Here is a 453,348-nt window from a genome sequence, read left to right as displayed (position 1 = left end):
TCGTCGTGGTCACGCTGCTGACCGGCGTGATCACCCGCATACTCGGGCGGGCCGTCTTCGGCGGCAACCTCACGGCGGGCGAGGCGTGGCACCTGGTCAAGGGCCGGGTGCCGGCGCTGTTCGGCGTCGTGGGCCTGATGGTGGTCATCATGGCGGTGCCGCTGATCGCCTTCGTGGTGATCGGCGTCGCGCTGGTGGCCAACGGCACCGGCGCCGGAGGGCTCCTCGGGCTGATGGTGGTGTTCTTCATCCTCTACATCGCCTACTACCTGTTCTTCCGCACCCGCTTCGCGTTCGCCTCGCCGGCGGTGGTGCTGGAGAGCCGGGGGCCGATCGACGCCATGCGCCGCTCCTGGCAGCTGGTCACCGGCGACTTCTGGCGGGTGCTCGGCATCCTGCTGCTCACGTCGCTGCTGGTCGGCCTGGTGGCGGGCGTCCTGTCCATCCCGTTCACGATCGCGGGCACGCTGTTCGGCATGCTCGGGGCGGGCTCGATGGTCAACGCCGTCGTGTCGGCCGTGCTGATCGCGATCGGCGGCACGCTCGGCGCGATGTTCACCTACCCCTTCGAGGCGGGCGTCGCCGGTCTCCTGTACGCCGACCGGCGCATGCGCAGCGAGGCGTTCGACCTCGTGCTGCAGACGGCGGCCATCGAACAGCAACGCCAGGGCTGGGTGCACGGCTCGGCCGACGAGCTCTGGCACCCGTCCAACTCCGCCGGGTCGTGAGCCCCATCGGCAGGGAGGAGGCCGCGCGGCGGGCCGCGGAGGAGCTCCTCAAGGCCCCGTACGAGCGCGAGTCCCTGCCCGACATGCTCCTGCGGCGCTTCAACCAGTTCCTCGGCGACCTGGCCGACGCCGCCTTCGGCAACGGCCCGGTGGGCGGGATCATCGCGAGCGTCGTCATCCTGGCGCTCGTCGTCGCCGTGACCGTGCTGGTGTCGTGGCAGCTCCGCCGCATGTCCAGGCGGCGCCGCCTGGTCACCGGCGGCCTGTACGGCGAGCGCGCCCGCACCGCCGACGAGCACCGCCGGGCCGCCGAGCGGCTGGCCGGCGAGGGCCGCTGGAGCGAGGCGATCCAGGAGCGGCTCCGCGCCATCGCCCGCGACCTGGAGGAACGCGCGCTGGTCGACGGCATGCCCGGCCGCACCGCCGACGAGCTGGCCGCCGAGGCCGCGGCGGCGCTGCCCGACCTCGCCGGCGAGCTGGCGGCGGCGGCCCGCTCCTTCGACGAGGTGACCTACGGCGGCGTGCCGGGCACCCCCGACGCCTACGCCACCATGACCGGCCTCGACGAACGCCTCCGCCAGTCCCGCCCTGCCCCACTGACGTTGGCCGGGGAGGCGTCGTGAGCGCGCCGGCGGAGGAGTCGCTCGCTCCCGGCGGAGCGGCGCTCGGCGAGCCGGTCGTCACCGACGACGGGGTCGTGCCCGGCGACCCGCCGGGCGGCTCCGCCCCCACCTCGCCGACCCTCCGCTCCACCTGGCGGGCGGGCCGCCTGATCGTGCTCCTGGGCGCCCTCGTCGTGCTGATCGCGGTGCTCGGCGTGCTGCTCGGCCCGCAACGCGGGCCCTCGCGCCCGCTCGACCCGGCCGACACCTCGCTCGCCGGGTCCAGGGCGCTGGCCGAGCTGCTGCGGGCGCGCGGCGTCCAGGTCGACCGGGTCGACTCCGCCGAGGCGGCCGCCCGGCTCGCCGCCACGGGCGGCCCGCGGCTGCTGCTGATCACCGACACCGTCTACGCCGACGAGCACGCCCTGGCCAGGATCCCGGGCGACCGGCTGATCGTCGGCGCCGTGCCCGGCCTGACGGCGCTGGCCCCCGAGGTGCGCCCCGACCCGGCCCCGGCCCGCACCCGCTCGCGCGAGCCGGAGTGCGCGCTGCCCGCGGCGCGGGCGGCGGGGAGCGCGTACATGGGCGGCGCGGCCTTCCACGGCCCTCCCGGCGCTGCCCTCTGCTACCCGTCCACCACCGAGGGCTACACGCTGGTGTCCTACTCCCGCGAGGGCGGCACGACGACGGTCGTCGGCGACGGCTCTTTCATGACGAACCTCCGCCTCGCCGAGGACGGCAACGCCGCGCTCGCGCTCAACCTCATCGGCACAGGCAGGCCGGTGACCTGGCTGGTCCGCCCGGACAACCCGCCGGTCGCCGAGCTGCCCGGCGAACGCGGCCAGTCGCTGACCGACCTCATGCCGGACAACGTGCGCTGGAGCGTCTACATGGCGATCATCGCGGTGGCGGTCACGGCGATCTGGCGCGGCCGGCGGCTCGGGCCCGTGGTGACCGAGCGCCTGCCCGTCGTCGTACGCGCGGCCGAGACCGTCGAGGGCCGTGGCCGCCTCTACCGCGCCAGGCGGGCCAGGCAGCGGGCCGCCGAGGCGCTGCGCGCGGGCGCGATCGACCGGCTGACCCCCCGGCTCGGCCTGGCCACCGGGGCCGGCGGCCGGGAGGTGGTGGCCGCCCTCGCCGCCCGCACCGGCCAGGACGCGCACCGGGTCGGCGCGGCCCTGTACGGCCCGCCGCCCGCCGACGACGCGGCCCTCGTCGCCCTCGCCGCATACTTGGACCACATGGAAAGGCAGGTCAGTGAACTCTGAGCAGAGTTACCACCCGACGACGTCCGCCGACGCGGCCAGGGACGCGCTCGCCGCGCTCCGCGCCGAGGTGGCCAAGGCCGTCGTGGGCCAGGACGCGGTGGTGACGGGGCTGGTCATCGCGCTGCTGTGCAGGGGGCACGTGCTGCTGGAGGGCGTGCCCGGTGTGGCGAAGACGCTGATGGTGCGCACGCTGAGCGCCGCGCTGTCCCTGGACTTCAAGCGGGTGCAGTTCACGCCCGACCTGATGCCCGGCGACGTGACCGGCTCGCTGATCTACGACGCGAAGACCGCGGAGTTCGAGTTCCGCGAGGGCCCTGTCTTCACGAACCTGCTGCTCGCCGATGAGATCAACCGCACCCCGCCGAAGACGCAGGCCGCGCTGCTGGAGGCGATGGAGGAGCGGCAGGTCAGCGTGGAGGGGTCGGCCCGGCCGCTGCCCGACCCGTTCGTGGTCTGCGCGACCCAGAACCCGGTCGAGTACGAGGGCACCTACCAGCTCCCCGAGGCGCAGCTCGACCGGTTCCTGCTGAAGCTGACCGTGCCGCTGCCGCCGCGCGAGCAGGAGATCGCGGTGCTGGAGCGGCACGCCCGCGGCTTCGACCCGCGCGACCTGTCGGAGGTCAAGCCGGTCGCGTCCGCCGCGGACCTCGCCGCAGGGCGGGAGGCCGCGTCCCAGGTGCACGTGGCGCCCGAGGTGCTCGGCTACATCGTGGACGTGGCCCGCGCGACCAGGAGCTCCCCGTCGTTGCAGCTCGGCGTCTCGCCGCGAGGGGCGACGGCGCTGCTCGCGGCCTCCCGCGCGTGGGCGTGGCTGTCCGGGCGGCACTACGTGACCCCCGACGACGTCAAGGCGCTGGCCAGGCCCGCGCTGCGGCACCGCGTGGGCCTGCGGCCCGAGGCGGAGCTGGAGGGCGCGACCGCCGACGGCCTGCTCGACGGCATCCTGGCCTCGGTCCCGGTCCCGCGCTGATGGCGCTGACGGGGCGGGCCGGGCTGGTCGCCGCGCTCGGGATCGTGCTGGTGATGCTCGCGCCGCGGCCCGGGGCGGCGCTCGCCGGGGTGTGCCTGCTGCTGGCGGCGGCGATCGTGATCGACCTGACGTTCGCGGGGGCGGTGCGGCCGCTGCGCCTGCACCGGTCCGGCGACACCCTCGTCCGGCTGGGGCAGCGGGCCACGGTCGAGCTCGTCGTGGAGAACCCCGGGTCCAGGCGGGTGCGGGGCGTGCTGCGCGACGCCTGGCCGCCGTCGGCCGGGGCGACGCCGCGGGTCGCGCGGATCGACGTGCCAAAGGGCGAGCGGCGCAGGATCGTCGTCACGCTCGACCCGACCCGGCGGGGCGACCGCTCGTCGGTGGCGGTCACGGTGCGCTCGCTCGGGCCGCTCGGGCTGGCCGCCCGGCAGGGCGGGCACCGCGCGCCGTGGACGGTGCGGGTGCTGCCGCCGTTCCTGTCGCGCAAGCACCTGCCCTCGCGGCTGGCCCGGCTGCGCGAGCTCGACGGGCAGCATCCCGCGCTCGTACGCGGCCAGGGCACCGAGTTCGACTCCCTGCGCGAGTACGTCGTCGGCGACGACGTGCGCTCCATCGACTGGCGGGCCACGGCGCGCCGGCACGACGTGGTGGTGCGCACCTGGCGGCCGGAACGCGACCGGCGGGTGCTGATCGTGCTCGACACCGGGCGCACGTCGGCGGGCCGGGTGGGCGACGCGCCGATCCCCATGGCGGGCGCGACGCCGGGCGGCGGGCTGCTGGTCAGGCCCGATCCCCGGCCGGTGCCCGGCTGGCCGCGGCTCGACTGGTCGATGGACGCGGCGCTGCTGCTGGCCGCGCTCGCCGCGCGGGCCGGCGACCAGGTCGACTTCCTCGCCTACGACCGGGCCGTACGCGCCTGGGTGGGCGGCGCCTCCCGCACCGAGCTGCTGTCGTCGCTGGTCAACGTCATGGCGCCGATCGAGGCAGAGCTGGTCGAGGCCGACGCGCAGGGCATGGTGGCGGCGGTGCTGTCGCGGGCCAGACGGCGCTGCCTGGTGGTGCTGCTCACCGACCTCAACGGGGCGGCCATGGACGAGGGGCTCATGCCGGTGCTGCCGCAGCTCGCCTCGCGGCACCTGCTGCTGGTGGCCGGGGTGTCCGATCCGCGGGTGGCCGCGATGGCGGCGCGGCGGGGCTCGGCGGAGGAGGTCTACGACGCGGCGGCGGCCGAGCACGCCCAGCTCGAACGGCGGCGCATCACCGCCCGGCTGCGGCGCGCCGGGGTCGAGGTCGTGGACGCCCCGCCGGAGGACATCGCGCCCGCGCTGGCGGACGCCTACCTGGCCCTGAAGGCGGCAGGCCGGCTGTAGGCGGCGGGGCGGGTGTAGGCGGCGGGGCGGGTCAGGCGGCTGGGGCGACGTCGGGGGCGCGTTCTAGGTCGCCGGTCTCGGCGGCCCGCGCGGCCCGGCGGCCGAAGCCGATGACGTACGCGAGGAACGCCGCCTCGGCGAGCACCCCGATGCCCACGCGGGCCCAGGTCGGCAGCGGCGACGGGGTGACGAACGCCTCGATCAGCCCCGACAGGAACAGCACCACGACCAGCCCCAGCGCCACGCTCATCACGGCCCGCCCCTGCTCGGCCAGCACCTCGGTGCGCCGGCGCGGCCCCGGGTCGATGACCGTCCAGCCGAGCCGCATGCCGACGGCCGCCGCCAGGAAGACGGCGGTCAGCTCCAGCAGCCCGTGCGGCGTGATCAGCCCGAAGAAGATGTCCAGCTTGTCGCGGGAGGCCATGAGCCCGCCGGACACGCCGACGTTCGCCGCGTTCTGGAACAGCACGTACGGAATGGGCAGCCCCAGCAGCACCGAGTAGATGATCACCTGGGCCGACACCCAGGCGTTGTTGATCCACACCCGGCCGGCGAACGACGCGGCCGGGTTCTCCGAGTAGTAGTCGGCGAAGTCGTGCTCGACGAGCTGGGTGATCTCGTCGGGCGTGCCGATCACGGCCTGCACGTCGGGGTTGGCCGCCACCCACGCGCCGAACACCCACGCCACCGCCGTGGTCGCCAGCGCCGTGGCCAGCCACCACCACCGCGCCCGGTAGGCGACCACGGGGAACGACACCGTGAAGAAGCGGACGAACTCCCGCCAGGCGGGCGTGTGCGCCCCCGTCACCGCCGACCTGGCCCGCGCCACCAGCGCCGACAGCCGGCCGGTGAGCATCGGGTCGTGCGCCGAGGAGCGGACGATCGACAGGTGCGTCGCCACCCGCTGGTAGAGGTCGACCAGTTCGTCCACCTCGGCGCCGGTCAGCGACGAGCGGTGCTTCACCAGGTGGTCGAGCCGGTCCCATGCGGGGCGGTGTGCGGCGATGAACGCGTCGATGTCCACCCGAACATTCTGGCCGCTCGTTCACCTGCGCAGAGCCGTTAGGCTCCAGATATGTCGGAGGTTGTGACAGGTGATGCCGTCGTCGTCGAGGTACGCGTGGCGCAGATGCCCTCGCGCGCCCTGGCGATCGTCATCGACCTGGCCGTGCAGGTGACCGTGCTGGTGGGGGCCTACGTCCTGCTGGGGGCGTTCGCCACGGTGTCGGACCCGGCGGCGTTCGCGGCTGTCATGATCACGCTGATGGTCCTGGTGATCGTCGGCTACCCGGTGATCTTCGAGTCGGTGAGCAGGGGGCGCAGTCTCGGCAAGCTGGCGCTCGGGCTGCGGGTGGTGAGCGACGACGGCAGCCCCGAGCGGTTCAGGCAGGCGCTGTTCCGCGGGCTCGCGGGCCTGGTGGAGCTCTGGATGCTCTCCGGGGCGCCCGCGCTGATCGCCTCGCTGGTCTCGCAGCGGGGCAAGCGGCTGGGCGACGTCTTCGCCGGCACGATCGTCATCTCCGACCGGGCGCCGCGGCAGAGCGGGCAGGCCGTCCAGATGCCGCCGCCGCTCGCCGCCTGGGCGTCCACGCTGGAGCTGTCGCGGCTGCCGGACGAGGTGGCGCAGGCGGCCCGGCAATACCTGCTGCGCTGGCACGACCTTTCGCCGCAGGCCCGGCACGAGATGGGGGTGCGGATCGCGGCCCAGACGGCGGCGTTCGTCTCGCCCGCCGCGCCGGCCGGGGTGCCGCCGTACGCGTATCTGAGCGCCGTGCTGGCCGAGCGTCGCCGCCGCGAGGAGGCCCGGCTGGCGCTGCGCGCGGGCGTCGCGGCCGGCCCTCCGCCGCCGCGCCCCCAGTACACGCCACCGCCACCCCAGCCCCCGTACGCGCCACCACCCCCGCAGCCCCAGTACGCGCCGCCGCCCCCGCCCGCGAACCCCTACGCTCCCCCGCCGGCTCCGCCGTCTCCGGCCGGTCCTGGGGCGGGCACCACGCCGGGCGGGTTCGCGCCCCCGCAATGACGAACGGCGGCCGCCCCCATCAGGGGACGGCCGCCGCCGCTCAGCGGGTCAGTGGCCCCGGTCGGGCCGGTACGACTCCTGGGTCTGCACGTTCAGCCGATCCGTCCGGACGTGCCGGGCGCTGTCGGTCAGCCGATCGTCGATCTTGACGACGTCCAGGCCGGCGTGGAAGTCGGCCCCGTAGATGTAGCCGTTGTAGTAGTAGGCGGACCAGATGCCGCCGCCGCTGCCGTCCGCGCGGGGACCGCGTTCGAAGTAGCCGATCTCCCTCGGGTTGGCGGCGTCGGTGAAGTCCCAGACGGACAGGCCGCCCATGTACCACGCCTGCACCATGATGTCGCGGCCCTTGACCGGGATCAGGGAGCCGTTGTGCGCGACACAGTTCTCGCTGTCGGCCTGGTACCGCGGGATCTTGAAGTAGCTCTTGAAGACGAGCTGCCCGTGGACGATCTCGTAGATGGCGTTCGCGCCCCGGTTCGGGCCGGTGGCCTCGTTGCAGGTGGCCAGGCCACCGCCGCCGAGCTCGTCGGTGAAGACGACCTTCCTGGCGTCGTTGCTGAACGTGGCCGAGTGCCAGAACGCGAAGTTCGGGTCGGTGGTGCGGGCGGTCACCCGCGGGTTGAGCCGGTCGCGGATGTCGAACAGCACGCCGTCGCCCATGCAGGCGCCGGCCGCGATGTCCTTCTCCGGGTAGACGGTGATGTCGTGGCAGCCGCTCGTCGGCAGCAGCAGGCCGGGCTGGGTCTCGTTGCCGCCGTCGGGGAAGACGACCGGGGTGGCCGCGACGGCCGCCTCGGCGGGGTTCCTCAGCGGCACCTTGATGATCGAGATCTTGTCGTGCGGCGGCTGGCAGTCCGGGAACGTGCTGCTCGGGTTGTACGACGAGACGTAGACGTAGACGTTCTTGTTCTGGTCGCGGCCCTTGCCCGGCACCAGGGTCAGCGTGTGGGAGCCGCAGTTCGTCTCGACCGACTTGACGTAGCGCGGATTGGCCTTGTCGGAGATGTCGAAGATGCGGACGCCCTCCCACGCCTCCTTGCGGTCGGCGCTCAGGGCCGTGCTGTTGCAGGAGTCGTCGCTACGGGAGGAGTCGACGGCGCTGAACAGCAGGTTGCCGTACACGCTGACGTCCATCTGCGACCCCGGGCAGACGACGGAGCTGACCGGTCTGGCCCGCTTCGGGTCGCGGATGTCGTAGATGGAGAAGCCGCCGTAGTTGCCGACGTAGGCGTAACCGTCCTGGAAGGCGAGGTCGGTGTTGATGGTGCCGGCGAGCGGGGCGGGTTTGGGGATGTTGAGCACGTGGGTGACGTTGCCGCTGGTGACGACGGTGTCGGCCGGCGGGATGTCGGCGGTGGTCGCGGTGGTGGACGCGGTCGTGGACGCGGTGGCGGTCGCGGGGGTCGCGGTCAGCGACAGGGCGAAGGCCGCCGCGACCGCCGCGAGGGAGCGGCGCGGGATGGACACTCGGGAGCCTCCTTGACGTCAGTGACCGTGGCCGTGGTCCGGGTAGCCGGCCTGCGTCTGCGCGTTGAGCGAGCGCATCTTGACGCTGTTCGCCTGGTTCGTCCGCGGGTCGTTGATCTTCAGCACGTCCAGGCCGAGGTTGAAGTCGGAGCCGTAGATGTAGCCGTTGTAGTAGTACGCCGACCAGAAGCCGCCGCTCAGCGCCGGGGCGGTGTTGTCCGGGCCGCGCTCGAAGAAGGCGATCTCCTGGGGGTTGGCCGAGTCGGTGAAGTCGACCACGGAGATGCCGCCCTGGTACCACGCCTGCACCATGATGTCGCGGCCCTTGACCGGGATGAGCGAGCCGTTGTGCGCGACGCAGTTCTCGGTGTCGGCCTGGTGGCGGGCGATCTTGAAGTAGCCCTTGAAGACGAGTTGCCCGCCCACGATGTCGTAGTAGGCGTTGGCGCCCCGGTTCGGGCCGATGGCCTCGTTGCAGGTGGCCCTGGTGCCGCCGCCGAGCTCGTCGGTGAAGATCACCTTGGTGCCGGTGTTGTTGAACGTGGCCGAGTGCCAGAAGGCGAAGTTCGTCTCGTCACGCACCTGGGCGGTGACCCTGGGCTGCTCGGGGTCGCGGATGTCGAGCAGGATGCCGTCACCCATGCAGGCGCCGGCGGCGATGCCCTTCTCCGGGTAGGCCGTGATGTCGTGGCAGCCGGTCGTGGCCGACTTGCCGTTGGGGTAGCTGCCCGGCACGCCGCCGAAACCGCCGTCGGCGAACAGGTTGGGCGTGGCGATCACGGACGCGGCCGTCGGGTTCCCCAGCGGGACCTTGATGATCGAGATCAGGTCGTGCGGCGGCTGGCAGTCGGGGAACGCCGCGTTCGGGCTGTAGGAGGAGACGTAGACGTAGACGTTGTCGCCCTTGCGGTCGGGCACCAGCGTGTGGGTGTGGGAACCGCAGTTGGTCTCGACGGACTTGATGTAGCGCGGGTTGGCCTTGTCGGAGATGTCGAAGATGCGCATCCCCTCCCACGACTCCTTGACGGTGGCGGGCTGCGAGGTGCTGCCGCACGAGTCGTCGTTGCGTGAGGAGTCGACGGAGCCGAACAACAGGTTGCCGTAGACCGACACGTCCATCTGGCCGCCGGGGCAGACCACCGAGCTGACCAGCCGCGTCTTCTTCGGGTTCTTGATGTCGTAGATGGAGAACCCGTAGTAGTTGCCCACGTAGGCGTAGTCGCCCTGGAAGGCCATGTCGGTGTGGATGTCGGCGAGGGCCTCGGGCTTCGGCACGTTGGTGACGTGCGTGATGTTGGGGCTCATGACGATCTCGCCGGGCGCCGGGATGTCCGCGGCCTGGGCGGGCAGGGTGGTGCCCGCCAGTGCCGTGACCGCAGCGAACAGGATCAGGGCCCTGCGGGGGCTTAACACCGGTGAATCCTCCTATAAAGGGAGCATAAATCTAGGCCATCTTGTCTCTCCGAAGCTCCGCTAGCCAGCGTCCAAGCTGTCAAATTTTGTTCCGATTCGACCTCTTTTAATCCATCCGTCCATGGCTTAGAGTGCGCATGCTCGACACCGTCAGTCAGGGAGGCTGGGTGCGCTCCGCGCTCAAGGTCATCGCAGGCACGCTCGTCACCCTCACCGCCATCGCCGGCTGCTCCTCCGGCCCGCCCCCCGCACCCCGGGCGGACGCGACCGCGCCCGTGATCGCTCCCGGGCGTCCCGGCGAGCAGGCGAGGACGCTCGGCCCCGAGCAGGCCGCCACCGCCGTGCCCTCGCCGACCGCGAACGCCGCCGACGTCATCTACGTCCAGGACATGATCGTCCATCACCGCCAGGCGCTCGACATGGCGCTGCTGGCGCCGAGCCGGGCCCAGTCGGCCAAGGTGAAGGGCATGGCCGACCGGATCAAGGCCGCCCAGGGCCCCGAGATCCAGTACATGACGGGCTGGCTGCGCGAGCAGGGCCAGAAGGAGCCCGACCACCACGCCGCGCACGACGGCATGCCGGGCATGGCCACGCCCGGGCAGCTCGACGCGCTGAAGGCGGCCAAGGGCACGGCCTTCGACCGGATGTTCCTGCAGCTCATGATCAACCACCACCTGGGCGCGATCACGATGTGCGAGCAGGTGCTGAGCAGCGGCTCGCACATGCGCATCGAGGAGCTGGCGAGCGAGGTCAGCGTCGAGCAGACCGCCGAGATCCGCCGCATGCAGCAGATCGAGCGCGAGCTCCCGCCCGGCTGACCGGCTCCTTAAGAGGTCAGGAGCCGACGCGCCAGGAGTGCAGGTAGTCCTCCTGCTCGCCGGTCAGCCGGTCGATGGCGATGCCGGCCGCGGCCAGCTTGAGCCTGGCCACCTCGTGGTCGATCTCCTCCGGGACGTCGTACACGCCGGGCGCGAGGCCCGCGCGCTCGGCGGCCAGCCACTCCACGGCGAGGGCCTGCGCGGAGAACGACATGTCCATCACGGCCGCCGGATGCCCCTCGGCCGCCGTGAGGTTGACCAGCCGGCCCTCGGCCAGCAGCAGCAGGCGGCGGCCGTCGGGCATCACGTACTGGTCGGTGTTGGGGCGCACGCCGCGCTGCACCTCGCCGGCCAGCTCGTCCAGCGCGCGCACGTCGATCTCCACGTCGAAGTGCCCCGCGTTGGCCAGGATCGCCCCGTCCTTCATGACCGACAGGTGCTCGGCCCTGATCACGTCGCGGTTGCCGGTCACGGTGACGAACAGGTCGCCGAGCGCCGCGGCCTGCGCCATCGGCCGCACCTCGTAGCCCTGGAGGGTCGCGTCGAGCGCCTTGACCGCGTCGATCTCGGTCACGATCACCCGCGCCCCGAACCCCTTGGCCCGCTCGGCCACGCCCCGCCCGCAGTAGCCGAAGCCGGCCACGACCACCGTACGGCCGGCGAGCAGCGTGTTCGTGGCCCGCATGATGCCGTCCAGGGTGGACTGGCCGGTGCCGTACCGGTTGTCGAACATGCGCTTGGTCCGGGTGTCGTTGACGGCCACGACGGGGAAGCGCAGCGCCCCCTCCGCCGCCATCTGGCGCAGCCGGATGATGCCGGTCGTGGTCTCCTCGCAGCCGCCGCTCACCCGCTCCAGCAGGTTGGTGCGCTCGGTGTGCAGGATGTTGACCAGGTCGCAGCCGTCGTCGAGCACGAGATCGGGCCCCAGGTCGAGCGCCTGGTGGATGTGCCGGTAGTAGGCGCTCCGGTCGACGCCCGCGCGGGCGTGCACCCTGACCCCGTAGTCACGCAGCGCCTCGGCCACGTCGTCCTGCGTGGACAGCGGGTTGGAGGCGGCCAGGGCGATCTCCGCCCCGCCCGCCTGCAGCGCCCCCATCAGCACGGCCGTCTCGGCCGTGACGTGCAGGCAGGCCGCGATCTTCAGCCCGGCGAGCGGCCGTTCGAGCGCGAACCGCTCGCCGACGGCCGTCAGCACCGGCATCGAGCGGGCGGCCCACGAGATCTGCCGCTCGCCGCTTTCCCTCAGGTCCATGGCCTGCCGCGGCGGATCAGTAGCGGTAGTGGTCGGACTTGTACGGACCCTCGACGTGCACGCCGATGTAGGCGGCCTGCTCCTTCGTCAGCTCGGTGAGCTTGACGCCGAGCGCGTCGAGGTGCAGCCTGGCCACCTTCTCGTCGAGGTGCTTGGGCAGCGTGTAGACCCCGATCGGGTATTCGGCGGTCTTGGTGAACAGCTCGATCTGCGCGATCACCTGGTTGGTGAACGAGTTGGACATGACGAAGCTGGGGTGGCCGGTGGCGCAGCCCAGGTTCATCAGCCGGCCCTCGGCGAGCACGAGGATCGAGTGGCCGTCGGCGAAGACCCACTCGTCCACCTGCGGCTTGATGGTGTTCCGCACGATGCCGGGCTGCTTGGCGAGGCCGGCCATGTCGATCTCGTTGTCGAAGTGGCCGATGTTGGAGACGATCGCCTGGTGCTTCATCCTCGCCATGTGGTCGGCGGTGATGATGTTGAAGTTGCCGGTGGCGGTCACGAAGATGTCGGCGATGCCGACGACCTCGTCCAGGGTGGTGACCTGGAAGCCGTCCATGGCGGCCTGGAGGGCGCAGATCGGGTCGATCTCGGTGACGATGACGCGGGCGCCCTGGCCGCGCAGCGCGTCGGCGCAGCCCTTGCCGACGTCGCCGTAGCCGCAGACGACCGCGACCTTGCCGCCGATGAGCACGTCGGTGGCGCGGTTGAGGCCGTCGATGACGGAGTGGCGGCAGCCGTACTTGTTGTCGAACTTCGACTTGGTGACCGAGTCGTTGACGTTGATGGCCGGGAAGAGGAGCTGGCCGTTCTTGTGCATCTCGTAGAGGCGGTGCACGCCGGTGGTGGTCTCCTCCGTCACGCCCCTGATGCTCTCGGCGATGCGCGTCCACCTCTTGTCGGCGCCGACCGTGCGGGTGAGCAGGTCGACGATGACGTGCCACTCCTCCGGGTCGTCGGCCGTGGCGGGCGGGACGGCGCCGGCCTTCTCGTACTCGGCGCCCTTGTGCACGAGGAGCGTGGCGTCGCCGCCGTCGTCGAGGATCATGTTGGGGGCGTCACCGCCGGGCCAGGTGAGCGCCTGCTCGGTGCACCACCAGTATTCCTCCAGCGTCTCGCCCTTCCAGGCGAACACCGGGACGCCCTTCGGGTCCTCGGGGGTGCCGTCGGGGCCGACGACCACCGCGGCGGCGGCGTGGTCCTGGGTGGAGAAGATGTTGCAGCTCACCCAGCGGACCTCGGCGCCGAGGGCGACCAGCGTCTCGATGAGGACGGCGGTCTGGATCGTCATGTGCAGGGAGCCCATGATCTTCGCGCCGCGAAGGGGCTGGGAGGCCGCGTATTCCTTGCGGATCGCCATCAGGCCGGGCATCTCGTGCTCGGCGAGCCGGATCTCCTTGCGGCCGAAGTCGGCAAGTGAAAGGTCTGCGACCTTGAAGTCCATGGGTTTCCCCTCGCGCTGACGGATGATTGTCGCGAGAAGTCTAGGCGGCACCGGACGGCGGTCGCATCCGCAGGACGTCGAAACTGACGTAAGAATGTAAGAATGCGCATCACGGAAGCGGCCAGACGGCTCGGCATGTCCCCTCGAATGCTCCGGTACCGGGAGGCGCTCGGGCTGCTGCCGCCGGTGCGGGAGCAGGGCGCGCACCGCCGCTTCGGGCCCGAGGAGCTGGCCGCGGTCGCGCAGGGGGTGGAGCTGGAGAAGCGGTTCGACGTCTCGCCGGCCGAGCTGGCGTTCGCGCTGCGGGTGCTGAGCGAGCCCCCGGTGGCGGCCGCCGTACGCGACCTCGGGGTGCGGATCGGGCGCATCCAGGTGCCGCGCAGGGCCCTCGACTTCGAGAAGGAGAAGGCCCTGCGCCTGCTGCGCTCCGGCGGCCGCCCGTCAGGCGGGTGAGCGGCTCAGCTCGACGCCGGCGTGCGCAGGCGGTCGAGGTCGGGCTCCAGGTAGATGACCCGGGCGATCGGCACCGCGTCGCGGATGCGCCGCTCGGCCTCGTCGATGCCGCGCGCCACCTCGGCCGCCGTGTCGTTGTGCTCGACCGCGATCTTCGCCGCCACCAGCAGCTCCTCGGGGCCGAGGTGCAGCGTGCGCATGTGGATGATCCGCGACACCTCCGGCGCGCTCTCCAGCGCGGTGCGGATCTGGCCCTCCACCTCCGGCGAGGCGCCCTCGCCGACCAGCAGCGACTTCGTCTCCATGGCCAGCACCACCGCGATGATCGCCAGCAGCACGCCGATCATCATGGTGCCGATGCCGTCCCAGGTGCCGTCGCCCGTGATGACCGCCATCGTCACGCCGAACAGCGCGAAGATGAGGCCGAGCAGCGCGCCGAGGTCCTCCAGCAGGATGACGGGCAGCTCCGGCGACTTCGACCGGCGCACGAACGCCACCCACGACTGCTTGCCGCGCACCGCGTTGGATTCCTTGATCGCGGTCCGGAACGAGAACGCCTCCGCGATGATCGCGAAGATGAGCACGCCGAAGGCCCAGATGGGCGCCGAGACCTCCTCAGGGTGGGAGATCTTGTGGAAGCCCTCGTAGAGGGAGAACGCCGCGCCGATGGTGAACAGCACCACCGCGACCACGAAGGCGTAGAAGTAGCGCTCGCGCCCGTAGCCGAAGGGGTGCTCCTTCGTGCTGGCCCGCGCCGCCCGCTTGCCGCCGATCAGCAGCAGCACCTGGTTGCCCGAGTCGGCGACGGAGTGGATGCCCTCCGCCAGCATCGACGACGATCCGGTGAACGCCGCCGCCACGAACTTCGCCACCGCGATGGCCAGGTTGGCGGACAGGGCCGCAATGATCGCTTTTGTTCCGCCGCTCGCGCTCACCGGTCTTCTCCACTCATAGGCTTAACCCTTGGAGGGATCCTATTGGGAGATTCTTGCCTTGAGTTCCGTGATCGCGGACACAGAGGTCGGATCGATGCCGTAGCCGAGCGCGAGATAGGCGCTCGCGTAGTCGCCGAGCCCGATCAGCGAAGCCATCCGCTCCAGCGGATGCGCGCCCTCGGCGGCCAGCTCGGTCACCGGCACGTCGCGGTCGCGGGCCAGCCGCAGCGCCGCCTCGCGCTGCCGCGTCACCTGCGGATGCTCCTCGACGTCCCGCAGGAGCACCAGCCGCAGGGTGCGGCCGGAGGTGTCGGCGAAGATGTCGCGCTCGGCCATCGGACCGTCGAACACGGCCACCTGGTTGTGGCCCGCCTCGGGCAGCTCGCCGCAGATCGCCGGATATTTGGCGTTGGCGTTGAGCTGGCCGGTCAGCCGGGCCGCCGCCACCCGCGTGACGGCCGACGTGCCCCAGATCATCGGCACGCTCTCGGCGAGGTCCATCGCGAGGGACTTGCCGGGGTTGATGAAGGTGTCGCTGGACGGCCGGCACCGGTTCGCCATGTCCTCCAGCGCACTCGCCACCCGCTCGAACAGGCCGGGCTCGACGCTCACCAGCCGCAGCGCGGCGGCGGCCACGACGGCCGGGATCGCCAGCAGCCACAGGTTGGCCCGTGACGGCCCGGTGACCGGCACCGCCACGTAGCTCGCCGACGCCTGGACGGCGATCGCCTCCAGCGCGGAGCCCGCGGGCCCCACGCCGAGCAGCGTGCAGCCGCGCCGGACGGCCTGCGTGGCCACCGACACGGTCTCCTCGGTGTCGCCCGAGCCGGACACGGCGATGACGAGATCGGTCGCGCCCACCCAGCCGGGAAGCTGGTAGGAGCGCAGGGTCACGATCGGCAGCGGCACACCCGAGCCGGCCACGGCGGCGAGCATGTCGCCCGCGACGCCCGAGCCGCCCATGCCCGCCACCACGACCGCCCTCGGGCGCCCGTGGGCGAGCAGCCGGTCGAGGTGGGCCTCGGCGGCCACGCGGGCGCCGGTGCGGACCTGCGCCGCGGACGCGGCGACCGCGGGCAGCATGCCGGAGGGGTCGGCCTCGCTCAGATGAGCCTGGTCGTCGAGCCGGTCCGGCTCCCAGGTCACGGCTTCCTGGCCTCGTCGACGAGCAGAACGGGGATGTCATCCCGGACGGGGTAGACCAGGCCGCAGCCCGTGCAGGCCAGCTCCTCGGACTCGGACTCGGCGCGCAGGGGCGCCTTGCACGCCGGACAGGCCAGGATCTCCAGCAGCCAGTCGTCGATCTTCACACGCTCACCTATCTCGCTTTCCGTCACCAGCTTGACCGTAACATCACGCCGCGACCGCTCAGGCGGGCTGAGCCTGATGTATGACGGCCTGGATGTGTTGGAACACCGCCTGGCTCGCACCGCAGTGCGTGAAGTTGCGAGTGGCCTGATGCACGGGACTGGAATAGTCGATCAGCGATCCATCGAAGGCGGTCCAACGTCCACCCGCCTCCTCCACGACGATATGCGGCGCCACATTGTCCCAGATCTTGGAGGTTCGGTTCAAGAAAGCTCCGTAGCGGCCGCTCGCCACCATGACGACGTCGAAGGCGGAGTTACTGCTCCGGAGCTTGTACGGCCCCGCCAGCAGGAGCTCGGCCAGCAGCTCGCATTCGGCTCGCGCGACCTCCGGACGGTCCGGATCGGCGTCGATGCCGTAGCAGAGCATGCGGCCACCCAGCTCGCCCCCCGCCGCCACCCGGACGGGCACTCCATTGCAGGTGGTGCCTTCGCCCTTCTCCGCGCTGTAAATCTCCCGGAAGGCCGGCAGGGCGATGCCCCCGGCGATCGGAGTGGCGTCCTCCAGGAGACCGATCATGATCCCGTACTGCGGAAGCCCGGCCGCGAAGTTGCTCGTGCCGTCTATGGGGTCGATGACCCAGGTGTAGCGGGAGTTGTTGTCGAGAACACCGGCCTCCTCGTCGATGAGGCTGTGCCGGGGAAACTCCTCCCGGACCAGGCCGAGCAACAGTTTCCCGATCGCGGAGTCCGCCTCGGTGAGCACCTGGTGCGGGTCGCCCTCCTTGACCCGGCCGCTCACGTGGCCGAATTTGTCCAGAGCCACCTCGGACGCCAAGCCGAGCGCGTGCTCGACAAACTCTCTGTACATCTGCACACACCCTAACGGACGGTCACCGATTTAGCGAGATTCCGTGGTTTGTCGATCTCTCGACCCAGATGAAGGGCGCTGGAGTAAGCGAACAACTCACCGACCACCAACTGCAGCACCAGATCGGAGATGACTTCGTCATGGTAGGGCAAGGGCTGATAATCCACGAACCTCAGGAGGTCGGCGTCGCCGAGGTCTGCGGGGCCAAAAGCCACTATGCGCCCACCGCGGGCGGAAACTTCGCTGATATTCGCCAGGGTCGCAGCAAAGAGGGTGCGATCGGCGCGTGGCGGGGGAATGAGAGCCACGGTGAGGAAACCGGGCGCGATCAATGAAATTGTCCCGTGCTTGAAAAATCCGGCACTCATTCCCTCCGCATGACGGTAGGTGGCCTCCTTATACTTGAGCGCGGATTCCAGCGCTACCGGATAAAGCGCTCCTCTGCCGACGAAGCCTCCCAAGGATGACCGCCTGGCTGACGACGGACTTGGTCGACAGCACACTGAGTCGTTCTCAGTAACCGAAGATCGCGTTGTGTGATGCCGATATGGTCCAATCGTGCTCGCGGTGCAGTAGCACGAGTGCGGCTCGGACGATCTGCCCGATGCGCCAGGGGTCGAGGCTGACTCGGCGCAGAGCCTTGAAGGTGACGGTGAGCAGGGCGTTCGCGCGTTCGCCGACGCCGCGCAGGCCCCGCAGCAGCTTGTTGTAGGTGTGCTGGTCGTCGCTGAGTATGGCCTGGCCGCGCTTCTTCTTCACCGGCACCCGGATGACGTCGGCGGCGCCTTCATATCCCAGGTCGGCCAGGGCCGGCACCGTGTCCCGCGCGGTGGCCAGGGTGGCGATGATGCCGTGGGTGCGGGCGCAGGTCATGTCATGTTCGCGGCCGGGGCGTACGTCGGAGACCCACAACGGCCAGCCGTCCGGGGCGGAGATCACCTGGATGTTGCCGCCGTGGTGCTTGTGTTTGCCCGACCACCACAGGTCGGCGCCGTTCGGGCCGGGCGTGGCGACGCGGTCGGTGGCGATGACGATGCCGTCGAGGTTGACGTGAGTCAGGCCCGTGTCGGCTGCGCTGTCGAGCACCTGCCGCAGGCCGGGGGCGTGGGCTGCCAGGACGTCGATGCCTTCGTGCAGGTAGCGGTAGGCGGTCTTGCGGCTGATGTGGTGGTCGGTGGCCAGTTGCTTGATCCGGGTGTTGTCGAGGAACCAGCGAAGGATCAAGACTGCCTGGGCGAAGCAGCCCAGCGCCCGGCGTCCTTTGCGGGTGCCGCGACGGCGGCGTTCAGTGTGCAGCAGGGCGGCCAGGAACAGCACAGTCTCGCGACGTACGTCGAGGGTCGCGGTGTATGTGACACTAGTGGGCACGTGAAGCCTCTGGTTCTGAAGTTGATCTCTAGTCAAGACCACTTCTACCAGGGGCTTTACGCTTGCTGATCACTAGGTTGGCTTGCCGGGTCCAAGGAGATCACGCACAGCAACTGTTCGTTACCGACAACGGCTCACTGATCTCCGGGCCGCACTCCTGGCGCAGTCTGTGGACCGCCATCCGCTCCTGGCTGGAGTTCGGCACGTTACTGATCGAGGTGAGCGCGGCGCCGCACCGCTGGGCGACTCGGCACATCTCCAGCGTGTCGAAGGTTTCACCTGACTGCGATATTGCGACCGCGCTGTCACCAGGACCGAGACGCGTGAAGTGCTCCGCCTCGCCCGAGAAGAGCGCGTTGGCCGCGACCTCGGCGAGATTGGCCAACAGGAACTGCCCGATCTGAGCCAGGTAGAACCCGCTGCCGGCGCCGAACAAGGTGACCCGGCGATCAGGTGGAGCGATCCCCTCGAAGCGAGGCGCGGGAATCCGCAAAGCGGACCGCACCGCTTGTGGGGGGGCAGACCAAGTAAGCCGGAAAGGGCTAATAGGGCTGGTCAGGGCCTCTGATGGCCACCGACGTGTGACCGTCTGCGTTGGCTGGTTGCGGTTTGGTGAAGGCTGGGGTGCATTTTGATCATCTGCCGCTATGGTGTGCGGGTTCTGGAGGTGATCGGTTAGAGAGGGCTCGCCGGTGACATCGATCGAGCGGACCGCCTACCCGCAGTTCAAGCGCCTGACCTCGGCGCGGGTGTTGCACGTGTTCTTCACCCCGACGGCTGATGAGATCGACTGGGCTCAAGAGCTCGCCAGGGGTTCACAGACGCTGTTCGCGCTGATTCTGGCGCTGAAGTGCTTCCAGAAGATGGCCCGTTTTCCCGCCCGTGAGGAGATCCCCGAGGTCGTTGTCGATCACGTGCGGCGCTGCCTGGGTCTGGCCGGCGATGTCGAGCCCGACCACGGGGCAGCGAGCACGGCCAAGTGGCACCGAAAGCAGATTCGGGCACGCCAGGGTGTGATCTACGACAAAGAGCAGGCCCGGGCCATAGCCGCCGAGGCCATCACGGAGGCGGCGCAGGCCAAGAACAACCCGCCGGATCTGATCAACGTGGCGCTGGAACGCCTGATCGAGGCCTCGCTGGAGTTGCCAGGGTTTACCACGCTGGATGAGATGGCCGCTACGATCCGGGCTCGGGTCAACGCTGAGATCTTCACCCGCGTCGTGGATCGGATGGGGGTGGACGGGCAGGAGCGCATGGGTGCGCTGCTGACGACGGTGGGAACGGACGGTAGGTCACTGTTCAACCGGCTGAAGAAGCCGGCACAGCGGCCCACCTGGGCGAAGTTCGATGCCCACGTGAAATACCTGGACGAGATCGACGCCCTTGGCGACACCTGGGAGTGGCTGGAGGGGATCGCCCTCACCAAGATCACCGATTTCGCTGGGGAAGCAGCGGCCCAGGACGCCGACACCCTGTCCCGCTACAACCCGGTCAAGAGGCTGGCGTTGCTGGCCTGTCTGCTGCACATGGCGCGGATGAGGGCTCGGGATGATCTGGCCGAGATGCTGTGCAAGCGGGTGGCAGCCAACCTGAAGAAGGCCCGGACCGCGCTGGAGGGCATCCGCGAGCGGCAGCGCGCAGTCAGCGAGCGGTTGATCGGCACCTACCGCACCGTGCTGGAGCACCTGGACCCCGAGGGCCCGGAGGCCGACCGGGGGGCCGAGCGCGCGGTGGCCGCGGTGAACAATGCTGGCGGGTTCGACGCCCAGCTGGCCGACATCGAGGAGGTCTCGGCCTTCCACGGAGACAACTACGAGGTGCTGGCCTACCGGTTCTTCAAGCGGGACCGGGCGGTGATGTTCGACCTGGTCGCCAAGCTGGAGCTGAAGGCCACCTCCCGCGATGAGTCGGTGCTGACGTCCCTGGAGCACGCACGCGCCCACGCGGGGCTGAGGCGGGACTTCATCCCGATGCCGCCACCGGTCGACGGCTCCGGCGGCCCGGGCTCCGGGATCATGTTCGCCTCGGGCAACTGGCGGCGCGCCGTCACCGACCGAGGCCGTCCCGGGATGGTGGCGCGGCGGCACTTCGAGGCGATGGTCTTCACCTACCTGGCCGAGGAACTGCGTACCGGCGATATCGCGGTGGTCGGATCGAACGAGTACGCCGATTGGAGCGCCAACCTGCTGCCGTGGGCCGAATGTGAGCCGCTGCTGGAAGGGTTCTGCGAGCAGGTCGGCGTGCCCAGCACGGCGGCCGGCTTCGTCGCGCACCTGCGTAGTAATCACCTGGCGGCCGCCGCGGAGTTGGACGCCGGGTATGAGGACAACGCTGACCTGGTGATCAGTGACGATGGGGCGCCCACGGTCAAGCGGCGCCGCGGACAGCAGACGTTGAAGGCCGCTGAGAAGCTGGCCGCGGCGATCGAGCGGCGCATGCCCGAGCGGTCGCTGTTGTCGATCGTGGCGCGCACCGCGCACTGGCTGGGCTGGCACCACCACTTCGGGCCGGCCTCCGGCTCGGATCCGAAGATCTCCGACCCGTTGTTCCGGTACTCGCTGACGGTGTTCACCGGCGGGATCAACCTGGGGCCGTACGAGGCGGCCAAACACCTGACCGGCGTCTCGGCCCGGGAGCTGTCGATGATCCGCAACCGGCACATCGACATCCGCAAGCTCAACGCGGCGATCGGATGCGTCGTCAATGCCTTCGCCGAGTTGGACGTGGTCAAGGCGTGGGGAGACGGGACCACGGTCGCCGCCGACGGCACTCATGTTGAGACCTACGTCGACAATCTGCTGGCCGAGACCTCGATCCGGTATGGAGGCGTGGGTGGCATCGCCTATCACTACGTCTCCGACACCTACGTGGCGCTCTTCTCCAGATTCATACCCTGCGGGGTATGGGAGGCGGTCTATCTGATCGAGGGTCTGCTGGCCAACGACTCCGACATCCAGCCGACCACCGTGCATGCCGACACGCAAGGCCAGTCGTTCCCGGTCTTCGCGCTGGCCACGCTCTTCGGGTTCGACCTGATGCCCCGCATCCGCAACTTCAAGGACCTGATCTTCTTCCGAGCCGACCCCCACCTGGTGTACCCGCACATCGACGCGCTGTTCGGCGACCGAGGCCGCAACGTGATCGACTGGGAGCTGATCGAGCGGCACTGGTGCGACCTGATGCAGGTGGCCATCTCCATCAGCGAGGGCCGGCTGAGCTCGGCCACCCTGATGCGGCGCCTGCGCTCGAACTCCCGCAAGAACCGCATCTACAAGGTCTTTCGCGAGGTCGGACGCAGCGTGCGCACGGTGGCGCTGCTGCGCTATCTGGCGGACCCGGCGCTGCGTGCCCGGGTCACCGCGGCGACCAACAAGGTGGAGACTTACAACGGGTTCTCCCAGTGGCTGGGGTTCGGCAACAACGGCGTGATCGCCGACAACGACCCCGAAGAGCAGGAGAAGTTGATCAAGCTTAATACCCTGCTGGCCAACCTCGTGATCTTCCACAACGCCCTGGACCTCATGGACGTGGTGCGCACCCTGGTGGCCGAGGGGTGGACCATCACCGCGGACGAGCTCGGAGCGCTGTCGCCCTACTTGCGCGCCCACATCCGCCGCTTCGGGGCCTACGCCACCGACGAGATCGGCGATGAGCCGGCGGCGTTCAATCCTGAACTCAAGGAGATTGACTTCACCGCCGTTGACCTGGCCGCCTGACGGTGTCGATGCGGCTGGTGGAGCCAATGGCTGGCCTGGCCTGGCTTCGTCCGTACACCCCTTACCCAGGCGTACGGTGAGCGTGGTGTCAGGTGGTGCGGCGTGCTAGGGGGTCGCGGGAGGCGACGTGGCTGGCGACGGCGTCGACGCTGGGCCGGGCGTAGCGTTCGAGGGAGCGGACCGAGGCGTGCCGGGAGCGGGCCAGCAGGGTGGGGGTGTTGGTCCCGTCTTCGGCCTCGTGGGTCAGCGCGGAGTGGCGTAGCTGGTGCAGCGTCCAGCCACCCCGCAGCTCGAGTTCGGCGGTGTCGGTGATGCCAGGGTGGGCCAGCGGCCGGGTGAGGGTCTCGAACAGTTCCGCGGCACGACGGTAGGACAGACGCGCTCGGCCGGTGACCGGGCAGACGTCGAGGGCGGGGGTGTGAGCGAGTGCCCGCCGGTCGGTGAGGAAGACCGGGCCGCGAGTGCGGCCCTTGAGCAGCCGCGGCAGCAGCTGGGCTGTGCCGGACTGCCAATGCACCCAGTCCGTGGCACCGCCCTTGGAGACGATACGGGCACGCTTGTCGGCCAGCAGGAGATCGTCGATGTCGAGGCTGAGGATCTCCTCGGCGCGGGCGCACGTGTCATACAGCATCCGCCACAGCGTCTTCTCCCGCAGGGGCGCTTTCAGCTCCAACAGCGCGGTGATCTGGGCGCGTGACAGCGCCCGGGTTCGGTCCGGCGGCGCGGGCCGGCGTTCGATTCCGACGATCGGGTTGGTGGCGAGCCACCCGCGCGCCCGCCACCAGCCGATGGCGGTCTTCAGCACGGACAGCTCCCGGTTGACGGTGTCGGCGTCGGCCAGCCGGGCTCGCGTCGCGAAGGCGTCGGCGAGCACGCCGGCGGTGGCCGGCTCGTCCAAGGTGGCGAAGGGGACGGCGGGTGGGGTGGCGCCGCGGCGGGCCCTGCCCAGGGGTGGCTGCTCGTCGCGGGCGAGCCAGGCCCAGGTGGTCAGCGAGATCCGGTAGATCCGCTGGGACGAGGCGGCGACCCCGGCGGAACGCAGATAGACCTCGACCGCGTCGGCGTACGTGCCGGGCCGATCATGTCCGAGCGGGAGCACGTCGGCGGCGATCAGGCTCACACGTACACCCCTCTCTCTGTCGCAGTAAATGCGTACACCTCAATCATGATCACCAGTGTGGGGGATCCAGCTCAGGATGGCATGGCGAGGGCCGCTGCCGCAGTAAATCCGGTATTTACTGCGGCAGCTCGCTCGCGTCCATTCGAGGGATTTTCGCAACGGAGCCGGTCTTGATCAAGCAGTCGATCTCGATATACGCTCTCTCCGTTTTGCCTGTGTATTTCCTGATAATCACCTGAAAGCGAGGTATGGGTGAGTTTATCTTCACCCCCCGTAGTGCGTCCGTCCGCGCCGATGCGCAGGCGCCGGTCCTGGACGCGCTTCATGGTCACCACCGTGGTGACCGTCCTGACGCTGACCGCGTCCTTAGCAGCCGAGAACGCCTCGGCCGTAGCTCAGACCTCCCTCACACCGACCGGTGCCACGACGCCCGCCGTGCAGCCGGTATCGGAGCGGCCTGACCGCGTCTCCGCCGCGTTATCGGCCCGGCTGCAGGGCAGCCGGGTTCTCGTGTCGGGGGAGACGACGGAGACGACGCTCACCTACGCCAACCCCGACGGCACCACCACCCTGGAAGCCTCCAGCGGCCCCGTCAGAGTCAAGCAGGGTGAGAGCTGGGCCCCGATCGACACCTCGCTCGTGGCCGCCGACGGGGTGCTGAAGCCGAAGGCGACGCTGGCCAACGTGACCTTCTCCGCGGGCGGCGGCGGCAAGCCACTGGCTGTGCTGGAGCGTTCCGACACGCAGTCCTACGTGCTTACCTGGCCCACTCCTCTCCCTGCGCCGAAGGTCGAGGGCAACAAGGCCATCTACAGCGACGCCGCAGGCCCCGGGGCGGACCTGGTTGTGACCGCCCTGCCCACGGGATTCAGCCATGATGTCGTACTGCGTGAGCGCCCAAGCGCACCAGTCGAGTACAAGATCCCGATCCAGACAAAGGGGCTCACCCTCGCCAAGACCAAACAGGGCGGGCTCGAACTCACCGACGCCAAGGGCACGACAGTGGCCGCGGCGCCGGAGCCGGTCATGTACGAGACCTCAACCGCTCCGACAACGGAGCAGCCTGCCCCTCCCGCACCGTCGCGGGGCGAGATTGACGCCCAGGTCGTGACCGATGGCGACCAGCAGCTGCTGGTCCTCAGGCCCGATGCGGAGTTCCTCGCCGACCCGGCTACCAACTATCCGGTGACCGTCGACCCTACAACCACGTTGTCCGTGCTGAGCGACACCACACTCACCTCCCCCACCGCAGGCTCGGTCGGAGACTCGGGGTACGGCAATCCGGGCGGTGAGGAACTGGTCATTGGCCAGGGCGACAGTGCCAGCGGGAGCACCACCAAACGGCACTTCGACAGGTCATTGTTGCGTTTCAACACCTCCTCCTTGGCGGGTAAAGCGATCACCGACGCCAAGCTAGAACTGCACACGGGGGACTACAACTGGGGGTGCGAGTCTGGGTTGAGCATCAAGGCCCAGCGCATCACCAGTTCATGGACGGCTAGCAGTACTGTCTGGTCCAACCAGCCGACGACGACCACCAGCGGCGAGCAGCGCGCCCAGGAACCAGGCCCCTGCACCGATGATTTCGACATCCCCGCGGGAACCTGGACCTGGCAGATCACCGACATCGCCAAGGCCTGGGCACAAGGCTCTCCCGGCTATGGCGTGATGCTGCGTCTCACCGAGGAATGGCCGACCGAGTTCGAGCGCCAGTACACGCGGTCCTTCCACTCCTCGGAAAAGACCGGCGCGGGGGCACAGCCGCCGAAACTGGTCGTCACCTACGGATCGGCACCGTCCCTGGACCAGTTGCGTGCGACGCCCATCGCCTCGGAGGGGGGTGTCATCTACGCATCAACTACCACTCCGGCTCTGCATGCATTTGTCAAGGATCCGGACGGAGGCGTGCTACGCGCCGAATTCGAAGTCGGGCACGACCCTGCCACCACGGGACAAGGCAGTGGCCTGATCTGGTCCGGCGCCGTGGACGGCGTACAAGCCGGAACTTCCGCGAAGATCACAGTCCCATCGGGCAAACTCACCGACGGGTGGAAAGTGCGCTGGCGCGCTCGCGCCTTTGACGGCGCCGAACACTCGGCCTGGTCGGCGTGGCAACTCCTGGCCATCGACGCTAGCCCACCACAGCAGCCGGCCATCCAGTGCCCGGTCCCGGCGAACGGCTGGGTCTCCTACATAAATCCGGACGAGCCTTACACCTGCATCGCTGGCTCCTCATCGGGCGACGTGTCCGGCTACTGGTGGGGACTGGACGATCCGACCACCCCCCACCTGAACACGGGACAGGCCGGGCAGCCGCTGGGACACATCATGATGAACCGTCCGGTCGGCTGGCACACCCTGTATGTAAAGACCCGGGACAAGGCCCACAACACCTCCCAGGCCGCCGCCTACAGCTTCGGCATCGGAGCGGGCGGCTTCCTCAGCCCCAAGGAGGACAGCCGTACCCAGCAGTCGGTGACGCTGGCCACCACCGCACCGCCTGGCCGGACAAGCGTCCGCTACGAGTGGTACGACGTCTGGTGGTATCCGATCCCAGCCAGTGACGTGACCCCGCCCGGCTCCAGCACCCCCATCTCCGGCTGGCCGCAGAGCCGTACCGACACGTCGAAGAACTTCGCCGACCTCATCTGGAACGTGGCCAAGACGGTCCAGGACCAACGAGGTCAGGTCAAAGTCCGGGCCTGCTTCAGCGGAGGCACGGTAGCCGAGGATTGCACAGAACCCATCACGTTCACCCTCGACACCTCCGCCTTCGGCGGCTCCTACGCCACCGCCGACATCGGCCCTGGTACCGTCGCCCTGCAATCCGGCGACTTCTCCCTCACCAGCACGGACGCGAGTCTGTTCGGCATCTCGGTCAACCGCACTCTCACCACCCTCCGACCCACCTCACAATACGAAGCCGGAGTCTTCGGCCCCGGCTGGAAGGACTCCTTCCCCGCCACACCCTCGTGGGTATCCGAATACACCCCCTCCGGCGACGGCGCCTCCGATTCCCTCCAGCTCATCGGCCCCAACGGTGCGTCCTTGACCTACGTCAAGAACGGCAGCAGTTTCGGCGGCGTCGGCGATGCCGCCGACGGCACACGCATCAGTACCAGCGGCGAACAACTCATCGTCACCGACAGCAGCGGGAGCAAGACCACCTACACCAAGGTCCACGATTCCTGGTTGATAGCCCGCACCGAAACCACGGCCGCCGAATCGGCCGTCAACTACTACCGAGACATCAATGGGCGGGTGACCCGTATCCTCGCCCCTGTCCCCACCGGCGTCACTTGCGGGACGACCTTGGTGGCCGGCTGTCGAGCGCTTGAAATCTCCTACGCCACCGCCACCACCGCCACAGGGGTCGCCTCCGGCTGGGGCGATTTCAAGGAGCAGGTCAAGACCGTGTCGTTCACCGCGTTCGACCCTGAATCGAACGCCATGAAGACGACGCCGCTGGCGACTTACCTGTATGATTCGACCGGACACTTGCGCCAGGTCACCGACCCGCGTACCAATCTTGCCACGGTCTATTACTACACCGGCGAGGGCCGGGTCTCCCAGATCACCCCGCCTGGGCTCGCGCCGTGGCGGATGGAGTACGACAGCCGCGGCCGTCTCGCGCACGTGCAGCGCGAAGGAGGCGACGTCGACCCGACGTGGTCGGTCGCCTACGATGTGCCGATCGGCGGTACCGGAGTGCCGGTCGACTTGACCGCGGCGCAAACCAACAGATGGGGTCAGTCGACGGATCTACCGGTGATAGGTGCGGCCATGTTCCCGGCCTCGCATGTGCCGCCACGCGGCAGCGATGGCGCCTACATGCCGCTCGCCGCGGACTGGGAGTACGGAAGCCTGGTTTACACCGACGTCAACGGGCGGCCAGTCAATAGTGCTCAGTTTGGTGCCGGAGCCTGGCAGATTTCCGCTACCCGATATGACAAGAACGGCCGCGCGATCTGGGAGCTGACTGCTGGGAATCGCGCGCAGGCGCTCACCCCAACTCCCGACACCGATCCCTACGTTGCCGGAGCCTCGACTCGGCAGAGCGAGCGAATCTGCTTACTCGGATCAGAACATATGGCAATAACGAGGAACTGATCGAAGGTCTGGACCCGGCACGGCCGGTGCTCCTAGCGTCTGGGGCGCTCGTGTCCAGCCGGCAACGCACGCTGATCACTTATGACGAGGGCAAACCGGTCAGCAGCACGATCTACCGGCTGCCAACCACGACGAAAATTGAGCCGATCATTCTTGATGGTTCGGCTACCCCCGGCCCCAACGATGTTCGAACCACCAAAATGGGCTACGACCCCATTGCCTCTGGCGATGTGAGCGGCTGGGAATTGCGACGCCCAACCAGCGAAACAACAGTCCTCGATGGCCAAGCTGATATCGTCCGGAAACTTCGCTTCGATGCTGCAGGCCGGGAAATAGAACGTCGCATGCCCGCCTCGAACGGCACGGACGCCGGCACCACAGCGCTCAGCTACTACACCGTAGGCGCACACCCCTCTGTCACGGAATGCGGAAACAAACCTCAGTGGGCCGGACTGGCCTGCCGTACAGCGCCGGTGACGCAACCAGCACAGAACCCGCTCCCCATCACCGTGACGACCTACGGATATCTCGGCGATACGGCAACGGTACGTGAAACTGTGGGGTCCACCACCCGGATCACTACTACCCGCCGCGATGCCGCAGGCCGAGTGGAGAAGTCAAAGGTAGATGTTCTGCCGGAAGCAGAGGGCGGCAGCGCTTTGCCCGAGATCAGCTATACCTACCATCCCGCCACCGGCATGAAGACCCAGGCAGGAGCGGGCGACGCCGTCGTCAGCACGAGCTATGACAGTTTCGGCCGGGAGATCTCCAACACCGATGCCGACGGCAACACCTCGATCACCACCTATACCGTGGACGACCAAGTAGCCACCGTCAACGACGGCAAGGGCATCACCACCTACACCTACGACGGCACCAGCGCGGACGGCAAGACGGAGCGCCGAGGCTACCCCGTCAAGATCGAAGCGTCTGGCGCAGGTTCTTTCACCGCCGCCTATGACGCTGACGGTCAGTTGGCTCAGCAAGCCTATCCGAACGGGTTGACAGCCACCTATCGCTATGACAACCGCGGCAAGAGGATCGGCCAGACGTATTCCAAGAGCGGAACCCGTTGGATGGAGTTTACCCAGACTCCTGATTTCCTGGGTCGAGTCTCCGCGAGCAGCAGCTCCGCCAGTAGCCAGCGATACACCTACGACACCGCTGGTCGCCTCACACAGGTCGCCGACAGCTACAAGGGCCAATGCACCACACGCGTCTACGGCTTTGACGTCAACTCCAATCGCACCAGTCTCACTACCTACGGTGCCGATGCAGCTGGCGCATGCTCCACCTCCACCTCCGCCGCAACCCGCACATCGAGCTTCGACAATGCCGATCGGATCACTGACAGCGGCTATTCCTACGACGCCTTCGGCCGCACTACCCAGGTACCTAGTCACCACGTCGAAGGCGGGACCAACCTGCAGGTCGGCTATCACGTCAATGACATGGTCGCTTCTCTCACCCAGAACGGTCAGCACAAGACCTTCACCCTGGACCCGCTGTGGCGTATTCGTTCGATGATCAGCACCGGTGGGCCCCGCCCCGGCACAGTCGTCAATCACTACTCCGGATCGGGGGATAGCCCGGCCTGGATAGCCGAAGCGGATGGCACGTGGACCCGTAACATCGTCGGGTTTATTGGACTGGCAGCAACCCAGTCCAGCACCGGCTCCAGCACCATCCAACTCATCAACCTTCACGGGGATGTCGTCGCCACCTGCGACAACACCACGGCAGCCGTCGGCATCACAGCCTACTTCGAGCAGACTGAGTACGGCATTTCCCGGACCGAGAACACCACCAACCCCATCCGATATGGGTGGCTCGGCGGAGAGCAACGGTCCATCGACAGCCTCGCCGGCCTGGTCCTCATGGGGGTGAGGCTTTACAACCCGGAGACTGGACGCTTCCTCCAAGTCGACCCTGTTTTCGGAGGCAGCGCCAATGCCTATGACTACTGCTCTGCCGACCCCATCAACTGCTTCGATCTCGACGGCAAACGCGAATGCCAATTCTTCTCCGTCTGTGGCGTAATATTCTGGGCCATCGAAGAAGCGCTTGGCGTCGTCTGCCGCGGAACCGGATTCGGCTACCTCGCCTGCAAAGGACTTGTCGGCGGCCTCGTCGCACTGATAAAACACGCCTACGAAAAGAGCGACGACCCCAAAGGTCTAGGTACTGCCGAACAGGTCATGGGCGTATTCTGGAAAGGCTTCTGGGAAGCAGTAGGCACAGAAATCGCACTTGGCGGAATTCTCCCAGCGATCCTAATCAAAGCTGCCGGATTCATGGACAATAAACATGTAAGGAAGCTACTCGGGCCGCTGGCAGGGACACTCAAGGATATGCTAGAAAAGGCAGCGGACAAGCTACAGGGCCAGCTCAACCCCGTCAAAAAAGAGAAAAAGAAAAAGAAATAATATCAGCTTCAGATCGCAATTGACCAAGTAGTTGGCCCGTTACCCTAGTCTTGCGGTCAGGCACGGCCTCGCCGCAAGACTAGGGTATGATGTATCCGCCCCACAGAGGGCCCTCAAGTGCGGAAGGTGTCATGCTAGCGCCAAAGAAGATCGCGCAGCTCTTCGCATCCTTTATCGTTATCCTGACAATCGTCGCGATATGCGCCACAGTCGTCGGCCTCTGCACGACGATCATGGGCATTGGCTTCGAGAGAGGCTTTCTTTTTGGGACAAGTGGCACAGCTGTTGGTCTAATCGGCGCTTGGCTTGCAATTAGGCGCGAGAGAAAAAGTAAACAGCGGGACTGATGCCCGACCTCGACAACCCGCATAGCTACGGCCAGCGGAAATCAGATCAATGGCTTGGCACTCAGCTTCCGGGCGGCGAGCTGAACCGCTGCCGCCACGTTACGATGACGACATGAGCCAGGCGCGACGGAGTGACACCTTCCGTCAATAGACAAGCGCCTGCAGCTTTGGCGCCCGCCCGTCACGAAGATCGCCACTGGCTTTGTCGTCGTACTATTGCACCGAGGCGGGACTGCTCCGAGCGAGGCGCGGCGGTCATGACGCTCGCAGCGGTGCCGCAGCGAGGGCGGAGGAGACATCACCGCACAACTCACGACGAGCCCTGAACACGCGAGATATCGCTGACCAGCCCTATTAGCCTTTTCCGGCTTACTTGGTCTGCCCCCCTTGTGGAGTCTCATGGATCTCCTTGAGCATGAAGTGCCGATGCCCGCTCTTGCTCACTGTGAAGCCGACGTCCGAGCAGGGAAGGTGAGCACGCGCAACCGGCAGCGGCACGCCGCCTCCGCCGGCTGTGAAGACCTCGATGGAGTTCGCTCGGAGTCGCACCAGGTCGCCGTCCTCCAGGAACACGGCCCGCCCTCGCGCGATCCCAGAAAGCGCGCTCTGGTCAGAGGCAATCGCGGCACGTCCGCCGTCCTCGCACAATACGAGGGGACTCTTCTGCCGCACGCCGTACAGGGCAGACGGATCAGCCGTGGAAATGATGCCCAGCGCGAATTCGCCTTCGAGGAGACCGGCCGTCAGGCAGATTGCCGTGAGCAGAGGCACGCCAGCAGCCAGGTAGGTGGCGATGATGTGCGCGACGACCTCGCTGTCCGTTTCACTGGTGAACCGGACGACGTCCGACTCGAACTTCCGCCGGAGACCGGCATGGTTCTCGATGACGCCGTTGTGCGCCACCGCGACTGCGCCGTCGAAGGACAGATGAGGATGAGCGTTGCTCACGGTCACACGGCCGTGTGTGGCCCATCTCGTGTGAGCCAGTGCGCAGGTGCTGCCCTGGAGGCGGGAGAGGCGCCGCTCATGCAGCGCCTGGGAGACGGAGCCGACAGCCTTCGACATCCCGATTGCTCCGTTCGCCAGGAAGGCGAGTCCGAACGAGTCGTAGCCGCGATATTCCACTGAAGCCAAACGCGCCAGCACTTCAGGGACCACATCGTCGCGCTCCGCGGTCATTCCGACGAGACCGCACATCAGGGACTCCTTCCACAGCGCGTGAATCACCGGATGGCGCCGTCCGCCCTGAACGCGAGGACCGCGTCATCGCTGTCGAAAAGGTCGGGACTGACCCGCAGTCTGGGTTGGTCCGGGAAACCGATCTGCAGCGGATAACGCTTCTTGTGCGCTCGCCGTTTCCAGGTTCGCACGAGGTCGCCGGCCAGGAGGCGCAAGGGCAACAGGAATTGTTTTCCCCTGAGGGCGAGCTGATGATTGCAGTAGGGAGCTATCTGGTAAATGGTCCGCAGCGTCACGTCCCCGTACAGGTTCAGGAACGCCACCTTACTGATCTGGCGTGACTGGATCAGGACGGAGACGATGTCGAGGTGCGCGCACCAGGCATTGACGCTGGCTACCTCCTCCTCGTTCCAGGTCGAGAAGGCGTTACGGTCCAGTCGGTAAATAATGCTTTTGTACTTCCGGAACGCGGCGCTCTCGAACACCTCTGCGATCCTCAGCAGCGCGTCGGCAGACGACCAGCGCCGCTGCAGGCGGATCATGAACGCAGCAGCAAGAGCGGAGCCCATGCCCGCCAACGCCGAGGCCAGCGCCGCGAGGAGATTGAGCTGAGCGGGATCGCGCATGAATCGTCGACCTCGAATCGCACATGGGCGCCGCCCCTCGATAGCCCTGCGGGCTACGGTCGATTCAATTTAACCGACGGACACCGCGCCATCGAGCCCTTCTCTCGCGAGGAAGTTCGCCACGAAATCCGCGGTCTGCTCCCAGCCTTCGACGGCCACGCACTCCACGCCCATCAGCTTGACGGGGTAGTCGTTGCCGCCCTCGTCGAGGCGGTCGCCGACGAACAGCACGTCGTCGATCGTCAGGTCGAGGGCTTCGAGCAGGCGGCCGATGCCGTACGCCTTGTCGACGCCCTGGCGGGTGATGTCGACCGACGTCGAGCCGCCGCCGCGCACCTCAAGGCCGGGCAGTTGCTCGGAGACCCGCGCGCACAGCAGGCGGCGCTTGGCGCCGTCGGGGTCCCAGGCGTATTTCGCGTCCGGCGGCGCCTGCTGCCCGAGCGCCGAGAAGGTGATCTGGCTGCCGCGGTCCTCGATGATGTCGCCCCAGGTGCCGTCGCTCCAGAGGCCGAGCTCCTTCGCGGACCTGGTGAGCACCTCGATGATCTCCGCCTTCTCGGACTCGGCGAAGTCCTCGGCGTAGACGAGGGACCAGTCGCCGTCCTTCCAGCGGTAGTAGCGGGTGCCGCAGGTCGGCATGAGGTGCAGCCGGGCGCGCAGGCGGTCGTCGATCGGCAGGTGCCGCAGCACCTGGGTCTGGAACTGGGCGAACTGCCCGCCGGAGATGACGCAGACCTCGACGGCGTCGAGCAGCCGGGCCAGGAGCGCGGCCATCCGCTCGTCGATCTGGGACTTGGACACCGCGAGCGTGTCGTCCAGATCGAAGGCGACCAGGGAGAACGTGCGATTAATCGGAACTCCTACGAATCGACCGCGGACACGTCCTTCGACTTTACCGGCCGATGGGGAAGGCCGGGCGTCACCTCTCGCGGTTGGGCTGAGCCGAGCGGAGGATGCGCAGGTGGCCCCGCCTGCCGACCTCGACGCCGTCGCCGACGGGCTCGCCACTGCCAGGACGGGCCGGGCGGGCGGCCTCCCTGACGGCGTTGGCCAGGGCTTCGAGGTCGTCGGAGCTGGGTGAGGCGCCGTCCGTGGGCAGCCGCACGACCTCCCAGCCGCGGGGAGCGGTCAGCCGTTCGGCGTGTTCGGCGCACAGGTCGTAGCAGTGTGGCTCCGCGTACGTCGCCAGGGGGCCGAGAACAGCGGTCGAGTCGGCGTATACGTACGTGAGCGTGAAGACGGCAGGCTGGCTGCAGGCGGTGCGGGAACAGCGGCGGACGGGGCTCACGGAGGGACCGTATCTGGTAAGAGTGCGAGGCGCCACTATCTGAGCGCTCTTAACGAGCGTGTCGCCACAATTCGGACACCTGTCTCAGCCTTTCCACCCACATGCCCCGATGACGCACCCGGGACCACCTGCCGGGATCGGGGGACGGCCGCCCGTGGGGGCGTACGAAAGGATCACCACCAGGCTACCCACCGGCCCCGTCACACCGTGATCGGGTGGATCGTCCCCGTACACTTGCCGTGTGACACCACGGCGCGGTCCCAGACGGCGCGATCGCCACGGTCGCGGGCTTCGCGGCCCGCTCGCCCCCTCTCATGTCCCCCTGGCCAAGTCGCGCAGCGAGCGCTTCGACGACCTCGTGCTCGACGCCGTCGACCGGCTGCGTCCGCGCTGGGAGCGGCAGCTCTCCGCCGTGGAGTTCGCGGTGGAGGAGGTGCCGCCGCTCAGCGAACTGGACGACGGGCCGCGCCTGACCTCCGACCCGATCCCCCTCGGCCGCGCCGACGCCGCCAGCGGCCAGAACCCGGCGGCGGTGGTCGTCTACCGCCGCCCGCTGGAGGCGAGGGCGCGCGACCGCGACACCCTCGGCGCGATGGTCCACGACACCGTGGTGGAGCAGGTCGCCACGCTGCTCGGCCTCTCCCCCGAGACCGTCGACCCGGGCTACGACGACCGTCGCTGACCCCCCTGACCTCAGGGCGCGACCACCCGCGGGGTGTCCGTGAGCGGGGGCAGCAGGGTCCACACCCGCGCGGGGGCCAAGGGCTGGACGGTGAGCATGAGACCGTCCTTGAGGCGTTCCTCCAGCACCCGGCCGCCGTAGACCTCCCCGGACACCGGGGTCACCACGATCGCGAAGTCGCCGCGCGCCTTGAGCCGGACGCTCCGGGTGCGGCCGGCGGGCACGTCCACGTCGAACGGCGGCTCGGCCGCGCCCTTGCCCGGCACCACCTGGACCCGCACCCTGCCCGCCGCCGCCCCGACCGCCGTCAGCACCAGGCGGGAGCCGGCGCCGTTGCGGGCCACCGCGCTGCCCAGCTCCAGTGACGGCGTGCCGGCGGTGAAGGCGACGTCCTGGCGCTGACCGGTGCCGGTCATGACCGCGCCGGCCACGATCGGCACGTTCGAGGTGAGGACGAGGGCCGCGGAGGACGCGCCGAGCCCGGTGGTGACATCCGCCGAGACGACGCCGCCGGCCGGCACGTCGAGCGTCTCGCGCCCGCGCATCGCGTACTCGGCGTCCTCGCCGACGGCGCGCACCCGTACGACCGCGTCCGTCTCGCCGGGGGTGGCGACGAGGAGCTGCCGGCCTCCGCCGCCGCCCGGGATGCCCGGCACGACCACGCGGGTGGCGGGCGGGGCGGCGGCGGGCAGCCAGTCGACGCCGCCGGTCTCCAGGACGGCGCGGGCCGAGACGGCGACCCTGCCGAGGATCGTGGTGACGCTGACGGCCGCGATCTCGGCCGACGGCGCGAGCGTACGCAGGTCGATCACGCGCTGCCGGCCGGGCGCGACCTCCAGCCCGACGCCCTTGTCGCCGGAGACCGGGCCCTCTGGAGCGTGCACCTGCACGTCCACCAGGGCGGGGGCCTTGTCGGCGTTGGCGAGGCGGAGGACCACGGCCGCGTCGGCCGGCCCGGGGCCGAGGAGCCAGGTGACCGGGGCGGGCTCGGTGCAGCGCACACCGGCCAGGCCGCGGTCCGCGCCCCCGGCGACGCGGACGGTGTAGCCGGCCTCCAGCGCGCCGGGCCCGTCGGTCACGTACGGGGCGCCGCTCTTCATGGTCTCGTACGCCAGCGAGCCGGGCAGGTAGACGCCGACCTTCTCCCCTTTCGTCCCGGGGCAGACGGCGGTGACCGACTCGACCGGCACCTTGCGCGGGGCGGAGGCGGCCGGGGCCGCCGGGGCGGGGCGGGTGATCCACGCGACCCCGTACAGGACGGCGAGCACGACGGTCACCACCGCGAGGAGGCCGAACCTGTTCTCGACGAAGGTCCTCATGACGCCCTCGCCGCCAGGAGGGGCGCGACGGGGACGGGCTCGGCGGGCGTCTCCTGCGGGCTCTCGCGCCGCCCCGGCGCCGCGAGGACCACCATGACCAGCACCATCACGCCCTGCGCCCACAGCCACGGCCGGTACAGGACGCTCTCCGGCCTGACCGGCACCCGGGTGACGGGCTCGGCCAGCCGCCACAGGCCGCCGGCCTCCGACAGGCTCAGGCGTTCGAGCGAAGGCTGCGAGTCGAGCGTCCTCGCGAGCCCCTGCGGCACGGGCGGGGCCACCGCGACCATGGCGATGCCCTGCTGGGCCAGGGTGGCCGCGTCGCCGCCGCGCCCGCCGATCAGCCCTTGCGCGGCGGTGGCCACGCGGGCGGCGGCCTCGGCGGGGACGGGCAGCTCGGCCTCGCCGAGCAGCGGCGTACGGCCGTGCAGGACGGTGAACGCGGAGCCCTTGACCACGAGGGTGCGCTCGCCGTGCTGGCTGCGGGCGGCGGCGAGGGCGGGCAGCACGTCGGGGGCGTCGCCGGTGAGCGGGCCGCGTACGCCGGTGGCCACCCACCAGCCGGCGGCCAGCAGCGGCGTGCTGAAGGCCACCGCCACGACCGCCGTCGCGCCGAGCCGCCGCAGCCCGCCGCCGGCGCGCAGCTCGGTCAGGCGGTGCGCGGTCAGGGCGACGAGCACCACGAGCCCGGTGCCGGCGAACGCGAGCGGCACGCCCGGCCAGGCCCGCGCCCCTTCGATCTCGATGCGGCTGACCAGGATCGCGACCAGCGTCCCGTACAGGGCGACGCCCCAGCCGATGGCGACGATCGTCCGCTGGCGGCGCATGAGCAGCGCGGCCAGCGCCGTCACCAGCAGGCCCGCGGTCACCCAGAACGGCGGCAGTCCCGGCCCACCGGGGGAGAGCGCGAGCAGCGACTCGGGCCCGAGCGCGGCGTCGACCAGGGCGGGGTCGTGCAGCCCGGCCTCGCGCAGGATCCGGCCCGGCTCCGTCACGAGCCCGGCCAGCCAGGGGAGCAGCAGCGCCACCGGCACGAGCAGCGCGACGGCGACGGACGTCACCGCGCCCCGAGGCCGCCGCACCGCGAGCGCGGCAACGCCGAGCACCGCGACCATCGGGTACGTGAGCGGCACGAACGCCGTGCCGACCGCCAGCAGCAGCCCGAGCGCCCAGGCGGCGCGGCGGGCGCGGCGCGGCTCGGCGGACAGGACGGTCGTGCCGAGGGAGGCGTAGACCGGCACCAGCACGAACACCACGGCCGTGCCCAGCCGCCCGGCCGCAACCGCGCCGGTCGCGACGGGCAGCAGCGCGTACGTGCCGGCCGCCCACGCCCGCGCCGGCACCGCCGGGACGACGTGCCGGGTGGCGAGGTACGCGGTGGCCCCGGCCAGCGGCACCGAGCCGAGCAGCAGCACCGACACGGCGAGCCAGGTCTTGCCGAGCGCCAGCGTGGACAGGGCCGCGACGACGGCCACGTAGGGCGGGGCCCAGGCGTCCGAGCCGAGCCCGACGCCGTCGTGGAAGCCCTCGGTGTAGAACGCCCACAGATCGCCCGCGCCACCGGTGACCGGCACCAGCGCGCCCCCGCCGAGCCGGTCGCCGAGCAGCAGGGAGCGTTCGGCGACCAGCGAGACGGCGGCCAGCGCGAGCATGAGGACGACGCCGGGGCGGGACAGGAAGCGTTTGACCGCGCCGCTGTCGGCCGGCACGAGCGCCTGTTCCTCGTCCTCCCCGGAGGGGGCGGCGGCGTGGTGGTGGCGGCCGGCGGCGTCCACGGGGGCGCCGCCGGCGAGGAAGCTCTGCACCATGTCGACCAGCCGGCGGTAGGCCGCACCCGGCGGGGTCATCAGCCGCTTTACGCGGATATATCCCTTCTTGCGGCCGTAGCGGCGGGCGCGGCGCGCCCGGACCAGCCGGAACGGATGCACCAGCACCGACCCCATCGCCACCAGCTCGTCCAGCGCGTTCGCCGGCTGCTTGCCCACGATGAACATCAGCGTGCGGAAGGCCGAGCCGAGCACGTTCCGCAGCAGCGCCCACAGCATCGCGCGGAACGGCAGGTTCGCCATGACCACGAAGATCGCGTTTCGCCGGTCGAGCCGGCGCGGATGGTCGCCGCTCACCGTGATGCGCCGCCGCCGGCGGGCCGCCGCCTCCGCGTGCCAGGCCACGGCCGAGGTCGTGACCAGCACCTTGTGCCCGGCGTTGCGGATCCGCCAGCACAGGTCGAGGTCGTCGCGGAACAGCGGCAGGAACGGGTCGAGCCCGCCCACCGTCTCCCACACGTCGCGGCGGACCAGCATCCCGGCCGTGGAGACCGACATGACCTCGCGCACGCCGTCGTGCTGGCCCTGGTCGAACTCGTGCGGCTCCAGCCCGGTGTCCCTGCGTCCGGTACGGCCGACCGTCACGCCCACCTCCAGCAGGCGGCGGCGGTCCAGCCAGTCACGCAGCTTGGGGCCGACCACGGCGGCCTTCGGCTCCTGCCCGGCCACGGCGAGCAGCGCCTCCAGCGCCCACCGGTCGGGGGCGCAGTCGTCGTGGAGCAGCCAGATCCACTCGTCGGGCCCGGCGGAAGGGAGGCGGCCGAGCGCCTCGGCGACCGACTCGGCGAAGGCGGCGGAACGGGGCAGGGAGATCACGTTGCCACGGCCGAGCGCCTGGACCAGCAGGTCGGCCGAGCCGTCCCTGCTGCCGTTGTCGACGCCGATCACGCGGTCGGGTCTGCGGCTCTGGCTCACCAGCGCCCGCAGCGTCTCCCCCAGCCAGCGTCCGCCGTCGTGCGCGACGACGACCACGGTGACGTAGGGACGGGACATGTGCAGGTGGCTCCTGGGGGGTTGATCAGGCGCGCCCACCTTACATGCCGAAGCGGTCAGAAAATGCGAAAAAGGGTCACGTGAGGGACCCACGTGACCCTTTCGCCGCTATGTCAAACGGCCTGGCGCTTGATCCGTCTGCGCTCCCGTTCGGACAGTCCACCCCAGATGCCGAACCGCTCATCGTGCTCGAGTGCGTACTCCAGGCACTCGGCACGGACCTCGCACGATCGGCAGACCTTCTTGGCCTCTCGGGTGGAGCCGCCCTTCTCAGGGAAGAACGCCTCCGGATCGGTCTGCGCGCACAACGCGCGCTCCTGCCAGCCAAGTTCTTCAGCGTCAAGCTGATCCTGTGCGATGACCGGATCGGTCACTGCACACCTCCCTGCCGCCCGCCCGCAATGGAGCCCCCCATGAACGCCTTCCTTATTACCCACCCACGGGAAGGCATAACAACATGGCTGTAATTACACGCGCGTGCGCTGGCTGGCGTCAAGCGGCATGCAGGTATCCGGGGAAAGACCAGATCTCGCCCCGGTGTGCTTGGCATGTGATGTTCTCGCCCGGACGAACCCACCTGAATCATGGGCTCATCCTGGGGTCGTTCAACCTGTCAGCGGTCCGAACCGTACCAGGGCGGTATAGACGCCCGCCCGTGGCCCACCTTCTCTCTAGCCGTCCATTGCCGGTTCGTTACCTGCGTGGCTCGTTGGGGGTGTATATGGCAGTCGGGTTGATCGGGTCGTCGCCCGGACGTTCCTGGTCGCCGAGCGCGTCGCCGCCGCGCAGCGCCGACGGGTCGAGCCGCATCGTCGACTCGCCGCTCTGGCCCTCGTTCCACGCGGGGGCCGCGGGCGCGGCCGGGGCCTGGTGGGCCGGCTGGTACGGGCGCGGCTCGTAGCCGCCCGGCTGCTGGTGCTGCGGGTGGCCGAACGGGTCGTCGTACGTGCGCGACTGGTACGTCTCCGCCTGCTGGTAGGCGTCGAGGAGCTGCTGGGAGCGCGGGTCCACGGGCAGGTCGGGCTCCTGGTACGCCGGGGTGCCGGCGGCTCCGGCGGCTCCGGCGGCCCCAGGGGCGGCGAACTCGGCGCCCGAGTAGCCGGTGAAGGGGCTGCCGCCCTGCTGCGGCTGGTCGAACGCGCTCTGCCCGTAGTACGACTGCTGCTGCGGCTGCTGGGACTGCGGCTGCGGCGGGAACGGGACGTTCGGGGCGGTCTCACCCGTCGGGTAGGACTGGTCGGCCGGGGTGGAGAAGGAGTCCGGGGGCGCGTACGGGTTGGGGCTCTGGTGGCCGTACAGGCTGGGCTGGCTGTCCGCCGGGACGTACGGCGCGGGCTGGTACTCGACCGGCGGCGGGGTGTTGTAGTCCGGGAGGGCGGGGGCGGCCGGGCGGTCGACGGTGGGAGCCGTGTCGGCGGGCGCGTAGGAGTGCTGCCCGAACGACTGCTGCTCCTGCCCGAAGGGCTGCTGGTCCTGGCCGAACTGGGGCTGGTCCTGCCCGAACGGAGGCTGGTCCTGGCCGAACGAGGGCTGCTGGGCCTGGGCGAACGGCTGGTCCTGGGCGAACTGCGGCTGGTTCTGCGGGAACGGCTGCGGGTCCTGGCCGAAGCCGGGGTTGGTGCCGTATCCGCTGCCGTCCTGGGCGCCGAGACCCTGCGGGGCCGCGTAGGGCGAGTCCGTCTGACCGGCCGGAGCGGCCGGGAGAGCCCCGCGCACCTGGGGGTACGCCTGGTCGGCGGCCTGCTGCGGCTGAGGGGCGTAGGCGGGCTGCTGGGGGTCGGCGGTGGGGGCGTACTGGCCGGGCGCCGAGTACTGACCGGACAACGGCTGAACCTGCCCCGGCACCAGGTGCTGCCCGGACGGCGGCTGCTGGCTGTAGCCGAGCAGGTGCTCGGGCTGGCCGGGCACCTGCTGCCCGGGAAGCGGCTGCTGGCCGGGAAGCGGCTGCTGACCGGGAAGCGGCTGCTGACCGGAGAGCGGCTGCTGCCCGTAGGCGGGCAGAGGCTCCGGCAGCCCCGGCACGGGCTGACCAGGGATCGGCTGCTGGCCGGAGGGGAACTGCGGGCCGGGGACGGGCTGCTGACCTGTCGGAGGCTGCTGCCCATAACCGGCGGCAGGCTGCTCGTGCTGCGCCGCGACGGGCTGCTGCCCGGTCCCGGGCTGCTGACCGTAGCCGGCGGGCGCCTGCTGCTCCTGGTGCTGCCCGTAACCGGGAAGGCCGGGCTGCTCCTGAAGACCGTAGCCGGGGGCGGGCTGGTCCTGAGGGCCGTAACCGGGAGCGGGCTGCTCCTGGGCGCCATAGCCCGGAGCGGGCTGGTCCTGCTGAGGACTGTAGCCGAGGGCGGGCTGGTCCTGGGGGGCGGGTGAGGGCTGCTGGGCCGGGGGCTGCTGGCCGTAGCCGGCCTGCTGGGGCTGGCCGAACGCCTGGTCCTGGCCGAACGGCTGCTCCTGCTGGCCGAACGGCTGCTCCTGCTGGCCGAACGGCTGCTCCTGCTGGCCGAACGCCTGGTCCTGGCGGCCGAAGGGCTGCTCCTGATGGCCGAAGGCCGCGTCCTGGCGGGCGCCGAAGCCCGGCTGGGGCTGGCCGAAGTGGCCCTGGTAGACCTGGGCGACCGGCCGCGCGGGCAGCGCCTGCGGGATGAGGTACACGAGCGCCACCACCGTCAACGCCAGCCGGGGCACCCCGAGGAGCACGAACTCGACCGTGGGCCGGGCGCCGTCCCCGGCGAACAGCCCGAGCAGCAGCGCCAGCATCCCGAACAGGGAGGCGAGCAGCAGCCCGACGGCCGCCCCGTACGTGATCGGCCTGGCCTTGTCCGACGGCGCGCCGATCTTGGTGACCAGCAGCACCGCCCCGAGCAGCAGGGCGGTCACGACCGGGTCGGTGAGTCCGAAGAAGTTCGAGGCCGCGCGACCGGTGAAGGACGAGCTGGACGACGAGCCGATCAGGAGGTGCCCGATCGCCAGCAGCACGCTCGTCAGTCCGGCGACGAGCATGATCCAGGCGGCCGGCTCCCGCAGCCGTGCGACGTCAATTTTGCTCACAAGTTACCCCCAACGGACCCTTTGGCCCGAAGGGAGTTTGCCACATTGCCACGTCAGGCGTCGGGCGTCCCAGCAACCCCTTACATCTCAATTCGGCCTATACCTGCAAGTACACGGTTGCAGGCGGTGAAATCCGTGCCCCTGGCCCGGGCCTGTCGGCGACCGGTGAAGGCCCGGTCAAAGGCCAGTGGAAGACTGAGGCACATGCACATCGTGTCACTCGCCGGCGGCATCGGCGGCGCCCGTTTCCTGCGCGGCCTGCGCGCGACCGAGCCGGACGCCACGATCACCGTGATCGGCAACACCGGTGACGACATCACCCTGTTCGGGCTGCGGGTCTGCCCTGACCTCGACACCGTGATGTACACCCTGGGCGGCGGCATCGACGAGGAGCAGGGCTGGGGCCGGGCCAAGGAGTCCCACGTCGTCAAGGAGGAGCTGGCCGCGTACGGCGTGGAGCCGCAGTGGTTCGGCCTCGGCGACCGCGACTTCGCCACCCACATCGTCCGCTCGCAGATGCTGGAGGCCGGCTATCCGCTCTCGCAGATCACCGAGGCGCTGTGCGCGCGCTGGCAACCGGGCGTGCGCCTGCTGCCGATGACCGACGACCGCTGCGAGACCCACGTCGTGATCGAGGACGAGCACGGCAGGCGGGCCGTGCACTTCCAGGAGTGGTGGGTACGGCTGCGCGCCTCGGTGCCCGCGCAGTCGTTCGCGCTGGTGGGGGTCGACCGGGCCAAGCCGGCGCCGGGCGTGCTCGACGCGATCCGGCAGGCGGACGTGGTGATCCTGCCGCCGTCCAACCCGGTCGTCAGCATCGGCACCATCCTCCAGGTCCCGGGGATCCGCGAGGCGCTGCTGCCCAAGACCGTCGTCGGGGTGTCGCCGATCATCGGCGGGGCGCCGGTGCGCGGCATGGCCGACGCCTGCCTGACCGCCATCGGCGTGGAGACGACGGCCCAGGCCGTGCTGGAGCTGTACGGCTCCGACCTCATCGACGGCTGGCTCGTGGCCGAGGAGGACGCCGGGGTGGCGCTCGACGGCGTCCGGGTCGTGGCCCGCCCCATCCTCATGCACGATGCCGAGGCCGCGGCCGGCATCGCCCGCACCGCCCTCGACCTGGCACTGGAGCTGTCCCGATGACCACGATCCCCCCGCAGCCCCCCAAGCCCCCCACCGTCGAGGTGATCGCCGTCCAGGGCATCGGCGAGGTGCGCGAGGGCGACGACCTCGCGCACCTGCTCTCCGGCGCCCCCCTGTACGCAGGCGACATCGTCGTGGTCACCTCCAAGATCGTGAGCAAGGCCGAGGGCCGGGTCCGCCACGCTCCCGACCGGGCGCAGGCCATCGCCGACGAGACCGAGCGCGTGGTGGCCAGGCGCGGCGACACCGTGATCTCCCAGACCAGGCACGGCTTCGTGATGGCCGCCGCCGGGGTCGACGCCTCCAACACCGAGCCGGGCACTGTCCTGCTCCTGCCCGAGGACCCGGACGCCTCGGCCCGGCGGATCCGGGCGGGCCTCGCGGAGCGGACGGGGGTGCGGGCGGGGGTGATCGTCTCCGACACGTTCGGCCGGCCGTGGCGCAACGGGCTGACCGACGTGGCGATCGGCGCGGCGGGCGTGCGTCCGCTCGACGACTTCCGGGGCCGTTCCGACGCGTACGGCAACGAGCTGAGCGCCACCGTGACGGCGCTGGCCGACGAGATCGCCGGCGCGGCCGAGCTGGTCAAGGGCAAGCTCGACGGGGTGCCGGTGGCGATCGTACGCGGCCTCGCCCACCTGGTGACCGACGACGACGGCCCCGGGGTCGCGCCGCTGGTGCGCCCGGCCGACGAGGACCTGTTCCGCTACGGCTCGCGGGACGTCGTCTTCGCCCGCCGTACGATCAGGGAGTTCTCCGGCGAGCCCGTCGATCCGCAGGCCGTGCGCCGGGCGGTCGCGGCGGGCATCGCCGCGCCCGCGCCGCACCACACCACGCCGTGGCGGTTCGTGCTGGTGGAGTCCGCCGAGACGCGGACGAAGCTGCTCGACGCGATGCGCGAGGCGTGGATCGCCGACCTCCGGGGCGACAGGTTCGGCGAGGAGTCGATCGCCAAGCGGGTGCGCAGGGGCGACGTGCTGCGCAACGCGCCCTACCTGGTGGTGCCGTGCCTGGTGATGGAGGGCTCGCACACCTATCGCGACGAGCGGCGCAACGCCGCCGAGCGGGAGATGTTCGTGGTGGCGACCGGCGCCGGGGTGGAGAACTTCCTCGTCCAGCTCGCCGTCGAGGGGCTGGGCTCGGCGTGGGTGTCGTCCACGATGTTCTGCCGGCCCGTGGTGCGCGAGGTGCTCGACCTGCCGGCCGCGTGGGACCCGATGGGCTGCGTGGCCGTGGGGCACGCCGCCGCGCCGCCGCGCGACCGGGCGCCGCGCGATCCGGCCGACTTCATCGTGACGCGCTGACGGCACTGACCGGGAGCTTCGACGCCCGGTCAGCAGAACCATTTACCGTTAGGAAACTTTCCTTTACATTCGGAGCATCCCCCCATGTAAAGGAGCCGCTTTCATGCGAAGGATGCTCACGTTTGTCGCCGTGGCGGCGGTCGCCGTCGCCGCCACGCTCTTCAACACCGGGCCCGCCCTGGCCCACGGGTACGTCAACTCGCCCCCCAGCCGGCAGGCGAACTGCGCCGCCGGCAAGGTCCCCGACTGCGGCAACATCGTCTACGAGCCGCAGAGCGTCGAGGGGCCGAAGGGCCTGCGCACCTGCAACGCCGGCCTGGCACAGTTCGCCCAGCTCAACGACGACAGCAAGCCCTGGCCGGTGGCGTCGGTCGGCACCACGGTGACCTTCACGTGGACGTTCACCGCCCGGCACGCGACCGCGAACTACCAGTACTACATCGGCAGCACCAAGGTCGCCGAGTTCAGCGGCGGCAACCAGCAGCCGCCCGCGACGGTCTCGCACACCGTGAACCTGTCCGGCTTCACCGGCCGCCAGAAGGTCCTCGCGATCTGGAACATCTCCGACACCGCCAACGCCTTCTACTCCTGCATCGACCTCCAGGTCGGCGGGGGCGGCGGCACCCCGACCCCCACCCCGACCGTGACCGCGACGCCCACCCCGACGCCGACGCCGACGCCGACCACCACCGCCCCCTCGGGCACGTGGCGCGCGGGCGTCGCGTACGCGGTCGGCAGCACGGTGACCTACAACGGCCTCACCTACCGGTGCGTCCAGGCCCACACCTCGCTCGCCGGCTGGGAGCCGCCGAACGTCCCGGCGCTCTGGCAGCGCGTGTGACCCGCTGATCCGGGAAGGGGACGCTCCATGAGGGGCGTCCCCTTCCTCATGCGGGGGGCTTGCAGGTGGGGTGGCACAGGCGGCGGGCCAGCGCCGCGAGGAAGACGTCGATGATCTCGTCCGGCCGCTGCGCCTCGTGCAGGGAGCCGTTCGTGGCGGCGGTGATCTCGCCGAGCGCCGCACGGTCCACACCGGAGCCGAAGGCGATGACGATGATCTGCACCGGCCGGTCCGGCCGCCACTCGCGGCGCAGCGTGTCCACGAGCCGTTCGCGGCTGATGCCCTTGCCGTCGTCCTTGCCAGACGTGATCACCAGCAGCGTGTTGTTCATCTCCTCGCGGTACTCGCCGCTCACCCGGCGGAAACCGCTGAGCACGGCGTCGTAGAGCGAGCTGGCCCGTCCGGGATGGGCGGTGACGGTGGCGGTGGCCTCCTCCAGGCGGCTGCGCCTGACGACCTGCCCGCTCTCCGGCTCGTTGATCGGCCCGAGCCCGACCAGCTCCCGGTAGCCCCTGACCTGACCCAGCCCGCCGGCGAACTCCCACAGCCCCATGTGCGTGGAGACCGGGAAGAGCTGGAGCCCGATCCTGGCGGCCTCCAGCGCCACCTGCACGCGGGTGCTGCCCTTCAGCGGCTCGGCCATGTGCTTGCTGGTGTCGGCCAGCACCAGGATGTTGGTGGGCGGGGCGAGCCTGCTCCAGGCGCGCAGCGCCTCGTCGATGTCCTGCGGCGTGACCGACGTACGCACCTTGGGGGCGGCGGTGGGGAGCAGCGGCCCCGGCGAGAGCGGCCCCTCCTCGCCGTCGCCCGACCGGAACCCGGCCCGCCGCACGATCTGCTGCGCCTCCGGCCCCGTCAGCCAGTCGGCGAACGCCGTGGAAGCCTCGGCCACGACCGGGTCGGTGGCGGTGACGACGTAGGGGTAGTCGAGGTCGATGGTCCCCTCGCGCGGATGCAGCGCCACGACGGGGTCGGCGGAGGGCCGCTGGTTGTGGTTCCACACGGACTGCTCCGGCACGATGACCACCGGCCGCTGCCAGAACGTACGGTCGTCGACCGCCGCCAGCATGCTGCGGTAGTCGGGCGCCGACCCCGCCTGCGCCCAGCGCACGAACGCGGTCAGCGCCTTGTCGGCCTCCGGCCCGGTGCCGACCACGTCACGGGCGGCGGCCACGGTCGCGATGCCCGCCCCGGCCAGCGAGGGATCGGGCACGCGTACGACGTCGGGCTCGCCGTCCGTGGGCGTCAGCCGCCCGCGCGCGGTGGACGGGAAGACCATCCGCCAGTTCATCTCGGTGTTGCCCACGGAGAAGCGCCGCGCCAGCGACTGCCGCGTGGCGAACACCAGCGGCGAGGTCGCGACGACGCTCTCCCCGGCCGGCAGCGAGCTGGCCCCCCGCTGGCGGGCCAGCCGGATCCAGGCCGAGGAGTCGGCGATCCACCCGTCTGGCCGCTCGCGCAGCACGCCCGCGCGGTCGCCGATGAGGGTGCGCAGGACGGTGGCCGGCGGCTGCTCGGTCACCTGGATGAGCACGCACCGGCCGCCCACGGACGCCTTGGTGTCGTTGAACCGCCCGGCCGCCTCCATGACGGCGGGCGCCACGTCCACCGCCGCCGCGACGCTCACCAGAACGGGCTCCCGCGTCGAGCAGAGCGCGCCGGCGCCGCCGAGCACCACGGTCAGCGAGGCGGCGACGATGGCCACGGCCGCGAGCCCGGCCAGCACACCACGCCGTAACGCCTTCTTGCGCCGCTGCTCGGTGGAGAGCGCGGCGCGATGCCGACCCAACCGCACGTGCCGATTCTGTCAGGGTCCCGCAGTCAGGGCGCAACCCGTTGTTAGAACAAGTTACAACTAAGCGAGCGGCAACACCCGCCGTACGCTCTGGCAGACGCCGTCGCTCGCCGCCGAGGCGGCCAGCCGCTCCGCCGACGGGACGCCGTACTCGGTGGTGCGCTGGCGCACCGGCCGCCCGGTGACCTCGACCATGGCCCGCAGCTCGCTGATCGTCTTGTACGAGCCGTTCTCCGAGCCCGCCATGCGGCTGATGGTCTCCTCCATGAGCGTGCCGCCGAGGTCGTTCACGCCGCCCTGGAGCACCTGACGGCACAGGTCGTCCTGGAGCTTGACCCACGAGCACTGGATGTTGCCGATCGCGCCGTGCAGCAGGATCCTGGCCAGGGCGTGCACGGCCCGGTTCTCGCGCGCCGTGGGGCCGGGGCGGGCGATGCCGGCCAGATAGATCGGCGCGCTCGTGTGCACGAACGGCAGCAGCACGAACTCCGAGAACCCGCCGGTCTCCTCCTGCAGCCGCCTGATCAGCTTGATGTGCCTGACCCAGTGCAGGTGGTTGTCCACGTGGCCGTACATCATCGTGGACGTGGTCGGGATGCCCACCTTGTGGGCCGTGGTGATGACGTCGATCCACTCCTTCGCCGGCAGCTTGCCCTTGGTGAGCACCCAGCGCACGTCGTCGTCCAGGATCTCGGCCGCCGTGCCCGGCAGCGAGTCCACGCCGGCTTCCTTGGCGGCCTCCAGCCACTCCCGTACGGACAGGTTCGTCCTGGACGCGCCGTTGATGACCTCCATCGGCGAGAAGGCGTGCACGTGCATGTCCGGCGTACGGGCCTTCACCGCCCTCGCGATGTCGAAGTAGGCGGCCCCCGGCAGGTCGGGATGGATGCCGCCCTGCATGCACACCTCGGTCGCGCCGGCCTCCCACGCCTCCTGCGCCCGGTCGGCCACCTGGTCCAGGCTCAGCGTGTAGGCGTCGGCGTCCGTGCGCCGCTGCGCGAACGCGCAGAACCGGCAGCCGGTGTAGCAGACGTTGGTGAAGTTGATGTTCCTGTTGACGACGTAGGTGACGTCGTCGCCGGCCGCCTGCCGCCGCAGGTCGTCGGCGATGGCGGCCAGCTCCTCCAGCGCCTCGCCGTCCGCGCCGAGCAGGGCCACGGCCTCGTCGTCGGTGAGCCCGGCCGGGTCGGCCGCCGCCCTGCGCAGCGCCTGCCGCACGTCGCCGGGCGTCGTGGGCGTCGCCGTGCCGAGGCGGTCCTTCAGCGCCTCCCAGTCGCCGTAGACGTGGTCGAAGTCGGCGCGCCGGTCGTGGGTGCGCCCGTCGGTGTCCACCTCGACGTGCAGGTCCACCCGCCCGGCCGGGACGAAGCCGCCGTCCGGCTCCTGCCACGGGCGGCCCTGGAGCACGGCGTCCTCGCGGGCCAGGCCGGTCTCCGGGTCGGCGAGCGCGGCCACGTGCGCGGACAGGCGCGGGTCCAGCCAGGGCTCGCCGGCCAGCACGTACTCGGGGTAGATGGTCAGGCGCTCGCGCAGCGCGAACCCGGCCGCGGCGGTGCGGGCGGCCAGCTCCTCGATCTGCGGCCAGGGCCGCTCGGGGTTGACGTGGTCGGGGGTGAGCGGGGAGACGCCGCCCCAGTCGTCGATGCCGGCGCGGAGCATGAGCGCGTACTCGGCGTCCACCAGGTTCGGCGGGGCCTGGACGCGGGCCTTCGGGCCGAGCACCAGGCGCGTGACGGCGATGGTGGCGGCCAGCTCCTGGAGGTCGGCGTCGGGCATGCCGCGCATCGCGGTGTCCGGCTTGGCGCGGAAGTTCTGGACGATGACCTCCTGGACGCCGCCGTACTCGCGGGCCACCCGCCGGATCGCGAAGATCGACTCGGCCCGGTCCTGGATGGTCTCCCCGATGCCGATGAGGATGCCGGTGGTGAACGGCACGTTGCTGCGTCCGGCGTCCTCCAGCACCCGCAGCCGCACCGCCGGGTCCTTGTCCGGCGAGCCGTGGTGCGGCTGCCCCTTCTCCTCGAACAGCCGCCGCGACGTCGTCTCCAGCATCATCCCCATGGACGGCGCGACGGGCTTGAGCCGCTGCAGGTCCCGCCAGCTCATCACCCCGGGGTTGAGGTGCGGCAGCAGGCCGGTCTCCTCCAGGACCCTGATCGCCATGGCCCGCACGTACGACAGCGTGTCGTCGTAGCCGTGCGCGTCCAGCCACTCGCGGGCCTGGCGCCAGCGGTCCTCCGGCCGGTCCCCCAGCGTGAACAGCGCCTCCTTGCATCCCATCGCCGCGCCCTGCCTGGCGATCTCCAGGACCTCGTCCGGGCTCAGGAAGGGCGACTCAAGCTTGTGCGGCGCGGTGGCGAACGTGCAGTAGCCGCACCGGTCCCTGCACAACCTGGTCAGCGGGATGAACACCTTCCTGCTGTAGGTGACGACCCCTGGCCGGCCGGCGGACTCAAGGCCGGCGTCGCGGACGCGGGAGGCGTGCTCCAGGAGGGCGTCGAGGTGCTCGTCCCGCGCGTGCAGCAGCACTGTGGCCTCGGTGACGTCGAGGGTCTTGCCGTCGCGGGCGCGGGCGAGAGCGCGGCGGAGCGCGGAATCGTTGACGAGGTCCATACAGGCACAGTACGGGGCGCTGAGTTCCCCACATGCACCCAGGGCGGGTCAAAAAGCCCGATAATCGCGCGCCGGCATCCGCGGCCCCCGAGCCGGCGGCCGCCGCCCCGACAGCCACACCAGCACCGTCGCCCGGTGCCGGTGCCCCTCATAGGGCTCCAGCAGCCGCAACATGCCGGGATCGTCGGTCTTCTCCCCTGTCAGCGCGTAGCCGACCAGCTTGGCCAGGTGGAAATCGCCCACGCTCACCGCGTCGGGATCGCCGAACGCGCGCTGGCGCACCTCGGCCGACGTCCACACCCCGACGCCGGGCAGCGCGCGCAGCAGCCGGTCGAGCTCCTGCGTGGTGCGGGCCGCCTCCAGCTTGTCGGCGTGCCAGGCGGCGGTGGCGATCGTACGGGCCCGCACCGCCTCCGCGCCCACCCGGTGCCAGTGCCAGGAGGGGATCTGCCGCCACACCGCCGGCTCGGGGATCACCCGCATGCCCTCCGGGGCCGGGCCGGGGGCGGGCTCGCCGTAACGGTGGAGCAGGCCGCGCCAGGCCCGCCACGCCTCCTGGCCCACCACCTTCTGCTCCAGCACGGCCGGCACCAGGGCCTCCATGACGCGGCCGGTACGGCCGATGCGCAGGCCGGGGTGGCGGCGTACGACGTCGGCCAGCACCTCGTGCCGCACCCTGAACCCGGACGGGTCGTCCTCGGCCCCGAGCAGCGCCGGCAGGGTCTCCAGCGCCCAGTCCGCGCCGGGGCCCCACGCCTGCCCCAGCACCTCGCCGCCCGCTACGCTCACCCGGAGCGTGCAGGGGCCCGCGGGCGTCCTGGAGGTGCGCCACACGGCCCCGTCGGCGGTGCGCCGCCAGGCGGGATCGCCGCCGCCGCGCCGGTGCGGCTGCAGCGCCAGCCCGACGTCGAGCGGCCCATCCGGCGCCCACCTGCGCTCCCTCACCCGTCCAGTCTGCCGCCCCCGGCAGGGTGGAACGGACGTCGGACGCCGTTGACGTAGCGGGGCGGAGCGCGCGTCAGACGTCGCTGGAGTAACGCACCGCCCGCTCGGGCAGCTCGACGCCGGGCCAGACGCGCACGCCGTCCTGGAGCTCGTTGCCAGGACCGACCACGGCGCCGTCGCCGATCACCGCGCCGCGCACCACCGTGCCCGCGCACACCCGCACGCCCTTGCCCAGCACCGAGTCGATGACCTGCGCGCCCGCCTCGATCACGCAGTCGTCGCCCAGCACCGAGCCGACCACGACGGCACCGGCCTCGACGACCGCCCGCGCGCCGACCGTGGTGCCGCCCTCGACCTTGGCCGTCGGCGCGACGTCGGCGCCGGGCAGCGCCAGGAACTCGCCCGCGGGCCCCGGCAGCGCCGGGGACTCCAGCCGGCCCAGCACCAGGTCGCGCGAGCCCTGCACGAACGCGGCCGGCGTGCCGACGTCGAGCCAGTAGGTGCGGGTGGCGTAGCCGAGCACCAGCTCGCCCGCCTCGATCAGCCCGGGGAACGTCTGCCGCTCCACCGACACCACCTCGTCCTTGGGGATGGTGTCGATGACCGAGCGGGTGAAGACGTAACAGCCGGCGTTGATGCGGTTGGTGACCGGCTCGGGGGTCTTCTCCAGGAAGGCCGTGACCCGCCCGCTGTCGTCCGTCGGGACGCAGCCGAAGCGGGAGGGGTCGTCGACCTCCGTCAAATGGAGCGTTACAGCGGCCTGCCGCGTGCGGTGCAGGCGGACCTGCTCGCCGATGTCGTGCCCGGAGAGGATGTCGCCGTTGAGCACGAGCACCGGGTCGGACGGCCCCGCGGTGAGCGCCTCGGCCGCGTTGCGGATGGCTCCGCCGGTGCCGAGGGGCGTCTCCTCCGTCATGTAGCTGAGGGAGAGCCCGAACGCCGCGCCGTCGCCGAAGACCGGCTCGAACATCGACGCCTTGTAGGAGGTCGCGAACACGATCCGGCGCACGCCGAACGATCGCGCACGGGCCAGCTGGTGGGCCAGGAACGGCACCCCGGCAGTCGGCAGCAGCGGCTTGGGCGTGCCCAGTGTCAGCGGACGCAGGCGCGTGCCCTGCCCCCCGACCAGGAGGATCGCCTCGAGGCCTGGCAAAGAGCTCTCCATCATTCCGTGAGGTTACCGAACTATTCCATGGCGCGTTGATACGAGCTGAGATGCGCCTCGGCCGAGGCGTCCCAGGTGAACTCGCGGGCGCGGGCGAGGCCGGCCTCCTGGAGCTGCCGCCTCCGCTCGGCGGAGGCGAGCAGCTGGCCGAGCGCCCCCGCGATGCTGTCGGCGTCGGGCTCGGTGTAGGCGACCGCGTCGCCGCCCACCTCCGGCAGCGAGGTGCGGTGCGTGGTGAGCACGGGCGCGCCGCACGCCATGGCTTCCAGCACCGGCAGCCCGAACCCCTCGCCGCGCGAGGGGAAGGCGACCACGAGCGCGCCGCCGAGGAAGCCGGGCAGGTCGGGGCCGTGCAGGTAGCCGGGCCTGATGACGCGGACGGTGGCCTCGACCTCCCGGCAGGCGGCGTCCACGTCGTTCTCGTGCACGCCGCCGCCGATCACCAGCGCGGGCGGCTTGTCCAGCGTCTTGACCGCCGAGGCGAACCCGCGGATGAGGTTGGGCACGTTCTTGCGCGGGTCGAGGTTGCCGAGGAAGGCGACGTAGGGCTGCCCGTGCAGGCCGAGGCGCAGCGCGGCCCGGCGGATCTCGTCCTCGCTCGGCGGGTGGAACAGCGCCAGGTCGACGCCGTGGTAGGCGACGTCGATGCTGGTGGGGTCGGCGGACAGCACACGGACGAGCTCGTCCCTGGTGGCCTTGGACGGCACGATCACCCGCTTGGCCCGCCGCACGGCGGTGCGGGTGGCCGAGCGGAAGAACGACGCCCGCGGGCCGTGCTGGTCGGCCTCGGCGAACCAGGTCGCGTCGTGCACCGTCACGACGGTCGGGACGCCGGAGCCGAGCGGGATGGAGTAGTAGGGGGCGTGGATCACGTCCGCGCCGGCCTGGCGGGCGAGCAGCGGCAGGCTGCTCTGCTCCCAGGCGAGCCTGGCCGCCCTGTTGGTGATCGAGACGGGTCCTGGGATGACGGTCGCGCTGGGCGCCAGGCGCCGGTAACGCTCGGCGTCGGCACGCTGGCAGGCGACGGCTATGTCGGCGCCGACCCGGTGCAGAGCCGCGACCAGCCCGTCCACGTAGCGGGTCAGGGCGCCGCGGTCCGCGGGGACGGCCGCCGCATCGACGAGCACACGAGGCAACGTAGATCTTCTCCCCTCAAGATCAACGTGGGACCGGACGTCCCCCTCTGGAGTTCACCTTATGACCAACGTCCCCTTAATCGTGGTGCAAATCACACCCGGGAGCGTCTCGCCGCGATTCCGGCCAGGCCGGCGCAGGTCAGATCACCCAGAATGATGACGATGCGGGACGAAAGGGCCACCGCGATGGCCGCGCCGTCGGTCACGTGCGGCGCCAGCACGGCCACCATGGCGACCTCCCGCACCCCCGCGCCCGCCGGCACGACGAAGGTCAGGATGCCGAGGCACCACGACAGCGCGAACGCCCCCACCGCGAACACCAGCCCGGCCTGCGGCACGATGAAGTAGAGGTGCACGCCGTAGGCGATCCACCCGGCCAGCGCCCAGCCGAGCGCGGCGAGCATGCCCCGCCGGGTGAGCGGCCGCTCCAGGGGCTCCCGCTTCAGCTTCCGCAGCCCGAACGCGATCACCGCGTTGATGACCTTGGGCTCCAGCAGCACCAGCAGCGCCGGCAGGGCCAGCAGCAGCCAGCCGTAGCGGTCCCAGCCCAGCGTGCCGAGCGTCACCAGCAGGCCCGTGGCGAGCTGGATCGGCATCATCAGGAAGAACGCCGCCGCGCTGCGCGCCCTGGGCACGCCGAGGTCGCGGCCCATCTCCATCTGCGCCAGCACCGGCCAGAGCGCGCCCGGGATGTACTTGCCGAGCTGCCCCACGAAGAACACCTTGGCGGCGGGCCTGAGCGGCAGTGGCGAGCCCAGGTCGGCCAGCAGCGTGCGCCAGGTGAGCATGGCCCCGAGCAGCGCGGCCACCACGGCGACCAGCGACCCGGCCAGCGCGGGCGCGGACAGCCGGGCGAACCCCGCCACCACGCCGTCCCACTCCCGCGCCACGGCCCAACCGCCGAACCCGAGCGCGACCAGCAGGAACGCGACCCGGACCAGCCCCCGCACCCCTCGCGGCCGGCGCCTCTGCAGCACTCCGCCGGTGGCCGTCGCCGGGCTCTCCTCGGCTCTCACAGCGGCCGGACCCGCTCGGGCGGTTGCGGCAGCGCCGCGCCCACCGGCCGCGCCGGCCGCTTGGTCGCCACCCACAGGTACGTCGGCACCACCGGCAGCAGCAGCCGCAGCACCGCCCGCGGCGTCCTGGCGAGCACCGCCCGCACGACCTTGCCGAGCACGCCGGGGAACAGCTCTCCCCCGGCGAACCTCGTGGGCGTGGCCAGCACCGGGAAGGTGTAGTCCCAGACGTGGAAGGCCCGCAGCATCCTGCGCAGCCCGCGCCGGGTGCGGAACCGCTCGTAGTAGTGGTCGGCCCGCCCGGAGGCGCGCACGTAGCGGTCGGCGAGCGCGGGCGGCAGGTAGGACAGGAACGGCAGCTTGTAGTGCGGCTCCATGACCCCGAGCCGGTTGCCCAGCCCCAGGTAGAGCACCCCGTCGTCGGACAGCACCCGGTGCATCTCGGCCACCACCGCGTCGGGGTCGACCACGTGCTCGTAGATGTGGTTGAACACCAGCACGTCCACCGAGCCGTCGGGGAACGGCAGCGCGGTGCCGTCACCGCACACGAACGCCACCCGCCCGCCGAACCGGTCGGCGGCCCTGCGCAGCCCCGGCACGTCGATGTCGACGCCCATCGTGTGCTTGGCCCCGGCCTCGGCCAGCTCGTCGGCGATGAACCCGGCCGAGCAGCCGATGTCGGCCACGGTCAGCCCGCCGAGCGGCCCCCGGAAGTGCTCCAGCACGGCGATGATCTTCGCCGCCTTCCGCCGCCGCTTGCCCTCGTCGAGCATGGCGGACTGGAACTCCGAGTATGCGAGCTGCGCGACGCGTTGCTTCCCCACGGGGCCCCACAGTACCCACCTTCGGAGGGCCTTGACGTCCGACGCGGGTCTCTGGCCTTCACGGGAGTGACGCGCGTAGCCTGAGCGAATGCTCCGCCGCCTGCTGCGCATCGTCCTCGCCCTGGTCGCCGTCGGTTTTCTCGGCTACGGCCTGGCCCGGAACTGGCACGAGACCACCACGGCCCTGGCCGCGCTGTCGCCGTGGGCGGTGCTCGGGTCGTTCCTCGCGGTGATGCTCGGCCAGTTCCTCATGCTGGTGGCCTGGCGGGAGATCATGGCGGGACTCGGCACGCGGGTGCCGCTGCGGATCGCCGGGCGGATCATGTTCGTGGGCCAGCTCGGCAAGTACATCCCGGGGGCGGTGTGGGCGTACGCGGCGATGATGGACCTCGGCCGCGACCACGGCAGCCCGCCGCGGCGCACGTTCGCCACCATCTCGCTCGGGCTGGTGATCAACATCGGCGTGGCGATCTCGGTCGCCGCGGCCACGCTGGGGTCGCTGGAGGCGGTGCGCGAGGCGTGGTACCTCGTGCTGCTGGTCCCCGTGATCATCGTGTGCCTGCATCCGAAGGTGCTGAGCTGGGGGCTCAACCTGGCGCTGCGCCTGGCGCGGCGCGAGCCGCTGGAGAGCGTGCTGCCCGGCCGCACCGTGGTCGTCGCGGTGGCCTGGACGGTGCTCGGCTGGTTCGTCTACGGCGTGCACATCTGGCTGCTCACCGGCCGGACCGACCTCTACCTCGTGGACGCCGGGGCCTACGCCTTCGCCTGGGCGACCGGCATCCTCACCGTCGTGGTGCCGGCCGGCGTGGGCATCAGGGAGGGCGCGCTGGTGCTGGTGCTCGGCCCGGTCATCGGCACCGCGCCGGCGCTGGCGGTGGCCATCGTGTCGCGGCTCGCGTTCACGCTGGCCGACGCCGCGCTCGCGGGCCTGTCGTTCCTGCTGGGCCGTCAGGCCCGGCCGGTCGAGGCGCCGAGCAGCGCCGCCGTGTACGCCGACCAGAACGGCTCGGGATCGACCGCCTTGACCCCCGACCGCAACCTCTCCGGCTCGCCGGAGACGTAGAAGCGCTCGATGGCCGCGCGCAGCGCGCCGGCGTCGCCCGGCTCGACGAGCAGCCCGTCCACGCCGTCGGTGACGTGGTCGGCGAGCGCGCCCACCCGTGTCGCGATCACCGGGACGCCGTGCTCGTGCGCCAGCCACACGTTCTGGCTGGCGGTGGCGCTGCGGTAGGGCAGCACGAGCGCGTCGGCGGCGGCGAACAGCTTCGGCACGTCGTCCGCGGGCACATAGCCGGGCCGCAGCTCCACCCGGTCGCCGAGGCCGAGCTCGCGGATCAGCGCCTCGGTCTCGTCCAGCCCGCCCCAGAACTCCCCGGCGACGGTCAGCGAGACGTCGTCGGGCAGCGCCCGCAGCAGCAGGTCCAGCCCCTTGTACGGGCGCACCATGCCGAAGAACAGCAGCCGCCCGCGCACCTCGGCGTCCCCCGCCGCCCCGGCCGAGGGCAGATGCGGCGGCAGCCCGGCCACCCGGACCGGCGTGGGAGCCAGCGCGCGGGCCAGCCCGGCCTGCTCCTCGGAGTGGGCGAGCACCGCGTCCACCCGCTTGAGCAGGGCCTTCATGAGCGGCCTGTCGTAGGGCTTGCGCTCGTGCGGCAGCACGTTGTGGCAGAGGGCGAGCGCGGGGGTCCGGCGGCCGAGGCCGGCGAGGATGCCCAGGTAGGCCGGGACCTGCACCGGGCTCAGCACGGCCAGCACCACGAGGTCGGCCGCGCGCATCCGCCGCCCGGCGGCGAACCAGCCGTCGGGGCGGCGCCAGTCGAGCCGGCGCGCGGTCGCGGGATAGGGGGTGCCCTCGGGCGCGGAGATCGTCTGCTGCCCCGGGTAGAGGAACGACGGATACTGGGCCCGCCAGGACTCGATCACCACGTCGTGCCCGAGCGCGGCCAGCCGGTGCGCCAGCTCGGTGGTGTGCTGCGCGCCGCCCCCTTTGTACGGGTAGGTCGGCCCGACGATCGCGATCCGCACGCGCCTATTCCCCCCGCGAGCGCACGATCAGGTCGGCCAGCAGCGCCACGGACCCGATGAGCAACCCGGACAGGAAGATCATGACGGTGTTGGCGGGGAAGTAGAAGGGGTGCTCGAACATGTCCCAGACGCCCTTGACGAACCCGATGCCCACCAGCCAGAGCGCGGGCGGCATGAGCACCTTGAGCGGGTTGAAGTACATGATCATCCGCAGCACCTGGAGGATGTAGCGGTAGGCGTCGGAGACGAAGCTGAACTTCGACGTGCCGGCCCGCTTGGCGTACTCGATGGGCAGGTAGTGGATGTCGTGCTGGTTGGACAGGAACGACAGCGTGATCGTCGTGACGCAGGAGAACCCGGGAGGCAGCAGCCGCAGGTAGGGCTTGGCCACCGACTTGCGGAAGGCGCGCAGCCCCGAGTTGAGGTCGGGGATCTTCTGCCCGGCCAGCATCTCGGCGACCTTGCGGATCACGAACTTGGCCGGCACCCGCAGCAGCTTGTGCGAGCCCTCCTCGCTGGTGCGCGCGCCGACCACCTGGTCGATCGTGGGGTCCTTGTCGAGGATCTGCACCAGCTCGGGGATGCGCTCGTTGGGGTAGGTCATGTCGGCGTCGGTCCAGACGACGATCTCGCCCCTGGCCTCCTGGCTGCCGATGCGGCGCACGGTGCCGGAGCCGCCGTTGCGGTGGAAGGCGCGCACCCGCAGGTGGGGGTAGGCGGGCGCGGCCTCGTGCAGGCGGGCCAGCGTGGCGTCGGTGGAGCAGTCGTCGATGGCGACCAGCTCGTAGGTGTAGCCGCTGGAGTCCATGGCCCTGGTGATGCGCTCGACCTCGTCGATGACGTGGTCCTGCTCGTTGTAGCAGGGCAGGACGATGGTGACGTAAGGCGCTTCTTCCACGGCAGGTCCACTCTTGGGGGTCTCTAGCGTGCTCACAGGGATCGAGGTTACTGTGCCCTGCCAGGAGAAGAGTGCACATCGGCTCCCTCCATGACCGCCATCCACACGTTCATCCGCAGCGACCACGTGCCGTCCGGAGGGGTCAGGAGCGAGCGTTCGTCCTGGCGGGCGGCGAGGGCGAAGACGTGCACGGGGGCGCCGTACCTCGCGACCTGGTCGGCCTCGGCGGCCAGCACGACCGGCACCCGGCCGGCCGCCCGCACCCGCTCCGCGAGCCGCCGCGTCTCGTCGTCGCGTGCCACGTCCATGCCGGCGGGCCGCGCCACCCGCGCCGTCGGCAGGCCGCACATCCCCCGGACGACCTGGGTGAACCGCTCGCCGGTGACCCGTTCGACGATCAGCACCGACGCCCGCTCGGGCAGCCGCGCGCACATGGCCGCCACCGCCGCCGCCTCCCCCCGCTCGATCGGCGTGAACGCGGTGCCGATCGAGGTCACGGCGGGCGGCGCCAGCACGGCCGCGACCGCGAGCGCGCTCACCCAGCGCCGGCCGCCGCTCCACGCGCGCACCCGGTCCAGCCCGTACGCGGCCAGCACCACCAGCCCCGGGATCACGACCGGGACCAGGCGGCGGGCCGCCCAGGGATGGTCGGGCGTGATCTCGGGCCGGACCAGCGTGGTGACCGTCGTCCACCCGATCACCGCGAGCGGCAGCAGCCAGGCGAACGGCGTGCCGTCGCGCAGCAGCCGCCGGGTGAGCAGCGCCGCCGCGAGCGTGGCCAGCACGAGCGCGGGGAGGCCGACGTACCAGGCGACCCAGTGCAGGGACTGCTCGAAGTAGAGGCGGCGGCCGTCGGCCGGCAGGCCGTTGGCCCGCTGGATGACCTCGATCATCTCGAACGTGCGCCGGTCGTCGCCGGTCACCGGGTCGCGGGTGACGGTCTGGAACCACGGGCGGGCGTACAGGGCGGCCATGAGCAGCACGACGAGCCCCGCCCCGGCCGCCGGCGCCCAGCGCGGCGGCCTGAGGCGGGCCAGCAGGGGCGCGGCGGCCGTGCCCGCCGCGGTGAGCGCGAGCACGGCGGCGCAGACGAGCAGCAGCGGCCGTACCGAACCCGACAGGTAGTCCAGGTAGGACCGCGACAGCAGGTACGCCGCCAGCATCCCGAGCCCCGCCCCCGCCGCCAGCCCGGCCAGCAGCGGCGGCCCGAGCGCCCCCCGTGGCCGGCCGGCCCGCCGCATCGCGACCAGCAGCCCGGAGAAGGCCAGCACCGGCAGCACGTCCCGCAGCCCGTCGATCCGCACCAGCACGGCCAGCCCGAAGACGAGCCCCGCGAGCGCGCCCCGCCACCATCCCGCCCGCCCGTCGGGCCGCTCCAGCGCGTCGTACGTGAGCGCCAGCCCGCCGAACAGCAGGATCAGCGACGGGATCTCGCTGAACGTGGTCCGCGAGGTGTAGAGGACCGGCAGGCTGACCGCGAACGCCGCCGCCGCGACGGCCGCCCACCGCGCCCCCGCCAGCCGGGCGGTCACCCCGGCCACGGTGAGCACGGCGAGCGCCCCCAGCACGGCGGGCATCACGAAAGGCGCGCCCAGCCAGTCGCCGAGCGCGAACAGCATCGGCGCCCCCGGCATGAACTGCGGCTCCACGCCACCGTCCACCCGGTAGAGCCCGGCGCTCTCGAAGACCAGGGCGGGATCGGCCCCGCCGAACGCCTCTGGGCGCACGTCGATCGGCAGCGCGCCGTGGCGGGCGATCCAGGCGGTGTACTGGGCGTAGGTCGCCGGGTCGCGCCGGACGGCCAGTTGCTCGCTGTGCAGGACGGCGTTGAACACGCCCGACGCCACGGCGATCGCCGTCACCGCCGCGACCTGCCACCAGGCGGTCTCCCCCACGCCTTCCCCGGCGCGCGCCCGTGTTCCCGCCCAGGTCAGGAAGGCGGCGGCGGGCAGGCCGAGCAGCAGCGCGGGCAGCGGCGCGAACCGGCCGAGCAGCAGCAGCGGCAGCCCGGCCAGCAGCCAGCCCGCCACGGCCAGAGCGGGCGCGACGGACAGCGCGGCGAGCGCCCGGCCGGGGAGGAGACGACGTTCCATCGAGCAGCGAGCGTATCCGGTCACGGGGCGTGGAACCGGTACCGTACGCACGTGCCGGGATCAGAGCGGGAGGACGTGCGCGTGACGGAGGAGGCTCACGCGGGCGGCCCCGCGGTGCGGGGGCGAGGACGGCGGCGGATGCCGCGCGACCTGGGGTCCCTGGCCCGGCGGCACCGCTGGTTCCTGGTGGTGCTCGCGCTCGGCACGCTGCTGCGCGCCCTCGCCATGCTGGGCTACCGCCCGGCCCTGTGGTTCCCCGACACCTACACCTACGTCGTCACCGTCTTCCGCCCGCGTCCCGACCTGGTCCGCCCCGCCGGTTACTCGATCTTCCTCAAGCTGCTGGAGCCGCTGCACTCCTTCGCCGCCGTGGCGGCGGTCCAGCACCTGATGGGCCTGGCGGCCGGCGTGCTCGTCTACCGGGTGGCCAGGCGCGCGCCGCGCTGGGCGGCGACGCTCGCCACGGTGCCGGTGCTGCTCGACGCCTACCAGGTCGAGCTGGAGCACCTGCTGGTGTCGGACACGTTGTTCATGTTCCTGGTGGTGTCCGCCGTGGCGCTGTGCTCCACCCGCCGTACGGGCACGGCGGCCGCCATCGGCCTGCTGCTCGCCGCCGCCACCCTGACGAGGACCGTCGGGCAGCCGCTCATCGTGGTGCTCGCGGCCTGGTTCCTGCTGCGGCGGCGGTTCCGGCCCGCCGGGGCGCTGCTGGCGGCGGCCCTGGTGCCGGTGATCGCGTACGGGGCCTGGTTCTACGCCACGTACCAGCGGGTCGGCCTGGTCGGCGCGAACGGCGTCTTCCTGTACGCCCGGACGATGTCGTTCGCCGACTGCGCCAGGATGGACCCGCCCGCCGACCTCAAGGTCCTGTGCGATCCGCGCCCGCCGGAGCGGCGGCCCCCGTCGCAGGAGTACATCTGGGCCAAGGACGCCCCCATCGTGCGGCTGCCCGGCATCACCTTCACCCAGGAGACCGACGACCTCGCCGCCCGCTTCGCGGCGCGGGCCATCCTCACCCAGCCGCTCGACTACGCGGGCTCGGTCCTGACCGAGCTGGCCCGTACGTTCCGCTGGGACCGGCCGGTCTATCCCGACCAGGAGATCTACGGCTACTACGAGTTCCCGGTCACGCCCCCGGGGCCGCCCGGCCGCTATCCGGCGCAGGTCGGCGCGGAGTTCGCCAAGCGCTACGAGCGGGGCGCGATCGGCACGGAGATCGTCGAGCCCTACGCGGGGTGGCTGCGGGCCTACCAGAGCATGGCGCGGCTGCCCGGCCCGGTGCTCCTGGCGGCCCTCCTGGTGCCCCCGGTCGCGGCGCTCGGGCGCAGGCGGGCGGGGAGGCGGCTCCCTGGCGGCGCGTACTGGGCGGTGCCCTGGTCGGCGGCGGTCGTGCTGCTGGTCACCCCGGCCGCGGCGGCGGAGTTCGACTACCGGTACGTGCTGCCCGCCGTCCCCCTGGCCTGCCTGGCCGCGGCCCTCAGCATCCGCCCTGACCTGCGGCCGAACGCGGAGAGCGGGAAAGAGTTGGGCCATAATATTCCCCCTTATGTCCGGTCCTGAGTATGCTTTCCGCGGAAACATCACGCCCGGGTCACGGTCGTTTCCGGCGGTCGTCGCACCGGACACGCGGAACGTCACCTAGTCTCATGGCGCGGCAGGACCAAGCCGGCGCACGGGCGCGAGAAACGAGGCCAGGGGGCGTATGAGTGACTACAGGATCGCGCCGGTAGTCGACACCGCACAGCAGGGCTACCGTTCGGCGCCCACCCAGCCCGGCAGCAGGATGGCGCGCAGGGCCGCCGCCGCCGGCGGCGCGAGCCCCACGCCACCGCCGCCTCCCCCTCCGCCCGGCGACGGACCGCCGCGCGGCCACCGCGCCGGCGGCGGCGGGAGCGGGGGCGGCGGCAACAAGATGCGGGTGCTGGCCTGGGTCAGCATCGGCGTCACCGCGGTCATGGTGGCGGGCTCGCTGACCGCCTACGCGATGGTCCGCGACGCCTTCGGCAACATCACCCAGAAGAGCGTCAAGGACGACATCATCAACCCCCGGCCCCCGGACACCGGCGCGCTCAACGTGCTGCTCGTCGGCTCCGACACGCGGGCGGGCGCGGGCAACGCGAGATACGGCCAGAAGACCGCCCGGCTGGCCGACGCGGGCGGCAAGCGCACCGACACGATCATCCTCATGCACATCTCGCCCAACCGCGACCGGGCCCGGCTGATCAGCTTCCCGCGCGACTCCATGGTGCAGATCCCCAAGTGCAAGAACGAGACCACCAAGCAGGAGATGCCGCCGCGCCGCGACATGATCAACTCGGCGTACAACTCGGGCGGCGTCGCCTGCACCATCTCCACCATCGAGACCCTCACCGGCATCCGCGTCAACCACTTCGTCGAGGTCGACTTCAGCGGCTTCAAGAACATCGTGGACGCCCTCGGCGGCATCGAGATCTGCCTCAAGACCGCCGTCAACGACAAGGCCAGCAAACTCGCCCTGCCCGCCGGCAAGAGCCTGCTCGACGGCGAGAAGGCGCTCGGCTACGTACGTCTGCGCAAGTACGGCGACGGCAGCGACATCCAGCGCATCCGCCGCCAGCAGATCTTCCTCAGCAAGGTCGTCGCCAAGGCCACCAGCAGCGAGCTGCTCACCGACCCCGGCAAGCTCACGGACTTCATCGGCGCGGCCGCCGGCTCGGTCACCATGGACCCCGAGCTCGCCAACGACCCCCAGCAGCTCATCCAGATCGCGATGAGCGCCAAGCAGCTCACGGCGGGCGGCGTGCAGTTCACCACCATCCCGTGGATGCCCGACCCGCAGGACGAGAACCGCGTGGTGTGGAAGGAACCCGACGCCACCAAGCTGTTCACCTCGATCAAGACCGACACCGAGGTCGCCACCCCGTCGCCCTCCTCCAGCGCGGGCACCGGCAGGCCGAAGGTGTCGGTCAAGCCCGAGCAGGTCAAGGTGCAGGTCCTCAACGGCACCAAGACCGTCGGCAAGGCCCGCGAGGTCGCCGACCAGCTCGCCGAGCAGGGCTTCACCGTCGTCGGCCTCGGCAACTACGAGGCGCCGGGCGGCATCGGCCTGGCCAAGTCCGAGGTCCATTACGCCAAGACGTCGGAGACGGCCCCCGACTACGCCGCCACGCTGGCGGGCGCGGTCCTGCCCAAGCCGACGGCGGCGGCCGGGCGGGTCAAGGCGACCAACCCGTCGGCGTACACGGCCGCGACCGCCGCCGTCGGCACCGCCGCCGGCAGCGCGCCGAAGAGCGTGCCGGTCATCCAGCTCGTGGTGGGTGAGGACTTCGACTCGGTCAAGGTCACCAAGCTGCCGGACAGTGTGAAGAACAGCACCATCACCGCCGCCGACCAGAAGAACGTCTGCACCTGAGGCTCCAAATTCCCTGTGTAACCGGGCGTTCTGGACGGCTGTCGGAGACAGGAACCGTACGGGCGGGATAATGTGTTGCGGGTCGGCGACGCAGCGCGACACCGGATCGTAACCGGATCATCACGTCTCGTTGGCGCCGTGCTCCCCGGCCCCTAGCGAAGCTGAGCGACCTCCCCCGTGTCTGACACCAGATTCTCCCCACCGGTCCCGCCTACCGGGAGCCAGCCGGCTCCGGGCGGGGAAGGCGGTCCCGCCCAGACTGGCGCGCGGTGGCCCCTGCCGGAGGAGGCGTTCTGGAGCGACCGCACCGACCCCCAGGGCCCCGGCTCCGCTTTCCAACGTCCCACCACCGCCCCTGCGGAATACGAGGGTGGGCCGGCCGGCCCTACAGGGCCTGGAGCCAGACCCGCCGCCCCTTCCGGATACGGAGAGGCGCCCGGCGCCCCCGCCCGCCCATCGGGGGGGTACGGGGATGCGGCCGGGTATGCGGGGGCGCCTGCGCCTGGTGTTCCTGCCTTTCCCGTCGGGCGGCCGGGAGTGCCGGGGTCCGAGGCCGGCGGTCCGGACGCGACCGCGACGGCCGGAGCCGGGACCGCGGCCGGGGCCCGAGCCGGAGCCGCGGTCGGCGTGGGCGAGGGGGCCGAGCCGGAGGGCCGGCCGCGGGCCGAGGCGGAGCCGCCGCGCCGCCGCCGCGACCCGTTCCTCGACAACGTCAAGTTCGTCCTGATCGCGCTCGTCGTCGTGGGCCACTCCCTGGTGCCCACGCTCGCCGCCGACAGCTCACGGGCGCTCTACATCTTCATCTACACCTTCCACATGCCGCTGTTCGTGCTGATCAGCGGCTACCTGTCCAGGAACTTCTGGAACTCCAACGCCAAGACCAACAAGCTGGTCGACACGTTCCTGGTCCCGTACGTCATCGTCGAGGTCGGCTACGCCGCGCTCCGCACCGCGCTGGGCAGCAAGTGGAGCCTGACCATCATCGACCCGGCCTGGCTCAACTGGTATCTGCTGGCCCTGCTGTTCTGGCGGCTGTCCACGCCGGTGTGGAAGCGCATGAAGTACCCGGTGCCGGTGGCGATCGCCATCTACCTGTTCGCCGGGTTCTCCCAGATCTCCGGCGACTTCAGCATGGACCGCTTCTTCGGCCTGATGCCGTTCTTCGTGATCGGCCTGGTGATGCAGCCCGAGCACTTCGAGATGCTCAACCGGCGCTGGATCAAGATCGTGTCGGTGTTCACGATCCTCGGCGCGGCCGCCGTGGCGATCCTCGTGGCCCCGCACGCCAAGCTCGGCCCGTTCTACTACAAGAACAGCTACGCCGACCTCAACCTGTCCTGGTACATGGGTCTCGGCCTGCGCACGGCGCTGCTGATCTGCGCCCTCGCGATGTGCCTCGCCGTGCTGGCGCTGGTCCCGAGGGGCGAGACGTGGTTCTCCGACCTCGGCACCCGCACGCTCTACTGCTACCTGCTGCACGGCATCCCGGTGCTGATCGCCAAGGAGATGGGCTGGCTGGAGTTCCCGTGGCTGTTCGGGCCGCTGGGCGTGCTGGCCATCGCGTGCAGCTGCTTCGCGCTGGCGATCATCCTGTGCCTGCCGGAGACCAGGACGCTCTTCAAGTGGGTGCTTGAGCCGCGCCTGACCTGGCTCTACCGGCGGCCCTCGACGAAGCTGAGCGCCGGAAGTTAGGCGAGCGTTCCACCCGCGTTCACGCCCGTGACCGGGTGGGCGCGCAGCATCGACACATGCGCGCATGTGTCGCCACCACCGTCCACCATCCCGAGGACGCCCGGATCATGCACCGGCAGATCCGGGCGCTGCTCGACGCGGGCCACGAGGTGACCTACGTCGCGCCGTTCACCTACCACAACGTGACCCCGGCGGCGGGGCTCACGCCGGTGGACGTGCCGCGCCACGCCTCGCTCCGGCGGGCCCACGCCGCTCTCAGGCGCGGCCTCAGGGACGCGGACCTGCTCGTCGTCCACGAGCACCGGCTGCTGCGGGCGCTGCCGCACCGGCGTCCACCGGTCGCCTGGGACGTACGCGAGCGGGTCACGCCCCGCCGCCTCGCCCGTGCGGGCCGGCGCCACCGGATCGTCACCGCGGCGGACGTGCCGGAGGCCACGTTCGTCGCCGCCGAGCCGCCCCCGCCCGGGGACACCCGGGTCGTGCACCTCGGCCGCCTGGCCCCCGACCGCGGCGTGGCGGAGCTGATCGCCCTGGCCGGGCGCCTGGCCCCGTACGGCGTCAGGCTCGACCTCATCGGACCGGCCGCGCCCGGCGTGCGCCCGCTGCTGCGCGACGCCCAGCGGGCCGGCCTGCTCGACTGGTACGGCTACGTGCCGCTCCGCCACGCCCTGCGCATGGCCGAGGGCGCCACCACTGGCCCGACCACGCGGCGGCCTTCGTGCGCCGCGCCGAGTCGTGGGCGGGCCTCGACGCCGCCCGCGTTCTCGCGCCGGAGGTAGGCATCAGGGGCGCGGCGGGAATGGCGGCCCGGCACGGGGGTTGATGTACTGGAGCCATGGCATCGCAACTGATCCAGGGCCGGACGGTGGAGTTCCCCGTCCGGGTGCGGGACGCGCAGGTGTGCAGTGCCGTCTACCCGGTTCGTGCCGACGCCGCGCGGGCGGTGATCGCCTACTCCGGCCTCGACGTGGCCGAGGCGCTGCCCGGCAAGGCCGTCTGCGTGCTGATGTTCGTCGACTACCGTGACGGCGACCTCGACGCCTACCACGAGTTCGGCATGGCGTTCCTGGTCCGGCCGCCGGGCGTGGCGGGCTCGGCGGGGCCCGCCGAGCTGCGGCGGGCGGGGGTGTTCGTGCACTGGCTGCCGGTGGACCAGGGGTTCACGCTGGAGGCGGGGCGCACGCTGTGGGGGTTCCCGAAGGAGCTGGCGGACATCGAGCTGCGGCTCCGGTCGCCGTACAAGCGGTGTGTGCTGCGCAAGGACGGCCGGCTCGTGCTCGACCTGCTGATCAAGCCCGGCGTTCCGGTGCCGGGGGCGACGGCGATGGCGCCGATGGACGCCTACACGCACCGCGACGGCGTCACCCGGCGGGTGCCCTGGTCCGTACGGGCGCGCGGCGCGCGGGTGCGGCCGGGCGGGGCGCTGATCCGCCTGGGCAACCATCCGATCGCCAAGGAGCTGAGCGAGCTGGGGCTGCCCAAGCGGGCGTTGTTCAGCACGACGGTCGCGCGGGCGGAGATGACCTTCCGCGAGGCGTCGCGCGCCTGAGACCGGTGAACCGCGGCCGGGCCGGGGACGGGCTCAGACGATCGGCGGGCGGCCGAGCTTGACCATGCGCCACGCCGTGCGCCAGGCCATCGGCCGGCGCTCGCCGGCGGGCGTGCGCAGCCCTTCGGCGAAGCCGCGGAACCACGCCTTGATGGCGGCCGGCGAGCGGCGTTCGCGGATGAGCGTGAGCACGATCCAGTTGGTGAGGTAGAGCACCGCCAGCGGCCAGGGCAGGTTGCGCCGGGCCAGCCAGACCCGGTTGCGGGCGTTGAGGCGGTAGAACTCGGTGTGCCGGGTGGGCGGCACCTGGGGGTGGTACATCACCGTCTCGGCGTCGTACTCGATGCGGTAGCCCTCGCCGAGCAGCCGCCAGGCCAGGTCGGTCTCCTCGTGGGCGTAGAAGAACCGCTCCGGCAGGCCGCCCACCTGGAGGAACGCCGAGCGCCTGATGGCCGACGCGCCGCCGAGGAACGTGGTGACGGGCGAGGAGCGCTGCGGATCGCCGGCCCGCAGCCTGGGGACGTGCCGCCGCTGGCCGATGCCGCCGTCGGGGTCCATCACCCGGAAGGAGATCACCGCGAGGTCGGGCTCGGTGGCGAAGCGGTCGCGGACGTGGGCGACGAGCTTCTGGTCGGCGTACCAGCCGTCGTCGTCGAGGAACAGCACGACGTCTCCGGAGCACTCCTCCACGCCGCGGTTGCGGCCGGCGGGGATGCCGGTGTTGCGGTCGAGCCGGATCGATTTGACGACCGCGGACGACCCCTCGGGTGGCGTCGCCGACACCTCGGGCACGTCGGCGCCATTGCCCACGATCACCACTTCGACGTCGCCGTCGATCTGGTTGAGCGCGGACTCGACCGCCCGGTTCAGCTCCGCGACCCGGTTGCCCATGGTGAGGATGACGCACGAGATCTTCAACGAATCACTGTCCTGACGCGTTGAGAACACGGGCGGAGCATTCTTTCATGATCACCGAGTCTGGTCGCATTGTCCTGAATCTAGGGTGAGCTAAGCGTATCGGAACCGGGGGTGAACCCCCACCGAACCGACGACGTCCGATCAATACGACGGACGAGGGGCCGCTCCGGTTCCGACATCGGATCACGCCAGCCGCCGCGACGCCAGGATGCTGACCAAATGCAGGACGACTTGTAGGCAAGCCGCGACGAAGCAGGCCACGAGCAGCACCCGGGTCGCCGCGAGGTCGCCGCGCACCGCGTCGATCACGGCGGTCGCGAGGGCCAGCAGCGACAGCTCGATCGGCTGCACGATGCGGTGGAACTTGGTGGCGGACAGGATCCGCCGCCCCAGCCCGAGCAGCCCGGAGCGGAACTGCACCGCGCCCGACTCCCCCGCCGCCGGCAGCCCGCCCTTGGCCCGCGCCACCTCGACCAGGTCGGTCTCGGCCTTGATGAGGATGGCGCCGAGCGCGGCGGCCACCCCCAGCACGGTGTACCAGTCGGGCAGCACGGCCGAGGCCCGCCAGCCCAGCCCCGCCAGCACCGCCGCCTCGGCGAAGTACGCGCCCACCCGGTCGAGGTAGACGCCGATCAGCGAGGTGCGGCCGGTCCAGCGGGCCAGCTCGCCGTCGGAGCAGTCGAGCAGCAGGTAGACCTGGATGAGCAGGGCGGCCGCCACGGCCGCCCAGAGCCCGGGGAGGGCGAGCACGAACCCGGCCAGCACCCCGGCCACCGTCATCACCCAGGTGAGCTGGTTGGGGGTGACCCGGGTCCGCGCCATGAGCCAGGTGACGTAGATGGACAGGCGGCGCATGTAGAGCACGCCGGCCCAGTGCTCGCCGTTCCTGCGCTCGAGATGGCCGGCGGGCTGGGCCACCCGCCGCAGGTCAGCTACCGAAGGTCCGGACATAGTCCGCCACCCGCTCACGGATCTCGTTGTCCTGCATGCGGAGGTGCTCCAGGATCGTGTAGCGGCCGGGACGGGTGGACGGAGCCAGCGCCACGGCCTCGGCGAACTGCTCGGTGCTCAGCCCGATGTCGCCCGGCACCACCGGCAGCTCGTGCCGGCGCAGGCAGTCGACGACCTGCCTCGCCCGCGCCTCGTCCTCTCGGAGGAAGAAGCAGAAGGCGGAGCCGATGCCGGCGAGCTCGCCGTGGTTGGAGGTGCCGGGGAAGAGCTGATCCACGGCATGCAGGATCTCATGGTCGCCGCCGCTCGCGGGCCGGGACGACCCAGCGATCACCATCGACATGCCCGACAGGATCAGCGACTCGGCCAGCACGGTCAGGAAGGCGTCGGACTCGATGCCGTCCTGGCGCCCGATGAGCGCCTCGGCCGCGGTGCGCGCCATCGAGCAGGCCAGGCCGTCGATGGGCTCGCCGCGCTCGACGTTGCCGAGCTGCCAGTCCTCGATCGCCGACAGGTTGCTCACCACGTCGCCCACGCCGGCCCGGACCAGCGTCGGGGGCGCGGCGTGCACGAAGTCGAGGTCGACCAGGATGGCGAGCGGCATCGGCACGCCGAACGAGCCCTTGCCGCCCTCGTAGACGAGGGAGGCGGTGGGCGAGCAGATGCCGTCGTGGGAGAGGTTGGTGGCCACGGCGACCATCGGGATGCCGGCCAGCGAGGCGGCGTACTTGGTGGCGTCGATGGTCTTGCCGCCGCCCACGCCGACCACGACCTCGAACGCGCTCTTGCGCAGGGAGGCCCCGAGCGAGACGGCCGCGTCGACCGTCCCGTCGGACACCCGGAACACCTCGGCCTCGTCGAGCTGCGGGGAGATCAGGCTCTCGATGTGGTCGCCCTGCCCCGGGCCGACGGCGACGGCGACCCGGCCGGAGGTCGCCACCCTGCTGTCGGCCAGCAGAGCGCCGAGCTCCGCCACGGCGCCCCGCCTGACCTGCATGGTCAGCGGCGCCGGCAACATCCTCGCCAGAAGCGGCATGCCCGCCCTCTCAGTAGCGAACGGCTATGGTGCGGGCCTTGGCCAGGTCGTCGTGGTTGTCCACCTCGACCCAGTCGACCTCCCCGATGGGCGCGGCGTGGATGGTCTCGCCGCGCTCGACCATCTCCTGGTAGCCGTCCTCGTAGTAGAGCTGCGGGTCGCGCTCGAAGGTGGCCTTGAGCGCGTCGGCCAGCCGCTCGGCGGCGGCGGGGCGGATCAGGGTGGCGCCGATGTACTCGCCGTACGCCTCGGCCGGGTCCATCAGCTTGGTGATGCGCCGCAGCGAGCCGCCCTCGTCGAGGGTGACCTTCATCTCCTCGTCGGCGAGCTTCTTGACGTTGTCGACGGCGAGCAGGATGTCGCTGGTCTCGGGGGCGGCCAGGAGCGTCTTCTCGACCGAGACCGGGTGCACGGTGTCGCCGTTGACCAGCAGCGCGCCCTGCGCGAAGTGGTCGCGGGCGCACCACAGGGAGTAGGCGTTGTTCCACTCCTCGGCCTTGTCGTTGTGCACCAGGGTGAGCTTGACGCCGTACTTCTCCTCGAAGCCGGCCTTGCGTTCGTGCACGGCCTGCGCCGCGTAACCGACGACGATCACGATGTCCCGCAGGCCCACCTCGGCCAGGTTGCGCAGCGAGATGTCCATGATCGTGGTCTCACCGTCGACCGGCACGAGCGCCTTGGGCAGCGTGTCGGTGTAAGGCCGCAGGCGTCGTCCGGCCCCAGCGGCCAGCACCATTCCCAGCAACGTGCACTCCTCAGTCGAGCATGACTACGTGTGGGCCAAAGGTTAGTTGCCTTTTGGCCCTCCGCGGGTAATCCGCGGTCAGTCTCGCGTTCCCGCATCGGCCGTCTCCAGCCGGACGGGGGGCGGGGCGAGCCAGCGGGTGAGGCTCTCCCAGCCGAACAGCCCCCACAGGTAGAGCGCCAGCAGCGCGTAGCCGGCGGTCAGCGGCCCCATGAGCGCGACCAGGGAGACGACCATCATCCGGCCGTCCCAGCCGAGCCCGAGCGTGGCCAGCCACGAGGGCGCGTGGACCCGCTGCCGCAGGCGGTAGACCAGATCGTAATGATGGAAGGCGAGCGCGCCGAGCAGCACCATGATCAGCAGCGGGTGCAGCCCGTGGGCGAACCCGACGGCGGCCACGAAGGTGTACTCGATCAGCCGCAGGATCGGCGGCACCAGCCAGTCGAAGCGGCCGTCGTGCGGGTGCGTGCTGCCGGGCCCGGCCAGCAGCAGCGTGACGGCCGGCGCGAAGACCGCCAGCCCGTCGGTGCCGGCCACCCCGAGCAGCAGCAGCACGCCGGTGACGAACGTGCCGGCCAGCACCGGCGGCAGCGGCGGGAGCTGCCCGGCCACGAGCAGGCCCATCGCGCGCGAGAGCGGCCCGTCGTCGCGCTGGGCGACGACGGCGCTCCTCGGCACCGGGGCCATGTGCACGGGCCTGCTCCCCGGGCGCCCCCTCGGGTTCCTCATCGCGCCGACCTCGCCATCCGTCCGAGCAACTGGTACGTCATCGCCACCCCGCCCCAGGCCAGCAGCGTCACGAACGTCGTCCGCGCCCCCCATCCCGCGGCGGTGACGCAGATGAGCGCGGTCCGCTCGCCGATCGGCAGCACGATCATCCGCTTGAGCCAGCGCACGACCGGCATCCGCTCGACCCGCCGGGCGAGCGCGAGCAGGCCCCTGGGCGAGGCGGCGTCGGCCGACTCGCGCAGGGAGCGCGCCGGCCGGGCCCAGGACGCGCCGGCCCCGGCGGCGCCCGCCGCCGCGCCGGCGAAGGAGTGGTCCATGGCGTGCCGGACGACCTGGAGGATCATCGCGGCCACGGCCAGCCGCCAGATGCCGGGGCCGGGGACACCGAGGGCCAGGCCGGCGTAGACGACGTATTCCTTCAGCCGGTCGGCCATGCCGTCCACCCACGCGCCGAGCGGCGAGAACGTACGGGTGTAGCGGGCGAGCTGGCCGTCGAGGCAGTCGAGCGCGAACGACAGGTAGAACAGCACCGCCCCCGCCAGGAGCGCGCCCTGCGTGCCGGCCGAGAACCACACCGCCGCGAGCGCCGCCAGCCCGACCGAGATGCCGGTCACCGTGTTGGGGGTGAGCTTGAGCCGGGCGGCCGGCCTGATCAGGTGGCGGGTCCAGGTGGAGACGAGGAAGGTGGCGAAGAAGCCGTCGTCGTCCTTGACCGAGGTGTCCAGCCTGACGCGGTTCTCGTCCACGTCGGCCAGCCGCTCGACGGCCACGTCGGCGGCGTGCTGGCCGGCGACCCGGTCGGCGTGCAGCGGCCCGAGCGGGGCGGCGCGGACCTTCACGCCGCTGCGGACCAGCCCGACCAGCAGCAGGTCCACGGCCTCGACCGGGGTGACCGGGCCGAGCTTGCCGGTGTCGGCCAGCTCGGCCAGCTCCTCGGCGACCTCGGCGAGCGTGCCGAGGTCGGGCGTGGCGGCCTGGAGCAGGCCGCGGAAGGTGGCGTTGGCCTCGGGCACGGTGTGGAACGAGCTGCCGGCGGCCACGACCGCGCCGCCCTCGACCCGGACGGGCGGCCGGAGCGGGCCCGCGGCCGGGTCCAGCGCGACCAGCGCGCCGGTGTCGTGGGCCGGGTGGTCCAGCAGCAGCGCCAGGGCCTCGGTGTGGGCCACGAGGTCGGCGGGCACCAGGGCGACGGCGCTCACGGCCGTCCTGGCGATCTTCGCGACGCCCCGGAGGTCGGCCGCGAGGCCGCCGCCCGGCGTCAGCACCTGCACGTCGCGGACGGGCAGGAGGTCGAGCTGCGTGCCGAGGCGGTCGAGCAGCGTGCCGTCTGAGCAGGAGAGCCTGCTCGCCGGCGTGGTGGCCAGGACGACGGCCGCCGTCGCCGGGTCGACGTGCGTCGGGTTGTCGTGCGCGGTCATCGAGTCGGGCAAAGCGCAGGTCTCCTACCGGTCGGGCGGAGGTGCGTGGACTTGAGGGGGTGCGTAGCCTCAGCGTAGCGACCGGTCAACGCGATATCACGGAACAGCACCGTTACCGGCACGTCCCGGTTCCCGCCGGACCTGCCTTACGCTCGCGGTATGAATGCGCGGTCGGTCGGCGTGCTCCTGGCGGGCGGGGTGGGGCAGCGGGTGGGCCTCGCCCTGCCCAAGCAGCTCGTCGAGGTGGCGGGGAGGACGATTCTCGAGCACTCGCTGGCGGTCTTCGAGGGCGCGCCGGAGATCGACGAGATCGTGGTGCTGATGACGCCCGGCTACACCGACCGGGTGGAGCGGATCGTGGAGCGGGGCGGCTACCGCAAGGTCACCAAGATCGTGGAGGGCGGCGCGAGCCGCACGGAGAGCACGTGGCGGGCGTTGCGGGCGCTCGGCACCGAGGAGTGTGACGTGCTGTTGCACGACGCCGTGAGGCCGCTCCTGGAGCCCCGGATCATCTCCGAGTGCGTCCGGGCCCTGCGCACCCACAAGGCCGTCAACGTGGCGATCCCGAGCTCCGACACGGTCTTCGTGGCCGCGCCCGCGGGGGACGGCGAGGTCGTCGGCGAGGTGCTGGACCGCGCGCGGCTGCGGCGCAGCCAGACGCCGCAGTGCTTCAAGCTGTCGGTGATCAGGGAGGCGTACGAGCGGGCGCTCGCCGACCCCGGGTTCGCCGGCCGCCCGGCGACCGACGACTGCGGCGTCGTGCTGCGCTACCTGCCGGAGGTGCCGATCCACCTGGTGGCGGGCAGCGAGCGCAACATCAAGGTCACCCATCCGGCCGACCTGCGGATCGCCGAGCTGCTGTTCAAACTGGCCGCAGAGGCGTAGCAGCGGCATAAGGGCCTAATCCGCCGCTATCAGGGCACACGACAGACGGGTACGTGGACGGCACTTGACCCTGAGCTTGTTACCGTGCGATCACTTGGCATCCTTCCCCTCGTGAACGAGGGGATTTCGACCGTCGCCGGTCGGTCTTCCTGCTTCGCCGCCGGTCGCCCGCCCGAGAGGGGGACTCCCGCTTGAGGTCTTACACCAGCTCCACAGGCGTTTCAGCTCTCCGCCAGCCCGGCGGCGAGCAGCATGTTCCGGGCCGCGTTCACCTCCCGGTCATGCACCGCGCCACACGCACAAGTCCACTCGCGGACGCTCAACGGCATCTCTTCCCGCAGCACCCCGCAGACCGAGCACAACTTGGAAGAGGGAAAGAAACGGTCCACGACCGCCAGCGTGCGGCCGTACCAGGCCGTCTTGTACTCCAGCATGCGGCGCAGTTCCCGCCAGCCGGCATCGGAGATGGCACGGGCCAGCGCGTGGTTCTTGAGCAGGTTGCGGACGGCCAGGTCCTCCACGGCGATCACTTGATTCTCGATAACCAGCCGTGTGGTGGCCTTGTGCAGGTAGTCCCGGCGCCGGTCGGCGATCCGGGCGTGCACCCGTGCCACCTTCAGCCGGGCCTTGGCCCGGTTCTTCGACCCCTTCTGCTTGCGGGCCAGCGCCCGCTGCGCCTTGGCCAGCCTGCGCCGCTCACGACGCTCGTGACGCGGGTTGGCGATCTGCTCGCCGCACGACAGCGTCGCCAGGGCGGTGAGGCCGGCGTCCAGGCCCGTCGACTGCTCGACCGGCGGCAAGGGCGCGATCTTCTCCTCGACCAGGAGGGACACGAACCAGCGCCCGGCCGGGTCCCGGCTCACGGTGACCGTGGACGGCTCGGCCCCTTCGGGGAGTGGGCGCGACCACACGATGTCCAGCGGCGCGCCCATCTTGGCCAGGGTGAGCCTGCCGTCGCGCCAGCGGAACCCAGAGCGGGTGTATTCGGCCGACGCTCGCGACCTCTTACGGGACTTGAAGGTGGGGTATTTGGCCCGTTTGGCGAAGAAGTTCGCGAACGCCGCCTGCAGATGCCGCAGCGTCTGCTGCAATGGCACCGACGACACCTCGCGCAGAAACGCCAGCTCGGGCGTCTGCTTCCACGCGGTCAACGTCGCGGACGACTCCGTGTAGGAGACCCCACGGCCTTCCTCCGTGTAGGCGCGGGTCCGCTCCTCCAGGGCCTTGTTGTAGACCAGGCGCACGCAGCCGAACGTCCGGACAAGCTCTTCGGCCTGCTCGGGGGTCGGGTAGAAGCGGTACTTGTAGGCCCGCTTCACAAGCTGCGCCACCTTTCGATTCTATGTACGAGATCACTCGCGCACCGGCCGAATCCAAAAGACTGCGGTCTGCCCGGCGGCGTAACGCCTGCTCCTGCCCTGCTCCGCAAGAGTCCGATCCTTTCCCTGCCTGAGGGCGGGGGTTTCCTCGGAGGTATCTGATGAGGAGACTCATCGTGATCGCGGCGCTGCTGGCCTCCTATCCCGCGCTGCTGGCGGCGGCGCTCTGGCCGGCCCCGCTGGTGTTCGGGGCGGCGGCGCTGGTGTCCTACGCCGCCGAGTACGCCGCGCCGCGCCTGGCCCGCCGCCCGCTGGAGCTGCTCGGCCAGGTGCACCTGGGCGTCACGGTGCGCTTCGCGGCCCGCGAGACGGCGGCGCTGCTGCTCGTGGCGCGGGCGGCCGGGCCGGACTCGGTGTGGTTCCTGGCGCTGGCGGTCGCGATGTTCGGCATCCACGGGATGCGGGCCCTGCACACGGGGCTCGCGTTGCTGCTCAGGCAGACGCTCAGCCGGATGCCGGTCACGACCCGCAACCTCGACGTGTCGGCGCTGCGCATCCCCAAGCTGCCGCCGCACTGGCTGGGCGACCCGCGCGGCACGCGCTTCCTCTACCTGGACGCGCTGCCGGTGCTCGGGGCCGTGTGGGGCGCGGTCGCGGCCTGCTGCGGGGCGGCCCTGGCGCTCGCCCTGGGCGCGGCCGGCGCGCTGGCGCTCCTCCCGTACGTGCGCCGCACCCGCCCGCTCACCGACCGGGTCCGCGTGCTGGAGGTCGTCGGGGCGCAGGTGGCCGCCTACCGCCCGGAGGTCATCCTGTACTTCTCGGGCGCGACGGCCGCCGCCTACCAGGCCCGCATGTGGCTGCCCGTGCTGGAGCGCATCGACCGGCGGGCCATCGTGGTGCTGCGCGAGCGCGGCATGGCCCGGCACCTGGAGCCGTCGTCGCTGCCGATGGTGTGCATCCCGTCGTCGGCCGACCTGATGAGCTTCCGCGCCCTGTCCAGCGCCAAGCTCTGCCTGTACGTCGCGAACGTCGGCCGCAACGTCCACATGCTGCGCATCCCGACGCTCCGCAGCGCCTTCCTCAACCACGGCGACAGCGACAAGGAAGCCTCGTTCAACCCGTTCTCGCGGGTGTACGACGAGGTGTGGGTGGCCGGTCCGGCCGGCCGCGACCGCTACAGGAAGGCCAAGGTCGGCGTGCGGGACGAGTGCGTCCACGAGGTCGGCCGGCCCCAGTTGCAGGGCATCTCGACGCGGGGGCCGGGGCTGCCGTACCGGACCGTTCTCTACGCGCCCACCTGGGAGGGCTGGAACGACGACCTGTTCCACACCTCGCTGATGACGTTCGGCCCGCGTATCGTGCGGGCGCTGCTGGAGCACGATCCGCCGCTGCGGGTCATCTACAAGCCGCACCCGCTGACCGGGCACCGCGACAAGGCGGCCCTGCGGGCGCACCGGCGGATCGTCGCCATGATCGAGAAGGCCGAGCTGGCCAAGTCGAAGGCCCGGCACCCGTCGCGGGCCGAGGGGCCGGCCACGCACGTCAGGCACCTGGTCGTCACCGGCCCTGAGCCGCACCTGTACGACTGCTTCAACCAGTGCGACCTGCTGATCAGCGACATCTCCAGCGTGGTCGCCGACTTCCTGGCCAGCGAGAAGCCGTACGCGGTGACGAACGTCGCGGGGCTGCCCGAGCACGCCTTCCACGAGCGCTATCCGAGCACGGAGGCGGGCGTGCTGCTGGGCGAGGACCTGGCCGGCCTCGCGGAGTTCCTGGACGGGGAGGACACCCTGGCCCGGGCGCGGGTGAAGCTCAGGAGCTATCTGCTCGGGCCGGAGTATCCGGACGCGCTGACCCGCTTCAACGCGGCGGTGGAGCGGGTCCTCACGGGGTCATGACGATCGGGGCGGGCGGGCCAGCCTGCGCGGGCTGGTGAGGAAGCCCCAGCCCCACGAGCAGTGCATGGCGGCGTACACCAGCGGGAGCCGCAGCCGGGCGGCCATCGGCAGGTGGCTGCCGGTCACGGCCGACCCGGCGACGATCGCGAGGGCGTAGCCTCCGGGGACGACGAGGCCGAGCGGGAAGAACGGCGACACGACCAGCCCGAGGATCATCGCCAGCACCGCGGCGGGCGGGGCGAGGTAACGCAGGTTGATCGTGCCCTCGTGGGTGCGCGCGACCACCCGCCGCCAGCGGCCGTAGTGGAAGTACTGCTTGGCGAGGGCCTTGACGTTGGGCCGCGGCCGGTAGGAGACCCGCATGCGCGGCTGGAACCACACCAAGCCGCCGCTCTGGCGGATGCGGTGGTTCATCTCCCAGTCCTGGGCGCGCTGGAAGTGCTCGTCGTAGCCGCCCACCCGGTCGAGCGCCGAGCGGCGGAAGACGCCGAGGTAGACGGTGTCGGCGGGGCCCGCCGTGCCTCCCACGTGGAAGGCGGCGGCGCCCACCCCGATCTTGGAGGTCATCGCGCAGGCCACGGCCTGCTCGAACGGGCTGATCCCCTCCGCGGCCATGACGCCGCCGACGTTGTCGGCGCCTGTCTCGGCCAGGGTCTCGACCGCGATGCGCAGGTAGTCGGAGGGCAGCATGGCGTGCCCGTCGACTCGTGCGACGATGCCGTTGCGGGAGGCGGCGATCGCGGCGTTGAGCGCGTTGGGGGTGCGGCCGGTCGGGTTGGGCACCACGGTGACCCGGCGGTCGGACGCGGCGATGGCGTCGGCGACCTCCTGGGTGCGGTCCTGGGACGGGCCCACCGCGAGCACGACCTCGATCTCACCGGGGTAGTGCTGCGCGAGGACCATGTCGACGGCCTCACGAAGGTGCCGCTCCTCGTTGAGGACCGGCATGATGACGGAGATGGGGGGCCAGGCGCGCGTCTCCGCGGGCGCGTGCGGCGAGTCGGGGAACTGCTTCATGGCGGGGCTCACGCTACTGTACCGGCGAGGGAGTCGGGCAATCGAAAGCCCGATACCGGGGGTGACGAGGGGGACGGCATGCACGACCCGGGCGAGGAGGAGGACGCCGGAGTGCTCGTGGGCGGGGACGCCTACGGGGGCGTCAGGCTCACGCCCGACCGCGCGCGCAGGCCGGTCAGGCGCAGCGCGAAGGCGCGGCGGCGCAACGTGCTGGTCGCCGGGTTCCTGTCCACCTGCGTGCTGGTCACCACCGGCGTCGTGTGGGCGACGCCGCGGCAGATCGGCACCGTGGACGCCGGCGTCGGCGAGTCGGCGGCGCGCGGCGGCGCCGAGAACATCCTGCTCGTCGGCGTGGACAAGCGTGACGACCTCAGCCGGCAGCAGCAAAACCGGCTCAAGCTGGGCCGCGAGGTGGGCCAGCGCACCGACACGATGATGGTGATCCATCTGTCGGAGGACCACCGCCGGGTCACGGTGGTGAGCCTGCCGCGCGACACCTGGACGACGATCCCCGGCCAGGGCGACCACAAGATCAACTCGGCTTACCAGTTCGGCGGGCCCAAGCTGGCCAAGCAGGCCGTCGAGGCGGCCACCGGCCTGCGGATCAACCGCTACATCGAGGTCAACATCCTCGGCTTCATCGACGTGGTCGACTCGCTCGGCGGCGTCACCGTCTGCACGCCCGTGGCGATCAACGACCAGAAGATCGCGCTCAACCTGGCCGCGGGCACCCACCAGCTCGACGGCGTGCAGGCCCTCCTCTACGCCCGCACCCGCGCCACGGCCCGCTCCGACCTCGACCGCATCGACCGCCAGCAGCAGGTCATCTCGGCCCTGCTCAACCGGGCGCTGAGCGCCGAGACGCTGAGCAACCCGGCCAAGCTGGCCTCGTTCGTCAACTCCACGCTGGGCACGGTCAAGGTGGACCCGGACGACGGCCTGGTCGACCTGGCCACCCAGCTGCGCGACGTCTCGCTGCAGAACGTGCGCTTCGTGGACGTGCCGCTGGCGGACGTGAACTACCGCGCCCCCACGGGCGAGTCGGCGGTGCTGTGGGACAAGCAGGCCGCCAAGGACCTGTTCACCAGGATCGACAACGACCAGGACGTCACCAAGCCCACGCCCACGGCCGCCGCCACACCCTCGGCCAAGCCCTCCGCGGTCGCGCCCGGCAGCGTGACGCTCAAGGTCAAGAACGGCACGCTCATCACCGGGCTCGGGGCGCGGACGAAGGCGGGGCTGGTCGCGTACGGGTTCAAGGTCCCCGACGAGCCCGGCAACACCGACAAGAAGGATTACAAGCGGACCCTGATCCGCTATCCGGAGGGCCAGGAGGCCGCCGCCCGCGTGGTCGCCGCCGCCGTTCCCGGCGCGGAGCTGAAGAAGGCGGATGTGAAGGGCATCGAGGTGATCGTCGGCAGCGACCAGCCGAAAATCGTCAAGCAGAAGACCTCGGCCGACCCGGCGCCGAAACCCGCCGTTACACCAACCACGAAAACGGCTATGCAGAACATATGTAAGCAATAGGCATATCTTTTCGGACGTCGGGCAGGAAACGGCCATGGTGGTCAAACATTGGCGGGAGGACCCCTGCACCGTTCTGCACATCGTCGGCGATCTCGACGTGGCGGCCGCTCCCCGGGTCCGGGCCGAGCTGGAGCAGGCCATCGCCGAGGCCGACCCTCCTAATCTCGTCCTCGATCTCACCGAGGTGCCGTTCTGCGACTCGGTCGGGCTGGGCGTCCTGGTCTCCACGCTCAACCGGATCCAGCAGGTGCGCGGGCGACTCATCCTGGTGCTGGCCCCTGGCATGATCAAGCACCTGCTGACGATCACCAACCTCGACCGGCACTTCGAGACCACGGACTCCATGAACGCGGCCCGTACGGCCCTCGGGACGGCGGCCTGAGCCACCTTCCTCCCGTGCTGGATACTCGGTTGTCGGCCGGGTGTTCCGCTACTGCTGGAGGAAGCCGTGAGACTGGGCGTGATGTTCGACCGGGGCCTGCCGCCCGAGCGGCTCGTGCCGTTCGCCAGGGAGCTGGACGACAGCTCCGCCGACGACCTGTGGGTGGTCGAGGACCTCGGCTGGGCCGGCGGGCTCACCTCGGCCGCCACCGCCCTCGCCGTCACCTCCCGCCTGCGCGTCGGCATCGGCATCACCCCCGCTCCCCTGCGCAACCCGATGCTGCTGGCCATGGAGCTGGGCAACCTGGCCCGCCTGCACCCGGGGCGGCTCGCCGCCGGGATCGGGCACGGCGTACGCGAATGGATGCGACAGGTGGGAGCGGCCCCCGCGTCGCCGCTGTCGCTGCTGGAGGAGACGATCACGTCCGTACGGGCGCTGCTGCGGGGCGAGACGGTGACGCTGGAGGGCCGGGAGGTCCGGCTCGACGGGGTCTCGCTCGTGCACCCGCCCGCCACCGTCCCGCCGGTGCTGGCCGGGGTGAAGGGGCCGAGGTCGCTGGCGCTGTCCGGGCGGGTGGCGGAGGGCACGATCCTGCCGGAAGGGGTCGGGCCCGCGCAGCTCACCGCCCTGCGGGAGACCATCGGGGCCGGTGACGGGCACGAGGTGGTGATGTTCACCTTCCTCGGCGTCGGCGACGGCCACACCGTCGACCGCGGGCTGGTCGAGGGGCAGGCCGCCTTCCTGGGGGTGGCGCCCGAGGACGTGATGATGGCGACCGGGACGGCCGAGGAGGCCGCCGGCCGCGTCAAGGCGCTGGCGGCGGCCGGCGCGGACACCGTCGTGGTGCGTCCGCTGGACCTCACCGACCCCTTGCGGCACGTCCGGGCGCTCCTGGCGGCCCTCTAGCTCCTTTGGGGTCATCTGGCCGATGGCGGTCGGTCAGATGGCCGATGAGGCGGCGGGCGCCCGCCGCGAGGATCGGTCCCATGACGCGACTCGCTGCGCTCGCAGCCTCCACCGCCCTCGCAGCCCTGACGGCCCTCGCCACGGCCGGCTGCGGCGGCCTCGACCTGGACGCCGAGGAGGTCCGCTCCAGCCGCGCCTTCCCCGTCACGGGGACCACACTGAAGATCGTCTCCTCGCTGGGCGGCGTCCGCGTCCTGCCCGGCTCCGCCGGCTCGGTGCGGGTGGACCGCTGGGTCCGCGGCAAGGCGGCCGGCGAGGGCAACGCCACCTGGTCCCTCCGCGACGGCGTCCTGCGGCTCGGCGCGGACTGCAGCATGATCGTCGGCGACTGCGGCGCCCGCTATCACGTCGAGGTGCCGCCCGCCGTCCACGTCACGGTCGAGGCCCCCGACGGCGTGACGCTCAAGAACCTCGGGCAGGACGTGGACGCGGTCTCACGCGAGCACATCCAGGTCGACGGCGCCTCGGGCCGCCTGCGCCTGCGCAGCGACGGCCCGATCACCGGCACCGCCCTGACCTCGGCGGCCGTACGCGCCCGCACCGTGGACGGCGCGATCGACGTCACCTTCGTCACCGCCCCCGCCGACCTGGACCTGGAGTCCGCCGACGGCCGGGTGACGGCGACGGTGCCGAAGGGCTCGTACGCGGTGACCGCCCGCAGCAGGGACGGCTCCGTCACCTCCGACCTCAGGAGCGACCCGAAGGCGTCCGCCGTCATCGTCGCCCGCAGCGGCACCGGGAACGTCCGCGTCCGCGTCCCGTGAGCCTCACTCCCAGACGGCGGTGTACTTGCCGCCCTCGGCGTTCACCTGGACGGGGTACAGCCCTTTGCCCTTGAGCTGGTCGAACCGGGCCTGGTAGCCCGACGCGCTCATATCGACGAAGTGCGCCCAGGACTTGAGCCCGTCCTTGCGCCACACCGCCGTGTACGTCCCGTCGGGCGCGACGGCGACCTTGACCGGCCGGAAGCCCTTGTCCTTCCTGGCGTGGAACTCGGCCTCGTGCTGGGAGCGGCTCTTGCCGTAGGTGTAGTACCAGGCGCCGCCCGGGTTCGGGGCCCATACCGCCACGTAACGGACGTCGTCCGGCGTGCCGTAGGCGTCCACGGAGGTCAGGGCGAGCCCCTGGCCGACGGCGTGCTTGTTGGCCGCGGCGAACTCGCTCCCCGTCAGGTTATGGCGGGACTGGAAGGTGCCGCCCTTCTTGTCGAAGACCGCCGTGAACACCGCCGAGCCGGCCGGGCCCGTGGCGGACACCGACACCGGCTGGACGCCCTCCTTCACGCCGGCGTCCACACGCCGCTGGTAGCCGGAGGCCGACATGCCCTGCCAGATGCCCCAGTCCGGCGAGCCGCCCTTGACCCAGACGGCGGCGTACCGCTCCCCGTCGGAAACGTTTACGGTAAGGGGGCGATAGCCCTGTTCCTTGAGGCGGCGTACCTGCTTGACGCTCTCGGCGGCACCCACGTTGTGGTAGGCCACAAAAGCGGGCGCCGCTGCCGCGCTCGCCGCCACCGGAGCCGCGCCCGAGGCGACGAGCACCGAAGTGACGATGGCGATCTTGCTCGTGGTCCGCATGACCCCTCCCAATCCTGACTGAAGGCTCAACTTGATCATGAGTTTGGACATGACCATAACAGGGGAAGAGGACAGCCGGTCCGCCGCCGGACGGACCGGCCCCGGCTAGATCTCCACCGTCTGGAAGTCGTCCGGCACCAGGCAGCGTTCGATGTGCCCGGCCTCCACCCCCGCCCCCAGGTGCGTCAGCACGAACGGCACATCGGGAAACCGCCGGCGCAACGCCTCCACGTGCCCGACCTCCATGTGCCCGGCGGCGGGATGGTGCGGGCCGTTGCACTCCAGGATGAGCGCGTCGCTGGCCGCCGCGAGCGCGTCGAGGCCGGCGCCCGGCCGCGTGTCCCCGGAGTACCCGACCGTCGCGCCGGCGCGCTCGAAGACGTACCCGTAGCAGTCGAGATGCGCCACGTGGTCCACCTCCACGGCCCGGAACCTGAGCGGGCCCGCCACCTGCCACGAGCAGTCCACCTCGACGTAGCGGATGTCGAGCTTCTCGTGCGCCTCCTCGTGGATGCCGGGCACGCCGGCGACGTCCATCATCGTCCGGAGGAACTGCTCGACCCGGGGCGGCCCCACCACGTGGAGCGGCGTGGCGGCGTGCCGGTGCAGCAGTTCGAGCAGCAGGAAGGGCCAGCCGAAGGTGTGGTCGGCGTGGAAGTGCGAGATGGCCACGACGTCGAGCCCGGCCACGTCGATCCCGCACCGGCGCAGGTGCGGCAGCGCGGTGGGCGACGGCTCGACCAGAATATGATCGTCCAGGACGAATCCATTCCAATAGCGCTCGGCGGCCTGGAAATTGCCGGTCCCCAGAAATGTGACCCTGCTCAATACGGCTCTCGGAAGTTAAGCGGGAATGGCGCGGTTTCGACTCTCTCGTGTGGTTGCGCAGCGTGACCGGAGGCGTTGGTTGGCCGGGTTGCGGAAGCCGTATGCGCAGCGGGCTTCGAGCTTGATGACTCGGTTGGTGCCCTCGCTCTTGGCGTTGGTGATCCCGGTGAGCAGGAACGCCTCGATCTCCTTCCACCAGGAGGCGACGGTCTCGGCGAGGGTGACGAGTTCGGGCAGGTAGGGATGGTCGGCGCACCAGATGTAGAAGGCGTGCAGGCGGTGGGCGATCGTCGAGCGGGCAGGGTTGGTGCGGGCCAGTGCGAGCAGGTATCGCAGTTTCTCCTTGGCGTGCCAGCCGGCCAGGATGTGTCGGCCGTAGGTTCCGATCCTGGTCAGGTCGCGTTCCAGGATGGCGATCTGCTCGTCGGTGAGGTCTTCGCGGTTGGAGCGCAGCAGCCGCCGGTGGTCGTATTCGGGATCTCCCGTTCGGCCGCGACGGTCACGCATCTTCCAGGTCAGGCGGCGGCGCAGGTCGGCGAGCTTGCCGTTGGCCAGTTGCACGAGGTGGAAGTGGTCGACCACGATGATCGCGTGGGGCAGGGCGGCGCGGACCGCGCAGCGGAAGGTCTGGCACATGTCGATCGCCACGTGGGTGAGCGCCGTTCGCCATGCCTTTGGGCGGGCGTTCAACCAGGCCGCCACTGATGTGGAGAGGCGGCCTTCGACCTGGCCGAGCAGTCCCTGGCCGGTGGCCAGGTCGGTGAAGCCGACGTGCCAGCGGTCTGCGATCAGCCGGTATTTCCCGGTGTCGGGGTCTTGCTCCCAGCGGGGGCGGCCTCGGCGGATCTCGTCGATGCCGATCACGGGGGTGGGTTCGGGCTGGTCGGGCAGTACCTCGGTGGCGTAGGCGCGTAGTTCGCGCATCGCGATGGGCCAGGAGAGACGGTGGTCGCGGGCGGCTTGGGTGACGGTGCGGCCGCCGTCGGCGATCGCGCGTCCGCAGGCGCGGCGTAGCCGGGCGGTCGTCCGCATTCCGGCGCTGACCTGCGGGATCTGCTCGGTGAACGAGCCTCGAGGGCACAGCGGCTCGCGACAGCTCCACCGGAGTTTGTGCCACAGCAGGGTGTACGGGGAGTCGCCCGCGCGCAGGTCCCGTGGCCGGGTGGCCACCCGTTCCTTGACGGTGACGGAGAAGACGCCGCAGGCCGGGCAGGCACGGGCGGATTCGTCGGCGGTGACGACGTGGACGATCCGATGGCCGTCGTGGTCGCGCTCGACCTTGACCACGTGCAGGCCCTCCAGATCAAGCAGCAGTGTCGCCTCGGTGGAGGTCTCGATAGGATTGTGCACGCCCGTGGTTCCTTGGGGGTTGACTGCGTAGAGAACAGTCATGATCCACAAGAGCCACGGGTTTCGCATGTCCGGGTCCGACGCCCCCATCAACCGTCACGTACGGTGACCTTCGAGCGCGAGTCGGCCGGCCATTTCCCGATCAAGATCGGAGACCCCTCAATACGCCCCCCGTGGTTTCCGTTCGGAAGAATCTCACACCGGATATACGGGAGACAGGCCCAGTTCAGCCTTTTCCGTACGCGACCCGTCCGGCCTCGTCCGCCAGGCGGCCTTATCATCCTCAGATGATCAACCGATCAGCCGGGGCCTGTCTGGTGGCTCTCGCCGCCCTCGCTCCCGCCTGCGGCCTGACCCCGGAGAGCCGGTCCCCCGGCGTGGTCCCGCCGGAGACGAGCGTCCAGGGGCGCTGGTGGACGTGGGCGTACTCCGCGGACGACGACGCCAGTCCCGTACAGGACACCACCGGCGAGTTCTGCGACCACGCCCAGCCGGACGACCTCTGGTTCCTGGCCGGCACCTACGGCGGCACCGTGCGGCGGAGCTGCCGGATCCCGGCGGGCCGGCCGCTCGCGTTCCCGCTGGTGAACCTGCTCGGCGACGCCGCTGACTGCGCCACGTTCATGGCCACGGCCAAAGGGAAGGCCGTCCTCGACGGCAAGCCGGTCGAGCCGGAGCGCCTGGACGAGGCCGGCGTCACCGTGACCGACTCGGCGGGCACGGGGACCACCCACGCCTGCGGCCTCTGGGTACGCCTCGCGCCGCTGCCCACCGGACCCCACACGCTGACCATCCGCGGCTCGTCGGGAACCTTCCGTACGGGCGTCGACTACCGGCTCGTCGTCGAACCCGCCCCGCAGGCCTGACCCCCGTCGCCCCGGGTCAGTCGACGCCGTTGGGGCAGAGGAACGACGTGATGCGGGCCGGCGCGGCCGTCACCAGCTTCGAGCCGTAGTCGCGCGAGCAGAGGTTGCTGCCGATGTCGCCGTCCAGGAAGCGGGTGGCGTCGCGGGTGGCGATCAGGTCGATGCCGCCGACGCTCGGGGAGGCGATCCTGGCCGCCACCCAGTTCCCCACGCACAGCCGGGACTCGACGGCGGCGTCCGAGGGCAGGCTGCCGCCGTTCAGCGCGGCGGCCTGCCGGAGGATCGAGCCCTCGGACGCGCACGGGACGGAGGCGGTCGAGCGCCGCGCGCCCGCGGTGGGCTGTCGGCGCGGGGCGGGCGTCTTCTCCGGGGCCGCCGTCTCGTCCTCGGCGTCGTCCGTGGGCTCGTCCGTGGGGTCGTCGCTCGGCTCGTCCGTGGGGTCGTCCGTGGTGGTGGCGGCGGTCGTGGTCTCGTCGCTCGTGTCCGGCTCCGGGCTCTCCTCGTACGTCGTCGCGGCCGGGCCGCCGCCCGGGCCCAGCAGCGCCGTCAGCAGCCCTCCTCCGGAGCTCGCCGCCAGCACCGCTCCCCCGGCCACGACCGCCACGACGGCGGCGGCGACCACCCCGGCCGCCCATCCCGGCACCGTCACCCGCTGGGCGGGCACCGCCGGAGGCGGCATGACCTTCGTGCGCGTCACCGGCAGGGTGACCGGCGTCGGGCCCGTGCCCGACCGGATCGCGGCGATCCGGGCGAGCACCTCCTCGGCGGGCGGCCGTGCCGTACGGTCCTTGGCGAGCGCGCTCCGTACGAGCTCGCGGACCTCCTCCGGCACCCCGGACAGGTCGGGATCGACGCCCATGACCCGGTAGGCGAGGACGTCGGGAGCCCCGGTGCCGAAGGGCGGGCGCCCCGTGGCCGCGTACGTCATCAGCGCGCCCCACGCGAACACGTCGGCGGCGGCGTCCGCCTGGTCGCCCCGGTACTGCTCGGGGCTGATCCAGCCGGGCGTGCCGATCAGCGCGCCGGTGCCCGTGAGCCCGCTCTCGTCGAGGGCCCGCGCGATGCCGAAGTCGAGGACCTTCGCGCCGGAGCCGGCGAGGATGACGTTCCCGGGTTTGAGGTCGCGGTGCACGATGCCGGCCCGGTGGATCTCGGTGAGCGCCTCGGCGATGTCCACGCCGAACGAGAGCAGCGGGCCGGGCGGCAGCGGCGCGTTCTGCTGGACGTACGTGCTGAGCGTCGGCCCAGGGACGAACTCCGTGGCCAGCCAGGGCGGCATCGCAGTGGTGTCGGCGTCCAGCACCGAGACGACGCAGCGCCCCCGCACCCGCGACAGCAGCTCCACCTCCCGGACGAACCGGGCCAGGAACTGCGGATCGGCCGCCAGCCCCGGATGGATGACCTTGACCGCCACCCGGGCGCCGTCGGCCGCGACCCCCGCGTAGACGACCCCCATGCCGCCCGCGCCCATCCGGCCCACGATCCGGTAGGGGCCGATCGGGTCGCGTTCGTCCATCGTCAGGGGGCCGAAACCGCCGGGGTCGCTCATCGAGGGCTCCCGTCGCCGTCGCCATCGCCGTCACACCGCAGCAGCAGTGATCTTATTGACCGGCGCCGCCCGCCGTGTCCGAACGCGAACCAGGAGGTCCGGCGGGATCGGTTCGGTGTTCGAAGTACCGGGTGGGGCATGAGCGAGGAAGAACTCGGTTCGGGGGAGCCGGCACAACTGTTCATCGGGGGATAACAGTGAACGTTGCGATGAGCGTCGTCTTCCGCGCCATCCCGCTGGTGATGGGTGTCATCTGCGGCGCCTTCGGGTGGTATGTGCTGGCGGGCGCCCCGGACGCCGACCATTTCGTGGCCGGGCATGTGACCATCGCCCTGGCCGCCATCTGCTACGCGCTCTTCACCACCGCGGCCACGATCATCCGCCAGCTGATCTCCCGCTACAGCCGGGCCTGGCAGGTCATCCTGCCCCTGACCGGCTACCTCTCCGCTCTCATCGCCGTCGTCTACGGGGTCGTCATCCTCACGCGGGGCGACGAACCCCCATACGTGGTGGCCGGCCACGTGATCGTCGGCATCGGCCTGATCAGCGCCTGCGTCAGCACCGTGGCGACCTCCTCGACCCGCTTCACCCTCATCCCGGTCAACGCCGCCCGTACCGCGGAGGACGAGCCTCCGGAGGAGGCGTACTCGCCGGTGGTGGGCAAGGTCCTCATCGCGGTCCCGGCCCTCTGCGCCCTCGCCGGCTTCGTGTACGCCTTCGTCCTCATGGCCAAGGGCGGCGGCACGACCCCGGAGGGCGGCGCCTACTACACCGCCGGTCACGTCCTCTTCGGCCTGTCCGCGATCTGCGCCAGCCTGATCGCCCTGGTCGCCAGCATCGTCCGCCAGGTGCGCAACAGCTTCGGTGAGCCCGAGCGCTACCGCTGGGGCTGGCTCGTCATCGTGATGGGCACCATCGACATCCTCCTCGGCGTCTACGTCCTGGCGAGCTCCGATCACCCCTACCGCATCGCGCCCGGCTGCATCCTCATCGGCCTGGGGCTGGTCTGCTACAGCATCCTGTCCAAGGCCCTGCTCCTGGCCCTGGTCTGGCGGCGGACCTTCCCCCTGGCCAACCGCATCCCGATGATCCCCGTGGTCACGGCGCTGACCTGCCTGTTCTTCGGGGCCTTCCTCTTCGAGGCCGCGGTCACGGACCCGTCCTTCTTCATCCCCGCGCGGGTCCTGGTCGGCCTCGGCGCGGTCTGCTTCACCCTCTTCTCCATCGTCTCCATCCTTGAGGAGGGGACGTCGGGCTGAGCCTCGTCACGAGAGCGCGGGAGCGGGAGCCCGGCCGTACGACGCCGCGGACCGCAGGAGGACGATCGAGTACAGCAGCCCCGCCACCACCGACGCCACGGCCGCGGCCAGCACCGGGACGCGCACGATGCCGTCGTGGCTGAGGGCGACGAAGGTCGGCCCGGACAGCGTGGCCACGCCGCACCCGGTCCAGGTCAACACGACCGCCCAGCCCGGGTGGCGGCCCACGAAGCCGCGCGCCCGCGGCGTGACGTACCCGACCGCGACGAGCAGGCCCGTGACGGCCAGCACCGTCCGCTGCGCCGGGCTCTCGAACCCGGCCGGCCCGCCGGCCCCGGGACCCGCGACCGCCCAGACGACCAGGGCCAGGGCGTAGCCGAGCAGGGGAACCCCGCAGATCGCCGCGATCGTCCGGTTCGTCGGCGACGGACCGGTGGCGAAGGTCCGGGGCCAGCGTTCCATGGCGTGCAGCAGGACGAGGACGGCGAGGCAACAGCCCAGCACCCCGAAACCTCCGTAGATGATGACGAACACCCACCCGGCGAGTCCGTCGCCGCTGCCGGCGGGCACCGCCGTACCGGTGACCCCCTGGACCAGCAGCCCGGCCGGGAGGCCGAGCACGATCGGCGCCAGCAGCCCGGTGGCGCCCCAGGCGGGCACCAGCAGCAGCCAGGCCGGCAGGCGATGGCCGATCGGCCGTCCCAGCACCACCGCGAGGGCGATGGCGGCCAGGTCCATGGCGACGGTGACGTAGTTGCCGGCCACGTGCCGCGGATCGTTCATCAGCGCCTGGCCTCCGGCGTCGGTGATCCCGACCGTGGACCCGGCCAGCCAGGCCACCTTGAAGATCAGGTACGGCAGGCAGGACACCACCGCGACGACGAGCACGACGGCCCTCAAGGCGCTTCTGTTCATGATCCATCCCCCAATTAGAGAACGTTCTCTAGAACAACCGTAACGGATAAACTCACGGCGATGGCCAGGAGTCCTTCGTTCACCCACGAGCAGATCCTCGACGCGGCGCGGGACGCGGCGTACGAGCACTGGCGCTCGGCCACCGTCGGCCACGTCACCGCCCTGCTCGGCGCCCCCTCGGGCTCGATCTACCACCGCTTCCCGTCGAGGGACGTCCTCTTCGGGACGGCCTGGATCCGCGCCGTCAAGGCGTTCCAGGCCGGGCTCACCACGGCCGCCGACACCGGCGAACCCATCGAGGCCATCGTGCGCACCGCGCTGTGGATCCCGGCCTTCTGCCGCCGCCACCCGCGCGACGCCCGCATGATGACCGTCTTCCGCCACGCCGACCTGGTCGCCACCGGCCCGCCCCAGCTCCAGGACGAGCTCCGCCACCTCAACGACCCCGTCGTCGCACACCTGCGACGCCTGACCGAACGCCGCTACGGCCGGATCACCCCGCACGGGATGGAGGTGATCGCCATGGCCTGCCGCGACTCCCCCTATGGCCTCGTCCGGCCGATCATCGGCGAACCCGTCCCGGCCTGGATCGACGACGCCGTACGCGTCACCAGCACCGCCCTGGCCCACCTGAACGACTGAGCCAACTACGCTCGCGCCATGCGAAAAGTGAGCGTGGCACTGACAGCGCTGCTGGTCCTGACCGGATGCGGGCAGAACGCCGGCGAAGACGGCCTGATGGACGCGATGGCCGCCGTTTCCGCCGAGGGACCCGCCGCCGCGTACTTCGAGTACGGCGAACCGGCCTGGTGGCGTGACCTGGGCGTCAAGGCGGGTGACGACAAGACTCGCCGCTGGTTACCCGCGGCCGTCTCCGGCCTGGGCGGCCTCGCCACAGCCGCGGCGGCCCTGCCGGAGGCCACGGGCATGACCCCCAGCGCCGGTACGCGGGCGATCTCGATCGGCGCACCTCCCCGGACGGCGTTCCGGTTCGACGGCGACGTCGACGCGGACGCCGTACGCGAGAAGCTGACCGCCCTCGGCGCCAAGCCTCGTGAGATGAGCGGCCACGAAGGGCTCTCGTTCTCCCCCGGCGACGAGATCGACCTGTCCCGCACGATCGTTCCCGGCGTGACCAACCAGCTCAACCAGGTCGTGGTCACCGACTCGCTGGTGGCCGCGGCCTCGACCCCCGACCTGCTCACGACCGCCCTCGGCGGGGACGCCTCGCTGGCCGACAAGCCGGCGCACGCGGCCATGGCCTCCTGCCTCGGCGACGTCGCCGCGGCCACGATCATGACCCCGTCCCCGCCCAGCGGGACCGTCACACTGTACGGCGTGGGCCTGCGTCGTCCGGCCGACCTGAAGGACCGGCCCGTCAACGTCATCTGCGTGCTGCCGGCGGCATCCGCCGCCGCCGGCGTCGAACGCGCCCTGACGACCCGCCTCGTCCCGACGGGGAGCATGGGCACCGGCGGGACGTACGGAAAGCACGCCCCGGAGATCGCCCACGACCGGGTCAGCTCGGACGACCACACCGTGCTGCGGGCCGTCCTGACGCTTAACGACACCACGAACGCGATGTTCGCCAACCAGCTGCTGATCCGGGGCGACCTCCAGACCCTGACCACCCCATGAGGCATGCCTGGATGACCGCCGGGTGGAGCACGACAGCTCATTGGATCGAGCAGATCACTTCTTGCTCGTCGGCTGCTTCATGGCGCTCAGCTTCGCAGAGGCTTTGACGCACAGGTACGCACTCCACCGCCCCTCTCCGCGCTTCAGGAGGCGGCAGGGGCCGTGAGCATCCCGGCCGCCGTGACGCGCAGCGACGCGGCGAGCCGCGACACCTCTCCGCGTTCCAGAAGCCGCAGGACCGGTTCGCTCTGAAGGCTGCCCAGCAGGATGTGCGCCAGGAGTTCTCCGTCCAGGTCGGGGCGCCCCGCGTTGTTGATCAGCAGGTCGATGCGCGGGTGGGCGGCGCGCAGCTCGGCCGCCGCGGACCGGACCGAGCCCAGGGAGGCCAGGTCGTCGGACTTGTCGCCGGCATCCTGATCACGGCGTTCGAGGACATGATCGCGTTGCTCAGGCCAGCCGGACAGCCGCGCGGCGGTGCCCGGTGCCGCGGTCCGGCCGGATCGGGACGGACTCACGTGACCCTCCTTGCGCGGATATGCCTGTACTATCCTGGCCGCTCCGAAAAGGATCAACGTTGAGGATGTCGCCATGCCAGTCGTGTGGGCCGCATTAGCGATTGTCTGTGCCATCTCCCTTCTCAATCTCGTGCTCACCGTCGCAGTGATCCGGCGCCTTCGGGAGCACACCGAGCTGATCAACCAAGGACGTGCGCAGTCCCCCGCCCAGGGAGAGGTCACCCTGCCCGCCGGGACTCGGGTCGGCGAATTCCGCGCAGTGACGGGCGACGACCGGACGGTGACCCGTGATGATCTCCGGCAGGGGATGGTCGTGGCCTTCTTCTCGCCGCGCTGCCCGACCTGTGTGGAGCAGAAGCCCGCCTTCATCCGGTACGCGTCCGGCCTGTCGGGCGGGCGCGACGATGTCATCGCGGTGCTGCTGGGCTCGCCCGAGGAACTCGAGGGCCTGCGTGAGGAGCTGAGCGGGGTCGCGCAGATCGTCATCGAGGCGGATGTCGACGGTGAGATGTCAACGGCGTTCGGCCTCCGCGGATACCCGGCCTTCTGCCTCATGGGCGAGAAGGGCGTCCTCTCGGTCACCGGCTTCCAGGTAGACGTCCTTCCTGAGTCCGCGGTCCTGTGACGCCCGGAATCCGGGTGGCCGTCGCCGCCTGGCGGCTGGCCTGGCGGGTCTCGGCGCGTACGACCGTCGCTCAGCTCGTGCTGACGGTGCTCGGAGCGGGCGCGCCCGTCGCCGTGGCGTGGCTGACGAAGGTCGTCTTCGATCAGCTGAGCGCGCCCGGCGGACCCGCGGACCTGACGTGGCCGATCATCGGACTGGTCATCGCGGGCGTCATCACGGCGCTGCTGGTGCAGGTGCTGCGCTACCTGCGGGCCGAGCAGGGACGGACCATCGCGCTCGCCGCCCTCGACCAGCTCTACGCCGCGGTCAACAGGTTGATCGGCCTGGGGCGGTTCGAGGACCCGCAGTTCGCGGATCGGTTGCGCTTCGCCCGTCACGCCGGCGGGTCCGGACCCGCCGAGATCATGGCCGTGAGCCTGAACCTGCTCCAGCAGGTCCTGCTGAGCGTGGGGTTCGTCGTCTCACTGGTCACCATCAGCCCTGCTCTGGCGATCGTCGTCCTGGTCGGCGCGCTCCCCGCCGTCGGCGCCGAGTTCGCTCTCGCGCGCCGGCGGGCCGAGGCGATGAACACCGTGGGACCGCTCGAGCGGCGCGAGTTGTTCTACGGCCAGCTGCTCTCCGATGTCGAGGCGGCGACCGAGGTCAGGCTGTTCGGCGTCGGTTCCTTTCTCAGGGGACGGATGCTCCGCGAACGCCGTGCCGCGAATGGGGTGCAGCGGGCGATGGACCGGCGGGCTCTGCGCACGGAGGCGCTGCTCACCATGCTCTCGACCGCGACGGCGGGCGGCTGCCTGGTCTGGGTGATCAACGCCGCGGCCAACGGAAGGGTGTCCGTCGGCGACGTGTCCATGTTGGTCGCCGCGGTCGCCGCGGTGCAGGCGGCTCTGCTCGGCATGGTGCGCGATCTGGCCGGAGCGCACACACAGTTGCTGATGTTCGGTCACTACCTCGCCGTCGTGGAAGCGGAGCCGGATCTGCCGGTGCCGGCCCGGCCCCGTCCGGTGGCGCCGCTGCGGCACGGCATCGAGCTGCGTGACGTCTGGTTCCGGTACCGGGAGGATCTCCCCTGGGTGCTGCGCGGTGTCACCGTGACGATCCCGAAGGGTCAGGCGGTCGCCCTTGTCGGCTTCAACGGAGCCGGCAAGAGCACGATCATCAAGCTCTTGTGCCGCTACTACGACCCCGACCGTGGCGCGATCCTCTGGGACGGCGTCGACCTGCGGGATCTCGACCCGGTACAGCTGCGCGCCCGGATCGCGGGGGTCTTCCAGGACTTCGTCTCCTACGAGTTGTCGGCCGCGGAGAACATCGGCATCGGTGACGTCGAGGCCCTGACGGACTCGTCACGCATCGAGACCGCTGCGAAGGACGCGGGTGTGCACGACATCCTGCACAGGCTCCCCCACGGGTACGACACGCTGCTCAGCCGCACCTACTTCGCCGGCGACGAACTGAACGGAACCACACCCGGCACCATGCTCTCCGGCGGGCAGTGGCAACGTGTCGCCATCGCGCGCAGCTTCCTGCGCGGCGGTCGTGACCTGCTCATCCTCGATGAGCCGAGCGCGCGCCTCGACCCCGAGGCCGAACACGAGATCCACCAGGGCTTCCAGCGGCTCCGCGACGGTGGCACCAGCCTGCTGGTGTCGCACCGGCTCGGCACGATCCGGGACGCGGACCTGATCCTGGTCCTGGACGCCGGCGCCGTGGTGCAGGCCGGCCGGCACGACGAGCTGGTCAAGGCGCCAGGGCCCTACGCCGAGCTGTTCTCCCTCCAGGCCGCAGGCTACCGCGATTGACCAGAGCCCGAATTGATCTCTACTGTAGATCAAAACGGGTCAAGATCAGACGATGCCTACCGGCACGTCGAAGAGCGGCCCGACTCTTCACGAGGGAGTAGAGCATGCTGCGACTCTTCCAAACGTTCGGCGACCGGATGTTGTCCGCCTTCGTCCCGAAAATCACAGCTCAGGCCGCGTGCACGACCTGGAAGGAATTCTGCTACTGCAGCGGCAACAGAACTGTCTCCCGGTGGTGTGACCGCGGCTGCGACAGCAACCAGACGACCTGCGGGCCCTGCAACGTGTACGGAGCCCAGTACAGCTGCTAGCTGACACGTAGGCGGAGCGGCCGCCGGCCGGGCCGGTGGCTGCTTTCGTGCGGTCTCATGCTGATGCTCCGAATACCCGCTGGTGCAACTCGCCGATCAGTGAGGCGCTTTCCGTGCAGGCCGTGATTGCAGCAGTCCTGATAAGTGCCGGCGTGGCGGCCTTCGTCATGCTGCTGCGGCGCAGGTTCGTCCTGGCCACGGTCTCGGGCTTCAGCATGGCGCCCACCTTGCTTCCTGGCGATCGTCTGCTGGTGCGCCGGGCATCCCTGTCCCGCCTGAGAGTGGGCGACATCGTTGTGGTCACGCCGGACACGCGAATGGCGGGCCCGCGACCGCGCAGCGGCTACGTCATCAAGCGATTGGCCGCGGTGCCGGGGGATCGCGTACCGGAACACGTACCGTCGCCGTCGAACGCACAGGTTCCTCCAGGCTGGATGGCGCTCCTGGGAGACAACCCCGACGCCAGCCGCGACTCGCGGGACTACGGCCTGGTCACCCAGCAGCGGCTCGTCGGCGTCGTCGTGCGCGCCCTCGGCACCTGAGCCGGCCACCCCTCGTGAAACCAAGCGCCCTGAGCGACATTCCAGCAGTTCCGTTTGTTACCCCCATGCGCCGTGCCAAGAAGCATTGATCAAGGCCAGAAGCTACTGAGGTGCCCGGCAGTTTCCGGACAGTCGGCTACATAAGCTGACAGAAGTCTGGAAGAGGTAGGTACGTGACGAGGCGTCGCAGGCAGTTCTCCCCGAAGTTCAAGGAAGAAGCCGTCCGCATGGTGCTGGAGGGCGATCGGACGGTCGCGTCGGTGGCGCGGGAGTTCGACATCAACGCCAGCACCCTGGGCAGCTGGGTGAACCGACACCGGTTCGCGAGCGCACAGCAGGAGGAGCGGCCGCCGGTCGCAGGGCCGGACCGGGCCAGGATTCGGGAGCTGGAACGGGAGAACGCGGAGCTGCGCGAAAAGTTGATCTTCCTGAAAAATGCAGCCGCCTTCTTCGCGTCCGAGACTCGATGACGCTCGCCAAGTAGCACACCCACGCCCACCAGGCAGGCAGGCATAACACTACAGATTCACCCGCCACACTGCGGCATCACGGGCATGAACTCACGAACCTCCTTCTGGGAGTGCATTCCGTGAGCCGATGCCCCCTTGTGTCGTTGGAGTGGGGACAGATCGGCCGGTCGGAGGCTCGCCGTTCGGGCTATGGGCGACGCCGGATGGACAATCCCGGCTCGGTCCCAACGGGGATGCCGCGCCCGGCCAGGCGGTTGAGCTTGGCGCGGACGTCCCGGGCATGGGCTCGCGAACCGCGCTCCGGGGCGCTGATCCGCCCGACCCAGGCAACAGGAGTTCCTGACCTGCAGCTTAGTGGTCCAGTTCGTAAGTCATTCGAGGGTTCACACGGCCGTTGGTAGTGCGACAGGCTGGTGACCGCAGCCAGCGGGCTGTTGGAAGTGGTGCTCTTTCTGTTCGTGTCGCTCGATCCGGGCCAGCAGGTCTTCGAGGTCGGCCGGGGTGAACTTCCATCTGAAGGGCCGGGCGGTCTCGTTGTAACGGCGCTCGAAGGCGATTAACCGGTCTTCGACCTGGTCAAGGCCGGTGAAGTCGTTGGGTGTGACGACCTTGCGCTGCACGACGGAAAAAAGAAGATCTCGATCTGGTTGAGCCAGGACGCGTGTACGGGGGTGTGGACCATCACCGCGTTGGGGAACCGGGCGGTGAGCCGGTCGCCGGCTGCCTTGCCGCGGTGGGAGGAGCCGTTGTCGACCACCCAGAACACCCGCTTGGCGGAGGCGTAAGGTTCGGTGGTCATCACCTTCTCCACGAGGGTCATGAACGGGACGATGCCGGTCGTGGCCGCGCAATGACCGATCACGCGCGCATGGTGGACGTCGTAAGCGGCCAGGTAGGCCAGCGATCCGCCCCGGTCGTATTCGTGGTTGATCCGCATCGTGCGGGCACTGCCGGGTGGCAGAGTGGGGTGGCAGCGGCAGCGGGCCTGGATCGAGGTCTTCTCGTCGGAGGAGATCACGTACTCGTTGCCGGTGAGGGGCTGGCCGTCCCAGATGCGCTGGTAGAGGTCGAGCACACGGGCGGCCTTGGCGGCGAAGTCGGGATCGCGGATGAACACCCAGGAGGCGTGCTGCCAGGGTTTGAGCACGTCAGCGGCCAGAATCCGGCGGACGGTCGAGGCGGAGATCGTGTCGGTGATGCTCCGGCCGACCGCTTCGGCCGCCAGGTCGGTGCTGCTCCAGCGAGACAGCGGCACTCCGGTCTCGGCCGGCAACTGGCAGGCCAGTGCCGTGACCTCGGCTCGCTGGACGGGGGTGAAGCGGGGCGGCCGGCCGCTGCGGGGCCGGTCCTTGAGCCCGTCGAGGCCCTGGTCGGCGTAGCGGTCACGCCACCGGCGGACGGTATCGAGGTGGACGTGCTGCCGCAGAGCGATACGGGCGTTGGAATAGCCGTGCGCGGCGTCCAGCACGATCCGGACACGGATGACCTGCTGGTGGGGGGCGGTGTGCGAGTGAGCCAGCTTCTTGAGCCGTCGCCGTTCGGCGGCGGTCACGATGATCTGGCGGGCGCGGAGGACGGGCACGCGGAACGCTTTCGGTGATCTTTTCAGGGGGGCACCAGTGTGGTCCTGTGCGCCTTCCGGGGTGGGATCGACACGCCGGACGGCAAGATAGGGTTCATGCCCGCCATTCCGGAGTCGACCAAGACCTCCCTGGCCCAGCGACTACGCCAGCACGCCCGCGACCGCTGGCCCCAGCTGGCAGACGTGCATGTCCGCTACCACGGCCAGTTCGCCTACGTCGAAGGTGAACTGGCCGACGGAGACCGGCTGTCCCTCATCCGGCTCCGTTACGGCGGATCGGCGTCCATCTGGGGCTTCGGGCTCTACCTTGCCAGCAGTGGCAGGTACGAGAATCAGATCCTGCCATCCGGCATGTCGGCGGGTACGCCCCAAGACGCCCTGGATTGCGCCTGCGATCTCTACCTCAGCCACTGACCCCGCAGGACTTACGGGTAGGACCACTTAGGGAGCGGCTATACCAACCGGCACGAAACCGGTACATCCAGATGCGGGAGGAAATCCTGGGGAGCATCGACGGGGTGACGCTGGAGGCGGATATCAAACGGGTGCAGGATTGGCGAGCCTTCCGGGGCGACAGTCGGCGCAACAACCAAGCTGGCCGCCGACAGGCGTCACCACTGACCCCGCGCCGTCCGGCACGGATCTCGTGTCTGAGGAGTCTCGCGCCATTAGCGGTATCTCTGCAGGTCAGGGGGGACATAAGCCAATTGTCTTGCAAGAAGCGATTGAAGAATGTAGCCATCATCCACGAAATCATCTACCATCCCGATAACCGGGAGGCTTCGCGTGCAGTTCTGGTTGCCGACTCAGCATAAATCTACAGGGCATATGTGGCGGCACGGCAAGACGTCACTCAAGAAACGTGGACGATTTGATGATGGCCAATCGATTACGCAAACGACGTAACGCGTCCAAGGCGGCTACGGGAGCAAGGTCCGCTCAAGGCTCAGCCGAAGAGGCGACGTCCTCCCGCGCTAAGGGATTTATGGCGACCGTGTGCGGACTGGCGGTGGCGGCAGCGGGAAGCGCCATAACGATCGCCCTGACAGATTCAGCTCCTGTCATCAAGAATGCATTTTCGGATGAGCTCAAGATACACGCCTCGGTCACAGGTCTGGATGATTGGTGGGCCGGGGCAACGGAGAAAAAAGTAGATCCGACCGTCGGGATTCACCTGAAGGACGAAATTTATCATAATGGGCCTAATGCTACACTTGCCGGGCGGCAGGTTGTCAAAGTCGTCATTGAGAGCGGCTTGACGAGTTCGGTCACCGTGGTCGGCATGCAGGCAAAAATCTTAAGAAGAAGCCCGGTACTGTCCGGATCCCTTTTTGAAGTGCCTGGTCAAGGTACTGCCGAAAATGTTCAGGTCGGCATCAGGCTCGACTCTCCACTGCCGATCGCAAGAAGGCTGAAGGAGGGGAACACGCTGCAGGATCTGACGTCGTCGTACTTTGAAGAGATGTCGGAGCCTCTCAAGAAGGGGGCGCCGACGGTGTTCACGATCATTGCCTTCCCGGGCAGGTTCACCTATGAGTGGGAGCTGGAGGTGGAGGTTGTCTCCAGCGGAGTGAGCCACATTCATCGAATTCGCGAGTCCGACGCTGGAAAGCCCTTCAAGGTTACCGGTTTCGCCCCAAAGTACTCATCGACATTCACCTGGAATCACGGTCGTACCGATGAGGATCCGTGGTGGATCCACTCAGGCACCAAAGGGCGGAAAAGTCCTGCTTGAACGCACGTTATTGAACTATCCGCATGCGCTTCATGGTGACGATCGCGGGTAATATTCTGGTCCTGGATCGAGAGTCCGAGTTGCAGATCGGTCCGACGTCCTGGCATCCGCTGGAATCGCCAATGCGTTTCCATGTCGGCGAGCCTTTGAGAGTGCGGTACGCGAGTCTATGCCCGGGACGTCCGCGCCAAGCTCAAACGCCTGGCCGACCGCGGCATCCTCGTCGGGACCGAGTCGGGATTGACCCCCCGGCCTCGCCCATAGCCCGAACGGCGAACCTCCGACCGGCGGCCGACCTACCCCCACCCCAACGACAAAAGGGGGCATCACCTCACGAAATGCACTCTCATGACCGCGCCCGCGGAGCGTTCTTCCGCCCGCATCCGCCCGCCACACCGGTGTAGAGCGACCCGTCACCAATCCCGGAAGTGGGCTGTCCGCGGGAGCCTGCGAGCCAATTCCCGTTCATCGTCGAAGTCCCACTGCTCTCCGTGGGGAACGCTGCCCAGCACCGGGATCAGGGGAAAATCGCCTGAGACGCCCCGAGCAGCCACGGCTTCGCCGAGGGCGGCCGAGTCCTTCCCGGTCACCCGTTCATAAGCCTCGTACGTCACGTAGGCCAACGACTCGAACTCGGGATGCTCCTCCCACGTCTCCTCCGGATACCGCGGCCCACGCTTGATGAAGTTGACGTACAAAGCCACCGGGTCCAGCAGGCGAAGCACCTGAGGCTGCTCGATCAGCCGATCTGGGCACTCGGCGACGGCCTCGAACGTCTCGCGCCCCAGACTGATGAGCCAGCTCACGAAGTACTCGAAGCCATCCAATGAGCCCGAACCGAACACGCACCAGTACGCCGCGTAGAGATCGATGGTGCAGCCGCGGTTGGCAGTCGTCGTCCACCAGACGTCATAGTCGATGATCTCTTCGGCCGGTCGGCGAGAAAGCTCGTCCACCAACCACGCGACACGCGTTCTCCTCGTGTCGGTCTCGCGTCCGGAACGCTCGATCAGGTCCCAGAACTCATCGACATCCATGCCGCGTGATGCTCGCACCCTTGAGCCGCCGCGTAAAGATCACGGAACAGGCCGCGATCGATGATCGGCCGGCGCTTCGGCGAACCCGGCCCACCCCATGGGGAGCGCCGGGTTTCCGCACGTCAACGTCTACTTGAGGAGCTGGCGGGCCATGACCATGCGCTGGATCTGGTTGGTGCCCTCGTAGATCTGGGTGATCTTGGCGTCGCGCATCATGCGCTCCACCGGGAAGTCCTTCGTGTACCCGTACCCGCCCAGCAGCTGCACCGCGTCCGTCGTGATCTCCATGGCCGCGTCCGAGGCCGCGCACTTGGCGGCGCTGGACAGGAACGTGAGGTCCTTCTGGGGCTCGCCGTTCATGGCGCGCTCGGACTTGGCCGCCGCGTGGTACGTGAGCTGCCGCGCCGCCTCCAGCTTCATCGCCATGTCGGCGAGCATGAATTGCACGCCCTGGAAGTCGGCGACCGGCCGGCCGAACTGCTTGCGCTCCTTGACGTACCCGATCGCGTAGTCGAGGGCCCCCTGGGCGATGCCGAGGGCCTGGGCGGCGATGGTGATGCGGGTGTGGTCCAGGGTGGCGAGGGCGGTCTTGAAGCCGGTGCCGGGCGCGCCGATCATGCGGTCGGCCGGGATGCGGACGTTGTCCATGATGACCTGGCGGGTCGGCGAGCCCTTGATGCCGAGCTTGCGCTCCTTCGGGCCGAAGGAGACGCCTTCGTCAGACTTTTCCACGACGAAGGCGGAGATGCCGCGCGCGCCGGCGGAGGGGTCGGTCACGGCCATGACCGTGTAGTACTCGGAGACGCCCGCGTTGGTGATCCACATCTTGGTGCCGTTGAGCACGTAGGAGTCGCCGTCCGCGACCGCCCGCGTCCTCATGGACGCCGCGTCCGAGCCGGCCTCGGGCTCCGACAGCGCGTACGAGAACATCGCCTCCCCCCGCGCCATCGGCTTCAGGTAGCGCATCTTGAGCTCCTCCGACGCCGACAGCAGCAGCGGCACGGTGCCGAGCTTGTTGACCGCCGGGATCAGCGAGGTCGAGGCGCAGGCGCGCGCCACCTCCTCGATGACGATCACGGTGGCCAGCGCGTCGGCCCCCGCGCCCCCGTACTGCTCGGGCACGTGGACGGCATGCAGGTCGGCCGCGACGAGCGCCTTGTAGACGTCCCAGGAGAACTCCTCGTTCTCGTCGGCCGCAGCGGCGTGCGGGGCGATCTTCTCGTCGGCCAGGGCTCGGACCGTCTCGCGGAGCATGTCGTGCTCTTCGGCCGGCGCGTACAGAGGGAAGCTCATGCTCAAATACTAGGACGTCCGAGCTTCTTGTTACCAACCGGTACGGTTTGCGGCCAGACACAGGTGGCACGTACGGAGCAGCGGGGGGGCCGATAGCATGCGTGCGCGATCGAAAGGAGCACCCTCGTGCCATATCGCCTCACGGTGATCGGGACCGGATACCTGGGGATCACGCATGCGGCCTGCATGGCGGACCTCGGCTGCGAGGTCCTCGGCCTCGACATCGACGCCGACAAGGTCCTGCGGCTCAACAGCGGCGAGCTCCCCATCCACGAGCCGGGCCTCGAACCCGTGCTCCGCCGCGGCCTCGACTCCGGGCGCCTGCGCTTCACCACCTCCTACGAGGACATCGCCGCCTTCGGCGACGTGCACTTCATCTGCGTCGGCACCCCCCAGAAGCGCGGCGAGTACGCCGCCGACGTCTCCTTCATGGACGCCGCCGTCGAGTCCCTCGCCCCGCTTCTCGATCGCGAGTGCCTGGTCGTCGGCAAGTCCACCGTCCCCGTCGGCACCGCCGAGCGCCTGGCCGACAAGCTCGCCCGGCTCGCCCCGGCCGGGGTCCTGGCCGAGCTGGCGTGGAACCCCGAGTTCCTGCGCGAGGGCCACGCCGTCCAGGACACCCTGCGCCCCGACCGGCTCGTGTTCGGCGTGCGCAGCGAGCGGGCCGAGAAGGTGCTGCGCGAGGTCTACGAGCCGCTGGGCGACGTCCCGATCGTGGTGTCCGACTTCGCCACCGCCGAGCTGGTCAAGACCGCCGCGAACGCGTTCCTGGCCACGAAGATCTCCTTCATCAACGCCATGGCCGAGGTCTGCGAGGCGGCCCACGCCGACGTGCAGAAGCTGTCGGAGGCGCTGTCGTACGACGACCGCATCGGCGGGCGCTACCTCAACGCCGGGCTCGGCTTCGGCGGCGGCTGCCTGCCCAAGGACATCCGGGCGTTCATGGCCCGCGCCGGGGAGCTGGGGGCCGACCAGGCGCTGACGTTCCTGCGCGAGGTGGACGCCATCAACATGCGCCGCCGCGCCCGGATGGTCGACCTGGCCAGGGAGCTGGCGGGCGGATCCTTCCACGGGTGCGTGGTGGGGGTGCTGGGGGCGGCGTTCAAACCGGACTCCGACGACATCCGCGACTCTCCGGCGCTGGACGTCGCCGTGACGATCGGCCGCCAGGGCGGCCGGGTCACCGTCTACGACCCGATCGCGCTCGACAACGCCCGCAAGGCGCATCCCGAGCTCAGCTACGGCGAGTCGGTCGTCGAGGCGGTGCGCGGCGCGCACGTGGTGCTGCTGCTCACCGAGTGGCAGGAGTTCGTGGAGCTCGACCCCGAGCAGCTCGGCGGGGTCGTCGCGGCCCGCCGCATCGTGGACGGGCGCAACGCGCTGGACGCCGAGACGTGGCGTTCGGCGGGGTGGCACTACCGGGCGCTCGGCCGCCCCTGACGCCGGGGCGCAGGGCCGGGCCGCCGTCACACCCCCAGGTGGCGTACCCACTGGGTGTAGAGCGGGCGGTAGCCGCGGCGCGACCAGAACGGGGTCGAGAGCGGGTTCGGCAGGGCGTGGTGGAGCAGCATGGTCCGCACGCCCTGCGCCGTCGGTCCCCTCGGCCAGCCAGCACCACTCCGTCGGCATGACCTCCGAGGCCAGGAACGCCCTGATCCGCGAGGCGGTCGAGGCGCGCACCGCCACCCAGCCGAAGTGGGCGTCGTAGGCCACCAGGCGCTCGTACAGGCGGGCCAGGGTCTCCAGGTCGTCGGGCGTGACCCGGCGGACGCCCGCGCCCTGCGCCGTTCCCGCGATCCCGGCGCGCACCGCCTGGGCCACGACGGGGGCGAAGTTGCGGGCGGCGAGCGCGCGCACCGGCGCGACGTCGCGGCTGGGCCAGGTCACGGTGAGCGACTGCCCCTGCTCGTCGAGCCGGATCCCGGCCAGCCAGGCGTCCAGCAGCCCGCCGAGCGCCGCCTCGGGGGACGGCCCCGCGACGCGCGCCTGGAGGCGGTGCACCACCGAGGGCGACCAGGAGGCGCGTATGCTGCCGGGCTCGATGTGCTCGACACTGATCCGCCCGACGGCGTCACGTGCCTCGATGTGGCCTTTGCCCCGTAACTCGTCCTGGCCCGCGACCAGCGGATCCGCGGCCCGGACGCGGGCGGCGTGCGCCCGGATCACGGCGTCCATCCCGGCACGATAACCGCTGGCGGCCACTCCGGCTACAGCTCGTCGCCCGCTCCGGCCACAGCCCGGCGCACGCCCCGGCTACAGCCCGGCGGACGTCCCGGCTACAGCTCCTTGGCCTCGGCGCGCAGGCGCTCGCCCTTCGCGTACGCCTGCTCCTTCAGCCGCTGCTGGAACTCCTCCATCCGCGCGCGCAGGGCGGGGTCGGCGGCGGCGAGGATGCGGATGGCGAGCAGCCCGGCGTTGCGCGCGCCGCCCACCGCGACCGTCGCCACCGGCACCCCGGCCGGCATCTGGACGATCGACAGCAGGGAGTCCATGCCGTCGAGGTGTTTCAGCGGCACCGGCACCCCGATGACCGGCAGCGGCGTGACGGAGGCCAGCATGCCGGGCAGGTGCGCGGCCCCGCCGGCGCCGGCGATGATCACCTGGAGCCCCCGGGAGGCGGCCTGCCGGCCGTAGTCGATCATCTCGGTGGGCATGCGGTGCGCGGAGACGACGTCGGCCTCGAACGGCACCCCGAACTCGGCGACCGCCTCGGCCGCCGCCTTCATCACCGGCCAGTCGGAATCCGACCCCATGACGATCCCGATCGTCACGCTGCCTCCTTCGTCGGCAACGTGACGATCACGATGCTGTGTCTGATGGTTCGTTCGCTGCGCTCACTCACGTGTACTCCCCTGTCATGAGGTGGACGGCGGCGTGGCGGGCGCGGGCGCGGACCTCGTCGAGGTTGGAGCCGAGCGCGGTGACGTGGCCGATCTTGCGGCCCGGCCGCACCTGCTTGCCGTAGAAGTGCAGCTTGATGCCGGGGTCGTGGGCGAGCACGTGCTCGTAGCGCTTGAACAGGTCGGGGTCGTCGCCGCCGAGCAGGTTGGCCATGACGACGACCTGCGAGGTCATCGTGGGAGAGCCGAGCGGCAGGTCGAGCACGGCCCGCAGGTGCTGCTCGAACTGCGAGGTGCGGGCGCCCTCGATCGTCCAGTGGCCGCTGTTGTGCGGGCGCATGGCCAGCTCGTTGACCACGAGCCCGGAGGAGGTCTGGAACAGCTCGACCGCCAGCAGCCCGGTGACGCCCAGCTCGTGGGCGATGGTGAGCCCGATGCGCTGGGCCTGCGCGGCCTGCTCGGGGTCGAGGTCGGGCGCGGGGGCGAGCACCTCGACGCAGATGCCGTCCTGCTGGACGGTCTCGACGACCGGGTAGCTGACGCCCTGGCCGTGCGGCGAGCGGGCCACCACGACGGCCAGCTCCCGTTCGAACGGCACGAACGCCTCGGCCATGAGCGGCACGCCCGTCGCGATGGCCTCCTCGGCCTCGGCCTCGTCACGGCACACCCACACGCCGCGGCCGTCGTAGCCGCCGCGCACCGCCTTGAGCACGACCGGCCAGCCGTTCCGCTCGGCGAAGGCCGTCACGTCGGCCGCGGACGACACCCGCGCCCAGGCCGGGCAGGGCACGCCGATGGCGCTGAGCCGCTCGCGCATGACCGCCTTGTCCTGGGCGTGGACGAGCGCCGCCGCGCCGGGGTGCACGGGGTGGCCGTCGGCGATGAGCGCCTCGATGTGCTCGGTGGGGACGTGCTCGTGGTCGAACGTGATCACGTCGCAGCCCTGCGCGAACTCACGCAGCACGTCGAGGTCGCGGTAGTCGCCGATGCGCGTGTCGACGATGACGCGGGCGGCGCTCTCGTCGGGGGCATTGGCCAGCACCCGCAGCTCGACGCCGAGCGCGATGGCGGGCGGCTGGGACATCCTGGCCAGCTGACCTGCGCCGACGATGCCGACGACCGGACCGATGGGGCGGTAAGCACTCACGCCAGGTGAGCTTACCGGCACGTCCGGACCAGCGGTCTGCGGGCCCACGCCGCAGAGGGGGCGCTGGGCGGCCGTTCCGGGTGCCCTCGCGGGCGCGGCCGCCCAGCGGCCCGCCTCGCAGGGTAGTCCTCAGGTCATGAATACGCCCAACATCGCTGGATATTTCATGAATACGCCGTCACCGGGTAAGTTCATCCGTCTGACACCGGCCCTACGACCCGGCCGGTACGCTGGACAGATCGAGCCCGGCTGACGAGCAGCGAAAAGCCAGGCCGCGAAGAGCCCGGCAGCGAGAAGGGATCGAAACAGACCCGTGGAAGTCGTCAAGCGCCTCTACGAGCGGTTCTCGTCCCTGGTCCACGAGCTGGCCAAGTTCGGCAGCATCGGCGCGGTGGCCTTCGTCATCGACACCGGCCTGCTCAACTTCTGCCACATCGTGATCGGCCTGGGCCCGCTGACCTCCAAGCTCGTGGCGACGGTCGTGTCCACCACGTTCGCCTATCTCGGCAACCGCTACTGGACCTTCCGCCACCGCGAGCAGACCGGGCTCGGGCGCGAATACTTCCTGTTCTTCCTGCTCAACGGCATCGCCCTGCTCCTGGGCATCCTGACCATCGGCTTCACCACCTACACGCTCGGCCTCAACGACACGCTGTCGGTCAACATCGCCAACATCGTCGGCGTGGGGCTCGGCACCCTCTTCCGCTACTGGTCCTACAAGAAGTGGGTGTTCCTGGAGGCCACCGAGCCCATTCCGGTCGAGCTGCCCGAGCAGGGCGTCACGCAGGACCGCTGACCACCCGGTTGCCGCGGCCGTCGTCCTCGGCCGGCCGCAGGAAGACGGCGAACGTCGCCGGCCGCCGCCGCACCAGCTCCAGCCGCCCGCCGTCCGCGGCGGCCAGCGCCCGCGCCAGGGTGAGGCCGAGGCCGGTGCCCCCGCCGCCGCTGACGTTCCGCTCGAAGATCTTGGGGGCGATCTCGTCGGCGATGCCTGGACCCTCGTCCGCCACCTCGACGACCACGTAGTTGTCGCCGCTGGTGCTGGTGACGGTGACCCTGCCGCCGCCGTGCCGCAGCGAGTTCTCCAGCAGCGAGGCCACCACCTGTCCGAACCCGCCGGTGGTGGCGAGGGCCTTCAGCCCGCGCGTCCCCTCCAGCCGCAGCTCGCGGTGGGCGTCCTTGAACACCGGCTCCCACTCCCTCACCTGCTGGATCAGCACCTCGTCGATGGCGACCGGCTCGGCCTGGGCGTGCCGCTGGCGGCGGGCCGCGGCCAGCAGCTCGTCGATGACCGCGGTCAGCCGTTCGGCCTGGACGATCGCCGCCTCGCCCTCCTCGCGGACGACCTCCGGCTCGTCGGCCGCGGCCACGATCTCCTCCAGGCGCATGGTGAGGCCGGTGAGCGGCGTGCGGAGCTGGTGGGAGGCGTCGGTGGCGAACTCGCGTTCCCGTGTCAGCAGGTCGGAGATGCGGGCCGCGCTGCGGTCGAGCACCTGGGCCACGCGGTCCAGCTCGGGGATGCCGTAGCGGTGCCTGCTCGGCCGCGCGTCGCCCGATCCGAGCCGCTCGGCGATCTTCGCGAGGTCCCGCAGGGGCAGCGTCAGACGGCGGGACTGCACGACGGCCAGGCTCACGGCCACCGCCAGGGCGGCGACGGCGAGGGCGACGATGAGCAGCAGGCGGGCCCGTACGTCCCGCTCGACCTGGTCGCGGTCGCGGCTGATGCGTACGTAGACGCCGGTGTTGGTCTGGGCGTCCTCCGTCATGAGGTGACCGGACGCCGGTGCGGTGCCGACGACGGTCACCCGGAGGGGGGTTCCGCGTTCCCAGATCTGGATGTATCTGCCCGGGTATTTCTGTTCCAGTTGCTGAGGGTCGAGCGGCGTCTCCTGGACGCGGGCGTACTCGACCTCTCCCACGAGACGTTTGGCTTCCGCCCCGAGCTCCTGAGCCGCCTCGTCGACGATCAGGCGGCTCACCACGACGCCCAGGGGGACCCCCAGCAACAGGACCGCGATGACCGCGACGACCAGGGTGGAGGTGAGCAGTCGACGGCGCATCCGCCTACTCGCGTTCGAACCGGAAGCCGACTCCCCGGACGGTCGTGATGTAGCGCGGTTTCGCGGCGTCGTCGCCGAGCTTGCGCCGCAGCCAGGAGATGTGCATGTCGAGGGTCTTGGTGGAGCCCCACCAGTTGGTGTCCCACACCTCGCGCATGATCTGCTCGCGGGTGACCACCTTGCCCGCGTCGCGGACCAGCACCCTCAGCAGGTCGAACTCCTTGGTCGTGAGGTGCAGCTCCTTGTCGCCCATCCAGGCGCGGCGGGAGTCGGCGTCGATGCGCACCCCCTGCACGACCGGGGTCTCGGAGGTGCCGCGCCGCAGCAGGGCGCGTACCCGGGCCAGCAGCTCGGCCAGCCGGAACGGCTTGGTCACGTAGTCGTCGGCCCCGGCGTCGAGGCCGACGACGGTGTCCACCTCGTCGACGCGCGCCGTGAGGATCAGGACCGGGGTCCCGTGGCCCTCGGCGCGGATGCGGCGGGCCACCTCCAGGCCGTCCATCTCCGGCAGCCCAAGGTCCAGAACTATGAGATCGATGCCGCCCGACAGGGCCCGCTCCAGGGCTTGCGGGCCATCGGGACTCACCTCGACCTGATAGCCCTCGCGACGCAGGGCGCGCGCGAGCGGCTCGGAGATCGAGGTGTCATCCTCGGCGAGAAGTACGCAGGTCATAAAGCGATCGTAGGACCTTAAGCGATCGTTTCCCGGCTCCAGCGCGCGGTTTGACTCGTCGTTGACCTATCCATTGACCTGGGCAAACACGACTAAAAGGCGGCTGGTCGTGATTAAACTACCGCGCTTTCCGGCGAAAGTGGATCGACTCATCATGCCCGCCGCCGGAATGCCCAACCCTGCTGTCCGAGAATCGCCGAGAATAGCCGGTGTCCGGAATATCGCGATCCCCGGCGAGGGCCGCGAATCCCTCCCGCCACGACGGGTACGCGGGCGTCCAGCCGAGGTCGCCGCGCGCGTGCCCGTTGTCCGCGCCCCGCGCGGCCGGGTTCGCCGGCGTGCCGGACACCGGCGGCGCCGGCGCGCCGACCGCCCGGCAGAAGGCGGGCGCCCAGTCGAGCCCGGCGGCGGGCTCGTCGTCACAGACGTTGACGGGGCCCGGCGGCCAGCCCAGGGCCGCCAGCGCGGCGGCCGCGGCGTCGTCCACGTGCACGAAGCTGGTCACGTCGGCGCTCGCCACCAGCTTCCCCTCCCGCGCCTCGGCGGCGCGCGCGCCGCCGGGCTCGAACCAGGTGCCCGGCCCGTACAGCAGGCCGTAACGCAGCACCACCCATTCGGGCAGTTCGGCCACCGCCGACTCCAGCGCGGCCACGCCCGCGACGGTGGTCCGGCGCGGCTCGGGCGCGCCGAGGTCCAAGGGCTCGCCCTCGCGGGCGGGGCCCGCACCCGGCACGTACGTCCAGCAGATGCTCTGCGCCACGATCCGCCGCACCCCGGCCGCGAGAGCGGCGTCGACCAGGTTGCGGGTGCCGTCGCGGCGCAGCGCGGCGTTGCCGGCCAGGTCTCCGTGGGCGAGGTCGGTGAGCTGGTGCATGACCACGTCCGCCCCCGAGTCGCGGACCGCCGCGGCCAGGGCCGGGGCGTCGAGGACGTCCCACGCGCGCGGGCGTGGCGCCGAGGTCGCGCAGCAGGCCCGTACGCGCCTCGTGCCGGGTGGTGGCGACCACGGTGTGTCCCGCCGCGACCAGCAGCGGGATGACGCGCCGGCCGAGCACCCCCGCGCCGCCGGCCAGGAAGATCCGCAGGCCGGAAACGTTCTTGCTCGTCATGCCGACCACCCTAGGAGCTGGACGATCCCCCGGAGCGGGCCACTTCGCGGAGATTCGGGCGAACCACTCGGCGGGCTAGAATTCCTTGTCCTTGGGCTCCGTCTTGGCGTAACGGGCCAGGTAGAGCTGGATGCCGAGGCTGTTGATCAGGCCGAGCTCGGTCTCCAGGTAGTCGATGTGCTCCTCCTCGTCGCGGAGGATGTCCTCGAAGATGTTGGCCGAGGTGATGTCGCCCTTCTCGCGCATGAGCGCGATCGCCGGGCGCAGGCGCTCGACGACCCCCAGCTCGACCTCCAGGTCGGCGTGCAGCTGCTCCTCGACGGTCTGCCCGATGTGCAGGGTGCCGAGCCGCTGGTAGTTGGGCAGCCCCTCCAGGAAGAGGATGCGGTCGGTCAGCCGCTCGGCGTGCCGCATCTCCTCGAAGGACTCGTCGCGGGTGTGGTCGGCCAGCTTCGTGTATCCCCAGTTCTCCTGCATCTTGGAGTGCAGGAAATACTGGTTGATGGCGGTGAGCTCGGCGGTCAGCTGCTCGTTGAGCAGTTCGATGATCTGCTTGTCGCCCTGCATGACGGGGCCCCCTGCTATCCGGCTATGCGGTCGTCAATTCCTCAGACCGCTTCAGGATGGCACAGATCTTCCGCACACAACGGGCACAGTCACCACCCGCACCAGTGGTGTCGCGAACCTGCTTCGCGTTCTTCGCCCCGGCGGCGATGCAGTCGTGCACCTCATTTTCTGTCACAGCACGACAAACACACACATACATGTCCGGGGATGGCCTCTCAACGGGAACGGGCGCCTTAGGTTAGGCACGCCTAAGAGTAGCCCACCGAGGTTAGGCTTGCCTATGTAACCTCCGCCACAGTGAGCTACCTCCCGGTGATCGTCAGTGGCCGCGCGCGATCCACTCCTCCAGATGCGGGGCCTCGGCGCCGATCGAGGTCGAGTCGCCGTGGCCGGTGTGCACCACCGTCTCCGGCGGCAGCGTCAGCAGCCGCTTCCTGATCGAGTCGATGATCGTCTCGAACGACGAGTAGGACCGCCCGGTCGCCCCCGGCCCGCCCTTGAACAGCGTGTCGCCGCTGAACACCACGCCCAGCTCGGGCCCGTGGACGCACACCGCGCCCGGCGAGTGCCCGGGGGTGTGCAGGATCTCCAGGGCGCAGCCGCCCACCTCGACGCGCTCGCCGTCGGCCAGCGGCTCGTAGCCGAGCTTGTCGCCGTACTCCTGCTCCCACAGCACCTGGTCGGCCGGGTGCAGCCGGATCGGGGCGCCGGTGCGCTCGGCCAGCTCACGGACCGCGTTGATGTGGTCGTTGTGCGCGTGGGTGCACACGATCGCCCTGACCTCGCGCCCCCCGACCCGCGCCGCGATCGCCTCGGCGTCGTGGGCGGCGTCGATGACGACGACCTCGCGGTGGTTGCCCACCAGCCAGACGTTGTTGTCGACCTCCCAGGTGCCGCCGTCCAGCGAGAACGTCCCGGAGGTGATGACCCGGTCGATCACTGGAACGTCACCACCGAACGCAGCACCTCGCCGCGGTGCATCTTGGCGAACGCCTCCTCCACCTGGTCGAGCGCGATGGTCTCGGAGACGAACTTGTCCAGCGGCAGCCGGTTCTGCAGAAACAGGTCGATGAGCATCGGGAAGTCGCGGCTCGGCAGGCAGTCGCCGTACCAGGAGGACTTCAGCGCGCCGCCGCGGCCGAACACGTCCAGCAGCGGCAGGTCGATGCGCATCTCCGGAGTCGGCACGCCGACCAGGACCACGGTCCCGGCCAGGTCACGGGCGTAGAACGCCTGCTCGTAGGTCTCCGGCCGGCCGACCGCCTCGATGACGACGTCCGCGCCGAACCCGCCGGTCAGCTCGCGGATCGCCTCGACCGGGTCGTTCTCCCGCGAGTTGACCGTGTCCGTGGCGCCGAAGCCGCGCGCCCACTCCAGCTTGCGCTCGTCCACGTCCACCGCGATGATCTTGGACGCACCAGCCAGCGAGGCGCCGAGCACGGCCGCGTCGCCGACGCCGCCGCAGCCGATCACCGCCACGCTGTCGCCGCGGGTGACGCCGCCGGTGTTGATCGCCGCGCCGAGCCCCGCCATGACACCGCAGCCGAGCAGGCCCGCGACCTGCGCGGGAGCCTCGGCCGAGACCTTCGTGCACTGGCCCGCGGCCACCAGCGTCTTCTCCAGGAACGCGCCGATGCCGAGCGCCGGCGACAGCTCGGTGCCGTCCTTGAGCGTCATCCTCTGCCGGGCGTTGTGGGTGTTGAAGCAGTACCAGGGACGCCCGCGCAGGCAGGCCCGGCACTGGCCGCACACCGCCCGCCAGTTGAGGATCACGAAGTCGCCGGGCGCGACCTCGGTCACGCCCTCGCCGACCGCCTCGACGACCCCCGCCGCCTCATGACCGAGCAGGAACGGGTAGTCGTCGCTGATCCCGCCCTCCCGGTAGTGCAGGTCGGTGTGACAGACCCCGCAGGCCTGCACGTCGACGACGGCCTCGCCCGGTCCGGGGTCGGGGACGACGACGGTTTCGAGTGAGACTTCCTGGCCCTTGCCCCGGGCGACGACGCCCTGCACTTCGTACGGCATGCCAGCCATCTTGTGTCAGGAGGATGATCTCCGCAAGACATAGGGCTGCACCACGCCGAGGCCCCTGGCCGGGCGTTTCCTGATCCGGTGCAGGGCGAGGCCGCGCGGCCGGTCGCCCAGCTCGGCGGCGAGCGCGGCGTCCACGAGCACGGCGCCGGGGTGGGCGATCGCCGTGAGCCGGGCGGCCAGGTTGACCGTGGTGCCGAACACGTCGCCCATCATCGGCACGACCGGCCCGTACGCCAGCCCGATCCGCAGCTCGTCGGCCTCCACGAGGTCGAGCGCGATGGCGGCGGCCTGGGCCGCGCCCGGCGCGGTGAACAGCACCTCGTCGCCCAGCGTCTTGACCAGCCGCGCGCCGTGCGAGGCCACCACGTCGGAGGCCCGCGACTCGAACCCCTCCACCAGCGCGGCCAGCTCCCGCTCGTCCAGCTCGCGGGAGCGGCTGGTGAAGGAGACGAGGTCGGCGAAGCCCACGGCCATCGGCACCCGCGTGAGCAGCGGCTCGTCGCTGAGGTCGGCGAGGGCCAGCAGCCGGGTGCCGGCCGCGGCGAGCTGGGCCCGCCAGACGTGGACGAGCACCCGCTCGAAGTCGGGCAGCAGGCCGCGCGTGGCGTCGAGCATCCTGGCGAGGTCGTCGTCGGCGGGCTCCGGCGGCAGCATCGCGCTCGTCATGATCTCGGCCTGCCACTGCGCGAGGCGGGCCGTGGTCTGGCCGAGCGCGCGGGCCATGCGCACGACCGTCTCCTCGTCCAGCAGGCCGGTGTCGAGCAGGTGGCGGACCCGGCGCAGCGCCTCGACGTCGGCGTCGGTGAACGCGACGGCGTCGTCGGCGCGCTGGGCGAAGCCGAGCGCCCGCCAGATGCGGGCGGCGAGCTCCTGCGGCACGCCGCTCAGCTCCGCGACCCCGGCCCGCGTGTGGCGCGGCGGCAGGCCGAGGAGCAGGCGCTCGACCTCCTCGGCCGTCGGCCGCCCCTGGCTGCTCAACGGCCGTCGATCTCGCCGTCCGAGGCGTCCTCGACGAGCCGGAACAGGTCATGGCGGACGTCCTGGATGTGGGGGATGTCGCGCAGCACGATCTCGCCCCGGTCGCTCGCGGACTCGACGGTCAGGGTGCCGCAGCCGAGCATGCGCTCCACCAGGGTCTGGTCGGAGCTGACCGTGTTGACCTTGGCGATCGGGATCTCGTCGGTGGACTTGTTGAGCACGCCACGGCTGATCGTGAAGCGGTGGGTGGTGAGCACGTACGCGGTGTTCTTCCAGCGCAGATAGGGCGTGAACGACCAGATCGTCAGCAGGATCAGCGCGATGACGGCGACGGCGGCCCTGGCGTAGAGAGCGAACTCCCAGTCCGGGGGGATGAACCACAGCGCCGCGCCGGAGGCGGCGGCGATGAGCACGAGCGCGACGGCCGGTCCGATGAGCCGCTTCCAGTGGGGGTGGAAGGACCGGATCCGCCGCTCACCCTGCGTCAGATGGTGGTCGGGAAGGGTCATGGCCCAAATCGTGCCACCAACGCCGCCCGGGAGCCACGCCGACGCCTCATTCCGCGGGGCGCACGTGCACGACGTCGCCGGCGCTCAGCGTGTGGAGCCGGTCCGGCCCCTCGACCTGGAGGCAGCCGGAGTGGTCGACGCCGCTCGCCCGGCCGGTCAGCGCCGACCCGCCGGGCAGCTCAACCCTGACCTGACGGCCGACGGTGGCGCTGGCGGCGAGGTAGGCGGAGCGCAGCCCGCACGCCTCGGCGTCGCCGCCCGCCGCCGTCCACTCGCGATAGTGGGCCTCGACCTCGCGCAGGACGGCCCGCAGCAGCGGATCGCGGTCGAGGCACGCCGCCTCCTCGACGGCGAGCGACGTGGCGGTGGCGACCGGCAGCTCGGCGGGGCGCAGCGACACGTTGAGCCCCATGCCGACGACCACGCCGCCGCCGGCCCGCTCGGCCAGCACGCCGGCCAGCTTGCGCTCGCCGACGAGCAGGTCGTTGGGCCACTTCAGGCGGACGTCCACCTCGGCCAGGCGGCGTACGGCGGAGGCGGCGGCCACGCCGTACAGCAGCGGCAGCCAGCCCTGCGCCGCCACCGGCACCTCGGGCCTGAGCAGGACCGAGAAGGTCAGCCCCGAGCGCGGCGGAGCGTTCCACACCCGGCCGAGCCGGCCGCGGCCGGCCTCCTGCGCCTCGGCCACCAGCACCGCGCCCTCCTCCGCGCCCTCCTGGGCGGCCACGGCGAGGTCGGCGTTCGTGGAGCCGGTGCTCTCCACGACGGTGACGCCCGTCCACAGGCCGCCCGGCCGGACGAGCGCCCGGTTGAGCGCCGCCTCCGAGAGCGGCGGACGGTCGAGGTCGGAGTAACGCGATCCGGACATGCACCCTATCTTTGCAGGAAGAGAGGATGGCGATTTGACATCCTCCCCCTCGTGCACGAGGGGGATTCCGGCCGTCACCGGCCGGTCTTCCTGCTTCACCGCCGATCGCCCGCCCGGGAGGAGGACTCCCGCTTGAGGTCTTACACCAGCTCCACAGGCGTTTCAGCTCTCCGCCAGCCCGGCGGCGAGCAGCATGTTCTGGGCCGCGTTCACTTCGCGGTCATGGACCGCGCCACAGGCACAGACCCACTCACGGACGCTCAACGGCATCTCCTCCTGCAGGGCCCCGCAGACCGAGCACAACTTGGAGGAGGGAAAGAAACGGTCTACGACCACCAGCGTGCGGCCGTACCAGGCCGTCTTGTACTCCAGCATGCGCCGCAGCTCCCGCCAGCCGGCATCGGAGATGGCACGGGCCAGCGCCCGCTGTGCCTTGGTCAGGCTACGCCGCTCGCGACGCTCGTGACGCGGGTTGGCGATCTGCTCGCCGCACGACAGCGTGAGCAGGGCAGTGAGACCGGCGTCCAGGCCCGTCGACTGCTCGACCGGCGGCAACGGCGCGATCTTCTCCTCGACCAGGAGGACCACGAACCACCGCCCGGCCGCATCCCTGGACACCGTGACCGTGGACGGCTCAGCGCCTCCGGGCAGCGGACGCGACCACACGATGTCCAATGGTGTATCCATCTTCGCCAGGGTGAGCCGGCCATCCCGCCAGCGGAACCCAGAGCGGGTGTACTCAGCCGACGCCCGCGACCTCTTACGGGACTTGAACGTGGGGTACCCGGCCCGTTTGGCGAAGAAGTTCGCGAACGCTGCTTGCAGGTGCCGCAGCGTCTGCTGGAGCGGTACCGACGACACTTCACACAGAAACGCCAGCTCCGGCGTCTTCTTCCACCCGGTCAGCGCGGCCGACGACTCGGTGTAGGAGACGCCGCGGCCTTCCAGCGTGTAGGCGCGGGTCCGCTCCTCCAGAGCCTTGTTGTAGACCAGGCGTACGCAGCCGAACGTCCGGACAAGCTGTTCGGCCTGTTCGGGGGTCGGATGGAAGCGGTACTTGTAGGCCCGCTTCACCAGCTGCGCCACCCCTCGATCCTAGGTGCGAGATCACTCGCGCACCGGCCGATTAAGAAAGATGACGGCGGTCCGCCTGACGGCGTATCGCCTGCTCCTGCCCTGCTCCGCAGGAGTCCGATTCCTCCCCCGCCTGAAGGCGGGGGTCTCCTCGGAGGTATCTGATGAGCAAGCGTCTGGACCCGCGCAACTGGGCCTCGTGGCGGCCGTTCGGCCTGGGGTTGCGCAAGCCGAACAATTACCTGGAACTGTGGAAGGCGTTCAAGTCGGTCAAGGGGAACAGACGCTACGCGTTGCGCATCCTCAACCAGGGCACCTGCGACGGGTGCGCCCTGGGCACGCAGGGCATGCGCGACTGGACCATGAACGAGATCCACCTGTGCAACATCCGGCTGCGGCTGCTGCCGCTCAACACCATGCCCGCCCTGGACGTCTCGCTGCTGGGCGACGTCTCCGCGCTCGCCGGGCGGCGCAGCGCCGAGCTGCGGGAGCTGGGGCGGCTGCCCTACCCGATGCTGCGGCGGGCCGGCGAGCCCGGGTTCACCCGCGTGTCCTGGGACGAGGCGCTGCGCGTGGCGGCGGACGGGCTGCGCGGCAAGCGGTCCGGCACCTACCTGACCAGCCGCGGCGTGCCCAACGAGAACTACTACGCGGCCCAGAAGGCGGTGCGCGCGCTCGGCAGCAACAACGTCGACAACGCCGCCCGCATCTGCCACTCGCCCTCGACGGTCGCGCTCAAGGAGACCATCGGCGCGGCGGCCACGACCTGCTCCTACACCGACTGGATCGGCTCGGACCTCATCGTCTTCGTGGGCTCCAACCCGTCGAACAACCAGCCGGTCGCGATGAAGTACCTCTACCACGCCAAGAAGGCCGGCACCCGGATCGCCATGGTCAACACCTACCGCGAGCCGGGAATGGAACGTTACTGGGTGCCGTCCAACGCCGAGTCCGCGGTCTTCGGCACGAAGATCACCGACGAGTTCTTCGGCGTGAACGTCGGCGGCGACATCGGCTTCCTCAACGGCGTGCTCAAGCACCTGGTCGAGAACGGCTGGGTGGACAAGGAGTTCGTCGAGGAGCGGACGACCGGCTTCGAGGACGCCTGCCGGGCCGTCGCCGAGCAGTCGTGGGAGGAGCTGGAGGCGCTGTCCGGGGCCTCCAGGGACGACATGCTCCGCCTGGCGCGGCTGCTCGGCGAGGCCCGCTCGGCCGTGCTCGTGTGGTCGATGGGCATCACCCAGCACGCCTACGGCGAGGACAACGTCCGCGCGATCGTCAACCTGGCTCTCGCCCGCGGCTTCCTCGGGCGTGACCACTGCGGACTGATGCCCATCCGCGGGCACAGCGGGGTGCAGGGCGGGGCCGAGATGGGCGCGTACGCGACCGGCCTGCCCGGCGGCCTGCCCGTCACCCCGGAGAACGCGGCCCGGTTCACCGAGCTGTGGGGCTTCGAGGTGCCCGGCTCCCCCGGCCTGACCGCCACCGACATGATCGACGCCGCCCACCGGGGCGAGCTGGACGCGCTGATCTCCTCCGGCGGCAACTTCCTGGAGGTGCTGCCGGACCCGGCCTACTGCCGGGAGGCGCTGGAACGGCTGCCGCTCCGCGTCCACGTGGACATCGTGCTGTCGTCGCAGATGCTGGTGCCGGGGGCGGGCGACGTGCTGCTGCTGCCCGCCCAGACGCGCTACGAGATGGTCGGCGGCGTGACCGAGACCTCCACCGAGCGGCGGATCATCTTCTCCCCCGAGGTGGAGGGGCCGCGCGTCGGCGAGGCGTGGCCGGAGTGGAAGATCTTCACGGAGCTGGCCTCCCGGGTGCGGCCCGAGGTCGCGGACCGGGTCAGGTTCACCGGGACGCCGCAGATCCGGGCCGAGATCGAGCGGGCGGTGCCGTTCTACGCGGGCATCGCGGGCCTCTCCCGCTTCGGCGACAACGTGCAGTACGGCGGGCGGCACCTGTTCGCCGACGGCAGCTTCCAGACGCCCGACGGGCGCGGCCGGTTCTCCGCCGTCACGCTGCCCGCGCTGGAGCGGCCCGACGGGACGTTCATGGTGGCGACGCGGCGCGGCAAGCAGTTCAACAGCATGGTCCACGAGCGGCGCGACGGCTTCAACGGGGCGACGCGCGAGGCGGTGCTGATGAGCGCGTACGACGCCGACCGCCTCGGCCTGGCCGACGGCGCGCGGGTCGAGCTGCGCTCGGGCGAGCGGACGTACGAGGGGAGGGTGCTGCGGGCCCCGCTGCAGCCGGGCAACCTCCAGGTCCACTGGCCGGAGGGCAACGTGCTGCTGGACGAGAGCCGCCGCTCGCCCGAGGCGCGCATCCCCGACTACAACGCCCTCGTCACCGTGCGGGCGTTGTGAAGACCCGGCCCGGCCCGACGACGCGCGCCCGGATCCGCGAGCTCAACGGCTCGGCGGTCCGGGAGCGCCGCGACGATCTGGCCACCGAGGAGCCGCTGGAGATCCGGGTCACCGGGGCCGGCGGCGAGCAGCGGACCGTCGCGATCACCATGCGCACGCCCGGCCACGACTTCGAGCTGGCCGCGGGTTTCCTGCACGGTGAGGGGCTGGCCGGGCCGGGGGACATCGCGTCGATCGCGTACTGCACGGACGAGGACCTGCCGCCGGAGGCCCGCTACAACACCGTCACCGTGCGGCTGCGCGGCGCCGTTCCCGACCTGCCCGCGCTGGAGCGGCACTTCGTCACCTCCAGCGCGTGCGGCGTGTGCGGCTCGGCCGGCCTCGACGCCCTGCACGACCGCTGCCGGCCGCTGCCCGGGGACGAGCTGCGGCTCACCCCCGGCGTCCTGTACGCCCTGCCCGACGCGCTGCGGCGCGGGCAGGGCGTGTTCGGCAAGACCGGCGGGCTGCACGCGGCCGGCCTGTTCACGGCGGCGGGCGAGCCGGTGGCGGTCCGCGAGGACGTGGGCCGCCACAACGCCGTGGACAAGCTGACCGGCTGGGCCGCGCTGGGCGGCCGGCTGCCGCTGGCCGGGCACGTGCTGGTGGTGAGCGGCCGGGCCAGCTACGAGATCATGCAGAAGGCGCTGGCGGCGGGCGTGCCGGTGGTGTGCGCGGTCTCGGCGCCGTCGTCGCTGGCGGTGGATGTGGCCAGGGAGTTCGGGATCACGCTGGTCGGGTTCCTGCGCGGGGAGCGGTGCAACGTGTACGCGGGCGGGGAGCGCATCTTGGTGGAATGAAGCGTTCCGTTCTGGTACTATTGGAACAGAACGAACCGTTCCGAGAGGATCCCGTCATGACGACCATCACCCCCTTCCGCGTCGCCGTCCCGCAGGCCGACCTCGACGACCTCCAGGCCCGCCTCGCCCTCACCCGCTTCACCGACGAGATCCCCGGCGCCGACCAGGGCGTGACCGTCGAGCGGGTGGGCGCCTGGTCACCCGCTGGCGCGACGGGTTCGACTGGCGCGCGCTGGAGGACCGGCTGAACGCCCACCCCCAGTTCACGACCGAGATCGACGGCCAGAACATCCACTTCCTGCACGTCCGCGCGGCCGACCCCGACGCCCTGCCGCTCCTGCTCACCCACGGCTGGCCCGGCTCGATCGTCGAGTACCTCGACGCGATCGAGCCCCTGTCGCGCCACTTCCACCTGGTCATCCCCTCCCTGCCCGGCTACGGCTTCTCCGGCCCGACCCAGGAACTCGGCTGGGACAACCAGCGCATCGCCCGCGCCTGGACCGAGCTGATGTCCCGGCTCGGCTACGACCGCTTCGGCGCGGTCGGCAACGACGCCGGCTCCATGATCTCCCCCGAGGTCGGCAGGCTCGCCCCCGAGCGCGTGGTGGGCGTGCACGTGACGCAGGTCTACTCCTTCCCCTCCGGCGACCCGGCCGAGTTCGCCGGGCTGAGCGAGGAGGAGCAGGCGGGGCTCGCCGTGCTCGACTGGTTCTGGAAGGAGAAGGGCGCCTTCAACGTCCTGCAGTCCCAGCAGCCGCAGACCCTCGCCCACGCCCTCGCCGACTCCCCCGCCGGGCTCGTCGGCTGGCTGACCCAGCTCTTCGACGAGGACCTGGACGACGACTTCGTGCTCGCCAACGCCGCCGTCCACTGGCTCACCGGCACCGCCGGCTCCGCCCTGCGGCTGTACTGGGAGAACGCCCGCATGGAGCAGCCGAAGGAGCCGACGACGGTGCCGCTCGCGCTGGCCATGGCCGAGGGCGACTTCAAGTCGATCCGCCGCTTCGCCGACCGCGACCACAGCCGCATCGTCTCCTGGCGTACGCTCCCCGCCCCGGCCCGCGGCCACTACACCGCCCACACCGCCACCGAGCCGCTCACCTCGGACATCGTCGCGTTCTTCACCGGCATGGCCGGCTGAGTAACCGGACAGTCACCGAGAGGGCACCACAGGCTCCCTCCCCGCCCGGCCACGCAGCCCTATCGTCGCCCCCACGGGAGGGGAACCCATGGCGTTCAGCCGGTGTTCTGGAGGCCGGCGGCGACGCCGTTGACCGACAGGAGCAGGAGGGTGGACAGCCGCTCGCGTTCGCGCTCCGAGGGGTTCTCGGTGCGGAGCGCGCGCAGGGCGCGCAGCTGCAGGTGGGACAGCGCGTCCACGTACGGGTCGCGCAGCTGCACGGCACGCGAGAGCACCTTGCGGTTCTCCAGCAGCCGGGCGTGGCCGGTCACGCTGAGCACCAGGTCGCGGGTGCGGTCGTACTCCTCCAGGACCTGCCGGGCGAAGTCCTCGCGGCCGCCGAGCGCCAGATAGCGCTTGGCGATCGAGCGGTCGGTCTTGGCCAGCGACATCTCGGCGTTGTCCAGCAGCGCGTTGAACAGCGGCCACTCCGCGTACGCCGCCCGCAGCTCGTCGAGCGAGCCGACGGCGGCCAGGCCGGAGCCGAGACCGTACCATCCGGGCAGGTTGACCCGGGTCTGCGCCCAGGCGAACACCCACGGGATGGCCCGCAGGTCGTCGAGGGAGCGCGGCGCGCCGAGGCCGCGGCGGGCCGGGCGGGAGCCGAGCCGCAGCGTGCCGATCTCCTCCAGCGGGCTCACCAGGCCGAACCACTCGGGGAAGCCGGGAGCCTCGGTCAACGCCCGGTACGCCTGCTCCGAGGCCACCGCCACCTGCTCGGCCAGCCCGCGGAAGCGTTCGGCGGCGGCCTCCGTCCTGGCGCTCACCGTGGGCGAGGAGGCCAGCAGGACCGCGTTGGTGACCTGCTCCAGGTGACGGCGGGCGATCGCGATGTGGCCGTAGCGGGCGAAGATGACCTCGCCCTGCTCGGTGACCTTGAACCGGCCCGCGACCGAGCCGGGCGCCTGCGCCAGCACCGCCCGGTTCGCCGGGCCGCCGCCGCGGCCGAGCGCGCCGCCCCTGCCGTGGAACATCCGCAGGTTGACGTCGTGCTCGGCGGCCCAGGCGGTCAGCGCCTCCTGGGCCTCGTACAGGCGCAGGGTGGCCGCGGCCGGGCCGAGCTCCTTCGCCGAGTCGGAGTAGCCGAGCATGATCTCCATGCGCCGGCCGTTGTCGTCCAGCCGGCGCCGCATCTCGGGGATCTCCAGCATGCCGCTGAGCACGCCGGGCGAGTTGGCGAGGTCCTCGCCGGACTCGAACAGCGGCACCACGTCGAGCACCGGCGCGCCGTCGCCGAGCGCGTGCCTGGCCAGCTCGTAGACGGCGGCGATGTCCTCGGCGGAGCGGGTGAAGGACACGACGTAGCGGGAGCAGGCCGTGACGCCGAACCGCTCCTGGATCCAGGAGATCACCCGGATGGTCGCCAGGACCTCCTCGGTGCGCTCGGACAGCTCGCCGCCGGCCCGCAGTTCCTCCAGCGCGCTCGCGTGCACCTGCGAGTGCTGGCGCACCTCCAGCTCGGCCAGGTGGAAGCCGAACGTCTCCACCTGCCAGACGAGGTGCTGCAGCTCGCCGTACGCCTGCCGCGGCGCGGAGGCGGCCAGCGACTCCTGCGCCAGCCGCAGATCGGCGAGCAGCTCGGCGGGCGAGCGGTAGGCCAGGTCGAGGTGGCGGCGCTGGGTGGCGGCGATGCGCGCGGCCACGAACAGCAGCCACTGCCGGTGCGGCTCGCGCGGCGAGCGGGTGGCCAGCTCGGAGACGACCTCCGGGTGCGCGGCCACGGCCGCCGCCAGCGCCCGCTTCAGCTCCGGCGAGCACGGCGCGAACTGGGCGGAGGCGGTCAGCGTGCGGCCGATGCGGGTGCAGGCGGCCTCCAGCGCGGCCAGCACGTGGTCGGACTGGATCTGGATGGTGTCGCGGGTGACCTTGGCCGTCACGTACGGGTTGCCGTCGCGGTCGCCGCCGATCCAGCTCCCGTACCGGATGAAGGGCCTGGCCTGCGGCGGGCGGGTGCCGGTCGCCGGGTCGAGCGCGGCGTCGAGCGCCCGGTAGACCTGGGGCACCATGCGGAAGAGGGTCTCGTCGAAGGCGGCCATGGCGGTGCGCACCTCGTCGAGCGGGTCGAGCTTGGTGGAGCGGAGCTGGGCGGTGCGCCACAGCAGGTCGATCTCCTCCAGCAGGCGGCGCCGGCTCTCGGCGCGCTCGGTGGCCCCGCGGCCCGGCGTGTTGTGCTCGGTGAGCTGGTGGCTGACGCGCTGGATGGCGGTGACGACGGCCCGCCTGCGCGCCTCGGTCGGGTGCGCGGTGAGCACCGGGTGCAGCTCCAGACCGTCCAGCAGCTCGGTCACCCGCTCGTGACCCAGTTCGTGGACGGCCTGCGCCAGCGACTCGCGCTGGAGCCTGCCCTCGGCGTCCCGCTCGCGCAGCGTGCGGATCCTGTAGTGCTCCTCGGCCAGGTTGGCCAGGTGGAAGTAGCAGGTGAAGGCGCGGGCGACCTCGACCGCCCGCTCGATCTCCCAGCCGGCGACCATGTCGGTGATCGCGTCGGCCGAGACCTCGCCCCTGCGCGCCGCGATGACGGCCTTGCGCAACCGTTCGACGTCGGCCAGCAGGTCCTCGCCGCCCTGTTCGGCGAGGACCTGGCCGAGCAGTTTGCCGAGCAGCCGCACATCGTGGCGCAGCTCGTCCGGCATCTCCGTCACGGCCGCGCTGCGACGTTCGAACCCCTGGTCAATCATGCTTCGAAGGGTAGCGAGTCGGTTTTCCCGGCCGTAGACCGGTCTCACTTATTGGACTAGACCACTGGTCAGGACGCCTTCGCGACGGCCGCCATCAGCTCCGGCAGGCGGGCGAAGCCGATCCGCGCCGCGAGGCGGCGGCCGAGGACCTCGACGAGGAGCCCGTAGAAGGGGGCCGCCACGCTCACCCACAGCAGCCCGAACGCCAGCGGCACCAGGAACGGCAGCGACAGCAGCGCGATGCCGGCCATCGCCCCCATCGACGACGCGAACGCCTGCCCGCCCTGGCCGGGGGCGGCGCTGCTGAAGGCGTTCATCCGCTCGGGCACCCCGTACGGCAGCACCACGCTGGTCACCGACCCGACGCCGAGCCCGATGCCGAGCGCGCCCCACCCGGCCAGCATCGCGGGCAGGATCGAGCCGGGATGCCCGGTGAACAGCCCGGTGGCGGCCGCGATCACGGCCAGCAGCGGCGTCGCGATGAGCGCGTTGGCGAGGTGGCGGCCGGCGAGGTCGGTGCCGAGCCCGCGTTCGGAGCCGAACGTCACGGCGTTCATCCAGAGCGAGCGGCCGTCGAAGCCGAACGTGTTGCCCGACTGGAGAGCGATCATCAGCGCGCCGAAGGCGGTGATGACGATCGGCAGCGCCGGGCCCGGCCCGCCCTCACCGGCGGTGCGGCCCAGCGAGAACGACAGCACGAGCGTGACGACGACCGCGCTGAACCAGCCCACGCGGAACCGCGGCTCACGCCTGATGTACTTCAGCTCCTTGCCCACGACGGCGGCGAGCGGCCCGTCGGGCAGCACCCGGTCGATCCAGCCGCTGTCCTTGCGCACCGACGCCGCCTGCGTGGAGACGTCCGGCGTCACCAGCGCCCGGCTCAGCGCCTTGATCCACAGCCAGCCGATCGCCGCCGTGAGCAGCGCCAGGAACGCCAGCTCGGCCAGGCCGGCCAGGCCGCCGTCGGCGATCGCGTGCGCCGCCATGCCGGGCGGGGTCCAGCGGAGCACGCCGGCCAGCCCGTGCAGCAGCGCCGCCGGGTCGCCGAACCCCCGGTTGATCAGCAGGTTGGGGAGCTGCGCGAGCAGCACGACGAAGAGGGCGGCCACGGCCAGCACGTCCCGGCCGCGCCGGGTGCGGAGCCCGCTGGACAGCGCCGTCGTGATCAGGCGCGAGGTCACCACGCAGAGCGCGAACTGCAGCAGCACGGCGGGCACGCCGAGCAGCACGCCGCCGATCCCGGCCGGCAGCGCGATGAGCGCGCCGGCGGTGACGGCGAGCATCGCGAGCGGCCACACGCCGGTCACGGACGCGGTGAACATGCCGACCGCGAGGCGGCGCGCGGGCAGCGGGAACAGCGCGAGCTTGGCCGGGTCGAGCGTGTCGTCCAGGCCGAAGGCCAGCAGCGGCACGATCATCCAGGCGAGCAGGAACAGCGCGAAGGCGACGATCACCAGCTCGACGGCGAGGTCGCGGGGCGCGAGCCGCAGCAGGCTCATCAGGAGGAAGCCGAGCACGGCCGTGCCGAGCGCGACCACGGTGGTGAGCAGGAAGCCGAGCTTGCGCTGGAGGTCGCCGCGCAGGTTGCCGGCGAGCAGGCGCAGCTTCAGCCGCGCGAAGAGCGCCACCGTGCTCACGGCGCGTCCTTCCCGGACTCGCGGACGGGAGCGGGCTCAGGGACGGGAGCGGGCTCAGGCGCGGGGGCGGGGGCCGGTTCCGGGGGGCGGGCCTTGGCGCCGAGCCAGGTCAGGGCGCCGCCGTGGGCGTGCCCGGTGCCGCCGACCAGCTCCAGGAACGCCTCGTTGAGCCGCCGCCCGTCGCGGACCCGCTCCAGCGGCCCCTGCGCCACGATGTGCCCCTGGTTCATCACCGACACCCAGTCGCACAGCCGCTCGACGAGGTCCATCACGTGGCTGGAGAAGATGACGGTGGAGCCGGAGGCCGTGAAGCCGCGCAGCACCTCGGTGAGCGTGTTGGCGCTGACCGGGTCGACGCCCTCGAACGGCTCGTCCAGGAACAGCACCGACGGGTTGTGCAGCAGCGCCGAGGCCAGCCCGATCTTCTTGCGCATGCCGGTGGAGTAGTCGACGACGAGCTTGTCCGCGGCCCCGGTGAGGTCCATCACGTCGAGCAGTTCCTCGGCCCGGCGCTCGACCTCGGCCTTGGGGAGGCCGCGCAGCCGCCCGGAGTAGATCAGCAGCTCGCGCCCGGACAGCCGCTCGAACAGCCGCAGCCCCTCGGGCAGCACCCCGATGCGGGCCTTGACCTCGACGGGGTCGCGCCAGACGTGGAAGCCGTCGATCTCGGCCGTGCCGCCGTCGGGGCGGAGCAGCCCGGTGATCATGCTGAGGGTGGTGGTCTTGCCCGCGCCGTTGGGTCCGACCAGGCCCGCGAAACTGCCGGCCGGGACGACGAGGTCGACCCCCGCCACCGCGATCTGCTGCCCGTACCTCTTGAACAGGCCGTGAGTGCGTACGGCATCCGTCATGGATCCACTCTAGGAGGAGGTACTAGCCTTGCGCGCATGAGCGCAGCCGCCGAGTCACCACGGGAGCAGCCGGACAAGCCGGATATCCATACGACCGCCGGGAAGATCGCCGACCTGGAGCGCCGGCTGGACGAGGCGGTGCACGCCGGGTCGGCAGCCGCCGTCGACAAGCAGCACGCCAAGGGCAAGATGACCGCCAGGGAGCGGGTGCTGGCGCTGCTGGACGAGGGCTCGTTCGTGGAGTTCGACGCCTTCGCCCGGCACCGCTCGACGATGTTCGGCCTGGACCAGCGGCGGCCGTACGGGGACGGCGTGATCACCGGGCACGGCACGGTCGACGGCCGGCAGGTCTGCGTGTTCTCCCAGGATGTGACGGTCTTCGGCGGCTCGCTCGGCGAGGTCTACGGCGAGAAGATCGTCAAGGTTCTCGACCTGGCGCTCAAGACGGGCTGCCCGATCATCGGCATCAACGAGGGCGGCGGCGCGCGGATCCAGGAGGGCGTGGTCGCGCTCGGCCTGTACGCCGAGATCTTCAAGCGCAACGTGCACGCCTCGGGCGTGATCCCGCAGATCTCGCTCATCATGGGCGCGGCGGCCGGCGGGCACGTCTACTCCCCCGCGCTGACCGACTTCGTGGTGATGGTGGACCAGACGTCGCACATGTTCATCACGGGGCCCGACGTGATCAAGACGGTGACGGGCGAGGAGGTGACGTTCGAGGAGCTCGGCGGGGCGCACGCGCACAACACGCGGTCGGGCGTGGCCCACTACCAGGCGGCCGACGAGGACGACGCGCTCGACTACGTGCGGGCGCTGCTGTCGTACCTGCCGTCGAACAACCTGGACGAGCCCCCGGCCCAGCCGGCCGCCGCGGACCTCGATCCCGATCCCGAGCTGGACGAGCTGATCCCCGACGCGCCCAACCAGCCGTACGACATGCACCGGGTGATCGAGCGGGTGCTGGACGACGGGGAGTTCCTGGAGGTTCACGGGCGGTTCGCGCCGAACATCGTGGTCGGCTACGGCCGGGTGGACGGCCGGCCGGTGGGTGTGGTGGCCAACCAGCCCATGCATTTCGCGGGGTGTCTGGATATCAACGCATCCGAGAAGGCAGCCCGCTTTATTCGAACATGTGATGCGTTTAATATTCCTATCCTGACTTTTGTCGATGTCCCGGGTTTCCTGCCCGGCACCGATCAGGAATGGAACGGAATCATCCGGCGCGGCGCCAAGCTGCTCTACGCGTACGCCGAGGCCACCGTCCCGCTGGTCACGGTGATCACCCGGAAGGCGTACGGCGGCGCGTACGACGTCATGGGCTCCAAACACCTCGGCGCGGACGTCAACCTCGCCTGGCCCACCGCGCAGATCGCGGTCATGGGCGCGCAGGGCGCGGTCAACATCCTCTACCGGCGCGAGCTCGCCGCCGCCGAGGACCCCGACGCCCAGCGCGCCAGGCTCGTCACCGAGTACGAGGACACGCTGGCCAATCCGTACATCGCCGCCGAACGCGGCTACGTGGACGCGGTGATCCGGCCGTCCGAAACCCGCCCGCAGGTCGTCCGGGCGTTGCGCGCCCTCCACAACAAGCGCGCCACGCTCCCGCCCAAGAAGCACGGGAACATCCCGCTGTGACCCCGCGACCGGCACCCGCGCTGCGCGTCGTCCGCGGCGACGCCACGCCCGAGGAGCTCGCCGCCCTGGTGGTCGCGCTGGCCACCCGGCAGGCCCCACCGGAGCCCGCTTCCCAGCCCCCGCCCCAAACATGGCGAAACCCAGCTAGAGGGATGCGTAAGCCTGTCGTCCCAGGGAAGTCGGCATGGCGGATGAGCGCCCTGCCCTAGATAGATCCTGGGAATCGGGTGTCAAGTTCCCCGGGAGTTGGGACTATCTAGAGAAAGTAGGCGTATATAGTCAGCCGATCAACTAACACCGCGGCCTGGAGGACGACATGGCCATCCCAGACCTCATGCCGCATCCTGTGGCAGCCAAGTACGCAGTCCTGGTGGATGTCGGTTATCTCTACGCGGCGGCCGGTGAAGTGCTGCTGGGCGCGAAGGAACGCAAGGAATATCGGGTGGCCGCAGATGAGCTCATCCAGAGTCTGCAGAAACATGCAGAGGAACGTATTTCTGGCGAACTCTTGCGGATCTATTGGTATGACGCCGCCCGCGACCGGGTGCCCACCGTCGATCAGCGGGTCATCGCCCAGCTCCCCTGGGTGAAGGTACGGCTTGGCAACCTCAACGCCCGTGGCCAGCAGAAAGGCGTGGACGCCCAGATCAGGAGCGATCTGGAGGCGCTGGCCAGGCACCACGCGGTCACCGACACCATCCTGCTGGCCGGCGACGAGGACATGGTCCCGGCGGTGGAGGCGGCGCAGGCGTACGGCGTCCGCATCCACCTGTGGGGGGTCGAGCCCCCATACGGCACCAACCAGGCCGAACGCCTGGTGTGGGAGTCCGACACCGTCGAAGTGATCTCCGCTGATTTCCTGAGGCCCTTTTTCAGCCGTGCTCCGCAGCCCGTGGCGGTCGCCCCGCCGGTCACGCCGTCGCCCGCCCAGGTCTTCGCCGGCCGCGCGCCGGTCAAACCGCACGCCAAGCCCGGACAGGTCGCCAAGCTCGGCCCGAGCCGCCCGCGCGTCGAGGACGTCGGCGAGCACGTCGCCCAGAAGTGGATCCTCACCCGCGGCCGGGACAACATCCGCGACCTGCTGCCGGGGCCGATCCTGCCGACCGTCATCGACACCGAGCTGCTGATCGAGGCCGAGAAGGAGCTCGGGCACTCGCTGCGGCCCTTCCCCGAGGCGCGGGTGTGGCTGCGCGACGGGTTCTGGGCGCGCGTCTACCGGGAGTTCGACCTGGGGGTCGGCGTCTCCTCCAAGTAGCTCCACGTCGCGGACGATCAGGTCCGAAAACCGCCGGTCGCCGCCTCCTGGCAGCGCGTACCGTCGAAGTATGTCTCCACTGGAGCTGGACTTCGACTCCTGTTACCGGGCCGTCTCCGCCAGGGACGCCCGGTTCGACGGGCGCTTCTACACGGCGGTGACGACGACGCGCATCTACTGCCGGCCGATCTGCCCGGCGCGTACGCCCGCGTCCAGGAACGTACGTTTCTACCGGCACGCGGCCTCGGCCGAGGCGGCCGGGTTCCGGCCGTGCAAGCGCTGCCGTCCTGAGCTGTCGCCCGGCGATCCCGGCTGGGACCTGCGGGGCGACCTCGTGGGCCGGGCGCTGCGGCTCATCGACGACGGCGCGGCCGACGAGCAGGGCGTCGCCGGGCTGGCCAGGCGGCTGCACATCACCGAGCGGCACCTGCACCGGCTGTTCGTGGCCGAGCTGGGGGCGGGACCGCTGGCGGTGGCGCGGACGAAGCGGCTGCTGCTGGCCAAGCAGCTGCTGACGGAGACCGCGCTGCCGATCACGGACGTGGCGTTCGCGGCCGGGTTCGGCAGCGTGCGGCAGTTCAACGCGACGATGCGGGAGACGTACGGGTTCACGCCCAGCGAGCTGCGCGCCACGGCCGGAGGCCGGCCGGCCGCCGTGCCGGACGCCGCCGGGGCCGCCGCGCCGCTGCGGCTGCGGCTGCACCGGCGGGAGCCGTACGACGTGGACGCGGTCCTCGCGTTCCTCGCCGCCCGGGCGATCCCGGGGCTGGAGAGCGCGGACCGGACCTCGTACGCGCGGGCCGTCCCCGGCGGGACGATCACGCTCACGCCCAGGCCCGGCCACGTCGCGCTCGATGTGGCGGTGGCCGACACGCGGCAGCTCGCCCGCGTCGTGGCCCGCTGCCGCCGGCTGCTCGACCTCGACGCCGACCCCGAGGCGATCTCCGAGGCGCTCGGCCGGACCTCGCTCGGGCCGCTGGTCGCGGCCCGGCCGGGGCTGCGGGTGCCGGGGACGTTCGACGGGTTCGAGCTGGCCGTGCGGGCGGTCGTGGGGCAGCAGGTCTCCGTGGCCGGGGCCCGTACGCTGCTCGGCCGCATCGTCGCCCGCGCCGCCGCGCCCGGCGGCCTCTTCCCCACCCCGGAGCACCTGCTGGAGACCGACCTCACCGGGCTGGGCCTCACCGGCCGCCGCATCACCACACTCAAGGAGCTGGCCGCCCGGATCACCGAGGGCCACCTCGACCTCGACGGCGGCCAGGACCCCGCCGAGGCCGTGGCGGCGCTGCTGGACGTGCCCGGCATCGGCCCGTGGACCGCCGGCTACGTCGCGCTGCGGGCGCTGCGCGACCCCGACGCCTGGCCCTCGGGCGACCTGGTGCTCAGGAAGCGGATGGCCGCCCTGGGCATCGCCGACGACGAAACCGAGCGGTGGCGGCCCTGGCGGGCCTACGCCGCGCTGCACCTCTGGAGCTCATCATGATCGCTGCACAGCTCGTCCCGACCCCGATCGGCCCGCTCGCGCTGCTGGCCCGCGACAAGGTGCTGGTGGCGGCCGGCTTCACGGCCGACCCCGAGCAGATGTTCGCCCGGCTCGCTCCCGAGCTGCGCGCGGAGGGGCTGGAGGTGGTGGACGACCTCGGGCCGGCCGTGGACGCGGTGCGCGCGTACCTGGCGGGCGACCTCGGCGCCCTGGACGACGTACCGGTCGAGCAGCCCGGCTCCCCCACCCGCAGGCGCCTGCACGCCGCGCTCCGCGAGGTCCCGGCCGGCACCACCGTCTCCTACGCCGAGCTGGCCGAACGCGCCGGCCTCCCCCGTACGGCGGCCCGCGCGGCCGGCTCCGCCTGCGCCCAGAACCTCATCGCCCCGTTCGTGCCCTGCCACCGGGTCCTGCCGAGCACGGGCGGCTACGGCGGCTACTACTACGGCGTCCCGGTCAAGGAATGGCTGCTCGCCCACGAATCAGGACGAAAGGATAACTTCATGTAATGGATCAATCACATTAGGTAATGTGTTCGGCATGTCCCCCACCCAGGAACATGAGTTCCTGCTCGAACTAGTACGGAACCGCCCATCGCTGGTGGCCACGCTGCTCACCGAGATGGGCGTGTCGGTGCCCGCCTTCGACGAGGCCCGGCTCGAAAGCCCCGACTTCACCGACTGCGTTCCGACGGAATACCGCGCGGACTCGGTCGTGGTCCTGGCCGGCGGCAAGCCGCTGTCCGGCATCGTGCTGGAAGTCCAGCGCGCCTACCGCGAAGAGAAGACCTGGTCCTGGCCCGTCTACCTGGCCACGCTACGGGCTCGGCTCAAATGTCCGTGCACCTTGCTCGTCTTCTGCCCGGACACGCGGGTGGCGGTCAGGTGCGGCCGGCCCATCGACATGGGTCACCCGGGATGGTCCCTCCGGCCGATCGTCATCGGCCCTGAACAGGTTCCGATGATCACCGACCTCGAAAGGGCCATCGCCGAGCCGGAGCTCACCGCTCTCTCCGCCATCGTGCACGGCCCGACCGAGGAGGGTTTCAAGGTCCTGCAGACATTCCACGATGCGCATGAGCACCTGCCCGAGGAGCTCAAAAGTTATTCTGACCTCGTGCTCTCGGTGCTGCCGGAGTTCGTCGTCGCCAAGTTCAAGGAGATCTCGATGACCATGGGCACCTACTACGAGCCTCGAAGCAAGCTGGTCCGCGAGTGGGTCGACCACGGCATCGCGCAGGGGATCGCACAGGGGGAGGCCAAGGCCGTTCTGCGCATCCTCGAAGGGCGGGGGCTCACCGTGCCCGAGGAGGCGCGGGAACGCATCCACACCTGCGAGGACCCGGAGCTCCTGCTCGCCTGGGTCGACAAGGCGCTCACCGTCGCGAGCGTGGACGAGCTCTTCGAGGAGGAGGCCGGTTCCGGTCACTGAGGCCGGACGTTGCTCTGGATCTCGCCGACCGGCACGTCGCGGGTCGTGCCCACCTCCACGGGGGCGAACTGCGCCGCCACGTCCCCCTGGACGGTGACGGGCCACACGGTGGTGACGGTCAGGGTGTACTTCTCCTGCGGCTGGTCCACGGACGAGCGCAGATAGCGCACGCCGCAGGAGAACGTGCCGCCCTTCACGTACGGCTTGCCCTGGGCGCCGCAGCCGCTCACGGTGACCTCGGCCCGGTCGCCGCCGGTGCCCGGGTCGATCTTGATCTCCTGGAGGGTGGCGACCACGGTCGCGCTCATCACGCCGGGGATCGTCGCCGTCACCGACCTGGTCGGCGCGCCGATGCCCTCCAGCCACACCCAGGTCGGGAGGTTGACGTAGCTCTTGGCGTCGGGGCTCAGCCGGACCGTCGGCTCGGGCACGGTCAACGCGGCCCGCGCGATCTCGGCCAGCTCCTGGACGGTGATCCCGGACGGCGGCGTGGTGCCCGGCGGCACGAAGACGAACGGGTCGAGCGCGCCGAAGCACGCCTCGCCCTTGGGGTCGGCCGCGTTGTACGCCGGCCCCCACCAGCGGCCCTGCTGCCCGATCCGTTCCCTGAACTGCTCCAGGAACTTCTCGAACTTCTCCGCGGTCGCGTCCTTGCTGAACCTGAAGAAGTACGCGCGCAGATCCTCCTGCGTCTTCAGCATCTCCTGCGCGTCCAGGCCCGGCTCGTACCAGCAGGGCCGTTTGAGCACGTAGCCGTCGGACTTCCCGCCGCGCGCGCCGTCGCCCGAGATGACGATCTTGGAGTGGGAGAGCACGACGCCTTTCGTGCGCCCCTGGTCGATCGTGTCACCCGTCGGGGGCGCCGCCGTCGTGCCGGCGAGCATCAGCAGGCCCGCGACGGCCACGGGAAGGAGGGGGTTCATGCCGGGCACCCTTTCAAGTCGTAGCGGATGCCTCTGATCCGCCACACGCCGTCGTCGCCCCGGTGCGCGATCAGGGCCTGGAGGTAGGGGGCGCGGACCCATGAGGGGCGGGGCGAGACGGCCTTCCCGGTACGTGACGAGACGACCCGCGCGCCCGTCTCGTCCACGCACACGTTGACCTGAGCGCCTTTGCCCATCTTCGCGGCGACGCGCAGGTCGTAGAGCCGGGTGACGCCTCGCACCGTCTGCTCCCTGTCGGTGTGGTACTTCAACCAGTCGTACGCGGCCGGGGCGGCGGAGAGTTCGAACTCCACGTCCCGCAGGTATCGTTCGTCGCCGGCGACGAGCGCCTTCCGCATGGCCACCATGTAGCCGGCCATCAGCTTCACCAGGGGATCCCGTTCGGCGGGCCAGTCGATCTCGACCCGGAACCTGCCGCCGCCCATGGTGACGGTCTGCTTGCCGTCCTCGGCCGCGGCGGTCTCGTCAGGGGTCGTCTCGTCGGGGGTCGTCTCGGGCGCCGCCGCCCGCGCGGTGCCGCCGCCGCCCGCCGAGGGCTCGCCCCCCGGCGAGTACGGCCGTTCCTGCTGGCCGCAGCCCGCCAGGACCAGCAGGACCAGCAGGACCAGCGCCATCGCTGCTCGTCTCATGCGGATGACTCCCTCACGACGTGGATGCGCCACGTGGGCAGCAGTTCTTCGATCAGCGCCTCGGTCTCCGGGGCGAGCGCGCCGCCGTACGGGTGCGAGGCGGCCCGCCGGGTCAGCGCCTCGACGACGGCCCGCAGCCCGACGCCGTCCTGGGTGGCGTGCGTGGCCCGCAGCAGGTCGCGCCAGAGCCCTTCGTCGTCGGCGGCGAGCAGCAGCGCCTGGCGGACCGCGGCGACCGCGGCGTCCGGCCGGTCCTGGGCGAGCCGGAGCTCGCAGAGCTGGTGGGCGGCGTCGGCCACGCCGGCGGCCACGTCGTACTCCAGGGCCTCGGCGGCCAGCCAGGCGTACCTGCCGGGCGGCCTGCCGGCCAGCAGCGGGCCCCTGACCAGGCCGAGCGCCTTCTCCAGGAGGACGGGCCGGGCCATCGCGTCGTCGCGGGCGCGGCGGACGAGCTCGCGGAACAACATCCAGTCCGTACGCACCTCGGGCCCCAGCCGCAGCCGCCCGGCCTCGTCCGTGAGCAGGTGGCCGGGCCCCAGCCACTCCGCGACCCGGGCGATCGTGGCGTCCCTGACCAGGTCCTGCACGCCGCGCGGCCACAGCACGCCGCCGAGCACGACGGGGTGTACGCCGCCCGGATGTGTGGCCAGGTAGACGAGCATCTCGGCGGCCAGCGCCAGCCGGCCCTCCTCCAGCGGGCGCAGGCCCCGCACCTCGACCGGGCCGAGCAGGCGGATCTCGACGGCCGGCGGGTGCAGCCCCACCAGCGGCTCCGGCTCGGGGATCGGCTCGCCCTCCATGCGGCCCGCGGTGCGGAAGAGGTCGACCAGCGCCCGGTAGTGGCGGCGGGGCAGGAGCTGGGCCTCGACCTCGAAGCCGAGTTCGGCGATGCGGGCCTTGCCGTCGTCGGTGATCTCCAGGGTCCAGGTGGCGTGGGGGATGTCGCCGGCCACCACGTACCCGGCGGTGTCCCTGCGGGCCAGCAGCGCCAGCCGGCGGGCCTCCTCGTGCGTGGGCGCGACCGCCGACAGCAGGTAGTGGGCCTCGCGCGGGCTGCCGGTGACCCGGCCGGTCAGCACCTGCTCGCGGGGCGCGGCGGCGGCTTCCAGCTCGGGCAGCACCTCGGCCAGGCCGCCGACGGCCCTGATCCGGTCGGGCGCGATGGCGGTCAGCTCCTCGCCGAACCCGACGAGCGTCACCCGCATGCGGTCGGACCAGCGGTTCGTGGCCAGCTCGACGGCGATCGCGGCCAGCGCGGCCGTGGTCTGCGGGCCGCGTACGTTGATCAGGCCCTGCGCCGCCTCCAGGTCCACGAGCACCCGGCCGCCCGCGTTGACGCCGATGGACACGAGCCCCGGGTACGGCGCGCCGCCCGGCTGGTCCTCCAGCAGCCGGCCCTCGTGGGCGGGCAGCCGCCACACCTGGCCGCCGTCCTGGGCGACCCAGGGCGCGGGCGGGTCGGGGTCGGGCGGGTGCACCCACAGGTCGAGCGTGCGCGCGGACAGGTGGGCGGCGTACACCGTGGGCGGGGTCCGGTGCCGGGCGGCCAGCTCGGCGCCGAGCAGCCGCAGGCCGATGTCGAGGATGCGGGCCCCCGGCGCGTCGCCGCCCAGCCGGAGCGCGACCTCGGCCTCGGCGGCGTCGCCCTGCGGGCGGGCGATGCGGCGGCCGGGCAGCCGGTTCCACAGCTGCTCGCGGCGGCGGCGGGAGAGCACGAACAGCAGCCCGGCGGCGGCCAGCGAGGCCGGGGCGAGATAGTCCATGAGCGTGCCGGACTGCGCCTCGCGCGCCACCGGCTGCTCCCGCCGCCGTTCCTGCTCGGGCAGCCGGCGTTCCTGCTCGGGCAGGCGGTGCTTGGCGCCGCCCCTGTTCTCGGTGCGGCGCTCGACGTCCTTCTTCTGTTCGGCCTGCCGCTCGGCCCGGTCGGCGCGCTGCTCCACCGAGCGGGGGACCTCGGCGCGGCCCGGATGGTCGCGTAATGTCTGCTCGCGCGGCTGGCCGGCGGGGACGGTGTGCGTGTGGCGGGCGTCGTCCGGCATGTCGAGCACCCAGCCGGGCCTGATCAGGTCGGCCATCCGCAGGCGGGAGCCGTCCGGCTGCTCCTTGGCCTGGTTGAGCCGGTAGATCTCGTGGTAGCGGCGGCCGTCGCCGAGGCACTTCTCGGCGATCTCCCACAGGCTCTCGTGGTGGCGCCCGTGGGGCGGCTGCACCACGTACACCTTCTTGGTCTGCTGGGTGTCGAGCGTCGCCTTCTCGACGATCGGCGCCGAGTACGCCACCGCGGTCATCGGCGGCGGGGCGGGCGCCGGCGCGAGCTTCGCGATCGGCGCGACCATGGCCCCGGTGGTGAACAGCAGCAGCACGGCCCCGACGAGCTTGTTGGCGAGCGCCTGGGTGCCTCCGGACATCGGCACGCGGGCGGGCATGCCGATCCTGCGGACGCCGGCGTACACCTCGACGAGCACGCACACGAAGAGCTGGAACCAGGCGAGCCACACGAGCAGGACCAGCACCGCCGTGATCGTGCTCGGCCCGGCCTGGCTGAGCAGCGTCCGCACGTCGAACTGGGCGGGGTCGATCGGCGGCCCGACGAACCTGAGCAGCGCGTACGGCACCCCGCCCACGAGCGCGACCAGCAGGACCAGCGCGCCGAGCCCGGCGAGCACGTCGCCGGGGCCGCGCCTGGCCGGGATGCGCGCGGGGCTGTGCCGCCCGTGGGCACGCCCCGCGGGACGCCCGTGGGGACGCGCTGGCTCTCGCGTCGGCATCGCCTCTCCTTTCGCCCGCCCAGCGTCGTGCCTCGCGCGTTCCGCGTGCCACTGAGTGGAGCCTTTCGGTCTATCTCGCTTGGGGCGCGGCGGTGGCCTCGCCGGTCATCTCCGATCCGGGGAACCCGATCGCGCCGAGGAAGAACGCCTCCCAGCGCACCGACACACTGACCGTCACCTGCTCCTGCTCCACCGAGCAGCGGCCGGCGCGCACGTCGCCGCCCTGGGAGGCGACGATCTCGCCGGCGCGGGCGCACACGCGGTCCTCGCCGAGCAGCCGGGTCTCGCCGCTGGTGCGCAGCAGGTCCTCGTCGATCTGGTCGGCGCCGGCCCGCGCGGCCTGCTCGGCCACGTCGGCGGCCCGCAGCCGGGCGTTGATCGCCCCGCCGCCGTCCACCAGCAGCCCCGCCAGGAGGAACGCGACCACCGAGAACAGCACGGTGAACACCGACATGGACCCCCGCTCGCTCACTCGACCCTCCTGAACCGCTCCAGCGGCACGACGGCGGTGCCGGTGAGCCGCTTGGCGCCGAACCCGAGGAAGTCGAGGTCCAGCTCGCAGGTGACGACGGCCTCGACCTGCCCGCCCTGCTCCCACGCGGAGCCGCCCAGGGACACGGCCGGCGACCCGCAGGGGCCGGTGAGCGTGGCCTCGGCGATGGCGTCGGCGGCCCCCTGGGCGTCGTCGAACGTCCGCTGCACGGAGGCGGCGCGGGCGGCGTCCCTGGCCGCGCCGTTGACCCGGCCCTGCGACTCCACCAGCACCCCGGCCCCGGCCAGGAACATGAGGAACAGCAGGAACACCGGGGCCAGCATGACGGTCTCCACGGCCATGGACCCGCGCTCGCGATCGGCTCTCACTGGCAGTCCTCGCCCCCGTTGTCGGGCCGGAAGCACTCGACGGGCCCGCCCGCCGTCGCGCTGATCGTGAACGTCAGCGACGGCAGCAGCGGGATGACCTGCACGGCGCTGCCCGTCACGGTGACGAACCGCTCGTCGGGCTCCCTCTCGGACGTCGTGGCGGTCGCGCCGCCGAGCAGCCGCGGCCCGACCGCGCGGACGATCTCGGTCGCCTTGGCCGTGGCGGCGCCCTCCCAGGCGGCCGAGTCGATCGGCGACGCCCTGGCCACGCGCGCCCCCTCCTGGGCGGCCGCCTCGGCGACCTGACGCGCGTGGAACCAGAGCGCCACCTGCACGATGAGCAGGGCCACCGCGAGGATGACCGGCATGAGCAGCGCCAGCTCGACCGCGCTGGCGCCACGCTCCCGGGCCGGGCGGCGGCGGCGCGGGCTACTCGTCGCCGCCACCGCCGCCACCGCCGCCGAAGCTCTGCTCGATCTGGCCCTGCTGCTGCTCCACCAGCGTTCTGATCAACGTGGCCAGCCCGAGCGCGACGCCCGCGATGATGGCGGTGATGATCACCCACTCGACGGCGGAGGCGCCCCGGGTGGGCGCGGTCCTGGCCCGGTGGACGCGTACGGCGAGGCACGCACGGAGATAGACGATCCAGGGATGGTTCATGAGACCCCCAACATCTTCATCGCGGCGGGATAACTGAGAAAGATCACGAAACCGGCGCAGAGCAGGAGCTGGGCGACGAGCATCGACTGCGAGCGTTCGCCCGCGCGTCCCTCGATCTCGGCCAGCTCCCGGCGGCGCAGGGTGGCGGCCCTGGCCGTGAGCGACGAGCGCACCTTGGCGCCGTCGTCGGCCACCAGGCCGAGCGCCGCCGACAGGTCGCGCAGCTCGTCGACGTTGATCTCCTCCCCGAGCTGGCCGAGCGCCTGCCAGGGGGTGATGCCGACGATCCGCGCGCCGCTCAGCGCGTCGCGGATGCGGCCCATCGCCCAGTTGGGCTGCTCGCCGCTGATCGTGACGGCCATCATCAGCGCCTCGGGGACGCCGCGGCCGCCGGCCAGGTTCATGGAGACGAGGTCGAGGAACGCGCCGACCACGTGGCGGAAGTCGCGCCTGCGGGCCGCGGCCTCCTTGCGGATCTGCAGGTCGGGCAGGAAGAAGAAGACGACCGCGGCCAGCACCGCCACCCAGAACGGGATGGCCGGCGAGCTGCCCCAGCCCATGAGCACCAGCCAGCCGAGCAGCAGCGGGAACGCCAGCAGGCCGGCGGCGCCGAGGAGCGCCTTGGTCGCGAGGAACGCCTCGAAGGAGCGGCCGAGCAGCGCCAGGTCCGATCGCACGGACCTGACCTCCCAGCCGCGCGCGGCGTAGAGCGCGGCCAGCCGTACGCCGAGGTTGCGGCGGAACGCGCCGACCTCCTCCTCGGGCAGCATGAGCTGGATGCGCGGCGCGCCGGCGTCCTCGCGGACGGCGTCCAGCGCGAGCAGCCGCGCCACCAGCCCGGGACGGGCCGGGAAGATCGCGCGTACGAGTACGAACAGCCCGAGCCCGAGCGCGGCTCCGGCCAGCGCGCCCTCAACCATCGCCGCCCCTTCCCGTCAGCAGCCGCGTCGGCTTGTCGAACCCGGCCAGCCGGCGCATCCACGCGAACCCCGCGCCGAACAGCGCGGCGACGACCACCAGGACGGCCTGGCCGAGCGGGTCGTCGTACTCCTCGACGTAGTCGCCGTTGAACAGCACGAGGAGCGCGGCGAAGCCCAGCGCGGTGATCACCACGATCTGCACGCTGCGCCGGGTCGCGCGGCGCTCGGCCTCGACGCGGCGGCGCATGTCGAGCTCCTCGCGGGCCGAGACGGCGAGCGCGCCGAGCACGTCGCGCAGGCCGGGGCCGCGCAGCTTGGAGTTGAGCATGAGCGCGGCCACCACCAGGTCGGCCGACGGGTCGTCGAGCTCGTCGGCGAAGATCGCGAGCGCCTCGGGCAGCGCCATCCTGGTGTGCAGCCGGTCGATCATGGCGCGCAGGTGCGGGCGGAGCGTCGGCGCGGCGGCCCTGATCGACGACGGGATCGCCTGCTCCAGCCCGGCCGCGCCCGCGATGGTGTCGCGCAGCGACTCCGTCCAGGCGGCGAGCCCTTCGAGGCGGCGCATCGCGGCCCGCTCCTCGGCCGCGCCGCCCGACAGCCCACGCCAGGCGAACACCAGCAGCACGGTGCCCACCGCCGCGACCGGCCACCGGGTGATGAGCAGGACCAGCGAGGCGCTCACGGCGGCGACCGCGCCGCGCGTGGTCAGCATCCTGACCAGGTGGCGCTTGGGCTGCGGCGGGCGGGGGCGCAGGCCGTACAGGGAGAGGACCAGCAGGAACAGGCCGCCGCCCGCGAGGGCGCCGGCGAGCAGGGCGAACGGGTCCACGGTCAGGCCCATCGGTCACCATCCCCCCGGGGTGTAGCCGTGCGCCATGAGCTCGTCGAGGCACGAGACGGGCGCGTGCGGCACGGCGGAGCCGTCGGGGCCCGGCGCGAAGACCTCGCTCGACAGGACGCGGCCGTCGCAGCCGTTGACCTCGCGGACGCTGGAGACGTAGCGGCGCAGGGTGCCGCCGCGGTGGTAGTCGTTGCGCTTCTCGACGAAGACCACGAAGTCGATCGCGCCGGCGATGAGCATGTGGGTGGCGTCGATGGGCAGGCGCTCGCCGGCCTGCAGCGCGTACGTGGCGATGCGGTTGAAGACCTCCATGCTGGAGTTGGCGTGGATGGTCGACAGGGAGCCGTCGTTGCCCTGCGTCATCGCGTTGAGCATGGTGACGATCTCGTCGCCGAGCACCTCGCCGACGATGACGCGGCTGGGGTTCATCCGCAGCGAGCGGCGGACCAGCTCGGCCATGGAGATCTCGCCCTGGCCCTCGGAGTTGGGCAGGCGCTGCTCGAAGGCGACGACGTTGGGATGCAGCTCGGGGAACTGGTCGAGGCCCAGCTCCAGGGCGCGTTCGACGGTGATGAGGCGTTCGGCGGGCGGGATCTCGTTGGCCAGCGCCCGCAGGAGGGTGGTCTTGCCGGCGTTGGTGGACCCGGCGATCATGATGTTCTTGCGGGCGGCGACCGCCGCGCTGAGGAACCTGCCGAGGTCGGGGCCGACCGTGCCGTTGCCCACGAGGTCGCTGAGGAAGACCTTGCCGAGGCGGGCGCGGCGGATGGAGATCGCGGGGCGTACGGTGACGTCCATGACCGCGCTCAGCCGCGAGCCGTCGGGCAGGCGCAGGTCGAGCTGCGGGTTGGCGGTGTCGAACGGCCGGCTCGACAGCCCCGAGTACGCGGCCAGGATCTGGATCAGCTCGACCAGCTCCTCGTCGGACTCGGCGACCGGGTCGTGCATGAGCTCCTGGCCGTCGGCGTAGCTGACGAAGACGCGGTCGCAGCCGTTGATGTCGATGTTCTCGACCTGGGCGTCGTCGAGCAGCGGCTGGAGGCGGCCCACGCCGAACAGCGCGGCGTGGATGCCGGCCGCCAGCGCCTCCTCCTCCTCGACCGTGGGCGGCGTGCGGCCGGAGCCGATCTCGCCGCGCGCGTGCTCCTCCAGGACCTGCGAGATCAGCGCCCTGGCGAACTGGCGCTCGTCCTCGCCGGTCATGGCGGGCAGGCCGTTGGCCTGGTCGAGCCGGCGCTGGTGGGCCAGGCGGTCGCCGACCTCCTGGCGGAAGCGCTTGACCAGCAGGTGATCGATCATCGGTGGCTCACCAGCCTCGCCGCGAGGTCGCGGGCCGTACGGATGAGGAGGGAACGGTCGAGCCGGCCGCCCCACTGGCCGCGCAGCAGCTCGGCGCCCTTGGGATCGTGGGCCAGGCCGTAGACGAACTGCACGCTCGGGCCGACGATCCTGCGTACGTCGTCGATGGAGGCGCGGTAGGCGCGCGGGTCGGCGATGACGACGACGCCGTGTGCCTTGGTGACCTGCAGGCGCTCGCGCAGGTGGGCGACGTGGTCGAGGGTGGCCCGGGTGAGCAGCACGACCTGCTCGGCCTCGGCGAGCAGGTCGCCGAGCTGGGGGTGGGCGCCGAGCCTGCCGCAGTCGGCGATGACGTCGGCGTCGGGGATCGCGGCGAGCGCCCGGCCGAGCGGGCCCCACAGCCAGGTGAGCCCGGCGGCCTGTTCGGCGTGGGTGAGCCCGGCCAGCACGTCGAGCCCGCCGATGATCTTCTGCGTGTGCTGGTGGATCTGGGCGGGCTCCAGGCCGCGCCGGGCGGTGGCGCCCAGGGTGAGCAGGCCCTTGCCGGGGTTGAGCACCCCGCCGTCGGCGGCGGGCAGGCGGTAGGCGAGGTCGCCGCCGGCCGGGTCGCACTCGGCCAGCAGCACCGGCCGCGGCCACACGGCGGCCAGTGCCGTCGCGGCCGTGGTGACGCCCGGCGCGCCCTTGTCGGCGGCCAGCACGATCAGTCCCACGTCAGCGCGCTCCCGGAAGCTCGGCGACGGCGATCTCGCCGCTGGAGGCGAAACCCACTATTTCCGGTGCGGCCGATGAATCCACCACCACCGTGATCTGGCCTGAATTTCCGGACCTGGACTTGTCGCCGCCGGCGGAGAAGACGAGCGCATTAGCGGCGAGCACGCGGGTTTGCCCCTGACTGGTCCGGCTGGGCACGTAAATGACCTGAACGCGGTCGCCCTGCTGAATGCCCGCCGGCATTTGGCCGGGTTTCAACGACAATCCGACGGTGGCCTTTCCCTCGCCCAGCTCGGTGCTGGCGCGGGCGCCCATCCGGTTCGTCAGCAGGGTGCCGGGGAGGATCGTGACCGTCGCGAAGCTGCGCGTCACCAGCTCGCGCTGCGACCAGCTCACGTAGTCGACGCCCTCGCCGGCGACCTTGACCTCTTCGAGCGCCTCGGGCGGGAACTTCTGACCGGCGCCGACCTGCTGGACGACCCGGATGGCCGAGACGCGGCCGCCGCTGTTGAGCACGAGCAGGGTCGTGGCGAGCGCGCCGCCGAGGATGAGCAGGACGGCGAGCGCGGCCAGGGCCGGCTTGCGTTCTCTGGGTGGCACGGGGAGCTTGCGCGAGGCCGGGCCGGACAACCCCGCCGCCGCGTTGACGGCAGGCTTTTCACTGGTCCTCATGGGTGGGGGGCTCCCAAAGTGAATTAAGGAATCCCCGCCATTATGTGGGGCATGTCGGGGCGGCGTGGCCGGAATGCGAGGACCAATGCTCGTTTCGCAGGTGGCGAGATGTCAAGCGGCGGTCAACGATGCCTGTTGTTTCTATCCGGTTGACGGAACGGCATTTTCCCCCTTATTGCCGCCACTTCCGTCACATAGGTCACTCGGCTCGCGCGCGTTTATCCACAGAACCGCGTTCTCATGCCGGTGACGTCAACCGGCGGGTCTAATCTCGCCGCGGGCGTTACCTTGGCGCCCGGCAGCCATGCCGTCCGGCGTCCGTGCCGCGGCATCCACGCCGTCCGGTGTCGAGCGAGGGGACCCAAGCCATGCGGATCATGCTCACCGTGCTCGGCGGGCAGGGCGAGCGCGACGTCGTGATCGACGGCGACGACGACGCCACCGTGGCCGCCGTCGGCGCGGCGCTCGGCGACCCCGCGCCCCTCGCGCAGGTCGTCCGGCTGTCCAGGCCACGCGCCCCCTACGGGCCGGCGACCGGCGCCGACGCCGTGCGCGTGCCGCCGCCGCGCCGGGCCGAGCCCGCCGGCCCGCTCACCGGCCACGAGCCGGTCGTGTGGCGCGACGGGCGGCCGCTCGACCCGCGCGCCAGGGCCGCGTCCGTGCTGCGCGACGGCGACAAGGTCACCCTCGATCCCCGCCTGGCCAGGGCCACCGTCGTCGAGGAGCCAGGCGGGGTGGCCGAGGTGCGGGTGGTGGGCGGGCCGGGGGCGGGGGCCGTCCACCGGCTGGGGCTCGGGGCGCACGTCATCGGCGCCGACCCCATGTGCGCGATCGCCGTCCCCGATCCCGCGCTCGCGCCCGAGGCGGTCACCGTCCGCGTGACGCCCGACGCGATCACCGTCGAGCGCACCTGGCGGGCCCGCGACGAGGCCCCCAAGCCCAAGCTCAAGGGGCGGTGGGCCGACGAGGTGGCCGAGCTGACGGCGCGGGTCGCCGAGCGCGAGGCGGCCGAGCACGCCGCCGGCTACACCGAGGTGCCCGAGCTCGACGGCCGGCCGCTCACCGAACCCGTCGCCTGGCTCGACCAGGCGGTGCTCACCTGCGGCTCGTCGGTGTTCGTGCTGACCGCGGTCGAGCCCAAGGACGCCCACCTGGCGCCGCTCGGCGAGGGCGGCGTGGCCTACAACCGGCCGCCGCGGCTGCGCAGGCCCGAGCCCCAGCGCGCGTTCGTCCGGCCGAAGGAGCCGTCCAGGAGCGAGGGGATGCGGCTGCAGCTGCTGGCCGCGTTCCTGCCGGCCGTGCTGGGCGTGACCCTCGCCCTGGCCCTCCAGGTTTGGTACTACCTGCTCGTCGCCCTCATGACGCCGGTCATCATGATCGGCCAGTGGTGGAGCGACCGCCGCCACGGCAAGAAGCAGCACAAGAAGGCGCTCAAGGAGCACCGCGAACGGCTCGCGGAATACGACGCCGCCGTCGAGCGCGCCCGCGTGGCCGACGAGGCCGCCCGCCGCGCCGACGCGCCCGACCCCGCCCAGGTGCTGCTCACGGCCACCGGGCCGCGCCGGCGGCTGTGGGAGCGCCGCATCCACGACTCCGACGCGCTGCGGCTCCGGGTCGGCCTCGCCGACCTGCCCGCCGACCTGCAGCTGACGGAGGAGCAGGGCGGGCCGCTCGACCCGCCGACGTGCCGCTCGGTTCCGGTCGCGCTGCCGATGCGGCGGCTCGGAGTGGCCGGCGTCACCGGCCCCCGCGCGTTCGCCGGCGGCCTGGCGAGCTGGCTCGTCGCCCAGGCCGCCACCCTGCACAGCCCGCGCGACCTCGCCATCGTGCTCATCTCGGCGCACCCCGACGCCGAGCGCCGCTGGGGCTGGCTGCGCTGGCTCCCCCACTGCGGGCCGCGCGGCGGCGAGGAGTGCCTGGCGCTGATCGGCGTCGATCCCGAGTCGGCCACCCGCCGCGTCGCCGAGCTGGCCGCCCTCATCGACGAACGCCAGAACACCAAGATCCCCGAGCTGGGCAAGATCCCCACCGGCTGGGACGACCTCGGCGGCACCGGCGCCGACAAACCGGCCTTCTCCTCCTACGACGTACGCCCCTACGACATCCTGGTGATCCTCGACGGCGCCCAGGTGCTGCGCGGCCTGCCGCACATGCCGCAGGTGCTGCGCCAGGGGCCGCGCTCCGGCGTCTACACCCTCGCCATCGACGACGACCAGCGCCTGCTGCCCGAGGAGTGCCAGACGGTGGCGGCGTGCGGCCCCGACGGGCTGGTCCACCTGCGCGGCGGCGGCCTCGACGTCATCGGGCCCGTGCTCGGCGACTCCGTCTCCCCCGCCTGGTGCGACCGCCTGGCCCGCGCCCTCGCCCCCATCCGCGACGTCAGCCGCGACGCCCCCGGTGGCGACCTGCCCGACGCGGTCCGCCTGCTCGACCTCATGAGCCTGCCCAGCCCGTCAGGCCCGGAGCTGGCCGCCCGCTGGCGGCCCCGCGGGTCCACGCGGGCGCTCATCGGCGTCGGCCCCGACGGGCCGTTCTCGGTCGACCTCGGGCTCGACGGCCCCCACGGGCTGATCGCCGGCACCACCGGCGCCGGCAAGTCCGAGCTGCTGCAGACGCTCATCTGCGCGCTGGCCGTCGCCAACCGGCCCGACCAGCTCACGTTCGTGCTGATCGACTACAAGGGCGGGGCCGCGTTCAAGGAGTGCGTACGCCTGCCGCACACGGTCGGCATGGTCAGCGACCTCGACGGCCATCTGACACAGCGGGCGCTCGACTCGCTCGCCGCGGAGATCCGCCGCCGCGAACGCCTGCTGTTCCAGGCGGGCGCGAAGGACCTCGACGACTACACCGGGCCCGTCTCCCTGCCGCGGCTGGTGCTGATCATCGACGAGTTCGCCGCGCTGGTGGCCGAGCTGCCCGACTTCGTCACCGGGCTGGTCGACATCGCCCGCCGCGGCCGCTCGCTCGGCATCCACCTGATCCTCGCCACGCAGCGGCCCGCCGGGGTGGTGACCGCCGACATCCAGGCCAACACGTCGCTGCGCATCGCGCTGCGGGTGACCGAGCCCGCCGAGTCGTCCGACGTCATCGACCTGCCCGACGCCGCCCAGATCTCCAAGAACACCCCTGGCCGGTGCTACGTGCGCTCGGGGGTGGGGGCGGCGGTCGCCGTACAGACGGCCCGCGTCGGCGGCCGCAGCCCTCTGCCCGCCGCCGGAGGCGGGACACCGGCCGCGGACGTCCGGGTGATCGACGTGAGCTGGCGCGCCCTGGGCCGGGCCCTTCCCCGGGCGGCGAGGACCGAGGAGGAGTCCACGGTCACGGACCTCACGCTGGTGGCCGACGCCCTGATCGAGGCGGCCCGGCTGACCGGCGTCCCACCCCAGCCCAGCCCCTGGCTCGACCCCCTCCCCACCCTGTTCGTCCTCCCCCTGCCGACGCCACGCCACCGCGCCGTCTCCGGAGCCGGGATGCCAGGCGACACCGCTTGGGCACCCTCCTCGGACGGCAACGCCGCTGAGCCGAGGGGCCATGGCACCGGAGCCCCCGGGCACCACACCTCCACCCGAGCACCTGGGCACGACGGCACTGCAGGAGGATCGGAGCGCGACACCGGCGGTGTGCCTGCGGACGGCGGTCCCGGCGGTCCCGGCGGCCCTGGCGGTCCCGGCGGCCCTGGCGGGGCGCCGTTGCAGGCGTCGGGGGTGCCCTTCCGGGGTGACCCGCTTCAGGCGCGGGCCAGTGTGAAGGGCTCGGGGCAACCGTTGTTCGACAGCTCCGGCCGCCCCGGCAGGGCGAACGTCCACCCGGCGTCCGTGACCGGAGCACCCCCTGTGTCCCGGCCTGAGCCGAACCCACCGTCCGGGTTCGGCGCCCCGCCCGCCGCCGGCCCGGCAGCCGCCGGCGCCCGATCCTCCGCCCGCTCTGCGGATTCCTCGGTCACCGGCTTCGGCGCGGGCGTTCAATGGGCGGAGGAGGGGCCGTTCACCGAGGTGGAGCCGGTGCCGTTCGGGATCACCGACCGGCCGTGGGCGCAGGACAGGAAGCCGCTGACGCTGGACCTGGCGCACGGCGGGCACCTGCTCATCGCGGGCGCCGCGCGCAGCGGCCGATCCACGGCGCTGCGCACGATCGCCGGCTCCATCGCCGCCCACGTCTCTCCCGCCGACGTCCACCTGCACGCGATCGACTGCGGGTCAGGCGCGCTGCTGCCGCTGGTGGCGATGCCGCACTGCGGCGCGGTCGTGACCCGGGACCAGCTCGACCGGGTCGAACGCCTGCTCACCCGGCTCCGCGCCGAGGTCGGCCGCCGCCAGCAGCTCCTCGCCGAGGCGGGCCACGCCTCGCTGGCCGAATACCGGCAGGCCGGGCATCGGCTGCCCTGGCTGGTGTTCATGCTGGACCGGTGGGAGGGCTTCGTGGCCGCCTTCGAGAGCTACGACTACGGGCGGCTGATCGAGGCGCTGCTGCAACTGCTGCGCGAGGGTCCGGCGGTGGGGCTGCGGGCCGTGATCACCAGTGACCGGTCAGGGCTGCTGGGTCAGGTGTCCACGGTGTTCGACGACCGGCTGCTGCTGCGGCTGTCCGACTCCGCCGACTACGGGCTCGCCGGGTTCCCGTTGAAGGGGCTGCCCTCCTCGGTGCCGCCGGGGCGGGCCCTGTCCCTCGGCGATCATGGCATCGTCGAGCATCACATCGCTCTGCTCTCCCCTGATCCGGCCGGGCCCGCGCAAGTGGCGGCGCTGCAGGCACTCGCCCGTGCCGTCCCCGCCCCGTACGAACCCGCCACCGGCACGGAGCCAGGCACAGGGGCCGGCGCGGGCGTGGGCGGGGCGGGGCACGCGGTCTCGTCGGGCGCGGGCCGGGGCGGGTGGCGCTGGCCCGGGCAGCCGCCGTTGCGGGTGGACGCGCTGCCGATGCGCATCACCGTGGCCGAGACGTTCGACCTGGATCCGTCGTTCAGGCCGCCGTCGCCGCTGTGGGCCCTTGTGGGCGCAGGGGGCGACGCGCTGGCGCCGCTGGGGCTCGATCTGCTCGCCCACGGCCCGGCCGCCGTGATCGCGGGGCCGGCCCGCTCGGGGCGCTCGTCGGCACTGCTGACAGCCGCCCGGTCCCTGATCAAGAGGGGGACGCCGGTCATCGCCGTCACGCCCCGCCGCAGCCCGCTGCGGGGACTGGACGGGGTGCTTGCGGTGCTGGACGGCAACGCGGGCAACCTGGCCGAACTCGTCGCCGACCTGCACGACTACGTCGTCCTCGTGGACGATGCCGAGCTCGTCAACGCCGACTCCCCGCTGGGGACGGCGCTGGAGGAGGTGCTGCGTTCGGGGCGGGACGGCGATCACGCCCTCCTCGTCGCGGGCACGACCGGGGACCTGGCCGTCGCCTACCGCGGGTTCGTCGCCGAGGCGCGCAAGTCCCGTACGGGGGTGCTGCTCGCGGTGCAGGGGCAGACGGACGGGGACCTGTTCAACATCCGGCTGCCGCGGGGCACGGTGGGCGGGCCGCCCGGTCGCGGCTTCCTGGTGACGACCGGCACCATCACCCCCATCCAGGCGGCCCTCCCCGACCCTGTCTGAACGACTCGACGGGCCGTCTCCGCCGGGCAGCAGGCTGCCCTGCTTTCGGGTGGGGTCAGCCGATCTGGCTGTTGACGGTGCCGTCGGGGTTGGTACCCCAGACGTCGTCGTCCTCGTGGAGCCAGGTGGTCGACTCCCGTTTCTCGGACTGCTGGCCCCCCGCCCCGGCACCCGCTCCGGCGCCCATGGGGAGGAAGGGCATGCCGGTGCCTGTCGTCCCGGCGCGGGTGGCGGCGGTGGTGGCGGCCGGGTTCGCGGTCACGTTGCCTCCGCCCGTCGCTGTGCCCGGGATGCCCGCGGTGGTGCCCGACCGGTACGCCGCCGGCGTGCCGTACGCGGTGCTGCCCGGATAGGTCGAGCCGCCGGGGTTGCCGTACGTGCCCGGGTTGCTCGTGGAGTTCGGGTTGGCGCTCGGGTTGTAGCCGTTCGGGTTCGACGGGTTGAAGTCCTGGAGGCTCGTGCCGTTGTTGCCGTTGGTGCCGGACGGGTCCAGGTTCGCGGCCGGGTCGTATCCCGGGGTGGAGCCGTTCGGCGAGTTGAGGCCCGGGACGTTCGTGCCGGGGATGTTCGTGTTCGGGATGTTCGGCATGGTGCCGGTGCCCGGGCCGGTGCCGGGCACATTGCCGTTCGGCCCGTTGGGGTCGCCGATGCCGGGCGGGTTGCCGGCGTTCGGGTCCGTGGGGTTCAGGCGAGGGTTGTCCGGGTCCTGCAGCGAAGGGTTGTAGCCGGCCGGGGTGGCGGGGAGATTGCCCGGCCCGTTCGGGTGGAGATTGTTGGGGAGCCGCGGGTCCACGCCTCCCGGGTATGTGACCGGCGGCGGCGTGGGCATCTGCCCCGACGAGGGCGTGATGTCCATGAGGGTCTTGTCCACGGTGTCCGGGATCTTCGCGTGAACGTACGCCAGGTCGTTGGCGAACGTCCTCAGGTGGAGGCCGGCCAGCTCGTCCTGAGACCCGAAGTCGGTGGTGGCCTGATCGGGGTTGTCCTTGTCGAACACGCCCGTGTAGGTGCTGTAGATGTCGGGAATGCTGTCGTCCGAGCTCCCCAGCATGTCGTTCTGGTTCGCCCAGGTCTGCAACACGCCCTTGGTGGTGTCGTCGATGAACTCCTTGTGCTTGCGCACGACGGTGGAGAAGTCGGCGACGGGCTGGTGCATCTCGTCGAGCCTTGCCGACAGGTTGGCCAGCGTGGTCCAGAGGAGTCTGAGGGCCTTCTGCGCCTCGACGGAGGCTTTCCCTTCCCACACCCCCGTCAGCGCCCGGGCGTGTTCCTGCACGGCGTCCTGGAGGCCGCTGACCGCCTTCTGCGCGTTCTTGTAAGCCTCCGCCGCATCGGAGATGCGCTCGGGCTGGAACATGTTGAAGAAGTTCACGACTCCCGCGACGTTGCGGCCGTCCGTCTGCACCGTCCACTGACCGCAGTACGGCTTCAGCAGGTGCGTCTTCTTCTTCTCGCCGCCCATGCCGCTCAGCTCCCGCCCTGGTTGCCGAGTTCCGTGATCCCGAAGTTGCCCGCTCCCTCGTTCACCAGGGCGATGGCGGCGGCCATGTTGGTGAGAGCGTCCTGATAGACGGTCAAGAGCTCCCGGTGAGCGGTCAGGAGGGTGTCGGCGAAGCTCGGGCCGGCTTCCCACCGGCCGACCTGCTTGAGGAGGCCGGCCTCATAGGTGAGGTCGCCCTTGGCGCCGAAGTCCTGGAGCGACCCCGGGCTGTTGCTGTAGCCGCCCCCGCCGACGGCCTCCATCGCCTTGTGCAGCTCTCTGGCGATGTTGCCGATCTTCCTCGGCGTGTACGTGACCCCGTCGCGCTCGGCTTCCAGGCCGGGCCAGTTCTTGGGCGGTTGGATGACTTCTCCCACGAGACCTCCCCGTCGGCGCTCGATCAAGAACCTTACTTCAATGTTTCTTTTCCGTACAGAAGACCCACTGTCAACATGCGTAACATGATGCGCTATGCAGACGCAGAAGGATCTTTATCAGGCGCATCGCCTCATGACACAGCGCCTGGGTCTCGCTCTGCTGCAAGGGGAGCCGGACATCCCCGAGTCGCCCATGCGCAGGCAGAACGTGGCCACGTTCGCGGGGATCCTGATCGCGGTGCTGATCCTGGCCGCGTTCGGGATCTGGGGGCTGCTCAAGCCGGGCAACGCCACCAAACTCACCGAACCCGGCCAGCTCCTCATCGAGGAGGAGACCGGCGCCTCGTACGTCTACAACCAGCAGACCGGCCGGCTCCAGCCGGTGGCCAACTACGTCTCCGCCCGGCTCCTCCTGGACTCCGACAACGTCAAGGTCAGGACGGTCTCCACCGAGTCGCTGGCCGGCTTCGCACGCGGGCAGAAGGTGGGCATCCAGGGCGCGCCGGACACGCTGCCGAAGCGTGAGCGGCTGGTCAAGGCCCCCTGGTCGACGTGCGTGACCGAAGGAGCCGACGCCTCCGGGACACGCAAGGCGTTCGTGACGCTCGTGGGCGGCGTGGACGTCGGCGGCACGCCCGTCGGCGGCGACGCGCTGCTCGTCAACGACGGCCGGCAGACCTGGGTGCTCTGGGCCAACCAGCGCATGCGCGTCACGAACGTGGACCGGCTCACCGACCAGACGCCGCGCCGCGTCCCGCCCTCGTGGATCAACGCGATCCCCGCGGGCGTAGACTTCGCCGGCCCCGCGATCCCGGAGCGGGGCAAGAAGATGAAGGGCCCGGGCGGCAAGATGTTCCGGGTCGGGCAGGTGTACAAGGTCCCGCCGATCGCGGGCGCGGACGAGCGCTGGTACGTGCTCATGGCCGACGGAATGGCGCCGATCAAGCAGACGCAGGCGATGCTCCTGCTCCTCGACCCGGCCAGCAAGGCCGCCTACGGCCGGCAGCCGGTACGCGAGACGTTGATCGACGCGGCGAGCGTCAACGCGGCCCCGGTCTCGAGGCGGCAGATGCTCAACAGCGGGCTGCCTGACACGATGCCGCGCTTCCGCACGCCCGGCATCTCGACCCCGCTCTGCGCCGTCTACCGGGACACCCAGAAGGGCTCGGCCCGGGCGATCCTGACCATGGGCAGCACGTACGCCATCCCGGTGCCGTCCGCGAGCGCGGGCGCGGAGAAGGTGGACCAGGTGCTGCTGCCGCCCGGCAGCGCGGTACTGGCGGGCACGCTGCCCGGCGACGGGCAGCTTTCGGCGGTCCAGCAGTACTCGCTGATCACCGAGCAGGGCCGCAGGTATCAGCTCGTGTCGGCGGACCTGGTCAACAAGCTGGGCTACGAGGCCACGGACGTCGCGCCGGTGCCCGCCCACCTGCTGCGGCTCATCCCGGACGGCCCGGTGCTGGACCCGGCGGCGGCCCGGATGCCGGTGCAGGAGGTGCAGGGCATCCAGCCGCAGACGCCCACCCGCTGACGGCGGGCGGTCCCGCCGCCGGATGACAGGCCGGCGGCGGGACCGGCCGGAGGGGACGGCCGGAGCGCGTGCACTGTCCCGAGGTGCGACCCTCCTGACCGGTGACACTAGGCCGGGAGGCCGCCGCCGTACTTCTTCATCGTGGCCTCGTCCATCTTCGGCATCAGCGAGCCGGCGTCCTCGTTGTACGTCAGACCGTCCTGCGTGAAAGGCGTCCCTCCGCCCTTCTGCATCATCGACATCTCGGTCGGGATGGCCTTGAGCGTGGGGAAGACCTTGCCGGCCATCTCGCTCGCCTGCTTGGCGGAGTAGAGAGCGAAGATGAGGCCGCCGATCACCATCACTCGCTTGCCGATAACCTTCTTGATCGCGCTGAGGGTGATCTTGCCGAATGCGGCGGCTATACCCTCGGAGAAGGCGGCGGTGAGCGGACTGGCCTTCGAGGCCACCTTGTAGATGGCGAGCCCGGCCATGGCCGCGGCGATGGCGCTGCAGACGACGGTGGACACCTTGTAGAAGGTGGCCGTCGAGCTGACGCCGTCGCCAGTGGCGTTGCGGACCTCCTTGAGCTGCTTGAGCGAGTCCTTATAGCTCGTGTGCACGGCCTCGAAGGACTTGAACGCCTCACCCTTCCATGTGCCATCGGTCTGGAGCTGGGTCTTCAGCTCGGTGAGCCGGGTGTCCAGGGTGCTGAGCTCTTCTACGAGGCCGTCCTTGTGGTGGTCGGTCGTGCGCCAGTTCTCGGCCGCCGTGTCCATGCCTTCCGGGTCCGAGACCAGGGTGCCGATGGCGCCGGCGACATAGAAGGCCCAAGGCTGTCCGACGAAGAAGGCGGAAACGATGGCCGTGCTAGCCGCGCCCATGGAGATCTCTTTGAAGACGCTCACAGCAGGTCGTCCTCCTGGCCGAGCACCGGTGGCGCGATGTCCTCGTCACCGCCCCAGACGCCCTCGTCCTCGCCGAGGCCGACGGTCTTGTCGCGGTCGCGTTCCTGGTTGGCGTTTCCGGCGCCGCTCATGGGCATCATCGGCATCATGGGCATGCCGGACATGCCCGCCGTGGCGCCGCGCATTCCGGCGGCGGCCGCGTTGCCGGGCATCATGCCGCTCCCACCGAGACCGACGCCGGCGGCGCCTGGGCCGAGACCGGTGCCGAGACCCGAGCCCGGGACTGTGCCGGTGCCGGGCAGGCCGAGGGAGCCCGGGACGCCCGTGCGGGTGCCCAGCCCGCTGGAGCTGGGGTCGAACGTGGGCGTCTGCGGCGTGGCCGTGGGCGTGGGCTGGAACGACGACAGGTCGGTCTTGTTCGGGTTGTTCAGCGCGGCGTCGAGGTCGGGGACGCGGGTGTCGGCCGGGTCCATGCCCGGCAGGTTCGTCTTCGGCAGGTCGGTGCCGGGGAGGTTCGCGCCGGGCATGTTCGTGCCGGGCAGGTTGGGGTTCGGCAGGTCAGTGCCAGGGAGGTTGGGGTTCGGCACGTTACTGCCAGGGAGGTCGGTGTTGGGGAGGTTGGTATTCGGAAGGTTCGTGTTGGGGAGGTTAGTGTTCGGCAGGTTCGTCTTCGGGAGATCCGTCTTGGGGAGGTTGGTGTTCGGGAGATCCGTCTTCGGCAGGTTCGTCTTCGGGAGGTTGGTGTTCGGCAGCCCCGTGTTCGGAAGACCGGTCTTCGGGAGATTGTTGGGGTCGCCGCTGGAGTCGTCGGCGTTGGTGTAGTTCTTGTCGGCGGCGCGCAGGGCTGGGTCCCAGGTCGCCAGCGCCTCCTTGGCCCGCGCCAGCGCCTCACGCTGGCTCTGGATGGCCTTCTCGTGCACGTTCTGGACGCCCCAGCCGAGCACCCCGAAGTGCGGCCAGGGCACGGGCAGGTTGTTGGACCGTCCCTCCACCTGGCCGAGAAGCTCGGTCTGCTCGTTGATCTTCCCGCCCGCCTTGGTCAGCTCATCCTTCGTGAAGGAGATGCCCGACGACGGCTTGCCGCCGGCGGTGAGGCCCGGCAGTCCCGGGATGTAGGGGTTGCCCATCAGCCGATCACCGGATCCGTCGTGTCATGTCCGGTCACCCAGCTGTTCGGGTCCTCGGCCAGGTACGTGGTCCGCTCCAGGCCGCTGCCCTCGCCCGCGCCTCCGACACCGCCGCCCATCATCGGCATGAACGGCATGCCGGAGTTGAGCCCGCCGAGGCCGCGCGCGCCGGCCGCCGCCGCGGGCGACTGGCCGCCGATGATGCCTGGCGAGCCGATCACGGAGGGGATGCCGCCTGGCGTGGCCCCGCCCGGCGTGTAGCCGATGCTCGGCGGCGGGCTGATCGAGGTGACGGGCGTCGTGGTACCGAAGGGCGACGGGGTGAACGGGGACGGGGTGAACGTGGACGCGGTCGGCGTCAGCGTGGGAGTTCCCTGAGGCGTGAAGCTCGCCGCGTCGGTCCGGGCCGGGTCGGTGCCGGCGGGGCCGTCGGTCGTCGTCCGGTCCGAGCCGCCGATGACCGGGGGAACGGTGCCGTCACCGGGGTTCGTGCCCGGGTTGGAGCCGTTCGGGTCGGTGCCGCCGGGGTTCGTGCCGTTGGGGTCAGTACCGCCTGGGTTGGAGCCGTTCGGGTCGGAGCCGCCTGGGTTGGAGCCGTTCGGGTCGGACCCGTTGGGGTTCGAGCCGTTGGGGTTCGAGCCGTTGGGATCCGTGCCGCCGGGGTTCGTGCTGCTGGGGTCGTTCGTGGAGCCGGGGGCGAAGGAGCTCGGGCCGGAGCCGCTGGGGTTGGATCCGGCGCTGGGAATGGCCGTCTCCGAACCGCCCGGGTACGTCACGTTCTTGGGGTTGACCGGCGACGAGAGCGACACGGTCGGCAGTTCGTAGGAGACGTCGTGAGGAACCTGGACGTTGTAGAGGTTGACGATCTCCTTGTTGAGCTCGTACAGCGCTTTCCGAGCCTGGTCCGTCTCCGCCTTCTCCACCTCCAGGGCGGTCTTGCTGACCTGGCCCGTGAGCACCGGCTCATTGACCTTGCCCTTGGTCTCCGTGAGGCGTTCGGCGTAGTTCTGCAGGGCCCCGCCCATGAGGCCGAGCTTGGTCGACAGCTCCCGGCCCGAGGCGTGCAGCATCTCCAGCGCGTGGCGGGCCTTGGCCGCGTCCGGGCCCTTCCAGGTCGCAGCGATCTTGGCCACGTGCTCTTCCAGGGTACCGATCGCCGCGTCCACCTTGGTGGACGCGGCCATGTAGGTCTGCCCCGCACCCGTGACCGAGCCCGGGTCGGTGTTGGCGAGCCACTGCTTGATCTGGTCGCCGGTCGCCCCCTCGGGCGGCTTCTCGCCCCTCGGCATCCTGTCGAACGACAGGATGACGACGACTTCACGCTCGCTCATCAGGCGTCACCCTCGTTCCCGCGGCGGGCGCGGTCCAGGTTCTCCGCGCTGAGCTCTACGGCCTCGATCACGTTCTTGTAGGCGTCGATGAACTTCTGGTAGACCTCCGCGAACTTCACGCCCGCGTTGTGCGACCCGACGGTGTCCGCGAGGGCCAGAGCGTCGGGCCACTGCCCGATCTGGGCCGCGCCGAGCTCGTTGTCCGTGCCCAGCTGGTTGATGTTGCCGTTCGGCCGCCCGCCCTTGCCCAGCATGGCCTCGTAGGCGGTCCTCAGCTCCTTCGCGATGTTGCGGATGGCCTGCGGGGAGTTCTCCCTCGCGTCCCCGTCGTCGCCCTCGAAGAGACTCTTGTCGGGGGCCAGAGGGTCCGGGCCACCCTCCATCGCGTCTTTCTGCGTCATGCCTCACCCTCAAACGACAGAGCTCTCGGCCACCGCGCCGCAGGCCGAGCGATGGCCGAGAAGGAGAAGAACGAGCCGGGCTAGTCCATCCAGATGCTGATGTTGCGCGCCTCGGCCTGCTGGTAGTTGCCCTTGGCGGTCTCGACCGCGACGGCGGCCTTGAACAGCTGCTCGCCCATGTGCTTCTCGATCGCGTTCCACTCCGCGCGCTTCTGGTCGAAGTACTGCTCGGCCTCGCCTTCCCAGGCTCCGCCCAGCGTCTTCTTGATGTCGGCGTAGAGGTCGTCGGTGATGCGGTCGAGCTCCGTGACGATCCCCTTGAGGTCCTCGTAGGCCTTCTCCAGCGAAGAGAAGTTGACGTAGGTGTAGTCCTCGGGCTGAACAGACATCAGGTCACCTCTCGCTGGCGTTGATGAGCAGGTCGATGTTGTTGGCGCCGGCGCCCGCGGCGTAGAAACCGCCGACGATGCCCTCGTTCTCACCGGCGACGTTGCGGTAGCCGCCGGCGTTGTCGATCAGCTTCTGCTTGATGCCGTCGAGGATCTTGTTGACAGCCGCGAAGTCCATGTCCCACTGCACCATGGCCTCGCTGAACTTCTTGTACGCGCCGCCCTGCCAGGCGAGACCGGCCTTGATCGCCTCCACGCGCTTACGCATGCCCTCGATGTACTGGACGGTGTTCTCGCAATAGCCCGCCGCCGTCGTCAGCTGCTGCGGACTGGCCCCGTACAGTGCCACTGGACCTCCAAAGGTCGTCCTGCTTGGTCAGTCGCGGCGAGCGGTCTCCCCCGTGAGGACGGACTACCCCCGCAGACAACATCAAGTGGCATGTTAGTCACCAACCACCCCGTTAATCCCAGAAATACCAAATAACGGATTGATCGCGCCGAGGCGTCCTTCTGGTTAATTCGCTGGTAGATGCCCTAACATGCCATGACTTTGCACGAAAGATCGCTGTCGGTGACGGGCGTCAGAGCTCCAGCCGCCGCCGGATCCGGTCGAGCTCGCCCATCACGTCCGTGAACGCCCGCTCCTGGAGCTCCTCCGCCTGCCTGACGTCGTCCAGCAGGGCCTCCGGGGACCTCGCCAGGTCGACGTCCTGGCCGAGGACGTCGGCCATCATCTCGGAGAACGCGCGCTGGAAGTCGGCGGTGGCCTCGGCCAGCGTGGCCTTGATCAGCTCGGCCAGTTCCCCCGAGGACAACCGCATGGCCTTCGGGTGCAGCTCCAGCACCCGGACGCCGTCCTGGCCGTACTCGACGGTGACGAAGCCGTTCTCGTCCTCGGCGCGGCCCACGCAGTCGCCCACGCTCTCCTGGAACTTCTCCAGGAGAGCGAGCTGGTTGTCGATGCCCTTCATCAGCTTGTCGACGTCGATCTTGGCGAAGTCCCCGAACTCCTGCATTCCTGCCTCCTCAGCCGGACAGCCCGCGTACCCACGTGTAGACCTCAAGGACGCCGAGCGCGAGCGGGAAAAGCTGGACGATCAGTGCGATGTCCAGGATGTCGGCCGCGCGCCCCCAGAACGGCGACGGCTTGCCCGTGGCCAGCCACAGCCCGATGCCGACGGTCGTCAGCGCCAGCCACAGGATCCCGATCGCCACGGCCAGCGAGCCCACGATCCCGCCCTGGCCGAACAGCGAGATCGCCAGCAGGGCGAACCCGGTCAGCCCGGACCCGATCAGCCACAGCCGCTGGCCGCGCCCGCGGAACACCCGGGCCCGCATGATCAGGGTGAGCGACAGCGAGACGGTCATGGCGTCGGCCACCCAGCCGTCGGTCGTCACCAGCAGCGACAGCGTCACCAGCGCGCAGATGCCGATGACCGCGATCATGCCGGTCGCGTACCCCTGGGCGACGCGGGTGCGCTCCTGGATCCCGCCGGTGTCCAGGCGCTGGTTGTCGCTGCGCAGTTCCTCGGCGGTGGTCGGCATCGCCGGCAGCGGCACCTTGGCCAGCCGGAACGACAGCGTGGGCACCAGCGGGCTCAGCGCCAGCAGCAGCGCCATGGCGAAGGCGGCCACGCCCGCGGGCGCCGGCGACCAGATCATGATCACTGCCGTGCAGATGCCGCCCACGGTCGTGGAGCCGGCCGCGGCGAGGAAGCCGGGCACGCCGTCGGCGACGAGCGCGCCGGCGATCCCGGCCACCAGCGCCGTCGTGGCCAGAGCGGCGAGGAAGTGGGGGGAGCCGAAGCCGGCGGCGGTGCCGGGCGCGAACAGGCCGGCGACGAACCCGTACGGCAGCGCCGCGTGCCCGACCAGCGCCCCGGCCATCGAGTCGCCGACCGCCCGCGACAGCAGCGCGCCGGTGACGACCAGCAGCAGCGCCAGCAGCCCGGCCACGATCGTGACGGTCAGCGGCGGCATGCCGGACACGGTCAGGCCGGCCGCGCCCAGCGCGAGCAGTGCGGCCGCGCCGCTCGCGCCCATGGTCCTGGTGTGCTTGGAGGTCCACGCGCCGCGCCCCTCGCGTACGCCGGTCGCGACCACGTCGGCCACGTCGTCGTACAGGGCGGGCGGCAGGACCGCCTCACGCGGCCTGAGGTAGAGGATCTCGCCGTCGAGCACGCCGAGCGCCCCGAGGCTCTGCCCCAGGTCGAGGGGCTGGCCGCCGAGCCGCTGCAACGACCAGCCGGGCGCGGCCGCCGCGTCGCCGCCCACCTCGCCCAGCGCGCGCAGCAGGCCGGGCAGGACGTTCGGCAGCGGGATGTCGGCGGGCAGGGCCAGGTCGGCCTTGCGGCGCGGCCCCACGATCGTGACGTGGCACTGCGCCGGCAGCGGGACCGGCACCTGGGCCAGCGCGCCCTGCTGGAAAGGTCCCGGGGGCGGCCCAGGAGGTCCCAAAGGTCCCGGAGGCCCTAATGGTCCGGGCGGTCCCGGCGGGTACCCGGGCGGTCCGCCTCCGTAGCCAGGTGGCGGCCCCTGCATCGGAGGCGGAGGTCCCTGAACAATCTGTCCCAATTCTTAACTCCGTCCCCACCAATGGTCACGGACAACAGAGAACATATCGGGTCTCTTCTGGTAAGAACGTCTCGATGAGCATCGTCGTCGTACGTCGCCCTGAACGCCGCCCCGGCCCCAAACCGCCACGCGGCGAAGTCCTGCTTGAATCCCCGCCGGAGATCCCCGAGGTCCAGCCGCAGGGATTCACCGCGGTGCTCACGTTCCTGCCCATGGTGGCGGGCGCGGCGGCCATGGGGCTCATGTTCACCGCCTTCGGCAACGCCAACCCCATCATGTACGTCGCCAGCGGCCTCTTCGCGGTCTCCATGGTCGGCATGAGCATCGGCCAGCTGGGCCGCCAGTCGGGCGAGCGCAAGTATCGGCTGAACGGCGCCCGCCGCGACTACTTCCGCTACCTCGGCCAGGTGCGCAAGCGGACCAGGCGCGCCGCCAAGGAGCAGCGCGAGGCCCTGGAGTGGAGCGGCCCCGAGCCGGAGGCCCTGTGGTGGATCGCCATGGGACCGCGCCTCTGGGAGCGGCGGCCCCGCGACGACGACTTCGCCACCGTACGCCTCGGCACCGGCGTCCAGAAGCTCGCCGTCCAGCTCATCCCGCCGGACTCCAAGCCCGTCGAGGACCTGGACGCGCTGTCGGCCGGCGCGCTGCGCCGCTTCATCAGGGCGCACTCCACGGTCTCCGGGCTGCCGGTGTCGGTGGCGCTGGGCTCGTTCGCCAGGATCCGGCTGTCAGGCGACCCCGAGACCGTACGGGGCCTGGTGCGAGCCATGGTCTCCCAGCTCACCGTGTTCCACGCGCCGGAGGACATGCGGATCATGGTGTGCGCGGGCCCGGACACCATGCCCCACTGGGAATGGGTCAAATGGCTCCCCCACGCGCTGCACCCGGAGGAGATGGACGCCGCCGGACAGGTGCGGCTCATGACGGAGAACATGGGCGAGCTGGACCGCCTGGTCGGTGAGGAACTGAGGGAACGCGCCCGGTTCAGGCCCGGCGCGGCGGCCGAGTCGCTGCCGTACCACGTGCTCGTCGTGGACGGCGGGCACGTGCCGCACGACTCCCAGCTCGGCAGCGACGCCATCCAGGGCGTGACCGTGATCGACCTGTCCGGCTCCACCCCCGACGTGGAGGAGAGCAGCACGCTGCGGCTGGACATCCAGCCCGACGGCTTCCACATGGTCAAGATCGACCACGCCGGCAAGGAGCACCGCACCCGGCTCGGCGACCCCGACCGGCTCGACTTCCTGCGGGCCGAGGGCCTGGCCAGGCAGCTCGCCCCGCTGCGCACCTCGATCGGGTCCGGCGGCGGCGAGGTCGAGGACGTGCTGGCGGCCAACACCACGCTCACCGACCTGCTGGGCGTCGGCGACCCCATGAACGTGGACCCGGCGATCGTCTGGCGGCCACGGGCCGGCCGCAACCGGCTGCGCGTCCCCATCGGGCTCGGCGCCGACGGCCGCGTCGTGGAGCTGGACATCAAGGAGTCCGCGCAGGGCGGCATGGGCCCGCACGGGCTGGTGATCGGCGCCACCGGGTCCGGCAAGTCGGAGCTGCTGCGCACGCTGGTGCTGGGCCTGGCGGTCACGCACTCGTCGGAGATCCTCAACTTCGTCCTCGTGGACTTCAAGGGTGGCGCGACCTTCCTCGGGCTGGACTCGCTCTCCCACGTCTCGGCGGTCATCACCAACCTGGAGGACGAGCTTCCGCTGGTCGACCGCATGTACGACGCCCTGCACGGCGAGATGGTCCGCCGCCAGGAGCTGCTGCGCGCGGCCGGCAACTACGCCTCGCTGCGCGACTACGAGCGGGCTCGCGAACAGGGAGCCGAGCTGGCGCCGCTGCCTACCCTCTTCGTCGTGCTGGACGAGTTCAGCGAGCTGCTGTCGGCCAAGCCGGAGTTCATCGAGCTGTTCGTGATGATCGGCCGGCTCGGCCGGTCGCTGGGCGTGCACCTCCTGCTGGCCTCGCAGCGCCTGGAGGAGGGCCGGCTGCGCGGCCTGGACACGCATCTCTCCTACCGGATCGGCCTGCGTACCTTCTCGGCCATGGAGAGCCGGGTCGTGCTCGGCGTGGCTGACGCCTACGAGCTGCCGTCCGCCCCCGGCAACGGCTACCTCAAGTTCGACACCACGGGCATGACCAGGTTCAAGGCCGCGTACGTGTCCGGACCGTACCAGCCGGACACCCGGCGGCCCGGCGCCAGCGACGGCAGCACCATCCTGCGCCAGGTCGTCGAGTACACCTCCGGCTACGTGCCGATGCCCGTCGTGCCGCAGCCGGTCGAGCCGCCCCCGTCCACCGAGGTGGACGAGCGCGGCCCGCAGAACAGCCTGCTCGACATCGTGGTGCAGCGCCTGGCCCGGCACGGGCCCGCCGCGCACCGCATCTGGTTGCCGCCGCTCGGCGAGCCCCCCACGCTGGCGCACCTGCTGCCGCCGCTGTCGGTCACGCCGGAGCTCGGCCTGTCCACGCCCGGCTGGCAGGGCCGGGGCAAGCTGCACGCCGTCGTCGGGATCATCGACAAGCCGTTCGAGCAGCGGCGGGACCCGTACTGGCTGGACCTGTCCGGCGCGGCCGGGCACGTCGGCGTGGCCGGCGGGCCGCAGAGCGGCAAGAGCAACGTGCTGCGCACCCTGATCACCGGCATGGCGCTCACGCACACGCCGCTCGAGATCCAGTTCTACTGCCTGGACTTCGGCGGCGGCAGCCTTGGCGCGCTGGCCGGGCTGCCGCACGTCGGCGGCGTCGCCACCCGCCTCGACGCCGAGCGGGTACGCCGCACCGTGGCCGAGATCGTGGCGATCATGCGCCAGCGCGAGCGCGCGTTCGCCGACCGCGGCATCGACTCCATCGCCACCTACCGGCGGATGGTCGCCGACGGCACCGCCGACAGCGACGGCTTCGGCGACATCTTCCTCGTCGTGGACGGCTGGCTCACCATCCGGCAGGAGTTCGAGAACCTGGAGGCCGTCATCACCGACCTGGCCGCCCGCGGCCTCGGGTACGGCATCCACGTGATCGCGGCCACCAACAAGTGGTCGGAGTTCCGGCCGAGCATCAGGGACCTGTTCGGCACCAGGATCGAGTTCAAGCTCGGTGACGCGTACGAGTCGGAGATCAGCAGGAAGGCGTCGCTGGCCGTGCCGGAAGGCGTGCCCGGCCGCGGCCTGACGAGGGACGGCATGCACTTCCTCGCCGCGCTGCCGCGCATCGACGGCCAGCACACCTCCGAGGACGTCTCCGAGGGCATGCGCTCGCTCGTCGACGTCGTGCGGCAGTCGTGGCAGGGCCCGTCGGCCGCGCCCGTACGGCTGCTGCCGGCGCTGCTGCCCGCCGCCGACCTGCCGGGGCCCGAGCAGACGGGAGCGGGCCGGATCGCGATCGGCCTCGACGAGGACAACCTCGCGCCGGTCTCGCTCGACTTCGACAACGACCCGCACTTCGTCGTGTTCGGCGACAACGAGTGCGGCAAGTCGAACCTGCTGCGGCTCATCATGGAGGGCGTCGTCGCGCGGAAGACGCCGAGCGAGGCCATGATGATCGTCATCGACTACCGGCGCTCGCTGCTGGACACGGCGGTGACCGACCACCGCATCGGCTACGCCGCCTCCAGCACAGCCGCCATGGACCTGATGAACGACGCCCGCGCGGCGCTGCTCAAGCGGCTTCCCCCGGCGGACCTGACGCCCGAGCAACTGCGCTCGCGAAGCTGGTGGCAGGGCTCCGACCTCTACATCGTCGTCGACGACTACGACCTCGTCGCCACGGGGAACAGCCCGCTCGCGCCGCTCGCCGACCTGCTGCCGCAGGCCCGCGACATCGGCCTGCACCTGATCGTGGCCCGGCAGTCCGGCGGCGCCAGCCGGTCGCTGTACGACCCGGCGATCCAGCGGCTGAAGGAGATGGCCAGCCCGGCGCTGATCATGTCGGGCAACCGTGACGAAGGCCCGCTCTTCGGCAACATCCGGCCGACACAGCTGCCCGTGGGACGCGGCTACTACGTCGATCGCCGGCAAGGCGCTCGGTTGATCCAGACCGCGTACTTGGGAGAGGCATGAGTTACGTCGACGTGTACATGCAGGCGCTGGACGATTGCGGGCGTCAGGTGCGCCGGGTCAGCAAAATGCTCGATTTCGACAACACGTTCGAGGACTCAGAGGCACAAAAGCCCCCGGAAAAGATGGACAGCCGCCTCTTCGGCCGGCTGAAGGGAGCCGGCGAGCTGGCCGGGCAGATCGACGACGTGTGGGGGGCGTTCAAGGCGGAGCTCGCGGCGGGCCAGGACCGCCTGGACCGGGTCGAGCGCTCGCTCGACAAGGTCGTCACCAACTACCGCGAGGCCGAGAAGGACCCCACCAAATGAGCATCGTCTCCAAGCTCACGGAGTTACTCGAACAGGTCAAAGGGGACCCGGAGGCGATCAGAGACCTCGCGACCGCCATGCGCAAGGTCAGCGCCCACGTCGCCGCGTCGACCAACAAGCTGGTCGATGACGTGACGGAGGTCGGCAACGCCTGGAAGGGCGACTCGGCCACCGCCTTCGCCACGTACATGAGCGCCTACCCCAAGGCCGGCGGCGACCTGCGTGACGCGATGACCACCGGCGCCTCGTCCCTCACCACCGTCGCCGGCAAGCTGGAGCAGGCGTACACCACGGTCCGCGACCTGCACATGAAAGCCGTCGAAGCCGAGAACAAGTACCACAAGACGCACAAGAAGGCAGATCAGTCACTCATCGATGCCTTCATCAAGAAAGAGCTCCACGACAATGATCCGGTCAGCACGGCCAAAGGGGCCGTCGCGACGGCCGAGGAAGCCCTGACCAAGGCCAAGGACGATCTGAAGAAGCTGGTCGGGGAGAAGAAATTCGGCTTCTTCGCGGGCATCAGGAAGCCCGGCGGGCCCGACTTCCTGCCCGGGAAGCACAAGCCGGAGTGGGAGAAGAGGGCCGGCTACAAGCCCACCACCGAGCCGGGCGCCAACCCGACCGGCGGCCCCTCGAACAACCCCGGCACCAATCCGGCCTCCAACCCGAGCACCGGCCCCAGTGCCACTGACCCCAAGGCCGAGGACCCGAAGGCCACAGATCCCAAGACCGAGGACCCCAAGACTCAGGACCCGAAGGCTGAGGACCCGAAGGCTGAGGACCCGAAGACGCAGGACCCCAACGCTCAGGATCCCAAGACTCAGGACCCCAACGCTCAGGACCCGAAGACGCAGGACCCCAACGCTCAGGACCCCAACGCCACGGACCCGAAGACGCAGGATCCGAACGCCGACCCGAGCACGACCGACCCCAACGCGACCGATCCCAACACGACCTCGAACGCCGGCGTTGACCCCAACGCCGACCAGTCGACCGACCCGGGATCCTCTGAGCCCGACATCAACGCTCCCGGCGTCGTCGAGCCCGGCGCGGACCCCGGCGCGGCCGGCCCCGCCACCGACGACCCTGCGACCGACCCCGGCACGGACGACCCCGCCGCGGGCGACCCCGGCACGGACGGCAACGGCATCGAGGGCGGCCCCCAGTACCCCGACGTGCCCCCCGCGCCGAAGGAGACCGTCGACTGGATCAAGGAGGCGCTCACCGTCATCGAGTCGCCGGAGATGGCCGCCATCCTCCAGGAACGCGGCCTGGACATCAGCGACCTGGGCCCGAACGACCCGGTGGACCTCCAGCGCATCTGGGCGATCATCCACAACGAGTCCGGCGGCGACCCCAACTTCCTCGGCACCGGCGGCGACCAGGGCCCCCAGGGTCTCATGCAGACCATCCCGTCCACGTTCGAGGCTCACCACCTGCCGGGACACGACAACATCAAGGACCCGGTGGACAACATCATCGCCGGCGTCCTCTACATCGTCGACAAGTACGGTGGCCTGGGCGACCACCCGGGCATCGCGTCACTGGAGAGCCATGGCGGCTATCAGTCGTACTGAGAAAACGACAGGTAACGCAGATATGAACAAAATCCGCATATAAACGGTCAACCGCTTAAAGAGGCATTTATCGCGTAGGACGCGGTGATACAAGATCATCGTGTCCTACGAAACCCGTACCCACTCGATCGACGCCTTCGCCGAGACCATGACCGGCTCGGCGACCGGCGTCCAGGGCGTCAGGCAGCGGACGCCGCGCTTCGAGGGCTGGAACCTCGCCCCGCTCGCCGGCGTGCCCGTCGTCGGGCTGATGTTCACCGACCGGTTCAACACCATCGCCGACACCTGGAACGACAGCGCCGGCATCCTGAGCGACGTACTGCACAAGGACGCCGGCAGGGTCACGCTCTCGGCGCACCACTACCGGCAGGCGGAACTGGCGAGCAGGACGAAGTGAGGGCCGCCGCATGACCACCCCGCCCCACCAGCCGCCCAATCTGGTCGTGCCCGGGCAGACGAGCGTGCCCCAGGGCGACCAGCGGCTCTACCTGGCCGGCCGCAACAACGCCGTCACCGGCTCCGTCCAGGTGAAGCCGGCCGCGGCGGCCGTACGCAGCGACCCCGGCTTCTTCAAGCGCCTGGTCACCGGGCTCAACCCGCTGCGCCAGAGCACCCGGGCCGCGATGGCGATGTCCGGCCTCGGCGCGGCCGCGCTGGCCCTCGACGTGGCCGCCACGCTCAACCTGGGCAACCCCTTCCTCTTCTACGACCGGCGGGAGACGTGGAAGGAGATGTCCGGCGCCTTGGAGGGCAACAGGTCGAACCTGTGGCGCGGCTACTTCGACCAGATCTCGCCGAACTGGAAGGGCACGGCCGCCGAGGCCCTCCAGCAGTACGTGCGATTCAACGTCAACGGCCTGTTCAGCCAGCTCGGCAAGGTCGGCGACGAGTTGAGCGGCGCGATGCACGGCCAGTACAAGGAGGTGCTGGAGTACGACCTGTCGGTCTTCGGCCTCTACGCCACCTCCGCGCCGGTCCTGCGGTCCCTGGCCTCCATGAGCACCGCGCATCCCGTGGCCAGGGTCGCCCTGATGACCCAGGTCGGCGTCTTCAGCACCGCGCTCGGCAACCTGGTCAAGCAGTTCGCCGACATCTACAACTCGTACGAGGGCGATCTGAACAAGCTGGAGCTGAAGCTCAACGACCTCAAGGGCGCCTTCTACAACTCGGGGGACCCCACGCGGGGCGCGCGGGACCTGCACCTGTCCCCCACGCTCGCCGACCCGGGCCGGGCCGACGACATGTGGAAGCCGAAGGGGGCCGGCGCTTGAGCCAGATCGACGCCTTCGCGGCGGGCAGGGAGGGCGACGTCCCCGGCCTGCTGCGGGAGATGAACGCCTGGTCCGCCGGGGTCGCCGGCGCGCTGGACGAGCTGTCCAGGGAGCGGCTGGAGGGCACGGACGCGAGCGGCGCCGTACGGGTCAGGGTGTCGGGGACCGGACGGCTGCTGGGGATGCGCCTCGACCCCAAGGGGCTGCGGGAGCTGGACCACGAGCGGCTGGCCGCGGCCGTCATGGAGGCGGTGGCCGCCGCCCACGGCGCGCTCGGGGACCGCCTGGAGGATCTCACGGCCGGCCTGTCCGGCCGGCCCGCCGGGGGCGCGGACGACCCGCTCGCGGCGCACGTCGAGCGCGTCATGCGGGAGGGCTGAGCGATGGACGAGATGGACGAGGCGATGGCCCGGCTGGACGCGCTGATGGCCGGCGCGCGGCGGGCCGAGGAGGCGGTGGCGGAGTGGAGCGCACGCCGCTTCACCGGCCGCGCCGACGAGGGCAGGATCGAGGCCACGACGGACGCGCTCGGCGTGCTCGTCGGCCTGCGCATCCACCCGGTGAGCCGGGCCAGGATGGACGCGCGCCGGCTGGCCGACGCGATCACCGCGGCGATCCAGCGGGCGGAGGAGGCCGCCGAGTCCGCCAGGGCGACCGTGCTGCCCTGACCGCCAGGCCCGTCCCGCCAAGCCCGTCCCAGCGGGCCGCGCGGAACCCCTCACCCGAGGAACCCTGACACACGGAACCCCCTCCCGCATCTGCCAGGAGGGGGTTCTTCGTGTCGCGCGGGTGGCCGTGATCAGCTGCAGTTGGCCCAGCCGGCGCTGGTCGCCGCGGAGCCGACGCTGCCGGAGAAGCGCACGCACTTGCCCTTGGCCTGCAGCTTGACCGGACCGGCGTAGAACTCGTAGCTGCCGCTGTCGGTCTTCGTCTCGCCGCCCTGGACCTCCAGGGTGGCGCTCACCGGACTGGCCTTGCCGATGTTCACCTTCTTGATCGTCATGACGCAGTTCTCACCGGTGGAGTTGTTGTAGAGCTGGAACGTCTCACCGTCGCCGAAGTGCTGGCGACGCTGGATGTAGAAGCCCTCACCGCAGGCCTCCTCCGGGCTCTTCCCGTGCGGCTGCGCGGCCTTGGTCGGCTGCGCCGGCTCGGGCTCCTTGGTGGGGGTCGCCGGCGGCACGGGCGGGGTGGGGGTCGCCGTCACGGTGACGGTCGGCGTCGGCGTGGGCGTCGGTGACGGCGTGGCGGTGACGGTGACCGTCGGGACGGGCGTCGGCGACTCCGACGGTCCCATGGTGGCCACCTTCGTGTTGGACGGCGTCGGCGTGTGCCTCCCCCGCCTCGTCACGGTCACCGTGGGCTGGGCGGCGGTCGGCGTGGCGGCGGGCTGCGTGGTGACCGGCGGCTGCGCGACCGGCTGGGAGTTGATCGGCAGCGGCGAGGGCACCGTGCTGTACTCGGGCGGCGTGGGCGCCTGCGAGGTCCAGTCGCTGGGCAGCGTCATGGGGCCGACGTCTTCCTGGGTGGTCCCCGGCGTCTTCGCCCACGGAACGGTGACGTCGGGCGGGTTCTGCCCCGTCTGGTCCGGGTTGTTGGGCTGGGTCCGGGGCTGGCCGTCGTTGTTCGTGACGACGTTGCCCGCGGCGGCCGGGTCCTGCGTCTTCGCGCCCCCGGCGACGGCCACGGTCTCGAAATTCTGCGTGGCGGCGTACTGGTTGGCGCCCCACAGACCGGCGCCGGACAGCAGCGCCAGCGCGCCCACGGCGGCGGCCAGGCCGAGCGGGAACTTGCGCTTCGGGTGGGAGGGGACCGTCTGTCCCTGGACCGCCGGCGGCCGCTGCTCCTCGCGCGGCGGCTCCCACATCGGCTCGGGCGGCACCGGCACGCCCTCCACCGGCTCGGGACCGGCCGGGGCGAGCCCGCCCTGCGGCGGCACGGGCGGAGGTCCCCAGTTCTGCTGCGGCGGCACCCCGTCGGCGGGCAGGCCGGGAACCGGCAGGCCCTGACCCGGCTGGCCCTGACCCGGCTGGCCGGGGAGGCCCTGGCCAGGGAAGTTCTGCTGCAGGGGCACGCCCTCGACGGGCATCCCCTGGGGCGGCACGCCGTCCATCGGCAGGCCGGGAACGGGCGCGCCAGGAGCGGTCAGGCCGGGGATGATCACGCCCTGCAGCGGGATGCCGTCGAGCACGACGTCCGGCCCGGACTCCGGCTTCTGGGCGGCCACGCCACCGCGCTTGTCGCCGAGGAGCTGCAGCAGCGCCGTGTAGGTGGTGGGCCGCTGCCCGGTGTCCTTGGACAGCGCCGCCTGCACGACCCGGCGCAGCGGCTCGGCGAGGGAGCCCAGCTCGGGCTCGCCGTTCAGCACGGCCTCTTCGTCCTGGCCGAAGGGCGGCTGCCCGGTCGCGGCGAAGGCGACGGTCGCCGCCCAGGCGAACACGTCGGCGTACGGCCCGTAGGCGAGGCCCCTGATCTGCTCCGGCGCGCGGTAGCCGGTCTCGCCGGCGGGCTCACCGAGGTCGACGTCCGTCACGCGGGGGCCGTCGGGGCCGAGGATCACGTTGTGCGGGGTCAGCCCTCGATGGGTGATGCCCGCCAGGTGCACGGCGGTCAGCGCGGTGAGCACACCCACCGCGACCCGCTCCAGGGTGTCGGCGTCGAGCGGGCCGTCCGTGGCCACGACCTCGGCCAGGCTGCGGCCCTCGACGTGCTCGCGGACCACGTAGATGTGGTCGTCGTGGCGCCCGGCCTCAAGGGTGCGGGCCACGGACGAGCTGGACACCCGTTGCACGCCGGTGAGCCGAGCGACATCGTCGCTGCCCGCCTCCGGGGCCGAAGGCAACAACTTGATCACTCTTAAGGGCGCGTCGTCGGACTCCCTGCCGAGAAAGGCCGCGCCACGCGGCCCATCGGTCAGACGTCCTGCGATGTCGTACGCGCCCAGCTTCGCGGGATCACCCGGACGCAGGGGGTGCATCTCCATCCCTTCAGTGAAAGATAGATCTTGAAGGGACATTCAACCGCATCTGCCACATTTACATCAGAGGTTTCACCAGCGAATTGACAATTCACCCACAAGTCACACTTTGGGACACCGTGGAGTAACAGTTAGGACGCCCGTCCCGGCCGCCATCCGCGCGCCCGTCCCCGCGGGACCAGCAGCACGAGGGCGCCCGCGACCAGCATCACCATGAGCGCGCCCGTCCCCACCGCCATCGCGATGCCGATCGCCGTCTCGTCGCGCGGCGGGACCTTCGCCACGGCGTTCGCCGGCAGCGCGGTGGGCGGCGGCTCGGCCACCACGGGGCCGTTCGCGTCCTCGTACGGCAGGACGGCGGTGAGCGCGAGCAGCGGGTTGACCATGCCCGTCCCGGTGCCGGCGCCGGAGGTGCCGTCGGCGGTGGCGATGATGCGCCGGCGCACCTGCTCCTGGTTGAGCCGGGGGAAGCGGGCCCGGACCAGGGCCGCGGTGCCCGCCACGTACGGCGAGGCGAAGCTCGTGCCCTGCAGCCCGCGCATGTAGGAACGGCCCGGCCAGGGTGCGGTGATGTCGGCTCCGGGGCCGAGCACGCCGACCGGGGTGACGGCGTTGGAGGAGTCGGCGCGGCGGCCGTCCGGCGTGGCCGCCCCCACCGCCAGCACGCCGTCGTAGGCCGCCGGGTAGGACGGCTCGGCCTCGTCGTCCTGGTTGGTGATGTTGCCGGCGGCGGCCACCACGACGATGTCGTTGTCCAGCGCCCGCTGGATCGCGGCCCGCAGCGACGGGTTGTCGGAGGCGCGTACAGACACGTTGATGACGTCCGGCTTGGCGTCCACCGCGTCGTTGATGGCGTTGACGAGGTTGGCGAGCACGCCGTCGGTCTTGTTGCTCTGCTTGAACATGAGCAGCCGGACGTCGGGCGCGACGCCGTGGAACGGGACCCCGGCCAGGTAGCGGGCGCCGATGATGCCGGCGACGGCGGTGCCGTGGCCGACGCAGTCGCGGTAGCCGGTGTGCGTCTCGTCCACGACCTTGGAGATCTGGACCTGCGGGTGGTAGTCGGCGCCGCTGTCGACGACCGCCACCGTCACGCCCGCGCCCCTGGTGAGCCGCCAGGCGGACTTGATGTCGAGCCGCTTCTGCGCCCACGGCTCTGTGGCGGGGAGCTTGACGGTGCCCTTCTTGGGGTTGCAGTCGTCGTCCGCGATCGTGGCCGCCGCGGCGGGTGCGGCGGCGAGGTGCAGGGCGAGCAGGCTCGCCAGGAGGGCGCGACCGATCATGTCGAAAGAGGGTATATCGCCCGCCCCGCCGGGGTTCAACGGAAGGAAGCCCCAGCGGGTCGCCAGGGCCTCGTTCCGTTGCTCATTTCGTGGCGGACTCGATGTTCTGCCGGTAGGTGCCGATGACCCGCGAAGCCTCCTGCAGCTCCTCGGTCATCCGCTGGAACGCGGTGCGGTAGTTCTGCCAGGCCTGCTGGAAACGCTGCGCGCCCGGCCCCGTCCACGCGGTGCCGACCTTGGCCGCCTCGCGGTCGAGCGCGGTCATCGTGGTGCGGACCGCCTCTGACTGCTGGGTGAACTGGCTGGCCATCTGCTGCATTTCCGCGGGGTCGCCGCCGAGCATACTCTGGCTCATGCATACCTCCTGGACCGTGTGAAAGCGCCATCACCCTAAGCGGGCCCGCGGGCCTTCGTCCTGGTTATGCCGAGCGGCTATGGTCTACCCGAGGAATATTCGGGGATTGATACGGAGGTTCGTCCGGTATGCGCCAAGTCGTGGTGACGGGCGGCGGCACCGGCATCGGCTACGCGATCGCCGCGGCGTTCGCCTCCCGGGGCGAGCACGTGACGATCACCGGCCGCCGCGAGCACGTGCTCAAGGAGGCCGCCGGCCGCATCGGAGCCGACCACGCCGTCTTCAACGCCGCCAGCCCGGTCGCCGTCCAGGAAGCGCTCGCCGCCCTGCCGCAGCGCGTGGACGTGCTGGTCAACAACGCCGGCGGCAACACCAACCTCGACCGCAAGCAGTCCGGCGACCTCATGGACGTCGCCGAGGCGTGGTGGGCCAACCTCAACACCAACCTCATGTCCGCGGTGCTCGTCACGACCGCGCTGGCCCCGCGCCTCAGCGACGGCGGCCGGGTGATCTCCATCGGCTCGATCGCCGCCCGCGGCACCGGCTCGGGCTCGTACGGCGCCGCCAAGGCCGCCCTGGAGTCCTGGACCGCCGACCTGGCCGCCGAGCTGGGCCCGCGCGGCATCACCGCGAACGTCGTCTCCCCCGGTCTCGTCCTCGACACCGAGTTCTTCGGAGGACGCCTCACCGAGGACGGCATCCGGGCCCGCGTGGACAACACCCGCAACGGCCGGCCCGGTACGCCTTCCGACGTGGCCGATACCGTTCTGTTCCTGGCCGGCGAGGGAGCCGGGCACGTCACGGGGCAGGTGCTCCACGTCAACGGCGGCGCCTACCTGGGCCGCTGATCCATCGACCTCGGGAAGGACGGACGCCGGTGCGGAAGGTGCTGATCGCCAACCGCGGCGAGATCGCCGTACGGGTGGCCCGCGCGTGCAAGGACGCCGGGATCGGGAGCGTGGCGGTCTACGCCGACCAGGACCTCGACGGCCTGCACGTCAGGGTCGCCGACGAGGCGTACGCGCTGGGCGGGCAGTCGCCCGCCGAGACCTACCTCGACGTCGCCAAGCTGCTCGACGTGGCCGCCCGCAGCGGCGCCGACGCCGTCCATCCCGGCTACGGCTTCCTGGCCGAGAACGCCGCCTTCGCGCAGGCCGTCATCGACGCCGGCCTGACCTGGATCGGCCCGCCGCCCGCCGCCATCGCCGCGCTCGGCGACAAGGTGCGCGCCAGGCACATCGCCCAGAAGGTCGGCGCGCCGCTGGTCGCCGGCACCCAGGACCCGGTGTCCGGGGTGGACGAGGTCGTCGCCTTCGCGGAGGAGCACGGGCTGCCCATCGCGATCAAGGCCGCGTACGGCGGCGGCGGGCGCGGCATCAAGGTCGCCCGCCGGCTGGAGGAGGTCGCCGAGCTCTACGAGTCGGCGGTGCGCGAGGCGGTGGCGGCGTTCGGGCGGGGCGAGTGCTTCGTCGAGCGCTACCTCGACCGGCCCCGCCACGTCGAGACGCAGTGCCTGGCCGACGCGCACGGCAACGTGGTCGTGGTCTCCACCCGCGACTGCTCGCTGCAGCGCCGCCACCAGAAGCTGGTGGAGGAGGCCCCGGCCCCGTTCCTCACCGCCGATCAGGAGGCGCTGCTGCGCGCCTCGTCCAAGGCCATCCTGCGCGAGGCCGGCTACGTCGGCGCGGGCACCTGCGAGTTCCTGGTCGGCCAGGACGGCACGATCTCCTTCCTGGAGGTCAACACCCGCCTCCAGGTCGAGCACCCGGTCACCGAGGAGGTCGCCGGCGTCGACCTGGTCCGCGAGATGTTCCGCGTGGCCGGCGGCGAGGCACTCGGCTACGACGACCCGCCGCTGCGCGGCCACTCCATCGAGTTCCGGATCAACGCCGAGGACGCCGGGCGGGGCTTCCTGCCCGCGCCGGGCACCCTGACCTCGATGCGCCCGCCGGCCGGTCCCGGCGTGCGCCTGGACGCCGGCTACGAGACGGGGATGACCGTGCCGGGCGCGTTCGACTCGCTCGTGGCCAAGCTCGTCGTCACCGGGCGCGACCGGCGCGAGGCGCTCGACCGGGCGAGGCGGGCGCTGGCGGAGTTCGAGATCGACGGGATGCCGACCGTGCTGCCCTTCCACCGGGCCGTCGTGACGGATCCGGCGTTCACCGGGGAGCCGTTCTCCGTCCACACCCGATGGATCGAGACCGAATGGGACAACACGGTCGAGCCGTACGAAGGGGCCGTGGCCACGGGCGAGGAGGCGGCGCGCGAGCGGGTGACCGTGGAGGTCGGCGGCAAGCGGCTGGAGGTCGTCCTGCCGGCCGGGCTCGGCGCCGCCGCTACGCCCTCGGCGAACAAGCCGCCCCAGAAGCGCGGGCGCGGCGGGGCCCGCAAGCCGGCCGCGGGCGGTGACACCCTGGTCAGCCCGATGCAGGGCACGATCGTCAAGGTCGTGGCCGCCGACGGCGACACCGTGGCCGAGGGCGACACGATCGTGGTGCTGGAGGCCATGAAGATGGAGCAGCCGCTCACCGCGCACAAGTCCGGCGCCGTCACCGGCCTCGCGGCGGCCATCGGGCAGACGGTGACCTCCGGCGCCGTGATCTGCGAGATCAAGGACGCCTGACGACGGGGCCGCCCGGAGACCCGAGCGTCCCGGACGAATCCGGTAGCGTGCACAGTGAGGAACTTTGCCGACCGCCCGTTCGTCCTCATGGGCGAAGGAGGCTTGCTGCCAATGACCCATTCGCTGCGCCGAGCAGGGGCCGCGATCGCGGCTCTGATCGCCGGTCTGTTCGCCGTTCTTGCGTTCTCCCCTGCCGCCAACGCGGCGGCTCCCCCTGATGCCCAGTCGGTCGTGTCCCACTGGAAGCAGGACCCGCTCTACACGGTGTCCGGCTCCCCCTTGAGCTCCGACCAGCAGAGCGAGATCAACGACGCGCTGAAGGGGGCCGACAGCAAGATCTACGCCGTGGCGTTGCCCGACGGCACGATCGACCAGAGCAATGTCGCGTCCTACACCAGCCAGCTCACCTCGGCACTGAAGAGCGCCGGCCGGCCCAGCGCCACCGTCGTGGTGCTCGACGGCATGACGATGTTCGTGGCGTCCACCGCCATGCCGCAGAACATCGTGGCCCAGTTGTCCAACCGCGCCACCAGCGCCAACTCCGACGTCGTCGACGGGTTCAAGGACTTCGCCAACCGCGTCGACCTGGCCCTGTCCGGCGACCGCTCCGCGCTCAACCCCGGCAGCCAGGCCAACCCCGGCGCCGGCGGCACCGCCGCGCTGGTGGGCCTCGGCGCGCTCGCCCTGGTCGGCGGCGGCGGCTACTTCCTCTACTCCAGCAACAAGAAGAAGAAGCAGGCCATCCAGGACGCCAAGGACCTCGCCGCGGTCAAGCAGACCGTCGACGAGGACGTCACCAAGCTGGGCGAGGAGATCACCGCGCTCGACACCGACGTCAAGCTCGCCGGCGAGGGCGGTCAGCACATCCAGGAGTGGGAGACCGCGCTCGACTCCTACGAGAAGGCCAAGACCCAGCTCGCCACGGTGCAGCGGGCCGACCAGGTGCGCGAGGTCACCCAGACCCTGGAGGACGGCCGCTACGCGCTGGCCGTGGTCAAGGCCAAGGTCAACAACGAGCCGGTGCCCGAGCGGCGCGCCCCCTGCTTCTTCAACCCGCAGCACGGCCCGTCCGCCCGCGACGTGCGCTGGGCCCCGCCCGGCGGCGCCGTCCGCGACGTGCCCGCCTGCCGGGCCGACGCCGAGGCCGTGGAGCGCGGCTTCGACCCGCAGATGCGTGAGGTCATGGTCGACGGCCAGCGCCGCCCCTACTACGACGCGGGCCCGGCCTACCAGCCCTACGCCTCCGGCTACTACGGCGGCTTCGGCGACATCATGACCGGCATGTTCATCGGCACCATGATGGGCAGCATGCTCGGCGGCTTCGGCCACGGCGGCTACGGCGCCGGCTACGCGGAGGGCTACGCCGACGGCGGCGGTGGCGACGCGGGCGGCGGCGACTTCGGCGGCTGGGGCGACTTCGGCGGCGGAGGCGACTTCGGCGGCGGCGACTTCGGTGGCGGCGACTGGTAACCACCCGCCCGGACACCCGGCGACGCCCCTCGCGGACCACTCCGCGAGGGGCGTTCCCTTTCCTGGTCCGTAGGATCGGGCGGGTGAGCTACCTCTCGTACGGCGGCCGGGTCGGCCTCCGCCACCTCGCCGCCGACGACGCGGCCGAGATCCTGGCGCTGAACAAGGAGAGCCTCGACCTGCACGGCCCATGGCTGCCCGGCCCTCAGGTCACCACCCCCGAGGAGTTCGAGGGCTACCTCGGCCGGTTCGACGGCCCCGCCCACGAGGGGTTCGTGGTCTGCCGGCTCGACACCGGCGGGATCGCCGGCCGGATCAACGTCAACAACATCGTCCGCGGCACCCACCAGGCGGGCACCGTCGGCTACAGCGCCTACGCCTCCACCACCGGCCGCGGCTACATGACCGAGGGCCTGCGGCTGCTGGTCGCGTTCGCCTTCGACGAGCTGGCGCTGCACCGGCTGGAGGCGAACATCCAGCCGGGCAACACCGCCTCGCTCAAGCTGGCCGAGCGGGCCGGCTTCCGGCGCGAGGGCTATTCACCGAACTTCCAGTTCATCAACGGCGCCTGGCGCGACCACGAGCGCTGGGCCGTCACCGCGGAGATGGTCTAGAGGTACGGCCCGGGGTGCCGCATGGCCCACACCGTGCCGCGCACGATCCCCTCCTTGACCACGGCGGCGGCCCGCCCGGTGACCACCGCCGGGCGCGGCCGGTCGTTCGGCTGGGTGAACTGGACGAGCCCGTCGCGCCGCCCGAGGCTGAGACACCGCAGGAGGTAGCGGAGCCGGGCGGGGGGCGACTCGCGGCCGGTGACCAGGCGGGCCGCGGCGTCGCCCGCGTACTGTCCCATGGGGACGGCGTTCTGGCAGGACATGCTGTGCGGGCTGAGGCCGCACACGTTCGCGGCGGCGGCGTCGCCGATCGCCAGGATCTCGGGGTGCGACACCGAGCGCAGCCGCCCGTCCACCACGATCCGGCCGTCGTCGCCGGTGGCGAGCCCGGCCGCGGCGGCGAGCGGCTGGACGCGGAAGCCGCCCGTCCACACGACGGTGCCGGCGGGGGCCTCCGTCCCGTCGCCGAGCAGCAGCCCGTCGGCGCCGACCTTGGCGACCGGGGTGTGGTCGCGCACCCGCACCCCGAGGTCGCCGAGCACCCGGCGGACGTGCCTGCGGCCGGGCTCGGACAGCAGCCCCTCCGCGAGCCCGCCCGCGCAGAACAGCTCGAAGCGCAGGTTGGGGTACGCGCCGGCGAACTCGGCCGCCGTCTCCAGGCCGGTCAGCCCGGCGCCGACCAGCGCCACCGAGCGGGTCTCCGCCGCCAGCCGCTTCCGCAGCCGGACGGCCTCCTCGCCGGTGGCGGGCGTGTAGGCGTGCTCGCGGGCCCCGGGCAGGGCGTCGAGGTCGGCGGCGCTGCCGAGGGCGTACACGAGCACGTCGTAGCCCAGCTCGTACGGCGGCCCGTCCAGCCGCACCGTCCGCGCCTCCGGGTCGAGGCCGGTGACGCGGCCGATCACGAGCTCGACGCCGGTGCCGTCGAGCAGCCGGGCGAGGGGCAGGTCGGCGGCCGGTTGCCCGGCGGCGAGCTGGTGCAGCCGCACCCGCTCCACGAACCGGTCGGCCGCGTTGACCAGCGTCACCTTCGCGTCGGCGCGGCCGAGCCGCCGGGCGGCCCGTTTGGCGGCGCCGAGTCCCGCGTAGCCGGCTCCCAGCACCACGATGTGGTTCGTCATGGTTCCTCCTGTCGAGTCCCCACTTGAACCGGACAGCCCGGCGTTCCGTGACAGGCCGGCGCTGTGACGGTGCTCACAGCTCGATCATGCCGGGCGCGCTCGTGCCGAGCTGCGCGGCGACGTAGGCCAGCTTGCCGGGGTTGACCAGGGTCCGGACCGCGGTGACGCGCCCGCCGGTGAGCTCGGCCGTGATGATCCCGAACAGCCCGCCGCCGCCCCGCCACCAGGCCAGGGCCGCGGGCTCGCCGTTGATCTCGGCGAACTCGAACGTCACGGCGGCCATCTCGGGCCGGTTGTGGAGGCCGCGCAGGTAGCGGGCCACCTGGACGCGCCCGCGCACGGGCCTGCGCACCGCGGGCACCGTGCCGCCGCCGTCCGCCGAGGCGACGGCGTCCTCGGCCAGCAGGCGCTCCAGCGTGGCCACGTCGCCCTCGACGGCCGCCGCCAGGAACCCGCGGACGATGCGGCGGTGCTGCTCGGCGTCGCTGTCGAAGCGCTTGCGCGCCTCGCCCACGTGCGCCCTGGCCCGGCGGTGGAGCTGGCGCGAGTGCGCCTCCTCGATGCCGAGCACGCCGGCGATCTCCGCGTGGCTGTGCCCGAACGCCTCCCGCAGCACGAACACCGCCCGCTCGGCCGGGCTGAGCCGCTCCAGCAGCACCAGCACGCCCAGGGACACCGACTCGCGCTGCTCGACGGTCTCCAGCGGGCCGAGCGGGCCGCCGGAGGTGAGCACCGGCTCCGGCAGCCAGGGCCCCACGTAGCTCTCCCGCCTGGCCCGCGCGGAGGTGAGGTGGGTGAGGCACAGGTTGGTGACGACCTTGGTCAGCCAGGCCGCCGGCTCCTCCACCGCCTCGGCGGCCCGGCTCCAGCGCAGGTAGGTCTCCTGCACCATGTCCTCGGCCTCGCTCGCCGAACCGAGCAGCCGGTACGCGAGCCCGAACAGCCGCCACCGCTGCTCCTCGAACGTCTGCGTCCGGGAGTCCACGCCCCGATGCTAGGTCACCCGTCCGGCGCCCGCCTGGTCGCCAGGTCGAAGGCGGTCGCCAGCTCCCGTGCGTAGACGTCCAGATCCAGGTCGGGCCGGGTCTGGAGCAGGAACGGCAGCCCGTCGACGCTCCGCTGGATCGCCGCGGCCATGACGAAGGTGTCGAACGGGCGGAACTCGCCGCGTTCCTGCCCGTCCCGCAGGATGGCCTCCAGCTGCCGGAGCGTGCTGTCGTCCTCCTCGGGGCCGTAGAAGGCACGCTCGCCCCGCGGATGCAGGAAGATCTCCATGACCGCCTTCATCCGCGCCCGGTGCCCGGCCACGAACCCGACCAGCCCGGTGATGTAGGCCCGCAGCCGCCCCCGGGCGTCGGTGGCCGCGCCCACCTGCTCGGTCATGTGCCGGCCCAGCTCCCCCAGCACCTCCGCCAGCACGGCCGCCATCAGCTCGTCCTTGCCCGCGAAGTGGTACGAGATCAGCCGCGTGCTGCTCAGCCCCGCCCGCGCGGCGATCCTGGCGAAGCTCGCCTGGTTGTAGCCGAGCTCGGCGATCGTGTCGATGGTGGCGGCGACGATCTGCGCCCTCCGGGCCGCCCCCGTGAAGGTGTGTCCGCCGGAGCTTACTCGCATGAGTAATTCGTACCATTCGCGCGGGCGTCAGTCGGCCGGCAGGAGGGTGCCGAGCGGGCCGAGGTCGAGGTTGAGGTCGGCGGGGGTCAGCTCGAAGCGCTCACACAGGTCCCCCATCGCCTCCTCCAGGCGCATCAGCGTGACCCCCAGGGCCTCCACCTGCTCGTCGGTCAGGTTGCCCGCGTCCATCCTGCGGACGCACTGGCGTTCGACGAGCTGGCGTACCAGCTCGACGATGGTGAGGACGAGGCGGGACAGGTCGCGCTGGACCGTGTCCGGGTCGGCGGCGATGCGCCAGCGGGCGCCCTCCTCGCTCATCCGCCCTCCAGGGTGTCCGCGGAGGCGAGAACCGCCCGCAGCGAGATGCACACCAGGTCGATGTCGGCGATGGACAGCACGATGTCGCCGTTCAGGACGACCCCGCCGGCGAGCAGCCGGTCCAGCAGGTCCACGAGCGAGACCCGCTCGGCCGGCAGCCGGTCGGTCAGGGCGATCTCGTCGGCGGACGACCCCGTCAGCAGCGGCCCCGTCACCGGGTCTCCATCACCGTGAACGAGTACGGCGCCCACGGCCCGGTCACCGTCACCTCGATCCCTCCGCCGCCCAGCTCCCCCGCCAGCTCGGCGAACTCCCCGACCCTGCCCTCGTCCACCAGGTAGGCCCCGTTGAGCAGCATCCAGTCCGCGCGCCCCGACAGGCGCGGGTCCTGCGGGCGGTGCCGGCGGCTCGCGACGGCGACCGTGGCGAGGGCGGCGTGGATGTGCTCGGCCCGCGCCAGTGCCTGCCGCCTGTTCTGCTCGCGCCCGCGCAGGTTCGCCCGCCGCCGCTGGAGGTAGGCGGTGCCCGGCTTGCCGGACTGCTCGCAGCCGCCCCCGCCGGGCCGTTCGTCCGGCTGCTCGGCCGACCCGGGGTCGGCGAACGCCTTGACGCCCCACTCCCTGCGCCCGATGACCTGCTCCAGCACCTCGGCGAAGTCGGCGGCCCGGCGCTCCAGCAGGTCGCGGACCTGCTCGTCGCCGTCGTACACGGTGACCAGGCGCACGGGCGCGGTCGGGGTGGCGGCGGCGACCGCGTCCACCACGCGGTGGTGGGCGCGGGCGGTGCCGGCCAGCCAGTCCATGTCCTCCAGGGAGCGGCGCAGCGGCTCCTCGCCGAAGCGCTCCAAGGGCACGTCGCTCACGTACGCGACCAGCCCGCCGAGCGCGATCGTGCGCACGTCGGCGTCCGCGACGCCCGGCGGGCAGGCGGCCACCTCGTCGCGGGCTACCGCGTACAGGTAGGTCCCCGTGTCACTCATCGTTCGCCGTCCGGTCCTCGATGGCCGCCAGGCGGCGGCGCAGCCGGCGGTTCTCCTCGACGAGCTCCCGGTCCCTGCCGGACAGGAACGGATCGTGCTTCCACCAGTCGATGCCGAGCTCCCTCGCGGTGTCCACGGACGCGATGACCAGCCGCAGCTTGACCGTCAGCAGCTCGATGTCGAGCAGGTTGACCCGGATGTCGCCGGCGATGACGATGCCCCGGTCGAGCACCCGCTCCAGGATGTCGCCGAGGTTGGCCGCCTCGTGACCGGTCGAGCTCGGCCCGTAGGAAGGGCGGACGACCGGCCCGCGGTTCGCTACCGTGTCCACGTCACGCCGCCCGCTCTCATTGGTCCTCCCCGTTGTCGCTGCTGCCCCGCCGGTAGCGGCGCAGCCTCTTGTATGCCAGCAGGTTGCCCTCGTCGTCGATCTCCACCTGGTAGAGCGCGAGGATGTCGCCGGTGGAGGGGATCCGGCGGTCCTCGACGACCTCAACGCTGACGATCCAGCCGTCCTGGGCCGGGGTGACCGCGGTCACCCCCTGGATCTCCTTGGCCGTGAGGTCGGCGATGAGGCGCAGCGCCGCCTCGCCGGCCGTGGCCGCGTTCAGCGCGGGCGCGCTCGCGCCCCCGTCCCGCTTCTCATCCGTGGCGGGCATGGGTCACCTCCCTGTCGCTCTGCGCAGGACGAGGCTCACGGCCTCGTCGTGCTCCTCCTCCGAGATCCGCCCGGCCTCCAGGGCCGCGTCGATCTCCTCCAGCTTCCGCCGGATCGCGGCGGGGCTCCTCGTCTGCTGCTCCGCCTGGTCCTGGATGATCTCGCCCAGCTTGACGACCAGCCGCACCGGCGCGAGCGGCAGGAAAAGGAGCTCGACGAACAGGTTCACGGCTCATTCCTCCGCCGCCTGCGCCACGACGAAGTCGTACGGCGCCAGCGGCCCGAGCAGCCGGACGTCGACCCGACCGGCCCAGCCGCCGGCGATCTCGCCGAGCTGCCGCTCCAGGTTCTCCTGCTCACTCGTCCGCATGAGCAGGGCGACGTTGACCGCGTCCTGCTCGTGCGACGGCTCCCTGATGACCGCCTGCGCGTAGCAGCCGGCCAGGGCGTCGAGCAGCGCGCGGGTGTCCAGGTCGCGCTTGGCCTCGACGCTCGCCGCGATGATCTCGCCGAGCCTGATGCGCTCGTTCCTGGTGGCGTCCTCGGAGGTGCCGCGGATGGCGTCGCGCAGGCCCGCGGCCTCTGGGTTCTCGGCCAGGATCTCGCTCATGAGGGCGCCCTCGACGTAACGGCCCTTGACGATGTACTCGGCGCAGCCCTCCAGGTCGCCGAGGGCGGAGAGGAAGTCGTCGTGGTGCGGGGCCAGCAGCTCCTCCACGACGGCGTTCTCGTCCGTCAGCACCGAGCCGAAGCGGAACGGCAGCACCGCGGCCGTGCGGGAGACGGCGTCGAGCAGCCGCTCGTGGGCGAGGAAGTCGCCGGGCCTGCCGAGCGGCTGGTCGACGTTCACCTCGCTGACGAGGGCGCCGATCTCGCCGTGGCGGACGAGGCGCACCTCGCCGGCCGGGTCACCGAGGCCGCGCTCGTCCCGCGGCACCTTGGTGCCCGCGGGCACGATGCCGTAGACGTAGACGCCGAGGGCGACCTCGCGCCGGGTGGCCTCCTCGGGCGCGCCCCGCGCCTTGGTGGGTCGTCCCATGTCCTACCTGTCCTCTCGCTCGACGCGGGTCTCCTGCTGCTTGGCCGCCTGGGCGGCGGGGTCGGCGGGCTCCTCGCGGGCCGACTCCAGCACGCCCTGGATCACTTCCTTGTGCTCGTCGGCGGGGCCGGCCTCGGCCGAGGGCCCGCCCTTCACCTGGGCGACGGCCTCCGGCAGGCTCTTCTCGGTCTGCGTCAGGTCGAGCCGGTTCACGGCCTCGGCGAAGCGGAGATAGGTGTCGACGCTGGCGATGACGACCCGGGCGTCGATGGTCAGGATCTCGATGCCCACGAGGGAGACCCGGACGTACGCGTCGATCACGAGACCCCTGTCGAGGATCGTGTCGATGACGTCGGCCAGGCCCGTCGAGGACGACTTGCCCATCTGCCCGCCGCCGGCCGGCTGCACTGACGTGGTCATGGCTTTCCCTCCCGCCGCGGCCGGCCCTCCCGTCGGAAGGGCGGCGGCGGCCCGCCACAGCGGACCTCCCCCATGGAAGGCGACAGCCAACGCCATATGGCGAGATATCGGGCAGCTTTGACCTGCGGCTGAAGGCCCCCGCGTCAGGTGCTGCTGCGTACCGCCAGCAGCGGGGCCAGCAGCGTCGAGTCGGGGACCACGCGGCCCTCCAGCTTGTCCATGACCAGCCGCACCGCCTCCCGGCCCACCTCCTCGGCCGGGATCAGCACCGAGGTCAGCGGCGGGCTCGCCCGCTCGGCCACGTCCTCGGGGCAGATCGCCACGACCGCCATGTCCTGCGGCACCCGGCGGCCGAGCTGGCGCAGCGCGGCCAGCACGTGGCTGACCGCGGCCTCGTTGTGCACGACCAGGCCGGACAGGCCGGGATGGTCGAGCAGCAGGTCGCGTACGGTCTCGTAGACCTCGTCGAAGGTCTCCTCGCAGGGCAGCGCCACGCCCTCCAGCCCGAGGTCGGCCACCGCCGCCGTGAAGCCGTCGCGGGTCCGGGTGGCGAAGCCGGTGCCCCGGTCGTAGACCACCGAGGGAGCGCCGAGCAGCGCGATCTCCCGGTGGCCGCGCTCGGCCAGGTGCTCCGCGCAGCGCGCCCCGGCCGCGTGGAAGTCGAGGTCCACGCAGGTCAGCCCGGCCGGGCGGGCGGGGAAGCCGATGAGCACGCTCGGCTCGGCCAGCTCGCGCAGCAACGGGACGCGGCGGTCGTCCAGCTCGACGTCCATGAGGACCAGCGCGTCCACCAGCGCGCTCGCCGCCACCCTGCGGATGCCGGCCGTGCCCTCGTCGGCGGTCAGCAGCAGCACGTCGTGGTCGAAGCGGCGGGCGGCGGTGACGACCGCGCTGGCGAAGCGCATCAGCACCGGCACGTGCATGCCGGCCCGCAGCGGCAGCACCAGCGCGATCACGTTGGACCGTTTGCTGGCCAGCGCGCGGGCGCCGGCGTTGGGGTGGTAGCCGAGCGCGCTGATGCTGTCGAGCACCCGCCGCCGGGTGTCGGCCGAGATCGTGCGCTTGCCGCTGAGCACGTACGACACCGTGCTCACCGCCACCCCCGCGTGCTTGGCGACCTCGGAGATCGTGACGGTGCGCCCGCTCAAGCCCCGGCTCCGAGGTCGAGCCGGACCAGCCGCACGCCGTCGTTCTCGAACACGACATAAAGATCGTGCACTCCGTCGGCGGGCGCAAGGGAGGAGGTGACGGCGTGGTGGTCGTACCGGTCTGTCCTGGGGACGGGGAAGGCCGCCAGCTCCGGGCCGTACAGCGGGTCGTCGCGGCGGAGGGTGATCACGCCGCCCTCCGCGCCGCCGGCCGTGGCCACGCAGCTCCGCACGCCGGTCAGGTCCACCTGGCGGAACAGGATCCAGGCGCCCTCGGCGTCGGCGCGCACGGCGTCGCCGTCCTGACGGGTCTCGGCGACGAACGTGATGGCGTCGTACTCGTCGTGGGCGGCGGCGCGCAGCGGGCCCCGCTGGGGCGGTATGACCTCGCCGTCCACCTCGAAGCGGGCGCTCAGCCGCAGGTCGGCGGCGCTGCGGCCGACCATGAGCTGGTGCGGCGCGCGCTCCACGACGGGCCGGCCGCGGGTGACGTCCCAGAAGGCCAGCTCGGCGACCGGCAGGGCGAGCGTGACGGCGCGGCTCTCGCCGGGCTCCAGGCGTACCTTCTCGAAGCCGCGCAGCCGGCGCAGCGGCTGCTTGACGCGGGAGCGCTGCTGGCGGGTGTAGAACTGCACGACCTCGACCCCGGGCCGGTCGCCGGTGTTGGTCACCGTCGCCCGCGCCGTTACCGTGCCGTCCCCGACCGAGACGCGCAGGTCGGCGTAGTCGAAGGTGGTGTAGCTGAGGCCGTGGCCGAAGGGGTGCAGCGGGACGCCGCGGAAGTACAGGTAGGTGGCGTCGGAGGCGATGATGTCGTAGTCGAGCAGGTCGGGCAGCTCCTGCTCGGAGCGGTACCACGTCTGGGTGAGGCGGCCCTCGGGGTCGGCGTCGCCGAACAGCACCTCGGCCAGGGCGTGGCCGTACTCCTGGCCGCCGTGCGCGGACCACAGTACGGCCGGCACCTCGTCGCCGGTCCAGGTGAGCGGGTAGCCACTGGTGATGACCATGACGGTGCGCGGGTTGGCCGCGCGCACGGCGGTGAGCACGGCGTTCTGGGCGGGGGCGAGGGCCAGGGTCAGGCGGTCCTCGGTCTCGCGGCCGTTCACCAGGGGGTGGTCGCCGACCACGACGACCGCCACGTCGGCCGCGGCGGCGAGCGCGGCGGCCTGCTCGACGCCGCTGCGCACCACGTCCATGGCCAGCCAGACGGCCTGGTCGGCGTCGTCCACCAGGCGCAGCACGCCGTCGCCGGCGGCGCCGACGTAGCCGCCGGTCGAGATGTGGCGCAGGGCGAGCGTGCCGCGCGGGCGCTCCTCCATGCGGAACGTCTCGCGCACCTCCCACCCGTTCGGCCCCGGCTGGTCGTTCACCAGGGTGCCGGCGTCCACCGAGACGTAGCGGCCGGTGGTGACCGAGCGCAGCGCGTACGCGCCGCCGCCCCAGTCGAACAGGTCGAACGCGCCCGCCTCGGCCGCCCCGGCGCTGAGCGGCCCCCCGCCGGGGTCGGCGCTGACCGGGCCGGCCTCCGCCGTGAACGTCACCCGGTCCACGGCCTCGCAGAAGACCGTCTCGGCGCGTTCGGCCAGCCCGGCGCGGGCGGTGACGGAGTAGGGCAGGGTGCCGCTGTACCAGTCCTCCATGAGCGTGTCGCCGAGCTGCCCGATGACCGCGATCCTGGGGCGGCCGGAGAGCGGCAGCAGGCCGTCGTTGCGCAGCAGCACGATCGAGCGGCGGGCCGCCTCCCTGGCCAGCGCCTGGTGCTCGGGGCAGTTGACCACGCCGTCGGCGATCCCGGGCGTCGCCGGATCGAACTCGCCGAGCCTGAATCTGATCGACAGCACGTGCCGCACCGCCGTGTCCACGTCGGACTCGGCCAGCAGGCCCTGGTCGAGGGCGTCGCGCAGGTGGCCGAGGGTGGTCTCGGGGCGGTCGTCGTCCTGGGTGAAGCTGTCCAGCCCGGCCTTGACGGCGTGCGCGTACGCCTCGGCGGGCGTGTCGTGGAAGCCCTGGATGCCGGTGAGGTTGCCGGGCGCGTACGCGTCGCTGACGACGAGCAGGTCGTCCGGCGCCCAGGCGCGCAGGACCTCGTTGACGAGCGGGCTGAGGTGCGCGGGCCGGCCGTTGACCAGGTTGTAGGAGGGCATGACGGCCACGGCCGCGCCCTGCTCGACGGCCGGGCGGAAGGCGGGCAGCTCGTACTCGTGGAGCACGCGCGGCGGCAGGCCGCTGGAGGTGGTGCAGCGGTCGGTCTCGTTGTTGTAGGCGAGGAAGTGCTTCAGGGTAGGGGCGGTCCTGAGCCTTCCGGGAGCGCTCCCACGAAGGCCGTGCGCGTACGCCGCTCCCATGACGCCGGTCAGCCAGGGGTCCTCCGAGTAGCCTTCCTCGTTCCGCCCCCAGCGCGGGTCGCGCAGCGGGTTGACCACGGGGGCCCAGACGTTGAGCCCGGCTCCGGCCGGGTCCTTGCGGTGGAAGGCCACGACCTCCTCGCCGGTGGCCTCGCCGACCCGGCGGACGAGGTCGAGGTCCCAGGTCGAGGCCAGGCCGACGGCCTGCGGGAACACCGTGGCCGGGCCGAGCCAGGCCAGCCCGTGCAGCGCCTCGGTGCCGGTGCGGAACGGGCCGAGGCCCAGCCGCTCGACCGGGGCCTGGTACTGGTGGAGCAGGCCGACCTTCTCCGCCAGCGTGAGCCTGCGCACCAGGTCGTCGATCCGGTCGGTCAGGGGGGCCGACGGGTCTCGGAAGGGGGGTTCGTGCATGGTCATCCCTCGAAAGAGTGTCGAAGCGCTTCGACGACCGGCCTGGGGAAGTTACGCGGACATTTCGGTGGGTTGACTGAAGGGTGCACTTCCGCGTGACCAAGGTCAAGAGATTCGCGACAATCCTCCGGGCAATCTTCCCGAGTCGACGGAGTCGAGCACCCGCGCCGCGCCGCCCAGCGCGGCGGCGTCCTGCCCGAGCGTCGAGGCGACGACCTGGCAGCCGCCCGCGCCGGGGGCGAGCACCCGCTCGCCCAGCTCGGCGTGGACGGCCGGCAGCAGCCAGGCCACGAGCGGGACGTAGTGGCCGCCGAGGACGACGACCTCGGGATCGAGCAGGTTGGCCAGGATGGACACACCCCGGCCCAGGCTCCGCCCGGCCGCCGCCAGCGTGGCGAGCGTGCCCGGGTCGCCCGCGCGGGCCAGCCGCACGACCTCCTCGATCTCGATCTGGATCTCGGCGGGGTGGATCTCGGCGGGCGCCGGGGCCCCGCGCAGCACGGAGCCGATGCCGGCCATCGCCTCCAGGCAGCCGCGCCGCCCGCAGTAGCACGGCGGGCCGTCGGGGTCGAGCTGGACGTGGCCGATCTCGCCGCTGTAGCCGAGGCCGCCCCTGCGCAGCCGGCCGTCGAGGATGATGCCCGCGCCGACGCCGATCTCGCCGGTCAGGTAGACGAGGTCGGCCGCGCCCGCGTGCGCGCCGAAGCGCTGCTCGGCCAGGGCGGCGAGGTTGGCGTCGTTGTCCACCTGGATCGGGAAGCCGGGGTCGCGCAGCGCCTTGGCGAGGTCGCCGCCGAGGTCGGCGTCGCGCCAGCCGAGGTTGGGCGCCAGGCGGACGGTGCCCTGCACGTCGACCAGCCCCGGCACCGCCACGGCGAGGCCGAGCACCTGGCGCTCCTCCTTCGCCATGCGGTTGACCACCCGCCGGACGATCGCGCCGACGCTCGCCACCCCCTGGTTGACCGAGTCGCCGGCCGCGAACGAGCGCCGCCAGGTGAGCAGCCGCTCCCCCGCGAGGTCGGTGGCCACGGCGGAGACGTGGTCGACGTTGATCTCCACCCCGATGGCGGCGTAGGGGGAGCCGTCGAGGACGAGCATGGTGGCGGGGCGGCCGACGCGGTTCTCGGTGAGGCCGGTCTCGCGGACCAGGCGGCGGTCGATGAGGTCGGCGACCAGGCTGGAGACGGTCGCCTTGTTGAGCCCGGTGGAGGCCGCGATGTCGGCCCGCGAACAGGGCGCGTGCTCCCGGACGAACCGCAGCACGACCGCGAGGTTGGTGGCCCGTACGTCGGCGAAGTCGGCCGGCTGCGGGCCGGTCGTAGAAGTGATCAATATCAGCCCCGTTCCCGCCATGAGATGACCCAAGCATGCCGCATCGTGGGCCTCCTTCACCAACCTGTGACCGCTCCGGTCCCTTGTGGCCGCGCTCACAGTCTACTAATTTGTTTGGTCGGAATACCAACTAACTTTGAGGCTGATTTTCCTCGGGCCCTCCCGCCCGTCGAAGGGACGAGCCATGCCATCCACCCCCACCACCCGCCGCGGCTTCCTCGGCCTCGTCGGCGCGAGCATCCTGGTCGCCGGCTGCGCCGAGAAGCAGTCGGCGTCCAAGGGCACCGCCGTCGCGGCCGACAAGCTGAAGAGCCTGGTGCCGACGCGGGTCCCCTTCGAGATCCCCGGGCTCAAGCCCGACCTGCCCGGCAGCGAGTTCGTCGCGCCCGGCTTCCTGAGCCGCCCCGCCACCATGGTGCAGGCCGTCACCACCAAGCCGCTCACCAGCGGCAAGGAGGTGACCGCCATGACGCCGCTCTGGGGCACCGTGCCGCCCGGTCTCGGCGACAACTCCTACTACGACATCGTCAACGAGCGCCTCGGCGGCCCCGTACGCTTCAACATCTCCGACGGCAACACCTACGGGCAGAAGCTCAGCACGCTGCTGGCCAGCGGCGACGTGCCCGAGATGGTGTGCGTGCCGCAGTGGGAGCTCATCAAGATCGCGCACTTCACCGAGGCCGCCAACAAGCTCTTCGCCGACCTGTCGCCCTACCTCGCCGGGGACAAGGCCAAGGAGTTCCCGCTCCTCGCCAACTACGACACCGCCGCCTGGCAGTACAGCGTCTTCGGCGGCGTCCTCCAGGGCATCCCCTGGCAGAACGACCCCTTCCCGTTCGCCACCTTCGTCCGCCAGGACATCCTGGAGGAGCTGGGCCTGGAGCAGCCGAAGAGCGGCGACGACCTGCTCGCCCTCGGCAAGGCCATCACCGACCCGAAGAAGAAGCGCTGGGCCTTCGGCGGCGCCATGGAGCAGGAGATGCAGCGGGCCTTCGGCGCGCCCCGCGAGTGGCGCAAGAAGCCCGACGGCACCCTGGAGTACAAGTACGAGACCCCCGAATGGGCCGCCGCCATCGAGTTCATGACCAAGCTCTTCGCGGCCGGTCACGTGCACCCCGACATCGTGGCCAACAAGGACGCCGACAACAAGGGCATCTTCGGCAGCGGCCAGATGGTGATCTACCGCGACGGCCTCGGCTCCTGGCACGAGAACCTGGGCCGCTTCCAGCCCGACAACCCCAAGTTCGACCAGCGGATCGTCGCCCCCTACCCGGCCCAGGCCGGCGGGCGGACCATCGTGTGGCGCAACGAGCCCGCCAGCATGTTCGCCTTCATCAAGAAGGGCCTCGGCGACGCCCGCACCCGCGAGCTCATCGCGCTCGCCAACTGGACCTCCGCGCCGTTCGGCACCCAGGAGTACGAGCTGGTCTTCAACGGCGTCGAGGGCAAGCACTACACGGTCGAGGACGGCAAGATCAAGCAGACCGCGCTCGGCCGCAAGGAGGTCGCGCCCACGTACATGTTCCTGTCCGGCCGGCCCAGCGCCAACGAGAAGAGCCAGTACGAGGGCCTGGTCCAGGCCCTCTGGGACTGGGAGACGCAGGCCGCCAAGCTGCTGGAGAACGACCCCTTCGTCGGCATCAGGGTCGAGACGCCGTCCAAGATGGCGGGCCTCGTCACCCCCACCGAGGACAAGATGCAGGAGATCTTCCGCGGCAAGCGCCCGATCTCCGAGTGGCCGAAGATCGTCAAGGAGTGGCAGGACCAGGGCGGGAACGAGGCGCGCGAGTTCTACATGAAGGTCGCGCGCGAGAACGGGCGGCTGTGAGGGGCCCGGCGTGGGCGTGATGACCGCACGGCCGATCGACGTGGAAAGCCCACCGGCGCGGGACGCGCACAAGCTCACCTGGCGGGCCAAGCTCCGGCGCGACCGGTCGCTGCTGCTCATGAACCTGCCGATGCTGCTGCTGGTGCTCGCCTTCTGGTGGGTGCCGGCGCTCGGCAACGTCATCGCCTTCCAGGACTACAACCCGTACACCGGGGGCATCCTGGAGAGCCCCGTCATCGGCTTCACCAACTTCGCGCTGCTCCTCCAGGACCCGCAGTTCCTGCGCGCGATGCTCAACACGCTGTCGATCACCGCCTTCCAGCTCGTCTTCTACTTCCCCGTGCCGATCATGCTGGCGCTGCTGCTGCACAGCATCGTCTCGGCCCGGCTGCGGGCGTTCGTGCAGGGCGTGGTCTACATGCCGTACTTCTTCTCCTGGGTGCTCGTCGTGGCGATCTTCCAGCAGATGTTCGGCGGGGCCGGGCTGCTCGCCCAGCTCCTGCGCGAACGCGGCCACGAGGGCGTGGACTGGATGACGAACTCCGACACGTTCATCCTGCTCATCACCACCCAGACCATCTGGAAGGACGCCGGCTGGGGAGCGATCATCTTCCTGGCCGCGCTCAGCACCATCGACCCCAACCTGTACGAGGCCGCCGCCGTGGACGGCGCCCGCCGCTGGCGGCGCCTGTGGCACATCACGCTGCCCGGCCTGCGCCCGGTGATCGTGCTGCTGCTCATCCTGCGGCTCGGGGACGCGCTCAACGTCGGCTTCGAGCAGTTCATGCTGCAGCGCAGCGCGGTCGGCAGCGGGGCGTCGGAGGTGTTCGACACGTTCGTGTACTGGTCGGGGCTGCGTACCGGCGACCTGGGGTACGGGGCGGCGGCCGGCCTGTTCAAGGGGCTGGTCGGGCTGCTGCTGATCCTGGCGGCGAACCGGGTCGCGCACGCGCTCGGCGAACGAGGGGTGTACTCGCGATCATGACCACTCTGACCTCCCGGCCGGGGCGGCGGCCGGCCCGGCTGGCTCCCTGGGAGGAGCGGCCCTCCCCCGCCGGGCAGCTCGGCAAGGGCACGGTCGTCACGCTGATCGTGCTCGCCGTGCTCGGGCCGCTCTACACGATCGTCCTGACCAGCCTCAGCCCGGCCGCCACCGTGAACCGGGCCGGCGGGCTCGTGCTGGTGCCCGACGGCATCACCCTGGAGGCGTACCGGCAGATCTTCTCCGACACCGTGGTCAGCAGGGCCGTGCTCGTGAGCACGGGGGTGACCCTCGCCGGGACGCTGATCAGCACCGGGGTGAGCGTGCTGGGGGCGTACTCGCTGTCGCGCCCCGGCTCCTTCCTGCACCGGCCGCTGCTGTTCAGCATCCTGCTGATGTTCGTCTTCTTCCCCGGGATCATCCCCGTGTACCTGATGGTGAGCGGGCTCGGGCTGAAGGACAGCTACTGGTCGCTGATCCTGCCGACCGCCGTGTCGGCGTTCAACGTGGTGGTGCTGCGCTCGTTCTTCATGAACATCCCCGGCGAGGTGCTGGACAGCGCCCGCATCGACGGGGCCGGCGAGTGGCGCATCCTGTGGCGGATCGTGCTGCCGATGTCGAAGGCGGTGACGGCCGTCGTCGCGATGTTCTACGCCGTCGGCTACTGGAACGCCTGGTTCAACGCGATGCTCTACATCGACGACACCCGCAGGTGGCCTCTCGCGCTGATCCTGCGCCAGTACGTCGTCGACTCCAACCCGCTGCCGGCGGCGACGGCCGGGGTCACCGGGGACGCCCCGCCGACGCTGGCCATCAAGATGGCGATCGTGGTGATCGCGGTGCTGCCCGCCCTGATCATCTACCCGTTCGTCCAGCGGCACTTCACCAAGGGCGTGATCGTCGGCGCCGTCAAGGGGTGACGCCTCGTCAGGACGTCAGGAGGCGGTGGGCGGCGTACGCGGTGACGCCGTACGCCAGGTGCGGCACGACGTCCGAGATCCAGTCGGCGACCGACCACGAACGCGGGTCGGTGGTGCCCAGCAGCGTCAGCGGGGCGTTGGAGCCCACCATGGCGAGCGCGGTGAGCGCCGGCACCCCGACCGGCCACGACGGCCGGCACCGCGCGTCCGCGAGCCCGTAACAGAGCGCCGCCCCTGCCCCCGTGCCGTAGCCGAGCAGCGCCCCCAGCGCCTCCTTGCGGTTGTCCGCCCGCTCTCCCTCCCCGAGGTCCACATCGACCAGGCCCGCCATCCTGTCCACGGCCTGCTGGGGGGTGCTGCTGGCGGGGCGGGCGCGGATCGCCATGTCGAGGTAGGTCACGACGTTGAGCGCGCTGGTCCCGGCGGCTCCCGCGAGGAGCCCTCTCACGAGCGTGTGCATGCCCGCCCGCTACCCGGGGGTCCCTGCGTTACGCCCGCACACGTCCTGGGCCGGCCGGGCGCGGGGGCCGCGTGCGAGGCGGCGAGAGTCAGGTTCGAGGATTCGTCGGCAGAGGCGGTCACACGTCGAACTCGCCCCGACGAGCCCCCGACAGGAACGCCGTCCATTCCGCAGGAGTGAAGATCGGCCGGGCGCTGTCGGGAGCCGTTCTGAAGCTCAGTCGTGAAGACACCAGCATGAGATCCGTCAAGCGGCTTACGCTGTCGACGTGGTCCGGTCTGTGGTGTTCGACATCGGCGAGACGCTGGTCAGCGACGATCGGTATTGGGGGTCATGGGCTGACTGGCTCGAGGTATCCCGCCACACGATGTCGGCGCTCGTCGGCGCGGTGACGGCGCTGGGCTTGGACAACGCCGAAGCGCTCCGCATGATCCGCCCCGGCATCGACCTCCAGGCGGCGTACAGGGATCGTGAGAACGCCGGCCGGGGTGAGTATCTGGACGACACCGACCTGTACCCCGACGTGCGGGATGGGCTTCAGGCCCTGCAGGACATGGGCCTACGCGTCTGCATCGCCGGGAACCAGACAGCCAAGGTCGGCGAACTGCTGCGCGGCCTACGCCTTCCCGCTGACGCCATTGCCACCTCGGCGGAATGGGGTGTGGCCAAGCCGGATATCGCCTTCTTCGATCGCGTCATCAAGCTCGCCGGCGTGGCCCCCGGTGAAACGCTCTACGTCGGCGATCATCCTGTGAACGATGTCATTCCAGCCAAGGCGGCGGGCCTCGTCACCTGCCTCATCCGACGGGGGCCGTGGGGGCTTCTCTGGGGCGACGACCCGGCCGTACCCGCCGATCTGCGAATCAGCGGGCTCGCAGACCTTCCCGCTCTCCTGGAGCTGACCGGACGGAGCCCTGATGCCCTCGGCGAGGAAAAATAGCGCAGGCGCGGGAGATCGCATCGCGGCGATCCGCAGCACGCGCCGCATGACTCAGAGCGATCTCGCACGGGCAGCGAACGTTTCCCTCAGCATGATCCGCAAGCTGGAACAGGGAAGCCGAAACCCGGGCGACACCGTTCTCGATGCCATCGCCGCCGCCCTTGGTGTCGATCCGTCGCGGCTTCTGCATGGCACCAACCGCACAGACAGTCGGGTCCACGGCGCGATCCCCCTCCTGCGCCAGGCGATCACCACCTGCGACTTCCCCGACGAGGGCCCAGTGCGCCCACTGCCTGAGCTGCAAGTCGCCGCACGCGAAGCGGTCCGGTGGCGATTGGAATCCCAGTACGTCCGGCTGTCTCACGTGCTTCCTGAGCTGATCACGGAGCTCGTTCGAGGATGTCGGACGGCATCTGCTCTCGCACCGCTGTTGGTCACCTCGTACCGCGCGGCCGACGCAGTGGCCTACAAGTACGGCTACCTGGACCTGTCGGCCCGGCTGATCGACCTGATGCGCCGAACCTCCATGCTCGTGGATGACCCGCTGCTCGCGGCGTCGGTGGCTTACGTACGGACCGAAGTCTTCTTCGCCACGCACACCTACGGGGCGGGACTACGGGCCCTCGAATGCGAAATCGACCGCCTTCGCACGCGTACGGAAACGAGTCTCCAGTACATGGGCGTACTGGGGTCGCTGCACATGCGCGCTGCCGTCGTCGCGGCCCGCGCCGGTCAGGTGGAAGACGCCTTGAGCCATCAGGTCGAGGCTCAGCGGCTCGGCGGCATCGTCCCCGAGGGCATTTATTACGGGACGGCCTTCGGGCCGGACTCGGTGCGCATTCATGAGGTCTCGTTCGCCGTCAGCCTCGGCGACGGCCATCTGCGGCCTGCTCTCGACATCGGGGACACCTGGGCGCCACCGTCCAGCATGCCCGCCGAACGCCGGAGTGGCTTCTTCATCGAATTGGCGCGTGCCCGACTTTGGGCCGGCAAGAGAGACGCCGCCTTCGACGCGTTGAGAAGCGCACGCCGGATCGCGCCGCAACACACACGCGAGCACCGCTGGGTACGCGAGGACGTCGAGACGCTCCTGCGCCTCCACCGCGCCAGCAGTGACGAACTGTGCGCCTTCGCCGAATGGCTTGGCTTGTCCTGACGGCTCTCGCGTAACACACGGTGTGTCATTTCGCGTTTACTCTGCGCATCAGGATTGGGGTCGTCCAAGCCGGTGACGCAGGTAGGAGCCTCAAAACCACTGCCTGCTGACGCGGACCCGCCGCCGATGCCCTACATCGCCGACGGGTCCCTGATCAGGATGGTGGTCCTGACCCATGACCCACGATAGGACTGTCGCCGCCGATCGTCCGGTGTTCGCCGGATGGCGGATCATGCGCAGTGACGCCGGACGATTCTGGGCGACCCGCGAGCAACCGTTCCCCCGGGCGGTCGAGGACGCGGGCGCACACCGTACGGTCGACGCCGACGACCTGGTGAAGCTGTGCCAGGCCATCGCGGAGCAGGAGAGCATCGCTGAGCGGACTCGCCCATCCCTATGGATGGCCCGGTGACGGCGTCCGCCGCCGTTCTGGCTCTACCTGATGCCCTCGCGGAGGAGGACTGTCCAGGCATCTCGCCGCATCCTGCCGCGCCACGCCCGGAGCGTATGGCGCTGCGATGGATCGGGCAGGGCCTCGCGCCCGGCCGAGTCGTCGCGTACACCTGCTCCTGCCGCATGACCGCCTACGAGTTGGTCGCCTGCGGCGGCGTCTACCAGATCCGCCGCCGCACCCTTCCCCGCCGGGGCGTGCCACCCGTGTCCTGGACGGCCGAGCGGTGGCGGCGCGCGGAAGCGCTCGAATGGTGGCGCCGCCTGCTCTCCGGCCACGCCCGATAAGCCGCCCCGCCAGCCAGGGCGCTACCAGGCCGCCGAGCCGTACTTCCTGCGCGCCGAGGACGAGCCGCCACGAAGGGCATCTACTGAGCCCATAAGGCGGCAAGTTCCTGGTCCAGCGCATCTGATGGCCGGCATCCGGGCAAGAGGGCTTCCGAGCGGAGCAGGGCCCTTCTGGGGTCACCCCTCAGGCGAGGGCGCAGGTGAGGATGGGAGTGGTGGCGGTGCCGGAGCCGTTGAAACCGAACGAAGGTTCGTGGGGCGTGGCTCGTGCGTCAGCCACCGCAGATCTCTATGACCACGATGTTGTTTTGCGTCAGCTCCTGCGCAGCCTGCCGCCAGTCCGAGTCCGCGCAATTGACGATCACGGATTTTCGCTCGTCCGCTATGACCGTCGCCACGAACTTGTGGTCGGATGGATCAAAGGCTCGTAAGCCGTCAGGGATTTCCTCGTATGAGCCGTTGCCGTCAGGGGTAATGTGGACCTTCTGGACACGGCGCGGGTCTGCCTGTCGACGGTGCAGGTGGAGGAAGAAGTGATCGCCGAGCCCGGGCTGCCCCTTGAACGAGCAATATCTCTCGTACTCTTCGAAGATCTGCCCAGAGCCGTCGAGAACGACGATCGCGCGGCTCTCGGCGTGCTCCAGGAACTCGATCGCCGAGTTCGTGCAGCCAGAGCTCATGTGATCGGCCTTACCATTGGCAACGATCAGCACATTGGTGTCGATGACGACACGAGACGGGTGGTTCAACCGGTTTTCTCGTCAATCGCTCGGTTACGGGCTGCGCGGTTCATGGCGGCGGCCTCCTCGAACGGGTTGCCGAAGAAATCATCCGGCCAGTTCGTGATGTTACCGAAGGCGTCGAGGTCGAGCCGGTCGATCCTGGAGGCCGCACCATCCGTCTGGCAGAAGTAGAGCAGGCAGTCCTCGGGCTCGAGTCTTATCCCTCTGCCGACGTCCCTTTCGGCGATGCGACGTTGCAGGCGCGTGAGAAAGTGCTCGGAGTGACTCTCGACGACAACTTGGATGTTGCGGACCTTCGCCGCCTCAATGATCACGTCGGCGAGCCCGCTCTGCACCGCAGGATGCAGATGGATTTCTGGCTGCTCGAGAATGACCGTGGCCCCTTCCGGCGCATAGGCCAGCAGAACCAGCACTGGAAGTATCTGGCTGACGCCGAAGCCGACATCCGTGAGAAGAACAGGCGTGCTCCCGGCCGAGCGCGTCACCTGAACACGATAGAGAGTCCCTCTGTCGTCAACCGATTCCACCGCGAATGAATGAATCAGTCCGAGTTCTTTGAGCCAGGAGGCTACGTGCTCTTCCACAGTTATCAACCTCGTACGGCGTGGACCGTCTTTTCGCTTGACGAATCCACGCGCATTGGTCTTCCCGTCGGCCTGCGAGGCGATCAACGCCTCAACCGCGAGTTCACCTCTTCGGCCCACATCAATGGGCCGGCCTCCTGACCAGATGTACTGACGTGCGGGGTCCTGACGCAAGGGGCCAAGGTAGTAGACCCGGCTGCAGAGGTTCTCGAACTGAAGCTCAAGATCAGACAGGAAGGCAGCATTCTGATAATACGCTCGCACTTGGTCCGGAAAACTATAGAACTTTCCGGGCGAGGGCAGCGGCCACGGCCTCCCCTGGACGCGCTTGAACGGGTAATCGTTGGACTCCAGCGCGTACTCGTCCTTGCCGCTTCTGCTGCGCGTCAGCGAGAAGCGCAGGTCGCCGAGTCCGTACTCGACTCGTTGGACGACCGGAAAGTTTCGTATCTCGCGAACCCGGGTGGACAGACTGAGGTCGTCACTCGCGGCGATCGCGCTTCGCCGCTCGGTCTCCGTGTTCCGGATCTGGAAAGGCTCGTCCTCACGCCATCCGATGTCAATTCCGACGGTTCGATCAGAATCGTGCCGAAACGTGATGTCATTGAATGTTCCCAGGCTCACCAGCGATGCCGGCCCGCCCAGGTCGAAGACGCGGCCCCGATCCGCCGACTCCGCTGTCTGTTTGAGCAGCAGTATGCTTTGCAGAAAGCTCGTCTTTCCGGACGAGTTACTTCCGAAGAAGGCAGTGATAGGGCCGAACTGAATCTTTCCGCTATCCGCCCAAGCCTTGAAGTTTTGCAGCCTGAGATATGTTATCATCGACCTTCGTCTCTCCAGCGACCCACGCCGAGCGCCATAGCATTCCCAGCAGGCACTTTAGTGGTCATGAGCCGGGCAAGTCACCGATCTCGTGAGTATAAGAGGCATTCAAGCCTTGCGTTCGTGACCCTGAGGGCACGTCTTGGGCCGTAAGGCGGCAGAATTCCTGATCCAGCGCCCCTGGTGCTGGGCATCCGGGAGAGCGCGAGAGGGCTTCCAGCCCTCTCGCCCGGGGATCGGGGCGGAGCCTCGATCCCCGGGGAGGGGCGCCCGAGCGGAGCGAGGACCTTTTGGGGTGGGCTCCCGGCGGCCCACTTGGTGAAGGGGCAACGGGTGGGTGCCGGGGAGCCCACTTACTACGCGGGGGTGCAGGTGAGGGTGGGGGTGGTGGCGGTGCCGGAGCCGTTGAAGCCGAACGATGTGGAGGCGTTCGCCGCCAGGTTGCCGTTGTAGCCGACGTTCGTCACGGTCACGTTCGTGCCTGACTGAGTCACGGTGCCGTTCCACAGGGAGGTGATGGTCTGGCTGCCTGGCCAGGACCAGGTGACCTTCCAGCCGGTGATCGACGAGGAGCCGGTGTTCTGGACGGTGACTTCGGCGCCGAAGCCGCCCGGCCAGTTGTTGCCCGGCTTGTACGTGGCCGTGCAACCGGTGCCGGTCGTCGGGGTCACGGTCGGGGTGGCCGTCCCCGTCGGGGTGACGGTCGCGGTCGGGGTGACGGTCGCCGTCGGGGTGACGGTGACCGGGGGGCCGGTGCGGTCGCCGTAGATGATGCCGCGGCCGTTCGTGCCCAGGTAGACCCGGCCGTACACGCGCGGGTCGCCCGTCAGCGCCTCGCCCATGTTGCCCCACTGGTGCTTGTCGTCGTTGATGCGCAGCCAGCTCGACCCGCCGTCGTCCGAGCGGTAGAGGCCGGTGACGTTGTCGATCGTGGCGACCGTGTAGATCGCCTGGTACGTCCCGCCGGGCGCCGCCTTGCCGAAGCCGACGTTAACCGACTTGGTGATGCCGTTGACCTTGGTGAAGGACGTGCCGCTGTTGGTGGAGTGCCAGAGGCCGCCGTCGCCGGCGACCCACAGGTCTCCTTCGATGCCGGGCACGGCCTTGAACTTGCCGGTGGTGGGCAGGCCGGTGGCGGCGGTGGCGGTGAAGGTGGCGCCGCCGTTCGTGCTGAGGTAGAGGCGACCGCCGCTCAGGCCGTAGAACTTGTTCGCGTTGACCCGGTCGGACTCGACGACGGCGTCCGTCGGCAGGCCGGAGGCGGTCTGCCAGGAGTTGCCGTAGCCGACCGAGTAGGCGGGCGTGACGCCCTTGGGCGCCCACACGAAGCGGGAGCCGTCGGCCGCGGCGGCGACCGTGCCGCCCTCGTTGACGCCGCCCGGCTCGGTGCCCTGGAACCAGTTCGCGCCGCCGTCCGTGGAGAAGGCGACGTGGCTGTCGTTGGGGCGGTCGGCGTCGGTGAAGTTGCCGGCCCTGACCATCACCGACGGGTTCTTCTCGGCGTAGTCGAGGCTGGTGGTGGAGGTGAACAGCGGCTGGGTGAACATCATCGGCGGTACGGCGTCCAGGTTGGTGTGGCGGAAGCCGGCGATGTCGCCGAGGCCGCTGACCAGGGGCGCGCCGCTGGGCGGGCTGATCAGGTCGAGCACGGCGGTCTCCTCAAGCCCCTTGGCCATGGGCCGGATGGTGAACTGGCCGCCCGCGTCCCACTGGGTGAGGTTCTCGGTGCCGTAGACGGTGGCGCCGGTGCCGTACATCATGCGGTTGGAGTCGAACGGGTCGATCTCCAGCGACTCGGTCATCCAGCCGAGTTTGGGGGTGACCTCGGGCGGCTGCGGGTTGGTGCCGAAGGTCAGCCACGGGTTCTCGGTGATGTTCATGGTGTAGCGGAAGCTGCGGTTCGGGTACGACGTCCAGTCCCAGACCCGGGTCCAGGTGGCGCCGGAGTCGGTGGAGCGGAAGAAGATGACGTCCGGCCACCAGGAGATCTGGGTGGCGACCATGAGCGTGCCGGGCTTCTGCCGGTCGATGGTGAGGCCGCTGTAGCCGAAGTAGTCGTCGCTGGAGGAGGACGGGACGGGGCTGATCTGCGTCCACGTCCCGGTGGCGGTGGCGTAGCGCCACACGTCGCCCTTGCCCCCGTCGTACGGGCCGCCGGTGTCGCTGGTCGCGATGTACAGGTAGCCGTTGACGGTGTCGAGCACGCCCTTGTGGGCGATGTACCCGGTGGGCTGGCCGGCGAGGCGCGACCAGGTGGCGCCGCCGTCCGTGGTGCGGTAGACGGTGTTCTCCTTGTCGGCGACGCCCACGTAGATGGTCTTGGTGGCGGTGCCGGCGGTGGAGGAGCGCTTGTCGTAGGTCACCCAGACGACGCCGGGGCGGTGGCTGAGGTAGCCGTTGGGGTCGCTGGGGTCCTGGGCGTAGTTGCCGGCGTTGGGGAAGCTGGTGACCTTGGCCCAGGTGGCGCCGTAGTCGGTGCTGCGCCAGAGGCCGTTGCCGTTGGGGGCGCCGAAGTAGAGGACGCGGTTGTCGTTGGGGTCGACCGACAGCGCCTCGCCCATGCCGCGTCCCGGCATGTTGCCGCCGAGCTTGAACGGCAGCGCGGTGACCTGCCAGGTGTCGCCCTTGTCGGTGGAGCGGAGGATGGCACCGTTGTTGGGGTCCCAGCTGTTGGTGTACATGCCGACGGCGGCGTACACGCGGTTGGTCTGTACGGGGTCGGTGGCGAGGCTGATCACGCCGTTGTAGCCCCATTTGTCCCAGCCGACCCAGTCGAGCAGCGGGGTCCAGGACTTGGTGGACTGGTTCCAGCGGTACGCGCCGCCGATGTCCGTGCGGGCGTAGATGAGGTTGCGCTCGGCCGGGTTGAAGATGATCCCCGGGACGAACCCGCCGCCGTCGATCCGCACGTTCTTGTACGCGTACGGATCCGAGGCGACCGCCGAGACCGGCGTCATCCTGACGACGGCCACCACCAGGAGGACGGCGAACGTCGCCAGGCAGGCCAATAACCTTTTTCGCATGCGCGGCTCTTCCTTTCCGGGCACGCCGGAGGGCGGCCCCAAGGCGTCGGATGACCGCCATGCACGAGCAGAGTGCGAGACCCTGACCGTCTCCGCGCCTTCGCGCATGAGCTTCCCCAGAAGGCTCACACATCTCCGCGCCGATGGTCAATAGTTTGGATATACAACGAATTAAAGGAGCACAAGTGCCGCAGTTCGAGGACACTTTCGACGGCGACCGCCTGGACGAGACGAAGTGGATCCCCTCCTACCTGCCCCAGTGGAGCGGCCGGGAGGCGGCGCGGGCCCGCCACCGGGTGGGCGGCGGCCTGCTGCGGCTGCGCATCGAGGAGGACCAGCCGCCGTGGCATCCGGAGGCCGAGGGCGAGCTGCGGGTCTCCTCCCTCCAGACGGGCGTGTTCTCGGGTCCGGTGGGCAGCGCCGTCGGCCAGCACGGGCGCGGCGGCCTCGTGGTCCGCGAGGAGCAGACCGCGCGGCGGCTCTACACCCCGCAGTACGCCCGGATCGAGATGCGGGCGAAGGCCCTCGACGACCCGGACTCCATGGTCGCGCTCTGGATGATCGGCTTCGAGGACGCGCCGGAGCGCTCGGCCGAGATCTGCGTCGCCGAGATCTTCGGCAAGGACGTCGGCCGGGACCGGACCCGGGTCGGCATGGGCGTGCACCCCTTCGGCGACCCGTCGATCACCGACGACTTCACCGTGGAGGAACTGCCGATCGACGCCCGCGAGTTCCACGTCTACGCCGCCGACTGGACGCCGGAGCAGGTGTCGTTCGAGGTGGACGGGCGGCACGTGCGGACGGTGCGGCAGTCGCCGGCCTACCCGATGCAGCTCATGCTCGGCGTCTACGAGTTCCGTCCGGGCTCCGGCACATACCCGAAGGAGTTCATCGTGGACTACGTGCGAGGCTGCGCGTACGAGCCCCGTTAGCCGCCCAGAGCGCGATCGCGATGTAGAGGACCTGCTCGGGGACGCGCTGCCACAGCGGCGTGGCGGGCTCGCCGCCGAGCGTGACGTCGTTCAGCGCGGCGTGCACGTTCGCCGGCAGCATGGCGACGAACAGCAGCGCCAGGCAGATCCCTGCGGCCCGGCGGGTGCGCTCCAGCACGAGCCCGGCGGCCCCCCCCAGTTCCAGCACGCCGGTCAGGTGGACGACGAAGGCGGGGAACGGCACGAACGGCGGCACCATCGCCACCATGTCGGCGTGGTTCGGCATGATCGTCACGCTCGCCGGGACGAAGTGGGCACTGGCCGTCATGACCAGCATGACGGCCAGCCCGTGGGCGGCGCTGACCCGCCAGGTGGCGAACCGGGCCACGCCCAGCGCGCCCAGCGACCGGAACGCCAGGGTGGCGACCAGCAGGACGATTACCGTCATCACGACTCCCTATTGGATAGCAGCACTATCTGACTACTGGATAACTCTACTATCCAAAAGGGGTTCCGTGGCGGTCACGACCATGCTCGTGACCGCCACGGAACGTTCTCATCGGGCCAGGGCGAAGTCCTTCAGCCGCAGGTCGCCCTTGAACACCAGGTACAGCGCGCCCGAGCCGGCCTTCACCGTCGCGCTCACCGTCCCGTACTGGTAGATCCCGCCCGTGGCGGGCACCGGCACGGTGGCGAGCAGCGGGCCGGTCGGCGAGCCGGAGCGCACCTCGAACGAGCCGCCGCCCGCCGACGCCACCGCCGCCGTCAGCCGCGAGCCCCACGACGCCTTCGTGAACGACACCCAGTCGCCCGCCGAGCCCTCGACGACCTCGCCGGCGACCTTGCTCTCGTCGGCGAAGACGACACCGGAGTAGTCGTCGAAGTCCATGGCCCGGGTGATCCGCGTCAGGTCACGGACCGGGACGCTCTCGCCCCGCACGCGCAGCGTCGTCGTCTGCCTGATCCGGTCGGAGGCCGAGCCGACGAGCACGTCATGCGTGGCGGTCTCGACGACCCACTTGCCGCGCGTGTGGTCCCACACCGCGAGGTCGGACTTCTTCAACGGGAAGGTGACCGTGCGGCTCTCGCCCGGGTTGAGGGTGATCCGCTGGAAGCCGCGCAGCCGCTTGACCGGCTGGACGAAACGGGACTCGCGCTGGTGCGTGTAGAGCTGCACGACCTCGTCGCCACGGACCCGGCCGGTGTTGGTGACCTTGACGCTCACCTGCTCGCCCTGGACCCTGAGCGCCTGGTAGCCGAAGCTCGTGTAGCTCAGCCCGTGCCCGAAGGCGTAGAGCGGCCTCTCCTTCCCGTACAGGTAGGTCATGCCGGTCTTGGTCAGGTCGTAGTCGAACCTGCTCGGCAGGTCGTCGCTCGCCGGCCAGGTCTGCGTGAGCCGGCCCGCCGGGTTGACGTCGCCGAAGAGCACGTCGGCGACCGCGTGCCCGGTCTCCGCGCCCGCGTGCGTGGTCCACAGCAGCGTCGGCGCGTCCACGATGACCGGGTAGCTGGTCTCCAGCACCACGACGGTCCTCTTGTTGGCCTTGCGCACCGCCTCGATGAGCCGCCGCTGGCCCTCGCCGAGCTGCAGGTTCGGCCGGTCGTGGAACTCGCGGCCGGACACGAACGGGTGGCTGCCGACGACCACGACCGCGACCTCCGCCTTGGCGGCCTGCGCGGCGGCCTCGGCGATGCCGTCGGAGACGACCTCCTTGCCGAACTTCGCCGCCTCGGCCTTCGGGGCGAGGGCGAGGGCGCCGTCCGCGGTGACGGTCACGTACGGGTCGGACAGGCCGAACCAGCCCTCGACCGTCTCATAACCGGCGTACCGGATGAGGTAGCTGCCGTCGGACTGCCGCTCCAGAGCGAACTGCTGCTGCACGTACCAGCCGTCGGGCTCGGCGTCGTCGGTGTCGAGCGAGCGCCAGTCGCCGCCGAGCAGCTTGCCGTTGCCCGCGTTGCGCAGCGTGGAGACGCCGCCGGTCCAGTCGGTGAGGTCCCACTGGGAGGCGGCCGTGGGCGCGGTGTCGAGCAGCGCGGCGTTGTCGTCGGGGCCGGTGCCGGTGGCGGTGACGTACTTGCCGGAGGCCAGGTGCTTGAGCGCGACGCGCTCCAGCCCCTGCCCGGTGCTGACGTCGCCCACCCGCTCCTTGATCCCGGCCAGCGGCGTCACCTGGTACGGGAACTGCCCCGAGTACCAGTCGCGGTGCAGCCGGTCGGCCAGCGGCCCGACGACGGCCGCGGACCTCGGCCGGGCGAGCGGCAGCGTCCCTGCGTTGCGCAGCAGCACGGCGGCCTTGGCCGCGGTCTCCCTGTTGAGCTTCTGGTTCGCCGGGCTGTTGATCACCGCCGGCGTGATCTTCTTGTACGGCCCGCCGTCCGGGTCGAAGTGCCCGAGCCTGGTCCTGATCGACAGGACGTGCCGGACCGCGTCGTTCACGTCGGACTCGGCGATCAGGCCCTGGTCCAGCGCCGACTTGAGATGCGTGACCATCGGGCCGCTGTTGCTGTCGTCGATGGTGTAGCTGTCGAGCCCCGACTTGAGCACGGCGGCGAACGCCTCGGGCTTGTTGTCGTAGTAGTGCTCCAGGTCGGTGAGCGCGTGCGGCCCCCAGGCGTCGCTGACGTTGTAGAGGGTCTTGCCGGTCCACGAGCGCACCACGGCGTCGAGGTCCGGGTTGACGTGGTTCGGGCGGCCGTTGACCAGGTTGTAGGAGGCCATGACGCCGGTCGCCGCGTCCGCCGAGATCGCCGCCTTGAACGCCGGCTCGTAGTACTCGTGCTTGAGCTTGGGCGTCAGGTTGGAGGAGGTGATCCCGCGGTCGGTCTCGTTGTTGTAGGCGAGGTAGTGCTTCAGCACCGGCGCGGTCTTCAGGTAGAAGGGGTCGTCGCCCTGGAGGCCCTTGCCGTACGCGGTGGAGATCGCCCCCGTCAGGAGCGGGTCCTCCGAGTAGCCCTCCTCGTTGCGGCCCGCCCGCGGATCGCGCAGCAGGTCCACCACGGGAGCCCACACCTGCGTCCCCCACACCACCGGGTCGGCGGCGTTGTAGCCGCGCGCCTCGTCGCCGACGGCCGAACCGACCTTCCTGACGAGGGCCGGGTCCCAGGTGCTGGCCAGGCCGACGGCCTGCGGGAACACCGTGCCGCTCGCGAACTTCTGCCGCCAGCCGTCGTTGAGGTCGTTGGACCAGGCGACGCCGTGCAGGGCCTCGGTGCCGTTCTTGTGGTAGGCGATGCCGAGACGCGGGATCGCGGCCTGCGACTGGTGCAGCAGGCCCAGCTTCTCGTCCAGCGTGAGCCGGCCGAGCAGGTCGCCCACCCGCTGCTCCAGGGGCAGCCGCGGGTTCTGGAACGGGAAGTCCGCCGCCTGGGCGGGCGGCACGGCGAGCAGCGAGGCCGCCAGGGTCAGGGTGGCTGATAAGGGGACACGTGAACGCATGGGCACTCCGTCACTTGATGGCGCCGACCGTCACACCTCGGGTCAGCGTGCGCTGGAAGATCAGGAAGAAGGCGACCGCCGGGACGATGCCGAGCAGGGCGGAGGCGCTGGACATGGTGGCGTCCATGTACTTCTCCCCCTGGAGGACGGCGAGGGCGACGGGCACCGTCTGGGTGTCGTTGGAGATGAGGAAGACGAGCGGCAGGAAGAACTCGTTCCAGGTCCAGATGAAGAAGAAGATCAGCAGGACGTTGAGGGTGGGCCTGCTGATCGGCACCACGATCTGCCACAGGGCGCGCAGCCGCCCCGCGCCGTCGATGGCCGCGGCCTCCAGGATCTCCTTCGGGAACTGGCCCAGCACCGCGCTCAGCAGGTACGTGCCGAACGCCGCCTGGATCACGGTCATGACGATGATCACGGCGAGCTGGGTGTCGTACAGCCCCACGGCCTTGGCCAGGTAGTAGAGCGGGTAGGCGAGCGCCTCCTGCGGCAGCGTGTTGGCCACCAGGAACAGCACGAGGATCGACAGCCGCCCCTTGACCCGGCCGATGCCCAGCGCGTACGCGTTGAGCACCGACAGCACCACGGCGAGCACCGCCACGGACCCGCTGATGACGAAGCTGTTCCAGAGCTTGCCGCCGAAGCCGACCCGGTTCCAGAAGTCGGCCAGGCCCTGGAGGTAGAGCCCGTCCGGCAGGGCGAGCGGACCCGCCGTGCTGTACTCCGCCGGCGACTTGACCGCGTTGAGCGCCACCAGCGCGAACGGGAACAGCATGACGACCGCGAGCACGGCCAGCGCGGCCAGCACCGCCCAGCGCCCCGGCCCCCTCACTGCTCACGCTCCTGGACGCGCAGGAACAGGAACGTCACCACGATGATGATCAGCGCCAGCACCGTGGCGATGGCCGAGCCGTACCCGACGTTGCTCTTCTGGAAGAAGTTCAGGTACGAGAAGTACGACGGCACCATGGTCGCGTTGCCCGGCCCTCCCCTCGTCAGCACGAAGATCGGCCCGAACACCTTGAGCGCGGCGATCGTGCACGTCAGCAGCACCACGAAGATCTCCGGCCGGATCTGCGGGATCGTGATGTGCCAGAACCTCCGGAACCAGGAGGCCCCGTCGATCTCGGCCGCCTCGTAGTAGGCCGGATCGACGCGCTGCAGCCCGGCCATGAAGATGACGACCGGGTAGCCGAGCTGGAACCACACCATGACGGCCATGACCGTGGCGAGCGCCAGGTCGGGGTCGCCGAGCCAGTCGAGGTCCAGCCCGAGGATCTCGTTGACGGCGCCGTACGACGGGTGCAGCAGCCAGCCCCACACCACGCCGGCCACCGCCACCGGCAGGACCTGCGGCAGGTAGTAGGCCGCGCGCAGCGCCGAGGCCGTGCGCGGCCCGAACCGCTTGCCGATGTAGTCGAACAGCGCCGCCGCCAGCACGAGGCCGATCGCGGTCGGCACGACGGCCATCGCCACGATCAGCCCCACGTTGTGCTGGAACGACTGCCAGAACCGCTCGTCCTCCAGCAGCCGGGCGTAGTTGCCGAACCCGATCCAGCGCGGCGTGCCCACCCCGGACCAGCGGGTGAAACTCGCGCCCACGTTCATCAGGAACGGCACGACGATCACGGCCGTGAACAGGACGAGGCTGGGGACCAGGTAGAGCCAGTATCCCCTCGTGCGCACGCTCATTCAGTTGCCTATGTCGGCGAGGTTGTCCTCGTACGGCTTGGCGATCTCGTCCAGCACCTGCTCGGGCGTCTTGCTGCCGTTGATGAGGTTCTGGACGCCGGCCACGAGGACGTCGTAGTAGCCGGGGGCCGGCCAGTCGGGGTAGAAGGCCAGGCCGTCGGTGCTGGTGAGCTTGTTGAAGGTCTCGATCAGCTCCTTGCTCCGCGCGTCGGTGATCGCGGCCGGGTCGGCGGCCACGGGCAGCCCGCCGGAGTTGCCGAGCAGGTTCTGGATGTCCTTGCTCATGGTGATGTCGATGAAGTCGTAGGCCAGGTCCTTGTTCTCCGACTTCTCGGGGACGATCCACAGGTTGCCGCTGGAGCCGGGCGAGAGCGTGGCGCCGGGGAACAGGAAGTGCCCCCACTCGAAGTCCTTGATCGTGGAGGCGACGCGGCCGAACCACCAGCTCCCGCTGATCATCATCGGGAACTTGCCGTTCATGAACGCCACGCCCATGTCCTCGGCCTTGAGGCCGGAGGAGTTCTTGGCGATGTAGCCCTTCTTCACCCAGTCGGCGAAGGTCTGCGCGCCGTAGGTGAACTCGGGGCCGTGGAAGTCCACCTTGCCCTGGTAGGACTGGAAGGCCGACAGCCACGGCTTCTGCGCCTTGGTGAGCGCGAGCTGGTAGAGGATCTGCTGCGCCGGGTACTCGGCGCCGGCGTTGGCGATGGGCGTCACGCCCGCCTTGACGAAGGTGTCGAGGGCCGCCGTGAACTCCTCGAACGTGGCCGGGACCTGGACCTTGTGTTTGGCGAACAGGTCCTTGTTGTAGTAGACCATCACGAACTCGCCGTAGTTGGGGACGCCGTACCAGTTGCCGGAGCCCATGACGCCGCGGTCGTCGTACTTGGCGGTGGTCTGGAGGCCGCCCGGCAGGAGCTTGTCCCAGCCGCGCTTGGCGGCCTCCTCGGTGAGATCCGTCAGCAGGCCCTGCTTGGACAGCAGCCCGGCGGTGGCGTTGCCCTTGTTGTACTCCATGATGTCGGGCGCCTCGTCGGAGTTCAGCACCATGCCGGCCGTCTTCTGGATCTGCTCGAAGCCCTTGGCCTCGAACTGGACCTTCACGTTGGGGTGCGTGGCCTCGAACTTCTTGATCGCCTCGTCCCACGCCTTGCCCATGGCGCTGTCGGCGCTCTCGTAGTGCCAGAGCTTCAGCACGCGCGGCTGGGAGCTCGACGCGGGCGCGGGGGTCTCCGAGCCCGAGCCGCAGGCCGACAGGACCAGGACCGCGGCGGCCAGCACCGCGGCGCCTCTGAATCTGACCATGATCCCTCCAAGGGGGGTGTTACCGAAGGACGGCCCGGGCGGGAGCTCCGGCCACCGGGACGATCTCGATCCCGGTGACGCGCTTCGGGCCGGTGACGGCGACGCGCAGCTCGTCGCCGTGCCTGGTGGCGACGGCGAACGTCACGCCGTCCTCGTCGTGCACGCTGGTGGTGCCGTCGCCGCCCCCGAAGGCGACGAGCGTGATCTCCTCCGGCACGGTCACGGTGTCGCCCGCGTCGGTGACGGGGATGAGCGCGCCGTGCCGGACGTACAGGGGGATCTGGTCGAGCGGCTTGGCGGCGGTGACGTACCGGCCGCCGCCCAGGGTGTCGCCGGTCCAGTAGTCGATCCACGTGCCGCGCGGCAGGTAGACCTGGCGGACGCCCTCCGGCGAGGTCATGGGGGCGACGAGCAGGTCACGGCCGAGCAGGTACTCGAGGTCGGCCTGCCAGGCGACCGGGTCCTCGGGGAAGTCCACGCAGAGCGCCCGCATCATGGGCGCGCCGGTGGCCGCGGCCTCGACGGCCGCCGAGTAGAGGTAGGGCATGAGCCGGTAGCGCAGCCTGAGCGCGGCCACGGCCTGCTCCTCGACGGCGGGGAACTCCCACGGCTCGCGGGTGGTCGTGCCGTGCAGGCGGACCAGCGGGGACAGGGCGCCGAACTGGGTCCAGCGGACGTACAGGTCGTCGCTGGGGCGGCCGGTGAAGCCGCCCGCGTCGTGGCTCCAGAACGGCACGCCGGACAGGCCGTGCGCGAGCCCGCCCCTGATCGTGCTGCCCATGGCGGCGTAGCTGGTGTAGGTGTCGCCGTTCCACTGGGCGCTGTGGCGCTGCCCGCCCAGGTACGACGAGCGCGCCCACACGAGGGAGTGCCCGTTGACCTCGCGGGTGACGTCGGCCACGGCGTCGTTGAACAGCAGGGTGTAGACGTTGTGCAGGTCGGTGCCGGTCATGCCGTTGGCGGCGACGGCGTCGGCGGGGACGCCCTCGGCGAAGTCGGTCTTGAAGGCGTCCACGCCCTGGCGCAGCAGGTCGCGCAGCAGGCCCTGGAACCAGGCGACGGCGGCCGGGTTCGTCAGGTCGACGATGCCGCAGGCGGGGAAGGAGCCGTGCCAGCAGTCGGCGACGTACGGCTCACCCTGCTCGTTCTTCAGGAAATATCCGGCTTTGGCAGCCGGCCCGAACGCCGGGCTCAGGTGCGACACGTACGGGTTCATCCACAGGCAGACCTTGAACCCCATCCCGTGCAGCTCGTCCAGCATCCGCTCCGGCTCGGGGAAGTTGACCGGGTCCCACCGCAGGTCCGACCAGTGCCCGTCGCTCTGCCAGTACGTGTCCAGATGCAGCACGTCGCACGGGATCCCGCGCTCCCTGATCGTCCGCGCCCGGTTCAGCACCCGCTCCTGGCTGTCCACGCAGAACCCGGAGGAGATCCAGGTGCCGAACGCCCACTTCGGCGGCAGCGCCGGCCGGCAGGTCAGCCGGTCGTAACGGTCGAGGATCTCCGGCGGCGTCGGCCCGGCGATCACGTAGTAGTCGAGGACGTCGTCGGGCACCACCAGCTGCACCACGCTGTGCGTGGACTGGCAGACGTCGAACTCGCTCGGCGCGCCGCTGTCGAGCAGGACGCCGTAGCCGCGGCTGGACAGGTAGAGGGGGACGTTCTTGTAGGCGCGCTGCGACTCCGCGCCGAAGGCGTCGAAGTTCCACATGAGCGGCCGCTGCCCGCGCTTGTCCAGCCGGGTGAACGACTCGCCGAAGCCGGTGAACGCCTCGTCGGGCGCGGCGGCGAAGCTCTCGTGGTAGGCGACGGCGCTCCCGCCCGCGCTGGAGCGGCCGAACGGCAGCGTGCGCAGCCGGCCGCTGATGTCGGTGTGGCCGCGGTCCTGCTCGACCAGCGTCCGCCCGGCGGCGTCGGTGAAGCGCAGGTGCCACGGGGCGAGCCTGATCTCGGCCCGGAGCGGGCCCGCGTCCACGACGATCGGCTCGCCCGGTGCGACCCCGGCACGGGCCCCTGAGTACGTGCCGGGGTTCACCAGCTCGATGGCCGCCGCCGAGCGGGGGCGGGCCGCCGCGTCCTCCGACAGCCGCACCCGGATCACGCCCTCGCCGGCCACGCCCACCTGGACGACCAGCGTCTCCTCCGCCGTGGTGACCGCCTTGAGCATCACCTCGGCGCCGTCGGCCGCGACCAGTTCGGCCGAGATCACCGCCGACAGGCCGCCCTCGCCTCGCGTACGGACCGGCAGCTCCGGCGGATCCGCGACAAAGTACTCGTGCGCGACCAATGGGGGGCGATAGGGCATGGAAGCTCCTTTGAACGGCTGCGCCAACTCCGTGAGTTAGTTTGGTGCCCATACCAACAAACGTCAACGGTGAGCCGTCCAGGGACGCGGGTTCTCAGGTCGCGGTGGAGATGACCACGCGGCGGTTCTTGGCGCGCCCCGCCGGATGGTCGGAGCCGTCCGGCCTGGTGTTCGGCACGACCGGCTTGGTCTCGCCGTATCCCCGCGCCTTCAGCCGCGACCGTTCGAGGCCGCCCTCGGTCGCCAGCCACTCGACGACCGCTTGGGCCCGCCGCTCGGACAGCGCCTGGTTGTAGGCGTCGTCGCCCTTGGCGTCGGTGTGCCCGTCGACGCTGATCGGCGCGCCCGCCTCCGCCTTCTCCGCGATCTCCCTGACGACGCGCCTGAGCTCGGCGGCGGCCGCGGGCTTGACGGCCGCCTCGTCGAAGTCGAACAGCACGTCGGCCTTGAAAGTGAAGGCGATCGAGTCGTCCCCCTCCAGGACCTCGCTCTCGCCCACCTCGTACGCCTTCAGCTCGGCGGCCGGGATCTCCACCGCGGGCACCTCGACCGCCGGCACCTCCAGCGCGGGCACCTCGACGGCCGGGACGCACTCGTTCCGGTCGTTGCAGGCGCGCGGCCGGATCAGGAAGGGCCGGATGAGGAACGGCCTGATCAGGAACGGGCGGATGATGAACGGCCTGATCACGAACGGCACGATGCCGCCGCCCTTCGGCTTGACCTGGCACACCTCAGGCGTGGAGACGCCTTCGGCGTGCCGCGCCTCGGCCCGCCTCCCCTCGGCCCGGACCGGGTCGAGCTTGATCCCGCCCGCGTTGACGCCGGGTATCTCGACCGGCGGGATCTCCACGGCCGGGATGGACACGGGCGGGATCGACGCAGCGCCGAGGCAGCCGCCGGGGGCCGGGGCGATCTCGGTGCACTGGGCGGGGATGCGCTGCCCGGGAATGTCGACGCCGGGGATGGTGACGGCGGGAACGGTCGTGCCGCCGAGCTTCGCCTCCGGGATGACCACCGGGTCGGCGTGCACGGGCGGGATGTCGATCGCCGGAAGGAGCTTCCCGTTCGGGCAGTGCGCCGGCTCGGGGGCGGTCGTGGTCCGCGTCGCTGCGGTCGGGGTCGGCGCGGCCGGGCCGCCGGACGCCTGGGCGGTCGCGCTGGAGCCGCGCGAGCTCGCACTCACCGGCGGCTGGCGCTCCTCGCCGCCCCCGCCCGTCGCGTCAAGGCCGCACGCGGCCATCACCACGACGAGCAGCAGGGCTAGATCCCGGAGTCGGTCTGCGGCTGCATGAGGCGGCGGGCGGCCTCGGTGACCGAGCCGGACAGCGACGGGTAGACCGCGAACGTGTGCGCGAGCTGGTCGACCGTCAGCCGCTGCTGCACGGCCACCGACACGGCGAGGATCAGCTCGGAGGCGCGCGGCGCCACCACGACCCCGCCGAGCACGATGCCGGTGTGCGGGCGGCAGAACAGCTTGACGAAGCCGTCGTTGAAGCCCTGCATCTTGGCCCGCGCGTTGGTCGCGAGCGGCAGCTTGACGACGTTGGCCTCGATCTCGCCGGCCTCGATCGCCCGCTGCGCCACGCCGACGGCCGCGATCTCGGGGTCGGTGAAGATGTTGGAGGCCACGGTGGCCAGCCGCAGCGGCTGCACCGCCTCGCCGAGCGCGTGCCACACCGCGATGCGGCCCTGCATGGCGGCGACCGAGGCCAGCATGAGCACGCCCGTGCAGTCGCCGGCGGCGTACACGCCGGGCGCGGAGGTGCGCGAGACCTTGTCGACCTTGATGAAGCCGCCCCGGTCGAGCTGGACGCCGGCCTCCTCCAGGCCCATGCCGGAGGTGTTGGGCACCATGCCGACCGTCATCAGCGCGTGCGTGCCCTCGGCCGTGCGGCCGTCCTCCAGCGTGACCACCACGCCGTCGGCGGTGCGCTTGACGGAGGAGGCCCGGGAGCGGCCCATGACGTTCATGCCGCGCCGGCGGTAGACCTCTTCGAGCACCTCGGCGCCGTCGGCGTCCTCGTTGGGCATCATGCGGTCACGGCTGGAGACCAGCGTGACCTCCGAGCCGAGCGAGCGGTAGGCGCCGGCGAACTCGGCCCCGGTCACCCCTGAGCCGACCACGATCAGGTGCTCGGGCAGCTCGTCGAGGTCGTAGAGCTGCCGCCAGGTGAGGATGCGCTCGCCGTCGGGCTCGGCGCCCGGCAGCACGCGCGGCGTCGCGCCGGTGGCCACGAGCACGACGTCGGCCCGGATCGTGCGGTCGCCGGCCCGCACGACCTGCGGATCGACCAGCCGGCCCCGGGCCCTGATGATCTCGACGCCCTCGGCCTCGACCCGGGCCCCGATGTCGGCCGACTGGGCCCGCGCCAGCTCCTTGACCCGCTTGTTGACCAGCGGCAGATCGACGCCGACCGTGCCGGCGTCGCCGTCGTGGCCGCCGTCGAAGGAGATGCCCAGCGAGGGCGCGTCGAGCAGCGCCTGCTTGCGGACGGAGGTCGCGATCAGCGTCTTGGACGGCACGCAGTCGGTCAGCACGCACGCGCCGCCCGGGCCGTCCTGCTCGACCATCGTGACCTGCCCGCCTAGCTGAGCGGCCACCAGCGCCGCCTCGTAGCCGCCTGGTCCGCCACCGATGATCACGATCCTCGTCACCTGTCCATTCTCGCGCATGGTACGGCGTGACATCGAACGGGTCGGCCCTCCAGGCGCTAGTCTTGGCTGCTGTGCCTGTGTACGCCGCCTACGGCAGCAACCTCGATCCAGAGCAGATGGCCATGCGCGCCCCGCACTCCCCCATCCGGGGTGTCGGCTGGCTGCCCGGCTGGCGGCTGACCTTCGGCGGGCACGACCCGGCCTGGGGCGGAGCGCTCGCCACGATCGTCGAGGACCCTGACGCGCACGTGTTCGTCGTGCTCTACGACGTGCCCGAGTGGGAGGAGACCTCGCTCGACCAGTGGGAGGGCGCAGTCCGCGGGGCCTACCACAAGGTGCGGCTGCGGGTCCAGACGCTCGACGGCGACGTTCTCGCCTGGTTCTACGTGCTCGACGGCTACGAGGGCGGCCTGCCCTCGGCCCGCTACCTCGGGAGCCTCGCGGAGGCGGCCGAGCGGGCGGGCGCCCCCGACGACTACGTCAAGGAGCTGCGGGAGCGCCCCTGCACCTCGTTCTGAGCGGTCAGCGCAGCGGCTGGTCCTTGGTCTCGCGCAGCACGAAGACGTAGACCAGCGTGGAGACCAGCGCCAGCGCCGACATGTACCACGGGAAGAGGCCGGGGTTGCCGGCCTCCTGCAGCGCCGTGCCGATGAGCGGAGCAGTTCCGCCGAAGATCGCCACGGTCAGCGAATACGGGAACCCGGCCCCCGCCGCCCGCACCCGGGTGGGGAAGAGCTCGCTGTTCACCGCGGCCGAGACCGAGGTGAAGCAGCCGAGGAAGACCATGCCGACGAGCTGCACGGTCAGCAGGCTGGCGTAGGACGTGGTGAGCAGCCCGAGCAGCGGCACCGGCAGGACCATGAACCCGAGACCGAACGCGATCAGCATCGGCCGCCGCCCGACCCGGTCCGACAACATGCCGAGCAGCGGCTGCAGGACCATGAAGAAGACCAGCGAGACGGTGCCGATCTGGAGCGAGTCCGCCTTGTCGAAGCCGACGGTGATCTGCGCGTACGTCGGCAGGAAGCTGGTCCAGGTGTAGTACGCCACGGTGCCGGCGACCGTGATGCCGACGATGGTGGCCGCCGAGCGCGGGTGGTGCCTGAGGAACTCGAACATCCTGGGCCGCTCGGTCTCGCCGCGCCTGATGTCCTCCGCCACGGCCGAGGTCTCGTCGGCGCCCTTGCGGATCCACAGGCCCACGAGGCTGAACACGGCGCCCACGACGAACGGGATCCGCCAGCCGTAGGAGCTCATGTCGCTCTCGGCGAGGACCGTGGCCAGCAGCGCCGCCAGGCCGGAGGCGAGGAGCTGGCCGATGGTGGTGCTCACGTACTGGAAGCTGGAGAACAGGCCGCGGCGGCCGGGCGGGGCCGACTCCACCAGGAACGTGGTCGCGGCGGCGAACTCGCCGCCCACCGACAGGCCCTGCACCAGCCGGGCGAGGGTCAGGATGACCGGCGCCAGCACGCCGGCGGCCTCGTACGTCGGGGTCACCCCGACCAGCAGCGAGCCCGCGCCCATCAGCACGATGGTGAACGTCATGGCGGACTTGCGGCCGTAGCGGTCGGCGAACGCGCCGACCAGCAGGCCGCCGAGCGGGCGCATGAAGAACCCGACCGCGAAGACCGCGAACGAGCTGAGCAGCGGCACCAGGCTGCTGGCCGCGCCGCTGGGGAAGATCTGGGCGGAGAAGTAGACGGCGAGGAAGGTGTAGGCGTACCAGTCGTACCACTCGACGACGTTGCCGACGCTCGCCGCCATGAGCTGACGGACCCGGCTCTTGGGGATGCCGAGCGGTGATCGCGACAGAGGGGGAGTCGCCACGAAGGCTCCTTTGCTGACATCGGTCAAATATCTCGTTACTCTTTTACTTTCCAGACACAGAGAGGGCAACAGGTGGACGATCTCGACCGGCGCCTGGTCGCCGCCCTCCAAGTGAGCCCGCGCGCGTCCTGGGGTGAGATCGCCCGCGTGGTCGGCGAGCACGAGCGCACGGTCGCGCGCCGCCTCCAGCGCCTCATCGCCGAGGGCGTGGTCCGGGTCACCGCCATCCACGACGACCTCCGCACCGGGCACGGGCGGCCCGCGCACCTGCACGTCCACGTGCGGCCCGGCACCGCGCCCAAGGTCGCCGAGGCCCTCGCCGACCGGCCCGACACGCGCTCGGTCTACGCCCTGACCGGCGCGGCCGACCTCGGCTGCGAGCTGGTCTCGCCGTCGCGGGAGGCCCTGCACCGCACCCTGTCCGCCGAGATCAGCGCCATCGGCGGGGTGCTGCGGACGCGGACGCAGGTCGTCCTCCACACCTTCCGCACCGTCGCCGAGTGGCACGCGCCCTACCTGACCGAGGAGGAGGTCGCCGAGCTGAGCCCGCCGCCGCCCCCGGAGGGGCTGCCCGGCGTCGATCGGCTGACACCTCTGGAGCAGGAGATCGCCGAGCTGCTGACCGCCGACGGCCGCATCGCCTACACCGCCGTCGCCGAACGCCTCGCCGTGTCCGTCCCGACCGCCCGCCGCCGGATCGCCTCGCTGCTGGAGCGGCGGCTGCTGCGGCCCCGCGCCGAGATCGAGCCCGCGCTGCTCGGGCTGGAGGTGGAGGCCATGCTGTGGCTCAAGGTCCGGCCGTACGCGCTGGACCTGGTCGGGCAGCGGCTGGCCGGGCACCCCGACGTGCGTTACTGCGCGGCCACCTCGGGCACGCACTCCCTCGTCGTCCAGGTGGTCACCGCCCACGAGGCCGACCTCTACCGTTTCATGACGGGCGTCGTCGGCTCGTACGACGAGATCGCCGACACCGACCTGACCCTGATCACCCGCGCCTACAAGCGCGGCCACCTCCGCAAGTCCGGACTGCTCACCCTGGAGAAGACGCCATGACATCTGCCGAGTCCCTGTCGCCCGCCGAGAAGGAGGTCGCCGACCTCTGCGTGGAGCTGATCCGCGTCGACAGCAGCAACTACGGGGACGGCAGCGGCCCCGGCGAGCGGGCCGCCGCCGAGGTCGTCATGGCGCGGCTGGCCGAGGTCGGCGTCGAGGCGACCTACGTGGAGAGCGGGCCGGGCCGCGGCAACGTCGTCACCCGCGTGGAGGGCACCGACCCGTCGCTGCCCGCGCTGCTCGTGCACGGCCACCTGGACGTGGTGCCGGCCAACGCCGCCGACTGGTCGGTGGACCCGTTCGCCGGGGAGGTGCGCGACGGCTACATCTGGGGCCGCGGCGCGGTGGACATGAAGGACATGGACGCGATGATGCTGGCCGTGCTGCGCCAGCTCAAGCGCGAGGGCCGCCGGCCGCGCCGCGACCTCGTCTTCGCCTGGGTGGCCGACGAGGAGGCGGGCGGCGTCCACGGCGCCAAATACCTCACCGCCCACCACCCCGAGCTGTTCGAGGGCGTCACCGAGGCGATCAGCGAGGTCGGCGGCTACTCGCTGGAGGTGGACCCGTCGCTGCGGCTCTACCTCATCGAGACCGCCCAGAAGGGCCTCGCCTGGATGAAGCTGATCGCCGACGGCACCGCCGGGCACGGCTCGATGCTCAACGGCGACAACGCGGTGACCGAGGTCGCCCGCGCGGTGGCGCGGATCGGTGAGCACGACTGGCCGCTGACGTACACGCCGACCGTGCGCACCTTCCTCACCGAGGTGGCGGACGCCTTCGGCATCCCGTTCGACGAGGCCGACCCGCGGCCGGTGCTGGACCGGATCGGGCCGCTGGTGCGCTTCGTGGGCGCGACGCTCCGCCACACCGCCAACCCCACCCAGCTCACCGCCGGCTACAAGTCCAACGTCATCCCCGGCCAGGCCACGGCGGTGATCGACGGGCGCTTCCTGCCCGGCTTCGAGGAGGACTTCTTCAAGACGATCGACTCGCTCCTCGGGCCGAAGGTGCGGCGCGAGTCCATCCACCACGACATCGCGCTGGAGACGACGTTCGACGGGGCGCTGGTGGAGTCGATGATCGCGGCGCTGAAGGCGGAGGACCCGACGGCGCGGGCGATCCCCTACTGCATGTCGGGCGGCACGGACAACAAGACGTTCTTCGCCGACCTGGGGGTGCGCGGGTTCGGGTTCGTGCCGCTGCGCCTGCCCGCCGGGATGGACTTCGCGTCGATGTTCCACGGCGTGGACGAGCGGGTGCCGGTGGAGGCGCTGCAGTTCGGCGTTCGGGTACTGGACAGGCTGCTCCTAAACTACTGAGATGTGAGCAAAGACGCATACACCCTGGCCAGTGAGGCCGCCGCGGCGCTGCACGCCGCGACCGGCCTCGACACCTTCGACGTGGCGCTCGTCATGGGGTCGGGGTGGGTGCCCGCCGCCGACGCGATCGGTGAGACGGTGAGCGAGGTCCCGTTCACGGACCTGCCCGGATTCCGGGCTCCGGCGGTGGCCGGGCACGGCGGCAAGATCCGCGTCGTGCGCACCGCCGCCGGCCGGCACGCCCTGGTCTTCCTGGGGCGCACGCACCTCTACGAAGGGCTCGGCGTGGACGCCGTCGTGCACGGCGTGCGCACCGCCGCCGCGGCCGGCGTCCGCACGCTCGTCCTCACCAACGCCGCGGGCGGCCTGCGGCCCGAGACGCAGAACGTCGGCGACCCCGTCCTGATCAGCGACCACATCAACCTCACCGGCGCGAACCCGATCACCGGTACGACCTTCATCGACCTCACCGAGGTCTACTCCAGCCGGCTGCGCGCCCTGGTCCGCGAGGTGGACCCCACCCTCGCCGACGGCGTCTACGTCGCCTTCCGCGGCCCGACGTACGAGACGCCCGCCGAGATCCGCATGCTGCGCACCCTCGGCGGCGACATGGTCGGCATGTCCACCGTGCTGGAGGCCATCGCCGCCCGCGAGGCGAACCTCGAGGTGCTCGGCGTCTCCCTCGTCACCAACCCGGGCGCGGGCCTGGCGGGCGAGCCGCTGAACCACGAGGAGGTCCTGGAGGTCGGCCGCGCCACGGCCGCCCGCATGGGCGTGCTGCTGGCCAAGGTGGTGGACAAGCTGTGAACCTGATCGAGCAGGCACGCGCCTGGCTGGCCCAGGACCCCGACCCCGACACCCGGGCCGAGCTGGCCACGCTGATCGAGCGCGAATACCTCGACGCGCTGCTGGAGCGTTTCGGCGCGAAGCTGGAGTTCGGCACCGCGGGGCTGCGCGGCGAGCTGGGCGCCGGGCCCAACCGGATGAACCGGGTCACCGTCATGCGCGCCGCCGCCGGGCTCGCCGCGGTGCTCGGGCCCGGCAAGCACGTCGTCATCGGCTACGACGCCCGGCACAAGTCCGACGTGTTCGCCCGCGACACCGCCGCCGTGCTGACCGGCGCGGGGCTGCACGCCTCCCTGCTGCCCCGGCCGCTGCCGACGCCCGTCCTCGCCTTCGCCGTCCGTCAGCTGGGGGCCGACGCCGGGGTGATGGTGACGGCCAGCCACAACCCGCCGCGCGACAACGGGTACAAGGTCTACTGGGGCGACGGGTCGCAGATCGTGCCGCCGATCGACAGCCGCATCTCGGCCGCCATCGACGCGGTCGGCCCGGTCGACCAGCTCCCGCTCGGCGCCCCCGGCACGCTGACCGAGCTGGGCGACGGCATCGTGGACGACTACCTCGACGCGGTCACGGCGCTGCCGCTGGGCGACGCCCGCGACCTGTGGGTGGCGTACACGCCGCTGCACGGGGTGGGCGCGGCCACGCTCACGGAGGCGTTCCTGGCCGCCGGCTTCCCTTCGCCGATGTCGGTCGAGGAGCAGCGCGAGCCCGATCCCGACTTCCCGACCGTCGCCTTCCCCAACCCGGAGGAGCCGGGCGCGATGGACCTCGCCGTCGCCCTGGCCGCCGCGCGCGGCGCGGACCTGGTGCTGGCCAACGACCCCGACGCCGACCGGTGCGCGGTCGGCGTGCCGCTGCCCGGCGGCGGCTGCCGCATGCTGACCGGCGACGAGCTCGGCGGCCTGCTGGCCGAGCACGTCATCACGCACACCGCCGGCGACCGCATGGTGGCCACCACGATCGTCTCCTCCACCCTGCTCGGCAAGATCGCCGCCGCGCACGGCGTCCGGTACGGCGAGACGCTGACCGGCTTCAAATGGATCATCAAGGCCGGTCCCGGCCTGGTGTTCGGCTACGAGGAGGCCATCGGCTACAGCGTCGGGTCCGACGCGGGGCTGCCGGTCCACGACAAGGACGGCATCGGGGCCGCCCTGACCGTGGCCGCCGTCGCCGCCGCCGCCAAGCGCGACGGCCGTACGCTGCTGGACCTGCTGGACGACCAGGCCCGCCGCTACGGACTGCACGCGACGACGCAGCTCTCCTTCCGCGTCGCCGAGCTCTCCCTGATCGCCGGCGCGATGGAGCGGCTGCGCGCCGACCCGCCGTCGGAGCTGGGCGGGCGCAAGGTCCTCGGCGCGGACGACCTGGCCGAGGGCGAGGGCGGCCTGCCGCCCACGGACGGCCTGCGCTACCGCCTGGAGGGCGACGCCCGCGTGGTGGTCCGCCCGTCGGGCACCGAGCCCAAGCTGAAGTGCTACCTGGAGGTGGTCGTCCCGGTGACGGGCGAGGTCGCCGAGGCCCGCGCCACGGCCACCGCCGCCCTCAACGCCGTCGGGGCCGATCTCACGGTGGCACTCGGGCTCTGATCTATGGCCATTCGCCATGGATTGAGGTATTTTCGCGACAGATGTACGACCGAACGTTCGGTAGGAGCCGCGATGGACCTCAAGGACCGGGACGCGGACGCGAACCGGCGCATCAGGACGGCGGCGGTGCTGCTGTTCGCCCGGCGCGGCTACGCCGCCACCAGCGTCCGCGACCTCGCCCGCGAGGTCGGCATGACCAACGCCGGCGTCTACCACCACGTGGCGAGCAAGGAGGCCCTGCTCGCCGACCTCATGCGGGGCGCGCAGCAGGGCCTCATCGACGCCACCGAGCACATGCTGCGCGACGTGTCCGCCCCCGCCGACCGCCTGGCCCTGCTGATCAGCTCGCTCACCGCCACCCACGCCCTCAGCCCCATGACGACCCGGGTCATGGACGGCGAGCTCCGCTCCCTGACCCCCGGCTCCCCCGCCCGCGACGAGATCATCGCCCTGCGCGACGCCTACGAGGACCACTGGCGGCGTGCCATCGCCGACGGCGTCGCCGGCGGTGTCTTCCACATCGCCGACCAGCGGCTGACCCGCCTCGCCCTCATGTCCATGTGCACCGGCACCAGCGAGTGGTACCGCCCCGACGGGGACTCCACGCTGGAGCAGGTGTGCGCCGAGTTCGTGACGATCGGGCTGGCCGCCGTACGCTCCTCCGTCCGGGTCGCCGCCGCCCCCGACCTCTCCCTGCTGCCCGCGTTCCCCTGGGAGCCGCCGGATGTCAGAAACGATCCCCCACCTGTTGAGGCAGGCCGCTGACCGACACGGCCGCCGCGAGTTCCTCCGCTTCCCCGGCCACCTCTCGCTGACCTTCGCCGACGCCGACGCCGCCGTGGACCGGCTGGCCGGGGCGCTCGCCGCGCGCGGCGTCCGGCCCGGCGACCGGGTCGCGATCATGCTGGACAACGTCCCCGGCTGGCCGCTCACCTGGCTGGCCACCCTCAGGGCCGGTGGCGTGGCCGTGCCGGTCAACGTCCGCTACCGGGCCGCCGACCTGCGGCACGTGCTGCGCGACTCCGGGGCCGTCGCCACCGTGACCAGCGCGGAGCACGCCCCGCACGTCCCCGGCACGGTGCACCTGTTCGACGCGCTCGACGGCGACGCGCCTCCGCCCGGCGTCGCCGTCACGCCCGATGACGTCGCCAACTTCCAGTACACCTCCGGGACGACCGGCTTCCCCAAGGCGTGCCTGCTCACCCACGACTACTGGGTGCGGACCGCGCGCATCCTCGCCGAGGCCGTACGGGTGCGCGACGACGACGTGCTGATGATGGCGCAGGCGTTCTCGTACATGGATCCGCAGTGGGCGACGCTGGTCTGCCTGGTCGGCGGCATCCCGCTGGTCGTGCTGCCGCGGTTCTCCGCCTCCGGCTTCTGGCCGGCGGCGCGGGAGCACGGGGCGACGCTCACGTACGTGCTGGGCACCATGCCGCTCCTGCTGCACAAGCAGCCGCCCGCCCCCGAGGACCGGGCGAACAGGATGCGCCTCGTGCTCTGCTCCGGCATCCGCCCCGGCCTGCACCGGGAGTTCGAGGAGCGCTGGGGCGCGCCCTGGCGCGAGCTGTACGGCTCCACCGAGACCGGCCCCGACCTGCTCGTCCCGATCGACGACACGGAGTGCGTCGGGACCGGCGCGATGGGCCTGCCGCCGCCCGGCAAGGAGGTCACGCTCGACGAGGAGACCGGCGAGATCCTGGTCCGCGGCGTGCCCATGATGAAGGGCTACTGGAACCATCCGGAGGCCACCGCGACGGCCTTCCGCGGCGGCTGGTACCACACCGGCGACCTCGGCGTCCGCGACGCCCGCGGGCAGATCGCGCACGCCGGGCGGATCAAGGACATGGTCCGCAGGGGCGGCGAGAACATCTCGTGCGCCGAGGTCGAGAGCGTGCTCACCCAGCATCCGGCGGTGCTCCAGGCGGCGCTCGTGCCGATCCCCGACGAGCTGTGGGGCGAGCTGCCGAAGGCGTTCCTCCAGCTCCGCCCCGGCCACGCCGCCGACGCGGCGACCGCCATGAGCGTGGCCGAGCACGCCCGGCGGCGGCTGGCCCGGTTCAAGGTGCCCGCCTACGTCGAGTTCGTCGAGGGGTTCTCGCTGACCCCGTCGGCCCGCATCGAGAAGCGCCACCTGCTCCCGCCCGGCCGCGACCAGCGCGCCGCCCCCGCCATCCCCGTCCTTCCTGAGGAGAGCCGATGATCGAGGTAACCGTCCGGGACGAGGTGGCCGTGATCACTCTGGCCCGCCCCGCCAAGCTGAACGCGCTCACCGCCGCCATGCGCGCCGACCTCGCCGCCGCCGTCCGCGAGCACGGCGGGAGCGGCAGGGGCATCGTGGTCACCGGCACCGGCCGGGCGTTCTCGGCCGGCGAGGACCTGCACGAGGCCACCGGGCGCTCGCTCGTCGCCGAGGTGGAGCTGTTCCACGACATGACGAGGGCGGTGCTGGAGAGCCGGGTGCCGGTCGTGGCCGCCGTCAACGGCCTGGCCGTGGGCGGGGCCGCCGAGTGGACGCTGTGCTTCGACGCCCGGATCGGCGTCGCGTCGGCCGAGTACTTCTTCCCCGAGAACCACCTCGGCCTGTCGATCTCGAACGCCGCCAGCCTGCTGCTCCCCCGCCTGGTCGGCGGCGGCCGGGCGCTGCGGCTGGTGCTCGACTCGGTCCGGCTGGGCGCGGCCGACGCGCTCGCCGCCGGCCTGCTGGACGAGCTCGTCGCCCCGGAGGCGCTGGTGGAGACGGCCGTGGCGCGGGCGCGGCGCTGGAGCGAGCCCGGCACCGCGACCGCCGTGCACCTGGCGTTGCTGCGCCCGCCGGCCGCCGAGGTCGAACGGGCCTTCGCCGCCGAGACCGCGGCCGCGGAAGAGGTCGAGGCGAGCGGCATCGCCCAGGCGGGCATGACCCGCTTCGTCGAGTCGAAACCCTCCAGGGAACGCTGACCGCCGGGGCCGCGGCGGCCAGGGGACGCAGGGGCCTCAGGGGCTCAGGGACGCAGGGGCCTCAGGGGCTCAGGGACCCAGGGGCCTCAGGGGCTCAGGGGCTCAGGGGCTCAGGGGACGACGATCGCGGCGACCACCAGTGCGAGGGCCACGACCCCCGCCGCGATGACGTCGTAGGCCCACGCGGTGCGGACCTGGACCTGCGGCTGCTCGCCGGTGCGGCGCCGGGCCGCCTCGGCGCGCTCGCGGATCTGGTCGCCCACCCAGTCGGCGTGCGTCCGGCCGGCCAGCGCCTCCTGCGCCGCCTGCTCGGCCCGGCTCACCGTCGGCTCGGTCGCGAACCGGCCCCGCCGCCGCTGGCTCGGCATGCCGCGCCGCTGGGCCTTGGCCCGCTCCCTGGCGCTGCTCATCGGCGTCCACAGGCGCAGCACGCCGCCGTCGCCGCCGCTGTGGTGGACGCTGATGGCGTGGGAGACGGTGACGTCGTCGATCGCCGCCCACGGCACGCGGGTGGTGCGCAGCGGGTTGCGGCCCACCAGCTCGTGCTCGGTGAGCACGGTGGCGGGCCGCAGCGCGACGACGTAGACGACGACCGTCAGCACCGCCAGCACGGCGAGCGCCACCATCGACGCCTTGCCGGTGTACTTGCTGATCAGGTCGTAGACGTTGAAGGCGACGAACGCCAGCCAGAACCACGCCATCACGAACGCGGACCTGGAGCGGTAGGTCTGCTTCACGGCTGCCACTTGAGCTGCGCGAACCCCGGCTTGATGCGCCCGTTGATGAGCGCCAGCCGCTCGTCGAACGGCAGGAACGCCGACTTCATCGCGTTGACCGTGAACCACTGCAGGTCGTCCCAGCCGTAGCCGAACGCCTCCACCAGCTTGGCGAACTCCAGCGACAGGCTGGTGCGGCTCATCAGCCGGTTGTCGGTGTTGACCGTGACCCGGAAGTGCAGCCGCCGCAGCAGCCCGATCGGGTGCTCGGCGATGGACGCGGCGGCCCCGGTCTGCAGGTTGGACGTGGGGCACATCTCGAGCGGGATGCGCTTGTCGCGGACGTAGGCCGCCAGCCGCCCGAGCTTGGCCGCGCCGTCGTCGCCGACCGCGATGTCGTCGATGATGCGCACGCCGTGGCCGAGCCGGTCGGCGCCGCACCACTGGATGGCCTGCCAGATCGACGGCAGCCCGAACGCCTCGCCCGCGTGGATGGTGAAGTGGGCGTTCTCCCGCTGGAGGTATTCGAAGGCGTCGAGGTGCCGGGTGGGCGGGTAGCCGGCCTCGGCCCCGGCGATGTCGAAGCCCACCACGCCCACGTCGCGGTAGCGCACGGCGAGCTCGGCGATCTCCATGGACCTGGCCTGGTGGCGCATCGCGGTCAGCAGGGTGCCGACCCTGATGCCGCGGCCGGCCGAGCCCTGCGCGAAGCCTTCGAGCACCGCCTCCACCACCTGGTCGAGGCTCAGCCCCGTGCTGGTGTGCTGCTCGGGCGCGAAGCGCACCTCGGCGTAGACGACGCCGTCGGCGGCGAGGTCCTCGGCGCACTCGGCGGCCACCCGCGCCAGCGACTCGCGCGTCTGCATGACGCCCACCGTGTGGTCGAACGTCTCCAGGTAGCGGACGAGCGAGCCCGAGTCCGCGGCTTCCTCGAACCACTGCCGCAGGTTGTCGGAATCGGTCGTGGGCAGCCGGTCGTAACCGGACTCCCGGGCCAGCTCGACGATCGTCTCGGCGCGGAGCCCGCCGTCGAGATGATCGTGCAGCAGCACTTTGGGAGCCCGCTGGATCTCGTCAAGCTGAGGACTCATCCGGCCATGATATGACCAGCGGCGTCAGTCGCGGCCAGCGCTGTCGGGCGAGAACGCGGGCAGGCACACGGCGACGTATTCCGCCCCTTCCGGGCCGGCGCTGTAGCGGATCCGCTCGCCCGGCTCGGTGACCACCGACTGCCCGGCGGCGACCTCCGTCCGGCCGCCGTCGTGCTCGACGATCACCGTGCCGCGCAGGACGAGGGTGTACTCGGCGAACGACGGCGTCTGCGGCGGCTCCTCCCAGCCGGGCGGGGCGGTCATGTGGGCGATGGAGACCGCCTCGTCGCCGCTGTTGACGCGGCCGACGTGCTCGTCGATGAGCTTGCCGCCGGGGACGGGGATGCGGGCCGGGCCCTCGATCTTTCTCACCACGGGGTCAGTGTGCCACGTCGAGCACCAGCCGGTTCGGCCCGCCCTGCTCCTGGATCTGGAAGGCCGCCTGCCTGGCCAGCACCAGGCCGACGCCGACGCGGCCCTCGAAGTCGCCGGTCCGTACGACGTCGGTGAGGTTGCCGAGGTCGGCCGGGTAGACCGGGCCGCCCTTCCAGGTGGGGACGCCGTTCTCGTCGTGGGCGTGCGCGGGGAAGAGCGTGACCTGGAGATAGGCACCGCCGCGCACGTCGATCGGGCGGCCCGAGCCGTCCTGCACGAACTCGTCCACCCATTTGACGTTGTAGCCGGGCACGTCGCCGTCGAGGTCGATCACGACCCGGTCGTAGGTGTCGTGGGCGGCGTAGCGCACGGAGGTCACGACGGCCGGGTCCATGCCGCCCCGGTCGACGTCCACCTCGCTGGTGCTGGTCGGGGTGTCGGCGCCGCCGGAGGCCGTGGGGTCGTCCGACGGGCCCTCGGAGACGGGCGGGCCGCCGGGGAAGGCGGTCTGGGTCGCCGGGCCGCACGCCGTGAGCAGGACGAGCGCGGCGAGGCCGGCGAGCTGGACGGCGACGCGGAGACGCGACGGCCGGACGCCGGACGGGGATGACGGTCGCATGCCCGGTAGATGCCCACCGCACGCTGCCGCAAGCGGCGTTTCCGCTGATCGGAGGGTGTTTTTCCGGGCCCATCCAGGCCCCTGGATCCGTCTTTATGACGCCTTGTCCGAACATCCAATGCACATGCATTAGATGCCATTGCATGATTTTCTGCCGGGTGGTACTCTCCGCGCATGGACGAGCAAGTCGTGGTCGGCACCTGGCACTACGTCCTGGCCATGCACTCCAAGGCCATGTGCGCGCTGGAGCGCGAGCTGGGCGACCGGCACGGGCTGGGGCCGAGCGAGTTCGAGGTGCTCGACCGGATCGTCCACCACGACCGCAAGCTCCGGCTCCAGGAGCTCTGCGACGAGGTGCACCTGAGCCAGAGCGCGCTCTCGCGGGTGGTGGCCCGGCTGGAGAAGGCCGGGCTGGTCTCGCGCGACGCCTGCAGCTCCGACCGGCGCGGCGTCTTCGTGTGCATCACGCCGGAAGGACGCGCGCGCCACGCGCAGGCGCTGCCGACGCAGCGCGCCGTCCTCCAGGAGGTCTTCGCCGAGGCCCCGGCCCTCCCCGCCCTGGTCCGCTGACCGCAGCCGCGACGGCCTATCCGGCGGTGACGCGGTCGATGACCAGGGGAAGGTGGTCCGCGGCGGCGTCGCTCACCGCGTAGCCGCCGTCCAGCGCCTCCAGGGCGCGCTCGAAGCGGGACGTCTCGTCGGCGTGCAGGGTCAGCAGCGGCTGACCGGCCCGCACGGGGTCGCCGGGCTTGGCGTGCAGGGTGACGCCCGCGCCGAACGACACCGGGTCCTCCTTGCGGGCCCGTCCGGCTCCGAGCCGCCAGGCGGCCAGGCCCACCGCGTAGGCGTCCAGCCGGCTCAGCACCCCGGAGGCGGGCGCCTCCACCGTCAGCGTCTCGGCCGCGCGCGGCAGCGCCGCGTCCGGGTCGCCGCCCTGGGCGGCGATCATCCGCCGCCAGGCGTCCATGGCCGAGCCGTCCTGGAGCGCCTTCGCCGGGTCCTTGGCCCCGGACACCCCTGCGGCCTCCAGCATCTCCCGCGCCAGCCGCACGGTCAGCTCCACCACGTCCTCGGGCCCGCCACCGGCCAGCACCTCGACGGACTCCTCGACCTCCAGCGCGTTGCCCACCGCCCGCCCGAGCGGCCGGTCCATGGCGGTCAGCAGGGCGACCGTGCGGACCCCCGCGTCGGTGCCGAGCGCGACCATGGTCTCGGCCAGCTCGCGCGCGGTCGTGACGTCCTTCATGAACGCCCCCGAGCCCACCTTGACGTCGAGCACCAGCGAGCCCGTGCCCTCAGCGATCTTCTTCGACATGATCGACGAGGCGATGAGCGGGATGGACTCGACGGTGCCGGTGACGTCGCGCAGCGCGTACAGCTTCTTGTCGGCCGGGGCCAGCCCCGACCCGGCCGCGCACACGACCGCGCCCGCCGTGCGCAGCACGTCCAGCATCTCGTCGTTGGAGAGCGAGGCCCGCCAGCCGGGGACGGACTCCAGCTTGTCGAGCGTGCCCCCGGTGTGGCCGAGGCCGCGCCCGGACAGCTGCGGCACGTACGCCCCGCAGGCCGCCACGAGCGGCGCCAGCGGCAGCGTGATCTTGTCGCCGACGCCGCCGGTGGAGTGCTTGTCGGCGGTCGGCCGGTCCAGCGCCGACCAGTCCATGCGCTCGCCTGAGCGGATCATGGCCTGCGTCCAGTCGGCGATCTCCCGCCGGTTCATGCCGTTGAGCAGGATGGCCATGGCCAGCGCCGACATCTGCTCGTCGGCCACGTCGCCGCGCGTGTAGGCGGCGATCACCCAGTCGATCTGGGCCGTGCTCAGCTCGCCGCGGTCGCGCTTGGCGCGGATGACCTCGATGGCGTCCATCACGAGCTCCGGCTGAGGTCCTGCGGCCCGAACGCGTACGGCAGGATCTCCGTCATCGCCTTGGGGCCGTCCACGGTCTCGACCAGCAGGTCGTCGCCGCCGAACTCGTAGAGGAGCTGGCGGCAGCGCCCGCACGGCATCAGCAGCTCGCCGTGGCCGTCCACGCAGGTGAAGGCCACGAGCCGGCCGCCGCCGGTGCGCTGCAGCTCCGACACGAGCCCGCACTCGGCGCACAGGCCGAGGCCGTAGGAGGCGTTCTCGACGTTGCAGCCGGTGACGATCCGCCCGTCGTCGACGAGGGCGGCCGCCCCCACCGGGAACTTCGAGTACGGCGCGTACGCGTGCCGCATGGCCTCGGCCGCCGCCTCACGCAGCGGCTCCCATTCGATGTGCCCGCTCAATGCTGTTCCCCCCGGCGATAGCGCACGCCGTCGGCCTTGGGCATCCGCAGCCGCTGCGAAGCCACCAGCAGCACGAGCAGCGTGAGCACGTGTGGTGTGATGAAGACGAACTCGTTCGGCAGCTCATCGACGGTGAGCCAGAGCCAGAACAGCACGACCATACCGAGGGCGGCGGCCGCCATCAGCGTGTACTGCCGCGCGCCGCGGGCCGCCGGCTCGGCGCCCGGCCCGGCCGTCAGCAGGCTGCGGGCCCGCATGACCAGGTAGGCGAGCAGCAGCACCGCGCCGAACAGGAAGAACGAGGTGACGGCCTTCTGGTCGCGCAGTTGCAGGCCGTCGGCGTAGCCGAACAACGCCGCGCCGGCCGCGAGGCCGCCGGGCCGCCAGTTGCCGAAGATCATGGCGGCCAGGCCGATGAAGCCGCGCCCGGCCGTCTGGCCCTCGACGTACTTGGTGGAGACGAAGACCAGGAACACGCCGCCGAGCCCGGCGAAGGCGCCGGAGACGACGACCGCGATGTACTTGGTCAGGTAGACGTTGACGCCCAGCGACTCGGCCGCCCACGGGTTCTCGCCCGCCGAGCGCAGCCGCAGGCCGAAGGCGGTGTGCCAGAGCACGAAGTACGTCAGCGGCAGCAGCAGCACCGCCAGCAGCACCAGGATGTTGACGTTGTGCGTGAGGCCGCGCAGGATCCCCGCCAGGTCGGACAGCAGGAACCAGTGCGTGCTCTCCAGCTTGCCGAGCAGGTCGGGCCCGTCGGACAGCACCGGCAGGCTGGGGCTCCACGTTGACCCGCTGATCGCGGGCGAGGTGGTGATGCCCGCGCCGGCCGAGGCCGCCGGGGTGCCCTCCTTGTAGAGCACCTCGGACAGGAAGCGGGTGGCGCCGGGGCCGAGCAGGTTGATCGCGACGCCGCTGATGATGTGGTCGACGCCGAAGGTGACGGTGGCGACGGCGTGGATGAGCCCGCCGATCGCGCCCGCGAGCAGGCCCGCGACGAGCGCGGCCACGGGGCCCCACTGGTAGCCCGCCCAGCCGGCGAACCAGGTGCCGAGCACCATCATGCCTTCGAGGCCGATGTTGACGACGCCGGCGCGTTCGGCCCACAGGCCGCCGAGCCCGGCCAGGCCGATGGGCACGGCCAGGAGCAGGGCCGCGTAGAAGGTGCCGGAGGAGGTGATGTCGTTCTGACCGGTGATGATGCGCACCAGCGACATCAGCAGCAGCAGCGCGGCGACGCCGATGAGCGTCAGGTGGTACTTGCCGACCCTGGTCATACGGTCACCTCAACCGGATTGTCCCTGCCGAGCTGCTGCGCCGCCCGGCGCTCCTCGATGCGCAGCGCCAGCCGGTTCGTGACCTCGTTGGCGATGACGACCAGCAGCACGATCACCGCCTGGATGATGGTGACCACCGACGACGGCACCCCCGCGAACTGCAGCGAGCCCTGCGCCCGGTCGAGGAAGGCGAACAGCAGCGCGGCGACCGCGATGCCGACCGGCTTGTTGCGGCCGAGCAGCGCCACGGCGATGCCGAGGAAGCCGAGACCGGCGGTGAAGTTGGAGTTGAAGGCGCCCTTGTCGCCGAGGATCTCGGGCAGGCCGATGAGCCCGGCGATGCCGCCGGACATCACCATCGCCGCGATGATCATCTTCTTGGGGTTGACGCCGGAGGCGAGGGCCGCCGGGCCGTTGAGCCCGCTGGCCTTGACGTCGAAACCGAAGCGGGTGCGCTCCAGCACGATCCAGACGATCAGGCCGAGCACGACCGCGACCAGCAGGAAGCCCTGGAGGCCGCCGCCCCGGGTGGGGGCGACCTGCCCGAACCAGTCGAAGACGAAGTTGAGGTTCGGGAACATGGCCGACTCCGGCAGCTCCGGAGTGGTCGTGGTGAGCTGCCCGGCCGCGCGCTCGCCCGCGAACGGCCCGCGCACCAGGTAGGACGTCAGGTTGATCGCGATGTAGTTGAGCATGATCGTGGCGATGACCTCGTTCACGCCTCTGGTCACCTTCATGACCGCGGGGATGAGCGCGTAGAGGCCGCCGGTGGCCGCCGCGACGATGATGATCACCGCGATCTGGATCGGCGCGGGCGCGGTGAACGTGGAGCCCACGTAGGCCGCGACGATCGCGGCGAGCCGGTACTGGCCCTCCACGCCGATGTTGAAGAGGTTCATGCGGAAGCCGACGGCCACGGCCAGGCCGGCGATGAACAGCGGCACCGCCCGGTTGAGGAAGGCCGCGATGCCGTTCGACTGGGCCCGCGCGCTGTCGCCGAAGTCGAAGAAGGCGGCGAAGGCGTCCAGCGGGCTCGCGCCCGCCGCGATGATCGCCACGCTGGAGATCGCGATGGCCAGCACGATCGCGATGACGGCGCCGGCCACGGTCAGCAGCGCCCGGTTGAGCCCCGCGGGCATCACGTCTCCTCAGTGCCGGCGATGGCGCCGGTCATGTAGCCGCCCAGCCGCTCGGGCGTGACGTCGGACGGGTCGAGCGTGGCCACGAGGCGCCCGCGGAAGATGACCCTGATGGTGTCGGACAGGCCGATCAGCTCGTCCAGGTCGGCGGAGATCAGCAGCACGGCGAGGCCGGCGGCGCGGGCGGCGCGCAGATGGTCCCAGATGGCGGCCTGCGCGCCGACGTCCACGCCGCGCGTGGGGTGCGCGGCGATGAGGAACTTCGGCTCGCTGCTCATCTCGCGGCCGACGATGAGCTTCTGCTGGTTGCCGCCGGACAGCGCGAGCGCCAGGGTGTCGACGCCCGGCGTGCGGACGTCGTACTCCTTGACGATGCGTTCGGTGTCGCTCCTGGAGGCGCGCCGGTCGATCCAGATGCCCTTCCTGGCGGGCTTCCTGGTCTGGTGGCCGAGGATGCGGTTCTCCCAGAGCGAGGCTTCGAGGAGCAGCCCCTGGCGGTGGCGGTCCTCGGGGATGTAGCCGATGCCGGCCTCGCGGCGGCGCAGCGTCGGCCAGGAGCTGACGTCCTGCTCGCCGAGCGTGATCACGCCGTGCGCGGCGCGGATGCCCATGATGGCCTCGATCAGCTCGGACTGGCCGTTGCCCTCGACGCCGGCGATGCCGAGGATCTCGCCCTCGTGGATGTCGAACGACACGTCGTCCAGCAGCAGCCGGCCGCCGGCCTCCACGGTGAGGTGCGCGACCTGGAACGCCATCCGGTCGGTCACGGTGGACTCGCGGGTCTCGGGGGTGGGCAGCTCGCTGCCGACCATCAGCTCGGCGAGCTGGCGGGCGCTGGTCACCTCGGCGCGGGGCATGGCGGCGACGGTGGTGCCGCGCCGGATCACGGTGATCGCGTCGGCGATGTCGAGCACCTCGTCGAGCTTGTGGGAGATGAAGATGACGGTCAGGCCGTCGGCCTTGAGCTCGCGCAGGTTCTGGAAGAGCTCCTCGACCTCCTGGGGCACCAGGACGGCCGTCGGCTCGTCGAGGATGAGGATGCGGGCGCCGCGGTAGAGCACCTTGAGGATCTCGACCCGCTGGCGGTCGCCGACGCCGAGGTCCTCCACGAGCCTGTCGGGGTCGACGCGCAGGCCGTGCGTCTCGGCCAACTTCGCGATGCGGGTGCGGGCCGCGCCGGTGTCGAGCAGGCCGGCCCGGGTGGGTTCGGCGCCGAGAACGATGTTCTCCAGCACGGTGAGGTTGTCGGCCAGCATGAAGTGCTGGTGCACCATGCCGATGCCGACGGCGATGGCGTCGCTCGGCGAGCGGAAGCTCACCTCTTCGCCGTTCACCTTGATGGTGCCCTCGTCCGGCTTCTGCATGCCGTACAGGATCTTCATCAGGGTGGACTTGCCCGCGCCGTTCTCCCCCACGATGGCGTGCACCGTCCCGGGTTCGACGGTGATGCGGATGTCATGGTTGGCGACGACACCGGGGAAACGCTTGGTGATGCCCTCCAGCTCTACGGCGGGTTTCGCCGTGGCCAGGGTGTCAGCACTCATTTCGCCTCTCCTAGGAGCAGGGCGGGGGTAGACAGAGGGCCCGAAGCTGACTTCGGGCCCTCGAGGTCGGTCCTGCCCAGGGTTACGGCTTGGCCGGAACCGTGATCTTGCCGTCGACGATGTCCTGCTTGGCAGCGTCGAGCTTGTCCTTGATGTCGTCGATCTCGCCGCCGGTGGTGGCGAGGCCCACGCCGTCGACCTTCAGGTCGTAGACGGTGTCGGTGCCGCCCTTGGCGCCGCCCTGGATGGCCTTGATGAACTCGAAGACGCCGACGTCCACGCGCTTCAGCATCGAGGTCATGATGACGCTCTGGAGGTCGGCTTCCTTGACCGTCTGACGCTGGTCGGAGTCGACGCCGATGGCCTTCTTCTTGGCCGCGGCCGCCGCCTGGAAGACGCCGAGGCCGGAGTCGCCGGAGGCGTGGTAGACGATGTCCGCGCCGTCCTGGTACATCTTCTCGGCCGCGAGCTTGCCCTTGTCGGGGGCCTTGAAGCCGGAGAAGTCACCGTCGGGGGTGAGGTACTTCACATCGATCTTGGCGTCCGCCTTGACCGACTTCACGCCCGCCTCGAAGCCCGCCTGGAACTTCTTGATCAGGTCGTTCTCGACGCCGCCGACGAAGCCGACGTGGCCGGCCTTCGACTTGGTCGCGGCCGCCACGCCCGCCAGGTAGGAGCCCTGCTCCTCGGCGAACAGCAGGCCGGTCACGTTCGGCGCGTTGGAGGCGGAGTCGACGACCGCGAACTGGATGTCCGGGTATTCCTCCGCGGCCTTCTTGATGTCCTCGCCGTAGGCGAAGCCCACGCCGATGATCGGGTTGTAGCCCGCGTCGGCGAGCTGACGCAGCAGGTCGCCGCGGTTGGAGCCGTCGGCCGCCGGGCTCAGCTCCTTGATCTCGGCGCCGAGGTCCGTCTTGGCCTTCTCCAGGCCCGCGTACGCCGCGTCGTTGAAGGACTTGTCACCGCGCCCGCCGACGTCGAAGGCCAGTCCGACCTTGAGCGGGCCCTTCGCCGCCTCGCTGGAGGCACCGGCGCTGCTCGGCGCCTCACTGGCCGTGGTCCCCCCACTGTCGCCGCCACAGGCGGCCGCTGCCATGAGCATGACGCCGGCCACGGAGCCGAGCGCCATCCTGTTGAATCGCTTGCCGAGCAAGGCGACTCCCTTCCATTTCCCCGCCGTCGGGTTCATCGCAGGCGCGATTAAACGTACGGCACCTGCACGGAAGATAGTTGCTTGACCAGGGCAGACCAAACCGGCACACAGGGTCGCAACCGCTCCGTTATCGACATCAAGCGCGACCGTGACCTGAGGTCGGCGCTATGGGACACGCTAGCGGGGCGGTCATGTTTTGCCCAACTTTGGCATGGATTCACCTCTTGCCTGACGGCCGATCTTGACGGAGATTCCGAGCATGCCCTCCCGTAAGGCACTGGCCGTGCCGCTGGCCGCGCTTCTCGTCGCGGCGCTGACCGGCACCACCCCAGCCCTGGCAGACACCCCCGCCATCAAGGTCGAGAACAACGCGACCCAGCCGGTCTTCTCACGGGCCGACGCCATCAAACAGACCGTGTACGTCGAGGTCGCGGGCACCGACAGCGACAGCGACGGAGCCCCCGACCGGGTCGCCGTGGACATCCTGCGGCCCAAGGAGACCGACGCCGGGCTCAAGGTCCCGGTCATCATGGAGGCCAGCCCGTACTACGCGGGCGGCAACGACGTCGCCAACCACCCCGTGGACGTGGACGAGAACGGCAACCCGCTCCCCACGCTCAAGGCCCTCGCCAACAAGCTCGCCGCCGAGCCGTTCGACAGCTACTACGACAACTACTTCCTGCCCCGCGGCTACGCCATCGCCCTGGTGGAGAACCTCGGCAGCGGCCGGGCCACCGGCTGCCCGACCTCAGGCGACCGCAACGAGACCGCAGGCCCGAAGGCCGCGATCGACTGGCTCAACGGCCGCGCCCGCGGCTTCGACGCCGAAGGGAACCCGGTCGCCGCCACCTGGTCCACCGGCAACGTCGGCATGATCGGCGTCTCCTACAACGGCACCCTGCCCAACGCCGTCGCCGCGACCGGCGTCGAGGGGCTGAAGACGATCGTCCCGATCGCCGCGATCTCCAGCTGGTACGACTACTACCGCGCCAACGGCGGCGTCCTCGCCCCCGGCGGCTTCCAGGGCGAGGACCTGGACGTGCTCGCCAAGTACGTCCTGACCAGGGAGAACGGCCAGGAGGCGTGCGGCGGGCTGATCGACTCCATCACCGCGGGCCAGGACCGGATCACCGGCGACTACAGCCCGCTCTGGGACGCCCGCAACTACCTGAACGACGTGAACAAGGTCAAGGCCAGCGTCTTCGTCGTGCACGGGCTGAACGACTGGAACGTCAAGACCAAGCAGTTCGCCCAATGGTGGTACGCCCTGGCCAAGCGGCACGTGCCGCGCAAGATCTGGCTGCACCAGGGCACGCACATGAACCCGTTCTCGCTGCGCACCGCCGAGTGGCTGCGCCAGCTCCACGGCTGGTTCGACTATTGGCTGCACGGCATCGACTCGGGCATCATGCGCGAGCCGCAGGCCGACGTCGAGAGCGGCCCCGGCCAGTGGGGGCGGCACGCCTCGTGGCCGCTGCCCGGCACCGCGGCCGTCCCGCTCCACCTGGGCTCCGGCGGGCGGCTCGGCCTGCTGCCGCGGCCGCTGTCGCCGCGCGAGACGTTCACCGACCAGAAGACCAGGACCGCCGAGCAGCTCGTGGAGGCCACCGGAGCGGATCCGAACCGGCTCGCGTACACGACCGGGGAGCTGCCGGCCGACGTGCGGATCTCGGGGACGCCGACGGTGTCGGTGCGGGCCTCGGTCAGGGACGGCTCGTCGCCGTACCTGACGGCGCTGCTCGTCGACCACGGCGCCGACGTCCGGGCCAACGGCACCCTGGTGCCGACCGGCGAGACGCTGTGTTACGGCCAGGGCATTCCCGGCGACACGGGCTGCACGGCGTTGCGGACGCTCGGCACGGCCACGACGCCGTACAAGATCATCACCCGGGGCTGGCTGGACGTCCGCAACCGCGACCGGGCGGACCGCACCAAGCCGCTGCGGGCGGGGAAGGAGTACGACTTCACCTGGGACTTCCAGCCGACGGACTATGTGGTCAAGAAGGGCCACCGGCTGAGCCTGGTGATCATGTCCACCGACTACGACTACACCCTGCGCTACCCGCCGGGCACGAGGTTCACCGTCGCGCCCGGCCGGTCGTCGCTGAAGCTGCCGGTGGTCACGCCAGCGCGCTGGTGACCGTCGAGTCGAGCGGCCCGACCTCCCACAGGGCGGTGAAGGCGGTGGCGGCCATGACGCGCACGCCCATGGCGATCGCCTGCTCGTCCACGTCGAAGGCGCCCTGGTGGATGTCGTAGGTGACGCCGTCGGGCGAGCGGGTGCCGAGGCGCGCGAACGCGCCGGGGACCGACTCGAGGTACCAGGCGAAGTCCTCGCCGCCGAGCGACTGCTGGGTCGGGACCACCGCGCCCGCGCCCAGCACACGCTCGGCGGCCTCGCCCAGCATCTCGACGCTGACCTCGTCGTTGACGACCGGCGGCACGCCGCGGGTGTAGTCCATCGTGGCCTCGACGCCGTAGGCGCTCGCGACCGACTCCAGCAGCGACTTGATCAGGTCGGGGGCGGCGTGCCAGGCCTCCTCGTCGAGGCAGCGCACGGTGCCCTCGGCCACGCCGTCGTCGGGGATCGCGTTGGCGGCCGAGCCGGCCTCGACGCGGCCCCAGACGAGGCTGAGCGAGGAGCGCGGGTCGACCCGGCGCGACAGCGCGGCGGGCAGCTCGGTGAGGATCTTGGCGAGCGCGAAGACGAGGTCGGCGGTCAGGTGGGGGCGGGCGGTGTGGCCGCCGGGGCCGGAGACCCGGACGGTCAGGCGGTCGCAGGCGGAGGTGATCGGGCCCACCCGCAGGCCGAGCTGGCCGACGTCCACCCGCGGGTCGCAGTGCAGGCCGAAGATGCGGTCGACGCCGCTGATGCCGCCGTGCGCCATGACCTCCAGCGCGCCGCCCGGGGCCTCCTCGGCCGGCTGGAAGATCAGCCGGACCCGGCCGGGCAGGAGGCCGGCCGCGGCCTGCTGGGCGAGGAAGAGCGAGGTGCCGAGCAGCACGGTCGTGTGCACGTCGTGGCCGCAGGCGTGGCAGACCCCGGCCACGGTCGAGCGGTAGGGCACGTCCTTCTCGTCCTGCAGCGGCAGCGCGTCGATGTCGGCGCGCAGGGCGACCGTGGGGCCGTCGCCGCTGCCGACGTCGCAGATCAGGCCGGTGCCCTTGGGCAGCACCCGCGGGTTCAGCCCGGCGGCGGTGAGCCGCTCGGCGATGCGCTGTGTCGTGCGATATTCGGCGAAGGCCAGCTCGGGGTGCATGTGGAGGTCGCGGCGGAACGCCACGAGATCCTGCTCGCTCTCGGCCAGGAACGCGTCGAGTTCGCCTCGAAGCTCACGTCCCCGCATATGTCACCACTCCGTCCCAATGCCGCGCGCCCTGAATCACTGAAGTCAGCGCGGCTAGTGCGCTGTCGTACTCGTCATCCCGCCGTGGGCCGCCTCGGTCGAGCGGCCGACTCGGCGAATCAAAAAACACACCCGCTGGTTCGGGTGCGAGAGATCGTCGGCATGGGCTTGCGTGCGTCGGTCGCGGGTGCCGCTGTCCAGCCAGGGAGCACAGCGGTCGGCCGTGAGCCCGATGGCGATGCCTTCGACTCTATCGCTCGTGCGCGGTTTCGCGCCGACAGATACACCAAAAGTTAGCCGACTGCAGGTCCGTAACCCCTGCCGTTCACCTTACGTGATGTTCCGTCTGGTCCGGAAATAGTCACAAGGGATCAGTAGATGGTGACCCGTCGTCGCTCCTCCCAAACGTGGTGAGCGATTCCGAATCCTGTCACCTTCTGTCATGGTCATCACACTTCGCCGCTGGCTGTTTTAGGGGCAAATCGGTGTTTCACTCGCAATATGATCACTACTATCCCGTTCGGGGAGAAGTATGCTGGGTTGAGCATCTTCGAGCCGAGTGAGGGGACCCTGGTGGTCGTACCCTCGCTCTCCCTCCCCCAGGACGAGCTCCGCCGCATCAAGGCGGCCAGGTCCTACGAGGAGCGCCTGCTCTTCCTCCTGCTGACGCTCCGCGAACCCGGGGTAAAGGTGGTCTACCTCTCCTCCGCGCCCATCGATCCCGGCATCGTCGACTACTACTTCTCGTTCCTGCCCGACCCGGACGACGCCGCCAAACGGCTCACGCTGATCACGCTCGACGACCCCTGGTCCCAGCCGCTGACCAGGACCCTGCTCGGCCGTCCCGACGTGCTGGAGCAGCTGCGGTCGGCGATCGACGGCGACGCCTGGCTGGTGCCGTTCGTGCTGAGCGAGCTGGAGGAGGAGCTCGCCTCGTCACTCAACGTCCCCATCTACGGTCCGGCCACCTCCTTCGCCCACTACGGCTCCAAGAGCGGCGCCCGCGAGATCGGCCACGAGGCCGGCGTGCCCATGGCGCGCGGCTTCGGCGACCTGCGGACGCCGCTGGAGATCGAGGAGGCCATCGAGGCCCTGCCGGGCGAGCGGGTGATCGTCAAGCTCAACGACGCCTACTCGGGGCTGGGCAACGCCATCGTCACCAAGACCGACCGGTCGCGGATCGACTTCTCGGCCGGCGACGAGACCTGGGAGACCTTCTCCACCAAGATCGGCGACCGGGGCGCGGTGGTGGAGGAGTACATCGAGCACCGGCCGCTGTACTACCCGAGCGCCCTGGCGGCCATCTCGCCGGGCGGCCAGGCCCGGGTGCTGGCCACGCACGACCAGGTGCTCGGCGGCGACAGCGGCCAGGTCTACCAGGGCTGCACGTTCCCCGCGGCGTCCGAGTACCGCGCCGAGGTGGGCGCCTCGGCCGAGCGCATCGCGCGGATCCTGGCCGAGCGCGGCGTGGTGGGCGTGTTCGGCATGGACTTCTTCGCGCTCAAGGCCGACGCCGGGTACGCGGCGCTGCTGTGCGAGATCAACCTGCGCATCGGCGGCACCACGCACCCGTACGGCGCCGTCACGCTGACCACCGGCGCCGTCTACGACCAGGACACCGGCCTGCTCATGGCCGGCGACCAGCCGAAGTTCTACACCGCGACCGACAACTACGCCGCCGGCTGCCTGCGCGGCCGCACGCCGGGCGAGGTCATGCGCACGGCCGAGCGCCTCGGCCTCGGCTTCGACCACGAACGCCGCACCGGCAACGTCTTCCACCTGCTCGGCGCCATCCCCGAGCACGGCAAGCTGGGCTTCACCTCGATCGGCGACTCCAGGAGGGAGGCGGACGAGCTGCACGCGCTCACCCGGCGTCTCCTCAGCGCACTCTGAGCGCGCGGACCCCGAGGAACATCAGGACCAGGCCGAGCACGATGTTGACCGCGATCAGGACGCCGTGGACCACGTAGAAGCTCGTGGCGTGCCCGTCGGCCAGGTTGTAGCCCAGGTTGATCCATTCAAAGATCATGAACGCGCCGAGAGCGACGAGGAACGCGGCGATCTTTCGTGACATGACCATCTCTCTAGTATCGAAGGTGGATCATCGGGGGATGTGTCGCCACATGGGCATTCATCCAGGGCTACGCTGAGACCCGCCATGTGGACCAAAACCGTACTGATCACGGCGTTCGTCACCTCGGTCTCGCTCACCGGCGGGACCGCGTACGCCGCCCCGGCCACCCCCGTGGGCGGCCCGGCGCTGGGCAGCCGTGGCCTGGTCGCCCCCGAGGGCGTCAAGAAGCCGCCCAAGACCAAGGCTACGTCGTACGTCATAGCGGACGTGGACACGGGCCAGGTGCTCGCCGCCAAGGACGCCCACGGGCGCTACCTGCCCGCCAGCACCCTGAAGACGCTGACCGCGCTCACCCTGATCCCGAAGCTCGACAAGAACCTCAGGATCCGGCCCAGCCAGAACGCCTGCAACCAGGAGGGCAGCGCGGTCGGGCTCACGCCGAAGGCCACGTACAGGGTCGATGACCTGTTCAAGGGCCTGATGATGACCTCGGGCAACGACGCGGCCATGGCACTCGCCGAGGTCAACGGCGGCCTCGCCAAGACCATGCGGGAGATGAACGAGGAGGCGAAGCGGCTGCAGGCGAACGACACCGTCGCCAAGACGCCGAGCGGCCTCGACAAGCCCGGCCAGAGCAGCTCGGCCTACGACCTGGCGCTCATCGCCCGCGCCGGTCTCGCCAACCGCGACTTCCTCCGCTACATCAGCACGAAGACGGCGAACTTCCCCGCCCCGAAGGGCAAGACGTACCAGATCAGCAACCACAACAAGCTGCTCTGGCGCTACCAGGGCATGATCGGCGTCAAGAACGGCTGGACCTCGAAGGCCCTCGGCAGCTTCGTCGGCGCGGCCACCCGCGGCGGCCACACCATCATGGTGAGCGTCATGCGCCACGAGGGTTACTTCTGGGAGGAGGTCGGTCAGCTCCTGGACTGGGGCTTCTCGGTGCGGGGCAAGGTGACCCCGGTCGGGCAGCTCGTGGACCCGCTGCCCGCGGCGCAGGCGGCCGCGCCGCAGGCGCGGGCCTCCGGCGGCCCGGTCACCCAGGTGACGCCCGCCCGGCAGCCGCCGCTGCTGGACACCGCCGCCCAGAAGCAGACCGACCAGACCAAGGCCGTCGGGGCGGCGGTGATCGGCGGCGGGCTGCTGTTCGGGATCGTCTGGCTCGCGTACGGGATCCGCCGCCGGCGCCGCGCCGGCTCACGTCCCTGAGTCGTCCGGGACGATCGGCTGGGGCACCGGCGTGGGCGCGGGCGGCGGGCAGTAGCCGGCCGTGGCCGTCCACGCGGCCACGTGCAGGACGAGCCGGGCCGAGAAGTTGATCCAGACGAGCAGGCCCACGATCACCGCGAACGCGCCGTAGACCGGGTTGCCGAGCGTCGTGGCGAGCAGCAGCGTGGCGAGCTGCTTGAGCACGCCGAACCCGATCGCGCCGATCAGCGCCCCCTTGGCGATCACCTTGAACGGCTGGACCGGCTTGGCCACCCAGCCGAGCAGGATGACGAACAGCGCCCAGTCGGCGGCGAGCCCGGCGACCACGCCCGCCACCCGCAGCCCCAAGGTGGCCAGGGCGGACTCGCTGCCGAAGACGAGGTGCAGGACCTTGTCGGTCGCGCTGGTGGCGAACCCGCCGACCAGCACGGACGTGATCATGGTGATCCCGATCAGCAGGAGCGAGGACAGGTCGCGCAGCTTGCCGAGGAAGAAGTTGAGCGGTGGCTGGGTGGTCATGTAGATCTCGCGCAGCGCCCCGCGCAGGGCGTCCAGCGCGCCGAGCCCGGCGTAGAGGAGGCCGAGCAGGCCGATGACGCCGGCGGTCGCCTTGGCCTCGGCGATGGCCTTGAGGTTGAGCTGGTCGGCGATGCCGGGCAGCCGCTCGGTGATGGCCGACTCCAGGGCCTGCCTGGTGGTCTCGCTGGCGGCCACCATGTAGCCCAGCACCGCGTACGCCAGCGCCACCAGCGGGAAGAACGACAGGAACGCGAAGTAGGTGACCGCGCCCGCCAGCCGGTCGCCGTTCTGGCCCTGGTAGCGCCGCACGCCCCGGATGAGGTGGTCGAGCGAGAGCCTGCGCACCCGCCAGTGGTCGACCGTCCGGCGCCCCCAGGCCCGGACCGCCACGACGCGCCGCCACAGACTCGCCATCCACGCCTCCGGCCTCACCAGGTTGTGGTGGAGCAACTGCCCAGCTCGCCGCGCCACACGCCCGCCGACCGGCGAGCCTACAGGCACGGCCCCCTCGTCAGAGGCCGTGGCGGGCGGCCCAGGCGGCGATCGCCGCGGCGATCTCGCCCGGCCTGTCCTCGGTGGCGTGGTGCCCGGCCGGTCCGACGTGCAGGATCTCCAGCGCCGCGACGTTGTCCGCACACCACGCCGCGACCGCCGGGGTGATCAGCAGCGTCGGCGAGGAGTCGAAGGTGAGCAGCAGCTTCGGCACCTCCCCGGAGGTCCCCAGCCACGTGCCGAAGGAGGTCACCCGCTCGGCCACGTCGGCGGGCTCCCCGTCGAGCGGCAGCGAGCGCGCCCACTCCAGCAGCGGCCGGCGGCTCTCGCGCGTCGGGTAGGGCTCCAGGTAGGGCCGCAGCTCCTCCTCGCCCAGCGGCGTCAGCACCCCGCCGGTGTAGGCGGAGCGGATGAGGAAGTCGCCGTCGAGCACCAGCTTCTCGCCCTCGGGGCCGCGGATGGTCTCCGCGCGGCGGCGTGGGCCCTCGCCCAGCTCGTCCAGGCTCGTCCCGCGGATGATCGCCTCCATGAGGGCCACGCCCCGCACCCGTCCGGGATGCCGGGCCGCCCAGTCGCAGGCGAGCGCGCCGCCCCAGTCGTGGCCGACCAGCACGACGTCCTCCAGTCCGAGCGCGTCGAACCAGGCGTCCAGGTAGCGGGCGTGGTCGCCGAAACGGTAGGGCAGGTCGGGCTTGCCCGAGCGGCCCATGCCGACGAGGTCGGGGGCGAGCAGGCGGCGGCCGGGCGCGGCCACGCCGGGCAGCACGTCCCGCCACTGGCGGGAGGAGGACGGGTTGCCGTGCAGGAAGACGAAGGGGACGCCGTCCCCGGAGTCCTCGTAGAAGAGGGAGGAGTCGAGCACGTCGATCATCATGAGGTAATCCGTTCGTCGGACTAACGTTTGTGTGACTAACAATAAATCGTTGGAGTCACCAACGCAATAGGCTCTGTCCATGACGGACCACGACCCCATGGCGGGGCAGCCGGCCCCGGCCGCCCTGCGCGCCCTGCCCAGCCGTACGTTGTCGCTGGTCGCGATGCAGGCCGACCGGATGGTCAGCGAGGGCCTGGCCCGCCTGGACGCCCGCAAGTGGCACTACGCCGCGCTCATGGCGCTGCGCGAGGGCGGGGCCGCCAGCCAGGCCGAGCTGAGCCGGCGCACCGGCATCCACCGCAGCGACCTGGTCGCGGTCGTCAACGAGCTGTCCGAGCGCGGCCACGTCGAGCGCTCCCCCGACCCCGCCGACCGCCGCCGCAACGTCGTCCGCCTCACCGGTCGGGGCCGCGACCACCTCGCCCGGCTCCAGGAGGTCGTCATGTCCCTCCAGGACGAGCTGCTGGCCCCGCTCACGCCCGCCGAACGCGAGCAGTTTTCGGACCTCCTGATCCGCCTCCACGAGCACCACGCGCGCCGCTGAACCCGAGCCCTTTTCGCCTTCCTGACCTGGGCAGACACGAATCTCTCTCACCTTTTTTCGGCTGTGCCGAAACCCCTGCGGGCGAGGCCCCGGAGCCCTAGCCTGTGGGCAGTTGCGAGAGAGCCAGGAGGCGCCACGCCCATGACCGAGATCACCACCGGTCAGATGGTCCGACTCCAGCGCGAGCGAAGGGGCATGAGCACCACCGCGCTGGCCACCCAGTCCGGATGCACCCCCCGGCACATCGAGCTCATCGAGCACGGCAAACGCACCCCCTCGCTCCCCCTCCTGCGCGAGATCGCCAAGGTGCTCGGCGTGCGCACCGCCGTGCTGCTCGGCGAGACGCCCCGCGACTCGCACGAGCCCAGCAGGCCGCAGATCAGCGACATCGAGCGGGCCATGTTCACCTGCCGGCCCCTCGCGCCCGACCTCGAACCGCCGGACGCCGACCAGCTCTCCGAGCGGGTCGCGGCGGCGCGGAGCGCCTGGTTCACCTCGGCCCGGCGCTACTCGATCCTCATGGCGGCGCTGCCGTCCCTGGTCACCGACGCCGAGAGCCTGGCCGCCGAACGCACGCCGCGCGCCCGCAGCGTCGCCACCGACGCCTACCTGCTGGCCAGGGGCGTGCTCAAGCACCTGCAGCGGGTGGACCTCGCGCACCTCGCGGCCGACCGGGCGATGCGCCTCGCCGAGGAGTCGGAGGACCCGCTGACGATCGCGTGGGCGTACTGGAGCCTCGGGCAGTCGATGTTGTCCGACGACATGCACCAGATCGCCTACGACGTCGCCCGGCAGGGCATCGAGCTGCTCGAACCGCACGTCCCCGACGGCGACGACCGGCATCTCAAGGCGCTCGGCGCGCTGCACCTGCTGGCCGCCATCGGCGAGTCCCGCTCCGGCGACGACGACCGGGCGCGCGAGCGCCTCCGCGGCACCGCGAGCCGGCTCGCCGAGCGCGTACGCGACCGCTCCGACGTCTACGACCTGGCCTTCTTCGGCCCCACCAACGTCGCCATCCACGCGGCCAGCATCGAGAACGACGCCGGCCGCCCCGAGGACGTGCTGCGCATCGCCGACGACATCGACCTCTCCGCCACCCCGTCCATCGAGCGGCGCACCACCCACCTCGGGGAGGTCGCCCGCGCCTGCGAGGACCTCGGCGACGACGCCGCGAGCCTGCTCCACCTGCTGCGCATCGAGCGCGAGAGCCCCGAGGAGCTGGACCACAAGCTGCTGCTCAGGGAGATGGTCCGGGCGCTCGCGCGGCGGGCCAGGCCGTCGTGGGCGCCGGAGGTCCGCCGGCTCGCCGAGCGCCACGGCATCCAGAGCTGACCGAACTCCCAGTTCGGTCCTGGCGAACCGGGAGTTCTTCCGCCCGAGTTCGTCACGGAGCGGCGTCCCGGTGCGACGCTGCGTTCATGACCACAGCTCCAAGTGCCGACCTCGTCATGGAACGACTGCTTGAGGAAGCCGCGCGGGAGTTCCCCGGCTGGGCGTTCGAACGCCACCGCTCCGGCTGGACCGCCGCCCACGGCGACCTCCGCCTCACCAGGCCGAGCCTGGCCGCCCTCCGCGCGCTCCTGCGCGTCCACCGGGAGGCCAGGAGAGCCTGACGTCAGGACGCGCGTCCCGCGCTCGCCGCGATCCGCCCGGCCACCGCGTCGAGCACCAGGCCGAGACCGAGGGAGAAGCGGTCCAGGGCCCGCTGCAGCGTGTACGGCAGCGCGGTGTCCGACACCCCGAACGCCCCGGCCTCCTCCAGCGCGGCGAGCAGCGGGAACCGGCCGTTCATGCGCTCCTCCAGGAACGGCGCCCGCCGCTCCCACCACTCGTCGTCGCTGCTGCCGGTCTGCGCGGGCGCCTGCTCGGCCTCGACCACGGCCGCCGCCGCTCCCCGCGTGTACGCGTCCACCGCCGCCACACAGCCCACCACGTCCGTGGCGGCCAGCCCGTGCCCGTGCAGCAGGGCCAGCGTGGCCTCGTACCTGGCGAGGACGTGGGGGCCGAAGACGGTCCGCGAGGTGGACACCTGCAGCAGCCACGGGTGGGCCCGGTAGGCGGCCAGGTCGGCCTCGGCGGCGCCGCGCAGCCCGGCCCGCCAGCCCGAGGTGGCGTCGGGCAGCGGCTGCCCCGCCACCACCCGGTCGACCATCAGCTCCAGCAGCTCGGCCTTGCCCGGCACGTACGTGTAGAGCGACGCCGTGCCGATCCCGAGCTCCTGGGCCAGCGCCCGCATGGACAGCGCGGCCGGCCCGGCCCGGTCGGCCGCGGCGACGGCGGCGTCCACGACGGCGGTCAGCTCCAGCCGTTGCCGGGGCCCGCGCCGGGGGGCCGGCAGCCCTTCCCAGAGCAGGGCCATGGTCTTCGCGGGGTCGCCGCGGCCCGCGTACTCCATGACGGGCTCCTTCCCACCGAAACTCCGAACAGCGTACGATGTTTTGTATGTCCGAAACCGTCATCCCCCTCCTGCCCTGCCGGCAGCTCGACGACGTCCTGCCCTTCTACCGCGCGCTCGGCTTCGACGTCACCTACCGCCAGGAGCGCCCCAACCCGTACGCCGCCGTCCGCCGTGGCGGGGTCGAGCTGCACTTCTTCGGCGTGCCCGAGTTCGACCCCGAGCAGTCCATGGGCAGCGTGGTCGTGGTGGTGCCGGACACGGGGGCGCTGCACGCCGCGTTCGCGTCGGGGCTGCGGGCGGCGTTCGGCAAGGTGCCGGTGTCCGGGATCCCGCGGATGACCCGGCCCCGGCGCGTGCAGGGGACGCCGGGCGGGTTCGTCGTGGTGGACCCCGGCGGCAACTGGGTGCGGATCAGCCGCCGCAAGGAGGACGCCGGCGAGCCGGAGGAGGGGCGGCTCGCGCGGGTGGTCGCCGCCGCCGCCCGCCAGGCCGACGCCCGCGGCGACGTGGCGGCGGGCGTCAAGGTGCTGGAGACGGGCCTCGCCAGGCACGCGGACGCGCCGGCCGCGCAGCGGCTGCCCGCCCTGGTCTACCTGGCCGAGCTGCGGGTGCGCGCCGGCGACCGGGAGGCGGCCGCCGCGCTGCTCGCCGAGGTCGCCGCCCTGGACCTGACGGCGGCCGAGCGCGAGGCCCTGGCCGACGACCTCGCCGCCGCCACGGACCTCACCGCCGGCCTCGGCCCCTGATCGCGGGGTCAGAACTTCGGCAGGAAACCGACCCGGTCGCGGACCTGCTCCATGGTCTGCCTGGCGACCGCCCCGGCGCGCTCGGCGCCGACGGCGAGCATGCGGTCGAGCTCCGACTCGTTGGACAGCAGCTTCTCGGCGCGCTCGCGGATCGGCGTGAACGTCTCGACGACGGCCTCCGCGACGTCCTTCTTGAACGTGCCGTAGCCCTGCCCGGCGTAGCGGGCGACGAGGTCGGGGATCGGCGTGCCGGTCAGCGCCGACTGGATGCGCAGCAGGTTGGAGATGCCCGGCTTGTTGTCCTCGTCGAACAGGACCTCGGTGCCGGTGTCGGTGACCGCCCGCATGACCTTCTTGCGCAGCGGCCCCGGCTGCTCCAGGACGTCGAGGATGCCCGCCGGGCTGGAGGACGACTTCGACATCTTCGCCGTCGGCTCCTGGAGGTCGGTGATCTTCTCGACCTCCTTGAGGATGTAGGGCTCGGGCAGCGTGAAGGTGTCGCCGTAGCGGTGGTTGAAGCGCTGGCCGAGGTCGCGGGTCAGCTCCAGGTGCTGCTTCTGGTCGGCCCCCACCGGCACCTTGTCGGCCTGGTAGATGAGGATGTCGGCCGCCTGGAGGATCGGGTAGGTGAACAGCCCCACGCTGGCCGCGCTCTCGCCGAACTTGGCGGACTTGTCCTTGAACTGCGTCATCCTGCCCGCCTCGCCCATGCCGGTGAGGCAGATGAGGATCCAGGCCAGCTCGGTGTGCTCGCGCACGTGCGACTGCACGAAGACGGTGGCCCGCTCGGGGTCGAGGCCCGCGGCGAAGAGCTGCGCGGCGGCCACGCGGCTGCGCCGGCGCAGCGCCGCGGGCTCGGTCGGCACGGTGATCGCGTGCAGATCGACCACGCAGTAGAAGGCGTCGTGGGTCTCCTGCATGGTGACCCACTGACGGACCGCACCCAGGTAGTTGCCCAGGTGGAAGGAGTCCGCGGTGGGCTGGATGCCGGAGAGAACACGAGGTCTGGCCATAGCAGGCAATTGTGTCAGGAATCCTGGTCGGGCGGCGACTCGACGGCAGGACGGCGTTTCACCCGCACCCTGGCGATCCGCCGCCCGTCCAGCTCGATGACCTCCAGGTCGAAGCCGGGCACCTCGACCCGCTCGCCGAGCGCCGCCACGTGGCCCAGCATGGCCATGACGAAGCCGCCCACCGTCTCGTAGGGGCCGTCGGGCAGCCTGATGCCGGTCTCGGTGGCGAAGTCGTTGAGGTTGGTCAGGCCGTCGATCTCGATCTCGCCGGCGGGCAGGACGACCACGTCCTCCTCGATGTCGTACTCGTCCCTGATGTCGCCGATCAGCTCCTCGACCAGGTCCTCCATGGTGATGATGCCGGCGGTGCCGCCGTACTCGTCGACCACGATGGCGAGGTGCTGGCCCTCGTCGCGCATCTCGTTGAGCGTGCTGAGCAGGCGCTTGGAGGCGGGCACGAACTTGGCGGGGCGGATCGGCACCAGCGCGCTGATCGGCTCGACGCGACCGGACAGCTCGGGGTCGAGCAGGTCGCGTACGTGCACGAAGCCGATGATCTCGTCGTAGGAGGTGCGGTAGACGGGGAAGCGGGAGTGCGGCATCCGGGCGGCGAGCGCGGCTGCCTCGGCGAGCGGCGTGTCGGCCTCCATGAACTCGACCTCGGTGCGCGGCAGCATCACCTCTCTGAGCTGCCGCTTGCCGGCGGCGAAGACCTCGGCGATGAGCTTGCGCTCGTCGGCGGTCAGGTCGTGGTGGCCGACCACCATGTCGCGCAGCTCCTCGGTGGTGACCTCCTCGCGGTCGGCCTCCGGGTTGCCGCCGAGCAGCCGCACCACGCCGTCGGTGGACTTGGACAGCATCCAGATGATCGGCCGGGACAGGCGGGCGACCCAGTCGAGGAAGGGCGCCACGAACAGCGAGAGCCCTTCGGCTCGCTGAAGCGCCAGGCGTTTGGGCGCCAGCTCGCCGAGCACGAGGGAGACGTACGAGATGGCCAGCGTGACCAGGACCAGCCCGAGCACGGGGGCGAAGCCTCCGGGCACGCCCCAGTTCTGCAGCACGGGGGTGAGCTGCGCGCCCAGCCGGTCGGCGCCGAACGCGGCCGACAGCATGGTGGCCACGGTGACGCCGATCTGGACGGCGGAGAGGAACCGGTTGGGGTCGCGGGCGAGCTTGGCCACGCGCTCGCCCCTGCGGCCACGCCCGGACAGCTTGCGGATCTGGCTCTCGCGCAGCGAGACCATCGCGATCTCGGCGGCGGCGAAGAAGCCCCCGATCAGGATGAACAGCAGGACCAGGGCGACGTTGGCCGCGACGGTGTCAAACATGGTGGTTGGCAGCGTATACGGGTGCTTTCCCGCGTATGCTGAACAGCAAGCCTTACAAAATCAAACATATTTGAACAGGAGTCCACATGAGATTGCTGGTCACCGGCGGGGCGGGATACGTCGGCAGCGTCGTCGCGGCCCAGCTCGTCGAGGCGGGGCACGAGGTGACCGTGCTCGACGACCTGTCCACCGGACACCGGGACGCGGTGCCCGAGGGCGCCCGCTTCGTGCGGGCCGACGTCGCCGAGCCCGGTGACGCGCTCGACGGTGTGGACGCGGTGCTCCACTTCGCGGCCAAGTCGCTGGTCGGCGAGTCGGTGGAGAAGCCGGGGCTCTACTGGGCCAACAATCTCGGGGGCACCCTCGCGCTGCTGGAGGCCATGCGGGACAAGGGGGTCGGCCGGATCGTGTTCTCCTCGACGGCGGCGACGTACGGCGAGCCGGAGCGCGCGCCGATCGAGGAGAGCGACCCGACGCGCCCGACCAACCCCTACGGCGCCTCCAAGCTCGCGGTGGACACGGCGCTGACCGCCTTCGCCGGCGTCCGCGGCCTGGCCGCCGTGAGCCTGCGCTACTTCAACGTGGCCGGCGCCTACGGCCGTTTCCGCGAGCGCCACGCGATCGAGACCCACCTCATCCCGAACGTGCTCAAGGTCGCCACCGGCGAGCGCGACTCGGTCAGCGTGTTCGGCGCCGACTACCCGACCCCGGACGGCACCTGCGTCCGCGACTACGTCCACGTCGCCGACCTGGCGCGGGCGCACCTGCTGGCGCTGGACGCGCTCACGCCCGGCGAGCACAGGATCTACAACCTGGGCAGCGGCTCCGGCTTCAGCGTGCAGGAGGTGATCTCGGTCTGCCGCGAGGTCACCGGGCACGAGATCCCGGCGGTCTTCGGCGAGCGGCGGCCCGGCGATCCCGCCGTGCTGGTCGCCTCGTCCGCGAAGATCCAGCGTGAGCTGGGGTGGAAGGCCGCCCTGCCGTCGCTGCACGACATCGTCTCCGACGCCTGGGAGGCGCTTTCCGGCAAATGAGCCATACGGCGGCGCTATATGTGCTGTAGTACCGAAACGTGAAGAGCATTTCACCAAGGGTCACGAAACCGATCTTTGGCGCTCTCATCGTGGCAGGCAGCCTGCTCGCCGCCGGAGGAGTGGTGTTCGCCACCCCGAAGGTGACCCATCCCGGCCCGCAGGCGACCTGTCCCGCGCAGAGCGACGGCACGGACGGCGAGTGAGCCGGACACGCGGACGCCCCCGCCGATGGTCGGCTGGGGGCGTCCGGCGAAGGCGGGGGCTCAGATGAGGCCGAGCTCCTTGACCGCGGTGCGCTCCTCCTCCAGCTCGCGCACGCTGGCGTCGATGCGCTCGCGGGAGAAGGCGTCGATCTCCAGGCCCTGGATGATCTCGAACTTCCCGCCGGCCGCGCGGACCGGGAACGAGGAGATGAGGCCCTCGGGCACGCCGTACGAGCCGTCGGAGACGACCGCGGCGGAGGTCCACTCGGTGCCGTTGACCCAGTCGTGGACGTGGTCGATGGCGGCGTTGGCGGCCGAGGCCGCCGAGGAGGCGCCACGGGCGTCGATGATGGCCGCGCCGCGCTTGGCGACGGTCGGGATGAAGGTGTCCTTCAGCCACTCGTGGTCGACCTGCTCGGCCGCGACCTTGCCGCCGACCTCGGCGTGGAACAGGTCGGGGTACTGGGTGGCCGAGTGGTTGCCCCAGATCGTCATCTTCTTGATCTCGGTGACCGGCACCTGCAGCTTGGCCGCGAGCTGCGAGAGCGCGCGGTTGTGGTCGAGGCGGGTCATCGCCGTGAAGCGCTCGGCCGGCACGTCGGGGGCGTGCTGCTGCGCGATGAGCGCGTTGGTGTTGGCCGGGTTGCCCACGACCAGGACGCGGATGTCGTCGGCGGCGTGGTCGTTGATCGCCTTGCCCTGCGGGCCGAAGATGCCGCCGTTCGCGCCGAGCAGGTCGCCGCGCTCCATGCCGGCCTTGCGCGGCATGGCGCCGACCAGCAGCGCGACGTTGGCGCCGTCGAACGCGACGTCGGGGCTGTCGCTGATCTCGATGCCGGACAGCAGCGGGAACGCACAGTCGTCCAGCTCCATCGCGGTGCCCTCGGCGGCCTTCACGGCGGCCGGGATCTCCAGCAGGCTGAGCTTGACCGGCACGTCGGCGCCGAGAAGCTGACCCGAGGCGATGCGGAACAGCAGTGCGTAGCCGATCTGGCCGGCGGCTCCGGTGACGGTCACCTTGACGGGCGCAGTGGCTGACGACGCCATGGCCTTTCCCCTAACTCGCAGCAGAATGTCGGACGTTGGGGATGTTACCTGCTCGTCATTCGCAGGTTTCCATCGCGGGCTGCCGTAGCTCGGGTTTGAAGTCGACCTTGCCGAAATACTGGTCGAGGAGGCCCTTCATGGCGCCGCTGCGGTAGAGGTCGGCGATGATGCCGTTGACCGCCTTGCAGGTGGCCGCGTCGCCGGGGCGGACGCCGACGCCGTAGCGCTCGTTGCTGAGCTTGGCGCCGAGGATCTTGTAGCGCAGCGGCTCGCGGTTGGCGAAGCCGGCCAGGATCACGTCCTCGCCGGGAACGGCCTCGACCTTGCCGGCGCGCAGGAGGTCCATGCACTCGGCGTAGTTGCCGGCGAGCACGGGCTTGACCTTCACGCGGTCCTGGACCTCGCCGACGGACGGGCTGCTGGGGGCGCACACCCGCTTGCCCGCGAGGTCGCCGAGCTCCTCGACGCCGCTGCCCGCGCGGACGAGGACGTCGCGGTGCGCCAGGTAGTAGGGGCCGGCGAACGCGGTGCGGCCGTCGATCACGTATGTCGCCACGACCAGGTCGAGCGTGCCCTCCGCCAGCCCGGCGGGCCGGTCGTCCCTGCTGACCCTGACGAGCTTCGTCTCCCTGGCCCCGAGGCCGGTCGCGATGCGGCGGGCCAGCTCGATGTCGAAGCCCTCGAACGCCTCGCCGTTCTGCAGCCCGACGCCCGGCAGGTCGCCCTTGACGCCGATGACGATCTTCCCGGTGGTGGCGACCTTGTCCACCACCGAGGCGAACGACGGCTCCGAGGGCGTGGTCGGCTGGACGCGCTGCTCGCGGAAGGCGAGGGGCCAGCCGTTCATCGCGGCGACCATCGCGGCCCCGGCGACCAGCACGAGCACGCCGGCGAAGGCCGCCCACAGCCGCCACCGGGGACGGCGCCGCGCGGGCGCCGACGGCTCGGTGGGCACGGGATAGGGCGGCTGCCCCGCGTCTCCGGCCCGGCCGCCGTCGCCGGCCCGCCGGACGGGCGGGGTGGTCAGCGCCGCCGCCTGGCCCTCGTACGTCCCCTGCCCGGTGGCGCCGCGCGCCTCCTGGGCGGCGGCGCCGCGCTGCCCCTGGGCGGGCGGGCCGTGCTCGGCCGGCACCAGGGAACCGGCGCCCCGGTGGGCGGGCAGGTCGGTGACGGACTTGGCGTTGACCCGGCTGAACGGCGTGGTGTCGTCGCCCGCGACCTGCACGCCGCGCGTGAGCACGGCGGTGGAGGCCCCCACGCCGGTGGACTGCCCGAGCAGCCGCAGCAGGATCTGGTCGGCGGAGGGCCGCTCGGCGGGCGCCTTGGCCAGCGCCCCCGCCACCACGCCGCGCAGCGGCTCCGGCAGCATGGCGACGTCGACCTCGTGGTTGAGGATGCGGTTGAGCACGGTAGCGATGGACTTGCCCTCGAAGACCGTCGTGCCGGTCGCGGCGAAGGTGATCGTCGCGCCCCACGAGAAGACGTCGGTGTAGGGGCCGATCTCGTCGCCGGCGATCTGCTCGGGGGCCATGTAGGCGGGCGTGCCGATGGCCCGGCTGGTGATCGTGCCGGTGGAGTCGATGATGCGGGCGATGCCGAAGTCGACCACGCGCGGCCCGTCGGCGGCGATCAGCACGTTGTCGGGCTTGAAGTCGCGGTGGACGATGTGCGCGTGGTGGATGGCGGTGAGCGCGGTGGCGGTGCCGATCGCGAGCCGGTCGAGCGGGGTGCCGCTCAGCGGACCGTCGGTCTCGATCAGCTCCCTCAGCGAGCGGCCCTCGATGTACTCGCTCGCGATGTACGGCGTGTCGCCGTCGAGGTCGGCCTCCATCACCCGCGCCGTGCAGAACGACGCCACCCGCTGCGCCGCCTTGAGCTCGCGGGCGAAACGAGAGCGGGCGATGGTGTCGCCGGAGAATTTCACGTGCAGCAGCTTGATGGCGGCGCGCTCGCCCTCGTCGTTGACACCGAGGTAAACGATGCCCTGACCGCCTTCGCCGATGCGTCCGGACAGCCGGAATGATCCCAGGTGCGGGGGATCACCAGCCACCAGTGGCGCGATCTGCGGCATTCGTCTGTCCCCACGTTTACTCGATCCCAACGAGGCAAACTTTACGACGCTCAGCTACTTCACAGGGATCCGTTAACCGTTCGTGACGTCACGGTTCGCCACACTTTGTCACCAAAACTGGCAATTTGCCGAGTAACGCAAGCCCTTGCGCGGGCGCGATTCGGCGGAGAGGCTCAGGATCATGAACCGTCCCTACGACATCGTGCTCTTCGGGGCGAGCGGCTTCACCGGCGCGCTGACCGCCGCCTACCTCGCCGCCGCCGCGCCGCCCGGCACGCGCTGGGCGCTGGCCGGCCGCGATCCCGCCAAGCTCGAACGGCTGGGGCTCGACGTGCCGATCCTGCGGGCCGACGCGACCGACCGGGCCGCGCTCGCCGACCTGGCGGCCGGCACGAGGGTGCTCGCCACCACGGTCGGCCCGTACATCACCCACGGCGAACCGCTGGTGGCCGCCTGCGCCGAAGCGGGCACCCACTACCTCGACCTGACCGGCGAGCCCGAGTTCGTGGACCGGACCTACCTGCGCCACCACGACCTGGCCGCCCGGACCGGCGCCAAGCTCGTGCACGCCTGCGGCTTCGACTCGATCCCGTGGGACCTCGGCGTGCTGCACACCGTCGAGCAGCTTCCCGAGAACGTCCCGCTCACCGTCAGCGGGTTCCTGCGGGGGAACGGCCGGCTGTCCGGCGGCACGCTGTCGACCGTGCTCACCGTCGCGGGACGGGCCCGCCAGGCCGCTGAGGCCGCCGCACAGCGCCGCGCCGCCGAGCCCCGCCCCAAGGGCCGCAGGATCAGCTCCAGGGCGGGCGGGGTGCGCTACGTGGGCGGCTGGGCGCTGCCGATGCCCACCCTCGACCCCATGATCGTGGGCCGCTCGGCCCGCCTGCTCGACCGCTACGGCCCCGACTTCACCTACCGCCAGCACTTCGCGGTCCGCACCCTCCCCCAGGCCCTCGCGGTCGCGGCGGGCGCGGGGGCGCTGGTGGCGGCCGCGGCGCTCCCGCCGGCCCGCGACCTGCTCCGCGCCCGCCTGCGGCCGGGCCAGGGGCCGTCGCCGGAGCAGCGGGCGAAGAGCTGGTTCCGGGTCACGTTCCTGGGCGAGGGCGGCGGCGAGCGGGTGATCACCGAGGTCGCGGGCGGCGACCCCGGCTACGGCGAGACCGCGAAGATGCTCGGCGAGTCGGCGCTGTGCCTGGCCTTCGACGACCTGCCGGACCGGGCGGGCCAGCTCACCACCGCCTCGGCGATGGGCCGGGCGCTGATCGACCGGCTGGTGCGCGCGGGCATCTCGTTCACGACCCGCGCGTGAGCGTCAGTAGGGCAGCGCCCACGTGGTGAACGTCTTGCGCAGGTACGGGTTCTTGAACTTCGGGTACGCGACCGTCCGCGGATCGCCGTCCGAGACGTAACGCATGTCCGGGTTCTTGTTGAGCCAGTCCAGCCACGCCTCCGAGCAGAACTGGGAGCAGTCGCCCTTCTTCTCCATGACCTTGATCCGCGGGATGCCGCCCGGGTCGAACGCCTTGCTGAACGGCGCCGGCGCGGGCGTGTAGCCGGCCAGGAACGCGCCGTCGTGGTGGTAGCCCTGGCCGCGCAGCGCCCAGTTCTTGTTCTTCGGCTGGTTGCCGTACGGCAGCGCGATCGTGGTGGGCTTGACGGCCGACAGCGACGTGATCTGCCTGCCGATCGTGCCGATCTGCTCCTCGACCTCCTTCTGCGAGCGGCCGCGCAGGTTGAGGTGGTCGCGGGTGTGGTTGCCGATGTCGAAGCCGTTGTCCTTGAGCCACTGCAGCGTCTGCGCCTGCTCCTCGCGCACGGTCTTGCCGAACATGTCGCGGGTGACGTACATGGTGGCGACCGGGCGGAAGCCCGGGTGCTTGGCCGCCACCTCCTTGAGGATCGCGACGGCGGTGTCCTTCTGGGGGACGCCCACCTCGTTGAGCGTGAGCTGCGAGGGCGAGGAGTCGTCGAAGGTCAGCACCACCGGGTGCTTGCCGGCCGGGATGTCGATCTTGCCGGCCGCCATCTCGGCGGCCGTGATGGGCACGTAGTTCTCCTTGACCAGCCGTTCCAGGTCCCTGCGGAACTGCGCGGGCGAGCGGTCGTCGGTCGTGGCCGGTTTCTCCACGATGCGGTGGAACATCAGCACCGGGATCTGGCCCAGCTCGTTGGCCTTGACGGCGGCGGCGCGCTTGACCTTGGCAGCCAGCTCCGCCTTGGCCTTGGCCGCGGCGTCGGCCTTGCCGTCCGCCATCTTGACGGTGTCGGCGGGCTGCGAGTCGCACCCCGTCGTCAGGATCGTCGCGGCGGCAAGCACCCCCAATGCCCCCAGAAAACGCAGTCGCATTCGAACCCCCCGAGACGCGCACGACTGTTACGAGAGGGCTCTTACCCAGCTGATCAACTGTGCCACGCCGGGCGACCGTCAAGACCTGGGCAAGGCCGGATCAGTCCAGGCTCGCCTCCCGGCCGTGGACGATGAGGGCGTACATGACGAGTACGTCCACCGCGATGACGGCGAGCGACCACCAGGGGTTGACGGCGATCCAGGTGAGCTGCGTGAGCGCGTTGAGCATCACCAGGATGACGCCGACCACCCTGGCCCAGGTCTGCCCGGCGGTGACCGCGACGCCCGTGACGAGGACGAGCACGCCGAGGACCACGTGCACCCAGCCCCACGTGGTGACGTCGAAGACCAGCAGCCGGGCGGGCGTGGCCACGTAGACCCGGCTGGCGATGACGGCCGCGAAGCCGGTGATGATGTTGAACAGCCCGGCGAGGATCATCAGCATGCCGCCGAACCAGATCCAGCCGACCCAGCCGGTGACGTGGCGCGCGTGGTGACAGGTCATCGAGGACCCCTTCCTGACGCAGTGCCCTTCCCGTGCTGGGGTGCCCCTCCCGAACGGACATAAAGCGATTTACAGGCACATATAGGGATAAGAGGGAAAGGTTTTGCGGAGGACGCGGAACGGCCTCCGCCCGGCGGGCACGCCGCGGGGTGGAGGCCGTTCCGTCTCGGGGTGGCGGGCGCTCAGCCCATCTTCTTCTTGAGGTTCTCGTCCAGCGCGCCCAGGAAGTCCTGGGTGGTCAGCCACGCGGCGTCGCCGCCGATCAGGAGCGCCAGGTCCTTGGTCATCTGGCCGCCCTCGACGGTCTCGACGCAGACCTGCTCCAGCGTGTTCGCGAACTCGGTGACGGCGGGGGTGTTGTCCAGCTTGCCGCGGTGGGCCAGGCCGCGCGTCCACGCGAAGATCGAGGCGATCGGGTTGGTGGAGGTCGGCTTGCCCTGCTGGTGCTGGCGGTAGTGGCGGGTCACCGTGCCGTGCGCGGCCTCGGCCTCGACCGTGCGGCCGTCGGGGGTCATCAGCACCGAGGTCATCAGGCCGAGCGAGCCGAAGCCCTGCGCGACCGTGTCGGACTGCACGTCGCCGTCGTAGTTCTTGGCCGCCCAGACGTAGCCGCCCTCCCACTTGAGCGCCGCGGCGACCATGTCGTCGATGAGGCGGTGCTCGTAGGTCAGGCCGGCCTTCTCGAACTCGGCCTTGAACTCGGTCTCGTAGACCTCGGCGAAGATGTCCTTGAAGCGGCCGTCGTACGCCTTGAGGATCGTGTTCTTCGTCGACAGGTAGACCGGGTAGTTGCGGTTGAGGCCGTAACGCATGGAGGCGCGGGCGAAGTCGCGGATCGACTCGTCCAGGTTGTACATCGCCATCGCCACGCCGGCGCCGGGGAAGTCGTAGACGTCGAGCTCGATCGGCTCGGAGCCGTCCTTCGGCGTGTACGTCAGCGTCAGCGTGCCCTCGCCCGGGATCTTCAGGTCCGTCGCGCGGTACTGGTCGCCGAAGGCGTGACGGCCGACCACGATCGGCTTGGTCCAGCCCGGCACCAGTCGCGGCACGTTCGACATGATGATCGGCTCGCGGAAGATGACGCCGCCGAGGATGTTGCGGATGGTCCCGTTGGGGGACTTCCACATCTTCTTGAGACCGAACTCCTCGACCCGCGCCTCGTCCGGGGTGATGGTGGCGCACTTCACGCCGACGCCGTACTTCTTGATGGCGTTGGCGGCGTCGATGGTGACCTGGTCGTCCGTCGCGTCGCGGTGCTCGATGCCGAGGTCGTAGTACTTCAGGTCGACGTCGAGGTAGGGAAGGATCAGCTGGTCCTTGATGAACTGCCAGATGATCCGGGTCATCTCGTCGCCGTCAAGCTCGACGACCGGACCCTCCACCTTGATCTTGGGCATGCGAATGGTTCCCCTTCGATGAATTGATGCGTTGAGGCTATCGGACGGCCAGGTCATCGGGCGAAAAGGGACAGGATCATCGCCTTCAGCTGGTCGTCGTCCAGCAACAACGAGGTCAGCACCAGCACGAAGCCGAAGACGGCCAGCGTGGTGACGTCGGTGCTCCTGCTCCTGATCGCGAGCTGGCCGGCGTAGCCGGCGAACCGCAGCGCGGCGGCGACCATGATGACGGCCCCGAGCGCGAACCCGCCCCAGCGCGGGTCCACGAGGAAGGCCACGGACACCCCGACGGCCGCACCCGCCAGAATCAGCGGGTACGGCCCCCAGCTCTCACGTTCGGTACTTCTGTCGGCGCTCAACGCTCGTCTATCGGCTTCCACTTCTGGTCGGTCTCACCGATGTACTCGCTGTCAGGGCGGATGAGGCGGTTGTCGGCGTGCTGCTCGATGACGTGTGCCGTCCAGCCCGACATGCGGCTGATCGAGAAGACCGGGGTGAACAGGTCGGTCGGGATGCCGAGGTAGTGGTAGACCGAGGCGGCGTAGAAGTCGACGTTCGGGTAGAGGCCCTTGGCCTCGAAGACGACTTCCTCCATCTCCTTCGACATCCGGTAGTACGTGTCGTCGCCGGCGGCCTCGGCCAGCTCGGCGGACATCCTGCGCAGGTGCGTGGCGCGCGGGTCCTCGGTCTTGTAGACGCGGTGCCCGAAGCCCATGATCTTCTCGCCGCCGGCCAGCTTGTCGCGCACGGCCCGCGCCACGCCGTCGGCGGGGATCGACTCCAGCGTCTTCATGACCTGCTCGTTCGCGCCTCCGTGCAGCGGGCCCTTGAGGGTGCCGATGGCGGCGACGATGGCGGAGTGCATGTCCGAGAGCGTCGCGGCGCACACCCGGGCGGCGAACGTGGAGGCGTTCATGGTGTGGTCGGCGTGCAGCACCAGGCACTCGTCGAAGATCTCGACCGCGCGCGGCTCGGGCCTGCGGCCGGTGACCTGGAGCAGGAAGTTGGCCGCGATGCTCAGCTCGGGGTCGGCGTCGGGGACGCTGCCCCCGGTGCGGGCGGCGTGGTAGCGCGCGACGAGCACGGGCTGCTGGGCGGTCAGGCGGGCGGCCTTGCGCAGGTTGGCCTCGGGCGCGATCGAGTCCTTGTCCGGGTCGTCGGCGGCCGCCAGCGACACCAGCGAGCGCAGCGCCTCCATGGGCTTCTGCTTCCCGGCGATCTCCGCGATGTTGGCCGCGGCCAGCGGGCCCGGCTCGCGGCCCGCCGCCAGGGCCTCGCCGTAGCCGGCGAGCTCGGCGCGATCGGGCAGCCTGCCGCGCTGGAGCAGGTGCGCGACCTCCTCGAACGTGGCGCGGCCGGCCAGATCGTGGATGTCGTATCCGCGATAGAAGAGGCGACCGGCCTTTCCGTCAATGTCGCTCAGCGCTGTGGACGCGGCTACGACATCGGCGAGACCTTTCGTGGGCTTGTCCGCCATGAGTGCTTCCTCCGCTTATCTTCCTCCGAAGTCTACCTGTGAGCAGGTAAAACCGGCCGCGAAGGTCAAGACCAATTTCGCGTACGATTCTCCTTTCGGCAAAGGCGATTCCCCATCCCCTCGTTTGGGTAAGCCGGAGCTGTAGTAATAGTTACGGCGGGCTACCTGGGGAGGAACTGCCGTGGAGGGGCCGTTCATACGCATCGAGGACACCGGTGAGGTGATCCCGTTGCGCCCCGAGATCACGACGGTCGGAAGAGGGCGGGGTGTCGACATCCGGCTCACCGATCCCAGCGTGTCTCGACTCCATGCCGAGTTCGTCAGACGAGGACCCTACCTGTACGTGGTCGACCTGGGCTTGTCCAGGAACGGCACGCGGGTGAACGGCAGGCCGATCGCCCGGAGGGTCCTTGACGACGGCGACGTCGTCTCGTTCGGCGCGGCGCGGGGTCGCATCGGTGGAGTCCCCCGTGAGGACTTCACCCCCGAGGTCGAGCTGCGCAGGGCCGCGGCGCCCGAGCTGACCAGGCGGGAGGTCGACGTGCTGACCTCGCTCTGCCGGCCGGCGCTGTCGGACGAGGCGTTCGTCGCTCCCGCGACCGCGCGCGAGATCGCCGACGACCTGGTCGTGACGGAGGCCGCGGTGAAGCAGCATCTGCTGCGGCTCTACCAGAAGTTCAGGATCCCGGAGGGCACCAACCGGCGCACCCGCCTCGCCAACGAGGTCGTCGCGCTCGGGCTGGTGCGCCCGACCCCTGTGGTTCCCCCGCAGCGGTCGTCGGGAGCCCCCGCAGAGCAGCAGCCGTCCCCGGCGGGGCGCAGGGCTTCGTAGGCGGGTTCATCGCGACCGGGGCCACGGCGAGGGGTTCCGGCAGCGTTCGGAGCCACGGCGTGGCCGGCGCGGCGACGTGGGCCGAGCGGCGGCGGGCGCCGCGCACCGGATCCTCACGGGATCCGGTGCCGCCGCCCGCCGGGCTCGTCGCCGGTCAGGAGACGGCCGGCGACGCGCGCGGGCGCAGCACGCCCGCGTAGCGCGTGGCCGGCCCGGCTCAGAGGGTCATGAAACCGTTGCTGGGCTTGCTGGTCCGGTTGGCCCGGTCCACCGCCACGGCGTAGTAGTGGTCGCCGCGCTTGCCCTCGGGGTCGGTCCACCGGATCTGCCGGTCACCGGGCACGACCGCGACCAGGTTGCGGGCGTCGGCGAAGGCGTCGGCGCCGGCGTGCCCGTCGAAGCGGAAGATGGCGAACAGGAACGGCTCGTCCTTGTCCGTGGCCACGGCCCGCACCTCGACGCCGCCGGAGCGGCGCAGCGCGTACGCGAGCACCGGGCGGCGCGGCGGCTCGCCGTCCGCCAGCCTGGGCAGCACGGGCGCGAGCGCGGGCCGCTGGTAGTGGTCCTTGACCGCGGTCGAGATCGAGCCGATCCTGTCGACCTTGACGTCGTTGGCGTTGTACCAGATGTCGCCGCTGATCTCCGGGTGCTCACGGTTGAGCGTGAGGTGCCTGGACAGCTCGCCCGGCACCTGCCACTCGGGGGCCTGCGCGGGGTCGCCCGCCTTGTACGCGGCCTGCCCGATCCACAGCAGCGTGCGGGTGCCGCTCGCCACGTCCGACCACCACGGGACGAGCTTGGAGTAGTCGGCCGGCGGCTGGCCGATGTACCAGTAGAGCTGCGGGGCGATGTAGTCCAGCCAGCCCTTCTTGACCCAGCCGCGGGTGTCGGCGTGCAGGTTGTCGTAGGACTGCCCGCCGTTGGTCTCGGAGCCCAGCGGGTCGGTGCCCTTGTTGCGCCAGATGCCCGACGGGCTGATGCCCCAGGCGATCTGCGGCTTGGCCTCGAGGACGCGCTGCTGCATCTCCTGGACCATGAGGTCGACGTTGTTGCGCCGCCAGGCGGCGAGGTCGGGGAAGCCGGCGCCGTACTGGGCGAAGGCGGCGCTGTCGTCGAAGGCCGTGGTGTTGGTCGGGTAGAAGTAGTCGTCGAAGTGCAGGCCGTCGATGTCGTAGCGGGTGACCGCGTCCATCATGGCGTCCTGGCAGAACTTCCTGACCTCCGGCATGCCGGGGTTGTAGTAGAGCTTGCCGCCGAACGGCACGATCCAGTCGGGGTGCTTGCGCCCGGGGTGGTCGGGGTGCAGCTTGGCCGGGTCGGCCTGCATCGACACCCGGTAGGGGTTGAACCACGCGTGGAAGGCCAGCCCGCGCTTGTGCGTCTCCTCGACGGCGAAGCCCAGGGGGTCGTAGCCGGGGTCCTCGCCCTGGGTGCCGGTCAGGTACTGCGACCACGGCTCGAACGGCGACGGCCAGAAGGCGTCGGCCGTCGGCCGGATCTGCACGAACACCGAGTTGAGCCCGCGCTGCACGGCGAGGTCCAGCCAGGCGAGGTATTCGGCCTTCTGCTGGTCGGCGGTGAGCCCCTGCTTGGACGGCCAGTTGATGTTGACGACGGACGCGATCCACATGCCGCGCATCTGGTGCAGCGGGGGCACGTACGCGGCGTCGGTCTCGGCGAAAGCGGGCAGCGGCACCGCCGTGGCGGCGGCCGCGAGGGCGAGACCCTTCAGGAGAGTCCTTCTGCTCGGCATGGGGGGTGGCCTCTCGGAAGTGGTTGTATCGAAGGCGACGATGACAGAAAATTACCTTCAGATCAACAACGGTGAAGGAAAATGCCGATGAGCCGTGACCTGTACAGACTGGCGCTTGCGGTGCTGCACCCGGGGTTCGAGGGAACCTCCGCCCCCGACTGGCTGCGCCGCGCGCTGGGCGAGGGTCTCGGCGGCGTCGTGCTGTTCGCGCGCAACGCCATCGGAGCGCCGCTCGTCAAGGAGCTGCGCGCCGAGAACCCCGGCGTCGTCGTCGCCGTCGACGAGGAGGGAGGCACCGTCACCCGGCTCGAAGTGGGCGCCGGCAGCTCCTTCCCCGGCAACAGGGCACTCGGCGTGGTGGACGACCCCGGGCTCACCGAGCGGGTGGGCCGGCAGATCGGCCGCATGCTCGCGGAGCTGGACATCACCCTCGACTACGCGCCTTCCGCCGACGTCAACGCCAACCCCGCCAACCCGGTCATCGGGGTCCGCTCGTTCGGTCCCGATCCCGACCTGGTGGCCCGGCACACGGCGGCGTTCGTCCGGGGGGTGCAGGGGGCGGGCGTGGCCGCCTGCGCCAAGCACTTCCCCGGCCACGGCGACACCGTCACCGACTCCCACCTGGCGCTGCCCACCGTGCACGCCTCCCGCGAGGAGCTGATCGCCCGCGACCTGCCGCCGTTCCGTGCCGCGATCGAGGCCGGGGTGCGGGCCGTCATGACCGGTCACCTGCTGGTGCCCGCACTCGACGCCGCCGCGCCGGCGACGCTCAGCCGTGCCGCGCTGACCGAGCTCCTGAGGGGCGAGCTCGGCTTCGACGGCATGGTCGTCACCGACGCCATCGAGATGCGGGCGGTGGCCGCGCTGGCCTCCCCCGGCGAGATCGCGGTGCGCGCCCTGAACGCCGGGGCCGACGCCATCTGCATCGGGGTCGTCGGCGAGGACGGCCTGCGCGAGATCCGCGACGCCGTCGTGGCCGCCGTACGGGACGGCGTGCTGCCCGAGGAGCGCCTGGCCGAGGCCGCCGGGCGGGTACGGGCGCTGTCCGACTGGTACGCCGCCCGTCCCGCCGACCGCGAGGCCGCCCGCGCCGACGTCGATCCCGGCGTCGGCCTCGCCGCCGCCCGCGCGGCGCTCACCGTGACCGGGACCGCCCGGCTCGACCGGGCGCCGCTGGTCGTCGAGGTCAACACCCGGCTCAGCCAGGCCGTGGACCCCGACACGCCGACCGGCATCACCGCCGCCCTGTCCGAACTGCTGCCCGGCACGGCGATGATCCGCCTGGAACGCGACGCCCCCCTGCCCGACCTCGGCGGCCCGGCACCGGGCGGCGGAGGGGCCGGTGCCGGCGGTCCTGCGCCGGGCGGTGGGCGGCCGGTGGTGCTGGTGGTGCATGATGCCGCGCGGCACGCGTGGGTGCGGGACGTCGTGGCCGAGGCGGTCGCGGCCCGTCCGGACGCGATCGTCGTCGACACGGGCGTCCCCGGCCCGCCCGCCGGCGCGGCGCACGTCGCCACGCACGGCATCTCCCGCGTCTCCGCGCAGGCCGCCGCCGAACGGCTGGCCAGATGAGCGCCGTCGAGCCGGCCAGCCCCGTCGCCGCCGTACGGGCCGTGCTGCCCTCGCTCACCCCGGCGGCCCAGGCCATCGCCCGCATCATCCTCGACGACCCCGCGCTGGTCGTACGGAGCACGATCACCGAGTTCAGCGCGGTGTCCGGCACCAGCGAGGCCACGATCGTACGGACCGCACGGGCCCTCGGCTTCACCGGGTACTCGCAGATGCGCTTCGCCCTCGCCGCCGCCGTCGCCAAGGAGCCGGAACGGCTGGTCCCCGGCGACCTCGGCCCGGACGACCCGCTGACCGACGTGATCGCCAAGGTCGCGCGGGCCGAGTCGGACGCGCTCGCCGACACCGCCGCCCAGCTCGACCCGGACCAGCTCGGCGAGGTGGTCGCGGCCATCGCCGTCGCCCGGCGGGTGGACGTGTACGGCGTGGCCGCCTCGGGCCTGGTCGCCGCCGACATGTCGCAGAAGCTGCTGCGGATCGGGCTGTCCAGCCACCCCTTCAGCGACGCCCACCTGGCCCTGACCAGCGCCGCCCTGCTGAAGGCCGGGGACGTGGTGGTCGCGATCAGTTGCAGCGGCGAGACGCCCGACGTGCTGGTGCCCGCCCGCACCGCGGCCGAGGCGGGGGCGGCGCTCGTCGCGATCACCAACAACCCGCGTTCGTCGCTCGCCGAGCTGGCCGACCACACGCTGGTGTCGGCGGGGCGCGAGACGGCCTTCCGCCCGGGGGCGCTGGCCAGCCGGATCAGCCAGTTGCTGATCGTGGACTGCATCTTCGTGGGGCTGGCGCAGCGCACGTACGACCGGGCCGACGCCGCCATCCGCGCCACCCGCGAGGCCACCGACCGCTACCGGGCCCGGTGAGGGGCGGCCGACGCAGGGGGTGACGGCGCCGCGCGGGGGTCAGAGACGCTCGGCGGCCTCCACGACGTTGGACAGCAGCAGCGCCCGGGTCATCGGCCCGACGCCGCCCGGGTTGGGCGTGAGGAAGCCCGCGACCTCCTCGACCTCGGGCGACACGTCCCCGGCGATCTTGCCCTCGACGCGGGAGACGCCGACGTCGAGCACGGCCGCGCCCGGCTTGACCATGTCGGCACTGATCAGCTCGGGCACCCCGGCCGCGGCCACGATGATGTCGGCCCTGCGGGTGTGCGCGGCGAGGTCCTGGGTGCCGGTGTGGCAGAGGGTGACGGTGGCGTTCTCGCTGCGGCGGGTCAGCAGGAGGCCGAGGGAGCGGCCCACGGTGATGCCGCGGCCGACGACGGCGACCTCGGCGCCCTTGATCGGCACGCCGTACTCCTGCAGGAGCAGCACGATGCCGTGCGGGGTGCACGGGAGCGGGGCCTCGACCATGTGGACGAGGCGGCCGAGGTTGACCGGGTGGAGGCCGTCGGCGTCCTTGGCCGGGTCCATCCGCTCCAGCAGGGCCATGGTGTCGAGGTGCTTCGGCAGAGGGAGCTGGACGATGTAGCCGGTGCACTCGGGGGAGGCGTTGAGCTCGTCGATGGCCGCCTCGACCTCGGCCTGGGTGGCGGTGGCCGGCAGGTCGACGCGGATGGAGGCGATGCCGACCTCGGCGCAGTCGCGGTGCTTGCCCGCCACGTAGATCTGGCTGCCGGGGTCGTCGCCGACGAGGATGGTGCCGAGGCCCGGCGTGATGCCGCGCTCCCTGAGCGCGGCCACCCGGGTCGTGAGGTCTGCCTTGATCTTGGCGGCCGTGGCCTTGCCGTCGAGTTTCACTGCGCTCATGCCGCAATCCTTCCATGCCGGGCCCCGCCTGCCGCACACCCGCTCCCCTTCACGGGAGGGGCCGGACGTCCGCGCCCTATCGCGGGCGCGCGTCCGGGCGTTCGCGCTCGCCGTGCTCCGACGTTGTCCACAAGGTGCAGGCAGGCTGGTCGCGTTGTCCACAGGCCACGGATGACATCGTTGTCATGGCCATCGGGAGGGCCTAGTGTTACGGGCGCCGGAACGCTCTCGCACCTTCCACCCGTCCGCCTTCCACTCGGAGGTCCACGCTCCACCCCGGAGGTCCCCCTTGCCTTCCCGCCGTCTGCTCTCCGCCGAGCCGACCGACCTGTTCGTCGGCACCGAGGCCGCCCCGCACCAGGTCCTGCGTCTCACGCTCGCCTCCCGCGCCGACCGCGAGGCCGTCCTGGAGCTGCGCGGCGACGGCGTACGGCTGGCGGGCGGGGCGGTCACCGTCCCCGCCGACGCGGCCGGCGTCCTGGAGGTGCCGCTGGAGGTCGCCGTCCCGCCCGGCACGGCGGTGCCGTGCGTGCTGACCCTCGGCCGCGCGAAGTCCGGCGCGAAGTCCGGCGCGAAGTCCGGCACTGAGTCCGGCACTGAGTCCGGCGCTGAGTCCCTGGAGGTCACGGTCACGGCCGAGGAGCCCGGCTGGACCGTGCACCTGATCTCCCACTTCCACTACGACCCCGTGTGGTGGAACACCCAGGCCGCCTACACGAGCCCGTGGGAGCTGCTCTCCGCCGACGCCACCACCAGGCCGCTGTGGGAGCGCAACGCGTTCGCGCTGGTCGAGGCGCACATCGAGCTGGCGCTGCGCGACCCCGACTACCGTTTCGTGCTGGCCGAGGTCGACTATCTCAAGCCGTTCCTCGACACCCACCCCGAGCGCCGCGCCGACCTGCGCGCCCTCATGGCCGAGGGCCGGGCCGAGCTGGTGGGCGGCACCTACAACGAGCCCAACACCAACCTCACCGGCGCCGAGACCACGATCCGCAACCTCGTCCACGGCATCGGCTACCAGCGCGACATCCTCGGCGGGGACCCGCGCACCGCCTGGCAGCTCGACGTGTTCGGGCACGATCCGCAGTTCCCCGGCTATCTCGCGGCGGCGGGGCTCACCGGCAGCGCGTGGGCGCGCGGCCCGTTCCACCAGTGGGGCCCGATCAGCAAGAACTTCCATGAGGCCAAGAACGACGCGGCCCTCATGCAGTTCCCGAGCGAGTTCGAGTGGATCTCGCCGTCGGGGCGGGGCGTGCTCACCCACTACATGCCCGCCCACTACTCCGCGGGCTGGTGGATGGACTCCGCGCCCACCCTGGAGGACGCCTGCCAGGCGGTCCACGACCTCTACCGTTCGCTCAAGCCGGTGGCCGCGACCAGGCACGTCCTGCTGCCGGTCGGCACCGACTACACCCCGCCCAACAAGTGGATCACCGACATCCACCGCGCCTGGGCGGCCCGCTACGTGTGGCCCCGGTTCGTCTGCGCGACGCCGCGCGACTTCCTGGACGCCGTACGCGCCGAGCTGCCGCGCTTCAGCCCTCAGACCCGCGACATGAACCCGGTCTACACCGGCAAGGACGTCTCCTACATCGACACCAAGCAGGCCCAGCGCGCCGCCGAGGTGGCCGCGCTCGACGCCGAGCGGCTGTCGGCGTTCGCGGCGGCGCTCGGCCTCGGCCGCTACCCGCACACGGCGCTCGACAAGGTGTGGCGGCAGCTCGCCTACGGCGCCCACCACGACGCGATCACCGGGTCCGAGTCCGACCAGGTCTACATCGACCTGCTGACGGGGTGGCGGGAGGCGTACGACCTGGCGGCGACGGCCAGGGACAACGCGCTCGACGCGCTCACCGGGCAGGTCGGGCTGGCGGAGCCGAGCGTGGTGGTGACCAACACGCTGTCGTTCGCCCGTGACGGCCTGGTCCGGGTGCCGCTGCCGCCGGGGCACACCGTGGCGGGCCCGTCGCCGGAGGATGCGGAGGTGCCGGCCGTCGCCGAGGGCGGCGTGCTGACCTTCCTCGCGCGGGACGTGCCGTCGCTGGGCTGGCGGTCGTACCGGGTGGTCGAGGGCTCGCCCGCGACCTGGCGTCCGCTCGACGGCGCCACCATCGCGAACGACCGCTGGCGGGTGAGCGCCGACCCGGCCCGGGGCGGGGCGCTGGCCTCGGTCGTCGATCTGTCCACCGGCCGCGAGTTGCTCACCGGGCTCGGCAACGAGCTGCGCCTCTACCACGAATACCCGACTCATCCCGACATGGGGGAAGGCCCTTGGCACCTCATCCCCACGGGTGCGGTCACCGGGTCCGGCGAGGCCGCGGCGCACGCCGTACACGCCGAGCGGAGCCCTCTCGGCAGCCGGCTCACCGTCACCGGCCAGGTCGGGGAGATCGCCTACGAGCAGGTCGTCACCCTGCTGAACGGCTCCGACCGGATCGACTTCACCACCCGCGTCCTCGACCACACGGGCGCCGACCGCCTGCTGCGGGTGCGTTTCCCCGCCCTCGTCGAAGGGGCGCTGCCGGTGTCCGACGTGGCGGGGGCGGTGGTGGGCCGCGGGTTCGCGCTGCCCGACGTCGACACGGCCGAGCACCCGTGGACGCTCGACAATCCTGCCAACACCTGGTTCGGGCTGTCCGCCACGGCCAAGGTCGACCTCGGCGAGGCGGGGGCGAGGGCGCTGGGCGTGGCCGAGGTCGTGGTGCCCGCCGCCGCCGACGCCCCGGAGGCGCGCGGCCTGGTGGCGGCCCTGGCGCGGGCGGGCGTGACGGCGACCACGTCCACCGCGGCAGGCACCCGCTACGGCTGGCTCGACGTCGACTCCAACCTGCCGGACGTCCGCATCGTCCTCGGCGGCCCCGACACCAACCCGGTGGCCGCCGAGCTGCTGGAGCGCGCCGACCCGGCCTTCCTCGACGCGATCAAGTCCGGCGCGCCCCGGGTCTGGGTCCCGGCCGAACGGCCGCTCGCCGAGGTCTGGCAGCCCAGCGCCGACCTGCGCGACCTGCGTGCCCTGCCCGCCCTGATCGTCGCCGGCCCGGTCGGCGACCTGGTGGCCGACCTCGCCGACGCCACGATCGAGGCCCTGTGCCCGCTGGGGGCCGAACGCCTCGACCCGCGCACCGTCGCGCTCCTCACCTACGGCCTGCCCGGCTTCGCCGTCGACCCGTCGGGAGCGCTGCACCTGTCGCTCATGCGGTCGTGCACGGGCTGGCCCTCGGGCATCTGGCTCGACCCGCCGCGCCGCACCACGCCGGACGGCTCCGGGTTCCAGCTTCAGCATTGGACGCATGAGTTCGCGTACTCGCTGGTGGCGGGCGAGGGTGACTGGCGCGCCCTGCGGCTGCCCGCGCGCGGGCAGGAGCACATCACCCCGCTGCTCCCCCGCGTCCTGGAGCCGCAGGACGGCCCCCTTCCCGCGGCACACTCCCTCCTGACGGTGACCCCGCCGCGCGACGTCCTGCTGAGCACCCTGAAGTCCACCGGCAACCCCCTCGCCCACGGCCGGCTCCCCACCTCAGCCACCGTCACCGCCTCCGGCGGGAGTGTCACCGTCCGCCTGATCGAATCCACAGGTCTCGGCACCCGGGTGAAGCTCAGCTCCCCGGTCCTCCCTCTCGACACGCTCACCCCGGCCGACCTGCTCGAACGCCCCGAAAGCCGCGAAGACGCCGGATCCCCCGTTCCCGGCCTCACCCTGACGGGCTTCGAGGTCGCCACCTACCTGGCCTCCGCTCCGCCCCCGCACCCCGAGGCGCCCGACCTCGGCGCCACGACCGAAGTCGCCCAGCCCGTCTACAGCCGCTACTGGCTGCACAACAAGGGCCCGGCGCCGCTCGGCTACCTGCCGATCGCCGTGTCCATCACGCCGGGTCTCGTCCCCGCCGCGACCGGGCCGTTCGAGGTGGAGGTGGTCCTCTCCTCCCAGCTCACCACCGACAACCATGAGGGCGTGGTGGACATCCGCGTCCCCGACGGCTGGGCCGCCACCCCGTCCCGGCGTCCCTTCCGTCTGCCTCCCGGCGGCCACGTCCGTTTCCCGGTGACCGTGACCCCGCCCACGTCACCAGTCACGGGCCTGCACTTCGTCTCCGCCCGCACCAGCGTGGGCGACCAGCTCATCGAGGACGTCACCACCGTCGCCGTCGGCGACGACCTCCCCGAACTCCCCGTTCCCGGCCCCTCGCCGTCCACGGGCGCCGCCGTCGAGGGCACCACCGCCGACGACGCCCGGCCCACCGGCCTGTCCGTCACCCCCGCCACGAACGCCCTCAGCCTGCGCCCCGGCGACCGCGCCGCCCTCACGCTCCGGCTGCACAACTCCACCGCCGGCGAGATCCGCGGCGAGGCGCAACTCGCCTCCCCCTGGGGCACCTGGTCCCTGCTCCCGGAGGTCATCCGGGGGTTCGTCGTGGGGGCGGGCGAGACGTCCGAGGTGTCGTTCCCGGTCCAGGTCCCCGGCGACGCGCCCGCCGGGCACGCCTGGGCCCTGGCCAAGGTCATGTGGTACGGCCGCTGCACGTACACCCCGGCGATCCGCCTGGAGGTGACGCGATGACCTCCCGCCCTCCTGCCACGGGGGCGGCCACCGCGCCCGGCATCGGTGAGGTGATCGGCTGGGTCGACGGTCATCCGGTCCCGCGTGAGCTCCTCGGCCGACGCATCGCCGGCCTTCGCCGCGGCCCCCTCAAGGCCGCCCTTCCCGCGCCGGGCACCGCGGAGGCCCGCCAACTGGCCAGGTGGCTGACCCAGGTCATCCTGACCGAGGTCCTGTGCGAGACCACTGCCAGGGCCGGAGGGCTGGCCCCCCTCGAAGGCCCGCCCCTCGACCGCCTGGCAGCCGTCGAACTGGGCTCGATCAACGCCGCCGCCTACAACGGCAGCCCGTGGGTGCGCGCGATGTACGAGCACGTCGGCGCGGGCGCCGAGGTCCCCTCCGCGTGGCGGACCCGGCCGGCCGGCCCGCGCAGCGGCACTCATCACGTACGTCACCGCCTGTTCCCGGACCGCATCGCGGCAGAAGGCGCCGCCGTGGACGACCTGGAGTCACTCGGCCAGGTGGACCTCGCCTCGCTGCCGGCCGCCCTCGCCGAGGCCATCACCCGCCACCCGTACGGCACTCTGGTCGGCCCGGTCCAGGACGCCTTGGGGTGGCACGTAGCCCTCGCCACACCCGCCGCGACGCCACCACCACTTCCGACACAACCACTGGATCAAGAAGAAGCCACTCGACCCATGCCCACACACGCACAGCTCCAGCGGCTGACAGGTCCGCTGCAGGCCGCCCGCCGGCGAACCTTCGCCCGGTGGCTCGACCGGATGCGCGCCGAGAAGGTCGCTCTGGTGCCCGGACTCGAACACCCTGGCGACCCTCGCCAGCCCGACAACCACCACAAGCACTGTTGACATCCTCCCCCTCGTGACGAGGGGGATTCCGACCGTCGCCGGTCGGTCTTCCTGCTTCACCGCCGGCCGCCCGCCCGGGAGGAGGACTCCCGTTGAGGTCTTACACCAGCTCCACAGGCGTTTCAGCTCTCCGCCAGCCCGGCGGCGAGCAGGTTTCTGGCCGCGTTCACGTCCCGGTCATGGACCGCGCCGCACGCACAGGCCCACGCACGGACGCTCAACGGCATCTCGTTCCGCAGGGCCCCGCAGACCGAGCACAACCTGGAGGAGGGGAACCAGCGGTCCGCCACCACCAGGGTGCGCCCGTACCAGGCAGCCTTGTACTCCAGCATGCTGCGCAGCTCCCGCCAGCCCGCATCCGAGATGGCGCGAGCCAGCCTGCGGTTCTTGACCAGGTTGCGGACACCCAGGTCTTCCACGGCGATCACTTGATTCTCGGAAATCAGCCGTGTGGTGACCTTGTGCAGGTAATCGCGCCTGCGGTCAGCGATTTGGGCATGTACCCGTGCGACCTTCAGCCGGGCCTTGGCCCGGTTGTTCGACCCCTTCTCCTTGCGGGCCAGCGCCCGCTGCGCCTTGGCCAGCCTGCGCCGCTCACGACGCTCATGACGCGGATTGACGATCTGCTCAGCGCACGACAGCGTCGCCAGCATGGTGAGGCCCGCGTCCACCCCGACGGCCTGCTCGACCGGCGCCAACGGCGCGATCTTCTCTTCCACCAGCAGGGACACGAACCACCGCCCCGCCGCGTCCCTCGACACCGTGACCGTGGACGGCTCAGCCCCCTCCGGAAGTGGACGCGACCACACGATGTCCAGCGGCGCGCCCATCTTGGCCAGGGTGAGCCGGCCGTCGCGCCAGCGGAACGCCGAGCGGGTGTACTCGGCCGACGCCCGCGACCTCTTCCTGCTCTTGAACGTCGGGTACTTGGCGCGTTTGGCGAAGAAGTTCGCGAAGCCAGCCTGCAGATGTCGCAGCGTCTGCTGCAACGGCACCGACGACACCTCGCACAAGAACGCCAGCTTCGGCGTCTTCTTCCACGCGGTCAGCGCGGCCGACGACTTGGCGTAGGAGACACCTCGGCCTTCCTGGGTGTAGGCGCGGGTCCGCTCCTCCAGGGCCTTGTTGTACACCAGGCGCACGCAACCGAACGTCCGGACAAGCTCTCCGGCCTGCTCGGGAGTCGGGTGGAAGCGGTACTTGTAGGCCCGCTTCACCAGCTGCGCCACCTTTGGATTCTCTGTACGAGATCGCTTGCGCACCGGCCGATTCCGAAAGACGGCGGTCCGCCTGACGGCGTATCGCCTGCTCCTGCCCTGCCCGGCAGGAGTCCGATTCCTTCCCCGCCTGAAGGCGGGGGTCTCCTCGGAGGTATCTGATGACCTGCGTACTCGCCATAGACATCGGAGGGACCAAGCTCGCCGCCGCGCTGGTGGACGAGGAGGGGTCCGCGTTGCGTTCCGGCACCCGGCCCACGCCGCGTACGGACGTCATGACCGCCTTGGCGGCGTTGATCGAGGAGGTGACCGGCGGCGGGCCGCCGGCGGTCGCGGTCGGGATCGGGTGCGCCGGGCCGCTGGACCTCGCCACCGGCACCGTGAGTCCGGTCAACATGCCGAGCTGGCGCGGGTTCCCCCTGCGGGACGAGGTGCGGAAGGTGACGGGCCTGCCCACGGTGCTGGCGGGCGACGCGCAGTGCTTCGCGCTCGGCGAGCACTGGCTCGGCGCGGGCCGGGGCAGCGACTCGCTGCTCGGGATCGTCGTGTCCACCGGGATCGGCGGCGGGCTGGTGATCGGCGGCGCCCCGATCCTCGGCCCCACCGGGAACGCCGGACATGTCGGGCACATGAGCATCGACCCGTACGGCGAACGCTGCACGTGCGGCGGGCGTGGCTGCGTGGAGCACTATGCCAGCGGCCCCAACCTCGTCCGCTGGGCCTTGGCCAACGGCTGGACGCCGGCGACCGACCCGGCGGAGCAGGCAGGTGCGGCAGGGCAGGCCGGTGTGGAGAAGGTGGATGCGCGGTTGCTCGCCGCGGCCGCGGTGGCCGGGGAGCCTGTGGCGGTGGCCGCGTTCGAGCGCGGGGCCCGGGCTCTGGCCGGGATGATCGCGTCCACGGCGGCGGCGGTCGAGGTCAGCACCGTGGTCGTGGGAGGAGGCGTGTCGGGCGCGGGGAAGGTGCTGTTCGAGCCGCTGGAACGGGCGCTCGACGACGTGGCGGGGCTCGCCTTCGTCCGGGCGGTGCGGGTCAGGCAGAGCACGCTCGGCGTCCGCGCCTCACTGGCCGGCGCCGCGAACCTGGCCTGGCAGACCCTCGCATGAACGACGGACGCCTACGGACGTCGCCGTCGCCGGGCCGGAGGACATCCGGCGATCGGCCTTTCGCCGGACAAGCGCAACGAGCGGAAGGCCCGGGTCAGTCGCGGTTGGCGAAGCGGGCCTCGCGGCGTTCGATGATGCGGCGGGTGAACGGCACGATCTCCACGACGCGCATGCCGAGATAGGCGCCGACGAAGGCGAACACCAGCAGGACGAAGGGGCTGGTCGCCACGCCGTTCAAGGTGACGAAGGCCTGCAGCATCGTGTCGAGCAAGGGTTACTCCGGAGACTCGATGGGTAGAGGAGCGGGTTTCAGGCTAACCCGTCATGACCGATGCTTGCCCCAGAAATTGCCAATGGGCGGCATGATCGCCTCATGCCGCCCATTGGCCCCCATCGGGGACGATCAGTGGAAGAAGTGCCGGGTGCCGGTGAAGTAGAGGGTGATGCCGGCCTTCTCCGCGGCCTCGACGACCAGGTCGTCGCGGATGGAGCCGCCGGGCTCGACGATCGCCTTCACCCCTGCCTCGGCCAGCACCTCCAGCCCGTCGGGGAACGGGAAGAAGGCGTCGGAGGCGGCCACCGAGCCGGCCGCGCGCTCGCCCGCGCGGGTGACCGCGAGGCGGCAGGAGTCGACGCGGTTGACCTGGCCCATGCCCACGCCCACCGTGGCCCCGTCGCCGGCCAGCAGGATGGCGTTGGACTTCACCGAGCGGCAGGCCCGCCAGGCGAACTCCAGGTCGGCCAGCACCTCAGGCGAGGCCGGCGCGCCGGCCTTGAGCTCCCAGCGGTCGGCCGCGTCGCCGGGGGCGTCCACCCGGTCCACGGTCTGCACGAGCAGGCCGCCGTCCACGCGGCGGAACTCCGTCGGCGCGGCGGGGCCCTCCGGGCAGGCCAGCAGGCGCAGGTTCTTCTTCTCGCGCAGCACGTCGAGGGCCTCGGCGTCGTACGCGGGCGCGATGACGACCTCGGTGAACACCTCGGCGATCTGGCGGGCCAGCTCGACGGTGACCGGCCGGTTGACCGCGATCACGCCGCCGTACGCCGACACGGGGTCGCAGGCGTGCGCCTTGCGGTGCGCCTCGGCCACGTCGGCCCCGACGGCGATGCCGCACGGGTTCTGGTGCTTGATGATGGCCACGCACGGGTCGGAGAAGTCCCAGGCGGCCCGCCAGGCGGCGTCGGAGTCGAGGTAGTTGTTGTAGGACATCTCCTTGCCGTGCAGCTGCTCGGCGTTCGCGAGGCCGCCCGTGCCGCCGGTGTAGAGCGCGGCGCTCTGGTGCGGGTTCTCGCCGTAGCGGAGGGTGGCCTTGCGCTCGTACGCGACCCCGGCGAAGACCGGGAACTCCTCCCCGCCGTACGTCTGCCCGAACCAGTTGGCCACGGCCACGTCGTAGGAGGCGGTGTGCGCGTAGGCGATGCCGGCCAGCCGCCGCCGCTCGGTCAGCGTGAAGCCGCCCTCGTCCAGCGCCTTGAACACCTCGCCGTAGTGGCCGGGGTCGACGACGACGGCGCAGGTGCTGTGGTTCTTGGCCGCGCCGCGGATCATCGCGGGCCCGCCGATGTCGATCTGCTCGACGCACTCCTCGTCGGCGGCGCCGGAGGCCACCGTCTGCTGGAACGGGTAGAGGTTGACCACGACGAGCTGGAACGGGTCGATCTCCAGCTCCTCCAGCTGGGCGACGTGGTGGGGCTTGGTCACGTCGGCCAGCAGTCCGGCGTGCACGCGCGGGTGCAGCGTCTTGACCCGCCCGTCCAGGCACTCGGGGAACCCGGTCAGCTGCTCGACCTTGGTCACCGGGATCCCGTACGAGGCGATCGCGGCGGCCGTGCCCCCGGTCGAGACGATCTCCACTCCGGCGCCGTCGAGGGCCCTGGCCAGTGCCTCGAGCCCGGACTTGTCGTAGACGGCGATCAGCGCGCGCCGGATGGCGATGCGAGTCACGTGGATTCCCCTCCTGATTGGTTACCGATGCGGACGGTGCGTCCGCTGACCGTCCAGCCCTCGCGGGCCATGCGGCCGACGATGTCGACGAGCAGGCGGCGCTCGACGGTCTTGATGCGCTCGTGCAGGACCGCCTCGTCGTCGTCCGGGAGCACGGGCACCGCCTCCTGGGCGACGATGGGGCCGGTGTCGATCCCTTCGTCGGCCAGCATGACCGTGCAGCCGGTGACCTTGACCCCGTGGGCCAGCGCGTCGCGCACGCCGTGGGCCCCGGGGAACGACGGCAGCAGTGCCGGATGCGTGTTGAGCACGGGAAAGGCCTGGAGTGTGGGCGTGCCCAGGATCTTCATGAAGCCCGCCGACACCACCAGGTCGGGCTCGTACGCGGCGATCCTGGCCGCGATGGCCGCGTCCCAGTCCGCCCGCGTCGGATGGTCGCCCAGTTTTTCGACGAAAGTCGGGACTTGCGCCCTGGTAGCTCGGGCCAGCCCTGCGATCCCCTCCCTGTCGGCACCGACCGCTACCACGCGAGCACCGTACGCCGGGTCGGCGGAAGCGTCCAGAAGGGCCTGTAGGTTGGTTCCAGAGCCGGAGACGAGGACGACGAGCCGCCCAGCCTTTGACACGCACACTCCAATGAGGAAACAGGGTGGGGCTGCCAGGGTATCTGTTCCTGGTCCGGCGACGCAGAGGAGGTCAGGTGTCGACACCGGTGCAGGCACCGGCAGGCCAGCAGCCCGCCGATTCGGCGGGACGCCGCGCGATCTGGTTGGCGATCGCGGCGCTCGCCATGACGTTCATGTTGCCGCTGGCCGGCCTGGTCATGGCGCTGTTCGCGCTCATGGCGGGGCTACGGGCGCTGCCGCTGCTCAGAGGGGCGGGCAGACCCACGGGGGCGGCCGTCGGCGGGATCACGGTGTCCTCCATCGCGCTGCTGTTGTCGGCCCTGGCCACGGGCATGCAGCTCTACCTCATGAACGAATACTCCGCCTACCAGGAGTGCATGAAGGGCGCGACCACGGTCTCGTCGCAGGGTGAGTGCTTCGCCCAGTTCAAGGAGGCGGCCCAGCGCAAGCTGCCGCCCGACGTGCTGGAGCTGCTGGGCGCCATGCAGCCCTGAGCGGGCGCGGGGCGGCGGTCAGTCGCGGTCCCAGGCGTACGGGTCCACATAGATGACGTGGCCGCCCCGGTCGTCGAACTCGTCCACGATGTCCTTGCGGGCCGGGCGGGACGGGTCGGGCGCCGGCTCCGGCGGGCGCGGCCGGGCCTGGGCCAGCGTCTCGGCCTCCGCCGTGGCGTGCTCGTCCTGCCAGTCGTCCCTGATGACCGGGATCTCCTGGGTGTCGGCCTCGGTGGCGTCCATCCAGTGGCCGGGCAGCGGGCGCGGGTCGGCCTCGGCGAGGCCGACCTTGCTGGCCGCCTTGGCGATCGCCGCCCCCGCCTTGCGCACGGGCGCGGCGGCCTTGTCCAGCGGCGTACGGGCGCGCTTGCTGAGCAGCAGCAGGTTGGTCACGCCCGCGGAGATGCCGGCGGCGACCCCGACCTCCAGCGCGACCGACAGCGCCACCTCCCAGGGCGAGGGCCCCACGGTGGCGAGCCGGCCGCCGCCGATCGGGCCGCCGGACAGCGCCGCGAGCACGCCCGCCACGACGCCCGCGGAGACGCCGGTGAGGAAGCCCCAGAGCGGCGCGGCCTCGTACGACGGCGACGGCGAGATCCGGGCCACGAACACCCCGGCCACCGCCCCCGCCGCGAACGGCAGCGCGATCACCGCCATCATCCACGCGGGCACCGGCCCGCTCTCCGGCAGCGCGCCCAGCAGCGGCAGGCTCGGCACCGTGCCGAGCTGCACCCCGGTGGGCGCGACCAGAGTGTCGGCGCCGATCGCGAACCCGGGTCCTGAGATGTACGAGGAGGCCCAGATGACCGCGTTCAGCAGGTAGAGAAGCTGGAGCAGCGCCAGCAGCACGCCGCCCACGAACCCCGGCGACAGCACGTCGGAGAGCTGCCTCACCTGGCCGAAGTTGAGCACGACGGCGACCAGCACCAGGGCCAGCCCGGCCACGAGCAGCAGCGCGGTGGCGACCGCGGTGCCGACGGTCAGCGCGCGCACCCGCTCGGGCAGCAGCCGCAGCATGACCCGCCACGGCCCGATCATCCGCGCGGTGGCCAGCGCCCCCGCGAGGAACGCCAGCACGAAGTGGCTGAGCAGCACCTCGCCGAGGAACGGCTGGGTGATCTCGTTGCTCGCCACGAGCGCGATCAGCCCGGCCAGCAGCGCGTAGGGGGCCGCGAGCGACACCCCGGCCTGCGCCACCAGCACGAGCTGCGCCCGGCGGCGGGCCCTCGCCTGCTCGCGGGGGCTGTTCTTGGGCAGCCGGGCGGGCAGGCGCAGCCGCAGGTCGGCGTCGCGGGCCATCCACCGGCCGGCGCGGTAGAGCAGCATCGCGGGCAGGAGGGTCAGGCCGAGCGGCAGCAGCCCGACCCGGCCGCCGGGGATGGCGAACCCGGCGTGGTGGGCGGCCAGCCAGAGCTGCGCCGCCGTACGGAACACGCCCGGCAGGCCGGAGCCCAGCGCGCCGCGCGGCGCGGCGATCCACCCGACCAGGGTGAGCGTGGTGAGGGCGGCCAGGCCGACCCCCAGGGTGCAGGCGGCGGCCAGCATTCCCGACACCGGCAGCGGCCTGCGGGTCTCGTCGTGGTCGCCGGAGACCCCGGGGAGCTTGCCGAGGACCGAGCGGGGGGCCGTCCGCAGCTGGTCGAGAATCGCCGTCACAGTAGGCGATTTTCTCAAGCTTTCCCAACCAAAGCTTGGTTGACGCGCCGCCGGTCGCCATTTACCTCAAAGCACCCGTGACCCGCGCCGGCGACACGGGGAAGCCAGGGCTTCGGTGTCGCCGGCGCGAGAAGGTCAGCGGGACTGCATGACCTCGCGCATGAGGCGGGCCGTCTCGGAGGGGGTCTTGCCGACGCGGACGCCGACCTTCTCCAGGGCCTCCTTCTTGGCCTGGGCGGTGCCGGCCGAGCCGGACACGATGGCCCCGGCGTGGCCCATGGTCTTGCCCTCGGGGGCGGTGAAACCGGCCACGTAGGCGACGACGGGCTTGGTGACGTGCTGCTCGATGTAGGCCGCGGCCCGCTCCTCGGCGTCGCCGCCGATCTCACCGATCATCACGATGGCGTCCGTGGCGGGGTCGTCCTGGAACGCCTGGAGCGCGTCGATGTGCGTGGTGCCGATGACCGGGTCGCCGCCAATGCCGACGCAGGTGGAGAAGCCGATGTCACGCAGCTCGTACATGAGCTGGTAGGTGAGGGTGCCGGACTTGGAGACCAGGCCGATGCGGCCGGCGGTGGTGATGTCGGCCGGGATGATGCCCGCGTTGGAGGCGCCGGGGGAGGCGATGCCGGGGCAGTTGGGGCCGATGACGCGGGTCTTGTTGCCCTTCGCGACGGCGTAGGCCCAGAACTCGGTGGAGTCGTGGACCGGGATGCCCTCGGTGATGACCACGCAGAGCGGGATCTCGGCGTCCACGGCCTCCTTGACGGCGGCCTTGGCGTGGGCCGGCGGCACGAAGACGACCGACACGTCGGCGCCGGTCTGCTCCATGGCCTCCTTGACCGTGCCGAACACCGGCAGGCCCTCGTGGGTGATGCCGGCCTTGCGGGCGTTGACGCCGCCCACGACCTTGGTGCCCGAGGCGAGCATGCGGCGGGTGTGCTTGGTGCCCTCACCGCCGGTCATGCCCTGGACGATGATCTTGCTGTTCTCCGTCAACCAGATGGCCATAAGTCACGCACCTACCGCAGCGAGCTCGGCGGCACGCTTGGCCGCTTCGTCCATCGTGTCCACCAGCTCGACCCGCGGGAGCGCGGCGTCGGCCAGAATCTGCCGCCCGAGCTGGGCGTTGTTGCCGTCGAGGCGGACCACCAGGGGGTGGGTCACGGCCTCGCCGCGGCTCTCCAGCAGCTTGAACGCCGAGACGATGCCGTTGGCGACGGCGTCGCAGGCGGTGATGCCGCCGAAGACGTTCACGAAGATCGACTTGACGTCGGGGTCGGAGAGGATGATCTCCAGGCCGGCCGCCATGACCTCGGCCGAGGCGCCGCCGCCGATGTCGAGGAAGTTGGCGGGGGAAGGCTTGCCGGGGAACGCCTCGCCGGCGTAGGCGACGACGTCGAGGGTGGACATGACCAGGCCCGCGCCGTTGCCGATGATGCCGACGTCGCCGTCGAGCTTGACGTAGTTGAGGTCCTTCTCCTTGGCCCGCGCCTCCAGCGGGTCCTCGGCGGCCTTGTCGGCCAGGGCCTCGTGGTCGGACTGGCGGAAGGCGGCGTTGTCGTCGAGCGTGACCTTGCCGTCGAGCGCCTTCACCTGGCCGTCGGCGGCCAGGATCATGGGGTTGACCTCGACGAGCGTGGCGTCCTCGTCGACGAAGCAGTTCCAGAGCTTCTCGATGAGCTCGGCGGCGCCGTCGAGCGCCCGCTCCGGCAGGCCGCCGGCCTGCGCGATCTCGCGGGCCGTGGCCCGGTCGACGCCGTCCAGCGCCGAGACCGGCACCTTGGCGACCTTCTCCGGGGTGGTGTGGGCGACCTCTTCGATGTCCATGCCGCCGGCGGCGGAGCAGATCGCGAGGAAGGTGCGGTTCGCGCGGTCGAGCAGGAAGGAGAAGTAGTATTCCTCCGCGATCGCGCTGGCCTCCTCCACGAGCACCTTGTGGACCGTGTGGCCCTTGATGTCCATCCCGAGGATGGCGGTGGCCTTCTCGACGGCGTCGGCGGCGTCGTCGGCCACCTTCACACCGCCGGCCTTACCCCGGCCACCGGTCTTGACCTGGGCCTTGACAACGACGCGGCCGGTCAGCTCCTCGGCCGCCGCCCGCACCTCCTCCACGGTGTTGGCGACGATGCCGCGCGGCACCGGGATGCCGTAGTCAGCGAAGAGCTCCTTCGCCTGATGTTCGAACAGGTCCACGAGGGTCCGTCCTTGCTTATCCGACTGATGTTCGACGGCCCGGGCAACCCCGTGCGTGCCGGGCGTTTCCGCCAGTGAAGCCTAGCCCGAAGCTCGCCCTGCCCAGGTCACCGGGTCGCGGTTCTCCCGCTGTGTGACGGGCATCTCACCTCCGGAGAGCGGTGACCGCGCGAAATATGCACGGAATCGGCACCGCTCCACCAGAGCGCCGATATATGCTCGTGATCTTCGATTGACAGGATTCCCGAACCCCTCAATAACCGAATCAAGGGAATCCTATGAAGCGATTTATCGCGGGCCTCGCGTCAGCGTGCGCCGCGACGCTCGTGATCGCCGCGCCGGCCGCCCAGGCCGCCCCGATCGACCCGGTCAAGGCGCTGCGCAAGCAGTACGTGCCCGGTCACGGCGTGCGTTTCACCGAGACCGCCCGCACCACGGTCAACGGAAAGACCATGGCCAATGAGAAGTCGAGCGGCCGGCTCGCGTTCGGCAAGGCCGGCGTCGTCGCGCTCGACGTTTCCACCAAGAACCGCCGCAGCACGTCCTTGAGTCCCGCACGGCTGATCAGCGTGGGCGGTCACACGTACGTGCAGGGCGGCCCCTACGGAAAGGACCTGCCCGAGGGCAAGAAGTGGGTGCGTTATTCCGACGCGCTCACCGGCACCACCATGAATCAGCCGGTCGACGTCTTCGAGCCGAAGGTGCTGAGGCTGCTGATGGCGAAGGCGAAGAGCGCCAAGGGCGGCACGTACACGGGCCAGGTCTCCTACAAGGAGATCGCCAAGGCGTACGGCAGCAAGCTGTCGGGCCCGGTCAGCAAGATCAAGGTGGCGTACGCGCTCGGCCTGAACGGCAAGGGGCTGGTCACCCGGCTGCGGACCTCCTGGACGCTCGACTTCGGCGTGCTCGGCAAGACCGTCGGCGTCACCGAGACCCGCTACACCGGCTGGGGCTCCCGGGTGAGCGTCAAGGCCCCGTCCGAGAGCACGTGGGTCGACGTCAAGGACCTCGAGGAGGGCGGCGCCTCCGTGCCGGAGGAGATCCCGCAGAGCGCCTTCGACGTGTACGCCTACTGAGCTTTCTCCCGGATCGGCGCGTCCCGCCTGGTCATGTGGCCGCAGGCATGCGACATTGCATGACATGGGCAGGGACGTGCCGGTCGTGGTCTTCAGCCGCGAGGACCGCAGGAAGTACCGCGAGAAGGTACGCCGGTGCCTCGACGTCTTCGCCCAGATGTTGCGCGAGTCCCGGTTCGAGCACGAACGCCCCCTCGCCGGCCTGGAGATCGAGCTCAACATCGTGGACGGGCGCGGCGAGGCCGCCATGTGCAACGCCGAGGTGCTGGCCGCCATCGCGCGCCCGGACTGGGCGACCGAGCTCGGCCAGTTCAACGTCGAGATCAACGTCGAGCCGCAGGAGCTTCGCGGCGACGGGCCGCGGCGGCTGGAGGACGACGTACGCGCCCGGCTGAACCACGCCGAGGAGCGCGCCCGCTCCCTCGGCGGCCACCTGATGCTGATCGGCATCCTCCCCACCCTGCGCGAGCAGGACGTCGAGGAGGGCTCGCTGTCGGCCAACCCCCGCTACCGGCTGCTCAACGAGCAGATCTTCGCCGCCCGCGGCGAGGACCTGCACCTGTGCATCGAGGGCGCGGAACGCCTCGACACCCGCGCCGACAGCATCACGCCCGAGGCCGCCTGCACCAGCGTCCAGCTCCACATGCAGGTGAGCCCCGCGTCCTTCGCCGCGCACTGGAACGCCGCCCAGGCCATCGCGGGCGCGCAGGTCGCCGTCGCGGCCAACTCGCCGTACCTGTTCGGCAAGGAGCTGCACCACGAGACCAGGATCGCGCTGTTCGAGCAGGCCACGGACACCCGCCCGACCGAGCTGAAGGCGCAGGGCGTGCGGCCGCGCGTGTGGTTCGGCGAGCGGTGGATCACCAGCGTCTTCGACCTGTTCGAGGAGAACGTCACCTACTATCCCGCGCTGCTCCCCCTCTGCGAGGACGAGGACCCGCGCGCGGAGCTGGAGCAGGGCCGCATCCCCCAGCTGCACGAGCTGACCCTGCACAACGGCACGATCTACCGCTGGAACCGGCCCGTGTACGCGGTCGTGAACGGCCTGCCCCACCTGCGGGTGGAGAACCGCGTCCTGCCCGCCGGGCCCACCGTCGCCGACGTCGCCGCCAACGCCGCGTTCTACTACGGGCTGATGCGCGTGCTGCCGTACGACGAGCGGCCCATCTGGAGCCGGATGTCCTTCCGCACCGCCGAGGACAACCTGGCCGCCGCCGCCCGGCACGGCCTCGACGCCCGCCTCTACTGGCCGGGCCTCGGCGAGGTGCCCGCGTCGGAGCTGATCCTGCGCCGGCTGCTGCCCGCGGCCCACGAGGGGCTGGCCCTGTGGGGCGTGGACCGGCCGGTCGCCGACCGGCTGCTCGGCATCATCGAGGAACGCTGCCTGAGCGGCGTCACCGGCGCGGACTGGCAGGTACGGCGGGTGCGCGCCGAGGGCGGCGACCGGCACGAGGCGCTGCGGGCCATGACCCTGGACTACATCGGGCGTATGCATACGAATGAGCCCGTGCATACGTGGGAAGTCTGAGCCCGTGACCCGCGCGACCCTCCGCCGCCTGCTCGCCCTTCTCGTCCTGGCGGGCTCCGTGCTGTCCTGCGGCCTGGCCCGGCCGCCGTCGATGAACCCGCCCGGCGACGCGCAGCAGGACGACACGTTCGAGGACGACGTCGTCTCGGCGCGCACGCTGACCGAGGAGTTCTGGAAGCAGCAGTTCGCCCGGCTCGGCCGTACCTACCGGCCGATCACCGAGTTCATCCCCTACTCCGGCGCCGACGGGCCGGGCTGCGGCGGCCGGCCGGCCGTGCCCAACAACGCCTTCTACTGTCCGGCCGGCCACTTCATCGCCTTCGACCGGGACTGGATGGAGGCGCTGTGGAGCGACATGGGCGACGGCTCGGTGTACGTGATCATCCCGCACGAGTTCGGCCACGCGGTCCAGGCCCAGCTCCGCTCGGCGTTCCAGCTCAACGTCCAGGCCGAGCTGCAGGCCGACTGCTACGCGGGCGGCACCCTGTCGGCCCTGGTCGGCTCGGGCGCGCTGCGCACGGAGCCCGGGGACGAGGACGAGTTGCTGCTGAGCCTGGAGGCGGCCGGCGACCCCACGGACGACTGGCTCGACCCGGCCGCGCACGGCACCGCCGAGCAGCGGCAGGCGTCCTTCGCGGAGGGCTACAGGAGCGGGGTGGGCGCCTGCTGACCCCGGCGTTCCTGGCGTTCCGGGCATGGAAAGGTCATCCCTGGGCGTATACCCCCATCAACCCGGAGGATGATGTGGTCGATCATGTCGGGGCCGTACGGTGGGTCCATGCCACTGGAGGAGATCGGCTGGCTGCGCCGGGGGGCGTGCAGGTCCAGCGACCCTGACCTCTTCTTCCCTCTCGCCCCCTCACCGCTGCAGGAGGCGCGGGCCAAAGCGGTCTGCGCGGGCTGCCAGGTGCTGGAGGAGTGCCGCGCGTACGCGTTACGAGCGGGCGAGTCGGACGGCATCTGGGGCGGCCTGACGCCACAGGAGCGCCGCCGCTCCCGCTTCCCGGCCGGCTGGCGCGACTCCGCCGCCTCCTGACCCCACGGCGCCGGGCCGACGTAGCCTGCAGAGGTGATCCTCCGCAGCGTCGCCGTGCTCGCCGCGGCCAACGTCATGAACAACAAGGTCGCCCCCCGCCTGGGCCCGCTGACCTCCGCCGTCGCCACCGCCGCCCTGGTGGCGATGGCCCGCAGGTCGGGCGCCACGTGGGAGGAGATGGGATTCGAGCACGGCCGGCGCGGCGCGGTCGCGGGCGGCGTCCTCGCGGGAGCGGTGGCCGCCGTCTACACGGCCGGCGTCGCGCTCCCCCGCACCAGGCCGCTCTTCCACGACGAGCGGGCCCTGTCGTTGTCGCGCGCCCGCGTGCTGGAGGAGGCCCTGGTCCAGGTGCCGTTCGGCACGGTCCTGCTGGAGGAGGTCGGCTTCCGAGGCGCGCTGTACGCCATGCTGCGCCGCCGGCACGGCACTGGGGCGGCCACGGCGCTGTCCTCGGCGCTGTTCGGCCTGTGGCACATCCTGCCGGCCGTCGACATGGCCCGCGCCAACCCGGCGCTCGGCGCCCTGACCGCCGGCGAGTCGCCCGCGCGGCTCGACACCGCGCGGGTGGTGGCGGGGAGCGTGGTGTCGACGGCGGCGGCGGGCGTGCTGTTCTGCGAACTACGGCGCCGCCACGGGATTCTGACTCCCGTCATGCTGCACCTGGCAACGAACTCGCTCGGATATTTGTTTGCGCGGATCGCGGCGAAAAAAGACCACAAAGAGTGATCCCCGGACCGCGAGTCCCTGATACGAGAAGGAAGATCCCTCCCTCGCGGGACGAGGATCCTGCACCGGAATTGGACCGCTCCAAAATTTTCTCATCTCGATGCCTTACCTTCCCCGAGCGCGCTTCCCACGGCCGGTGCCGCCGGGGGAAGCGCGTATATCAAGATCACTATTTCTGATATAACGTGGAGGGTACGGAGGTGATGCCGCATGCGCACGGTCATCGACATCGACAAGGAGCTCCTCGAAGCGGCCCAGCACGAGCTGGGCACTTCGACGATGAAGGAAACGGTCAACGCTGCCCTGCAGGAGATCGCCGGTCGGGCAAAGCGTCGCGAGGCCTTCGAGTACTGGTGTTCCCGGGACAATACGGATCTTCTGGACCCGGAGTTCATGAAGCAGGCGTGGTAGCCACAGGCGTGGTCTATCTGATCGACAAGAGCGCGCTGGCGCGCATGACGCACCCTGCGGTGGCCCGCGCGCTCGAACCACTCATGCTCGACAGGACACTGGCGATCTGCGAAGTCACACAGATGGAAGTGCTCTTCAGCGCGCGCGACCCGCGAAGCTACGAGCTGGAGGCCGAACATCTGCGTGAGGGTTTCCGGCTCCTGTCGGTCTCGACGAGCGAAGTGGCGGCACGCGCTCTGGACGTCCAGGCGATGCTGGCACGCAAGTCGCAGCACCGCGGCCCCGGGGTTGCTGATCTGCTGATCGCCGCCTGCGCCGAGGTGCACGGGGCGACCGTGCTGCACTACGACCGTGACTTCGACCTCATCGCCGAGGTGACCGGGCAGCCCGCGCTCTGGGTGGCGCCGCCCGGGTCCATCCCCTGAGCCCTCGCGCGGGGCGGGTCAGGCCGTGGGGACGACCTGGAACGCCTCCGCGTAGCGGCCCGGGCCGAAGCCGGCCTGCTCGGCCCAGGCGGCGAAGCGGCTCTTGACGACCTCGGCGAACCCCTCCACGTGCGCCACCTGGCTGACGTGCGACTGCAGGGCCGCGAGCTTGCGGTCGATGACGTCGGTGACGTCCACGTAGTGGTCGGGCGCGGGCCCGCCGGTCAGCCAGACCTCGCGGACCGTCCACGCCTCCAGGCCCTCCTCCAGCAGCAGCTCGGGGAAGGCGTACGGGTTGCGCGCGTCGGGGTAGACGGCGTCGAGGGTGGCGCCGCCGACGGCGCGGTGGTCGGGATGGCTCGGGGCGACGAAACGGTAGTTGCGGTCGGGGTGGTGGGTCACCACCAGGTCGGGACGCACCTGGCGGATCACGCGGGCGACGGAGCGCCGCAGCTCCAGGGACGGCACCACCTGACCGTCGGGGTGGCCGAGGAAGCGGACGTCGGTGACGCCCACGGCCTTGGCCGCGGCGCGCTGCTCGCTCCGCCGCAGCTCGGCCATCCCGGTGTTGTCCAGCGTGCGCTCGTTGCCGCCCGCGTCGCCGTCGGTGACCAGCAGGTACGTGACCTCGACGCCTTGGTCGACGAAGAGCGCCGCGCTCCCGGCCGCGCCGAAGTCGACGTCGTCGGGATGCGCGGTGACGTACAGCACCCGGTTGATCTCGGCCTGCGGCAGCATGACTCCCCTTTCGCGATGTTCCTGAGGGGAGAACCGGCGCCAGGCGGATCGCATTCCGGGCGCCGTTTGTCGGTGGAGCGTCTTAACCTAGGTAGGTGCCGACCCAAGTCTCTGTTGACCACCCCTTGCTCGACGGCCTCAACCCGCAGCAGCGCGAGGCCGTGATCCATCACGGCAGCCCCCTGCTCATCGTGGCGGGAGCGGGGTCGGGGAAGACTCGGGTGCTCACCCACCGCATCGCCTACCTGCTGGCCGAGCGTGACGTGCATCCGGGCGAGATCCTGGCGATCACGTTCACCAACAAGGCCGCCAAGGAGATGAAGGAGCGCATCGACAAGCTCATCGGGCCGCGCTCGCGGGCGATGTGGGTGATGACGTTCCACAGCGCGTGCATGCGCATCCTGCGGCGGGAGGCCAAGCGGCTCGGGTTCCCGTCCAGTTTCTCCATCTACGACCAGGCCGACTCGCAGCGGCTCATGGCGATGGTCTGCCGCGAGATGGACCTCGACCCCAAGCGCTACCCGCCGCGCTCGTTCTCGGCCCAGGTCAGCAACTTCAAGAACGAGCTGGTCGACTACGAGAGCGCGCTCGACCGGGCGGGCTCGCACCTGGAGAAGACGCTCGCCCAAGCCTACAAGTCCTACCAGCTCAAGCTCACCGAGGCCGGGGCGATGGACTTCGACGACATCATCATGAACACGGTGACGTTGTTCCAGCTCTTCCCCGACGTGGCCGAGCACTACCGGATGCGGTTCAGGCACGTCCTGGTGGACGAATACCAGGACACCAACCACGCTCAATACATCCTGATCAGGGAGCTGGTCGGCCATCCCGAGCTGCGCACCGCCGACGGCGAGCAGGTGCGCTCGGGGACCAGCCAGTCCGAGCTGTGCGTGGTCGGCGACGCCGACCAGTCGATCTACGCCTTCCGCGGCGCGACGATCCGCAACATCCTGGAGTTCGAGCGCGACTACCCCGACGCCCGCACCATCCTGCTGGAGCAGAACTACCGCTCGACCCAGAACATCCTGGCCGCGGCCAACGCCGTCATCTCCCGCAACGAGTCGCGCAAGCCGAAGAACCTCTGGTCCGACCAGGGCGACGGCCCCAAGATCGTCGGCTACGTCGCCGACAACGAGCACGACGAGGCCATGTTCGTGGCCCAGGAGGTCGACCGGCTGAGCGACGAGGAGGGCGTCAGGCCGGGCGACGTGGCCGTCTTCTACCGCACCAACGCGGCCTCCCGCGTGTTCGAGGAGATCTTCATCCGCACCGGGCTGCCCTACAAGGTCGTCGGGGGCGTGCGCTTCTACGAGCGCAAGGAGGTCAAGGACCTGCTGGCCTACCTGCGCGTGCTGGCCAACCCCGGCGACGTGGTGTCCCTGCGCCGCATTCTCAACGTGCCCAAGCGGGGCATCGGCGAGCGGGCCGAGGCGATGGTCGAGGCGCTGGCGGCGCGCGAGCGGATCACCTACTGGGAGGCGCTGCGGCGGGCCGACGAGGCCTACGGCATGGCCACGCGCTCGCTCAACGCGGTGCGCGAGTTCGTCGCCATGCTGGAGGAGCTGATCGCCAAGGCCGCGGGCGTGCCGCCGTCGGCGCTGGCCGAGGAGGTGCTGGCGGCCACCGGCTACCGCGCCGAGCTGGAGGCGTCCGAGGACCCGCAGGACGAGTCCCGCCTGGAAAACCTCAACGAGCTGATCTCCGTGGCCTCGGAGTTCGAGGAGGCCAACCCCGAGGGCACGCTGGTGGAGTTCCTGGAGCAGGTCTCGCTGGTGGCCGACGCCGACCAGATCCCCGAGGCCGACGGCGGGCAGGGGGTCGTCACGCTGATGACCCTGCACACCGCCAAGGGCCTGGAGTTCCCCGTGGTGTTCCTGACGGCGATGGAGGACGGCGTGTTCCCGCACGTCCGGTCGCTGGGCGAGCCGAAGGAGCTGGAGGAGGAGCGGCGGCTGGCCTACGTCGGCATCACCCGGGCGCGGCAGCGGCTCTACCTGACGCGGGCGGCCGTGCGCAGCTCGTGGGGGGCGCCGGCGTTCAATCCGGCCTCGCGCTTCGTCAACGAGGTGCCGGGCACGCTCATCGACTGGCGCACCGATCCGGAGAAGTCGGCGTGGAGCGCCGCGACCCGCAGGGAGCCCGCGGCGCGGCCGGCGCCGGCCCGGGGCGGCGCGGCGGGCGCGGGCGCGGGCGGGCGCAAGGTGCCGTCGCTGACGCCCGGCGACCGGGTGACGCACGACCAGTTCGGCCTCGGCACGGTGGTGTCGGTCGACGGCGTGGCGGAGAAGACCAAGGTCAAGGTCGACTTCGGCAGCGGCGGGGAGAAGACGTTGCTGCTGGCGTACGCGCCGCTGGAGAAGCTGTAGGGGCGCCGACGCGAAGGCGCGCCGCCGGGGTCCAGGATCTGCCGGCGGCGCGCCTTCGCTCGTCGGGCGAGCTTCGGGGAGCTTCGGGAGGCTCTACTTCAGGGCACTGCCCTTCTTCCACTGGCTGTAGCTGAGCTGCCAGTAGCTCCAGCCGTTGTTCCACTGCAGCTTGCGCTTGGTGCCGGTGATCTTGACGACGTCGCCGCGCTGGGCGATCGTGTAGAACCACTTGGCGCCCTCGGGGGTGGCGCGGACGCAGCCGTGGCTCTGGTTGGAGCGGCCGAGATACTGGTAGTAGCCGGCGCTCTGGTGGACGTACTCGCCGCTGTCGGAGATCCGGACGGCCCAGGGGATCTCCTCCTTGTAGTAGCGCGGGTCCTTCGGATCCGTCACGCCCATCCAGGAGGAGGTCATCGTCTCGACGGCCTTCTTGCCCATGGTGAGGTGGGTGCCGCTCGTGGTGAGGTAGACGTCCACGCCGCCGCGCACCAGGCCGCCGCGGCCGGCGCTGATCGGGATCTTCTTGGCCAGCTTGCCGTTGCGGTAGACCTTCATGACGTGCTTGCGCGTGTCGACGTGGGAGATGTTCTGGGCGCCGACGGCGAAGCGGCGGGAGACGTTCTTGCCGCCGGTGTTGCCGGGCAGCTCGGACAGCCGCGCGGTGAAGAGCACCTTCTGGTACGGCTTCCAGTACGCCTTCGTCCGATAGATGATCTTCCGGGCCGACACCCACCGCCAGGCGCCCTCGTTGGGCTTGTCGGACTCGACCTGCAGCAGGGCCTCGACCGTGGCGCGGTCCCTGGTCCTCACGTCACGGTCGAAGGTGACGATGATCGGGAAGCCGACGCCCACCTTCTCGGTCTTCTCCCCCATCGGGGTGATGTCCGCGATGCCCAGTTTGATCTTCGCGGTGGTCGTGGCCGTGGGCGTGGGCGACGGGGTGGTCGTGGCCGCGGCCGGGGCCATGGCGGCCTGGCCCTGGGGGGCGGCCGTCGGGCGGGCTTGCGGGACGGGGGCGGTCTCCGCCGCACAGGCCGTCGCGACGACCAGGGCGAACAGAGCCGGAAGCATCCGGGTGACGCGCTTCAAGGGGGTTACTCCTGGACTATGTGCTCATTCGGTACCTCTCTGTGTGACAAACGAGACGGCTGATTCGTAGGCAGTTAGCCGATAACTATCCTGTAACGGTCCAAACTGGGCCTAATCCACCTCAGACCAGACGGCGCGCCGTGGCCCAGCGGGACAGCTCGTGGCGGTTGGAGAGCTGCAGCTTGCGCAGCACGGACGACACGTGCGTCTCCACGGTCTTCACCGAGATGAACAGCTCCTTCGCGATCTCCTTGTACGCGTACCCCCGCGCGATCAGCCGCAGCACCTCCCGCTCCCGCTGCGTCAGTGAGTCCAGCTCCGGGTCGATCGACGGCGCCTCGGAGGAGGCGAACGCGTCCAGCACGAACCCCGCCAGCCGTGGCGAGAACACCGCGTCGCCCTCGGCCACCCGCCGGACGGCGTCGGTCAGCTCCCTGCCGCTGATGTTCTTGGTGACGTAGCCGCGGGCGCCGCCCCGGATGACGCCGATGACGTCCTCGGCGGCGTCGGAGACCGACAGCGCGAGGAAACGGACCGTCGAGCCGGAGCCGAGCACCCGGCGCAGCACCTCCTGGCCGCCGCCGCCCGGCATGTGCACGTCCAGCAGGACGACGTCCGGCCGCAGCTCGGCGATCGCCTTGACGGCCGACTCGACGTCCTCGGCCTCGCCCACGACCTCGATCGAGTCGCCGAGCTCGGCGCGCACGCCCGAGCGGAAGAGCCGGTGATCGTCGACGATCAGCACGCGCGTCATTGTTTCTCCACCTTCATCATCAGCATCACTTCCGTGCCCTCGCCCGGCTCGGTGCGGATCCGGGCGGAGCCTCCGTGGCGTTCCATTCTTCCGATGATGGACTCCCTGATCCCCATCCGGTCGAGGGGGACCGCGTCGAGATCGAAGCCCTTGCCCCGATCCTTCACGAAAACGGCCACTTCTTCACCCTCTACTTCCGCGTACACCGAAACGGAGGGGCTCTCGCTGTACTTGGCCGCGTTGACCATGGCCTGGCGGGACGCCTTCATCATGGCCGCGAGCCGGCCGCCCGAGTCGAACGGCACGTCGCCGACGCAGACCACCTCGATCGGCACGCCGTGGGCGTCCTCCTCCTCTGCCGCGATCCTGCGCACCGCCGCCGCCACCGTCGCGTCGGCGTCCTGGGCCGGCTGGTAGAGCCAGTTGCGCAGCTCGCGCTCCTGCGAGCGGGCCAGGCGGGTGACCTCGCGCGGGTCGTGCGCGACACGCTGGATCAGCGTCAGGGTGTGCAGCACCGAGTCGTGCACCATGGCGGCGACCTCGGCGCGCTCCTCCTGCCTGATGCGCTCGCGCCGTTCGAGCTGGAGCTCCTTCCACAGGCCGGCCAGCCAGGGCGCGGCGATGACCGCCAGGCCGCCGACCACCACGACCGTGAACAGCAGCCCCGGCCGGGCCTGGGCCAGCTCGCCCTGCGAGTAGAGGAACCCGACCGCGCCGATCACCACCAGCCCCACGCCCAGCAGCGTGCGCACGCGGTTCTTCCTGATGCTGAGCGCCGCCCCGCTCATCCAGCTCCGCCGCCGCTCGGGATCGGCCTGCTGCCACAGGATCAGCGCGCCGATCCCGCCCACCGCGAACGGCAACATCCCGATGCCGCCCGCCGAGGCCCCGGTCAGCCAGCCGAACGCGGCCAGCGCCACCCCGATCGCGGTGAACGCGGCAAGCTGGCTCCAGTCACGCTGCGGCGGCGGCCCCTCGTGCGGGCGGCGCGGCGTGATCATCCACAGCACGGCGTAGGCCACCATGCCGACCCCGTCCACGACGCTGAGCAGCACGAACATCAGCCTGATCACCACGGGATCGAGCTTGAGCTGCGCGGCCAGGCCCTGGGCCACCCCGCCGAGCAGGCGGCCCTCCATCGGGCGCATCATCCGCCGGTACGGCGCTTCTCCGCCGGTGCCCGGCTCGGCGAGTGTCTTCTGGTCAGCCATAACACCGTCATCGTCACACGTAAGGGGCGGACCGGGCATCAGGGAACGACCCCCGGGTCGGGTCAGGGGTCTCCCGGATGCGGGGGGCGCACCGGTGGGGCCACGATGGTGGCATGACAGAAGCTCCGCCCAGGGATCCGGCCGCTCCCCCCACCGTACTGCGACGCAGTGGCGAGGGGCGCATCTTCATGGGGGTGTGCGCGGGGCTGGGCCGCCACACCGGGATCGATCCGGTGGTGTTCCGGGTGGCCTTCGCCGTGCTGCTGCTCGGCTCGGGCGTGGGGCTCTTCTTGTATATCGCGGCCTTCCTGCTGATGAAGGAGCCGAACGGGAGCCCGGGCATCATCGAGCAGTGGACGCGGCGCGACTTCGACGCCGAGACCGTGCTGGCGTTGCTCACGGCGGTGCTCGGGTTCGGGCTGGGGCTCAACCTGGCGACGGTCTGGATCGACGCCGGGACGCTCGTGGTGGGCGTGTTCCTGGCGGTGTCGCTGCTGGCCGCGCACGCCAACGGGGTCGATCTGCTGGGGCTGGCCCGGTCGATGCCGGAGCGGCTGGGGCGGCGGCCCCGGGCCGAGCAGCCGGCGCCGACGTACGCGAGCCCTCCGCCCACGCCGACGGTCCGTACGGCCGCTCCCCCGGCGGCCACCGCCACCATGCCCTCCGCGCCCGCGGCCTCCCCGGTCGGGGTGGCCAGGGACGAGGCGGGGAGGGACGAGCTGGGGAGGGGCGACGCGGCGACGGTGGAGCACCCCGCGCCGCCGCACCAGCCGACCGCACACCAGCCCGCCTCGCACCAGCCCGCCACATACGAGCCGACCGCACACGTGCCGGCCGCGCGTGAGCCCGGCGCCGATGAGCCCACCGCCAATGAGCCGACCGCGCACGAGTCCGCCGGGCGGGAGGCCGCTGGGGGCCGGGGGGCGGGCGATGAGACGGTGCGGTCGCGGGCCGCCGTCGCCTACGGTGAGCCGTTCGCGCCCAACGGCCCCTACCGGCCCCTCGACCCCGCCAGGCGCGCCGGCGGCTACTCCTCGCCGTACGACCCGGCCCTGTACGCCCGCCCGACGCCCCGGCGTCCGCAGCGCGCGCCCCGCCCCAAGTCGTTCATCGGCGCCATCACCATCCTGCTGGCCATCATCATTGGAGGGATCGTCGTGGCGGTCCAGACCAGGTCCGCCGCCGGCGTGAGCCCGACCATCGTCGGCGGCGCGATGCTCATCACCATCGGCGCCGGCCTCCTGGTCGCCACCTGGTGGGGCCGCGGCGCCGGGCTGGTGGCCGCGGGCGTCGCCGTGGTGCTCGCGGTGAGCGTCGGGTTCACGCTGGGCGGCATGCCGCGCAATTTCGGCCCGTCCGAGTGGGCGCCGAGGACGCTGAGCGAGCTGTCCGCGGTCCCCGTGTACGACGTCGGCGCCGGCAAGGGCCTGCTGGACCTGTCGGACCTGGAGCTGGCCCCGGGGACGACGGCGTCCGTCGAGGCGAGGATCTCGATGGGCGAGCTGGAGGTGGTCGTGCCGCCCACGGTGCGGCTGGAGGTGCACGCCGGCAACCGGGTCGGTGACATCCGGATCGACCAGCGGATCCACGGCGGCGTGAACGTCCGGGTGGACCAGGTGCTGGAGCCGGAGAAGAAGCCGGACGGCAAGGTCTCGACGATCGTGCTCGACCTGAAGGGCGGGCTCGGCGACATGGAGGTGCGGCGTGCCGCGTGAGACGGGCCCGTGGGACGGGGCGGCGCGCGAGGTGGAGCGGCCCCGGCGGGTGCACCGTACGGACTGGATGGCGCTGCTGAGCGGTGCGCTCTTCGTGGTGCTCGGAATCTTGGTGGTGACCCGCGCGATCACGGATGCCCTGGTCCTGATGGGTGTCATGATGCTCGGGCTGGCCTTCGCGGGCCTCGTGGCGATCGTCGCGAGGGCGGTCCGGGGTAAGTGACCCTTGACCGGGCGTAACACGAGCGTAATTTCGGGTGTGTCCGCCTTTCCCCCGCTCCTGAGAGGGAGGACGTATGCCCCGAATCTCCGTCACCGTTGACGGAATCAGCTACGAAGAGGACGTCGAGCCGCGACTCCTGCTCGTTCATCTCCTGAGAGAACGCCTCGGCAAGACCGGCACCCCGGTCGGCTGCGACACCAGCAACTGCGGCGCCTGCACGGTCATGCTGGACGGCAAGAGCGTCAAGAGCTGCTCGGTGCTGGCCGTGCAGGCCGACGGCTGCGAGATCGTCACCATCGAGGGCCTGGGCTCGGGCGGCTCGATGCACCCGATGCAGCGGGCCTTCCACGAAGAGCACGCGCTGCAGTGCGGCTACTGCACGCCCGGCATGGTCATGGCCGCGATCGACCTGCTCCGGGACGACCCCGACCCGTCGGAGGACGCCATCAGGCAGGGGCTTGAGGGCAACCTGTGCCGCTGCACCGGCTACTGCAACATCGTCCGCGCGGTGCGCAGGGGCGCCCAGGAGATGGGTCAGGCGGTGAGCACGCCGTGAGCGAGCTGGACACCGGCGCGGTGGCCGAGCAGATAGCGCAGAGCGACCAGATCAACGAGCCGGCGGCCACGCCGGAGCTGGGCCGGCCGCGGCGGCGCAAGGAGGACGCGCGGCTGCTGACGGGGCGTACCCGGTGGACGGACAACCTGACCCGGCCTGGCCTGCTGCACGTGGTGTTCCTGCGCAGCCCGATGGCGCACGCGAGGATCACCCGGGTGGACGTGTCCGGGGCACGCGGGCTGCCCGGGGTGGTGGCGGCCTTCAGCGGCGAGGACTTCGCCGGCGAGCAGGGCAGCCTGCCGTGCGCGTGGCCGGTGAGCGAGGACATCGTCATCCCCGACCATCCGCCGATGGCGGTCTCGGAGGTCCGCTACGTCGGCGAGGCGGTGGCCTGCGTGATCGCCACCGACCGGTACAAGGCGGCCGACGCGCTGGAGGCCATCGAGGTCGACTACGAGCCGCTGCCCGCGGTGATCGACATGGAGGAGGCGCTGACCGACGGCAGCCCGAAGGTGCACGAGGCGGGCAACAAGGCGTTCAGCACGAAGATCGTCTCGGGTGACGTCGAGGCGGCCTTCCGTGACGCGCCGGTCGTCATCGAGCGCACCTTCCGCCAGCAGCGGCTCATCCCGAGCGCGATGGAGCCGCGGGCGGTCCTCGCCGACACCGACGGCGACACGTTCACCGTCTGGACCTCCACGCAGATCCCGCACGTCCTGCGGGTGATGCTGGCGGTGGTGACCGGCATCCCCGAGCACCGGCTGCGGGTGGTCGCGCCCGACGTGGGCGGCGGTTTCGGCTCGAAGCTGCAGGTGACGGCGGAGGAGGTGCTCTGCCTGCTGCTGGCCCGCAGGCTCGGCAAGGCGGTCAAGTGGACCGAGAGCCGCTCCGAGGGCAACCTGACCGTGCACCACGGCCGGGACCAGCTCCAGCGGCTGCGGCTGGCCGCCGACGCCGACGGGCGGCTGCGCGGGCTCCGGGTGGATCTGCTGGCCGACATGGGCGCGTACCTGATGCTGGTCACGCCGGGTGTGCCGATGCTGGGCGCGGCCATGTTCAACGCCATCTACAAGATGGACGCGTACGAGTTCGCCTGCACGGGCGTGTTCACCACCAAGATGCCGACGGACGCCTACCGGGGCGCGGGCCGGCCTGAGGCGACGTTCGGCATCGAGCGGATGATGGACGAGCTCGCCGCAGAGCTGGGCGTGGACCCGCTGGAGGTGCGCCGGCGCAACTGGATCAGGCACGAGGAGTTCCCGTACACCACGATCGCGGGGCTCACCTACGACTCCGGCAACTACGAGGCGGCGACGGACAAGGCGCTGTCGATGTTCGGCTACGACAAGCTGCGCGCCGAACAGGCCGACCGGCGGGACCGGGGCGACCCCGTGCAGCTCGGCATCGGCGTCAGCACCTACACCGAGATGTGCGGGCTGGCGCCGTCCCGGCTGCTCGGCGAGTCGAACTACGGCGCGGGCGGCTGGGAGCACGGCTCGATCCGGATGCTGCCGACGGGCAAGGTGGAGGTGATCACCGGCACGAGCCCGCACGGGCAGGGCCACGTGACGTCGTGGAGCCAGATCGTGGCCGACTCGCTCGGCGTGCCGTTCGAGGACGTCACGGTGCTGCACGGCGACACGGCGATCTCCCACAAGGGCATGGACACCTACGGCTCGCGTTCGCTCGTGGTGGGCGGCATCGCCGTGCTGAGGGCGTGCGACAAGGTGAAGGACAAGGCTCGTGCGCTGGCCGCGCACCTGCTGGAGTGCTCGCCCGACGACCTGGAGTTCGCCGGGGGCGCGTTCAAGGTGCGGGGCACGGACGCGCAGCGGACCATCCAGGAGCTCGCGTACGCCGCGTTCACGGCCCACGACCTGCCGGAGGGCGTGGAGGCGCGGCTGGACGCGGACGCCACGTTCGACCCGGACAACTACTCCTTCCCGCACGGCACCCACCTGTGCGCGGTGGAGGTGGACACCGAGACGGGCATGGTGCGGATCCGCTCGTACGTGGCGGTGGACGACGTCGGCAAGGTGGTGAACCCGCTCATCGTGGAGGGCCAGGTGCACGGCGGCATCGCGCAGGGCGTCGCCCAGGCCCTGTACGAGGAGGCCGTCTACGACGCCGACGGCAACCTGCTGACCACGACGATGGCCGACTACCTGCTGCCGTCGGCGGCCGACCTGCCGACGTTCCAGCTCGACCGGACCGAGACGCCTGCCACCAGCAACCCGCTCGGCGTCAAGGGTGTGGGCGAGGCGGGCACGATCGCCTCGACCCCGGCCGTGGTCAACGCGATCGTGGACGCGCTGCGCCCGTCGGGCGTGCGCGACGTCGAGATGCCGTGCACGCCGGAGCGGGTGTGGCGGGCCCTGGAAGGAGCGCGCCGATGATTCCCGCGCAGTTCGAGTACGTGCGCCCGGACTCCCTGGCCGAGGCGTCGCGGGTCCTTGCCGAAGACGAGGACGCGAAGGTGCTGGCCGGCGGGCAGTCGCTGCTGCCGCTGCTGCGGCTGCGGCTGGCGTACCCGTCGAAGCTGGTGGACGTGGGGCGGCTGGCGGAGCTGCGGGGCGTGCACGACCGCGGCGACCACGTCTACATCGGCGCGCTGACCACGCACGACGAGGTCATGCGCTCCGAGGTGGTCAACGAGGGCTGCCCGCTGGTGGCGCTGGCCTCCGCCCACGTGGCGGATCCGGCGATCCGGCACCGGGGCACGTTCGGCGGCTCGCTGGCGCACGCCGATCCCGCGGGCGACCTGCCGGCGGTGGCGCTGGCGCTCGACGCCGTGTTCGTGGCGAGCTCAGCGCGGGGCGAGCGGGAGATCCCGGCCGCCACGTTCTTCGTCGACTATCTGGAGAACGCGCTCGACGCCGGCGAGATCCTGGCCGGGGTCAAGGTCCCGAAGCTGGGGCCGGGCTGGGGCTTCCACTACGAGAAGTTCCACCGTACGGCGCAGGCGTGGGCCATCGTCGGCGTGGCGGCGGCGGTCAGGCGGTCGAACGGCTCGATCACCGAGGCCAGGATCGGGCTGACGAACATGGGCCGGACGCCGGTCCGTGCCCGCGCCGCCGAGGCGGCGCTCCAGGGCGCGGAGCTGGGTGACCAGGTGCGGCGGGCCTGTGAGGAGGCGGCGGCGGACACCGATCCGCCCGCCGACCTCCACGGGCAGCCGGACTATCGCAGGCACCTGGCCAGGGTGCTGACCCATCGGGCGGTGCGGGCCGCCACGGGCACGCCCTGACGGGGATGTCCGGAGGACCTGGCGGGGGCGCCTCTTCCGGGGCGCCCCCGCCGCGTCGTAGTGTCGGGAACCATCGGCAGAAGGAGCGGATCGATGGCGATGCGGTTCGAGCACGAGTTCACTGTTCCGGTTCCGGTCGAGCAGGCGTGGGCCGTGCTGCTCGACGTCGAGCGGATCGCGCCCTGCCTGCCCGGGGCCACGCTCGACGTCCACGAGGGTGACGAGTTCACCGGCAGGATGAAGGTCAAGGTCGGCCCGATCACCGTCACCTATCGGGGCTCGGCCAGGTTCGAGGACGTGGACAAGGACTCCTACACGCTCACCATCCAGGCGTCGGGCAAGGAGGCCCGCGGCTCCGGCACGGCTTCGGCCACGGTGAAGGCCCGGCTGACGCCGCGCGAGGAGTCGACGGCGGTGGCCGTGGAGACGACGCTCCATGTGACGGGGCGGCCCGCGCAGTTCGGCCGTGGCGTGATGGCGGAGGTGGGCTCGCGGCTGCTGGACAGGTTCGCCGGCAACCTCGCCGAGCTGCTGTCCGAGCCGAAGGAGCAGGCCCAGGTCAAGGACCAGCCGGAGGAGCGGCCCGCCGGGGAGCTGCCGAAGGAGGAGGAGCGGCACCTGACGGCCGTGCCCTCTCCCGAGCCGGCGCCGCTCCACGCGCACGGCACGGTGCGCACCTCGCGCTCGCCCGACGAGGAGGCGCTCGACCTGCTGGAGATCGCCGGGCAGCCGGTGCTCAAGCGGCTGGCGCCGGTGGCGGGCGCGCTCGCGGCGCTGCTGATCGTCTTCTGGGTCGTCCGTCGCCTGCGACGCTGATTTTCGGCAAATACTCCATCAAGTCTGGACACTTCCCCCTGGTCGGGGGCAGGGCCCTCCCCGCAGGTGGTTCGACCAGCGGGGGGACTTGGGATGCCGGACTGCAGCGTGGTCGTCATCACGTACAACGACGCCGCCCGCCTGCCCAGGGCCGTACGCTCCGTGCTCCGCCAGTCGCTGCGCGACCTCGAAGTGATCATCGCCGACGACGCGAGCACGGACGGCACGCGGGAGGTGGCCGCGAGCCTGGTCGCGGAGGACCCGCGGGTGCGCTACGTGCGCAGGAAGGTCAACAGCGGGCACTGCGGGGCGCCGCGCAACGACGGCGCGGACGCCGCCGCGGCCCCGTACGTCATGTTCCTCGACAGCGACGACGAGCTGCCCCGGCACGCCTGCAAGAGCCTCCTCGCCGAGATCGAGCGCACCGGCGCGGAGTTCGTCTCGGGGCAGATCTCCCGCCTGTACGAGGCCGGCGGACAGGTCAAGCCGTACTACCCGTCGCTGTTCGCCCGCCGCCGGGTGCTGACCGGCATCCGCGAGGACCCGGAGCTGTTCCTCGACTCCTTCAGCACCAACAAGCTCTACGACCTGGCCTGGCTGCGCGAGCGGGGGCTGCGCTTCCCCGAGGACGTCGACTACGAGGACCACGTCTTCGCCGCCGACCTGTACGCCGTCGCCCGCCGCTTCGCGGTCGTGCCGTGGACGGTCTACCTCTGGCACCGGGCCCGCGACGCCACCTCGATCTCGCTGAGCGTGGACGACCTGGACAACGTCCGGCACCGGGTCCTCGCCGCCCGGCTCAGCGACGACCGGCTGCGCGCCCACGGGGCCGCCGACCTGGTGCCGCACCGGCAGCGCCGCTTCGTCCGGCAGGACCTGCGGGTCTACCTCAACCCGCTGCCCTCCCGCGACCTGGTGTGGGTCAAGGAGTTCGCCGCGATCGTCCGCCCGTACCTGGCACAGGTCCCCGCCGAGGTGCTGGAGGAGGCCGGGCCGCTGCAGCGGGTGTGCTGCCGGCTCATCCTCGACGACCGGATCGAGGACCTGCGCGTCGCGGCCGGCTCGCTCACCGGGCCGCGGGCCGCGCCGCGGGCGGCGGTGCGGCTCGACGGGCGCACGTACTGGGGCACGACGGTCTCCCCCGGCATGGACATCACCCCGCTGCGGCTGGCCGAGCTGCCCTTCGCCGCCGCCCGGCTGCGGCACGAGGTGAGCGAGCTGGTCCGCGAGGGGGACGGGGTGCGGATGACCGTGCGGAGCTTCGACCCGTTCGGCGCGCTGCCGGTGGACTGGACGGCGTTCCTGCAGGTGGGCAGGGAACGTGTCCCCATCAGGCCGGAGCCGTCGGGCGAGGGCGGCTACGTCAGCGAGGTCGCCTTCACACCCGCGGGCACGTGCGAGCCGCGGATCGGCTTCACCCGGACCTCGGACGGGCACACCACGACCGACCGGATCATCGTGGACCCGCGCCTGCGGCCGATCGAGCTGCCCGGCGGCCGGGTGCAGGCCGAGGGGCAGGCGGCCTACCTGTGCGTACGGGCCCCGCGGACCGCGCGCTCACGCGGGCGGCGGCTGCGGGAGCGGCTGTGGCGGCGGTTCGTCCGGGAGGTCGGCACGCCGCGCAACAAGCTGCGGGCGTACAAGGTGCTCGTCAGGGTGGTGCGCCCGCGCCCGGACCTCGCCCTGTTCGAGTCCGACGTCGGCAAGGGCTGCTGCGGCAGCCCGCGCGCCCTGTACGAGGAGCTGCGCCGCCGCGACCTGCCGATCGAGGTCGTCTGGTCGCTGGCCAAGGGCCGCGGCGGCGCCCCGGACGGCGCCCGGCGGGTCCGGCGCGGAAGCTGGCGCCACCTCTGGACGATGGCGCGGGCCGGCATCTGGGTGGACAGCCACGGCTTCCCCCTGGACTACCCGAAGCCGCGCGGCACCCGCTACCTGCAGACCTGGCACGGCCAGGGCATCAAGTCGATCGGCTTCGACGCGCCCGACCTGCGCTCCGACTTCGACCGGCCGCGCGCCCAGTGGCGGGCGGCGGTGGCGCGGTGGGACGCGCTGGTGTCGCCGAGCGCGGAGTTCTCCCGCATCTTCGTGCCCTCCAACGGCTACACCGGCACGGTCTACCGGTACGGCACGCCGCGCTGCGACGCCCTCGTACGCGGCGAGCCGACCGGCGACGTGCGCGGGCTCCTGGACCTTCCACCGGGCCGGCGGGTCCTGCTCTACGCGCCCACCTACCGCGACCGGGCCGTGGGCAGCGGCCGGTCGGTACGGGCCGACCTGGAGCTGCTGGCCGAGGAGCTGGCCGGGGAGTGGGTGGTGGTGCTGCGCACCCATCCGGTGGAGCGCTACGAGACGCCCGAGCACCTCAGGCACTTCGTCCGCTTCGCCGGGCGCTACCCGGAGGTCAACGACCTGATGCTGGCCTCGGACGCGCTGCTGACCGACTACTCGTCCCTGATGTGCGACTACGCGATCACCGGCAGGCCGATGGTGTTCTACATCGACGACTGGGACGAGTACCGGCTGTCCGAGCGCGGCGTCTACCACGACCTGCCCGCCATCGCCCCCGGCCCGTGCGTGACCACGACCGAGGAGCTGGTGGACGTGCTGCGGCGCCTGGACGAGGAGCACGCGGCCCACGCCGCCCGCTACGCGGCCTTCCGGGAGCTGTGGTGCGCCGACGAGCGCGGCGACGCGGCGGCCAGGATCGTGGACGACTTCTTCGGCCCGGGCCCGGGGGCGCGCCGATGAGCAGCGTCGTCTTCGCCTGCGTGGACGCCGACACGCTGGGCGGCGTCCAGCAGGTCACGCACACCCTCGCCCAGGGCCTGGCGGGGCGCGGCCACGAGGTGCACGTCATCGGCCTGCACCGGGCCCGCTCCCCGTTCCGGTACGTGGACCGCCCGCGCTACCACCACCACGTGATCAGCCGCGCCGAGCCCGGCAACCGCCTGGCCCGCGCCCGCGCCGACCGGCGGCTGCGCCGGCTGCTCGGCCGGATCGAGCCGGGGTACGCGGTGATGACCTCGCCGTCGGCGGTGATCCGGGTGCGGGACCTGGTGCCCGCCGGGTTCCGGCCGATCGGCCAGTACCACGGCTCGTACGACCACGCCCGGGGCTGCTGGCACCTGGGCTCGATCAGGAAGCACTACGCCGACCTGGACCAGGCGGTCTTCCTGAGCGAGGACGACGCCTGGAGCTTCGCCGAGCACGCCCTGCTGCCGAACGCCTGGGCGCTGCCCAACCCGCTGGCCCACTGGCCGGAGCGGATGGCCGCGCTCGACGTCCCCCGGGTGCTGGGCGTCGGCCGGCTGGAGGGGGTCAAGCGGTTCGACCGGCTGATCAGCGCGTTCGCCCGTTCCGGTGTGCCGGAGCCGTGGGAGCTGCACCTGATCGGCGACGGCGGCGAGCGGGAGCGGCTGCGCGCGCACGCCGAGCGGGAGGGCGTGGCCGGGCGGGTGGTCTTCCGCGGCCGGGTCCCCGCGGCCGGCATGACCGCCGAGTACCTGGCGGCGTCGGTGGTGGGGCTGACCAGCGAGCACGAGGGCCTGCCCGTCGTGCTGCTGGAGTCGGGGGCGCACGGGGTGCCGTCGGTGGCCTTCGACGTCTCGGGCGGCGTGCGGTCGGCGGGCCAGGTGCTGGTGCCGCCGGGTGACGTGGCCGCCTTCGCGGCCGAGCTGGGCCGGCTGGCGGATTCCGTGGAGGAGCGGCGGCGGCTGGGGGCCGACGCCCGCGCACGGGCCGAGGCGTTCCGCCTCGGCCACGTGCTGGACGGCTGGGAGCGGCTGTTCGCCCACGTCGATCGCTAGAGGGCGGGCTCCGTGATCTCGGTGCGCTGGCGCGGCACGCCGGCCAGGGAGCGCTGGCGCGTGGTCAGCATGGCGGCCACCGGGCTGGGCTCGCGCAGCCGGTTGAGGCGGTCGCGCATGTGCTTGCGCATGCGGCTGGCCTTGCGCTTCTGCATGGTCTTCTGGGCGGCGATGATGTGCTCCTTGGCCGGCCTGGCCGCGCCGGTCAGCTCGTAGCCCATGGCCTCCAGGCGGTCGCCGAGCATGTGCTCGCACAGGGAGATCTCCCAGTCGTCGAGCCGGTTGGCCCAGCTCCCGACGCGGCTGCGGATGACCTCGCCGTGCGTGTTGCTGTGCCACACCTTGTGCTCGGGCACCGCGACGCTGGCCGCCTCGCGCGGGGAGATCATCGCCGAGGAGAAGTCCTCCTCCAGGAAGTGGCAGAGCTTCTTCAGCTCGGTCGCGGGGTCGTCGGTGAGGTCCTCGTAGCGCAGCTCGTAGTAGGTGTCCTCGGGCAGGGTGCGCTTGAGCTTGGCCCCCGCGTCGATCGCCTCGGCCCAGGTGGATACGGCGTGGAAGGAGTCCAGGGTGTACCAGGGCATCTCCTTCAGCGAGGCCACGCAGTCGCGGCCGTCCCTGATGAGGTGGATGAACTGGGCGTCGGGGAAGAGCCGCAGCAGCATGTCGACCTGCTTGACGTAGCTCGGCCGCTTGTCGCCCCAGCGGGCCTTGTCGAAGCGGTCGGCGTACATGCGGAAGGCCGTGCCGAACACGGAGCCGAGCGAGCCGGGGCCCTCGACGGCCTGCTGGACGAACTCGTCCTTGTCGATCTTGAGCTCGCGGAACTTGGTGCTGCGGTCGGTGGCGATCCACTGCGCGAGCGCCCTGCGGCGCGAGTCGATCCGCAGGTCGCCCCAGGCGCGGCGGCGGTAATAAGCGGGAACGAGGAAGCGCGTCTCGGGCGGCACCGCCATGTGCGGGTGCGAGTGCAGCATGAGCTGGAGCATCGTGGTGCCGGAGCGCGGGCATCCGATGACGAAGACTGGCCTGTCGGACATTTCGTACTAACCCCCGAAAACTTAGACGAGAACGTGCTCTCGGCTCTCCCGAGAGGAGGCGACGGCGTGCCTGCGCGTGAAGCGCCACATCCGGTAGACAAGAAAGACCTCGTTGACGAGCAGCAGCACCCCGGCCGCCGCGGCCAGCGGGATCAGCGCCCATGCCCCCGCAAGAGGCGCGATCACGAACACCGCCGCGTGGAACTCGATGCCGCTGATCAGGTGCGAGCGCACCCGGTGCCGGGCCAGGAACCTGTTCAGCCGCCGGAAGAAGCCGGACGAGCGCGGCGCCCGCTCCAGCGGCTGGGTGTCCTCGTCCAGCGGCTCCATGGCCTCCAGCGCCGGCCCCAGCGGCTCCGCCGTCCCGTGCGCCACCCCCTGGCGCTCGTCCCTGACGGCCTCCCGGACCCGCTTCATCTGCGGCGCGTTGACGTACCTGAACAGGTCCAGCACGGCCACCGCCGCGCCGAGGACCACGTAGCCGACCTCGCCGGTGAGCGCGTACTGCCCGTACGCCAGGCCCGCCGCGCACAGCACGACCCTGATCCGGTCCCCCACGTAGTCGAGCCAGAGGCCGAAGGGCGTCCCCGTGCCCTTCAGCCGGGCGATTTTGCCGTCCACGCAGTCGATCATGAAGCTGAGATAGAAGACCGCGGCGCCCGCTACAAGCTGGTTCGTAGCGAAACAGACGGCCGACGCCACGCCGAGGACCAGCGAGAGCACGGTCAGGCCGTTGGGCGTGATCCGGGTGCGGTTGGCGACGGGGAGAGCGACCCGGCAGGCGACCGGGTCCACGAAATACACGGTCCACCAGGAGTCTCTCCGCTTGCGTGTCTCATGGACGTCATCGAGCGAATAGGTCCTCATGCAGACCAGCATGGACACGGGTCGCGCTCCTACGATCACTGTCTGGAACTACTGGGGGATGTCCATGCCGGTTCTTGACCAACCCGGCACGGTGAATCGCCACGTCCCCCCGGCCGCGCCGTCCCTGCACCAGCCCTTCAGCACGAGGTCGCGGGTCTCCGTACGGGCCTGGAGCCGCCAGACCGGCCCGCCGCCCGCCAGCCGCGCCGGATCGAACGCGGTCACGAACCCGCCACGGCCCGTCCTGCTCACCTCCAGCGGCACCTTGCGGCGGCCGTCGCTCAGCCACAGGTTCATCCGGTCGATCCGGCGGTCCACGCGGTGGACGGCCAGCTCGCCGCGCACGCGGTACTCCGCGCCCGTCCACGCGCAGGAGTCGACCCTGGCCAGCAGCTTGAGCTCGGCGCGGGCGTCGAACACCTCGTCGGGGATGCGCAGCCGGCGGTCGCGGAAGAACGGGTAGTCGCCGTACCAGCCGGTGGTGCGCCAGCCGCGCGGCACCACGCGGGTGCCTGACTCCGCGCGGGCCCGGCGGAAGTCGCGCACCTTCCGCAGCTCCGCCACCAGCCCCCGGGTCATCAGGTGCAGCTCCAGGCGGCGCAGCGACGGCGCGCCGGCCACCGCCCCAGGCCCCAGCTCGGCCACCCAGGCGCGGGCCAGGTCGAGCAGCGGGCCGGGCTCCTCGCACCTCTCCAGCGCCTGGAACAGGAAGAGGATGTCCTTCTCCAGCACCAGCGCGTCGAAGCCGTCGAGCAGCTCGGGCGCCCGCTCGTCGAGGAAGGCCCGCACCGAGCGGATGGCGGTCAGGCGCTCGTTGAGGTTGGACAGCTCGTTGCGGCGCTGGGTGATCGAGTCCTCCCCCTCCTCGCGCCGCCGCCAGTGGTAGACCACCTCGCCCAGCATGTCCACGCTGGTGGCGAGCACGTGGGCCTGCATGGCGACCGGCACGTCCTCGTAGATGCCGGCGGGGAAGGCCAGCCCGGCGCGCTCCCAGAAGTCGCGCCGGTAGACCTTGTTCCACACCGTGCGGTCGCGTACGAGCACCTGCTTGTCGGTGATGTGCGTGCACAGCACCGGCCGCCGGAACACCCTCTCGTGCAGCGTGGACTCCTCCAGCACGCCGTCCACGAGCCGCCCCACCGCCCCGCAGGCGAGGTCGGAGCCGGTCTCGGCGAGCTTGCCGACCATCCGCTCGTACGCCTCGGGCGGCACGACGTCGTCGGCGTCGGCGAAGGCCAGGTACGTGCCGCGCGCCCGCCGGATCCCGGCGTTGCGGGCCGGACCCGGCCCCTCGTTGCGCTGCGTGACGAGCACGAAACGGGGATCGGTGGCGGCGAAGCCCTCGGCGACGCGCCTGCTGCCGTCGGCGGAGCCGTCGTCCACCAGGACGACCTCCAGGTCGTCCAGCGTCTGGACGGCGAGCGACTTCAGGCACTCGGTGATGTAGGGCTCCACGTTGTGGAACGGGACGATGACGCTGAGCAGGGGGATCATGCCGATACGGCTCCTTGACCTCGCGGGAGTGCGTTCGAGGGCAGCATGCCGCGCCGCCCGCGCCGGGGACCCCCGCCTGAAGAGCTCTTTACCGGGCGGCGCGATCGGCTACGTTGAGCATCAGGACGGGCACGAACGGTAGGGGGCCGAATGCTTCGCGATGCGCACGACGACGACCTCCCGGCCATGCGGCGCTGGCGCAACCACCCGCGGGTGCGCGCGGCCAGCTTCACCACGCACGAGATCGGCGCCGACGAGCACGCCCGCTGGTGGGCGGCCGTGCGCGCCGACGCCACCCGGCGGGTGCTGATCTACGACCACGACGGCGTCCCGGCCGGGGTGGTCGCCTACTCCAACCTGTCCCCCACCGGCGCCACCTGGGGCTTCTACCTCGACCTCGACGGCCTCGAACGGTCGGGCGCGCTGCTGCGGGCCTGGGCCGGGCTGGAGCGGGCGGCCGTCGCGCACGCCTTCGGCCCGCTCGGCCTCACGGTCCTGCGGGGTGAGGTGCTGGCCGACAACGAGCCGGTCAGGTCCCTGCACCGGCGCTTCGGCTTCGCCGAGGTCGCCACCTACCGCCGGGACGTCGGCGGGGTGCCGCGCGACGTCGTGGCCATCGAGCTCAGGAGGGAACACACATGATCTCCATCGCGGGCCGGGCCGTCGGGCCGGGCCATCCGCCGTACGTCGTGGCCGAGCTGTCCGGCAACCACAACGGCAGCCTGGAGCGGGCCCTCGCCATCGTCGACGCGGTGGCCGACGCCGGGGCGCACGCGCTGAAGCTGCAGACGTACACACCGGACACGCTCACCGTCGATGCCGACGGGCCGGCGTTCCGGCTGGGCGACGCGCACTCGCTGTGGGGCGGGGAACGCCTCTACCAGCTCTTCCAGCGGGCCATGACGCCGTGGGAGTGGCACGAGCCGCTGTTCGCGCGGGCACGGGAGCGGGGGCTCGCCGCCTTCTCCTCGCCGTTCGACCCGACGGCGGTCGAGTTCCTGGAGAAGCTGGACGTGCCGGCGTACAAGATCGCCTCGTCCGAGCTGGTGGACCTGCCGCTGATCCGGCTCGCGGCGGCGACCGGCAAGCCGCTGATCATCTCGACCGGCATGGCGACGGCCGGCGAGATCGACGCGGCGGTGACCGCCGCCAGGGAGGCGGGCTGCACCCGGCTCGCGGTGCTGGCCTGCACGGCCTCCTACCCGGCGGCGCCCTCGGAGAGCAACCTGCGGGCGCTGCCGCTGCTGGCCGCGCTCACCGGCGAGGTCGTCGGCGTCTCCGACCACACGCCCGGCATCGGCGTGCCGCTGGCGGCCGTGGCGCTGGGCGCGTGCCTGATCGAGAAGCACGTCACGCTGGCGCGGGCCGACGGCGGGGTGGACGCCGCGTTCTCGCTGGAGCCGGCCGAGCTGGCGGCGCTGGTGACGGAGAGCGCGCGGGCCTGGGAGGCGCTGGGCGAGCCGGTGCTCGGGCCGCGGCCGTCCGAGCGGGAGGGGCTGCGGTTCCGCCGCTCGCTCTACGTGGTGCGCGACGTGCGGGCCGGTGAGGAGGTGGGGCCGGGCAACGTGCGTTCGATCCGGCCCGCGGGCGGGCTGCCGCCGGACGCGGTGCGCGAGGTGACGGGGCGGAGGTTCGTCCGCGACGTGCCGAAGGGTACGCCGCTGACCTGGGACCTCATCTGACCAGCGCGAGGAGGGCGTCCGCGACGCGCTCCCTGCCCCGGCCGTCCACCAGGCCGGCGCCCCGGCGGCCGTGCTCCTCGCGGGCGGCCGGGTCCGTCAGCAGTCGGGCCAGGGCCGCGACGGCCTCGGGGCCGGGCTCGCGGCCGAGCCCCGCCGCCACGCCCCTGCCCACCAGCTCGTCGTAGCCGATGCGCTGGTTGCCGGCCACCCAGCTCAGCGCCGTGGGCACGCCGAGATAGAGCAGCTCCCAGATGGCCGAGCCCGCGGCGGTCACGACGAGGTCGGCCGCGGCCATCAGCTCCGGCAGCCGGTCGGTGGGCGGGATGACGGTGATCGGCGCCCCGGGCGCGAACGGGGCCGGGCTGACCACCGTGGCGGTGAACGGCACGCCGGTCGCGCGCAGGGCCGCCGCCCAGGCGGGGGCGACCCCGGCGGCGTCGGTGCCGCCGAAGAAGCACAGGACGTCCGGGACGCCGTCCGGGGGGCGGGGGGCGCGGGCGCGCCGTCGTACGCTGTCGCGCAGCAGGACGTAGCGGGCGCCGGCCAGCACCGGCCCGGCGGGGAACGGGCGGCGCTCGGCGCCGAGGTTCTGGTCGAGGTAGAGGTCGGCGCGCTGGCCCAGCGGGTCGCCGTCCACGACGGCGAGCACGGGCAGCCCGTGGCGGCGCAGCTCCTCGCCCGTGCCCGGCGGCAGACGGTAGGAGTCGAGGACGATCGCGTCCAGCCGGAGCGCGCGGGCCAGGGCGGCGAGGGCGGCCGGCGGCCCGGGGGCGGGGACGAGCGGGAGGCCGCGCTCGCGGAGCTGGGCCAGCGCCCAGGGCGAGTCGCGCACCGCTCCCAGGAAGACCGGGCGCGCGCCGCGTGCGCGCAGCTCCTCGGCCAGGGCGACGCAGCGGACGAGGTGGCCGACCCCGCTGTCGGCGCCCGCGTCGCAGCGCAGGCCGACGTGCGGCCCGGCGCTCACGCGTCCTGCAGCGCCTTCTGGCGTACGTGGGCGTTGAGCCCGCACACCTCGGGGCGGGCGCGCAGCCAGCTCACCAGCGTCCGCATCGGCACGCAGCGGTCGCCCAGCTCGCCCACCACGCGGGAGATGAGCAGCCAGTCGTCCTCGGTGTCGAGCGTCACCCTGAGGTCGGCGGCGACCGGGTGGTAGGCGAGGCCGAGCAGCCGGGCGTCCTCCGGGGCCTCGGTGTAGATGTGGGAGGTGACGTGGGTGCGGTGGTAGGAGACGGCCTCGCGGTCGCAGCGCTCCAGCGCCGCCCGCGCGATGATCTCGACGTCGAGGCCGCGCGGCAGCGTGCGGGCCAGGCTCGTGCTGAGGTAGTCGAGCCCTGGGACGGCCTGGAAGACGAGCGCGGCCTCCCTGACGACCGTCGGGTCGAGCAGCGGGCAGTCGGCGGTGAACCGCATGACGGCCTCGCCCGGCCGCTCCTCCAGCGCCTGCGTGAACCGGGTGAGCACGTCGTCGACCGGCCCCCGGTGGCAGCGCACGCCGAGCGCGGCGCACTCGGCGGCCACCGCGTCGTCCTCGGGGAGCGTGGTGGTGGCGACGATCAGCTCGTCGAGCGCGGCCGACTCCTGGGCCGCGCGGACCACCCAGCCGAGCACCGACCGGCCGCCGTCACCGAGTTGTCGCAGCACCTTGCCGGGCAGCCGGGTGGATCCCATCCTGGCCTGAATGATTCCGACAATACGCACGAAAGCCCCATTCCCCCGTGTGACAGTGCGTCATAGGCCGATCGCGTTATGCTACCGCCCGGCACACGATTTCAGGGGGCGACGTGAGCATTCTCCATGCATCGTCGATGTTGATCACCGGGGGCACGGGGTCTTTCGGAAAGGCCTTCATCCGCCACGCGCTCGACACGCTCGGAGTGCGGCGCCTGGTCGTCTTCTCCCGCGACGAGCTCAAGCAGTACGAAGTGCGCCGGCTCTTCGGCGACGACGAGCGGCTGCGCTGGTTCATCGGCGACGTCCGCGACCGCGACCGGCTCACCAGGGCCATGCACGGCGTCGACCACGTCGTGCACGCCGCCGCGCTCAAGCAGGTCGACACCGCCGAGTACAACCCGTTCGAATACGTCCGCACCAACATCGCCGGCTCCCAGAACGTGGTGGAGGCCGCCATCGACTGCGGCGTGCGCAAGGTGGTGGCGCTCTCCACCGACAAGGCGTCCAGCCCGATCAACCTCTACGGGGCCACCAAGCTCGTCGCCGACAAGCTGTTCGTCTCCGCCAACCACTACGCCGCCGCCCACGAGACCCGCTTCTCCGTGGTCCGCTACGGCAACGTCGTGGGCAGCAGGGGCTCGGTGATCCCGCTGTTCCAGCGCCTCGCCGAGCAGGGCGACAGCCTGCCGATCACCGACAAGCGCATGACCCGGTTCTGGATCACCCTCGACCAGGCCGTCCGGTTCGTGGTCGACTCCTTCGACCTCATGCAGGGCGGCGAGCTCTACATCCCGCGCATTCCCAGCATGCGCATCACCGACCTCGCCGAGGCGCTGGCGCCGCAGAGCCCCATCTACGAGATCGGCATCCGGCCAGGCGAGAAGCTGCACGAGGAGATGATCGGCCCCGACGACGGCCGCCGCACGCTGCGGCTGGCCGACCGCTACGTCGTGCAGCCCACCATCGCCACCTGGGGCTACCGCCCGCCGCAGAGCGGGGAGCTGCTGCCCGAGGGCTTCGCCTACCGCTCCGACACCAACGACCAGTGGCTCTCCGTCGACGACCTGCGCGACATGGTGACCGGCTGATGCTCCCCTACGGGCGGCAGTCCGTCGACGAGAGCGACGTGACGGCGGTGACCACCGTGCTGCGCGGCGACTGGCTGACCACCGGGCCCGCGGTGGCCGCGTTCGAGGCCGAGCTGGCGCGCTGGACCGGCGGCGTGCCGTGCGTGGCCGTCACCTCCGGCACGGCCGCGCTGCACGTCGCCTACGTCGCGGCGGGCGTGCGGCCGGGCGACGAGGTCGTCACCACGCCGCTGACGTTCGTGGCGACGGCGGCCACGGCCGCGCTGCTCGGCGCCCGGGTGCGCTTCGCCGACGTCCAGCCCGACACCGGCAACCTCGATCCCGACGCCGTGACCGCGCTCCTCACCGGCCGCACGCGCGCGGTCACCGCCGTCGACTACGCGGGCCATCCCGCCGACTACGACCAGCTCAGAGAGGTCACCGAGCGGGCCGGGGCGCTGCTGATCGCCGACGCGGCCCACTCGATCGGGGCCGCCTACAAGGACCGGCCGGTGGGGACGCTCGCCGACCTCACGACGTTCTCCTTCTTCCCCACCAAGACCGTGACCACCGCCGAGGGCGGCGCCGTCGCCGCGGCCGACCCCGAGCTGCGGACACGGGCCGCCCGCTTCATGAACCACGGCCTCGTCCGCGAGCCGGCCCTGCAGCGCGAGCCCGACGTGGGCGGCTGGCACCAGGAGGTGCACGCGTTCGGGCTCAACTACCGGCTGCCCGACGTGCTGTGCGCGCTCGGCGTCAGCCAGCTCCGGCGGCTGGCGCGCTTCCGCGAGCGCCGCGCCGAGCTGGTCGCCCGCTACAACGTGCTGCTGCGCGACGTGCCCGGGCTCACGCTGCCCGCGCGGCGCGCGTACGTGTCGCCGAGCTGGCACCTCTACCCCGTGCGGGTCAGGCACGGGCGGCGGCGCGAGGTCTACGACCGCATGCGGGCGGCCGGCATCGGCGTGCAGGTCAACTACATCCCGGCCTACTGGCATCCGGTGTTCGAGGATCTCGGCTACCGGCGGGGCATGTGCCCGGCCGCGGAGGCCTACTACGCCGAGGAGCTGTCGCTGCCGCTCTTCCCCGACCTCACCGACGCCGAGCAGGACCACGTCGTCGACACGCTGGCCGCGATCCTGCGGTGACGCCCGGCCGGCGATCCCGCGTCAGCGCTCGGCGAGGAGCGGGCAGCCGTCCTCGCCCCGGTCCACCAGGAAGCGCCGGTCGGCCACCGTGGCGACCGGCCGCTGCCCGGTGCGCACCAGCGGGCGCAGCGCCTTGCCCTGGTCGATCACGACCTCCCACCACGACTCGTGGCCCACGCTCTCGTCGATGTCGGCGAGCGGCACCCTCGCCTGGAAGTCCTGCCCGGCGAGCGTCACCGGGAAGTACATCTCCTCGCCGTCGCTCCTGCGGCGCAGCCGCAGCACCGGCTCGCCGTCGCCGACGTCCGACAGCTCCCCCGCGAACACCAGGTCGCCGCCGTCCACCCGGCACTCGCCGATGATCACCTCGGCCAGGCGCAGCCGCAGGCCCCAGGCCCCTCTCGCGCTGCGCACCGGCACCACCCACACGCCCGACGTACGCCGCGGAGCGGGAATCGCGGGCGGCAGCCAGCGGGGCCCGGCCACCCTGCCGTCCAGCCGCAGCCCGTGCCCCGCGAGCTGCAGCCGCAGGTCCCACTGGCCGCGCCTGGCGAGCTGGGCGGCCGAGAGCACGGCCGGGTCGAAGGCGAAGGCGAACGGGAACACGTGCTGCCGCTGCCGCGCCCCGTCCTCCTCCTCGACGCTCTCCCAGTCGGGCGCGGACTCCTGGTCGGACAGCCGTACGCGCTCGCCGGTGCGGCGCTCCTCCAGCCACACGCGCACGCGCGCCCGGCGCAGCGCGCCGACGTCGAAACTACCGACACCCACCCGGCCCTCGCCCACCAGGACGCCGTGCCGCCAGCCGAGCTCCACCAGGCGGGCGGCGAGGTTCAGCTCCTCCGAGACGTCCGACAGGCCGCCCGGCAGCCAGGGATGTCGCCCGTGCCAGCGCCTGCGCAGGATCCCCGCCGGCCGCACCGGCGGGCGCAGCCGGCCGTCGCGGGCCTGGGCCTGCACCTCGGCCAGCTCCACCAGCCGGCGCCTGTGCAGGAGATGAACCTGCAGCCGTTGCGCGAACGGGACGCTCAGCCACGCCTCGCGGGACACCCCGTCGAGGTAGCGGACGATCAGCCCGACCAGCTCGGGGTCCGCGGCGGCGCCCATGCCGGCCACGGCCTCGGCGGCGACGGCCATGTCGATGTCCATCGTGTCGCGGTCGAAGGCGGGCTTCAGCCGGGGGGCGCGGCGGGCCAGCAGGTCGGCGGTCTCCAGCACCGACAGCAGGCGGTCGCGCAGGTTGCCCGCCTCCAGGCTGCGCTGCGTGATCGACGCGCCCGGCTCGTCGCGCAGGCGCCAGTGGTAGACGACCCTGGCGAGGACGTCCACCGAGCGCGCGCCGACGTGGGCGGCCATGGCGACGGGCTGGTCCTCGTACATGCGCTCCGGGAAACTCAGCCCCAGCCGGTCCCAGAAGGAACGGCGGTAGACCTTGTTCCACAACATCCGGTCGCGGATCAGCAGCGGGTGACGGGTGATGTGGGTACGCCGCCTCGGCTTGGCGAACGCCTCGCGGTGCGCCCACGACGGCACCAGCAGGTTGCGGTCGAGGCGCATCACGTTGCCGCAGGCCAGGTCCGAGCCGGTGGACTCCAGCGAGGCGACCATCCGCTGGAACGCCTCCCGCGGGACCGTGTCGTCGCCGTCCACGAACGCCAGGTAGCGGCCCGTCGCCCGGGCGAGGCCGACGTTGCGGGCCCGGCCCACGCCCTGGTTGGGCTGGGTGACGAGAGCGATGCGCGGGTCCTCGGCCTGCCCGGCCCGTACGACGTCCGGGCCGTGGTCGTCGCTGCCGTCGTCGACGCAGATCACCTCCAGGTCGTCCAGGGTCTGGGCGCGGATGGAGTCCAGGCAGGGGCCGATGTACTTCTCGACGTTGTGGAACGGGACGATCACCGAGAGAACCGGCACGTGTACTCCTCGTCATCGCTGCGTCGTCTGTCGTCGGGCGTCGGGGCCGGGGGCTGGGGGTGGGGGGGGCTGTCGTCGGGCGCCGGGCATGTCTTCGCGGTCCTTGGCGACGACGACGCGCGGGCCGGGTCGCGCGGGTCAGCCGGACAGCAGGCGGATGACCTTGCGGGCGACCCGGCGCGGCCGGGCCAGGCGGCGCGAGAGCCGGTAGCCGAGCGTGCGCCGGTAGGCCGTCGCCTTCCGCTGGGTCCTGCGCAGCTTGCCCTTGGCCCGCACCAGCTCGCGCTCGCGGTAGGAGAGCTTCGTCTCCAGCCGTGCGATCCTGGCCAGGGCCGCGGTGAGCTGGTCCGCCAGACGGTCGCGGGCGCCCAGCAGGTCACGGTACGTCGGCGCGTGCTCGGCAGGCTCCGCCGGCTGCCCCAGCTCGGCGTCCAGCTTGCGGGCGCGGTCGAGGTCACCCGGGTCGCAGGGGCGGCCCGCCATGCCGCACAGCGTCAGCGTCAGCTCGTCGGCGTCCAGCGGCCACGGCCACGGGTGGTGATGGCCGGCCGCCTGGAGGCGTACGGCGAACCGCAGCAGGATCCGGCACAGGACGACCCGGGGGTCGGGCGGGGCCGTCGGGCCCTGGAGGTCGCCTATGGGGGCGAACCGGGCGCCGTCGTACACCAGGCTGTCGGCCGCCGCCGCCGCGCCGCCGCCGTCCTCCACCCAGTCGGCGAGGGCGGTCAGCAGCTCGCGGACGGTCCTGGTGTCCTCGCGGGCGCACGCCTCGACGAGGATCTCCTCCAGGACGCGGCCGGCGGGGATGGGACGTTCGCCGCCGTCGGGGAGTTGCTTGAGGCCGGTGTGGGTGAGCTCGTACAGGACGTTGTCCTCCTGGACGAGACCGAGCGGCAACTCCCTGAACCCGCCCTCCTCCGCGCCCGCCGTGTCCGCGGCGCCTCGATCCTTCGTGAGGAGCGGGGGCCGGACCGTGACGGCCAGCCACGCCGGGGCCAGTTCCTCGCCCAAGCGGTGCCGGAACACCAGGCGGGTCACGCGCAGCGGATCGGCCACCAGCATGCGATCACCGTCCCTGGCGCTCAGCGGGAACGCCAGGGCGTCCGGCAGATCGAAGGCCAGCGCCTCGCGGGCGAGCAACGCGCGCGGCGCCTGCCGCGCCGGATAGGCCGCGTAGCAGCGCTCGACGCTCAGCCCCGCCGACTCCAGGGCGGCGTCCAGCGCTCCCGGCCCGCTGGGGTAAGTGGGGTCGAACCCGTGCGGCGCCCACTGGTCGTCGCCGCCGTCCCGGTCGGCAGGGCGCGCCTCCAGGATGCGGTCCACGCCCAGGTCGTTGTGCACACCGAGGACGAGCCTCCCGCCCGGCGCGACCAGGGCCGACAGGGCGCCGAGCGACTCGGCCCAGGACGCCGCCGGCGCCTCGGCGGAATGCGTCCGCAGCAGGCCGTCGAGCGCCAGCACGAGGTCGTACGGCTCGTCGGCGGCGAACGCCTCCAGCCTGCCGCAGTAGACCTCGAGAGCGGGGTGGCGGTCGGCGATGGCGCAGGCATCAGGATAGGACCGCACCACCACGGCCACCCTCGCCATCTCGGCGGTCATCTCTTCCCCCGCCGGCCCGGCCTGGGCGGCCACCTCGTCCACGATCGCCTGTGGATGCGGCCCGACCAGCAGCACCTTGCCGCCGCTCGGCGGCACCATCCGCCTGATCAGCTCAAGTTCCGCCCCTCGCCGGTCGGCGGTCCCGCCGGGCTCGCCGGCCATGTCGGCCAGGTCCGACCACAGCAGCATCTCCCCGCCGACCAACCGGACGTTCCCCGGTGCCTCGTTCATGCGTACCGCACCCGCTTCCAACCGAACATGCGCCGTAGCTCCTCCGGTGTCGCCTGATATTCGAATCCCAGCTCCCGCCCCGCCACCTCGGCCGCCAGCGCCGGATCGACGCGCACGCCGTGCAGCTCGGGCCAGAGCCGCATGCGGCGCGCGGTGCCGCCGTATTCGGGGCGTTCGTCCTCGTACTGCATGGGGTCTCCGTAGACCGCGACCTCGCATCCCACGGAAGCGCCGTAGAACAGCGCGCTGCCGAGCCGGTTGGAGGCCACCCTGCGGTGGCGCCGCAACTGGATCAGTTGCCTGCGCAGGAAGTCGCGCCCCTTGCCTTCCCAGCGGGAGCCACGCTCACCATGACAAATAACCCGAAATCCCCGCGATTCATACGCCTGTCGGATGTCCGGATTCGCGAATTCCAGCCAGTAAAGGCAGACCGTGACCGGCCCCGTCTCGACCTCTCGGATTTCGTCGGCGAGTCGGGCATGATCGCCGTTGACGGAGCTCTTCTCCCAGCCATGGAAGGGATACCAGATCGTACCCTCGCGTTTTGTGGTGACGCCCAGTTCGGGCTCCAGGTGGAGGAGGTAGATCCACGGTGCGCCGATGAGGTAGTGCCCCCTGCGGCCCATCGACCAGCCACGGCGGCGCAGCACGTCAGACCATACGAAACGTGGATAACCCGGACTGCACCAGTGGTCGTTCGGCGGAAATCCGTGCAGATAGTTCCATCCGTGCTGAAGGAAACCCTGGATGCGCTTCGGCGTCTCGTCCGGCATCTCGCAGTAGCCGGCAAGTATGCGCGAGTGCCCGTACCAGTGATTGGATTCGTCCATCATTCCCCCGTAGCGGTTGGCGCGCCCCATGCGACATTCCCAGCCACGAAGATGCCCCACTCGCCGTTATACGGTTCCATTACTCGGGGCGGGGCCTTGGTTTCTCCGGACCCGGAAATGCCGCTACACTCGGTCGTGGCCTGAGGACAGAGAGTTAGTGGGTGATCATGAGCCATCTCGACCGGTTGCGGGCCGTCTTCCGCAGAGCTCTCAACCTTCCCGCCGACGCACCCGTCGACGACCTCGAATACCGCGCCATCCAGCAGTGGGACTCGCTGGCTCACATGGCGCTGGTCGCCGCGATGGAGGACGAGTTCTCCATCATGATCGACACTGACGAGATGATCGACATGAGTTCGTTCGCCGCGGCGGCCGAGCTCCTCGACAAGCACGGCATCGGCACCGCCGCCGTCTGACCGCACCTCCGGGCACCGGGGTTCACGCAGACGCGCCGTCGGTGCACGCAGGCGTCGGGGGACGCCACGACGCACATCGCGACGCACATCGGCATGCCTCCGGGCCACCGGGGGTGCCACAGACCGGGCCAGCCATCGTCCGAGCCATTGGGGGCGGCATGACAACGGACCAGGCAGCGTCTACCGCACACGGGAGGACGCGATGACACCGGACCCAGCACCGGACCCAGCACCGGACTCGGCGGCGGGCCCAGCACCGGACCTGGCACCAGGCTCAACGCCGGATCCGACGTCGAGTGCATCACCGGACTCGACGCCAAGCGCAGCATCAGAGGCAACTCCGAGCTCGACCTCAAGCTCGACTTCAAGCTCAGCACCAGGCTCGACGCCGGACTCGACTCCAGACCTCATGCCGGGCTCTGAGGCGGCGGGCTCTGGGGCGCCGGGCTCTGAGGCGGACGCCCCCCGACCGGGGCCGGACCGCAACGATCCCGTACGGACGACAGCCGCCCCCAGCCCTCGCACCGCCGACCCGGCCCTGGACTACGCAACGGCTTGGACCGGCCTGGGCGCCGGCCGTACAACAGCCGGGTCCTCTTCCGCCCGCTCCGCACAGCGGACCACCACCACGGCCACCCCCTTCCCCCGCGTCGTCCTCGTCACCGGCTCGACGACAGGCATCGGGCGCGCGACAGCGGTCCGGCTGGCCGCCCTCGGCGACCGTGTCGTGCTCCACGGCCGCGACGAGGAACGCGCCGAGAAGGCCGCCGCCGAAGTGGCGGCGCAGACCGGCGGTCTGACGGACGCCGTCCACGGCGACGTCGCCGACCCCACTCTCATCTCGGCCATGATGCGGCAGATCCACCAGCGACACGGCCGTCTCGACGCGCTGGTCATCAACGCCGGCATCCACGCCGCCGGTCTCCTCGGCATGGTCCGCACCGAGACGGTCGGCCGCCTCTTCGAGATCAACGCGATCGGCGCGACGCACACGCTGCAGGCGGCGCTCAGGCTCCTGCGACGCGGGACCTCTCCGTCGATCGTCCTCGTCTCTTCGGTCATGGGCCGTGCGGGCGGGCCAGGGCAGGCCGTCTACTCGGCCTCCAAGGCGGCGCTCATCGGCCTCACCCTCGCCGCCGCCAAGGAGCTGGGCCGCTCCGGGATCAGGGTCAACGCCGTGGCTCCTGGCTACATCCAGACCGACATGCTGTCCACCCTGGACCCCGACGCCCGCACCGCCACGATCGCCGCCACTCCGCTCGGCCGCCTCGGTCGTCCTGATGACGTCGCGAGCGCGGTGGCGTTCCTGCTCTCCCCCGATGCCGACTTCATCACCGGTCAGATCCTCGGCGTGGACGGCGGTCTGGTGCCATGAGAGGGAACGACCAGCCGGCGGCGGTGGAGTCGGTCCCGGCGCGGGCGACGCACGTCACGGCGGTGAACGGGACGGTGGCCGGCGGGACGGCGGCCGTCCCCTCCGCAGGACCGGAGGCGGGGACATCGGCGGGTGTTCCGGAGGCGGGGACACGGGCCGGTGTTCCGGAGGCGGGGACACGGGCCGGTGTTCCGGAGGCAGGGACAGGGGCGGGTGTTCCGGAGGTGGGGGGCGTCCCTGAGGTTGCCGTCGGAGGGGTCTTTCCGCATCCTGACGCTCGGTTGATCATCGCCTCGGAGGCGGTGGTGCTCGGAGCCGGCGAGCTGGAACGACGGATCGTCCGGACGGTCGAGATCCTGGCGCGGCTGCGGCCCGGCCCGCTGTTCTGCGGGATGCGCAACAACCTCGCCTCCGTGCTCCGCTATCTCGCGGCGTTCCGCTCGGGCCGGCCGGTGGCGCTGCTGGATCCCGACCTGTCGCCGGGCATTCTGGCGGAGCTGGCGGGGCGGTTCCGGCCCGCGGCGCTGCTCGGGTTCACGCACGCCGCCGACGGCTCGGCGCCGGCCCGGCGCGACACGCCCGAGCCGCACCCCGACCTCGCCGTCCTCCTCGCCACCTCGGGGTCCACCGGCAACCCCAAGCTCGTCCGCCTGTCCCGCCAGGCCGTCCTGGCCAACGCCGCCGCGATCGCCACGGCGCTGTCGATCACCCCGGACGAGGTCGGGCCCACGAGCCTGCCGCTGCACTACAGCTACGGGCTCTCGGTGCTCAACAGCCATCTGGCGGCTGGCGCGACCGTGATGCTGACGGAGGCGGGGCTGCTGGAGCGATCGTTCTGGGCCCATCTGGACGCGCACCGCTGCACGTCCCTGGCCGCCGTCCCCTACCAGTACGAGATGCTCCGCCGCCTGCGCTACGACCGTTCCGAGCATCCGGCCATCGCCACCCTCACGCAGGCCGGCGGGCGGCTGGCTCCTGAGGTCGTCACCGAGTTCGCGGCGAAGGCGGACCGGTTCTTCGTGATGTACGGGCAGACGGAGGCCACGGCCCGCATCGCCGTCCTGCCTCCCGACCGGCTGGCCGACAAGCTCGGCTCGGTGGGGCGGGCCGTGCCCGGCGGGCGGCTGGAGATCGACGACGGCGAGGTCGTCTACCACGGGCCCAACGTCATGATGGGCTACGCGGAGACCGCCGCCGACCTGGCCCGCGGGGACGACCTCGGCGGCGTCCTGCGCACCGGCGATCTCGGACATGTGGACGCGGAGGGCTTCCTCCACCTCACCGGGCGGCTCAAGCGCATCGCCAAGATCTTCGGCGTACGGGTCAACCTCGACGACGTCGAACGCCTGCTGCGCAACACCGGGCCGGCCGCGGCGACCAGCGGCGACGACCGGGTGACGGTCTGGGCCGAGGGGCTGGACGCGGCGGGCTGCGCGGGGCTCGCCCGGCGGCTGGGGGCCGAGCTGCGGCTCCACTGGAGCGGCTTCGACGTACGTCCCATCGATCGCCTGCCCCTGCTTTCCACGGGAAAGGTCGACTACCGGTCGCTGGAAGGACGCGGATGAGCAGGTCCGTGTGGCTGGTCGTGAGGCGGTGGGGTTCGGGGTCGGTGGGAGCGGAGGGCTCGGGATGAGCGTTTTCACGTTGCGTCAGGAGGAGCGGGAAGCCCGGCTCGTCAGGGAGCTGGCCGAGCTGACCGAGCGGCATCGGGAGGCGTGCCCGCCGTACGGGCGCGTTCTGGACGCGATCGGGGTGCGGCCGCCGTACGAGCGGCTGGTGGATCTGCCCTGGCTGCCGGTGCGGTTGTTCAAGACGCATGAGCTGCGCAGCGTTCCGCCGGAGCGGGTGTTCCGGGTGCTGACCTCCAGCGGCACCACCGGGCAGCGGCCGAGCCGGGTCTATCTCGACCGGGAGGCGGCGGCGGCGCAGACGCGGATGCTCGCGGCGACCCTCAAGGAGGTGCTGGGCGAGCGGCGGCTGCCCATGCTGGTGGTCGACAGCAGGTCGGTCGTACGCGACGCGACGCTGAGCGCCCGAGGGGCCGGCGTGCTCGGGATGATGAACTTCGGCCGCGACCACACGTTCGTGCTCGACGAGCGGGGGCGGGTGGACGCCGAGGCGGTCAAGGCGTTCCTGGCGCGGCACGGTGGTCAGCGGTTCCTGGTGTTCGGGTTCACGTTCATGGTGTGGCTCTACCTGCTGGATCTGGGGGCGGACCTGTCGCAGGGGGTGCTGATCCATTCGGGTGGGTGGAAGCGGCTGGCCGAGCAGGCGGTGGACAACGCGGAGTTCCGGCGGCGGCTGGGGGCGGAGTGCGGGCTCGTCCGGGTCCACAACTTCTACGGGATGGTCGAACAGATCGGGACGATCTTCCTCGAAGGGCCCGACGGGGACGGCCTCTACTGCCCGGACTTCGCCGACGTCGTGATCCGGGATCCGGAGACCTGGGAGGAGGCGCCGCCGGGGGTGCCTGGGCTGGTCGAGGTGGTCAGCACGTTGCCCACGTCCTATCCGGGCCACGTCCTGCTCACCGAGGATCTCGGCGTGGTGCGCGGTGCCGATGACGGGGTCTGGCCGGGGAAACGGTTCGAGGTGCTGGGCAGGCTGCCACGGGCCGAGGTACGCGGCTGCAGCGACACCTTCGGACAGCGCTGATGGCGGGCGAAGCGCCGCCTGCGGGAGCGGGGCTGACGACCGGGGCACGGGTGGACGCCACGGTGGTGTCGGCGGGAACGGCGGGAACGGGGGTGCCTGGGGTGGCAGGAACGGCCGCGGTGATGGCGGGCGGGATCGGGGGCGTGGGGCAGGGCGGTGGAGGCGGCGGCGGCGATGACGACGGTGGGCGGGTGCGGGTGCTGTTTCCCCGTGCGGGCGTCGTACCCCTTCCTGCGGACGGGCGGTCCCGTGCCGGGGGCGGGGCGCCTGAGGGGAGTGTGCCTGTGGCTCGGGGCGCGTCCCTCAGCGCGGCTGCGGCCCGTCAGGAGGTCGTGCCTGTTGAGGTGCTGCTCGGGGGGATGCGGGGCGGGGGGCTCGCGGTCGGGGACGAGCGGGTGCGGGGGTTTCTGGCGGCGTTCGGGAAGCGGCTGCTGCGGCCTGCGACGGCGCGGCGGCATCCCGAGCTGGGGTCGCTCGGGTTCTTCCTGCGGCCGAGCGAGTTGACGCGCACCGTCGACTCCCTCAGGGGCGAGCACGTACGGGTGCCGCGCGGGTTGGTCTTCCACATCCCGCCGGCGAACGTCGACACCGTCTTCGTCTACTCCTGGGCCCTGTCGGCGCTGGTGGGCAACCGCAACGTCGTACGGCTCTCGCCGCGGGCCGGAGCGGTCGCCGGAGTGATCCTGGAGGCGTTGCACGAGGCACTGGGCGAGGCTGATCCCGTTGTGGGCGAGACGCAGCGGATCGTCACCTATGACCGGTCGGATGAGCAGGTGACGGCGGCCCTGTCCGCGGCCTGCGATCTGCGGGTGGTGTGGGGCGGTGATCGTACGGTGCTGGACGTGCGGCGGCATCCGCTCGCGGCGCATGCCCGGGAGCTTGCCTTTCCCGATCGGTCGTCGTTCGCGGTGGTGCGGGCGGCGGCGTGGCTGTGCGCGGGGCGGGCGGTCCGGGTGAGCGTGGCCGAGGGGTTCGTCAACGACGCCTACTGGTTCGACCAGGCCGCCTGCTCGTCGCCGCGGACCGTGTTCTGGGTGGGGGCCGAGAAGGACTGTGAGGCGGCGCGGGCCGACTTCATCGACCAGGTGGCGCGGGTGCTCGACGGGCGCGGGTGGAGCGTGGAGCCGGGGATGGCCGTGGAGAAGCGGGTGGCGACGTACGGGCTGGCGGCCGACGGGGTGGCCGAGCGTGTGGAGTTCCGGGGGAACGCGCTGGCGAACGTGACCCTGGCGGAGGAGGCGGCGGTTCCGCGGCGGTGGCTGGGGGCCGGGACGTTCGTGCACTGCCGGCTCGGGGAGCTGGCGGAGCTGGGCTCGGTGGTGGAGCGGCGGGATCAGACGATGACGCACTTCGGGTTCGGGCGGGAGGAGCTGGAGGAGCTGGCCAGAGGGTTGGGCGGGCGGGGGGTTGATCGGATGGTGCCGGTCGGGAGTGCGCTCAGCTTCGGGCGGGTCTGGGATGGGGTGGAGCTGCCGGTCGAGTTCACGCGGATGGTGAGTGTCGTGAGGTGAGGTCGTCGACTGTTCGCTTCCCGCCAGGTAAAGGGATGTCCTCCTCCGGACAAGGCGCGGAGAAAACGCACCCGCCCCGCGGGAGGCCCCAGCACCATTTCCCTGAACGACGGCCCCAGGCAAAGGATCAGGGAACCCGATGGACACGCGTGCCGCCATGCAGCCGACCTTCCGCGTCCTGGACACGGCGGCCCGCACGGCGAGCGTCGACATCGTCATCCCCGTCCTCAACGAGGAACGCGCCCTTCCCGGCTGCGTCCGTACGCTGGCGGCCTTCCTCGACGGCGGCTTCCCGCTGCCGTGGCGCATCACGATCGTGGACAACGGCAGCACCGACGCCACCTGGCCGGTCGCGATCGCGCTGGCCGGCGAGTACGACCGCGTGCACGCCCGCAGGATCGAGGTGCGCGGCCGGGGCGCGGCGCTGCGGGCGGCCTGGCGGGAGAGCAGGGCCGACATCGTGGCGTACATGGACGTGGATCTGTCCACGGACCTCGACGCGCTGTTCCCGCTGGTCGCGGCGGTGGCGAGCGGGCATTCCGAGATCGCGATCGGCACCCGGCTGGGCCGTGGCGCGCGCATCCGCCGTTCGATCCGCCGCGAGGTGATCTCGCGCGGCTACAACGCGCTGCTCAGGCACGGGTTCCGGGCGGGGTTCAGCGACGCGCAGTGCGGGTTCAAGGCGGCGCGGGCCCGCGTGGTACGGCCGCTCATGGACAAGGTCGAGGACGACGGCTGGTTCTTCGACACCGAGCTGCTGCTGCTCGCCGAGCACAACGGGCTCCGGGTGCACGAGGTGCCGGTGGACTGGGTCGAGGACCTGGACTCGCGGGTCCGGGTGGTCCGTACGGCGGTCGACGACCTGCGGGGCCTGGCCCGGGTGGCGTGGTCGATGGCGGCGGGCCGGGCCCGCGTTCCGATGGCCCGGCCCGAGCCGGCGCCGCGCCATCCGGACGCGCTGCCGGCACGCGCCCGGCGCCCGAGGCCGGGAGGAGGGGCGTCCGCCGGCACCCTGCATGTGTTGTTCTCGGCCGTTCTCTATGCGATGGTTTATTGGCCGATGCGGGATCTTCAGGATCCCGCTACGGCGGCCACGTGCGCGTTCGTCCTGGCTGGAACCGCCGCCGCGGTGCTCAGTTTGCGCACGGCGCTGTTCTTCGCCGCGAACCTCGCGCTCGCCGTGGCCCTTCTGCACCCGCTGCCGCCACAGGCCGGGCGGATGGCCGAGGTGGGCGTGGTCGTCGCCGCGTACTGCCTGCTCATGGTGATCCGCGCCGCCGCATCACCCCTCACGAGGAACTGAGAACACCCCATGGAGACCGAGGAGATCCGCCGGCTCATCGCGCTGGAAGACGCTCACTGGTGGTACCGCGAGCGCCGCGCGATCCTGCGCCGGGAGTTGCGCGGGCTGGGCCGGCCAGGAGTGGCGCTGGACATCGGCGCGGCGGGCGGGGGCAACACCCGGGTGCTCGCCGAGGCGGGCTGGGACGCGACCGCCACCGACATGGACGAGTCGGCGCTGGAGATGGCGCGGCAACGCGGGGTCCCGGCGGTCCGGGCGGACGCGCGGGCGCTGCCGTTCGAGTCGGGCAGCGTCGATCTGGTGACCGCGTTCGACGTGCTGGAGCACATCCGCGAGGACCACCTGGTCACCGAGGAGATCGCGAGGGTGCTGGCGCCCGGCGGGCACGTGCTGATCGCGGTGCCGTGCGACATGGCGTTGTGGTCGTCGCACGACGACGCGGTGGGGCACGTACGCCGCTACCGGCGGGAGTCGCTGCGGGGCGTGGTCGAGAAGGCCGGGCTGGCGGTCGACCGGGTGTGGAGCTGGAACGTGTTGCTGCGGCCCGTGGTCAAGTGGCATCGGCGGCGGTCGACGGGGAGCGATCTGAGCGAGGTGCCGGCGCTGCTCAACGCGGGGTTGTCGGCGGTGATCCGGGCCGAGCGGTACCTGCCGGTCAGGTCGTTGCGCGGGGTGAGCCTGTTCCTGCGGGCCCGGCTCCGGCAACAGCCCTGATGATCTTGTTGGAGGAGGGCAGGATCACGGGCGGGGCCGGTTGGCTCTAGGCTTGCGGGCGTGGTGACTCATGCCCTCCTCGCCGCCGCCCTGACCCTGTCGTCCGCTCCGGCCGCCGCCGCCACCTCCGCCGCCCCGGCGCGGGTGGACTGCGCCCGCGTGAAGTGCCTGGCGCTGACCTTCGACGACGGCCCTGGCGCGCAGACCCCCGCCCTGCTCAAGGCACTGCGGAAGGCGAACGCCAAGGCGACGTTCTTCCTGGTCGGCAAGCGGGTCGAGCAGCTTCCCAAGATCGCCAGGCAGACCCTGGCCGAGGGGCACGCGATCGGTGACCACACCTACTCGCACCAGTCGCTCAGGGCGCTGCTCGACGAGGAGATCAGCCAGGAGATCCGGGTCGGGCGGGACGTCATCCAGCAGGCCACGGGATTCCGGCCGACGATGTTCCGCCCGCCGTACGGGCACACCGACGACCGTGTGCTCAGGATCGCCGACGAGGCCGGGATGTCGCAGATCATGTGGACCGGCACCACGCTCGACTGGTCGCTCCGCGACGCCCGCAAGATCACCGCAGCGGTGCTCAAGCTGGCCAGGCGCGACGGCGTGATCCTCATGCACGACACGGTCCCCGCCACCGTCAAGGCGATGCCGGGCATTCTCAAGGAGCTGAGGAAGCAGGGCTACCACCTCGTCACGGTCCCGACGCTGGCCCGGGGCGGCGGCAAGGCGCTGGAGCCCGGAGTGAGCTACCCCTGACGGCGCCCGACTCCCGGCTCGGATGGCGGCAATCATGGGGAGCGACACCACACCGGCGGGCCTGACCGGGCCCTGGCGCCCGTGGCCGGCGCTCGCCACCTTCCTCGTCGCGCAGGCGGTGCTCGCCTGCTGGTGGGCGGCCTTCTATCCCGGTCTGTTCAGCCGGGACTCGGTCCTGTACCTCAGTCACACGATCGCCGGCCCCTGGGTGAGCGATCATTCGGTGCTCTACGACGCGCTGCTGTGGCTGAGCTTCACGAGGACCGGTGACCTGGGCGCGGTCACGTTCGGGCAGACGACGGCCATGGCGGCGGCGCTGACGTTCCTGGCGGAGTCGCTGAAGGCGGTGGGGGCGCCGCGCCGGCCGACCACGGCGGTGGCGATGCTGATGCCGCTCGCGCCGCCCGTGGGGGCGTTCACGGTCACGTTGTGGAAGGACGTGCCGTTCACGATCTGCGCGGTGGCGGTGGCGGGGGTGTGCGCGCGTTTCGCGGCGGCGCGGCGGGTGAGCGGGCCGGGGCTCGCCGGGCTGGCGGCGCTGACGTTGGCGCTCGGGCTGTTCCGGGCGAACGGCTTCCTCGTGGTGGGGGTGGCCGTGGCGGTGCTGGCCCTCGTCGTGCGGACCGGCCGGGTGCGGCTGCTGCTGGCCGGCGCGGTCGCGGCGGCGCTGCCGCTGGTGCTGACGAACGCGGTGCTCCCCCGGTTCGGCATCGTGCCCCCGTCTTCGACGTACGTCTACCACACGGCCTTCGGCGACGTCGCGGTGGCCTTCAGGGACCGGCCGAAGCTGTTCGGCGAGCGGGACCGGGCGCTGCTGGAGTCGGTGGCGCCGCTGGACCGCTGGTGGTGGGGCGGCACCTGCTCCACGGTCAACACGCTGATCTGGCGGGAGGACTTCGACTGGCGGCAGGCCGACGCGCACGCCGGCGAGCTGCTCGCCCTGTGGCGGCGGCTGCTGGTCGAGGATCCCGGGCTGATGGTGGAGACCCGGCTGTGCCGGGGCGCGATCGCCTGGCGGCCGGCGGGCGACCCGCTGCTGACCGGGGGCACGACGTACCGTCTGTCGCTGCGGCCGACGGCCGACACCTATGTGGGGCCCGGCAGGGTGACGGACTTTCCCGGGCGGTGGGTGTTCTCGCTGCGTCCGCTGTCGTACGAGCTGCACCAGGTGGCCGATCCGTGGCTGACGGGGTCGCTGGCCCCCGAGTACGACTGGGCGCTGTGGAGGGGGGCGTCGTGGGCGTACCTGTCGTACCTGGCGGTGGCGGCGGGGGCGCTGGCCGGGCGGAACCGGTACGTGCTGGGCGTGGCGGCCGTGGTGGCCGGGCAGCAGCTGGCGGTCCTGGTCAACATCTCGGCCCAGGACTTCCGGTACATGGCGGCGCCGATCCTCGTCGGGGCGCTCCTGGCGCCGTTGCTCCTCGGCAGTCTGTGGCGCCTGGCACGCATCGGTGATGCGTTCAACAGGTGCAAAAGCCTCATTTCTGGAAAGAGGACGGCTCCTTGAACCGGGCGTAGAGGCGGGAGAGATCATGGCAGGTCAGACGGGATCCTTGACGGTGGGCGTCGAGGAGGAATTCCACATCGTGGACCTGCGGACCAGACACCTGTCGACCCGCTCGGGGCCGCTGCTCGACGCCCTGCCGAAGGGCCGTTTCTCTGAGGAGTTGCAGCGTTCCACGATCGAGGCCAACAGCGCGCCGTTCGCCCGGCTTGAGGACCTCGCCGCGGACCTCCGCGAGCTGCGCGGCCAGCTCGTGCAGGCCGCGCACGAACTCGGGCTGGGCATCGTCGCGGCCGGCACGGTGCCGCTGGCCGACAAGTCGCGCATGAAGGTGTCGGACGACCCGCGCTACGAGCGCATGCTGGACGACTACCAGCTCCTCACCCGCGAGCAGCTCATCTGCGGCACGCAGGTGCACGTCGAGATCGAGGACAAGGACCTGGCGACGGCGGTGGCGCACAGCGTGACGCCGTGGCTGCCGCCGCTGCTGGCGCTGTCGTGCAGCTCGCCGTTCTGGTTCGGCGAGGACACCGGGTACGCGAGCTACCGCACGCTCGTGTGGCAGCGCTGGCCCACGTCGGGGCCGATGGCCAAGTTCGACTCCGCCGCCGACTACGAGCAGATGGTCCAGCACCTCATCCAGGCCGGCACGATCACCGACCCGGGAATGATCTACTTCGACGTGCGGCCGTCCGCGCACGTGCCGACCGTGGAGCTGCGGGTCTGCGACTCCTGCCCGCGGGTGGACGACATCGCGCTCATCGCCGGGCTGTTCCGGGCGCTGGTGACCCGGGAGCTGGCGGCGGTGCGGCGGGACCCGTACCGGGAGATGCAGCTGGAGCCGGTGCGCGCGGCCACCTGGCAGGCCACCAGGTCCGGGCTGGAGGGCGACCTCGTGGACCCCGTCGAGGGCGTGCCGCGGCCCGCCGCCGAGGTGTTCATGAACCTGGTGGACGGCCTGCGGCCGGAGCTGGAGGAGGCGGGCGACTGGGAGCTCGTGTCCACCCTGGCCCGCGAGGCGCTGGCGCGGGGCAGCTCCGCCGCCCGGCAGCGGCGCGCGTACCAGCGGGAGGGCCGGCTGTCGGACGTGGTGGACCTGCTGCTCGACGAGACCCGGGAGTGCTCCTGGGACGGCCCGTCGTCCTACCGGCCGGCGGCCTAGACTCCGGGGCTGCTGCCCGGCGCCTGGAGGCGGCCGGGCAGCCGCACCACGGTGACGAAGAACTCGTCGATCTGGCGGATGACCGCGAGGAAGCGCTCCAGGTCGACGGGTTTGGTGACGTACGCGTTGGCGAACAGGTCGTAGCTGCGCAGGATGTCCTCCTCGGCCGAGGACGTCGTGAGGACGACGACGGGGATCGCGCGCAGCTCGGGATCGCCCTTGATCTTCTCCAGGACCTGGCGGCCGTCGTACTTCGGCAGGTTGAGGTCGAGCAGGATGAGGTCGGGGCGGGGGGCGTCGGCGTACGCGCCGCGCCGGTAGACGAAGTCGAGCGCCTCCAGGCCGTCCCTGACGACGTGGAGGTTGTTCTGGATCTTGTTGTCCTCGAACGCCTCGCGGGTGATCAGCTCGTCACCGGGGTCGTCCTCGACGAGGAGCACTTCGATGGCCTGCGGAGTGGTCATGAGTCACTTTCCTGGTGGACGGTCCCGGGCCCGGAGACGGGCAGGGTGAACCGGATGCGGGTGCCTCCGGTGTAGGCGGTGTCGAGCCAGATGCGGCCCCCGTGGTTCTCGACGATCTTCCGGCACATCGCCAGGCCGATGCCCGTCCCGCCGTAGGTCTCGCGGTTGTGCAGGCGCTGGAAGATCACGAAGATCTTCTCGGCGAACTCGGGCTCGACACCGATGCCGTTGTCCTCGACCGCGAACAGCCAGTCGTCGTCGTCGTCACCGCGCTCGCACGTGACGCGGATCTCGGGGGTCTCCCCTGCGCGGCGGAACTTGACGGCGTTGCCGAGGAGGTTCTGCCAGAGCAGGCCGAGCATCGTCCGGTCGCCCATCACGGTGGGCAGCCCGGCGGGGCGCTCGACGCGGGCCCCGGACTCCTCGACGGCCGCGGAGAGGTCGTCGAGCGCCTTGCCGACGACGTCGTCCAGCTCGACCGGCTTGCGGTCGTCGTACATGCGGCCGACGCGGGAGAAGCTGAGCAGGTCGTTGATGAGCACCTGCATGCGGGTCGCGCCGTCCACGGCGAAGTGGATGTACTGGGCGCCGCGCTCGTCCAGCACCGAACCATAGCGTTTCTGCAGGAGCTGGCAGAACGTGGCGATCTTGCGCAGCGGCTCCTGGAGGTCGTGCGAGGCCACGTACGCGAACTGCTCCAGCTCGGCGTTGGAGCGGCGCAGCTCCACCGCCTGCGCGTCGAGGTCGGCGGCCTGGGCGCGCAACCGGCCCTGGTTCTCGTGGGACTCCTGCAGCGCGTGCACCATCTTCTTGCGCATCAGGTCCACGTCGCGGGACAGCTCGCGGATGTCCGCGGGGCCCCGCTCGGGGATCGGATGGTCGAAGTCGCCGGTCGCGATGTGCCGCGAGGCCACCCGCAGCTCGTCCAGGGGCCGGCCGACCGCCCGGCGCAGCAGCGTCGCCATCGCGAGACCGGCCAGCAGGAACAGCACAACCATGGAGAGGAACGCCCAGTCACGGATGCGCTGCGCCGCCCGCAGGTCGGCCTGCTCGGCGGCGCGGGCCCTGGTCAGCTCGGCGGAGAGCCGGTCGAGCCGGGACCTGATGGCGTCGAACGTCTGCTTGCCGCCCTCGTTGCCCGTCTCCGAGACGGCGGCGTCGGCCCGCTTGGCGGCGATGGCGGGCTGCGCGTACGCGCGCCGCCACGACGCGGCCTCCGTGCGGACCGCGTTGACCTCCGCGACCAGCTCAGGATGCTCCTGGAGCAGCGCCGCGATGCGCTCGACGCTGCTCTGCTCGGCCCGCACGCCCTCGGTGTACGGGTCCAGGAAGTCGCTCCGCCCCGTGAGGAGATAGCCGCGGACGCCCGTCTCCTGGCTGAGGAGGGCGTTCTCCAGCTGGGCGGCCTCGATCCTGGCCGGGGACAGCCGGTCGATGAGCTGGTCGGACAGGCGGGCGGTGCGGTCCAGCATGAGGGTGGCGACCACGGCGCAGACGATCACCAGCGCCGCCGCCACCGCCAGCACGGCGACGAACCACGCGTGGACCGTCAGGCGGCGCCAGCCGCGCACGGGGGAATCGTTCACAGCTCGTCTTTCCAGCGGAGGTGGACCACGGCGAGGTCGTCGGCGGCGGTCTCGGGCGCGGCGGTCTCGACGTCCTCGACCAGGGCGTCGATGAAGGACTGCCCGTCGAGGTGCGCCCGCCGCCTGGCCAGCTCCAGCAGGCCCTCCTCGCCCAGCCAGCGGGCCCGCTCGCCGGGCAGGCGGCGCTCGAACAGGCCGTCGGTGAACAGCGTCAGCCCGCCGCCCGGCGGCAGCTCCATGAGGTGCTGCTCCCACTCGCTCTCGACCGGCAGGCCGAGCGCGGGGCCCTGCGCCGGCTCGGCCAGGTCGATCCCCCCGGGGGTGTGGACGAGCATGCCGGGATGGCCGGCCCGCCAGAGGCGCACCGTGCGCCGGTCCGGCTCCAGCACGAGCGTGGACATCGTCACGAAGATCTCGGGGCTGGACCGCTCGGCGTCGAGGATGCGCTGGAGCTGCCGCAGCAGCGCGCCGCCCTCCAGGCCGCTCAGCACCAGCGCCCGCCAGGCGATGCGCAGGCACACGCCGAGCGCCGCCTCGTCGGGGCCGTGACCGCACACGTCGCCGATCACCGCGTGCACGACCTTGTCGTCGGACTCGACGACGTCGAAGAAGTCGCCGCCCAGGGTGAGGGAGCCGCGGCTCGCCTGGTAGCGGGAGGCGACCTGGATCGGCATGGTCTCCAGCAGCGGGGTCGGCAGCAGGCCGCGTTCGAGGCGGGCGTTCTCCCTGGCGCGGACGCGCTCGGCGTTCAGCGCCACGGCGGCCTGCTCGGCCTGCTTGCGCTGCATGGCGTAGCGCAGCGCCCGGCCCAGCCACTCGGCCTCCACCCGGCCCTTGACGAGGTAGTCCTGCGCGCCCGCGGTCACCGCGGCGAGGCCCGCCTGCTCCTCGGCGAGGCCCGTCAGCACCACGACGGCCGCGTCGCCGGCCTCCTCCAGCACGGCCGACAACGCCGAGAACTCGTAGGCGTCGGGCAGGTCGAGGTCGAGCAGCACGCACTGGGGCCGCAGCCGCGCCAGTGCCTCCCGGGCCTGCTTCACCGAGCGCGCCCATTCCAGGCGTACGGCCAGGCCGCTGTCCTCCAGCAGCTCGCGGACGATCAGCGCGTCCTGCGGGTCGTCCTCGACCAGCAGGACGAGCGGCGCTGGGCCGCCGTGCTCACCAGCGTGGGGCATACAGGCGTGTCATCCTTCCCGCCCGCGCCAGGTGCCCGCGCGCCGGCCAGCGCCGCGGGCGTCCCGTCACCAACGTGGTCGCGAGTTGGCGCAGAGCCAGATTCACTTCCCCCCATTGTCCCGGATATGCGCGCGTTCGCCTATCGATCTGCTCACTCCCACTCGATGGTGCCCGGGGGCTTGCTGGTCACGTCGAGGACCACCCGGTTGATCTCACGGACCTCGTTGGTGATGCGGGTGGAGATGCGGGACAGCACGTCGTAGGGGACCCGCGACCAGTCGGCGGTCATCGCGTCCTCGGAGGTGACCGGGCGCAGCACCACCGGATGGCCGTAGGTGCGGCCGTCGCCCTGCACGCCCACCGAGCGCACGTCGGCCAGCAGCACCACCGGGCACTGCCAGATCTGCCGGTCGAGGCCGGCCCGCGACAGCTCCTCCCGGGCGATGGCGTCGGCCTCGCGCAGGATCTCCAGCCGCTCGCGGGTCACCTCGCCGACGATGCGGATGCCGAGCCCGGGACCGGGGAACGGCTGCCGCCAGACCATCGCGGCCGGCAGGCCCAGCTCCTCGCCCGCGCGGCGCACCTCGTCCTTGAACAGCGTGCGCAGCGGCTCGACCAGCGTGAACTGCAGGTCCTCCGGCAGGCCGCCGACGTTGTGGTGCGACTTGATGTTGGCGGTGCCGGTGCCGCCGCCCGACTCCACGACGTCGGGGTAGAGCGTGCCCTGCACCAGGAAGTCGACCGGGCCGTCGGCCAGGATGGCGCGCTGCTCGTCCTCGAAGACGCGGATGAACTCGCGGCCGATGATCTTGCGCTTCTCCTCGGGGTCGGTGACGCCCGACAGCGCCTTGAGGAAGCGCTCCGCCGCGTCGACCACCCGCAGCTTGACGCCGGTGGCGGCCACGAAGTCGCGCTCGACCTGCTCGGCCTCGCCCTTGCGCAGCAGCCCGTGGTCGACGAAGACGCACGTCAGCCGGTCGCCGATGGCCCGCTGGACGATCGCCGCGGCCACCGCGGAGTCGACGCCGCCGGACAGCGCGCAGATCGCGCGGCCGTCGCCGACCTGGCGGCGCACCGCCTCGACGCACTCCTCGACGATGTTGAGCATGGTCCAGCTCGGCCGGCAGCCGGCCGCCTCCAGGAAGTGCCTGAGGACCGCCTGGCCGTGCTCGGAGTGCAGCACCTCAGGATGGAACTGCACGCCGTAGAGGCCGCGGCCGGGGTGCTCGAAGGCGGCGACCGGCGTCTGCCCGGTGGAGGCCGTCACCGTGAAGCCCTCGGGCGCCGCCGCGACGCTGTCGCCGTGGGACATCCAGACCTGCTGGCTCGCCGGCAGGCCCGCGAAGATGACGCCCTCGTCGAGCACGTCGAGCGCGGTGCCGCCGTATTCGGCCACGCCGGTGCGGGCGACCGTGCCGCCGAGCGCCTGGGCCATGGCCTGGAAGCCGTAGCAGATGCCGAACGTGGGCACACCCGTCGAGAACAGGCCGTGCGGCACGGGCGGCGCGCCCTCGGCGTAGACCGAGGAGGGCCCGCCGGACAGGATGATCGCCTTGGGGTTCTTCGCCATCATCTCCTCGACGGGCATCGTCGAGGGGACGATCTCCGAGTAGACGTGGCACTCGCGCACCCGCCGGGCGATGAGCTGCGCGTACTGCGCGCCGAAGTCGACCACCAGCACCGTGTCGAATTCTGACACCGAGAGAACCCCCCAAAGGCGAAGTGCGGTGACTCCAGTCTATCGGTCCCGGATATTACGCCTGGCCTGCCGCGTGCTCTCGTGCTAACACAGGACGATGGATCTTGTCTGGCCGGCGACCGCCTGGGCGCTCTGGGTCGCCGCGCTGGCCGCGGCCGTGGCGGTGGCGGGCAGGGAGCGGAGCGCCGCGTCCCCGCCGGCCGCCGGGGAGCCGGATCCGGTGGCGGTGGGTGAGCTGCTGCGCGGGATGCGGGCGCAGGAGGTGTTCCACGCGACGCTGTCCGAGCTGGCCGGGCGGGGGCTGGCGCGGGTCGAGGGTGACCGGTTCGCCCTGGTGGCCTCCGGCGGGGAGGACGCGGTGCCGGCGTACCAGCGGTGGGCGCTGGAGCGGGTGCGGGAGCGGCTGGGGGGCGCGGCCGAGGCGCCGCTCGTGGCTCTCATGCCGGACGGGGCCGATCTGGAGGGCGACTTCGCGCCGCTGGTGCGGCGGCGGGCGATCGAGCTGGGGCTGGCCCGGCGGCGCTGGCCCAGTCTCGTGGTGCCGGTCGGGCTGGCCGTCGCGCTGGCCGCCCCCTGGTACGCCACCGTGGCCGAGGCCGGGGTGTCGTGGCTGGGCGGGATCGCGACGATGGTGTCGTTCGTGGCGGGCGGGAGCCTGCTGCTCGGCGGGCGGGGGTTCCTGCTCACCGCGCGCGGTGCGGAGGTCGCGGCCCGGCCGTCGCCGGAGCGGGAGTGGATCTTCACCGGCAGCGGCTGGCAGGGGGACGGCGTCGAGCCCGCCGGGTACGCCGCCGGCGGCCCCCGCCGTCACGAGGTGGCCGGGCACGTGGTCAAGCGGTGGTACGACGCCGAGCACGAGAGGCGCTACCTCGCGCTGCACGACGGGCGTTCTGCGCGGGCCAAGGCGTTCGCGGTGGACCCGGGCACGTACAAGGACGTGCTGCCGGGCGACTGCGTCCGTCTGCTGGTGCGGCGCGAGGGGGACGTGGTGCGCGTCCTGGCCCACGAGCGCCACTGGTGACGGGCCCGCCGGAGCCCGGCGGGCCGTCCGGGGCTACAGGATCGCGCCGATCAGGCCCAGCGGCGGGGCGCCGAGGGCCAGCAGCTCACGGTGGAAGCGCTGCACGGTGAAGCCGGTGCCCCACTCCTTGCGCGCCCGCTCACGCAGGTCGAGGATGAGCAGCTTGCCCCAGGTGTAGCGGCCGTACGTGGGGTCGAAGGTGGCCCGCCTGGCCTCCGACAGCGCGGCGGGGCCGAGCAGGTGCGTGTCGGACTCGAAGCGCCGCGCGCCCTCCTCGACCGTGAACTGCCCGGTGTGCACGCCGATCGCGCAGGCGAGCCGGGTGACGCGGAGCAGCGCCTCCAGCCAGACGCCGATCTCGAAGCGCGGGTCGTCGGGCTCGAAGCCCTCCTCGACGCACAGTTCCTCGGCGTAGTGCGCCCAGCCCTCGACGAAGGCGCTCGACATGAGCAGCCTGCGCACCTCGGACGAGGCGTGGCGCATGGCGCGGGCGTGCGAGAAGTGCCCAGGGGCGACCTCGTGGACGTTGATCGCCGGCAGGGTGGTGTCGCTGAAGACCTCCAGCCACTCCTCCTGCTCCTGCCGCGGCCAGGACGGGTCCGGCGGCGTGATGTGGTACCAGGACGGGCCCTCGGGCTCGCCGGGCGCGTTCCACGCCATCATCGCCATGGCCCAGCTCCGCGACTCGGGGGCCGGGCCGACCAGGCACTCGCCGTCGTGGTACGGCACCAGGTCCTTCTCCTTGGTGAACGCGATGGCCTTGGCGGTGCCGATCCTGGCCGCCTCGATGACCTCGTCCGCGCCGGGGTGCTGCTTGACCAGTTCCCTGGCGACCTCCAGCGGCGGCTCGTCGCGGCCGAGTCTGGCGCAGGACTCGGCGAGCAGCGACATGAGCCGGTCGCGTTCGGCGTCGGCGCGCTCGGCCAGCCGCCCGAGGTCCACGGTCAGGCCCTCGGAGGTGCCCATGAGCCTGCTCAGGGCGTCGGCGCCGAGGGCGGCGTCGGGGTCGCCCTCGGCGGCGGCGCGTTCGAGGTGGGCGACGAGCCGGCCGTGCGCGGCCAGCGCGGCCTCGTCGGTGACGCCGGCCGCGAGGCCCTTGACCGCTCCCATGAGGGACTGCGCGACGGGGGCGCTGACCTGGTCGAGCGAGGCGATGGCGCCCTCGACGGCCTCGGGCCAGAGCGCGAGGTGGGCGGCCTTGGCCCTGGCGCGGTCCTCGGCGGGGCCGTAGTCGCGGTCGTAGCAGGCCAGTTCGAGGTTGGACAGGTGCGCCATCGGGTTCTTCCGGTGCAGCTCCAGCTCCCCGAACTCGAAGCGCAGGCTCTCCTCGAACACCTGGAGGTGCTGGGCGTCGTGCGGGTCGGCGGGCGCGGCGCCCTCGCCGAGCCGCGCCAGCCCGGCGCGCACGCCCTCGGGCGACAGGTCCTGGATGTGGCCGTCGTACTCGTGCCTGCCGCCGCCCTCGCGCGCCTCGGCCATGATGAGGTCGGCGACCGCGCGCAGCCTGGGGGTGAGTTCTGTCATGGGCCGACGGTAGCGCACGGCGATAAATCGCCTTAAGAGGCGAAAAACCGGGCGCTTGCCGGTGAAGGGTGATGTGACAATGATCGACATGGCCCTGACGATCACCACCCTCGCCGAGCGGCCGGAGTTCGCCGCGACGCTGTGGGAGATGGCCCACACCTGGCCGGAGTTCGTGTTCAACGACCCGCTCGCCGACCTGTTCTACCCCTTCACCGACACCACGTACGCGGCGTACGTGCTGGTCGCCACGGACGACGCCGACCCGGGGCGGCCGGTGGCGCGGGCCTGCATGATGCCGTACCGGTCGGAGGCCGCCGAGCTGCCCGACGACGGCTGGGACGGCGTGATCAGGCGCGGCTGGCTGGCCCGCGCCCGGGGCCAGCACCCGAACGGCATCTCGGCGCTGGAGATCAGCGTCCGCAGCGACCGGCAGGGCGAGGGGCTGTCGGGCGTCATGCTCGGGGCGATGCGCGAGCGCGCCGCCCTTCTCGGCTTCGCCGAGCTGGTCGCCCCCGTCCGCCCCAACCGCAAGCACCTGGAGCCCGGCACCCCCATGGCCGAGTACGCCCGGCGCACCCGCGAGGACGGCCTGCCCCACGACCCGTGGCTGCGGGTGCACGTACGGGCCGGCGGGAAGATCGTCAAGGTGGCCCCGCGGTCGATGGTGGTGACGGGCACCCTGGCCGAGTGGCGGACGTGGACCGGCCTGCCGTTCGACCGCTCGGGCGAGGTCGAGGTGCCGGGCGCGCTGACCCCGGTGCGCGTCCACGCCGAGCACGACCACGCGGTCTACGTGGAGCCGAACGTCTGGGTCAGCCACCCGCTGGCCTGACGCGCCCGTTCAGGCGGCGGTGCGCTCGCGGAGCGTGCCGAGGTGCGGGTCCACGTCGAGGCCCTTCGCCACCGCCCAGGCGTCGTCGTGGCAGGTCGCCAGGTGGCGTTCGGCGGCGTCGCCGATCAGCGACACGACCGTGCCGCCCTCGCCCCGTGCGCGCAGGCGTTCGACCAGCTCCAGGGCCGCCCAGAGCGCGGTGCCCGAGGAGGCGCCGACCGGCAGGCCGGTGACCTCGCGCAGGCGGCGGGCCGCCGCGACGCTCGCCGCGTCGGGCACGGGGATGACGAGGTCGACGAGGTCGAAGCGGAAGCCGGGCTCGACGCGGGGGCGGCCGATCCCTTCGATGCGCGACGGCATGCCGGTGGCGTAGTCGGCGGCGTCGAGGGTCCAGCCGGGGAAGTAGGCGGAGTTGTCGGGGTCGGCGACGGCGACGCGGCAGGGCAGGCCGTGCTCGCGGGCCCAGGCGCCGAGACCGGCCGAGGTCGCGCCGGTGCCCGCGCCCGTCACCACCCAGTCGGGCCGGACCTGGCCGAACAGCTCGGCGGCGAGGTCGTGCGGCGCCGCGCGGCCGAACTGGTCGAGGAAGTGGCCGCCGAGCGCGCGGGCGGCGTCGTAGATGGCGAGCGGCGGGGTCACGAAGCGGCACTCGCCGCCCAGCGCCTCCACGGGCCGGGCGCGGGCCTCGGTGCGCTCGCCGGGCATCACCACGACGTACGGCAGGCCGAGCCGCCGCGCGAACCACGCCTGCGCGACGGCGGCGTTACCCCCGGTGGCCTCCACGACGGTCGTGCCCTCGGTGATCAGCCCCTCGGCGACGGCCTGACGGAACAGGGCCCGCGCGTGGCGGTGCCTGAGGCTGCGGGTCGGCTGCCGCGACTCGTCCTTGAGCAGGAGCCGGACGCCCGGCGCGGCGACCGGGAAGTCGATCAGCGGGGTCGGCGGCTCGGGCCCGAGAAGCCCGAGGGCGTAGGTGGTCCAGGTCACCCCCTCACCCTGCCACCCCCGGGTGGTCGTCGGGGAGGGCGGCGGGGGCGCCCTTCGGGACCGCCGGGTGGCGGGGACGGATCGGGGCCAGCCGCGCGTACGCCGACCCGAGCGGCGGCCGCGGATCGGGCTCCCCCGCGTTGGGCCAGAACGACAGGGCGCGCTCGGCCTGGGCGGTGATGGTGAGCGACGGGTTGACGCCCAGGTTGGCCGAGACCGCCGAACCGTCCACCACGTGCAGCCCCTCGTGGCCGTACACGCGGTGGTAGGGGTCGATGACGCCGGTGCCCGGCGAGTCGCCGATCGCGCAGCCGCCGAGGAAGTGGGCCGTGGTCGGGATGTCGAACAGGTCGAGCCACGTCCCGCCCGGCATGCCGCCGATCTCGGCGGCGGCGTGCCGCACGGCCTCGTGCCCGGCGGGGATCCACGTCGGGTTGGGCTCGCCGTGCCCCAGCGAGGAGCGCAGCCCGAACCGGCTCCGGCGCACGGTGATCGAGTTGTCCTTGGCCTGCATGACCAGGGCGATGACGGTCCGCTCCGACCAGCGCCGCAGGTCGAGCAGGCGCAGCGCGCGCAGCGGCTGCCTGGCCACCTCGCGGGCGAAGGCGCGCCACCGGTTCTGGCCGCCGTCCACGAGCAGGGTGCGGAGCAGGCCCATGGCGTTGGAGCCGTCGCCGTAGCGCACGGGCTCGATGTGGGTCTCGGCGTCGGGGTGGATGGAGGAGGTGATGGCCACGCCGCCGTTGAGCTTCTCGCCGCCGCTCCCCAGGCGCTCGACGCCGAGCAGCGCCTCCGAGTTGGTACGGGTCAGCGCCCCCAGCCGGGACGACAGGCGCGGCAGGACGCCCTCGTCGCGCAGCTTGTGCAGCAGGCGCTGGGTGCCGTACGTGCCCGCCGCGAAGACCACCTGCCCGGCCGTGAACGTCCGGCGCCGCAGCGGCGAGCCGGTCCGGTGCGCCGACACCTGGTAGCCGCCGGACGGCAGGGGCCGCACCGAGGTGACCGTGCACTCCGGGTGGATCCTGACCCCGGCCCGCTCGGCGAGATGGAGGTAGTTCTCGGTCAGCATGTTCTTGGCGCCGAAGCGGCAGCCGGTCATGCACGCGCCGCACTCGACGCAGCCGCGCCGCTCGGGGCCGGCCCCGCCGAAGTAGGGGTCCACGCCGTCCGGCCCGAAGTAGACGCCGACCGGGGCCAGGCGGAAGGTGTCGCCGACGCCCATCTTCGCGGCGACCCTGGTCATGAGCTCGTCGGCGCGGGTGAAGGTGGGGTTGGGCACCACCCCGAGCATGCGCCTGGCCTGGTCGTAGTGGGGGGCGAGCTCGGCCCGCCAGTCGGTGATGCCCGCCCACTGCGGGTCGTCGAAGAACGGGTCGAGCGGCTCGTACAGCGTGTTGGCGTACACCAGGGAGCCGCCGCCGACCCCGGCCCCCGCCAGCACCATCACCTTGCTGCCCCGTTCGCCGCGCAGCAGGTGGATGCGCTGGATGCCCTTGAGCCCCAGCCAGGGGGCCCAGAGGAAGTCGCGGATCCGCCAGGAGGTGGCGGGCAGGGTGGTGGCGTCGAAGCGGCGGCCCGCCTCCAGCACGCCGACCCGGTAGCCCTTCTCGGCCAGGCGCAGCGCCGCCACGCTGCCGCCGAACCCCGAGCCGATGACGAGGACGTCGAAGCTCATCGGACGCCGAGCCTCCGCATCGCCTTGAGCGTGCCGGCGAGGACCCCGGCCCACGCCTCGGCCGTCAGGTCGAACGGCGGCTCGAAGCCGAGCCAGCCCGCCTGCGCGGCCACCGTCTGGGACTCGGTGTAGCGCAGCAGGCCCTCGGCGCCGTGCCGGCGGCCGAGGCCGGAGGACTTCATGCCGCCCATGGGGGCGTCGTAGGAGGCGTACGCGGCGCCGTACCCCTCGTTGATGTTGACCGTGCCGGCCTTGATCCGGGCGGCGAGCCTGCGCCCGCGCGCCACGTCGGAGGTCCAGACGGAGGCGTTGAGCCCGTAGACGGTGTCGTTGGCGAGCTCCACGGCCTCGTCGTCGGTCCCGAACGGGTAGAGCGCCACGACCGGGCCGAACGTCTCGTTCCTGCACAGCTCCATGTCCTCGGTGACGCCGGTGAGGACGGTGGGCTCGTAGAACAGCGGGCCGAGGTCGGGCCTCGCCCGGCCGCCGGCCAGCAGCCGCGCGCCCTTGGCGAGGGCGTCGTCCACGTGCGCGGCGACCGCGTCGAGCTGCCGCCGCGAGGACAGGGAGCCCATCTGGACCGACCAGTCGTGGCCCGCGCCCAGCTTGAGGTTCCCGACCTGCTTGACGAAGCGGCGGGCGAACTCCTCGAAGACGGACTCGTGCACGTAGAGGCGTTCGGTGGACAGGCAGAGCTGGCCCGCGCTGGTGAAGCAGGCGCGCAGCGCGCCCTGCACCGCCACGTCCAGGTCGGCGTCGTCGAGGACGAGCATCGGGTTCTTGCCGCCGAGCTCCAGCGAGCACCCGATGAGCCGCTTGGCCGCCTCCTCGGCGATCTTCCTGCCGCCGCGCGTGGAGCCGGTGAACGCCACGTAGTCGGCGTGGTCCAGCAGCGCGTCGCCGATGTCGGCCGGCTCGCCCAGCACGACCTGCCAGATCTCGCGCGGCATGCCCAGCTCCACGAGCAGGTCGATGGTCCACAGGGTGGACCTGGCGGTCTGCGTGTCCGGTTTGTGGACGACGGCGTTCCCGGCCAGCAGCGCGGGGACGGTGTCGGTGACGCCGAGCGACAGCGGGTAGTTCCACGGGGAGATCACCGCCACCACGCCCTTGGGCCGGCGCAGCTCGGTGACCCGGGTGGCGAGCGGGAAGATGCCCTGGCGGCGGGCCGGGGCGAGCAGGCGGGGCGCGCGGCGGGCGTAGTAGAGGCTGCAGCCCGCGACGTCGAGCACCTCCTCCATGGCGTGCTTGCGGGCCTTGCCGGTCTCGTCCTGGACCAGGTCGAGGATCTCGTCGCGGCGGTCGAGGATCGCGTCGTGCAGGAGCAGGAACGGCTCCGCGCGCGCGGCGGCGGGTCTCGCGGCCCACGCGGCCTGGGCGGAGCGCGCCCGCCGGTAGGCCGCCCGGACGTCCTCGACGTCGCAAAGGGGGAGCTCGGCGATGGTCTCGCCGGTGAAGGGCGAGATGATGTCCTGGGTCCTGCCGGGGGCGGTGGCGCGCATGCCAGAAGGATATTCCGCTTGCCTACTCACCGGTAGTTTTTGCGGATCCGCGTGGTAGCGCAAGAATCACCACATGGCATCCTTCGCTCCGCTACGCCCAGGAGATCCGCAGCGGCTGGCGGGCCTGGATCTCCTCGGCCGACTCGGCGAGGGTGGTCAAGGCGTCGTCTACCTCGCCAAGGACCCGTCGGGCACCCACGTGGCCGTCAAATGGCTGCGCCCCGACCAGGCGGGCGACGCCGTCAGCGTCGAACGGTTCCTGCGCGAGGTGCAGGTGGCCCAGCAGGTGGCGCCGTTCTGCACGGCCGCCGTCCTCGGCACCGGCGTGGAGCAGGACCGCCCCTACATCATCAGCGAGTACATCGAAGGCCCCTCCCTGCACCGCGTGGTCCAGGAGGAGGGACCGCGCACCGGGTCGGTGCTGCACCGGCTGGCCATCGGCACGGCCACCGCCCTGGCCGCCATCCACCAGGCCGGCATCGTGCACCGCGACTTCAAGCCCGCCAACGTGATCATCGGCGCCGACGGGCCACGGGTCATCGACTTCGGCATCGCCCGCGCGCTCGACGCCACCTCGACCATCAGCAGCATGGTCGTGGGCACGCCGTCGTACATGCCGCCCGAGCAGATCATGGGGCACACCGTCGGGCCGGCGGCCGACATGTTCGCCTGGGGCAGCGCGATGGTGTACGCGGCGTCGGGGCGGGCGCCGTTCGGCAGCGACACCATGCCCGCGGTGATCAACCGCGTGCTCAACCAGCAGCCCGACCTCGGCGTGCTGGAGGGCCAGCTGCTCGACGTGGTCACCGACTGCCTCAACAAGGATCCCGCCCAGCGGCCCACCGCCGAGCAGGTGATCATGCGTCTGCTCCAGCACCCGGCGGCCGGCTCGGGCATCCTCGCCCAGGCCGCCGCCGAGGCCGCGCCCCAGAGCCCGGCCGGCCCGCCGGCCCCGCAGCACGGCACTCCGGCCGCCTACCCGCCGCCCGGCCGGCCCTCGGGCCCGCAGCCCGGCGGCCCGCCCTCCGGCTCGCACCCGGGAGGCCCGCCCTCCGGCCCGCCCTCCGGCTCGCATCCGGGAGGCCCGCCCTCCGGCTCGTACCCGGGAGGTCCACCGTCCGGTCCGCATCCGGGTGGTCCGGCGTCGGGGCCGGTGCCGTACCCGCAGTCGGGGCCGCAGCCGGTCGCCCACGCGGGCCACGTCCCGCCGCCCGTGTCGCAGCAGTGGCAGCCCCCGCACCAGCCGGCCCCGCCGTACGGCCAGGCGACCTACCCCGGCATGTACGGCCAGCCGCGCCCCCGCCGCAAGAGCCGCGGCCCGCTGATCGCCGGCATCGCCTCGGGCGTGGCGTTACTGCTGCTCGCGGGCGTGATCGTGATCGTCGCCCTGGACAAGTCGAACGGCGGCGCCAAGGTCGCCTCGTCGGGCACCCCCGCCGCGAGCACCAGCCCCCAGGAGAGCACGTCGCCGTCCCCGCCCCAGCAGACCGGCGTCCCGCGCGAGGGCCGGCGCAGGACGCTCCCCGGCGGCGCCATCCACCTCTACGAGACCCCCTCCGACGCCGTCCTCCTGACCTCCTACGAGGTCTACGACAAGAAGAAGGAGGACTGGACCGACTACGCGCGCGGCTCGCTCCAGGGCACGTCGTTCACCAAGTACGCCGGCAACTGGGAGTCCAGGGTCTCCCCCGACGGCCGCTACCTCGCCACCCGGGGCCGCGACTACAGCTCCGACAACCATGACTTCATCGTCGTCACCGACCGCACGACCGGCGACCGCTCGACGATCAAGACCGTCAAGTCCCCGCTGATCAGCAGCATCCGTGGCTGGTCGAAGGACAGCGCGAGGATCCTGCTCAACATCGAGCGCAAGACCGGCGAGGACAAGTGGGTCTACCTCGGCTTCGTCCTCGTGGACGTGAACGCCAAGAAGGCCGACGTGGTCAACGTGAGCGACACCGCGGTCCGCGACACCGCCTTCGGCTTCGACGACAAGGACGAGGGCGCGGTCAACGTCTACGGCGACGAGAAGAACCGCGGCCTGCGCTTCTTCGACGCCCAGGGCAAGGCGGCCCGCTCGCTGCCCGGCATCGGCACCCTGTCGGCCGGCACCCAGGACCTCTTCTCGCCCTCCGGCAAGACGTTCGTCACCAACTGCCCCAACGGCGGCGACGGCGACCACTGCGTCTGGGACACCACGACCGGCGAGCGGGTGCGCAAGTTCGGCTCCGACTGCGACAAGGTGCTCGGCTTCTACGACGAGAGCCACCTCTACTGCTGGGAGCAGGACAACAACGACGTCGACGAGATCCAGGTGATCGACTTCACCGGGAAGCTGGTGCGCAAGCTGCTCGACGTGCCCGACGACCTCGACTTCAGCCCGGCGTTCACCGCCAATCCGCAGCAGCGCTCCTGAACCGCCCGCGCCCGCGGGCCGTGATAGGGGCATGAGAACGTTGATCCGTACGGTCGCGACCGTCGCCGCGCTGGCGGCGGTGGCGTCCTGCACCTCCCCCACGGGGAAGGCCGCGGACGAGCCGCAGGGCCGTCAGAAGCCGTCGTCGCTGGGCGCGATCCGCCTGGTGTCCTACAGCGGCTGCGACGACCTGCTGGCGGGCCTGCGCGAGCACGCGGCCGCCAACGTGTCCCCCTGGGGGCTGGGCGGCGTGATGCCCATGATGATGGAGCGCGCGGACACGGCGTCGTCCACCGCGAAGCAGAGCACGCCCGAGCACTCCACCACGAACGTGCACGAGGCCGGCGTGGACGAGCCCGACCTGGTCAAGACCGACGGCGACCGGGTCGTGACCGTCACGAACGGCACCCTGCGGATCATCGACACCGCCACCCGCGAGGTGACGGGCTCGCTCCGGCTGACGGAGGACGACCAGCCCTCCTACGCCCCAGCCGACCTGCTGATGGCCGGCGACCGGGCGCTCGTGCTGTTCCGCGGCTACGGCGACGTCATGGTCAAGAGCACCCGCATGGTCCCGATGGGCGACACCCGCTACGTGCTCGTGGACCTGGCCGGGCCGAAGGTCATCGGCACGGTCAAGCCGTCGGGCACGTACGTGGACGCCCGCATGGTCGGCTCGACCGTCCGGATCGTCACCCGCAGCCAGCCGCAGATCGAGTTCCCGCAGGCCGAGAACGCGACGGAGGCCGAGCGGCTCAAGCGCAACCAGGAGACGGTCCGCCGCGCGCCGCTCGACGCCTGGCTGCCGAAGCTCCAGGTCACCGACGCCGCGGGCAAGGTCACCGACAGCTCGGTCCCGTGCGAGCGAATCAGCCACCCGGCCGACTACACCGGGACGTCGCTGCTGACCCTCCACACCCTCGACCTGGCCCAGGGCCTCACCGCCGCCGGCACCGACCCGATCGCCCTGGCCGCCGACGGCGACATCGTCTATGGCACCGGCACCAGCCTGTACGTCGCCAGCAACCCGCGCTGGTGGTGGCCCCTGGCCCCGATGCCGGTCGAGGAGACCCCGGCCACGGGCGAGGCCCCGGCCGCAGAACCGACCCCCACCGAGCCGGCCCCCACTGAGCCGGCCCCGACGCCGACCGCGCCGCCGGAGGAGACCGAGATCCACCGCTTCGACGTCGGCTCGCCGGGCCCGCCGTCGTACGTGGCCTCGGGCAAGGTCGCCGGCCGCCTGCTGAACCAGTACTCGCTGTCGGAGTACGACGGCCACCTGCGGGCCGCCACCACGATCGTCTCCGCCGACGGCCGCGAGAGCTCCAGCACCGTCCACGTGCTCGACGCCCGCACGCTGGCGAGGACCGGCGAGGTCGGCGGCCTCGGCAAGGGCGAGCGGATCTACTCGGTGCGCTTCATCGGCCCGGTCGGCTACTGCGTCACCTTCCGCCAGGTGGACCCGCTCTACACGCTGGACCTGCGCGATCCCGCGCGGCCCCGGGTGACCGGGGAGCTGAAGATCACCGGCTACTCCGCGTACCTGCATCCGGGGGCCGAGGGCCGGCTGATCGGGATCGGCCAGGAGGCCAGCGACAAGGGCCGGACGCTGGGCACGCAGATCTCGCTGTTCGACGTCAGCGATCCGGCCGCGCCGCGCCGGCTGTCGCGGTTCTTCCAGAAGGAGTCGGGCTCGGAGGCCGAGTGGGACCCGCACGCGTTCCTGTACTGGCCGAAGACGGGCCTGTCGGTGATCCCCCTCTACCAGCAGGACGGGTCGGGCGCGCTGGTGCTGAGGATCGACGACTCCGGGGTGTCGAAGCTGGGCATGATCCGGCATCCCGCGCATCGGCAGCAGGGCGGCGACCAGCCATACCAGCCCGGCATCCAACGGTCGATCGTCATCGGATCCTCGGTCTGGACGCTGTCGCAGGAGGGGTTGCAGGTCAACGACGCGGCGACCCTCTCCTCACAAGCGTGGATCTCATTCCGTTAAGCAAGCAAAAGATACCGGTTAGTAGTTAACTGGCGTCTTTTGTATGGACTTACCCGACAAGTCGTGAAATTTTTGCTGACAGCAACCTGTCCGATCTTCATCGAGAAAGGGCTCACGCTGCCATGCGATCACTCACCCCCCTGCTCGCATTGCTCGTCGGTGCGCTGGCGTTACCCCTGACGCCGCTCGGCGCCTCGGCCGCCGTCACATCCGGCGCGGCCGCCGACGAGGGCACGTACATCGTCCAGCTCCGGCCGATCACCAGGGAGGCGCCGCAGAGTCTCGCCGCCTCCCAGACCGCCCAGTACGGCGGCAGCCTCATCGGCGTGTACGAGCACGCCTTCAAGGGCTACACCGCCCGGCTCACCGCCGAGGCCGCCGAGCGGCTCAAGAAGAACCCCAACGTGCTCACCGTGGAGCCCGACGCCGAGGTCCACGCCTTCGTCCAGACCGTCCCCACGGGCGTGCGGCGGATCTTCGGCCCCAGCAACCCCAACCTCGACATCGACGGCGTGGACGACGTCCGCATCGACACCGACGTCGCGGTCATCGACACCGGCGTGGACTACACCCACCCCGACCTCAACGTGGTGGCCCGCACCAACTGCCAGACGGGCGCCTGCGTCAACAACTCCGGCACCGACGACAACGGCCACGGCTCCCACGTCGCCGGCACGGTCGGCGCCCTCGACAACACCATCGGCCCGGTCGGCGTCGCCCCCGGCGCCCGCATCCACGCCGTGAAGGTGCTGAACTCCTCCGGCTCCGGCACCCTGTCGGCCATCGCCGCGGGCATCAACTGGGTGGTGGCCCGCGCGTCCACCATCGAGGTCATCAACCTGAGCCTCGGCTGCAGCGGCTGCTCCAGCAGCGCGATCAGCAACGCGATCACGAACGCCACCAACGCCGGCATCGTGGTCGTCGTGGCGGCCGGCAACAGCCACGCCAACACCTCCAGCTTCTTCCCGGCCAACCACGCCGACGTAGTCACCGTCTCGGCGCTGACCGACAACGACGGCCTGCCCGGCGGCGCCGGCGGCAGCACCCTGTCGTGCCGCAGCGAGACCGACCAGGACGACACCTCGGCGTTCTACTCCAACTACGGCTCCACCGTCGAGATCACCGCGCCCGGCACCTGCATCTACTCGACCTGGCGCAACGGCGGCTACAACACGATCAGCGGCACCTCGATGGCCAGCCCGCACGTGGCCGGCGCGGCCGGCATCCTCACCGCGGGCACCCGCAAGCCCACCACCAGGGCCGGCGCGCTGGCCGTGCGCAGCACGCTGATCTCGACCGGCAACTTCAACTGGACCGACGACTCGGGCGACGGCGTCAAGGAGCCGCTGCTCGACGTGCACGACGCGACGAAGTACTGATCCCTTCTCTCAGCGGGCGGCCCCCGGGGCCGCCCGCTCCGCCGCCTCGGCCAGCTCGCGGGCGATGTCGAGGTGCCCGGCGTGCCGCATGTACTCCTCCAGCACGTGGAACATGATCCACCCCAGCGTCGGCGGCTCCTCCTCGCGGAAGCGCCCGATCCGGGCGGCCCGGTCCGTCAGCCGCCCCTCGGCCACCACCTGGCGCGAACGCTCGCACTGCGCCAGGTAGAACGCCTTGACCTCGGCGAACGACTCGTCGGTCCTGAGGGCGCCGGACTCGTCGCGGTCGTCGTCGGGATCGTCCAGCGGCTCGCCCGCGTGGTCCCACACGAACCAGCGCCGCTCCATGGACGCCAGGTGCTTGAGCATCGCCACCGGCGTCCAGCCGGACGGCACCCGGCTCACCTCGGGCTCGGGGAACCCCTCCAGCAGCCGCAGGACCTCGGCGCGGTAGTGGTCGAGGTAGCCCTCCAGCAGCTCCCGGGGGTCGGAGAGCCGCCCCGACGGCTCGCCGCCGCTCATGCCCGCTCCGGGACCACGACGGGGACGATCTCCGGCGCGCCCAGCCGGATCGCGTCCGCCTCCTGGTCGGAGTCCTGCTCCTGGGAGCGGCGCTCGGCCTCGACGCGTTTGGTGAAGTACTCGACCTCCCGTTTGACCTGCTCGTCGTTCCAGCCGAGCGGGCCGGCCAGCAGCTCGGCGGCCTCCTGCGCCACCGCCTGGCCGCGGTGGAAGGTCTCGATCGAGATGCGGGTGCGCCGGGTCAGCACGTCGTTGAGATGCCGGGCGCCCTCGTGCGTGGCGGCGTACACGATCTCGGCCCGCAGGTAGTCGTCGGCCTTGGTCAGCGGCCGGCCCAGCGACGGGTCCCGCTCGATCAGCTCCAGCACCTCGTCGATGAGCGAGCCGTAGCGCTGGAGCAGGTGCTCGATCCGCGCCACGTGCAGGCCGGAGGAATGGGCGAGGCGGTGCCGGGAGTTCCACAGCGCCTGGTAGCCCTCGGCGCCGACCAGCGGGATGCGGTCGGTGCACGACGGCGGCACCCGCTGGTCCAGGCCGTGGGCGACGGCGTCCACGGCGTCGCAGGCCATCACCCGGTAGGTGGTGTACTTGCCGCCGGCGATCATCACCAGCCCCGGCACCGGATGGGCGACGACGTGCTCGCGCGACAGCTTGGACGTCTCGTCGGACTCGCCCGACAGCAGCGGGCGCAGCCCGGCGTAGACGCCCTCGACGTCGTCGCGGGTCAGTGGCGTCGACAGCACCTCGTTGACGTGGTCGAGCAGGTAGTCGATGTCGGCGCGGGAGGCGGCGGGGTGCGACTTGTCGAGCGTCCAGCGGGTGTCGGTGGTGCCGACGATCCAGTGGCGGCCCCACGGGATGACGAACAGCACCGACTTCTCGGTCCGCAGGATGATCCCGGTCAGCGAGTGGATGCGGTCGCGCGGCACCACCAGATGGATGCCCTTCGACGCGCGGACGTGGATCTGGCCGCGCCCGCCCACCAGCTCCTGGATGTCGTCGGTCCACACGCCGGTCGCGTTGACCACCTGCTGGGCCCTGATCTCCAGCTCGGCGCCGGACTCCAGGTCGCGCACGCGCACGCCGGTGACCCGCTCGCCCTCGCGCAGGAAGCCGACGACCTGGGTGCGGGGGGCGACGTGCGCGCCGTACGTGGCCGCCGTGCGCAGCATCATCATCACGTAGCGGGCGTCGTCGACCTGGGCGTCCCAGTACTGGACCGCGCCGGTGAAGGCGGACTTCTTCAGCGCCGGGGCCAGCCGGAGCGCCCGTGAGCGCGACAGGTGCCGGTGGCCGGGGACGCCGCGGGTCAGGCCCGAGGCGAAGCCGAGCGTGTCGTACAGCGCCACGCCCGCGCCCACGTACGGCCGCTCCCACACGTGGTGCGTCAGCGGGAACAGGAACGGCACCGGCCTGACCAGGTGCGGCGCGATGCGCTGGAGCAGCAGCGAGCGCTCCCGCAACGCCTCGCGCACCAGGTCGAAGTTCAGCTGTTCCAGATAGCGCAGGCCGCCGTGGATGAGCTTGGAGGACCGGGACGAGGTGCCGGAGGCGAAGTCCCGCGCCTCCACGAGGCCGGTGTCCAGCCCCCGGGTCACCGCGTCGAGCGCGACCCCCGCCCCCACCACTCCGCCACCGACCACGACCACGTCCAGCTCCCGCGCGGCCATCCGCTCCAGCGCCGCGGCGCGCTCGGCTGGACCGAGCCTGGCCGCACCCATCCCCGAGGCCATAACACTCCCTGATAGCGTCCTGAGCCCCTACATACCCACAGATAAGCCTCAGGCGCGCACGACCTTCACCCCGGCGTCGCTGAGCGCGCCGGCCAGCTCGTCGGAGAGCCGGTCGTCGGTGACCAGCGTGTCGATCCTGGCGATGGGGCAGATGCGGGAGAACGCCCGCTTGCCGATCTTGGAGGAGTCGGCCACCACGACGACCTGCGCGGCCCGGCTGATCAGCAGGTTGTTGACGCTGGCCTCGCCCTCGTGGTGCGCGGACGCGCCCAGCTCGACGTCGAGGCCGTCCACGCCGAGGAAGGCGATGTCCAGCGTCACCTGCTCCAGGACGCCGGAGGCGAGCGGGCCGATCAGCTCGTACGACTGCTGCCTGGCCACCCCGCCGGTGACCACGATCTTGACGTGCTGGCGGACGGTCAGCTCGGCGGCGATGTTGAGCGCGTTGGTGACGACCGTGAAGCCGCTCTCCAGCGCGGGCCGGGTCGCCAGGGTGCGGGCCAGCTCGGAGGTGGTGGTGCCGCCGTTGAGCCCGACCACCGCGCCTGGCTGGACCAGCTCGGCCGCGGCGGTGGCGATGCGGGTCTTCTGGTCGGCGTGCCGGGCGGTCTTGTAGCGCAGCGGGAGGTCGTAGCTGACGCTCTGGGCGACCGCGCCGCCCCGCGTACGCATGAGCATCTGCTGCTGCGCGAGCTGGTCGAAGTCCCGCCGGATGGTCGCGGTGGACACCTCGAGCGCCTGGGCCGCCTCCTCGACCGTCAGCCGCCCCTCCTGGGCGAGCAGTTCGAGGATGGCGTTCCAGCGGTCGTAGCGGGACACGTGGCCTCCTAACGGATGTGGTCCGCCAGCAAGCGTGGCACACCGGGAGGGGTGGAGCCACCACTGCCCAATCTTGCACTTTCCTGCTATAAAAGATGCAGAAACAATCAATCCTGGGGAGGCTGGGTGACCACCCACACCGAAGCCGAGATCGCGTCCCAGCCGGAGTGCTGGCGGCGCGCCGTCGCCAGCGTCCCCGTGGACGCGCTGCCGCGCGAGGGCGAGCGGGTCGCCGTGGTCGGCTGCGGCACCTCGTGGTTCATCGCGATGGCCTACGCCACGCTCCGCGAGCGCGCCGGGCACGGCGAGACCGACGCCTTCGCGGCCTCCGAGTTCCCGATCGGCCGCGCCTACGACCGGGTGCTCGCGCTCACCCGCTCCGGCACCACCACCGAGGTGCTCGACCTGCTGGGCCGCGTCAGCACGAGGGCCACGGCCATCACCGCCGACCCGAAGACGCCGATCATGGAGGCGGCCGGCGACGTCGTCGTGCTCGACTACGCCGACGAGCGGTCCGTCGTGCAGACCAGGTTCGCCACCACGCAGCTCGCGCTGCTGCGCGCGAGCCTCGGCGAGGACCTGACGCGGGCCGTCGCCGACGCCGAGGAGGCCGTGGCCGCCCCCCTGCCCGCCGAGCTGGTGGAGGCCGAGCAGTTCAGCTTCCTCGGCGCGGGCTGGACGGTCGGGCTGGCACAGGAGGCGGCGCTGAAGATGCGCGAGGCGTCCCGGTCGTGGACGGAGGCGTACCCGGCCATGGAATACCGGCACGGCCCGATCAGCATCGGCGCGCCCGGCCGCGTCACCTGGATGCTCGGCGAGGCCCCCGAGGGCCTGCGCGCGCAGGTCGAGCGGACCGGCGCCACGTTCGTCGAGAGCGGCCTCGACCCGATGGCCGAGCTGATCCGCGCCCAGCGGGTGGCCGTCGCCCGCGCCTTCGCGCGCGGGCTCAACCCCGACGAGCCCATGCACCTCACGCGATCTGTGATCCTTTCTCCATGAGCCTTACTCTCGCCGACGCCCGGATCGTGACCCCCGAGGGAGTGCACGAGGGGTGGCTGACCATCGAAGACGGCCGGATCACGCACGTCGGCCAGGGCAGCGCCCCCGGCCCCGGCCTCGCCCTGGGCGGCCGGCACGTCGTGCCCGGCTTCGTCGACGTGCACAACCATGGGGGCGCGGGCGGCTCCTTCCCCACCGGCGACCTCGACGAGGCGCGCACGGCCGTGGCGCTGCACCGGCGCCACGGCACCACGACCACGATGGCGAGCCTGGTCAGCGACGCCCCCGAGAGGCTGGCGAGGGCCGCGGCGGCGCTGGCCGAGCTCTGCGAGGAAGGGCTGCTGGCCGGCATCCACTTCGAGGGCCCCTACATCGCGCGCGGCCGCTGCGGCGCGCACGACCCGGCGCTGCTGCGCGAGCCGTCGCCGCAGGAGTTCGCCGGGCTGGTCAAGGCCGGGCGCGGGCACGTCCGCATGCTCACCATCGCGCCCGAGCTGCCCGGGGCGCTCGACACGATCCGGCTGGCCGCGGCCGAAGGCGTGATCGCCGCCATCGGCCACACCGAGGCCGACTACGACCGCACCATCGCCGGCATCGACGCGGGCGCGAGCCTCGCCACCCACCTCTACAACGCCATGCCGCAGCTCGGGCACCGCGCGCCCGGCCCCATCGCGGCCCTGCTCGACGACGAGCGGGTCACGGTCGAGCTGATCAACGACGGCGTGCACGTGCATCCGGCCATGCTGCGGCTGGCGTACGAGGTGGCCGGGCCCGGCCGCACGGTGCTCGTCACCGACGCCATGTCGGCCGCCGGGCTCGGCGACGGCGCCTACCAGCTCGGCTCCATGCGCGTACGGGTCGACGACGGCGTGGCGAGGCTCGTCGAGGGCGGCTCGATCGCGGGCTCCACGCTCACCATGGACGTCGCCTTCCGCCGGGCCGTGCGCGAGCTCGGCCTGTCGCTGCCCGACGCGGTCCAGGTGACCTCGCTGACGCCCGCCCGGGTGCTCGGCCTGACCGGCAGCATCGGCTCGATCGCCGCCGGCAAGGCCGCCGACCTGGTCGTGCTCTCCCCCGACCTTGAGGTGGACGCCGTCATGAAGGACGGCGCCTGGATCACGGAGCCCTGTTGATCCTCACGGTGACGCTCAACATGGCGCTCGATGTGACCTACCAGGTGCCCGCCGTCGAATGGGACGGCGTCAACCGGGTGGGAGCCGTACACCGGCGCGCGGGCGGCAAGGGCGTCAACGTGGCCCGCGTACTGACCGCGCTCGGCCGGGAGGTCCTGGTCACCGGCCTGGCCGGCGGCCCGACCGGGCAGGCGATCGAGGACGACCTGGCGGCGGCGGAGCTGCCGAGCGCGGTCTTCGCCGTCGAGGGCGACTCCCGCACCACGCTCGCGGTCTCCGAGACCGGCGAGCGGCCGGCGACGACGCTGTTCAACGAGCCCGGCCCCGAGGTCACGGGCGAGGAGCTGGCGGCGTTCACCCGGCACTACGCGGCGCTGGCCGGCCGCGCCGAGGTGGTGGTGCTCTCGGGCAGCCTGCCGCGCGGCGTCCCCGCCGACTTCTACGCCACGCTCAGCGGCCTCACCCCCGCGCCGGTCATCGTGGACGCCGACGGCGACCCGCTGCGCCACGCCCCCCGGGGCCGGCCCACGGTCGTCAAGCCCAACGCGGAGGAGCTGGCGAGGGCCGTGCCCGGCGCCCCCGAGGAGGGCGCGCGGGCGCTCCGCGACCAGGGCGCCGAGTCGGTCGTGGTCTCCCTGGGCGCGGGCGGGCTGCTCGCCGTCACCGGCGAGGGAACGTTCCGGGCCCGCATGCCCTACGCCGTGCGCGGCAACCCCACCGGCGCGGGCGACTCGCTGGTCGCCGGGCTGGCGCTCGGCCTGGCCGAGGGAACCCCGTGGCCGGAGCGGCTGCGGCGGGCGGCGGCGCTCGGCGCGGCCGCGGTGGCCGCCCCGGTGGCCGGCGACTTCGACCGCGACGTCTACGCCGCCGTCCTTCCCCGGATCGTCATCACGTAAGGAGCGACCATGCCCCTCGCCGCCATCGGCGACATCGTCCGTCAGTCCCCCGCGGGGGTGGGTGCCTTCAACGTGATCCAGCTTGAGCACGCCACCGCCATCGTCGCCGGGGCCGAGGCCCTGGGCCTGCCGGTCGTGCTGCAGATCAGCGAGAACTGCGTCCGCTACCACGGGGCGCTGGAGCCGATCGCGCTGGGCGCGCTCGCGGTGGCCCGCCGCGCCGCGGTGCCGGTCGCCGTGCACCTCGACCACGCCACCGGCCGCGCGCTCGTGGAGGAGGCGGTGGAGCTGGGCCTGGGCTCGGTCATGTACGACGCCTCCGCCCTGCCCGACGAGGACAACGTCCGCACCACGGCCGAGGTGGCGGCCTGGTGCCACGGGCGCGGCGTGTGGGTGGAGGCCGAGCTGGGCGAGGTCGGCGGCAAGGACGGCGTGCACGCGCCCGGCGTGCGCACCAAGCCGCACGAGGCCGTCGACTACGTCGCGCGCACCGGCGTGGACGCGCTCGCCGTGGCCGTCGGCACCTCCCACGCCATGACCACCAAGTCCGCCGAGCTGGACCTCGCCCTCATCGCGGAGCTGCGCGCGGCGGTGCCGGTGCCGCTGGTGCTGCACGGCTCGTCGGGCGTGCCCGACGACACCCTGCGCGCCGCCGTACGGCACGGCATGAAGAAGATCAACATCGCCACCCACCTGAACAAGGCGTTCACCGGCGCGATCCGCGACTACCTCGGCGGCGACGAGCGGGTGGTCGATCCCCGCAAGTACGTCCGAGCCGGCCGCGACGCGGTGACCCGCGAGGTCAGCCACCTCCTGGGCGTCCTGGCGGGCTGAGCCCCGTGCTGACGACCGGCCGTCCCGCTCATGCCAGGGCGGCTCAGCCCCGCAGCGTACGCGCCAGCAGCTCGGCGAACTCCTCGGGCGCCTCGGTGTAGCCGCCGTGCCCGCCGGGGAACTCGGTCAGCTCGCGCCCGAGCCGCCGGGCCAGCTCCGCCGCCGGCCGGTGCGGCAGATGCCCCCGCGTCTCCCGCCCGGCCGCCAGGACCAGCCGGTCGGCGACGGCCGCCAGTGCCTCCAGGTCGGGCTCGTACGCGGTGAACTGGCGCAGCTCGTGCTCCATGAACCGCGGCAGGTTCGCCACCGTCCTGGTCACCCGCTCGGCGGCCCGGGGCGGCAGCGTCGCCGGGTCGGGCAGCGGCCTGAGCGTGCCGCCGATGCCCTCGCTCATGTACGCCCCCGCCGCGGCAAGCCCTTCGGCCCGGTAGATCTCGTACACCTTGCCGAAGAACCCCAGTTGCTCGGCGGCGTCCGGCAGCACCGCCACGCACGGCGGCTCGTGCGCCACGGCCCGCCGCACCCGCCCGGGATGGCGGGCGAGCAGGTCGAGCACGACGATCGCGCCGTCGCTGCCGCCGAAGACGTACGCGCTGCCGCCGCCCAGGTGGTCGATGAGCCTGGCGCAGTCGTCGCTCTGCGTCTCCACCCGCTGGTCCACGGGCTCGGGGCTGTCGAGCCGGCTGCGTGAGTAGCCGCGCGGGTCGGCGGCGACCACGGTGAAGTCGCGGGCGAGCACGTCGGCGATGCCGTCGAAGGTGCCCGCGTCGCCGCCCCCGCCCGGCACCAGCAGCAGCATCGGGCCCGTGCCGCGCACCTCGTGGAACAGCTCGGCGCCGGGGACGCGCAGCGTGCCGGTCTTCATCGTTCCTCCTCGTCCGCCCTGGGCCAGTGCGTCAGCAGCACGTGCAGGGCCTCGATCGCCTGGTCCCAGGACGCGTCCACGTCCCGGGTGTGCTGGAAGCCGCCCGCGGCCTCCAGGCTGGTGTAGCCGTGGAAGGTGCTGCGCAGCAGCCGCACGGCGTCGGTGAGGTCGGGCTCGGCGAGGTCGTAGGCGCGTAGCATGCCGTACGTCAGCTCGCTGGTGCGCAGGAAGGGCGCCAGGTCGGCGACCTGCGCGAGGTCCACCTTGCTCTGGGTGGCGGCGTAGCGGCCGGGGTGGCGCAGGGCGTACGAGCGGTAGGCGCCGGCGAAGGCGGCCAGCGCGTCCTTGCCGGACCGCCCGGCGACGGCCGCCGCGATGAGGTCCACCATCTCGCCGGCGGCGAGCGCCGCGACCCGGGTGCGCAGGTCGCGCAGGTTCTTGACGTGCGAGTAGAGGCTCGCGTCCTTGACGCCGAAGTGCCGGGCCAGCGCCGACACGGTGACGTTGTCGAAGCCGACCTCGTCGGCCAGGTCGGCCGCCGCCCGCGTGATGCGCTCGGCCGTCAGCCCCGCTCGCGCCATCCACTCTCCTAATGCCTCTAGCTTCTTTCCTAGGACCACTAGGTTAGCAGAGACAAAAAGAACGGCCCGCCTCCGGGGTCACCGGAGAGCGGGCCGCCGCGGCGCGGTCAGTGCTGGATCGGCGAGACGACGACCTCGACGCGCTGGAACTCCTTGATGTCGGAGTAGCCGGTGGAGGCCATGGTGCGCTTGAGCGCGCCCATCAGGTTCATCGAGCCGTCGGCCACGCTGGAGGGCCCGTGCAGGATCTGCTCCAGCGTCCCCACGGTGCCGAACTCGACCCGCCGCCCCCTGGGCAGGTCGGGGTGGTGCGCCTCGGAGCCCCAGTGGAAGCCCCGGCCGGGCGCCTCGGCCGCGCGGGCCAGCGGCGAGCCCACCATGACGGCGTCGGCCCCGCACGCGATGGCCTTGGCGATGTCGCCGGAGGTGCCCATGCCGCCGTCAGCGATGACGTGGACGTAACGGCCGCCCGACTCGTCCATGTAGTCGCGCCGCGCCGCCGCCACGTCGGAGATCGCCGTGGCCATCGGCACCGCCACGCCCAGCACGTTGCGGGTGGTGTGCGAGGCGCCGCCGCCGAAGCCGACCAGCACCCCGGCCGCGCCCGTGCGCATGAGGTGCAGGGCCGCGGTGTAGGTGGCGCAGCCGCCCACGATGACCGGGACGTCCAGCTCGTAGATGAACTGCTTGAGGTTGAGCGGCTCGGCCCGCCCCGAGACGTGCTCGGCCGAGACGGTGGTGCCGCGGATGACGAAGATGTCGACGCCCGCGTCGATCACGGCCTTGTGGTACTGGACCGTGCGCTGCGGCGACAGCCGGACCGCCGTGGTCACCCCGGAGGCGCGGATCTCCTCGATGCGCCGGCCGATCAGCTCCTCCTTGATCGGCGCCGCGTAGATCTCCTGCAGCCGCCTGGTGGCCGCCTCGGCGTCGAGCGCCGCGCACTCCTCCAGCAGCGGCTGCGGGTCCTCGTAGCGCGTCCAGAGCCCTTCGAGGTCGAGCGGGGCCAGACCGCCGAGCCGCCCGATCTCGATGGCGGTGGCCGGCGACACCACGCTGTCCATGGGCGCGACGACAACGGGCAGCTCGAACCGGTAGGCGTCGATCTGCCAGGCGATCGAGACCTCCTCCGGGTCGCGGGTCCGCCGCGAGGGCACCAGACCGATCTCGTCCAGCGCGTACGCCCGCCGCCCGGTCTTCCCCCGGCCGATCTCCACCTGCTGAGTCATGAACTTACCTTCTGTGATAGTTCGGAGCTTCCACGGTCATCTGGATGTCGTGGGGGTGGCTCTCCTTGAGGCCCGCCGCGGTGATCGGCATGAGCTCGCAGTCGGTGTGCATCTGCTCGATCGTGCGGCATCCCGCGTACCACATGCCCTGGCGCAGCCCGCCGACGAGCTGGTGCGCGACGGCCGCCACGGGGCCGCGGTAGGGCACCTGACCCTCGATGCCCTCGGGGATGAACTTGTCCTCGCCGCTGATGTCGCCCTGGGCGTAGCGGTCCTTGCTGAAGGAGGCGCCGCCGCGCTCGCGGTTGCGCACCGCGCCCAGCGACCCCATGCCGCGGTACGACTTGAACTGCTTGCCGTTGATGAAGATCAGCTCGCCGGGCGACTCCTCGCAGCCGGCCAGCAGCGAGCCCAGCATGACCGTGTCGGCGCCGGCCGCGATGGCCTTGACGATGTCGCCGGAGTATTGGAGGCCGCCGTCGCCGATGACCGGCACGCCCGCGGGGGCGGCGGCCTTGGACGCCTCGTAGATGGCCGTGACCTGCGGCGCGCCCACTCCGGCGACCACCCGCGTGGTGCAGATCGAGCCGGGGCCGACCCCGACCTTGACCGCGTCGGCGCCCGCGTCGACCAGCATCTGGGCGCCCGCCCTGGTGGCGATGTTGCCGCCGATGACCTGGACCTTGCTGTTGGCCTTGAGCTTGGCGACCATGTCGGCCAGGCCCTTGGAGTGGCCGTGGGCGACATCGACGACCACGACGTCGACGCCGGCCTCGATGAGCGCCTTGGCGCGCAGCTCGGCGTCGCCGCCGACGCCCACGGCCGCGCCGACGAGCAGCCGGCCGTCGGCGTCCTTGGTGGACAGCGGGTACTGCTCGCTCTTGGTGAAGTCCTTGACCGTGATCAGGCCGCGCAGCCGGCCGTCCTCGTCGACCAGCGGCAGCTTCTCGATCTTGTTCTGCCGCAGCAGGGCGAACGCGTCGTCCCTCGACACCCCGACGGGGGCGGTGACCAGCGGCATCTTCGTCATGACCTCGCGCACCGGGCGCGACTGGTCGGTCTCGAAGCGCATGTCGCGGTTGGTGACGATGCCGACGAGCGCGCCCGACACGTCCGTCACGGGCACGCCCGAGATGCGGTAGGTCGCGCAGAGCCGCTCCACGTCGGCCAGCGTGTCGTCGGGGCTGCAGGTGACCGGGTTGGTCACCATGCCGGCCTCCGACCGTTTGACCAGGTCGACCTGCTGCGCCTGCTCCTCCACCGCGAGGTTGCGGTGCAGGATGCCGATGCCGCCCTGCCGGGCCATGGCGACCGCCATCCTGGCCTCGGTGACGGTGTCCATGGCCGCGGAGACGAGCGGGATGGACAGCGTGATGCCGCGCGACAGCCGCGAGGCCGTGTCGGCCTCGCCCGGCTGCAGGTCTGAATAGGCTGGCACCAGCAGCACGTCATCGAAGGTCAGTCCTGTTTCGGTGAACTTGGACATGCTGCGGCCCCCTCTGCCGTTGCGTTGATGCGCCTCAGTCTATGGCCTGCCGCCAAACGCGTCCCGCCGACCTCGCGCATCGCGCCCGCCCGACATGCGGACGCCGGGAGGACGATGACCCCCACGGTCCGTCGTACTCCCGGCATCCGCCGCAACGAGAAGTGCCGGGGGATGGGACGGTCGGTGATCCGCCCCATCCCCCGGCCACCGGCAGCCCAGTGCCGCGGCGTCACGCACCACCGAACCCCCCTCCGCGTCCTGATGGGCTGCGCTGCCGCACTCTGTCGAGATGCCGACGCTACGTAAATCCTGCGTTACGCACCGGCACGCCGCAATGTCCAAAGGTGCAGTTGCACGAAGCTGCACGGCGGCCGGGCCGGCGGACGCGGAGGGGGAGCCGCCAGTCGCCGCAAGAAGCGGACAAGGGCGTCAAGCGGCGTTATTCTCACGGCACGCCCGTGTCCCCCCTACGGAGCCGCACACCATGCGCAACGAGTCCCGCACCCGGTCAGATCCGCTGGAGACGCTGGGCCTGGACCCGGCCCAGCGCACGCTCTACACGGCGGTCCTGCGCCTGCACAGGGCCACGCGGACCGACCTCGCCCAGGCCATGGACGATCCCGTGGAGAAGGTCGGCCGCCAGCTCGACGACCTGGTCAAGCTCGGGGTGGTGGACGAGCACTCCGGGGAGTACTTCGCCCGGCACCCCGCCGCCGCGCTCGGCCGGGTGATCGCCGAGCGCCTCGACCGGCTGGCCGAGGAGAGCCGGTTGATCGACTCCGCCTTCGGCTCGATCCGCGGCCTCATCCGCGATTACGACGCCGGCCGCGACTATCAGAGCGGTTCCTTCACGGTCGAACTCGCGAACGGCGCGGACGTGCTCTACGAAAGCGTCGTCGGCATCGCGGTGCAGTCGCCGGGGATGGAATTGGTGACGGCGATCCCGGATGAGCGCACCATGACGGATTTTGTCCGCAAATTTGCGGATCCCTGGATTGACGCGCAAAAACGAAAACTCCTCACGGTATATGCCGTCATTCCCGTAGACACCTTGGCGCTGCCCGGCGTCCGCGCCCAGCTCACCGCGCTCACCGAGACCGGAGGCCAGGTGCGGACCCTGCGCCGGGTGCCGAGCTGGTTCATGACGGCCGGCGCGGAGGTCGCGGGCCTGCCGCCGTTCTGGGGCGGCAACCTGCCCGACCACGCCTACAACTTCTACCTGGTCCGCACCCCCGTGGTCGTCGGCGTGCTGCGCGCGCTCTTCGACGAGCTGTGGGGGCGGGCGGTGCCGCTCCCCTGGGGCCGCAAGGGCGAGGGCATGGTGCAGGTGCTGCGCCTGGCCGCGCAGGGCATGTGCGACGACTCCATCGCCCGCCAGCTCGGCGTCTCGGTCAGGACCGTACGGGCCCGCTTCGCCGACGCCATGGCCGAACTCGGCACCCAGTCGCGCTTCCACGCCGGCGTGGAAGCCACCAGGCGCGGCTGGCTGAGCTGACCAGCGGCCGAGGGGCCTCCCGGCCGGGGGTGTGCGAGGACCGGGTCAAGGCCGTCACCGGGCCGGGACACTCACCGCCGGTGTCAGATACTCACCGCGCGGGCCGCATCGGTCATATGGTGGGAAGGTGCTGGAAGACGTCCCCCGCGACCCGTTCGCGGACGACCCGAACGACCCTTCCGCGGCGATGGGCGCGCTCGACGACGCGGAGCCACTGACCGCGGCCGAGCGTGACGAGGCCATCACCGACCTCGCCGACGTCGAGGCCTTCCGCTCCCTGCTCGAACCGCAGGGGGTCCTGGGTCTCGTGCTCGACTGCCCGGAGTGCGGTGAGCAGCACTACTTCGACTGGGAGCTGCTGCGCGGCAACCTCCGGCAGATGATCGAGAAAGGCCAGCCACAGGTGCATGAGCCGGCCTTCCACCCCGACCCCGCCGACTATGTGACCTGGGAGTACGCCAGGGGCTACGTCGACGGCGTCATCGACACGGAGGAGCGTCGCTGACCGAGATCATCAGGCGAACCATCCGAAGACTCTGAGGAGCGGCCCCGGCCCACGTCACCGACCTCGGACAGCCGAGGCCGTCCTCCCAGGGCACAGAGCCCGCCCCACTCCCGCGCGTTCTGCCCCAGGACGTCCCGATCCAGCACGTCACCGACCAGCGCGGCCAGCAGGAGCACCGCAGGGTCGCCGGCGTGACCCGAACCGGGGCCGGGCAGCTCTCCACGACCGAGCACATCGAACAGCGCGTCGGTCTCGTGCTCCGGCGTCAAGCGGACTCCAGCTCCGCCATCTGCCGCAGCCTGGCCAGCGCCCGATGCTGGGCGACGCGGACGGCACCTGGTGACATACCGAGTACATTACCGGTCTCCTCGGCGGACAGACCGGAGACCACCCGCAGCAGCAGGAGTTCGCGCTGGTTCTCGGGCAGCCGGGCGAGCAGCCGGCGGGCGTGCTCGACCTCGATGTAGCGGACCACGGTCTCCTCGGGCCCCGGGCCCTCGTCGGGCCCGTCCGGCAGGTCCTGGGTCGGCACGGCGGAGCGCACCGAGCTGCGCAGCGCGTCAGCCACCTTGTGCGAGGCGATCCCGAACACGAACGAGGCGAACGGCCGCCCCATGTCGCGGTACCGCGGCAACGCGGACAACACCGCGATGCAGACCTCCTGGGCCACGTCATCGGCAATGTGATATTGCCCTGAAACCCTGCCCAGCCTGGCGCGGCAATACCGCACCACCATCGGACGCAACTCGCCGAGCAGGGATTCGATCGCGCTGCGATCCCCCTGTACGGCGAGGCTCGTCAGTTCCCTTAGGTCGGAGTCATCCGTCCGTGCCGGAAGTCTCGACGCGAGCCTTACCCCAATTTTGGCGTCGGCGACGCTTCCCTCGCTCACGATAGGCATGATGCCCGCACTGATCCGGCCTGTCGTCATAGCGAACGGCTACGGATTGGTCACATTGACGCGACGATAACGGTGAGTAATCGACTGATCACACTAAGCCTTAAGGCTGACATAATGTTTCACTCGATAAGCCGATATGCACGACAATTGTCAGGGCATAGACGCTTATCGCACACTGCTGGTTTACGCCACTAATCCACCTTTTCCCACACTTCCCCAACCGAACAAAACTCCACCCTCGCCGGCTAGGGGTGCGCGTCGCCGTCCTCGTCACCGGCGTCCAGGAGCTCCAGATAGCCCTCCACCGCCTCCCACAGGTGGTGCTCGGGGTAGCGGCCGACACCGCGGTGGGCGCGACGCCACGCGCGGTCCCAGTAGGAGCGGTGCACCGCGCGCAGATGGGCGAGAGCCGCCTCAAGCTCCTCGGCGGTGCGCGCGCGGATCTCCTGGTCGCTGCCAGGAGCCTCCCGCCGCAGCGAGCCGACGCGGCGGTCGCGGAGGGCGTCGAGCACGCTCTGGTCCGTCCCCTCCTCCACGGACCAGAACCGCACCGGCTCCCTGATGTGGTGGTTCCACGCCGGGTCGCGGTGGGAGCGCCACCAGTAGACGACCCCGCCCTTGTCCAGCTCCAGGAAGTCCACGAGCCAGGCCGTGCCCGGCGGCTGGGAGCCCCAGGTCACCTCCTCGGGCGGCAGGTTCAGCACGAGGACCACCTCAAGGGCGTCCACCGGGGTCGGCCCCCTCCACCAGCCCGCCGAAGACGTAAGCCGCCCTCAGGAACGGCTCCGCCGCCGCCACCCGGCGCGTCTGGTCGCACGTCTCGGCGAGCCGCTCCAACCTCCGCACCGCCCGCCGGTACTGCATCCCGCCACCTCCCGGCGACCAGCGTACGCACCCCGCCCGGGGGCCCCGGAAACCGCCACGGCCCGCCTCCCCCTCCGCCGGAAGGCGGCAGCGGGACGCGGGCCGTGACAGGTGATGCGGGAAGGGCCGATCAGTGGCCGTGGCCGTGACCGTGACCCTGGCCGGCGGCCGGAGCCTCCTCCTCGGGCTTGTCCACGACGAGGGCCTCGGTGGTGAGCAGCATGCCCGCGATCGAGGCGGCGTTCTGGACGGCCGAACGGGTGACCTTGACCGGGTCGATGACGCCCTGGCCGATCAGGTCGCCGTACTCGCCGGTCGCGGCGTTGAGGCCGTGGCCCGCGGACAGCTCGGCGATCTTGTGCGTGACGACGTAGCCCTCAAGACCGGCGTTCTCGGCGATCCAGCGGGCCGGCTCGACCAGCGAACGGCGGACGATGCCGACGCCCGTGGCCTCGTCGCCGACCAGGCCGAGGTCGTCGAGGTCCTTGGAGACGTGGATGAGCGCGGAGCCACCGCCGGAGACGATGCCCTCCTCGATCGCCGCGCGGGTCGCGGAGATCGCGTCCTCCAGGCGGTGCTTCTTCTCCTTGAGCTCGACCTCGGTGGCCGCGCCGACGCGCAGCACGCACACGCCGCCGGCGAGCTTGGCCAGGCGCTCCTGCAGCTTCTCGCGGTCCCAGTCGGAGTCGGACTGCTCGATGGCGAGCTTGATCTCCTTGACGCGGTCCTCGATGGCCTGCGCGTCGCCGGCGCCGTCGACGATGGTCGTGGTGTCCTTGGTCACCACGACGCGGCGGGCGGTGCCGAGCACCTCCAGGCCGACGTGCTCCAGCTTGAGGCCGACCTCCTCGCTGACGACCTGGCCGCCGGTGAGGATGGCCATGTCCTGCAGCATCGCCTTGCGGCGGTCGCCGAAGCCGGGGGCCTTGACGGCGACGGAGGTGAAGGTGCCGCGGATCTTGTTGGTGACCAGGACGGCCAGGGCCTCGCCCTCGACGTCCTCGGCGACCACGAGCAGCGGCTTCTTGGTCTGGGCGATCTTCTCCAGCAGCGGCAGGAAGTCCGCGATGGAGGAGACCTTGCCCTGGGTGAGCAGGATGTAGGCGTCCTCCAGGACGGCCTCCATGCGCTCGGGGTCGGTCACCATGTAGGCCGACAGGTAGCCCTTGTCGAACTGCATGCCCTCGGTGAACTCGAGCTCCATGCCCATGGCGTTGGACTCTTCGACGGTGAGGACACCGTCCTTGCCCACCTTGTCGAACGCCTCGGCGATCAGCTCGCCGATCTTGGCGTCCTGGGCGGAGATGGTGGCGACGTTGGCGATCTCGTTCTTGTCGCCGACCTCGCGGGCGCTGTCGAGCAGCTTGTCACTGACCGCCTTGGCGGCCTTGTCGATGCCGCGCTTCAGCGACAGCGGCGACGCGCCGGCGGCGACGTTGCGCAGGCCCTCGCGGACCATGGCCTGGGCCAGGACGGTCGCGGTGGTGGTGCCGTCACCCGCGATGTCGTTGGTCTTGGTGGCCACTTCCTTGGCGAGCTGGGCGCCGAGGTTCTCGTAGCGCTCCTCCAGCTCGATCTCACGAGCGATGGTCACACCGTCGTTCGTGATCGTCGGCGCACCGAACTTCTTGTCGATGACGACGTTGCGGCCCCGCGGGCCGAGGGTAACCTTCACGGCGTCCGCGAGAGCGTTGACGCCGCGCTCCAGCGCGCGCCGCGCGTTCTCGTCGAACTCCAGGATCTTCGCCATGCTGAAAGTCCTCTCCTGGCGTCGAAAGCCCCGGCCGCCCTAAAGCGCCCGGGGCTCGACGCATCCGGCCTACTTCTCGATGATCGCGAGAACGTCGCGGGCGGAGAGCACGAGGTACTCCTCGCCGTTGTACTTGACCTCGGTGCCGCCGTACTTGCTGTAGAGGACGATGTCGCCCTCGGAGACGTCGAGCGGAATGCGCTTCTCGCCGTCCTCGTCCCAGTTGCCCGGACCCACCGCGAGCACTCGGCCCTCCTGCGGCTTCTCCTTGGCGGTGTCCGGGATGACCAGGCCGGAAGCCGTGGTCTGCTCGGCCTCAAGCGGCTGAACCACAATGCGGTCGCCGAGCGGCTTAACGGGAACCTTGGTGGCGGTCGTCACGATCGGACCTCCCCTTCAGATTTGAATGATCAGAAGAGGCGACCAGCTGGGCCTGCCGTCGCGGGTGTCAGACCTGCCTCGTCGCACGTTGGCACTCTCAAGGGGAGAGTGCCAACAGGAAACATATGCAAGAGGGCCTTGACAGTCAACACGAACGCGTCCGCGTCCGCTGACAGCGATCGGAACAACGGGTGTCGATCAGGCGTACGAGCCCTCGATGAGCTCGGCGACGACCCCCGGCCGGCTCGGGGCCCAGCCGAGCTCCCGGCGGGTGCGCGGGGCGCCGACCCGCTGGCCGAGCGCCAGGGCCTCGGCGAACCCCGTCCCGAGCGCCTGCGCCGCCTCCTCCACCGGCCAGGGCTCCGCGGCCTCCTTGACGCCGGCCGCGCGGGCCGCCGCCTCGGCCACGTCCGTGAGCGGCACGGCCTCCTCGCCCACGCCGTGGTAGACGACCGCCCGGCCGCGCTCCACGACCGCCGCGACGAGCTCGGCCAGGTCGTCCACGTGCACGAACGGCCAGGTGGGCGCCGCGCCGCCGGCCGAGACGTACACGCCGGCGCCGCGCTCGGCGGCCAGGTCCCGAAGGAGCACCAGGATGCCCGCGCCCCGGCCGTGCACCACGCCGGGCCGTACGACGGAGCCGCCGCCGCCGAGCACCACCCGCTCCACCTCGTCCCGGTACGCCACGAGCGGAATCGGCCGGGCCGGACTGTCCTCGTCGCCCCCGTCGACCGCGCCGAGCACCCAGACGCCGCTGAGGTAGACCATCCGTACCCCGGCGGCGGCCGGGACCCCGGCCACGGCGAGGTCGGTCTCACGGTCGCCGGTGAGCTGCCCGGCGTGCACGACGGCGTCGAACCCGTCCCCGGACTCGAGTGCGGCCCGTAGCGTCGCCGGGTCCGACAGGTCGCCGTACCGCTCGCCTGCCGCCGCCGGCACCCGCCGCGCGCCGTCGGCCGCCGGGCGTACGTACGCCGTCACCTCGTGACCCCCCGCGGCCAGCCGCTCCACCACGGCCGCCCCGATGTACCCGGTCGCGCCGATCACCAGAACCCGCATCACTCTCACCTCAAACACTTCGACATCGAAATCTTCCATGCCGAAGATAGCCCTCGGCGTCGAACATTTCAATGTCGTAGGATCGACCGCATGGACGAGCCGATCGACGCGGTCGACGAGATCATCGGCCAGTGGGCGCGGGCGCGGCCCGGCGTCGACGTCTCCCCCACGGGCGTGATCGGCCGCGTCACGCGCGCCGCGCGGCTGCTGGACCGGGCCGCCAAGGAGTTCCTGTCCGAGCACGGGCTGGAGGCGTGGGAGTTCGACGTGCTCGCCACGCTCCTGCGCGCCGAGGACGCCCGCATGTGCATGAAGGACCTCTCGGCCGCCGCCATGGTGAGCCCGGGCGCGCTCACCAACCGCATCGACCACCTGCTCGACCGCGGGCTCGTCGACCGGTGGCCCGCCCCCGGCAACCGGCGGATGACGTTCGTCGGGCTCACGGACGAGGGCAGGCGCGTGGCGGACGACGTTCTCGGACGGCACGCGGCCCACGAGACCCGCCTGCTGTCCGGGCTCCCCGCCGGCGAGCGTGACACCCTGGCCGCTCTGCTCCGCAAGCTCCTGCTGTCCCTGGGCGACACCCCCGCCCCCTCCTGCGCCGCCGAGGACCCCTCCGAGGGCGTCACGGGCCGCGTCACGAGGGGTTCCGCGACGCGATAACGTCGGGCAACGTGGACCTCGACGCCTTCCGACAGCTCCTGACCCCCCGCGGCCGGCAGGCGCTCGCCGAGGCCGGGGAGCTGACCGCCACGGGGGCCGACCCGGTCGCCGCCGCGACGAGACTGCGCCGCACGTACGACGCCGCGCTCACCTCGGCCGCGCTCACCCAGGCGGCCCTTCGCGAGCGGGCGCGGGCGAAGTTCGGCGAGGACGCCGGGCTGATGTTCTTCACCCCGCACGGCCTGGAGCAGTCCACCCGCAAGGAGGTCGCCGAGCACCGCGCCCGCCGCCTGGCCGGGGCGCGCGTGATCGACGCCTGCTGCGGCATCGGCGGCGACCTCGTCGCACTGGCGCGCGCCGGCTGCACGGTGACCGCCGTGGACATCGACCCGCTGACCGTCGCCGTGGCCAGGGCGAACGCCGAGGCGCTCGGCGTCGCGGACCGGGTGAGCGTGGTCGAGGGCAACGCGGGGGCGGTGCGGCCCGAGGACCACGACGTGCTCTTCGCCGACCCGGCCCGGCGCACCGGGCGGGGGCGCACGTTCGACCCGCTGGCCTACTCGCCGCCGTGGCCGACGGTGCTCGACCTGGTGGCGCGGGCCCGTCGCGCCTGCGTCAAGGTCGCCCCTGGCATCCCCTACTCCTACCTGCCGGAGTCGGCGGAGACCGAGTGGGTCTCGTACAAGGGGGAGGTCAAGGAGGCGACCATCTGGACCGGCCCGGGCACCCGTGCCATGCGCCGCGCCACCCTGCTGCCCGGCGGCCACACCCTGTCCGCCACCGGCCCCGAGCGCCTCGCCCCGGTGGGCGCGCTGGGCCGTTACGTCTACGAGCCCGACGGGGCCGCCATCAGGGCGCACCTGGTGCGCGAGGTGGCCGCCCTGGTCGGCGGGCGGCTGCTCGACCAGCAGATCGCCTACATCGCGGCCGACGAGCCGATCGACACCCCGTGGGCCGCCCGTTACGCCGTGGACGAGGTGATGACGTTCTCGCTGAAGAAACTCCGGGCGGCGCTGCGTGAGCGACGGATCGGAAATGTCACCATCAAAAAGCGGGGCTCCGCTCTCGACATCGAACGGCTCCGGGCAGACCTGCGGCTCAATGGGGAAAAGTCAGCGGTAATCATCCTGACTCGCATCATGGAGCGCCCATATGCCTTCATCTGCGACACCTCCCCGGGTGCCTGACCACGGAAAACGCCCGATCTCCCGTCAACCACGATCTTTCCATTCGGCGCTTCCGGACCTTGATCGAGGGGCTAAGGTTGGCGGGCGGGAGTTCTCCCCCTGATGCGGTTGTCGCGTTCTCGCCATTTCATGTGCAAACCGGACCTATCCCACCGCTGCGCGGCATACCGCCGGCGAGCGAAGGAGCCTTTCGGTGGACAATTCCAACCACACGACCCTTCTCACGACAGGGGGCTACACGAACGTCTCCGAGAGGATGCGAGACCTGCTCAACCGCGCGTCACAGGACCACGTCTACGAGCAGCGCACGCAGGGAGCCGTCCTCGACGAGATCCGCCAGCGGCTCGAAGGCATGGAGTGGCTGCTGCGTGAGGTGCGCGAACGCGAGCTGGGCGGCCTCAGCGGCGCCCTGGAGTCGGTCAACGGGCGGCTGGAGGACATCTCCGCCAAGCCCCCGATGTGGGCGGAAGGGCTGGCACAGCACGTCGAGGCCGTACGCGACCACGTCGACGCCGTCGGCGACCGGCTGGGCCACGTGGACGCGCGCGTCGCCCCGGTGTCCGAGCTGCCGGGCCTCTGGGCCGACCTCGGCACCGTGGGCGACAGCGTCGACGAGGCGCTCAGGCGGCTGCAGGCCGTGCTGGAGACCACCGACGGCATCACCAAGGGGATGACCGACTTCGCCGACATGCTGGCCGGTCTGCACGCCGGCATGGAGGCCGCCGCCGGCCGTTTCACCAGGCTCGACAGGTCGGTGGCCGAGCTGAGCTCCCGTACCGACCGGGTGGAGGCGGTCGTCGGCGAGCTGTCCGAGGGCGTCAACGACCGGCTGGCCGGCACCGCCGAGCGGCTCTCCGGCCAGGTCGAGGCCGTCGAGCAGCGTCTCGGCGCGCGCCTCGACGACGGCGCGGCCCGGCTGGAGGAGACCGGCCGCAACCTCTCGGCGCGGCTCGACGAGACCGACCGCAACCTGTCCGCGCGGCTCGACGAGACCGGCCGTGTCCTCACCGCCCGGCTCGACGAGACCGACCAGCGCCTCACCGGCAAGCTCTACGAGACCGCCGCCGACGTCGAGGAGACCGGCAGGCGGCTCACCGCCCGCCTGGAGGAGACCGACGCGCGGGTCACCGCCCGCCTGCGGGAGACCGACGAACGCCTCGACGGCCACCTCGCCGCGATCGAGCAGCGCCTCACGACCCGCCTCGACGAGACCGACCAGCACCTCGCCGTACAACTCGGGGAGAGCGAGCAGCGCCTCGCCGTGCAGCTCGCCGAGAGCGAGCAGCGCCTGGCCGCCCGCCTCGAAGCCGTGGACGTCCGGCTCGAAGGCGTGGACGTCCGGCTCGACCGGGTCGAGGGCCGGCTGGTCGGCCTGGACACCCGGCTCACCGGGTTCGACGCGCGGCTGGAGTCGGCCGAGGAGTGCATGGCCGACATCGACACCCGCCTCGACGGCCTCGACGGCCGCATGAGCGGCGTCGACAAGCGGCTCACCCACATGGACGGCCAGCTCGGCGCGCTCGACAAGCGCCTCGGCACGGTGGACGGCCACCTGGGCCGGCACGACGACCGCTTCGACGCGCTCGACACCCGCATCGACGGCCGCTTCACCGCCCTCGACGAGCGGGTCGCTGCCGCCGACCAGCGCATCGGCGAGACCGCCAACCGTAGCGAGGGCCGCTTCAACAAGCTCGACACCCAGTTCGACGCGCTCGACGAGCGGCTGGGGGAGGCCGAGGAGCACCTGAGCGGCCGCTTCGACGGGTTCGACACGCGCTTCAACGGGTTCGACGCCCACCTCACCGGGCTGACCGCCCGCGCCGAGCAGGCCGGCGAGCACCTCGACGCCATCGACGGCCGCATCGACGCGGTCGGCCGCCGGGTGGACGGGCTGCCCGCGTCCCTGGGGCTGCCGGAGCTGCTCGGCTCGCAGGCCGGCGAGCAGACCGAACGCCTGACGGCCGCCGCCGACGCGCTGACCGAGCTGGTGGGCTCGCGGCCCGACCGGGACGAGCTGGCCCGCACGGTCACCGGCATCGTCGAGCCGGTCGGCGCCGACCTCACCAGGCGCCTGGGCGCGCTGGAGGAGACCATGCTGGCCCTGGCCGAGGCCCTCCTCCGCCCCACCCGTACCAAGGACTGACCCCGCCCCCTCGTGCCGGAAGAGAAGGTCCCTCCGGCAGAAGGGGGCCTCTCAGGGGGCGAGCCCTCACCGCGGGAATGCCCTCCGCAGAAGGGCTGGGATCAGACGTGGACGGTGGTGATCGGCAGGGACGAGTCGGCCGGGATCTGCAGGCTGGACGGCGCGACCCCGGCCGCGATCAGGTCGGAGCCCAGCGCGGCCACCATCGCCCCGTTGTCGGTGCAGAGCCCCGGCCGCGGCACCCGCAGCCGCACCCCGGCGGCGTCGCAGCGCTCCTGGGCCAGCGCCCGCAGCCGCGAGTTGGCCGCCACGCCACCGCCGATGAGCAGGTCGGACACCCCGTACTTGCGGCACGCCTGCAGCGCCTTGCGGGTCAGCACGTCGACCACGGCCTCCTGGAAGGAGGCGGCCACGTCGGGCACGTGCACGCTCTGCCCCGCCGCCTCGCGCGACTCCACCCACCGCGCCACGGCGGTCTTGAGCCCGGAGAAGGAGAAGTCGAGCGTGCCGTCGTCGATCTTGCCGCGCGGGAACGCGACGGCGCTGCCGGAGCCGTCGCGGGCGGCCCGGTCGATGTGCGGCCCGCCGGGGAACGGCAGCCCCAGCACCCGCGCCACCTTGTCGAACGCCTCGCCCGCCGCGTCGTCGACGGTCGAGCCGAGCGAGATGACGTCGCCGGTCACGTCGGGCACGAGCAGCAGCGAGGAGTGCCCGCCGGAGACCAGCAGGGCGATGCACGGCTTGGGCAGCGGCCCGTGCTCCAGCTCGTCCACGGCCACGTGCGCGGCCAGGTGGTTGACGCCGTAGAGCGGGACGCCGAGCCCGAGCGCGTACGACTTGGCCGCCGCCACGCCGACCAGCAGCGCCCCCGCGAGTCCTGGCCCGGCGGTGACGGCCACGGCGTCGATGTCGGTGAAGCGCAGCCCGGCCGCGGCCAGCGCCGCCTCCACGGTGGGCGTCATGGCCTCCAGATGGGCGCGCGAGGCGACCTCGGGCACCACGCCGCCGAACCTGGCGTGCTCGTCCATGCTGGAGGCGATGGTGTTGGCCAGCAGCGTGTGGCCGCGCACGATGCCGATGCCGGTCTCGTCACAGGACGTCTCGATGCCGAGCACCAGGGGTTCGTCAGCCATCCAGCTTCCTTCTCATCATGATCGCGTCGGTGCCGTCGTCGTAGTAGCGGCGGCGGGTGCCGATCTCCTCGAACTCGAAGCGCCGGTAGACCGACTGGGCGCGCGGGTTGTCGGCGCGGACCTCCAGGAACATCTCGCGCGCTCCCCTGCGCCGGGCCTCGGCCAGCAGCTCGGTCAGCAGGGCGCTGCCGATGCCGCGCCCCTGGTGCTTGTCGAGCACCGCGATGGTCTGCACGTCGGCCTGGTCGGAGGCGGCGGCGAGCCCGGCGTAGGCGACGATCTCGTCCTCGACCAGGGCCACCACGTAGTGGCGGGTGCGCGGCATGTCGTCCAGCTCGCCGCGCATCATGCCCTCGCTCCAGGCGTCGAGCGGGAACGTGGCCCGCTCGATCGCCATGACCGCGGGCAGGTCGGCGACGGTCATGGGCCGCAACGTCACCATGTCTGCCGCCTCACGCCGTCGCCCGCCCGCTCTCGCCGGGCGCGAGCACCTTCTTCGGGGCGCCGGGCACGACGGCGTCGGGGCGGCGCAGGTAGATCGGGCGCGCCGGGTCGAGCGGAGCGCCGGCGGCCAGCCGCTCGACGGCGAGGGCGGCCAGCGAGCCCGCGTACGGATAGGGGGGCGCCTCGTGGCCCTTGGCGTCCAGCACGCCGCGGTAGAGGTCGGCGCCTGCGCCGATGACCGGCAGCCCGTCGGCGGGGACGTCGGCGGGCCGGTCGACGGCCGGCCCGTCGAGACGGGTGCGCAGGTCGGCGTAGCGGGCCCAGAAGACCTCCTTGCGCCGCGCGTCGGTGGCGGCCAGGAACGGCTCGGTCAGGCCGCTGCCGTAGGCGAGCGCGTCGAGCGTGCAGACGCCGTAGGCGGGGACGCCGAGCGTGGTCGCGAGCCCCTGCGCGGTCATGAGCCCGACGCGCAGCCCGGTGTAGGGGCCGGGGCCGCTGCCGGCCACGACGGCGGTCACGTCGCGGAGCGTCGCGCGGGCCTCGGCCAGCACGAGCTCGATGGTGGGGGCGAGCAGTTCGCCGTGGCGCCGGGCGTCGATCGTCGTGTGCTCGGCGAGAACCCGCTCGCCGTCGTGGAGCGCGGCGGTGACGGCGGGTGTCGCGGTATCAAAGGCCAGGACCAGCACGACTGATTAGCCTACCGGCAGCGGACCGCGCACCCGCCCGTAACGCCGTAGGCCCCCGGCCCGTCATGCCGTCGGCCCCGCCGGTCACGCCCAGCCCGTACGCCGCCGCAGCCACTCCAGCGCGACCACGCCCTGCGCACGGCTCATACCCGGGAAGCGTAGACGATGACGTTGTCGAGGTACTCGCCACGCGCGCGGTCGAACGTGCCGCCGCAGGTGACCAGCCTCAGCCCGTCCTCCAGGTAGACCCGGCGGGTGGGGAAGCTGTCCTTGTGCACCTGCTCGATCGCGTCCACCTTGTACGTGACCGTCTTGCCGTCGCTGCGCCGCACCTTGACGGTCTGGCCCTTGCGCAGGTCCTTGAGCTTGTAGAACACGGCGGGGGCGGTCTTGGTGTCCACGTGGCCGATGATGACCGAGGCGCCCTTCTCGCCGGGCACGGCGCTGCCCTCGTACCAGCCGGCCGTCTTGGGCTTCTCGTACGGCGGCAGCTCGACGTCGCCGTTCTTGGCGAGGCCCAGCTTCATGAGCGGGGCCTCCAGGTCGAGTGAGGGGATGTCGAGGCTCTCGGGCACGACGTTCGCGGCGGGCGTGGTCGCCTGCTGCCCGACCTCCTTGCCGAAGGCGAACAGCACCAGCCCCGTGACGACCCCCGCGACGACGACCCGTCCAGGTCGCGCCATCGTCTACGCCTTGCGCCGCTTGACCGCCCAGCCGATGCCCGCGACGGCCGCGAGGCCGATCAGCACGCCCGCCGGGCCGAAGGGGATGGAGGAGTCGTCGTCCATGTCCTTGGCGTAGGTGCCGCCGCCGCCCGCGCGCGGCGCCCGGGTCGGCACGTGGGTGGGCAGCGCCTCGCCGGCGACGACGCGCAGCCGCGCGCTGCCGGCGTCGTTGGTGCCGTCGCACTTGACGCTGACGGTGTAGGTGCCGCGCGGGACCGTTCCTGAGACCTGCGCGGAGCCGCGCACCCAGGGCGAGCCGGCCGCCGCGCGGGTGGGGGTCGGGGAGCTGGCCCCGGAGGGCACGGGGTTGAGCGTGGCGCCGCTGACGAAGGCACGGGACGTGGCGGTGCCGGTGTGCGCGGGGCCGCCGGTGGGGACGGGGCAGTTGGCGAGGATCCACACCGTGTTGGTCTGGCCCGCGGTGACCCGGTCGGGGTTGAGCTGCACCTGGATGCTGGGCCTGGTGCCGGTGGGCGCAGGGGTGCCCGTGGCGCTGGTTAACGGCGTGCCCGTCGCTGAGGCCGTCGGGGTTGCCGTGGGTTCGGTCTCGGCCGAGGCTGTGCAGCCGGTCAGACCTACGATGACGAGAGCTCCCGCGTACGTGACACGCCTGACCCTGAGCACCGGCCGCACCCCACTTTGCCGTCTTGCCACCAGCATCCACCCGAATCGTGGATGTCGCCCTCCCTGATACCCAGAAATTCTGGGCGAATCCCTGCCAACGATCATGTCTTCGGCCGGGTACGTCAAGGGTGCCAGCTTTGCCAGGACGTGACCGGGGTTTTAGCCTTCGAGCCGATCAACCGGCGTGTCGGCCCAGCGGGGCCCCACGGCGCGCACGGTGAGCAGGCGGGCCTCGTCGCCGGCCTCACGGTCGATGTGGATCTCCAGCCGGTCGTCGGCCAGGCCCTCGACCAGCCCTTCGCCCCACTCGACGACGGTGACGGACTCCTCCAGCGAGGCGTCGAGGTCGAGGTCGTCGACCTCCAGGTCGCCGCCCAGCCGGTAGGCGTCGGCGTGCACGAGCGCCGGCCCCTGGCCCAGCGAGGGGTGCACCCGGGCGATGACGAACGTGGGCGAGGTGATCGGGCCGCGTACTTTGAGCCCTTCTGCGATGCCCTGCACCAGCGTGGTCTTGCCGGCGCCGAGCGGGCCGGACAGCACGATCAGGTCGCCGGCCCGCAGCTGGGCGGCCAGGCGGGCGCCGAACGCGCGCATGGCCTCGGCGGTCGCGGCTCTCGTCGTCACAGCTCCACCCTCTTGGCCAGGTCGCGCAGCGCGTCGTTGACCACGCCCGGACGTTCGAGCTGGATCAGGTGCGAGGTGTCGGGCACCTCGGTGAGCACGGCCTTGGGCAGCGCGGCCGCCATGGCCCTGCTGTGCTCGGGCGGGGTGAGCCAGTCGTGGTCGCCCACCATGATCGCGGTGGGCACGGGGTCGAGCACGTCGAGCGCGGCCAGCTTGTCGTGGTTCATCAGGGCCGGGTAGAAGTCGGCGAAGACCTCGGTGGGCGTGGCCCTGATCATCGACTCGGCGAAGTCGACGACCGTGGGGCTGACGTTCCTGGAGTCGCCGAAGCCCATGTAGCGGGTGATGAGGAAGGCGATGTCGCTGCCGGCGTGGCGGGTGCGGTCGATGAACGCGCCGCGCTTGCCCAGCATGGACACCGTGCCGGGCGCCACCTTGTGGACGACCTTGGACAGCGCGGCGGGCAGGCCCAGCGTCAGCTCGGCCAGCTTGCCCGCGGAGGTCGCCAGCAGCGCCACGGCGCGGATCTTGTCGCCGAACAGCCCGGGGTGGCGGTCGGCCAGCGCCATGATCGTCATGCCGCCCATGGAGTGGCCGACCAGCACGCAGGGGCCGGGCACGAACTCCTCGATCACCTCGGCCAGGTCGTCGCCCAGCCGGTCGATCATGCTCTCGTCTGCCTGGGCGCGCTGCGAGCGGCCGTGGGAGCGCTGGTCCCACAGCACCAGCCGGTAGTTGTCCCGGAGGTCCTTGCGCTGGTAGTGCCAGGACTCCAGGCTGAGGCAGTAGCCGTGGCAGAACACGATGGTGAGCGGCGCGTCCTCGGGGCCGTCGAGCTCGACGTGCAGCGCGACGCCGTCGGAGGTGATGTGCGTGCGCTCCCTGCCCCGCAGCTCGCCGAACGGCTCGCTGGCCTCGGTGTCAGGGCGCAGCCTGATGCGGCCGACCGCGTAGCGCTTGGCCATGGCCGCCGCCGCGACCCCGGCGGACGCCGCGCCGACGAGCGCGCCGGCGATCCCGACCCTGCGGCGCCGTGTTGTCGTCGTCATCTCCCCGATCCTTCTCCCGCTCAAGCGCCCGTGCTCGTGTGGACCCGCGGCACCCGCGAGCCGATCCTGGTCACGATCTCATGCGTGATCGTGCCGAGGCTATCGGCCCACTCCTGAGCGGTCGGCTCGCCCCCGTCGCCCGGGCCGAACAGCACCACCTCGTCGCCCGCGGCGAGCAGGTCGTCACCTAGGTCGATCATGAACTGGTCCATGCACACGCGGCCGGCGACCCGCCTTCGCCGCCCGCCCGCGAGCACCTCCGCCCTTCCCGTGGCGTGCCGGAGTATGCCGTCGGCGTAGCCGAGAGGGACGAGGGCCAGGTGGGTCTCGCGCTCGGTGGTGTAGAGGTGGCCGTAGGAGACCCCGGAGTCCTGCGGGACCCGCTTGACGAGCGCGGCCTGCGCCACCAGGGTCATCGCCGGGCGCAGGCCGAAGCCGCCCTGCTCGGGGATCGGGCTGAGGCCGTACATCGCGATGCCCGGCCGGACGAGGTCGTAGCGGGCCTCGGGCAGCGTGAGCGCGGCGGCGGAGTTGGCGAGGTGCCTGATCACGTGCGAGCCGGCCGCGCCCGCCTGCTCGGCCAGCTTCAGCGCCGTGTGGTACGCCTCCAGCTGCTGCTGCACCGACGGATGGCCAGGGACGTCGGCGCAGGCGAAGTGCGACCACAGGCCGACGATCTCGACGACACCCTCGGCCGCCAGCTCCAGCGCCCTGGCCAGCAGCCCGGGCCAGGCGGCCAGCGGGGCGCCGCCCCTGCTCATGCCGGTGTCGGCCTCCAGGTGCAGCCGGGCGGTGCGGCCGGTGCGGCGCGCGGCCCCGGCGATCTCGTCGAGCAGCCGCGCGTCGGCGGCCGACAGCTCGACGTCGTGCGTCAGCGCCTCGTCGAGCGGCTCGCCGGGGGTGATGAGCCAGGCGAGGACCGGCGCGGTCACGCCGGCCGCGCGCAGCTCCAGCGCCTCCCTGACGAACGCCACGCCGAGCCGGCTCGCGCCGCCCTCCAGGGCCGCGCGCGAGCAGGGGACCAGCCCGTGCCCGTAGGCGTCGGCCTTGACGGCGCCCATCAGCTCGGCGCCCGTGCGCTCCTTGAGCAGGGCGACGTTGTGCCTGATGGCGGCCAGGTCGACACGCGCCTCCGCGGGCGTGGCCATCGAGGAGTACATCCTTCCAGTGTGGCAGCTCACGGGCGTGGTCGAGCGCGTTTTTTACCCTCAGGCGCCCCCGGCGGCCACCGCGCGGAAGGCGGCCGGCAGGGCGGTGGCGACGTCCGCGGCGGCCAGCGGAGCGCCGTCGGCGGCCAGCCGGCCGGCCAGCCCGTGCAGGTACGCCGCGCACGACCCCGCGTCGTACGCCCCGAGCCCCTGGGCCAGCAGCGCGCCCGCCACGCCGGACAGCACGTCGCCGGTGCCGCCGGTGGCCAGCCAGGAGGTGCCCGTCGGGTTGACCCTGACCGGTCTGGGCTCCTCGGCGACGACCGTGGTCGAGCCCTTGAGCAGCACGGTCACGCCCAGCTCGGCCGCCGCCGCGCGGGCGTGCTGCAGCCGCGCCGCCTCGATGTCCGCGCGCTCGGCCCTGATCAGCCTGGCCAGCTCGCCGGCGTGCGGGGTGATCAGCGTGGGCGCGGCGCGGCGCAGCAGCGAGCGGTCCCGCGCGACCACGGTCAGCCCGTCGGCGTCCACGAGCACCGGCAGGCCGGTGCCGAGCACCTGGGCGGCCAGCTCGTGCGCCCAGTCGCCGGTGCCGAGCCCCGGGCCGAGCACCCACGCCTGCACCCGGCCGACGTCCTTGATGGAGGGCCGGTCGAGCAGGGTGATCACGGCCTCCGGCCAGGCGGCGCGCACCTGCGCCACGGGCTCGGCCGGCCCGGCGTAGCGGACCATCCCGGCGCCGGCCCGCAGCGCCCCGCCCACCGCCAGCACGGCCGCGCCGGTGTAGAGGTCGCTGCCGGCCAGCACGCCGAGCACGCCCCTGCGGTACTTGTCGGACTCCTTGCCGGGGCGCGGCAGCAGGTCGTCCACGTCGCCGCCGGTGAGCGCGGCCACGTCGGGGTCGGGCAGGCAGGGGCCGAGCCCGATGTCCACCAGCTCGACCCGCCCGGCGTGCCCGGCCCCCGGGTCGACCAGCAGGCCGGTCTTGACCGCGCCCATGGTCACGGTCACCAGGGCGCGCACGGCGGCGCCCTGGACGCGGCCGGTGCTCGCGTCCACACCGCTCGGCACGTCCACGGCGACGACGGGGGCGCGGGCCGCGTTCGCCTCCTCGGCCAGCCCCGCGTACGGCTCCCGCAGCGCCCCCGACACGCCGATCCCGACCAGCCCGTCCATGATCAGGTCGGCCCGTGTCAGCGCGCCCGGCCCGGCGACCCGCCCACCGGCCCGCAGCAGCGCGGCGAGCCCCGCCTCGTGCGCCCTCGACCCGGCGAGGATCGCCTCCACCCGCGCCCCGCGCCGCGCCAGCCGCTCGCCCGCGTAGAGCGCGTCGCCGCCGTTGTCGCCGCTGCCCACGAGCAGCACGACGCGGCTGCCGTAGACGCGGCCGAGCAGCCCCGCGCAGGCGGCGGCGAGCCCGGCGGCGGCCCGCTGCATGAGCGTGCCCGGCGGCAGCCCGGCCATGAGGACGTGCTCGGCGGCCCGGATCTGGTCGGCGGTGTAGGCGGTGCGCATGATCCGAAGCTATCCCGCGCGCTATCCCTCGGCGATCACGTAGGCCACGGCCACGCCCGCGTCGTGGCTGAGCGAGACGTGCCAGCGCTTGACCCCCAGCTCGTACGCCACCTCGGCCACCCGCCCGCTCACCCGCAGCTCGGGCCTGCCCAGCTCGCCGCGGCAGACCTCGGCCTCCCGGTGCCCCAGCCCCCGGGGCGCGCCCAGCGCCTTGGCCACGGCCTCCTTGGCGGCGAACCTGGCGGCCAGCGACTGCGCGGGCAGTGACCGCTCGTCCTCGGTGAACAGCCGCTCGCGCAGGCTCGGGGTGCGTTCGAGCGACTGCTCGAAGCGGGCGATGTCCACCACGTCCACGCCGATGCCCAGGATCATGCCCTCCATTAGAACAGGCCGCGCTCCCAGGGGCCCCAGATGGCGAACGACCTGCCCTGCCTGGCCTGCACGTTGACGTAGAGGGTGTGACCGCCCGGCCCGAAGGTGCTGCCCGCGAACTCGGCGCCGGGGTCGCCGGCGATCGGCGCGAGCCGGCAGAAGTCGAACAGCTGCCCGGCCTTGGTGAGCCCGCGCAGGTAGTTGTCGCCGTCGCCGTCCTCGCACAGCACGAGCGTGCCGCGCCTGCTCACCGTGATGTTGTCGGGCAGGTCGAGGACGGACGCCCGCGGCGACTCGTAGACCAGCCTGAGCGTGCCGCTCCAGGTCTCGTACGCCCACACCTGGCCGCGGCCCTTGCCGAAGCCGTCGGGCATGGGGTCGGCCGGCGAGGTGTCGCCGCCCTGGGTGGAGACGAAGTAGACCACGCCCTGGTGATAGACCGCGCCCTCCAGCCGGGCGAAGATCGCCGCGCCCTTGGCCCGTCCCTGGCGGCTGACGGCCTGCACCGCCTCGCTGTAGGCGGGCCGGCCGCGGAAGTCGGGGTCGGGGTCGTCGATGTCCACCCACGTGGTGGCGTACGCGGCCCCCGGCCGCTGCCCCAGGGACAGGTCCGCGCGCTCGGCGTCGGCGACGGCGAGCATCTGCAGCCGCCCGCCGTCGAGCAGCTTGCCGGCCAGCACCGGGTGCTTGGGCGGCAGGTAGCGGTAGAACCCGGACGGATGGGCGAAGTCGTCCTCGGTGAGGTAGAGGGCGCCGGAGGAGGGGTCGAAGGCGGCCGACTCGTGCGCGAACCGGCCCGCCGCCCTGATGGGCCTGGCCGTGGCGGCGCGGTCGAGCGGCACCTCGAAGATGTAGCCGTGCTTCTGGGTGAGCCTGGCGTTGCCCTCGCCGCCGGGCGCGTCGGCCACGTCGGGGCCGTTGACGGTCTCCTCGCAGCTCACCCAGGCCCGCCAGGCCATGGGGCCGCCCGAGCAGTTGAGCATGGTGCCGGTGAGCGACGGCGTGGCCCTGATGACCTCGCCCTGCCGGGTGACCCGGAGGGTCGAGGTGCCGCCCCCGGCCATCGGGTCGTAGGCGCGCTCGCGGTCGCCGAACGCGCCGACCGCCCCGCCGACCTCGTGGTTGCGTACGAGGATCGCGCTGTCTCGGGGCCCGGAGAAGGCGGCCATGCCGTCGTGCCTGCCGGGCACCTCGCTGCCGTCGCTGAACTTCTCGCCCGCGGCGCTGAAGGAGCGGTAGCGGAAGCCCTCGGGCAGGTGCAGGCGCACCTTGCCGTCCCGCAGGTCGCGGGCGGGGCGCAGCGGGCCGTAGCCGCTGGGGGCGGCCTGGGCGCCGCCCTGCCGTCCCGCGCAGGCGACCCCGGCGAACGGCCCGGCGACGCCGGCGGCGGTCATGGCGGTGAGGAAGCGACGACGGTCCACGCGACGAGAGGGTAGCCGCCTCTCAACCCTTGCATAACGATTTCGCCGGATCGATCATCGTTCCCCGAACTGGCTCTCGATAATCCCCATGTTTTGTCCACAGGCTGTGGACACAGAACCAGGGGCCGCCCATGATCCCCTTTGTGGCGCATCGCTACGCTGCCTAGGTGAACAACGGCTACGTGGAACTGAGCAGGGAGCGGTGGAGCGAGCTCCGCAAGAACACGCCCTTGACTCTCACCGCCGAAGAGCTGGAAGAGCTGCGCGGTCTGGACGACCCCATCGACCTGACCGAGGTCACGGACATCTATCTTCCACTGACCCGGCTGCTCAACCTGCACTTCACCGGATCCAAGCAACGCAGCAGCGTGCTGAGCGCGTTCCTCGGCCATCCCGAGGAACGGGTGCCGTACATCCTGGGGATCGCCGGGAGCGTCGCGGTGGGCAAGTCCACCACGGCGCGGCTGCTGCACACCCTGCTGGCCCGCTGGCCCGAGCATCCGCACGTGGAGCTGATCACCACCGACAGCTTCCTCCACCCCAACGCGGTGCTGGAGGCCAAGGGGATCATGCACCGCAAGGGGTTCCCGGAGAGCTATGACCGGCGGGCGCTGGTCAGGTTCGTGGCGGAGGTCAAGGCTGGGGCGGCCGAGGTGCGGGCGCCCGTCTACAGCCACCTGGAGTACGACATCGTCCCCGGCGCGGTCCAGACCGTGAAGAGCCCCGACATCCTCATCATCGAAGGACTCAACGTCCTGCAGCCCGCCCCGCCCACCTCCCTCGCCGTCAACGACTACTTCGACTTCTCCATCTACGTCGACGCCAAGGTGGAGTCCATCCGCACCTGGTACGTCGAACGCTTCCACAAGCTGCGCCGCACCGCCTTCGAGGACCCGAAGTCGTACTTCCGGCACATCGCCGAGCTCTCCCCCGACGAGGCCACCGCCTTCGCCGTGAACGTCTGGCGCGACATCAACGAGCGCAACCTGGTCGAGAACATCGCCCCCACCCGGGGCCGGGCCGACCTCGTGCTCAAGAAGGGGGCCGACCACGCGGTCAGGCGGGTACGGCTTCGCCGGACCTGAACGTCACCTCCTCGAACAGGTAGAGGGCGAACCTGCCCCCGCACTCCTGGTCGTCGAGATCGGCGAACCAGCACTCTTCGCCGTGTTCGTGGCATCTGTACCGGATCATGCCAGGGAGCTTCCGGCATCCGTATCAAAACCTCGTCAACGTCCGATCGACGGCGCGATAGCCCCCAATCGATCACAATGGGCTCGTGCTGCATCTGCGACTGATCAGCCCGGCCGCCCGCACCGACGAGGTGATGGCGGTGCTGGAGGACTGCCCCGGCGTCACCAACGTCGTCGTCCTGGCCGGCGCGGGCCGCGTCCCCCGAGGTGACGTCATCCTCTGCGACGCGGCCCGCGAGTCCGCCAACGAGGTGATCGGCCGGCTCGGCTGGCTCAAGGACGAGGGCTCGATCGCGGCCGAGCGGGTCGACCTGTCGCTGTCCAAGGTCGCCGACGACGCGGTCGAGGAGGCGCCCGGCGACCCCGACGACGCGGTGATCTGGGAGGAGCTGGCGCAGCGGGTGTCGGCCGACTCCCGCGTCACGTGGGCGTACCTCACCTTCTTCGTCATCGCCACCATGCTGTCGGGCATCGGCGTGCTCCAGAACTCGCCGATCCTCATGGTCGGCGCGATGGTGCTCGGGCCCGAGTTCGGCGCGATCGCCGCCATCTGCTTCGGCCTGCTCAACCGGCACGGGCACCTCATCGTCACGTCCCTGCGCACGCTGGTCACCGGCTTCCTGGTGGGCATCGTCGTCACCTTCGCCTGCGCGCTGGCCGCCTACCTGCTCGGCTGGATCGACGACGGCAACCTGCGGAGCAACGCCGAGGTGCAGTTCATCGTCAAGCCCGACCGGTGGTCGCTGATCGTGGCGCTGCTGGCGGGCGCGGCCGGGGTGCTGTCGATCACGGCGGGCAAGTCCTCGGCCCTGATCGGCGTGTTCATCTCGGTCACCACGGTCCCCGCGGCCGGCTACGCGGCCGTGGCCCTGGCGCTGGCCGACTGGAAGGAGGTCGCGGGCTCGGTGTCCCAGCTCGCGGTCAACATCCTCGGGATGGTCATCGCAGGCACCGTCACCCTGCAGATCCAGCGCAGATTCTGGCCTCAAGTAGGACGACGTTCATCCGTATGACCGAGGCCACGGCACGGGCCCCCCAGGTAGGGTCCGGCTCATGCACATCCTCGCCACCGAGGGGCTGACCAAACGTTTCCCCACCGTCACCGCGGTCGACCAGCTCACGGTCACCGTCGGGCCCGGCGTCACCGGGCTGGTGGGCGCCAACGGCGCGGGCAAGTCGACGCTGATCAAGATCCTGCTCGGCCTGCTGCCGCCCAGCGGCGGCACGGCCCGCGTACTCGACCTGGACGTCACCTCCCAGGGCGCCGGGATCCGCAGGCTCGTCGGTTACATGCCCGAGCACGAGTGCCTGCCCCCTGACGTCTCCGCCACCGAGCTGGTGGTCCACCTCGCCCAGATGTCCGGGCTGCCGCGCACGGCGGCCCGCGAACGCGCCGCCGACGTGCTGCGCCACGTCGGCCTCGCCGAAGAGCGCTACCGCCCGATCGGCGGCTACTCCACCGGCATGAAGCAGCGGGTCAAGCTGGCCCAGGCGCTCGTCCACGACCCCAAGGTGGTCTTCCTGGACGAGCCCACCAACGGTCTCGACCCGCGGGGCCGCGACGAGATGCTGACGCTCGTCCGGCGCATCGGCACCGAGTTCGGCATCAGCGTGGTCGTCACCTCCCACCTGCTGGGCGAGCTGGAGCGCATCTGCGACCACGTCGTGGTCATCGACGCGGGCCGGCTGCTGCGCTCGTCGGCCATCGGCGAGTTCACCCAGAGCACGCAGACCGTCACCGTCGAGGTCGACGAGGGCATGGAGGCGCTGGCCGCCCGCCTGTCCGAGTCCGGGCACACCGTCTCGCCGCAGGGGCGGCTGCTGGTGGTGCAGGTGCGGGGGCCGGAGACGTACGACGCCGTCCGCGACGCCGCCGCCGACCTCGACCTGTGCCTGATCCGGCTGGAGCAGGGCCGCCACCGCATCGAGGACGTCTTCAGGGAGGAGGTGGCGCATGTCTGAGATCTACGACATCGGCTACCGCCACTACGACGGGCCCAGGCTCGGCCGCGCCCACTCGTTCCGCGCGCTGGCCGTGCACAGCCTGCGCGGGATCTTCGGCATCGGCCGCCCGGCGCGCAGCAAGATCGTGCCGTTCGCGCTCGTCGCCATCATGCTGATGCCCGCCGTGGTGAGCATCGCCCTCATGGCCCTGATCAAGGAGCGCGGCATCGCCTACAGCGGGTTCGCGGTGATCATGCAGGCGGTGGTGGCGATCTTCCTGGCCTCGCAGTCGCCCACCGTGGTCGCCCCCGACCTGCGCCACCGCGTGCTCCCGCTCTACCTGTCGCGGCCGGTCTCGGTCGCCGACTACGTGGGGGCCAAGATCGCCGCCATGACCGTGGCCGTGTTCCTGCTCGTCGCGGTGCCGCTCACCCTCATCTACGTGGGCGAGGTGGTCGTGGACCTGCCCGGCGACCCGGCCACCGGCGAGTACGCGGGCTCGATGCTCATGGCGCTCGCGCTGGCGCTGCTGCTGGCGGCGTTCGGGCTGGCGCTGGCCTCGTTCACGCCGCGGCGCGGGCTCGGCGTGGCCTCGGTGATGGTCGTCTACCTGCTCTCGTCCGCGTCCGTGCCCATCGTCTACGGCACCCTCTACTCGACCGGCAACGAGGCCGCGGCCTCCTGGGCGTGGCTGCTCAACCCGTTCTGGCTGGTGGACTCCGTACAGTCCTGGTTGTTCGGCACCCCGCCGCACTCCATCGAGGGCGCCGCCTACCCCAGCGGCCCCGTCTCGCTGGCGGTTCTCGTGCTGCTGATCGCGATCGGCCTCGGCGCGCTCGCGCTGCGCTACCGGAAGGCGGCCGCCCGATGAAGATCGAGCTCTCCCAGGTGTCCCGCTGGTACGGCAACGTCGTCGCCGTCAACGACGTGACGATGACCATCGGCCCCGGCGTCACCGGCCTGCTCGGCCCCAACGGCGCGGGCAAGTCGACGCTCCTGCACATGATGGCGGGCTTCCTGGCCCCGTCGGGCGGCACGGTCACGCTCAACGGCGACCGCGTCTGGAAGAACCACCACATCTACCGAAATATCGGTCTGGTCCCCGAACGGGAGGGCGTCTACGGCTTCCTCACCGGCTGGCAGTTCGTCCTGTCCGCCGCCCGCCTCCACGGCCTCGCCGACCCCGAGCAGGCCGCCCGCAAGGCCCTCGCCACGGTCGAGATGGAGGAGCCGAAGGACCGGCGGGTGGAGACGTACTCGAAGGGCATGCGCCAGCGCGTCAAAGTCGCCGCCGCGCTCGTCCACGACCCGCCCGTGCTGCTGCTGGACGAGCCGTTCAACGGCATGGACCCGCGCCAGCGCCTGCACCTCATGGACCTGATCAGGGCCATGGGCACGGCAGGCAAGACCATCCTGTTCAGCTCGCACATCCTGGAGGAGGTCGAGCGCGTCGCCCAGCACATCGAGGTGCTGGTCGCCGGCCGGCACGCCGCCTCCGGCGACTTCCGCGACATCCGCCGGCTCATGACCGACCGCCCCCACCTGTTCATGATCCGCTCCAGCGACGACAGGAAACTCGCCGCCGCCCTCATCCGCGACCCCTCGGCCGGCGGCATCACGCTGCGTCCCGACGGCCTGGAGGTCCAGGCGACCGAGTTCCGGCGCTTCGCCCGCCTGCTGCCCAAGCTCGCCCAGGCCGAGGGCGTCCGCCTGCACCAGGTCTCCCCCGCCGACGAGGACCTGGAGAGCGTCTTCTCCTACCTGATCAACAGGAGCACCGGATGAACACCGTCGTCGCGGCCATCACCTACCGCGCCCTGCTCGGGCGGCGGCGGATCGTGCTGCTCCTGCTGCTGCCCCTCGCCCTGATCGCGCTCGCCGTGCTGTTCAAGCTGGTCGGCGAGGACGACCAGCGCACCACCGTCCTGCTGCTGCAGAGCTTCGCGCTCAGCACCATGCTGCCGCTGCTCGGCCTGATCGCCGGCACCGGCGTCATCGCCCCCGAGATCGACGACGGCACGATCATCCACCTGATGTCCAAGCCGATCTCCCGGCCGGTCATCATCCGGACGAAGTTCGTCGTGGCCGTCTCGCTGCTCGCCCTGTTCGCGGCGGTGCCGACGTACGTCGCCGGCTGGCTCCTCGTCGCGAACGAGGCCGGCATCGCGGCCGGGTTCGCCGTCGGCACCCTGGTGGCGGGCATCGCCTACGCGGCGCTCTTCCTGCTGCTCGGCGTCGTCACCCGGCACGCGGTCACGATCGGCGTCATCTACGCCCTGGTCTGGGAGAGCCTCGTGGGCAACCTCGTGCCGGGCGCCCGCCGGTTCTCCATCCAGGCCTGGGGCCAGTCCGTCGCCGGCCAGATCACCGACTCCCCGTTCTTCCGCACGGACGTCACGCTGGGCTTCGCCGTCCCCGCCCTGATCGTCGTCACGCTCGCCGGCGTCTTCTGGGCGGGCCGCCGCCTGCGCGTCTATTCGCTGACCGGCGACGAATAACCGCGGAACTCCTGGGCAGAGCGAAGGGTCCAGGGGTACGAGAAGGGCCCACGGGAACGCTCCCCGTGGGCCCTTCTTCTTCCGTTCTCAGTTGCCGCATGCCTTGCGGACCACGTCGGCGAGCCGGTTGGCCACCTGGGTGGCGTGCTCCTCCGACGCGGCCTCGACCATGACCCTGATCATCGGCTCGGTGCCGCTCGGCCGGATCAGCACCCGGCCGCTCTCCCCCAGCTCCGCCTCGGCCGCCCTCACGGCGGCCGTCAGCTCGTCGGCGCCGGCCTTGGCCTTGTCGACGTCCTTGACGTTGATGAGGATCTGCGGCAGCGGCGTCATCACCGCGGCCAGCTCCTTCAGCGGCACGCCCGCCTTCGCCACCACGCCCAGCAGGTGGAGCGAGGTGAGCAGGCCGTCGCCGGTGGTGGCGTGGTCCAGCATGATGACGTGGCCCGACTGCTCGCCGCCGAGGTTGTAGCCGTCGGACTTCATGCGTTCGAGCACGTAGCGGTCGCCCACCGCGGTCTCCACCACGGAGATGCCCGCCTCGCGCATCGCCAGCTTGAAGCCCAGGTTGGACATCACGGTCGCGACCACGGTGTCCTTGGCCAGCAGGCCCTCGTCGTGCATGGCGCCGGCCAGGATCGCCATGATCCGGTCGCCGTCCACGATCTCGCCCGTGTGATCGACGGCGAGGCAGCGGTCGGCGTCGCCGTCGTAGGCCACGCCCAGGTCCGCGCCGCGCGAGACGACCACCTGGCGGATCCGGTCGAGATGGGTGGAGCCGTAGCCGTCGTTGATGTTGAGACCGTCGGGGCGCGCCCCGATGGCCTCGACACGGGCGCCGGCCCGCACCAGCGCCTCCGGAGCCACCATGTGGGCGGCGCCGTGGGCACAGTCGACGACCACGCTGAGCCCGTCGAGCGGGTGGTTCATCGTGGTCAGCACGTGCGAGATGTAGCGGTCGGCCTCACCGTAGGCGTCGCGCACCCGGCCCACGCCGGAGCCGACGGGGAAGCTCCACTCCTCGCCGAGCCGCCGGTCGATCTCGTCCTCGACCGCGTCGGACAGCTTGAAGCCACCGCGGGCCAGGAACTTGATGCCGTTGTCCGGCGCCGGGTTGTGCGAGGCCGACAACATGACGCCGAGGTCGGCGCCGAGCGCGGCCGTGAGGTGGGCGACGGCGGGCGTGGGCAGCACCCCGAGCCGCAGCACGTCCACCCCGGACGCCGCGAGGCCGGCGACCACGGCGGCCTCGAGGAACTCCCCCGAGGCGCGCGGGTCCCGGCCCACCACCGCCACCGGATGACGTCCGGTGGCGGCGAACGCGCCTGCATCGCCGAGGACGTGGGCAGCCGCCACGGACAGGTCCATGGCGAGCTGAGCCGTGAGGTCGCGGCCCGCGACCCCTCGTACCCCGTCGGTGCCGAAAAGGCGCGCCAATTTAGCGCTTGCTGTACTGCGGAGCCTTGCGGGCCTTCTTGAGGCCGTACTTCTTCCGCTCCGTGGCGCGGGCGTCACGGGTGAGGAAGCCGGCCTTCTTCAGCGGCGGGCGGTTGACCTCGACGTCCAGGATCGCCAGCGCGCGAGACAGGCCCATGCGCAGCGCACCGGCCTGGCCGGTCACGCCGCCGCCGTCGATGCGGGCGATGACGTCGAACGCCTCCTCGGCGCCGAGCACCACGAAGGGCTCGTTGACGATCTGCTGGTGGACCTTGTTCGGGAAGTAGACGTCCAGCGAACGACCGTTGATCGTCCACTTGCCGGTGCCGGGGACGATGCGCACGCGGGCGATCGCCTCCTTCCGGCGGCCGGTGCCGTACGAGTTGCCCGTCGTGACGGGCTTACGCACAGGCGCGTCAGCGCTGGCGGTGGACTCGGTGGTGTACTCGGAAGGGAAGTCCTCGCCGGAGTAGTCCTCCAGCTCGGCCTCGACCGTCTCGACACCGGTGGGCTCAGCCACGGTTCTCCTCTAAATCTTTCGTACTACTACTGGGCGATCTGGGTGATCTGGAACGGCACGGGCTTCTGGGCCTGGTGCGGGTGCTCGGCACCCGCGTAGACCTTCAGCTTCTTGGCCATCTTCCGGCCGAGGGAGTTCTTCGGCAGCATGCCCTTGACGGCCTTCTCGACGGCCTTGTCGGGCCGCTTCTCCATGAGCTCGCCGTACGAGACGGAACGCAGACCGCCCGGGTAGCCCGAGTGGCGGTACGCCTTCTTCTGCTCAAGCTTGTTGCCGCTCAGCGCGATCTTGTCCGCGTTGATGACGATGACGAAGTCACCGGTGTCGACGTGGTTGGCGAAGATCGGCTTGTGCTTGCCGCGGAGCAGGGTCGCGACGTGGCTGGCCAGCCGGCCCAGCACGACATCGGTCGCGTCGATGACGTACCACTGACGCTGGACGTCGGCGGGCTTCGGTGAGTACGTGCGCACGGTCGTAGCCTTCTTTATGCTCGCGTCTTCGGCGCTGTCGGATGCGACAGCCACATTGGTCGGTCGGTGCGGGCACACGGCAGCCCGGACCTTCCGTCTCCTCGCTACGGGAGATGACGCCGGACGCGCCGCGCATTGGTCACGCTGGACCTATGCACACAACGAACGATTAGGTTACCCGCCCACCTGTCTGCAGGTCAAAAGACCGGTACCCGCGGAAGAGTCTACCCGACTCAGAACGGTTCGATTTCGTTCCCTGGAACCCCTTCTTTCCCATGACCTTTCATCCCTATCGTTGTTTGCGGTATGTGGCAGACCTCTCACACCCGGCCATCCCAGCGGGGCGCTCGGCGCCGGAGCCATCTGGGAGTGTTGACCTGCCTCATGCTCGCCGTGCTGTTCACCGGCGTGTTGATCGGCCGATTGACGGACGACCCCGAGCCCGACGCCCGGATCTACCTCAACGGCACCGCCCCGCCCGCCGCCGCCACGGCCAACCCCGCGCCGACCCTGCAGAAGAAGGCGTACCAGCAGCTTGAGAGCATCCCGCGCGAGGTCACGACCAACCGGCTGCCCGGCGGCGCGACCCCCAGGCCCAGCGCCTCGCGCCCGGACGGCCAGATCCCCGGCTCCTTCGACGACCAGGGCGACCCCACCCAGGTGCTCGGCGGCGACCAGGGCACCGAGGTGGCGCTGATCCCCGGCCTTGCGGGCCGGGTCGTCACGCTCACGAACGCGGCCAGGGCCCGGCGGGGCTGCGGGCCGCTGCGGGTGGACTCCCGGCTGACCCGCTCGGCGCGTACGCACGCGCTGGAGATGGCCCGCACCGGCCGGCTCACCCACAACTCCCCGGGCGGCGACTCCCCGTGGGACCGCATGGAGCGCGCCGGCTACCGCTACGGCGCCGCCGAGAACATCGGCGCCGGCTACGGCACGGCCGAGGAGGCGGTGCGCGGCTGGCTCGACAGCGCCGACCACCGCAGGAACATCCTCGACTGCCGGCTGAGGGCCATCGGCGTCGGCGTCGCCTCCGGCCCCGACGGCCCTTGGTGGACCCAGGACTTCGGAACTCAGTGAGCCACGTCGCGGTAATGTCGCCGCATGGGTTTTCCCGAGCAGCCTGAGAACGCCCAGGAGCGTGCCCCCCGTCGTTCGCGCCGCGCCCGCCCCTTCGAGGACGCCGCCCCCGCTCCGCAGCCGGCCCCCGGCGCGGAGCCTCCCGGCGAGCCCGCTCCTGGCGCCGCGACGCAGGTCAACAGCAGGATCGGCTGGAGCCCCTACGACGAGGGGCCGCGTTCGCGCGCGCCGCTGTGGTTCGCGATCGGCGGCGTGGCGCTGCTCGGCGCGCTCGGCGGCGCCATCGCCCTGATGTGGAACGCGGGCGGCCCCACCAGCGCCGAGACCGCCGAGCCGCAGCGCACCTCGGCCCCGCTGCCGTCCGTGCCGCCCGGCAAGTACGGCTACGCCGAGAACCGCTCCACCGACCCCGACCCGATCTCGGTCAAGGAGGTCTTCGGCAAGAAGCGGAAGTTCACCACGTCCGGCCGCGGCTACGAGATGACGATCACCAGCAAGGACAAGAAGTGCACCGACGGCGCGCTCGGCGACAAGCTCCAGAAGGCGCTCAAGGCCGCCAAGTGCACGCAGCTCGTCCGGGCGAGCTTCCGCGACAAGGCGGGCACGGTGATCGGCACGGTCGGCCTGGCCAACCTCTCGACCGGCAAGAACGCCGGCAAGGTGGCCAAGGTCGGCGACGAGCAGAACTACGTGAAGCCGCTGACCGGTAAGGACAGTGTCACCAAGTTTCTAGGATCGGGCAGCGGCGGCGCGCGGATCTGGACCCACGGCCACTACGCGGTCCTCGTCTGGTTCCAGAACAAGGACGGCACCAAGCCCGATTCCAAGGGACAAAAGCGCATTTCGCAGGCGATTGACGACATCACGAAGGCGACGGTCTTCAAAGCTCTGGACAACCGGACGCTGACCGGCAGCCCGCTGACGTAATCCGTCTTCGACCGCCTCAACCCGCCCAAACAGGTCGCCCGATCCCTCTGGGAACGCCCATACCGACGTAACGATCTCGCCTCTCTCGCTAGGCTCCCCCTATGCGTGGTCAGGAACCCGGGTCTGAAGGCGATCGCAAGGGCACCGGCAACACCGCCCGGCCTGCGACGCCGCCGCCTAGCTTCGGCCAGACCAACGGGCGAGCCGTACCGCCGGCCTTCGCCTCCCCAGAGGAGCCGACCGGCGACGAGACCGTGTCCGTCGTCCCCCCGATCCTCGGATCCGCGCCTGGCGACCCGCCGGCGGATTCAGGGGGCCCCGTACAGCCGTGGGAGGTGCCGGGGGGCGCCGGCACACCGTACGACTGGTACGCCGACCACGCCGACACCACATCCCCACCCCACACCCCCCGCCACCCCGCACCCCCCACCCCAGGCCCCACCCAGCCGGGCCACGCCATCCCCCAGCCCGGCCACGCCGCCCCCCAGCCCGGCCCCGCTCAGCAGCCCGGTCCCGCTCAGCCCGGCCCCGCCGCCGACCTCCCCGTCCAGCCGCACTCCGGCTACGGTCGCTCGGCCCACTCCGGCGCCAACCCGTACCCCGTCCCCTCCCAGGTCGCCGGCGCTGCTCCGCACCCGCCGACGGTGCCGTACCCGGCCCAGTCGCACGCCGCCCAGCAACCCAGTGGCCCGCAGCCCACCTACGGCCCCGGCATCTCACAGCCCATGAACGGGCCGCACGCCACTGAGCCCCCCAGCCCGTACGCGGGGCAGCAAGCCAGCGGCCCCCACGCCCTCCATCCGGAGCCCACGAGCGGGCCACACGCCACCCACCCGCCCGCGATGGAGCAGGCCCCCGGCTCGGGGACCGCCCACCCGCACATCAGCGGCCCGCAGCCCGTTCCTCCGCACGCCGCTTCCCCCTACCCCGCTCCCCCCTACCCCGCTTCCCCCTACCCCGCTTCTCCGGACGCCGCTTCTCCGGAGGCTGCCTCCCTGCAGGCCGATCCCCCTCAGGCCGCTGCGACGCAACCCCGGCAGCCGTCCGCCGAGACCCCGTGGGTGGGGCCGCTCCAGGCGGACCTCCAGGGCGTGATCGGCCATCTGCCCGCCGAGGGTGCGCCCTGGCCGCCCGCCGTCCCACCGTCCGCCGTCCCACCGCCCGCCGTCCCGCCGTCCACCGCCCCGCCGTTCGAAGGCCGTCCCGCGTCCCAGCAGCCGGCCGCGCAGGACCTCCCGTCCTGGCCCGTGGACCCGGTCGTGCCGGGTGCGCCCCCGTGGGAGCCGCCTCCCGCCTTCACCGCCGCGGCGGCGGGCATGCCCGTGTGGCCCGCACCGCTCTCGGACCCGCACCCCATGCCGCCGTGGCCCGCCGCCACCGGAGAGCTGGTGGCCGAGCCCGACGAGCCGCAGCCCTCCGTCCCAACCTCCGCCTCCGCCTCCGCTTTCGACGCCAACGCCACCGACCCGGAGGGCACCGTTCGCCCGCCCCACCATTCCGCCGCGCCCACGCCGGACCAGCCTCAGCCCGGCCACCCGCAGAACCCGAGCCACCCTCAGGGCGCAAGCCACCCTCAGGACCCGAGTCACCCTCAGGGCGCGAGCCGCGTACAAGGTCTGAGCGACCCGCAAGGGCCGAGCGGCCCGCATCCCGTCCAGCGCCCCGCCGGCCTCTCACAGCCCGCCCCCGGGCTCACTGCCTTCCCCGCCACCGGCCCAGGCGCTCCGGCCCCCAGCTCGGGCATCTCCACGCCCGGCCCGGCCGCCATGCCCGGCGCAGGCGTCCCGGTCCCGGGCCTGAACGCCGCCGCCCCCGGGCACCCCGCGTCACACCACGGCGACGACCCCAGGCAGGAGGGTGCGCCCACCGACCCGGACGCCACCCGTCCCGGTGCTGTCCCCGTTCCCCCGCAGGGCCCTCACCGGCACCCCTCGGACGACCCGCAACGGCAGAGCAGCAGCGGCAGCAGCGGCAGCGGCAGCGGCAGCGGCAGCGGCGGGCACATGATCCCCCTCTCCGCCCCCGTGGCCGAGACCGTGGACACCCTCCCCGCCCATCAGCCGCCGCCCGGGGACGCGACCGTGCCGTCCCAGGCGATCACCCCCTCCGAGGCGCCCACCCCGCCCCAGGGCACCGCACCGCCCGCGAACACCGACGACCAGCCCCCGGCCACCCCCTTCGACCCGAACGCCCCCACCCCGGTCCGCCCCCCGGAGCCCGGGGACGTCCCCGTCTGGCCGCCGCTCCCGCCGGGCGGCGGCAGCGGCGCGACGGCCCCGCAGAAGCTCCCCGACCTCCCCTTCTCCCGCGACACCTGGGGCCAGCGCCGGTCCACGAGCCTGGACCTGCCGACCCCGCCCCACGGTCTGGCCACGACCACGCCGGGCAAGGGCGCGGCGGGCGGCCCGGCGTTCCCGCCGGGGGCGTTCAAGCAGGCCCCGTTCCAGATCCCGCCGCCGCCCCCGCCCCCGTCCGGCGGAGGGAAGCGGGCGCTGCTGGTCACCCTGGGCGCCCTCGCCCTGGTGGGCGTCGCCACCGGCGGTTTCTTCGCCTATCAGGCGGTGAGCGACCCGGCCCCGACCACGGCCGCCGCCCGCACGGGCGCTCCGACCGACCAGGTCGGTCAGGGGCAGGGGCAGCCCCAGCAGACGGCCGTCACCACCGACGGCCCCGGCACGTCCGTCCTGGACTCGGAGCAGAGCGACCCGCAGAAGCTGTCGCTGTCCGAGGCGTTCCCGGAGAAGAAGGTGAGCGCGGCCGGCACGACGTTCAAGCGGGTCAAGGCCGGCATGGAGACGACCTGCGACAAGGCCGCCGCGGGCGCGTTCGCCGAGGCGCTGAAGGCGCAGGGCTGCACCCGCGTGCTCCGCGCCACCTACGTGGACAGCAAGAAGCGTTACGCGGTCACCACGGGCATCGCGGTCCTGCCGACCAAGGACGCCGCCACGGCCGTCGACCAGACGAAGGACCTCGCGAAGAACGTCTGGTTCCGCCCGCTTCCCGGCCCCAAGGGCTCCGGCGGCGACCGGGTGCAGATCGCCGGCGGGTACGCGGCCGGCCTCGTCTGGGGCCGCTACGTCGTCTTCAGCTACGCCACGTACGCCGACGGCCGCACCCCGACCGACAAGGAGAAGACGCTGCCGAAGGTCAGCGGCGCCTTCCGCGACCAGACCTCACTCGTCCTGGAGCGCCGCGTCACCGGCGGCTGAGTCCGCGTCGCCGGCGGCCGGCAGGGTGCGCACCCGCCGCGTGGCCGCCGCGCGCGCGGCGAGTTCCGCGTCCGGCGGGTAGCCCACCTCCTCCAGGCACAGCCCGTGGGCGGGGGCGACGTGCACGCCCGAGTCGCGTACGGCCCGGACGAGCACCTGTCCCGGCCACTCCACCGGCCGCCGCCCGTCGCCGGCCGACAGCAGCGACCCGACCAGCGCCCGCACCATCGAGTGGCAGAACGCGTCGGCGACGACGGTGGCCACGAGCACGCCGCCGGGCTCGCGCGCCCAGTCGAGCCGCCGCAGCTCGCGGATGGTCGTGGCGCCTTCGCGTCGCTTGCAGAAGGCCGCGAAGTCGTGCTCGCCGAGCAGCAGGGCCGCCGCGGCGTTGAGCGCGGCGAGGTCGAGAGGCCGGTTGTGCCAGACGATCTCGTGCCGCCGCAGCGGGTCCACGCCGCCCGCCGTGTCGCACACCCGGTACGCGTACCGCCGGAAGGTCGCCGAGAACCGGGCGTCAAAGCCCTCAGGAGCCACGCTGACGCGATGAACCCGTACGTCCAGGGGCAGAACCCCACCAAGCCGCCTCACGAGCGCAGCGAGCCGCTCCGCCTCGCCGAGCGGCCCCCTGTTGCCGTCCAGCTCGGCGAGGGCGTCGTCCGGCACGTCCAGATGGGCGACCTGGCCGCGCGCGTGCACCCCGGCGTCGGTCCGCCCCGCCACGGTCAGCGTGGCGGGCTCGCCGAGGCGCAGGATCCGGCCGAGCGCCTGTTCGAGCTCGCCCTGGACCGTACGCCGGCCGGGCTGCCTGGCCCAGCCGGAGAAGTCGCTCCCGTCGTACGCGAGGTCGAGGCGGAGCCGTACCACGTTGAACCCTCCCCTGAGAGAGCAAAGGGCCCGGCCCCCGTGGAGGGGTCCGGGCCCGATGCGGCCTGCCTGAAAGATCAGGCTTCGTCCTTCTTCTCCGCGTCGCCGGCGCCCTCGGCGGCCTGAGCCTCCGGAGCCTCGGCGGCCTCGGCCTTGGGCTCCTCGGCGTCGGCCTCGGCGGCCTCGGCCTTCGGGGCCTCCTCGGTCGCCGGAGCGGCGGCCGGGGCCTCGGTGCGGCGCGTGGTGACGGCGTTCAGCGGCTCGGTCACCAGCTCGATGATCGCCATGGGGGCGTTGTCGCCCTTACGCGGACCGATCTTGGTGATCCGGGTGTAGCCGCCCGGACGCTCGGCGAACGTCGTCGCGATCTCGGTGAAGAGGTGGTGAACGACGCCCTTGTCCCTGACGACGGTCAGGACCTGGCGACGGTTGTGGATGTCGCCCTTCTTCGCCTTGGTGATCAGGCGCTCCGCGACCGGACGCAGGCGCTTGGCCTTCGCGACCGTCGTGCGGATCTTGCCGTGCCGGAACAGGTCGGTCGCCAGGTTGGCCAGGATCAGCCGCTCGTGCGCCGGGCTGCCGCCAAGACGGGCACCCTTGGTGGGCTTGGGCATGGGATTCTCTCCTCGGAGTCAACCCGCCCCGGCCGTGCCAGGTACCGGAGTCGGGCCGCCAGGCCCCCTGATCGCCAGGGGGCCCGCGCTATCAGTGTGTGATCAGTACTGCTCGGTCTCGACGTACGCGCTGTCGTCGTCGTCGTAGCCGCCGCCGGCCACCGCGCTCGGGTCGAACCCGGGCGGGGAGTCCTTGAGCGACAGCGACATCTCGTGCAGCTTCTGCTTGACCTCTTCGATCGACTTGGCGCCGAAGTTCCTTATGTCGAGCAGGTCCTGCTCGCTCCGCGCGACGAGCTCGCCCACGGTGTGGATGCCCTCGCGCTTGAGGCAGTTGTACGAGCGGACGGTGAGGTTGAGCTCCTCGATCGGCAGCGCCAGGTCGGCCGCCAGGGCGGCGTCGGTGGGCGACGGGCCGATGTCGATGCCCTCGGCCTCGACGTTGAGCTCACGGGCCAGGCCGAAGAGCTCGACGAGGGTCTTGCCGGCGGAGGCCACCGCGTCGCGGGGCTTCATGGCGGGCTTGGTCTCGACGTCGAGGATGAGCCGGTCGAAGTCGGTCCGCTGCTCGACTCGGGTGGCCTCGACCTTGTAGGTGACCTTGAGCACCGGGGAGTAGATCGAGTCGATCGGGATGCGACCGATCTCCTGGCCCGGCTGCTTGTTCTGGGCGGCGGAGACGTAGCCGCGACCGCGCTCGACGGTCAGCTCCATCTCCAGCTTGGCCTTGCCGTTGAGCGTGGCGATCCGCAGCTCGGGGTTGTGCACCTCGACACCGGCCGGAGGCGCGATGTCGGCGGCGGTGACCTCGCCCGGGCCCTGCTTGCGGAGGTACATCACGACCGGCTCGTCGTGCTCCGAGGAGACGACCAGTTCCTTGAGGTTGAGGATGATGTCGGTGACGTCTTCCTTGACCCCGGGAACGGTCGAGAACTCGTGCAGCACGCCCTCGATGCGGATGCTCGTCACGGCCGCGCCCGGGATGGACGACAGCAGCGTACGACGCAGCGAGTTGCCGATGGTGTAACCGAAGCCCGGCTCCAGCGGCTCGATCACGAACCGGGACCGGGTGTCGTCGAGCGACTCTTCCAGGAGAGTCGGGCGCTGAGCGATCAGCATGGTCGGGTTCTCCCCTTTTTCGTGTGGCGCCCGCTATATGACGCCACTCCGATGAAAAGCGTAGCCGAGGTACGGCGAACCGCACCTCGGCCGAGGCTCACTTCGAGTAGTACTCGACGATGAGCTGCTCCTGGACCTGGGTGTCGATCTGCTGCCGGACGGGCAGCTGGTGCACCAGGACGCGGAGCTTGTCCGGCACGACGCCCAGCCAGGCCGGGATCGTGCGGTCGCCGGCCGTGGCCCGCGCGACCTCGTACGGCATGAGGTTGCGCTTGTTCTCGCGGACCTCGATGATGTCGTGCTCGCGGACCAGGTAGGACGGGATGTCGACCTTCTTGCCGTTCACCAGGATGTGCCCGTGACGGACCTGCTGGCGGGCGGCGTCGCGCGACTGGGCGAAACCGGCGCGGTAGACCACGTTGTCGAGGCGGCTCTCCAGGATCTGGAGCAGCACCTCACCGGTCTTGCCCGTCTTGCGGGAGGCTTCCTCGTAGTAGTTGTGGAACTGCTTCTCGAGGACGCCGTAGATGCGGCGGGTCTTCTGCTTCTCGCGAAGCTGAAGCTGGTACTCGGACTCCTTGGGACGTCCGCGGCCGTGCTCACCCGGCGGGTAAGGACGGATCTCGATGGGGCACTTGGCGGATTCGCACTTGCTGCCCTTGAGGAAGAGCTTGGTCTTCTCGCGGCGGCACAGCTTGCAGTCCGCGCCCGTGTAACGAGCCATGTGTCTCTAATCTCCTGCGCTATCTCAGACGCGGCGGCGCTTGGGCGGCCGGCAACCGTTGTGCGGAACCGGGGTGACGTCCTGGATCGAGCCCACCTCCAGGCCGGTGGCCTGCAGCGAGCGGATCGCGGTCTCACGGCCGGAGCCGGGACCCTTGACGAAGACGTCGACCTTGCGCATGCCGTGCTCCATGGCGCGGCGGGCGGCGTTCTCGGCGGCCATCTGGGCGGCGAACGGGGTGGACTTGCGGGAGCCCTTGAAACCCACGTGGCCGGCGCTGGCCCAGGAGATCACGTTCCCGTTGGGGTCGGTGATCGAGACGATCGTGTTGTTGAACGTGCTCTTGATGTGGGCGTGCCCGTGAGCGACGTTCTTCTTCTCCTTGCGGCGCACCTTCTTCGGCGCGCCCTGACGGCTCTTAGGAGGCATTGTTTGCCGTTACTCCTGAGGTCTTCGGTCCAGCGGCTGCGAGGACTACTTCTTACCGGGCTTCTTCTTGCCGGCGACGGTCTTCTTCTTGCCCTTGCGGGTGCGCGCGTTGGTCTGCGTGCGCTGACCGTGCACGGGCAGGCCCTTACGGTGCCGGATGCCCTGGTAGCAACCGATCTCGATCTTGCGACGGATGTCGGCCTGGACCTCGCGGCGCAGGTCACCCTCGATCTTGAAGTTCGCCTCGATGTAGTCACGCATCGGGACGAGCTCGGTGTCGCTGAGCTGGTGGACGCGAAGGTCCCCGCTGACACCGGTGGCCTCGAGGATCTCCTGGGCGCGAGTGCGGCCGATCCCGTAAATGTAGGTGAGAGCGATCTCCAGCCGCTTGTCGCGGGGGAGGTCGACGCCAACCAGGCGAGCCATGGTCGGGCATTCTCCTTTTCTGTGGCGGAGGTCTTGCGCCGCACTACCCCTCCCCATGCCCGGGGTGAGGGCCCCGGCCTCCGACCGGGGGTCTCCTGAGTGGTTCGACCGGCAGTCGCCTGCTCAGGTGTGAAACGCGCTTACTGACTGGAGGCTCCTCATGCGTCGAGCCCGCTCCCGCGATCGGGGCGGACTCGGAGAAGCCTTGCGGCGACTTAGCCCTGGCGCTGCTTGTGGCGCAGGTTGTCGCAGATCACCATGACGCGACCGTGCCGGCGGATCACCTTGCACTTGTCGCAGATCTTCTTGACGCTCGGCTTTACCTTCATTGTCCTTCGTTCCTCAGACGTCTTACTTGTATCGGTAGACGATCCGCCCACGACTGAGGTCGTAGGGGCTCAGCTCAACGACTACCCGGTCGTCCGGCAGAATCCGGATGTAGTGCATCCGCATCCGTCCGCTGATGTGGGCCAGGACCTTATGGCCGTTGTCGAGCTGCACCCGGAACATGGCGTTCGGGAGCGACTCGACCACAGTGCCCTCGATCTCGATGGCGCCGTCTTTCTTGGCCAAAGAATTCCTCGCGTTTCACTGATCGGTCGTCTGAGGCTCCGGTTCACTACGCAGCCGCGACCTTCACGCTTCGGAGAGAGCGGCGATCAGCGAGGACCGCCGACGCGTGACAAGTCATAGTGAGCCGACTAAGGAGTGTACGACACCTGAGCCAAAAACGCGAAACGCGTGCCAGGTGTCCTGACACAACCATGTAAGAGTGTACCGCACCCGTACACCGCGAAAGGCCCGCCAGAGGCGGGAGCCCGGCGGACCTTTGCGAGAAGGACGGTCAGTAGATGCGGTGCGTCGGACCGCAGTACTTCGTGGGGCCGCCCCAGCAGGTGTAGGTGTAGAGCTTCTTGATGCCCGGCTGTGACCAGGTCTCGTGGTGGGAGCCGTTCCAGCCGCGGTAGAACGAGTGCCAGCTCCCGCCCGAGTAGTACTTGAACCAGACGTAGCCCTTCTTCGGCGTGGACTCCTTGCCGTACCAGTGGGTGTACACCCGGTTGCCGGACTTCCAGGTCTTGCCGTAGGTGTAGGCCTTGCGGTTGCTGGAGTAGTACTTGCCCCAGCTCTTCACCGAGCTCCCCGCGGTCGTGTGGCTGGTGGCGGCCTGGGCGGCGGGGGCGGCGAGGGTGAGGCCGGTGACGGCGATCGAGCCGGCGAGGGCGGCGGCCGCGAACATCGTGCGCATCTGGGTTCCTCCGATGAGTGGTGGTGCCGACACCGCTCACGTTAGGAATCCCGACATTTCCGTTCTGCGGACGAATGCACACAGTGCACTAGTGCACAGACCCCTACGGCTGCCGCTTGGGCTGGTTGTTCCCGAAGAGAGTGCTGATCAGCAGGATCACGCCCCACGGGCCCATGACCCACATCGGCCAGGGATAGACGAAGCCGTCGGAGTTCAGTTGCACCATTAACCAGACGACCCAGTTCACGCCGCTGGCGATGGCCCACGCGCTCCACGCCGCCTTCATGCCCGCGTGCGTCTCGCGCTTCTCGACCTCCTTGGAGACCTTGGGGCGGTTGCGCAGGTCGACGTCCGGCAGGTCGGCGGTCAGCCGGGCCAGCTCACCGTAGGTCTTGGACTTGTAGAGCTGTTCGAGGCGCTCGTTGAACTCGTCCATGGTGATGCGGCCCTGGGCCGTGTGCTCGCGGAGGACGGCGGCGACCCGGTCACGGTCACCGTCCGAGGCTCGCATCTCAGGGCTGTTCGCCATCCCACCACTCCCGGTTCAGCTCTGCGGATGTCCTCCGAGGCGCGATTCGCCCCCGTCCAGGGCAGTAAGCACCCAAGGACCATTATGTGTCACGGCGACGCTGTGTTCGAAGTGCGCCGACGACTTCCCGTCCACGGTGACCACGGTCCACTCGTCGGACAGCACCCGGGTGCGCTCGGTGCCCAGGTTGACCATGGGCTCGATGGCCAGGCACATGCCCTCCTCCAGCACCGGGCCCCGCCCGGGCCGGCCGTGGTTGGCGATCCACGGATCCATGTGCATCTCGGTGCCGATGCCGTGGCCGCCGTACTCCGGAGGGATGCCGAAGCGGCCCTGCGACTTGACGTACTTCTCGATCTCGAAGCCGATGTCCGACAGGTGACGGCCGGGCCGCAGCGCCGCGATGCCGCGCCACATGGCCTCCTCGGTCACCCGCATCAACTCGGTCAGCTTGGGGTCCACCTCCCCGACCGGGACCGTCACGGCCGAGTCGCCGTGCCAGCCGTCCAGGATGGCGCCGCAGTCGATGGAGATGACGTCGCCCTCGCGCAGCTTGCGGGCGTCGGTGGGGATGCCGTGGACCACCTCGTCGTTGACCGACGCGCAGATCGTCGCGGGGAAGCCCTGGTAGCCCTTGAACGACGGGATCGCGCCCTCGTCCCTGATCGCCTTCTCGGCGATGGAGTCGAGGTCGAGCGGCGTCATGCCGGGCTCGACCGAGCGCTTCAGCAGGTCCAGGGTGCGCCCCACGACCAGCCCGGCCGCGCGCATCTTCTCCAGCTGCTCCGGCGACTTGATCTGGATGCCGTGCCGGTTCCTCTTGAACATCTTCTGCCCCCCATGGGTCTCAACGGGCCACGTCGGGGGCCCAATTCCCCCCACAATAGCCGCGAGGTGGCACGGAAACCCGTGCCACCTCCGCCTGCCGACATGCCGCCGCAGCTAGCCCATGAACGGGCTGATCGCCTCCATGGCCCGCCCGGTGACCTCCTCGACCGGGCCGGTCGCGTCGACCCCCACGAGGATGCCCTCCTCCGCGTAGTAGGAGACCAGCGGCGCCGTCTGCTCCTGGTAGACCTCCAGCCGGTGCCGGACGGTCTCCTCCTTGTCGTCGTCCCGCTGGAACAGCAGGCCCCCGCACGCGTCGCACCTGTCGTCCTTCTTGTCATCGAAGTCGACGTGCCAGATGCGGCCGCACTGGCTGCAGGTGCGCCGGCCGGCCAGCCGCCTGACCACCTCGTCGTCGTCCACGACCAGCTCCAGGACCAGGTCGAGCGCCTGGCCCCAGTCCTTGAGCATGTCGCGCAGGATTTCCGCCTGCGCGACGTTCCTCGGGAACCCGTCGAGCAGGAAGCCGTCCTGCGCGTCGGGCTCGGACAGACGGTCGCGGACCATGGCGATGGTGACCTCGTCGGGCACCAGGTCGCCGCGGTCCATGTAGGTCTTGGCCAGCTTGCCGAGGTCCGTGCCGCCGGAGACGTTGGCACGGAAGATGTCACCTGTCGAGATCTTCGGGATGGACAGGTTCGATGCGATGTACTGGGCCTGAGTCCCCTTACCCGCTCCGGGAGGCCCCACCAGAACGAGACGCACTACCGCAGGAAGCCTTCGTAGTTACGCTGCTGCAGCTGGCTCTCGATCTGCTTAACGGTGTCCAGGCCGACGCCTACCATGATCAGAATGCTCGTCCCTCCGAACGGGAAGTTCTGGCTCGCACCGGACACCGCAAGGGCGACGATCGGGACCATGGAGATGAGACCCAGATAGAGCGACCCCGGAGCCGTCAGGCGGGTGAGCACGAAGTTGAGGTACTCAGCCGTCGGGCGACCGGGGCGGATGCCCGGAATGAACCCACCGTACTTCTTCATGTTGTCGGCGACTTCAGCGGGGTTGAACGTAATCGACACGTAGAAGTACGTGAAGAAGATGATCAGCAGGAAGAACGTCGCCATGTAGATCGGCGTGTCCCCCGTGGCGAGGTTCTGCGAGATCCACCTGATGACCGCGTTGTCGCTCGTCTGGAAGAGCGAGGTCACCAGTTGCGGCAGGTAGAGCAGCGAGGACGCGAAGATCACCGGGATGATGCCGGCCTGGTTGACCTTCAGCGGGATGTAGGTCGAGGTGCCGCCGTACATCCGGCGCCCGACCATGCGCTTGGCGTACTGGACCGGGATGCGGCGCTGCGCCTGCTCGACGAAGACCACAGCCGCGATCATGAAGATGCCGACCACCATGACCACCGTGAAGGTGAACGGGTTGGCCTTGAAGATGTTGACCAGCTCGGACGGGAAGACCGCCACGACCTGGGTGAAGATCAGGATCGACATGCCGTTGCCGACGCCGCGGTCGGTGATCAGCTCACCCAGCCACATGATGACCGAGGTGCCCGCCGTCATGATGACGACCATCGTGACGATGCTGAAGATGTCGTCGGGGTCGAGCAGCACGCTCTGCTGGCAGTTCGGGAAGAGCTGCCCCGTGCGGGCCAGGGCGATGAAGGCCGTCGACTGCAGGACCGCGAGACCGATGGTCAGATAGCGGGTGTACTGCGTGATCTTGGTCTGGCCGGCCTGGCCTTCCTTCTTCAGCGCCTCAAGTCGTGGGATGACCACGACGAGCAGCTGGAGAATGATGCTCGCGGTGATGTACGGCATGATGCCCAGCGCGAACACTGAAAGTTTCAGGAGGGCGCCACCACTGAAGAGCTGCACCATCCCGTAGATGTTGCCGGTCTCCTGATCGGCGCGCGCCTGGTTGAAACAGGCGGCCAGATTCTGGACGTGAACTCCCGGAGTCGGAAGAACCGAGCCGAGACGGAAAAGCGCGATGATGCCCAGCGTGAAGAGCAACTTCTTGCGCAGGTCCGGCGTCCGGAACGCCCGGGTAAACGCGGTCAGCACGGTCCCTCCTGCGCGCCTATGAGGCGAATTGAGTATGCGATGGTGCGGGGATCTGCCATCTGAGTCTCATTGTCAGAACGAGCCGGACAGAAGCCTGCCGTCTCGCGAACTCTAACGCACTACGGGCGTGGGGGCCCATTGTCAGGGCCCCCACGCCTCGTCATAGCGTTACTACAGCTCGGTAACGGAGCCACCGGCCGCGGCGATCTTCTCCTTCGCCGCGGACGAGAAGGCGTGCGCCTGCACGTTGACCGCGACGGAGATCTCGCCCGTGCCGAGGACCTTCACAAGCTGGTTCTTGCGAACCGCGCCCTTGGCGACCAGCGCCTCGACGGTGACCTCGCCACCCTCGGGGAACAGCTCGCCGATCCGGTCCAGGTTGACGACCTGGTAGGTCGTCTTGAACAGGGCGTTGGAGAAGCCCTTGAGCTTCGGCAGACGCCTCTGCAGCGGCACCTGGCCACCCTCGAAGCCCGGGAGCATCGTGGTGCGGGCGTGCGTGCCCTTGGTGCCCCGACCGGCCGTCTTGCCCTTGGACGCCTCGCCACGACCCTTGCGGATCTTGGCCTTGTTGGCGCCCGGAGCCGGACGGAGGTCGTGAATCTTGAGCGGAGCCTTGTCAGTCATGACTAGTCGACCTCTTCCACCTCGACGAGGTGCGTCACCACGGCGACCATCCCGCGAATCTCGGGACGGTCCTCCTTGACGACGACGTCGCCGATTCGCTTCAGGCCAAGCGAACGCAGCGAGTCACGCTGGTTCTGCTTGCCACCGATCTTCGAGCGAACCTGAGTGATCTTCAGGCGTGCCATGACTAGCTCACCGCCTTAGAGGCCGCGGCCTCCGCCAGGCCCTCGCGCTGAGCCTTGAGCATGGCGGCAGGAGCCACGTCCTCGATCGGCAGGCCACGGCGGGCGGCGATCTCCTCGGGGCGCGACAGGCCCTTCAGCGCGGCCACGGTGGCGTGCACGATGTTGATCGGGTTGTCGGAGCCGAGCGACTTCGACAGGACGTCGTGGATGCCGGCGCACTCCAGCACCGCGCGCACCGGGCCGCCGGCGATGACGCCGGTACCGGCCGAGGCCGGACGCAGGAAGACGACACCGGCCGCCTCCTCGCCCTGCACGGTGTGCGGGATGGTGCCCTGGATCCGCGGCACCTTGAAGAAGTGCTTCTTGGCCTCTTCGACGCCCTTGGCGATGGCCGCGGGCACTTCCTTGGCCTTGCCGTAGCCGACGCCGACCAGGCCGTTGCCGTCACCGACGATGACGAGGGCGGTGAAGCTGAAGCGACGACCACCCTTCACGACCTTGGCCACTCGGTTGATCTTCACTACGCGCTCGATGTACGAGACGCCCTTGTCGGCGGCGCCACCGCGGCGATCGTCACGACGGTCCCGCCGCTCGCCACCGGTGCCGCCACCGCGACGCGGAGCTGCAGCCATCAGTGGTTCCTCATCTCAGCATTTGCGGTCATCAGAATTCGAGCCCACCTTCGCGGGCGCTGTCCGCCAGCGCGGCGATGCGCCCCGCGTAGCGGTTGCCACCGCGGTCGAAGACGACCTTGGTGATCCCGGCTTCCTTGGCCCGCTGAGCGAGGAGCTCGCCGACCTTCTTCGCCTTCTCGGTCTTGTCCGCCTCCAGCGTGCGCAGCGAGGGGTCCATGGTGGACGCGCTCACCAGCGTGTGGCCGACGGAGTCGTCCACGATCTGGACGAACATGTGACGAGTCGAGCGGTTGACGACCAGGCGCGGACGCTCGGCCGTACCGACGACGCTCTTGCGGACGCGGCGGTGACGGCGGGCCCGCGAGACGGTGCGGGCAGCCGTGTGCTTGCTGAACGCAGTCTTCGGAGCCATGCCTACTTACCAGCCTTTCCGACCTTGCGGCGGATCTGTTCGCCCTGGTAACGCACGCCCTTGCCCTTGTACGGGTCAGGCTTGCGCAACTTGCGGATGTTGGCGGCGACCTCGCCGACCTTCTGCTTGTCGATGCCGTCCACGTGGAACAGCGTCGGCTTCTCGACGCGGAAGGTGACGCCCTCGGGGGCGTCCACGATGACCGGGTGGCTGAAGCCCAGGGAGAACTCCAGCTGCGTCGGGCCCTTGGCCTGGACGCGGTAACCGACGCCGACGATCTCCAGCGACTTCGAGTAGCCCTGGGTCACGCCCTGCACCATGTTGGCGATGAGCGTGCGCGAGAGGCCGTGCAGGGCACGGACCTTGTTCTCGTCGTTGGGACGGGTGACGGCGATGGAGCCGTCGTCGTCGCGACCCACCGTGATGGGCTCCGCGACGTTGTGGATAAGCGTGCCCTTAGGGCCCTTCACCTGAACGCTCTGGCCGTCGATCGTGATGTCCACGCCACTGGGCACAGGGATGGGCAGCCGTCCGATACGCGACATGCTGGGTTCCTCCCCTCTACCAGACGTAGGCGAGGACTTCCCCGCCCACGCCACGCTTGCCGGCCTGCTTGTCGGTCATGAGGCCGTGGGACGTCGAGATGATCGCGACGCCCAGCCCGCCCAGGACTCGAGGCAGATTGTCCTTCTTCGCATAGACCCGCAGGCCGGGCTTGGAGACCCGGCGCAGACCCGCGAGCGACCGCTCACGGGTCGGCCCGAACTTGAGCTCCACGACAAGGTTCTTGCCAACCTTGGCGTCCTCGACGGTCCAGGCCTGGATGTAGCCCTCCTGCTGGAGGATCTCGGCGATGTGCGCCTTGATCTTCGAGTACGGCATCGACACGCTGTCGTGGTACGCCGAATTCGCGTTGCGCAGACGCGTGAGCATGTCTGCGATCGGGTCGGTCATCGTCATGGCCAGTGGCCTTCCTCGCCGCGGTTTCCAGTCGGCCAAGCAGCGCTCTGCCGGTGGACCTTCGGCGTGGTCACGGACGCCCGCACCGGGCGTCCTGATCCTTGTACTACGAAAATATGAGTGCCTGATGAGCGGCACAGCCGCCCACCAGGTTACCTACCAGCTCGACTTGGTGATGCCGGGCAGCTCGCCCCGGTGCGCCATCTCGCGGAAGCACACGCGGCACAGCCCGAACTTCCTGTAGACGGCGCGGGGACGGCCGCACCGCGAGCACCGGGTGTAGGCCCGGACCTCGAACTTCTGCTTGCGCCCCGCCTTGGCGATCAGCGACTTCTTCGCCATTGGATCAGGCCTCCTTGAACGGGAAGCCGAGGAGCTTCAGCAGCGCCCGGCCCTGGTCGTCGTTGGTCGCGGTGGTCACGATCGTGATGTCCATACCGCGCGGCCGGTCGACCTTGTCCTGGTCGACCTCGTGGAACATGACCTGCTCGGTCAGACCGAAGGTGTAGTTCCCGTTGCCGTCGAACTGCTTGGGCGAAAGGCCGCGGAAGTCCCGGATACGGGGCAGCGCGAGGGCCAGCAGCCGGTCCAGGAACTCCCACATGCGGTCGCCGCGCAGCGTGACGTGCGCGCCGATCGGCATGCCCTCGCGCAGCTTGAACTGCGCGATGGACTTGCGGGCCCGGACGACGGCCGGCTTCTGGCCGGTGATCGCGGTGAGGTCGCGGACGGCGCCCTCGATCAGCTTGGAGTCACGAGCCGCCTCGCCGACACCCATGTTGACCTTGATCTTGGTCAGACCGGGGATCTGCATGACGTTCTTGATGTCGAACTGCTCGCGAAGCTGTCCGACGATCTCCTCGCGGTACTTCGTCTTGAGACGGGGCGTCGGGCGCTCGGTCTCGGTGGTGGTGGCGGTCATCAGCTGTCCTCACCCGTCTTCTCGTCGGCCTTCTTGTCGTCGGCCTTCTTGTCGGCGGGCTTGTCGTCCTTGAGCTTCTTCACGTTCGAGGCGTGGATGGGGCCCTCCATGGTCTGCACGCCGCCGGTCTTGGCGCCGCGCGGACCCTGGTGGGTCTCCTTCTCGTGCTTCTTGATCATGTTGACGCCCTCGACCACCACGCGGTCCTCGCGCGGGAGCGTGGCGATGATCCGGCCCTTGGCGCCCTTGTCCTTGCCGGCGATGACCTCGACCAGGTCACCCTTCTTCACGTGCAGCTTCGGCATTACAGCACCTCCGGGGCGAGCGAGATGATGCGCATGAACTTCTTGTCACGCAGCTCGCGGCCGACCGGGCCGAAGATACGAGTGCCACGAGGGTCACCGCTGTCCTTGATGATGACGGCGGCGTTCTCGTCGAAGCGGATGTAGGAGCCGTCGGGCCGGCGGCGCTCCTTGACCGTGCGGACGATGACGGCCTTGACCACGTCGCCCTTCTTGACGCCCGTGCTGCCCGGCAGCGCGTCCTTGACAGTGGCGACGATCACGTCGCCGATACCGGCGTAGCGTCGGCCCGAGCCGCCGAGCACACGGATGCAAAGGATCTCCTTCGCGCCCGTGTTGTCGGCGACCTTGAGCCGCGACTCCTGCTGGATCACGTTCAACTCCTGTTAGTCGCGCCGGTTCTCATCGCTGAGCCTGGCGGAACCTGCTGTTGTCTTGTTCCCACGGCCACAGCCCCACTGGGGCCGCACCGCAGGCGACGCGAGGCCCCGGAGGACCTCGCGTCCTTGGACGCCGTCATGGGGGCTCTTGAGAGCCCCCACGGGGCGCGGTATGTGCGAGAGGGCCTTACTTGGCCTTCTCGAGGATCTCCACGACCCTCCACCGCTTGGTGGCGGAGAGGGGGCGGGTCTCCATCAGCAGCACGCGGTCGCCGACGCCGCAGGCGTTGGCCTCGTCGTGCGCCTTGTACTTGGTCGTCCGGCGGATGACCTTGCCGTACAGGCGGTGCTTGACGCGGTCCTCGACGGCGACGACGACGGTCTTGTCCATCTTGTCGCTGACGACGAGGCCCTCGCGCACCTTGCGGAAGTTCCGCTGCGCGTCCGCGGCCTCGGCGGTCTCGGTGCTGGTGGTGGTCTCGTCAGCCATCGCTCGACTCCTTCTCGACCGTGACGATGCCGAGCTCCCGCTCGCGCATCACGGTGTAGATACGGGCGATCTCGCGGCGGACGGCCCGCAGCCGCCCGTGGCTCTCCAACTGACCGGTCGCCGCCTGGAAGCGGAGGTTGAACAGCTCCTCCTTCGCCTCCTTGAGCTTCTGGACCAGGGTGTCCTGGTCCTCCACTCGCAGCTCGCCGGCGGTCAGGCCCTTAGCCATCACGCCTCACCCACTTCACGCTTAACGATCTTGCACTTCATCGGGAGCTTGTGGATCGCACGCTGAAGCGCTTCGCGAGCGACCGGCTCCGCCACGCCGGACAGCTCGAACATCACACGTCCGGGCTTGACGTTGGCGATCCACCACTCAGGCGAACCCTTACCGGAACCCATGCGGGTCTCGGCCGGCTTCTTGGTGAGCGGACGGTCGGGGTAGATGTTGATCCACACCTTGCCGCCACGGCGGATGTGACGGGTCATGGCGATACGAGCCGACTCGATCTGGCGGTTGGTCACGTAGGAGTGCTCAACGGCCTGAATGCCGAACTCGCCGAACACGACCCTGGTGCCGCCCTTGGCGGCTCCGCTGCGGTCGGGCCGGTGCTGCTTGCGGTGCTTGACCCTGCGCGGGATCAGCATGGTCAGCTCCCTTCAGCACCCGGCTGCGCGGCCGGGCCGGTCTCGGGGGCGGCCTGCGCGGCCGCCTCGGTGCGGGGGGCGCGGCTACCGCGGCGCGCGCGGTCGCCGCCACGGCGCGGACGCTCGCCGCCACCGCGACGGTCGTCACGCTCGCGACGCTGGCCGGCCCGGGCGCCGGCGGCAGCCGCCTCGCGCTCGGCGCGGCTGGTCGGAGCCTCGCCCTTGTAGATCCAGACCTTCACGCCGATGCGGCCGAAGGTCGTACGGGCCTCGTAGAAGCCGTAGTCGATGTCCGCGCGGAGCGTGTGCAGCGGCACGCGGCCCTCACGGTAGAACTCCGACCTCGACATCTCGGCGCCGCCCAGACGACCGGAGCACTGGACACGGATGCCCTTGGCGCCGGACTTCATGGCCGACTGCATCGCCTTGCGCATGGCGCGGCGGAACGAGACACGGCTGGACAGCTGCTCGGCCACGCCCTGCGCGACGAGCTGCGCGTCGATCTCCGGGTTCTTGACCTCGAGGATGTTGAGCTGGACCTGCTTCTTGGTCAGCTTCTCCAGGTCACCGCGGATGCGGTCGGCCTCGGCGCCGCGGCGGCCGATCACGATGCCGGGACGCGCGGTGTGGATGTCCACCTGGACGCGGTCCGTGGTGCGCTCGATCTCGACCTTGGAGATGCCGGCCCGCTCCATGCCCTTCTGCAGCATGCGGCGGATCGCCACGTCCTCGGCGACGTAGGACTTGTACAGCTTGTCGGCGTACCACCGGCTCTTGAAGTCGGTCGTGATGCCGAGGCGGAACCCGTGCGGGTTAACCTTCTGGCCCACTATCGGGTCCTTCCCTTCGGCTCGCGGGACTCCACGATCACGGTGATGTGGCTCGTCCGCTTGTTGATCCGATAGGCACGACCCTGTGCGCGCGGGCGGAACCGCTTCAGCGTCGGGCCCTCGTCGACCCAGGCCCGGCTGACGACGAGCGTCTGCGGGTCGAGGTCGAAGTTGTGCTCGGCGTTCGCCATGGCGCTGCTGAGCACCTTGTAGATCGGCTCGCTCGCCGACTGGGGAGCGAACTGCAGCACGGCCTGCGCCTCCGAAGCGGGCAGCCCGCGAATGAGGTCCACCACACGGCGGGCCTTCTGGGGCGTGACGCGGACGAACCGCGCCTGAGCCCTGGCTTCCATCGCTTACTCCTCTGAATGCTTCTGAAGGCGTCTATCGCCGGCTGCGCCGGTCTTCCTTGACGTGGCTGCGGAACGTCCGCGTCGGGGCGAACTCTCCGAGCTTGTGACCGATCATCGACTCGGTGATGAACACCGGGACGTGCTTACGGCCGTCGTGCACGGCGATCGTGTGCCCGAGCATGTCGGGAACGATCATGGAGCGCCGCGACCACGTCTTGATGACGTTCTTGGTGCCCTTCTCGTTCTGGACGTCCACCTTCTTCTGCAGGTGGTCGTCCACGAAGGGACCCTTCTTAAGGCTACGTGGCATATCGGCTGCTCCTACCGCTTCTTCCTCTTGCTGCGACGCCGGATGATCAGCCGGTCGCTGGCCTTGTTCGCCTGGCGGGTGCGGCCCTCGGGCTTGCCCTTCGGGTTCACCGGGTGGCGACCACCGGAGGTCTTGCCCTCACCACCACCGTGCGGGTGGTCCACGGGGTTCATCGCGACACCGCGGACGGTGGGGCGCTTGCCCTTCCACCGCATACGGCCGGCCTTGCCCCAGTTGATGTTGGCCTGCTCGGCGTTGCCGACCTGGCCGACCGTCGCCCGGCAGCGCACGTCGACCATGCGCATCTCACCGGACGGCATACGCAGGGTGGCGTACTGGCCTTCCTTGGCGAGCAGCTGGATCTGGGCTCCGGCGGAACGACCGAGCTTGGCGCCGCCGCCCGGACGGAGCTCCACCGCGTGGATGAAGGTACCGGTCGGGATGTTGCGCAGCGGCAGGCAGTTGCCCGTCTTGATGTCGGCCGCGGGGCCGTTCTCGATGCGGTCGCCCTGCTTGAGGCCCGTCGGCGCGATGATGTAGCGCTTCTCACCGTCGGCGTAGTGCAGCAGAGCGATGTTGGCGGTGCGGTTGGGGTCGTACTCGATGTGAGCGACCTTCGCCGGGATGCCGTCCTTGTCATGCCTACGGAAGTCGATGATCCGGTAGGCGCGCTTGTGGCCGCCGCCCTGGTGGCGTGCGGTCACCCGGCCGTGCACGTTGCGGCCGCCCTTGTTGTGAAGGGGCGCAAGCAGCGACTTCTCGGGCTCGCTGCGGGTGATCTCGGAGAAGTCCGAGACACTCGATCCGCGGCGACCGGGAGTCGTCGGCTTGTATTTACGGATGCCCATCTTTTTCGTTCATCCTTCGTCGGTTACATGGGTGAGCCCGCCGCACGGACGTGCGGCGGTCTCACCCCGCGGACCACGGGAGTCCGCTCATTCCTCTGGCTGCTAGCCGATCTGACCGAAGATGTCGATCCGATCGCCCTCGACCAGGCTCACGATCGCGCGCTTGGTGTCGGGACGCTTGCCGTAGCCGGTGCGGGTGCGCTTGCGCTTGCCCTGCCGGTTGATCGTGTTCACGCTGGTGACCTTGACCCCGAAGATCTGCTCGACGGCGATCTTGACCTGGGTCTTGTTCGCGGTCTTCTTCACCAGGAACGTGTACTTGTTGTTCTCATCGATCAGGCCGTAGCTCTTCTCGGAGACGACCGGCTTGATGATGACGTCGCGCGGGTCGGCGATCTTCTCCATCAGGCCTCTTCCTTCCCGCTGTTGCTCAGGCGAGCGACGACCTGGTCGTAGGCCTCCTGGGTGAAGACCACGTCGTCGTGCACGAGCACGTCGTAGGTGTTGAGCTGCCCGGCGTCCAGCAGGTGGACCTCGGGAGCGTTGCGCAGGCTCAGCCAGGTCAGCTCGTCGGCCTCGTCGACCACGACGAGGACACGCGGAGCCTGGGTGATCTTGCGCAGGGCCTCCAGCGCCGCCTTGGTCTTCGGGGTCTCCCCCGTGACCAGCGAGCTGACCACGTGCACGCGGTTGCCGCTCGCGCGGTCGGACAGCGCGCCGCGCAGCGCGGCGGACTTCATCTTCTTGGGCGTGCGCTGGGAGTAGTCGCGCGGCACGGGGCCGTGCACGACGCCACCGCCGGCGAACTGCGGCGCGCGGGTCGAGCCCTGACGGGCGCGGCCGGTGCCCTTCTGGCGGTACGGCTTCTTGCCGCCGCCGGAGACCTCACCGCGGGTCTTGGTCTTGTGGGTGCCCTGCCGGCGAGCGGCGAGCTGGGCCACGACCACCTGGTGGATCAGCGGAACGTTGACCTTGGCCCCGAAGATGTCCTCGGGGAGGTCGACGGTGCCGGCCTTCGCGCCGCTGGCGTCGAGGACGTCAATAGTGGTGCTCACTTGGCAGCCCCCTTCTTGGCAGCGGTACGGACGAGGACCAGGCTGCCGTTGGCGCCGGGAATCGCACCCTTGATGAGGATGAGACCCTTCTCGGCGTCCACGGCGTGAACCTTGAGGCTCTGCACGGTGGTGCGGACGTTACCCATCCGGCCAGCCATGCGCAGACCCTTGAAAACGCGGCCCGGGGTGGCGCAGCCACCGATGGAACCCGGCGAGCGGTGCTTGCGCTGCGTACCGTGCGACGCGCCCAGACCAGCGAAGCCGTGCCGCTTCATGACACCGGCGAAGCCCTTGCCCTTGCTCTTGCCCGTCACGTCGACGAACTGGCCGGCCTCGAAGGTGTCGGCCAGCAGCTCCTGGCCGATGGTGTAGTCGCTCGCGTCGTCGGTGCGGATCTCCGCGAAGTAACGGCGCGGGGTGATGTCGTGCTTGCGCAGGTAGTCGCCGAGCGGCTTGTTGACCTTCCGGGGGTCGACCTGCCCGTAGCCGAGCTGGACGGCGGCGTAGCCGTCCTTCTCCGCGGTGCGGACCCGGGTCACCACGCACGGACCGGCCTCGACCACGGTCACCGGTACGATCCGGTTGTCCGCGTCGAAGACCTGGGTCATGCCGAGCTTCTTGCCCAGGACGCCCTTGATCGTCTTAGCCATGTCAGTGCGTTCCCTCAGAGCTTGATCGAAATGTCGACACCCGCGGGGAGGTCGAGCCGCATGAGCGAGTCGACCGTCTTGGGGGTCGGGTCGATGATGTCAATCAGCCGCTTGTGCGTGCGCATCTCGAAGTGCTCGCGGCTGTCCTTGTACTTGTGCGGCGAGCGGATGACGCAGTACACGTTCTTCTCGGTCGGCAGCGGCACCGGGCCCGCGACCTTCGCGCCAGTCCGCGTCACCGTCTCGACGATCTTCTTGGCCGAGCTGTCGATGACCTCGTGGTCATAGGCCTTAAGCCGGATGCGGATCTTCTGTCCCGCCATAGTGGCCTCGGTGTCCTTCGCTGTCGTCTGAAAAAGTATCGTGCGGCCTGTTGCCGCTATGTCTGTGCAGGACGGTGCCTGCTTCGACCCCACGAGGCAGACGTAGTCGATCTGCCTTTTCTTCCGTGATCCGGCAGTGACTTCGGTCACTGGGACCGAATTCACTGCTGGATCACGGCGCCTTGCGCGAGGTCCACGCGGAACGGCGGTCGGGCCCGGGATTCGGGGCCCGACCGCCGCCCCGACGGTCTGGCTACTTGATGATCTTCGTGACCCGACCGGCGCCGACGGTGCGGCCACCCTCACGGATCGCGAACTTCAGGCCTTCCTCCATGGCGATGGGCTGGATCAGCTCAACGCGCATCTCGGTGTTGTCGCCCGGCATGACCATCTCGGTGCCCTCGGGGAGGTTCACCACGCCGGTCACGTCCGTCGTACGGAAGTAGAACTGCGGGCGGTAGTTGTTGAAGAACGGCGTGTGCCGGCCGCCCTCGTCCTTGGACAGGATGTAGACCTGGCCCTCGAACTCGGTGTGCGGAGTGGTCGTGCCCGGCTTGATGATGCACTGGCCGCGCTCGACGTCGTCGCGCTTGATGCCGCGGAGCAGCAGGGCGGCGTTGTCACCGGCGTGACCCTCGTCGAGCATCTTGTTGAACATCTCGATGCTGGTGACGGTGGTGGTCGTCTTCTCCGGCTTGATGCCGATGATGTCGACCTGCTCGTTGACCTTGACGATGCCGCGCTCGATACGGCCGGTGACGACCGTGCCGCGACCGGTGATCGAGAAGACGTCCTCGACCGGCATGAGGAACGGCTTCTCCGTCTCACGCGGCGGCTCGGGCACGTTCTCGTCCACGGCGTTCATGAGCTCGATGATGCTGTCGGCCCACTTCTCGTCGCCCTCGAGGGCCTTGAGCGCGGACACGCGCACCACGGGCAGGTCGTCGCCGGGGAACTCCTGCGCCGACAGCAGCTCGCGGACCTCGAGCTCGACGAGCTCCAGGATCTCCTCGTCGTCCACCATGTCGGACTTGTTGAGGGCCACGACGATGTAGGGGACGCCGACCTGGCGGGCCAGGAGGACGTGCTCCTTCGTCTGCGGCATCGGGCCGTCGGTGGCGGCGACCACCAGGATGGCGCCGTCCATCTGGGCGGCACCGGTGATCATGTTCTTCACGTAGTCGGCGTGACCGGGGCAGTCCACGTGGGCGTAGTGGCGCTTCTCGGTCTGGTACTCGACGTGCGCGATGGAGATCGTGATGCCGCGAGCCTTCTCCTCGGGCGCCTTGTCGATCTTGTCGAACGGGGTCGCCTTGTTGAGCTCGGGGTAACGGTCGTGAAGCACCTTGGTGATCGCCGCGGTCAGCGTGGTCTTGCCGTGGTCGATGTGTCCAATGGTGCCGATGTTCATGTGCGGCTTGGTCCGCTCGAACTTGGCCTTGCCCACTGGTTCTCTCCTTAGAGAATCTGACTGACTTTCGTCTGCACACTCGGGCCCGGGAGATCCCAGACCCCTAGGCGGCGGGGTGGCTCGCACCACCCCGCCAGGGACCGGAACTACTCGCCCCGGGCCTTCGCGACGATCTCCTTGGCGATGCCCGGAGGCACCTCCGCGTAGGAGTCGAACTGCATGCTGTAGCTCGCGCGCCCCTGCGTCTTGCTACGCAGGTCGCCCACGTAGCCGAACATCTCAGACAGCGGCACGAGCGCCTGGACGACACGGGCACCGGCCCGCTCGTCCATCGCCTGGATCTGCCCGCGGCGACCGTTGAGGTCACCGATGACATCACCCATGTAGTCCTCGGGCGTGGTGACCTCGACGGCCATCATCGGCTCGAGAAGAACGGCGTCCGCCTTGCGCGCGGCCTCCTTGAAGGCCATCGAGCCGGCGATCTTGAAGGCCATCTCCGAGGAGTCGACGTCGTGCGCGGCACCGTCCTGGAGCGTCACCTTCACGCCCACCATCGGGTAGCCGGCCAGCACGCCGAACTCGGCGGCCTCCTGGGCGCCTGCGTCGACCGACGGGATGTACTCCCTCGGGACGCGGCCACCCGTGACCTTGTTCTCGAACTCGTAGCCGTCGTTGCCCTCACCGAGCGGCTCGAGGTCGATGATCACCCGCGCGAACTGACCGGAACCACCGGTCTGCTTCTTGTGGGTGTAGTCGATCTTCTCCACCTTGCGGCGGATGGTCTCGCGGTAGGCGACCTGCGGGCGGCCGACGTTGGCCTCGACCTTGAACTCGCGACGCATGCGGTCGACGAGGATCTCCAGGTGAAGCTCGCCCATGCCCCAGATGACCGTCTGGCCGGTCTCCTCGTCACGGCGGACCTGGAAGGACGGGTCCTCCTCGGCCAGCCGCTGGATCGCGGTCGACAGCTTCTCCTGGTCGCCCTTGGTCTTGGGCTCGATGGCGACGTTGATGACCGGGGCCGGGAACGTCATCGACTCGAGCACGACCTGGTTGGACGGGTCGGACAGGGTGTCGCCGGTCGTGGTGTCCTTCAGACCCATGACCGCGACGATCTGGCCGGCGATCGCCGTCGGGCGCTCCTCGCGCTTGTTGGCGTGCATCTGGTAGATCTTGCCGATCCGCTCTTTCTTGCCCTTCACAGAGTTGATGACCTGTGAACCGGACTCGAGCGTGCCCGAGTAGACGCGGATGTAGGTGATCTTGCCCAGGTGCGGGTCGCTGGCGATCTTGAAGGCCAGAGCGGAGAACGGCTCGGTCGGGTCCGCGTGGCGCTCGACGACCTTGTCCTCGTTGCCGACCGCGTGGCCCTTGAAGGCCGGGATGTCGGTCGGCGCCGGGAGATAGGCCACGATCGCGTCGAGCAGGGGCTGCACGCCCTTGTTCTTGAACGCGGTGCCGCACAGGACCGGGTTGATGGCGCTGGCCAGCGTCGCGCGGCGCAGGGCCGCCACGAGCTGCTCCTCGGAGGGCTCGGTGCCCTCGAGGAAGAGCTCCATCAGCTCGTCGTCGTTCTCGGCGACCGTCTCGATGAGGCGGTCGCGCCACTCACGGGCGGCGTCGGCGTGGTCGGCCGGGATGTCGACGGTGTCGTACATCTCGCCCTTGGCCGCCTCGGCGCTCCAGATGAGGCCCTTCATCTTGATGAGGTCGATGACGCCCTTGAAGTCGGCCTCAACGCCCCACGGGAGCTGGATGACGGCCGGCGTGGCGCCCAGACGGCTGACCATCATGTCGACGCAGCGGTGGAACTCCGCGCCGACCCGGTCCATCTTGTTCACGAAACAGATGCGCGGGACGTTGTAGCGGTCCGCCTGACGCCACACCGTCTCTGACTGGGGCTCAACACCGGCGACGCCGTCGAACACGGCGACCGCGCCGTCGAGGACGCGGAGCGAACGCTCCACCTCGATGGTGAAGTCGACGTGACCAGGGGTGTCGATGATGTTGATCGTGTGACCGAGCCACTCGCAGGTCGTCGCGGCGGACGTGATGGTGATGCCGCGCTCCTGCTCCTGCTCCATCCAGTCCATGGTGGCTGCGCCCTCGTGGACCTCACCGAGCTTGTAGTTGATGCCGGTGTAGAACAGGATGCGCTCGGTCGTGGTGGTCTTGCCCGCGTCGATATGGGCCATGATCCCGATGTTGCGGACCTTGGCCAGGTCAAGAGCGGTCGTAGCGGCCACTGTAACTCGCGTCCTCGTCGTCTCGTCGGACCCGCCGGGGTTACCAGCGGTAGTGGGCGAAGGCCTTGTTGGACTCGGCCATCTTGTGGGTGTCCTCACGCTTCTTGACGCTCGCCCCGAGGCCGTTGCTGGCGTCGAGGAGCTCGTTCATGAGGCGCTCGGTCATGGTCTTCTCGCGGCGGGCGCGGGAGTACTGCACCAGCCAGCGCAGGGCCAGGGTGGTGCTGCGCGCGGCGCGCACCTCGACCGGCACCTGGTAGGTCGCGCCACCGACACGGCGGCTGCGGACCTCGAGGGTGGGCTTGACGTTGTCGAGCGCGCGCTTCAGGGTGACGACCGGGTCGTTGCCCGTCTTCTCCCTGCAGCCCTCAAGAGCGCCGTACACGATCGACTGGGCGATGGAGCGCTTGCCGTCAAGGAGGACCTTGTTGATCAGCGCGGTGACCAGGGGCGAGCTGTAGACCGGGTCGGCCATGAGCTGACGACGGCCAGGAGAACCCTTACGAGGCATTGTTAGCTCTTCTCCTTCTTCGCGCCGTAGCGGCTGCGGGCCTGCTTGCGGTTGCGGACACCCTGGGTGTCGAGCGAACCGCGGATGATCTTGTAGCGAACACCAGGCAGGTCCTTCACACGACCGCCACGCACGAGCACGATGGAGTGCTCCTGAAGGTTGTGACCCACACCGGGGATGTAAGCCGTGACCTCGATGCCGTTCGTGAGCCGAACACGGGCCACCTTGCGCAGTGCCGAGTTGGGCTTCTTCGGAGTCGTGGTGTAGACGCGCTGGCAGACGCCGCGCCGCTGGGGACTCCCCTTGAGGGCAGGAGTCTTGGTCTTGGAGACCTTGTCCTGCCGGCCCTTGCGGACCAACTGCTGAATAGTGGGCACTGCCACTCCGTTTCGTGCCTTGGCCGGTGTTACGTCATCGGTGGTGCTTTTCGCAGGTGCTGCCGGTGTCATGACCTGCTGATTTTCTCCGTCCCGGTGCCCCCGCGCTCGGGCGTGTCGCGTTGTTCACGCAGACGTCCCGCGAGGTTTACGAGCCGGAAGACCGTCCTGCGCTTGTCATGAGCGCACGGTCGAGAGCCCGCATGAGAACGGGCACGATGCTCAAGACTACCCAGGCCCGAGCGACACGTCAAAACGGCGCAGCATGACCAGCAAGCCATGCCGCTCCGGGTCGTCGGGGCCCTGCTTCATACGGTGTCTCACATGCGGCCCGTCCCACAGCTCCCGGCCAATGATATAGGCACGGACGGGCTTTCGTTCGCGGTACGGCGAACCGTCACCGGACCGCGACCCGGAACCACGCCCCCGCGGGCCTGGAGGCCCCGGAGAAGCGACGCGCCCGGGCCCCTCGGTAGAGGAACCCGGGCGCGTCGTTCGTCGCGGATTTACCGGTTGTACTGGCCGAAGTCGTACTCCTCCAGCGGCACGGCCTCGCCGCTGCCGGTGCCGAAGGTGTAGTCGGCCGCCGAGCCGTCGTAACCGCCGACGGTGTACATGGCCGCCTTGGCCTCCTCGGTCGGCTCCACCCGGATGTTGCGGTATTGGGGCATGCCCGTGCCGGCCGGGATGAGCTTACCGATGATGACGTTCTCCTTCAGGCCCAGGAGCGAGTCGGACTTGGCGTGGATCGCCGCGTCCGTCAGGACCCTGGTGGTCTCCTGGAAGGAGGCCGCCGACAGCCACGACTCGGTGGCCAGCGACGCCTTGGTGATGCCCATGAGCACCGGACGGCCCGCGGCCGGGGTGCCGCCCTCGGCCACCGTCTCGCGGTTCATCTGCTCGAACCTCGGCCGCTCGACGAGCTCGCCGGGCAGCAGGTCGGTGTCGCCGGACTCCAGGACGTTGACCCGCTTGAGCATCTGCCTGACGATGATCTCGATGTGCTTGTCGTGGATCGACACACCCTGCGAGCGGTAGACCTGCTGGACCTCCGCCACCAGGTGCAGCTGCACGGCCCGCGGGCCGAGAATGCGCAGCACCTCGTTGGGGTTGACCGCACCTGCCACGAGCTGGGTGCCGACCGAGACGCGCTGCCCATCCTGCACGAGCAGGCGCGAACGCATCGAGACCGGGTAGGCGATCTCCTCCGAACCGTCGTCCGGAGTGATGACGATCTTCCTGGTCTTGTCGGTCTCGTCGATCCTGGCCCGGCCCTCGGCCTCGGAGATCGGGGCGACACCCTTGGGGATGCGCGCCTCGAACAGCTCCGTGACACGGGGCAGACCGTGGGTGATGTCGGCGCCCGCCACACCACCGGTGTGGAAGGTCCGCATCGTCAGCTGCGTGCCGGGCTCACCGATCGACTGGGCGGCGATGATGCCGACCGCCTCGCCGACGTCCACGAGCTTGCCGGTCGCCAGCGAGCGGCCGTAGCAGGTGGCGCAGACACCGATCTTCGCCTCGCACACCAGCGCGCTGCGGGTGCGCACGGTCTCGACGCCGGCCTCGACCAGCTTCGTGACGTGCGTGTCGTTGATGTCGACACCCGCAGGGACGATGACCTTGCCGTCGACCTCGACGTCCTCGGCCAGGATGCGGCCGTGCACGTTGGACTCGGCGTTCTCCGCCTTGACCAGGTTGCCGGAGGCGTCACGGTCGCCGACGTGCAGCGGGACCGCGCGGTCGGTGCCGCAGTCGATCTCGCGCACGATGACGTCCTGCGCGACGTCCACCAGACGACGGGTCAGGTAGCCCGAGTCGGCGGTGCGCAGCGCGGTGTCGGCCAGACCCTTCCGCTGACCGTGGGTCGAGATGAAGTACTCCAGCACCGACAGGCCCTCGCGGAACGAGGCCTTGATCGGCCGCGGGATCGTCTCGCCCTTGGTGTTGGACACCAGGCCGCGGATGCCCGCGATCTGCCGGACCTGCATCTTGTTGCCACGGGCGCCGGAGTTGACCATCATCCAGACCGGGTTGGTCGCCGGGAAGGCGTTGACCATGTCGGTCTCGACGTCGGCCGTCGCGTGCGTCCAGATCTCGATGAGCTCCTGACGGCGCTCCTCGTCGGTGATCAGACCGCGCTCGTACTCGCGCTGGACCTTGTCGGCCCGGCGCTCGTAGTTCTCCATGATGTCGGTCTTGTTCGGCGGCGCGACGACGTCCTCGATCGAGATCGTGACGCCGGAGCGCGTCGCCCACCGGAAGCCGGCGTCCTTGAGCGCGTCGAGCGAAGCGGCGACCTCGATCTTCGGATAGGTCTCCGCCAGCTCGTTCACGATCTGGGACAGCTGCTTCTTGCCGACCTGGAAGTCGACGAACGGGTAGCTCATCGGCAGCGTCTGGTTGAACAGGCACCGCCCGAACGTGGTCTCCAGCCGGACCGGGTCGCCCTGCTCCCAGCCCTCGGGAGCAACCCAGGCGCGCGGCGGCAGGACGTCCTTGAGCCGGATCTGGATCTTGGCCTGGATGTCCAGCTCGCGGCGGTCGAAGGCCATCTGCGCCTCGGCCACCGAGCCGAACACGCGGCCCTCGCCCTTCGCGCCTTCCTTCATGGTCGTCAGCCAGTAGAGGCCGATGACCATGTCCTGGGTCGGCATGGTGACGGGCTTGCCGTCGGCCGGCTTGAGGATGTTGTTGGTCGAGAGCATCAGGATGCGCGCCTCGGCCTGGGCCTCGGCCGACAGCGGCAGGTGCACGGCCATCTGGTCGCCGTCGAAGTCCGCGTTGAACGCGGTGCAGACGAGCGGGTGGATCTGGATGGCCTTGCCCTCGACCAGCTGCGGCTCGAACGCCTGGATGCCCAGGCGGTGGAGCGTCGGAGCGCGGTTGAGCAGCACGGGGTGCTCGGTGATGACCTCTTCGAGGACGTCCCACACCACCGGGCGGGCGCGCTCGACCATCCGCTTGGCCGACTTGATGTTCTGGGCGTGGTTGAGATCGACCAGCCGCTTCATCACGAACGGCTTGAACAGCTCCAGCGCCATCTGCTTGGGCAGGCCGCACTGGTGCAGCTTGAGCTGCGGGCCGACGACGATGACCGAACGGCCGGAGTAGTCGACGCGCTTGCCCAGCAGGTTCTGGCGGAAGCGGCCCTGCTTGCCCTTGAGCATGTCGCTGAGGGACTTGAGCGGACGGTTGCCGGGACCGGTGACCGGACGGCCGCGCCGGCCGTTGTCGAACAGCGCGTCCACGGCCTCCTGGAGCATCCGCTTCTCGTTGTTCACGATGATCTCGGGCGCGCCGAGGTCGAGAAGCCGCTTGAGGCGGTTGTTCCTGTTGATGACCCGGCGGTACAGGTCGTTGAGGTCGGAGGTCGCGAAGCGGCCACCGTCGAGCTGCACCATCGGGCGCAGGTCCGGCGGGATCACCGGGATGCAGTCGAGCACCATGCCGCGCGGCGAGTTGGTGGTGTTGAGGAACGCCGACACCACCTTGAGCCGCTTGAGCGCGCGGGCCTTCTTCTGGCCCTTGCCGCTGCGGATCGTCTCGCGGAGGTTCTCGGCCTCGGCGTCGAGGTCGAAGCCGATCAGCCGGTCCTGGATGGCCTGCGCGCCCATGCCGCCCTTGAAGTAGCGGCCGAAGCGGTCACGCATCTCGCGGTAGAGCAGCTCGTCGCCCTCGAGGTCCTGGACCTTGAGGTTCTTGAAGCGGCTCCAGACCTCCTCCAGGCGGTCCAGCTCGCGCTGGGCCCGGTCACGGAGCTGACGCATCTCGCGCTCGGCGCCCTCACGGACCTTGCGGCGCTGGTCGCCCTTGGCGCCGGCGGCCTCCAGCTCGGCCAGGTCGGTCTCGAGCTTCTTCTGCCGGGACTCGACGTCGGCGTCGCGGCGCTGCTCGATGTGCTGCCGCTCGACGGAGATCTTCGCCTCCAGCGAGGGCAGGTCACGCTCACGCATCTCGGTGTCGACATGCGTGATCATGTAGGCCGCGAAGTAGATGACCTTCTCCAGGTCCTTCGGGGCCAGGTCGAGCAGGTAGCCGAGACGCGAGGGAACGCCCTTGAAGTACCAGATGTGCGTGACCGGCGCGGCCAGCTCGATGTGGCCCATCCGCTCACGGCGCACCTTGGCCCGGGTCACCTCGACGCCGCAGCGCTCACAGATGATGCCCTTGAAGCGGACGCGCTTGTACTTGCCGCAGTAGCACTCCCAGTCGCGGGTCGGACCGAAGATCTTCTCGCAGAAGAGCCCGTCCTTCTCCGGCTTGAGGGTGCGGTAGTTGATGGTCTCCGGCTTCTTGACCTCGCCGTGCGACCACTGACGGATGTCGTCGGCCGTCGCCAGCCCGATCCGAAGCTCGTCGAAGAAGTTGACGTCCAGCATTATGTGCGATCTCCCCCTCAGACTTCTTCCACGCTGCTCGGCTCACGCCGGGACAGATCGATGCCGAGCTCCTCCGCGGCGCGGAAGACGTCCTCGTCGGTGTCTCGCATCTCGATGGACATGCCGTCGCTGGAGAGCACCTCGACGTTGAGGCACAGCGACTGCATCTCCTTGATGAGGACCTTGAAGGACTCCGGGATGCCGGGCTCGGGAATGTTCTCGCCCTTGACGATGGCCTCGTAGACCTTCACGCGGCCGAGGACGTCGTCGGACTTGATGGTCAGGAGCTCCTGCAGGGCGTAGGCGGCGCCGTACGCCTCCAGCGCCCACACCTCCATCTCACCGAAGCGCTGGCCACCGAACTGGGCCTTACCGCCGAGCGGCTGCTGGGTGATCATGGAGTAGGGACCGGTCGAGCGAGCGTGGATCTTGTCGTCGACCAGGTGGAGCAGCTTGAGGATGTAGATGTAGCCGACCGAGATCGGGTACGGGAACGGCTCGCCGGAGCGGCCGTCGAAGAGCTGGGCCTTGCCGGAGGGCTGGACCATCCGCTGGCCGTCGCGGTTGGGCACGGTGTTCTGGAGCAGACCGACGATCTCCTCCTCGTGCGCGCCGTCGAAGACCGGGGTGGCGACGTTGGTGCGCGGCTCGACCTGGCCGAAGCCCTTGTCGCGCAGCCGCTCGGCCCACGCCTCCTCGACGCCCGAGATGTCCCAGCCGCGGGCGGCGATCCACCCGAGGTGGGTCTCCAGTACCTGGCCGACGTTCATGCGGCCGGGGACGCCCAGCGGGTTGAGGATGATGTCGACCGGGGTGCCGTCCTCCAGGAACGGCATGTCCTCGACCGGCAGGATCTTGGAGATGACGCCCTTGTTGCCGTGCCGGCCGGCCAGCTTGTCGCCGTCGGTGATCTTGCGCTTCTGCGCGACGTAGACGCGGACCAGCTCGTTGACGCCCGGAGGAAGCTCGTCGCCCTCCTCGCGGGAGAACACCCGGACGCCGATGACCTTGCCGGACTCGCCGTGCGGCACCTTCAGCGAGGTGTCGCGCACCTCGCGGGCCTTCTCGCCGAAGATCGCGCGCAGCAGCCGCTCCTCCGGGGTCAGCTCGGTCTCGCCCTTCGGGGTGACCTTGCCGACCAGGATGTCGCCGGGGACGACCTCGGCGCCGATGCGGATGATGCCGCGCTCGTCGAGGTCGGCCAGCACCTCCTCGGAGACGTTCGGGATGTCCCGGGTGATCTCCTCGGGGCCCAGCTTGGTGTCGCGGGCGTCGACCTCGTGCTCCTCGATGTGAATCGACGACAGCACGTCGTCCTGCACCAGGCGCTGGGACAGGATGATCGCGTCCTCGTAGTTGTGACCCTCCCACGGCATGAACGCCACCAGGAGGTTCTTGCCCAGCGCCATCTCGCCCTTGTCGGTGCAGGGGCCGTCGGCGATGACCTGGTTGACCTCCACCCGGTCGCCCTCGGCGACGATGGGCTTCTGGTTGAAACTGGTGCCCTGGTTGGAGCGCTTGAACTTGGCGACGCGGTAGGTGGTCCGCGTGCCGTCGTCGTTCATGACGGTGACGTAGTCGGCGGAGACCTCCTCCACCACACCGGCCTTCTCGGCGCTGATGACGTCGCCGGCGTCGGTCGCGGCACGGTATTCCATGCCGGTGCCGACCAGCGGCGCCTCGCTCTTGAGCAGCGGCACCGACTGGCGCTGCATGTTGGAGCCCATGAGCGCGCGGTTGGCGTCGTCGTGCTCGAGGAACGGGATCATCGCCGTGGCCACCGACACCATCTGGCGCGGCGACACGTCGATGTAGTCGACCTCCTCGGCGCGGGCGAGCTCGGTCTCACCACCCTTGGTGCGGACCAGGACGCGGGACTCGGCGAACGAGCCGTCGGGGTTGAGCGCCGTGTTGGCCTGCGCCTTGACGTATCTGTCCTCCTCGTCGGCGGTCAGATAGTCGATCTGCTCGGTCACCTTGCCGTCGACGACCTTGCGGTAGGGCGTCTCGACGAAGCCGAAGGCGTTGATGCGGCCGTAGGAGGCCAGCGAGCCGATCAGGCCGATGTTGGGGCCTTCAGGGGTCTCGATCGGGCACATCCGGCCGTAGTGGGACGGGTGCACGTCACGGACCTCGAAGCCGGCCCGCTCACGGGACAGACCACCGGGGCCCAGCGCGGACAGACGCCGCTTGTGCGTCAGACCGGCGAGCGGGTTGGTCTGGTCCATGAACTGCGACAGCTGGGAGGTGCCGAAGAACTCCTTGATCGACGCCACGACCGGGCGGATGTTGATCAGGGTCTGCGGCGTGATCGCCTCGACGTCCTGGGTCGTCATCCGCTCGCGGACCACCCGCTCCATGCGGGCCAGGCCCAGCCGGACCTGGTTCTGGATCAGCTCGCCGACGCTGCGCAGGCGGCGGTTGCCGAAGTGGTCGATGTCGTCGACCTCGACGATCACCTCACCGTTGGCGCCCGGCATCGACTCCTCGCCCGCGTGCAGCCGGACGATGTACTCGATCGTGGCGACGATGTCCTCTTCGGTCAGGGTGCCCTGCGTGATCTCCGCATCCACCCCGAGCTTCTTGTTGATCTTGTAGCGGCCCACCTTCGCCAGGTCGTACCGCTTGGCGTTGAAGTACAGATTCTCCAGCAACGTCTGCGCCGACTCCTTGGTCGGCGGCTCACCCGGCCGCAGCTTGCGGTAGATGTCCAGCAGCGCGTCATCCTGACCCGCCGTATGATCCTTCTCCAGCGTCGCCCGCATCGACTCGTACTGACCGAACCGCTCCAGAATCTGGTCGTTCGTCCAGCCCAGCGCCTTCAACAGCACCGTCACGGCCTGCTTGCGCTTACGATCGATGCGCACCCCGACACTGTCACGCTTGTCGATCTCGAACTCCAGCCAGGCCCCCCGCGACGGGATCACCTTGCACCCGTACAGATCCTTGTCGGAGGTCTTGTCCACCGTGCGCTCGAAGTACACGCCAGGTGAACGGACCAGCTGCGAGACCACGACACGCTCGGTGCCGTTGATGATGAACGTGCCCTTCGGCGTCATGAGCGGGAAATCCCCCATGAACACCGTCTGGCTCTTGATCTCACCGGTGGTGTTATTGATGAACTCCGCCGTGACGAACATCGGGGCGGAGTAGGTCATGTCCTTGTCTTTGCACTCGTCTACGGAGTACTTCGGCGGCTCGAACCGGTGATCGCGGAACGACAAGGACATGGTCCCCGAGAAGTCCTCGATCGGACTGATCTCTTCGAAGATCTCTTCGAGGCCCGACTGGGTCGGGACGTCCCTGCGCCCGGCCTGACGAGCCGCCTCTACCCGGGCCTTCCACTTGTCGTTGCCGAGCAGCCAGTCGAAAGACTCGGTCTGCAGGGCCAGAAGGTCAGGAACTTCGAGCGGCTCCTGGATACGCGCGAAAGACACGCGACGGGGACCAGCGGGTACGGCGGAGGCGTTGCGCGAGGCTGCCAACAGATGTCCTTCCGAGGGCTCGCGGCGGACTGACTACACGCACGCCAGACAACCTCGCAACGTGAGCAAGCATCACGGGTCGTCAAAGGGCAGCGCAAAGGGGCAGTGTAGCCGATCGGCACACGCCTGTCCACTTCGCTCTCGCTGCATGCTCCACGTTGGTCGCAGCATCGCCCGTTCGGGCGGATACGTCAAGCCCGCGAGCCCGACTAATAGCCGGTTCGGGGCCCGGACGCTGGGTTTTCTCCCCTGCGCGACAGATCGCCTACCGCCATGGCCCAAGACGATACCCGCGAACGGGGGCGGTTAACGCTCCGTCACACCGGGGGTCGAACCCATGCCGACTACCGGTGTAGCTGTGACTGGATTACCCCCGCCATGGACGGCGCTAAACCAGATTTTTGGTAACAATTGAACCCGACGGCGCGCCCGGCGGCTCCAGGCGCAGGTCATCGGCCCCGCGGCGGGCCTCACGCGCTCCCCAGGAGCGTGGAAAGATCGGCGGCCAGCCAGCGCTCACCCTGGCGGACCATGACGAGCCTGGCGCGGTTCTGTGCCACCTGCTGCTGCGGCCCGGCCTGACCGGGCACCTGTCTGACCGTACCCATGTTCACGAACAGCAGAACCTCGACCCGGTCGGGTTCCGCGCGCTCCACCGCCGCCCCCGCCACGGAGGCGGTCCTGACCATCTTCTCCGCCTTGGCCCGGGTCACCAGGCTGGTGGCCAGCTCCTTGTAGTGCCGGGTGAGCTCGCCGGTGGTGTATCCGCCGGCCCGCGCGAGGTCCTGCTCGATCGTGCGGTAGTCGTAGGAGAGCAACTGGGGGGCGACCTGCCGGGCGGCGGCCATCGCGGAGTCGCCGGCCGCGTCGGCCTCCCGCAGGTCGCGCAGGTTGAACCACATCGTCGGCACCAGCACGGCGGCCACCGCCACCAGGACGCCCAGCAGCGCGATCGCGAACATCCTCACAGCACCTGCACCGCCTTCGACACCAGCCAGACGCCGCCGACCTTCTCCAGCTCCATCGACCAGCGGTAGTAACGCTCCTGCGCCGGGCTGTCCGATCCGTCCCAGTGGATCTCCACGTCGGCGACCGCGAGCGCCTTTGCCTTGCCGCCGGTCAGCGAGACCAGGCCCGTGGCGCGCAGCACGCCGGTCTGGACGACCTTGCTCTCCACGGTGGTGGACTTCAGCTTGGCGGCGGTGCTCACGTACTCGGCTCTCGCCGGGCCCGTGGAGGTGTCGAGGATGCGCTGCAGGTCGGCGTCCACGGTGCGGTAGTCGAGCGAGACGAGGTTCCTGGCGTGGGCGCCGGCGGCCAGCAGCACGGCCTCGCGGTCGCCCGCCCTGCCCTGCTCGTCGCGGGCCTCGGCGGCGATCCAGGCGCCCGTGCCCACGAGCACCGCCAGCAGCCCGCCGAGCACCGCGATCACGATGCGCGCGGAACGGACGCCCAGCGATGTCATGACTGCTCACCCCTCCCAGACCGCCGGATCATAACGCGGCGGCCGCTCCCGGAGTCCGGTGAACGACCGAGCCGGTGTGATAACGGGAGCAAAGGTGGATGTGTCCGTAAAATGCCCCCAGACGGCCCTGAGGCGGCCGCTGCGGGCGGAACAGCGGACGGCCGGACTTGCTGGTCCGGGCAGGGCCGCCGTTCCCGGCCGGGCTACTGGACGCCGTGCAGGTGGGCGTTGACCAGACGGGGGTACTCCTCCAGCCAGTTGCGCCCGCGCTCGTCCACGAACGAGCCCTGCGGCGGGATCACGCCGTTCGCCGCCAGCCACGCTCCGGGCGGCTGCTGGGTGCGGCGGACACGGTTGCCGGTCGGCATGAGCTGCGGCGGGATCGGCGGCAGCACGCCGGGGTCGTGCCCGAGCTGAGCCTCGGCCTCGAGCTCGGACAGGTCCTTCTCCTCGGACATGCCGATGGGGCCGTGCCGCCGGGCGTTGAGGAACTGCCGCACCACCGGCTCGTCGCTCGACAGCAGCATCTCGCGCGGACCGAACATCACCAGTTCGCGCCGGAAGAGCATCCCGATGCTGTCCGGGACGGTACGGGCGGTGTTGATGTCGTGCGTCACGATCAGGAACGTGGCCTCGACCTCCGCGTTGAGGTCCACGATGAGCTGGTTGAGCAGCGCGGTGCGTACGGGGTCGAGACCGGAGTCCGGCTCGTCGAACAGGATGATCTCGGGCTCCAGCACGAGCGCCCTGGCCAGCCCGGCCCGCTTGCGCATGCCGCCGGAGATCTCGCCCGGCAGCTTGCCCTCCGCACCCCGCAGGCCGACCAGCTCGATCTTCTCCATGACGATGTCGCGGATCTGCGACTCGCTCTTCTTCGTGTGCTCGCGGAGCGGGAAGGCGATGTTGTCGTAGAGGTTGAGCGAGCCGAACAGCGCGCCGTCCTGGAAGAGCACCCCGAACAGCCGTCGCAGCTCGTAGAGCTTGCGCTCGGGACAGTTGGCCAGGTCGTGGCCGTCGATCCAGATGTGGCCGCGGTCGGGCCTGAGCAGGCCGACCAGCGTCTTGAGGAAGACCGACTTGCCGGTGCCGGACGGGCCGAGCAGCACGGAGATCTGCCCGGCCGGGAGGGTGAAGGAGACGTCCTCCCAGATGACCTGGCGCCCGAACGACTTGGTGAGCCCTTCCACGACGACCTCGACGCCCACCGGCCACCTCCCAGTCGCGAACGATGGCCTCACCGTAACGGGGGCGCGGCCGCTTGGGAAGCGGCTATGAGACCTCAGGTCCAGTAAGGGGTCGCGGGCCGGGCCGGCCGCCCGTCGCGGCCCGGACCGGACGTGTCAGGAGGACACGTCGCCGGGGAGGAGTTGCTCGGTGAGGAGGCGGCGGACCCGGTCGGCGCCGGTGACCCAGGGCCGCAACAGCTCCCATCCGTGGAAATATCCGAAGATGTACGGGCTGGCGGCCGACGGCTTGAGCCCCGCCAGCGCCGTCGCCACCTCCCGGTCGTCGTACAGCGCCCAGCGGGCCAGGTACGCCCCCACCTCCGCCTCCTCGCGCCCTTCGACGGCCATCAGCATGGCGTTGCCCCAGACGCCCCACAACACGTTCCTGGCCCCATGGATCGCCGCGAAGTCGCTCCCGTCCGGGCGGATGCCGCATTCGGGAAGGACGTGGACGTTGAGCCATTCCTGGGCCTCGTCACCGGGGAAGACGATCTCCTCGGCCAGCAGCCCCAGCCCCTCGCTGAGCAGGAACGACGGGGACAGCATGAACCGTACGCGCTGGTCGGCGCGGGCCTCCTTGAGCATCGACTCCGCGATGTGCCCGGGATGTCCCTCGTGCGCGACGACGTACAGCAGGTCGGCGAGGTTGAAGGGGATCGAGACGTTGATGTGGATCGCCGACCTCAGCTCGCCCTGGTAGGCACCGGCCGCGTGGAAGTGCGTGTCCCGGACGAGCAGGCAGTCGACGACCTCGCCGGGAGGGAGCGGGATGATCTCGCCGGTCCGCCGGCGGCACTCGGCCACCGCCTTGGCGACCAGGGCGGGCAGGCGTTCGACGGCGTGCAGGGTGTGCGCGGCCTGCCAGGCGTGCAGGCGGCCGGACAACGGCCCCGGCGTCTTCGGCAGTGCCCTGTCGAGCCGGTCGTGCGCCTGCTCGAACAGCGACTCCGGCAGCCATCGCGGCTCCAGCCCCAGGACCTGCCGCGCGTACGCGGTGAGGGGCAGCCGCTCGCCGTCCAGATAGCGGGCGACCGCCCGCATCGCGGACACCTGGGCGGCAAGGTAGGGGGACGGCGGACGTTCCAGCAGCCGGTCGGCGTCGCCGGCCAGGCGGCCGGGGGCGGCGGGGGCCTCGGCCTCGACCTGGTCGTGCCACTCCTGAGGGCCTCGGTAGATGAGCGCGCCGCCGCCCATCAGGCGGTTCAGCCGCAGCGCGAGCAGCGCGTACTCGTGCGTCCAGTGCGGTTCGGTCATGGCGCGTAAGCTAGCCGTACGGTTTTCCGTACAGTGCACGGCCGGAGGGTGGATGCCGGAGTCGATCTGGTTGCGCGACGACGACGAACGCCCGCGCAAGCCGCGCCTGTCCCGCGCGCGCATCGTCGAGGCGGCCGTCGCCCTGCTCGACGCGGAGGGCGTCGCCGGCTTCTCCATGCGCGCCCTGGCCGCCCGCCTGCGAGCCGGCACGATGTCACTCTACGAGTACGTCACAAGCAAGGAGGACGTGCTCGACCTGGCACTCGACGAGGTGATCGGCGAGGTCGAGGTGCGCGAGCACGCATCCTGGCGCGACCTGCTGACCGCCCAGCTCACCCGGAGCAGGCAGGTCATGCGGCGGCACCCGTGGGCCCCCGCCCTCACCGCCACCCGCCCGCTCCTCGGCCCCAACGCCCTGAGCCGCTCCGAACGCTTCTACGCCGCCCTGTCCGAGGCCGGCCTGTCCGGGCCGGAGCTGGTCGCCGCCGTCGGGACCCTGTCGTCCTACGTCAACGGATTCGTCGCCGCCGAGAACACCTGGCGGGCCGTCGTCCGCACCCCACAGGCCGAGACCGAGCTGCGCGAACGGACCGCGCGCCATCTGGAACGGCACCGCCCCCAGCTCGCCGAACGGGCCCAGGTGCGCGTCGACGACTTCGACGCCCAGTTCGAGCTCGGCCTCGACCTCATCCTCGACGGCATCCAGAGCCGGCTCTGACCCCCAGGCACACGAAAAGGGGCGGCGGACATCCGGCACCAGGATGTCCTCCGCCCCTTCAGCGTCGAGCCAGGAGCTCCAGCCGTCTTACTTGACGGTGACGGTCGCGCCGGCGCCCTCAAGGGCGGCCTTGGCCTTCTCCGCCTGCTCCTTGTTGACCTTGCCGTCGAAGACCGGCTTCGGAGCGCCGTCCACCAGGTCCTTGGCCTCCTTGAGGCCCAGGGACGTCAGGGCGCGGATCTCCTTGATGACCTGGATCTTCTTGTCGCCGGCGGCCTCGAGGATGACGTCGAACTCGTCCTGCTCCTCGGCGGCGGGGGCCTCAGCGCCGCCACCGGCGGCCGGGGCGGCGGCAACCGCGACGGGGGCGGCGGCCTTGACGTCGAAGATGTCCTCGAACTGCTTCACGAACTCGGAGAGCTCGAGGAGGGTCATCTCCTTGAAAGCGTCGATGAGCTCGTCGTTGCTGAGCTTCGCCATGATGCGTTTCCTTACGTTTAGGACTTGCTGAAAACTAGGAACGGGACCGCGGTGGGTGCGGCAACCCCCGTGTTACTCGCCCGCTTCTTCGCGCTTCGCGCGAAGGGCTTCGACCAGCTGAGCCATTTGCGTGGGCAGCGCGGCGAACATCGCGGCAGCGGCGCTCTGCTTCGCCTTGAGCGCACCGGCAAGCTTCGCGAGGAGGACCTCGCGGGACTCGAGGTCGGCGAGCTTGGTGATCTCGGTGGCGTCGAGCGTCTTGCCCTCGAGCACGCCGCCCTTGATCACCAGAAGGGGATTGGCCTTGGCGAAGTCACGCAGACCCTTGGCCGCCTCGACGACGTCGCCCTTGACGAAGGCGACGGCGGTGGGGCCGACCAGCAGGTCGTCCAGACCCGTCACGCCGGCCTCGTTGGCCGCGATCTTGGTCAGGGTGTTCTTCGCCACGGCGAACTTCGCATTCTCACCGAGAGACTTGCGCAGGTCCTTGAGCTGCGCGACGGTGAGACCGCGGTACTCGGTCAGAACGGCGGCGGCGCTACCTTCGAACTCGTTCTTGAGCTCGGCAACAGCCGTCGCCTTATCCGCCCTCGCCATGGGCCTCCTTCCAGATGTGCCGCCGGCGAAGGCGTCCTGAAATGAGAACAGCCCCGGGCGCAGGGGCGCACACGGGGCTCACGCGCATGGATGACCATGCGGGGAAACTCGCATCACACCTGCGCGGGTCGTCCACAAGACGTGGAACCTTCGGTCGCCAGGATGTGAGCACCTGACGACGACCGGCGGTCTTCGGCAACGACCAGAGTACGTGCTGGCCGCCGAGTTTCCAAATCGTTCTCGGAGATGGCTCCTAGTTGGTCGTGGTCTCCGGCATCTCGCCGACCTGGTCGGCGGCCGGGGCCTGGATGGTGACGGGCTTGTTGTAGTCCTTGAAGAACAGCGTGGCGTCCAGCTTGGCGCCGTCCTTCTGGCCGTTCAGCGCGAGCTTGCGGGGCAGGCCGTCGGCCGCGACCCACACGTCGAACGCGACGTCCTTGAGCTCGGACAGGTGCGAGCGCGCCTGCTCCTGCCGGTCGGCCGGCAGCAGCAGCACGGCCGCCTCCACCGGGAAGGTGCCGCTGTAGTGGGTGGTGTCCTCGCCGTTGACGGTCTCGGTGCCGGCCTGCTTCACGTCCTTGGAGGCCGTGACGAGCTTGGTGACGCTGGCCAGGTCGAACTGCTGGATCTGGGCGAGGTACTGGTCGACCGCGGTACGGTCGCCGACCTCGTTCAGCGAGACCTTGATCCACGGCTTGGTGGCGCCGAGCATCTTGTTCAGCGCCTCGACCTTGACGTAGACGGTGTCGCCCTGCAGCACGGCGCGGACGCCGCCCGGCAGGCTCTGACCGCCCATGTCCACGGTGTCCAGCGTGAGGTCCACGGCGAGCTCGGGCTTGCTCTGGTAGAGCATGCGGCCCTGCACCCGGCCGTTGCCCTCCTGGGCGCCGGAGGCGTTGACGACGGCGTCGACGGTGTAGCTGGTGACCTCGGCGGTCTTCTGCGCGGCCTGCGCCAGGACCTCAGAGGCCGCCAAGTTGACCTGGATGGGTTGGGCGGTCGAGCCACAACCGGCAACCGCGGCCACGACGAACGCGGCTCCGGCCGCGGCGAGACTTATCCTGCGCTTCAGCATGTCTTGACCCTACGTTTGCGATCCGGGATAGTAGCGGCTTCCCCGCACAATTCGGGGAAAACCCAGGGTTCTCCCCCACACACTCTGCACAGCTCCTTCACAACCCCCCAACCCTGCCAACGCAAAGAAACCCACCGGAGAAAGCGCCCCTCCCCGGCGGAACGCGGTCCTGGGCGGCTCCCAGGGGGCGGATACAGGGCCCTGGAGGGCGCGAAGCAGGCCCGCGCGCGGGGCCGCACAGGGACACAAGGGGGCGCGCAGCGGCCCGGGGGCGTCGTGGAGGGCCGCCGCCACCGGGCCCGCAGGGGACATGACGCACAAGCCGGCCGGCAGGGTCGCACAGACGCGGCAACAGCCCGCCCGGACACGACAATCCCCCCCACGACCCAAAAGAGCCCCGCCCGTACGAAACGGGCGGGGCTCTTTCGTGAAAACGTGCGGCCGGCCGGTCGGTTACTCGGCCAGGTCGGCGGTGATGCCGCGGGTGACGTTGGGGTCGACCGGAACGCCCGGACCCATCGTCGTGGAGAAGGTGACCTTCTTCAGGTAGCGGCCCTTGGCGGCCGACGGCTTGAGACGCAGCACCTCGTCCAGCGCGGCAGCGTAGTTCTCCAGGAGCTGGCGCTCGCCGAAGGACGTCTTGCCGATGATGAAGTGCAGGTTGGCCTGCCGGTCGGTGCGGAACTCGATCTTGCCGCCCTTGATTTCCGTGACGGCCTTCGCGACGTCGGGCGTCACGGTGCCGGTCTTCGGGTTGGGCATGAGGCCACGCGGGCCGAGCACGCGGCCCAGGCGGCCGACCTTGCCCATCATGTCGGGCGTGGCCACCACGGCGTCGAACTCGTTGAGCCGGTTGCCCTTGGAGATCTCGTCGATCAGCTCGTCGGCGCCGACGATGTCGGCGCCCGCCTCGCGGGCAGCCTCGGCACGGTCACCGGTCGCGAAGACCAGGACCCGGGCGGTCTTGCCGGTGCCGTGCGGAAGGTTGACCGTGCCGCGCACGATCTGGTCTGCCTTGCGAGGGTCGACGCCCAGCCGCAGCGCGACCTCGACGGTGGCGTCGAACTTGGTGGTCGACGTCTCCTTGGCGAGCTTGGCGGCCTGGACCGGGGTGTAGAGCTTGTCGCGGTCGACCTTGGCCGCCGCGTCCTTGTGCGCTTTGCTGCGCTTCATGCGTACTCCTAGTGGTACTCGGGCCGTCGCCGTCGCGGCGGCCCTCCCACGACGTCTGGGAAGGGGTGTTACTCGGCGATCGTGATGCCCATCGACCGGGCGGTGCCGGCGATGATCTTCTCGGCCGCCTCGATGTCGTTGGCGTTGAGGTCGGGCATCTTGGTCTCGGCGATGCTGCGCAGCTGCTCGCGGCTCAGCTTGCCGACCTTGTCACGGTGCGGGACCGCGCTGCCCTTGTCGAGGCCGAGGGCCTTCTTGATCAGCTCGGGGGCCGGCGGCGTCTTCGTGACGAAGGTGAAGCTGCGGTCCTCGAAAATGGTGATCTCGACGGGGATGATGTTGCCCCGCTGAGCCTCCGTCGCAGCGTTGTACTGCTTGACGAAGTCCATGATGTTGACGCCGTGGGGACCGAGGGCGGTACCCACCGGCGGTGCCGGGGTGGCCTGGCCAGCGGGGAGCTGGACCTTCACCAACGCGGCGATTTTCTTCTTCGGAGGCATGTGTCCTTCTCCGGGTCCTGGATTGTGATGCGATGCCGGGCGGCGGATGCGGCCCTGACATGTCGGAGGCCGCCCGACAGCGCAGGCGGCCAGTCCGAACGTCTAAGTGTAGGTGATCGACCTAGATCTTCGAGACCTGGTTGAACGACAGCTCCACCGGAGTCTCCCGGCCGAAGATCGAGACGAGCACCTTGAGCTTCTGCGACTCGGGGCTGATCTCGCTCACCGAGGCCGGCAGGGTGGCGAACGGGCCGTCCATGACCGTGACCGACTCGCCGATCTCGAACTCGACCGTGGGGCCCGCGGCGGTCTTGGTGGCCGCCTTCTTGGTCTCCTCGGTCGGCTCGGGCGCGAGCAGCTTGGCGACCTCGTCGAGGCTGAGCGGGCTCGGCTTGTTGGACAGGCCGACGAAGCCGGTGACGCCGGGGGTGTTGCGCACCGCGGCCCAGGACTCGTCGGTCAGCTCCATGCGCACCAGGACGTAGCCGGGCAGCACGCGCTCCTTGACCGGCACCTTCTTGCCGCTCTTGAACTCCTGGACGGTGTGCGTCGGCACCTCGACCTGGTAGATGTAGTCCTCCATGTTGAGCGACACGTTGCGGCTCTCGATGTTGGACTTCACGCGGTTCTCGTAACCGGCGTAGGAGTGGATGACGTACCACTCGCCGGGCAGGCCGCGCAGGGACTGCTTGAACTCCTCGACGGGGTCGACGTCGGGAAGGGCCGAAGCGTCCTCGGCGGCGGAGGCGTCGGCCTCGCTCGCTTCGTCGCTTCCCGCGGCCTCGGCCTCGTCGGACTCCGCCTCGGCGGTCTCCTCAGTGGCCTCTTCCAGCTCGTCGTCCCACTCGTCGCGAGACTCGTCCGCCGGAAATGAAGACTCGGACACGGTGACTCTTCCTCTTTCGTCGAATCGAAGGGCGACTCCGTCAGTCGACCGGCGGCGTCTGGATCAGGCCCCGCCGAAGATCTTCAGCACTGCCCATCCCAGAGCGCTGTCGAGCCCGTAGACGATGCCAACCATGATCAGAACGAATATCAGAACGACCGTGGTGTAGGTGATCAGATCCTTGCGTGTCGGCCAGATGACCTTACGAAGCTCGTTGACGACCTGCCGATAGAAGAGGGCAGGTGAAGTGCGCGTCTTCTTCTCGCCACTGGGCTTGTCTGCGGTCTCGCCGCGCGTGTCGATCGCCACAGTCCTCACCTGAATTCGTCGTATCCAACGCAGTTCTGCGGCGCGCTTACACGCCTGTCATGCGCGGACCGCACTCGCAGGGCACGAGGGACTCGAACCCCCAACCGCCGGTTTTGGAGACCGGTGCGCTACCAATTGCGCCAGTGCCCTATGTCATCAACCAGACTACCCTGATTGAATCACTGCCTGGACCGAACCGCTCGCCGACATGCGGCGGAAGGACCGAGCTGAAGCATACGGGGGATTGCCCGGCACGTCGAACCGAAACCTGATCGCCCAGGTCAAGGCGTCGTGCGACGATGGAGCCATGTCGAGCCGACGCCGCATCTCCGCGAGGATCTCCGCGATTTCCGAGTCCGCCACACTGGCCGTCGACGCCAAGGCGAAGGCCATGAAGGCCGCCGGGCGCCCGGTCATCGGGTTCGGCGCGGGCGAGCCCGACTTCCCGACGCCCGGCTACATCGTCGAGGCGGCGGTCGAGGCGGCCCGCGACCCGCGCTTCCACAAGTACACCCCGGCGGGCGGGCTGCCCGAGCTCAAGCAGGCCATCGCGGCCAAGACGCGGCGCGACTCCGGCTACTCCGCCGAGCCCTCGCAGGTGCTCGTCACCAACGGCGGCAAGCAGGCCGTCTACGAGGCGTTCGCCACCCTGCTCGACCCGGGCGACGAGGTGCTGGTCGTGGCGCCCTACTGGACGACGTACCCCGAGGCGATCAAGCTGGCCGGCGGCACGCAGGTCGACGTGGTCACCGACGAGTCCACCGGCTACCTCGCGAGCGTCGAGCAGCTCGAGGCGGCGCGCACCGGGCGGACGAAGGCGCTGCTGTTCGTCTCGCCGTCCAACCCGACGGGCGCCGTCCACACCCGCGAGCAGACGGTCGCGATCGGGCGGTGGGCCGCCGAGCACGGCCTCTGGGTGATCACCGACGAGATCTACGAGCACCTGGTCTACGACGGCGCCGAGTTCACCAGCATCGCCACGGCCGTCCCCGAGCTGGGCGACCGGGTCGTGATTCTCAACGGCGTCGCCAAGACGTACGCGATGACCGGCTGGCGCGTGGGCTGGCTGATCGGCCCGTCCGACGTCGTCAAGGCGGCCACCAACCTGCAGTCGCACGCCACCTCCAACGTCTCCAACGTCTCCCAGATGGCCGCGCTGGCGGCGGTCTCCGGCGATCTGTCGGCGGTGGCCGAGATGCGCGCGGCCTTCGACCGGCGGCGGCGGACGATGGTGCGGATGCTCAACGACATCCCGGGCGTGGTGTGCCCCGAGCCCAAGGGGGCGTTCTACGCCTACCCGTCGGTCAAGGCGCTGGTCGGCAAGGAGCTGCGGGGGCGGCGGCCGGGCACGTCCGCGGAGCTGGCGGAGCTGATCCTGGAGGAGGCCGAGGTCGCGGTGGTGCCCGGGGAGGCGTTCGGGACGCCGGGATACTTCCGGCTGTCGTACGCGCTGGGCGACGACGACCTGGTCGAGGGCGTCAGCCGTCTGGGCAAGCTGCTGGCCGAGGCCCGCTGACTAGCCGATCCCGGCGGCGACCCGCAGGATCTCGTCGTCGAGCCCCGGCGTCGCGCCGACGTAGACCGCGACGCCCGGGCGCTCCAGCCACATGAGGTTGCGCACGCCCGTACGGGTGGTCCAGCGCAGGGCGGGCCGGCCCTCCCAGGCCGTGAGCCGCGCGTGCGCCACCAGCGTGACGAACTGCTCGGCGGTACGCGGACCGCACACGACGCCGACGTACAGCCGCTCGTCGTTCTGGCTCCAGATCAGGCCGTGCACGGCGAGCGGCCGGGTGAGCGCGGGCAGGCGGGAGAAGGTGCCCGCGCGTTCGAGCGGACGGGCCAGGCCGGGCAGGCGGACCTCGGAGGCGGCGCCGCACGACAGCGTCAGCGCCCTGCTGCCGGCCTGCTCGGCGGACGGGGACCCGTCGGAGGCGCGGGGCACCGGGACCTCGCCACCGCCCGCGCCCCCGCCGCCCGCGCAGCCGGAAAGCGCGCAACCGGAGAGCGCGAGCGTGAGGAGCACCGCCGCCAGACGCCGCATGGACCCCCCATGACGTGTGTGGACACCCCGGGAACGGGACGGGAAGGGGCTCTAGTCTCCTACAGGAGCCTTGACCGAGGCGGCAACTGCGAGGAGTTCCTTACCCAGGGATTCACCGGCCCTGACCCGCAGACCTGTGCCCGGGCGCTCCAGCCAGGCGATCGTCCGGCCGCCGCGCGGGTCGCGGCCGACCACGGCGGGCCTGCCTCGCAGGAGGGTGTCGCGGGCGTTGAGCACGGCGACGTGGGAGCGGTAGCGCGACCAGTCTGCGGCGACGGGGCCGCGTTCGACGCGCGCCTCGACGTACCTTCCTGGACCTGCCGCTTCCGGCTTCTCCGGGGCGTACCTCGCCCAGCCGCCCGCTCCGGGGCCGAGCGTCCCTCCCCCGGTGCGCCGCAGGTCAGGGGGGAGGTAGGTGAGGTAGAAGCCGTCGGCGATCACCGCGAGAACGGGCGCGGCCGGCGCGGGCTCGGCCGGTGCCGGGCGCGCCGACGGGGCGGGGGCCGGTGGGCCCTGGGCCGCGGCGGCGGGCTCCACCGGCCGCGCGGGCGGGCGTATCCGCCCGAACCCTGACGCGAACAGCCCGTAGATGGCCATCGCCGTCACCGCGAACGCCAGCGCCGCCAGCGCCGCCCGCCGGCCCTGCCCGTCCGCGGACGCGGGTCCGTCCGCGCGTCCCTGCCCGTACACGCGCCCCTCGGGGATCATTCCCCGATGATCCCCCGCCCGGGCCGCCTCCTACCCCTCTTTAAACCATCCGATGGTGGCGCCAATGGCAAGATGAGGAGATGCCGAAGCCCCTGGTCACGCTCCCGAAAGCACATCTCCACCTGCACTTCACCGGTTCCATGCGGCATGCCACGCTGATCGAGCTGGCCAGGGACCAGGGGCTGCACCTCCCCGACGCGCTGGAGCAGGACTGGCCGCCCAAGCTGCGGGCCACCGACGAGCGCGGCTGGTTCAGGTTCCAGCGGCTGTACGACATCGCCCGGTCCGTCCTGACCCGCCCGGAACACGTCTACCGGCTGCTGCGCGAGACCGCCGAGGACGAGGCGGCGGCCGGGTCGCGCTGGCTGGAGATCCAGGTGGACCCGTCCGGCTACGCCCAGCGGTTCGGCGGGCTGACGGCCACGCTGGAGCTGATGCTGGACGCCGTACGGCAGGCCGCCGAGCACTCCGGCGTCGGCATCGCCGTGATCGTGGCCGCCAACCGGACCAGGCATCCGCTGGACGCCAACACGCTGGCCAGGCTCGCCCTCCAGTACCGCGACCAGGGGGTCATCGGCTTCGGGCTGTCCAACGACGAGCGCCGGGGCCAGGCCCGCGACTTCGAACGCGCCTTCAGGATCGCCAAGCGGGGCGGGCTGCTGGCCGTGCCGCACGGCGGCGAGCTGATGGGCCCGCGCAGCGTCCAGCAGTGCGTGGACGACCTGGGGGCCGACCGGGTCGGGCACGGCGTGCGGGCGGCCGAGGACGACTGGCTGATGAGCCGCCTGGCCGACCGGCAGATCTGCTGCGAGGTCTGCCCGACCTCCAACGTCGGGCTGGGGGTGGCCGAGCGGGCCGCCGACGTGCCGCTGCGGCGGCTGTTCGACGCGGGGGTGCCGATCGCGCTGGGGGCCGACGACCCGCTGCTGTTCGGCGACCGGCTGCTGCGGCAGTACGAGCTGGCCAGGGAGGCGTACGGGTTCTCCGACGCCGGGGTCGCCGAGCTGGCCAGGCAGTCGGTGCGCTCGTCGGCCGCGCCCGAGGCGGTGCGCAAGGAACTGCTGAAGGGCGTCGACGACTGGCTCACCGGGTCGCCGTCACCGGAGTGAGCGGGCGATCTCGACGGCCTCGCCCGCGGTGCGTACGCCCTCCAGGCGGTGGTTGACGCCGCCGCTCGTCCAGATGAGGGTGGGCGCCGCCTGACGGAGCGGCACGACGGTGCCGTCCACGCGGCGGAGGTGGCCGAGCGGGTGCTCGCCGGCGATCCACCAGCCGTCCGTGCCGCCGCCGAGCTCGAAATGGGCGGGGAAGGGCGGGCCGAGCTGCTTGAAGAAGTACGGCTCCATCTCGCCGTCGAACTGGTCGAGGCGGATGCCGCCCGGCCAGAACATCGACGCCACGCGGCCGCCGTCGGAGACCGTGGCCGCCTGCGGGGGGCCGAGGCGGGCGGGGGTGCGTACCGGGAAGCGGGCCAGGGACGGCAGGTCCTCCGGCGGCACGGCGCGTTCGCCGGGGAGCGGCGCGGTGGTGGTGAGCGGTGGCGGCGGGGTGTCGGAGACCCGCAGCTCGACGCCCGCGAAGCGGAGGATCTTCACCACGGCGGCCCGGCCCTGCGGGGTGGCGGCGGTGACGGCCACGACCGCCGCCACGACGGCCACCACCACGGCCCACCGCCGCCTCCGCGCCCGCGTCCCCCGCCGCGAAGGGCCGGTACGCGCCCCACGCGCCGGCTCAGGCGGGTCGGCAACCAGGTCAGGGTCGGGCAGGCCGGGGTCAGGCGCGGCGGGCCGCCCGGGGTCGGGCCGCCCAGGGTCGGGGAGGCCGGGGTCGGGTTGGGTGAGGCGGGTGCGGACGGCGGCGGCGATGTCGGTGGCCGGCGGGGCGGCGGGCACGTCGAGCAGGGCGCCGAGGGCGAGCAGCTCGGCCTCCAGCGCGTCGGGAGCGTCCGCGGCGTCGGGGTGCGCGTCGCGAGCGTCAGGGTGCGCGTCCCGAGCGGCCGGCGGGTTGGGGTCGTCCCTGTCGTCATGCGAGTTCATTGCCCACCTCCTCCCTCAGCCGCGCCAGCCCGCGATGGGTGCTGGACTTGACGGTGCCCACCGGACAGTCCAGCACCTGGGCCGTCTCCGCCTCCGTCAGCTGTAAGAAGTACCGGCACACCACGGCCCGGCGTTCCCGCTCGGGCAGTGCGCGGACGGCGGCCAGCAGGCGGGCGCGCCGGTCAGTGGCGACGGCCGTCCCCTCGGGGTCGTCGGGCGCCCGGTCGGTCGCCGCCGCGCCCAGCCTGAGCGTCAGCTCGGCGCGCCGCCCCCGTGACCGGGTCAGGTTGTGCGTCTCGTTGGCCACGATCCGCAGCAGCCACGGGCGGAACGGCGAGTCCCGCCGGAAGCCCGCCAGGTGCCTGAACGCCTTGACGAACGCCTCCTGCACGACGTCCTCGGCTTCGTCCCCCGCGCCGAGCAGGTACGCGGTACGGTGGGCGAGCGCGCTGTAGCGGGCGACCAGCGCCTCATAGGCGTTCAGGTCACCGTCGAGCGAGCGCGCGATCGCCTCGTCGTCGTCCATGACGAGTCAGATTCCACCGCAAACCAGGCCCGGCAGGGAAGTGCGTGCGCCGGATCGCGTGACCCCTGCCGCTGATCGGGGCATTAGACTCGGGCAATCCGTGTGCCCCCTTGAAGGAACGGGACTATGTCTTCTGGGTATGACCGTGTAGTGCAACCGGCGGCCGGTGACGAGGCCCTGGAGAACCACCTCGGTGGGGACGAGGCCAAGAACTACCGGCAGTACGAGTTCGACATGGTCGCCCCCTACGTGGGCCGCTCGATGCTGGAGATCGGTTCGGGCCTCGGGCACTTCGCCGAGCAGTTCCTGCCGCGCCTCGACCGGCTCGTGGTGAGCGACTTCGACCCCTACTGCGTCGAGCAGCTGGAGAAGCGTTTCGCCGGGCGCGACGAGATCGGCGTGCTGCAGTTCGGCCTGCCGACCGACATCCCGCTGGAGGACAAGGTCGACACCGTCGTGCTGATGAACGTCCTGGAGCACATCGAGGACGACGCCGAGGCGCTGCGTTCGCTGGCGCGGGTGACGCTGCCGGGCGGCCGGATCATCATCTGGGTGCCGGGCTACATGCAGCTCTACGGCGACTTCGACCGCAAGGTCGGCCACGTGCAGCGCTACACGCCGAAGACGCTGGCCGCCACGGTCGCGCGGGCGGGCCTGGACGTCGAGGTGCTCAAGCCGATCAACTTCCTGGGCGGCATCGCCTGGTGGGCGGCGGTGCGCCGGGGCGGCGTCGGCTATCCCGACCCGCGCCTGGTCAAGATCTACGACCGTACGGTGGTGCCGCTCACGCGGCTCATCGAGCGGTTCTTCCGTCCGCCGTTCGGCCAGACGGTCTTCTGCGTGGCGCGCGTCCCGCAGAGCTGAGTGCGGCAGGGGGAGGCCGGTGGGCCTCCCCCGCGCGCCTCACTTGATCGATCCGGCGGTCAGGCCGCCGACGACCTTGCGCTCGATCAGCGCGAACAGGATGATCACCGGGATCGTGGCGATCACCGACCCGGCGAACAGGTTCTGCCAGTCCACCTGGTACTGCCCGATGAAGGAGTTCAGCGCCACGGTGAGCGGCTGCTTCTCGGGCGTCGTGGTCAGCGTGAGCGCGACCACGAACTCGTTCCACGCCGCGATGAACGTGAAGATCAGTGCCGTGATGACCCCCGGCATGGCGAGCGGCAGCGTGATGCGGAACAGCGCGCCGAAGCGCCCGTTGCCGTCGATGAAGGCCGCCTCCTCCAGTTCGCGGGGGATCGAGGCGAAGTAGGCGTTCAGGATCCACACCGCGAACGCCAGGTTGAACCCGCCGTTGACGAGGATCAGCGACCAGATCGAGTCCACCAGCCCGAACTGGTAGAACTCGCGGTAGATGCCGACCAGCATGGCCGTGGGCTGGAACATCTGGGTGATCAGCACCAGGATGAGGAACGCGGTCCGTCCCCTGAAGCGGTGCCGGGCCGAGTAGTAGGCGGCGGGCAGCGCCACCAGGAGCACCAGCACGGTGGAGCCGGCGGCCACCTTGATCGTGACCCAGAGGTTCTCGGCGAGGCCGCTGGTCCAGAAGCCGGTGAGGTTCGACCACACCCACTCCTCGGGCCAGAACGTCACGTCCCGCAGCGAGTCCTGGCTGCGCAGCGAGGTGAGCAGCATCACCACGTACGGGAACAGGAAGATCAGCGCGATGACGTAGGCGGCGGCCGCGACGAGCACGGTCTTGAGCCTGGGCAGGTGGCGCACGGTGGCGCCGCGGGCCACGGTCCCGACGGCCATCACGCCACCTCCTTGTTCCACCGCGACACCCGCAGGAAGATCACGGTCAGCACGACGACCATGCCGAAGTTGACCACGGACATGGCGGCCGACTCACCGATGTCGGAGCTCTTGAGGATGAACATGAGGATCGTCGAGGTGGCCGTGGAGTAGCCGGGCTGCCCGTGGGTCATGGCCCAGATGATCGGGAAGCTGTTGAAGACGTTCATCACGTTGATCAGCGCGGCCACGGTGAGCGCGGGGCGCAGCAGCGGCAGCGTGATCGACCAGTACGTCCGCAGCCGCCCCGCCCCGTCCATCCTGGCCGCCTCGTAGACGTCGCCGGGGATGGTGGCGAGGCCGGCGAGCAGCGCGTACGTCGTGAACGGCACCGACACGAACACGGCCACGAACACCAGCCACGGCATGGCCGTGGAGGCGTCGCCGAGCTGGTCGGCCGCCGCGCCGCCCATGGCGTCGATGAGCCCGAGTTTGAGGCGGATCTGGTTGATGACGCCCACTTCGGGGTCGAGCATCCACTTGAAGATGATCGCCGTCATCAGCACGGACGCCGCCCAGGGCGCGATGAGCGCCCAGCGGGCCACCTTGCGCAGCGGGAAGTGCTGGTTGAACAGCTGGGCGAGGGCCAGCGAGACCAGCACGGTGAGCACGACGACCGCGACCACCCAGATCACGCTGCGGAGCATGATGTCCGCGAAGTCCTTCTCGTTGACGAGCTTCTCGTAGTTCGCCAGCCCGTTGCCGCCCTGGACCACGCCGAACCGGCTGATCTTGAGGAACGACGACCGGATCATCTCGATCACCGGCCAGAGCACGACCACCGCGATGAGCACCACGGCCGGCCCGACCCAGGCGAGGGGTTCGAGGGCGCGCAACCTTCTCATGCAAGACCTTCCACGTGGGACAGCGTCGTCACGGGAGGCGGCCCGGCGCCCGTCACGGGCGCCGGGCCGGCCGCCGTGATCAGCCCGCCTCGGCGACCTTCTGCAGCTCGCCGAGGACCTTGGCCGGGTCCTCCTTGACGGCGCCGCCGATGGTCTGCTTGATCGCCGGGTTCACCTCGGCCCACTTCGGGTCCTGGAAGGGGTAGAAGCTGGCGTTGGGCAGCGCGTCCAGGAACGGCTTCAGCTTCTCGTCGCCCGACAGCTTCTCGATGCCGCCGTTGGTGACCGGCAGCAGCTTGTACGTGTCGGAGATCTTCTGCGCGGCGTTGCCGGTGTAGAAGAAGTCGAAGAACTTCTTGATCTCGGCGGCGTGGCCGTTCTTGTTGAACGCCATGATCCAGTCCATGACGCCGAGCGTGGTGTCGAGCGGCCCACTCTTGCCGGGGATGGGCGCGACGCCGTAGTTCTTCAGGCCGGCCGCGTCGAAGATCGGGATCGACATGGGGCCGCCGTTGACCATGCCGACCTTGCCGGCGCCGAAGTCCTCCCAGACCGTCTTGCGGTCCTTGGTGCCGGGGTTGGGGGTGGTCAGGCCGGCGTCGACCAGGCCCTTCATGTAGGTGAAGGTCTCGACGTTCTGCGGGGAGTTGATGGCCCACTTGCCGGAGGCGTCCTTGTAGCCACCGCCGTTGCCGAGCATCCACAGGAACGACTCGCCCTGGGCCTCCTCCTGGCCGAGGGGCAGGCCGAACGGCTGGGTCACGCCGGCCGCCTTCAGCTTCTCGGCGGCGGCCTTGAGCTCGTCCCAGGTCTTGGGGGGCTCGCTGATGCCGGCCTTGCTGAACAGGTCCTTGTTGTAGAACATGGCGCGGGCGGAGGAGACGAACGGGATGCCGTACGCGGTGCCGTCCACCTTGCCGAAGTCGGCGAACTTCTGCAGCAGGTCGCCGGAGACGTTCGGGGAGAGGACCTCGTCGGTCTTGTAGAGCAGCCCGTCCTTGACGAAGCCGGAGTAGTCGCCGGTCTGCAGGATGTCGGGCACCTGGCCGTTCTGGACCATGGTGGCGACCTGCTTGTCGATGTCGTTCCAGTTGATGACCTGGACGTCGACCTTGATGCCGGGGTTCGCGGCCTGGAACTCGTCCACGACGCCCTTCCAGAACGTCTCACCCGAGTTCGGCTTGCCCGGCCCGTCGCCGTAGTCGGCGGCGACCATCTTGAGCGTGACCTCGCCGCCGGAGGACGCCTGGTCGCCGCTGCCGCTGCCGCCGTCGCCCGAGCCGCAGCTGGTCAGGACCAGCAGCGTGGCAAGGCTGAGAGCGGCGCCGCCCACAAGCTTCATGTTCACTGGAGATACCGCCTTCTCGTCGGACGGGTGACGCTGGTCCGTACCAGTGGCCGGACCCCGCCCAGGGGGATACGCTCACGGAGGCACTGCCATACCCGGAGGCCCGCCGTGTTTGCGCAAGCGTAAGCGAGCGTTCCCCACCCGGTCTATACCGGCCTGTTGCGGTTCGACAACAGTCGCCCTATCGGTTGCGCACAACCGGTCTAGACCAGATGTCAGGTGATCTTCCGCCGGACGTTCTCGCCGCCCTCGGGCGTGCCGATCCACGGACCGTCGATGGACGGGTCGAGCACGCCTTCCTCGACGAAGTCGTAGCGGCCCTCCAGCACGTACCCGGCCAGCCTGGCGTCCCTGGCGTCGGTGTTGTGCCAGAGCCGGTCGAGCAGCGTGTCCACCCGGAGTCTGGCCTGGTGGCAGAAGGTGTCGGCCAGCTCGTACGGCCGCCGCCCGAGATCGGCGGAGTCGCCCTCGGCCTTCACGCAGACGGCGGTCATGGCGAACAGCTCGGCCCCGATGTCCACGACCCTGCCCAGGAACGCCTGCCGGTGCTCCAGCCTGCCCTGCCAGCGCGACATCGCGTAGAAGGTGGACCTGGCCAGCTTCCTGCTGGTCCGCTCCACGAACCGGAGGTGGGCGGCGAGGGGGCCGAAGGCGGCGTACCCGCCGGGCAGGGTGCCCGCGCCGGCGACCAGCGTCGGCAGCCAGCGGGCGTAGAAGCGGCCGGCCCGTTTGACCGCCTGGGCGCGTTCCTGGCGGGAGGCGTCCGGGTTGATCAGCTCGCCGGCGGCCGACAGGTGGGCGTCCACGGCCTCCCGGGTGATCGCCAGGTGCATGATCTCGGTGGAGCCCTCGAAGATGCGGTTGATCCGGGAGTCGCGGAGCATCTGCTCGGCGGGCACGCCGCGCTCGCCGCGCGCGGCCAGCGACTCGGCGCTCTCGTAGCCGCGCCCGCCCCTGATCTGGACCAGCTCGTCCAGCACCCGGCAGCCCATCTCCGAGGCGTACAGCTTGCCGAGCGCCGCCTCGATCCTGATGTCGTTGCGCTTGTCGTCGGCCAGGCGGCAGTTGAGCTCCATGACGGCCTCCAGCGCGTACGCGGTGGCCGCGATGAAGGCGATCTTCGTGGCCACGGCCTCGTGGCGGCCGACGGCGTGACCCCACTGCACGCGGGCGTTGCTCCACTCGCGGGCGATCCGCACCGCCCACTTGGCGTTGCCCGCGCAGGTGGCGGGAAGGGAGAGGCGGCCGGTGTTCAGCGTGGTGAGCGCGATGCGCAGCCCGTCGCCCTCGCGTCCGATGAGGTTCTTCGCGGGCACCCTGACGCCGGAGAACTCGGTGACGCCGTTCTCGATGCCGCGCAGGCCCATGAACGTGTTGCGCCGCCTGACCGTGATGCCCGGCGAGTCGGCCTCGACCACGAACGCGCTGATCTTCTTGCCGGTCCGCGCCATGACCACGAGCAGGTCGGCGATGACGCCGTTCGTCGTCCACAGCTTGACGCCGTCGAGCACGTAGTCGTCGCCGTCGCGGACGGCGGTGGTGGCCAGGCGGGCCGGGTCGGAGCCCACGTCGGGCTCGGTCAGCAGGAACGCCGAGATCTCGCCCCTCGCGCAGCGCGGCAGGAACGCGCGCTTCTGCTCCTCGGTGCCGAACAGCTTCAGCGGCTGCGGCACGCCGATCGACTGGTGCGCCGACAGCAGCGTGGCCAGCGCCGGGCTGTAGGAGCCGACGAGCATGAGGGCCCGGCAGTAGTACAGGTAGGGCAGGCCGAGCCCGCCGTACTCCTCGGCGATCGTGATGCCGAACGCCCCCAGCCCGGCCAGGCCCTTGACCACGTCGTCCGGGATCTGCCCGGTCCGCTCGATGAGCGCGGGATCGACGTGCCCGTCCAGGAAGTGGCGGACCGCCCTGACGAACTCCTCCCCCCGCTTGGCGGCCTCGTCGGGCAGCGCGGGCGCCGGATGGACCAGCTCCAGCCGGAAGTCGCCGAGAAAGAGCTGCTTGCCGAAGCTGGGCCGGGCCCATTCACGCTCCCGCGCCTGCTCGCCGACCGCTCTGGACTCCTCGTACCTGGTCTGCTGGGTCATCGTGCCTCCTGACGTCTCGCCGGTTATATGCCCCCTTTGCATCGAGGCGAGCACAGACCTGACTTTCGTCAGGGGCGCCGCTGCCCGGACGGCAGATCCGGAAAGGGCCCGCCCTTCCCTAGGTTTCCTGACGTGAAATCCCTTCTGATCAGCTTGTTCGCGGCGGGCGCCCTGTTCCCGGCCCCCGCTCCCGCCCTCGCTCCCGCCTCGGTGGACGCGTACGTGCGCGACGCCGTCGCCGCCACCGGCCTGCCGGGCGTGTCGGTGGTCGTGACCCACGGCGGCCGGGTCGTGCACGCCGCCGGGTACGGCCACGACTCCGAGGGCCGCCCGGTCACCGCCGACACCCCGATGCGGGTGGCCTCGGTGAGCAAGGCGTTCACCGCGACGGCGGTCATGACGCTCGTCGAGCGTGGCAAGATCCGGCTGGACGACCCGGTCGCCGCGCAGCTCCCCGGCTTCCGGATGGCCGACCCGCGCGCCTCCCGCGTCACCGTGCGCCAGCTCCTCAACCAGACCTCCGGCCTGTCGGACACCACGGTCGACGTCAACGCGCTGGAGGAGACGACCACGCTCGCCGACTACACCGCCCGCCTGTCCGGCGGCCGGCTGCGGGCCGAGCCGGGCACCCGCTGGGAGTACTGCAACGTCAACTACGACCTGGCCGCCCGGCTCGTGGAGGTGGCCGGGGGGCGGGACTTCGGCTCGTACCTGCGCGAGCGGATCTTCGGGCCGCTCGGCATGACCTCCAGCGCCGTCAGCGACCAGGAGGTCCGCCCCGCCGACGGCTACAACTCCGTCTACGGGGCCTGGCTGTCGCGCCCCGAGCTGCCCGCCTTCCTCAACGGCAGCGGCTCGGGCGGCGTCGTCACCACCGCGAACGACATGGGCAGATGGCTCATCGCCCAGAGCGGGGACGGCCGCCCGGTGGTCGAGAGGCGGAGCCTGGAGACGATGCGGACGCCGACGGCGACCCGTTCGTACGGGATGGGGTGGGGCGTGGAGGAGGAGACCGGGCAGCTCGTGCATTCCGGCAACCTGTTCACGTACACGGCGGTGGCCGCCATATCACCGCGCACCGGTTACGGCTTCGCGGTGATGAGCAACAGCGCGGCCCTGCAGGACGACACGTACACGATCATGCTCGGGCTGACGGCGCTGAGCGAGGGCCGGGTGCCCGAGCTTCCCGGCGCGGACCGGCTGCTCTACGAGGGGATCCTGGCCGCGATCGCGCTCGTGGCGGCCGGGCTGGGGGTGCTCGGCGTGCTCCGCGCCCGCCGCTGGGCGGGCCGGCGGTCCGGCAGCCACCGCCGGTGGGTCGTGCTCCGGCTGCTGCCGGCCCTGCTGCCCGCCGTGGTGCTGGCGACCTATCCCGACTGGGTGTCGTTCCTCGCGAACGGCAGGACCGTCACGTGGGCCCAGCTCACGTACTTCGCGGCGCCGCTGTCGATCACGTTGCTGGTGACGGCCCTCGCGGGAGCAGCCGTCACGGCCGCCCGCGCGCTGGCGGTCAGCCGCCGGCCACGCTGACCTGACGGCGGGCGGCGGGAACGGCGGCGTAGCTCACGGCCAGGGCTGCCAGGCCCAGCGCGGCGGCGGCGAGACCGAGCCACCGCAGGCCGTCCGCCGCGACCAGGCCGCCGCCGAGCGCGGAGCCGGCCGCGATGCCGACGTTGAACGCGCACACGTTGACCGACACCGCCAGCGTCGGCGCGCCGCCCGCGTGGCGCAGCAGCAGGCTCTGCAGCACGGGTGTCGTGGCGGAGGTCAGCAGGCCGAACACGAGCACCACGGCCACGGCCGCCACCGGCGACCCGAGCGCGAGCGGGAACAGCGCCAGCACCGCCGCCAGCCCGGCGAACGTCCCGCGCACCGTGGCCGGCAGCGACCGGTCGGCCAGCCGCCCCGCCACCAGGCCGCCCGCCAGGCCGCCCACGCCGTACACCAGCAGCAGCGCGGACACCGCCGCCGGAGCGAACCCGGTGATCTGCGACAAGGCGGGCGCGAGGTAGGTGAACACGGTCGAGGTGGCCGCGAGCCCCACGGCGGTGGTCGCGATCACGACGGGCACCGGCCTGCGCAGCATCGTCCGCAGCTCGGCCCCGACGCTCGTGTCCGGCGCGGGCTCCCGGGGCAGCACGACGGCCAGCAGCGGGACGGCGGCCAGCGCCAGCACCGCGAGCCCGGCGAACGGCGCCCGCCATCCGGCCCCGTCCCCCACCAGCACGCCCACCGGCACGCCCAGCAGGGTGGCCGCCGAGAACCCTGAGCCGACGACCGCGATGGCCGTCCCCACCCGCTCCGGCGCGACCGCCCGCACGGTCAGCATGAGCGCCAGCGTCAGGAACGCGGCGTGGCTGAGCGAGGCGACCACCCTGCCGGCGATCAGCAGCCCGTACGAACCGGCCACGGCGCAGATCCCGTTGCCCGCCGCGAACAGCACCAGCAGCCCCAGCGCCAGCCCCTTGCGCGGCAGCCGGACCGTCGCGACCGTCACCAGCGGCCCGCCGACCACGACGCCCAGCGCGTACGCCGTCACCGTGTGCCCGGCCGCGGACAGCGTGACGCCCAGGTCGGCGGCCACCTGCGGCAGCAGCCCGGCGATCAGATACTCGGAGGTGCCGACCACGAAGACGCTCACCATGAGCGCGGCCGGCACGAGAAGACCCTGTCTCATGCGGGTACGCTAAAGTCTCACATCCATGTGAGAGTCAATCGGCGGTGAGGGAGATCACATGCGGATCGGCGAGCTCGTCCGGCGCACCGGCGTGAGCGAGCGGCTGCTGCGCTACTACGAGGAGCAGGGCCTGCTGGCCCCTGAGCGCCGTCGCAGCGGCTACCGCGACTACACCGAGGCCCACGTGGAGACCGTGCGCCGCATCCGCTGCCTGCTCGCGGCGGGCCTGTCCACCTCGACGATCGCGACCGTGCTGCCCTGCCTGGAGGCCGAGGGCGAGCTGCTGGCCCCCACCTGCCCGGACGTGGTGGGGCGGCTGCGCGGCGAGCGCGAGCGGATCGACCGGGCGATGGCGGACCTGAGCGAGTCCCGCGACGCCCTCGACCGGGTGATCGCCGCGGCCCGCGTGTGACACGCGGGCCGGACGGGCGCCGGACGCGGGCCGGACGGGTGCCGGACGAAAGGGAGCGCCGCCTTCCTCGTCATCCGAGGAGACGGCGCTCCCTTTCGTTCAGCTGCTTCAGAGCTTCTAGAGCCGCTCGATGATCGTGACGTTGGCCTGGCCGCCGCCCTCGCACATCGTCTGGAGGCCGTAGCGGCCGCCCGTGCGCTCCAGCTCGTGCAGGAGCTTGGTCATCAGGATCGCGCCGGTGCCGCCCAGGGGGTGGCCGAGGGCGATGGCGCCGCCGTTGGGGTTGACCTTCGCCGGGTCGGCCCCGAGCTCGTGCGTCCAGGCCAGCGGCACCGGGGCGAACGCCTCGTTGATCTCCACGACGTCGATCTGGTCGATCGACATGCCGGCCTTCTTCAGCGCCCGCTGCGTGGCGGGGATCGGCGCGGTCAGCATGTAGACCGGGTCGTCGCCCAGGAGCGCGAGCTGGTGGATGCGGGCCCTCGGGGTCAGCCCGTGGTCCTTGACCGCCTGCTCGGAGGCGATGAGCACGGCGCCCGAGCCGTCGGAGATCTGCGAGGAGGTGGCCGCGGTGATCTGGCCGCCCTCCTTCAGGGTCTTCAGGGTGCCCATCTTCTCCAGGGTGGTGTCCGCCCGCGGGCCCTCGTCGTCCTCGACGCCGTTGATCGGAGCGATCTGCTCCTTGAAGTAGCCGTTCGCGATGGCCTTGGCGGCGCGCTGGTGCGACTCCAGCGCGAACTGCTCCAGGACCTCGCGGGTGTAGCCCCACTTCTCGCACATCAGCTCCGCGCCGCGGAACTGCGAGATCTCCTGCTTGCCGTACCGCTCGACCCACATCTCACCGAACGGGAACGGCATCCCCATGTCCAGCGCGGCCTTGATGGACGAGCCCATGGGCACGACGCTCATCGACTCGACGCCACCGGCCACGACGAGGTCCTGCGTGCCGGACATGACGCCCTGGGCGGCGAAGTGGATCGACTGCTGCGAGGAGCCGCACTGGCGGTCGATGGTGACGCCGGGGACGGTCTCCGGCAGGCCGGCCGACAGCCAGGCGTTACGGGCGATGTCCATGCTCTGGGGGCCGAACTGCATGACGCATCCCAGAATGACGTCCTCGACCGCGGCGGGGTCCACGCCGGTGCGCTCGATGAGCGCCTTCAGCGTGTGAGCGGCCAGGTCAGTGGGGTGGACGGTGGAAAGACCGCCCTTCTTCTTGCCGACCGGGGTACGGACCGCCCCGACGATGTACGCCTCTGCCACAGTGCCTCCTGGAAACCGAGCATTATTCGGTTACTAAGGGCAGCCTACAACAGAACGACGTTCTGGCGCTGCTCACTCCGGGGGGAGAAGGTCCTCCGGGGCGTCCACCCGGAACCGCCACCGGTCCACGACCAGCCCGTTCAGCTTGTCGGCCAGCTCCAGCGCGAACGTCCCCAGCTTGGCCGGCTCGTCACCGCGCAGCTCGATCGCGGTCAGCTCGGTCGCGAACGGCAGCAGCTCCCCCACCGCCGGCGGCTGCCCCTTCTGCGGCACCAGAACCGCCCGGATCTCCCCCGCCGTGAACGTGAACGCGTCGTCCTCCTGCGGCTCCAGCAACGGCGCCAGCTCCTCGGCGGACGGGCGCACCGGGACGATGACCGCCGGACCCGTGTTCTCCTCGTCGGCCGGATCGCTCACCTCGCCCCGGCAGACCGCGAGCCCCTTCAGCCGGAACGCGATGCCCTCCGCCAGGAAGCGGTCGAAGAAGTCCAGCGGCAGCGGCCCCTCACCGGCCACCCGCACCGCCCACGCCTTCTCCAGCTCGCCCCCCGTCAGCGCGGGCTCCGCCTCCACCGGCGCGCACACCCGCACGTCCGTGGCCACGACGTCGTCGCCGTCCAGGCGGGCGGCCGGATCGGCCAGCCGCACGACGCGCAGCAGCTCGGCCGGCTGCACCTTGGCGGGCACCACCGCCGTCGGGCCCGTACGCAGTCTCCGCTTGGCCATCCAGCCCATGCCCGCCTCCGCGCTCAGCTTCGATAGGAGCTCGTCATCGTCGCATAGACGATGATGTTGTCGGTGTAGTGCCCGGTACGCCGATCGTAGGTGCCACCGCAGGTGATGAGATGCAGTTGGGCGTTGTCCTGCGGCCCGTAGACGCGCTGGGTCGGGAACGTCTTCTTGTTCGCCTGCTCCACGCCGCCCACCGTGAACACCGCCGTGGTCTTGTCCTGCCGCTTGACCTCGATGGTGTCGCCGTTCTTGATCTCGGGCAGCCTGCTGAACACCGCGCTGCGCGTCCTCGTGTCCTTGTGCCCGAGCAGCACGGCCGGGCCCGCCTCGCCCGGCGTGGACATGTTCCTGTACCAGCCCACGAGGTTGGGGTCGTCCGCGGGCGGCACCTCGATCGTGCCGTTCCTGGCCAGGCCGACGGTCTTGATCGGGGCGTTGATCCCCAGCCGCTTGATCACGATCCGGACCGGCGTGGACGGCAGCATCGGCGGCGCCGGGGTGATCTGCGGCAGCGGCGGCGGCACGTCCGGGTCGGCCTGGAAGAGCGCCTGCTCCGGCTTGTTGCCGGCGGCGTGCGGCTGGGACGGCAGCGCCAGGCTGTCGCGGTTGTTGGCGGCCAGGCCGTACTCGTCGGGCGAGCCCAGCACGATCAGCAGCCCGGCCACGACCGTCACGACCCCGGCGACGGCCGCCACGATCAGCGCCGCCCTGAGCGCCGTGCTCCCCCGGTCCTGCGGCGGCGGGGGCTGCGGAGCCGGATGCCCGCCGCCGTACGGGTGGTACCCCGACACCGCGCTCAGCCCCTGGTGGCGTTACGCCGGCGCATGAGCAGCCCGCCCAGCGCGGCGGCCCCGATCAGCGCGGTCCCGGTCAGGATGAACGTCCGCCCGTCCGGGCCCATCATGCCGCCCGCACCGGTGTCGGCGCCCGCCTTGGGGGTCTGGGACTTCTTCGTGGAGCGTTCGCTGGACGGGGTGACGGTGACGAACTCGGTGGTCGTCCTGGTCGGCTTCGGAGTGGAGGTGGTGGGCGTGGGCGTCGGCGTGCCGGTCCCGGTGCTGGTGGGGGTGCCGGTGCCCGTGGGCGTGCCCGTGCCTCCGGTCGTCACGACGAACTGCGCCGACGGCCCCCCGGACGCGCCGGGCTCGCACTCATACCAGGTCTCGCCGTTGACCTGGAGCTCGAAGTTGCCGCCCTTGAGCCCGATCGTGCCCGTCGCCGTCGGCTTGATCACCATCGTCATGGCCACCGCCGGCATGGTGGCGCCGGGCGAGATGGTCGTGAACTGCGTGGCGGCGCCACTGGCGGTGATCGAGGTGGACGGCATCGGCGAGCCGCTGGGGTTCACCGTGCCCCTCGCGACGATGGTGCTGGTCGGGGTGATCTGCTCACTGGCGGTCGCCGCCGGCGAGTGCGACGGGGTCCCGGTCGGGGGCTTGACGTCCCACGTGACGGTCACCGTCGCGTTGGGCGTGACCGCGCTCGCCGGAGTCCTCAGCTCCATGTTGAACCAGTAAGGGGACTTCGCGGTCGCAGGCCCGCAGTTGTAGACCACGTCGACCGGGGCGGCCAGCGCGGCCACCACCGGCAGCCCACCGAAGATCCCTGCACCGAGGACGGCCATGGCGGATGTCTTGAGGGCGAGGCGGCGCCGCGCCTTGGACGTCAGCACTTCCATCTCCAATTCAGCACAGGTTGGCGGGAGTGTGCCAGCTTGCCAATTCTTGGTCTCGGCTAGGTGAAGATCTTACGAACTCTACCTGTCAACTTCCCGTAAACCGTCAAATCGGTTGCTCCCGGGTCAGACCTTCTTCTTCGAGAGCGTCGCGTACACGACGATGTTGTCCTTGTAGCTGTGCGCTCCCCTGTTGTAGACGCCACCGCAGGTGATCAGCCGGAGCTGCGCGCCCTCGGTGTTGCCGTAGACCCGCTTCGTCGGGAACGTCGTCTTGCTGACCTGCTCGATCCCGCTCACCGTGTAGCGGGCGACCTTGCCGTCCGAGCGGTACACGTAGATGTTGTCGCCCTTCACCAGCTCGGAGAGCCGGGCGAAGACGGCGGGGCCCTTGCGGGTGCTGACGTGCCCGTTGATGATCGTCGGGCCGTTCTCGCCCGGGAGCGGGGAGAAGCGGTACCACCCGGTCTGGTTCGGCTTGCTCAGCGACGGGGTGCCCAGGTTGCCCTTGAGGTCCACCGTGACCTGGCCGACCGGCGAGTTCACCTTGATCTTCGGGATCTTGATCCGCGACGGCTTCGCCTTGGCCTTGGCCTTCGTGGTCTTGGCCGCCGGGATCGGGGCCACGGTCGGCACCGCCGCCAGCGGCGGCGGCGCGTCGATGCGGGCCGGCGTCAGGCCGCTCTTGCCGCCGGGGCCGACGGTCGGCGGCAGCACGAACGCGCCCGCGTTCTCGATCTGCACCGTGGACGGCTGGCCCGCCGCCAGAGGGCCGCCGGGCCCGGAGCCGTCGTCCACGGTGGGCGCCAGCGAGAGCAGGCCCACCATGACGGCGCCCACCCCGGCCAGCGAGCCCGCGATCAGCAGGCCCGGCATCGCCTTGTCGAGAGTCGTCTTCGGCTTCTGCTCGCTCATCACTTCACACCTCCGGCGTGCGCGGCGCGGCGGCGCCACAGGATCAGGCCGCCCGCGGCGCTGCTCATGATCATCGCGGAGCCGCCCGCGATCAGCGTGTACGCCCCGGAGTCCATCGGCGGATCCGGCGCCTCACCGGTGTTCACCCCGCCCTTGGGCGTCTTGACCACCTGCGGCCGGACGTACTTGGTCACGGTCGGGGTGGCGGAGGCCGAGCTGCTGGGCGTGGTGGTGCTGGTGCCGCCGGGGCCGACGATCACGATCGCCGGGTGGGTGTACTGCGAGCTCGGCGACGGCGAGTTCGAGGTGGACGGCGAGGTCGTGGGCGAGTTGGTGCCGGTCGGCGGAACGGTGGTCGGCGGAGTGGTCGTGGGGTTGTCCGTGGGGCCGGTGGTCGTGGGCGGCGGGCTGGTCGGGGCGTCGTGGCCCTTGACGGTGATCTCGACCACGTCCGGCGCGCTGGTCACCACGCAGTTGGCCCGGTGCAGCGTCGGCGGCTCGATCATGGCGCCGGTGTGCACCTTGAACGCGTCCAGGTGGATGGGCGCGTTGTCCAGGCTCCGGATGATGACGGTGTGCTTGCCGTACGGCAGGTCCACCCGCTTCCACAGGGAGACGTTGCCGTTGATGGCGTTCGTCGGCTGGCCGCTCTCGGTCTTGGTGGGGTCCACAAGGCCGGTGGTGTCGTCGTCGACGCGCACCCGCACCTTGCTGACGCCCGGCATGCGGCGGCCGATGTACTCGAAGCCGGTGCCGAGGAAGTCGATCCTCGCCGTGGAGTCCACCTGGGGGCTGGTGTGCACGTCGCGCAGGTGGTCGCCGTACTCGACCGGGGTGGCCGGGTCATGGACCCAGGGGCCCTGGTACTTGATGCGGTTGAGCTCGTCGTTGTTGATCGTGGCCACGCCGGCCGGCGGGAGGAAGTCCACGGTCATGCCCTGCGGCCGGAGCTGGATCACGCCTTCCTCGGTGAGGTGGGCGGAGGAGCTGAGGCCGGCGGGCGTCTCCAGCCGGACGTTGGGCTGCAGCGCGGCCTGCTCCTGGGTGCCGTGCGCCTCCAGGACGCCGTTCCAGGCGCCGTCCAGCTTCATGTTGGCGACGATGCTGGTGAGGGCGCCGGCCTCGAAGTAGTCCGGGGAGAGGAATCTGCGGGTGTTGGTGTATTCGAGCGTCCAGGAGAGGTTCATCGCGCTGCCGACCTCGACCACGGTGGGGATGTTGACCCGGGCCTTGATCGTCACCGGGCTGTTCCCGGCGATGCCGCCGGTGCAGCTGTAGTTGACGACGAGATTGAACGACTCCGCCTCGGCGGGCGTCATGACTAACGCCGCCGACGCGGCCATGCCCACCCCTGCGGCGATCAACGTCTTGCGCCACCGACTCACGGGAGACTCCGATCACCCACAAATAGACCGAGGGTAGATCCTAGAGTCGCGAAGACCGACAACACATACGGAGCGCCGCATCTTCCGTCACTTGTGATGAAGCCGTGTCCATTGACCTGCTCCCCGCCCTGAAGGGACGGGGATTCCCGTGCCGCTATGCGGCAGCTCGTGCCGCTTGCGCGGCCCGTGCCGTGGAACGGGGTGCTTGACGTTTCACGGACCCGGGTGGGTCTCCACGCCCTGAGACGACCAGCCCGGCCGCCTGTCCTTTGCTCTTGATGTTCTTCGCCCCGACGATGTCGGCGTGATCGGTGTGCCCGCAAGAAGTGCAGGAGAAGATCGCTTGGCTCTTGCGGCTCTTCTCGTCCACCTTCCCGCACGCAGGTTCCGGGCACGTCTGGGACGTGTACGCGGGGTTGATCTTATGGATGGCGCTGCCGGTGTAGCGCGCCTTGGAGCGGAGAGCGACTTCCAGGCCGTACCAGCCCTTGTCGAGAATCGCCTTGTTGAGCCCGGATTTCGCTGCCGCGCCGTTGCGCAGGAACCTGCCCGGCCAGCCGGGGTCGGGCTTGGGCTTGACGGCCGCGCTCATGCCCTTGGTGTTCAGGTCTTCGATGACCACGTGCCCGTACATGCGGGTGAGCCGGTGCGCGGCTTGGGCGTTGAAGTCGGCGCGCCGCCACCGGACTCGCCGCATGATCTCACTCATCGCGGCCGTGACCGTCTTGCGCCGCTTCGATCCCTTCTTCGTGCGGGCGAGCCGGCGTTGCAGCCGTAGATACCGTTCCGCTTCGCCGGGCGTGAGATACCCGAGGTCGTCCTTCCGGTCCTGTTTCGTCTTCCGTGGCGGCTGCCTGGAGGAGACACCGTCGCTTCCGGCGTGGCGACGGTCGAAGAACTCCCCATCCGACGTCACGGCGGCCGTGACCACCCCTCGGTCCACGCCCGCCCACTGAGGACAGGTGTGTTCCTCACGCTCGGCGATCCCATCGTCGATCAGGAAGCTGATGAACCAGTGTCTGCCGTCCCGGGACCCGGTCGCGGACTTGACGCTTCCCCCGAGCCGGCGCGACATCCGAAACCGCGTCCACCCGAACTTGGGCAGGAAGACTCGCCCCCACTTGCGGTTGATCCGCTCTACGGGCAGGTGTCTGGCGGTGGGGAACCGGAACGAGGGCCGCCACTTCGCCTTCGACTTCCAGCGCACTGTCCACGCGCCATGCTTGCGGCACGCCTGATCCAGGTCTTTGAGGGTCTGCTGGATCACCTGGGCGGGGGCGTCGGCGAGCCAGTCGCAGTACGGGTCCTTCTTGGCGTCGGCGAGTTGCCTGCACTGCTCGGCATAGGTGATCCACTGCCCGCGTCGCCGGTATTCCCGCCGGTATTCCCGCCGTTGTTCGAGACCGGTGTTCCACACGGCCCGGCAGATTCCGCCCAGCCTTTCGGCGAACGCCCGCTGCCCGGAGTCGAACTCCAGGCGGTACTTCCGGCCCGCCAGCATGCGCGACATCCCCTCTTCCACGGGACGCTCACGTCTCGCAGACTCGAACACATTAGCATCTGGTCTATGAGCCAGGAAGTGGAATATCGACGAGGCAGACACGTGGTTTCCGCGATGCATGTCCATCTGGTCTTTGTCACCAAATATCGCACAAACGTGTTCGACGACGCGATGCTGCGCCGCTGCGAAGACATCATGATCGAGGTGTGCGACAGTTTCGAGGCCGAACTCCGCGAGTTCAACGGCGAACACGACCACGTCCACCTGCTCATCCACTACCCGCCCAAGGTCGCGATCAGCAAACTCGTCAACTCGTTGAAAGGCGTCTCCTCGCACTACCTGCGCAAGGAGTTCACCGGCCAGGTCAACCCCGCCATCACGCACGGCCCCTTCTGGTCACCCAGCTACCTCGCCGCCTCCTGTGGCGGAGCGCCACTATCGATCATCAAGGCGTATATCGAACAGCAGCGCCGCCCCACCTGAGGTTCCAGGTCCGCGCTCCGGGCTGCCCCGCCTGCGGCGGGCCATCCCCAAAGGGGGGGACCGCATTCATCCCCGGCCTGAAGCTGAAGGCCGAGGCATTCTGCGAACCTTCGGTGACAGAATCCTGTTCTGGAGGTGGCATATGGAGAGAGATCTTTTCGATGAGGAGCACCTGCTCTTCCGTGAGACGGTGCGCGAGTTCCTGGCCCGCGAGGTGGTGCCGCATCACGCGCGGTGGGAGAAGGAGGGCATCGTCCCGCGCGAGGTCTGGAAACAGGCCGGCGAGCTGGGGATGTTCGGGTTCTCGGTGCCCGAGGAGTACGGCGGCGCGGGCGTCAAGGACTTCCGCTACAACGCGGTGATCGTCGAGGAGATCATCCGGCACGGCGCGTCCGGCCTCGGGTTCTCGTTGCACAACGACGTCATGGCCCCGTACGTCGTGGACCTCACGAACGACGAGCAGAAGCAGCGCTGGCTGCCCGGCTTCGTGAGCGGCGAGCTGATCACCGCGATCGCGATGAGCGAGCCGGGCGCGGGCAGCGACCTTCAGGGCATCAGGACGACCGCGGTCCGCGAGGGCGACCACTACGTCATCAACGGCCAGAAGACCTTCATCACCAACGGCATCAACGCCGACCTGGTGGTCGTCGTCACCAAGACCGATCCGGCGGCGAGGGCCAGGGGCACGACGCTGATCGTGGTCGAGCGGGGCACGGAAGGCTTCCAGCGCGGGCGCAACCTGGACAAGGTCGGCATGAAGGCCCAGGACACCGCCGAGCTGTTCTTCGAGAACGTGCGGGTCCCCGTCGCCAACCGCCTCGGCCCGAACGAGGGCGAGGGCTTCTTCCAGCTCATGCACAACCTGCCCCAGGAGCGCCTGTCGATCGCCGTGGCGGCGGTGGCCTCGGCGGAGTCGGTGCTGGAGCAGACCGTCGAGTACTGCAGGTCCCGCCAGGCCTTCGGCCGCAACATCGGCTCGTTCCAGAACACCCGGTTCGTCCTGGCCGAGCTGGCGACCGAGACCGACATCGCCCGCACCTACGTCGACACGTGCATCCGCGCGCTCAACGCCGGCAAGCTCACGGCGGTGGACGCGGCCAAGGCCAAGTGGTGGACCACCGAGCTGCAGAACAAGGTCATCGACCGCTGCCTCCAGCTCCACGGCGGCTACGGCTACATGACCGAGTACCCCGTGGCGCGGGCCTGGCTGGACAGCCGGGTGCAGACGATCTACGGCGGCACCACCGAGATCATGAAGGAGATCATCGGCCGGTCCTTCGATTTCTGACCGGAACCCCGCGGGGCCGCGCGCGCACCGGCCCCGCGCCCCATACTGGGAGGCATGGACTTCGGCGGCCTGATCCTCCTGGTCTTCCTGGCGTTGCTGTTCGCCTGGCTGCTCAACCGGGTGCGCCGGGCCTTCCGCCTGGGAGCCGTGGGCTACGCCGGCGTGATGATCGTGTTCATCATCGCCATGCTGCTCGTCTGGGGCCAGACCAAGGTCTAGACGGAGGTCTAGACGGAGGTCTGGCGCAGCCCTTCCACGAAACGGGTGAGCAGCCGGGCGAACTCCGCCCGCTCGTCCGCCGTCCACGTCCGCGTGGCCGCGGCGAAGCTCGCCTGCCTGCTCTCGTGCGCGCGGGCCAGCGCGTCCCGCCCCGCCTCCGTCAGCACCAGGTACGAGCGCCGGCCGTCGGCCTGGTCGGCCTCGCGCTGCACCAGGCCGCCCGTCACGGCCGCGGCCACGAGGCGGCTCGCCCGCGGCTGGTCCACGCCCAGCGCCTCGGCCACCGCGGTCACGGTGACCGGCTCGCGGGCGCCCTCGATGACGTCGAGGACGTCGTGCTCGGGGCCCGCGCCGTCGGCCGCGGCGAGGGCGCGCCGCCGCTGCCTGCGCCTGATGGCGACCATCGCGCGTTCGATGGTGGCGATGTCCTTGTCGTCGTCGTGCATAGGGTGGCGATGCTATCCCGGCGGAAGGAGCTAGATCGCGTCCAGGATCACCCGGGCCACCAGGGCCGGGTCGTCGCTCATCGGGACGTGCCCGCAGCCTTTCATCAGCTTGACCCGCTGCCCCGACCAGCGGGCGGCGCGCACCGCCTGCCTGCGCAGCAGCAGCCGGTCGTGCTCGCCCCAGGCGATCGTGATCGGCGACTTGGGCGGCGCGGGCGGCATGAGCCCCTCGAAGGAGGCGAGCGTCTCGTCGAAGCCGGGCGCGGCGGCGAGTGCCTGCGTGGCGGCGATCAGCGCCGTGGGCTCCAGCCTGGCCGGGTGGGCGACCAGCACCCCGGCGGACAGGGCCCGCGAGGCGGGCTCCTCCGCCATGCGGGCGGCCTGCTCGGGCGGCAGGGCGCGGGCCGTGGCGCGCAGCGCGCGCAGCACCGTGCGGGCGTACAGGAACTCGGAGCGGTTCCAGAAGCCGGCCGGCGACAGCGCGACGGCCGAGCTGACGACCCCGCGGGAGGCCAGTTCGAGCGCGAGGTAACCGCCGAGCGAGTTGCCCGCGACGGCGGGCTCATGGATGCCGAGCGTCGCGCAGAACGACGCGACCGCGTCCGCCAGCGACTCCGGTGTGTACGGGGTGCCCGCCGGCAGCCCCGGCGAGTCGCCGAAGCCGGGCAGATCGACGGCGATCACCGTGCGGGCGGCGGCGAGCCGGTCCAGCACCGGCAGCCAGGCCTGCCAGTGGTGCCCGATGCCGTGGATGAGGATCAGCGGCGCGCCGGTGCCCCGCCGTTCGAAGGCCAGGTCCATCCCGCCAGTAGACCACTCACCTGCCGCGGGTGGGAATCTCGAACCAGACGGCTTTGCCTTCCTTGGTAGGACGCGAGCCCCAACGCCGGGCAAGCTGGTCGACGAGGTAGAGGCCGCGCCCGCCCTCGTCGTTCTCGCCCGCGCTGCGGATGCGCGGCAGGCGCAGGTCCTGGTCGAACACCTCGACCCAGACCGCTTCCTCGCCCCTGCGCAGCCGGAGCGTGAACTCCTTGTCGCCGATCGCCTCGTCCTCGAAGCCCGGCATGTCCCAGGACTCCTCGAACGGCAGCGGCGGCCCGTCCACGGACAGCTCCCGGCGCGGCACGGTCGCGGTGGAGGCGTGCAGCACGACGTTGGTGACCACCTCGGAGACCAGCAGGCAGGCCAGCTCGGCCCGTTCCTCGGGCACGTTCCAGCCGGAGAACGCCTCGCCGGCCATCCGCCGCGCCTCGCCGACCATGATCGGCTGAGCGGGGAACGTGCGCTCCTCGACGTCGAGATCGACGTCGCTGGAGCGCACCACCAGGATCGCCATGTCGTCGTCGATCTCGCCGGGCACCGCGACCGTGGCGGTCTCGGCGATGCGCTCGACGTCGGCGTCGGACACCTTGGACAGCTTCTCGCAGAGCACGCCCAGCGTCTCGGAGTCGCTCGGCGGGTGGCCGTCGCGGCCGGGCCGCCGGTCGACCAGGCCGTCGGTGTAGAGCAGCAGCGCCGCGCCCGGCGGGAGGGTGCGCGTCTCCTCCTTGTAGACCAGGTCGGCGTGCAGGCCCTTGGCGCGCACGCCGAGCGGCTGGCCGACCTCCTCGATGTCGAGCTCCACGCACTGGCCGTCGAGCAGCAGCAACGGCGGGGCGTGCCCGGCGTTGGCGAAGGACAGTTGCCGCGACCAGGCGTCGTAGACGAGGTACTGGCAGGTCACGATGGGCGGGATGCTGACGTCGGCGCCGTTGTCGTCCTGCTCGGGGGTGGCGATGATGCGGGTCCACTCGTCGAGCCGGGCGAGGATGTCGGCGGGCGACTTGTCGTCCTGCGCGAAGGCCCGCAGGGCGGCCCTGAGCTGGCCCATGACGGCCGCCGCCTTGGCGCCCCTGCCTTCGACGTCGCCGATGACGATGCCGACCCGGCCGGCCGACAGCGGGATCACGTCGTACCAGTCGCCGCCGACCTGGGTCTGGATGCCCTGCCCGTGGGAGGCCAGCGGAGCGGCCGGGTAGTAGCGCACCGCGATCTGCAGGCCGTCGAGACGGGGCAGCGCGCCGCGCGGCAGCAGGTATTTCTGGAACGACTCGGCGGTGTGGCGCTCCTCCTCGAACAGCAGCGCGTTGTCGATCGCGACCGCGACCCGGGTGGCGATGGCTCCGACGAAGTCACGGTCGAAGGCGTCGTAGTGGGGGCTGCGGCGGTCGGTGAGGTTGGACAGGCCGAGGTACATCAGGCCCAGGGTCTCGCCGCGCACCAGCAGGGGGGCGACGATGGCCGAGGTCATGCCGATCTCGCCGCACAGGCGGGCGCTGCCCTCGCTGGGCGCGGGGAAGCTGCTGCCGGCGAAGTCCTCGACGAGGATGGTCTCCTGGCGGCGCAGCGCGGTGTCGGCGTAGTGGCCGATGGGGTAGCGGATCTCCGCGCCCACCGGCTTCCACGTGCCCGACGGCGGGGTCCACCCCTGCACGTGCTGCGCGACCCGCCGGACGAGGCGGTCGCCCTCCATCAGCTCGATGAAGCAGTGGTCGGCGAACTGCGGGACGAGCATCTCGGCGACGCGCTTGAGCGTCTCCTCGACGTAGAGGGAGCCGGCCAGCCGCTCGCCGATGCGCTCCAGCAGGCCGAAGCGGTCCTTCTCGCGCTCGTTGCTGCGCAGGGCCTCGCGGGCGGTGATCACGATGCCGGTGACGGCTCCGGAGGTGTGGCGCAGCGGCACGGCCTGGGCGCGGACGTAGACGATGGTGCCGTCGCCGCGCTTGACGTCGAAGGTGCCCTCCCACACCCCGCCCTTGAGCACGTGCTTGGCCAGCTCGATCGCCTGCGGGTGGTCCTTCTCCATGATCCCGAGGGACAGGACGGAGGTGTCCCGCGTCGCCGCGCTGCCCGGCCGGCCGAAGAGCTTCTCGGCGAAGGGGTTCCAGTAGAGGAGGTTGCTGAAACGGTCGGTGACGACCACCGCCATCTCGGCATGGTCGAGAACGGACCCGGCAGCGAGATGGTCAACCCCGTCCTGCGACAGATCCCCCCAACGCTTCATCCGAAGACCACTCCTCGGGGTGGCGAGCATGCACAGCGAACCACGAGCGCTCCTGCAACAGTCTTGGTCTGGGGAGAGTGGAGGGCCTCCCAGAAGGGATTCAACCAAGCCGCTGCGCGCACGTCAGCGCTTGGAGACAAAAACGTGCGCGGCAACATCGCGCGGAAGCTCCGCGGGATTGTCGTTCGCGTCACCGTCACCTGTCACCCGCACACCGTCGTCGCTCGCCGCGAGCGTCACCTCGCGTCCGGGTTGTATCCCAACTTGCTTGAGTTTAAGCATCACAGCGGGATCACTTTGCACTTGTTCGCTAATTCGCCGCACCACCACGGGCACGTCCCTCGAACCCACCGCGATGTCGGACATCGACGTGAGCCCGTCGGGAGCGGCCTCCGCGGGCTCCTTGGCGCCGAGCTCCGCGAGGCCGGGGATGGGGTTGCCGTGCGGGCAGACGGTGGGATTGTCGAGCAGGGTCACCAGCCGGGCCTCGACCGACTCCGACATCACGTGCTCCCAGCGGCACGCCTCGACGTGGACCTCTTCCCACGGCAGGCCGATGACCTGGGTGAGCAGGCACTCGGCGAGGCGGTGCTTGCGCATCACCCGGGTGGCGAGCTGGCGGCCCAGGTCGGTCATGGCGAGGTGGCGGTCGCCCTCGACCCGGACGAGGCCGTCGCGCTCCATGCGGGCGACGGTCTGGCTCACCGTGGGGCCGCTCTGCTGCAGGCGCTCGGCGATGCGGGCGCGCAGCGGGACGATGCCCTCTTCCTCGAGCTCGTAAATCGTGCGGAGGTACATCTCCGTCGTGTCGATCAGGCCGTGTGCGGTCAAGGCAGTCCTCCCAACTGAATGTTACGTCGGTCGTGGCGGGGACTGAGCCCGTCCGCCTCGGGCACGTGGGTCACGCAGGGAACCTTATGGGGAGAACGACCGACGATGCTCAAGGACGGCAACAACGGCGCAGCCGACTTCCTTCCCGAGCGGCACGACCTCGTCTCGCTGCGTGACGCGGCGGCCCGCTGCGAGGGCTGCGGCCTCTACCGCGACGCGACGCAGACGGTGTTCGGCGAGGGCAAGGGGAAGGCGGCCTTCATGCTCGTGGGCGAGCAGCCCGGCGACCAGGAGGACCGGCAGGGGCACCCGTTCGTGGGGCCTGCCGGCCGTGGCTGGAGGCCGAGCTGGAGGCCGTGGAGCCGCGCGTGGTCGTGGTGCTCGGCGCGACGGCGGCGCGCTCGCTGCTCGGGGCCGCGTTCAGGGTGACGCGGCACCGGGGCGAGGTGGTGCCGCTCGGCGACCGGCTGGCGGTGGCGACCATCCACCCGTCCGCCGTGCTGCGCGTCCCTGACAGGGACGCCGCGTACGCGGGCTTCCTGTCCGACCTCCAGGCGGCGGCGAGGGCCCGCTAGCCCGCCCGTTCGGCCACCAGGTCCGCGCGGTAGTTGCGGAACCCCGCGACCGACAGCCCGACGACGAGCACCACGGCCGCGCAGGCGAGGCCGCCGCCCACCCAGGCGCCGCTCAGCCCGATCATCGTGGCGGTGGCGCCGGCCCGCAGGTCGCCGAGGCGCGGCCCGCCGGCCACGACCACCATGAACGCGCCCTGCATCCGCCCCCGCATCTCGTCAGGCGCGTAGAGCTGGAGGATCGACTGCCGCCACACCGAGGAGATCACGTCGGCCATGCCGCCGACGGCCATGAACGTCACCACTAGCCACAGGTTCCCGGTCATCCCCGCGGCGGCGACGGCGAGCCCCCACACGGCGATGACGACGACCAGCGCGACGCCCTGCCGCCGCACCCGGCCGACCCAGCCGGAGAACAGCGCGCCGACGACGGAGCCGATGGCCATGGCCGCGTTGAGCCAGCCGAGCGCGAGCGCCGAGCCGCCGAACCACTGGTCGGCCGCCTCGGGGAAGAGCGCCCTGGGCAGGGCGAAGACCATGGCGATGATGTCCACGACGAACGACATGAGCAGCACGGGGCTGCGCATGATGAAGGCGAGCCCCTCCAGCACCGCTCGCGCGCCCGGCCGGGTCACCTCGCCCAGCGGGGGCAGCGCGGGCAGCTTGAAGGCCGCGTAGAGGCCGGCGGTGAACAGCAGGGCGTCCACCGCGTACGCGGCCGCGTAGCCGCCGCCGGCGAGCAGCAGCCCGCCGACCATCGGCCCGATGACCGCGCCGATGCTGTAGACCAGCGAGTTGAGCGCGTTGGCGGCGGGGACCAGCTGCGGCCGCAGGATCCTCGGGATGATCGCGCCCCGGGTCGGCCCGGTGATGGCGAACCCGGTGGCGTTCACCGCGACCGCGGCGAAGATCACGTAGACATTGCTGAGCCCGATCAGCGCCTGGACGAGGATGAACAGCGTCGCCGTCCAGGCCACGGCCGATCCGGCGAGCAGCAGCTTGCGCCGGTCCACGGCGTCGGCCACGGCCCCGCCCCACAGTCCGAAGACGACGAGCGGGACCAGGTTGGCCAGTCCGAGCAGCCCGACCCAGAGCGAGGACCCGGTGATGTCGTAGACCTGCTTGCTGACCGCGACGACGGTGACCCCGACCCCCACGTGGGAGACCGCCTGGCCGAGCCAGATCCGCCGGTAGGCGGGCACGCCGAGCGGCCGGGTGTCCACCAGATGACGCTTGATCAAGTCCCCGAGAGCCACTTACCGAACATTAAGGCGCAAGTCTCTCCAAAACCCATCCGGGTGGTGTCCGCCGGTAGCGGAGCCGGTCGTGCATCCGGTCGAGCTGCCCCTGCCAGAACTCCATCTCGACCGGCTGGACCCGGAAGCCGCCCCAGAAGTCGGGCACCGGCGGATCCTCCGGCCAGCGCGCCGCCAGCTTCTCGTAGCGGGCGTCCAGCTCGTCACGGGAGCGTACGACGGCCGACTGCCGCGACGCCCACGCGCCGATGCGGGAGCCGTACGGGCGGGAGTTGAAGTATTCGGCCGACTCCTCGTGGGAGAGGCGGCTCACGGTGCCGTCCACGCGGACCTGGCGGCGGATGGCGTGCCAGGGGAACAGCAGGGACGCGCGGGCGTTCTCGGCCAGGTCGCGGCCCTTACGGGACTCGTAGTTGGTGTAGAAGACGAAACCGCGCTCGTCGTAGCCCTTGAGCAGGACGATGCGGGCGCTCGGCCGGCCGCCCGCCGAGGCGGTGGCGAGCACCATGGCGTTGGGCTCCGGGACGCCGGCGGCGGCGGCCTCCTGGAACCAGAGCGTGAACTGGTTGATCGGGTCGGCGGCGAGATCGGCTTCGAGCAGCGGCTCGCCCTCGTACGTGCGTCGGAGCCCTGCCAGCGAGGGCGGGCGCGGGGTGGCATCCACGAGACGGTATTGTTGCGCGCTCGTGTGGTAGATCCCACTACACCGCTCCCCACCAGCGGCTTTGGCGCTTCGGCGGGTCCGGAGACCGAGCACGAGCTGGGAGGGGG

Annotated in this window: 426 protein-coding genes, 1 tRNA gene and 4 pseudogenes (1 of these 431 only partly in view); 160 read left to right on the top strand and 271 right to left on the bottom strand. The window is 71.2% G+C overall.

All coding sequences use genetic code 11. The features are described 5' to 3' along the window. The 5 genes in view from Nocox_RS06185 to Nocox_RS06165 are tightly spaced (each overlapping or abutting the next) and all read left to right on the top strand, a layout consistent with a single transcriptional unit that may run on beyond the window. On the top strand, positions 1-728 hold the 3' portion of the coding sequence (locus Nocox_RS06185; RefSeq protein WP_063711603.1) for a DUF7847 domain-containing protein. 517 nt of this gene lie to the left of the window's left edge; the window shows 728 of its 1,245 coding nt (coding positions 518-1,245); its start codon lies beyond the left edge, outside the window; its stop codon occupies positions 726-728. Continuing rightward, complete coding sequence (locus Nocox_RS06180) at positions 725-1,351, top strand: DUF4129 domain-containing protein (protein ID WP_020541367.1); 627 nt, start codon at positions 725-727, stop codon at positions 1,349-1,351. Before Nocox_RS06185 ends, Nocox_RS06180 begins: the two co-directional genes overlap by 4 nt. Further along, positions 1,348-2,598, top strand: coding sequence for a DUF4350 domain-containing protein (locus Nocox_RS06175; protein WP_020541366.1), 1,251 nt, complete (start codon positions 1,348-1,350; stop codon positions 2,596-2,598). Before Nocox_RS06180 ends, Nocox_RS06175 begins: the two co-directional genes overlap by 4 nt. Continuing rightward, positions 2,588-3,568: an AAA family ATPase gene (locus tag Nocox_RS06170; protein ID WP_020541365.1), complete on the top strand. Its 981-nt coding sequence runs from the start codon at positions 2,588-2,590 to the stop codon at positions 3,566-3,568. The genes Nocox_RS06175 and Nocox_RS06170 overlap by 11 nt, the downstream gene beginning before the upstream one ends. After that, complete coding sequence (locus Nocox_RS06165; protein WP_020541364.1) at positions 3,568-4,938, top strand: DUF58 domain-containing protein; 1,371 nt, start codon at positions 3,568-3,570, stop codon at positions 4,936-4,938. The genes Nocox_RS06170 and Nocox_RS06165 overlap by 1 nt, the downstream gene beginning before the upstream one ends. A 31-nt stretch (positions 4,939-4,969) precedes the next feature. Here Nocox_RS06165 and Nocox_RS06160 read toward each other — a convergent pair whose 3' ends face one another. After that, positions 4,970-5,962, bottom strand: coding sequence for a stage II sporulation protein M (locus Nocox_RS06160; protein WP_020541363.1), 993 nt, complete (start codon positions 5,960-5,962; stop codon positions 4,970-4,972). 51 nt (positions 5,963-6,013) lie between these two features. Here Nocox_RS06160 and Nocox_RS06155 point away from each other — a divergent pair, with 51 nt between their 5' ends. Further along, entirely contained in the window at positions 6,014-6,961 is a 948-nt protein-coding gene (locus Nocox_RS06155) for an RDD family protein (RefSeq protein ID WP_033408238.1), read from the top strand. A gap of 48 nt (positions 6,962-7,009) precedes the next feature. On the opposite strand, the gene Nocox_RS06150 is transcribed toward Nocox_RS06155, so the two are convergent. Further along, positions 7,010-8,428: an LVIVD repeat-containing protein gene (locus tag Nocox_RS06150; protein ID WP_020541361.1), complete on the bottom strand. Its 1,419-nt coding sequence runs from the start codon at positions 8,426-8,428 to the stop codon at positions 7,010-7,012. Between the two features lie 18 nt (positions 8,429-8,446). Next, the gene (locus Nocox_RS06145) at positions 8,447-9,841 is read right to left on the bottom strand and encodes an LVIVD repeat-containing protein (RefSeq protein WP_020541360.1); all 1,395 of its coding nucleotides are present in this window, start codon (positions 9,839-9,841) and stop codon (positions 8,447-8,449) included. A 137-nt stretch (positions 9,842-9,978) separates the two neighbouring features. On the opposite strand from Nocox_RS06145, the gene Nocox_RS06140 reads away from it, so the two are divergent. Then, positions 9,979-10,659: a DUF305 domain-containing protein gene (locus tag Nocox_RS06140; RefSeq protein WP_051112466.1), complete on the top strand. Its 681-nt coding sequence runs from the start codon at positions 9,979-9,981 to the stop codon at positions 10,657-10,659. A 16-nt stretch (positions 10,660-10,675) separates the two neighbouring features. On the opposite strand, the gene Nocox_RS06135 is transcribed toward Nocox_RS06140, so the two are convergent. Both Nocox_RS06135 and ahcY read right to left on the bottom strand, forming a co-directional pair. Continuing rightward, the gene (locus Nocox_RS06135) at positions 10,676-11,911 is read right to left on the bottom strand and encodes an adenosylhomocysteinase (protein ID WP_020541358.1); all 1,236 of its coding nucleotides are present in this window, start codon (positions 11,909-11,911) and stop codon (positions 10,676-10,678) included. A 16-nt stretch (positions 11,912-11,927) separates the two neighbouring features. Then, positions 11,928-13,355, bottom strand: coding sequence for an adenosylhomocysteinase (ahcY, locus tag Nocox_RS06130; RefSeq protein ID WP_020541357.1), 1,428 nt, complete (start codon positions 13,353-13,355; stop codon positions 11,928-11,930). A gap of 102 nt (positions 13,356-13,457) precedes the next feature. On the opposite strand from ahcY, the gene Nocox_RS06125 reads away from it, so the two are divergent. Continuing rightward, a complete protein-coding gene (locus tag Nocox_RS06125; protein WP_033408236.1) occupies positions 13,458-13,808 on the top strand; it encodes a MerR family transcriptional regulator in 351 nt (116 codons plus the stop codon). 5 nt (positions 13,809-13,813) lie between these two features. On the opposite strand, the gene Nocox_RS06120 is transcribed toward Nocox_RS06125, so the two are convergent. The 7 genes from Nocox_RS06120 to Nocox_RS06090 form a co-directional block, all read right to left on the bottom strand. Next, entirely contained in the window at positions 13,814-14,743 is a 930-nt protein-coding gene (locus Nocox_RS06120; RefSeq protein WP_020541355.1) for a cation diffusion facilitator family transporter, read from the bottom strand. A gap of 39 nt (positions 14,744-14,782) precedes the next feature. Beyond that, complete coding sequence (locus tag Nocox_RS06115) at positions 14,783-15,889, bottom strand: SIS domain-containing protein (protein WP_020541354.1); 1,107 nt, start codon at positions 15,887-15,889, stop codon at positions 14,783-14,785. Further along, positions 15,886-16,053 carry a Trm112 family protein gene (locus Nocox_RS06110; protein ID WP_020541353.1) on the bottom strand — a complete coding sequence of 56 codons (168 nt, stop codon included), beginning with the start codon at positions 16,051-16,053 and terminating at the stop codon, positions 15,886-15,888. The genes Nocox_RS06115 and Nocox_RS06110 overlap by 4 nt, the downstream gene beginning before the upstream one ends. A 58-nt stretch (positions 16,054-16,111) precedes the next feature. Beyond that, complete coding sequence (locus tag Nocox_RS06105; RefSeq protein WP_157382847.1) at positions 16,112-16,921, bottom strand: inositol monophosphatase family protein; 810 nt, start codon at positions 16,919-16,921, stop codon at positions 16,112-16,114. 11 nt (positions 16,922-16,932) lie between these two features. After that, entirely contained in the window at positions 16,933-17,382 is a 450-nt protein-coding gene (locus Nocox_RS06100) for an SIS domain-containing protein (RefSeq protein ID WP_157382846.1), read from the bottom strand. A 52-nt stretch (positions 17,383-17,434) separates the two neighbouring features. Further along, positions 17,435-18,289, bottom strand: a complete 855-nt coding sequence (locus tag Nocox_RS06095; RefSeq protein WP_219495500.1) for an HARBI1 family protein — start codon at positions 18,287-18,289, stop codon at positions 17,435-17,437. A gap of 100 nt (positions 18,290-18,389) precedes the next feature. Beyond that, positions 18,390-18,782, bottom strand: coding sequence for an SIS domain-containing protein (locus tag Nocox_RS06090; protein ID WP_157383522.1), 393 nt, complete (start codon positions 18,780-18,782; stop codon positions 18,390-18,392). Positions 18,783-18,981: 199 nt separating this feature from the next. Here Nocox_RS06090 and Nocox_RS06085 point away from each other — a divergent pair, with 199 nt between their 5' ends. After that, positions 18,982-22,005, top strand: a complete 3,024-nt coding sequence (locus Nocox_RS06085; RefSeq protein WP_020547724.1) for a Tn3 family transposase — start codon at positions 18,982-18,984, stop codon at positions 22,003-22,005. Between the two features lie 88 nt (positions 22,006-22,093). Here Nocox_RS06085 and Nocox_RS06080 read toward each other — a convergent pair whose 3' ends face one another. Next, entirely contained in the window at positions 22,094-23,125 is a 1,032-nt protein-coding gene (locus tag Nocox_RS06080) for a tyrosine-type recombinase/integrase (protein WP_020547723.1), read from the bottom strand. Positions 23,126-23,449: 324 nt separating this feature from the next. Between Nocox_RS06080 and Nocox_RS06075 the strand changes: the two genes are divergently transcribed. Next, entirely contained in the window at positions 23,450-27,235 is a 3,786-nt protein-coding gene (locus tag Nocox_RS06075; protein WP_219495584.1) for a DNRLRE domain-containing protein, read from the top strand. A 50-nt stretch (positions 27,236-27,285) separates the two neighbouring features. After that, positions 27,286-29,661, top strand: coding sequence for an RHS repeat-associated core domain-containing protein (locus tag Nocox_RS06070; protein WP_157383382.1), 2,376 nt, complete (start codon positions 27,286-27,288; stop codon positions 29,659-29,661). A gap of 716 nt (positions 29,662-30,377) precedes the next feature. On the opposite strand, the gene Nocox_RS06065 is transcribed toward Nocox_RS06070, so the two are convergent. From Nocox_RS06065 to Nocox_RS06050, 4 genes are all read right to left on the bottom strand, one after another. Beyond that, positions 30,378-31,205, bottom strand: coding sequence for a glutamine--fructose-6-phosphate aminotransferase (locus tag Nocox_RS06065; protein ID WP_157383381.1), 828 nt, complete (start codon positions 31,203-31,205; stop codon positions 30,378-30,380). Between the two features lie 26 nt (positions 31,206-31,231). After that, positions 31,232-31,813: a hypothetical protein gene (locus Nocox_RS06060; RefSeq protein ID WP_020546331.1), complete on the bottom strand. Its 582-nt coding sequence runs from the start codon at positions 31,811-31,813 to the stop codon at positions 31,232-31,234. 69 nt (positions 31,814-31,882) lie between these two features. Next, complete coding sequence (locus Nocox_RS06055; RefSeq protein ID WP_020546330.1) at positions 31,883-32,614, bottom strand: HAD-IIB family hydrolase; 732 nt, start codon at positions 32,612-32,614, stop codon at positions 31,883-31,885. Between the two features lie 118 nt (positions 32,615-32,732). Continuing rightward, a complete protein-coding gene (locus tag Nocox_RS06050; protein ID WP_020546329.1) occupies positions 32,733-33,101 on the bottom strand; it encodes a DUF3499 domain-containing protein in 369 nt (122 codons plus the stop codon). Between the two features lie 241 nt (positions 33,102-33,342). Between Nocox_RS06050 and Nocox_RS06045 the strand changes: the two genes are divergently transcribed. Beyond that, on the top strand, positions 33,343-33,783 hold the full coding sequence (locus Nocox_RS06045) for a metallopeptidase family protein (protein ID WP_026214988.1): 441 nt from the start codon (positions 33,343-33,345) through the stop codon (positions 33,781-33,783). A gap of 11 nt (positions 33,784-33,794) precedes the next feature. Here the strand turns inward: Nocox_RS06045 and Nocox_RS06040 are convergent, their stop codons facing one another. From Nocox_RS06040 to Nocox_RS43640, 4 genes are all read right to left on the bottom strand, one after another. Continuing rightward, entirely contained in the window at positions 33,795-35,102 is a 1,308-nt protein-coding gene (locus Nocox_RS06040; RefSeq protein WP_020546327.1) for a DUF5719 family protein, read from the bottom strand. Then, complete coding sequence (locus Nocox_RS06035) at positions 35,099-37,921, bottom strand: glycosyltransferase family 2 protein (protein ID WP_020546326.1); 2,823 nt, start codon at positions 37,919-37,921, stop codon at positions 35,099-35,101. The genes Nocox_RS06040 and Nocox_RS06035 overlap by 4 nt, the downstream gene beginning before the upstream one ends. Before the next feature lie 113 nt (positions 37,922-38,034). Next, positions 38,035-38,295 carry a WhiB family transcriptional regulator gene (locus Nocox_RS06030; RefSeq protein ID WP_020546325.1) on the bottom strand — a complete coding sequence of 87 codons (261 nt, stop codon included), beginning with the start codon at positions 38,293-38,295 and terminating at the stop codon, positions 38,035-38,037. Between the two features lie 319 nt (positions 38,296-38,614). After that, complete coding sequence (locus tag Nocox_RS43640) at positions 38,615-40,966, bottom strand: hypothetical protein (protein ID WP_157383380.1); 2,352 nt, start codon at positions 40,964-40,966, stop codon at positions 38,615-38,617. Positions 40,967-41,170: 204 nt separating this feature from the next. Here Nocox_RS43640 and cofD point away from each other — a divergent pair, with 204 nt between their 5' ends. The 3 genes from cofD to Nocox_RS06010 all read left to right on the top strand — a co-directional run bounded on the left by cofD (position 41,171) and on the right by Nocox_RS06010 (position 44,254). Further along, positions 41,171-42,109, top strand: a complete 939-nt coding sequence (gene cofD, locus Nocox_RS06020; RefSeq protein WP_020546324.1) for a 2-phospho-L-lactate transferase — start codon at positions 41,171-41,173, stop codon at positions 42,107-42,109. Further along, the gene (locus Nocox_RS06015; RefSeq protein WP_020546323.1) at positions 42,106-43,413 is read left to right on the top strand and encodes a coenzyme F420-0:L-glutamate ligase; all 1,308 of its coding nucleotides are present in this window, start codon (positions 42,106-42,108) and stop codon (positions 43,411-43,413) included. Before cofD ends, Nocox_RS06015 begins: the two co-directional genes overlap by 4 nt. Positions 43,414-43,516: 103 nt before the next feature. Further along, complete coding sequence (locus tag Nocox_RS06010) at positions 43,517-44,254, top strand: lytic polysaccharide monooxygenase (RefSeq protein WP_026214984.1); 738 nt, start codon at positions 43,517-43,519, stop codon at positions 44,252-44,254. 46 nt (positions 44,255-44,300) lie between these two features. Here the strand turns inward: Nocox_RS06010 and Nocox_RS06005 are convergent, their stop codons facing one another. The 7 genes from Nocox_RS06005 to Nocox_RS05975 form a co-directional block, all read right to left on the bottom strand. Next, the gene (locus tag Nocox_RS06005) at positions 44,301-46,049 is read right to left on the bottom strand and encodes a substrate-binding and VWA domain-containing protein (protein ID WP_026214983.1); all 1,749 of its coding nucleotides are present in this window, start codon (positions 46,047-46,049) and stop codon (positions 44,301-44,303) included. Between the two features lie 60 nt (positions 46,050-46,109). Continuing rightward, complete coding sequence (locus Nocox_RS06000) at positions 46,110-48,662, bottom strand: bifunctional FO biosynthesis protein CofGH (protein WP_020546320.1); 2,553 nt, start codon at positions 48,660-48,662, stop codon at positions 46,110-46,112. A gap of 48 nt (positions 48,663-48,710) precedes the next feature. Then, positions 48,711-49,607, bottom strand: coding sequence for a DNA-3-methyladenine glycosylase family protein (locus Nocox_RS05995; protein WP_020546319.1), 897 nt, complete (start codon positions 49,605-49,607; stop codon positions 48,711-48,713). Between the two features lie 73 nt (positions 49,608-49,680). Then, positions 49,681-50,760: a mannose-1-phosphate guanylyltransferase gene (gene manB / locus Nocox_RS05990; protein WP_020546318.1), complete on the bottom strand. Its 1,080-nt coding sequence runs from the start codon at positions 50,758-50,760 to the stop codon at positions 49,681-49,683. Positions 50,761-50,792: 32 nt separating this feature from the next. Next, positions 50,793-51,899: a glycosyltransferase family 4 protein gene (locus Nocox_RS05985; RefSeq protein ID WP_020546317.1), complete on the bottom strand. Its 1,107-nt coding sequence runs from the start codon at positions 51,897-51,899 to the stop codon at positions 50,793-50,795. A gap of 101 nt (positions 51,900-52,000) precedes the next feature. Further along, the gene (locus tag Nocox_RS05980) at positions 52,001-52,924 is read right to left on the bottom strand and encodes a lysylphosphatidylglycerol synthase domain-containing protein (RefSeq protein WP_246649744.1); all 924 of its coding nucleotides are present in this window, start codon (positions 52,922-52,924) and stop codon (positions 52,001-52,003) included. Next, the gene (locus tag Nocox_RS05975) at positions 52,921-53,748 is read right to left on the bottom strand and encodes a class I SAM-dependent methyltransferase (RefSeq protein WP_020546315.1); all 828 of its coding nucleotides are present in this window, start codon (positions 53,746-53,748) and stop codon (positions 52,921-52,923) included. Before Nocox_RS05975 ends, Nocox_RS05980 begins: the two co-directional genes overlap by 4 nt. A gap of 88 nt (positions 53,749-53,836) precedes the next feature. Between Nocox_RS05975 and Nocox_RS05970 the strand changes: the two genes are divergently transcribed. Next, complete coding sequence (locus Nocox_RS05970) at positions 53,837-54,811, top strand: lysylphosphatidylglycerol synthase domain-containing protein (RefSeq protein WP_020546314.1); 975 nt, start codon at positions 53,837-53,839, stop codon at positions 54,809-54,811. On the opposite strand, the gene Nocox_RS05965 is transcribed toward Nocox_RS05970, so the two are convergent. The 3 genes from Nocox_RS05965 to Nocox_RS05955 are packed head-to-tail and all read right to left on the bottom strand — an operon-like array spanning position 54,697 to position 58,764. Beyond that, positions 54,697-55,773, bottom strand: a complete 1,077-nt coding sequence (locus Nocox_RS05965) for a glycosyltransferase family 4 protein (protein WP_020546313.1) — start codon at positions 55,771-55,773, stop codon at positions 54,697-54,699. The genes Nocox_RS05970 and Nocox_RS05965 overlap by 115 nt on opposite strands. Before the next feature lie 4 nt (positions 55,774-55,777). Next, positions 55,778-56,671, bottom strand: coding sequence for a glycosyltransferase family 2 protein (locus tag Nocox_RS05960; RefSeq protein WP_020546312.1), 894 nt, complete (start codon positions 56,669-56,671; stop codon positions 55,778-55,780). A 47-nt stretch (positions 56,672-56,718) separates the two neighbouring features. Continuing rightward, positions 56,719-58,764: a glycosyltransferase family 39 protein gene (locus Nocox_RS05955; RefSeq protein ID WP_020546311.1), complete on the bottom strand. Its 2,046-nt coding sequence runs from the start codon at positions 58,762-58,764 to the stop codon at positions 56,719-56,721. A gap of 51 nt (positions 58,765-58,815) precedes the next feature. On the opposite strand from Nocox_RS05955, the gene Nocox_RS05950 reads away from it, so the two are divergent. The 5 genes from Nocox_RS05950 to Nocox_RS05930 all read left to right on the top strand — a co-directional run bounded on the left by Nocox_RS05950 (position 58,816) and on the right by Nocox_RS05930 (position 65,396). Next, on the top strand, positions 58,816-60,324 hold the full coding sequence (locus Nocox_RS05950; protein WP_211212800.1) for a hypothetical protein: 1,509 nt from the start codon (positions 58,816-58,818) through the stop codon (positions 60,322-60,324). Between the two features lie 142 nt (positions 60,325-60,466). Beyond that, the gene (locus Nocox_RS05945; RefSeq protein WP_020546309.1) at positions 60,467-62,155 is read left to right on the top strand and encodes an LCP family protein; all 1,689 of its coding nucleotides are present in this window, start codon (positions 60,467-60,469) and stop codon (positions 62,153-62,155) included. Positions 62,156-62,692: 537 nt separating this feature from the next. Beyond that, a complete protein-coding gene (locus Nocox_RS05940; protein WP_020546308.1) occupies positions 62,693-63,847 on the top strand; it encodes an acyltransferase family protein in 1,155 nt (384 codons plus the stop codon). A gap of 56 nt (positions 63,848-63,903) precedes the next feature. Further along, positions 63,904-64,626 carry a glycosyltransferase family protein gene (locus tag Nocox_RS05935; RefSeq protein WP_020546307.1) on the top strand — a complete coding sequence of 241 codons (723 nt, stop codon included), beginning with the start codon at positions 63,904-63,906 and terminating at the stop codon, positions 64,624-64,626. A 56-nt stretch (positions 64,627-64,682) separates the two neighbouring features. Continuing rightward, positions 64,683-65,396, top strand: a complete 714-nt coding sequence (locus Nocox_RS05930; RefSeq protein WP_020546306.1) for an acetoacetate decarboxylase family protein — start codon at positions 64,683-64,685, stop codon at positions 65,394-65,396. Between the two features lie 33 nt (positions 65,397-65,429). On the opposite strand, the gene Nocox_RS05925 is transcribed toward Nocox_RS05930, so the two are convergent. The 6 genes from Nocox_RS05925 to Nocox_RS05900 all read right to left on the bottom strand — a co-directional run bounded on the left by Nocox_RS05925 (position 65,430) and on the right by Nocox_RS05900 (position 71,205). Further along, entirely contained in the window at positions 65,430-66,314 is an 885-nt protein-coding gene (locus Nocox_RS05925; RefSeq protein WP_020546305.1) for a glycosyltransferase family 2 protein, read from the bottom strand. Positions 66,315-66,497: 183 nt separating this feature from the next. Beyond that, complete coding sequence (locus Nocox_RS05920; protein WP_026214980.1) at positions 66,498-67,265, bottom strand: CDP-alcohol phosphatidyltransferase family protein; 768 nt, start codon at positions 67,263-67,265, stop codon at positions 66,498-66,500. After that, the gene (locus Nocox_RS05915; RefSeq protein WP_026214979.1) at positions 67,243-68,283 is read right to left on the bottom strand and encodes an iron-containing alcohol dehydrogenase family protein; all 1,041 of its coding nucleotides are present in this window, start codon (positions 68,281-68,283) and stop codon (positions 67,243-67,245) included. The genes Nocox_RS05920 and Nocox_RS05915 overlap by 23 nt, the downstream gene beginning before the upstream one ends. Positions 68,284-68,311: 28 nt before the next feature. Beyond that, positions 68,312-69,046: a phosphocholine cytidylyltransferase family protein gene (locus tag Nocox_RS05910; RefSeq protein ID WP_026214978.1), complete on the bottom strand. Its 735-nt coding sequence runs from the start codon at positions 69,044-69,046 to the stop codon at positions 68,312-68,314. A gap of 78 nt (positions 69,047-69,124) precedes the next feature. Beyond that, positions 69,125-69,733, bottom strand: a complete 609-nt coding sequence (locus Nocox_RS43635; protein WP_033410769.1) for a DUF5941 domain-containing protein — start codon at positions 69,731-69,733, stop codon at positions 69,125-69,127. Between the two features lie 38 nt (positions 69,734-69,771). Continuing rightward, positions 69,772-71,205: a CDP-alcohol phosphatidyltransferase family protein gene (locus Nocox_RS05900; protein ID WP_026214976.1), complete on the bottom strand. Its 1,434-nt coding sequence runs from the start codon at positions 71,203-71,205 to the stop codon at positions 69,772-69,774. Positions 71,206-71,352: 147 nt separating this feature from the next. On the opposite strand from Nocox_RS05900, the gene Nocox_RS05895 reads away from it, so the two are divergent. Then, positions 71,353-72,078, top strand: coding sequence for an IspD/TarI family cytidylyltransferase (locus tag Nocox_RS05895; protein ID WP_033410774.1), 726 nt, complete (start codon positions 71,353-71,355; stop codon positions 72,076-72,078). A 131-nt stretch (positions 72,079-72,209) separates the two neighbouring features. Here the strand turns inward: Nocox_RS05895 and Nocox_RS05890 are convergent. Next, positions 72,210-73,409: pseudogene (locus Nocox_RS05890) on the bottom strand (RNA-guided endonuclease InsQ/TnpB family protein); the annotation flags it as partial. Positions 73,410-73,558: 149 nt separating this feature from the next. On the opposite strand from Nocox_RS05890, the gene Nocox_RS05885 reads away from it, so the two are divergent. Then, complete coding sequence (locus tag Nocox_RS05885; protein ID WP_033411417.1) at positions 73,559-75,295, top strand: CDP-glycerol glycerophosphotransferase family protein; 1,737 nt, start codon at positions 73,559-73,561, stop codon at positions 75,293-75,295. Here the strand turns inward: Nocox_RS05885 and Nocox_RS05880 are convergent. Next, a complete protein-coding gene (locus Nocox_RS05880; protein ID WP_020547441.1) occupies positions 75,290-76,312 on the bottom strand; it encodes a glycosyltransferase family 2 protein in 1,023 nt (340 codons plus the stop codon). The two genes, Nocox_RS05885 and Nocox_RS05880, sit on opposite strands and share 6 nt — an antisense overlap. A 78-nt stretch (positions 76,313-76,390) precedes the next feature. On the opposite strand from Nocox_RS05880, the gene Nocox_RS05875 reads away from it, so the two are divergent. The 4 genes from Nocox_RS05875 to Nocox_RS05860 all read left to right on the top strand — a co-directional run bounded on the left by Nocox_RS05875 (position 76,391) and on the right by Nocox_RS05860 (position 79,951). Next, positions 76,391-77,839 carry an LCP family protein gene (locus Nocox_RS05875; protein ID WP_020547440.1) on the top strand — a complete coding sequence of 483 codons (1,449 nt, stop codon included), beginning with the start codon at positions 76,391-76,393 and terminating at the stop codon, positions 77,837-77,839. A 34-nt stretch (positions 77,840-77,873) separates the two neighbouring features. Next, positions 77,874-78,221 carry an STAS domain-containing protein gene (locus Nocox_RS05870; RefSeq protein ID WP_020547439.1) on the top strand — a complete coding sequence of 116 codons (348 nt, stop codon included), beginning with the start codon at positions 77,874-77,876 and terminating at the stop codon, positions 78,219-78,221. A gap of 66 nt (positions 78,222-78,287) precedes the next feature. Further along, positions 78,288-79,127: an LLM class flavin-dependent oxidoreductase gene (locus tag Nocox_RS05865; RefSeq protein WP_211212848.1), complete on the top strand. Its 840-nt coding sequence runs from the start codon at positions 78,288-78,290 to the stop codon at positions 79,125-79,127. Positions 79,128-79,207: 80 nt separating this feature from the next. Continuing rightward, positions 79,208-79,951: a DUF4097 family beta strand repeat-containing protein gene (locus tag Nocox_RS05860; protein WP_020547437.1), complete on the top strand. Its 744-nt coding sequence runs from the start codon at positions 79,208-79,210 to the stop codon at positions 79,949-79,951. A gap of 3 nt (positions 79,952-79,954) precedes the next feature. On the opposite strand, the gene Nocox_RS05855 is transcribed toward Nocox_RS05860, so the two are convergent. The 3 genes from Nocox_RS05855 to Nocox_RS05845 all read right to left on the bottom strand — a co-directional run bounded on the left by Nocox_RS05855 (position 79,955) and on the right by Nocox_RS05845 (position 82,942). Next, on the bottom strand, positions 79,955-80,764 hold the full coding sequence (locus Nocox_RS05855; RefSeq protein WP_020547436.1) for a hypothetical protein: 810 nt from the start codon (positions 80,762-80,764) through the stop codon (positions 79,955-79,957). 105 nt (positions 80,765-80,869) lie between these two features. Next, on the bottom strand, positions 80,870-81,592 hold the full coding sequence (locus Nocox_RS05850) for an MBL fold metallo-hydrolase (protein WP_084685958.1): 723 nt from the start codon (positions 81,590-81,592) through the stop codon (positions 80,870-80,872). A gap of 15 nt (positions 81,593-81,607) precedes the next feature. Next, positions 81,608-82,942, bottom strand: a complete 1,335-nt coding sequence (locus Nocox_RS05845) for an ISL3 family transposase (protein WP_020547993.1) — start codon at positions 82,940-82,942, stop codon at positions 81,608-81,610. Positions 82,943-83,229: 287 nt separating this feature from the next. Here Nocox_RS05845 and Nocox_RS05840 point away from each other — a divergent pair, with 287 nt between their 5' ends. Continuing rightward, the gene (locus Nocox_RS05840; protein WP_063711714.1) at positions 83,230-83,808 is read left to right on the top strand and encodes a hypothetical protein; all 579 of its coding nucleotides are present in this window, start codon (positions 83,230-83,232) and stop codon (positions 83,806-83,808) included. A 16-nt stretch (positions 83,809-83,824) separates the two neighbouring features. On the opposite strand, the gene Nocox_RS05835 is transcribed toward Nocox_RS05840, so the two are convergent. Then, the gene (locus Nocox_RS05835; protein WP_051112757.1) at positions 83,825-85,357 is read right to left on the bottom strand and encodes a serine/threonine-protein kinase; all 1,533 of its coding nucleotides are present in this window, start codon (positions 85,355-85,357) and stop codon (positions 83,825-83,827) included. A 209-nt stretch (positions 85,358-85,566) separates the two neighbouring features. Here Nocox_RS05835 and Nocox_RS05830 point away from each other — a divergent pair, with 209 nt between their 5' ends. Then, positions 85,567-86,616, top strand: a complete 1,050-nt coding sequence (locus Nocox_RS05830; protein ID WP_020546897.1) for a DUF2776 family protein — start codon at positions 85,567-85,569, stop codon at positions 86,614-86,616. A 6-nt stretch (positions 86,617-86,622) separates the two neighbouring features. On the opposite strand, the gene Nocox_RS05825 is transcribed toward Nocox_RS05830, so the two are convergent. Next, positions 86,623-87,531 carry a hypothetical protein gene (locus tag Nocox_RS05825; RefSeq protein ID WP_157383429.1) on the bottom strand — a complete coding sequence of 303 codons (909 nt, stop codon included), beginning with the start codon at positions 87,529-87,531 and terminating at the stop codon, positions 86,623-86,625. A gap of 60 nt (positions 87,532-87,591) precedes the next feature. Here Nocox_RS05825 and Nocox_RS05820 point away from each other — a divergent pair, with 60 nt between their 5' ends. Beyond that, the gene (locus Nocox_RS05820) at positions 87,592-88,173 is read left to right on the top strand and encodes a TetR/AcrR family transcriptional regulator (protein ID WP_020546895.1); all 582 of its coding nucleotides are present in this window, start codon (positions 87,592-87,594) and stop codon (positions 88,171-88,173) included. Positions 88,174-88,191: 18 nt separating this feature from the next. After that, entirely contained in the window at positions 88,192-89,169 is a 978-nt protein-coding gene (locus Nocox_RS05815; RefSeq protein WP_157383428.1) for a hypothetical protein, read from the top strand. Positions 89,170-89,312: 143 nt separating this feature from the next. On the opposite strand, the gene Nocox_RS42795 is transcribed toward Nocox_RS05815, so the two are convergent. After that, positions 89,313-89,684 (bottom strand): Rossmann-fold NAD(P)-binding domain-containing protein, encoded by a 372-nt coding sequence (locus Nocox_RS42795; protein WP_020546893.1) that lies wholly within the window; start codon positions 89,682-89,684, stop codon positions 89,313-89,315. Positions 89,685-89,757: 73 nt separating this feature from the next. Between Nocox_RS42795 and Nocox_RS05805 the strand changes: the two genes are divergently transcribed. From Nocox_RS05805 to Nocox_RS05785, 5 genes are all read left to right on the top strand, one after another. Continuing rightward, positions 89,758-90,309 carry a redoxin domain-containing protein gene (locus Nocox_RS05805; RefSeq protein ID WP_020546892.1) on the top strand — a complete coding sequence of 184 codons (552 nt, stop codon included), beginning with the start codon at positions 89,758-89,760 and terminating at the stop codon, positions 90,307-90,309. Beyond that, a complete protein-coding gene (locus Nocox_RS05800) occupies positions 90,306-92,108 on the top strand; it encodes an ABC transporter ATP-binding protein (RefSeq protein ID WP_026215109.1) in 1,803 nt (600 codons plus the stop codon). The genes Nocox_RS05805 and Nocox_RS05800 overlap by 4 nt, the downstream gene beginning before the upstream one ends. 463 nt (positions 92,109-92,571) lie before the next feature. Continuing rightward, positions 92,572-92,961, top strand: a complete 390-nt coding sequence (locus Nocox_RS05795; protein WP_026215107.1) for a S26 family signal peptidase — start codon at positions 92,572-92,574, stop codon at positions 92,959-92,961. 173 nt (positions 92,962-93,134) lie between these two features. After that, a complete protein-coding gene (locus Nocox_RS05790) occupies positions 93,135-93,431 on the top strand; it encodes a transposase (protein ID WP_020546889.1) in 297 nt (98 codons plus the stop codon). 413 nt (positions 93,432-93,844) lie between these two features. Next, entirely contained in the window at positions 93,845-93,991 is a 147-nt protein-coding gene (locus Nocox_RS05785) for a hypothetical protein (RefSeq protein ID WP_211212823.1), read from the top strand. Here Nocox_RS05785 and Nocox_RS05780 read toward each other — a convergent pair. Then, positions 93,988-95,013 carry an IS630 family transposase gene (locus Nocox_RS05780; RefSeq protein WP_063711713.1) on the bottom strand — a complete coding sequence of 342 codons (1,026 nt, stop codon included), beginning with the start codon at positions 95,011-95,013 and terminating at the stop codon, positions 93,988-93,990. The genes Nocox_RS05785 and Nocox_RS05780 overlap by 4 nt on opposite strands. 96 nt (positions 95,014-95,109) lie before the next feature. On the opposite strand from Nocox_RS05780, the gene Nocox_RS05775 reads away from it, so the two are divergent. Next, positions 95,110-95,427, top strand: a complete 318-nt coding sequence (locus Nocox_RS05775) for a hypothetical protein (protein ID WP_026215106.1) — start codon at positions 95,110-95,112, stop codon at positions 95,425-95,427. 448 nt (positions 95,428-95,875) lie between these two features. Further along, the gene (locus tag Nocox_RS05770) at positions 95,876-96,748 is read left to right on the top strand and encodes a hypothetical protein (protein ID WP_157383427.1); all 873 of its coding nucleotides are present in this window, start codon (positions 95,876-95,878) and stop codon (positions 96,746-96,748) included. A gap of 413 nt (positions 96,749-97,161) precedes the next feature. Here Nocox_RS05770 and Nocox_RS05765 read toward each other — a convergent pair whose 3' ends face one another. Together Nocox_RS05765 and Nocox_RS05760 are read right to left on the bottom strand one after the other, a co-directional pair. Further along, a complete protein-coding gene (locus tag Nocox_RS05765) occupies positions 97,162-97,785 on the bottom strand; it encodes a DUF4240 domain-containing protein (RefSeq protein WP_020546886.1) in 624 nt (207 codons plus the stop codon). Between the two features lie 129 nt (positions 97,786-97,914). Next, entirely contained in the window at positions 97,915-99,078 is a 1,164-nt protein-coding gene (locus tag Nocox_RS05760; RefSeq protein WP_020546885.1) for an acyl-CoA dehydrogenase family protein, read from the bottom strand. A 126-nt stretch (positions 99,079-99,204) separates the two neighbouring features. Here Nocox_RS05760 and Nocox_RS05755 point away from each other — a divergent pair, with 126 nt between their 5' ends. Beyond that, positions 99,205-100,518: a UDP-glucose dehydrogenase family protein gene (locus Nocox_RS05755; protein ID WP_033411094.1), complete on the top strand. Its 1,314-nt coding sequence runs from the start codon at positions 99,205-99,207 to the stop codon at positions 100,516-100,518. An 836-nt stretch (positions 100,519-101,354) separates the two neighbouring features. Here the strand turns inward: Nocox_RS05755 and purE are convergent. Together purE and Nocox_RS05745 are read right to left on the bottom strand one after the other, a co-directional pair. Continuing rightward, a complete protein-coding gene (gene purE, locus Nocox_RS05750) occupies positions 101,355-101,831 on the bottom strand; it encodes a 5-(carboxyamino)imidazole ribonucleotide mutase (RefSeq protein ID WP_051112759.1) in 477 nt (158 codons plus the stop codon). 85 nt (positions 101,832-101,916) lie between these two features. Beyond that, positions 101,917-103,029 (bottom strand): 5-(carboxyamino)imidazole ribonucleotide synthase, encoded by a 1,113-nt coding sequence (locus Nocox_RS05745; protein ID WP_246649836.1) that lies wholly within the window; start codon positions 103,027-103,029, stop codon positions 101,917-101,919. A 349-nt stretch (positions 103,030-103,378) separates the two neighbouring features. Between Nocox_RS05745 and Nocox_RS05740 the strand changes: the two genes are divergently transcribed. After that, the gene (locus Nocox_RS05740) at positions 103,379-103,861 is read left to right on the top strand and encodes a GtrA family protein (protein WP_020546879.1); all 483 of its coding nucleotides are present in this window, start codon (positions 103,379-103,381) and stop codon (positions 103,859-103,861) included. Here the strand turns inward: Nocox_RS05740 and Nocox_RS05735 are convergent. From Nocox_RS05735 to Nocox_RS05685, 11 genes and pseudogenes are all read right to left on the bottom strand, one after another. Next, positions 103,845-105,125 (bottom strand): ATP-binding protein, encoded by a 1,281-nt coding sequence (locus Nocox_RS05735; protein ID WP_020546878.1) that lies wholly within the window; start codon positions 105,123-105,125, stop codon positions 103,845-103,847. The genes Nocox_RS05740 and Nocox_RS05735 overlap by 17 nt on opposite strands. A 4-nt stretch (positions 105,126-105,129) precedes the next feature. Next, on the bottom strand, positions 105,130-105,798 hold the full coding sequence (locus Nocox_RS05730; RefSeq protein ID WP_012888073.1) for a response regulator transcription factor: 669 nt from the start codon (positions 105,796-105,798) through the stop codon (positions 105,130-105,132). A gap of 118 nt (positions 105,799-105,916) precedes the next feature. Next, on the bottom strand, positions 105,917-106,711 hold the full coding sequence (locus Nocox_RS05725; protein ID WP_343224402.1) for an NAD-dependent epimerase/dehydratase family protein: 795 nt from the start codon (positions 106,709-106,711) through the stop codon (positions 105,917-105,919). A 271-nt stretch (positions 106,712-106,982) separates the two neighbouring features. Beyond that, positions 106,983-107,474 (bottom strand): bacterioferritin, encoded by a 492-nt coding sequence (gene bfr, locus Nocox_RS05720; protein WP_020546876.1) that lies wholly within the window; start codon positions 107,472-107,474, stop codon positions 106,983-106,985. Positions 107,475-107,496: 22 nt separating this feature from the next. Further along, positions 107,497-107,673 (bottom strand): (2Fe-2S)-binding protein, encoded by a 177-nt coding sequence (locus Nocox_RS05715; RefSeq protein ID WP_084685915.1) that lies wholly within the window; start codon positions 107,671-107,673, stop codon positions 107,497-107,499. Positions 107,674-107,793: 120 nt separating this feature from the next. Further along, positions 107,794-108,414: an MBL fold metallo-hydrolase gene (locus Nocox_RS05710; RefSeq protein WP_020546875.1), complete on the bottom strand. Its 621-nt coding sequence runs from the start codon at positions 108,412-108,414 to the stop codon at positions 107,794-107,796. Continuing rightward, positions 108,411-109,499: an S-(hydroxymethyl)mycothiol dehydrogenase gene (locus tag Nocox_RS05705; RefSeq protein ID WP_020546874.1), complete on the bottom strand. Its 1,089-nt coding sequence runs from the start codon at positions 109,497-109,499 to the stop codon at positions 108,411-108,413. Before Nocox_RS05705 ends, Nocox_RS05710 begins: the two co-directional genes overlap by 4 nt. A 15-nt stretch (positions 109,500-109,514) precedes the next feature. After that, positions 109,515-110,486 carry an adenylate/guanylate cyclase domain-containing protein gene (locus tag Nocox_RS05700; protein ID WP_020546873.1) on the bottom strand — a complete coding sequence of 324 codons (972 nt, stop codon included), beginning with the start codon at positions 110,484-110,486 and terminating at the stop codon, positions 109,515-109,517. Beyond that, positions 110,483-110,995 carry a PH domain-containing protein gene (locus Nocox_RS05695; RefSeq protein ID WP_020546872.1) on the bottom strand — a complete coding sequence of 171 codons (513 nt, stop codon included), beginning with the start codon at positions 110,993-110,995 and terminating at the stop codon, positions 110,483-110,485. Before Nocox_RS05695 ends, Nocox_RS05700 begins: the two co-directional genes overlap by 4 nt. A gap of 46 nt (positions 110,996-111,041) precedes the next feature. Continuing rightward, a complete protein-coding gene (locus tag Nocox_RS05690) occupies positions 111,042-111,863 on the bottom strand; it encodes a biotin--[acetyl-CoA-carboxylase] ligase (RefSeq protein WP_020546871.1) in 822 nt (273 codons plus the stop codon). A 72-nt stretch (positions 111,864-111,935) separates the two neighbouring features. Next, positions 111,936-112,949 (bottom strand): annotated as a pseudogene (locus Nocox_RS05685) (RNA-guided endonuclease InsQ/TnpB family protein); the annotation flags it as partial. A 152-nt stretch (positions 112,950-113,101) separates the two neighbouring features. On the opposite strand from Nocox_RS05685, the gene Nocox_RS05680 reads away from it, so the two are divergent. The 4 genes from Nocox_RS05680 to Nocox_RS05670 are packed head-to-tail and all read left to right on the top strand — an operon-like array spanning position 113,102 to position 117,286. Then, positions 113,102-115,306 carry an FdhF/YdeP family oxidoreductase gene (locus Nocox_RS05680; protein WP_020545781.1) on the top strand — a complete coding sequence of 735 codons (2,205 nt, stop codon included), beginning with the start codon at positions 113,102-113,104 and terminating at the stop codon, positions 115,304-115,306. Continuing rightward, the gene (gene fdhD, locus Nocox_RS05675) at positions 115,303-116,145 is read left to right on the top strand and encodes a formate dehydrogenase accessory sulfurtransferase FdhD (protein ID WP_020545782.1); all 843 of its coding nucleotides are present in this window, start codon (positions 115,303-115,305) and stop codon (positions 116,143-116,145) included. The genes Nocox_RS05680 and fdhD overlap by 4 nt, the downstream gene beginning before the upstream one ends. Positions 116,146-116,201: 56 nt before the next feature. Continuing rightward, positions 116,202-116,393, top strand: a complete 192-nt coding sequence (locus Nocox_RS42790) for an epoxide hydrolase N-terminal domain-containing protein (protein ID WP_246649940.1) — start codon at positions 116,202-116,204, stop codon at positions 116,391-116,393. After that, positions 116,339-117,286, top strand: a complete 948-nt coding sequence (locus Nocox_RS05670; RefSeq protein ID WP_246649835.1) for an epoxide hydrolase family protein — start codon at positions 116,339-116,341, stop codon at positions 117,284-117,286. Before Nocox_RS42790 ends, Nocox_RS05670 begins: the two co-directional genes overlap by 55 nt. Before the next feature lie 95 nt (positions 117,287-117,381). Here the strand turns inward: Nocox_RS05670 and Nocox_RS05665 are convergent, their stop codons facing one another. The 3 genes from Nocox_RS05665 to Nocox_RS05655 form a co-directional block, all read right to left on the bottom strand. Then, positions 117,382-120,003, bottom strand: a complete 2,622-nt coding sequence (locus Nocox_RS05665; protein WP_033410516.1) for a phosphoenolpyruvate carboxylase — start codon at positions 120,001-120,003, stop codon at positions 117,382-117,384. A gap of 68 nt (positions 120,004-120,071) precedes the next feature. Further along, entirely contained in the window at positions 120,072-121,640 is a 1,569-nt protein-coding gene (locus tag Nocox_RS05660) for a hypothetical protein (protein ID WP_020545784.1), read from the bottom strand. Continuing rightward, positions 121,637-122,491 carry an ABC transporter ATP-binding protein gene (locus Nocox_RS05655; protein WP_020545785.1) on the bottom strand — a complete coding sequence of 285 codons (855 nt, stop codon included), beginning with the start codon at positions 122,489-122,491 and terminating at the stop codon, positions 121,637-121,639. The genes Nocox_RS05660 and Nocox_RS05655 overlap by 4 nt, the downstream gene beginning before the upstream one ends. Before the next feature lie 36 nt (positions 122,492-122,527). Here Nocox_RS05655 and Nocox_RS05650 point away from each other — a divergent pair, with 36 nt between their 5' ends. The 6 genes from Nocox_RS05650 to Nocox_RS05625 all read left to right on the top strand — a co-directional run bounded on the left by Nocox_RS05650 (position 122,528) and on the right by Nocox_RS05625 (position 128,292). Then, entirely contained in the window at positions 122,528-124,126 is a 1,599-nt protein-coding gene (locus tag Nocox_RS05650; RefSeq protein WP_020545786.1) for an acyl-CoA carboxylase subunit beta, read from the top strand. Continuing rightward, complete coding sequence (locus Nocox_RS05645) at positions 124,123-124,335, top strand: acyl-CoA carboxylase subunit epsilon (RefSeq protein WP_033410519.1); 213 nt, start codon at positions 124,123-124,125, stop codon at positions 124,333-124,335. The genes Nocox_RS05650 and Nocox_RS05645 overlap by 4 nt, the downstream gene beginning before the upstream one ends. 107 nt (positions 124,336-124,442) lie before the next feature. Next, positions 124,443-125,381, top strand: a complete 939-nt coding sequence (locus tag Nocox_RS05640; protein ID WP_026214889.1) for an NYN domain-containing protein — start codon at positions 124,443-124,445, stop codon at positions 125,379-125,381. Positions 125,382-125,451: 70 nt separating this feature from the next. Continuing rightward, positions 125,452-126,861 carry an AlkA N-terminal domain-containing protein gene (locus tag Nocox_RS05635; RefSeq protein WP_020545789.1) on the top strand — a complete coding sequence of 470 codons (1,410 nt, stop codon included), beginning with the start codon at positions 125,452-125,454 and terminating at the stop codon, positions 126,859-126,861. After that, positions 126,858-127,370, top strand: coding sequence for a methylated-DNA--[protein]-cysteine S-methyltransferase (locus Nocox_RS05630; protein ID WP_020545790.1), 513 nt, complete (start codon positions 126,858-126,860; stop codon positions 127,368-127,370). The genes Nocox_RS05635 and Nocox_RS05630 overlap by 4 nt, the downstream gene beginning before the upstream one ends. Positions 127,371-127,401: 31 nt before the next feature. Then, the gene (locus Nocox_RS05625; protein ID WP_026214891.1) at positions 127,402-128,292 is read left to right on the top strand and encodes a hypothetical protein; all 891 of its coding nucleotides are present in this window, start codon (positions 127,402-127,404) and stop codon (positions 128,290-128,292) included. Here the strand turns inward: Nocox_RS05625 and Nocox_RS05620 are convergent. From Nocox_RS05620 to Nocox_RS05565, 12 genes are all read right to left on the bottom strand, one after another. Beyond that, on the bottom strand, positions 128,286-129,215 hold the full coding sequence (locus tag Nocox_RS05620; protein WP_157383320.1) for a hypothetical protein: 930 nt from the start codon (positions 129,213-129,215) through the stop codon (positions 128,286-128,288). The genes Nocox_RS05625 and Nocox_RS05620 overlap by 7 nt on opposite strands. Continuing rightward, entirely contained in the window at positions 129,212-129,865 is a 654-nt protein-coding gene (locus Nocox_RS05615) for a hypothetical protein (protein WP_157383321.1), read from the bottom strand. The genes Nocox_RS05620 and Nocox_RS05615 overlap by 4 nt, the downstream gene beginning before the upstream one ends. Then, positions 129,862-132,633, bottom strand: a complete 2,772-nt coding sequence (locus tag Nocox_RS05610) for a bacterial transcriptional activator domain-containing protein (RefSeq protein WP_063711687.1) — start codon at positions 132,631-132,633, stop codon at positions 129,862-129,864. The genes Nocox_RS05615 and Nocox_RS05610 overlap by 4 nt, the downstream gene beginning before the upstream one ends. 70 nt (positions 132,634-132,703) lie before the next feature. Beyond that, positions 132,704-133,105 carry an Rv3654c family TadE-like protein gene (locus tag Nocox_RS05605; protein WP_051112695.1) on the bottom strand — a complete coding sequence of 134 codons (402 nt, stop codon included), beginning with the start codon at positions 133,103-133,105 and terminating at the stop codon, positions 132,704-132,706. Continuing rightward, positions 133,102-133,494, bottom strand: coding sequence for a TadE/TadG family type IV pilus assembly protein (locus Nocox_RS05600; RefSeq protein ID WP_157383322.1), 393 nt, complete (start codon positions 133,492-133,494; stop codon positions 133,102-133,104). The genes Nocox_RS05605 and Nocox_RS05600 overlap by 4 nt, the downstream gene beginning before the upstream one ends. Continuing rightward, positions 133,491-133,940: a TadE family protein gene (locus Nocox_RS05595; protein ID WP_033410527.1), complete on the bottom strand. Its 450-nt coding sequence runs from the start codon at positions 133,938-133,940 to the stop codon at positions 133,491-133,493. The genes Nocox_RS05600 and Nocox_RS05595 overlap by 4 nt, the downstream gene beginning before the upstream one ends. Next, positions 133,924-134,154 (bottom strand): hypothetical protein, encoded by a 231-nt coding sequence (locus Nocox_RS05590; protein WP_020545798.1) that lies wholly within the window; start codon positions 134,152-134,154, stop codon positions 133,924-133,926. The genes Nocox_RS05595 and Nocox_RS05590 overlap by 17 nt, the downstream gene beginning before the upstream one ends. Continuing rightward, positions 134,151-135,074: a type II secretion system F family protein gene (locus Nocox_RS05585; protein WP_020545799.1), complete on the bottom strand. Its 924-nt coding sequence runs from the start codon at positions 135,072-135,074 to the stop codon at positions 134,151-134,153. The genes Nocox_RS05590 and Nocox_RS05585 overlap by 4 nt, the downstream gene beginning before the upstream one ends. Continuing rightward, positions 135,067-135,915, bottom strand: a complete 849-nt coding sequence (locus Nocox_RS05580; protein WP_020545800.1) for a type II secretion system F family protein — start codon at positions 135,913-135,915, stop codon at positions 135,067-135,069. The genes Nocox_RS05585 and Nocox_RS05580 overlap by 8 nt, the downstream gene beginning before the upstream one ends. A 3-nt stretch (positions 135,916-135,918) precedes the next feature. Further along, positions 135,919-137,214: a TadA family conjugal transfer-associated ATPase gene (locus Nocox_RS05575; protein ID WP_020545801.1), complete on the bottom strand. Its 1,296-nt coding sequence runs from the start codon at positions 137,212-137,214 to the stop codon at positions 135,919-135,921. Beyond that, complete coding sequence (locus tag Nocox_RS05570) at positions 137,211-137,927, bottom strand: hypothetical protein (protein WP_020545802.1); 717 nt, start codon at positions 137,925-137,927, stop codon at positions 137,211-137,213. Before Nocox_RS05570 ends, Nocox_RS05575 begins: the two co-directional genes overlap by 4 nt. 1 nt (position 137,928) lies before the next feature. Continuing rightward, complete coding sequence (locus Nocox_RS05565) at positions 137,929-138,600, bottom strand: hypothetical protein (RefSeq protein WP_020545803.1); 672 nt, start codon at positions 138,598-138,600, stop codon at positions 137,929-137,931. Positions 138,601-138,968: 368 nt separating this feature from the next. Between Nocox_RS05565 and Nocox_RS42785 the strand changes: the two genes are divergently transcribed. Beyond that, a complete protein-coding gene (locus tag Nocox_RS42785; RefSeq protein WP_020545804.1) occupies positions 138,969-144,179 on the top strand; it encodes an FtsK/SpoIIIE domain-containing protein in 5,211 nt (1,736 codons plus the stop codon). A 55-nt stretch (positions 144,180-144,234) separates the two neighbouring features. On the opposite strand, the gene Nocox_RS05550 is transcribed toward Nocox_RS42785, so the two are convergent. Further along, a complete protein-coding gene (locus Nocox_RS05550; protein WP_020545805.1) occupies positions 144,235-145,641 on the bottom strand; it encodes a WXG100 family type VII secretion target in 1,407 nt (468 codons plus the stop codon). Between the two features lie 5 nt (positions 145,642-145,646). Next, the gene (locus tag Nocox_RS05545; RefSeq protein ID WP_020545806.1) at positions 145,647-146,036 is read right to left on the bottom strand and encodes a hypothetical protein; all 390 of its coding nucleotides are present in this window, start codon (positions 146,034-146,036) and stop codon (positions 145,647-145,649) included. Positions 146,037-146,169: 133 nt separating this feature from the next. On the opposite strand from Nocox_RS05545, the gene eccB reads away from it, so the two are divergent. Further along, positions 146,170-147,567, top strand: coding sequence for a type VII secretion protein EccB (gene eccB, locus Nocox_RS05540; RefSeq protein ID WP_020545807.1), 1,398 nt, complete (start codon positions 146,170-146,172; stop codon positions 147,565-147,567). A gap of 107 nt (positions 147,568-147,674) precedes the next feature. On the opposite strand, the gene Nocox_RS05535 is transcribed toward eccB, so the two are convergent. The 8 genes from Nocox_RS05535 to eccD form a co-directional block, all read right to left on the bottom strand. Continuing rightward, positions 147,675-148,430 (bottom strand): WXG100 family type VII secretion target, encoded by a 756-nt coding sequence (locus Nocox_RS05535; RefSeq protein ID WP_219495580.1) that lies wholly within the window; start codon positions 148,428-148,430, stop codon positions 147,675-147,677. Positions 148,431-148,450: 20 nt separating this feature from the next. Then, complete coding sequence (locus tag Nocox_RS05530) at positions 148,451-149,581, bottom strand: pentapeptide repeat-containing protein (protein ID WP_020545809.1); 1,131 nt, start codon at positions 149,579-149,581, stop codon at positions 148,451-148,453. After that, a complete protein-coding gene (locus tag Nocox_RS05525; RefSeq protein WP_020545810.1) occupies positions 149,581-150,912 on the bottom strand; it encodes a hypothetical protein in 1,332 nt (443 codons plus the stop codon). The genes Nocox_RS05530 and Nocox_RS05525 overlap by 1 nt, the downstream gene beginning before the upstream one ends. Further along, a complete protein-coding gene (locus Nocox_RS05520) occupies positions 150,912-151,313 on the bottom strand; it encodes a hypothetical protein (RefSeq protein ID WP_157383323.1) in 402 nt (133 codons plus the stop codon). Before Nocox_RS05520 ends, Nocox_RS05525 begins: the two co-directional genes overlap by 1 nt. A gap of 80 nt (positions 151,314-151,393) precedes the next feature. Further along, complete coding sequence (locus Nocox_RS05515; protein WP_020545812.1) at positions 151,394-151,702, bottom strand: WXG100 family type VII secretion target; 309 nt, start codon at positions 151,700-151,702, stop codon at positions 151,394-151,396. 4 nt (positions 151,703-151,706) lie between these two features. Further along, entirely contained in the window at positions 151,707-152,051 is a 345-nt protein-coding gene (locus Nocox_RS05510) for a WXG100 family type VII secretion target (RefSeq protein ID WP_020545813.1), read from the bottom strand. A gap of 232 nt (positions 152,052-152,283) precedes the next feature. Next, on the bottom strand, positions 152,284-152,718 hold the full coding sequence (locus Nocox_RS05505) for a hypothetical protein (protein ID WP_020545814.1): 435 nt from the start codon (positions 152,716-152,718) through the stop codon (positions 152,284-152,286). A gap of 10 nt (positions 152,719-152,728) precedes the next feature. Further along, positions 152,729-154,105 (bottom strand): type VII secretion integral membrane protein EccD, encoded by a 1,377-nt coding sequence (gene eccD / locus Nocox_RS05500; protein WP_020545815.1) that lies wholly within the window; start codon positions 154,103-154,105, stop codon positions 152,729-152,731. 245 nt (positions 154,106-154,350) lie between these two features. On the opposite strand from eccD, the gene Nocox_RS05495 reads away from it, so the two are divergent. From Nocox_RS05495 to Nocox_RS05465, 7 genes are all read left to right on the top strand, one after another. Then, complete coding sequence (locus Nocox_RS05495; protein WP_026214894.1) at positions 154,351-158,334, top strand: type VII secretion protein EccC; 3,984 nt, start codon at positions 154,351-154,353, stop codon at positions 158,332-158,334. Beyond that, positions 158,331-158,639: a hypothetical protein gene (locus Nocox_RS05490; RefSeq protein WP_020545817.1), complete on the top strand. Its 309-nt coding sequence runs from the start codon at positions 158,331-158,333 to the stop codon at positions 158,637-158,639. The genes Nocox_RS05495 and Nocox_RS05490 overlap by 4 nt, the downstream gene beginning before the upstream one ends. Next, positions 158,636-160,219: a transglycosylase SLT domain-containing protein gene (locus Nocox_RS05485; protein ID WP_020545818.1), complete on the top strand. Its 1,584-nt coding sequence runs from the start codon at positions 158,636-158,638 to the stop codon at positions 160,217-160,219. Before Nocox_RS05490 ends, Nocox_RS05485 begins: the two co-directional genes overlap by 4 nt. A gap of 100 nt (positions 160,220-160,319) precedes the next feature. Then, positions 160,320-160,616: a hypothetical protein gene (locus Nocox_RS05480; protein WP_020545819.1), complete on the top strand. Its 297-nt coding sequence runs from the start codon at positions 160,320-160,322 to the stop codon at positions 160,614-160,616. Between the two features lie 10 nt (positions 160,617-160,626). Then, positions 160,627-161,490, top strand: coding sequence for a hypothetical protein (locus Nocox_RS05475; protein WP_020545820.1), 864 nt, complete (start codon positions 160,627-160,629; stop codon positions 161,488-161,490). Beyond that, a complete protein-coding gene (locus tag Nocox_RS05470) occupies positions 161,487-161,870 on the top strand; it encodes a YbaB/EbfC family nucleoid-associated protein (protein ID WP_020545821.1) in 384 nt (127 codons plus the stop codon). The genes Nocox_RS05475 and Nocox_RS05470 overlap by 4 nt, the downstream gene beginning before the upstream one ends. Positions 161,871-161,873: 3 nt before the next feature. Then, the gene (locus Nocox_RS05465) at positions 161,874-162,158 is read left to right on the top strand and encodes a YbaB/EbfC family nucleoid-associated protein (RefSeq protein ID WP_020545822.1); all 285 of its coding nucleotides are present in this window, start codon (positions 161,874-161,876) and stop codon (positions 162,156-162,158) included. Between the two features lie 131 nt (positions 162,159-162,289). Here the strand turns inward: Nocox_RS05465 and Nocox_RS05460 are convergent, their stop codons facing one another. The 3 genes from Nocox_RS05460 to Nocox_RS05450 form a co-directional block, all read right to left on the bottom strand. Then, positions 162,290-164,473 carry a serine/threonine protein kinase gene (locus Nocox_RS05460; protein WP_169577073.1) on the bottom strand — a complete coding sequence of 728 codons (2,184 nt, stop codon included), beginning with the start codon at positions 164,471-164,473 and terminating at the stop codon, positions 162,290-162,292. 125 nt (positions 164,474-164,598) lie between these two features. Further along, the gene (locus Nocox_RS05455; protein WP_020545824.1) at positions 164,599-165,750 is read right to left on the bottom strand and encodes a S8 family serine peptidase; all 1,152 of its coding nucleotides are present in this window, start codon (positions 165,748-165,750) and stop codon (positions 164,599-164,601) included. 82 nt (positions 165,751-165,832) lie between these two features. Further along, positions 165,833-166,105 carry a WXG100 family type VII secretion target gene (locus Nocox_RS05450; protein WP_026214895.1) on the bottom strand — a complete coding sequence of 91 codons (273 nt, stop codon included), beginning with the start codon at positions 166,103-166,105 and terminating at the stop codon, positions 165,833-165,835. A gap of 128 nt (positions 166,106-166,233) precedes the next feature. Here Nocox_RS05450 and Nocox_RS05445 point away from each other — a divergent pair, with 128 nt between their 5' ends. From Nocox_RS05445 to Nocox_RS05430, 4 genes are all read left to right on the top strand, one after another. After that, the gene (locus tag Nocox_RS05445) at positions 166,234-166,953 is read left to right on the top strand and encodes an SDR family NAD(P)-dependent oxidoreductase (protein WP_020545826.1); all 720 of its coding nucleotides are present in this window, start codon (positions 166,234-166,236) and stop codon (positions 166,951-166,953) included. 29 nt (positions 166,954-166,982) lie between these two features. Then, the gene (locus Nocox_RS05440; protein WP_219495578.1) at positions 166,983-168,728 is read left to right on the top strand and encodes an acetyl/propionyl/methylcrotonyl-CoA carboxylase subunit alpha; all 1,746 of its coding nucleotides are present in this window, start codon (positions 166,983-166,985) and stop codon (positions 168,726-168,728) included. Between the two features lie 111 nt (positions 168,729-168,839). After that, positions 168,840-170,198 (top strand): hypothetical protein, encoded by a 1,359-nt coding sequence (locus Nocox_RS05435; RefSeq protein ID WP_026214436.1) that lies wholly within the window; start codon positions 168,840-168,842, stop codon positions 170,196-170,198. Positions 170,199-170,281: 83 nt separating this feature from the next. Continuing rightward, positions 170,282-170,812, top strand: coding sequence for a GNAT family N-acetyltransferase (locus Nocox_RS05430; RefSeq protein ID WP_020543748.1), 531 nt, complete (start codon positions 170,282-170,284; stop codon positions 170,810-170,812). Here the strand turns inward: Nocox_RS05430 and Nocox_RS05425 are convergent. The 14 genes from Nocox_RS05425 to Nocox_RS05360 form a co-directional block, all read right to left on the bottom strand. Next, positions 170,809-171,930: an NAD(P)/FAD-dependent oxidoreductase gene (locus Nocox_RS05425; RefSeq protein WP_020543747.1), complete on the bottom strand. Its 1,122-nt coding sequence runs from the start codon at positions 171,928-171,930 to the stop codon at positions 170,809-170,811. The two genes, Nocox_RS05430 and Nocox_RS05425, sit on opposite strands and share 4 nt — an antisense overlap. Before the next feature lie 73 nt (positions 171,931-172,003). Beyond that, positions 172,004-172,915 carry an RNA polymerase sigma factor SigJ gene (gene sigJ / locus Nocox_RS05420; RefSeq protein ID WP_020543746.1) on the bottom strand — a complete coding sequence of 304 codons (912 nt, stop codon included), beginning with the start codon at positions 172,913-172,915 and terminating at the stop codon, positions 172,004-172,006. Positions 172,916-172,929: 14 nt separating this feature from the next. Further along, a complete protein-coding gene (locus Nocox_RS05415; protein ID WP_020543745.1) occupies positions 172,930-173,544 on the bottom strand; it encodes a TetR/AcrR family transcriptional regulator in 615 nt (204 codons plus the stop codon). Positions 173,545-173,571: 27 nt separating this feature from the next. Further along, complete coding sequence (locus tag Nocox_RS05410; protein WP_020543744.1) at positions 173,572-173,862, bottom strand: gas vesicle protein K; 291 nt, start codon at positions 173,860-173,862, stop codon at positions 173,572-173,574. After that, on the bottom strand, positions 173,859-174,077 hold the full coding sequence (locus tag Nocox_RS05405; protein ID WP_020543743.1) for a gas vesicle protein: 219 nt from the start codon (positions 174,075-174,077) through the stop codon (positions 173,859-173,861). The genes Nocox_RS05410 and Nocox_RS05405 overlap by 4 nt, the downstream gene beginning before the upstream one ends. Beyond that, entirely contained in the window at positions 174,074-174,841 is a 768-nt protein-coding gene (locus Nocox_RS05400) for a GvpL/GvpF family gas vesicle protein (RefSeq protein WP_020543742.1), read from the bottom strand. The genes Nocox_RS05405 and Nocox_RS05400 overlap by 4 nt, the downstream gene beginning before the upstream one ends. Then, complete coding sequence (gene gvpJ / locus Nocox_RS05395; protein ID WP_020543741.1) at positions 174,834-175,172, bottom strand: gas vesicle protein GvpJ; 339 nt, start codon at positions 175,170-175,172, stop codon at positions 174,834-174,836. The genes Nocox_RS05400 and gvpJ (Nocox_RS05395) overlap by 8 nt, the downstream gene beginning before the upstream one ends. A 16-nt stretch (positions 175,173-175,188) precedes the next feature. Beyond that, positions 175,189-175,500 (bottom strand): gas vesicle protein GvpO, encoded by a 312-nt coding sequence (locus tag Nocox_RS05390; RefSeq protein WP_020543740.1) that lies wholly within the window; start codon positions 175,498-175,500, stop codon positions 175,189-175,191. A gap of 3 nt (positions 175,501-175,503) precedes the next feature. Next, the gene (locus tag Nocox_RS05385) at positions 175,504-175,728 is read right to left on the bottom strand and encodes a gas vesicle protein GvpG (RefSeq protein ID WP_020543739.1); all 225 of its coding nucleotides are present in this window, start codon (positions 175,726-175,728) and stop codon (positions 175,504-175,506) included. Between the two features lie 3 nt (positions 175,729-175,731). Further along, positions 175,732-176,538, bottom strand: coding sequence for a GvpL/GvpF family gas vesicle protein (locus Nocox_RS05380; RefSeq protein ID WP_020543738.1), 807 nt, complete (start codon positions 176,536-176,538; stop codon positions 175,732-175,734). Between the two features lie 3 nt (positions 176,539-176,541). Next, positions 176,542-176,958: a gas vesicle protein GvpJ gene (gvpJ, locus tag Nocox_RS05375; RefSeq protein ID WP_020543737.1), complete on the bottom strand. Its 417-nt coding sequence runs from the start codon at positions 176,956-176,958 to the stop codon at positions 176,542-176,544. Between the two features lie 143 nt (positions 176,959-177,101). Continuing rightward, positions 177,102-178,106, bottom strand: a complete 1,005-nt coding sequence (locus Nocox_RS05370; RefSeq protein WP_020543736.1) for a LacI family DNA-binding transcriptional regulator — start codon at positions 178,104-178,106, stop codon at positions 177,102-177,104. After that, the gene (locus tag Nocox_RS05365; protein ID WP_020543735.1) at positions 178,103-180,868 is read right to left on the bottom strand and encodes a glycoside hydrolase family 3 C-terminal domain-containing protein; all 2,766 of its coding nucleotides are present in this window, start codon (positions 180,866-180,868) and stop codon (positions 178,103-178,105) included. Before Nocox_RS05365 ends, Nocox_RS05370 begins: the two co-directional genes overlap by 4 nt. Before the next feature lie 99 nt (positions 180,869-180,967). Continuing rightward, a complete protein-coding gene (locus Nocox_RS05360; RefSeq protein WP_020543734.1) occupies positions 180,968-182,194 on the bottom strand; it encodes an ROK family transcriptional regulator in 1,227 nt (408 codons plus the stop codon). Positions 182,195-182,378: 184 nt separating this feature from the next. Here Nocox_RS05360 and Nocox_RS05355 point away from each other — a divergent pair, with 184 nt between their 5' ends. The 3 genes from Nocox_RS05355 to Nocox_RS05345 are packed head-to-tail and all read left to right on the top strand — an operon-like array spanning position 182,379 to position 185,924. Then, on the top strand, positions 182,379-184,022 hold the full coding sequence (locus Nocox_RS05355; protein ID WP_020543733.1) for an extracellular solute-binding protein: 1,644 nt from the start codon (positions 182,379-182,381) through the stop codon (positions 184,020-184,022). Positions 184,023-184,041: 19 nt separating this feature from the next. Beyond that, on the top strand, positions 184,042-185,007 hold the full coding sequence (locus Nocox_RS05350; protein ID WP_026214433.1) for an ABC transporter permease: 966 nt from the start codon (positions 184,042-184,044) through the stop codon (positions 185,005-185,007). Next, positions 185,004-185,924 carry a carbohydrate ABC transporter permease gene (locus Nocox_RS05345; RefSeq protein WP_020543731.1) on the top strand — a complete coding sequence of 307 codons (921 nt, stop codon included), beginning with the start codon at positions 185,004-185,006 and terminating at the stop codon, positions 185,922-185,924. The genes Nocox_RS05350 and Nocox_RS05345 overlap by 4 nt, the downstream gene beginning before the upstream one ends. Before the next feature lie 7 nt (positions 185,925-185,931). On the opposite strand, the gene Nocox_RS05340 is transcribed toward Nocox_RS05345, so the two are convergent. Next, on the bottom strand, positions 185,932-186,384 hold the full coding sequence (locus tag Nocox_RS05340; RefSeq protein WP_020543730.1) for a hypothetical protein: 453 nt from the start codon (positions 186,382-186,384) through the stop codon (positions 185,932-185,934). A gap of 268 nt (positions 186,385-186,652) precedes the next feature. Between Nocox_RS05340 and Nocox_RS05335 the strand changes: the two genes are divergently transcribed. The 4 genes from Nocox_RS05335 (at position 186,653) to Nocox_RS05320 (ending at position 189,218) form a co-directional block, all read left to right on the top strand. Then, on the top strand, positions 186,653-187,324 hold the full coding sequence (locus tag Nocox_RS05335; RefSeq protein ID WP_020543729.1) for an HAD family hydrolase: 672 nt from the start codon (positions 186,653-186,655) through the stop codon (positions 187,322-187,324). Then, positions 187,302-188,480 (top strand): helix-turn-helix domain-containing protein, encoded by a 1,179-nt coding sequence (locus Nocox_RS05330; protein WP_026214432.1) that lies wholly within the window; start codon positions 187,302-187,304, stop codon positions 188,478-188,480. The genes Nocox_RS05335 and Nocox_RS05330 overlap by 23 nt, the downstream gene beginning before the upstream one ends. Positions 188,481-188,655: 175 nt before the next feature. After that, on the top strand, positions 188,656-188,892 hold the full coding sequence (locus Nocox_RS05325) for a hypothetical protein (RefSeq protein ID WP_020543727.1): 237 nt from the start codon (positions 188,656-188,658) through the stop codon (positions 188,890-188,892). 95 nt (positions 188,893-188,987) lie between these two features. After that, complete coding sequence (locus Nocox_RS05320) at positions 188,988-189,218, top strand: hypothetical protein (RefSeq protein ID WP_020543726.1); 231 nt, start codon at positions 188,988-188,990, stop codon at positions 189,216-189,218. 272 nt (positions 189,219-189,490) lie between these two features. On the opposite strand, the gene Nocox_RS05315 is transcribed toward Nocox_RS05320, so the two are convergent. From Nocox_RS05315 to Nocox_RS05305, 3 genes are all read right to left on the bottom strand, one after another. Beyond that, positions 189,491-189,967, bottom strand: a complete 477-nt coding sequence (locus Nocox_RS05315; RefSeq protein WP_157383112.1) for a hypothetical protein — start codon at positions 189,965-189,967, stop codon at positions 189,491-189,493. Beyond that, on the bottom strand, positions 189,964-191,367 hold the full coding sequence (locus Nocox_RS05310; protein ID WP_020543724.1) for a DUF3696 domain-containing protein: 1,404 nt from the start codon (positions 191,365-191,367) through the stop codon (positions 189,964-189,966). Before Nocox_RS05310 ends, Nocox_RS05315 begins: the two co-directional genes overlap by 4 nt. A 356-nt stretch (positions 191,368-191,723) precedes the next feature. Further along, complete coding sequence (locus tag Nocox_RS05305) at positions 191,724-194,390, bottom strand: cellulose binding domain-containing protein (RefSeq protein ID WP_051112582.1); 2,667 nt, start codon at positions 194,388-194,390, stop codon at positions 191,724-191,726. A 185-nt stretch (positions 194,391-194,575) separates the two neighbouring features. On the opposite strand from Nocox_RS05305, the gene Nocox_RS05300 reads away from it, so the two are divergent. After that, on the top strand, positions 194,576-195,322 hold the full coding sequence (locus tag Nocox_RS05300; protein WP_020543722.1) for a glycoside hydrolase family 16 protein: 747 nt from the start codon (positions 194,576-194,578) through the stop codon (positions 195,320-195,322). On the opposite strand, the gene Nocox_RS05295 is transcribed toward Nocox_RS05300, so the two are convergent. The 8 genes from Nocox_RS05295 to Nocox_RS05260 form a co-directional block, all read right to left on the bottom strand. Then, the gene (locus tag Nocox_RS05295) at positions 195,279-195,770 is read right to left on the bottom strand and encodes a DoxX family protein (protein WP_020543721.1); all 492 of its coding nucleotides are present in this window, start codon (positions 195,768-195,770) and stop codon (positions 195,279-195,281) included. The genes Nocox_RS05300 and Nocox_RS05295 overlap by 44 nt on opposite strands. Before the next feature lie 108 nt (positions 195,771-195,878). Then, positions 195,879-198,761: a glycoside hydrolase family 3 C-terminal domain-containing protein gene (locus Nocox_RS05290; protein ID WP_020543720.1), complete on the bottom strand. Its 2,883-nt coding sequence runs from the start codon at positions 198,759-198,761 to the stop codon at positions 195,879-195,881. Between the two features lie 10 nt (positions 198,762-198,771). After that, on the bottom strand, positions 198,772-199,593 hold the full coding sequence (locus Nocox_RS05285) for a carbohydrate ABC transporter permease (RefSeq protein ID WP_026214431.1): 822 nt from the start codon (positions 199,591-199,593) through the stop codon (positions 198,772-198,774). Beyond that, positions 199,590-200,453 (bottom strand): carbohydrate ABC transporter permease, encoded by an 864-nt coding sequence (locus Nocox_RS05280; RefSeq protein ID WP_020543718.1) that lies wholly within the window; start codon positions 200,451-200,453, stop codon positions 199,590-199,592. The genes Nocox_RS05285 and Nocox_RS05280 overlap by 4 nt, the downstream gene beginning before the upstream one ends. Then, positions 200,454-201,758, bottom strand: a complete 1,305-nt coding sequence (locus Nocox_RS05275) for an ABC transporter substrate-binding protein (protein WP_020543717.1) — start codon at positions 201,756-201,758, stop codon at positions 200,454-200,456. A gap of 19 nt (positions 201,759-201,777) precedes the next feature. After that, positions 201,778-204,063, bottom strand: a complete 2,286-nt coding sequence (locus tag Nocox_RS05270; protein WP_026214430.1) for a TIM-barrel domain-containing protein — start codon at positions 204,061-204,063, stop codon at positions 201,778-201,780. A 94-nt stretch (positions 204,064-204,157) separates the two neighbouring features. Then, positions 204,158-205,246 (bottom strand): OmpA family protein, encoded by a 1,089-nt coding sequence (locus Nocox_RS05265; RefSeq protein WP_157383111.1) that lies wholly within the window; start codon positions 205,244-205,246, stop codon positions 204,158-204,160. A 77-nt stretch (positions 205,247-205,323) separates the two neighbouring features. After that, entirely contained in the window at positions 205,324-206,718 is a 1,395-nt protein-coding gene (locus Nocox_RS05260) for an NAD(P)H-quinone dehydrogenase (RefSeq protein ID WP_020543714.1), read from the bottom strand. 71 nt (positions 206,719-206,789) lie between these two features. Between Nocox_RS05260 and Nocox_RS05255 the strand changes: the two genes are divergently transcribed. Beyond that, complete coding sequence (locus tag Nocox_RS05255) at positions 206,790-207,236, top strand: gamma-glutamylcyclotransferase family protein (RefSeq protein WP_020543713.1); 447 nt, start codon at positions 206,790-206,792, stop codon at positions 207,234-207,236. Positions 207,237-207,240: 4 nt separating this feature from the next. Here Nocox_RS05255 and Nocox_RS05250 read toward each other — a convergent pair whose 3' ends face one another. Beyond that, complete coding sequence (locus tag Nocox_RS05250; protein WP_026214428.1) at positions 207,241-208,545, bottom strand: MFS transporter; 1,305 nt, start codon at positions 208,543-208,545, stop codon at positions 207,241-207,243. Positions 208,546-208,617: 72 nt separating this feature from the next. On the opposite strand from Nocox_RS05250, the gene Nocox_RS05245 reads away from it, so the two are divergent. From Nocox_RS05245 to Nocox_RS05215, 7 genes are all read left to right on the top strand, one after another. After that, positions 208,618-209,598 carry an Lrp/AsnC family transcriptional regulator gene (locus tag Nocox_RS05245; protein ID WP_020543711.1) on the top strand — a complete coding sequence of 327 codons (981 nt, stop codon included), beginning with the start codon at positions 208,618-208,620 and terminating at the stop codon, positions 209,596-209,598. Beyond that, positions 209,595-210,917, top strand: a complete 1,323-nt coding sequence (locus Nocox_RS05240) for a M20/M25/M40 family metallo-hydrolase (RefSeq protein ID WP_020543710.1) — start codon at positions 209,595-209,597, stop codon at positions 210,915-210,917. The genes Nocox_RS05245 and Nocox_RS05240 overlap by 4 nt, the downstream gene beginning before the upstream one ends. A 3-nt stretch (positions 210,918-210,920) precedes the next feature. Beyond that, positions 210,921-211,724, top strand: a complete 804-nt coding sequence (locus Nocox_RS05235; protein ID WP_020543709.1) for a purine-nucleoside phosphorylase — start codon at positions 210,921-210,923, stop codon at positions 211,722-211,724. Next, the gene (locus Nocox_RS05230; RefSeq protein WP_020543708.1) at positions 211,721-213,349 is read left to right on the top strand and encodes a phospho-sugar mutase; all 1,629 of its coding nucleotides are present in this window, start codon (positions 211,721-211,723) and stop codon (positions 213,347-213,349) included. The genes Nocox_RS05235 and Nocox_RS05230 overlap by 4 nt, the downstream gene beginning before the upstream one ends. A 72-nt stretch (positions 213,350-213,421) precedes the next feature. Further along, complete coding sequence (locus Nocox_RS05225) at positions 213,422-214,114, top strand: TetR/AcrR family transcriptional regulator (RefSeq protein WP_020543707.1); 693 nt, start codon at positions 213,422-213,424, stop codon at positions 214,112-214,114. Then, positions 214,074-215,552, top strand: coding sequence for an AMP-binding protein (locus tag Nocox_RS05220; RefSeq protein ID WP_157383110.1), 1,479 nt, complete (start codon positions 214,074-214,076; stop codon positions 215,550-215,552). The genes Nocox_RS05225 and Nocox_RS05220 overlap by 41 nt, the downstream gene beginning before the upstream one ends. Then, a complete protein-coding gene (locus tag Nocox_RS05215; RefSeq protein WP_020543705.1) occupies positions 215,549-216,289 on the top strand; it encodes an enoyl-CoA hydratase/isomerase family protein in 741 nt (246 codons plus the stop codon). The genes Nocox_RS05220 and Nocox_RS05215 overlap by 4 nt, the downstream gene beginning before the upstream one ends. A gap of 110 nt (positions 216,290-216,399) precedes the next feature. On the opposite strand, the gene Nocox_RS05210 is transcribed toward Nocox_RS05215, so the two are convergent. The 4 genes from Nocox_RS05210 to Nocox_RS05195 are packed head-to-tail and all read right to left on the bottom strand — an operon-like array spanning position 216,400 to position 219,090. Further along, the gene (locus tag Nocox_RS05210) at positions 216,400-217,026 is read right to left on the bottom strand and encodes a PH domain-containing protein (protein WP_020543704.1); all 627 of its coding nucleotides are present in this window, start codon (positions 217,024-217,026) and stop codon (positions 216,400-216,402) included. Beyond that, positions 217,023-218,096, bottom strand: coding sequence for an adenosine deaminase (locus tag Nocox_RS05205; protein WP_026214427.1), 1,074 nt, complete (start codon positions 218,094-218,096; stop codon positions 217,023-217,025). The genes Nocox_RS05210 and Nocox_RS05205 overlap by 4 nt, the downstream gene beginning before the upstream one ends. A gap of 24 nt (positions 218,097-218,120) precedes the next feature. After that, on the bottom strand, positions 218,121-218,471 hold the full coding sequence (locus Nocox_RS05200; protein ID WP_020543702.1) for a cupin domain-containing protein: 351 nt from the start codon (positions 218,469-218,471) through the stop codon (positions 218,121-218,123). A gap of 4 nt (positions 218,472-218,475) precedes the next feature. Continuing rightward, positions 218,476-219,090, bottom strand: a complete 615-nt coding sequence (locus Nocox_RS05195) for an AMIN-like domain-containing (lipo)protein (protein WP_020543701.1) — start codon at positions 219,088-219,090, stop codon at positions 218,476-218,478. A 174-nt stretch (positions 219,091-219,264) separates the two neighbouring features. Between Nocox_RS05195 and Nocox_RS05190 the strand changes: the two genes are divergently transcribed. Further along, complete coding sequence (locus tag Nocox_RS05190) at positions 219,265-219,660, top strand: MarR family winged helix-turn-helix transcriptional regulator (protein WP_020543700.1); 396 nt, start codon at positions 219,265-219,267, stop codon at positions 219,658-219,660. A 16-nt stretch (positions 219,661-219,676) separates the two neighbouring features. On the opposite strand, the gene Nocox_RS05185 is transcribed toward Nocox_RS05190, so the two are convergent. The 6 genes from Nocox_RS05185 to Nocox_RS05160 form a co-directional block, all read right to left on the bottom strand. After that, entirely contained in the window at positions 219,677-220,957 is a 1,281-nt protein-coding gene (locus tag Nocox_RS05185; protein WP_020543699.1) for a thymidine phosphorylase, read from the bottom strand. Further along, the gene (locus Nocox_RS05180) at positions 220,957-221,307 is read right to left on the bottom strand and encodes a cytidine deaminase (protein WP_051112584.1); all 351 of its coding nucleotides are present in this window, start codon (positions 221,305-221,307) and stop codon (positions 220,957-220,959) included. Before Nocox_RS05180 ends, Nocox_RS05185 begins: the two co-directional genes overlap by 1 nt. 47 nt (positions 221,308-221,354) lie before the next feature. Next, a complete protein-coding gene (locus Nocox_RS05175; protein WP_020543697.1) occupies positions 221,355-222,635 on the bottom strand; it encodes an ABC transporter permease in 1,281 nt (426 codons plus the stop codon). Continuing rightward, the gene (locus Nocox_RS05170) at positions 222,632-223,774 is read right to left on the bottom strand and encodes an ABC transporter permease (protein WP_020543696.1); all 1,143 of its coding nucleotides are present in this window, start codon (positions 223,772-223,774) and stop codon (positions 222,632-222,634) included. The genes Nocox_RS05175 and Nocox_RS05170 overlap by 4 nt, the downstream gene beginning before the upstream one ends. Continuing rightward, the gene (locus Nocox_RS05165) at positions 223,774-225,318 is read right to left on the bottom strand and encodes an ABC transporter ATP-binding protein (RefSeq protein WP_020543695.1); all 1,545 of its coding nucleotides are present in this window, start codon (positions 225,316-225,318) and stop codon (positions 223,774-223,776) included. The genes Nocox_RS05170 and Nocox_RS05165 overlap by 1 nt, the downstream gene beginning before the upstream one ends. 82 nt (positions 225,319-225,400) lie before the next feature. Then, positions 225,401-226,471, bottom strand: a complete 1,071-nt coding sequence (locus Nocox_RS05160; RefSeq protein ID WP_020543694.1) for a BMP family lipoprotein — start codon at positions 226,469-226,471, stop codon at positions 225,401-225,403. A gap of 259 nt (positions 226,472-226,730) precedes the next feature. On the opposite strand from Nocox_RS05160, the gene Nocox_RS05155 reads away from it, so the two are divergent. Then, positions 226,731-228,611 carry a Xaa-Pro dipeptidyl-peptidase gene (locus Nocox_RS05155; RefSeq protein WP_020543693.1) on the top strand — a complete coding sequence of 627 codons (1,881 nt, stop codon included), beginning with the start codon at positions 226,731-226,733 and terminating at the stop codon, positions 228,609-228,611. Here the strand turns inward: Nocox_RS05155 and Nocox_RS05150 are convergent. Then, complete coding sequence (locus Nocox_RS05150) at positions 228,592-229,818, bottom strand: M20 family metallopeptidase (RefSeq protein ID WP_020543692.1); 1,227 nt, start codon at positions 229,816-229,818, stop codon at positions 228,592-228,594. The genes Nocox_RS05155 and Nocox_RS05150 overlap by 20 nt on opposite strands. Positions 229,819-230,358: 540 nt before the next feature. Between Nocox_RS05150 and Nocox_RS05145 the strand changes: the two genes are divergently transcribed. Beyond that, complete coding sequence (locus Nocox_RS05145; RefSeq protein ID WP_020543691.1) at positions 230,359-231,711, top strand: peptide ligase PGM1-related protein; 1,353 nt, start codon at positions 230,359-230,361, stop codon at positions 231,709-231,711. Here the strand turns inward: Nocox_RS05145 and Nocox_RS05140 are convergent. Further along, positions 231,698-231,892 carry an SCO4848 family membrane protein gene (locus Nocox_RS05140; protein ID WP_246649742.1) on the bottom strand — a complete coding sequence of 65 codons (195 nt, stop codon included), beginning with the start codon at positions 231,890-231,892 and terminating at the stop codon, positions 231,698-231,700. The genes Nocox_RS05145 and Nocox_RS05140 overlap by 14 nt on opposite strands. Positions 231,893-231,976: 84 nt before the next feature. Here Nocox_RS05140 and Nocox_RS05135 point away from each other — a divergent pair, with 84 nt between their 5' ends. After that, positions 231,977-233,104, top strand: a complete 1,128-nt coding sequence (locus tag Nocox_RS05135) for a D-alanyl-D-alanine carboxypeptidase family protein (RefSeq protein WP_020543689.1) — start codon at positions 231,977-231,979, stop codon at positions 233,102-233,104. On the opposite strand, the gene Nocox_RS05130 is transcribed toward Nocox_RS05135, so the two are convergent. Both Nocox_RS05130 and Nocox_RS05125 read right to left on the bottom strand, forming a co-directional pair. After that, positions 233,093-234,037: a YihY/virulence factor BrkB family protein gene (locus Nocox_RS05130; RefSeq protein WP_033409314.1), complete on the bottom strand. Its 945-nt coding sequence runs from the start codon at positions 234,035-234,037 to the stop codon at positions 233,093-233,095. The genes Nocox_RS05135 and Nocox_RS05130 overlap by 12 nt on opposite strands. A gap of 97 nt (positions 234,038-234,134) precedes the next feature. Next, on the bottom strand, positions 234,135-234,989 hold the full coding sequence (locus Nocox_RS05125; RefSeq protein ID WP_020543687.1) for a haloalkane dehalogenase: 855 nt from the start codon (positions 234,987-234,989) through the stop codon (positions 234,135-234,137). 79 nt (positions 234,990-235,068) lie between these two features. Between Nocox_RS05125 and Nocox_RS05120 the strand changes: the two genes are divergently transcribed. From Nocox_RS05120 to Nocox_RS05110, 3 genes are all read left to right on the top strand, one after another. Continuing rightward, positions 235,069-235,533: a MarR family winged helix-turn-helix transcriptional regulator gene (locus Nocox_RS05120; RefSeq protein WP_020543686.1), complete on the top strand. Its 465-nt coding sequence runs from the start codon at positions 235,069-235,071 to the stop codon at positions 235,531-235,533. A 141-nt stretch (positions 235,534-235,674) separates the two neighbouring features. After that, positions 235,675-236,865, top strand: coding sequence for a helix-turn-helix domain-containing protein (locus tag Nocox_RS05115; protein ID WP_020543685.1), 1,191 nt, complete (start codon positions 235,675-235,677; stop codon positions 236,863-236,865). Positions 236,866-236,951: 86 nt separating this feature from the next. Then, positions 236,952-237,146, top strand: coding sequence for a hypothetical protein (locus Nocox_RS05110; protein WP_157383108.1), 195 nt, complete (start codon positions 236,952-236,954; stop codon positions 237,144-237,146). A gap of 2 nt (positions 237,147-237,148) precedes the next feature. Here Nocox_RS05110 and Nocox_RS05105 read toward each other — a convergent pair whose 3' ends face one another. Next, a complete protein-coding gene (locus tag Nocox_RS05105) occupies positions 237,149-237,928 on the bottom strand; it encodes a TetR/AcrR family transcriptional regulator C-terminal domain-containing protein (RefSeq protein ID WP_020543683.1) in 780 nt (259 codons plus the stop codon). 47 nt (positions 237,929-237,975) lie between these two features. Between Nocox_RS05105 and Nocox_RS05100 the strand changes: the two genes are divergently transcribed. Further along, positions 237,976-238,677 (top strand): VOC family protein, encoded by a 702-nt coding sequence (locus tag Nocox_RS05100; protein WP_020543682.1) that lies wholly within the window; start codon positions 237,976-237,978, stop codon positions 238,675-238,677. Between the two features lie 8 nt (positions 238,678-238,685). Here Nocox_RS05100 and trpS read toward each other — a convergent pair whose 3' ends face one another. Continuing rightward, complete coding sequence (gene trpS, locus Nocox_RS05095) at positions 238,686-239,690, bottom strand: tryptophan--tRNA ligase (RefSeq protein ID WP_020543681.1); 1,005 nt, start codon at positions 239,688-239,690, stop codon at positions 238,686-238,688. A 14-nt stretch (positions 239,691-239,704) separates the two neighbouring features. Then, positions 239,705-241,018, bottom strand: coding sequence for a hemolysin family protein (locus tag Nocox_RS05090; RefSeq protein WP_020543680.1), 1,314 nt, complete (start codon positions 241,016-241,018; stop codon positions 239,705-239,707). 86 nt (positions 241,019-241,104) lie between these two features. On the opposite strand from Nocox_RS05090, the gene galE reads away from it, so the two are divergent. Beyond that, positions 241,105-242,052: a UDP-glucose 4-epimerase GalE gene (gene galE / locus Nocox_RS05085; protein ID WP_026214424.1), complete on the top strand. Its 948-nt coding sequence runs from the start codon at positions 241,105-241,107 to the stop codon at positions 242,050-242,052. A 263-nt stretch (positions 242,053-242,315) separates the two neighbouring features. On the opposite strand, the gene Nocox_RS05080 is transcribed toward galE, so the two are convergent. Further along, positions 242,316-243,302, bottom strand: coding sequence for a malate dehydrogenase (locus tag Nocox_RS05080; RefSeq protein ID WP_020543677.1), 987 nt, complete (start codon positions 243,300-243,302; stop codon positions 242,316-242,318). A gap of 55 nt (positions 243,303-243,357) precedes the next feature. Then, positions 243,358-245,373: a serine/threonine-protein kinase gene (locus tag Nocox_RS05075; protein ID WP_051112579.1), complete on the bottom strand. Its 2,016-nt coding sequence runs from the start codon at positions 245,371-245,373 to the stop codon at positions 243,358-243,360. A gap of 181 nt (positions 245,374-245,554) precedes the next feature. Here Nocox_RS05075 and Nocox_RS05070 point away from each other — a divergent pair, with 181 nt between their 5' ends. Then, complete coding sequence (locus Nocox_RS05070; protein WP_020543676.1) at positions 245,555-246,682, top strand: saccharopine dehydrogenase family protein; 1,128 nt, start codon at positions 245,555-245,557, stop codon at positions 246,680-246,682. A gap of 3 nt (positions 246,683-246,685) precedes the next feature. On the opposite strand, the gene Nocox_RS05065 is transcribed toward Nocox_RS05070, so the two are convergent. The 5 genes from Nocox_RS05065 to Nocox_RS05045 form a co-directional block, all read right to left on the bottom strand. After that, entirely contained in the window at positions 246,686-247,720 is a 1,035-nt protein-coding gene (locus Nocox_RS05065) for a polysaccharide deacetylase family protein (RefSeq protein ID WP_026214423.1), read from the bottom strand. A gap of 100 nt (positions 247,721-247,820) precedes the next feature. Further along, a complete protein-coding gene (locus tag Nocox_RS05060) occupies positions 247,821-248,225 on the bottom strand; it encodes a DUF7144 family membrane protein (protein ID WP_020543674.1) in 405 nt (134 codons plus the stop codon). A 182-nt stretch (positions 248,226-248,407) separates the two neighbouring features. Beyond that, positions 248,408-249,622 (bottom strand): NADP-dependent isocitrate dehydrogenase, encoded by a 1,215-nt coding sequence (locus Nocox_RS05055; protein WP_020543673.1) that lies wholly within the window; start codon positions 249,620-249,622, stop codon positions 248,408-248,410. Positions 249,623-249,675: 53 nt separating this feature from the next. Beyond that, entirely contained in the window at positions 249,676-249,981 is a 306-nt protein-coding gene (locus Nocox_RS05050; protein ID WP_157383107.1) for a DUF3017 domain-containing protein, read from the bottom strand. After that, complete coding sequence (locus Nocox_RS05045; protein WP_020543671.1) at positions 249,978-251,099, bottom strand: citrate/2-methylcitrate synthase; 1,122 nt, start codon at positions 251,097-251,099, stop codon at positions 249,978-249,980. The genes Nocox_RS05050 and Nocox_RS05045 overlap by 4 nt, the downstream gene beginning before the upstream one ends. A 181-nt stretch (positions 251,100-251,280) precedes the next feature. Here Nocox_RS05045 and Nocox_RS05040 point away from each other — a divergent pair, with 181 nt between their 5' ends. Further along, positions 251,281-251,931 (top strand): FHA domain-containing protein, encoded by a 651-nt coding sequence (locus Nocox_RS05040; RefSeq protein ID WP_020543670.1) that lies wholly within the window; start codon positions 251,281-251,283, stop codon positions 251,929-251,931. 59 nt (positions 251,932-251,990) lie between these two features. Then, complete coding sequence (locus Nocox_RS05035) at positions 251,991-252,131, top strand: hypothetical protein (protein ID WP_020543669.1); 141 nt, start codon at positions 251,991-251,993, stop codon at positions 252,129-252,131. A gap of 17 nt (positions 252,132-252,148) precedes the next feature. On the opposite strand, the gene Nocox_RS05030 is transcribed toward Nocox_RS05035, so the two are convergent. After that, positions 252,149-253,684, bottom strand: a complete 1,536-nt coding sequence (locus Nocox_RS05030) for a glycoside hydrolase family 10-like protein (protein ID WP_051112578.1) — start codon at positions 253,682-253,684, stop codon at positions 252,149-252,151. Between the two features lie 87 nt (positions 253,685-253,771). Here Nocox_RS05030 and Nocox_RS05025 point away from each other — a divergent pair, with 87 nt between their 5' ends. After that, a complete protein-coding gene (locus tag Nocox_RS05025) occupies positions 253,772-255,256 on the top strand; it encodes a glycoside hydrolase family 3 protein (protein ID WP_020543667.1) in 1,485 nt (494 codons plus the stop codon). Next, on the top strand, positions 255,253-256,116 hold the full coding sequence (locus tag Nocox_RS05020) for a MurR/RpiR family transcriptional regulator (protein ID WP_020543666.1): 864 nt from the start codon (positions 255,253-255,255) through the stop codon (positions 256,114-256,116). The genes Nocox_RS05025 and Nocox_RS05020 overlap by 4 nt, the downstream gene beginning before the upstream one ends. 39 nt (positions 256,117-256,155) lie before the next feature. Here the strand turns inward: Nocox_RS05020 and Nocox_RS05015 are convergent, their stop codons facing one another. Further along, positions 256,156-257,001 (bottom strand): bifunctional methylenetetrahydrofolate dehydrogenase/methenyltetrahydrofolate cyclohydrolase, encoded by an 846-nt coding sequence (locus Nocox_RS05015; protein WP_026214421.1) that lies wholly within the window; start codon positions 256,999-257,001, stop codon positions 256,156-256,158. A gap of 289 nt (positions 257,002-257,290) precedes the next feature. Here Nocox_RS05015 and Nocox_RS05010 point away from each other — a divergent pair, with 289 nt between their 5' ends. Together Nocox_RS05010 and Nocox_RS05005 are read left to right on the top strand one after the other, a co-directional pair. Beyond that, positions 257,291-261,559: a glycoside hydrolase family 38 N-terminal domain-containing protein gene (locus Nocox_RS05010; protein WP_020543664.1), complete on the top strand. Its 4,269-nt coding sequence runs from the start codon at positions 257,291-257,293 to the stop codon at positions 261,557-261,559. Beyond that, positions 261,556-262,407: a DUF7158 domain-containing protein gene (locus Nocox_RS05005; protein ID WP_020543663.1), complete on the top strand. Its 852-nt coding sequence runs from the start codon at positions 261,556-261,558 to the stop codon at positions 262,405-262,407. Before Nocox_RS05010 ends, Nocox_RS05005 begins: the two co-directional genes overlap by 4 nt. A 33-nt stretch (positions 262,408-262,440) precedes the next feature. On the opposite strand, the pseudogene Nocox_RS05000 reads toward Nocox_RS05005, so the two are convergent. After that, positions 262,441-263,636 (bottom strand): annotated as a pseudogene (locus tag Nocox_RS05000) (RNA-guided endonuclease InsQ/TnpB family protein); the annotation flags it as partial. A gap of 149 nt (positions 263,637-263,785) precedes the next feature. Between Nocox_RS05000 and Nocox_RS04995 the strand changes: the two are divergent. Beyond that, complete coding sequence (locus tag Nocox_RS04995) at positions 263,786-264,730, top strand: ROK family protein (protein WP_020542174.1); 945 nt, start codon at positions 263,786-263,788, stop codon at positions 264,728-264,730. 94 nt (positions 264,731-264,824) lie between these two features. Here the strand turns inward: Nocox_RS04995 and Nocox_RS04990 are convergent, their stop codons facing one another. The 3 genes from Nocox_RS04990 to purN all read right to left on the bottom strand — a co-directional run bounded on the left by Nocox_RS04990 (position 264,825) and on the right by purN (position 267,298). Further along, the gene (locus Nocox_RS04990) at positions 264,825-265,001 is read right to left on the bottom strand and encodes a hypothetical protein (protein WP_020542175.1); all 177 of its coding nucleotides are present in this window, start codon (positions 264,999-265,001) and stop codon (positions 264,825-264,827) included. 132 nt (positions 265,002-265,133) lie between these two features. After that, the gene (gene purH / locus Nocox_RS04985; protein ID WP_020542176.1) at positions 265,134-266,672 is read right to left on the bottom strand and encodes a bifunctional phosphoribosylaminoimidazolecarboxamide formyltransferase/IMP cyclohydrolase; all 1,539 of its coding nucleotides are present in this window, start codon (positions 266,670-266,672) and stop codon (positions 265,134-265,136) included. Beyond that, positions 266,669-267,298, bottom strand: coding sequence for a phosphoribosylglycinamide formyltransferase (gene purN, locus Nocox_RS04980; RefSeq protein ID WP_051112510.1), 630 nt, complete (start codon positions 267,296-267,298; stop codon positions 266,669-266,671). The genes purH and purN overlap by 4 nt, the downstream gene beginning before the upstream one ends. 74 nt (positions 267,299-267,372) lie before the next feature. Here purN and Nocox_RS04975 point away from each other — a divergent pair, with 74 nt between their 5' ends. Then, complete coding sequence (locus Nocox_RS04975) at positions 267,373-267,792, top strand: hypothetical protein (RefSeq protein ID WP_157382936.1); 420 nt, start codon at positions 267,373-267,375, stop codon at positions 267,790-267,792. A gap of 18 nt (positions 267,793-267,810) precedes the next feature. Here Nocox_RS04975 and Nocox_RS04970 read toward each other — a convergent pair whose 3' ends face one another. The 3 genes from Nocox_RS04970 to sucC all read right to left on the bottom strand — a co-directional run bounded on the left by Nocox_RS04970 (position 267,811) and on the right by sucC (position 271,644). After that, a complete protein-coding gene (locus Nocox_RS04970; RefSeq protein WP_020542179.1) occupies positions 267,811-269,448 on the bottom strand; it encodes a cell division protein PerM in 1,638 nt (545 codons plus the stop codon). Positions 269,449-269,583: 135 nt separating this feature from the next. Then, positions 269,584-270,459, bottom strand: coding sequence for a succinate--CoA ligase subunit alpha (gene sucD, locus Nocox_RS04965; RefSeq protein WP_020542180.1), 876 nt, complete (start codon positions 270,457-270,459; stop codon positions 269,584-269,586). Positions 270,460-270,462: 3 nt separating this feature from the next. Continuing rightward, positions 270,463-271,644, bottom strand: coding sequence for an ADP-forming succinate--CoA ligase subunit beta (gene sucC, locus Nocox_RS04960; protein ID WP_020542181.1), 1,182 nt, complete (start codon positions 271,642-271,644; stop codon positions 270,463-270,465). A gap of 278 nt (positions 271,645-271,922) precedes the next feature. On the opposite strand from sucC, the gene Nocox_RS04955 reads away from it, so the two are divergent. The 7 genes from Nocox_RS04955 to Nocox_RS04925 all read left to right on the top strand — a co-directional run bounded on the left by Nocox_RS04955 (position 271,923) and on the right by Nocox_RS04925 (position 276,846). After that, complete coding sequence (locus Nocox_RS04955) at positions 271,923-272,720, top strand: hypothetical protein (protein WP_157382937.1); 798 nt, start codon at positions 271,923-271,925, stop codon at positions 272,718-272,720. Between the two features lie 64 nt (positions 272,721-272,784). Next, positions 272,785-274,248 carry a glutamate-cysteine ligase family protein gene (locus Nocox_RS04950; protein ID WP_020542183.1) on the top strand — a complete coding sequence of 488 codons (1,464 nt, stop codon included), beginning with the start codon at positions 272,785-272,787 and terminating at the stop codon, positions 274,246-274,248. 4 nt (positions 274,249-274,252) lie between these two features. Continuing rightward, positions 274,253-274,918 (top strand): neutral zinc metallopeptidase, encoded by a 666-nt coding sequence (locus Nocox_RS04945; protein ID WP_020542184.1) that lies wholly within the window; start codon positions 274,253-274,255, stop codon positions 274,916-274,918. A 108-nt stretch (positions 274,919-275,026) separates the two neighbouring features. Beyond that, complete coding sequence (locus Nocox_RS04940) at positions 275,027-275,284, top strand: WhiB family transcriptional regulator (protein WP_033408623.1); 258 nt, start codon at positions 275,027-275,029, stop codon at positions 275,282-275,284. Between the two features lie 33 nt (positions 275,285-275,317). Next, entirely contained in the window at positions 275,318-276,010 is a 693-nt protein-coding gene (locus Nocox_RS04935; RefSeq protein WP_020542186.1) for a CPBP family intramembrane glutamic endopeptidase, read from the top strand. Positions 276,011-276,220: 210 nt separating this feature from the next. Then, a complete protein-coding gene (locus Nocox_RS04930) occupies positions 276,221-276,421 on the top strand; it encodes a type II toxin-antitoxin system VapB family antitoxin (protein WP_020542187.1) in 201 nt (66 codons plus the stop codon). A gap of 8 nt (positions 276,422-276,429) precedes the next feature. Then, entirely contained in the window at positions 276,430-276,846 is a 417-nt protein-coding gene (locus Nocox_RS04925) for a PIN domain nuclease (protein WP_033408625.1), read from the top strand. A gap of 18 nt (positions 276,847-276,864) precedes the next feature. On the opposite strand, the gene Nocox_RS04920 is transcribed toward Nocox_RS04925, so the two are convergent. Then, positions 276,865-277,584, bottom strand: coding sequence for a PIG-L deacetylase family protein (locus Nocox_RS04920; RefSeq protein WP_020542189.1), 720 nt, complete (start codon positions 277,582-277,584; stop codon positions 276,865-276,867). A 125-nt stretch (positions 277,585-277,709) separates the two neighbouring features. On the opposite strand from Nocox_RS04920, the gene pcrA reads away from it, so the two are divergent. Next, entirely contained in the window at positions 277,710-279,953 is a 2,244-nt protein-coding gene (gene pcrA, locus Nocox_RS04915) for a DNA helicase PcrA (RefSeq protein WP_020542190.1), read from the top strand. A gap of 93 nt (positions 279,954-280,046) precedes the next feature. On the opposite strand, the gene Nocox_RS04910 is transcribed toward pcrA, so the two are convergent. From Nocox_RS04910 to Nocox_RS04900, 3 genes are all read right to left on the bottom strand, one after another. Then, on the bottom strand, positions 280,047-281,042 hold the full coding sequence (locus tag Nocox_RS04910; RefSeq protein ID WP_020542191.1) for a L,D-transpeptidase: 996 nt from the start codon (positions 281,040-281,042) through the stop codon (positions 280,047-280,049). A gap of 121 nt (positions 281,043-281,163) precedes the next feature. Then, complete coding sequence (locus Nocox_RS04905) at positions 281,164-281,796, bottom strand: response regulator (RefSeq protein WP_020542192.1); 633 nt, start codon at positions 281,794-281,796, stop codon at positions 281,164-281,166. Continuing rightward, complete coding sequence (locus tag Nocox_RS04900; RefSeq protein ID WP_020542193.1) at positions 281,793-283,007, bottom strand: ATP-binding protein; 1,215 nt, start codon at positions 283,005-283,007, stop codon at positions 281,793-281,795. The genes Nocox_RS04905 and Nocox_RS04900 overlap by 4 nt, the downstream gene beginning before the upstream one ends. 113 nt (positions 283,008-283,120) lie before the next feature. Between Nocox_RS04900 and Nocox_RS04895 the strand changes: the two genes are divergently transcribed. From Nocox_RS04895 to Nocox_RS04860, 8 genes are all read left to right on the top strand, one after another. Continuing rightward, positions 283,121-284,722, top strand: a complete 1,602-nt coding sequence (locus Nocox_RS04895; RefSeq protein WP_169577016.1) for a PspC domain-containing protein — start codon at positions 283,121-283,123, stop codon at positions 284,720-284,722. Further along, entirely contained in the window at positions 284,712-284,945 is a 234-nt protein-coding gene (locus tag Nocox_RS04890; RefSeq protein ID WP_020542195.1) for a hypothetical protein, read from the top strand. The genes Nocox_RS04895 and Nocox_RS04890 overlap by 11 nt, the downstream gene beginning before the upstream one ends. A gap of 73 nt (positions 284,946-285,018) precedes the next feature. Next, positions 285,019-285,501 carry a (2Fe-2S)-binding protein gene (locus tag Nocox_RS04885; RefSeq protein WP_020542196.1) on the top strand — a complete coding sequence of 161 codons (483 nt, stop codon included), beginning with the start codon at positions 285,019-285,021 and terminating at the stop codon, positions 285,499-285,501. A 20-nt stretch (positions 285,502-285,521) separates the two neighbouring features. Beyond that, positions 285,522-287,897, top strand: a complete 2,376-nt coding sequence (locus Nocox_RS04880) for a xanthine dehydrogenase family protein molybdopterin-binding subunit (RefSeq protein ID WP_425517781.1) — start codon at positions 285,522-285,524, stop codon at positions 287,895-287,897. Further along, positions 287,894-288,748 carry an FAD binding domain-containing protein gene (locus Nocox_RS04875; protein ID WP_020542198.1) on the top strand — a complete coding sequence of 285 codons (855 nt, stop codon included), beginning with the start codon at positions 287,894-287,896 and terminating at the stop codon, positions 288,746-288,748. The genes Nocox_RS04880 and Nocox_RS04875 overlap by 4 nt, the downstream gene beginning before the upstream one ends. A 93-nt stretch (positions 288,749-288,841) precedes the next feature. Beyond that, entirely contained in the window at positions 288,842-289,564 is a 723-nt protein-coding gene (locus Nocox_RS04870) for an SRPBCC family protein (protein ID WP_020542199.1), read from the top strand. 93 nt (positions 289,565-289,657) lie between these two features. After that, entirely contained in the window at positions 289,658-292,312 is a 2,655-nt protein-coding gene (locus tag Nocox_RS04865; protein ID WP_020542200.1) for a bifunctional glycosyltransferase/CDP-glycerol:glycerophosphate glycerophosphotransferase, read from the top strand. Beyond that, the gene (locus Nocox_RS04860) at positions 292,309-293,370 is read left to right on the top strand and encodes a glycosyltransferase (RefSeq protein ID WP_020542201.1); all 1,062 of its coding nucleotides are present in this window, start codon (positions 292,309-292,311) and stop codon (positions 293,368-293,370) included. The genes Nocox_RS04865 and Nocox_RS04860 overlap by 4 nt, the downstream gene beginning before the upstream one ends. Here Nocox_RS04860 and Nocox_RS04855 read toward each other — a convergent pair. From Nocox_RS04855 to Nocox_RS04845, 3 genes are read right to left on the bottom strand one after another with little or no spacing between them, the layout of a single operon-like run. Next, a complete protein-coding gene (locus tag Nocox_RS04855; RefSeq protein ID WP_020542202.1) occupies positions 293,367-294,407 on the bottom strand; it encodes a sulfotransferase family protein in 1,041 nt (346 codons plus the stop codon). The two genes, Nocox_RS04860 and Nocox_RS04855, sit on opposite strands and share 4 nt — an antisense overlap. Positions 294,408-294,428: 21 nt before the next feature. Further along, the gene (locus Nocox_RS04850) at positions 294,429-295,274 is read right to left on the bottom strand and encodes a CDP-alcohol phosphatidyltransferase family protein (RefSeq protein ID WP_026214133.1); all 846 of its coding nucleotides are present in this window, start codon (positions 295,272-295,274) and stop codon (positions 294,429-294,431) included. A 48-nt stretch (positions 295,275-295,322) separates the two neighbouring features. Continuing rightward, positions 295,323-296,768, bottom strand: a complete 1,446-nt coding sequence (locus Nocox_RS04845) for a glycosyltransferase family 2 protein (protein WP_026214134.1) — start codon at positions 296,766-296,768, stop codon at positions 295,323-295,325. A gap of 150 nt (positions 296,769-296,918) precedes the next feature. Between Nocox_RS04845 and Nocox_RS04840 the strand changes: the two genes are divergently transcribed. Together Nocox_RS04840 and pseI are read left to right on the top strand one after the other, a co-directional pair. Next, positions 296,919-297,410: a GNAT family N-acetyltransferase gene (locus Nocox_RS04840; RefSeq protein ID WP_020542204.1), complete on the top strand. Its 492-nt coding sequence runs from the start codon at positions 296,919-296,921 to the stop codon at positions 297,408-297,410. After that, a complete protein-coding gene (pseI, locus tag Nocox_RS04835) occupies positions 297,407-298,450 on the top strand; it encodes a pseudaminic acid synthase (protein WP_020542205.1) in 1,044 nt (347 codons plus the stop codon). The genes Nocox_RS04840 and pseI overlap by 4 nt, the downstream gene beginning before the upstream one ends. Here the strand turns inward: pseI and Nocox_RS04830 are convergent. After that, complete coding sequence (locus Nocox_RS04830; protein ID WP_020542206.1) at positions 298,443-299,414, bottom strand: PseG/SpsG family protein; 972 nt, start codon at positions 299,412-299,414, stop codon at positions 298,443-298,445. The genes pseI and Nocox_RS04830 overlap by 8 nt on opposite strands. Further along, positions 299,411-300,148: a cytidylyltransferase domain-containing protein gene (locus tag Nocox_RS04825; protein WP_026214135.1), complete on the bottom strand. Its 738-nt coding sequence runs from the start codon at positions 300,146-300,148 to the stop codon at positions 299,411-299,413. The genes Nocox_RS04830 and Nocox_RS04825 overlap by 4 nt, the downstream gene beginning before the upstream one ends. Positions 300,149-300,255: 107 nt before the next feature. On the opposite strand from Nocox_RS04825, the gene pseB reads away from it, so the two are divergent. Both pseB and Nocox_RS04815 read left to right on the top strand, forming a co-directional pair. Further along, positions 300,256-301,209: a UDP-N-acetylglucosamine 4,6-dehydratase (inverting) gene (gene pseB / locus Nocox_RS04820; RefSeq protein ID WP_020542208.1), complete on the top strand. Its 954-nt coding sequence runs from the start codon at positions 300,256-300,258 to the stop codon at positions 301,207-301,209. Beyond that, a complete protein-coding gene (locus tag Nocox_RS04815; protein WP_020542209.1) occupies positions 301,209-302,333 on the top strand; it encodes an aminotransferase class I/II-fold pyridoxal phosphate-dependent enzyme in 1,125 nt (374 codons plus the stop codon). The genes pseB and Nocox_RS04815 overlap by 1 nt, the downstream gene beginning before the upstream one ends. A 21-nt stretch (positions 302,334-302,354) precedes the next feature. On the opposite strand, the gene Nocox_RS04810 is transcribed toward Nocox_RS04815, so the two are convergent. From Nocox_RS04810 to Nocox_RS04800, 3 genes are all read right to left on the bottom strand, one after another. Beyond that, on the bottom strand, positions 302,355-304,241 hold the full coding sequence (locus tag Nocox_RS04810; protein ID WP_026214137.1) for a glycosyltransferase family 2 protein: 1,887 nt from the start codon (positions 304,239-304,241) through the stop codon (positions 302,355-302,357). Positions 304,242-304,379: 138 nt separating this feature from the next. Beyond that, the gene (locus Nocox_RS04805) at positions 304,380-306,071 is read right to left on the bottom strand and encodes a class I SAM-dependent methyltransferase (RefSeq protein ID WP_157382939.1); all 1,692 of its coding nucleotides are present in this window, start codon (positions 306,069-306,071) and stop codon (positions 304,380-304,382) included. Then, the gene (locus Nocox_RS04800) at positions 306,068-306,931 is read right to left on the bottom strand and encodes a hypothetical protein (protein WP_020542211.1); all 864 of its coding nucleotides are present in this window, start codon (positions 306,929-306,931) and stop codon (positions 306,068-306,070) included. Before Nocox_RS04800 ends, Nocox_RS04805 begins: the two co-directional genes overlap by 4 nt. A gap of 137 nt (positions 306,932-307,068) precedes the next feature. Here Nocox_RS04800 and Nocox_RS04795 point away from each other — a divergent pair, with 137 nt between their 5' ends. The 10 genes from Nocox_RS04795 to Nocox_RS04750 all read left to right on the top strand — a co-directional run bounded on the left by Nocox_RS04795 (position 307,069) and on the right by Nocox_RS04750 (position 318,297). Next, entirely contained in the window at positions 307,069-307,317 is a 249-nt protein-coding gene (locus Nocox_RS04795) for an acyl carrier protein (RefSeq protein ID WP_026214139.1), read from the top strand. Positions 307,318-307,726: 409 nt separating this feature from the next. Then, the gene (locus Nocox_RS04790) at positions 307,727-308,692 is read left to right on the top strand and encodes an SDR family NAD(P)-dependent oxidoreductase (protein WP_084685488.1); all 966 of its coding nucleotides are present in this window, start codon (positions 307,727-307,729) and stop codon (positions 308,690-308,692) included. Positions 308,693-308,973: 281 nt separating this feature from the next. Next, complete coding sequence (locus Nocox_RS04785; RefSeq protein ID WP_020542214.1) at positions 308,974-310,257, top strand: AMP-binding protein; 1,284 nt, start codon at positions 308,974-308,976, stop codon at positions 310,255-310,257. A 64-nt stretch (positions 310,258-310,321) separates the two neighbouring features. Then, positions 310,322-311,347 carry a LuxE/PaaK family acyltransferase gene (locus Nocox_RS04780; RefSeq protein ID WP_026214141.1) on the top strand — a complete coding sequence of 342 codons (1,026 nt, stop codon included), beginning with the start codon at positions 310,322-310,324 and terminating at the stop codon, positions 311,345-311,347. A 332-nt stretch (positions 311,348-311,679) separates the two neighbouring features. Next, the gene (locus Nocox_RS04775) at positions 311,680-312,858 is read left to right on the top strand and encodes an acyl-CoA reductase (RefSeq protein ID WP_211212576.1); all 1,179 of its coding nucleotides are present in this window, start codon (positions 311,680-311,682) and stop codon (positions 312,856-312,858) included. Positions 312,859-312,997: 139 nt separating this feature from the next. Beyond that, positions 312,998-314,161: a glycosyltransferase gene (locus Nocox_RS04770; protein WP_020542217.1), complete on the top strand. Its 1,164-nt coding sequence runs from the start codon at positions 312,998-313,000 to the stop codon at positions 314,159-314,161. A gap of 9 nt (positions 314,162-314,170) precedes the next feature. Then, complete coding sequence (locus tag Nocox_RS04765; protein WP_020542218.1) at positions 314,171-314,875, top strand: class I SAM-dependent methyltransferase; 705 nt, start codon at positions 314,171-314,173, stop codon at positions 314,873-314,875. Positions 314,876-314,935: 60 nt separating this feature from the next. After that, complete coding sequence (locus Nocox_RS04760) at positions 314,936-315,631, top strand: polysaccharide deacetylase family protein (RefSeq protein ID WP_020542219.1); 696 nt, start codon at positions 314,936-314,938, stop codon at positions 315,629-315,631. A gap of 34 nt (positions 315,632-315,665) precedes the next feature. Then, positions 315,666-317,138 (top strand): hypothetical protein, encoded by a 1,473-nt coding sequence (locus Nocox_RS04755; RefSeq protein ID WP_033408614.1) that lies wholly within the window; start codon positions 315,666-315,668, stop codon positions 317,136-317,138. Between the two features lie 25 nt (positions 317,139-317,163). Beyond that, entirely contained in the window at positions 317,164-318,297 is a 1,134-nt protein-coding gene (locus Nocox_RS04750) for a carboxylate-amine ligase (RefSeq protein WP_033408617.1), read from the top strand. Here Nocox_RS04750 and Nocox_RS04745 read toward each other — a convergent pair. From Nocox_RS04745 to guaA, 4 genes are all read right to left on the bottom strand, one after another. Continuing rightward, the gene (locus Nocox_RS04745; RefSeq protein WP_020542222.1) at positions 318,294-318,761 is read right to left on the bottom strand and encodes a response regulator; all 468 of its coding nucleotides are present in this window, start codon (positions 318,759-318,761) and stop codon (positions 318,294-318,296) included. The genes Nocox_RS04750 and Nocox_RS04745 overlap by 4 nt on opposite strands. Further along, positions 318,758-320,347, bottom strand: coding sequence for a sensor histidine kinase (locus Nocox_RS04740; protein ID WP_020542223.1), 1,590 nt, complete (start codon positions 320,345-320,347; stop codon positions 318,758-318,760). Before Nocox_RS04740 ends, Nocox_RS04745 begins: the two co-directional genes overlap by 4 nt. Next, positions 320,344-321,522: a PP2C family protein-serine/threonine phosphatase gene (locus Nocox_RS04735; protein WP_020542224.1), complete on the bottom strand. Its 1,179-nt coding sequence runs from the start codon at positions 321,520-321,522 to the stop codon at positions 320,344-320,346. The genes Nocox_RS04740 and Nocox_RS04735 overlap by 4 nt, the downstream gene beginning before the upstream one ends. A gap of 152 nt (positions 321,523-321,674) precedes the next feature. Then, positions 321,675-323,222: a glutamine-hydrolyzing GMP synthase gene (gene guaA, locus Nocox_RS04730; protein ID WP_020542225.1), complete on the bottom strand. Its 1,548-nt coding sequence runs from the start codon at positions 323,220-323,222 to the stop codon at positions 321,675-321,677. A 97-nt stretch (positions 323,223-323,319) separates the two neighbouring features. Between guaA and Nocox_RS04725 the strand changes: the two genes are divergently transcribed. Continuing rightward, positions 323,320-324,243: a hypothetical protein gene (locus Nocox_RS04725; protein WP_020542226.1), complete on the top strand. Its 924-nt coding sequence runs from the start codon at positions 323,320-323,322 to the stop codon at positions 324,241-324,243. Between the two features lie 33 nt (positions 324,244-324,276). On the opposite strand, the gene Nocox_RS04720 is transcribed toward Nocox_RS04725, so the two are convergent. After that, positions 324,277-325,767: a DUF885 family protein gene (locus Nocox_RS04720; protein ID WP_020542227.1), complete on the bottom strand. Its 1,491-nt coding sequence runs from the start codon at positions 325,765-325,767 to the stop codon at positions 324,277-324,279. Between the two features lie 88 nt (positions 325,768-325,855). On the opposite strand from Nocox_RS04720, the gene Nocox_RS04715 reads away from it, so the two are divergent. Continuing rightward, positions 325,856-326,599, top strand: a complete 744-nt coding sequence (locus Nocox_RS04715; RefSeq protein WP_051112519.1) for a hypothetical protein — start codon at positions 325,856-325,858, stop codon at positions 326,597-326,599. A 9-nt stretch (positions 326,600-326,608) separates the two neighbouring features. Here Nocox_RS04715 and Nocox_RS04710 read toward each other — a convergent pair whose 3' ends face one another. From Nocox_RS04710 to Nocox_RS04700, 3 genes are read right to left on the bottom strand one after another with little or no spacing between them, the layout of a single operon-like run. Next, positions 326,609-327,586 (bottom strand): PLP-dependent cysteine synthase family protein, encoded by a 978-nt coding sequence (locus Nocox_RS04710; RefSeq protein ID WP_020542229.1) that lies wholly within the window; start codon positions 327,584-327,586, stop codon positions 326,609-326,611. A gap of 4 nt (positions 327,587-327,590) precedes the next feature. Then, on the bottom strand, positions 327,591-329,261 hold the full coding sequence (locus tag Nocox_RS04705) for an FAD-dependent oxidoreductase (protein WP_020542230.1): 1,671 nt from the start codon (positions 329,259-329,261) through the stop codon (positions 327,591-327,593). Further along, positions 329,258-330,763: a succinic semialdehyde dehydrogenase gene (locus Nocox_RS04700; RefSeq protein WP_020542231.1), complete on the bottom strand. Its 1,506-nt coding sequence runs from the start codon at positions 330,761-330,763 to the stop codon at positions 329,258-329,260. The genes Nocox_RS04705 and Nocox_RS04700 overlap by 4 nt, the downstream gene beginning before the upstream one ends. Before the next feature lie 73 nt (positions 330,764-330,836). Between Nocox_RS04700 and Nocox_RS04695 the strand changes: the two genes are divergently transcribed. The 3 genes from Nocox_RS04695 to Nocox_RS04685 all read left to right on the top strand — a co-directional run bounded on the left by Nocox_RS04695 (position 330,837) and on the right by Nocox_RS04685 (position 336,554). Next, positions 330,837-333,179, top strand: a complete 2,343-nt coding sequence (locus tag Nocox_RS04695; RefSeq protein ID WP_084685490.1) for a serine/threonine-protein kinase — start codon at positions 330,837-330,839, stop codon at positions 333,177-333,179. Positions 333,180-333,210: 31 nt separating this feature from the next. Continuing rightward, positions 333,211-335,175: a beta-propeller domain-containing protein gene (locus tag Nocox_RS04690; RefSeq protein WP_026214143.1), complete on the top strand. Its 1,965-nt coding sequence runs from the start codon at positions 333,211-333,213 to the stop codon at positions 335,173-335,175. 122 nt (positions 335,176-335,297) lie between these two features. Next, a complete protein-coding gene (locus Nocox_RS04685) occupies positions 335,298-336,554 on the top strand; it encodes a S8 family serine peptidase (protein WP_026214144.1) in 1,257 nt (418 codons plus the stop codon). Positions 336,555-336,563: 9 nt separating this feature from the next. On the opposite strand, the gene Nocox_RS04680 is transcribed toward Nocox_RS04685, so the two are convergent. The 3 genes from Nocox_RS04680 to Nocox_RS04670 are packed head-to-tail and all read right to left on the bottom strand — an operon-like array spanning position 336,564 to position 339,628. Then, entirely contained in the window at positions 336,564-337,076 is a 513-nt protein-coding gene (locus Nocox_RS04680; protein ID WP_020542235.1) for a mycothiol transferase, read from the bottom strand. After that, on the bottom strand, positions 337,073-338,809 hold the full coding sequence (locus Nocox_RS04675; protein WP_157382940.1) for a glycerol-3-phosphate dehydrogenase/oxidase: 1,737 nt from the start codon (positions 338,807-338,809) through the stop codon (positions 337,073-337,075). The genes Nocox_RS04680 and Nocox_RS04675 overlap by 4 nt, the downstream gene beginning before the upstream one ends. Before the next feature lie 48 nt (positions 338,810-338,857). Then, positions 338,858-339,628 (bottom strand): DeoR/GlpR family DNA-binding transcription regulator, encoded by a 771-nt coding sequence (locus Nocox_RS04670; RefSeq protein WP_020542237.1) that lies wholly within the window; start codon positions 339,626-339,628, stop codon positions 338,858-338,860. A gap of 126 nt (positions 339,629-339,754) precedes the next feature. On the opposite strand from Nocox_RS04670, the gene Nocox_RS04665 reads away from it, so the two are divergent. From Nocox_RS04665 to Nocox_RS04650, 4 genes are read left to right on the top strand one after another with little or no spacing between them, the layout of a single operon-like run. Continuing rightward, positions 339,755-340,627, top strand: coding sequence for an SIS domain-containing protein (locus Nocox_RS04665; RefSeq protein WP_020542238.1), 873 nt, complete (start codon positions 339,755-339,757; stop codon positions 340,625-340,627). After that, entirely contained in the window at positions 340,624-341,760 is a 1,137-nt protein-coding gene (nagA, locus tag Nocox_RS04660; protein WP_026214145.1) for an N-acetylglucosamine-6-phosphate deacetylase, read from the top strand. Before Nocox_RS04665 ends, nagA begins: the two co-directional genes overlap by 4 nt. Continuing rightward, positions 341,757-342,656 carry a 1-phosphofructokinase family hexose kinase gene (locus Nocox_RS04655; protein WP_020542240.1) on the top strand — a complete coding sequence of 300 codons (900 nt, stop codon included), beginning with the start codon at positions 341,757-341,759 and terminating at the stop codon, positions 342,654-342,656. The genes nagA and Nocox_RS04655 overlap by 4 nt, the downstream gene beginning before the upstream one ends. A 9-nt stretch (positions 342,657-342,665) precedes the next feature. Further along, on the top strand, positions 342,666-343,490 hold the full coding sequence (locus Nocox_RS04650) for a class II fructose-bisphosphate aldolase (protein WP_020542241.1): 825 nt from the start codon (positions 342,666-342,668) through the stop codon (positions 343,488-343,490). A gap of 43 nt (positions 343,491-343,533) precedes the next feature. On the opposite strand, the gene Nocox_RS04645 is transcribed toward Nocox_RS04650, so the two are convergent. The 4 genes from Nocox_RS04645 to guaB all read right to left on the bottom strand — a co-directional run bounded on the left by Nocox_RS04645 (position 343,534) and on the right by guaB (position 347,651). Continuing rightward, positions 343,534-344,355 carry an alpha/beta fold hydrolase gene (locus Nocox_RS04645; RefSeq protein WP_020542242.1) on the bottom strand — a complete coding sequence of 274 codons (822 nt, stop codon included), beginning with the start codon at positions 344,353-344,355 and terminating at the stop codon, positions 343,534-343,536. After that, a complete protein-coding gene (locus tag Nocox_RS04640) occupies positions 344,352-344,936 on the bottom strand; it encodes a TetR/AcrR family transcriptional regulator (RefSeq protein ID WP_020542243.1) in 585 nt (194 codons plus the stop codon). Before Nocox_RS04640 ends, Nocox_RS04645 begins: the two co-directional genes overlap by 4 nt. A 107-nt stretch (positions 344,937-345,043) precedes the next feature. Beyond that, a complete protein-coding gene (locus tag Nocox_RS04635; protein WP_211212577.1) occupies positions 345,044-346,165 on the bottom strand; it encodes a GuaB3 family IMP dehydrogenase-related protein in 1,122 nt (373 codons plus the stop codon). Between the two features lie 4 nt (positions 346,166-346,169). Beyond that, the gene (gene guaB / locus Nocox_RS04630; RefSeq protein ID WP_020542245.1) at positions 346,170-347,651 is read right to left on the bottom strand and encodes an IMP dehydrogenase; all 1,482 of its coding nucleotides are present in this window, start codon (positions 347,649-347,651) and stop codon (positions 346,170-346,172) included. Between the two features lie 484 nt (positions 347,652-348,135). On the opposite strand from guaB, the gene Nocox_RS04625 reads away from it, so the two are divergent. Both Nocox_RS04625 and Nocox_RS04620 read left to right on the top strand, forming a co-directional pair. Further along, the gene (locus tag Nocox_RS04625; RefSeq protein WP_020542246.1) at positions 348,136-349,146 is read left to right on the top strand and encodes a helix-turn-helix transcriptional regulator; all 1,011 of its coding nucleotides are present in this window, start codon (positions 348,136-348,138) and stop codon (positions 349,144-349,146) included. Between the two features lie 127 nt (positions 349,147-349,273). After that, on the top strand, positions 349,274-349,651 hold the full coding sequence (locus Nocox_RS04620; RefSeq protein WP_020542247.1) for a DUF5319 domain-containing protein: 378 nt from the start codon (positions 349,274-349,276) through the stop codon (positions 349,649-349,651). Positions 349,652-349,916: 265 nt separating this feature from the next. On the opposite strand, the gene Nocox_RS04615 is transcribed toward Nocox_RS04620, so the two are convergent. The 6 genes from Nocox_RS04615 to Nocox_RS04590 form a co-directional block, all read right to left on the bottom strand. Continuing rightward, entirely contained in the window at positions 349,917-350,552 is a 636-nt protein-coding gene (locus Nocox_RS04615; RefSeq protein ID WP_085995996.1) for a sigma-70 family RNA polymerase sigma factor, read from the bottom strand. A 245-nt stretch (positions 350,553-350,797) separates the two neighbouring features. After that, on the bottom strand, positions 350,798-351,280 hold the full coding sequence (locus Nocox_RS04610; RefSeq protein ID WP_020542249.1) for a DUF7711 family protein: 483 nt from the start codon (positions 351,278-351,280) through the stop codon (positions 350,798-350,800). Next, the gene (locus tag Nocox_RS04605) at positions 351,267-351,416 is read right to left on the bottom strand and encodes a DUF7711 family protein (protein ID WP_020542250.1); all 150 of its coding nucleotides are present in this window, start codon (positions 351,414-351,416) and stop codon (positions 351,267-351,269) included. Before Nocox_RS04605 ends, Nocox_RS04610 begins: the two co-directional genes overlap by 14 nt. 130 nt (positions 351,417-351,546) lie before the next feature. Beyond that, entirely contained in the window at positions 351,547-353,166 is a 1,620-nt protein-coding gene (groL, locus tag Nocox_RS04600) for a chaperonin GroEL (RefSeq protein WP_020542251.1), read from the bottom strand. 69 nt (positions 353,167-353,235) lie between these two features. Continuing rightward, positions 353,236-353,547: a co-chaperone GroES gene (groES, locus tag Nocox_RS04595; RefSeq protein WP_020542252.1), complete on the bottom strand. Its 312-nt coding sequence runs from the start codon at positions 353,545-353,547 to the stop codon at positions 353,236-353,238. Between the two features lie 198 nt (positions 353,548-353,745). Then, positions 353,746-354,606 carry an NAD-dependent epimerase/dehydratase family protein gene (locus tag Nocox_RS04590; RefSeq protein WP_020542253.1) on the bottom strand — a complete coding sequence of 287 codons (861 nt, stop codon included), beginning with the start codon at positions 354,604-354,606 and terminating at the stop codon, positions 353,746-353,748. A 90-nt stretch (positions 354,607-354,696) separates the two neighbouring features. On the opposite strand from Nocox_RS04590, the gene Nocox_RS04585 reads away from it, so the two are divergent. The 3 genes from Nocox_RS04585 to Nocox_RS04575 all read left to right on the top strand — a co-directional run bounded on the left by Nocox_RS04585 (position 354,697) and on the right by Nocox_RS04575 (position 358,599). Next, entirely contained in the window at positions 354,697-355,269 is a 573-nt protein-coding gene (locus tag Nocox_RS04585) for a MarR family winged helix-turn-helix transcriptional regulator (protein ID WP_020542254.1), read from the top strand. Between the two features lie 11 nt (positions 355,270-355,280). Beyond that, positions 355,281-356,456: a class I SAM-dependent methyltransferase gene (locus Nocox_RS04580; protein WP_020542255.1), complete on the top strand. Its 1,176-nt coding sequence runs from the start codon at positions 355,281-355,283 to the stop codon at positions 356,454-356,456. 193 nt (positions 356,457-356,649) lie between these two features. Continuing rightward, a complete protein-coding gene (locus Nocox_RS04575) occupies positions 356,650-358,599 on the top strand; it encodes an apolipoprotein A1/A4/E domain-containing protein (protein ID WP_020542256.1) in 1,950 nt (649 codons plus the stop codon). A gap of 101 nt (positions 358,600-358,700) precedes the next feature. On the opposite strand, the gene tsaD is transcribed toward Nocox_RS04575, so the two are convergent. The 11 genes from tsaD to Nocox_RS04520 form a co-directional block, all read right to left on the bottom strand. After that, positions 358,701-359,732, bottom strand: a complete 1,032-nt coding sequence (gene tsaD / locus Nocox_RS04570) for a tRNA (adenosine(37)-N6)-threonylcarbamoyltransferase complex transferase subunit TsaD (RefSeq protein ID WP_020542257.1) — start codon at positions 359,730-359,732, stop codon at positions 358,701-358,703. Continuing rightward, positions 359,725-360,174 carry a ribosomal protein S18-alanine N-acetyltransferase gene (gene rimI / locus Nocox_RS04565; RefSeq protein ID WP_026214147.1) on the bottom strand — a complete coding sequence of 150 codons (450 nt, stop codon included), beginning with the start codon at positions 360,172-360,174 and terminating at the stop codon, positions 359,725-359,727. Before rimI ends, tsaD begins: the two co-directional genes overlap by 8 nt. Positions 360,175-360,184: 10 nt before the next feature. Then, complete coding sequence (tsaB, locus tag Nocox_RS04560; protein WP_020542259.1) at positions 360,185-360,862, bottom strand: tRNA (adenosine(37)-N6)-threonylcarbamoyltransferase complex dimerization subunit type 1 TsaB; 678 nt, start codon at positions 360,860-360,862, stop codon at positions 360,185-360,187. Between the two features lie 143 nt (positions 360,863-361,005). Further along, positions 361,006-361,545 (bottom strand): class F sortase, encoded by a 540-nt coding sequence (locus Nocox_RS04555; RefSeq protein ID WP_026214148.1) that lies wholly within the window; start codon positions 361,543-361,545, stop codon positions 361,006-361,008. Between the two features lie 3 nt (positions 361,546-361,548). Continuing rightward, positions 361,549-362,211 carry a hypothetical protein gene (locus Nocox_RS04550; RefSeq protein WP_157382941.1) on the bottom strand — a complete coding sequence of 221 codons (663 nt, stop codon included), beginning with the start codon at positions 362,209-362,211 and terminating at the stop codon, positions 361,549-361,551. Positions 362,212-362,370: 159 nt separating this feature from the next. Next, on the bottom strand, positions 362,371-362,805 hold the full coding sequence (gene tsaE / locus Nocox_RS04545; RefSeq protein ID WP_084685496.1) for a tRNA (adenosine(37)-N6)-threonylcarbamoyltransferase complex ATPase subunit type 1 TsaE: 435 nt from the start codon (positions 362,803-362,805) through the stop codon (positions 362,371-362,373). Positions 362,806-362,831: 26 nt separating this feature from the next. Further along, entirely contained in the window at positions 362,832-363,884 is a 1,053-nt protein-coding gene (locus Nocox_RS04540) for an alpha/beta fold hydrolase (protein WP_020542263.1), read from the bottom strand. 20 nt (positions 363,885-363,904) lie between these two features. Further along, the gene (alr, locus tag Nocox_RS04535; protein WP_020542264.1) at positions 363,905-365,032 is read right to left on the bottom strand and encodes an alanine racemase; all 1,128 of its coding nucleotides are present in this window, start codon (positions 365,030-365,032) and stop codon (positions 363,905-363,907) included. 60 nt (positions 365,033-365,092) lie between these two features. After that, positions 365,093-366,544: a bifunctional ADP-dependent NAD(P)H-hydrate dehydratase/NAD(P)H-hydrate epimerase gene (locus Nocox_RS04530; protein WP_020542265.1), complete on the bottom strand. Its 1,452-nt coding sequence runs from the start codon at positions 366,542-366,544 to the stop codon at positions 365,093-365,095. 21 nt (positions 366,545-366,565) lie between these two features. Continuing rightward, positions 366,566-366,916 (bottom strand): holo-ACP synthase, encoded by a 351-nt coding sequence (locus Nocox_RS04525; RefSeq protein ID WP_026214149.1) that lies wholly within the window; start codon positions 366,914-366,916, stop codon positions 366,566-366,568. An 8-nt stretch (positions 366,917-366,924) separates the two neighbouring features. After that, positions 366,925-368,337, bottom strand: coding sequence for a PhoX family protein (locus Nocox_RS04520; protein WP_020542267.1), 1,413 nt, complete (start codon positions 368,335-368,337; stop codon positions 366,925-366,927). A gap of 182 nt (positions 368,338-368,519) precedes the next feature. Between Nocox_RS04520 and coaA the strand changes: the two genes are divergently transcribed. Then, complete coding sequence (gene coaA / locus Nocox_RS04515; RefSeq protein ID WP_033408646.1) at positions 368,520-369,422, top strand: type I pantothenate kinase; 903 nt, start codon at positions 368,520-368,522, stop codon at positions 369,420-369,422. On the opposite strand, the gene Nocox_RS04510 is transcribed toward coaA, so the two are convergent. Beyond that, positions 369,394-369,531 carry a hypothetical protein gene (locus tag Nocox_RS04510; RefSeq protein ID WP_020542269.1) on the bottom strand — a complete coding sequence of 46 codons (138 nt, stop codon included), beginning with the start codon at positions 369,529-369,531 and terminating at the stop codon, positions 369,394-369,396. The genes coaA and Nocox_RS04510 overlap by 29 nt on opposite strands. An 85-nt stretch (positions 369,532-369,616) precedes the next feature. Between Nocox_RS04510 and Nocox_RS04505 the strand changes: the two genes are divergently transcribed. Genes Nocox_RS04505 through Nocox_RS04485 form a run of 5 tightly spaced genes read left to right on the top strand, consistent with a single transcriptional unit; the run spans position 369,617 to position 373,972 of the window. Next, entirely contained in the window at positions 369,617-370,543 is a 927-nt protein-coding gene (locus Nocox_RS04505; RefSeq protein WP_020542270.1) for a DUF389 domain-containing protein, read from the top strand. A gap of 40 nt (positions 370,544-370,583) precedes the next feature. Beyond that, positions 370,584-371,492 (top strand): ABC transporter ATP-binding protein, encoded by a 909-nt coding sequence (locus Nocox_RS04500; RefSeq protein WP_020542271.1) that lies wholly within the window; start codon positions 370,584-370,586, stop codon positions 371,490-371,492. Next, positions 371,485-372,345, top strand: a complete 861-nt coding sequence (locus Nocox_RS04495) for an ABC transporter permease (protein WP_020542272.1) — start codon at positions 371,485-371,487, stop codon at positions 372,343-372,345. The genes Nocox_RS04500 and Nocox_RS04495 overlap by 8 nt, the downstream gene beginning before the upstream one ends. Continuing rightward, positions 372,342-373,259 carry an ABC transporter ATP-binding protein gene (locus Nocox_RS04490; RefSeq protein ID WP_020542273.1) on the top strand — a complete coding sequence of 306 codons (918 nt, stop codon included), beginning with the start codon at positions 372,342-372,344 and terminating at the stop codon, positions 373,257-373,259. The genes Nocox_RS04495 and Nocox_RS04490 overlap by 4 nt, the downstream gene beginning before the upstream one ends. Further along, positions 373,256-373,972 (top strand): ABC transporter permease, encoded by a 717-nt coding sequence (locus Nocox_RS04485; RefSeq protein ID WP_020542274.1) that lies wholly within the window; start codon positions 373,256-373,258, stop codon positions 373,970-373,972. The genes Nocox_RS04490 and Nocox_RS04485 overlap by 4 nt, the downstream gene beginning before the upstream one ends. Before the next feature lie 87 nt (positions 373,973-374,059). Here Nocox_RS04485 and glmM read toward each other — a convergent pair whose 3' ends face one another. The 3 genes from glmM to rplM are packed head-to-tail and all read right to left on the bottom strand — an operon-like array spanning position 374,060 to position 376,399. Further along, positions 374,060-375,409, bottom strand: a complete 1,350-nt coding sequence (gene glmM, locus Nocox_RS04480) for a phosphoglucosamine mutase (protein WP_020542275.1) — start codon at positions 375,407-375,409, stop codon at positions 374,060-374,062. A 1-nt stretch (position 375,410) separates the two neighbouring features. Beyond that, on the bottom strand, positions 375,411-375,929 hold the full coding sequence (rpsI, locus tag Nocox_RS04475; protein WP_020542276.1) for a 30S ribosomal protein S9: 519 nt from the start codon (positions 375,927-375,929) through the stop codon (positions 375,411-375,413). A gap of 26 nt (positions 375,930-375,955) precedes the next feature. After that, a complete protein-coding gene (rplM, locus tag Nocox_RS04470; RefSeq protein WP_020542277.1) occupies positions 375,956-376,399 on the bottom strand; it encodes a 50S ribosomal protein L13 in 444 nt (147 codons plus the stop codon). A 372-nt stretch (positions 376,400-376,771) separates the two neighbouring features. On the opposite strand from rplM, the gene Nocox_RS04465 reads away from it, so the two are divergent. The 3 genes from Nocox_RS04465 to Nocox_RS04455 all read left to right on the top strand — a co-directional run bounded on the left by Nocox_RS04465 (position 376,772) and on the right by Nocox_RS04455 (position 381,612). Beyond that, positions 376,772-377,476 carry a CAP domain-containing protein gene (locus tag Nocox_RS04465; protein ID WP_157382942.1) on the top strand — a complete coding sequence of 235 codons (705 nt, stop codon included), beginning with the start codon at positions 376,772-376,774 and terminating at the stop codon, positions 377,474-377,476. Positions 377,477-377,500: 24 nt separating this feature from the next. Continuing rightward, a complete protein-coding gene (locus Nocox_RS04460) occupies positions 377,501-378,403 on the top strand; it encodes a hypothetical protein (protein WP_020542279.1) in 903 nt (300 codons plus the stop codon). 335 nt (positions 378,404-378,738) lie between these two features. Further along, positions 378,739-381,612 carry a hypothetical protein gene (locus tag Nocox_RS04455; RefSeq protein WP_157382943.1) on the top strand — a complete coding sequence of 958 codons (2,874 nt, stop codon included), beginning with the start codon at positions 378,739-378,741 and terminating at the stop codon, positions 381,610-381,612. On the opposite strand, the gene truA is transcribed toward Nocox_RS04455, so the two are convergent. The 44 genes from truA to Nocox_RS04235 all read right to left on the bottom strand — a co-directional run bounded on the left by truA (position 381,577) and on the right by Nocox_RS04235 (position 416,753). Continuing rightward, positions 381,577-382,476, bottom strand: a complete 900-nt coding sequence (gene truA, locus Nocox_RS04450) for a tRNA pseudouridine(38-40) synthase TruA (RefSeq protein ID WP_020542281.1) — start codon at positions 382,474-382,476, stop codon at positions 381,577-381,579. The genes Nocox_RS04455 and truA overlap by 36 nt on opposite strands. Positions 382,477-382,553: 77 nt before the next feature. Then, positions 382,554-383,090 carry a 50S ribosomal protein L17 gene (gene rplQ / locus Nocox_RS04445; RefSeq protein ID WP_020542282.1) on the bottom strand — a complete coding sequence of 179 codons (537 nt, stop codon included), beginning with the start codon at positions 383,088-383,090 and terminating at the stop codon, positions 382,554-382,556. A gap of 102 nt (positions 383,091-383,192) precedes the next feature. Beyond that, entirely contained in the window at positions 383,193-384,209 is a 1,017-nt protein-coding gene (locus tag Nocox_RS04440) for a DNA-directed RNA polymerase subunit alpha (RefSeq protein ID WP_020542283.1), read from the bottom strand. Between the two features lie 97 nt (positions 384,210-384,306). Beyond that, entirely contained in the window at positions 384,307-384,933 is a 627-nt protein-coding gene (rpsD, locus tag Nocox_RS04435) for a 30S ribosomal protein S4 (RefSeq protein WP_020542284.1), read from the bottom strand. A gap of 24 nt (positions 384,934-384,957) precedes the next feature. Beyond that, the gene (rpsK, locus tag Nocox_RS04430; protein WP_020542285.1) at positions 384,958-385,362 is read right to left on the bottom strand and encodes a 30S ribosomal protein S11; all 405 of its coding nucleotides are present in this window, start codon (positions 385,360-385,362) and stop codon (positions 384,958-384,960) included. Between the two features lie 45 nt (positions 385,363-385,407). Then, a complete protein-coding gene (gene rpsM, locus Nocox_RS04425; protein ID WP_020542286.1) occupies positions 385,408-385,788 on the bottom strand; it encodes a 30S ribosomal protein S13 in 381 nt (126 codons plus the stop codon). Positions 385,789-386,003: 215 nt separating this feature from the next. Next, positions 386,004-386,117: a 50S ribosomal protein L36 gene (gene rpmJ / locus Nocox_RS04420; protein WP_003956441.1), complete on the bottom strand. Its 114-nt coding sequence runs from the start codon at positions 386,115-386,117 to the stop codon at positions 386,004-386,006. Between the two features lie 22 nt (positions 386,118-386,139). Continuing rightward, positions 386,140-386,361, bottom strand: a complete 222-nt coding sequence (infA, locus tag Nocox_RS04415) for a translation initiation factor IF-1 (RefSeq protein WP_012887858.1) — start codon at positions 386,359-386,361, stop codon at positions 386,140-386,142. Between the two features lie 271 nt (positions 386,362-386,632). Beyond that, positions 386,633-387,037: a hypothetical protein gene (locus Nocox_RS04410; RefSeq protein ID WP_020542287.1), complete on the bottom strand. Its 405-nt coding sequence runs from the start codon at positions 387,035-387,037 to the stop codon at positions 386,633-386,635. Between the two features lie 103 nt (positions 387,038-387,140). Then, the gene (locus tag Nocox_RS04405; RefSeq protein WP_020542288.1) at positions 387,141-387,566 is read right to left on the bottom strand and encodes a DUF1707 SHOCT-like domain-containing protein; all 426 of its coding nucleotides are present in this window, start codon (positions 387,564-387,566) and stop codon (positions 387,141-387,143) included. Positions 387,567-387,581: 15 nt separating this feature from the next. Next, positions 387,582-388,394, bottom strand: coding sequence for a type I methionyl aminopeptidase (gene map, locus Nocox_RS04400; RefSeq protein WP_020542289.1), 813 nt, complete (start codon positions 388,392-388,394; stop codon positions 387,582-387,584). Positions 388,395-388,508: 114 nt separating this feature from the next. Next, entirely contained in the window at positions 388,509-389,159 is a 651-nt protein-coding gene (locus Nocox_RS04395; protein WP_020542290.1) for an adenylate kinase, read from the bottom strand. Further along, positions 389,159-390,466, bottom strand: coding sequence for a preprotein translocase subunit SecY (gene secY, locus Nocox_RS04390; RefSeq protein ID WP_020542291.1), 1,308 nt, complete (start codon positions 390,464-390,466; stop codon positions 389,159-389,161). Before secY ends, Nocox_RS04395 begins: the two co-directional genes overlap by 1 nt. A 171-nt stretch (positions 390,467-390,637) precedes the next feature. Further along, positions 390,638-391,093 (bottom strand): 50S ribosomal protein L15, encoded by a 456-nt coding sequence (rplO, locus tag Nocox_RS04385; protein WP_020542292.1) that lies wholly within the window; start codon positions 391,091-391,093, stop codon positions 390,638-390,640. A gap of 2 nt (positions 391,094-391,095) precedes the next feature. Continuing rightward, complete coding sequence (rpmD, locus tag Nocox_RS04380; protein ID WP_020542293.1) at positions 391,096-391,278, bottom strand: 50S ribosomal protein L30; 183 nt, start codon at positions 391,276-391,278, stop codon at positions 391,096-391,098. Between the two features lie 2 nt (positions 391,279-391,280). Beyond that, positions 391,281-391,910 carry a 30S ribosomal protein S5 gene (gene rpsE, locus Nocox_RS04375; protein WP_020542294.1) on the bottom strand — a complete coding sequence of 210 codons (630 nt, stop codon included), beginning with the start codon at positions 391,908-391,910 and terminating at the stop codon, positions 391,281-391,283. A 31-nt stretch (positions 391,911-391,941) separates the two neighbouring features. Beyond that, entirely contained in the window at positions 391,942-392,325 is a 384-nt protein-coding gene (rplR, locus tag Nocox_RS04370; protein ID WP_020542295.1) for a 50S ribosomal protein L18, read from the bottom strand. Positions 392,326-392,327: 2 nt separating this feature from the next. Further along, positions 392,328-392,870 (bottom strand): 50S ribosomal protein L6, encoded by a 543-nt coding sequence (rplF, locus tag Nocox_RS04365; protein ID WP_020542296.1) that lies wholly within the window; start codon positions 392,868-392,870, stop codon positions 392,328-392,330. 16 nt (positions 392,871-392,886) lie between these two features. Then, positions 392,887-393,285: a 30S ribosomal protein S8 gene (gene rpsH, locus Nocox_RS04360; protein WP_020542297.1), complete on the bottom strand. Its 399-nt coding sequence runs from the start codon at positions 393,283-393,285 to the stop codon at positions 392,887-392,889. A gap of 156 nt (positions 393,286-393,441) precedes the next feature. Continuing rightward, positions 393,442-393,627 (bottom strand): type Z 30S ribosomal protein S14, encoded by a 186-nt coding sequence (locus tag Nocox_RS04355; RefSeq protein WP_020542298.1) that lies wholly within the window; start codon positions 393,625-393,627, stop codon positions 393,442-393,444. A 4-nt stretch (positions 393,628-393,631) separates the two neighbouring features. Further along, positions 393,632-394,207, bottom strand: a complete 576-nt coding sequence (gene rplE, locus Nocox_RS04350) for a 50S ribosomal protein L5 (RefSeq protein WP_020542299.1) — start codon at positions 394,205-394,207, stop codon at positions 393,632-393,634. Further along, positions 394,207-394,512 carry a 50S ribosomal protein L24 gene (gene rplX / locus Nocox_RS04345; RefSeq protein ID WP_020542300.1) on the bottom strand — a complete coding sequence of 102 codons (306 nt, stop codon included), beginning with the start codon at positions 394,510-394,512 and terminating at the stop codon, positions 394,207-394,209. The genes rplE and rplX overlap by 1 nt, the downstream gene beginning before the upstream one ends. Further along, positions 394,512-394,883 (bottom strand): 50S ribosomal protein L14, encoded by a 372-nt coding sequence (gene rplN / locus Nocox_RS04340; protein WP_026214151.1) that lies wholly within the window; start codon positions 394,881-394,883, stop codon positions 394,512-394,514. Before rplN ends, rplX begins: the two co-directional genes overlap by 1 nt. 193 nt (positions 394,884-395,076) lie before the next feature. Then, positions 395,077-395,379 carry a 30S ribosomal protein S17 gene (rpsQ, locus tag Nocox_RS04335; protein WP_020542302.1) on the bottom strand — a complete coding sequence of 101 codons (303 nt, stop codon included), beginning with the start codon at positions 395,377-395,379 and terminating at the stop codon, positions 395,077-395,079. Continuing rightward, the gene (gene rpmC, locus Nocox_RS04330; protein ID WP_026214152.1) at positions 395,372-395,608 is read right to left on the bottom strand and encodes a 50S ribosomal protein L29; all 237 of its coding nucleotides are present in this window, start codon (positions 395,606-395,608) and stop codon (positions 395,372-395,374) included. Before rpmC ends, rpsQ begins: the two co-directional genes overlap by 8 nt. After that, positions 395,608-396,027 carry a 50S ribosomal protein L16 gene (gene rplP, locus Nocox_RS04325; RefSeq protein ID WP_020542304.1) on the bottom strand — a complete coding sequence of 140 codons (420 nt, stop codon included), beginning with the start codon at positions 396,025-396,027 and terminating at the stop codon, positions 395,608-395,610. Before rplP ends, rpmC begins: the two co-directional genes overlap by 1 nt. Positions 396,028-396,029: 2 nt before the next feature. Beyond that, the gene (gene rpsC / locus Nocox_RS04320; protein ID WP_020542305.1) at positions 396,030-396,857 is read right to left on the bottom strand and encodes a 30S ribosomal protein S3; all 828 of its coding nucleotides are present in this window, start codon (positions 396,855-396,857) and stop codon (positions 396,030-396,032) included. After that, positions 396,857-397,210, bottom strand: a complete 354-nt coding sequence (gene rplV / locus Nocox_RS04315; protein WP_020542306.1) for a 50S ribosomal protein L22 — start codon at positions 397,208-397,210, stop codon at positions 396,857-396,859. The genes rpsC and rplV overlap by 1 nt, the downstream gene beginning before the upstream one ends. A gap of 31 nt (positions 397,211-397,241) precedes the next feature. Then, the gene (rpsS, locus tag Nocox_RS04310) at positions 397,242-397,520 is read right to left on the bottom strand and encodes a 30S ribosomal protein S19 (RefSeq protein WP_026214153.1); all 279 of its coding nucleotides are present in this window, start codon (positions 397,518-397,520) and stop codon (positions 397,242-397,244) included. Positions 397,521-397,531: 11 nt separating this feature from the next. Next, positions 397,532-398,368 (bottom strand): 50S ribosomal protein L2, encoded by an 837-nt coding sequence (rplB, locus tag Nocox_RS04305; protein ID WP_020542308.1) that lies wholly within the window; start codon positions 398,366-398,368, stop codon positions 397,532-397,534. 102 nt (positions 398,369-398,470) lie between these two features. Continuing rightward, on the bottom strand, positions 398,471-398,773 hold the full coding sequence (gene rplW, locus Nocox_RS04300; RefSeq protein ID WP_020542309.1) for a 50S ribosomal protein L23: 303 nt from the start codon (positions 398,771-398,773) through the stop codon (positions 398,471-398,473). Continuing rightward, positions 398,773-399,423 (bottom strand): 50S ribosomal protein L4, encoded by a 651-nt coding sequence (gene rplD / locus Nocox_RS04295; RefSeq protein ID WP_020542310.1) that lies wholly within the window; start codon positions 399,421-399,423, stop codon positions 398,773-398,775. The genes rplW and rplD overlap by 1 nt, the downstream gene beginning before the upstream one ends. Continuing rightward, positions 399,420-400,073, bottom strand: coding sequence for a 50S ribosomal protein L3 (gene rplC, locus Nocox_RS04290; RefSeq protein WP_020542311.1), 654 nt, complete (start codon positions 400,071-400,073; stop codon positions 399,420-399,422). The genes rplD and rplC overlap by 4 nt, the downstream gene beginning before the upstream one ends. A gap of 14 nt (positions 400,074-400,087) precedes the next feature. Continuing rightward, a complete protein-coding gene (rpsJ, locus tag Nocox_RS04285) occupies positions 400,088-400,396 on the bottom strand; it encodes a 30S ribosomal protein S10 (protein WP_012887830.1) in 309 nt (102 codons plus the stop codon). 253 nt (positions 400,397-400,649) lie between these two features. Continuing rightward, complete coding sequence (gene tuf, locus Nocox_RS04280) at positions 400,650-401,843, bottom strand: elongation factor Tu (protein WP_020542312.1); 1,194 nt, start codon at positions 401,841-401,843, stop codon at positions 400,650-400,652. A gap of 110 nt (positions 401,844-401,953) precedes the next feature. Then, positions 401,954-404,002, bottom strand: a complete 2,049-nt coding sequence (fusA, locus tag Nocox_RS04275; protein WP_051112520.1) for an elongation factor G — start codon at positions 404,000-404,002, stop codon at positions 401,954-401,956. A 91-nt stretch (positions 404,003-404,093) separates the two neighbouring features. Then, positions 404,094-404,564: a 30S ribosomal protein S7 gene (gene rpsG / locus Nocox_RS04270; protein WP_020542314.1), complete on the bottom strand. Its 471-nt coding sequence runs from the start codon at positions 404,562-404,564 to the stop codon at positions 404,094-404,096. A gap of 2 nt (positions 404,565-404,566) precedes the next feature. Then, positions 404,567-404,941 carry a 30S ribosomal protein S12 gene (gene rpsL, locus Nocox_RS04265; protein ID WP_020542315.1) on the bottom strand — a complete coding sequence of 125 codons (375 nt, stop codon included), beginning with the start codon at positions 404,939-404,941 and terminating at the stop codon, positions 404,567-404,569. A 506-nt stretch (positions 404,942-405,447) separates the two neighbouring features. Further along, a complete protein-coding gene (locus Nocox_RS04260; protein ID WP_020542316.1) occupies positions 405,448-409,323 on the bottom strand; it encodes a DNA-directed RNA polymerase subunit beta' in 3,876 nt (1,291 codons plus the stop codon). A gap of 17 nt (positions 409,324-409,340) precedes the next feature. Then, positions 409,341-412,808: a DNA-directed RNA polymerase subunit beta gene (gene rpoB / locus Nocox_RS04255; protein WP_219495575.1), complete on the bottom strand. Its 3,468-nt coding sequence runs from the start codon at positions 412,806-412,808 to the stop codon at positions 409,341-409,343. A gap of 470 nt (positions 412,809-413,278) precedes the next feature. Further along, on the bottom strand, positions 413,279-413,770 hold the full coding sequence (locus tag Nocox_RS04250) for a hypothetical protein (RefSeq protein ID WP_020544888.1): 492 nt from the start codon (positions 413,768-413,770) through the stop codon (positions 413,279-413,281). Positions 413,771-413,772: 2 nt separating this feature from the next. Next, the gene (locus tag Nocox_RS04245) at positions 413,773-414,273 is read right to left on the bottom strand and encodes a hypothetical protein (protein ID WP_020544887.1); all 501 of its coding nucleotides are present in this window, start codon (positions 414,271-414,273) and stop codon (positions 413,773-413,775) included. Between the two features lie 203 nt (positions 414,274-414,476). Next, positions 414,477-415,478 carry an ABC transporter ATP-binding protein gene (locus Nocox_RS04240; RefSeq protein ID WP_020544886.1) on the bottom strand — a complete coding sequence of 334 codons (1,002 nt, stop codon included), beginning with the start codon at positions 415,476-415,478 and terminating at the stop codon, positions 414,477-414,479. A gap of 135 nt (positions 415,479-415,613) precedes the next feature. Next, complete coding sequence (locus Nocox_RS04235; protein ID WP_020544885.1) at positions 415,614-416,753, bottom strand: hypothetical protein; 1,140 nt, start codon at positions 416,751-416,753, stop codon at positions 415,614-415,616. A gap of 52 nt (positions 416,754-416,805) precedes the next feature. Between Nocox_RS04235 and Nocox_RS04230 the strand changes: the two genes are divergently transcribed. Further along, entirely contained in the window at positions 416,806-417,471 is a 666-nt protein-coding gene (locus tag Nocox_RS04230; RefSeq protein WP_020544884.1) for a TetR/AcrR family transcriptional regulator, read from the top strand. Between the two features lie 87 nt (positions 417,472-417,558). On the opposite strand, the gene rplL is transcribed toward Nocox_RS04230, so the two are convergent. The 8 genes from rplL to Nocox_RS04190 all read right to left on the bottom strand — a co-directional run bounded on the left by rplL (position 417,559) and on the right by Nocox_RS04190 (position 422,641). Next, complete coding sequence (rplL, locus tag Nocox_RS04225) at positions 417,559-417,951, bottom strand: 50S ribosomal protein L7/L12 (protein WP_020544883.1); 393 nt, start codon at positions 417,949-417,951, stop codon at positions 417,559-417,561. Positions 417,952-418,023: 72 nt separating this feature from the next. Then, on the bottom strand, positions 418,024-418,548 hold the full coding sequence (gene rplJ / locus Nocox_RS04220) for a 50S ribosomal protein L10 (RefSeq protein ID WP_020544882.1): 525 nt from the start codon (positions 418,546-418,548) through the stop codon (positions 418,024-418,026). A 253-nt stretch (positions 418,549-418,801) separates the two neighbouring features. Beyond that, entirely contained in the window at positions 418,802-419,623 is an 822-nt protein-coding gene (locus Nocox_RS04215; RefSeq protein ID WP_063711657.1) for an SCO4651 family lipoprotein, read from the bottom strand. A 453-nt stretch (positions 419,624-420,076) separates the two neighbouring features. Continuing rightward, positions 420,077-420,796, bottom strand: a complete 720-nt coding sequence (gene rplA, locus Nocox_RS04210; RefSeq protein WP_020544880.1) for a 50S ribosomal protein L1 — start codon at positions 420,794-420,796, stop codon at positions 420,077-420,079. Between the two features lie 68 nt (positions 420,797-420,864). After that, the gene (gene rplK / locus Nocox_RS04205; RefSeq protein WP_020544879.1) at positions 420,865-421,296 is read right to left on the bottom strand and encodes a 50S ribosomal protein L11; all 432 of its coding nucleotides are present in this window, start codon (positions 421,294-421,296) and stop codon (positions 420,865-420,867) included. 121 nt (positions 421,297-421,417) lie between these two features. Then, positions 421,418-422,182, bottom strand: coding sequence for a transcription termination/antitermination protein NusG (gene nusG, locus Nocox_RS04200; protein ID WP_020544878.1), 765 nt, complete (start codon positions 422,180-422,182; stop codon positions 421,418-421,420). 63 nt (positions 422,183-422,245) lie between these two features. After that, entirely contained in the window at positions 422,246-422,491 is a 246-nt protein-coding gene (gene secE, locus Nocox_RS04195; protein ID WP_026214690.1) for a preprotein translocase subunit SecE, read from the bottom strand. Positions 422,492-422,568: 77 nt separating this feature from the next. Beyond that, positions 422,569-422,641: transfer RNA gene (locus tag Nocox_RS04190), tRNA-Trp, on the bottom strand. A gap of 157 nt (positions 422,642-422,798) precedes the next feature. Here Nocox_RS04190 and Nocox_RS04185 point away from each other — a divergent pair. Then, positions 422,799-424,007, top strand: a complete 1,209-nt coding sequence (locus tag Nocox_RS04185; protein WP_033409981.1) for a pyridoxal phosphate-dependent aminotransferase — start codon at positions 422,799-422,801, stop codon at positions 424,005-424,007. On the opposite strand, the gene Nocox_RS04180 is transcribed toward Nocox_RS04185, so the two are convergent. Then, positions 424,008-424,532 (bottom strand): hypothetical protein, encoded by a 525-nt coding sequence (locus Nocox_RS04180; protein ID WP_020544874.1) that lies wholly within the window; start codon positions 424,530-424,532, stop codon positions 424,008-424,010. A 51-nt stretch (positions 424,533-424,583) separates the two neighbouring features. Further along, positions 424,584-425,240 (bottom strand): hypothetical protein, encoded by a 657-nt coding sequence (locus Nocox_RS04175; RefSeq protein ID WP_026214688.1) that lies wholly within the window; start codon positions 425,238-425,240, stop codon positions 424,584-424,586. Between the two features lie 80 nt (positions 425,241-425,320). Between Nocox_RS04175 and Nocox_RS04170 the strand changes: the two genes are divergently transcribed. After that, on the top strand, positions 425,321-426,349 hold the full coding sequence (locus Nocox_RS04170) for an adenosine deaminase (protein ID WP_020544873.1): 1,029 nt from the start codon (positions 425,321-425,323) through the stop codon (positions 426,347-426,349). On the opposite strand, the gene Nocox_RS04165 is transcribed toward Nocox_RS04170, so the two are convergent. Both Nocox_RS04165 and Nocox_RS04160 read right to left on the bottom strand, forming a co-directional pair. Continuing rightward, the gene (locus tag Nocox_RS04165; RefSeq protein ID WP_020544872.1) at positions 426,338-427,276 is read right to left on the bottom strand and encodes a hypothetical protein; all 939 of its coding nucleotides are present in this window, start codon (positions 427,274-427,276) and stop codon (positions 426,338-426,340) included. The two genes, Nocox_RS04170 and Nocox_RS04165, sit on opposite strands and share 12 nt — an antisense overlap. Continuing rightward, positions 427,263-427,802 (bottom strand): RNA polymerase sigma factor, encoded by a 540-nt coding sequence (locus Nocox_RS04160; RefSeq protein WP_020544871.1) that lies wholly within the window; start codon positions 427,800-427,802, stop codon positions 427,263-427,265. Before Nocox_RS04160 ends, Nocox_RS04165 begins: the two co-directional genes overlap by 14 nt. 150 nt (positions 427,803-427,952) lie before the next feature. Between Nocox_RS04160 and Nocox_RS04155 the strand changes: the two genes are divergently transcribed. Then, positions 427,953-428,666 carry a class I SAM-dependent methyltransferase gene (locus tag Nocox_RS04155; RefSeq protein WP_020544870.1) on the top strand — a complete coding sequence of 238 codons (714 nt, stop codon included), beginning with the start codon at positions 427,953-427,955 and terminating at the stop codon, positions 428,664-428,666. A gap of 39 nt (positions 428,667-428,705) precedes the next feature. Here the strand turns inward: Nocox_RS04155 and Nocox_RS04150 are convergent, their stop codons facing one another. From Nocox_RS04150 to Nocox_RS04135, 4 genes are all read right to left on the bottom strand, one after another. Continuing rightward, positions 428,706-429,560, bottom strand: a complete 855-nt coding sequence (locus Nocox_RS04150) for a carbohydrate ABC transporter permease (RefSeq protein ID WP_020544869.1) — start codon at positions 429,558-429,560, stop codon at positions 428,706-428,708. Then, entirely contained in the window at positions 429,560-430,444 is an 885-nt protein-coding gene (locus Nocox_RS04145; protein ID WP_063711656.1) for a carbohydrate ABC transporter permease, read from the bottom strand. Before Nocox_RS04145 ends, Nocox_RS04150 begins: the two co-directional genes overlap by 1 nt. A gap of 79 nt (positions 430,445-430,523) precedes the next feature. Further along, a complete protein-coding gene (locus tag Nocox_RS04140; protein ID WP_033409972.1) occupies positions 430,524-431,786 on the bottom strand; it encodes an extracellular solute-binding protein in 1,263 nt (420 codons plus the stop codon). A gap of 221 nt (positions 431,787-432,007) precedes the next feature. Continuing rightward, positions 432,008-433,879 (bottom strand): acyl-CoA dehydrogenase family protein, encoded by a 1,872-nt coding sequence (locus Nocox_RS04135; RefSeq protein WP_020544866.1) that lies wholly within the window; start codon positions 433,877-433,879, stop codon positions 432,008-432,010. Between the two features lie 132 nt (positions 433,880-434,011). Between Nocox_RS04135 and Nocox_RS04130 the strand changes: the two genes are divergently transcribed. Further along, positions 434,012-435,409, top strand: coding sequence for a serine hydrolase domain-containing protein (locus Nocox_RS04130; RefSeq protein ID WP_033409936.1), 1,398 nt, complete (start codon positions 434,012-434,014; stop codon positions 435,407-435,409). Here Nocox_RS04130 and Nocox_RS04125 read toward each other — a convergent pair. Then, entirely contained in the window at positions 435,390-436,556 is a 1,167-nt protein-coding gene (locus tag Nocox_RS04125; protein ID WP_026214686.1) for an MFS transporter, read from the bottom strand. The two genes, Nocox_RS04130 and Nocox_RS04125, sit on opposite strands and share 20 nt — an antisense overlap. 58 nt (positions 436,557-436,614) lie before the next feature. On the opposite strand from Nocox_RS04125, the gene Nocox_RS04120 reads away from it, so the two are divergent. After that, positions 436,615-436,968, top strand: a complete 354-nt coding sequence (locus Nocox_RS04120; RefSeq protein ID WP_020544863.1) for a MerR family transcriptional regulator — start codon at positions 436,615-436,617, stop codon at positions 436,966-436,968. Between the two features lie 117 nt (positions 436,969-437,085). On the opposite strand, the gene Nocox_RS04115 is transcribed toward Nocox_RS04120, so the two are convergent. From Nocox_RS04115 to Nocox_RS04085, 7 genes are all read right to left on the bottom strand, one after another. Next, entirely contained in the window at positions 437,086-438,231 is a 1,146-nt protein-coding gene (locus tag Nocox_RS04115; protein WP_020544862.1) for an acetyl-CoA C-acetyltransferase, read from the bottom strand. Between the two features lie 72 nt (positions 438,232-438,303). Next, the gene (locus Nocox_RS04110) at positions 438,304-438,957 is read right to left on the bottom strand and encodes a hypothetical protein (RefSeq protein ID WP_157383211.1); all 654 of its coding nucleotides are present in this window, start codon (positions 438,955-438,957) and stop codon (positions 438,304-438,306) included. 23 nt (positions 438,958-438,980) lie between these two features. Next, complete coding sequence (locus Nocox_RS42775) at positions 438,981-439,754, bottom strand: class F sortase (protein ID WP_020544860.1); 774 nt, start codon at positions 439,752-439,754, stop codon at positions 438,981-438,983. A gap of 5 nt (positions 439,755-439,759) precedes the next feature. Further along, positions 439,760-440,641 carry a hypothetical protein gene (locus tag Nocox_RS04100; RefSeq protein ID WP_026214685.1) on the bottom strand — a complete coding sequence of 294 codons (882 nt, stop codon included), beginning with the start codon at positions 440,639-440,641 and terminating at the stop codon, positions 439,760-439,762. A gap of 123 nt (positions 440,642-440,764) precedes the next feature. Continuing rightward, entirely contained in the window at positions 440,765-441,553 is a 789-nt protein-coding gene (locus tag Nocox_RS04095; protein ID WP_020544859.1) for a class F sortase, read from the bottom strand. Next, on the bottom strand, positions 441,553-442,938 hold the full coding sequence (locus Nocox_RS04090; protein ID WP_157383209.1) for a hypothetical protein: 1,386 nt from the start codon (positions 442,936-442,938) through the stop codon (positions 441,553-441,555). The genes Nocox_RS04095 and Nocox_RS04090 overlap by 1 nt, the downstream gene beginning before the upstream one ends. A gap of 154 nt (positions 442,939-443,092) precedes the next feature. Continuing rightward, positions 443,093-444,448: an RNA-guided endonuclease InsQ/TnpB family protein gene (locus tag Nocox_RS04085; protein ID WP_246649740.1), complete on the bottom strand. Its 1,356-nt coding sequence runs from the start codon at positions 444,446-444,448 to the stop codon at positions 443,093-443,095. A gap of 57 nt (positions 444,449-444,505) precedes the next feature. On the opposite strand from Nocox_RS04085, the gene tnpA reads away from it, so the two are divergent. The 3 genes from tnpA (at position 444,506) to Nocox_RS04070 (ending at position 446,429) form a co-directional block, all read left to right on the top strand. Further along, entirely contained in the window at positions 444,506-444,922 is a 417-nt protein-coding gene (gene tnpA / locus Nocox_RS04080; protein WP_084685761.1) for an IS200/IS605 family transposase, read from the top strand. A 142-nt stretch (positions 444,923-445,064) separates the two neighbouring features. Then, the gene (locus Nocox_RS04075) at positions 445,065-446,210 is read left to right on the top strand and encodes an acyl-CoA dehydrogenase family protein (RefSeq protein WP_020544856.1); all 1,146 of its coding nucleotides are present in this window, start codon (positions 445,065-445,067) and stop codon (positions 446,208-446,210) included. A 54-nt stretch (positions 446,211-446,264) separates the two neighbouring features. After that, a complete protein-coding gene (locus Nocox_RS04070; protein ID WP_020544855.1) occupies positions 446,265-446,429 on the top strand; it encodes a hypothetical protein in 165 nt (54 codons plus the stop codon). 8 nt (positions 446,430-446,437) lie between these two features. Here the strand turns inward: Nocox_RS04070 and Nocox_RS04065 are convergent, their stop codons facing one another. The 4 genes from Nocox_RS04065 to Nocox_RS04050 all read right to left on the bottom strand — a co-directional run bounded on the left by Nocox_RS04065 (position 446,438) and on the right by Nocox_RS04050 (position 450,749). Beyond that, the gene (locus tag Nocox_RS04065; protein WP_020544854.1) at positions 446,438-446,875 is read right to left on the bottom strand and encodes a MarR family winged helix-turn-helix transcriptional regulator; all 438 of its coding nucleotides are present in this window, start codon (positions 446,873-446,875) and stop codon (positions 446,438-446,440) included. 30 nt (positions 446,876-446,905) lie between these two features. Continuing rightward, complete coding sequence (locus Nocox_RS04060; RefSeq protein WP_020544853.1) at positions 446,906-447,676, bottom strand: alpha/beta fold hydrolase; 771 nt, start codon at positions 447,674-447,676, stop codon at positions 446,906-446,908. 16 nt (positions 447,677-447,692) lie between these two features. Then, positions 447,693-449,918 carry an ATP-binding SpoIIE family protein phosphatase gene (locus tag Nocox_RS04055; protein ID WP_026214682.1) on the bottom strand — a complete coding sequence of 742 codons (2,226 nt, stop codon included), beginning with the start codon at positions 449,916-449,918 and terminating at the stop codon, positions 447,693-447,695. 123 nt (positions 449,919-450,041) lie between these two features. Further along, entirely contained in the window at positions 450,042-450,749 is a 708-nt protein-coding gene (locus Nocox_RS04050; RefSeq protein WP_020544851.1) for an iron-dependent transcriptional repressor DtxR, read from the bottom strand. An 18-nt stretch (positions 450,750-450,767) separates the two neighbouring features. Between Nocox_RS04050 and Nocox_RS43900 the strand changes: the two are divergent. Continuing rightward, positions 450,768-451,324: pseudogene (locus Nocox_RS43900) on the top strand (uracil-DNA glycosylase family protein). Here the strand turns inward: Nocox_RS43900 and Nocox_RS04040 are convergent. After that, entirely contained in the window at positions 451,321-452,577 is a 1,257-nt protein-coding gene (locus tag Nocox_RS04040) for an MFS transporter (RefSeq protein WP_026214681.1), read from the bottom strand. The pseudogene Nocox_RS43900 and the gene Nocox_RS04040 sit on opposite strands and share 4 nt — an antisense overlap. A gap of 10 nt (positions 452,578-452,587) precedes the next feature. Next, positions 452,588-453,241 (bottom strand): pyridoxamine 5'-phosphate oxidase, encoded by a 654-nt coding sequence (gene pdxH / locus Nocox_RS04035; RefSeq protein ID WP_020544849.1) that lies wholly within the window; start codon positions 453,239-453,241, stop codon positions 452,588-452,590. Between the last annotated feature and the right edge of the window lie 107 nt (positions 453,242-453,348).

It is taken from the genome of Nonomuraea coxensis DSM 45129 (assembly GCF_019397265.1).
Taxonomy (GTDB): Bacteria; Actinomycetota; Actinomycetes; order Streptosporangiales; family Streptosporangiaceae; genus Nonomuraea; species Nonomuraea coxensis.
The sequence above is the reverse complement of the archived record's forward strand: the minus strand, read 5'-3'. Positions and strand labels throughout refer to the sequence as shown.

Excerpts from the sequence above, each read along its gene's own strand:
- sucD (WP_020542180.1), bottom strand. The coding sequence starts at position 270,459 with ATGGCCATCTGGTTGACGGAGAACAGCAAGATCATCGTCCAGGGCATG.
- Nocox_RS05390 (WP_020543740.1), bottom strand. The coding sequence starts at position 175,500 with ATGCCCGCCACGGATGAGAAGCGGGACGGGGGCGCGAGCGCGCCCGCG.
- Nocox_RS05340 (WP_020543730.1), bottom strand. The coding sequence starts at position 186,384 with ATGCACACGCTCGTGAGAGGGCTCCTCGCGGGAGCCGCCGGGACCAGC.
- Nocox_RS04695 (WP_084685490.1), top strand. The coding sequence starts at position 330,837 with ATGGCATCCTTCGCTCCGCTACGCCCAGGAGATCCGCAGCGGCTGGCG.
- Nocox_RS04905 (WP_020542192.1), bottom strand. The coding sequence starts at position 281,796 with ATGACGCGCGTGCTGATCGTCGACGATCACCGGCTCTTCCGCTCGGGC.
- Nocox_RS04500 (WP_020542271.1), top strand. The coding sequence starts at position 370,584 with ATGCACATCCTCGCCACCGAGGGGCTGACCAAACGTTTCCCCACCGTC.
- Nocox_RS04635 (WP_211212577.1), bottom strand. The coding sequence starts at position 346,165 with ATGACTCAGCAGGTGGAGATCGGCCGGGGGAAGACCGGGCGGCGGGCG.
- Nocox_RS05690 (WP_020546871.1), bottom strand. The coding sequence starts at position 111,863 with ATGTCCGGATCGCGTTACTCCGACCTCGACCGTCCGCCGCTCTCGGAG.
- Nocox_RS05580 (WP_020545800.1), bottom strand. The coding sequence starts at position 135,915 with ATGGGCCTGACCGTGGACCCGTTCGCCCTGCTCGCCGGCGCCCTCGCG.
- Nocox_RS04715 (WP_051112519.1), top strand. The coding sequence starts at position 325,856 with ATGGCCCTGACGATCACCACCCTCGCCGAGCGGCCGGAGTTCGCCGCG.
- Nocox_RS05125 (WP_020543687.1), bottom strand. The coding sequence starts at position 234,989 with ATGATGATCGACGTGCTCGACTCCTCCCTCTTCTACGAGGACTCCGGG.
- Nocox_RS04680 (WP_020542235.1), bottom strand. The coding sequence starts at position 337,076 with ATGAGCGGCGGCGAGCCGTCGGGGCGGCTCTCCGACCCCCGGGAGCTG.
- Nocox_RS04140 (WP_033409972.1), bottom strand. The coding sequence starts at position 431,786 with ATGAAGCTTGTGGGCGGCGCCGCTCTCAGCCTTGCCACGCTGCTGGTC.
- Nocox_RS06060 (WP_020546331.1), bottom strand. The coding sequence starts at position 31,813 with ATGCGCGATCCCGCTCAGCTCAATCTCCTCGCGGCGCTGGCCTCGGCG.
- Nocox_RS04780 (WP_026214141.1), top strand. The coding sequence starts at position 310,322 with ATGAGCGTTTTCACGTTGCGTCAGGAGGAGCGGGAAGCCCGGCTCGTC.
- Nocox_RS05070 (WP_020543676.1), top strand. The coding sequence starts at position 245,555 with ATGAACCGTCCCTACGACATCGTGCTCTTCGGGGCGAGCGGCTTCACC.
- Nocox_RS05455 (WP_020545824.1), bottom strand. The coding sequence starts at position 165,750 with ATGATCGGTCGCGCCCTCCTGGCGAGCCTGCTCGCCCTGCACCTCGCC.
- Nocox_RS05305 (WP_051112582.1), bottom strand. The coding sequence starts at position 194,390 with ATGCGAAAAAGGTTATTGGCCTGCCTGGCGACGTTCGCCGTCCTCCTG.
- Nocox_RS04765 (WP_020542218.1), top strand. The coding sequence starts at position 314,171 with ATGGAGACCGAGGAGATCCGCCGGCTCATCGCGCTGGAAGACGCTCAC.
- Nocox_RS04745 (WP_020542222.1), bottom strand. The coding sequence starts at position 318,761 with ATGACCACTCCGCAGGCCATCGAAGTGCTCCTCGTCGAGGACGACCCC.
- Nocox_RS05330 (WP_026214432.1), top strand. The coding sequence starts at position 187,302 with ATGCCCTCGGCGAGGAAAAATAGCGCAGGCGCGGGAGATCGCATCGCG.
- Nocox_RS05025 (WP_020543667.1), top strand. The coding sequence starts at position 253,772 with ATGAGCCGTGACCTGTACAGACTGGCGCTTGCGGTGCTGCACCCGGGG.
- Nocox_RS05435 (WP_026214436.1), top strand. The coding sequence starts at position 168,840 with ATGACCCATTCGCTGCGCCGAGCAGGGGCCGCGATCGCGGCTCTGATC.
- Nocox_RS04060 (WP_020544853.1), bottom strand. The coding sequence starts at position 447,676 with ATGGACCTGGCCTTCGAACGGCGGGGCACCGGCGCGCCGCTGATCCTC.
- Nocox_RS05930 (WP_020546306.1), top strand. The coding sequence starts at position 64,683 with ATGGCATCGCAACTGATCCAGGGCCGGACGGTGGAGTTCCCCGTCCGG.
- Nocox_RS05060 (WP_020543674.1), bottom strand. The coding sequence starts at position 248,225 with ATGACCTGTCACCACGCGCGCCACGTCACCGGCTGGGTCGGCTGGATC.
- Nocox_RS04895 (WP_169577016.1), top strand. The coding sequence starts at position 283,121 with ATGACAGAAGCTCCGCCCAGGGATCCGGCCGCTCCCCCCACCGTACTG.
- Nocox_RS05935 (WP_020546307.1), top strand. The coding sequence starts at position 63,904 with ATGCGCGCATGTGTCGCCACCACCGTCCACCATCCCGAGGACGCCCGG.
- Nocox_RS04490 (WP_020542273.1), top strand. The coding sequence starts at position 372,342 with ATGAAGATCGAGCTCTCCCAGGTGTCCCGCTGGTACGGCAACGTCGTC.
- Nocox_RS04815 (WP_020542209.1), top strand. The coding sequence starts at position 301,209 with ATGCTCCCCTACGGGCGGCAGTCCGTCGACGAGAGCGACGTGACGGCG.
- Nocox_RS05215 (WP_020543705.1), top strand. The coding sequence starts at position 215,549 with ATGATCGAGGTAACCGTCCGGGACGAGGTGGCCGTGATCACTCTGGCC.
- Nocox_RS05185 (WP_020543699.1), bottom strand. The coding sequence starts at position 220,957 with ATGGACGCCATCGAGGTCATCCGCGCCAAGCGCGACCGCGGCGAGCTG.
- Nocox_RS05835 (WP_051112757.1), bottom strand. The coding sequence starts at position 85,357 with ATGAGCGACCCCGGCGGTTTCGGCCCCCTGACGATGGACGAACGCGAC.
- Nocox_RS04725 (WP_020542226.1), top strand. The coding sequence starts at position 323,320 with ATGGATCTTGTCTGGCCGGCGACCGCCTGGGCGCTCTGGGTCGCCGCG.
- Nocox_RS04615 (WP_085995996.1), bottom strand. The coding sequence starts at position 350,552 with ATGCCTATCGTGAGCGAGGGAAGCGTCGCCGACGCCAAAATTGGGGTA.
- Nocox_RS04885 (WP_020542196.1), top strand. The coding sequence starts at position 285,019 with ATGCCCCGAATCTCCGTCACCGTTGACGGAATCAGCTACGAAGAGGAC.
- Nocox_RS05970 (WP_020546314.1), top strand. The coding sequence starts at position 53,837 with ATGCTCCGCCGCCTGCTGCGCATCGTCCTCGCCCTGGTCGCCGTCGGT.
- tnpA (WP_084685761.1), top strand. The coding sequence starts at position 444,506 with ATGAGCCAGGAAGTGGAATATCGACGAGGCAGACACGTGGTTTCCGCG.
- Nocox_RS05140 (WP_246649742.1), bottom strand. The coding sequence starts at position 231,892 with ATGTCACGAAAGATCGCCGCGTTCCTCGTCGCTCTCGGCGCGTTCATG.
- Nocox_RS04690 (WP_026214143.1), top strand. The coding sequence starts at position 333,211 with ATGAGAACGTTGATCCGTACGGTCGCGACCGTCGCCGCGCTGGCGGCG.
- pseB (WP_020542208.1), top strand. The coding sequence starts at position 300,256 with ATGTTGATCACCGGGGGCACGGGGTCTTTCGGAAAGGCCTTCATCCGC.
- Nocox_RS05530 (WP_020545809.1), bottom strand. The coding sequence starts at position 149,581 with ATGGGCAACCCCTACATCCCGGGACTGCCGGGCCTCACCGCCGGCGGC.
- Nocox_RS05180 (WP_051112584.1), bottom strand. The coding sequence starts at position 221,307 with ATGCGGCACGCGTACGCGCCGTACTCGAAGTTCCCGGTGGGGGCGGCC.
- Nocox_RS06010 (WP_026214984.1), top strand. The coding sequence starts at position 43,517 with ATGCGAAGGATGCTCACGTTTGTCGCCGTGGCGGCGGTCGCCGTCGCC.
- Nocox_RS04185 (WP_033409981.1), top strand. The coding sequence starts at position 422,799 with ATGTCGAGCCGACGCCGCATCTCCGCGAGGATCTCCGCGATTTCCGAG.
- Nocox_RS04950 (WP_020542183.1), top strand. The coding sequence starts at position 272,785 with ATGGGCAGGGACGTGCCGGTCGTGGTCTTCAGCCGCGAGGACCGCAGG.
- Nocox_RS05715 (WP_084685915.1), bottom strand. The coding sequence starts at position 107,673 with ATGTATGTGTGTGTTTGTCGTGCTGTGACAGAAAATGAGGTGCACGAC.
- Nocox_RS05020 (WP_020543666.1), top strand. The coding sequence starts at position 255,253 with ATGAGCGCCGTCGAGCCGGCCAGCCCCGTCGCCGCCGTACGGGCCGTG.
- rpsE (WP_020542294.1), bottom strand. The coding sequence starts at position 391,910 with ATGGCTGCAGCTCCGCGTCGCGGTGGCGGCACCGGTGGCGAGCGGCGG.
- Nocox_RS04250 (WP_020544888.1), bottom strand. The coding sequence starts at position 413,770 with ATGTTCGCGATCGCGCTGCTGGGCGTCCTGGTGGCGGTGGCCGCCGTG.
- Nocox_RS04160 (WP_020544871.1), bottom strand. The coding sequence starts at position 427,802 with ATGGACGACGACGAGGCGATCGCGCGCTCGCTCGACGGTGACCTGAAC.
- ahcY (WP_020541357.1), bottom strand. The coding sequence starts at position 13,355 with ATGGACTTCAAGGTCGCAGACCTTTCACTTGCCGACTTCGGCCGCAAG.
- Nocox_RS05170 (WP_020543696.1), bottom strand. The coding sequence starts at position 223,774 with ATGCCCGCGGGGCTCAACCGGGCGCTGCTGACCGTGGCCGGCGCCGTC.
- Nocox_RS04070 (WP_020544855.1), top strand. The coding sequence starts at position 446,265 with ATGGACTTCGGCGGCCTGATCCTCCTGGTCTTCCTGGCGTTGCTGTTC.
- Nocox_RS04120 (WP_020544863.1), top strand. The coding sequence starts at position 436,615 with ATGCGGATCGGCGAGCTCGTCCGGCGCACCGGCGTGAGCGAGCGGCTG.
- groL (WP_020542251.1), bottom strand. The coding sequence starts at position 353,166 with ATGGCGAAGATCCTGGAGTTCGACGAGAACGCGCGGCGCGCGCTGGAG.
- Nocox_RS42790 (WP_246649940.1), top strand. The coding sequence starts at position 116,202 with ATGACGACCATCACCCCCTTCCGCGTCGCCGTCCCGCAGGCCGACCTC.
- Nocox_RS05515 (WP_020545812.1), bottom strand. The coding sequence starts at position 151,702 with ATGTCTGTTCAGCCCGAGGACTACACCTACGTCAACTTCTCTTCGCTG.
- Nocox_RS04720 (WP_020542227.1), bottom strand. The coding sequence starts at position 325,767 with ATGACAGAACTCACCCCCAGGCTGCGCGCGGTCGCCGACCTCATCATG.
- rpmJ (WP_003956441.1), bottom strand. The coding sequence starts at position 386,117 with ATGAAGGTAAAGCCGAGCGTCAAGAAGATCTGCGACAAGTGCAAGGTG.
- rpsS (WP_026214153.1), bottom strand. The coding sequence starts at position 397,520 with ATGCCACGTAGCCTTAAGAAGGGTCCCTTCGTGGACGACCACCTGCAG.
- Nocox_RS05955 (WP_020546311.1), bottom strand. The coding sequence starts at position 58,764 with ATGGAACGTCGTCTCCTCCCCGGCCGGGCGCTCGCCGCGCTGTCCGTC.
- Nocox_RS04955 (WP_157382937.1), top strand. The coding sequence starts at position 271,923 with ATGAAGCGATTTATCGCGGGCCTCGCGTCAGCGTGCGCCGCGACGCTC.
- Nocox_RS05705 (WP_020546874.1), bottom strand. The coding sequence starts at position 109,499 with ATGCCGTACGAAGTGCAGGGCGTCGTCGCCCGGGGCAAGGGCCAGGAA.
- rplC (WP_020542311.1), bottom strand. The coding sequence starts at position 400,073 with ATGGCTAAGACGATCAAGGGCGTCCTGGGCAAGAAGCTCGGCATGACC.
- Nocox_RS04175 (WP_026214688.1), bottom strand. The coding sequence starts at position 425,240 with ATGATCCCCGAGGGGCGCGTGTACGGGCAGGGACGCGCGGACGGACCC.
- Nocox_RS04460 (WP_020542279.1), top strand. The coding sequence starts at position 377,501 with ATGGGTTTTCCCGAGCAGCCTGAGAACGCCCAGGAGCGTGCCCCCCGT.
- cofD (WP_020546324.1), top strand. The coding sequence starts at position 41,171 with ATGCACATCGTGTCACTCGCCGGCGGCATCGGCGGCGCCCGTTTCCTG.
- Nocox_RS04805 (WP_157382939.1), bottom strand. The coding sequence starts at position 306,071 with ATGAACGAGGCACCGGGGAACGTCCGGTTGGTCGGCGGGGAGATGCTG.
- Nocox_RS04625 (WP_020542246.1), top strand. The coding sequence starts at position 348,136 with ATGCGCAACGAGTCCCGCACCCGGTCAGATCCGCTGGAGACGCTGGGC.
- Nocox_RS05575 (WP_020545801.1), bottom strand. The coding sequence starts at position 137,214 with ATGATCGATCACCTGCTGGTCAAGCGCTTCCGCCAGGAGGTCGGCGAC.
- Nocox_RS05870 (WP_020547439.1), top strand. The coding sequence starts at position 77,874 with ATGGTGGTCAAACATTGGCGGGAGGACCCCTGCACCGTTCTGCACATC.
- Nocox_RS05885 (WP_033411417.1), top strand. The coding sequence starts at position 73,559 with ATGAGGAGACTCATCGTGATCGCGGCGCTGCTGGCCTCCTATCCCGCG.
- Nocox_RS05320 (WP_020543726.1), top strand. The coding sequence starts at position 188,988 with ATGGCGCTGCGATGGATCGGGCAGGGCCTCGCGCCCGGCCGAGTCGTC.
- Nocox_RS05820 (WP_020546895.1), top strand. The coding sequence starts at position 87,592 with ATGGCCAGGAGTCCTTCGTTCACCCACGAGCAGATCCTCGACGCGGCG.
- rpmD (WP_020542293.1), bottom strand. The coding sequence starts at position 391,278 with ATGGCACGCCTGAAGATCACTCAGGTTCGCTCGAAGATCGGTGGCAAG.
- Nocox_RS06155 (WP_033408238.1), top strand. The coding sequence starts at position 6,014 with ATGTCGGAGGTTGTGACAGGTGATGCCGTCGTCGTCGAGGTACGCGTG.
- Nocox_RS05295 (WP_020543721.1), bottom strand. The coding sequence starts at position 195,770 with ATGACGGTAATCGTCCTGCTGGTCGCCACCCTGGCGTTCCGGTCGCTG.
- Nocox_RS05635 (WP_020545789.1), top strand. The coding sequence starts at position 125,452 with ATGTCTCCACTGGAGCTGGACTTCGACTCCTGTTACCGGGCCGTCTCC.
- Nocox_RS04485 (WP_020542274.1), top strand. The coding sequence starts at position 373,256 with ATGAACACCGTCGTCGCGGCCATCACCTACCGCGCCCTGCTCGGGCGG.
- purE (WP_051112759.1), bottom strand. The coding sequence starts at position 101,831 with ATGGGGTCGGATTCCGACTGGCCGGTGATGAAGGCGGCGGCCGAGGCG.
- Nocox_RS04230 (WP_020544884.1), top strand. The coding sequence starts at position 416,806 with ATGCCGGAGTCGATCTGGTTGCGCGACGACGACGAACGCCCGCGCAAG.
- Nocox_RS05490 (WP_020545817.1), top strand. The coding sequence starts at position 158,331 with ATGAGTTACGTCGACGTGTACATGCAGGCGCTGGACGATTGCGGGCGT.
- map (WP_020542289.1), bottom strand. The coding sequence starts at position 388,394 with ATGTTCAAGAGGAACCGGCACGGCATCCAGATCAAGTCGCCGGAGCAG.
- Nocox_RS04840 (WP_020542204.1), top strand. The coding sequence starts at position 296,919 with ATGCTTCGCGATGCGCACGACGACGACCTCCCGGCCATGCGGCGCTGG.
- Nocox_RS05665 (WP_033410516.1), bottom strand. The coding sequence starts at position 120,003 with ATGATTGACCAGGGGTTCGAACGTCGCAGCGCGGCCGTGACGGAGATG.
- Nocox_RS04260 (WP_020542316.1), bottom strand. The coding sequence starts at position 409,323 with ATGCTGGACGTCAACTTCTTCGACGAGCTTCGGATCGGGCTGGCGACG.
- Nocox_RS05110 (WP_157383108.1), top strand. The coding sequence starts at position 236,952 with ATGACCACAGCTCCAAGTGCCGACCTCGTCATGGAACGACTGCTTGAG.
- Nocox_RS04860 (WP_020542201.1), top strand. The coding sequence starts at position 292,309 with ATGAGCAGCGTCGTCTTCGCCTGCGTGGACGCCGACACGCTGGGCGGC.
- Nocox_RS05760 (WP_020546885.1), bottom strand. The coding sequence starts at position 99,078 with ATGAGCTTCCCTCTGTACGCGCCGGCCGAAGAGCACGACATGCTCCGC.
- Nocox_RS04900 (WP_020542193.1), bottom strand. The coding sequence starts at position 283,007 with ATGGCTGACCAGAAGACACTCGCCGAGCCGGGCACCGGCGGAGAAGCG.
- rplV (WP_020542306.1), bottom strand. The coding sequence starts at position 397,210 with ATGGAAGCCAGGGCTCAGGCGCGGTTCGTCCGCGTCACGCCCCAGAAG.
- rplP (WP_020542304.1), bottom strand. The coding sequence starts at position 396,027 with ATGCTGATCCCGCGCAGGGTCAAGCACCGCAAGCAGCACCGGCCCGAC.
- tsaD (WP_020542257.1), bottom strand. The coding sequence starts at position 359,732 with ATGGCTGACGAACCCCTGGTGCTCGGCATCGAGACGTCCTGTGACGAG.
- Nocox_RS04215 (WP_063711657.1), bottom strand. The coding sequence starts at position 419,623 with ATGCTGAAGCGCAGGATAAGTCTCGCCGCGGCCGGAGCCGCGTTCGTC.
- rpsM (WP_020542286.1), bottom strand. The coding sequence starts at position 385,788 with ATGGCTCGCCTGGTTGGCGTCGACCTCCCCCGCGACAAGCGGCTGGAG.
- Nocox_RS04135 (WP_020544866.1), bottom strand. The coding sequence starts at position 433,879 with ATGACCCAGCAGACCAGGTACGAGGAGTCCAGAGCGGTCGGCGAGCAG.
- Nocox_RS06135 (WP_020541358.1), bottom strand. The coding sequence starts at position 11,911 with ATGGACCTGAGGGAAAGCGGCGAGCGGCAGATCTCGTGGGCCGCCCGC.
- rplB (WP_020542308.1), bottom strand. The coding sequence starts at position 398,368 with ATGGGCATCCGTAAATACAAGCCGACGACTCCCGGTCGCCGCGGATCG.
- Nocox_RS05550 (WP_020545805.1), bottom strand. The coding sequence starts at position 145,641 with ATGGGCGGCGAGAAGAAGAAGACGCACCTGCTGAAGCCGTACTGCGGT.
- Nocox_RS05055 (WP_020543673.1), bottom strand. The coding sequence starts at position 249,622 with ATGCCCAAGATCAAGGTGGAGGGTCCGGTCGTCGAGCTTGACGGCGAC.
- Nocox_RS05075 (WP_051112579.1), bottom strand. The coding sequence starts at position 245,373 with ATGCCGCAGATCGCGCCACTGGTGGCTGGTGATCCCCCGCACCTGGGA.
- Nocox_RS04865 (WP_020542200.1), top strand. The coding sequence starts at position 289,658 with ATGCCGGACTGCAGCGTGGTCGTCATCACGTACAACGACGCCGCCCGC.
- Nocox_RS04075 (WP_020544856.1), top strand. The coding sequence starts at position 445,065 with ATGGAGAGAGATCTTTTCGATGAGGAGCACCTGCTCTTCCGTGAGACG.
- Nocox_RS05270 (WP_026214430.1), bottom strand. The coding sequence starts at position 204,063 with ATGCCCTATCGCCCCCCATTGGTCGCGCACGAGTACTTTGTCGCGGAT.
- Nocox_RS04645 (WP_020542242.1), bottom strand. The coding sequence starts at position 344,355 with ATGAAGACCGGCACGCTGCGCGTCCCCGGCGCCGAGCTGTTCCACGAG.
- Nocox_RS05565 (WP_020545803.1), bottom strand. The coding sequence starts at position 138,600 with ATGAGGACCAGTGAAAAGCCTGCCGTCAACGCGGCGGCGGGGTTGTCC.
- Nocox_RS05400 (WP_020543742.1), bottom strand. The coding sequence starts at position 174,841 with ATGAGTGACACGGGGACCTACCTGTACGCGGTAGCCCGCGACGAGGTG.
- Nocox_RS05355 (WP_020543733.1), top strand. The coding sequence starts at position 182,379 with ATGCCATCCACCCCCACCACCCGCCGCGGCTTCCTCGGCCTCGTCGGC.
- Nocox_RS06075 (WP_219495584.1), top strand. The coding sequence starts at position 23,450 with ATGGTCACCACCGTGGTGACCGTCCTGACGCTGACCGCGTCCTTAGCA.
- Nocox_RS05045 (WP_020543671.1), bottom strand. The coding sequence starts at position 251,099 with ATGGCGGACAAGCCCACGAAAGGTCTCGCCGATGTCGTAGCCGCGTCC.
- Nocox_RS05240 (WP_020543710.1), top strand. The coding sequence starts at position 209,595 with ATGACATCTGCCGAGTCCCTGTCGCCCGCCGAGAAGGAGGTCGCCGAC.
- Nocox_RS05365 (WP_020543735.1), bottom strand. The coding sequence starts at position 180,868 with ATGACCATGCACGAACCCCCCTTCCGAGACCCGTCGGCCCCCCTGACC.
- Nocox_RS04650 (WP_020542241.1), top strand. The coding sequence starts at position 342,666 with ATGCCCCTCGCCGCCATCGGCGACATCGTCCGTCAGTCCCCCGCGGGG.
- Nocox_RS04850 (WP_026214133.1), bottom strand. The coding sequence starts at position 295,274 with ATGAGGACCTATTCGCTCGATGACGTCCATGAGACACGCAAGCGGAGA.
- Nocox_RS04495 (WP_020542272.1), top strand. The coding sequence starts at position 371,485 with ATGTCTGAGATCTACGACATCGGCTACCGCCACTACGACGGGCCCAGG.
- bfr (WP_020546876.1), bottom strand. The coding sequence starts at position 107,474 with ATGCAGGGCGACAAGCAGATCATCGAACTGCTCAACGAGCAGCTGACC.
- Nocox_RS05680 (WP_020545781.1), top strand. The coding sequence starts at position 113,102 with ATGAGCAAGCGTCTGGACCCGCGCAACTGGGCCTCGTGGCGGCCGTTC.
- Nocox_RS05945 (WP_020546309.1), top strand. The coding sequence starts at position 60,467 with ATGAGTGACTACAGGATCGCGCCGGTAGTCGACACCGCACAGCAGGGC.
- Nocox_RS05155 (WP_020543693.1), top strand. The coding sequence starts at position 226,731 with ATGCCCTCCCGTAAGGCACTGGCCGTGCCGCTGGCCGCGCTTCTCGTC.
- Nocox_RS04755 (WP_033408614.1), top strand. The coding sequence starts at position 315,666 with ATGGGGAGCGACACCACACCGGCGGGCCTGACCGGGCCCTGGCGCCCG.
- Nocox_RS05350 (WP_026214433.1), top strand. The coding sequence starts at position 184,042 with ATGACCGCACGGCCGATCGACGTGGAAAGCCCACCGGCGCGGGACGCG.
- Nocox_RS05815 (WP_157383428.1), top strand. The coding sequence starts at position 88,192 with ATGCGAAAAGTGAGCGTGGCACTGACAGCGCTGCTGGTCCTGACCGGA.
- Nocox_RS05620 (WP_157383320.1), bottom strand. The coding sequence starts at position 129,215 with ATGAACCCCCTCCTTCCCGTGGCCGTCGCGGGCCTGCTGATGCTCGCC.
- Nocox_RS05920 (WP_026214980.1), bottom strand. The coding sequence starts at position 67,265 with ATGTCCGGACCTTCGGTAGCTGACCTGCGGCGGGTGGCCCAGCCCGCC.
- Nocox_RS05445 (WP_020545826.1), top strand. The coding sequence starts at position 166,234 with ATGCGCCAAGTCGTGGTGACGGGCGGCGGCACCGGCATCGGCTACGCG.
- Nocox_RS05520 (WP_157383323.1), bottom strand. The coding sequence starts at position 151,313 with ATGACGCAGAAAGACGCGATGGAGGGTGGCCCGGACCCTCTGGCCCCC.
- rplO (WP_020542292.1), bottom strand. The coding sequence starts at position 391,093 with ATGACTGACAAGGCTCCGCTCAAGATTCACGACCTCCGTCCGGCTCCG.
- Nocox_RS05130 (WP_033409314.1), bottom strand. The coding sequence starts at position 234,037 with ATGGCGAGTCTGTGGCGGCGCGTCGTGGCGGTCCGGGCCTGGGGGCGC.
- Nocox_RS04235 (WP_020544885.1), bottom strand. The coding sequence starts at position 416,753 with ATGACCGAACCGCACTGGACGCACGAGTACGCGCTGCTCGCGCTGCGG.
- Nocox_RS05190 (WP_020543700.1), top strand. The coding sequence starts at position 219,265 with ATGGACGAGCAAGTCGTGGTCGGCACCTGGCACTACGTCCTGGCCATG.
- Nocox_RS04355 (WP_020542298.1), bottom strand. The coding sequence starts at position 393,627 with ATGGCGAAGAAGTCGCTGATCGCCAAGGCGGGGCGCAAGCAGAAGTTC.
- Nocox_RS04735 (WP_020542224.1), bottom strand. The coding sequence starts at position 321,522 with ATGCCCCACGCTGGTGAGCACGGCGGCCCAGCGCCGCTCGTCCTGCTG.
- Nocox_RS06105 (WP_157382847.1), bottom strand. The coding sequence starts at position 16,921 with ATGTACAGAGAGTTTGTCGAGCACGCGCTCGGCTTGGCGTCCGAGGTG.
- Nocox_RS04145 (WP_063711656.1), bottom strand. The coding sequence starts at position 430,444 with ATGAGAAGGTTGCGCGCCCTCGAACCCCTCGCCTGGGTCGGGCCGGCC.
- Nocox_RS05485 (WP_020545818.1), top strand. The coding sequence starts at position 158,636 with ATGAGCATCGTCTCCAAGCTCACGGAGTTACTCGAACAGGTCAAAGGG.
- Nocox_RS05880 (WP_020547441.1), bottom strand. The coding sequence starts at position 76,312 with ATGAAGCAGTTCCCCGACTCGCCGCACGCGCCCGCGGAGACGCGCGCC.
- Nocox_RS05225 (WP_020543707.1), top strand. The coding sequence starts at position 213,422 with ATGGACCTCAAGGACCGGGACGCGGACGCGAACCGGCGCATCAGGACG.
- Nocox_RS05730 (WP_012888073.1), bottom strand. The coding sequence starts at position 105,798 with ATGACCTGCGTACTTCTCGCCGAGGATGACACCTCGATCTCCGAGCCG.
- Nocox_RS04675 (WP_157382940.1), bottom strand. The coding sequence starts at position 338,809 with ATGGCCTCGGGGATGGGTGCGGCCAGGCTCGGTCCAGCCGAGCGCGCC.
- rpsQ (WP_020542302.1), bottom strand. The coding sequence starts at position 395,379 with ATGGCTGACGAGACCACCACCAGCACCGAGACCGCCGAGGCCGCGGAC.
- Nocox_RS06040 (WP_020546327.1), bottom strand. The coding sequence starts at position 35,102 with ATGAGGACCTTCGTCGAGAACAGGTTCGGCCTCCTCGCGGTGGTGACC.
- Nocox_RS05855 (WP_020547436.1), bottom strand. The coding sequence starts at position 80,764 with ATGCGGACCACGAGCAAGATCGCCATCGTCACTTCGGTGCTCGTCGCC.
- Nocox_RS06125 (WP_033408236.1), top strand. The coding sequence starts at position 13,458 with ATGCGCATCACGGAAGCGGCCAGACGGCTCGGCATGTCCCCTCGAATG.
- Nocox_RS05505 (WP_020545814.1), bottom strand. The coding sequence starts at position 152,718 with ATGCAGGAGTTCGGGGACTTCGCCAAGATCGACGTCGACAAGCTGATG.
- tsaE (WP_084685496.1), bottom strand. The coding sequence starts at position 362,805 with ATGCGCGCGTTCGGCGCCCGCCTGGCCGCCCAGCTGCGGGCCGGCGAC.
- Nocox_RS05475 (WP_020545820.1), top strand. The coding sequence starts at position 160,627 with ATGACCACCCCGCCCCACCAGCCGCCCAATCTGGTCGTGCCCGGGCAG.
- Nocox_RS04750 (WP_033408617.1), top strand. The coding sequence starts at position 317,164 with ATGGCAGGTCAGACGGGATCCTTGACGGTGGGCGTCGAGGAGGAATTC.
- Nocox_RS05495 (WP_026214894.1), top strand. The coding sequence starts at position 154,351 with ATGAGCATCGTCGTCGTACGTCGCCCTGAACGCCGCCCCGGCCCCAAA.
- Nocox_RS05105 (WP_020543683.1), bottom strand. The coding sequence starts at position 237,928 with ATGGAGTACGCGGGCCGCGGCGACCCCGCGAAGACCATGGCCCTGCTC.
- Nocox_RS05915 (WP_026214979.1), bottom strand. The coding sequence starts at position 68,283 with ATGTTGCCGGCGCCGCTGACCATGCAGGTCAGGCGGGGCGCCGTGGCG.
- Nocox_RS05090 (WP_020543680.1), bottom strand. The coding sequence starts at position 241,018 with ATGTTTGACACCGTCGCGGCCAACGTCGCCCTGGTCCTGCTGTTCATC.
- Nocox_RS04530 (WP_020542265.1), bottom strand. The coding sequence starts at position 366,544 with ATGCGCACCGCCTACACCGCCGACCAGATCCGGGCCGCCGAGCACGTC.
- Nocox_RS04150 (WP_020544869.1), bottom strand. The coding sequence starts at position 429,560 with ATGGCCGTCGGGACCGTGGCCCGCGGCGCCACCGTGCGCCACCTGCCC.
- Nocox_RS05005 (WP_020543663.1), top strand. The coding sequence starts at position 261,556 with ATGACCTCCCGCCCTCCTGCCACGGGGGCGGCCACCGCGCCCGGCATC.
- Nocox_RS04585 (WP_020542254.1), top strand. The coding sequence starts at position 354,697 with ATGGACGAGCCGATCGACGCGGTCGACGAGATCATCGGCCAGTGGGCG.
- rplX (WP_020542300.1), bottom strand. The coding sequence starts at position 394,512 with ATGCCGAAGCTGCACGTGAAGAAGGGTGACCTGGTCGAGGTCATCGCC.
- Nocox_RS05590 (WP_020545798.1), bottom strand. The coding sequence starts at position 134,154 with ATGAACCATCCCTGGATCGTCTATCTCCGTGCGTGCCTCGCCGTACGC.
- rplL (WP_020544883.1), bottom strand. The coding sequence starts at position 417,951 with ATGGCGAAGCTCAGCAACGACGAGCTCATCGACGCTTTCAAGGAGATG.
- trpS (WP_020543681.1), bottom strand. The coding sequence starts at position 239,690 with ATGGCCAGACCTCGTGTTCTCTCCGGCATCCAGCCCACCGCGGACTCC.
- Nocox_RS04790 (WP_084685488.1), top strand. The coding sequence starts at position 307,727 with ATGCCGGGCTCTGAGGCGGCGGGCTCTGGGGCGCCGGGCTCTGAGGCG.
- rplW (WP_020542309.1), bottom strand. The coding sequence starts at position 398,773 with ATGGAGAAGATCGCCGACCCGCGCGACGTCATCATCAAGCCGGTCGTC.
- Nocox_RS05805 (WP_020546892.1), top strand. The coding sequence starts at position 89,758 with ATGCCAGTCGTGTGGGCCGCATTAGCGATTGTCTGTGCCATCTCCCTT.
- eccB (WP_020545807.1), top strand. The coding sequence starts at position 146,170 with ATGACACAGCGCCTGGGTCTCGCTCTGCTGCAAGGGGAGCCGGACATC.
- Nocox_RS04770 (WP_020542217.1), top strand. The coding sequence starts at position 312,998 with ATGGACACGCGTGCCGCCATGCAGCCGACCTTCCGCGTCCTGGACACG.
- Nocox_RS04170 (WP_020544873.1), top strand. The coding sequence starts at position 425,321 with ATGCCGAAGCCCCTGGTCACGCTCCCGAAAGCACATCTCCACCTGCAC.
- Nocox_RS05135 (WP_020543689.1), top strand. The coding sequence starts at position 231,977 with ATGTGGACCAAAACCGTACTGATCACGGCGTTCGTCACCTCGGTCTCG.
- Nocox_RS05100 (WP_020543682.1), top strand. The coding sequence starts at position 237,976 with ATGTCCGAAACCGTCATCCCCCTCCTGCCCTGCCGGCAGCTCGACGAC.
- Nocox_RS05120 (WP_020543686.1), top strand. The coding sequence starts at position 235,069 with ATGACGGACCACGACCCCATGGCGGGGCAGCCGGCCCCGGCCGCCCTG.
- Nocox_RS04065 (WP_020544854.1), bottom strand. The coding sequence starts at position 446,875 with ATGCACGACGACGACAAGGACATCGCCACCATCGAACGCGCGATGGTC.
- Nocox_RS05065 (WP_026214423.1), bottom strand. The coding sequence starts at position 247,720 with ATGCGACTGCGTTTTCTGGGGGCATTGGGGGTGCTTGCCGCCGCGACG.
- Nocox_RS06140 (WP_051112466.1), top strand. The coding sequence starts at position 9,979 with ATGCTCGACACCGTCAGTCAGGGAGGCTGGGTGCGCTCCGCGCTCAAG.
- Nocox_RS42785 (WP_020545804.1), top strand. The coding sequence starts at position 138,969 with ATGCGGATCATGCTCACCGTGCTCGGCGGGCAGGGCGAGCGCGACGTC.
- pseI (WP_020542205.1), top strand. The coding sequence starts at position 297,407 with ATGATCTCCATCGCGGGCCGGGCCGTCGGGCCGGGCCATCCGCCGTAC.
- Nocox_RS06015 (WP_020546323.1), top strand. The coding sequence starts at position 42,106 with ATGACCACGATCCCCCCGCAGCCCCCCAAGCCCCCCACCGTCGAGGTG.
- Nocox_RS05150 (WP_020543692.1), bottom strand. The coding sequence starts at position 229,818 with ATGCGGGGACGTGAGCTTCGAGGCGAACTCGACGCGTTCCTGGCCGAG.
- Nocox_RS04845 (WP_026214134.1), bottom strand. The coding sequence starts at position 296,768 with ATGATCCCCCTGCTCAGCGTCATCGTCCCGTTCCACAACGTGGAGCCC.
- gvpJ (WP_020543737.1), bottom strand. The coding sequence starts at position 176,958 with ATGACCACGTCAGTGCAGCCGGCCGGCGGCGGGCAGATGGGCAAGTCG.
- Nocox_RS05650 (WP_020545786.1), top strand. The coding sequence starts at position 122,528 with ATGAGCGCAGCCGCCGAGTCACCACGGGAGCAGCCGGACAAGCCGGAT.
- galE (WP_026214424.1), top strand. The coding sequence starts at position 241,105 with ATGAGATTGCTGGTCACCGGCGGGGCGGGATACGTCGGCAGCGTCGTC.
- Nocox_RS05830 (WP_020546897.1), top strand. The coding sequence starts at position 85,567 with ATGAGCGTCGTCTTCCGCGCCATCCCGCTGGTGATGGGTGTCATCTGC.
- Nocox_RS04995 (WP_020542174.1), top strand. The coding sequence starts at position 263,786 with ATGACCTGCGTACTCGCCATAGACATCGGAGGGACCAAGCTCGCCGCC.
- Nocox_RS05030 (WP_051112578.1), bottom strand. The coding sequence starts at position 253,684 with ATGCCGAGCAGAAGGACTCTCCTGAAGGGTCTCGCCCTCGCGGCCGCC.
- rplF (WP_020542296.1), bottom strand. The coding sequence starts at position 392,870 with ATGTCGCGTATCGGACGGCTGCCCATCCCTGTGCCCAGTGGCGTGGAC.
- Nocox_RS05275 (WP_020543717.1), bottom strand. The coding sequence starts at position 201,758 with ATGGTCAGATTCAGAGGCGCCGCGGTGCTGGCCGCCGCGGTCCTGGTC.
- Nocox_RS05525 (WP_020545810.1), bottom strand. The coding sequence starts at position 150,912 with ATGAGCGAGCGTGAAGTCGTCGTCATCCTGTCGTTCGACAGGATGCCG.
- Nocox_RS04525 (WP_026214149.1), bottom strand. The coding sequence starts at position 366,916 with ATGATCCTGGGCATCGGCGTGGACGTGGTGGACATCGCCCGCTTCGAG.
- Nocox_RS04410 (WP_020542287.1), bottom strand. The coding sequence starts at position 387,037 with ATGCGCACGATGTTCGCGGCCGCCGCCCTCGCCGGCTCGATCGCCGTC.
- Nocox_RS04540 (WP_020542263.1), bottom strand. The coding sequence starts at position 363,884 with ATGACGACGACAACACGGCGCCGCAGGGTCGGGATCGCCGGCGCGCTC.
- Nocox_RS05895 (WP_033410774.1), top strand. The coding sequence starts at position 71,353 with ATGAATGCGCGGTCGGTCGGCGTGCTCCTGGCGGGCGGGGTGGGGCAG.
- Nocox_RS05655 (WP_020545785.1), bottom strand. The coding sequence starts at position 122,491 with ATGACGGATGCCGTACGCACTCACGGCCTGTTCAAGAGGTACGGGCAG.
- Nocox_RS04870 (WP_020542199.1), top strand. The coding sequence starts at position 288,842 with ATGGCGATGCGGTTCGAGCACGAGTTCACTGTTCCGGTTCCGGTCGAG.
- Nocox_RS05310 (WP_020543724.1), bottom strand. The coding sequence starts at position 191,367 with ATGATAACATATCTCAGGCTGCAAAACTTCAAGGCTTGGGCGGATAGC.
- Nocox_RS04055 (WP_026214682.1), bottom strand. The coding sequence starts at position 449,918 with ATGAAGCGTTGGGGGGATCTGTCGCAGGACGGGGTTGACCATCTCGCT.
- Nocox_RS05465 (WP_020545822.1), top strand. The coding sequence starts at position 161,874 with ATGGACGAGATGGACGAGGCGATGGCCCGGCTGGACGCGCTGATGGCC.
- Nocox_RS05460 (WP_169577073.1), bottom strand. The coding sequence starts at position 164,473 with ATGGAGATGCACCCCCTGCGTCCGGGTGATCCCGCGAAGCTGGGCGCG.
- Nocox_RS05080 (WP_020543677.1), bottom strand. The coding sequence starts at position 243,302 with ATGGCGTCGTCAGCCACTGCGCCCGTCAAGGTGACCGTCACCGGAGCC.
- rpsD (WP_020542284.1), bottom strand. The coding sequence starts at position 384,933 with ATGGCTCGTTACACGGGCGCGGACTGCAAGCTGTGCCGCCGCGAGAAG.
- Nocox_RS05290 (WP_020543720.1), bottom strand. The coding sequence starts at position 198,761 with ATGCGTTCACGTGTCCCCTTATCAGCCACCCTGACCCTGGCGGCCTCG.
- Nocox_RS04605 (WP_020542250.1), bottom strand. The coding sequence starts at position 351,416 with ATGCAGTACCGGCGGGCGGTGCGGAGGTTGGAGCGGCTCGCCGAGACG.
- Nocox_RS04180 (WP_020544874.1), bottom strand. The coding sequence starts at position 424,532 with ATGCGGCGTCTGGCGGCGGTGCTCCTCACGCTCGCGCTCTCCGGTTGC.
- Nocox_RS05840 (WP_063711714.1), top strand. The coding sequence starts at position 83,230 with ATGATCAACCGATCAGCCGGGGCCTGTCTGGTGGCTCTCGCCGCCCTC.
- Nocox_RS04555 (WP_026214148.1), bottom strand. The coding sequence starts at position 361,545 with ATGGCGCGACCTGGACGGGTCGTCGTCGCGGGGGTCGTCACGGGGCTG.
- Nocox_RS06065 (WP_157383381.1), bottom strand. The coding sequence starts at position 31,205 with ATGTGCGGTCTCGTCGGAATGACCGCGGAGCGCGACGATGTGGTCCCT.
- Nocox_RS05425 (WP_020543747.1), bottom strand. The coding sequence starts at position 171,930 with ATGACGAACCACATCGTGGTGCTGGGAGCCGGCTACGCGGGACTCGGC.
- rplE (WP_020542299.1), bottom strand. The coding sequence starts at position 394,207 with ATGACCGCCACCACCACCGAGACCGAGCGCCCGACGCCCCGTCTCAAG.
- Nocox_RS04930 (WP_020542187.1), top strand. The coding sequence starts at position 276,221 with ATGCGCACGGTCATCGACATCGACAAGGAGCTCCTCGAAGCGGCCCAG.
- guaB (WP_020542245.1), bottom strand. The coding sequence starts at position 347,651 with ATGTCCAAGTTCACCGAAACAGGACTGACCTTCGATGACGTGCTGCTG.
- Nocox_RS06165 (WP_020541364.1), top strand. The coding sequence starts at position 3,568 with ATGGCGCTGACGGGGCGGGCCGGGCTGGTCGCCGCGCTCGGGATCGTG.
- Nocox_RS04800 (WP_020542211.1), bottom strand. The coding sequence starts at position 306,931 with ATGGGGCGCGCCAACCGCTACGGGGGAATGATGGACGAATCCAATCAC.
- Nocox_RS05630 (WP_020545790.1), top strand. The coding sequence starts at position 126,858 with ATGATCGCTGCACAGCTCGTCCCGACCCCGATCGGCCCGCTCGCGCTG.
- Nocox_RS04640 (WP_020542243.1), bottom strand. The coding sequence starts at position 344,936 with ATGGCGCGAGCGGGGCTGACGGCCGAGCGCATCACGCGGGCGGCGGCC.
- Nocox_RS04795 (WP_026214139.1), top strand. The coding sequence starts at position 307,069 with ATGAGCCATCTCGACCGGTTGCGGGCCGTCTTCCGCAGAGCTCTCAAC.
- Nocox_RS05410 (WP_020543744.1), bottom strand. The coding sequence starts at position 173,862 with ATGAGCGAGGAGGGCGCCCGCTGGCGCATCGCCGCCGACCCGGACACG.
- Nocox_RS04700 (WP_020542231.1), bottom strand. The coding sequence starts at position 330,763 with ATGCGCGCCACCGCCCCCGGCAGGACCCAGGACATCATCTCGCCCTTC.
- Nocox_RS04100 (WP_026214685.1), bottom strand. The coding sequence starts at position 440,641 with ATGGAAGTGCTGACGTCCAAGGCGCGGCGCCGCCTCGCCCTCAAGACA.
- Nocox_RS05345 (WP_020543731.1), top strand. The coding sequence starts at position 185,004 with ATGACCACTCTGACCTCCCGGCCGGGGCGGCGGCCGGCCCGGCTGGCT.
- Nocox_RS43635 (WP_033410769.1), bottom strand. The coding sequence starts at position 69,733 with ATGGCCCCGGTGCCGAGGAGCGCCGTCGTCGCCCAGCGCGACGACGGG.
- rpsH (WP_020542297.1), bottom strand. The coding sequence starts at position 393,285 with ATGACGATGACCGACCCGATCGCAGACATGCTCACGCGTCTGCGCAAC.
- Nocox_RS05535 (WP_219495580.1), bottom strand. The coding sequence starts at position 148,430 with ATGGGCGCGGCTAGCACGGCCATCGTTTCCGCCTTCTTCGTCGGACAG.
- Nocox_RS05610 (WP_063711687.1), bottom strand. The coding sequence starts at position 132,633 with ATGCCGACGCGAGAGCCAGCGCGTCCCCACGGGCGTCCCGCGGGGCGT.
- Nocox_RS05195 (WP_020543701.1), bottom strand. The coding sequence starts at position 219,090 with ATGCGACCGTCATCCCCGTCCGGCGTCCGGCCGTCGCGTCTCCGCGTC.
- rimI (WP_026214147.1), bottom strand. The coding sequence starts at position 360,174 with ATGGTGACGTTGCGGCCCATGACCGTCGCCGACCTGCCCGCGGTCATG.
- Nocox_RS05450 (WP_026214895.1), bottom strand. The coding sequence starts at position 166,105 with ATGAGCCAGAGTATGCTCGGCGGCGACCCCGCGGAAATGCAGCAGATG.
- Nocox_RS05175 (WP_020543697.1), bottom strand. The coding sequence starts at position 222,635 with ATGACCAGGGTCGGCAAGTACCACCTGACGCTCATCGGCGTCGCCGCG.
- Nocox_RS04440 (WP_020542283.1), bottom strand. The coding sequence starts at position 384,209 with ATGCTGATCGCTCAGCGCCCGACTCTCCTGGAAGAGTCGCTCGACGAC.
- rplR (WP_020542295.1), bottom strand. The coding sequence starts at position 392,325 with ATGGCTCCGAAGACTGCGTTCAGCAAGCACACGGCTGCCCGCACCGTC.
- Nocox_RS05325 (WP_020543727.1), top strand. The coding sequence starts at position 188,656 with ATGACCCACGATAGGACTGTCGCCGCCGATCGTCCGGTGTTCGCCGGA.
- rpsK (WP_020542285.1), bottom strand. The coding sequence starts at position 385,362 with ATGCCTCCTAAGAGCCGTCAGGGCGCGCCGAAGAAGGTGCGCCGCAAG.
- rplJ (WP_020544882.1), bottom strand. The coding sequence starts at position 418,548 with ATGGCGAGGGCGGATAAGGCGACGGCTGTTGCCGAGCTCAAGAACGAG.
- nagA (WP_026214145.1), top strand. The coding sequence starts at position 340,624 with ATGAGCCTTACTCTCGCCGACGCCCGGATCGTGACCCCCGAGGGAGTG.
- rpsJ (WP_012887830.1), bottom strand. The coding sequence starts at position 400,396 with ATGGCGGGACAGAAGATCCGCATCCGGCTTAAGGCCTATGACCACGAG.
- Nocox_RS04855 (WP_020542202.1), bottom strand. The coding sequence starts at position 294,407 with ATGTCCGACAGGCCAGTCTTCGTCATCGGATGCCCGCGCTCCGGCACC.
- Nocox_RS04510 (WP_020542269.1), bottom strand. The coding sequence starts at position 369,531 with ATGATCCGGTACAGATGCCACGAACACGGCGAAGAGTGCTGGTTCGCC.
- Nocox_RS04940 (WP_033408623.1), top strand. The coding sequence starts at position 275,027 with ATGCCACTGGAGGAGATCGGCTGGCTGCGCCGGGGGGCGTGCAGGTCC.
- Nocox_RS04125 (WP_026214686.1), bottom strand. The coding sequence starts at position 436,556 with ATGAGACAGGGTCTTCTCGTGCCGGCCGCGCTCATGGTGAGCGTCTTC.
- Nocox_RS05615 (WP_157383321.1), bottom strand. The coding sequence starts at position 129,865 with ATGAGACGAGCAGCGATGGCGCTGGTCCTGCTGGTCCTGCTGGTCCTG.
- Nocox_RS04405 (WP_020542288.1), bottom strand. The coding sequence starts at position 387,566 with ATGGCGAACAGCCCTGAGATGCGAGCCTCGGACGGTGACCGTGACCGG.
- rpmC (WP_026214152.1), bottom strand. The coding sequence starts at position 395,608 with ATGGCTAAGGGCCTGACCGCCGGCGAGCTGCGAGTGGAGGACCAGGAC.
- Nocox_RS05205 (WP_026214427.1), bottom strand. The coding sequence starts at position 218,096 with ATGAGTCCTCAGCTTGACGAGATCCAGCGGGCTCCCAAAGTGCTGCTG.
- Nocox_RS04085 (WP_246649740.1), bottom strand. The coding sequence starts at position 444,448 with ATGTCGCGCATGCTGGCGGGCCGGAAGTACCGCCTGGAGTTCGACTCC.
- Nocox_RS05695 (WP_020546872.1), bottom strand. The coding sequence starts at position 110,995 with ATGACCCTTCCCGACCACCATCTGACGCAGGGTGAGCGGCGGATCCGG.
- Nocox_RS06035 (WP_020546326.1), bottom strand. The coding sequence starts at position 37,921 with ATGTCCCGTCCCTACGTCACCGTGGTCGTCGTCGCGCACGACGGCGGA.
- Nocox_RS04165 (WP_020544872.1), bottom strand. The coding sequence starts at position 427,276 with ATGAACTCGCATGACGACAGGGACGACCCCAACCCGCCGGCCGCTCGG.
- Nocox_RS04705 (WP_020542230.1), bottom strand. The coding sequence starts at position 329,261 with ATGAGCTTCGACGTCCTCGTCATCGGCTCGGGGTTCGGCGGCAGCGTG.
- Nocox_RS05765 (WP_020546886.1), bottom strand. The coding sequence starts at position 97,785 with ATGGATGTCGATGAGTTCTGGGACCTGATCGAGCGTTCCGGACGCGAG.
- Nocox_RS05875 (WP_020547440.1), top strand. The coding sequence starts at position 76,391 with ATGCACGACCCGGGCGAGGAGGAGGACGCCGGAGTGCTCGTGGGCGGG.
- Nocox_RS05625 (WP_026214891.1), top strand. The coding sequence starts at position 127,402 with ATGTCCCCCACCCAGGAACATGAGTTCCTGCTCGAACTAGTACGGAAC.
- Nocox_RS04095 (WP_020544859.1), bottom strand. The coding sequence starts at position 441,553 with ATGAGCGAGCAGAAGCCGAAGACGACTCTCGACAAGGCGATGCCGGGC.
- Nocox_RS04245 (WP_020544887.1), bottom strand. The coding sequence starts at position 414,273 with ATGACATCGCTGGGCGTCCGTTCCGCGCGCATCGTGATCGCGGTGCTC.
- Nocox_RS05015 (WP_026214421.1), bottom strand. The coding sequence starts at position 257,001 with ATGAGCGCAGTGAAACTCGACGGCAAGGCCACGGCCGCCAAGATCAAG.
- Nocox_RS05735 (WP_020546878.1), bottom strand. The coding sequence starts at position 105,125 with ATGCGCCGTCGACTGCTCACCTCCACCCTGGTCGTCGCGGTCATCGCG.
- Nocox_RS05165 (WP_020543695.1), bottom strand. The coding sequence starts at position 225,318 with ATGAGTGCTGACACCCTGGCCACGGCGAAACCCGCCGTAGAGCTGGAG.
- Nocox_RS05825 (WP_157383429.1), bottom strand. The coding sequence starts at position 87,531 with ATGAACAGAAGCGCCTTGAGGGCCGTCGTGCTCGTCGTCGCGGTGGTG.
- Nocox_RS05380 (WP_020543738.1), bottom strand. The coding sequence starts at position 176,538 with ATGGGACGACCCACCAAGGCGCGGGGCGCGCCCGAGGAGGCCACCCGG.
- Nocox_RS05415 (WP_020543745.1), bottom strand. The coding sequence starts at position 173,544 with ATGCGAGTAAGCTCCGGCGGACACACCTTCACGGGGGCGGCCCGGAGG.
- Nocox_RS04920 (WP_020542189.1), bottom strand. The coding sequence starts at position 277,584 with ATGCTGCCGCAGGCCGAGATCAACCGGGTGCTGTACGTCACCGCGCAT.
- rplA (WP_020544880.1), bottom strand. The coding sequence starts at position 420,796 with ATGAAGCGCAGCAAAGCGCACAAGGACGCGGCGGCCAAGGTCGACCGC.
- rplQ (WP_020542282.1), bottom strand. The coding sequence starts at position 383,090 with ATGCCCAAGCCCACCAAGGGTGCCCGTCTTGGCGGCAGCCCGGCGCAC.
- alr (WP_020542264.1), bottom strand. The coding sequence starts at position 365,032 with ATGGCCACGCCCGCGGAGGCGCGTGTCGACCTGGCCGCCATCAGGCAC.
- Nocox_RS05640 (WP_026214889.1), top strand. The coding sequence starts at position 124,443 with ATGGCCATCCCAGACCTCATGCCGCATCCTGTGGCAGCCAAGTACGCA.
- Nocox_RS04110 (WP_157383211.1), bottom strand. The coding sequence starts at position 438,957 with ATGGCCAAGCGGAGACTGCGTACGGGCCCGACGGCGGTGGTGCCCGCC.
- Nocox_RS05585 (WP_020545799.1), bottom strand. The coding sequence starts at position 135,074 with ATGGTTGAGGGCGCGCTGGCCGGAGCCGCGCTCGGGCTCGGGCTGTTC.
- fusA (WP_051112520.1), bottom strand. The coding sequence starts at position 404,002 with ATGGCCCATATCGACGCGGGCAAGACCACCACGACCGAGCGCATCCTG.
- Nocox_RS05775 (WP_026215106.1), top strand. The coding sequence starts at position 95,110 with ATGCCCGCCATTCCGGAGTCGACCAAGACCTCCCTGGCCCAGCGACTA.
- Nocox_RS04875 (WP_020542198.1), top strand. The coding sequence starts at position 287,894 with ATGATTCCCGCGCAGTTCGAGTACGTGCGCCCGGACTCCCTGGCCGAG.
- Nocox_RS05220 (WP_157383110.1), top strand. The coding sequence starts at position 214,074 with ATGTCAGAAACGATCCCCCACCTGTTGAGGCAGGCCGCTGACCGACAC.
- Nocox_RS06000 (WP_020546320.1), bottom strand. The coding sequence starts at position 48,662 with ATGGACCTCGTCAACGATTCCGCGCTCCGCCGCGCTCTCGCCCGCGCC.
- Nocox_RS04685 (WP_026214144.1), top strand. The coding sequence starts at position 335,298 with ATGCGATCACTCACCCCCCTGCTCGCATTGCTCGTCGGTGCGCTGGCG.
- Nocox_RS05860 (WP_020547437.1), top strand. The coding sequence starts at position 79,208 with ATGACGCGACTCGCTGCGCTCGCAGCCTCCACCGCCCTCGCAGCCCTG.
- rplK (WP_020544879.1), bottom strand. The coding sequence starts at position 421,296 with ATGCCTCCGAAGAAGAAAATCGCCGCGTTGGTGAAGGTCCAGCTCCCC.
- Nocox_RS05115 (WP_020543685.1), top strand. The coding sequence starts at position 235,675 with ATGACCGAGATCACCACCGGTCAGATGGTCCGACTCCAGCGCGAGCGA.
- Nocox_RS05280 (WP_020543718.1), bottom strand. The coding sequence starts at position 200,453 with ATGAGCGTGCGCACGAGGGGATACTGGCTCTACCTGGTCCCCAGCCTC.
- Nocox_RS04590 (WP_020542253.1), bottom strand. The coding sequence starts at position 354,606 with ATGCGGGTTCTGGTGATCGGCGCGACCGGGTACATCGGGGCGGCCGTG.
- rpsG (WP_020542314.1), bottom strand. The coding sequence starts at position 404,564 with ATGCCTCGTAAGGGTTCTCCTGGCCGTCGTCAGCTCATGGCCGACCCG.